Annotated in this window: 410 protein-coding genes, 3 tRNA genes, 6 pseudogenes and 2 riboswitches (2 of these 421 only partly in view); of the genes and pseudogenes, 236 read left to right on the top strand and 183 right to left on the bottom strand. The window is 66.6% G+C overall.

Going from position 1 to position 450,092, the window contains the following annotated elements:
* Window positions 1-1,795, top strand: the 3' portion of a protein-coding gene (locus tag ACZK33_RS21705; RefSeq protein ID WP_423174321.1) for a DUF3772 domain-containing protein. 632 nt of this gene lie to the left of the window's left edge; only the last 1,795 of its 2,427 coding nucleotides appear in the window; its start codon lies beyond the left edge, outside the window; its stop codon occupies window positions 1,793-1,795.
* 744 nt (window positions 1,796-2,539) lie between these two features.
* Here ACZK33_RS21705 and ACZK33_RS21700 read toward each other — a convergent pair.
* Together ACZK33_RS21700 and ACZK33_RS21695 are read right to left on the bottom strand one after the other, a co-directional pair.
* Window positions 2,540-4,645 carry a phosphoglycerol transferase I gene (locus ACZK33_RS21700; RefSeq protein WP_423174322.1) on the bottom strand — a complete coding sequence of 702 codons (2,106 nt, stop codon included), beginning with the start codon at window positions 4,643-4,645 and terminating at the stop codon, window positions 2,540-2,542.
* A gap of 244 nt (window positions 4,646-4,889) precedes the next feature.
* Window positions 4,890-6,536: pseudogene (locus ACZK33_RS21695) on the bottom strand (ABC1 kinase family protein); the annotation flags it as partial.
* 208 nt (window positions 6,537-6,744) lie between these two features.
* Between ACZK33_RS21695 and ACZK33_RS21690 the strand changes: the two are divergent.
* Window positions 6,745-7,671 carry a DUF808 domain-containing protein gene (locus ACZK33_RS21690; protein WP_423174323.1) on the top strand — a complete coding sequence of 309 codons (927 nt, stop codon included), beginning with the start codon at window positions 6,745-6,747 and terminating at the stop codon, window positions 7,669-7,671.
* A gap of 188 nt (window positions 7,672-7,859) precedes the next feature.
* On the opposite strand, the gene ACZK33_RS21685 is transcribed toward ACZK33_RS21690, so the two are convergent.
* Window positions 7,860-9,398: a GGDEF domain-containing protein gene (locus ACZK33_RS21685; RefSeq protein ID WP_423174324.1), complete on the bottom strand. Its 1,539-nt coding sequence runs from the start codon at window positions 9,396-9,398 to the stop codon at window positions 7,860-7,862.
* Between the two features lie 105 nt (window positions 9,399-9,503).
* On the opposite strand from ACZK33_RS21685, the gene ACZK33_RS21680 reads away from it, so the two are divergent.
* The 3 genes from ACZK33_RS21680 (at window position 9,504) to ACZK33_RS21670 (ending at window position 11,557) form a co-directional block, all read left to right on the top strand.
* Window positions 9,504-10,139 (top strand): Rossmann-fold NAD(P)-binding domain-containing protein, encoded by a 636-nt coding sequence (locus ACZK33_RS21680; RefSeq protein ID WP_423174325.1) that lies wholly within the window; start codon window positions 9,504-9,506, stop codon window positions 10,137-10,139.
* Window positions 10,139-10,846, top strand: coding sequence for a helix-turn-helix transcriptional regulator (locus ACZK33_RS21675; protein ID WP_423174326.1), 708 nt, complete (start codon window positions 10,139-10,141; stop codon window positions 10,844-10,846). Before ACZK33_RS21680 ends, ACZK33_RS21675 begins: the two co-directional genes overlap by 1 nt.
* Before the next feature lie 324 nt (window positions 10,847-11,170).
* Window positions 11,171-11,557, top strand: a complete 387-nt coding sequence (locus ACZK33_RS21670) for a VOC family protein (protein ID WP_423174327.1) — start codon at window positions 11,171-11,173, stop codon at window positions 11,555-11,557.
* Window positions 11,558-11,717: 160 nt separating this feature from the next.
* On the opposite strand, the gene ACZK33_RS21665 is transcribed toward ACZK33_RS21670, so the two are convergent.
* The 4 genes and pseudogenes from ACZK33_RS21665 to pdhA form a co-directional block, all read right to left on the bottom strand.
* Window positions 11,718-13,103, bottom strand: a complete 1,386-nt coding sequence (locus ACZK33_RS21665) for a dihydrolipoamide acetyltransferase family protein (RefSeq protein ID WP_423174328.1) — start codon at window positions 13,101-13,103, stop codon at window positions 11,718-11,720.
* Window positions 13,100-13,453: an SH3 domain-containing protein gene (locus ACZK33_RS21660; RefSeq protein ID WP_005411349.1), complete on the bottom strand. Its 354-nt coding sequence runs from the start codon at window positions 13,451-13,453 to the stop codon at window positions 13,100-13,102. The genes ACZK33_RS21665 and ACZK33_RS21660 overlap by 4 nt, the downstream gene beginning before the upstream one ends.
* Window position 13,454: 1 nt before the next feature.
* Window positions 13,455-14,524 (bottom strand): annotated as a pseudogene (locus ACZK33_RS21655) (alpha-ketoacid dehydrogenase subunit beta).
* Window positions 14,517-15,599 carry a pyruvate dehydrogenase (acetyl-transferring) E1 component subunit alpha gene (gene pdhA / locus ACZK33_RS21650; protein WP_106469362.1) on the bottom strand — a complete coding sequence of 361 codons (1,083 nt, stop codon included), beginning with the start codon at window positions 15,597-15,599 and terminating at the stop codon, window positions 14,517-14,519. Before pdhA ends, ACZK33_RS21655 begins: the two are co-directional and overlap by 8 nt.
* Window positions 15,600-15,934: 335 nt before the next feature.
* On the opposite strand from pdhA, the gene ACZK33_RS21645 reads away from it, so the two are divergent.
* The 4 genes from ACZK33_RS21645 (at window position 15,935) to ACZK33_RS21630 (ending at window position 20,519) form a co-directional block, all read left to right on the top strand.
* On the top strand, window positions 15,935-16,810 hold the full coding sequence (locus ACZK33_RS21645; protein ID WP_121504224.1) for a tryptophan 2,3-dioxygenase: 876 nt from the start codon (window positions 15,935-15,937) through the stop codon (window positions 16,808-16,810).
* A gap of 181 nt (window positions 16,811-16,991) precedes the next feature.
* Window positions 16,992-18,491: a peptide MFS transporter gene (locus ACZK33_RS21640; RefSeq protein WP_109337540.1), complete on the top strand. Its 1,500-nt coding sequence runs from the start codon at window positions 16,992-16,994 to the stop codon at window positions 18,489-18,491.
* Between the two features lie 19 nt (window positions 18,492-18,510).
* Window positions 18,511-19,116, top strand: a complete 606-nt coding sequence (locus tag ACZK33_RS21635; protein WP_329810361.1) for a thioredoxin family protein — start codon at window positions 18,511-18,513, stop codon at window positions 19,114-19,116.
* 263 nt (window positions 19,117-19,379) lie between these two features.
* Window positions 19,380-20,519, top strand: coding sequence for a hypothetical protein (locus ACZK33_RS21630; RefSeq protein ID WP_423174329.1), 1,140 nt, complete (start codon window positions 19,380-19,382; stop codon window positions 20,517-20,519).
* Between the two features lie 31 nt (window positions 20,520-20,550).
* On the opposite strand, the gene ACZK33_RS21625 is transcribed toward ACZK33_RS21630, so the two are convergent.
* Together ACZK33_RS21625 and ACZK33_RS21620 are read right to left on the bottom strand one after the other, a co-directional pair.
* Window positions 20,551-21,606, bottom strand: coding sequence for a PDDEXK nuclease domain-containing protein (locus ACZK33_RS21625; protein WP_317216769.1), 1,056 nt, complete (start codon window positions 21,604-21,606; stop codon window positions 20,551-20,553).
* Between the two features lie 380 nt (window positions 21,607-21,986).
* The gene (locus ACZK33_RS21620; protein ID WP_057501376.1) at window positions 21,987-22,478 is read right to left on the bottom strand and encodes a MarR family winged helix-turn-helix transcriptional regulator; all 492 of its coding nucleotides are present in this window, start codon (window positions 22,476-22,478) and stop codon (window positions 21,987-21,989) included.
* Window positions 22,479-22,607: 129 nt separating this feature from the next.
* Between ACZK33_RS21620 and hppD the strand changes: the two genes are divergently transcribed.
* Entirely contained in the window at window positions 22,608-23,720 is a 1,113-nt protein-coding gene (gene hppD, locus ACZK33_RS21615) for a 4-hydroxyphenylpyruvate dioxygenase (protein WP_177179486.1), read from the top strand.
* Between the two features lie 85 nt (window positions 23,721-23,805).
* Window positions 23,806-25,113: a homogentisate 1,2-dioxygenase gene (gene hmgA / locus ACZK33_RS21610; protein WP_423174330.1), complete on the top strand. Its 1,308-nt coding sequence runs from the start codon at window positions 23,806-23,808 to the stop codon at window positions 25,111-25,113.
* Window positions 25,114-25,194: 81 nt separating this feature from the next.
* Here the strand turns inward: hmgA and ACZK33_RS21605 are convergent, their stop codons facing one another.
* The gene (locus tag ACZK33_RS21605; protein ID WP_423174331.1) at window positions 25,195-25,743 is read right to left on the bottom strand and encodes a hypothetical protein; all 549 of its coding nucleotides are present in this window, start codon (window positions 25,741-25,743) and stop codon (window positions 25,195-25,197) included.
* A gap of 125 nt (window positions 25,744-25,868) precedes the next feature.
* Between ACZK33_RS21605 and ACZK33_RS21600 the strand changes: the two genes are divergently transcribed.
* Both ACZK33_RS21600 and ACZK33_RS21595 read left to right on the top strand, forming a co-directional pair.
* Complete coding sequence (locus tag ACZK33_RS21600; RefSeq protein WP_032127152.1) at window positions 25,869-26,522, top strand: hypothetical protein; 654 nt, start codon at window positions 25,869-25,871, stop codon at window positions 26,520-26,522.
* 73 nt (window positions 26,523-26,595) lie between these two features.
* Window positions 26,596-27,561, top strand: coding sequence for a sodium:calcium antiporter (locus tag ACZK33_RS21595; protein WP_423174332.1), 966 nt, complete (start codon window positions 26,596-26,598; stop codon window positions 27,559-27,561).
* A gap of 750 nt (window positions 27,562-28,311) precedes the next feature.
* On the opposite strand, the gene ACZK33_RS21590 is transcribed toward ACZK33_RS21595, so the two are convergent.
* The 8 genes from ACZK33_RS21590 to ACZK33_RS21555 form a co-directional block, all read right to left on the bottom strand.
* Window positions 28,312-28,701 (bottom strand): Na+/H+ antiporter subunit G, encoded by a 390-nt coding sequence (locus tag ACZK33_RS21590; protein WP_049401677.1) that lies wholly within the window; start codon window positions 28,699-28,701, stop codon window positions 28,312-28,314.
* Window positions 28,698-28,982, bottom strand: a complete 285-nt coding sequence (locus ACZK33_RS21585; RefSeq protein WP_005411334.1) for a K+/H+ antiporter subunit F — start codon at window positions 28,980-28,982, stop codon at window positions 28,698-28,700. The genes ACZK33_RS21590 and ACZK33_RS21585 overlap by 4 nt, the downstream gene beginning before the upstream one ends.
* Window positions 28,979-29,485, bottom strand: a complete 507-nt coding sequence (locus ACZK33_RS21580) for a Na+/H+ antiporter subunit E (protein WP_049401676.1) — start codon at window positions 29,483-29,485, stop codon at window positions 28,979-28,981. The genes ACZK33_RS21585 and ACZK33_RS21580 overlap by 4 nt, the downstream gene beginning before the upstream one ends.
* Window positions 29,482-31,017, bottom strand: coding sequence for a monovalent cation/H+ antiporter subunit D (locus tag ACZK33_RS21575; RefSeq protein WP_423174333.1), 1,536 nt, complete (start codon window positions 31,015-31,017; stop codon window positions 29,482-29,484). Before ACZK33_RS21575 ends, ACZK33_RS21580 begins: the two co-directional genes overlap by 4 nt.
* The gene (locus tag ACZK33_RS21570) at window positions 31,014-31,406 is read right to left on the bottom strand and encodes a Na+/H+ antiporter subunit C (RefSeq protein WP_423174334.1); all 393 of its coding nucleotides are present in this window, start codon (window positions 31,404-31,406) and stop codon (window positions 31,014-31,016) included. The genes ACZK33_RS21575 and ACZK33_RS21570 overlap by 4 nt, the downstream gene beginning before the upstream one ends.
* Window positions 31,406-34,237, bottom strand: coding sequence for a monovalent cation/H+ antiporter subunit A (locus tag ACZK33_RS21565; protein WP_423174335.1), 2,832 nt, complete (start codon window positions 34,235-34,237; stop codon window positions 31,406-31,408). The genes ACZK33_RS21570 and ACZK33_RS21565 overlap by 1 nt, the downstream gene beginning before the upstream one ends.
* Window positions 34,238-34,570: 333 nt before the next feature.
* Window positions 34,571-35,056, bottom strand: a complete 486-nt coding sequence (locus ACZK33_RS21560) for an Mpo1 family 2-hydroxy fatty acid dioxygenase (RefSeq protein WP_005411329.1) — start codon at window positions 35,054-35,056, stop codon at window positions 34,571-34,573.
* A 375-nt stretch (window positions 35,057-35,431) separates the two neighbouring features.
* Complete coding sequence (locus ACZK33_RS21555) at window positions 35,432-36,358, bottom strand: phosphoribosylaminoimidazolesuccinocarboxamide synthase (protein WP_032127159.1); 927 nt, start codon at window positions 36,356-36,358, stop codon at window positions 35,432-35,434.
* 141 nt (window positions 36,359-36,499) lie between these two features.
* On the opposite strand from ACZK33_RS21555, the gene ACZK33_RS21550 reads away from it, so the two are divergent.
* The 4 genes from ACZK33_RS21550 to yegS all read left to right on the top strand — a co-directional run bounded on the left by ACZK33_RS21550 (window position 36,500) and on the right by yegS (window position 39,292).
* Window positions 36,500-36,829: a J domain-containing protein gene (locus tag ACZK33_RS21550; RefSeq protein ID WP_005411327.1), complete on the top strand. Its 330-nt coding sequence runs from the start codon at window positions 36,500-36,502 to the stop codon at window positions 36,827-36,829.
* 30 nt (window positions 36,830-36,859) lie between these two features.
* Entirely contained in the window at window positions 36,860-37,534 is a 675-nt protein-coding gene (gene rpe, locus ACZK33_RS21545) for a ribulose-phosphate 3-epimerase (RefSeq protein WP_032127160.1), read from the top strand.
* A gap of 59 nt (window positions 37,535-37,593) precedes the next feature.
* Window positions 37,594-38,076, top strand: a complete 483-nt coding sequence (locus ACZK33_RS21540; protein ID WP_189720152.1) for a GNAT family N-acetyltransferase — start codon at window positions 37,594-37,596, stop codon at window positions 38,074-38,076.
* Between the two features lie 280 nt (window positions 38,077-38,356).
* Complete coding sequence (gene yegS, locus ACZK33_RS21535) at window positions 38,357-39,292, top strand: lipid kinase YegS (RefSeq protein WP_032127162.1); 936 nt, start codon at window positions 38,357-38,359, stop codon at window positions 39,290-39,292.
* A gap of 15 nt (window positions 39,293-39,307) precedes the next feature.
* Here yegS and ACZK33_RS21530 read toward each other — a convergent pair whose 3' ends face one another.
* Window positions 39,308-40,351 carry an ankyrin repeat domain-containing protein gene (locus ACZK33_RS21530; protein ID WP_423174336.1) on the bottom strand — a complete coding sequence of 348 codons (1,044 nt, stop codon included), beginning with the start codon at window positions 40,349-40,351 and terminating at the stop codon, window positions 39,308-39,310.
* On the opposite strand from ACZK33_RS21530, the gene ACZK33_RS21525 reads away from it, so the two are divergent.
* The 7 genes from ACZK33_RS21525 to ACZK33_RS21495 all read left to right on the top strand — a co-directional run bounded on the left by ACZK33_RS21525 (window position 40,277) and on the right by ACZK33_RS21495 (window position 48,355).
* Window positions 40,277-42,634 carry a Tle-like phospholipase domain-containing protein gene (locus tag ACZK33_RS21525; RefSeq protein ID WP_478453854.1) on the top strand — a complete coding sequence of 786 codons (2,358 nt, stop codon included), beginning with the start codon at window positions 40,277-40,279 and terminating at the stop codon, window positions 42,632-42,634. The two genes, ACZK33_RS21530 and ACZK33_RS21525, sit on opposite strands and share 75 nt — an antisense overlap.
* 178 nt (window positions 42,635-42,812) lie before the next feature.
* Window positions 42,813-44,288: an anthranilate synthase component I gene (trpE, locus tag ACZK33_RS21520; RefSeq protein ID WP_049424043.1), complete on the top strand. Its 1,476-nt coding sequence runs from the start codon at window positions 42,813-42,815 to the stop codon at window positions 44,286-44,288.
* A gap of 67 nt (window positions 44,289-44,355) precedes the next feature.
* Window positions 44,356-45,135 (top strand): SIMPL domain-containing protein, encoded by a 780-nt coding sequence (locus tag ACZK33_RS21515; protein WP_329810371.1) that lies wholly within the window; start codon window positions 44,356-44,358, stop codon window positions 45,133-45,135.
* A gap of 2 nt (window positions 45,136-45,137) precedes the next feature.
* Window positions 45,138-45,725: an anthranilate synthase component II gene (locus tag ACZK33_RS21510; protein WP_423174338.1), complete on the top strand. Its 588-nt coding sequence runs from the start codon at window positions 45,138-45,140 to the stop codon at window positions 45,723-45,725.
* A 16-nt stretch (window positions 45,726-45,741) separates the two neighbouring features.
* Window positions 45,742-46,773 carry an anthranilate phosphoribosyltransferase gene (trpD, locus tag ACZK33_RS21505; protein ID WP_049461248.1) on the top strand — a complete coding sequence of 344 codons (1,032 nt, stop codon included), beginning with the start codon at window positions 45,742-45,744 and terminating at the stop codon, window positions 46,771-46,773.
* 74 nt (window positions 46,774-46,847) lie between these two features.
* Window positions 46,848-47,642: an indole-3-glycerol phosphate synthase TrpC gene (gene trpC, locus ACZK33_RS21500; RefSeq protein ID WP_049401666.1), complete on the top strand. Its 795-nt coding sequence runs from the start codon at window positions 46,848-46,850 to the stop codon at window positions 47,640-47,642.
* Complete coding sequence (locus ACZK33_RS21495; protein ID WP_032127168.1) at window positions 47,639-48,355, top strand: haloacid dehalogenase-like hydrolase; 717 nt, start codon at window positions 47,639-47,641, stop codon at window positions 48,353-48,355. The genes trpC and ACZK33_RS21495 overlap by 4 nt, the downstream gene beginning before the upstream one ends.
* Window positions 48,356-48,461: 106 nt before the next feature.
* On the opposite strand, the gene ACZK33_RS21490 is transcribed toward ACZK33_RS21495, so the two are convergent.
* Window positions 48,462-49,223: a sulfite exporter TauE/SafE family protein gene (locus ACZK33_RS21490; RefSeq protein WP_014038735.1), complete on the bottom strand. Its 762-nt coding sequence runs from the start codon at window positions 49,221-49,223 to the stop codon at window positions 48,462-48,464.
* Window positions 49,224-49,285: 62 nt separating this feature from the next.
* Window positions 49,286-49,975 carry a cAMP-activated global transcriptional regulator CRP gene (gene crp, locus ACZK33_RS21485; protein ID WP_010482649.1) on the bottom strand — a complete coding sequence of 230 codons (690 nt, stop codon included), beginning with the start codon at window positions 49,973-49,975 and terminating at the stop codon, window positions 49,286-49,288.
* A gap of 149 nt (window positions 49,976-50,124) precedes the next feature.
* Between crp and speD the strand changes: the two genes are divergently transcribed.
* The gene (speD, locus tag ACZK33_RS21480; RefSeq protein WP_006473908.1) at window positions 50,125-50,919 is read left to right on the top strand and encodes an adenosylmethionine decarboxylase; all 795 of its coding nucleotides are present in this window, start codon (window positions 50,125-50,127) and stop codon (window positions 50,917-50,919) included.
* A gap of 168 nt (window positions 50,920-51,087) precedes the next feature.
* A complete protein-coding gene (locus tag ACZK33_RS21475; RefSeq protein ID WP_478453851.1) occupies window positions 51,088-51,408 on the top strand; it encodes a DMT family transporter in 321 nt (106 codons plus the stop codon).
* A gap of 82 nt (window positions 51,409-51,490) precedes the next feature.
* Here ACZK33_RS21475 and coq7 read toward each other — a convergent pair whose 3' ends face one another.
* A complete protein-coding gene (coq7, locus tag ACZK33_RS21470) occupies window positions 51,491-52,135 on the bottom strand; it encodes a 2-polyprenyl-3-methyl-6-methoxy-1,4-benzoquinone monooxygenase (protein ID WP_032127169.1) in 645 nt (214 codons plus the stop codon).
* A 197-nt stretch (window positions 52,136-52,332) separates the two neighbouring features.
* On the opposite strand from coq7, the gene rplM reads away from it, so the two are divergent.
* Window positions 52,333-52,761, top strand: a complete 429-nt coding sequence (gene rplM, locus ACZK33_RS21465; RefSeq protein WP_005414692.1) for a 50S ribosomal protein L13 — start codon at window positions 52,333-52,335, stop codon at window positions 52,759-52,761.
* 2 nt (window positions 52,762-52,763) lie between these two features.
* Complete coding sequence (gene rpsI / locus ACZK33_RS21460) at window positions 52,764-53,156, top strand: 30S ribosomal protein S9 (RefSeq protein ID WP_005411311.1); 393 nt, start codon at window positions 52,764-52,766, stop codon at window positions 53,154-53,156.
* A 282-nt stretch (window positions 53,157-53,438) separates the two neighbouring features.
* On the opposite strand, the gene ACZK33_RS21455 is transcribed toward rpsI, so the two are convergent.
* Both ACZK33_RS21455 and ACZK33_RS21450 read right to left on the bottom strand, forming a co-directional pair.
* Window positions 53,439-53,513: transfer RNA gene (locus ACZK33_RS21455), tRNA-Gln, on the bottom strand.
* A gap of 55 nt (window positions 53,514-53,568) precedes the next feature.
* Window positions 53,569-53,645: transfer RNA gene (locus tag ACZK33_RS21450), tRNA-Met, on the bottom strand.
* A 120-nt stretch (window positions 53,646-53,765) separates the two neighbouring features.
* On the opposite strand from ACZK33_RS21450, the gene ACZK33_RS21445 reads away from it, so the two are divergent.
* From ACZK33_RS21445 to bfr, 3 genes are all read left to right on the top strand, one after another.
* Entirely contained in the window at window positions 53,766-54,386 is a 621-nt protein-coding gene (locus ACZK33_RS21445; RefSeq protein WP_032127170.1) for an RNA pyrophosphohydrolase, read from the top strand.
* Window positions 54,387-54,494: 108 nt separating this feature from the next.
* The gene (locus tag ACZK33_RS21440; protein ID WP_005411309.1) at window positions 54,495-54,704 is read left to right on the top strand and encodes a (2Fe-2S)-binding protein; all 210 of its coding nucleotides are present in this window, start codon (window positions 54,495-54,497) and stop codon (window positions 54,702-54,704) included.
* A 143-nt stretch (window positions 54,705-54,847) separates the two neighbouring features.
* Complete coding sequence (gene bfr / locus ACZK33_RS21435; RefSeq protein WP_005419804.1) at window positions 54,848-55,318, top strand: bacterioferritin; 471 nt, start codon at window positions 54,848-54,850, stop codon at window positions 55,316-55,318.
* A gap of 57 nt (window positions 55,319-55,375) precedes the next feature.
* Here bfr and ACZK33_RS21430 read toward each other — a convergent pair whose 3' ends face one another.
* From ACZK33_RS21430 to ACZK33_RS21420, 3 genes are read right to left on the bottom strand one after another with little or no spacing between them, the layout of a single operon-like run.
* A complete protein-coding gene (locus ACZK33_RS21430) occupies window positions 55,376-57,574 on the bottom strand; it encodes an ATP-binding protein (RefSeq protein WP_423174339.1) in 2,199 nt (732 codons plus the stop codon).
* A 1-nt stretch (window position 57,575) separates the two neighbouring features.
* Window positions 57,576-59,462 (bottom strand): EAL domain-containing protein, encoded by a 1,887-nt coding sequence (locus ACZK33_RS21425; protein ID WP_049424052.1) that lies wholly within the window; start codon window positions 59,460-59,462, stop codon window positions 57,576-57,578.
* A gap of 44 nt (window positions 59,463-59,506) precedes the next feature.
* The gene (locus ACZK33_RS21420; protein ID WP_049461254.1) at window positions 59,507-60,124 is read right to left on the bottom strand and encodes a DUF4126 domain-containing protein; all 618 of its coding nucleotides are present in this window, start codon (window positions 60,122-60,124) and stop codon (window positions 59,507-59,509) included.
* 179 nt (window positions 60,125-60,303) lie between these two features.
* Between ACZK33_RS21420 and ACZK33_RS21415 the strand changes: the two genes are divergently transcribed.
* From ACZK33_RS21415 to ampE, 5 genes are all read left to right on the top strand, one after another.
* Entirely contained in the window at window positions 60,304-61,047 is a 744-nt protein-coding gene (locus tag ACZK33_RS21415; protein ID WP_019336613.1) for a DUF6776 family protein, read from the top strand.
* Between the two features lie 4 nt (window positions 61,048-61,051).
* The gene (locus ACZK33_RS21410; protein WP_006398829.1) at window positions 61,052-61,516 is read left to right on the top strand and encodes a bactofilin family protein; all 465 of its coding nucleotides are present in this window, start codon (window positions 61,052-61,054) and stop codon (window positions 61,514-61,516) included.
* A 31-nt stretch (window positions 61,517-61,547) separates the two neighbouring features.
* Window positions 61,548-61,940, top strand: a complete 393-nt coding sequence (gene erpA, locus ACZK33_RS21405; RefSeq protein ID WP_012512304.1) for an iron-sulfur cluster insertion protein ErpA — start codon at window positions 61,548-61,550, stop codon at window positions 61,938-61,940.
* 146 nt (window positions 61,941-62,086) lie between these two features.
* The gene (gene nudC, locus ACZK33_RS21400) at window positions 62,087-62,992 is read left to right on the top strand and encodes an NAD(+) diphosphatase (protein ID WP_423174340.1); all 906 of its coding nucleotides are present in this window, start codon (window positions 62,087-62,089) and stop codon (window positions 62,990-62,992) included.
* A 134-nt stretch (window positions 62,993-63,126) separates the two neighbouring features.
* Window positions 63,127-64,014 (top strand): regulatory signaling modulator protein AmpE, encoded by an 888-nt coding sequence (ampE, locus tag ACZK33_RS21395; protein WP_423174341.1) that lies wholly within the window; start codon window positions 63,127-63,129, stop codon window positions 64,012-64,014.
* A gap of 509 nt (window positions 64,015-64,523) precedes the next feature.
* Here the strand turns inward: ampE and ACZK33_RS21390 are convergent.
* From ACZK33_RS21390 to ACZK33_RS21345, 10 genes are all read right to left on the bottom strand, one after another.
* Window positions 64,524-64,949 (bottom strand): DUF2752 domain-containing protein, encoded by a 426-nt coding sequence (locus tag ACZK33_RS21390; protein WP_006473646.1) that lies wholly within the window; start codon window positions 64,947-64,949, stop codon window positions 64,524-64,526.
* 43 nt (window positions 64,950-64,992) lie between these two features.
* Window positions 64,993-65,271, bottom strand: a complete 279-nt coding sequence (locus ACZK33_RS21385; protein WP_032127177.1) for a CD225/dispanin family protein — start codon at window positions 65,269-65,271, stop codon at window positions 64,993-64,995.
* A 34-nt stretch (window positions 65,272-65,305) separates the two neighbouring features.
* Window positions 65,306-65,593: a CD225/dispanin family protein gene (locus ACZK33_RS21380; protein ID WP_005419784.1), complete on the bottom strand. Its 288-nt coding sequence runs from the start codon at window positions 65,591-65,593 to the stop codon at window positions 65,306-65,308.
* Window positions 65,594-65,775: 182 nt separating this feature from the next.
* Window positions 65,776-67,665: an MFS transporter gene (locus ACZK33_RS21375; protein WP_423174194.1), complete on the bottom strand. Its 1,890-nt coding sequence runs from the start codon at window positions 67,663-67,665 to the stop codon at window positions 65,776-65,778.
* Between the two features lie 139 nt (window positions 67,666-67,804).
* Complete coding sequence (locus ACZK33_RS21370; protein ID WP_423174193.1) at window positions 67,805-68,599, bottom strand: SDR family NAD(P)-dependent oxidoreductase; 795 nt, start codon at window positions 68,597-68,599, stop codon at window positions 67,805-67,807.
* Window positions 68,600-68,739: 140 nt separating this feature from the next.
* A complete protein-coding gene (yccS, locus tag ACZK33_RS21365) occupies window positions 68,740-70,917 on the bottom strand; it encodes a YccS family putative transporter (protein WP_423174192.1) in 2,178 nt (725 codons plus the stop codon).
* Between the two features lie 129 nt (window positions 70,918-71,046).
* Window positions 71,047-73,104: a TonB-dependent siderophore receptor gene (locus ACZK33_RS21360; protein ID WP_423174191.1), complete on the bottom strand. Its 2,058-nt coding sequence runs from the start codon at window positions 73,102-73,104 to the stop codon at window positions 71,047-71,049.
* Between the two features lie 376 nt (window positions 73,105-73,480).
* Complete coding sequence (locus ACZK33_RS21355) at window positions 73,481-76,603, bottom strand: efflux RND transporter permease subunit (protein WP_049424064.1); 3,123 nt, start codon at window positions 76,601-76,603, stop codon at window positions 73,481-73,483.
* A 31-nt stretch (window positions 76,604-76,634) separates the two neighbouring features.
* A complete protein-coding gene (locus ACZK33_RS21350; RefSeq protein ID WP_100437674.1) occupies window positions 76,635-79,868 on the bottom strand; it encodes an efflux RND transporter permease subunit in 3,234 nt (1,077 codons plus the stop codon).
* Between the two features lie 74 nt (window positions 79,869-79,942).
* On the bottom strand, window positions 79,943-81,184 hold the full coding sequence (locus ACZK33_RS21345; RefSeq protein WP_032127184.1) for an efflux RND transporter periplasmic adaptor subunit: 1,242 nt from the start codon (window positions 81,182-81,184) through the stop codon (window positions 79,943-79,945).
* A gap of 186 nt (window positions 81,185-81,370) precedes the next feature.
* On the opposite strand from ACZK33_RS21345, the gene ACZK33_RS21340 reads away from it, so the two are divergent.
* The 11 genes from ACZK33_RS21340 (at window position 81,371) to ACZK33_RS21290 (ending at window position 93,207) form a co-directional block, all read left to right on the top strand.
* Complete coding sequence (locus tag ACZK33_RS21340) at window positions 81,371-82,690, top strand: M20 family metallopeptidase (protein WP_423174190.1); 1,320 nt, start codon at window positions 81,371-81,373, stop codon at window positions 82,688-82,690.
* Window positions 82,691-83,246: 556 nt separating this feature from the next.
* Window positions 83,247-84,065 carry an NADPH-dependent 7-cyano-7-deazaguanine reductase QueF gene (gene queF, locus ACZK33_RS21335; protein WP_423174189.1) on the top strand — a complete coding sequence of 273 codons (819 nt, stop codon included), beginning with the start codon at window positions 83,247-83,249 and terminating at the stop codon, window positions 84,063-84,065.
* Between the two features lie 219 nt (window positions 84,066-84,284).
* Window positions 84,285-84,578: a LysM peptidoglycan-binding domain-containing protein gene (locus ACZK33_RS21330; protein ID WP_005419771.1), complete on the top strand. Its 294-nt coding sequence runs from the start codon at window positions 84,285-84,287 to the stop codon at window positions 84,576-84,578.
* 44 nt (window positions 84,579-84,622) lie between these two features.
* Window positions 84,623-85,132: a hypothetical protein gene (locus ACZK33_RS21325; RefSeq protein ID WP_121504242.1), complete on the top strand. Its 510-nt coding sequence runs from the start codon at window positions 84,623-84,625 to the stop codon at window positions 85,130-85,132.
* A gap of 363 nt (window positions 85,133-85,495) precedes the next feature.
* On the top strand, window positions 85,496-87,718 hold the full coding sequence (locus ACZK33_RS21320; RefSeq protein ID WP_049401649.1) for an NADP-dependent isocitrate dehydrogenase: 2,223 nt from the start codon (window positions 85,496-85,498) through the stop codon (window positions 87,716-87,718).
* Window positions 87,719-88,026: 308 nt separating this feature from the next.
* Window positions 88,027-88,992 (top strand): hypothetical protein, encoded by a 966-nt coding sequence (locus ACZK33_RS21315; RefSeq protein ID WP_132810897.1) that lies wholly within the window; start codon window positions 88,027-88,029, stop codon window positions 88,990-88,992.
* Window positions 88,985-89,533 (top strand): GTP-binding protein, encoded by a 549-nt coding sequence (locus ACZK33_RS21310; protein ID WP_071229345.1) that lies wholly within the window; start codon window positions 88,985-88,987, stop codon window positions 89,531-89,533. The genes ACZK33_RS21315 and ACZK33_RS21310 overlap by 8 nt, the downstream gene beginning before the upstream one ends.
* Window positions 89,526-89,942: a roadblock/LC7 domain-containing protein gene (locus ACZK33_RS21305; protein ID WP_049401646.1), complete on the top strand. Its 417-nt coding sequence runs from the start codon at window positions 89,526-89,528 to the stop codon at window positions 89,940-89,942. Before ACZK33_RS21310 ends, ACZK33_RS21305 begins: the two co-directional genes overlap by 8 nt.
* Window positions 89,943-89,995: 53 nt before the next feature.
* Window positions 89,996-90,355, top strand: a complete 360-nt coding sequence (locus ACZK33_RS21300; protein WP_423174188.1) for a hypothetical protein — start codon at window positions 89,996-89,998, stop codon at window positions 90,353-90,355.
* A gap of 169 nt (window positions 90,356-90,524) precedes the next feature.
* Window positions 90,525-92,255 carry a bifunctional isocitrate dehydrogenase kinase/phosphatase gene (aceK, locus tag ACZK33_RS21295; protein ID WP_478453842.1) on the top strand — a complete coding sequence of 577 codons (1,731 nt, stop codon included), beginning with the start codon at window positions 90,525-90,527 and terminating at the stop codon, window positions 92,253-92,255.
* A gap of 61 nt (window positions 92,256-92,316) precedes the next feature.
* Window positions 92,317-93,207, top strand: a complete 891-nt coding sequence (locus tag ACZK33_RS21290; RefSeq protein ID WP_032130286.1) for an energy transducer TonB — start codon at window positions 92,317-92,319, stop codon at window positions 93,205-93,207.
* Between the two features lie 34 nt (window positions 93,208-93,241).
* On the opposite strand, the gene ACZK33_RS21285 is transcribed toward ACZK33_RS21290, so the two are convergent.
* The 3 genes from ACZK33_RS21285 to trxA form a co-directional block, all read right to left on the bottom strand.
* Window positions 93,242-94,816, bottom strand: a complete 1,575-nt coding sequence (locus tag ACZK33_RS21285; protein ID WP_032130287.1) for a sensor domain-containing diguanylate cyclase — start codon at window positions 94,814-94,816, stop codon at window positions 93,242-93,244.
* A 209-nt stretch (window positions 94,817-95,025) separates the two neighbouring features.
* Window positions 95,026-96,768: a transcription termination factor Rho gene (rho, locus tag ACZK33_RS21280; RefSeq protein ID WP_029379723.1), complete on the bottom strand. Its 1,743-nt coding sequence runs from the start codon at window positions 96,766-96,768 to the stop codon at window positions 95,026-95,028.
* 228 nt (window positions 96,769-96,996) lie between these two features.
* A complete protein-coding gene (trxA, locus tag ACZK33_RS21275) occupies window positions 96,997-97,326 on the bottom strand; it encodes a thioredoxin (RefSeq protein WP_005411275.1) in 330 nt (109 codons plus the stop codon).
* A 510-nt stretch (window positions 97,327-97,836) separates the two neighbouring features.
* On the opposite strand from trxA, the gene rhlB reads away from it, so the two are divergent.
* The 5 genes from rhlB to ung all read left to right on the top strand — a co-directional run bounded on the left by rhlB (window position 97,837) and on the right by ung (window position 102,940).
* Window positions 97,837-99,570, top strand: a complete 1,734-nt coding sequence (gene rhlB, locus ACZK33_RS21270; RefSeq protein WP_423174186.1) for an ATP-dependent RNA helicase RhlB — start codon at window positions 97,837-97,839, stop codon at window positions 99,568-99,570.
* 172 nt (window positions 99,571-99,742) lie between these two features.
* On the top strand, window positions 99,743-100,429 hold the full coding sequence (ftsE, locus tag ACZK33_RS21265) for a cell division ATP-binding protein FtsE (RefSeq protein ID WP_032129538.1): 687 nt from the start codon (window positions 99,743-99,745) through the stop codon (window positions 100,427-100,429).
* A 3-nt stretch (window positions 100,430-100,432) separates the two neighbouring features.
* Window positions 100,433-101,380 carry a permease-like cell division protein FtsX gene (ftsX, locus tag ACZK33_RS21260; RefSeq protein WP_010481047.1) on the top strand — a complete coding sequence of 316 codons (948 nt, stop codon included), beginning with the start codon at window positions 100,433-100,435 and terminating at the stop codon, window positions 101,378-101,380.
* Window positions 101,381-101,387: 7 nt separating this feature from the next.
* The gene (locus ACZK33_RS21255; protein WP_032129540.1) at window positions 101,388-102,230 is read left to right on the top strand and encodes a response regulator; all 843 of its coding nucleotides are present in this window, start codon (window positions 101,388-101,390) and stop codon (window positions 102,228-102,230) included.
* Window positions 102,227-102,940: a uracil-DNA glycosylase gene (gene ung / locus ACZK33_RS21250; protein WP_423174185.1), complete on the top strand. Its 714-nt coding sequence runs from the start codon at window positions 102,227-102,229 to the stop codon at window positions 102,938-102,940. The genes ACZK33_RS21255 and ung overlap by 4 nt, the downstream gene beginning before the upstream one ends.
* Before the next feature lie 37 nt (window positions 102,941-102,977).
* Here the strand turns inward: ung and ACZK33_RS21245 are convergent, their stop codons facing one another.
* The 3 genes from ACZK33_RS21245 to ACZK33_RS21235 form a co-directional block, all read right to left on the bottom strand.
* Window positions 102,978-104,513 (bottom strand): serine hydrolase domain-containing protein, encoded by a 1,536-nt coding sequence (locus tag ACZK33_RS21245; protein WP_423174184.1) that lies wholly within the window; start codon window positions 104,511-104,513, stop codon window positions 102,978-102,980.
* 131 nt (window positions 104,514-104,644) lie between these two features.
* Window positions 104,645-106,171 (bottom strand): M56 family metallopeptidase, encoded by a 1,527-nt coding sequence (locus tag ACZK33_RS21240; RefSeq protein WP_423174183.1) that lies wholly within the window; start codon window positions 106,169-106,171, stop codon window positions 104,645-104,647.
* Window positions 106,168-106,560 carry a BlaI/MecI/CopY family transcriptional regulator gene (locus ACZK33_RS21235; protein WP_423174182.1) on the bottom strand — a complete coding sequence of 131 codons (393 nt, stop codon included), beginning with the start codon at window positions 106,558-106,560 and terminating at the stop codon, window positions 106,168-106,170. The genes ACZK33_RS21240 and ACZK33_RS21235 overlap by 4 nt, the downstream gene beginning before the upstream one ends.
* Before the next feature lie 357 nt (window positions 106,561-106,917).
* Here ACZK33_RS21235 and rpoH point away from each other — a divergent pair, with 357 nt between their 5' ends.
* The 3 genes from rpoH to ACZK33_RS21220 all read left to right on the top strand — a co-directional run bounded on the left by rpoH (window position 106,918) and on the right by ACZK33_RS21220 (window position 108,669).
* The gene (rpoH, locus tag ACZK33_RS21230; protein WP_032129545.1) at window positions 106,918-107,793 is read left to right on the top strand and encodes an RNA polymerase sigma factor RpoH; all 876 of its coding nucleotides are present in this window, start codon (window positions 106,918-106,920) and stop codon (window positions 107,791-107,793) included.
* A 170-nt stretch (window positions 107,794-107,963) separates the two neighbouring features.
* Complete coding sequence (locus ACZK33_RS21225) at window positions 107,964-108,353, top strand: type II toxin-antitoxin system RelE/ParE family toxin (RefSeq protein ID WP_201117499.1); 390 nt, start codon at window positions 107,964-107,966, stop codon at window positions 108,351-108,353.
* A complete protein-coding gene (locus ACZK33_RS21220; protein WP_019338970.1) occupies window positions 108,337-108,669 on the top strand; it encodes a helix-turn-helix domain-containing protein in 333 nt (110 codons plus the stop codon). Before ACZK33_RS21225 ends, ACZK33_RS21220 begins: the two co-directional genes overlap by 17 nt.
* A 113-nt stretch (window positions 108,670-108,782) precedes the next feature.
* Here ACZK33_RS21220 and purD read toward each other — a convergent pair whose 3' ends face one another.
* The 3 genes from purD to purH are packed head-to-tail and all read right to left on the bottom strand — an operon-like array spanning window position 108,783 to window position 112,603.
* Window positions 108,783-110,066 carry a phosphoribosylamine--glycine ligase gene (purD, locus tag ACZK33_RS21215; protein ID WP_423174181.1) on the bottom strand — a complete coding sequence of 428 codons (1,284 nt, stop codon included), beginning with the start codon at window positions 110,064-110,066 and terminating at the stop codon, window positions 108,783-108,785.
* A 58-nt stretch (window positions 110,067-110,124) separates the two neighbouring features.
* On the bottom strand, window positions 110,125-111,003 hold the full coding sequence (locus tag ACZK33_RS21210) for a hypothetical protein (protein WP_032129547.1): 879 nt from the start codon (window positions 111,001-111,003) through the stop codon (window positions 110,125-110,127).
* A 16-nt stretch (window positions 111,004-111,019) separates the two neighbouring features.
* Window positions 111,020-112,603 carry a bifunctional phosphoribosylaminoimidazolecarboxamide formyltransferase/IMP cyclohydrolase gene (gene purH, locus ACZK33_RS21205; protein ID WP_423174180.1) on the bottom strand — a complete coding sequence of 528 codons (1,584 nt, stop codon included), beginning with the start codon at window positions 112,601-112,603 and terminating at the stop codon, window positions 111,020-111,022.
* A gap of 223 nt (window positions 112,604-112,826) precedes the next feature.
* On the opposite strand from purH, the gene ACZK33_RS21200 reads away from it, so the two are divergent.
* Genes ACZK33_RS21200 through ACZK33_RS21175 form a run of 6 tightly spaced genes read left to right on the top strand, consistent with a single transcriptional unit; the run spans window position 112,827 to window position 118,627 of the window.
* Window positions 112,827-113,444, top strand: coding sequence for a CDP-alcohol phosphatidyltransferase family protein (locus tag ACZK33_RS21200; protein ID WP_121504253.1), 618 nt, complete (start codon window positions 112,827-112,829; stop codon window positions 113,442-113,444).
* A gap of 34 nt (window positions 113,445-113,478) precedes the next feature.
* Window positions 113,479-115,230, top strand: coding sequence for a bifunctional alpha/beta hydrolase/class I SAM-dependent methyltransferase (locus ACZK33_RS21195; RefSeq protein WP_423174179.1), 1,752 nt, complete (start codon window positions 113,479-113,481; stop codon window positions 115,228-115,230).
* Window positions 115,231-115,253: 23 nt separating this feature from the next.
* The gene (locus tag ACZK33_RS21190; RefSeq protein WP_423174196.1) at window positions 115,254-116,558 is read left to right on the top strand and encodes a phosphatase PAP2/dual specificity phosphatase family protein; all 1,305 of its coding nucleotides are present in this window, start codon (window positions 115,254-115,256) and stop codon (window positions 116,556-116,558) included.
* Window positions 116,555-116,992 (top strand): hypothetical protein, encoded by a 438-nt coding sequence (locus tag ACZK33_RS21185; RefSeq protein ID WP_423174178.1) that lies wholly within the window; start codon window positions 116,555-116,557, stop codon window positions 116,990-116,992. Before ACZK33_RS21190 ends, ACZK33_RS21185 begins: the two co-directional genes overlap by 4 nt.
* Before the next feature lie 13 nt (window positions 116,993-117,005).
* Window positions 117,006-117,635, top strand: a complete 630-nt coding sequence (locus tag ACZK33_RS21180; protein ID WP_423174177.1) for a lysophospholipid acyltransferase family protein — start codon at window positions 117,006-117,008, stop codon at window positions 117,633-117,635.
* Window positions 117,632-118,627, top strand: a complete 996-nt coding sequence (locus ACZK33_RS21175; RefSeq protein WP_032129555.1) for a phosphatidate cytidylyltransferase — start codon at window positions 117,632-117,634, stop codon at window positions 118,625-118,627. The genes ACZK33_RS21180 and ACZK33_RS21175 overlap by 4 nt, the downstream gene beginning before the upstream one ends.
* Before the next feature lie 185 nt (window positions 118,628-118,812).
* Here the strand turns inward: ACZK33_RS21175 and fis are convergent, their stop codons facing one another.
* The 3 genes from fis to prmA form a co-directional block, all read right to left on the bottom strand.
* Window positions 118,813-119,088: a DNA-binding transcriptional regulator Fis gene (gene fis, locus ACZK33_RS21170; protein WP_005419706.1), complete on the bottom strand. Its 276-nt coding sequence runs from the start codon at window positions 119,086-119,088 to the stop codon at window positions 118,813-118,815.
* Between the two features lie 114 nt (window positions 119,089-119,202).
* Window positions 119,203-119,973 (bottom strand): DUF3426 domain-containing protein, encoded by a 771-nt coding sequence (locus ACZK33_RS21165; RefSeq protein WP_423174176.1) that lies wholly within the window; start codon window positions 119,971-119,973, stop codon window positions 119,203-119,205.
* Window positions 119,974-120,015: 42 nt separating this feature from the next.
* Entirely contained in the window at window positions 120,016-120,936 is a 921-nt protein-coding gene (gene prmA / locus ACZK33_RS21160) for a 50S ribosomal protein L11 methyltransferase (RefSeq protein WP_423174195.1), read from the bottom strand.
* Between the two features lie 163 nt (window positions 120,937-121,099).
* Between prmA and ACZK33_RS21155 the strand changes: the two genes are divergently transcribed.
* Together ACZK33_RS21155 and ACZK33_RS21150 are read left to right on the top strand one after the other, a co-directional pair.
* Complete coding sequence (locus ACZK33_RS21155; protein WP_032129558.1) at window positions 121,100-122,065, top strand: hypothetical protein; 966 nt, start codon at window positions 121,100-121,102, stop codon at window positions 122,063-122,065.
* Window positions 122,062-122,436, top strand: coding sequence for a hypothetical protein (locus ACZK33_RS21150; RefSeq protein ID WP_010481078.1), 375 nt, complete (start codon window positions 122,062-122,064; stop codon window positions 122,434-122,436). The genes ACZK33_RS21155 and ACZK33_RS21150 overlap by 4 nt, the downstream gene beginning before the upstream one ends.
* Window positions 122,437-122,565: 129 nt before the next feature.
* Here the strand turns inward: ACZK33_RS21150 and accC are convergent, their stop codons facing one another.
* From accC to ACZK33_RS21125, 5 genes are all read right to left on the bottom strand, one after another.
* Window positions 122,566-123,933, bottom strand: coding sequence for an acetyl-CoA carboxylase biotin carboxylase subunit (gene accC, locus ACZK33_RS21145; RefSeq protein ID WP_032129559.1), 1,368 nt, complete (start codon window positions 123,931-123,933; stop codon window positions 122,566-122,568).
* A gap of 10 nt (window positions 123,934-123,943) precedes the next feature.
* Complete coding sequence (accB, locus tag ACZK33_RS21140; RefSeq protein ID WP_107433185.1) at window positions 123,944-124,423, bottom strand: acetyl-CoA carboxylase biotin carboxyl carrier protein; 480 nt, start codon at window positions 124,421-124,423, stop codon at window positions 123,944-123,946.
* A gap of 53 nt (window positions 124,424-124,476) precedes the next feature.
* Window positions 124,477-124,902, bottom strand: a complete 426-nt coding sequence (locus ACZK33_RS21135) for a lysozyme inhibitor LprI family protein (protein WP_080355197.1) — start codon at window positions 124,900-124,902, stop codon at window positions 124,477-124,479.
* Window positions 124,899-125,348: a type II 3-dehydroquinate dehydratase gene (aroQ, locus tag ACZK33_RS21130; protein ID WP_049423471.1), complete on the bottom strand. Its 450-nt coding sequence runs from the start codon at window positions 125,346-125,348 to the stop codon at window positions 124,899-124,901. The genes ACZK33_RS21135 and aroQ overlap by 4 nt, the downstream gene beginning before the upstream one ends.
* 350 nt (window positions 125,349-125,698) lie before the next feature.
* Window positions 125,699-126,427 carry a DOPA 4,5-dioxygenase family protein gene (locus ACZK33_RS21125; RefSeq protein ID WP_329894184.1) on the bottom strand — a complete coding sequence of 243 codons (729 nt, stop codon included), beginning with the start codon at window positions 126,425-126,427 and terminating at the stop codon, window positions 125,699-125,701.
* A gap of 165 nt (window positions 126,428-126,592) precedes the next feature.
* Here ACZK33_RS21125 and ACZK33_RS21120 point away from each other — a divergent pair, with 165 nt between their 5' ends.
* Window positions 126,593-127,420, top strand: a complete 828-nt coding sequence (locus tag ACZK33_RS21120; RefSeq protein ID WP_423174175.1) for an isocitrate lyase/PEP mutase family protein — start codon at window positions 126,593-126,595, stop codon at window positions 127,418-127,420.
* 73 nt (window positions 127,421-127,493) lie between these two features.
* Here ACZK33_RS21120 and ACZK33_RS21115 read toward each other — a convergent pair whose 3' ends face one another.
* On the bottom strand, window positions 127,494-128,027 hold the full coding sequence (locus ACZK33_RS21115; RefSeq protein ID WP_014038681.1) for a hypothetical protein: 534 nt from the start codon (window positions 128,025-128,027) through the stop codon (window positions 127,494-127,496).
* Window positions 128,028-128,153: 126 nt separating this feature from the next.
* Between ACZK33_RS21115 and ACZK33_RS21110 the strand changes: the two genes are divergently transcribed.
* A complete protein-coding gene (locus ACZK33_RS21110) occupies window positions 128,154-128,750 on the top strand; it encodes an NAD(P)H-dependent oxidoreductase (protein WP_423174174.1) in 597 nt (198 codons plus the stop codon).
* 16 nt (window positions 128,751-128,766) lie between these two features.
* On the top strand, window positions 128,767-129,360 hold the full coding sequence (locus ACZK33_RS21105; RefSeq protein WP_423174173.1) for a TetR/AcrR family transcriptional regulator: 594 nt from the start codon (window positions 128,767-128,769) through the stop codon (window positions 129,358-129,360).
* A gap of 5 nt (window positions 129,361-129,365) precedes the next feature.
* On the opposite strand, the gene ACZK33_RS21100 is transcribed toward ACZK33_RS21105, so the two are convergent.
* The gene (locus ACZK33_RS21100) at window positions 129,366-130,160 is read right to left on the bottom strand and encodes a D-alanyl-D-alanine carboxypeptidase family protein (RefSeq protein WP_423174172.1); all 795 of its coding nucleotides are present in this window, start codon (window positions 130,158-130,160) and stop codon (window positions 129,366-129,368) included.
* 120 nt (window positions 130,161-130,280) lie between these two features.
* Between ACZK33_RS21100 and ACZK33_RS21095 the strand changes: the two genes are divergently transcribed.
* Window positions 130,281-131,828: an alkaline phosphatase gene (locus ACZK33_RS21095; RefSeq protein ID WP_423174171.1), complete on the top strand. Its 1,548-nt coding sequence runs from the start codon at window positions 130,281-130,283 to the stop codon at window positions 131,826-131,828.
* On the opposite strand, the gene ACZK33_RS21090 is transcribed toward ACZK33_RS21095, so the two are convergent.
* Entirely contained in the window at window positions 131,825-132,010 is a 186-nt protein-coding gene (locus ACZK33_RS21090) for a hypothetical protein (RefSeq protein WP_049423457.1), read from the bottom strand. The two genes, ACZK33_RS21095 and ACZK33_RS21090, sit on opposite strands and share 4 nt — an antisense overlap.
* 98 nt (window positions 132,011-132,108) lie before the next feature.
* On the opposite strand from ACZK33_RS21090, the gene ACZK33_RS21085 reads away from it, so the two are divergent.
* The gene (locus ACZK33_RS21085) at window positions 132,109-133,008 is read left to right on the top strand and encodes a LysR substrate-binding domain-containing protein (protein ID WP_049401735.1); all 900 of its coding nucleotides are present in this window, start codon (window positions 132,109-132,111) and stop codon (window positions 133,006-133,008) included.
* 77 nt (window positions 133,009-133,085) lie between these two features.
* On the opposite strand, the gene ACZK33_RS21080 is transcribed toward ACZK33_RS21085, so the two are convergent.
* From ACZK33_RS21080 to ACZK33_RS21070, 3 genes are all read right to left on the bottom strand, one after another.
* A complete protein-coding gene (locus tag ACZK33_RS21080) occupies window positions 133,086-133,802 on the bottom strand; it encodes an ABC transporter substrate-binding protein (RefSeq protein WP_049401734.1) in 717 nt (238 codons plus the stop codon).
* Between the two features lie 62 nt (window positions 133,803-133,864).
* Window positions 133,865-135,388 (bottom strand): carotenoid oxygenase family protein, encoded by a 1,524-nt coding sequence (locus ACZK33_RS21075; RefSeq protein ID WP_423174170.1) that lies wholly within the window; start codon window positions 135,386-135,388, stop codon window positions 133,865-133,867.
* A 25-nt stretch (window positions 135,389-135,413) separates the two neighbouring features.
* A complete protein-coding gene (locus tag ACZK33_RS21070; protein WP_071227891.1) occupies window positions 135,414-135,836 on the bottom strand; it encodes a DUF2141 domain-containing protein in 423 nt (140 codons plus the stop codon).
* A 156-nt stretch (window positions 135,837-135,992) separates the two neighbouring features.
* On the opposite strand from ACZK33_RS21070, the gene ACZK33_RS21065 reads away from it, so the two are divergent.
* Genes ACZK33_RS21065 through ACZK33_RS21055 form a run of 3 tightly spaced genes read left to right on the top strand, consistent with a single transcriptional unit; the run spans window position 135,993 to window position 138,122 of the window.
* On the top strand, window positions 135,993-137,093 hold the full coding sequence (locus tag ACZK33_RS21065; RefSeq protein ID WP_423174169.1) for a sensor histidine kinase: 1,101 nt from the start codon (window positions 135,993-135,995) through the stop codon (window positions 137,091-137,093).
* Window positions 137,090-137,728 (top strand): response regulator transcription factor, encoded by a 639-nt coding sequence (locus tag ACZK33_RS21060; protein WP_201117472.1) that lies wholly within the window; start codon window positions 137,090-137,092, stop codon window positions 137,726-137,728. Before ACZK33_RS21065 ends, ACZK33_RS21060 begins: the two co-directional genes overlap by 4 nt.
* Window positions 137,729-137,750: 22 nt before the next feature.
* Window positions 137,751-138,122, top strand: a complete 372-nt coding sequence (locus ACZK33_RS21055) for a VOC family protein (protein WP_423174168.1) — start codon at window positions 137,751-137,753, stop codon at window positions 138,120-138,122.
* A 91-nt stretch (window positions 138,123-138,213) separates the two neighbouring features.
* On the opposite strand, the gene ACZK33_RS21050 is transcribed toward ACZK33_RS21055, so the two are convergent.
* Complete coding sequence (locus tag ACZK33_RS21050; protein ID WP_423174167.1) at window positions 138,214-139,053, bottom strand: arylamine N-acetyltransferase family protein; 840 nt, start codon at window positions 139,051-139,053, stop codon at window positions 138,214-138,216.
* Window positions 139,054-139,254: 201 nt separating this feature from the next.
* Between ACZK33_RS21050 and ACZK33_RS21045 the strand changes: the two genes are divergently transcribed.
* The gene (locus tag ACZK33_RS21045; RefSeq protein WP_423174166.1) at window positions 139,255-141,792 is read left to right on the top strand and encodes a methyl-accepting chemotaxis protein; all 2,538 of its coding nucleotides are present in this window, start codon (window positions 139,255-139,257) and stop codon (window positions 141,790-141,792) included.
* 78 nt (window positions 141,793-141,870) lie between these two features.
* On the opposite strand, the gene ACZK33_RS21040 is transcribed toward ACZK33_RS21045, so the two are convergent.
* The 5 genes from ACZK33_RS21040 to ACZK33_RS21020 form a co-directional block, all read right to left on the bottom strand.
* Window positions 141,871-144,393 carry a PepSY domain-containing protein gene (locus tag ACZK33_RS21040; protein ID WP_423174165.1) on the bottom strand — a complete coding sequence of 841 codons (2,523 nt, stop codon included), beginning with the start codon at window positions 144,391-144,393 and terminating at the stop codon, window positions 141,871-141,873.
* Window positions 144,394-145,034: 641 nt separating this feature from the next.
* Window positions 145,035-145,598 (bottom strand): TlpA family protein disulfide reductase, encoded by a 564-nt coding sequence (locus tag ACZK33_RS21035; RefSeq protein ID WP_107433205.1) that lies wholly within the window; start codon window positions 145,596-145,598, stop codon window positions 145,035-145,037.
* On the bottom strand, window positions 145,595-147,976 hold the full coding sequence (locus ACZK33_RS21030; RefSeq protein WP_423174164.1) for a protein-disulfide reductase DsbD family protein: 2,382 nt from the start codon (window positions 147,974-147,976) through the stop codon (window positions 145,595-145,597). The genes ACZK33_RS21035 and ACZK33_RS21030 overlap by 4 nt, the downstream gene beginning before the upstream one ends.
* The gene (gene cutA / locus ACZK33_RS21025) at window positions 147,973-148,311 is read right to left on the bottom strand and encodes a divalent-cation tolerance protein CutA (protein ID WP_006396762.1); all 339 of its coding nucleotides are present in this window, start codon (window positions 148,309-148,311) and stop codon (window positions 147,973-147,975) included. The genes ACZK33_RS21030 and cutA overlap by 4 nt, the downstream gene beginning before the upstream one ends.
* A 68-nt stretch (window positions 148,312-148,379) precedes the next feature.
* The gene (locus ACZK33_RS21020) at window positions 148,380-150,170 is read right to left on the bottom strand and encodes an endonuclease (protein WP_423174163.1); all 1,791 of its coding nucleotides are present in this window, start codon (window positions 150,168-150,170) and stop codon (window positions 148,380-148,382) included.
* 357 nt (window positions 150,171-150,527) lie between these two features.
* Here ACZK33_RS21020 and ACZK33_RS21015 point away from each other — a divergent pair, with 357 nt between their 5' ends.
* Window positions 150,528-150,815 (top strand): co-chaperone GroES, encoded by a 288-nt coding sequence (locus ACZK33_RS21015; RefSeq protein WP_006396661.1) that lies wholly within the window; start codon window positions 150,528-150,530, stop codon window positions 150,813-150,815.
* A gap of 81 nt (window positions 150,816-150,896) precedes the next feature.
* Window positions 150,897-152,546, top strand: coding sequence for a chaperonin GroEL (gene groL / locus ACZK33_RS21010; protein WP_014038666.1), 1,650 nt, complete (start codon window positions 150,897-150,899; stop codon window positions 152,544-152,546).
* Window positions 152,547-152,633: 87 nt separating this feature from the next.
* Here the strand turns inward: groL and ACZK33_RS21005 are convergent, their stop codons facing one another.
* Complete coding sequence (locus tag ACZK33_RS21005) at window positions 152,634-153,557, bottom strand: LysR substrate-binding domain-containing protein (RefSeq protein WP_134951419.1); 924 nt, start codon at window positions 153,555-153,557, stop codon at window positions 152,634-152,636.
* A gap of 245 nt (window positions 153,558-153,802) precedes the next feature.
* Between ACZK33_RS21005 and ACZK33_RS21000 the strand changes: the two genes are divergently transcribed.
* From ACZK33_RS21000 to ACZK33_RS20965, 8 genes are all read left to right on the top strand, one after another.
* Complete coding sequence (locus ACZK33_RS21000) at window positions 153,803-154,438, top strand: glutathione S-transferase family protein (protein WP_423174162.1); 636 nt, start codon at window positions 153,803-153,805, stop codon at window positions 154,436-154,438.
* A 13-nt stretch (window positions 154,439-154,451) separates the two neighbouring features.
* A complete protein-coding gene (locus ACZK33_RS20995; RefSeq protein ID WP_423174161.1) occupies window positions 154,452-155,480 on the top strand; it encodes an LLM class oxidoreductase in 1,029 nt (342 codons plus the stop codon).
* Window positions 155,481-155,535: 55 nt separating this feature from the next.
* Window positions 155,536-156,036: a MarR family winged helix-turn-helix transcriptional regulator gene (locus ACZK33_RS20990; RefSeq protein ID WP_423174160.1), complete on the top strand. Its 501-nt coding sequence runs from the start codon at window positions 155,536-155,538 to the stop codon at window positions 156,034-156,036.
* Window positions 156,033-156,773, top strand: coding sequence for a DNA alkylation repair protein (locus tag ACZK33_RS20985; protein ID WP_423174159.1), 741 nt, complete (start codon window positions 156,033-156,035; stop codon window positions 156,771-156,773). Before ACZK33_RS20990 ends, ACZK33_RS20985 begins: the two co-directional genes overlap by 4 nt.
* 55 nt (window positions 156,774-156,828) lie before the next feature.
* Entirely contained in the window at window positions 156,829-157,167 is a 339-nt protein-coding gene (locus ACZK33_RS20980; RefSeq protein WP_049400985.1) for a DUF6616 family protein, read from the top strand.
* A 112-nt stretch (window positions 157,168-157,279) separates the two neighbouring features.
* On the top strand, window positions 157,280-157,537 hold the full coding sequence (locus tag ACZK33_RS20975; RefSeq protein ID WP_005414620.1) for a hypothetical protein: 258 nt from the start codon (window positions 157,280-157,282) through the stop codon (window positions 157,535-157,537).
* A 295-nt stretch (window positions 157,538-157,832) separates the two neighbouring features.
* Window positions 157,833-158,906: a 3-deoxy-7-phosphoheptulonate synthase gene (locus ACZK33_RS20970; protein WP_423174158.1), complete on the top strand. Its 1,074-nt coding sequence runs from the start codon at window positions 157,833-157,835 to the stop codon at window positions 158,904-158,906.
* Between the two features lie 452 nt (window positions 158,907-159,358).
* Entirely contained in the window at window positions 159,359-159,670 is a 312-nt protein-coding gene (locus ACZK33_RS20965) for a DUF5076 domain-containing protein (RefSeq protein ID WP_080356512.1), read from the top strand.
* Window positions 159,671-159,713: 43 nt separating this feature from the next.
* On the opposite strand, the gene ACZK33_RS20960 is transcribed toward ACZK33_RS20965, so the two are convergent.
* The 4 genes from ACZK33_RS20960 to ACZK33_RS20945 form a co-directional block, all read right to left on the bottom strand.
* Entirely contained in the window at window positions 159,714-162,773 is a 3,060-nt protein-coding gene (locus ACZK33_RS20960; protein ID WP_423174157.1) for an efflux RND transporter permease subunit, read from the bottom strand.
* Window positions 162,770-165,847, bottom strand: a complete 3,078-nt coding sequence (locus tag ACZK33_RS20955) for a multidrug efflux RND transporter permease subunit (protein WP_423174156.1) — start codon at window positions 165,845-165,847, stop codon at window positions 162,770-162,772. Before ACZK33_RS20955 ends, ACZK33_RS20960 begins: the two co-directional genes overlap by 4 nt.
* Window positions 165,844-167,010, bottom strand: a complete 1,167-nt coding sequence (locus ACZK33_RS20950) for an MdtA/MuxA family multidrug efflux RND transporter periplasmic adaptor subunit (protein WP_012512239.1) — start codon at window positions 167,008-167,010, stop codon at window positions 165,844-165,846. Before ACZK33_RS20950 ends, ACZK33_RS20955 begins: the two co-directional genes overlap by 4 nt.
* Before the next feature lie 285 nt (window positions 167,011-167,295).
* Window positions 167,296-167,913 carry a trimeric intracellular cation channel family protein gene (locus ACZK33_RS20945; protein ID WP_005411215.1) on the bottom strand — a complete coding sequence of 206 codons (618 nt, stop codon included), beginning with the start codon at window positions 167,911-167,913 and terminating at the stop codon, window positions 167,296-167,298.
* Window positions 167,914-167,995: 82 nt separating this feature from the next.
* Window positions 167,996-168,101: riboswitch (glycine riboswitch) on the bottom strand.
* A gap of 13 nt (window positions 168,102-168,114) precedes the next feature.
* Window positions 168,115-168,204, bottom strand: a riboswitch (glycine riboswitch).
* A gap of 40 nt (window positions 168,205-168,244) precedes the next feature.
* On the opposite strand from ACZK33_RS20945, the gene ACZK33_RS20940 reads away from it, so the two are divergent.
* The 3 genes from ACZK33_RS20940 to ACZK33_RS20930 all read left to right on the top strand — a co-directional run bounded on the left by ACZK33_RS20940 (window position 168,245) and on the right by ACZK33_RS20930 (window position 169,498).
* On the top strand, window positions 168,245-168,511 hold the full coding sequence (locus ACZK33_RS20940; protein WP_005419660.1) for a GIY-YIG nuclease family protein: 267 nt from the start codon (window positions 168,245-168,247) through the stop codon (window positions 168,509-168,511).
* 73 nt (window positions 168,512-168,584) lie between these two features.
* The gene (locus tag ACZK33_RS20935; RefSeq protein ID WP_049400991.1) at window positions 168,585-168,998 is read left to right on the top strand and encodes a hypothetical protein; all 414 of its coding nucleotides are present in this window, start codon (window positions 168,585-168,587) and stop codon (window positions 168,996-168,998) included.
* A gap of 68 nt (window positions 168,999-169,066) precedes the next feature.
* Entirely contained in the window at window positions 169,067-169,498 is a 432-nt protein-coding gene (locus tag ACZK33_RS20930; protein WP_134952007.1) for a nuclear transport factor 2 family protein, read from the top strand.
* A gap of 87 nt (window positions 169,499-169,585) precedes the next feature.
* On the opposite strand, the gene ACZK33_RS20925 is transcribed toward ACZK33_RS20930, so the two are convergent.
* Window positions 169,586-170,866: an NAD(P)/FAD-dependent oxidoreductase gene (locus ACZK33_RS20925; RefSeq protein ID WP_423174155.1), complete on the bottom strand. Its 1,281-nt coding sequence runs from the start codon at window positions 170,864-170,866 to the stop codon at window positions 169,586-169,588.
* Between the two features lie 123 nt (window positions 170,867-170,989).
* Here ACZK33_RS20925 and ACZK33_RS20920 point away from each other — a divergent pair, with 123 nt between their 5' ends.
* Entirely contained in the window at window positions 170,990-171,769 is a 780-nt protein-coding gene (locus ACZK33_RS20920; protein ID WP_010481148.1) for an NYN domain-containing protein, read from the top strand.
* Window positions 171,770-171,913: 144 nt separating this feature from the next.
* A complete protein-coding gene (locus ACZK33_RS20915) occupies window positions 171,914-172,534 on the top strand; it encodes a glutathione S-transferase family protein (RefSeq protein ID WP_032129683.1) in 621 nt (206 codons plus the stop codon).
* 194 nt (window positions 172,535-172,728) lie between these two features.
* Here the strand turns inward: ACZK33_RS20915 and ACZK33_RS20910 are convergent, their stop codons facing one another.
* On the bottom strand, window positions 172,729-174,906 hold the full coding sequence (locus ACZK33_RS20910; RefSeq protein ID WP_478453827.1) for a primosomal protein N': 2,178 nt from the start codon (window positions 174,904-174,906) through the stop codon (window positions 172,729-172,731).
* Between the two features lie 412 nt (window positions 174,907-175,318).
* Here ACZK33_RS20910 and ACZK33_RS20905 point away from each other — a divergent pair, with 412 nt between their 5' ends.
* The 4 genes from ACZK33_RS20905 (at window position 175,319) to sppA (ending at window position 180,536) form a co-directional block, all read left to right on the top strand.
* Entirely contained in the window at window positions 175,319-176,323 is a 1,005-nt protein-coding gene (locus ACZK33_RS20905) for a hypothetical protein (RefSeq protein WP_032129681.1), read from the top strand.
* The gene (locus ACZK33_RS20900; protein ID WP_277778272.1) at window positions 176,316-176,894 is read left to right on the top strand and encodes a DUF3106 domain-containing protein; all 579 of its coding nucleotides are present in this window, start codon (window positions 176,316-176,318) and stop codon (window positions 176,892-176,894) included. Before ACZK33_RS20905 ends, ACZK33_RS20900 begins: the two co-directional genes overlap by 8 nt.
* Window positions 176,895-177,133: 239 nt before the next feature.
* On the top strand, window positions 177,134-178,498 hold the full coding sequence (locus ACZK33_RS20895; RefSeq protein WP_032129679.1) for an MATE family efflux transporter: 1,365 nt from the start codon (window positions 177,134-177,136) through the stop codon (window positions 178,496-178,498).
* Window positions 178,499-178,613: 115 nt separating this feature from the next.
* Complete coding sequence (sppA, locus tag ACZK33_RS20890) at window positions 178,614-180,536, top strand: signal peptide peptidase SppA (RefSeq protein ID WP_132810849.1); 1,923 nt, start codon at window positions 178,614-178,616, stop codon at window positions 180,534-180,536.
* 73 nt (window positions 180,537-180,609) lie between these two features.
* Here the strand turns inward: sppA and ACZK33_RS20885 are convergent, their stop codons facing one another.
* On the bottom strand, window positions 180,610-180,822 hold the full coding sequence (locus ACZK33_RS20885; RefSeq protein ID WP_049400999.1) for a hypothetical protein: 213 nt from the start codon (window positions 180,820-180,822) through the stop codon (window positions 180,610-180,612).
* Between the two features lie 111 nt (window positions 180,823-180,933).
* Here ACZK33_RS20885 and ACZK33_RS20880 point away from each other — a divergent pair, with 111 nt between their 5' ends.
* Window positions 180,934-181,710 (top strand): SDR family oxidoreductase, encoded by a 777-nt coding sequence (locus ACZK33_RS20880; protein ID WP_010481164.1) that lies wholly within the window; start codon window positions 180,934-180,936, stop codon window positions 181,708-181,710.
* Window positions 181,711-181,804: 94 nt separating this feature from the next.
* Here the strand turns inward: ACZK33_RS20880 and ACZK33_RS20875 are convergent, their stop codons facing one another.
* The 9 genes from ACZK33_RS20875 to ACZK33_RS20835 form a co-directional block, all read right to left on the bottom strand.
* Window positions 181,805-182,551: a hypothetical protein gene (locus ACZK33_RS20875; protein WP_253143471.1), complete on the bottom strand. Its 747-nt coding sequence runs from the start codon at window positions 182,549-182,551 to the stop codon at window positions 181,805-181,807.
* Between the two features lie 35 nt (window positions 182,552-182,586).
* Window positions 182,587-183,264: a DUF4124 domain-containing protein gene (locus ACZK33_RS20870; protein ID WP_049401000.1), complete on the bottom strand. Its 678-nt coding sequence runs from the start codon at window positions 183,262-183,264 to the stop codon at window positions 182,587-182,589.
* 43 nt (window positions 183,265-183,307) lie between these two features.
* Window positions 183,308-183,898 carry an L-threonylcarbamoyladenylate synthase type 1 TsaC gene (tsaC, locus tag ACZK33_RS20865; RefSeq protein ID WP_019338925.1) on the bottom strand — a complete coding sequence of 197 codons (591 nt, stop codon included), beginning with the start codon at window positions 183,896-183,898 and terminating at the stop codon, window positions 183,308-183,310.
* A gap of 147 nt (window positions 183,899-184,045) precedes the next feature.
* Window positions 184,046-186,532 (bottom strand): DNA topoisomerase I, encoded by a 2,487-nt coding sequence (locus ACZK33_RS20860; RefSeq protein WP_423174153.1) that lies wholly within the window; start codon window positions 186,530-186,532, stop codon window positions 184,046-184,048.
* Between the two features lie 193 nt (window positions 186,533-186,725).
* Window positions 186,726-187,658: an RDD family protein gene (locus ACZK33_RS20855; RefSeq protein WP_049461963.1), complete on the bottom strand. Its 933-nt coding sequence runs from the start codon at window positions 187,656-187,658 to the stop codon at window positions 186,726-186,728.
* Window positions 187,659-187,707: 49 nt separating this feature from the next.
* A complete protein-coding gene (locus tag ACZK33_RS20850; protein ID WP_049423390.1) occupies window positions 187,708-188,466 on the bottom strand; it encodes a pilin in 759 nt (252 codons plus the stop codon).
* Window positions 188,467-188,505: 39 nt separating this feature from the next.
* A complete protein-coding gene (locus ACZK33_RS20845; protein WP_005411195.1) occupies window positions 188,506-188,979 on the bottom strand; it encodes a DUF494 family protein in 474 nt (157 codons plus the stop codon).
* A gap of 43 nt (window positions 188,980-189,022) precedes the next feature.
* Complete coding sequence (gene dprA, locus ACZK33_RS20840; protein ID WP_423174152.1) at window positions 189,023-190,150, bottom strand: DNA-processing protein DprA; 1,128 nt, start codon at window positions 190,148-190,150, stop codon at window positions 189,023-189,025.
* Between the two features lie 130 nt (window positions 190,151-190,280).
* Window positions 190,281-191,414, bottom strand: a complete 1,134-nt coding sequence (locus ACZK33_RS20835) for a LysM peptidoglycan-binding domain-containing protein (RefSeq protein WP_032128553.1) — start codon at window positions 191,412-191,414, stop codon at window positions 190,281-190,283.
* Window positions 191,415-191,540: 126 nt separating this feature from the next.
* Here ACZK33_RS20835 and def point away from each other — a divergent pair, with 126 nt between their 5' ends.
* The 4 genes from def to ACZK33_RS20815 all read left to right on the top strand — a co-directional run bounded on the left by def (window position 191,541) and on the right by ACZK33_RS20815 (window position 196,177).
* Window positions 191,541-192,053, top strand: a complete 513-nt coding sequence (gene def / locus ACZK33_RS20830) for a peptide deformylase (RefSeq protein WP_008267110.1) — start codon at window positions 191,541-191,543, stop codon at window positions 192,051-192,053.
* Between the two features lie 120 nt (window positions 192,054-192,173).
* Window positions 192,174-193,097 (top strand): methionyl-tRNA formyltransferase, encoded by a 924-nt coding sequence (gene fmt / locus ACZK33_RS20825; RefSeq protein WP_032128555.1) that lies wholly within the window; start codon window positions 192,174-192,176, stop codon window positions 193,095-193,097.
* A 3-nt stretch (window positions 193,098-193,100) separates the two neighbouring features.
* On the top strand, window positions 193,101-194,432 hold the full coding sequence (rsmB, locus tag ACZK33_RS20820; protein ID WP_423174151.1) for a 16S rRNA (cytosine(967)-C(5))-methyltransferase RsmB: 1,332 nt from the start codon (window positions 193,101-193,103) through the stop codon (window positions 194,430-194,432).
* Window positions 194,433-194,455: 23 nt separating this feature from the next.
* Entirely contained in the window at window positions 194,456-196,177 is a 1,722-nt protein-coding gene (locus ACZK33_RS20815) for an ArnT family glycosyltransferase (protein ID WP_423174150.1), read from the top strand.
* Window positions 196,178-196,195: 18 nt separating this feature from the next.
* On the opposite strand, the gene ACZK33_RS20810 is transcribed toward ACZK33_RS20815, so the two are convergent.
* Both ACZK33_RS20810 and ACZK33_RS20805 read right to left on the bottom strand, forming a co-directional pair.
* Window positions 196,196-197,317 (bottom strand): glycosyltransferase family 4 protein, encoded by a 1,122-nt coding sequence (locus ACZK33_RS20810; RefSeq protein ID WP_423174149.1) that lies wholly within the window; start codon window positions 197,315-197,317, stop codon window positions 196,196-196,198.
* A 43-nt stretch (window positions 197,318-197,360) separates the two neighbouring features.
* Complete coding sequence (locus ACZK33_RS20805) at window positions 197,361-198,179, bottom strand: glycosyltransferase family 2 protein (RefSeq protein ID WP_049401006.1); 819 nt, start codon at window positions 198,177-198,179, stop codon at window positions 197,361-197,363.
* On the opposite strand from ACZK33_RS20805, the gene ACZK33_RS20800 reads away from it, so the two are divergent.
* On the top strand, window positions 198,178-199,236 hold the full coding sequence (locus ACZK33_RS20800; protein WP_329810282.1) for a CDP-glycerol glycerophosphotransferase family protein: 1,059 nt from the start codon (window positions 198,178-198,180) through the stop codon (window positions 199,234-199,236). The genes ACZK33_RS20805 and ACZK33_RS20800 overlap by 2 nt on opposite strands.
* 97 nt (window positions 199,237-199,333) lie before the next feature.
* Here ACZK33_RS20800 and ACZK33_RS20795 read toward each other — a convergent pair whose 3' ends face one another.
* From ACZK33_RS20795 to ACZK33_RS20780, 4 genes are all read right to left on the bottom strand, one after another.
* On the bottom strand, window positions 199,334-200,878 hold the full coding sequence (locus ACZK33_RS20795; RefSeq protein ID WP_032128560.1) for a PH domain-containing protein: 1,545 nt from the start codon (window positions 200,876-200,878) through the stop codon (window positions 199,334-199,336).
* A complete protein-coding gene (locus ACZK33_RS20790) occupies window positions 200,875-201,375 on the bottom strand; it encodes a PH domain-containing protein (protein ID WP_049401009.1) in 501 nt (166 codons plus the stop codon). Before ACZK33_RS20790 ends, ACZK33_RS20795 begins: the two co-directional genes overlap by 4 nt.
* Before the next feature lie 75 nt (window positions 201,376-201,450).
* The gene (gene ribA / locus ACZK33_RS20785) at window positions 201,451-202,587 is read right to left on the bottom strand and encodes a GTP cyclohydrolase II RibA (protein WP_423174148.1); all 1,137 of its coding nucleotides are present in this window, start codon (window positions 202,585-202,587) and stop codon (window positions 201,451-201,453) included.
* Between the two features lie 87 nt (window positions 202,588-202,674).
* Window positions 202,675-203,595: a lauroyl acyltransferase gene (locus ACZK33_RS20780; protein ID WP_049461974.1), complete on the bottom strand. Its 921-nt coding sequence runs from the start codon at window positions 203,593-203,595 to the stop codon at window positions 202,675-202,677.
* A gap of 60 nt (window positions 203,596-203,655) precedes the next feature.
* Here ACZK33_RS20780 and dtd point away from each other — a divergent pair, with 60 nt between their 5' ends.
* The 15 genes from dtd (at window position 203,656) to ACZK33_RS20705 (ending at window position 216,604) form a co-directional block, all read left to right on the top strand.
* A complete protein-coding gene (dtd, locus tag ACZK33_RS20775; protein WP_201117431.1) occupies window positions 203,656-204,096 on the top strand; it encodes a D-aminoacyl-tRNA deacylase in 441 nt (146 codons plus the stop codon).
* Between the two features lie 90 nt (window positions 204,097-204,186).
* Window positions 204,187-206,040: an RNA polymerase sigma factor RpoD gene (gene rpoD / locus ACZK33_RS20770; protein WP_014038623.1), complete on the top strand. Its 1,854-nt coding sequence runs from the start codon at window positions 204,187-204,189 to the stop codon at window positions 206,038-206,040.
* 258 nt (window positions 206,041-206,298) lie between these two features.
* Window positions 206,299-207,699, top strand: coding sequence for a type II toxin-antitoxin system HipA family toxin YjjJ (gene yjjJ / locus ACZK33_RS20765; protein ID WP_032128566.1), 1,401 nt, complete (start codon window positions 206,299-206,301; stop codon window positions 207,697-207,699).
* 124 nt (window positions 207,700-207,823) lie between these two features.
* A tRNA-Ile gene (locus tag ACZK33_RS20760) sits at window positions 207,824-207,899 on the top strand.
* Window positions 207,900-208,080: 181 nt separating this feature from the next.
* Window positions 208,081-209,271, top strand: coding sequence for a tyrosine-type recombinase/integrase (locus tag ACZK33_RS20755; RefSeq protein ID WP_197601622.1), 1,191 nt, complete (start codon window positions 208,081-208,083; stop codon window positions 209,269-209,271).
* A gap of 622 nt (window positions 209,272-209,893) precedes the next feature.
* Window positions 209,894-210,166, top strand: coding sequence for a helix-turn-helix transcriptional regulator (locus ACZK33_RS20750; RefSeq protein ID WP_197601621.1), 273 nt, complete (start codon window positions 209,894-209,896; stop codon window positions 210,164-210,166).
* Window positions 210,163-210,366 carry a hypothetical protein gene (locus ACZK33_RS20745; RefSeq protein ID WP_252744771.1) on the top strand — a complete coding sequence of 68 codons (204 nt, stop codon included), beginning with the start codon at window positions 210,163-210,165 and terminating at the stop codon, window positions 210,364-210,366. Before ACZK33_RS20750 ends, ACZK33_RS20745 begins: the two co-directional genes overlap by 4 nt.
* A 9-nt stretch (window positions 210,367-210,375) precedes the next feature.
* Window positions 210,376-210,660 carry an Ogr/Delta-like zinc finger protein gene (locus tag ACZK33_RS20740; RefSeq protein ID WP_252744770.1) on the top strand — a complete coding sequence of 95 codons (285 nt, stop codon included), beginning with the start codon at window positions 210,376-210,378 and terminating at the stop codon, window positions 210,658-210,660.
* 293 nt (window positions 210,661-210,953) lie between these two features.
* Window positions 210,954-211,163 (top strand): hypothetical protein, encoded by a 210-nt coding sequence (locus ACZK33_RS20735; protein ID WP_252744769.1) that lies wholly within the window; start codon window positions 210,954-210,956, stop codon window positions 211,161-211,163.
* Window positions 211,160-211,375 (top strand): hypothetical protein, encoded by a 216-nt coding sequence (locus ACZK33_RS20730; RefSeq protein ID WP_301655228.1) that lies wholly within the window; start codon window positions 211,160-211,162, stop codon window positions 211,373-211,375. Before ACZK33_RS20735 ends, ACZK33_RS20730 begins: the two co-directional genes overlap by 4 nt.
* Complete coding sequence (locus tag ACZK33_RS20725) at window positions 211,372-212,010, top strand: hypothetical protein (RefSeq protein ID WP_252744435.1); 639 nt, start codon at window positions 211,372-211,374, stop codon at window positions 212,008-212,010. Before ACZK33_RS20730 ends, ACZK33_RS20725 begins: the two co-directional genes overlap by 4 nt.
* The gene (locus ACZK33_RS20720; RefSeq protein ID WP_197601615.1) at window positions 211,997-212,848 is read left to right on the top strand and encodes a toprim domain-containing protein; all 852 of its coding nucleotides are present in this window, start codon (window positions 211,997-211,999) and stop codon (window positions 212,846-212,848) included. Before ACZK33_RS20725 ends, ACZK33_RS20720 begins: the two co-directional genes overlap by 14 nt.
* 58 nt (window positions 212,849-212,906) lie before the next feature.
* Complete coding sequence (locus ACZK33_RS20715) at window positions 212,907-214,757, top strand: DUF927 domain-containing protein (RefSeq protein ID WP_252744433.1); 1,851 nt, start codon at window positions 212,907-212,909, stop codon at window positions 214,755-214,757.
* A gap of 81 nt (window positions 214,758-214,838) precedes the next feature.
* Entirely contained in the window at window positions 214,839-215,567 is a 729-nt protein-coding gene (locus ACZK33_RS20710; protein ID WP_252744432.1) for a hypothetical protein, read from the top strand.
* Window positions 215,567-216,604 (top strand): phage portal protein, encoded by a 1,038-nt coding sequence (locus ACZK33_RS20705; protein WP_252744431.1) that lies wholly within the window; start codon window positions 215,567-215,569, stop codon window positions 216,602-216,604. The genes ACZK33_RS20710 and ACZK33_RS20705 overlap by 1 nt, the downstream gene beginning before the upstream one ends.
* Before the next feature lie 94 nt (window positions 216,605-216,698).
* On the opposite strand, the gene ACZK33_RS20700 is transcribed toward ACZK33_RS20705, so the two are convergent.
* The 3 genes from ACZK33_RS20700 to ACZK33_RS20690 form a co-directional block, all read right to left on the bottom strand.
* Window positions 216,699-217,046 (bottom strand): helix-turn-helix domain-containing protein, encoded by a 348-nt coding sequence (locus tag ACZK33_RS20700; protein WP_252744430.1) that lies wholly within the window; start codon window positions 217,044-217,046, stop codon window positions 216,699-216,701.
* The gene (locus ACZK33_RS20695) at window positions 217,043-217,372 is read right to left on the bottom strand and encodes a type II toxin-antitoxin system RelE/ParE family toxin (RefSeq protein ID WP_242878625.1); all 330 of its coding nucleotides are present in this window, start codon (window positions 217,370-217,372) and stop codon (window positions 217,043-217,045) included. The genes ACZK33_RS20700 and ACZK33_RS20695 overlap by 4 nt, the downstream gene beginning before the upstream one ends.
* A gap of 960 nt (window positions 217,373-218,332) precedes the next feature.
* Window positions 218,333-219,412: a S1 family peptidase gene (locus ACZK33_RS20690; RefSeq protein WP_252744429.1), complete on the bottom strand. Its 1,080-nt coding sequence runs from the start codon at window positions 219,410-219,412 to the stop codon at window positions 218,333-218,335.
* A gap of 286 nt (window positions 219,413-219,698) precedes the next feature.
* Between ACZK33_RS20690 and ACZK33_RS20685 the strand changes: the two genes are divergently transcribed.
* Window positions 219,699-220,346: a hypothetical protein gene (locus tag ACZK33_RS20685; protein WP_423174147.1), complete on the top strand. Its 648-nt coding sequence runs from the start codon at window positions 219,699-219,701 to the stop codon at window positions 220,344-220,346.
* Window positions 220,347-220,406: 60 nt separating this feature from the next.
* Window positions 220,407-221,093, top strand: a complete 687-nt coding sequence (locus ACZK33_RS20680) for a hypothetical protein (RefSeq protein WP_423174146.1) — start codon at window positions 220,407-220,409, stop codon at window positions 221,091-221,093.
* Window positions 221,094-221,117: 24 nt separating this feature from the next.
* Here the strand turns inward: ACZK33_RS20680 and ACZK33_RS20675 are convergent, their stop codons facing one another.
* On the bottom strand, window positions 221,118-221,510 hold the full coding sequence (locus ACZK33_RS20675) for a DoxX family protein (protein WP_423174145.1): 393 nt from the start codon (window positions 221,508-221,510) through the stop codon (window positions 221,118-221,120).
* Between the two features lie 118 nt (window positions 221,511-221,628).
* Between ACZK33_RS20675 and ACZK33_RS20670 the strand changes: the two genes are divergently transcribed.
* Both ACZK33_RS20670 and ACZK33_RS20665 read left to right on the top strand, forming a co-directional pair.
* Window positions 221,629-222,048, top strand: a complete 420-nt coding sequence (locus tag ACZK33_RS20670) for an H-NS histone family protein (RefSeq protein WP_049423730.1) — start codon at window positions 221,629-221,631, stop codon at window positions 222,046-222,048.
* Window positions 222,049-222,097: 49 nt separating this feature from the next.
* Window positions 222,098-222,505 carry a hypothetical protein gene (locus tag ACZK33_RS20665; RefSeq protein ID WP_423174144.1) on the top strand — a complete coding sequence of 136 codons (408 nt, stop codon included), beginning with the start codon at window positions 222,098-222,100 and terminating at the stop codon, window positions 222,503-222,505.
* Window positions 222,506-222,526: 21 nt separating this feature from the next.
* On the opposite strand, the gene ACZK33_RS20660 is transcribed toward ACZK33_RS20665, so the two are convergent.
* Window positions 222,527-223,168 (bottom strand): glutathione S-transferase family protein, encoded by a 642-nt coding sequence (locus ACZK33_RS20660; RefSeq protein ID WP_423174143.1) that lies wholly within the window; start codon window positions 223,166-223,168, stop codon window positions 222,527-222,529.
* 127 nt (window positions 223,169-223,295) lie between these two features.
* Between ACZK33_RS20660 and ACZK33_RS20655 the strand changes: the two genes are divergently transcribed.
* Window positions 223,296-223,712, top strand: a complete 417-nt coding sequence (locus ACZK33_RS20655) for a hypothetical protein (protein ID WP_423174142.1) — start codon at window positions 223,296-223,298, stop codon at window positions 223,710-223,712.
* Window positions 223,713-223,719: 7 nt separating this feature from the next.
* Here the strand turns inward: ACZK33_RS20655 and ACZK33_RS20650 are convergent, their stop codons facing one another.
* Window positions 223,720-224,523 (bottom strand): AraC family transcriptional regulator, encoded by an 804-nt coding sequence (locus ACZK33_RS20650; protein WP_279912463.1) that lies wholly within the window; start codon window positions 224,521-224,523, stop codon window positions 223,720-223,722.
* Window positions 224,524-224,588: 65 nt separating this feature from the next.
* On the opposite strand from ACZK33_RS20650, the gene ACZK33_RS20645 reads away from it, so the two are divergent.
* Window positions 224,589-225,482, top strand: a complete 894-nt coding sequence (locus ACZK33_RS20645) for a DMT family transporter (protein WP_107433274.1) — start codon at window positions 224,589-224,591, stop codon at window positions 225,480-225,482.
* Between the two features lie 8 nt (window positions 225,483-225,490).
* Here the strand turns inward: ACZK33_RS20645 and ACZK33_RS20640 are convergent, their stop codons facing one another.
* Both ACZK33_RS20640 and ACZK33_RS20635 read right to left on the bottom strand, forming a co-directional pair.
* On the bottom strand, window positions 225,491-226,519 hold the full coding sequence (locus ACZK33_RS20640; RefSeq protein WP_049462006.1) for an IclR family transcriptional regulator: 1,029 nt from the start codon (window positions 226,517-226,519) through the stop codon (window positions 225,491-225,493).
* Between the two features lie 258 nt (window positions 226,520-226,777).
* Window positions 226,778-229,612, bottom strand: a complete 2,835-nt coding sequence (locus ACZK33_RS20635; RefSeq protein ID WP_032128574.1) for a TonB-dependent receptor — start codon at window positions 229,610-229,612, stop codon at window positions 226,778-226,780.
* 554 nt (window positions 229,613-230,166) lie between these two features.
* Here ACZK33_RS20635 and ACZK33_RS20630 point away from each other — a divergent pair.
* Window positions 230,167-230,619, top strand: a complete 453-nt coding sequence (locus tag ACZK33_RS20630) for a PA2169 family four-helix-bundle protein (protein WP_005419568.1) — start codon at window positions 230,167-230,169, stop codon at window positions 230,617-230,619.
* An 85-nt stretch (window positions 230,620-230,704) separates the two neighbouring features.
* Here the strand turns inward: ACZK33_RS20630 and ACZK33_RS20625 are convergent, their stop codons facing one another.
* A complete protein-coding gene (locus ACZK33_RS20625; RefSeq protein WP_423174141.1) occupies window positions 230,705-232,195 on the bottom strand; it encodes an MFS transporter in 1,491 nt (496 codons plus the stop codon).
* A 107-nt stretch (window positions 232,196-232,302) separates the two neighbouring features.
* Here ACZK33_RS20625 and ACZK33_RS20620 point away from each other — a divergent pair, with 107 nt between their 5' ends.
* Window positions 232,303-233,208, top strand: a complete 906-nt coding sequence (locus ACZK33_RS20620) for a LysR family transcriptional regulator (protein ID WP_032128595.1) — start codon at window positions 232,303-232,305, stop codon at window positions 233,206-233,208.
* Window positions 233,209-233,406: 198 nt separating this feature from the next.
* Complete coding sequence (gene cml, locus ACZK33_RS20615) at window positions 233,407-234,594, top strand: CmlA/FloR family chloramphenicol efflux MFS transporter (RefSeq protein WP_423174140.1); 1,188 nt, start codon at window positions 233,407-233,409, stop codon at window positions 234,592-234,594.
* A gap of 66 nt (window positions 234,595-234,660) precedes the next feature.
* Here the strand turns inward: cml and ACZK33_RS20610 are convergent, their stop codons facing one another.
* Complete coding sequence (locus tag ACZK33_RS20610) at window positions 234,661-238,053, bottom strand: autotransporter domain-containing protein (protein WP_423174139.1); 3,393 nt, start codon at window positions 238,051-238,053, stop codon at window positions 234,661-234,663.
* 188 nt (window positions 238,054-238,241) lie between these two features.
* On the opposite strand from ACZK33_RS20610, the gene ACZK33_RS20605 reads away from it, so the two are divergent.
* Window positions 238,242-238,442 carry a hypothetical protein gene (locus ACZK33_RS20605; RefSeq protein ID WP_317618051.1) on the top strand — a complete coding sequence of 67 codons (201 nt, stop codon included), beginning with the start codon at window positions 238,242-238,244 and terminating at the stop codon, window positions 238,440-238,442.
* A gap of 124 nt (window positions 238,443-238,566) precedes the next feature.
* The gene (locus ACZK33_RS20600) at window positions 238,567-238,917 is read left to right on the top strand and encodes a VOC family protein (protein ID WP_049423747.1); all 351 of its coding nucleotides are present in this window, start codon (window positions 238,567-238,569) and stop codon (window positions 238,915-238,917) included.
* Window positions 238,918-238,932: 15 nt separating this feature from the next.
* Here ACZK33_RS20600 and ACZK33_RS20595 read toward each other — a convergent pair whose 3' ends face one another.
* Entirely contained in the window at window positions 238,933-239,553 is a 621-nt protein-coding gene (locus ACZK33_RS20595) for a TetR/AcrR family transcriptional regulator (RefSeq protein ID WP_423174138.1), read from the bottom strand.
* Between the two features lie 126 nt (window positions 239,554-239,679).
* Here ACZK33_RS20595 and ACZK33_RS20590 point away from each other — a divergent pair, with 126 nt between their 5' ends.
* Entirely contained in the window at window positions 239,680-241,152 is a 1,473-nt protein-coding gene (locus ACZK33_RS20590; RefSeq protein ID WP_423174137.1) for an MFS transporter, read from the top strand.
* 10 nt (window positions 241,153-241,162) lie between these two features.
* Here the strand turns inward: ACZK33_RS20590 and ACZK33_RS20585 are convergent, their stop codons facing one another.
* From ACZK33_RS20585 to ACZK33_RS20575, 3 genes are all read right to left on the bottom strand, one after another.
* Window positions 241,163-241,468, bottom strand: a complete 306-nt coding sequence (locus tag ACZK33_RS20585) for a KGG domain-containing protein (protein WP_032128582.1) — start codon at window positions 241,466-241,468, stop codon at window positions 241,163-241,165.
* A gap of 135 nt (window positions 241,469-241,603) precedes the next feature.
* A complete protein-coding gene (locus tag ACZK33_RS20580; protein ID WP_049401068.1) occupies window positions 241,604-242,278 on the bottom strand; it encodes a CerR family C-terminal domain-containing protein in 675 nt (224 codons plus the stop codon).
* Window positions 242,271-243,527: a M24 family metallopeptidase gene (locus ACZK33_RS20575; RefSeq protein ID WP_049423757.1), complete on the bottom strand. Its 1,257-nt coding sequence runs from the start codon at window positions 243,525-243,527 to the stop codon at window positions 242,271-242,273. The genes ACZK33_RS20580 and ACZK33_RS20575 overlap by 8 nt, the downstream gene beginning before the upstream one ends.
* A 207-nt stretch (window positions 243,528-243,734) precedes the next feature.
* Between ACZK33_RS20575 and ACZK33_RS20570 the strand changes: the two genes are divergently transcribed.
* Entirely contained in the window at window positions 243,735-245,219 is a 1,485-nt protein-coding gene (locus ACZK33_RS20570) for a DUF4434 domain-containing protein (protein WP_478453811.1), read from the top strand.
* A gap of 5 nt (window positions 245,220-245,224) precedes the next feature.
* Here ACZK33_RS20570 and ACZK33_RS20565 read toward each other — a convergent pair whose 3' ends face one another.
* Window positions 245,225-245,689 (bottom strand): MarR family winged helix-turn-helix transcriptional regulator, encoded by a 465-nt coding sequence (locus tag ACZK33_RS20565; RefSeq protein WP_032128584.1) that lies wholly within the window; start codon window positions 245,687-245,689, stop codon window positions 245,225-245,227.
* A gap of 50 nt (window positions 245,690-245,739) precedes the next feature.
* Between ACZK33_RS20565 and ACZK33_RS20560 the strand changes: the two genes are divergently transcribed.
* The 3 genes from ACZK33_RS20560 (at window position 245,740) to ACZK33_RS20550 (ending at window position 250,385) form a co-directional block, all read left to right on the top strand.
* Entirely contained in the window at window positions 245,740-246,651 is a 912-nt protein-coding gene (locus ACZK33_RS20560; RefSeq protein ID WP_423174135.1) for a S41 family peptidase, read from the top strand.
* 98 nt (window positions 246,652-246,749) lie between these two features.
* Complete coding sequence (locus tag ACZK33_RS20555) at window positions 246,750-247,643, top strand: NAD-dependent epimerase/dehydratase family protein (protein WP_049401072.1); 894 nt, start codon at window positions 246,750-246,752, stop codon at window positions 247,641-247,643.
* Between the two features lie 210 nt (window positions 247,644-247,853).
* Entirely contained in the window at window positions 247,854-250,385 is a 2,532-nt protein-coding gene (locus ACZK33_RS20550; RefSeq protein WP_032128587.1) for a methyl-accepting chemotaxis protein, read from the top strand.
* A gap of 95 nt (window positions 250,386-250,480) precedes the next feature.
* Here the strand turns inward: ACZK33_RS20550 and ACZK33_RS20545 are convergent, their stop codons facing one another.
* Window positions 250,481-250,867 carry a DUF2628 domain-containing protein gene (locus tag ACZK33_RS20545; protein ID WP_071227807.1) on the bottom strand — a complete coding sequence of 129 codons (387 nt, stop codon included), beginning with the start codon at window positions 250,865-250,867 and terminating at the stop codon, window positions 250,481-250,483.
* Between the two features lie 217 nt (window positions 250,868-251,084).
* Between ACZK33_RS20545 and ACZK33_RS20540 the strand changes: the two genes are divergently transcribed.
* Window positions 251,085-251,255 (top strand): hypothetical protein, encoded by a 171-nt coding sequence (locus ACZK33_RS20540; protein WP_165929944.1) that lies wholly within the window; start codon window positions 251,085-251,087, stop codon window positions 251,253-251,255.
* Window positions 251,256-251,315: 60 nt separating this feature from the next.
* On the opposite strand, the gene ACZK33_RS20535 is transcribed toward ACZK33_RS20540, so the two are convergent.
* Complete coding sequence (locus ACZK33_RS20535; RefSeq protein WP_049423773.1) at window positions 251,316-253,361, bottom strand: TonB-dependent receptor domain-containing protein; 2,046 nt, start codon at window positions 253,359-253,361, stop codon at window positions 251,316-251,318.
* Window positions 253,362-253,854: 493 nt separating this feature from the next.
* On the opposite strand from ACZK33_RS20535, the gene mdoH reads away from it, so the two are divergent.
* The 4 genes from mdoH to ACZK33_RS20515 are packed head-to-tail and all read left to right on the top strand — an operon-like array spanning window position 253,855 to window position 258,279.
* On the top strand, window positions 253,855-255,780 hold the full coding sequence (mdoH, locus tag ACZK33_RS20530; protein WP_423174134.1) for a glucans biosynthesis glucosyltransferase MdoH: 1,926 nt from the start codon (window positions 253,855-253,857) through the stop codon (window positions 255,778-255,780).
* Window positions 255,781-255,830: 50 nt separating this feature from the next.
* Window positions 255,831-256,490, top strand: a complete 660-nt coding sequence (locus tag ACZK33_RS20525; RefSeq protein WP_423174133.1) for an alpha/beta hydrolase — start codon at window positions 255,831-255,833, stop codon at window positions 256,488-256,490.
* Window positions 256,491-256,493: 3 nt separating this feature from the next.
* Window positions 256,494-257,537, top strand: a complete 1,044-nt coding sequence (locus ACZK33_RS20520; RefSeq protein ID WP_423174132.1) for a sensor histidine kinase — start codon at window positions 256,494-256,496, stop codon at window positions 257,535-257,537.
* A 10-nt stretch (window positions 257,538-257,547) separates the two neighbouring features.
* Window positions 257,548-258,279 (top strand): LytR/AlgR family response regulator transcription factor, encoded by a 732-nt coding sequence (locus ACZK33_RS20515; protein ID WP_423174131.1) that lies wholly within the window; start codon window positions 257,548-257,550, stop codon window positions 258,277-258,279.
* 382 nt (window positions 258,280-258,661) lie between these two features.
* Here the strand turns inward: ACZK33_RS20515 and ACZK33_RS20510 are convergent, their stop codons facing one another.
* Window positions 258,662-258,988 carry an IS110 family transposase gene (locus tag ACZK33_RS20510; protein ID WP_049421897.1) on the bottom strand — a complete coding sequence of 109 codons (327 nt, stop codon included), beginning with the start codon at window positions 258,986-258,988 and terminating at the stop codon, window positions 258,662-258,664.
* Between the two features lie 3 nt (window positions 258,989-258,991).
* Window positions 258,992-259,624, bottom strand: coding sequence for an IS110 family transposase (locus ACZK33_RS20505; protein ID WP_478453806.1), 633 nt, complete (start codon window positions 259,622-259,624; stop codon window positions 258,992-258,994).
* A gap of 508 nt (window positions 259,625-260,132) precedes the next feature.
* On the opposite strand from ACZK33_RS20505, the gene hemC reads away from it, so the two are divergent.
* Window positions 260,133-261,044: a hydroxymethylbilane synthase gene (gene hemC, locus ACZK33_RS20500; protein ID WP_049399176.1), complete on the top strand. Its 912-nt coding sequence runs from the start codon at window positions 260,133-260,135 to the stop codon at window positions 261,042-261,044.
* Window positions 261,045-261,159: 115 nt separating this feature from the next.
* Here the strand turns inward: hemC and ACZK33_RS20495 are convergent, their stop codons facing one another.
* Together ACZK33_RS20495 and ACZK33_RS20490 are read right to left on the bottom strand one after the other, a co-directional pair.
* Window positions 261,160-261,936 carry a DUF481 domain-containing protein gene (locus tag ACZK33_RS20495; protein WP_010481298.1) on the bottom strand — a complete coding sequence of 259 codons (777 nt, stop codon included), beginning with the start codon at window positions 261,934-261,936 and terminating at the stop codon, window positions 261,160-261,162.
* Window positions 261,937-262,043: 107 nt separating this feature from the next.
* The gene (locus ACZK33_RS20490) at window positions 262,044-262,646 is read right to left on the bottom strand and encodes a LolA-like protein (RefSeq protein ID WP_329810266.1); all 603 of its coding nucleotides are present in this window, start codon (window positions 262,644-262,646) and stop codon (window positions 262,044-262,046) included.
* Window positions 262,647-262,727: 81 nt separating this feature from the next.
* Here ACZK33_RS20490 and ACZK33_RS20485 point away from each other — a divergent pair, with 81 nt between their 5' ends.
* The gene (locus ACZK33_RS20485; RefSeq protein ID WP_010481302.1) at window positions 262,728-263,699 is read left to right on the top strand and encodes a helix-turn-helix transcriptional regulator; all 972 of its coding nucleotides are present in this window, start codon (window positions 262,728-262,730) and stop codon (window positions 263,697-263,699) included.
* 26 nt (window positions 263,700-263,725) lie between these two features.
* Window positions 263,726-264,520: a MetQ/NlpA family ABC transporter substrate-binding protein gene (locus ACZK33_RS20480; RefSeq protein WP_032129055.1), complete on the top strand. Its 795-nt coding sequence runs from the start codon at window positions 263,726-263,728 to the stop codon at window positions 264,518-264,520.
* 95 nt (window positions 264,521-264,615) lie between these two features.
* On the opposite strand, the gene glpK is transcribed toward ACZK33_RS20480, so the two are convergent.
* From glpK to ACZK33_RS20465, 3 genes are all read right to left on the bottom strand, one after another.
* On the bottom strand, window positions 264,616-266,115 hold the full coding sequence (gene glpK / locus ACZK33_RS20475) for a glycerol kinase GlpK (RefSeq protein ID WP_132810822.1): 1,500 nt from the start codon (window positions 266,113-266,115) through the stop codon (window positions 264,616-264,618).
* A 79-nt stretch (window positions 266,116-266,194) separates the two neighbouring features.
* Window positions 266,195-267,673 (bottom strand): glycerol-3-phosphate dehydrogenase, encoded by a 1,479-nt coding sequence (gene glpD, locus ACZK33_RS20470; RefSeq protein ID WP_423175074.1) that lies wholly within the window; start codon window positions 267,671-267,673, stop codon window positions 266,195-266,197.
* Between the two features lie 174 nt (window positions 267,674-267,847).
* Window positions 267,848-268,483: an OmpW/AlkL family protein gene (locus ACZK33_RS20465; protein WP_032129052.1), complete on the bottom strand. Its 636-nt coding sequence runs from the start codon at window positions 268,481-268,483 to the stop codon at window positions 267,848-267,850.
* A 186-nt stretch (window positions 268,484-268,669) separates the two neighbouring features.
* On the opposite strand from ACZK33_RS20465, the gene ACZK33_RS20460 reads away from it, so the two are divergent.
* The 3 genes from ACZK33_RS20460 (at window position 268,670) to lpdA (ending at window position 272,981) form a co-directional block, all read left to right on the top strand.
* Window positions 268,670-269,185 carry a DNA-deoxyinosine glycosylase gene (locus tag ACZK33_RS20460; protein WP_423175073.1) on the top strand — a complete coding sequence of 172 codons (516 nt, stop codon included), beginning with the start codon at window positions 268,670-268,672 and terminating at the stop codon, window positions 269,183-269,185.
* A 167-nt stretch (window positions 269,186-269,352) separates the two neighbouring features.
* Window positions 269,353-271,065 carry a dihydrolipoyllysine-residue acetyltransferase gene (aceF, locus tag ACZK33_RS20455; protein WP_423175072.1) on the top strand — a complete coding sequence of 571 codons (1,713 nt, stop codon included), beginning with the start codon at window positions 269,353-269,355 and terminating at the stop codon, window positions 271,063-271,065.
* Between the two features lie 107 nt (window positions 271,066-271,172).
* The gene (lpdA, locus tag ACZK33_RS20450; RefSeq protein WP_423175071.1) at window positions 271,173-272,981 is read left to right on the top strand and encodes a dihydrolipoyl dehydrogenase; all 1,809 of its coding nucleotides are present in this window, start codon (window positions 271,173-271,175) and stop codon (window positions 272,979-272,981) included.
* A gap of 351 nt (window positions 272,982-273,332) precedes the next feature.
* Here lpdA and ACZK33_RS20445 read toward each other — a convergent pair whose 3' ends face one another.
* Window positions 273,333-274,151, bottom strand: a complete 819-nt coding sequence (locus ACZK33_RS20445; protein ID WP_010481314.1) for a hypothetical protein — start codon at window positions 274,149-274,151, stop codon at window positions 273,333-273,335.
* A 459-nt stretch (window positions 274,152-274,610) separates the two neighbouring features.
* On the opposite strand from ACZK33_RS20445, the gene ACZK33_RS20440 reads away from it, so the two are divergent.
* The 9 genes from ACZK33_RS20440 to ACZK33_RS20400 all read left to right on the top strand — a co-directional run bounded on the left by ACZK33_RS20440 (window position 274,611) and on the right by ACZK33_RS20400 (window position 281,827).
* Window positions 274,611-274,976: a hypothetical protein gene (locus tag ACZK33_RS20440; RefSeq protein ID WP_006394654.1), complete on the top strand. Its 366-nt coding sequence runs from the start codon at window positions 274,611-274,613 to the stop codon at window positions 274,974-274,976.
* A gap of 31 nt (window positions 274,977-275,007) precedes the next feature.
* Entirely contained in the window at window positions 275,008-275,808 is an 801-nt protein-coding gene (gene atpB / locus ACZK33_RS20435) for a F0F1 ATP synthase subunit A (RefSeq protein WP_010481316.1), read from the top strand.
* Between the two features lie 73 nt (window positions 275,809-275,881).
* Window positions 275,882-276,187 carry a F0F1 ATP synthase subunit C gene (gene atpE, locus ACZK33_RS20430; protein WP_005411133.1) on the top strand — a complete coding sequence of 102 codons (306 nt, stop codon included), beginning with the start codon at window positions 275,882-275,884 and terminating at the stop codon, window positions 276,185-276,187.
* Window positions 276,188-276,293: 106 nt separating this feature from the next.
* Window positions 276,294-276,764: a F0F1 ATP synthase subunit B gene (locus ACZK33_RS20425; protein ID WP_005419512.1), complete on the top strand. Its 471-nt coding sequence runs from the start codon at window positions 276,294-276,296 to the stop codon at window positions 276,762-276,764.
* 2 nt (window positions 276,765-276,766) lie between these two features.
* Window positions 276,767-277,294 (top strand): F0F1 ATP synthase subunit delta, encoded by a 528-nt coding sequence (locus tag ACZK33_RS20420; protein WP_005411131.1) that lies wholly within the window; start codon window positions 276,767-276,769, stop codon window positions 277,292-277,294.
* Between the two features lie 44 nt (window positions 277,295-277,338).
* On the top strand, window positions 277,339-278,886 hold the full coding sequence (gene atpA / locus ACZK33_RS20415) for a F0F1 ATP synthase subunit alpha (protein ID WP_005411130.1): 1,548 nt from the start codon (window positions 277,339-277,341) through the stop codon (window positions 278,884-278,886).
* Between the two features lie 97 nt (window positions 278,887-278,983).
* Window positions 278,984-279,847 (top strand): F0F1 ATP synthase subunit gamma, encoded by an 864-nt coding sequence (gene atpG, locus ACZK33_RS20410; protein ID WP_005411129.1) that lies wholly within the window; start codon window positions 278,984-278,986, stop codon window positions 279,845-279,847.
* A gap of 37 nt (window positions 279,848-279,884) precedes the next feature.
* The gene (gene atpD, locus ACZK33_RS20405) at window positions 279,885-281,291 is read left to right on the top strand and encodes a F0F1 ATP synthase subunit beta (RefSeq protein WP_005411128.1); all 1,407 of its coding nucleotides are present in this window, start codon (window positions 279,885-279,887) and stop codon (window positions 281,289-281,291) included.
* Between the two features lie 113 nt (window positions 281,292-281,404).
* Complete coding sequence (locus ACZK33_RS20400; protein WP_005419509.1) at window positions 281,405-281,827, top strand: F0F1 ATP synthase subunit epsilon; 423 nt, start codon at window positions 281,405-281,407, stop codon at window positions 281,825-281,827.
* 199 nt (window positions 281,828-282,026) lie between these two features.
* On the opposite strand, the gene ACZK33_RS20395 is transcribed toward ACZK33_RS20400, so the two are convergent.
* Window positions 282,027-282,410 carry a GtrA family protein gene (locus ACZK33_RS20395; protein WP_164080126.1) on the bottom strand — a complete coding sequence of 128 codons (384 nt, stop codon included), beginning with the start codon at window positions 282,408-282,410 and terminating at the stop codon, window positions 282,027-282,029.
* A gap of 83 nt (window positions 282,411-282,493) precedes the next feature.
* Between ACZK33_RS20395 and glmU the strand changes: the two genes are divergently transcribed.
* Window positions 282,494-283,861: a bifunctional UDP-N-acetylglucosamine diphosphorylase/glucosamine-1-phosphate N-acetyltransferase GlmU gene (glmU, locus tag ACZK33_RS20390; protein WP_125893390.1), complete on the top strand. Its 1,368-nt coding sequence runs from the start codon at window positions 282,494-282,496 to the stop codon at window positions 283,859-283,861.
* Complete coding sequence (locus ACZK33_RS20385; protein WP_423175070.1) at window positions 283,830-284,363, top strand: GNAT family N-acetyltransferase; 534 nt, start codon at window positions 283,830-283,832, stop codon at window positions 284,361-284,363. The genes glmU and ACZK33_RS20385 overlap by 32 nt, the downstream gene beginning before the upstream one ends.
* Before the next feature lie 47 nt (window positions 284,364-284,410).
* On the opposite strand, the gene ACZK33_RS20380 is transcribed toward ACZK33_RS20385, so the two are convergent.
* The 7 genes from ACZK33_RS20380 to ACZK33_RS20350 all read right to left on the bottom strand — a co-directional run bounded on the left by ACZK33_RS20380 (window position 284,411) and on the right by ACZK33_RS20350 (window position 292,209).
* Window positions 284,411-285,763 carry a sensor histidine kinase gene (locus ACZK33_RS20380; protein WP_049399192.1) on the bottom strand — a complete coding sequence of 451 codons (1,353 nt, stop codon included), beginning with the start codon at window positions 285,761-285,763 and terminating at the stop codon, window positions 284,411-284,413.
* Complete coding sequence (locus ACZK33_RS20375; protein ID WP_329810263.1) at window positions 285,760-287,106, bottom strand: sigma-54-dependent transcriptional regulator; 1,347 nt, start codon at window positions 287,104-287,106, stop codon at window positions 285,760-285,762. The genes ACZK33_RS20380 and ACZK33_RS20375 overlap by 4 nt, the downstream gene beginning before the upstream one ends.
* A gap of 123 nt (window positions 287,107-287,229) precedes the next feature.
* Window positions 287,230-287,607 carry a PDZ domain-containing protein gene (locus ACZK33_RS20370; RefSeq protein WP_182267888.1) on the bottom strand — a complete coding sequence of 126 codons (378 nt, stop codon included), beginning with the start codon at window positions 287,605-287,607 and terminating at the stop codon, window positions 287,230-287,232.
* 16 nt (window positions 287,608-287,623) lie between these two features.
* Entirely contained in the window at window positions 287,624-288,841 is a 1,218-nt protein-coding gene (locus ACZK33_RS20365; RefSeq protein WP_071228876.1) for an ABC transporter permease, read from the bottom strand.
* A gap of 20 nt (window positions 288,842-288,861) precedes the next feature.
* Window positions 288,862-290,160, bottom strand: a complete 1,299-nt coding sequence (locus tag ACZK33_RS20360; protein WP_423175069.1) for an ABC transporter permease — start codon at window positions 290,158-290,160, stop codon at window positions 288,862-288,864.
* Window positions 290,161-290,170: 10 nt separating this feature from the next.
* Window positions 290,171-290,896, bottom strand: coding sequence for an ABC transporter ATP-binding protein (locus tag ACZK33_RS20355; protein ID WP_032129038.1), 726 nt, complete (start codon window positions 290,894-290,896; stop codon window positions 290,171-290,173).
* Between the two features lie 35 nt (window positions 290,897-290,931).
* Window positions 290,932-292,209, bottom strand: coding sequence for an efflux RND transporter periplasmic adaptor subunit (locus tag ACZK33_RS20350; RefSeq protein ID WP_049399200.1), 1,278 nt, complete (start codon window positions 292,207-292,209; stop codon window positions 290,932-290,934).
* A 203-nt stretch (window positions 292,210-292,412) separates the two neighbouring features.
* Between ACZK33_RS20350 and glmS the strand changes: the two genes are divergently transcribed.
* Together glmS and ACZK33_RS20340 are read left to right on the top strand one after the other, a co-directional pair.
* Window positions 292,413-294,251, top strand: a complete 1,839-nt coding sequence (gene glmS / locus ACZK33_RS20345; RefSeq protein WP_071228878.1) for a glutamine--fructose-6-phosphate transaminase (isomerizing) — start codon at window positions 292,413-292,415, stop codon at window positions 294,249-294,251.
* A gap of 445 nt (window positions 294,252-294,696) precedes the next feature.
* Window positions 294,697-295,128, top strand: coding sequence for a CBS domain-containing protein (locus ACZK33_RS20340; protein WP_010481344.1), 432 nt, complete (start codon window positions 294,697-294,699; stop codon window positions 295,126-295,128).
* A gap of 67 nt (window positions 295,129-295,195) precedes the next feature.
* Here ACZK33_RS20340 and ACZK33_RS20335 read toward each other — a convergent pair whose 3' ends face one another.
* The gene (locus ACZK33_RS20335) at window positions 295,196-295,624 is read right to left on the bottom strand and encodes a VOC family protein (protein ID WP_032129035.1); all 429 of its coding nucleotides are present in this window, start codon (window positions 295,622-295,624) and stop codon (window positions 295,196-295,198) included.
* A gap of 92 nt (window positions 295,625-295,716) precedes the next feature.
* Window positions 295,717-296,235, bottom strand: a complete 519-nt coding sequence (gene gloA / locus ACZK33_RS20330) for a lactoylglutathione lyase (RefSeq protein WP_049399209.1) — start codon at window positions 296,233-296,235, stop codon at window positions 295,717-295,719.
* Between the two features lie 122 nt (window positions 296,236-296,357).
* Between gloA and ACZK33_RS20325 the strand changes: the two genes are divergently transcribed.
* A complete protein-coding gene (locus ACZK33_RS20325) occupies window positions 296,358-297,470 on the top strand; it encodes a PLP-dependent cysteine synthase family protein (protein ID WP_423175068.1) in 1,113 nt (370 codons plus the stop codon).
* A gap of 58 nt (window positions 297,471-297,528) precedes the next feature.
* Here ACZK33_RS20325 and ACZK33_RS20320 read toward each other — a convergent pair whose 3' ends face one another.
* Window positions 297,529-297,933, bottom strand: coding sequence for a hypothetical protein (locus tag ACZK33_RS20320; RefSeq protein ID WP_032129032.1), 405 nt, complete (start codon window positions 297,931-297,933; stop codon window positions 297,529-297,531).
* A 170-nt stretch (window positions 297,934-298,103) separates the two neighbouring features.
* On the opposite strand from ACZK33_RS20320, the gene ACZK33_RS20315 reads away from it, so the two are divergent.
* Entirely contained in the window at window positions 298,104-300,134 is a 2,031-nt protein-coding gene (locus ACZK33_RS20315; protein WP_423175067.1) for a M3 family metallopeptidase, read from the top strand.
* A gap of 168 nt (window positions 300,135-300,302) precedes the next feature.
* On the opposite strand, the gene ACZK33_RS20310 is transcribed toward ACZK33_RS20315, so the two are convergent.
* Both ACZK33_RS20310 and ACZK33_RS20305 read right to left on the bottom strand, forming a co-directional pair.
* Window positions 300,303-301,106 carry an SDR family oxidoreductase gene (locus ACZK33_RS20310; RefSeq protein ID WP_121504346.1) on the bottom strand — a complete coding sequence of 268 codons (804 nt, stop codon included), beginning with the start codon at window positions 301,104-301,106 and terminating at the stop codon, window positions 300,303-300,305.
* A complete protein-coding gene (locus ACZK33_RS20305; protein ID WP_032129027.1) occupies window positions 301,103-301,669 on the bottom strand; it encodes a DUF1415 domain-containing protein in 567 nt (188 codons plus the stop codon). The genes ACZK33_RS20310 and ACZK33_RS20305 overlap by 4 nt, the downstream gene beginning before the upstream one ends.
* A gap of 193 nt (window positions 301,670-301,862) precedes the next feature.
* Here ACZK33_RS20305 and ACZK33_RS20300 point away from each other — a divergent pair, with 193 nt between their 5' ends.
* From ACZK33_RS20300 to ACZK33_RS20290, 3 genes are all read left to right on the top strand, one after another.
* Window positions 301,863-303,329, top strand: coding sequence for a benzaldehyde dehydrogenase (locus ACZK33_RS20300; protein ID WP_032129026.1), 1,467 nt, complete (start codon window positions 301,863-301,865; stop codon window positions 303,327-303,329).
* Window positions 303,330-303,346: 17 nt separating this feature from the next.
* Window positions 303,347-304,474, top strand: a complete 1,128-nt coding sequence (locus ACZK33_RS20295; RefSeq protein ID WP_032129025.1) for an NAD(P)-dependent alcohol dehydrogenase — start codon at window positions 303,347-303,349, stop codon at window positions 304,472-304,474.
* Window positions 304,475-304,628: 154 nt separating this feature from the next.
* Window positions 304,629-305,726, top strand: coding sequence for a helix-turn-helix domain-containing protein (locus ACZK33_RS20290; RefSeq protein WP_423175066.1), 1,098 nt, complete (start codon window positions 304,629-304,631; stop codon window positions 305,724-305,726).
* Between the two features lie 35 nt (window positions 305,727-305,761).
* Here the strand turns inward: ACZK33_RS20290 and ACZK33_RS20285 are convergent, their stop codons facing one another.
* Window positions 305,762-306,244, bottom strand: coding sequence for a YajQ family cyclic di-GMP-binding protein (locus ACZK33_RS20285; protein WP_006471121.1), 483 nt, complete (start codon window positions 306,242-306,244; stop codon window positions 305,762-305,764).
* Between the two features lie 119 nt (window positions 306,245-306,363).
* Between ACZK33_RS20285 and ACZK33_RS20280 the strand changes: the two genes are divergently transcribed.
* The 3 genes from ACZK33_RS20280 (at window position 306,364) to ACZK33_RS20270 (ending at window position 309,154) form a co-directional block, all read left to right on the top strand.
* A complete protein-coding gene (locus tag ACZK33_RS20280; RefSeq protein ID WP_049399222.1) occupies window positions 306,364-307,260 on the top strand; it encodes a DMT family transporter in 897 nt (298 codons plus the stop codon).
* 200 nt (window positions 307,261-307,460) lie between these two features.
* Window positions 307,461-308,468: a methionine ABC transporter ATP-binding protein gene (locus ACZK33_RS20275; RefSeq protein ID WP_032129022.1), complete on the top strand. Its 1,008-nt coding sequence runs from the start codon at window positions 307,461-307,463 to the stop codon at window positions 308,466-308,468.
* Window positions 308,465-309,154, top strand: a complete 690-nt coding sequence (locus tag ACZK33_RS20270; RefSeq protein WP_032129021.1) for a methionine ABC transporter permease — start codon at window positions 308,465-308,467, stop codon at window positions 309,152-309,154. Before ACZK33_RS20275 ends, ACZK33_RS20270 begins: the two co-directional genes overlap by 4 nt.
* Window positions 309,155-309,276: 122 nt before the next feature.
* Here ACZK33_RS20270 and ACZK33_RS20265 read toward each other — a convergent pair whose 3' ends face one another.
* Window positions 309,277-309,879 carry a lipocalin family protein gene (locus ACZK33_RS20265; protein ID WP_197615757.1) on the bottom strand — a complete coding sequence of 201 codons (603 nt, stop codon included), beginning with the start codon at window positions 309,877-309,879 and terminating at the stop codon, window positions 309,277-309,279.
* 127 nt (window positions 309,880-310,006) lie between these two features.
* Between ACZK33_RS20265 and ACZK33_RS20260 the strand changes: the two genes are divergently transcribed.
* Both ACZK33_RS20260 and ACZK33_RS20255 read left to right on the top strand, forming a co-directional pair.
* Window positions 310,007-310,333: a hypothetical protein gene (locus ACZK33_RS20260; RefSeq protein WP_049399225.1), complete on the top strand. Its 327-nt coding sequence runs from the start codon at window positions 310,007-310,009 to the stop codon at window positions 310,331-310,333.
* Between the two features lie 69 nt (window positions 310,334-310,402).
* Window positions 310,403-312,499 carry a prolyl oligopeptidase family serine peptidase gene (locus ACZK33_RS20255; protein ID WP_423175065.1) on the top strand — a complete coding sequence of 699 codons (2,097 nt, stop codon included), beginning with the start codon at window positions 310,403-310,405 and terminating at the stop codon, window positions 312,497-312,499.
* A gap of 136 nt (window positions 312,500-312,635) precedes the next feature.
* Here the strand turns inward: ACZK33_RS20255 and ACZK33_RS20250 are convergent, their stop codons facing one another.
* The gene (locus ACZK33_RS20250) at window positions 312,636-313,823 is read right to left on the bottom strand and encodes a pyridoxal phosphate-dependent aminotransferase (RefSeq protein WP_049399229.1); all 1,188 of its coding nucleotides are present in this window, start codon (window positions 313,821-313,823) and stop codon (window positions 312,636-312,638) included.
* 192 nt (window positions 313,824-314,015) lie between these two features.
* Between ACZK33_RS20250 and ACZK33_RS20245 the strand changes: the two genes are divergently transcribed.
* The 9 genes from ACZK33_RS20245 (at window position 314,016) to hslU (ending at window position 321,860) form a co-directional block, all read left to right on the top strand.
* Window positions 314,016-316,127 carry a S9 family peptidase gene (locus tag ACZK33_RS20245; protein ID WP_423175064.1) on the top strand — a complete coding sequence of 704 codons (2,112 nt, stop codon included), beginning with the start codon at window positions 314,016-314,018 and terminating at the stop codon, window positions 316,125-316,127.
* Between the two features lie 54 nt (window positions 316,128-316,181).
* The gene (locus ACZK33_RS20240) at window positions 316,182-316,607 is read left to right on the top strand and encodes a YbaN family protein (protein ID WP_106469167.1); all 426 of its coding nucleotides are present in this window, start codon (window positions 316,182-316,184) and stop codon (window positions 316,605-316,607) included.
* Between the two features lie 82 nt (window positions 316,608-316,689).
* Window positions 316,690-316,962, top strand: coding sequence for an LPS translocon maturation chaperone LptM (gene lptM / locus ACZK33_RS20235; protein ID WP_049399234.1), 273 nt, complete (start codon window positions 316,690-316,692; stop codon window positions 316,960-316,962).
* Complete coding sequence (gene dapF / locus ACZK33_RS20230; protein WP_423175063.1) at window positions 316,955-317,806, top strand: diaminopimelate epimerase; 852 nt, start codon at window positions 316,955-316,957, stop codon at window positions 317,804-317,806. Before lptM ends, dapF begins: the two co-directional genes overlap by 8 nt.
* Window positions 317,803-318,477, top strand: coding sequence for a DUF484 family protein (locus tag ACZK33_RS20225; protein WP_032129013.1), 675 nt, complete (start codon window positions 317,803-317,805; stop codon window positions 318,475-318,477). Before dapF ends, ACZK33_RS20225 begins: the two co-directional genes overlap by 4 nt.
* Window positions 318,478-318,490: 13 nt before the next feature.
* A complete protein-coding gene (gene xerC / locus ACZK33_RS20220) occupies window positions 318,491-319,381 on the top strand; it encodes a tyrosine recombinase XerC (RefSeq protein ID WP_049399238.1) in 891 nt (296 codons plus the stop codon).
* Window positions 319,382-319,458: 77 nt separating this feature from the next.
* Window positions 319,459-319,659, top strand: a complete 201-nt coding sequence (locus ACZK33_RS20215; RefSeq protein WP_032129030.1) for a DUF3079 domain-containing protein — start codon at window positions 319,459-319,461, stop codon at window positions 319,657-319,659.
* A 172-nt stretch (window positions 319,660-319,831) separates the two neighbouring features.
* A complete protein-coding gene (gene hslV, locus ACZK33_RS20210) occupies window positions 319,832-320,383 on the top strand; it encodes an ATP-dependent protease subunit HslV (RefSeq protein ID WP_005411093.1) in 552 nt (183 codons plus the stop codon).
* Window positions 320,384-320,486: 103 nt separating this feature from the next.
* Window positions 320,487-321,860 carry an ATP-dependent protease ATPase subunit HslU gene (gene hslU / locus ACZK33_RS20205; RefSeq protein ID WP_423175589.1) on the top strand — a complete coding sequence of 458 codons (1,374 nt, stop codon included), beginning with the start codon at window positions 320,487-320,489 and terminating at the stop codon, window positions 321,858-321,860.
* 54 nt (window positions 321,861-321,914) lie between these two features.
* On the opposite strand, the gene ACZK33_RS20200 is transcribed toward hslU, so the two are convergent.
* From ACZK33_RS20200 to smeT, 3 genes are read right to left on the bottom strand one after another with little or no spacing between them, the layout of a single operon-like run.
* Window positions 321,915-322,907, bottom strand: a complete 993-nt coding sequence (locus ACZK33_RS20200) for a Gfo/Idh/MocA family protein (RefSeq protein ID WP_478453795.1) — start codon at window positions 322,905-322,907, stop codon at window positions 321,915-321,917.
* A gap of 35 nt (window positions 322,908-322,942) precedes the next feature.
* Window positions 322,943-323,452: a MepB family protein gene (locus ACZK33_RS20195; RefSeq protein ID WP_423175586.1), complete on the bottom strand. Its 510-nt coding sequence runs from the start codon at window positions 323,450-323,452 to the stop codon at window positions 322,943-322,945.
* Window positions 323,449-324,108: an efflux transporter SmeDEF transcriptional repressor SmeT gene (smeT, locus tag ACZK33_RS20190; protein ID WP_032129009.1), complete on the bottom strand. Its 660-nt coding sequence runs from the start codon at window positions 324,106-324,108 to the stop codon at window positions 323,449-323,451. Before smeT ends, ACZK33_RS20195 begins: the two co-directional genes overlap by 4 nt.
* Before the next feature lie 227 nt (window positions 324,109-324,335).
* Here smeT and smeD point away from each other — a divergent pair, with 227 nt between their 5' ends.
* From smeD to smeF, 3 genes are all read left to right on the top strand, one after another.
* Window positions 324,336-325,520 carry a multidrug efflux RND transporter periplasmic adaptor subunit SmeD gene (gene smeD, locus ACZK33_RS20185; protein WP_032129008.1) on the top strand — a complete coding sequence of 395 codons (1,185 nt, stop codon included), beginning with the start codon at window positions 324,336-324,338 and terminating at the stop codon, window positions 325,518-325,520.
* A gap of 12 nt (window positions 325,521-325,532) precedes the next feature.
* A complete protein-coding gene (smeE, locus tag ACZK33_RS20180; protein ID WP_032129007.1) occupies window positions 325,533-328,655 on the top strand; it encodes a multidrug efflux RND transporter permease subunit SmeE in 3,123 nt (1,040 codons plus the stop codon).
* Between the two features lie 109 nt (window positions 328,656-328,764).
* Window positions 328,765-330,165 carry a multidrug efflux RND transporter outer membrane subunit SmeF gene (gene smeF, locus ACZK33_RS20175; RefSeq protein ID WP_143048243.1) on the top strand — a complete coding sequence of 467 codons (1,401 nt, stop codon included), beginning with the start codon at window positions 328,765-328,767 and terminating at the stop codon, window positions 330,163-330,165.
* A gap of 83 nt (window positions 330,166-330,248) precedes the next feature.
* On the opposite strand, the gene ACZK33_RS20170 is transcribed toward smeF, so the two are convergent.
* The 4 genes from ACZK33_RS20170 to ACZK33_RS20155 form a co-directional block, all read right to left on the bottom strand.
* Entirely contained in the window at window positions 330,249-330,671 is a 423-nt protein-coding gene (locus ACZK33_RS20170) for a low affinity iron permease family protein (RefSeq protein ID WP_423175585.1), read from the bottom strand.
* 62 nt (window positions 330,672-330,733) lie between these two features.
* A complete protein-coding gene (locus ACZK33_RS20165) occupies window positions 330,734-331,060 on the bottom strand; it encodes a hypothetical protein (RefSeq protein ID WP_014038526.1) in 327 nt (108 codons plus the stop codon).
* A gap of 75 nt (window positions 331,061-331,135) precedes the next feature.
* Window positions 331,136-331,396: a hypothetical protein gene (locus ACZK33_RS20160; RefSeq protein WP_197615762.1), complete on the bottom strand. Its 261-nt coding sequence runs from the start codon at window positions 331,394-331,396 to the stop codon at window positions 331,136-331,138.
* Window positions 331,397-331,594: 198 nt separating this feature from the next.
* Complete coding sequence (locus ACZK33_RS20155; protein ID WP_005411083.1) at window positions 331,595-332,047, bottom strand: nucleoside deaminase; 453 nt, start codon at window positions 332,045-332,047, stop codon at window positions 331,595-331,597.
* 80 nt (window positions 332,048-332,127) lie between these two features.
* Here ACZK33_RS20155 and ubiE point away from each other — a divergent pair, with 80 nt between their 5' ends.
* From ubiE to ACZK33_RS20135, 4 genes are all read left to right on the top strand, one after another.
* Window positions 332,128-332,889 carry a bifunctional demethylmenaquinone methyltransferase/2-methoxy-6-polyprenyl-1,4-benzoquinol methylase UbiE gene (gene ubiE / locus ACZK33_RS20150; RefSeq protein WP_005411082.1) on the top strand — a complete coding sequence of 254 codons (762 nt, stop codon included), beginning with the start codon at window positions 332,128-332,130 and terminating at the stop codon, window positions 332,887-332,889.
* Window positions 332,890-333,111: 222 nt separating this feature from the next.
* Window positions 333,112-335,040, top strand: a complete 1,929-nt coding sequence (locus ACZK33_RS20145) for a M1 family metallopeptidase (protein ID WP_423175584.1) — start codon at window positions 333,112-333,114, stop codon at window positions 335,038-335,040.
* Between the two features lie 122 nt (window positions 335,041-335,162).
* Window positions 335,163-335,894 (top strand): hypothetical protein, encoded by a 732-nt coding sequence (locus ACZK33_RS20140; protein ID WP_197615763.1) that lies wholly within the window; start codon window positions 335,163-335,165, stop codon window positions 335,892-335,894.
* On the top strand, window positions 335,894-336,517 hold the full coding sequence (locus ACZK33_RS20135; RefSeq protein WP_423175582.1) for an HAD family hydrolase: 624 nt from the start codon (window positions 335,894-335,896) through the stop codon (window positions 336,515-336,517). Before ACZK33_RS20140 ends, ACZK33_RS20135 begins: the two co-directional genes overlap by 1 nt.
* A gap of 103 nt (window positions 336,518-336,620) precedes the next feature.
* On the opposite strand, the gene ACZK33_RS20130 is transcribed toward ACZK33_RS20135, so the two are convergent.
* Window positions 336,621-337,559, bottom strand: coding sequence for a carbohydrate kinase family protein (locus tag ACZK33_RS20130; protein WP_049421386.1), 939 nt, complete (start codon window positions 337,557-337,559; stop codon window positions 336,621-336,623).
* Between the two features lie 283 nt (window positions 337,560-337,842).
* On the opposite strand from ACZK33_RS20130, the gene ACZK33_RS20125 reads away from it, so the two are divergent.
* The 9 genes and pseudogenes from ACZK33_RS20125 (at window position 337,843) to ACZK33_RS20085 (ending at window position 349,888) form a co-directional block, all read left to right on the top strand.
* Complete coding sequence (locus ACZK33_RS20125) at window positions 337,843-338,889, top strand: rod shape-determining protein (protein WP_005419402.1); 1,047 nt, start codon at window positions 337,843-337,845, stop codon at window positions 338,887-338,889.
* A gap of 121 nt (window positions 338,890-339,010) precedes the next feature.
* Window positions 339,011-340,115, top strand: a pseudogene (mreC, locus tag ACZK33_RS20120) (rod shape-determining protein MreC).
* Window positions 340,112-340,597 carry a rod shape-determining protein MreD gene (gene mreD / locus ACZK33_RS20115; protein WP_049463232.1) on the top strand — a complete coding sequence of 162 codons (486 nt, stop codon included), beginning with the start codon at window positions 340,112-340,114 and terminating at the stop codon, window positions 340,595-340,597. Before mreC ends, mreD begins: the two are co-directional and overlap by 4 nt.
* A gap of 3 nt (window positions 340,598-340,600) precedes the next feature.
* Window positions 340,601-342,676: a penicillin-binding protein 2 gene (mrdA, locus tag ACZK33_RS20110; protein WP_423175579.1), complete on the top strand. Its 2,076-nt coding sequence runs from the start codon at window positions 340,601-340,603 to the stop codon at window positions 342,674-342,676.
* Entirely contained in the window at window positions 342,673-343,785 is a 1,113-nt protein-coding gene (gene rodA, locus ACZK33_RS20105; protein ID WP_032130317.1) for a rod shape-determining protein RodA, read from the top strand. Before mrdA ends, rodA (ACZK33_RS20105) begins: the two co-directional genes overlap by 4 nt.
* 155 nt (window positions 343,786-343,940) lie before the next feature.
* Window positions 343,941-345,020 (top strand): rod shape-determining protein RodA, encoded by a 1,080-nt coding sequence (gene rodA / locus ACZK33_RS20100; protein ID WP_423175591.1) that lies wholly within the window; start codon window positions 343,941-343,943, stop codon window positions 345,018-345,020.
* 1,130 nt (window positions 345,021-346,150) lie between these two features.
* Complete coding sequence (mltB, locus tag ACZK33_RS20095; RefSeq protein ID WP_423175283.1) at window positions 346,151-347,296, top strand: lytic murein transglycosylase B; 1,146 nt, start codon at window positions 346,151-346,153, stop codon at window positions 347,294-347,296.
* Entirely contained in the window at window positions 347,293-348,567 is a 1,275-nt protein-coding gene (locus ACZK33_RS20090) for a septal ring lytic transglycosylase RlpA family protein (protein ID WP_049421381.1), read from the top strand. Before mltB ends, ACZK33_RS20090 begins: the two co-directional genes overlap by 4 nt.
* A 100-nt stretch (window positions 348,568-348,667) precedes the next feature.
* Window positions 348,668-349,888: a D-alanyl-D-alanine carboxypeptidase family protein gene (locus tag ACZK33_RS20085; protein WP_032130313.1), complete on the top strand. Its 1,221-nt coding sequence runs from the start codon at window positions 348,668-348,670 to the stop codon at window positions 349,886-349,888.
* A gap of 174 nt (window positions 349,889-350,062) precedes the next feature.
* Here the strand turns inward: ACZK33_RS20085 and ACZK33_RS20080 are convergent, their stop codons facing one another.
* Entirely contained in the window at window positions 350,063-351,136 is a 1,074-nt protein-coding gene (locus ACZK33_RS20080) for a lipid A deacylase LpxR family protein (RefSeq protein WP_423175284.1), read from the bottom strand.
* Between the two features lie 261 nt (window positions 351,137-351,397).
* On the opposite strand from ACZK33_RS20080, the gene ACZK33_RS20075 reads away from it, so the two are divergent.
* The 7 genes from ACZK33_RS20075 to gnd all read left to right on the top strand — a co-directional run bounded on the left by ACZK33_RS20075 (window position 351,398) and on the right by gnd (window position 358,922).
* Window positions 351,398-351,676: a YbeD family protein gene (locus ACZK33_RS20075; RefSeq protein ID WP_005411067.1), complete on the top strand. Its 279-nt coding sequence runs from the start codon at window positions 351,398-351,400 to the stop codon at window positions 351,674-351,676.
* Window positions 351,664-352,374: a lipoyl(octanoyl) transferase LipB gene (lipB, locus tag ACZK33_RS20070; RefSeq protein WP_032130311.1), complete on the top strand. Its 711-nt coding sequence runs from the start codon at window positions 351,664-351,666 to the stop codon at window positions 352,372-352,374. Before ACZK33_RS20075 ends, lipB begins: the two co-directional genes overlap by 13 nt.
* Before the next feature lie 18 nt (window positions 352,375-352,392).
* Complete coding sequence (gene lipA, locus ACZK33_RS20065; protein ID WP_153854539.1) at window positions 352,393-353,403, top strand: lipoyl synthase; 1,011 nt, start codon at window positions 352,393-352,395, stop codon at window positions 353,401-353,403.
* 318 nt (window positions 353,404-353,721) lie between these two features.
* Window positions 353,722-355,899 carry a carboxy terminal-processing peptidase gene (locus ACZK33_RS20060; RefSeq protein WP_032130309.1) on the top strand — a complete coding sequence of 726 codons (2,178 nt, stop codon included), beginning with the start codon at window positions 353,722-353,724 and terminating at the stop codon, window positions 355,897-355,899.
* A gap of 242 nt (window positions 355,900-356,141) precedes the next feature.
* Window positions 356,142-356,750, top strand: a complete 609-nt coding sequence (locus ACZK33_RS20055; RefSeq protein ID WP_032130308.1) for a DUF2242 domain-containing protein — start codon at window positions 356,142-356,144, stop codon at window positions 356,748-356,750.
* Window positions 356,751-356,767: 17 nt separating this feature from the next.
* Complete coding sequence (locus tag ACZK33_RS20050; protein WP_423175298.1) at window positions 356,768-358,006, top strand: hypothetical protein; 1,239 nt, start codon at window positions 356,768-356,770, stop codon at window positions 358,004-358,006.
* A gap of 10 nt (window positions 358,007-358,016) precedes the next feature.
* Entirely contained in the window at window positions 358,017-358,922 is a 906-nt protein-coding gene (gene gnd / locus ACZK33_RS20045) for a phosphogluconate dehydrogenase (NAD(+)-dependent, decarboxylating) (protein WP_014648435.1), read from the top strand.
* A gap of 335 nt (window positions 358,923-359,257) precedes the next feature.
* Here the strand turns inward: gnd and ACZK33_RS20040 are convergent, their stop codons facing one another.
* Entirely contained in the window at window positions 359,258-360,301 is a 1,044-nt protein-coding gene (locus ACZK33_RS20040) for an oxidoreductase (RefSeq protein ID WP_032130517.1), read from the bottom strand.
* A gap of 170 nt (window positions 360,302-360,471) precedes the next feature.
* On the opposite strand from ACZK33_RS20040, the gene ACZK33_RS20035 reads away from it, so the two are divergent.
* From ACZK33_RS20035 to ACZK33_RS20015, 5 genes are all read left to right on the top strand, one after another.
* Window positions 360,472-360,855: a BON domain-containing protein gene (locus tag ACZK33_RS20035; RefSeq protein ID WP_006470382.1), complete on the top strand. Its 384-nt coding sequence runs from the start codon at window positions 360,472-360,474 to the stop codon at window positions 360,853-360,855.
* Between the two features lie 230 nt (window positions 360,856-361,085).
* Window positions 361,086-362,903 (top strand): sensor histidine kinase, encoded by a 1,818-nt coding sequence (locus ACZK33_RS20030; RefSeq protein WP_032130516.1) that lies wholly within the window; start codon window positions 361,086-361,088, stop codon window positions 362,901-362,903.
* A complete protein-coding gene (locus ACZK33_RS20025) occupies window positions 362,900-363,340 on the top strand; it encodes a response regulator (protein ID WP_005411057.1) in 441 nt (146 codons plus the stop codon). The genes ACZK33_RS20030 and ACZK33_RS20025 overlap by 4 nt, the downstream gene beginning before the upstream one ends.
* 4 nt (window positions 363,341-363,344) lie before the next feature.
* Window positions 363,345-364,856: a hybrid sensor histidine kinase/response regulator gene (locus ACZK33_RS20020; RefSeq protein WP_100437669.1), complete on the top strand. Its 1,512-nt coding sequence runs from the start codon at window positions 363,345-363,347 to the stop codon at window positions 364,854-364,856.
* Window positions 364,857-364,896: 40 nt separating this feature from the next.
* Window positions 364,897-365,025, top strand: coding sequence for a hypothetical protein (locus tag ACZK33_RS20015; protein WP_262975182.1), 129 nt, complete (start codon window positions 364,897-364,899; stop codon window positions 365,023-365,025).
* Between the two features lie 75 nt (window positions 365,026-365,100).
* On the opposite strand, the gene ACZK33_RS20010 is transcribed toward ACZK33_RS20015, so the two are convergent.
* The gene (locus ACZK33_RS20010) at window positions 365,101-365,844 is read right to left on the bottom strand and encodes a proteasome-type protease (RefSeq protein ID WP_423175285.1); all 744 of its coding nucleotides are present in this window, start codon (window positions 365,842-365,844) and stop codon (window positions 365,101-365,103) included.
* A gap of 91 nt (window positions 365,845-365,935) precedes the next feature.
* On the opposite strand from ACZK33_RS20010, the gene folK reads away from it, so the two are divergent.
* Window positions 365,936-366,421 (top strand): 2-amino-4-hydroxy-6-hydroxymethyldihydropteridine diphosphokinase, encoded by a 486-nt coding sequence (gene folK / locus ACZK33_RS20005; protein ID WP_125431366.1) that lies wholly within the window; start codon window positions 365,936-365,938, stop codon window positions 366,419-366,421.
* A 31-nt stretch (window positions 366,422-366,452) separates the two neighbouring features.
* On the opposite strand, the gene ACZK33_RS20000 is transcribed toward folK, so the two are convergent.
* Window positions 366,453-367,190: a pteridine reductase gene (locus ACZK33_RS20000; RefSeq protein WP_024957037.1), complete on the bottom strand. Its 738-nt coding sequence runs from the start codon at window positions 367,188-367,190 to the stop codon at window positions 366,453-366,455.
* A gap of 59 nt (window positions 367,191-367,249) precedes the next feature.
* Here ACZK33_RS20000 and ACZK33_RS19995 point away from each other — a divergent pair, with 59 nt between their 5' ends.
* Together ACZK33_RS19995 and ACZK33_RS19990 are read left to right on the top strand one after the other, a co-directional pair.
* The gene (locus ACZK33_RS19995) at window positions 367,250-368,434 is read left to right on the top strand and encodes a class I SAM-dependent methyltransferase (RefSeq protein ID WP_097048873.1); all 1,185 of its coding nucleotides are present in this window, start codon (window positions 367,250-367,252) and stop codon (window positions 368,432-368,434) included.
* A complete protein-coding gene (locus ACZK33_RS19990) occupies window positions 368,431-368,823 on the top strand; it encodes a VanZ family protein (protein WP_032130419.1) in 393 nt (130 codons plus the stop codon). Before ACZK33_RS19995 ends, ACZK33_RS19990 begins: the two co-directional genes overlap by 4 nt.
* A 135-nt stretch (window positions 368,824-368,958) precedes the next feature.
* Here ACZK33_RS19990 and ACZK33_RS19985 read toward each other — a convergent pair whose 3' ends face one another.
* From ACZK33_RS19985 to ACZK33_RS19975, 3 genes are all read right to left on the bottom strand, one after another.
* Window positions 368,959-371,316 (bottom strand): beta-N-acetylhexosaminidase, encoded by a 2,358-nt coding sequence (locus tag ACZK33_RS19985; protein WP_478453787.1) that lies wholly within the window; start codon window positions 371,314-371,316, stop codon window positions 368,959-368,961.
* Window positions 371,317-371,427: 111 nt separating this feature from the next.
* Complete coding sequence (locus ACZK33_RS19980) at window positions 371,428-374,136, bottom strand: TonB-dependent receptor (protein ID WP_423175287.1); 2,709 nt, start codon at window positions 374,134-374,136, stop codon at window positions 371,428-371,430.
* Between the two features lie 143 nt (window positions 374,137-374,279).
* Window positions 374,280-375,296 carry a glucokinase family protein gene (locus ACZK33_RS19975; protein ID WP_032130422.1) on the bottom strand — a complete coding sequence of 339 codons (1,017 nt, stop codon included), beginning with the start codon at window positions 375,294-375,296 and terminating at the stop codon, window positions 374,280-374,282.
* A gap of 376 nt (window positions 375,297-375,672) precedes the next feature.
* Between ACZK33_RS19975 and ACZK33_RS19970 the strand changes: the two genes are divergently transcribed.
* The 12 genes from ACZK33_RS19970 to ACZK33_RS19915 all read left to right on the top strand — a co-directional run bounded on the left by ACZK33_RS19970 (window position 375,673) and on the right by ACZK33_RS19915 (window position 388,497).
* Entirely contained in the window at window positions 375,673-376,962 is a 1,290-nt protein-coding gene (locus ACZK33_RS19970) for a sugar MFS transporter (RefSeq protein WP_032128949.1), read from the top strand.
* 39 nt (window positions 376,963-377,001) lie between these two features.
* Entirely contained in the window at window positions 377,002-378,069 is a 1,068-nt protein-coding gene (locus tag ACZK33_RS19965) for a LacI family DNA-binding transcriptional regulator (protein ID WP_006391719.1), read from the top strand.
* 7 nt (window positions 378,070-378,076) lie between these two features.
* On the top strand, window positions 378,077-379,105 hold the full coding sequence (locus ACZK33_RS19960) for an SIS domain-containing protein (RefSeq protein ID WP_423175288.1): 1,029 nt from the start codon (window positions 378,077-378,079) through the stop codon (window positions 379,103-379,105).
* Complete coding sequence (gene nagA, locus ACZK33_RS19955) at window positions 379,105-380,253, top strand: N-acetylglucosamine-6-phosphate deacetylase (RefSeq protein ID WP_423175289.1); 1,149 nt, start codon at window positions 379,105-379,107, stop codon at window positions 380,251-380,253. The genes ACZK33_RS19960 and nagA overlap by 1 nt, the downstream gene beginning before the upstream one ends.
* Window positions 380,253-381,335, top strand: coding sequence for an acyltransferase family protein (locus ACZK33_RS19950; protein WP_423175290.1), 1,083 nt, complete (start codon window positions 380,253-380,255; stop codon window positions 381,333-381,335). Before nagA ends, ACZK33_RS19950 begins: the two co-directional genes overlap by 1 nt.
* Before the next feature lie 291 nt (window positions 381,336-381,626).
* Window positions 381,627-384,656: an autotransporter family protein gene (locus tag ACZK33_RS19945; protein ID WP_423175291.1), complete on the top strand. Its 3,030-nt coding sequence runs from the start codon at window positions 381,627-381,629 to the stop codon at window positions 384,654-384,656.
* 307 nt (window positions 384,657-384,963) lie between these two features.
* Entirely contained in the window at window positions 384,964-385,968 is a 1,005-nt protein-coding gene (locus ACZK33_RS19940) for a S41 family peptidase (protein ID WP_423175292.1), read from the top strand.
* A gap of 3 nt (window positions 385,969-385,971) precedes the next feature.
* A complete protein-coding gene (locus ACZK33_RS19935) occupies window positions 385,972-386,220 on the top strand; it encodes a hypothetical protein (RefSeq protein ID WP_423175299.1) in 249 nt (82 codons plus the stop codon).
* A 116-nt stretch (window positions 386,221-386,336) separates the two neighbouring features.
* Window positions 386,337-387,374, top strand: a complete 1,038-nt coding sequence (locus ACZK33_RS19930; protein WP_423175293.1) for a S41 family peptidase — start codon at window positions 386,337-386,339, stop codon at window positions 387,372-387,374.
* 3 nt (window positions 387,375-387,377) lie between these two features.
* Window positions 387,378-387,713, top strand: a complete 336-nt coding sequence (locus tag ACZK33_RS19925; protein ID WP_423175294.1) for a hypothetical protein — start codon at window positions 387,378-387,380, stop codon at window positions 387,711-387,713.
* 49 nt (window positions 387,714-387,762) lie between these two features.
* Window positions 387,763-388,197: an SseB family protein gene (locus ACZK33_RS19920; protein ID WP_005419309.1), complete on the top strand. Its 435-nt coding sequence runs from the start codon at window positions 387,763-387,765 to the stop codon at window positions 388,195-388,197.
* Between the two features lie 102 nt (window positions 388,198-388,299).
* The gene (locus ACZK33_RS19915; RefSeq protein ID WP_423175295.1) at window positions 388,300-388,497 is read left to right on the top strand and encodes a hypothetical protein; all 198 of its coding nucleotides are present in this window, start codon (window positions 388,300-388,302) and stop codon (window positions 388,495-388,497) included.
* 46 nt (window positions 388,498-388,543) lie between these two features.
* Here ACZK33_RS19915 and ACZK33_RS19910 read toward each other — a convergent pair whose 3' ends face one another.
* The 3 genes from ACZK33_RS19910 to ACZK33_RS19900 all read right to left on the bottom strand — a co-directional run bounded on the left by ACZK33_RS19910 (window position 388,544) and on the right by ACZK33_RS19900 (window position 392,207).
* Entirely contained in the window at window positions 388,544-389,764 is a 1,221-nt protein-coding gene (locus ACZK33_RS19910) for a multifunctional CCA addition/repair protein (RefSeq protein WP_423175296.1), read from the bottom strand.
* 114 nt (window positions 389,765-389,878) lie between these two features.
* Window positions 389,879-390,115, bottom strand: coding sequence for a hypothetical protein (locus ACZK33_RS19905; RefSeq protein ID WP_049442860.1), 237 nt, complete (start codon window positions 390,113-390,115; stop codon window positions 389,879-389,881).
* 106 nt (window positions 390,116-390,221) lie between these two features.
* On the bottom strand, window positions 390,222-392,207 hold the full coding sequence (locus ACZK33_RS19900) for a transglycosylase SLT domain-containing protein (RefSeq protein ID WP_478455109.1): 1,986 nt from the start codon (window positions 392,205-392,207) through the stop codon (window positions 390,222-390,224).
* 151 nt (window positions 392,208-392,358) lie between these two features.
* Between ACZK33_RS19900 and ACZK33_RS19895 the strand changes: the two genes are divergently transcribed.
* Entirely contained in the window at window positions 392,359-392,766 is a 408-nt protein-coding gene (locus ACZK33_RS19895) for an ExbD/TolR family protein (RefSeq protein WP_071229521.1), read from the top strand.
* A gap of 9 nt (window positions 392,767-392,775) precedes the next feature.
* On the opposite strand, the gene ACZK33_RS19890 is transcribed toward ACZK33_RS19895, so the two are convergent.
* Window positions 392,776-393,378, bottom strand: a complete 603-nt coding sequence (locus tag ACZK33_RS19890) for a hypothetical protein (protein ID WP_329894251.1) — start codon at window positions 393,376-393,378, stop codon at window positions 392,776-392,778.
* A 102-nt stretch (window positions 393,379-393,480) separates the two neighbouring features.
* Here ACZK33_RS19890 and ACZK33_RS19885 point away from each other — a divergent pair, with 102 nt between their 5' ends.
* Complete coding sequence (locus ACZK33_RS19885; RefSeq protein WP_032128961.1) at window positions 393,481-396,342, top strand: TonB-dependent receptor; 2,862 nt, start codon at window positions 393,481-393,483, stop codon at window positions 396,340-396,342.
* Between the two features lie 70 nt (window positions 396,343-396,412).
* Here the strand turns inward: ACZK33_RS19885 and ACZK33_RS19880 are convergent, their stop codons facing one another.
* The 4 genes from ACZK33_RS19880 to ACZK33_RS19865 all read right to left on the bottom strand — a co-directional run bounded on the left by ACZK33_RS19880 (window position 396,413) and on the right by ACZK33_RS19865 (window position 400,447).
* Entirely contained in the window at window positions 396,413-396,847 is a 435-nt protein-coding gene (locus ACZK33_RS19880) for a hypothetical protein (RefSeq protein WP_423175709.1), read from the bottom strand.
* Between the two features lie 171 nt (window positions 396,848-397,018).
* Window positions 397,019-399,163: a ferric-rhodotorulic acid/ferric-coprogen receptor FhuE gene (fhuE, locus tag ACZK33_RS19875; RefSeq protein WP_121504386.1), complete on the bottom strand. Its 2,145-nt coding sequence runs from the start codon at window positions 399,161-399,163 to the stop codon at window positions 397,019-397,021.
* Between the two features lie 172 nt (window positions 399,164-399,335).
* Window positions 399,336-399,887, bottom strand: a complete 552-nt coding sequence (locus ACZK33_RS19870; RefSeq protein ID WP_071229523.1) for a M23 family metallopeptidase — start codon at window positions 399,885-399,887, stop codon at window positions 399,336-399,338.
* Window positions 399,888-399,964: 77 nt separating this feature from the next.
* Window positions 399,965-400,447 (bottom strand): Lrp/AsnC family transcriptional regulator, encoded by a 483-nt coding sequence (locus ACZK33_RS19865; RefSeq protein ID WP_032128965.1) that lies wholly within the window; start codon window positions 400,445-400,447, stop codon window positions 399,965-399,967.
* Between the two features lie 72 nt (window positions 400,448-400,519).
* Here ACZK33_RS19865 and ACZK33_RS19860 point away from each other — a divergent pair, with 72 nt between their 5' ends.
* On the top strand, window positions 400,520-401,395 hold the full coding sequence (locus tag ACZK33_RS19860; protein ID WP_423175711.1) for an EamA family transporter: 876 nt from the start codon (window positions 400,520-400,522) through the stop codon (window positions 401,393-401,395).
* 58 nt (window positions 401,396-401,453) lie between these two features.
* On the opposite strand, the gene ACZK33_RS19855 is transcribed toward ACZK33_RS19860, so the two are convergent.
* The 4 genes from ACZK33_RS19855 to ACZK33_RS19840 all read right to left on the bottom strand — a co-directional run bounded on the left by ACZK33_RS19855 (window position 401,454) and on the right by ACZK33_RS19840 (window position 404,739).
* On the bottom strand, window positions 401,454-402,191 hold the full coding sequence (locus tag ACZK33_RS19855) for an endonuclease/exonuclease/phosphatase family protein (protein WP_005419292.1): 738 nt from the start codon (window positions 402,189-402,191) through the stop codon (window positions 401,454-401,456).
* A gap of 53 nt (window positions 402,192-402,244) precedes the next feature.
* The gene (locus ACZK33_RS19850; protein WP_423175713.1) at window positions 402,245-403,075 is read right to left on the bottom strand and encodes a thiol:disulfide interchange protein DsbA/DsbL; all 831 of its coding nucleotides are present in this window, start codon (window positions 403,073-403,075) and stop codon (window positions 402,245-402,247) included.
* A 106-nt stretch (window positions 403,076-403,181) separates the two neighbouring features.
* Window positions 403,182-403,832 (bottom strand): thiol:disulfide interchange protein DsbA/DsbL, encoded by a 651-nt coding sequence (locus ACZK33_RS19845; protein ID WP_049400466.1) that lies wholly within the window; start codon window positions 403,830-403,832, stop codon window positions 403,182-403,184.
* A 106-nt stretch (window positions 403,833-403,938) separates the two neighbouring features.
* Window positions 403,939-404,739: a c-type cytochrome gene (locus ACZK33_RS19840; protein ID WP_180838418.1), complete on the bottom strand. Its 801-nt coding sequence runs from the start codon at window positions 404,737-404,739 to the stop codon at window positions 403,939-403,941.
* Window positions 404,740-404,894: 155 nt separating this feature from the next.
* Here ACZK33_RS19840 and yihA point away from each other — a divergent pair, with 155 nt between their 5' ends.
* Window positions 404,895-405,497, top strand: a complete 603-nt coding sequence (gene yihA / locus ACZK33_RS19835) for a ribosome biogenesis GTP-binding protein YihA/YsxC (RefSeq protein WP_041864681.1) — start codon at window positions 404,895-404,897, stop codon at window positions 405,495-405,497.
* Window positions 405,498-405,594: 97 nt separating this feature from the next.
* On the opposite strand, the gene ACZK33_RS19830 is transcribed toward yihA, so the two are convergent.
* The 3 genes from ACZK33_RS19830 to ACZK33_RS19820 form a co-directional block, all read right to left on the bottom strand.
* Window positions 405,595-406,569 carry an MBL fold metallo-hydrolase gene (locus ACZK33_RS19830; RefSeq protein WP_478453777.1) on the bottom strand — a complete coding sequence of 325 codons (975 nt, stop codon included), beginning with the start codon at window positions 406,567-406,569 and terminating at the stop codon, window positions 405,595-405,597.
* A gap of 856 nt (window positions 406,570-407,425) precedes the next feature.
* Window positions 407,426-408,250 (bottom strand): helix-turn-helix transcriptional regulator, encoded by an 825-nt coding sequence (locus tag ACZK33_RS19825; protein WP_423175565.1) that lies wholly within the window; start codon window positions 408,248-408,250, stop codon window positions 407,426-407,428.
* Window positions 408,247-408,951, bottom strand: a complete 705-nt coding sequence (locus ACZK33_RS19820) for a VIT1/CCC1 transporter family protein (RefSeq protein ID WP_049421856.1) — start codon at window positions 408,949-408,951, stop codon at window positions 408,247-408,249. The genes ACZK33_RS19825 and ACZK33_RS19820 overlap by 4 nt, the downstream gene beginning before the upstream one ends.
* Window positions 408,952-409,103: 152 nt before the next feature.
* Between ACZK33_RS19820 and ACZK33_RS19815 the strand changes: the two genes are divergently transcribed.
* On the top strand, window positions 409,104-410,468 hold the full coding sequence (locus ACZK33_RS19815; RefSeq protein ID WP_032129893.1) for a glutamate--cysteine ligase: 1,365 nt from the start codon (window positions 409,104-409,106) through the stop codon (window positions 410,466-410,468).
* Between the two features lie 45 nt (window positions 410,469-410,513).
* Here ACZK33_RS19815 and ACZK33_RS19810 read toward each other — a convergent pair whose 3' ends face one another.
* From ACZK33_RS19810 to ACZK33_RS19785, 6 genes and pseudogenes are all read right to left on the bottom strand, one after another.
* Window positions 410,514-411,110 (bottom strand): GrpB family protein, encoded by a 597-nt coding sequence (locus tag ACZK33_RS19810; RefSeq protein WP_423175564.1) that lies wholly within the window; start codon window positions 411,108-411,110, stop codon window positions 410,514-410,516.
* A gap of 31 nt (window positions 411,111-411,141) precedes the next feature.
* A pseudogene (locus ACZK33_RS19805) lies at window positions 411,142-411,372 on the bottom strand (NnrS family protein); the annotation flags it as partial.
* A gap of 626 nt (window positions 411,373-411,998) precedes the next feature.
* Window positions 411,999-412,124 (bottom strand): annotated as a pseudogene (locus ACZK33_RS19800) (IS5/IS1182 family transposase); the annotation flags it as partial.
* A 271-nt stretch (window positions 412,125-412,395) separates the two neighbouring features.
* The gene (locus ACZK33_RS19795; protein WP_423175562.1) at window positions 412,396-413,676 is read right to left on the bottom strand and encodes an HlyD family secretion protein; all 1,281 of its coding nucleotides are present in this window, start codon (window positions 413,674-413,676) and stop codon (window positions 412,396-412,398) included.
* Window positions 413,673-415,781 (bottom strand): peptidase domain-containing ABC transporter, encoded by a 2,109-nt coding sequence (locus ACZK33_RS19790; protein ID WP_423175561.1) that lies wholly within the window; start codon window positions 415,779-415,781, stop codon window positions 413,673-413,675. Before ACZK33_RS19790 ends, ACZK33_RS19795 begins: the two co-directional genes overlap by 4 nt.
* A 203-nt stretch (window positions 415,782-415,984) precedes the next feature.
* Window positions 415,985-416,674 carry an ATP-dependent Clp protease proteolytic subunit gene (locus tag ACZK33_RS19785; protein ID WP_132810776.1) on the bottom strand — a complete coding sequence of 230 codons (690 nt, stop codon included), beginning with the start codon at window positions 416,672-416,674 and terminating at the stop codon, window positions 415,985-415,987.
* Here ACZK33_RS19785 and ACZK33_RS19780 point away from each other — a divergent pair.
* Window positions 416,667-416,957 (top strand): hypothetical protein, encoded by a 291-nt coding sequence (locus ACZK33_RS19780; RefSeq protein WP_132810775.1) that lies wholly within the window; start codon window positions 416,667-416,669, stop codon window positions 416,955-416,957. The two genes, ACZK33_RS19785 and ACZK33_RS19780, sit on opposite strands and share 8 nt — an antisense overlap.
* Window positions 416,958-417,864: 907 nt before the next feature.
* Here ACZK33_RS19780 and ACZK33_RS19775 read toward each other — a convergent pair.
* Together ACZK33_RS19775 and ACZK33_RS19770 are read right to left on the bottom strand one after the other, a co-directional pair.
* The gene (locus ACZK33_RS19775) at window positions 417,865-418,956 is read right to left on the bottom strand and encodes an NnrS family protein (protein ID WP_423175559.1); all 1,092 of its coding nucleotides are present in this window, start codon (window positions 418,954-418,956) and stop codon (window positions 417,865-417,867) included.
* A 116-nt stretch (window positions 418,957-419,072) separates the two neighbouring features.
* Complete coding sequence (locus ACZK33_RS19770; RefSeq protein WP_032129891.1) at window positions 419,073-420,131, bottom strand: NAD(P)-dependent alcohol dehydrogenase; 1,059 nt, start codon at window positions 420,129-420,131, stop codon at window positions 419,073-419,075.
* Window positions 420,132-420,238: 107 nt separating this feature from the next.
* On the opposite strand from ACZK33_RS19770, the gene ACZK33_RS19765 reads away from it, so the two are divergent.
* Complete coding sequence (locus ACZK33_RS19765) at window positions 420,239-421,123, top strand: LysR family transcriptional regulator (protein WP_125895894.1); 885 nt, start codon at window positions 420,239-420,241, stop codon at window positions 421,121-421,123.
* A gap of 129 nt (window positions 421,124-421,252) precedes the next feature.
* Window positions 421,253-421,915 (top strand): SMI1/KNR4 family protein, encoded by a 663-nt coding sequence (locus tag ACZK33_RS19760; protein ID WP_236494380.1) that lies wholly within the window; start codon window positions 421,253-421,255, stop codon window positions 421,913-421,915.
* Between the two features lie 51 nt (window positions 421,916-421,966).
* Here the strand turns inward: ACZK33_RS19760 and ACZK33_RS19755 are convergent, their stop codons facing one another.
* Entirely contained in the window at window positions 421,967-422,629 is a 663-nt protein-coding gene (locus tag ACZK33_RS19755; RefSeq protein WP_049421841.1) for a TetR/AcrR family transcriptional regulator, read from the bottom strand.
* Between the two features lie 75 nt (window positions 422,630-422,704).
* Here ACZK33_RS19755 and ACZK33_RS19750 point away from each other — a divergent pair, with 75 nt between their 5' ends.
* Window positions 422,705-423,400: a DAPG hydrolase family protein gene (locus ACZK33_RS19750; RefSeq protein WP_121504393.1), complete on the top strand. Its 696-nt coding sequence runs from the start codon at window positions 422,705-422,707 to the stop codon at window positions 423,398-423,400.
* A gap of 12 nt (window positions 423,401-423,412) precedes the next feature.
* Here the strand turns inward: ACZK33_RS19750 and ACZK33_RS19745 are convergent, their stop codons facing one another.
* Complete coding sequence (locus ACZK33_RS19745; RefSeq protein WP_277779163.1) at window positions 423,413-423,829, bottom strand: VOC family protein; 417 nt, start codon at window positions 423,827-423,829, stop codon at window positions 423,413-423,415.
* A gap of 59 nt (window positions 423,830-423,888) precedes the next feature.
* Entirely contained in the window at window positions 423,889-424,992 is a 1,104-nt protein-coding gene (locus ACZK33_RS19740) for an alkene reductase (protein WP_423175557.1), read from the bottom strand.
* A gap of 129 nt (window positions 424,993-425,121) precedes the next feature.
* Here ACZK33_RS19740 and ACZK33_RS19735 point away from each other — a divergent pair, with 129 nt between their 5' ends.
* Window positions 425,122-426,027 (top strand): LysR family transcriptional regulator, encoded by a 906-nt coding sequence (locus tag ACZK33_RS19735; RefSeq protein WP_049461842.1) that lies wholly within the window; start codon window positions 425,122-425,124, stop codon window positions 426,025-426,027.
* Window positions 426,028-426,074: 47 nt separating this feature from the next.
* On the opposite strand, the gene ACZK33_RS19730 is transcribed toward ACZK33_RS19735, so the two are convergent.
* Window positions 426,075-429,164, bottom strand: coding sequence for a TonB-dependent receptor domain-containing protein (locus tag ACZK33_RS19730; RefSeq protein WP_423175555.1), 3,090 nt, complete (start codon window positions 429,162-429,164; stop codon window positions 426,075-426,077).
* 212 nt (window positions 429,165-429,376) lie between these two features.
* On the opposite strand from ACZK33_RS19730, the gene frmR reads away from it, so the two are divergent.
* From frmR to ACZK33_RS19705, 5 genes and pseudogenes are all read left to right on the top strand, one after another.
* Window positions 429,377-429,652 (top strand): formaldehyde-responsive transcriptional repressor FrmR, encoded by a 276-nt coding sequence (frmR, locus tag ACZK33_RS19725; RefSeq protein WP_005411009.1) that lies wholly within the window; start codon window positions 429,377-429,379, stop codon window positions 429,650-429,652.
* 66 nt (window positions 429,653-429,718) lie between these two features.
* The gene (locus ACZK33_RS19720; protein ID WP_012512082.1) at window positions 429,719-430,828 is read left to right on the top strand and encodes an S-(hydroxymethyl)glutathione dehydrogenase/class III alcohol dehydrogenase; all 1,110 of its coding nucleotides are present in this window, start codon (window positions 429,719-429,721) and stop codon (window positions 430,826-430,828) included.
* Between the two features lie 8 nt (window positions 430,829-430,836).
* Window positions 430,837-431,173 (top strand): annotated as a pseudogene (locus ACZK33_RS19715) (YqcC family protein).
* Between the two features lie 63 nt (window positions 431,174-431,236).
* A complete protein-coding gene (gene fghA / locus ACZK33_RS19710; RefSeq protein ID WP_006384580.1) occupies window positions 431,237-432,067 on the top strand; it encodes an S-formylglutathione hydrolase in 831 nt (276 codons plus the stop codon).
* Window positions 432,068-432,252: 185 nt separating this feature from the next.
* Window positions 432,253-433,698 carry a GGDEF domain-containing protein gene (locus tag ACZK33_RS19705; protein ID WP_423162507.1) on the top strand — a complete coding sequence of 482 codons (1,446 nt, stop codon included), beginning with the start codon at window positions 432,253-432,255 and terminating at the stop codon, window positions 433,696-433,698.
* A 54-nt stretch (window positions 433,699-433,752) separates the two neighbouring features.
* Here ACZK33_RS19705 and ACZK33_RS19700 read toward each other — a convergent pair whose 3' ends face one another.
* Window positions 433,753-434,223 carry a hypothetical protein gene (locus ACZK33_RS19700; RefSeq protein WP_049400257.1) on the bottom strand — a complete coding sequence of 157 codons (471 nt, stop codon included), beginning with the start codon at window positions 434,221-434,223 and terminating at the stop codon, window positions 433,753-433,755.
* Between the two features lie 5 nt (window positions 434,224-434,228).
* Window positions 434,229-434,675, bottom strand: coding sequence for a universal stress protein (locus ACZK33_RS19695; RefSeq protein WP_032129880.1), 447 nt, complete (start codon window positions 434,673-434,675; stop codon window positions 434,229-434,231).
* A 141-nt stretch (window positions 434,676-434,816) separates the two neighbouring features.
* On the opposite strand from ACZK33_RS19695, the gene ACZK33_RS19690 reads away from it, so the two are divergent.
* From ACZK33_RS19690 to ACZK33_RS19675, 4 genes are all read left to right on the top strand, one after another.
* Window positions 434,817-435,734 carry a LysR family transcriptional regulator gene (locus tag ACZK33_RS19690; RefSeq protein WP_032129879.1) on the top strand — a complete coding sequence of 306 codons (918 nt, stop codon included), beginning with the start codon at window positions 434,817-434,819 and terminating at the stop codon, window positions 435,732-435,734.
* Window positions 435,735-435,887: 153 nt separating this feature from the next.
* Window positions 435,888-437,417 (top strand): MFS transporter, encoded by a 1,530-nt coding sequence (locus tag ACZK33_RS19685; RefSeq protein WP_032129878.1) that lies wholly within the window; start codon window positions 435,888-435,890, stop codon window positions 437,415-437,417.
* 21 nt (window positions 437,418-437,438) lie between these two features.
* The gene (locus tag ACZK33_RS19680) at window positions 437,439-438,521 is read left to right on the top strand and encodes an HlyD family secretion protein (protein WP_006384446.1); all 1,083 of its coding nucleotides are present in this window, start codon (window positions 437,439-437,441) and stop codon (window positions 438,519-438,521) included.
* Entirely contained in the window at window positions 438,518-440,035 is a 1,518-nt protein-coding gene (locus ACZK33_RS19675; RefSeq protein WP_478453770.1) for an efflux transporter outer membrane subunit, read from the top strand. The genes ACZK33_RS19680 and ACZK33_RS19675 overlap by 4 nt, the downstream gene beginning before the upstream one ends.
* Before the next feature lie 39 nt (window positions 440,036-440,074).
* Here the strand turns inward: ACZK33_RS19675 and ACZK33_RS19670 are convergent, their stop codons facing one another.
* The 5 genes from ACZK33_RS19670 to ACZK33_RS19650 form a co-directional block, all read right to left on the bottom strand.
* Window positions 440,075-440,413, bottom strand: coding sequence for a hypothetical protein (locus tag ACZK33_RS19670; protein WP_032129876.1), 339 nt, complete (start codon window positions 440,411-440,413; stop codon window positions 440,075-440,077).
* 77 nt (window positions 440,414-440,490) lie between these two features.
* The gene (locus ACZK33_RS19665) at window positions 440,491-441,432 is read right to left on the bottom strand and encodes a DegV family protein (protein WP_032129875.1); all 942 of its coding nucleotides are present in this window, start codon (window positions 441,430-441,432) and stop codon (window positions 440,491-440,493) included.
* Window positions 441,433-441,527: 95 nt separating this feature from the next.
* Window positions 441,528-442,160 (bottom strand): 2-hydroxychromene-2-carboxylate isomerase, encoded by a 633-nt coding sequence (locus tag ACZK33_RS19660; protein ID WP_049421816.1) that lies wholly within the window; start codon window positions 442,158-442,160, stop codon window positions 441,528-441,530.
* 20 nt (window positions 442,161-442,180) lie between these two features.
* A complete protein-coding gene (locus ACZK33_RS19655) occupies window positions 442,181-443,443 on the bottom strand; it encodes an amidohydrolase family protein (protein WP_423175645.1) in 1,263 nt (420 codons plus the stop codon).
* A complete protein-coding gene (locus tag ACZK33_RS19650) occupies window positions 443,443-444,852 on the bottom strand; it encodes an amidohydrolase (RefSeq protein WP_423175644.1) in 1,410 nt (469 codons plus the stop codon). The genes ACZK33_RS19655 and ACZK33_RS19650 overlap by 1 nt, the downstream gene beginning before the upstream one ends.
* Window positions 444,853-445,004: 152 nt before the next feature.
* On the opposite strand from ACZK33_RS19650, the gene ACZK33_RS19645 reads away from it, so the two are divergent.
* Together ACZK33_RS19645 and ACZK33_RS19640 are read left to right on the top strand one after the other, a co-directional pair.
* The gene (locus ACZK33_RS19645; RefSeq protein WP_005414446.1) at window positions 445,005-445,781 is read left to right on the top strand and encodes an AMP nucleosidase; all 777 of its coding nucleotides are present in this window, start codon (window positions 445,005-445,007) and stop codon (window positions 445,779-445,781) included.
* Window positions 445,782-445,824: 43 nt separating this feature from the next.
* Window positions 445,825-446,364 carry a DUF924 family protein gene (locus ACZK33_RS19640; RefSeq protein ID WP_006384394.1) on the top strand — a complete coding sequence of 180 codons (540 nt, stop codon included), beginning with the start codon at window positions 445,825-445,827 and terminating at the stop codon, window positions 446,362-446,364.
* A 77-nt stretch (window positions 446,365-446,441) separates the two neighbouring features.
* Here the strand turns inward: ACZK33_RS19640 and grxD are convergent, their stop codons facing one another.
* Window positions 446,442-447,368, bottom strand: a complete 927-nt coding sequence (gene grxD, locus ACZK33_RS19635; RefSeq protein WP_005414445.1) for a Grx4 family monothiol glutaredoxin — start codon at window positions 447,366-447,368, stop codon at window positions 446,442-446,444.
* A 59-nt stretch (window positions 447,369-447,427) separates the two neighbouring features.
* Between grxD and ACZK33_RS19630 the strand changes: the two genes are divergently transcribed.
* Window positions 447,428-448,207, top strand: a complete 780-nt coding sequence (locus ACZK33_RS19630; protein ID WP_423175641.1) for a polysaccharide deacetylase family protein — start codon at window positions 447,428-447,430, stop codon at window positions 448,205-448,207.
* A gap of 68 nt (window positions 448,208-448,275) precedes the next feature.
* Here the strand turns inward: ACZK33_RS19630 and ACZK33_RS19625 are convergent, their stop codons facing one another.
* The 3 genes in view from ACZK33_RS19625 to ACZK33_RS19615 are tightly spaced (at most 4 nt apart) and all read right to left on the bottom strand, a layout consistent with a single transcriptional unit that may run on beyond the window.
* On the bottom strand, window positions 448,276-448,992 hold the full coding sequence (locus ACZK33_RS19625) for a class I SAM-dependent methyltransferase (RefSeq protein ID WP_049400245.1): 717 nt from the start codon (window positions 448,990-448,992) through the stop codon (window positions 448,276-448,278).
* A 4-nt stretch (window positions 448,993-448,996) separates the two neighbouring features.
* Entirely contained in the window at window positions 448,997-449,614 is a 618-nt protein-coding gene (locus ACZK33_RS19620; RefSeq protein WP_423175640.1) for an SGNH/GDSL hydrolase family protein, read from the bottom strand.
* A gap of 3 nt (window positions 449,615-449,617) precedes the next feature.
* On the bottom strand, window positions 449,618-450,092 hold the end of the coding sequence (locus ACZK33_RS19615; protein ID WP_005414441.1) for a pyridoxal phosphate-dependent aminotransferase. 800 nt of this gene lie beyond the right edge of the window; the window shows 475 of its 1,275 coding nt (coding positions 801-1,275); the start codon falls outside the window, past its right edge; it ends in the stop codon at window positions 449,618-449,620.

Genomic DNA, 450,092 nt, shown 5'->3' with positions numbered 1-450,092 from the left:
CACGCCGTTGCTGGGCCTGGTGGCCGCGCTGGTGATGATGTTCCCGCTGCGGCTGTGGCTGCGCAAGCTGGGGCGGCGCTTTGCGGAGTCCGAGCGCGCGCCGGACGGTCGCCTGCGGCGCTCCGGCCTGGCCATGTGGCTGCTGCTGGTGGGCACGCTGCTGCCCGGCTATGCCGTGGTGGTGCTGATGGCGGCGCTGGATGCCATCAATGCGATTGCGCCGCGCCTGCAGGTGGTGGCCGACGGGCTGGAGACCGCAACGTTCCGCGCTGCGTTCATTGCGGCACTCAGCGCCTGCATGCTGGTTCCCAAGCGGCCGTCGTGGCGGTTGCTGAATCTGGATGACACCGCCGCGCTCAAGCTGCGCAAGTACGCGTGGGGCGCGGCGGCGCTGGCCTGGCTGAGCACGGTGCTGGTCGCCCTCGATCAGGCCACGCGTACCAGCGACGTCACCACGGTGGCGCTGGATGGCCTGATTGCGCTGACTTACCTGGGCCTGATCATGGCGATGCTGGTGACCCTGGCGCGCCTGCATCGCCGGCAGACCGCCGAGGCCGAGGCCAAGCTGGAGGCGCAGGCCGACGGGCAGGGCCCGAGTACGCCGGTGCGCCGCAGCAGCTGGCTGGTGCTGGCGCGCGTGGCGGGCAATGTCGCGGTGGTGGCGGCCATCATCGCCACCCTGCTGGGCTACCTGAACTTCGCCAAATTCGTGAACCAGCAGCTGATCGGCGGCAGCATCGTGGTGCTGGCGGCGACGCTGCTGTTCAAATTCGTCGATGACCTGAGCACGTGGATGCTCAACGCCGACAGCAAAGTGGGCCAGACCATCCTGCTCAGTACCGGCCTGAGCGTGTCGCGGCTGGAGCAGGCCGGCGTGCTGCTGTCGGCGGCGCTGCGTACCGTGGTCGTGCTGCTCACGCTGCTTGCCCTGGTGGCGCCGTTCGGCAACATCGGTGCGGTGGTGGAGCGATTCACTTCACTGTTCACGACCGGATTCGATATCGGTGGCACCAAGCTGGCACCGGCGGGGATCGTGATGGCAGTACTGGCGCTGCTGGCCGGCCTGGCGATCACCCAGCTGGTGCAGCGCTGGCTGACCGACACCTACCTGCCCAAGACCGAACTGGACCTGGGCGCACGCAATTCGGTCAGTACGGTTGCCCGCTACGTCGGCATCATCATCGCGGTGATCTGGGCGTTGAGCGCGATGGGCCTGCAGCTGAGCAAACTGGCACTGCTGGTCAGCGCGCTGTCGGTGGGTATTGGTTTCGGCCTGCAGGTGATCACACAGAACTTCGTCTCCGGCCTGATCCTGCTGGCCGAGCGTCCGGTGAAGATCGGCGACTGGGTGAAGCTGGGCGACCAGGAGGGCGACATCCGCCGCATCAGCCTGCGTTCGACCGAGATCCAGGTAGGCGACAAGTCGACGTTGATCGTGCCCAACTCCGAGTTGGTCACCAAGACCGTGCGCAACATGACGATGGGCAACAACCAGGGTCGCATCCAGATCCAGTTCGCGGTGCCGCCCAGCACCGATGTCGGCAACCTGCGGCAGGCGCTGCTGGATGCGTATACCGCGCACACCAACGTGCTGAAGCAGCCGGCCCCGACGGTCTACATCGACAGCATTGCCGGTGGCCAGATCACCATCAACAGCTTCGCGTACGTGGCCAGCCCGCGGCAGGTGTATGCCACCCGCAGCGATCTGTACTTCAGCCTGCTGCAGATCCTGGCGGAGCGGAACATTCCGCTGTCGACCCCGACCGACATCCACATCACCCGCGATCCGCAGTAGTGCCGGCCGCTGGCCGGCAACCTCAGAAGCAACAGCAACAGCATGCATTCCGTGGGATGGCGGGGTGGGTCCGGTTGCGGGGGGCGCTGCAAGTCCCCCTTCCGGGGCCCGGCCCAGCCGCTGGCGGCTGTGCGTTCGGGCGCTTGCGAAGCAGTGCTTCGCAAGCAAAGCGCCCTCACCCATGTAAGCTCGGTCGCCGCTTGCTCGTGTGCGCAGTCCTGCGCACACGGCAAGACCGGGGTTGGGCGTCCTGCCCAACCCGTCGGGCGCATGCGCCCGACCCATGCGGCTCACGCCCCCGCAACTGGACCCACCCCGCCTTCGACAGATTTCCGCGATCTGTTGGAAATACTCTTGGTTCAGATCCGTTTTCCTCCGGAAAACGGATCTGAACCAAGATTGATTTCGATATCTGACAGAAGTGTCGACCAAGGTCGACACCTACCGACAGCCACAGGAATCTGTCAAAGGTGGGGCGGTGGCGGAGTGCGGGGTGTCAGCCGCATGGGCCCGAGGCATGCCTCGGGCGGGTTGGGCAGGACGCCCAACCCGGGTCTTGCCGTGTGCGCAGGACTGCGCACACGAGCAAGCGGCTGCCAAGCCTACAGGGACGTACTTGCGGCGTCCCCGCACTCCGCCACCGCCCCGCCAAACCACGGAATGCACGCTGTTGCTGTTGCTTCTGAGGTTGCCGGCCAGCGGCCGGCACTACCGCGGGTGCAGGGCGCAGCCCTGCAAAGAACCCTATCCTCGCGGCCGGCTGCGGGATGGCACCAGTGCGAATGTGTCCACCGCCAGCTTCTCGGCGTGGTTCAACCACGCACGGATCTCCAGATCATCCACTTCGTGGTCCAGACCGAAGGACACGTTGATCTTGCCGTTGGCATCGGGCTGCACCCACTGCTGCGCCAGCACCACCTTGCGCTGCGAGGACACCGCCTCGATCCAGAAGCCGCGATCCGGGCGCGTGCTCGCCACCAGCTGCAGCATGTACTGGCCGGCACGGGTACGGCGGCCCTTCTGGGTGATCATGTGCGCCTGGCGCACGCTCGGGCGCGGGCCTTGGAACGCGTCCAGCGGTGCATCCACCGCGATGCCGCCACGCAGGTCGTTGTCGCGGTACAGCTTGATGCCGTTGTCGCGGTTGACCAGCAGGGCGCACCAGTCACCGTCGGCCGAGCCGTCCTCGAACGCGGTGCAGCGGTCGACGTAGGCCAGGGTGTTGTCCGGGTTGGCATCGTCGAACTGGCGCGAGGTGTTCTCCAGGTATACCGACTTCAACCCCCAGTCCTTGTCGTACTCCAGCAGCACCGGCGGCTGCACGTGCTGCAGGCCGACCACCACCTGGTCATCGCCGTCGATCTTCAGCTCGCGGGTCGGTTCGCCCAGCCACAGCGAACGGGCGAAGGCCAGGTACTGTGGGTAATCGCGGCCGCCATCACGCTGGGTGGCCACGCTGGCGCTGGGCGCGCGCTGGGTATCGATCAGTGAACGCCCGAAGCCCATCGTCTTCAGGTTCGGGTCCAGCAGGCTGAGCAGGGTCGCACCCGAATCCAGGGTGGTGCCGGCCTCGGCGCTGAGCTGCTGCGGGGCAATGCCTTCCCCCAGGAACAGCAGCAGGTTCTCACGCTTCTGCCGGGTGAGGATGTGGGTCAGATCGTTGGGCATCGCCAGGTGGTCGGAGGCGATCACGATCAGCGTGTCCTTGCCGTACTGGCTGGCCTGGATGCGCTGCACCAGCTGCGAGATCAGGCGGTCGCTGCACTTGAGCGCATTGAGCATGTTGATGTTGCCGTACTGGCTCTGGTAGCGCTCGCCCTTGCACGACACCGGCAGGTGGCCCGCCGGATGGTGGGTGTCCATGGTCAGCGTGGTGAGCATGAACGGTGAGCCGGCGCGCGAGAGCTGTTCAAAGCGCTGGTAGGCGGTGTCCAGCAGCACGTCGTCGTGCACGCCCCAGGCCGAGTAGTGGATGCGGCCGATCTTCTTCTGCTGCTTGAACCACGCCAGGTCGTGTACTTCATCGAAACCGTGGCTGGCCAGGAACTGGCCCTTGCCGGCGAACTGGCCGTTGGCGCCACCCAGATAGTGGTTGGTGTAGCCCTGCTGCTTCAGGTAGTCGCCCAGGCACACGGCCTTGGGCAGGAAGCTGCCCATGCGGTCCATGCTGTTCTCGTCGCCTTGGGAGGTGGTCAGCGGCACACCGCACATCGACGAGACCAGACCGGCGATGGTCCAGCCGCTGCCTTCAGCCGAGGCCAGGCCGCGCACGTCCAGCGACTTCGTGGCCAGACGGTTGAGATTGGGCATCAGGCCCGGGAACACGTTCTCGTCCAGGTAGGTGCGTTCCAGGCTTTCGCCATAGATCCAGACGATGTTGCGCGGGCGCTGCAGCGGCTGAGTCGGCACCTGGTATTCGGGCGCGATGCGGGCGAAGTCGACCGGGCGCAGCTGCTGGTACAGGCGCTGGCCGTCGCGGGCCAGCGGGCTGATCAGGATCGTGGCCACCCAGACTGCAGTGAAGCCGGCGAACCAGGCACCGCCGTGGCCGGACTGGCGCCAGCGCTTCACCCGTGTGGCGAACAGCGGCAGCAGCGAGACCAGCGCCAGTACGATGAAGCCGGCGATATATCCCTTGAAATCGGAGACACCGGCGCCTTCCATGTCGGCGCCCAGGTGGTACAGGGTGGCGGCATTGAGCCCATCACCGGACAGCTTGTCGATCAGCCACCACGCGCTGAGCATGAGCAGCAGCAGCGAGAACGCACCAGCCTTCCACCACACCCACTTGTCGGACGCGAGGAACAACCAGCACAGCAGCAACAACGACAGCAGCAGTATCCAGAGCATAGGCAGCTTCGGCAGTGACGGGGTGGTGGTGATGGACGTCGTACCGACGCGTGTCCATCCGACCGACGCTGCCACAAGCACATGCACATGACAGGCCGATGACCCGATAGTGCATGCACGAACCTGACTGAAATGTTTGTTGAAATAACACGCGCGCAATCGCGCTCAGAAGGTAAAACGCGCGTGAAAGGGTTCGTTGGATTGCATTAAAAACCGCATGAATACGGCGGTTTTCGCTGATGCGCTAGCGATGCCCGCGTTCTTCGCGTGCCCGCGCACGACGGTCGAACAGCAATGCACTGGTCACGATGCCAAGGCCGAGCACCACGCCGATGAACAGCAGAATCAGCGCAATGAGCGGGTAGCCGAACAGGTGCCAGCCGGTGTCGATCTTCATCATCATCGCCGCAGCCATGATCAATGCGGCACTGATGATGCCGGCAGCCACGCGGTTGGCGATCTTCTGCAGGTTCTCCATCAACCGCGATTCTTCCAGGCCGGTCACCTTCATCTGCAGGCGGTTCTCGGCCAGCAGCGCCATGATGTCCGAAAGTTTGCGCGGCCCATCGCGCAGCAGCTGCTGCAGTTCCATCGCCTCGCTGGCGATGTTGGCGGCCGACAGCGATTTCTTCAGGCGCGCACGCATTACGTGTTGCAGCTGGCGCTCGACGATGCGGCGGGTTTCCAGCTCTGGCGCCAGCAGCCGGCACACGGTTTCCAGGTTGAGCAGGGCCTTGCCCAGCAGGCTCAGTTCCGGCGGCGTGCGCAGGCCGCAGGCGGTGGCGATGCGCACCATGTCCAGCACCACGCGGCCTTCGGAGAAGCTACCGCTGGCGGCGTAGCGCGCGATCAGCTGTCCGGTCTCGCGCAGGTAACGCTCTTCGTCGAAGGCCTCCAGCCGCGTGCTGATGCTGATCAGGTCGTCGGCCACTTCTTCGCCACGACCATCGACCGCGGCGAACAGGATCTTCAGCAGGCGCTCGCGCAGACGCGGCGGCATGTGCGCGACCATGCCCAGGTCGAAGATCGCCAGCCGTCCATCTGGCATCACCCGCAGGTTGCCCGGGTGCGGGTCGGCATGGATCTCGCCATGCACGAAGATCTGGTCCAGGTAGCCGCGGATCAGCGCCGCCGCCAGAGGATCCATCGATTGCTCGGTGCGGCGCACATCGGGAATCGCATCCACGCGCACGCCGGTGGCCAGTTCCATGGTCAGCACGCGCTGGCTGCTGTAGTCCCACAGCGGCTGCGGAATCCACAGGCGGCGGAACGGCTTCAGGTGCCGGCCGAAACGGGCCAGGTTCTCGGCCTCGGCGTGGTAGTCCAGCTCCTGCATCAGGGTCTTGGCGAACTCGTTGAGCCAGTCGCGCAGGCGCACGCGACGGCCCACCTGGGTCAGGTGGTCGGCGGCCAGCGCGAAGCTGCGCAGTGCCTCCAGGTCCGAGCGCAGCTGCGCGGCGACCTCGGGTTTCTGCACCTTCACCGCCACCTGGCGGCCATCGTGCAGCACCGCGCGATGCACCTGCGCGATCGAGGCACAGCCCAGTGGCTCGGGATCGAACGCGGCGAACAGCTTGTTCACCGGCGCGCCCAGCTCCTGTTCGACGATGGCATGGATGCGCTCGACCGGAATCTCGGCCACCTTTTCCTGCATGCGCTCCAGCGCCGTGGCGAACTCCACCGGCACCATGTCCGGGCGGGTGGACAGCATCTGGCCCAGCTTGACGAAGGTCGGCCCCAGCGCCTCCAGGTCGCTGACGAACTGTTCCGGGTTGCCATCGGCGGGGACGTCGGCCTGATTGCTGGCGGCATCCAGGTTCATGCTCGAGAACACGCCCGAATGGCGGTAGCGCATCAGCAGGCGCAGGATCTGGCTGCGCCGGTTCATGCCTTTGACCAGCGGGGGATTGCCATTGGCGGTGGGCGGATTGCTCAAGCGACACTCCCATGCGACGGATACAGGTAGTGCCGGCCGCTGGCCGGCAATGTCCGGATTCCGCAGTGTCGCCGGGGGGCGGTAGGCATGCGGTGAACCCGATCTCTTCCGCAGTCCACGCCGGATCGGTCAGAATCCGCTCACTCCCTCACTTGGACGCCCCATGGCCGGTGCCAGCCTGTTCGCCCTGCTCGACGATATCGCCTCCCTGCTCGACGATGTCTCGGTCCTGACCAAGGTTGCGGCGAAGAAGACCGCCGGTGTGCTCGGCGACGACCTGGCGCTGAACGCGCAGCAGGTCACCGGAGTCAACGCCAACCGCGAACTGCCGGTGGTGTGGGCGGTGGCCAAGGGCTCGCTGGTCAACAAGGTGATCCTGGTACCGGCGGCGCTGGCGATCAGTGCACTGGAGGCCTGGCTGCACAGCCGTGGCTGGAACGTGCCGCTGATCGTGCCATTGATGATGATCGGTGGCGCCTTCCTCTGCTTCGAGGGCGTGGAGAAGCTGGCGCATCGCTTCCTGCATTCGGCTGACAACGATGCCGAGCATCAGGCCGAGCGGCGCAAGGCGCTGGCCGATACCCAGGTGGACATGGTGGCGTGGGAGAAGGACAAGGTAAAAGGCGCGATCCGCACCGACTTCATCCTCTCGGCCGAGATCATCGTGCTGACCCTGGGCGTGGTCGCCACCGCACCGTTCACCAACCAGATCCTGACGCTGAGCGTGGTTGCGCTGGCCATGACCGTGTTCGTCTACGGACTGGTGGCGGGCATCGTCAAGCTCGATGACGTTGGGCTGTACCTGTCGCGCAAGGGCGGTGCCATCGCCGCCTTCGGTCGCGGCCTGGTGGCCTCGGCGCCGTGGCTGATGAAGTTCCTGTCGGTGGCCGGCACCATCGCCATGTTCCTGGTCGGCGGCGGCATCCTGGTGCACAACGTGCCGGCGCTGCACCACGCGGTGCAGGCGCTGGGTGGCGAAGGGCAGTGGGGCTGGCTGATCAGTGCTGCGGCCAACATGGTGGTGGGCATCATCGCCGGTGCCATCGTGCTGGCGGCGGTGACCGGGTTCCAGAAGCTGCGCGGGAAGTAGGCGCCGGCCCATTGCCCGGTAGAGGCCGACCTTGGTCGGCGCTTTGTTCCGCGCGTGCCAACCAAGGTTGGCACCTACCGAAGCGCTGTCCTTGGCGTTGGTAGAGGCCGACCTTGGTCGGCGCTTTGCCCCGGCGTGTGCCAACCAAGGTTGGCACCTACCAAAGCGGTTTCCGGTGTACCGGAGAACTACCCCGCATGCACCCGGTTCTTGCCCTGCCGCTTGGCCGCATACAGCGCGTCATCGGCGCGGCGCAGCAGGGTATCGGTATCGTCGCCCGGCTGCCATTGCGCCAGCCCGGCACTGAAGTGCACCGGCACGCGCCGGTCCTGCACGGTCAGCACGCGGTGCGCCAGCGAGCGCTGCAGGCGCTGCACGGTGGCCATGCTGTCGGCACCCTGGGTCTCCGGCAGCACCAGCACGAACTCGTCGCCACCCAGCCGCGCGATGCCATCGGTGGCGCGCAGCAGCAGCTTGCACACGGACACTAGGTGCTGCAGCAGCGCATCGCCACCGGCATGGCCATGTGCATCGTTGGTCTGGTGGAAATCATCCAGGTCGATCACCGCCACGCCCAGCGGCGAGTTGTTGCGCGCAGCACGCGCCAGTTCACGCTGCAGCAGTTCGTCCAGGCCGCGGCGGTTCAGCGCCTGGGTCAGCGGATCGATACGCGCCAGGTCACCGGCGGCACGCAGTTCCTGCTCCAGCTCGGCAATGCGCTGTTCGGCGCGTTCCACTTCCTGCCGCGCATTGGCCAGGTGATCGCGCGCCTGCGCGGCCTGCTGCTGCACCTTGCCGGTGTCGCGCATCACGTCCTGCAGCAACTGGTTGAGGTCGGCGATGCTACGCGCCTCGCGCAGCTGCAGTGCGTAGCTGCCGATGCGGTCGTGGTATTCGCCGGTGCTGGTGGCCATGCCATCCATGCGCTCGATGAACTCGCCCATCAACCCGCGCATCGCCGCCTTCGAATCGTCGATGCCCTGGCGCAGCAGCCCCTGCTTGTAGATCACTTCGCGCAGTTCGGCGCGGGTGCGCTCGACCGCCTCAGCTTCCAACGGCCCGTCCAGCAGCTGGCGTACTGCGGCGATCTGGCCCTGCAGCCAGCTGCGGTCATCCAGCAGCTCGCTCACGTTCTCCAGCAGCAGCGCGAACAGCTCAAGCAGCAGCGCCTGCTGCTCCTGCCAGCTCTCGGCACGCACGCCGACCTGGTGGCCGAGCTCGCGCACGCCCTGTTCGATCGGTTCCAGCGCCGTGCCCGGTTGCCACTGGCGCAGCTGCATGGCCAGCGTCTGCGCCTGCTCGCGCAGGTCCGGATCGTGCTGCAGCAGGGCCACCACCGCGCCGCCCAGCAGCAGGCGCAGCTGCTCGGACAGGCGTAGGCTTTCCGGCTGCCCATCCGGCGAATGCTGTTCGATGGTGCGGATGTACTTGTCGATCAGCTGCCGCATTGCGCGCCCATAGCGCGGCCAATCGGCGCTGGCCTGCGCCGACTGCAGGCGGTCGCCCATGTCGCCCAGTTCGCCGGGCAGGGTGGCCATGCCATTGGCGAACGCGGCCAGCAGCGGCTCCGGTGCGTCGGCCCCGGCGAACAGCTGCTGCAGGGCCACGCCACCGCCACCCTGCAGCACCACGCGGTCGCCCAGCCCATCGTCCACCACCGCGCGCACGCGTGCCGGCGGCCCAAGGGCGGTACCGGGGGCAGGGCGGTGGTCGGGCTGGTCCGTCATGGAGCAAATCCTGGGGCTGGCAGGGACTGGTTCCAGCATATCGGCGCGGCCGCCGACGGCTTGAACGGCTAGGATGGGCGACAGGATGCCGCAGTGGAGGTGGTGATGCGCGTGATGTTGCTGGGGGCGACCGGGCTGGTCGGTGGGCTGACCCTGTCCAAGCTGCTGGACGACCCGCGCTGCAGCGCCGTGATCGCGCCGACCCGCCGCCCGTTGACTGTGGCCCACGCCAAGCTGGAGAACCCGGTGCTGGCCTTCGATGCACTGCCCGACGCAGCCGAATGGACGCGCGTGGACGCGGTCATCTGCGCGCTCGGCAGCACCATTGCCCAAGCCGGCAGCCGCGAGGCCTTCCACCGTATCGACCATGACTACCCGCTGGCGTTCGCCCGCCTGGCGCAGGCGCAGGGTGCGCAGACCTATGTGCTGAATTCCGCAGCCGGCGCCAACCCGCAGTCGTCGATCTTCTACAGCCGGATGAAGGGCGAGCTGGAGCATGACCTGCGCGCGCTGGGCTTCAACTCGTTGACCCTGGTCCGCCCCGGGCTGATCGGCGGCGAGCGCACCGAGGTGCGACGTGGCGAGCGCCTGGCCCTGACGGTGCTCGGCGCGCTGGGGCCGGTGTTGCCACGGGCGTGGCGGATCAACCCGGCCAGCGAAATCGCCAAGGCACTGGTCGAGGCCGCGCTGGCCCCGCAACCGGGTGAGCATGTGGTGGCATCGAGCGCGCTGGTCGGCTGATGTCGCGTGCGCTGCGGCTGACCCAGCTTCAACAGCTGCTGCGGCGGCATCGGCGGCCGGTCGCGGGGCAGGTGCTGGCCGAAGCGCTGGGCATCAGCCTGCGCACGCTGTACCGCGATATCGAGACCCTGCGCGAGCAGGGCGCCGACCTGCGTGGTGAGGCCGGCGTCGGCTATCTGTTGGCGCCGAGCGATACCCTGCCGCCGATGACCCTGCCACCCGCCGAGATCGACGCGCTGGTGCTTGGCCTGCGCTGGGTCGCGGCGCGCACCGAGCCAGCGTTGGCTGAGGCCGCACGCGATGCTTTGGCGCGTATCGCGCATGTGCTGCCTGCAGCGCGCCGCGAAGCGCTGCGTGACAGCGGCCTGCGCGTGGGTCCCTCGCGCGCGGCAGCCAAGGTGCCGGCGGCACGCCTGCAGGCCGTGCGTGAGGCTGTGGGGTCACAGCGGCGCCTGAAGTTCGGCTACCAGGATGCACAGTGCCAGCGCAGCGAGCGCATTGTCTGGCCGTTCGCGCTGGGCTACTTCGATGAAGTGCTGATGCTGGCGGCGTGGTGCGAAGGACGCGAGGACTTCCGCCATTTCCGGCTGGACCGCATCCGCCAGGTGCGCGTGCTGGAGGATCGCTACCTTGTGCCGCGCGCCACCCTGCTGCGGCGCTGGCAGAAGGCACAGGGCATCGCACCGGACTGGCTGGACCGTTCGTAGCGTCGAGCGTGCTCGACTGCTTCTGCGCTTCGCTTCCTGCTTCTGGGGGAGGGGGCCTTCGCTCTTTGCTTCTGGTAGGGGTCGAGCTTGCTCGACAGCCTTTGATCTTCGCGAACAGCAGTCGAGCAAGCTCGACATCTACCAGAGCAACGGCAACAGCAGTCGAGCAAGCTCGACATCTACCAGAGCAACGGCAACAGCAGTCGAGCAAGCTCGACATCTACCAGGGCAGAGGCAACAGCAGTCGATCACGCTCGACGCTACTGACAGAATCTGTCAGCAGGGCCGTACCACCATGAACGCTCCCAACAACGGAGGTTTCCCATGTTCACGCCCAGCACCCTGCTGCAGTACGTGCGCGACGTCGCCACCAGCGCCACGTTCTACAGCGGCATTCTCGGCAAGCCACCGGTCGAGCAGTCGCCCGGTTTCGCCCTGTTCCTGCTCGGCGATGGCGCCGCACTGGGCCTGTGGCAACGCGATGACGTGCAGCCACCTGTGTCTGCGCAGGCCGGTGCCGCCGAACTGGCGATGGTGGTCGCCAACCCGGAGGCCGTGCAGCAGATGCACGATGCGTGGCGCGCACTCGGCGTGCAGATTCTGCAGGCACCGGTGACGCTGGAGTTCGGCCATACCTTTGTCGGGGCAGACCCGGATGGACACCGTCTGCGTGTCTACAGCCGCGCCGAAGGCATGGTCGCGCGCGATTGATCGCCCGCATTGTGTAGATCCACGCCATGCGTGGATGCGGGCACAAAAAAACGCCGGGCAGTGCCCGGCGTTTCTCCACTTCATCTGCCAACCAAGGTTGGCACCCACCAGTCAGTTTCACGTGCCAACCAAGGTTGGCACCTACCGATCAGGTGGCCGATCAGCTGGCCAGCGCCAGGTCATCCATCATCGCGCGCAGGAAGCGGGCCGCTTCGCCACCGGTGGCCGCGCGGTGGTCGAAGGTGACCGACAGCGGGATCACCTTGTGCGCTTCCACGCCGCCCATCACCGGGGTCATCTGGTGGCGGGCACGGCCGGCACCGACGATGGCCACGCATGGCGGCACCACGACCGGGGTCGCGTAGCGGCCGGCGAACATGCCGAAGTTGGACAGCGAGATGGTGTAGCCGCTCAGTTCCGAGGCGGCAATCGAACGCGATTCCACCTGCTCGCGCAGGCGGTTGACGCCTTCGCGGATGCCGCGTGCATCGAGCATGTCGGCATTGCGCAGGGCCGGCACGAACAGGCCGTCGTCGGTGTCCACGGCGATGCCGATGTCCACCTGCGCGTGCAGGGTGCGGGTCAGCGCTTCACCGTCGAACCAGGCGTTCATCGCTGGCACCTTCTGCGCGGCGACCACGATCGAACGCACTAGGCGCGCGGTGACGTCGTTGCCCGGCAGCCAGGCGTGGATGTCGGCGTCGTCATTCAGCGTGGTCGGCACGACTTTGCTGTGTGCATCGGCCATCACGCGGGCCATGTTGCGGCGCACGCCCTTCAGCGGTTCCGGCTGGCCCTTGGCGACCACGCCCGGCGGCTGGGTGCGCATCGGCTTGCCGGCGGCGGACAGCGGGGTGCGCGCTTCGCTCTGCACCGGGGCAGACACCTGCGCCGGGGCCGGCACGGCATAGGCAGCAGCGGCCGGGGCCGGAGCGGCACCGATCTTGGCGCTGCCATCCGCAGCTGCCTGCTTGACGTCGGCCATGGTCACCGCGCCATCGGCGCCGGTGGCGCGTACGCGGGACAGGTCCACGCCCAGCTTGCGCGCGGTGGCACGCACGGCCGGTACGGCCTTGACGCCACCGACGGCCAGCGCCTGTTCGGCGTGCACGGCGTTGGAGCTCTGCATCGCGCCGACCACGGTACCGGCGTCATCACGCTCGGCGGCGGCGGGCTTGGCGGCTTCGGCGGCCACCGGTGCGGCAGCGGCCGGCAGCGGCGGCGGGGTCGGTGCCGCGGCCGGTGCAGCGTGGCCGTGGCTGTGGCCGGTGTCCTGGCCATCGGCGCGCTGCGGCAGGTTGGGGTCCAGTTCGAAGCTGGCCAGCACCGAGCCGGTCGGGATGATGTCGCCGGCAGCGCCGGACAGCTTCAGCACCTTGCCGGAGAACGGCGACGGCACTTCGACGACGGCCTTGGCGGTCTCCATCGAGACCAGCGGCTCGTCCAGCTTGATCACATCGCCTTCCTTGACGAACCACTCGACGATGGTCGCGTCCGGCAGGCCTTCGCCCAGGTCGGGCAGGTTGAAGTTCTTGGTCTGGCTCATTTGCAGTTCTCTTCCAGCAGTTCCAGTTCGCGGGCCGGCAGCCAACCCGTCGCGCCATTGGCGCGCTCGGACCACCACCACCCGCCGTGTTCGTGATGAAGCTTCACCATCTCGCCGCTTTCCACATCCAGCTCGCGGGCGTCGTAGTCGCACAGGGCTTCGGCGCGACCCTCGTCCAGCAGCTGCAACCAGGCGATGGGCGCCCATCCAGCGCGCCCATCGTTGGTGCGTACCCAGGCAAACGCCGGCCATTCCTCGTCACGGACACCTACTTCGACGATCTGGCCGGTGTGGAACCGGAGCGGGTTGGGATACTGGCTGCGGTAAGCCCCCAGAAGGCGGGCCCGCATGTCAGCCGGCCGCCACCGCGCGCTTGGCCGCAGCCACGATCCGCTCAACGCTCGGCAGGTACTTCATTTCCAGGCGGAACAGCGGAATGTGGGTGTCGTAGCCAGTGACGCGCTCGACCGGGGCCAGCAGGTCGTAGATCGATTCCTCGGCCAGACGCGCAGCGATTTCGGCGCCGAAGCCCGCGGTCTTCGGGGCCTCCTGCACGATCACGCAGCGGCCGGTCTTGGCCACCGATTCGGCGATGGTGGCGAAGTCCAGCGGACGCAGCGTGGCCACGTCGATGACTTCGGCACTGATGCCTTCACCGGCCAGCTTGTCGGCCGCTTCCAGCGCTTCCTTCACCTGCGCGCCCCAGGTCACCAGGGTCACGTCGGTGCCGTCGCGCAGCACGAAGCAGACGTCCAGCGGCAAGGCTTCGCCGTCGTTGACGACCACTTCCTTGTACTGGCGGTAGATGCGCTTGGGCTCCATGTAGATCACCGGATCCGGCTCGCGGATCGCGGCCAGCAGCAGGCCGTAGGCACGCTGCGGCGACGACGGCAGCACCACGCGCAGGCCCGGCACGTTGGTGAAGATCGCCTCGTTGGCTTCGCTGTGGTGTTCCGGCGCGCGGATGCCACCGCCCCACGGCACGCGCAGCACCATCGGGCAGTGCAGGCGGCCACGCGTGCGGTAACGCAGGCGGGCGGCGTGGCAGACGATATGGTCGACCATCGGGTACATGAAACCGTCGAACTGGGCCTCGGCCACCGGCTTCATGCCCTGCGCCGCCAGACCGATGGTCAGGCCGGCGATGGTGGTCTCGTCCAGCGGGGTGTCGAGGATGCGGTCCGAGCCGAAGCGCTGCTGCAGACCGGCGGTGGCGCGGAACACGCCGCCGTTGACGCCCACGTCTTCGCCCAGCACCAGCACCGACGGGTCATGTTCCAGCTCCCAGGCCAGTGCCTGGGTGATGGCTTCGATCAGGGTGATGGGGGTGGTGGTCATGCTCTCTTCTCTCCGCGCGCGACGGCGGCGCTGTCGGCGGCGTTGGTGTGCGCGCCGGGCGCGCCGTTCTTGATCTCATCCATGGCGCTTCTCCAGGGCGATCGCCTGGGCACGCTGGGCCAGCAGGTCCGGCGGCGGATCGGCATAGAGGAAATCGAACATCGCTTCGACCGGCTGCACCGGCGTGTTGAGGTACAGGTTCACTTCCTCGTCCACGCGCGCGCCGCATTCGGCGACCCAAGCAGTTTCCTCTTCTTCGCTCCACACACCGGCGTTGATCAGGTACTTGCGCAGGCGCAGCATCGGCTCACGCTGCCAGGCATCCTTCACCTCGGCGTCGTCGCGGTAGCGGCGCGCGTCATCGGCGGTGGTGTGGTCGGACAGGCGGTAGGTCATCAGTTCCAGCACAGTGCCACCGTCGCCGGCCAGCGCACGTTCGCGCGCCTGCTCCATTGCCGCCAGCACCGCGATCAGGTCGTTGCCGTCCACCTGCAGGCAATGCAGGCCACCGGCCAGGCCCTTCTGCGCCAGCGTTTCGGCACCGGTCTGGGCCGAACGCGGGACCGAGATGGCCCAGCCGTTGTTGACGATGCACAGGATCAGCGGCAGCTTGTAGGCGCCGGCCGAATTCAGGGCCGCGTAGAAGTCGGTCTTGGAGCTGCCGCCGTCGCCACACACGGCCACCGCGATCTGCGGTTCCTTGTTGAGCTTGAACTTCAGCGCGGCGCCTGCGGCATGCAGGCACTGGGTGGAGATCGGCACGCAGAACGGGAAGTCCTTGGCTGCGTTGCCGCCGTAATCGTTGCCGCGTTCGTCGCCGCCCCAGTACATCAGCACGTCGTGCGGGCGCACGCCACGCATGAACATCGCGCCATACTCGCGGTACGAAGGCGCGAACACGTCGTCCTTCTGCATCGCCGCGCCGATACCCACGTGCGCGGCTTCGTGGCCCAGGCAGGCGGCATAGGTGCCGAGCTTGCCGGTGCGCTGCAGTGCGATGGATTTGCTGTCGAACGTACGTACGAACAGCATCTGCTTGAACAGCGGTACCAGGACCTTGGGGTCGCGAAGCGACGCAGGCAGGTCATCGCGGACGAGTTTGCCGTCCGTATCCAGGTACTGCAGGTATTCGATCTTGAATTCAGCGGCAACCGTCATTGCGTACTGCACCTTCGACAGAGAAGTTACAAATGATATGAATCGCCATGTTAAGGAACGCGTACGGAATAGCCTTCCTGCGCCGCAACACGGCGATTCCCCGTTTTACCCCTGCCGGCGGGTGGGGGGCCAATAACAACAACGTATTCAGTCGTTGCTGCAAAGCATCAGAATACGCCCCTGGCTGACCGCCAGTACAACGGCCTGGGCGGTTCCACGCGCAGGCCTGGTATCGGCCGATGCTCCACGGCCAACCGCACGCCCGAGTATGGACCCGGCGGCTGCCAGCGCGGCGGCAACGCGCTACCCTTGCCGCCCCCGATCTGGTCCCGCCCATGTCCGTCGACAACAACCAACGCGATCTCGAAGCCGGCATCCACACCGATCTGCAGGGGCGGCTGACCTATGGCGGCTACCTGCGGCTGGACCAGCTGCTCAGCGCGCAGCAGCCGTTGTCCAACCCGCCGCACCATGACGAGATGCTCTTCATCATCCAGCACCAGACCTCGGAGCTGTGGCTGAAGCTGCTTGGCCACGAACTGCGTGCCGCAATCGGCTTCCTGCAGCGTGATGAAGTCTGGCAGTGCCGCAAGGTGCTGGCGCGCAGCAAGCAGGTGCTGCGCCAGCTGACCGAGCAGTGGTCGGTACTGGAAACGCTGACCCCGTCCGAGTACATGGGCTTCCGCGACGTGCTGGGCCCGTCGTCGGGCTTCCAGTCGCTGCAGTACCGCTACATCGAGTTCCTGCTGGGCAACAAGAACGCACAGATGCTGCAGGTGTTCGAGCACGATGCGGCCGGGCAGGCGCAGCTGCGCACCGTGCTGGAGGCGCCCAGCCTGTACGAGGAATTCCTGAAATACCTGGCCCGCTTCGGCCATGCCGTCCCGGCGGTGTACGAGGCCCACGACTGGACCCAGCCGCATGTGGCCGATGACGCACTGCAGCCGGTCTTCGAACGCATCTACCAGGACACCGACCGCTACTGGCGCGAGTATTCGCTGTGCGAGGACCTGGTGGACCTGGAGACCGCGTTCCAGCTGTGGCGATTCCGACACATGCGCACCGTGATGCGGGTGATCGGCTTCAAGCGCGGCACGGGCGGCTCGTCCGGCGTGGGCTTCCTGGCCAAGGCGCTGGAACTGACCTTCTTCCCCGAACTGTTCCAGGTGCGGACCAGCCTGCAGGCCGGGCCCCCGGCAGAACAGGGCTGATCCGTATTCAGCTTGGATCCCGGCCGGCGGCTGGATCGTTTCAGATGCAAGTTCAGGGAGCAGGCTGGCACCTGCCTCAAACGGCGTGTATTTGACGTGAACGCCAGAAGTCGGTGATCCTCGCGCGTTGCTCCAACTGCACATCGGACGTGCTCGTCATCCACCGAACCAGGAAATCCGCATGAGCGTAAACGCCACTGCGAACACCCCAGAGCCGGCGCTGCCGGACTTCAAGACCACGCTGGGCCACCCGCGCCCGTTGTGGATGCTGTTCATGACCGAGTTCTGGGAGCGCTTTGCGTTCTACGGCATCCGCTGGGCCTTGGTGCTGTACATCGTCGCCCAGTTCTACAACGGCAGCGCTGCTGGTGAAGGCGACGCCAGCCGCATCTACGGCGCCTATCTGGCCCTGGTGTATGCCGCAGCGATCTTTGGTGGCTACGTGGCCGACCGGGTACTGGGTTACCAGCGATCGATCCTGACCGGCGCGATCATCATGGCCGCCGGCCTGTTCATGATCTCGCTGCCGCAGGAGCACATCTTCAAGCTCGGCCTGGCCACGATCATCGTCGGCAACGGCCTGTTCAAGCCCAACATCTCGACCATGGTCGGCAAGCTGTACGGCCTGAAGGACGAGCGCCGCGATTCGGGCTTCACCATCTTCTACATGGGCATCAACATCGGCGCGATGATCGCCCCGGTGCTGACCGAGTACCTGGCCCGCAAGGTCTTCGGTACTGACGCGATGCCGTCCTACAAGGTCGTGTTCATCGCCTCGGGCGTGGGCATGCTGATCTCGCTGGTGTGGTTCTACATCGGTCGCGCCGGCCTGAAGGGCATCGGTGCACCGCCGGCCGGCGCTGAAGGCTTCGGCCGCATCATCATGGTGCTGGCCGGTGCCGTGGTCGCCATCCCGGTCGCCTACTTCCTGCTGGCCACCGGCGCCACCGCACTGGCCTGGATCCTGGGCGCGATGTTCACCGCGCTGGCCATCCTGCTGCTGGTCGAGGGCATCCGCGAAGGCAAGGTGCAACGCGACCGCGTGATCGCGATGCTGATCATCTTCGCCTTCAATGTGATGTTCTGGATGTTCTTCGAGCAGGCCGGCAGCTCGTTCACCTTCCTGGCCGAGAACATCGTCAACCGCCAGTTCGGTGACTGGACCTTCCCGACCGCGTGGTTCCAGTCGGTCAACTCGGTGGCGATCATCACCCTGGCCCCGGTGATCGCCTGGATCTGGGTGGCCATGGGCCGCGCCAATCCGTCCATCCCGCGCAAGTTCGGCCTGGGCCTGCTGTTCAACGGCGCCGCCTTCGCGCTGCTGATGTTCGCCCTGTCGCAGATGGTCGTGGACGGCAAGATCCCGTTCTGGACCCTGTTCATGGTCTACGTCATCCAGTCGGTGGGTGAGCTGTGCCTGTCGCCGATCGGCCTGTCGATGGTGACCAAGCTGGCCCCGGTGCGCCTGGTCGGCTTCGGCATGGGCGGCTGGTTCCTGTCCACCGGCATCGGCAACAACCTGTCGGGCATCTTCGCTGGCGTGGTCAGTGGTGAAGGCGGCATGACGGTCGAGTCGGCCCTGAAGGGGTATACCTTCGGGTTCTGGGCCCTGATCGGCTCCGGCGTGGTGCTGTTCCTGATCGCCCCGCTGATCAACAAGCTGATGCACGGCGTCAAATGATGATGAGAGGGTAGAAGGCATGCGTAGCAAGCTCGGTACTGCGGTAGTGGTGGTCTGTGCGGCGCTGATCGGCGCCTGTTCCCAACCGCAACCGCCTGCCACCGCCGAGCCCACGCAGCCCCTGGATACCCGACCCACCGAGCCACCGGTCGCTGACCCCAGCGAACCGGTGGCCTCGGGCAACACCCCGGTGGCGGCAGACATCGCCGCCATCGCCGGCCTCGGCGCTCAGTTCGACCCGGCCCGCAACCCCGCCGATGATCTGGCCACCGCCAAGGTGGAAGCCCAGCGGGGCAAGAAGCGCATCCTGCTGGAGGTCGGCAACGCCGCCTGTGAGCGCTGCCGGGCGCTGGACGAGGTGGTGGAAGGCAACGGCGACCTGCGCCGCTTCCGCGATGCCCACTACGTGTGGGTGAAGGTCAACGCCAGCGACGAACAGCCCAACACCGCTTTCTTCGCCCAGTTCCCGATGATGGAACGCGACTACCCGTACCTGCTGGTACTCGATGCCGATGGCGGACTGCTGGTGTCGCAGGCGACCGGCGAGCTGCGCAAGGGCGAAGCCTTCCAGCCGGCACGGGTGAGCGCCTTCCTGAAACAATGGGCACCTGACAAACCGGAATAGGGGTAGTGCCGGCCGCTGGCCGGCAGGGGTGGTGGTGGTGGGTGCCGACCGCTGACCGCCAACCCCGGTGGATGCCGACCGCTGACGGCCATCTCCGGTGGGTGCCGACCGTTGGTCGGCACAGAAGTGCATCCACGCATGGCGTGGATCTACTGTGGTTGCGGTCACATTCCCGGAATCGGCATCTCAATATCGCAACGCGCTCGCCGTTACCGGCAAGGACCTCAGTCGACATCCCGTCGATGCAACCTTCCGGAACGCCCATGCACAGCGACCACGCCGAACGACTGCCCGAACCTGCCAGCGACCTGGCCGAGGCTGGGGCAGGCGAGGGCGTGACCCTGCCGCCGCAGGAGGCGTTGCTGGATGACGCCGGTACCGGCGAGGACACCGTTGAACTGGCACCGCCGCGTCACCGCCTGCCGCAGATCGCGCTGCCCGACAACGTGGTGCTGAAGGGGGCGGTGCAGAAACTGGTCGAGCAGAAATCACGGCTCGATGCATTGGCCGCCGACGGCCGGCTGGCCGGGCTGCTGCCGCCGGAATGGCAGGGCCATGGCGTGCGGGCCATCGAACTGTCCACGTTCATCCAGGGCGTGCTGCCGTTCCTGCAGCCGGGCGAACGCGGCGAAACCGCGCCCGCGCGCCTGCCGGTGCGCCATGTGCTGGGGGACGACAGCCGCTGGGGCCTGGACGATGTCTCCGAACCGAAATCGCTGGCCTGGTACCTGGCCAGCGACGAACGCGCTACCGCCGGCGGCAAGGACGTGGCCGAGGCCTATCTGGTGGGTGCACTCGGTCTGGCGTGGATGCAGGAAGGGCGCAGCCGTCCTGGCTTCCTGCGCGCGATGGGCCAGGACAGCCTGGCCGCGCGGGTGACCATGCTCGGCTATCCACCGGCCAACGAACTGGCGCTGTACAGCGTCACCGCGCACGGCCAGCCGCAGATCTGGTGCGTGCATGGCCGTCGCCGCATGCGCCCACTGGTGGCGCCGTGGCTGAGCGTGCCGCTGCTGACCGCCTACGGCGTGCCGGCACCGGTCGCGTGGCCGTCCAGTTTCCCGCCGGTGGAGGCGGTGGCCGAACTGCTGGCGACTACACGGCAGGGGCGTGCGCTGCCGGAGGTGGACCTGGGCAAGGTCGTGGCGAAAATCGCCGAAGACACCGCGTCTGACGCCTGGCAGCCGGTCAGCCTGCTGCAGCTCAACACCTGGTCACCGCGTTGGCACTTCTTCCTGGGCACCTTCGTCGGCCTGCCGTCGCTGCTGCTGGTGGCTGCCGCGCTGGCGCTGCCGGGCGCGGTTGAAGCGGCCACGGTTGCCGCATCGCTGGGCTTCGCCGGCGGTGCCATCGCTGCGCTGGCGGTACCGTGGATCCATGCGCGGCGCAAGCATCTGAGCTGAAGCATGAGCGCCATCCACGCGCGGCGTGGATCTACAGGGGGCCGGGTGCCGCAGTCTGCAGCTGTTGCCGGGCCCGCTCCATGGCGGTCTGCAGTCTTTGCTTGAGGACCTCACGAGAGGGCAGCGTGGTCAGGTACTCCGCAACATGGATGCCTGAGCGATCCAGCTCCAGCAATTCGATCTGACCCGCCTTTTTCCCCGTGCAGAGGATGATGCCCAACGGCGCCTGCTCGCCGTCCTCACGTTCGTAGCGGTCCAGCCAGCGCAGGTAGAGTTCCATCTGCCCTTTATAGGCGGGCTTGAACTCGCCGATCTTCAGCTCGATAGCGATCAGCCTGCGCAGGCGCCGGTTGTAGAACAGCAGGTCAAGGTGGAAGTCATCGCCGTCGATCTGGATGCGCTTCTGGCGGGCGACGAAACTGAAGCCCGTGCCAAGTTCGAGCAGGAAGCCCTGCATCTCGCGAAGGATCGCGCTTTCAAGGTCCTGCTCGTCCCAGCTGTCCTTCAGGCCAAGAAAATCCAGGACGTAGGGATCACGCAGTACCAGCCCTGGAGACAGCTGCTGGTTGCCACGCAGTGCCGCCAACTCATCGGCGATGGTCTGCTCGGGTTGACTGGAAAGCGCCGTGCGCTCGTACAACATCGAATCGATGCGCTGGCGCAGCATGCGCACACTCCAGCCCTCGGTGGCGGCCATCTGCGCATAGAAGTCACGCTTGAGCGGATCCGCCAGGGGGATCAGTGCGATGAAGTGGGTCCAGCTCAATTGTCGTATCAGCGATACGACAATCTGCTCGTCTGCAAATGCGGTGGAGAACTGCACCATCCGGCGCAGGCTCTTTTCACCGAAGGAGGTACCGAATTCGGTCGTCAGCGCCTTGGCTATCCGGGTGAAGACAAGCTCTCCGTAGCGGGCCCGTCGGCCCCTCAACTGATCAGCGTGGATGCGCCGCCCGATCCGCCAGTACAACAGCGTGAGCTCGCTGTTGATGGTTCTGTGCATCCTGTTGCGCGCCGCGCAGATCAGCTCTCTGAGATCGGCCAGCAATTCCTGGCCATGCGGCAGCGTTGAATGCGAGTCATCCATGAGGGGGTCCGTCCGATGTGGATCCGTGGCCGGGCTGATACCCGTTGAACGTTTACCGTCAGGCCGCACACGTGAGCAGTCCAATAGGAGAATTCACTGGATCAGCCCGTTTCGATACACCAGCCTGGCGGAAACGGGCCGTATCGGGCCAATGCGGAAATGTCGCTGGGCGAGGGCGACACTTCAGGTCGGGATCTGCGGGGGGGAACGCGTCCGATGGCATCGTCTGCGGTCGGTCCGCAGTCCGCCAAAGAGCGGGTCCCGTCAGATCAAAGGGGGCGGACGACAATCGCCCAGCCACTGTTCCGCTGCCGGTCGGGGTCGGAACCCGCGATCTGGGGGGCAAAAACGACTTAATCCCCTCCGTCCCCTTTTTTCTTTCAGACCCCTTCGCCCATCCGCTCCAGGCCTTCGCCGGCCAGGCGCAGGATCAGTTTTTCCAGCACCTGCTCTTCCTCGTCGCTCAGCACCGACATCAGCTTGCGGGTGATCTCGATCACCATCGGCGCGATGGTCTCGTACACCTCGAAACCGGCTGCAGACAGGGCAAGCACCGAGCGGCGGCGGTCGTCACCGTGGGTCTCGCGCTTGATGAAGCCGCGCTCCAGCAGGCGGGCCACGGCACGGCTGACCGCCACCTTGTCCATCGCCGTGCGGTCGGAGACCTCGCTGGCCGAGGAGCCCGGGTACAGCGCCAGGATGGTGATCACCCGCCACTCGGGAATCGCCAGACCGTAACGATCGCCGTATAGCTTGGCGATGTTGCCGCTGACCCGGTTGGACAGCACGCTCAGCCGGTACGGCAGGAACTGTTCCAGGTCGAGCAGGACGTGCGAGGCACGCAGGCGGGTCGAGGCGGGATCGGGGCTCATGTTGCGGTGCACCTTGCTGGTGGTTTCAAGTGTAACTATAAGGGTTGGGTCCAGACCCTGCATTCTCGCCGGGTCCCTACCTGCCCGCACCTGGTTTGTACCGATGCGGTACCGATTCGGAGCCACGCCATGAATACCGCAGTCCCGACCGCCTCGCACCCCAACCCCGGCATGCAGGTCACCACCTTCGAGAACCCGATGGGCATCGACGGCTTCGAGTTCGTCGAATTCGCCGCCCCGGCCGGCCGTGGCCAGGAGCTGCACGAGTACTTCCGGAAGATGGGCTTCAGCGCGGTGCTCAAGCACAAGCAGCGTCCGATTACCGTCTATCGCCAGGGCGACGTCAACTTCCTGGTCAATGAAGACCCGGATTCGTTCGCCTCGGACTTCGCCGAAAAGCACGGCCCGTGCGCCTGCGGCTTCGCCATCCGCTTCAAGAAGCCGGGCCAGGAGGTCTACCAGACCGCGCTGGGCAACGGCGCCGAAGCCATCGCCTTCAAGCCGGACAGCAAGGCGGTCAGCGCGCCGGTCATCAAGGGCATCGGCGACTGCATGCTGTACCTGGTCGATCGCTACGGCAGCGCCGGCAGCATCTATGACGGCGACTACGAGCCGATCGCCGGTGCCGACCTGCACCCGGTGGGCTTCGGCCTGACCTTCATCGACCACCTGACCCACAACCTGTACTTCGGCAACATGCAGCAGTGGTCGGACTACTACGAGCGCCTGTTCAACTTCCGCGAGATCCGCTACTTCGACATCAAGGGCCTGAAGACCGGCCTGGTGTCCAAGGCGATGACCGCGCCGGATGGCATCGTGCGCATCCCGCTGAACGAATCGTCCGACCCGAAGAGCCAGATCAACGAGTACCTGGACGCGTACAAGGGCGAGGGCATCCAGCACATCGCCTGCTTCACCGAGAACATCTACGAGACCGTCGAAGCGATGCGCGCGCAGGGCGTGGACTTCCTCGATACGCCGGAGACCTACTTCGACGTGATCGACCAGCGCGTGCCGAACCACGGTGAAGACGTGCCGCGCCTGGCGAAGAACAAGATCCTGATCGATGCCGATCCGGAAACCCACCAGCGCAAGCTGCTGCAGATCTTCACCCAGAACTGCATCGGCCCGATCTTCTTCGAGATCATCCAGCGCAAGGGCAACGAAGGCTTCGGCGAAGGCAACTTCACCGCACTGTTCGAGAGCATCGAGCGCGACCAGATCCGCCGCGGCGTGCTGTAAGGTCTGCAGGCAATGCCGGCGTCCCGCTGGCATTGCCTGTCCGAATGGTCGTGCCGGCCGCTGGCCGGCAATCTCTGGAGTTCCCATGTCCCCCGCCATCACCGCCCGCGGCTACCAGTCCGGCTTCGGCAACGAATTCGCCACCGAGGCCGTTGCCGGCGCGCTGCCGGTCGGGCAGAACTCACCGCAGAAGGTGGCCCACGGCCTGTACGCCGAACAGTTGACCGGCACCGCCTTCACCGCGCCGCGCGGCAGCAACCGCCGCAGCTGGCTGTACCGGATCCGCCCGGCGGTCACCCATGGTGAGTTCACCCCGTTCGCGCAGTCCCAGCTGCAGTGTGATTTCGCGGCACAGCCGGCCTCGCCGAACCAGCTGCGCTGGAGCCCGCTGCCGCTGCCGGAACTGCCGACCGACTTTGTCGAAGGCCTGTACACGATGGGTGGCAACGGCTCGCCCGACGCGCATGCCGGCGTGGGCATCCACCTCTATGCCGCCAACTGCGACATGGTCGGCCGCTACTTCTACGATGCCGATGGTGAACTGCTGATCGTGCCGCAGCTGGGCGGCCTGCGCCTGCTGACCGAGCTGGGCGTGATCGAGATCGAGCCGCAGCAGATCGCGGTGATCCCGCGCGGCGTGCGCTTCCGCGTCGAACTGCCCGATGGCCCGAGCCGCGGCTATATCTGCGAAAACTACGGTGCGCTGCTGAAACTGCCGGACCTCGGTCCGATCGGGTCCAACGGCCTGGCCAACCCGCGCGACTTCGAAACCCCGCACGCGGCGTTCGAGGATGTCGACGGTGATTTCGAACTGATCGCCAAGTTCGAGGGCCGCCTGTGGCGTGCGCCGATCGACCATTCGCCGCTGGACGTGGTGGCCTGGCATGGCAATTACGCGCCGTACCGCTACGACCTGCGCCGCTTCAACACCATCGGTTCGATCAGCTACGACCACCCGGATCCGTCGATCTTCCTGGTGCTGCATTCGCCCAGCGACACGCCCGGCACCAGCAACATGGACTTCGCGATCTTCCCGCCGCGCTGGCTGGTGGCGCAGAACACGTTCCGCCCGCCGTGGTTCCACCGCAACATCGCCAGCGAGTTCATGGGTCTGGTGCATGGCGCCTACGACGCCAAGGCCGAAGGCTTCGTGCCGGGCGGCGCGTCGCTGCACAACTGCATGAGCGGCCACGGTCCGGATGCACCGACCTTCGACAAGGCCTCCAATGCGGACCTGTCCAAGGCGGACGTGATCAAGGACACGATGGCCTTCATGTTCGAAACACGCGCGGTGATCCGCCCGACCGCGCAGGCCTTGGCGGCCGGCCATCGCCAGGGCGATTACCAGCAGTGCTGGAACGGGCTGCGCAACAACTTCCGGTCGTCCCGCTAGCTTGGTGGGTGCCGACCTTGGTCGGCACGGATCCTGATCGCATCCACGCCATGCGTGGATGTTCTCCGCCGGAACCTGCGCTTACGCCACCTCCGCGAACGCGTCGCAGTGCTCCAGCGGCAGCGCTTCCAACAGGCGCTGGCGTACGCGCTGGCAATAGCCGTCCGAGGTCAGCCCGGGCAGCATCTGCATCGCCGACTGCAGCCGCTGCAGCACCTCGTCTTCCGCACGCGCCTGCTGCAGGTCGCGGAACAGCGCCGCCGCCTGCGGATGGCGCTGCATCTCCAGGATGCCCAGCACGTAGATGCGCGCAGCTACCAGCGAGCGGCGGCGCTCCACTGCGGTGGCCGGAGTTGCCGCAGGTGCCGCGGCTGGTGGTGCGGGCGGAACCGGCGCTGCCGCGGGTGGCGGCGACGGCGGTGCGGCCGTGGCGGCAGTACCGGTGCTCAGGTAGCCGGCCTGCACCAGCTGGATGACCATCGCAGGTGCGTCCTGGCCGAGCAGGCCGGTCAGGTCGGCAATGGTGCGCTGGCCGTCGCACAGGATCAGCAGCCGTCGCTGGCGCATGTCCAGCGGCGCGCGGTGGGCCTGCAGCGCGGTTCGGGCGAGATCGGTCTTGCGCGGTTGCATGGAAGGGACGGCCAGATCGGTGCTCGCCGAGCCTGAACGAAGGCGATGAAACCGCGATGACAATGCAGCGCCTGCACACAGGATGGGCTAGCGTGCAGCCACCTTCGTGCCAGGGAACCGCACCGATGAAGCACCTTCCGCTTGCTGGTCTGTTGCTCCTTTCGCTCACCGCCTGCGGCGGCCAGGACAAACAGGGGGCGGCCGGCAGCGGCAGCGATACCCCGGCCGAAACCGCCTCGGCGACGGGGCCCGCGCAGTCGACGGATCCTGATCTGGCAGCCCGTCCAGCCAATGACCGCCGCGAGGACAGTCCCGCGCACCTGGAGGGCTTCGCCGGCGCGAAGCTGGGCGCCGGCATCGCTGAGGTCCGCAGTGGCTTCGGCGCGCCGTTGCAGGGGCTGGGCACCGATGCCAGTGGCAAACCGCTGCCGGCCGACGACAGCAACGATGGCTGCTATTTCCTGCGACCGCAGAATGCCGAAGACCCGCGCCTGATGATCGAGGGCCGCAAGCTGGTGCGCTACGACGTGCGCAGCGCCGACATCATCGCACCGGGCGGCGGCAAGGTCGGCATGACCCTGGGCGAGTTGCAGGTGCTGTACCCCGAGCGCGGTGACGTCGGCCCCGACAAGTACGACGAGAAGGCCCAGCACCTGCGCGTGCGTCCGGCGCAGGAGGGTGGGGCGGTGATCGACTTCGCGCTCGGTGCGGACGGTCGGGTCGGCGCGTGGCGGGTCGGGCAGACCCCGCAGGTCGATTATGTGGAAGGCTGTGGTTGATCCTTGATCCACGGCCCAGCCATGCGCGCGGGGCCAGCGTAGAATCGCGCCACGACCGCTGGGGGAGTGCTCGATGATCGCCATTGCCATTGCCTGGTTCCTGCTCGGCCTGCTGTTGCTGGCGCTGGGCGGGGACTCCATCGTCAAGGCCGTGTCCGGCCTGGCGCAACGTTTCGGGGCCAGTCCGTTCACGGCTGGCCTGTTGCTGCTCGGGGTGACCACTTCGCTGCCGGAACTGGCGGTCAACGCGCGCGCGCTGGCGGTCGGTCAGCCGGAGCTGGCGCTGGGCAACGCGGTGGGCAGCAGCATCGTCAACCTGGGCCTGACCCTGGCCGTGGCGGCCATGGCTGCGCCACTGCTGCTGCGCGCGCGCCTGCAGACGGTGCTGTGGTGGTCGCTGCTGGCGGCCGGCGTGCTGCTGATCCTGTTCGGTCTTGATGGTGGCCTGGCGCGCTGGGAGGGCGGCGTGCTGCTGGCCGGCTTCATCGTGGTGCAGGTGCTGCTGCTGCGCCGCGGTCGCGTCGAGAGCGCGGAGGCGCAGGCGGCCATCGCCGAATCCGCACTGAGCCGCACCAGCCTGCCGTTGAACGTGCTGCGGGTGCTGATCGCCGCGCTGGCCCTGTACTGGGGCGCACGCCTGGTGGTGGGGGCCGCAGCGGACTTCGGTACTGCACTGGGTTGGACGCCGCTACTGGTCGGCCTGCTGCCGGTCGCGATCGGTACCGCGCTGCCGGAGGTGGCAACCGCGATTGCTGCCGCACGCCGTGGTCATGGCGACATGGTGCTGGGCCACGTGCTGGGTTCCAGCGTGGTCAACCTGTTGCTGGTGATTGGTGCGATGGCCGTACTGCAGCCGCTGGCGCTGCCGGCCTCGTTCGTGCGCCTGGAACTGCCGGCGCTGCTGGCCTTCGCACTGGTGCTGTACCCCATGCTGCGCGGCGATCTGAAGATCAGCCGCGGCGAAGGCGCGATCCTGCTGGTCGCGTTCGCGGGCTGGTTCGTGCTGGAGCTGCTGCTGGTGGGTGCCCCGGCGTTGTAGATCCACGCCACGCGTGGATGCGGTTGGTTCCGTGCCGACCAACGGTCGGCACCCACCGGTCAACCCACCGATGATGCGGTAGCTGCCAACCTTGGTTGGCACTCAGGGAAACAAAGCGCCGACCAAGGTCGGCCTCTACCGGGCATTGCAGTCGGTAGATCCACGCCACGCGTGGATGCGGTTGGTTCCGTGCCGACCAAGCTCGGCACCTACCGGTCACCTCGCCGATGATGCGGTAGCTGCCAACCTTGGTTGGAACTCGGGGAGCAAAGCGCCGACCAAGGTCGGCCTCTCCGGGCATTACGGTCGGTAGATCCACGCCATGCGTGGATGCGGTTGGTTCTGTGCCGACCATCGGTCGGCACCCACCACCGGTCACCCGGTGGGTGCCAACCTTGGTTGGCACTCGGGGAGCAAAGCGCCGACCAAGGTCGGCCTCTACCGGGCATTGCGGTCGGTAGATCCACGCCATGCGTGGATGCGGTTGGCTCCGTGCCGACCAGCGGTCGGCACCCACCGGTCCACCCACCGATGATGCGGTAGCTTGGCACTCGGGGAGCAAAGCGCCGACCAAGGTCGGCCTCTACCGGGCATTGCGGTCGGCAGATCCACGCCATGCGTGTATGCGGTTGGTTCTGTGCCGACCAACGGTCGGCACCCATCGGTCAACCCACTGATGATGCGGTAGCTGCCAACCTCGGTTGGCACTCAGGGAAACAAAGCGCCGACCAAGGTCGGCCTCTACCGGATTCACCGGTTCTGCGTGGTTTCTTCTTCCCGCACCGGTTCCGGCGGCGGCAGCTGCTCTTCAGCAGCCGGCTCGTTGCCGGGCAGGCTGGGGCGGGTTTCCATCAGCAGCGACAGCGCGGCCTTGGCCATCATGTGCGCGCTGATCGGTGCGGTGATGAACAGGAACACGGTGATCAGCAGCTCGCGCGGCTGCGGGTCCTGGCCGAGGAAGATGTGGTAGCACACCGAGCACACCAGCACGCAGCCCACGCCCAGTGTGCTGGCCTTGGTCGGTGCGTGCAGCCGCTTGAAGAACGTGGACAGCTTCACCAGGCCCAGTGCACCGACCAGGATGAAGAAGCAGCCGAACAGCAGCAGGATCGACAGGCCGATCTGGATCGCGGTGATCATTCGACGATGTCCCGGCGCAGCACGAACTTGCTCAGCACCACGGTGCTGCCGAAGCCGAGCATGGCGATGATCAGCGCCGCCTCGAAGTAGATCGGCGAGTTGAGGTACATGCCGAACAGCATCAGCTCGGCGATCGCGGTCACCGACAGCGTGTCCAGCGCGAGGATGCGGTCGGGCACGGTCGGCCCGCGCAGCAGGCGCCAGGTGGCCAGCAGCATGGCCAGGCCGACCACGTGCATGCACACCACCAGGGTGGTCTGGATGACTTCAAAACCGGTCATGGGAAGATCTCCATCAACGGCGCCTCGTAACGGCGCTTGATCGTATCGATCAGGTCCTGTGGGTCCTCCAGGTGCAGCACGTGCACCAGCAGGAACTTGCGGTCGTCACTGAGCGCGGCCGAGACCGTGCCCGGGGTCAGCGTGATCATGCTGGTCAGCGCGGCGATGCCGTGGATGTTGGCGATGTCCAGCGGCAGCCAGATGAAGCCCGGATGGATGTTCTTCTCCGGGCCCAGCACCTGCACGGCGACGCGGATGTTGGACATCAGGATGTCCCACAGGGTCACGCACAGCAGCTTGGGCAGCGGGCGCAGGGTACCGATGCGGGCGAACTCGCGGTCCAGGCGCGCGGCGAACAGCGGCACCACCACGCCCAGCACCAGCCCCAGCACGAACTGGCCGAGGGTGAAGCTGTCGGACATCAGCAGCCAGAACGCCACCACCATGATGCTGAGCATCGGCGAGGGAATGACGCGACGGAACAGGGAGCGCTGGGCGGTCATGGCTGGCGGATCTCCGGCGTGGTCGCGCGCAACTGCTGCACGTACTCGCTGGGGTGCAGCAGCTGTGCGGCGGTGGCGTCGGTGTAGCGCATCAGTGGCGCGGCGGCCAGTGTCATGCCGATGCCGTAGGCCAGCAGGATGCAGGCCGCGTACAGCTCGACCCGGCGCAGGCGTGCCTTGCGCGGCTTCGGTGCATCGGCCTCGACCGGCGGCACGCGCCAGAACAGGCGGATGCCGCCTCGGGTCAGGCCCATGATCACCAGCAGGCTGCTCACCAGCACTGCCGTCCACACCGGGGCGGTGTACTGCGCCGGCATGCCGGCCAGCAGTGCGGCCTTGGCCAGGAAGCCGGACAGCGGCGGCAGGCCGGCCACGGACACCGCGCCGATCAGGAACAGCACCGCCGGCGTTTCCTTGCCCGGCATCGGCGCGACCACTTCCTTGCGGTCGCTGGCGCCACCGCGGCGGCGGCGGATCAGGTCGGCAATCAGGAACAGTGCGGCGGCGACGAAGCTGCTGTGTGGCAGGTAGTACAGGCCGGCGGACAGCACCTGCGGCGTGCCTACCGAGAAGGCGATGAACAGCGTGGCTGCCGAGACGATCACCAGATACGAGATCAGCACCCGCAGGCGGGTCGCGGCCAGCGCACCGAGGCCGCCCAGCACCAGCGTTGCCACGCCGGCCCACAGCAGCCAGTCGCGGCCGTAGCCGGCCATCGCACCGGCATCGTCGCCGAACCACAGCATCTGGATGCGCAGCACCGAGTACAGGCCGACCTTGGTCATGATCGCGAACAGGGCGGCCACGGCGGCCGGTGCGCGCGAATAGGCTTCCGGCAGCCACAGGTACAGCGGCATCAGTGCAGCCTTGGCGCAGAACACCAGCAGCAACAGGCCCATCGTGGCCTTTACCAGAGTCAGCTGCGCCGGCGGCACCTCGGCAATGCGCTGTGACAGCTCGGCCATGTTCAGCGAGCCCAGCGAGGCGTACAGCAGGCCCAGTGCGATCAGGAACAGGGTCGAGGCGGTGACGTTGAACACCACGTAGTGCAGGCCGATGCGCATGCGCAGGCCGCGGCCGCCACTGAGCAGCAGGCCGTAGGAGGCGATCAGCATCACCTCGAAGAACACGAACAGGTTGAAGATGTCGCCGGTCAGGAATGCGCCATTCAGGCCGACCAGCTGGAACTGGAACAGTGCATGGAAGTGTGGTGCGCGACGGTCCCAGCCCGAGCAGGCATGCAGCAGGCAGGGAATGGCCAGCAGCAGGGTGGTCAGCAGCATCCACGCCGACAGCCGGTCGGCCACCAGCGCGATGCCCAGACGCGACGGCCAGTCGCCGAGCAGGTAGACGTTGATCTCACCACTGGCGGTGGCGGCAAACAGCAGGCCCACCGCCAGCGCCAGCGCCGACAGCGCAGTCCAGGCCACCGCGCGCTGCACCTTGGGGCCATAGCGGCGGTGTTCGACGAACAGCGACAGTGCAGCACCCAGCAGCGGAATCAGGATGGGCAGGATCACCAGGTGGTTCATGCGCGGTCCTCGCCCTGGCGCGACGGCATGCGCTCATCCTGCAGGTCGTCATCCGGCTCGTGGGCGTCCACGTGGTCGCTGTGGTTGTCGCTGCGGCTGCGCATGGCCAGCACGATGCTGACCGCGGTCATCGCGAAGGCGATCACGATCGCGGTCAGCACCAGCGCCTGTGGCAGCGGATCGGTGTAGTTGCCCAGGTGACTGTCCACGCCTTCCTGCAGCACCGGTGCCTTGCCCAGCACCACGCGGCCACCGGCGAAGATCAGCAGGTTGGTGGCGTAGGACAGGAAGGTCATGCCGAGGATCACATCGAAGCTGCGCGCACGCAGCAGCAGGTAGATGCCGATGGCGGTCAGTACGCCGATCGCGGTAGCCAGGGCCAGTTCCATCAGTGCATCTCCCCGGTGCGTGCCGAACGGCGTTGCAGGTCGATCTCACCCTTGCGGGCAGTGCGGGTACGCGACGGCTTGATCGTGCCCATCATCGACAGCATCAGCATGGCGCCACCGAACACCACCAGATAGACGCCGATGTCGAAGCCGATCGCACTCGCCAGCGGCACGTCGCCGATCAGCGGCAGGTGCAGGTCGAGGTGGCCGCTGGTCAGGAACGGCACGCCGAACAGCATCGACGCGCTGCCGCTGAGCAGGGCGATCAACAGGCCCATGCCGATGCAGCGGATGTAGTCGAAGCCGAAGCGCGACTCCACCGACGCGGTGCCCTGGATCACGTACTGGATCAGCAGCGGCACCGCCAGCACCAGGCCGGCGATGAAGCCACCGCCCGGCGCGTTGTGGCCGCGCAGGAACAGGAAGATCGATACGGTCAGGGTCAGCGGGAACATGATCTGGGCCAGGTCGGCCGGCACCGGCAGCTTGATCGGTGGGCCGGGCATGATCTGCTCCGGCGCCATCCGCGTGCGACGCAGCAGCGCATGCACCACCAGTGCGGCGATGCCGAACACGGTGATCTCGCCGAAGGTATCGAAGCCGCGGAAGTCGACCAGGATCACGTTGACCACATTCTGGCCGTAGGCCTCGGGCAGGGCACGGGCGAGCAGCTCGCCGGCCATGGTGTTCGGCGGCAGCGTCATCGCCGAATAGGCCAGTGCACCCAGGCCGGCGCCGGCGATGATCGCGATCACCGCATCGCGGCGCTTGCGCCAGCGCGGCCGCTCCGGCCCGGACTGCGCGGGCAGGTAGTTCATGCCCAGCAGCATCAGCACCAGGGTCACCATCTCCACCAGCAGCTGGGTCAGCGCCAGGTCCGGTGCGGACAGGAACACGAAGGTCAGCGCCACCATCAGGCCGACGCCGCCGACCAGCAGCACCGCCAGCAGGCGCTGCTTGTAGACACGGAGGGTGGCAACGGCGCAGGCCATCATCACCAGCCACAGCACCCAGCCCAGCAGCGGGATCGGCTGCGGCGCGGTCCAGTTCGGCGAGGCCGGGTTGGCCACGAACGGCGCGGCGGCGACCGCGATCGCCACCAGCACCAGGCCCAGCAGCATGCGCTGCAGGCTGCCATTGGCGATGCCGTTGGTCAGGCGCATGGCCAGCGCGGAAAGGGCATCCAGCTGCGCATGGAACACGTTGCGGCCGGTGGTGCGGGTTTCCACCCCGTGCAGATTGATCAGCCTGCGCAGGCCAAAGTACAGCGCCACGCCACCGACCACGCCGATCGCGCTCATCGCCAGCGGCAGGTTGAAGCCGTGCCATACGGCCAAGCTGTACTCGGGCATGGCGTTGCCGAGGATCGAGGCCGCAGCGGCATGCAGCACTGGCGCCACGGTCAGTGCCGGGGCGATGCCCACCGCCACGCAGATCACCACCAGCAGTTCCACCGGCACCTTCATCCAGCGCGGCGGCTCATGCGGCACGCGGTCGAGGTCGTGCGGGCCGGGGCCGAAGAAGGTGTCGTGCACGAAGCGCAGGCTGTAGGCCACGCCGAACACACCGGCCAGCAGCGCCGCGATCGATACGGCCGTGCGCATCGCGCCCGGGCCGCCACCGGCGGTCAGCGCTTCGGCGAACAGCATTTCCTTGGACAGGAAACCGTTGAGCAACGGGATGCCGGCCATCGCCAGCGAGGCGATGATCGCCAGCGCGCTGGTGAATGGCATCAGTTTGCGCAGGCCACCCAGCTTGCGCATGTCACGGGTGCCGGTTTCGTGGTCGATGATGCCGGCGGCCATGAACAGCGAGGCCTTGAAGGTGGCGTGGTTGAGGATGTGGAACACGCCGGCCACCACCGCCATCGGCGTGGACAGGCCGAACAGCAGGGTGATCAGGCCCAGGTGGGAAATGGTCGAGTACGCCAGCAGGCCTTTCAGGTCGTGCTGGAAGATCGCATTCCAGGCACCGATCAGCAGGGTCAGCGCGCCGATGCCGCTGACCGTGTAGAAGAACAGGTCGCTGCCGGCCAGCGCCGGGTGCAGGCGCGCCAGCAGGAACACACCGGCCTTCACCATGGTGGCCGAGTGCAGGTAGGCCGAGACCGGGGTCGGCGCCGCCATCGCGTGCGGCAGCCAGAAGTGGAACGGGAACTGCGCGCTCTTGGTGAAGATGCCGGCCAGCACCAGGAACAGGGCGTAGGGGTACAGCGCGCTGGCGCGGATCTGCTCGCCGGCGGCCAGCACCACGTCCAGGTCGAAGCTGCCGACGATGCGGCCGATCAGCAGCACACCACCGAGCAGGGCCAGGCCGCCGCCACCGGTGATCACCAGCGCCATGCGCGCGCCTTCGCGGGCGTCCTGGCGGTGCGACCAGAAGCCGATCAGCAGGAACGAGCTGATGCTGGTCATTTCCCAGAAGATCATCAGCAACAGCAGGTTGCCCGACAGCACCATGCCCAGCATGGCGCCCATGAACAGCAGCAGGTAGCAGTAGAAGCGGTGGGCGTTGTCCTGCTGGCTCAGGTAGTAGCGCGCATACAGCACCACCAGCGCGCCGATGCCGAGCACCAGCCCGGCGAACATCCAGGCCAGGCCGTCCAGGCGCAGGGTGAAGTCCAGGCCGATCTGCGGCAGCCAAGGGACCATCGTCCGCACCACCTGGCCGTCGAGCACCGACGGGGTCAGCCAGCCGAGGATGGCCAGCCCGCCCAACGGCGCCAGCGCCGCCAGCCAGGCAGCAGTCGAGCGCGAACTACGGGGGAAGGCCGCAACAGCCGCTGCCATCAGGAACGGCAGGGCCAGCAGCAGGGGCAGGCTGGGGAGCATGCAGGGAATCCATGATTCACGAGCAGGTCAGGGAGGATAACAGGCTGCGAAATGTCGCCGAAACCCATCGAACAGCGATCAATTGCATGTAACGTCCGCTGATTCATTTTTTCTGCAGCGCAGCATCACGTTGCTGCGGTCCCTCCCCGGTTGCTCTCGGGGGACACCCTACGCCCACGCAGGGAGACCGCAGGCCCTGTCGCACAGGGGCTGCCGTCGACGGGCGGGAGGTGGGGAACGGATCACCGGTGCAGGCTGGCAGGGCCGTCGTGGAGTGCGGGTGACGGAATCTGCCCGTTCAGGAAACGAGGGGCACCGTCGGCCACGGGTAGGTCAGTAGCGCCAGTCGAGCTTGCGGTAGAACTTGGCCATCACCCAGGCCGGGCCGATCAGCAGGTAGGTCAGGTCGGTCAGGAAGCTGGGCTTGCGGCCCTCGAACTTGTGACCGATGAACTGGGCGATCCAGGCCACAACGAATACACCCACCGCCAGCCAGAACAGGTTATGCAGGCCGATCTCGGCCTCCAGCAGGCGGCATAGGCAGCCGAATACGAAGAACTGGATGAGCATGCCGATGCCCAGCGGGCGCGACAGCTTGTTGTAGAAGCACCAGGCGCTGAACATCGCGAACGCTGACCAGATGCCGTACTGGAACCAGGTGATCAGCGGCGGCAGGCACCACAGCAGGGCCACCACCGACCACAGGATCGCCGGCACTGCCACCACGTGGATGCGCTGGTTGATCACATTGCGGTGGTCGTCGGAGTAGCTGGCGAAATAGCGGTCGATCGGCCGCGCAAGCTCGGTGGATGTCTGCATGCTGCGTTGCTTCCTCGGACAACGGTAGTGCCGGCCGCTGGCCGGCAATCCAGAGCATAGCCGAGTTCGCGAGGTTGCCGGCCAGCGGCCGGCACTACCCCAGGCAACCGGCAGTAGAGCCAGGCCATGCCTGGCTGCAGGTTCGCGAGGTTGCCGGCCAGCGGCCGGCACTACCCCCAGGCAACCGTCAGTAGAGCCAGGCCATGCCTGGCTGCAGGTTCGCGAGGTTGCCGGCCAGCGGCCGGCACTACCCCCAGGCAACCGGCAGTAGAGCCAGGCCATGCCTGGCTGCAGGTTCGCGAGGTTGCCGGCCAGCGGCCGGCAGTACCGCATTCAGAACGCCCCCAGCCAGACCGGCGGGGGGGGCGCAGGGCATCAGTCGACGCTGATCCCGGCCAGGCGCTGCAGCGCCTCGGCGTACTTGGCGCGGGTGCGCTCGATGATCTCGGCCGGGATGGTGGGGCCCGGGGCGGTCTTGCCCCAGTCCAGCGTCTCCAGGTAATCGCGCACGAACTGCTTGTCGTAGCTCGGCGGGCTGGTGCCCACTTCGTACTCGTCGGCCGGCCAGTAACGCGAGGAATCCGGCGTCAGCATCTCGTCCATGATGTACAGGCGACCATCGGCGTCGGTACCGAACTCGAACTTGGTATCGGCCAGGATGATGCCGCGCTCGCGGGCGTACTCGGCGGCGAACTTGTAGATGCGCAGGGTGGCATCGCGCACGCGCTCGGCCATCTCGGCACCGACCTGCTTCACCATCGCATCGAAATCGATGTTCTCGTCATGGTCGCCCACGGCGGCCTTGGTCGAGGGGGTGAAGATCGGCTCGGGCAGCTGCTCGGCCTGGCGCAGGCCGTCGGGCAGGTCGATGCCGCTGACCTTGCCGGTGCGCTGGTAGTCCTTCCAGCCGCTGCCGATCAGGTAGCCGCGGGCGATCGCTTCCACCGGCACCGGCTTCAGCTTGCGGGTGACCACCGCGCGCTTGGCGTACAGGGCCGGGTCCACGCCTTCGGGCAGCACGCTGGCCACGTCGATGCCGGTCAGGTGGTTGGGCATCAGGTGCGCGGTCTTGGCGAACCAGAAGTTGGAGACCTGGCAGAGCATCTCGCCCTTGCCCGGAATCGGGTCGGGCAGGACCACGTCGAACGCCGACAGGCGATCGGTGGCCACCATCAGCAGGTAGTCGCCCGGCGGGGTCCCTGCTGGCAGCCGCTCGCGCGGGATATCGAACACATCTCGCACCTTGCCGCGATGGCGCAAGGGCAGGCCGGGGAGATCGGATTGCAACAGCGTGGTTGGCACGGGCACTCCTGGGGCGTTGTCGATACGGCTGCCCAACGGACCCGGCGGGCCCGCTGACCAGCGGGCGGCCTAGTGTAAAGCCGTCCGGGCCCGCTGTGACGTAAAATGAGCATCCATTTCGTCGGCCGACCCCGGAGCGCCATGCGCTGGTACGGAAAACTGCTCGGATTCATCGCCGGCGCCCTGCTGTTCCGGCCCAATCCGCTGTTTGGCGCGGTGGTCGGCCTGTTGATCGGCCATGCCTTCGATTCGGACTGGTTCCGCCTGAACAAGGAGAACCCGTACCGGGAGCTGGGGCTGACCTCCGAGGCCACCGATGCCGAGGTCGAGCGCGCCTACCGCAAGCTGATTTCCCAGTACCACCCCGACAAGCTCGGCGGCGCGGCCCCCGAGCTGCAGCAGCAGGCCGAGCAGAAGTCGCGGCGGATCAACGCCGCCTACGACCGCATCAAGACCCTGCGCAAGCGCTGACCCTCTTTCCTACCGTTGCAAGGCCCGGCCATGTCCAACTGCCTCATCGCCCCCTCCATCCTGTCCGCCAACTTCGCCCGCCTCGGCGAGGAAGTCGACAACGTCCTCGCCGCCGGCGCGGACTGGGTCCACTTCGACGTGATGGACAACCACTACGTGCCGAACCTGACCATCGGCCCGATGGTCTGCCAGGCGCTGCGCAAGCACGGCGTCACCGCGCCGATCGACGTGCACCTGATGGTCGAGCCGGTGGACCGCATCATCCCGGACTTCGCCGAAGCCGGTGCCACCTACATCAGCTTCCACCCGGAAGCGAGCCGCCACGTGCACCGCACCATCCAGTTGATCCGCTCGCTGGGCTGCAAGCCGGGCATCGTGCTCAATCCGGCCACGCCGGTGGACATCCTCGACTGGGTACTGGACGACCTGGATCTGGTGCTGCTGATGTCGGTCAACCCGGGCTTCGGCGGCCAGGCCTTCATTCCCTCGGCGCTGGACAAGCTGCGCGTGGTGCGCAAGATGATCGATGCCAGCGGCAAGGACATCCGCCTGGAGATCGACGGCGGCGTGAAGGCCGACAACATCGGCGAGATCGCCGCTGCCGGTGCCGACACCTTCGTTGCCGGTTCGGCCATCTTCAACGCCAAGACCAGCTACCAGGACGTGATCGCGCAGATGCGCGCGAATGTCGCTGCGGCACGCTGACAAAAAAGGGACGGAGGGGATTAAGCTCGCCTGATTCCCTCCGTCTCCCTTTTCCGCCCATGGCTCTGTTGAACATCCGTCCGGCCACTGTGGCCGATGCCGGTCTGATCCTGCAGTTCATCCGCGAACTGGCCATCTACGAGAAGGCCGAGCACTCGGTGCAGACCGATGAGATCGGCATCGCCGAAAGCCTGTTCGGCGCCGATGCCACGGCCCGCGCGCTGATCTGCGAAGCCGACGGCGAGCCCATTGGTTACGCCGTGTATTTCTACAACTACTCCACCTGGTTGGGCCGCAAGGGCATCTACCTGGAAGACCTGTATGTCAGCCAGGAAAAGCGCGGCGCCGGTGCCGGCAAGGCGCTGCTGAAGTACATCGCACGCCAGGCCGTGGCCGAGGGTTGCGGTCGTTTCGAATGGTCGGTGCTGGACTGGAATACCCCGGCCATCGAGTTCTACACCGCCGCTGGCGCCACGCCGCAGGACGAGTGGACCGTGTACCGGCTGCAGGGCCAGGCATTGCACGATTTCGCCAACGGCTGAGGCGAAGTGCATCCACGCATGGCGTGGATCTACCCACCTGGTGTGCGCGAACCGCAACCCGGTGGGTGCGAACCTTGGTTCGCACTCCCTACGCACCAAAAAAAAGCCACGCCAATCACTGGCGTGGCCTCGCTGCATGCGTGGGAGGCTGATCCTGCCTCCATCCGTCGTCCCTGCTATGGCCTTCCATTCTCCAGCAGCTGAATGACACCTGCGTGACATTCACTGCGGACAAACGGCGCATTGCTAGCCTGTGCCACCCCCGTCCTGGAAGCACCGCATGACCACCCCGCGCTGGCGCCTGATCCTCAACGGAAAATCCGCAGGCAATGACGAGCTGCGCGACGCGGTCGGTCATTGGCGTGGGCAGGGCGTGCAGCTGGAAGTGCGGGTGACCTGGGAAGACGGTGACGCCGAACGCTACGTGGCCGAGGCGATCGATCATGGCGTGGACGTGATCGTGGCCGCCGGTGGCGACGGCACGCTCAGCGCGGTGGCCGAGACACTGGCGCATCGTGAGGAGCCGGCAGATGCGTTGCCCTCGCTGGCGCTGATCCCGATGGGCACCGCCAACGACTTCGCGACTGCGGCCGGCATCCCGACCGAGCCGAAGGCGGCCTTGGCCTTGATCGGGCAGGCCACGCCGCATGCCATCGATCTGCTGCGCGTGGACGCCGATGGCACGCAATGGTGGTGCGCCAACCTCGCCAGCGGTGGCTTCGGCACGCAGGTGACGGTGGAGACCGATGCCGGCCTGAAGAAGATGCTGGGCGGGCTGGCCTACGTGATCACCGGCATTGCCAAGCTGGGGCGGATCGAGCCGATCCATGCGCGCCTGTCGGGCCCGGATTTCGCGTGGGAAGGCGACTTCATCGCGCTCGGCATCGGCAATGGCCGCCAGGCCGGTGGTGGCCAGCAATTGTGCCCGCAGGCGCTGATCGATGATGGGCAGCTGGACGTGACGGTGCTTCCGGAGCTGGAAGGTGAAGTCACCGCCACTCTCGGCCAGATGCTGAAGTCGGGCACCCAGGCCGCACTGGAACAGCTGGCAACGCGCGCGCGCCTGCCGTGGCTGCAGGTGGAATCCGAGCGCCCGTTGACGCTCAACCTGGACGGCGAACCGGTACAGGCGCGCCAGTTCCGCATCGCGTGCGTGCCGGGCAGGGTGCGGATGCACCTGCCCGTGGGCTGTGCCCTGTTGTCCGAGCCGCGCTGAGCCGGACCGGAAGTCCTACAACGGGGGGATGTCCTGCTCCTTCGCCGGGAACCCGAATGCTTCGCGCTTCTCGCGGATGTACTGCGGCAGCGGCGGCCGCGCAATGCCGTGATCGATCAGCCACTGCTGGCACTTCTTCTGCCAGGGCAGCAGGTCCGGTGTGGTGATTTCCCAGTAGATGGCTTCGACCATGGCCATCCGATCGGGCGCGCCTGGTTGCGCCGATGACGGCGATGCGATCGTGGGGTCCGCACCATGCTCAAGCAGCCAGTAAGCCTGCTCGAAGCCGCCACGGCCGGTGTACCAGCTGAGAACGGTATCGGCCCGGCCGATGTTGGATTCGTTGACGTGCGCGCCTCGCTCCACCAGCAGCTGGATGTTCTTCCACAGGTTGCCGGAAATGAAAGCCTGGAACAGCAGCGTTTCGGTGTTGGAGGTGCGCGTGTCCGGGTCGCCGCCATGATCCAGCAGCAGGGCCAGGTAGCGCGGATCGTCCATCTTCGCGGCATAGACCATGGCGTTGTTGTGGCGGAACGTCTCGCCGTCCAGCGTTTCAATACGCCGTGCATTCGGGTCGGCGCCGTTGTCGAGCATCGCGCGCAGGCCTTCCAGGTTCTGTGCGCGCAACGGCCACGCGATGAGCGGAATGCCATCCTGCTTCGAGAACTCCTTGTCGGGGTTCACGCCTTCGGTCTTGATCAGGCGCGTGATCGTCGCTGCATCACCCTGTTCGGCGGCGATGGCCAGTTCAAGTGCCTTGCCCTCGAAATAGCGCTCCGCGCCATGTGAAGACGTGCGCGCGCAGGCGCTCAGCAGCATCAGCAGCATCAGCGCCAGGCAGGAAAATGGCGTAAAGGAACTGTGAGGGTGACGGTGCATGTGATCCCTTGACATGGACGCGTTCGGGGGATGATAGCGTTGGCCGTGGTCATTCCAGCAGGTCCTGGATGACCGTGTCTTCACTGATGAGCAATGGAGTCTGCCATGAGCGGTCACGATCCCGAGCAGCAGGAACGCCTGTTGCAGGCCCGCGCCAAGAGCGTCCAGGCGCAGCAGCACCTGGTCGAGCAACTGCAGGGAGGTGGACATGCCACCGAGGCGGCGCGCTTGCGCGAGACCTATCACGCCCGCGAGCTGGGTTCGCTTGCTGATGATGTGTATGCCTCGGCAAAGGGCAAAGGTGAGCCGCCGGTCGGGTGGACGCGAGCCAGTGCCGTGACCGACCCGGACACGCTCAAAGCGGCGGGCATCAGCCTGGGAGCGGCCGACCTGAAGAAGCTGATGCGGCCGAACGACTCGGGTTTTCGCGCAGAGATCTACATTCCGGACAAAAGGGTGTTCGGTGATGACGCCAAGCCGGTGCTGGTGTTCAAGGGATCAACGGGCGAAATCATCGATCCCCGGGCGAAAGGCGGGCGGCGTGAATCCGGAGGCGAGGATTTCCTCAACAATGGACGCCAGGGCGTAGGCATGCAGAGTGACTACTACGATCGGGCCATGGCACTGGCGAGTCGCTTGAAGACCTCTGATACCCACTTTGAACTCGCTGGTCATTCGCTTGGCGGCGGCATGGCCTCTGCCGCTTCGGCGGTTACCGGTGTACGTGCGACCACCTTCAATTCGGCGGGGCTGCATCCGGCCACCGCCGATCGCTACGCGAAATCCCACGGATTGCCGGTGTTCAACACGCGCGACACGGTGCACACCTACCAGACGTCGGGTGAAGTGCTCAACGATGTGCAGAACGGATTGAAGCGGCTCAACGAGTATCACCGGCAGGGCTTTGGCCTGTTGGCCAGCGAGACCAGCCAGCTGCTGCGTCAGCCCGGCGTGCAGCAGATGGTTACCCGCAAGCTGCAGGAGATGATGCCGGCGGGTGCGCAGACGGCCACGGCCCAGCTGGTTGACCAGCTGGCGTCGAAATCCGGGGCAGAGGCATTGCGCAATGTTCCGGTGGCCGCGGGCAGGATGGAACTGTTGCTGGACGCCAAGACCGAAGTGAACGGAAAGGTGGTGGACCGCCGCCATCGAGAAGCGCCAAGCCAGCTTGCCGAATACGGTGGCCCGCTGGCCGAGGTGCTGATCGCAGGTGCGCGCGGCATGCGTGCCGGACGGGTTGCCGGTGAACATGTCGAGCAGGTCGGCGCGCTGGCGGGCCGGGGCATGAGCTTGTCCGGCGTGGCCGTCGAGCGTGCGTCGACCCTGCAGGGAAATGCGATCGGCACCGTGGTCGACTACGGTGGCAAGAGCATGCGGGTGGGCATCGAAGGCGGTGCGACGGTCATTGCCAAGGGTCGCGAGCTGCAGGGTCTGGTCGAATCGGTCAGCCACCGCGTGCAGGCCAAGGGCAGTTACGGCTGGAACATCGGGGCCAGCGTGCTGGGTGCGCTCGGTGCCGACGACATGGCCAGACAGATGCGTGAGCACGGTGATGCGGCGCGCAATCAACACGAAACCAAGGCCCGTGAAGCCACCCGTGAAGCGGCGGCGGATGCCGGCCGCATCCGTGCCGGCGGCCATCATCTGGGCGGCCAACTGCAGCAGGGCGTGCATGGCGTGGCCAATGGGCTGCGCAACGGCTATGCCGTGTACGGCGCGACTTTCCACATGGGCATGAACTGGAGCAGCCATCAGATCACCGGGCTGACCTCGCAGGCGCCGGCCGTGCTGGCCGGCACCGTCGGGCTGGGCGCGATGGCCAACAAGGGCATTGCCACCCACCTGCCCACGCCGGCACTGCCGCAGAACCTGGTCAACCTGGCCAAGACGTCGTGGGTGATCGGGCGCGGCAGTGCGACCATGGGGGAGTCGGTGGACCGGCATGGCATGAGCGAGACGATGAACCCCAGTCTCGACGCGGCAATCGCGAGCCAGGAGGCGGCCGCGCGCAAGCTGCTTGGACGGCCGCATGCGCAGCTGCAGGAGGGGGGGCGGAAGATACCCGCGCTGAACGATCCGGGGCACATCGATTTCCATCTGTTCAAGGGCGCGCAGACCGGCGTGCACGGCCTCGATGTGGCACATGGCCGCATCCCGAACCTGCAGAGCGATCAGCTGGCCGGGGCGTTGGCTGTGCAGGCCAAGCGCGAAGGGTTGCAGGCCATCTCCCATGTGCTGCTCAGTGACGACCGCACGCGGGCATTCGCGGTCGACACCCCGGATCTGCAGGCGGCCCACCGCCGACATGCGCATGTGGACGTGGCGGCCGGCATGGCCCAGCCGCTGGCCGTGAGCACGGCGCAGGTTGACGCCCTGAACACCGGTCGCGAACAGGCGACGGCAGCCGGACTGGCCCAGCAACAGGGGCTGGAGGCCCAGGAGAACGCCCGGCGGATGGGCTAATGGCCGAATGAACCGCGACGCCGCGACGGGGTTCCCCTCCCGCCCCGGCTGCGATACAGTCAAGGGGTGTCCAGCCTGACGACCCCGCATACCCTTTCTTCCGCACGCCGTTGGTGGCGATGGTGGCCCGTTGCCGTCGTCCGCCCCCATAACGCTGTGTCCCGGAAGGAAAGTCGTCTTGAACTCGCACGCTCAGTTTCAGCTGCAGGCCGCTGAAGGCCACACCCATATTCCCGTCGTCCGTGAAGTGCTGTCCGACCTGGACACGCCGCTTTCGGTCTATCTGAAGCTCGCCGACGGCCCCAATACCTACCTGTTTGAATCCGTCGAAGGCGGCGAGCGCTTTGGTCGTTACTCGATCATCGGCCTGCCGGCGCGCCGCGTGTACGCCTTCCACGGCCACACGCTGACCGTGCGCGAAGACGGCCAGGTGGTGGACACACGCGAGGTGGCCGACCCGTTCGCCGAAGTCGAGGCGCTGCGCAGCGCCCACTCGGTGCCGAAGCTGGAAGGCCTGCCGGGCTTCACCGGCGGCCTGGTCGGCTGGTTCGGCTTCGAGTGCATCGGCTACATCGAGCCGCGCCTGGCCCCGCCGGCTGGCCGCGATGAGCTGGGCACGCCGGACATCCTGCTGCTGGATTCCAACGAGCTGGCGGTGTTCGACAACCTCAAGGGCCGGCTGTACCTGATCGTGCATGCCGACCCGCGTGTCGAGGGTGCGTTCGAGCAGGCCCAGGCACGCCTGGATGCGTTGACCGCCAAGCTGCGCGCACCGGGGGCCGGCTATCCCGCACCGCTCAACAGCGACGTGCTGGACGAGTCCGATTTCGTCTCCGGGTTCACCCGCGAAGGCTTCGTCGATGCGGTCCAGCGCAGCAAGGAATACATCCGTGCCGGCGACATCTTCCAGGTGGTGCTGAGCCAGCGCCTGAGCGTGCCGTTCAAAGCGCGCCCGGTGGATGTGTACCGTGCGCTGCGTGCACTGAACCCGTCGCCCTACATGTATTTCCTCGATGTCGGCGACCTGCAGGTGGTCGGTTCCTCGCCGGAAATCCTGGTGCGTTTGCAGGATGGCGAAGTGACGGTGCGTCCGATCGCTGGCACCCGGCCGCGCGGTGCCACTGTCGAACAGGACCTGGCGCTGGAAGCCGAGCTGCTGGCCGATCCGAAGGAGCGCGCCGAGCACCTGATGCTGATCGACCTCGGCCGTAACGATGCTGGTCGCGTGTCCAAGGCCGGCACCGTGGAAGTGGGCGAGCAGTTCGTGATCGAGCGCTACAGCCACGTCATGCACATCGTCAGCGAAGTGACCGGGCAGCTGCAGCCGGGCCTGAGCTATGCCGACGTGCTGCGTGCCACCTTCCCGGCCGGCACGGTCAGCGGTGCGCCGAAGATCCGCGCGCTGGAAGTGATCCGCGAGCTGGAACCGATCAAGCGCAATGTCTACGCCGGCAGCATCGGCTACATCGGCTGGCACGGCGATGCCGATACCGCGATCGCGATCCGCACCGCCGTGATCAAGGATGGCCGCCTGTATGTGCAGGCCGGCGCCGGCATCGTCTACGACTCGGACCCGGACAAGGAATGGGACGAGACGATGAACAAGGGCCGCGCGCTGTTCCGCGCCGTCGCCCAGGCCGCCAAGGGCCTGTAAGCCTGCCTCGCCACGGCCGCTGCGCCGTGGTCGTTCCGCCGTTCCCGTTCAAGACAAGGAGTACCGCATGAAGCTGCTGAGCGCATTGCTGTGGTCGTCGCTGCTGGCCACGATGGCCCCGTCTGCGTGGGCGCAGGCCAATACCATTCCCTCGCAGCCGCACCTGCTGGTGAAGGGCGAGGCGCGCCGCGAGGTGATGCCCGACCGGTTCGGCCTGCAGTTGAACATCGAAGAGACCGACATGGATGCCGACGCCGCGCGCCGCCGCGTGCAGGACAACGTCGCGCGCGTGCTGGCGCTGTTCAAGCAGCACAAGGCGGTGGAGGGCAGCGTGCGTGCGGACAATCTGCGGATCGGCCCGGCAACCCGCTATGAGCAGAACCGGCAGGTCTTCGTCGGCACCCGCGTGTCGCGCCAGCTGCGTGCCAGCTTCGCCAGCGTGAAGGCGATGCAGGACGTGCTGGGTGCACTGAAGGCCAACGAGAACCTGCAGGTCAGCAGCGTGGCCCCGACCTACTCGGGTGAAGTGGCGCTGCGGCGCGAACTCAAGGGTGAGGCCGCCGCGTCGACGCGCCAATCCGCGCAGGGCCTTGCCAATGCCTACGGCACGAAGCTGATCGGGCTGTACAGCATCTCCGATGTGGCGCCGAACTTCGCCTATGGCGTGCAGGCGGGCAATTGGCCCAGAAGCGACGACATGGTGACACCGCCATCGCCGCCGTCACCTGCGGCGCAGATGGACATGATCGAGACCACTGGCTCACGCCTGCGCGAATCCATCGAAGCCGGCCCCATCACCTACACCGAAAACGTGTACGCCATTTTCCTGATAAGCGACGGAACCTGACCATGTTGTGGATGATCGACAACTACGACAGCTTCACCTACAACCTCGTGCAGTACCTGCAGACGCTGGGCGCCGAGGTGAAGGTGGTGCGCAACGATGCGATGAGCGTGGACGAGATCGCCGCGCAGAAGCCCGAACGCATCGTCATCTCGCCCGGCCCGTGCACGCCCAACGAAGCGGGCGTGTCGCTGGAGCTGATCCAGCGCCTGGGCCCGACCACGCCGATCCTCGGCGTGTGCCTGGGCCACCAGGGCATCGGCCAGGTCTACGGCGGTACGGTCATCCGCGCCGGCAACATCATGCATGGCAAGACCTCGCCCATCCGCCATCAAGGCAAGGGCGTGTTCGCCGGCCTGCCGGACTGTTACCAGGCCACCCGCTACCACTCGCTGGTGGTGGACAAGAACAGCCTGCCCGAGGTGCTGGAAGTGACCGCCTGGACCGAGAACGACGACGGCTCGATCGAAGAGATCATGGGCCTGCGCCACCGCCAGTTCCCGGTGGAAGGCGTGCAGTTCCATCCCGAATCCATCCTCACCGAACATGGCCACGCCCTGCTGCGCAATTTCCTGCAGCGTCCGGCGGCCTGATCCAAGGAGCATTCCCATGAGCTTCTCCCCCCAGGAAGCCCTGCAACGCACCATCGAGCACCGCGAAATCTTCTTCGACGAAATGGTCGACCTGATGCGGCAGATCATGCGCGGCGACGTGTCGCCGATGATGACCGCCGCCATCCTCACCGGCCTGCGCGTGAAGAAGGAAACCATCGATGAGATCGCCGCTGCGGCCACGGTGATGCGTGAATTCGCGCTGGCGGTGCCGGTGGCCGATACCACCCACCTGGTCGACATTGTCGGCACCGGCGGCGATGGCTCGCACACCTTCAACATCTCCACCTGCGCGATGTTCGTCGCCGCTGCGGCCGGTGCGCGCGTGGCCAAACATGGCAACCGCAGCGTGTCGTCCAAGTCCGGCAGCGCCGATGCAGTCGAAGCACTGGGTGCGGCCATCGAGCTGCAGCCGGCGCAGGTGGCCGCGGCCATCGAACAGACCGGCATCGGTTTCATGTTCGCGCCGATCCATCACCCGTCGATGAAGGTCGTCGCGCCGGTCCGCCGCGAGATGGGTGTGCGTACCATCTTCAACATCCTTGGCCCGCTGACCAACCCGGCCAGCGCACCGTCGGTGCTGATGGGCGTGTTTCACCCGGATTTAGTGGGTATCCAGGCACGCGTGCTGCGCGAGCTGGGCACCGAGCGCGCCATGGTGGTCTGGGGCCGCGACAACATGGACGAGATCTCGCTGGGCGCCGGTACCCTGGTGGGCGAGCTGCGCGACGGCAAGGTACGCGAGTACGAGATCCACCCGGAAGACTTCGGCATCGCTATGTCGGCCAGCCGCAACCTGCGCGTGGATGGCCCGGAGCAGTCCATTGCCATGCTGCGTGCGGTGCTGGACAACACCCCCGGCCCGGCGCTGGACATCGTGGCCCTGAACGCCGGCGCCGCGCTGTACGTGGCCGGCGTGGCCAGCGACATCGGCGACGGCCTGGCCCGCGCCCGTGCCGCCATCGCCAACGGCAGCGCCCGCCAGCGCCTGCAGCAGTATGTAGAGACCACCCGCGCGCTGGTTGCCTGAGCGCGCGGTTCAGCCTGACCCTCTTGATGGCCGATAATGGCCGTCCTCACCGCCCCCGCACCGAATCGAAGACGATGAGCGACATCCTGCAGACGATCCTGGCCCGCAAGGCCGAAGAAGTGGCCCAGCGCCGTGCCCAGCGTCCCCTCGAGGACCTGCAGGCCGCCGTGGCCAGCGCCCCGCCGGTACGTGGCTTCGTGCGCGCGCTGCAGGCGGCGGTGGCCAACGGCGACCCGGCGGTGATCGCCGAGGTGAAGAAGGCCAGCCCGTCCAAGGGCGTGATCCGCCCGGATTTCCGCCCGGCCGACATCGCGGTCAGCTATGAGTTCGGCGGCGCCAGCTGCCTGTCGGTGCTGACCGATGTGGACTTCTTCCAGGGTGCTGATGCCTACCTGCAGCAGGCCCGTGAGGCCTGCACGCTGCCGGTGCTGCGCAAGGACTTCGTGATCGACGCCTACCAGGTGTACGAGGCGCGCGTGCTGGGTGCCGACTGCATCCTGCTGATCGTCGCTGCGCTGGACGACACGCAGTTGGCCACGCTGTCCGAACTGGCGATGTCGCTGGGCATGGACGTACTGGTGGAAGTGCACGACATCGACGAGCTGGAGCGTGCGCTGCAGGTACCGGCACCGATGATCGGCATCAACAACCGCAACCTGCGCACCTTCGAGGTGTCGCTGCAGACCACGCTGGACATGCAGAAGGCGGTGCCGCGCGATCGCCTGCTGGTCACCGAGAGCGGCATCCTCGGTCCGCAGGACGTGGCGCTGATGCGCGATGCCGGCATCCACTCGTTCCTGGTGGGCGAAGCCTTCATGCGCGTGGAAGAGCCGGGCGAGGGCCTGCGTCAGCTATTCTTCGCGGCATGAAAACGCATTATCCGACGCCGCGCGACGATGCGCCGCTGGTGGTCTTCGATTTCGACCACACCCTCTACGATGGCGATTCGGGTACTCACCTGTTCGCTTCGCTGATCAAGCGCAACCCGCTGCGCATGCTGGCGGCGCTGCTGGTCACGCCGATCGCCGGGCCGATGGTGGCGCTGCTGCCGACCCGCCGTACCGGCATTTCGGTCTATGTGTGGATCGGCAGCTTCGGCCTGCACCGTGCGCGCGATTTCAACAAGGTGATCGACGCCTATGTGCTGCGCAACGAGGCGCAGATGCGCGCCAAGCTGCTGCCACAGGCGCTGGAGGTGTTCGCAGCGCACCGGGCCAAGGGTGACCGCGTGGTGGTTGCCACGGGCGCGCCACCAGAGCTGGCACGCGCGATCCTGGCCTTCGTCGCCCACCAGGACGTACCGGTGATCGGCACCGAGGTTGGCCCACGGCTGGGTGGCGTCGGCCCGACCCGCCACTGCCACAACGAAGAGAAGATGCGCATGCTGCGCGAGCGCGGCTACGGCGACATCGATATCGCCTACTCCGACAGCACCGCCGACCTGCCGTTGCTGCTGGCCGCCAAGGCGCCGGTGGTGGTGAACCCGAAGCCGGGCAGGGTGGACTTCTTCCGCCGCGTGCTGCCGGCCGGCACCCGCATCCTCAACTGGGGCTGCGTGGACCGCGGCGGCGACAAGGCCTGACCTCGCCGCACGGTGACGGATCTGCCGGCCAGCGGCCGGCACTACCCTTCTCCGTCCCGGTAGTGCCGGCCGCTGGCCGGCAAATGGTCCTGCGCCCGGTGAGCAGTCAGCGCGCCAGATACCCGGTCAGCGCATGCCCGATCTGGAACAGGCTGATGCCCAGCACCAGCACGCCCACGGCCACCAGCACCCAGCGCTCCTTCAGGCGCTTCACCAGCAGTGCGGCCACCGGCGCGGCCATCATGCCGCCGATCAGCAGGCCGGCAACGATCTGCAGGTGATGCAGCCCCATCGACAGCAGGAACGTTGCTGAAACTGTCAGGGTGACCACAAACTCGGCCGCGTTCACCGTGCCGATGGTGGTGCGTGCCTGGCCGCCGCGGGCCAGCAGGGTGGAGGTGGCCACCGGCCCCCAGCCGCCCCCGCCGCTGGCATCCAGGAAGCCGGCGACGAAGCCCAGCACGGGCACCCGCTTGACCTCGCCCTTGGGCATCAGGCGGCCGGCGGCACGTGCCAGGATGATGATGGCCAGCACCAGCAGGTACAGGTAGATGAGCGGGCGGATCACCTCGCCGGGCAGCTGGGTCAGGCCGTAGGCACCCACGGCGCCGCCTACGGCGCCGGGCAGCGCCAGGCGCAGGAACAGGCGCTTATCGACATTGCCGGCGACCAGATGCGACACGCCGGAGGCGCCAGTAGTGAACACCTCGGCGGTGTGGATGGCTGCACTGGCCTGCGCGGGCGGAATGCCCATGGCCAGCATCACCGACGACGACACCAGGCCGAACGCCATGCCCAGCGCGCCGTCCACCAGCTGGGCGCCCAGGCCGATGAGGATGAACCACCAGAATGCGCTGCTCAGTTCCATGCACCGAGCCTAGCGCGTGAAAGAGTGCGGACCAAGGTCCGCACCCACCGGGTGCTCAACGATCAACGGGTGCCGTACAGCACCACGGTCTTGCCGCGGGCGTGCAACAGGCCGTCGGTCTGCAGCTTCTTCAGCACGCGGCCGGCCATTTCGCGCGAGCAGCCGACCAGGCGGGCCAGTTCCTGGCGCGAGACGCGCAGCTGGCTGCCCTGCGGATGGCTCATCGCCTCCGGCTCCTGCGCCAGGTCGTGCAGGGTGCGCACGATCCGGTCGGTAACATCCAGGAATGCCAGGCGGCTGGCCTTGCGGCTGGTGTCGAGCAGGCGCTTGGAGATCTGCTGGCCCAGCGCGTACAGCAGGCGCGGGGCATCGGCCGACAGCGGGCCGAGGAACAGCTGGTGCAGGCGCTCGTAGCTGATTTCGGCCAGCTCGCAGGCGGTACGGGTCCTCAGGATCACCTCGCGGCGGTCCGATTCAACGAACAGGCCCATCTCGCCGACGAACTCGCCGGCACCGAAGTAGCCCAGCACCAGCTCGCGATCGTCATCTTCCTCGGCCATGATCGAAACCGAGCCGCTGATGACGTAATACAGGGTTCCCGCCGGGTCACCGGGTCGGAAGACGTCGGTACGGGTGGGGTATCGCCGCCTGTGGCTGTGCGCCAGGAAACGATCGATTGTGGCGATATCCAGGGCCAGTGGACTGCTAGCTAGGCGCACGGTTGACACGATAGGAGCGCTCCCTCTGCGCATGAACGGATTCACGGGGTCGATAGCGGAGCTTAACCAGCGCAATTGTTAAGGGCAAACAGTGTGCCAGATGTGAGCGCTCTTCACGTTCCCCCCGGGGACAGTTTGCCCCATAATTCCCCCTTTCCCTTCTTACACAGGAATCGACCGCCGTGGTCAAGCCGTTGCCTCGCCTGAGGCTGCAGGGTTTCAACAACCTCACCAAGGCGCTGAGCTTCAACATCTATGACGTGTGTTACGCGCGCACCGAAGAGGAGCGTCAGCGTTACATTGAATACATCGATGAAGAGTACAACGCCGACAGGCTGACTCAAATCTTGACCGATGTCGCCGAGATCATCGGCGCCAACATCCTGAACGTGGCCCGCCAGGACTACGATCCGCAGGGTGCCTCGGTGACCATCCTGATCTCCGAAGAACCGGTGATCGACAAGAAGCAGGCCGGCAAGGAGCTGATCTCCGATGCCGTGGTCGCGCACATGGACAAGTCGCACATCACCGTGCACACCTATCCGGAAACGCACCCGCAGGAAGGTATCGCCACCTTCCGCGCCGACATCGACGTGGCCACCTGCGGCGTCATTTCGCCGTTGAAGGCGTTGAACTACCTGATCGAAAGCCTCGAGTCGGACATCGTGATCATGGACTACCGCGTCCGTGGCTTCACCCGCGATGTGAAGGGCAAGAAGCACTACATCGATCACAAGATCAACTCGATCCAGAACTTCCTGGCCAAGAACATCAAGTCGCGTTACGAGATGTTCGACGTCAACGTCTATCAGGAAAACATCTTCCACACGAAGATGCACCTGAAGGACTTCGACCTGGACCAGTACCTGTTCGAGGAAAAGGCCAAGAACCTGTCGTTCAAGGAACGCATGAAGATCGAAGCGCTGCTCAAGCGCGAGATCGAAGAGCTGTTCCACGGCCGGAACCTGTCCGAGTAAGCCCCATGTGCGGTGCCCGCAGGCATCGCCGCCCAGGCGGGACGACCCGCCCCGTGGAACCAGTGCCTCGCACGCGTTACAGTTCCACGGTGATGTACCGACCCACGGCCCGGTGTGAAAACACCGGGCCGTTTCGTTTTTCTCAAAAAAGGTAAGGAGCCCCCACCCATGCCCTGGATCTACCTGCTGCTGGCCGGCCTGTTCGAGATCGGTTTCGCCCTCGGAATGAAGTACTCCGAAGGCTTCAGCAAACCCCTTCCCACCGCTGCCACGGTCGTGTCCGCGCTGATCAGCCTGTACCTGATGAGCCAGGCGATGAAGAGCATCCCGGTCGGTACCGCCTACGCGATCTGGACCGGTATCGGCGCCATGGGCGTGGCGGTGCTGGGCATTTACCTGTTCAACGACAGCGCATCGCCGGCCCGCCTGGCCTGCGTGGGCCTGATCGTGGCCGGTGTGGTCGGCCTGAAGCTGGTCTCGCCCAACTAAGGCGGCCCGACCAACGGTCGGGCCCCACCGTCGGGCCCACCGTGCCCTTGGGGAGGCCCCCACCGTTGGTGGGGCGCCCCGGTCAAATGCGGTAGGCGATGGTCTTCATGACCTTGGAAGCCAGCGCCATCGCGCCCGGGATCGGGAACGGCAGGCGGCGTGCGCCGGCCTGCTCGGCGTGGTCCGCATGGCGGGCCTCGTCTTCCTTCATCACGGCGATGACCGCGCGGCTGCGCAGGTCACCGGCCGGCAGGTCGACCAGGTGCTCGTCCAGATGGGCTTCCACCTGGCGCTCGGTCTCGACCACGAAGCCCAGGTTCCAGCCGTCGCCGCGCAGCCCGGCCAGAGTGCCGATGGTGTAGCTGCCGGCGTACCAGAGCGGGTTGAACAGGCTCGGACGGCTGTCCAGTTCGCCCAAGCGGGTGGCGCACCAGGCCAGGTGGTCGGTTTCTTCCTGGGCCGCTTCCAGCAGGTGTTCACGCGTGGCCGGGTCGCGGGCCACGGCCGCCTGGCCGAAGTAAAGGCCCTGTGCGCAGACCTCGCCGACGTGGTTGATCCGCATCAGGCCGGCCGCGTGGCGGCGTTCGGTGCTGTCCATGCCCGGCTCGTCGGTGTCCGCAGCCGGATAGGGGCGGGCCGCCGGCGGGTTGCCGAACACCGTGTCCAGGGCGCGCTGCGCCTCGGTCAGCAGGTGGTCCAGCGGGGTGATCTGGCGGAGCACGGTCATGGCGGTACACGGTGGGGCGGAAGACCCCGCGATTCTCGCCCGACCCCGTCCCCCTGCCAACCCGGTCAAGGGCCGGCTTGCAACGGGGGGCTGACCTGCGTACAATCCCGCCTCTTACGCTTCACCTTTTCACAACGCGTGGCAGAGTTCCGGCGAGCCTTTCGCCGCAATGAGCCCGACCTAACCTAGAGTTCTTCATGAGCACTTTCACTGCCAAGAACGAGACCGTCCAGCGCGACTGGTACCTCGTCGACGCCGAGGGCAAGACCCTGGGCCGTCTCGCCACCGAGCTGGCCCGCCGTCTGCGTGGCAAGCACAAGCCGGTCTACACCCCGCACGTTGATACCGGCGACTACCTGGTCGTCATCAATGCAGAAAAGATTGCCGTCACCGGCAAGAAGCTGCAGGACAAGATGTATCACCGTTTCACCGGTTACATCGGCAACCTGAAGACCGAATCCCTGGCCCAGGCGCTGGAGCGCCACCCGGAGCGCGTGATCGAGATCGCCGTGAAGGGCATGCTGCCGAAGGGCCCGCTGGGTCGCCAGATGTACCGCAAGCTCAAGGTCTACGCCGGCACTGAGCATCCGCACGCCGCACAGCAGCCGCAGGTTCTGGATATCTAATCATGGCTATCACTCAAAACTACGGCACTGGCCGCCGCAAGTCCTCCACCGCTCGCGTGTTCCTGCGCAAGGGTTCGGGCAACATCACCGTCAATGGCCGTCCGCTGGACGAGTTCTTCGGTCGTGAGACCGCGCGCATGATCGTGCGCCAGCCGCTCGAGCTGACCAAGAACACCGAAAGCTTCGACATCCTGGTCACCGCCGCTGGCGGCGGCACCACCGGCCAGGCCGGTGCGATCCGTCTGGGCATCGCCCGTGCTCTGGTCGAGTACGACGAAACCCTGAAGTCCGAGCTGCGCAAGGCTGGCTTCATGACCCGTGACGCCCGTGAAGTCGAGCGTAAGAAGGTCGGTCTGCACAAGGCCCGCCGCGCCACCCAGTTCTCCAAGCGCTGATTTACCGCGCCTGGTTGGGCTCCTTCGGGGGCCCGCTGGTTGGACAAGCAAAAGCCCGGCTTCGGCCGGGCTTTTGTCGTTCTGGGGAGCGCATTTCGAGGTTGCCGGCCAGCGGCCGGCACTACCCGTGGTCCGCATGCCTGACTCCGGTCTCTGTCTGGAGAAGAGCCCCCTTGTTGTTCAAGGGGGTGCGCCGACAGGCGCGGGGATAAGGTGGGATGCGTGACCAAACAAAAAAAGAAAAAAGCCTGATCTTTCGATCAGGCTTTTTTCTTTTTTGTTTGGCTGCCCCGGATGGATTCGAACCACCGAATGCCTGAGTCAGAGTCAGGTGCCTTACCGCTTGGCGACGGGGCAAAACGTGCAACTATTTTCTCACTTTTCACGCTGAAAAACAACTTGATTTTCAGTGTGGTGGCTATGGGTGGACTCGAACCACCGACCCCAGCATTATGAGTGCTGTGCTCTAACCGGCTGAGCTACATAGCCTTGGTGAGCCCGCTATTCTGCGGATGTGTATCGCCCCTGTCAACACTTTTGTATCGCGCTTGTGGGCCGACAGGCGGCATGGGATAGTCCCGACCAGTAGATTTTTTAGGAGTCCGCATCGTGATCGATCCGGACGGCTATCGACCGAACGTCGGCATTGTGCTGATGCGGCAGGACGGCCAGGTGTTCTGGGCACGACGTGTGCGCCGGGACGGCTGGCAGTTCCCGCAGGGTGGCATGAATACCGACGAGACGCCTGTCGAGGCCATGTATCGTGAACTGCAGGAAGAGACCGGCCTGCTGCCTGAGCACGTGGAAGTGCTCGGGGCAACGCCCGGCTGGCTGCGCTACAAGCTGCCGGCGCGGGCCATCCGCCGCAACGAGCGGCAGGTCTGCATCGGCCAGAAGCAGGTCTGGTTCCTGCTGCGCCTGACCGGCGACGAGTCCCACGTGAAGCTGGACCACACCGACTCACCCGAGTTTGACCACTGGCGCTGGGTGGACTTCTGGTACCCGGTGGAGCACGTGGTGATGTTCAAGCGTGGCGTCTATGCGCGCGCCTTGCGACATCTGGCGCCGTTGGCGCGCGGGGTGGCCGGGCAGGGCGTGACCGCCATGCCCAAGAGCGCTGCGGAGGCCTGGATGCCGGGCCATACCGCCGGGCATGACCGCCCACGCAAGCGCCCACGGACCCGCGGCTACTGGCCGAAGAAGGCCACCGGCGATGGTCCGGCCACGTGACCGGCTGAACCGTATCGAGAATGGTTCAGGTCTCTGATTGACAACCATTCTCGTTTCCATTGGAATAGCCAACAGGCCACTCTTGGCCTGTCAGCCCGGTTCACGCCTGTGTACGTCTGCATCTGCAACGGAGTCACCGACCACCAGATCCGCGAAGCCGCCAGCCATGGCGTCAGCACGGTGGCCGAACTGACCATGCGTACCGGTTGTGGTGCCACCTGCGGTTCCTGCCTGGACATGGCCGGCGATCTGCTGGCCAAGGCGCGTGCCACCCACGATCTGCCGCTGCCGGTCCTCGGTCTGGCCCAGGTCGCCTGATCGTCTCTTTCGCGGCGCGTTGACGCCGCGCTTTCGCATCCTTCACGTGCGGCCGCACAGGCCAATGCGCACGATTCGCGTTCCTTCACGGCCGCGCGCAAGGCGTTAAAGTGCCTGCGTTTTCAGCGTGCAGGAGCACCCCCATGAAGGGCGACACCAAGGTCATCGAATTCCTCAACAAGGTCCTCTACAACGAGCTGACCGCGATCAACCAGTACTTCCTGCACGCCAAGATGCTGAAGAACTGGGGCATCAAGGAGCTGGCCGAACACGAGTACAAGGAATCGATCGACGAGATGAAGCATGCCGACATGCTTGCCGACCGCATCCTGTTCCTCGAAGGCCTGCCGAATTTCCAGGCGCTGGGCAAGCTGCGCATCGGCGAGAACCCGACCGAGATCCTGCAGTGCGACCTGTCGCTGGAGCGCGACGGCGTGGTGACCCTGCGCGAGGCCGTGGCCTACTCCGATTCGGTAGGCGACTACGTCAGCCGCCAGCTGTTCGTGAAGATCCTCGACTCGGAAGAAGAACACATCGACTGGCTGGAAACCCAGCTCGACCTGATCGAGCGTATCGGCGAGCCGAAGTACCTGCTCAGCAAGCTGGAAGAGTGACTAGCGTCGAGCTTGCTCGACTGTGATCAGCATGGCGATGGTCGAGCAAGCTCGATGCTACCGATGCTGTGCAAGGTAGCCCGTCAGTGCCACGCGCGCCCGGGCGAATTCGGCAACCAGCAGCGCCACCGCCACCGCGGGGCGCTGCAGGCTGCCACTACGGGCTTCGTGCTCGATCCGCTGCGCGATTGCCGACAGCGACAACGCCCCCACGTTCGCACTCGATGATTTAAGGCTGTGGGCGATTGCCTGCAGTCGCGGCTCGTCGCTGCTCTGCGCGGCCTGCTGCAGCTGCTGCACCATCGCCGGCGCATCCTCCAGGAACACCGAGACGATCTGGAGGGCGGTATCGCCGATCACCGCCTGCAGTTCGTCCAGCACATCACGGTCCAGCACCGGTTGCGTCACCGCTTGGCTTTTCGTCTCTTGTAGAGCCGGGCCATGCTCGGCTGGCGGGATTCCACTGGCCCCGGATGCTTCGCCGTCGAGCAAGCTCGACGCTACGACATCGCGTGATCGCTGCCCCCAGCGCCTCAACAGCGCATGCAAGGTGGCGCGTGCGATCGGCTTGGACAGGTAGTCGTCCATGCCGGCCTGCAGGCAGCGTTCGCGGTCACCAGCCATGGCGTTGGCCGTCATCGCGATGATCGGCAACCGCGAGCGCCCGGTTTCCGTTTCTTCCGCACGCCAGCGGCGCGTGGCGGCGTAGCCGTCCAGCACCGGCATCTGGCAATCCATCAGCACCACGTCCACGCCGCCCTCGCGCAGGGCGGCCAGTGCCTGCTCGCCGTCGGCGGCGTTGCGCACCTCGCACTGGAACACGCGCAGCAGATGCTCGGCCACCATCCGGTTGACCGTGTTGTCTTCCACCAGCAGCACGCGCAGGTGCAGTGGCGGCAGCGTCGGTGTTGGCAAGCCGTCTTCGGCATTGGCCAGCAGGGCGGCAGGGCGGGCAGGCGCGGCAGGCGCCGCTAGTAGTGCATGCAGGGCTGCATCATCGAAATGCGGGAGCAGCTGGCGTTGGCGCGGGCGTTGTGCAGGCGTGTCTTCCTGCAGCCACAGCACCTGCAGTGCATCATCGTCGCCGCGCTCGGCCAGCGCCTGCTGCAGCGTGACCTCGCCGTTGCGGCGGGTGCGGGAATCGACAATCAGCCATGCCGGTGCTGGTTGTCCAGGCCGCGCGGGAGCGCGCAGGCGCTCGACCACGGCATCCAGCTGTGCCAGCACCTGCACCTGCAGCCCATGGTGGGCGGCGATGCGCTCGATGCGTGCCTGCAGCGTTGCATCGGCGCTGAACAACAGTAGCGCTGCGGGGGCGCGCGCCATCGCAGGCAGGTCGCCGGGTACTTTCAGCAGCGGGATCTCGAACCAGAACGTTGCGCCCTGGCCGGGCGTGGACTGCACGCCGATCTGCCCGTGCATCAGGTCGATGATGCGCTTGCAGATGGCCAGGCCCAGGCCGGTGCCACCGTAGATGCGCGTGGTCGAGGCATCGGCCTGGCTGAAGGACTGGAACAGGCGTGCCTGCAGTGCCTCATCGATGCCGATGCCGGTGTCGATGATCTCGAAGCGCAGCTGGTGCTGGGCCGCACCTTCGCCCAGGCGCTGCACGCGCAGCTGCACCTGGCCGCGGGCGGTGAACTTGATGGCATTGGCCAGCAGGTTGCTCAGCACCTGGCGCAGGCGTACCGGGTCGCCGCGCACCGGCAGGCGCACCGATGGGTCAAGCTGCAGGGTCAGGGACAGGCCCTTGGCATCGGCGGCGCGTTGCATCAGCTGCACCACGCCATCGAGCAGGTCGCGCAGGTTGAAGCTGGTGATCTCCAGTTCCAGCGCCTGCGCTTCCAGCCGGGAGTAGTCGAGGATGTCGTCGACGATGCGCAGCAGCTGCTGTGAACTGGCCGAAGCGGTGGCCAGCATCTGCCGCTGGTCTTCACCCAGCGGCCCGCGCGCGATCAGCTCCAGCATCGGCAGGATGCCGTTGAGCGGCGTGCGGATCTCGTGGCTCATCGTGGCCAGGAACTCGCCCTTGGCCAGCACGGCCGCTTCGGCGGCCTGCTTGGCCTGCAGCAGCTGCTGTTCCAGCTGGCCCTGGCGTTCGGTGGTGCGGCGCAGCTGGTCGCGCTCGCTGGCCAGCGCGCTGTGCTCGCGCTGCAGCTGGGCCAGTGCCCGGTTGCGCGCGCGCAGGCGCAGGCCCAACAGCAGCAGTGCGACGGCCGCAGCAAGGGCAACCAGCAGCACGCCCCACAGCGGCACCTCAGAGCACCGCGTTGTGGAAGTCGAAGTTCAGGTCACTGCCGGCCGACTGCACCATGTTGCCCTGGATGTAATCGACGCCGCCGACCCACATCGCTGCCGCGGCCTGCGGGTCCTCGATCTGCTGGCCGATGATCTGCAGCCCGGCGGCATGCGCCTGTTCGATCGCCTTGCGCAGTTCCTCGCGCGTGGCCGGGTTGGAATGGCTGCTGGAGAAACGCGCGGCCATGCGCACGAACGACAGCGGCAGCTGGGTCAGCAGTGCATCGGCTTCGCCACTGGGTTCGAACTGGCTCAGGCAGAAGCGCACGCCGGCGCCGGCCATGCGCTGGCAGAACTGCTGCAGCGGCACGGTGTGGATCAGCGCGTCGGGCAGGCGCACGTCGATCACCAATGCACTGCCGGGCAGGTCACGCTGCTGCAGCGATTCCAGCAGCCAGTCGCCAAAGGCATCGCGCTGCAGGGTGCGCAGCGACTGCGAAACGAACAGGTTCAGCGGTTGCGTTGCGTGCCTGTACAGGTCCAGCAGGCCCAGCGCATGGTCCATCACCTGCTGGTCGAGGTCGGCGATGCGGCCTGCCGCTTCGGCGGCGGGAATCACCTGGCCGGCCGCCAGCACCGTGCCGTCGGCCTGGCGCAGGCGCAGCAGCAGCTGGTACTGCGCGGTGTTGCCACCGGCGACGGCGACGATCGGCTGATAGGCCAGCTCCAGCTGGCCCTCCAGCAGTGCCAGGTGTTCCTGTTCGGTGACGGCCTGGCGATGCACATGGCCTGCCACGCCGGCGCTGAGCAGGCGTGCCTGCAGGGTGGTGCGCTCGACCGCTTCCAGTGCAGCGTTGGCATCGTCGAAGCCCGGCGACAGCGGCGCGTAACCCACCACGCCGCGCAGATGCACCGATTCATCATCGCGGATCACGAAGGCGCGCGCCGAGAGCTGCTCACGCAGGGTCGCGGCGATGCTTTCCAGGCTGTCTTCATCGGTATTGCGGGCCAGCAGCAGGAAGCTGTTGTCGTTCAGGCGTGCCAGCAGGTGCGGATGGCCGGCCTCGGCCAGGCGCTGCCCGGCCTGCACCATCAGGCGCTCGAAGGCGGCGTAGCCATAGCGTTCGCGCAGGCCCAGCGCGCTGGCCACTTCAATGAAGAACACGCCGCCCCGGTCGCGATGGGTGAGGGTGGCGTTGAGTTGCTGCAGCACGTGGTGACGTGTCGGCAGGCCGGTTTCCGGATTGCTGGTGGCCGGTGCGCCGGTAGCACCAGGCAGGGTCGCTGCCTGCGCACGTGCGCGGCGGATGCGGTTGGCCACGGCGGCGATCAGGTGCCGGGGGCGGATCGGCTTGCTCAGATAATCGTCGGCGCCGCTGTCGAGCACCTCGAACTGGCGTTCCGGGTCCGGATCGCCGCTCAGGAACACGATCGGCAGCAACTGCAGGCCAGGCTGCTGGCGGATCAGCGCGGTCAGGCGCATGCCGTCCAGGCCGGGCAGGTGCAGGTCCATCAGGATCAGGTCGGGCCGATGCTCCTTGATCGCCTGCAGCGCGCCGTCGGCATCGCTGTGCACGATCGCCTGCATGCCGGCGCCATGCAGCACGCTCTGTGCGAACAGGGCCTGCGCGCGGTCGTCCTCGACGATCAGCACGCGGTAGGGCGAATCGGAGGGCGGCGGCGCCTGGTCGTTGTTGCCAGCCTCGGCCAGCACGGCCGGGGCCGGCAACGGCGGCGGTGCGCTGCCGATCGATGCGGGTGCGTCGGAGGCGGCCAGCGGCGGAACCGCGGCCGGCGCTGCGGCGACGGCGCTCGCCGGTTCAGCGGTCCAGCGTTGCCAATGATCGGCCGGAGGGGTTTCAGCGCGTCCCGGGCGGGCGCCCGCGGGGGATTCGTTTGCGGCCATCGGTGCTCCTGGTGTTCGCGTCCATTATGCGACAAGCCCGGCGATCAACCGGTACCGGGCTGGCGTGGACTGTCGGGCGACGCACTGCGTGCCAGCCAGCGCACGCCCTTCCACAGGGCGCGCCAGACCAGCCACACCAGCAGCGCGCCGGCCAGGCTGCAGGCCAGCACCACGATCAGCGCGATCCACGGGTGTGCCAGGGCCAGGGCCAGGCCACCGACCACCACGGTGTCCTCGGCGGCGGAGGCCACCCAGTTGCTGGCAGGCTCGGGCGATGTATTGAGCAGGGCGCGGGTGCCGGCCTTCAGACCATGGCTGGCCAGCGCGACACCGGCACCGGCAGCAAGTGCGCCGGTGCCCAGCTGCCCATCCGGCGACAGCGTGGCTGCGGCAAGGAAGGCACCTGCGGGTACGCGTGCCAGGGTCTGCACCAGATCCCACGCCGAGTCGACGCCGGGAATCTTGTCGGCAAAGAATTCGGTCACCGCCAGCGCTGCCGAGGTGCCCAGCACCCACCACGATTCCGTGGCCTGCAGGGCCGGCGGCAGGTCGACCCAGCCGAGCAGGCCGGCCAGGCCGACACCGAACACGGTGAGGTAGACGCGGATGCCGGCCAGCCAGGCCAGCAGGATGCCGATCACGAACAGGTGGGCTTCGGTCATGGCGATGCTCCGGCGACGGAACTGTGCAGGGGACCACACTATCGACGATGGCATGCCTGAACGCCACAGACGGTGGCTCGCCACTGCGCAGGAAACCCACCCGTCCTGTCATACACTAGCCCGTCGTTTGCCACAGGGGCCGTAACGGTGTCGCCCTCGCGATGCCCCGGAATCCACCCATGACCAACCGTCCTCCCATGCGCGTGCAGGTTCGCCTGCCCGGCGCGCCGCAACCGCCGGCCGACCGTCGCCGCCTGCTGGTGATCGGCGGCATCTGGCTGCTCAGCCTGGTGCTGGCCGTGCTGGGTGGCTGCTGGATGGCCACGCCGCGCGATGCACAGGGCCAGCGCCTGCAGGCCGCCGAGAAGCGCGCCGAGACGTTGCAGGCGCAGCTGACCGAACTGCGCCAGAAGCAGGCCACGCTGGAAGCCTCCGACCGCATCAGCCGCGCCGCCAACACCGAGGTGCAGTCCTCGCTGGCCGAACGCGATGAGGAAATCGCCGGCCTGCGTGCCGACGTTGCCTTCTATGAGCGCCTGGTGGGTTCGACCAGCCAGCGCAAGGGCCTGAACACCCATTCGATCGAGTTCAGCCCGGAAGCGGCCGGCACCTGGCAGTACACCGCCGTGCTGACACAGAACCTCAACCGCGGCGCCATCAGCCAGGGGCAGATGCGTTTCACCGTGGAAGGCGTCAAGAACGGCAAGCTGGCCACGATCAGCTGGGATGATCTGCACCAGCGCAGCAAGGTACCGGGACAGGATTACTCGTTCCGGTACTTCCAGCAGCTCACCGGCAGCGTGATGCTGCCGGCTGACTTCACCCCGCAACGCGTGCGGGTGACATTGGGGAGTGGTACGGGGGGTACCACCCAGGTATTCGACTGGAAACAGGCCGGTGCGCCGGCCGCCAAAGGGGAGTAGGCAGATGTTCGGAAGCAGCAAATCCAACCGTGAAGGCCAGCTGGTGGTGGATGCCCTGATCGGCAACCAGGTGGTGATCCGCGGTGATGTGGAATTCAGTGGTGGCCTGTATGTGGAAGGCCGCATCCACGGCAAGGTGATCGCCGCCGAAGGCGCCAGTGGCGCGACCCTGACGGTCGCCGAGCATGGCGTGATCGAAGGTGAGATCCGTGCCCAGGTGGTGGTCATCAGTGGCCGCCTGGACGGCGACGTGCATGCCACCGAGAAGGTCGAACTGACCCCGAGCGCGCGGGTCAATGGCAACGTCCATTACCAGGTGGTGGAGATGAATGCGGGTGCCCAGCTGAACGGCCGCCTGATCCATGCCAGCGCCCCGATGGCGGCCCTGCCGGCCCCGGAAGGTGATGAGGCCAATGGCGGCAAGGGTGACACCGCCGCACGCCGCAAGCTGGCCGAGGCGATGGCTTGAAAGCCATCGTCGGCACCCCCATGCTGACACCATGAGCACGCTAGTCTCCCTGCCCGGCGCCACCCCGGTTGCCGCGCCCGATTACCAGTCGTTGGAGCGCCCGCTGAACTTCACCGAGTCGGCGGCCGCCAAGGTCAAATCCCTGATCCAGGAAGAGGGCAACCTCGACCTGGCCCTGCGCGTGTATATCGAAGGCGGTGGCTGTTCGGGCTTCCAGTACGGGTTCGAGTTCGACGAGAACCGTGCCGAGGATGACCTGGCGGTACAGACCAGCGGGGTCACCCTGCTGGTCGACCCGCTGAGCCTGCAGTACCTGATGGGCGCCGAGGTGGACTACACCGAGAGCCTGACCGGTGCCCAGTTCGTGATCCGCAACCCGAACGCCAAGACCACCTGCGGCTGCGGCAGCAGCTTCAGCATGTAAGAGGCCTGTGGCCGGAATGTGCCAACCAAGGTTGGCACCTCAGTAGATCCACGCCATGCGTGGATGCTGTGCCTGCACGCCCACACCGGCAGATTGCGCACAGCGCCGAACTTGCCACCTGCATCGATTGGCGGCACGCTTGCCGGATGCCCAATACTCCTTTGCCGCTTTCCGGTTTCGCCTTCGTTGGCGAACCGCTGGAGCGCGCCGATGCCCTGCGCGACGATGCCGATGCACTGGCGCGCCTGTGGCCGGGCGCGCGCATTCTCGTGCTCGATCAGGACGGCAGCGCCTTCACCGGCGATGACGACCAGCCGCTGGCGCTGACCGGCGCCGACATCGGCGGCGGCCCCGGTGCCGCGATCTTCCTTGGCCTGCGTGGCGAGCAGGCCTGGTTCTCGGTCGAAGCCGCCAACGTTACCGTCACGGCCCCGCGCCGCCTCGACCTGCGCCAGGCCGCACTGCTGTGGCCGATGGCCGATGCGACCGCCTTCAGTTATGCCCGCGGCATGTCCTACTGGCACTCGCGCACCCGCTTCTGCGGCGTGTGCGGCGGCGCCGTGGCGTTTGCCCGTGGTGGCTTCGTCGGCCGCTGCGGGCAGTGCGCCACCGAGCACTACCCGCGTGTCGATCCCGCCGTGATCGTCGCCGTGGAAAACCAGGGCCGGCTGCTGCTGGGCCGGCAGTCGAACTGGGCACCGCGGCGTTACTCGGTGCTGGCCGGCTTCGTCGAACCCGGCGAGACCTTCGAGCAGACCGTGGTGCGTGAAGTGCACGAGGAGAGCAAGGTACGGGTGACCGCCTGCCAGTACCTCGGTTCGCAGCCGTGGCCGTTCCCGGGCGCGCTGATGATCGGTTTCCGTGCACAGGCGCAGGATGACCTGCCGACCGTGGATGGCGAGCTGGAAGATGCGCGCTGGTTCAGTGCCGACGAGGTCGGCGCGGCACTGGCACGCGATGTGGAGGACGATGGCCAGGGCATCCGCCTGTCGCCGCCGATCTCGATTTCGCGCGGCCTGATCGAACACTGGTACCGGCAGCAGAAGGGCTGAGCGGGGCTGACGGTGGCGCCTGTATTGCCGCCACCTGAACACGGCCCGGGTTACAGTCCGGTTCACCGCTGAGGGCGCCGCTGCGACAGGTAAGGTAGCGACGCCGAGCGTTCTGTTTCGTAGGGAGACCTGCCATGTTCACCACTCTGGCCGCCGTGCTGGTGGCACTGGCCCTGGGCCATGTTGCCCCGGCCGCTGCCGCCTCGCTGCGCCGTTTCGACGGCTTCCGGCGTTGGCTGGGCTGGCTGGACGCGCGCGGTGGCAAGACCTGGCAGGGGCCGGCCGGCGTTGCCCTGGCACTGCTGCCGCCGCTGCTGCTGATGGCGCTGCTGGCGTGGTTGCTGCGTGGGGTGCTGTTCGGCCTGCCGTCGCTGCTGCTGGGCGTGGCGGTGCTGGCGTGGTGTTGGGGCCCGCGCGATCTGGACCGCGATATCGAAGCGATCATCGATGCCGATGACGCGGCGACGCGCCAGGCCGCGGTACGTAACCTGCAGGCGGCCGGTGGCAGCCTGCGCGAGGACATTCCGTCACTGGTCGAGGCAACCGTGCTCAACGCCTTGCGGCGCTGGTTCGCGGTGCTGTTCTGGTTCCTGCTGCTGGGCCCGGCCGGTGCGCTGGGTTACCGGCTGCTGGCGTTGATGGCGGAAAGCCCGATGCGCGCCCGCGTGCCGGTGGAGCCGCTGGCGCTGGCGCAGCGCCTGCTGGGCTGGATCGAGTGGCCGGTGGCGCAGCTGATGGCATTCTCGATGGCGCTGGTGGGCAACTTCGATACGGCGTGGAAGGCCTGGCGCCAGGCCCACGGCGAGCGCCTGGCCGGCAACATCGGCTTCCTGGGCGCGGTGGCGCGGGCCAGCGTCAATGCCGAGCTGCGCGAGGATGCGCACGATTACACCGAGGCGGGGCTGTTGCCGGTGTGGCAGCGGTTGCCGGACCTGCGTGATGCGATGAGCCTGGTGTGGCGGATGCTGCTGCTGTGGCTGGCGATCCTCGCCCTGCTGGTGATTGCAGGCTGGGTGACGTAGTTGCTTTGCAGGGCTTGCAGCCCTGCACCTGCAGAGGCAACAGCAACAGCAGCTCTGGATTGGTGATGGTTGGGCGGGGCGGTGTGGGGCTGCAGGACACGCCGTAAACCCGTCCTTGGGGGCTCGATGGCGCCATCCATGGCGCCAACGGTCCTGCAGCCCCACACCGCCCCACCCCCGACACATTCCCGGTGACGGTGGATGAACTGCGATTGCCGGTAGGTGTCGACCTTGGTCGACACGGTAGATCCACGCCATGCGTGGATGCAGAGCGAAGCGATCCGCTTCCGCTTCCGCTTTTGATCTTCTCTTTCTTTTCCGTGGTGGACGCACACGGAAACTGTCCGTGGCCGGGCGGGATGGGTTTGCGGGGGTGTCCGCGGCATGGATGCCGCGGCCAAGCCTCCACGGACGGATTCACGGCGTCCCCCGCAAACCCATCCCGCCCGGCCAACCCCATGATCGACAAACGCCGCCCACCACGAGGGGCTGCGCCGTTGGCTGGAAACCTAGATCGGTGCCAGTGCAGTGAACGGCGCCCACGGCAGGTTGCGCAGCAGCGCATACCCGGGCAGCACCCAGAGCCAGAACACGGGATTGGCCAGCACCCGCATCAGCGGGTCGAGCACACGCGGGCGGATGCCGGCGATGTTCAGCAGCATCAACAACAGGAACGGCAGGCTGATGACCAGCAGCGGGTTCATCGCCATCGCGCCGGGCAGGTCGAAGTGGACCAGGGAATACAGGCAGCGCGTGCTGCCACAGCCCGGGCAGTACAGGCCGGTCAGCGCGTACAGCGGGCAGCTCGGCAGGGGATTGCCGGCGACATACGGATTGACGTTGCGCAGCACCACCGTGGCACCCACGGCCAGGCCGGCGGAAACCAGCAGCGGTGCCCAGCGGGCGAGTCGGGAACGAGCGGGAAGCGCGGACATGCAACAACGGATCCGGCGCAGGCGCCGGATCCGTCCAGGCGTATCAGTAGTTGCCGTTGCTCATCGCGCCCATGCCGCCGAGCACAACGAAGAACAGCACGTACAGCACGACCAGCACGACCCAGGCGATGGCCGACCACATGGCCCACTTCTTGGCCTTGGCGGCGGAGTCCTGGGCGCCGGCGATGTCGCCGGCCGCCAGCTTGCCGTTGACCTGGGCGGCGTAGACGATCGACACGATGCCGGCCGGCAGGCAGCAGAACAGGGTGGTCAGGATCGCCCAGACCAGGTTGTTCGGGACCTGCGGAGTAGCAGTATTCATGGGTTCAAGCTCCTTGATGGGTGGTGGTGGTGAATCATTGGTCGGAAAGAGCGCCCAGTACGGCCAAGCCGCCGAACAGCCCGAACCACAACAGCAACAGGACCGGCAGGGCCACGGCCGAAGCCACCGCCCACCAGCCCGCCTTGCGCGACGCACTGTAGGCCCCCGGCAGGTCGCCGGCCGCGCGGCGGCCATCGACCTGGGAGGCGTACACGATCGACACCACGCCCAACGGCAGGCAGCAGAACAGCGTCGTCAGGATCGCCCAGACCAGATGGTTGGGGATGTAGACCGGACGGCTGAGCGGTGGTGGTTGATTCAAAGCGAGACTCCATTCCTTGGTGGCCGGCCATGATGAATCGGCCGGACCTCCCCCCTGTGGGTGCGTAATCTACCGCAACCTGCGTTGCATGTATGCGTTTACAGTCACGACATGTCGCGTACACCACTGGACGGTGACGTATGTGGGGGAGTCCGCTGGGCCCGCTTGGCGGGCCCATCTCGTCAGGCGTGATCGCCGCGCAGGGCCCGCACCTGGGCCTCCAGCACCGGTGCGCTGGTGCTGTGGCCATCCACGGCCGCTGCCGCCACCACCTCGACGGTGGCGCGGAAACGGCGCGGCACGCGCATGCGGCCCAGGCGGCTGTCGCGCCGGCTCCACATGCTCGACCACATGCCGCGCAGCGCCATCGGCACCACCGGCACCGGCCGTCGTTCGAGGATCTTCTCGACGCCGGACTTGAACGGTGCCATCGCACCATCCTTGGTCAGCGCGCCTTCCGGGAAGATGCAGACCAGCTCGCCTTCGGCCAGCGCAGCGTCGATGTCATCGAACGCGCGCTGCATCAGCGCCGGGTCTTCGCGCGCACCGGCGATCGGGATCGCCTTGGCGGTCCGGAAGATCCAGCGCATCACCGGGATGTTGAAGATCTTGTAGTACATGACGAAGCGCACCGGGCGCGGGATCGTCGCCGACAGGATCAGTGCGTCCATGTAGCTGACATGGTTGCAGACCAGCAGCGCGGCACCCTCGTCCGGCACGTTGGCCTCGATGCCGTGCGGGCGCAGGCGGTACAGGGTGCGCACCATCAGCCAGCTGAGGAAGCGCATCAGGAATTCGGGGACGATGGTGAAGATGTAGATCGCCACCAGTGCGTTGGCGATGGCCAGCGCCAGGAACTGCTGCGGAATGGTCCAGTGCAGCAGCTTGTGCGCGGCCAGCGACAGCAGGGCTGCGCCGACGATGAAACCGGAGTTCTGGATGTTCAGCGCCGCAAACACGCGCGACATCTGCGCCTTCGGCGTGCGGCTCTGGATCAGCGCGAACAGCGGCACCACGAAGATGCCGGTGAACAGGCCGATGCCGATCAGGTCGATGACGATGCGGATGCTGCCCGGCTGCTGCAGGAACGTCCCGATGGTCAGTCCGTGCACGGTCGCTTCGCCACTGCGGGCGAAATACAGGTCGAGCAGGAACGCGGTCATGCCGAACGCACCCAGCGGCACCAGGCCGATTTCCACCGTGCGTGCCGACAGCTTCTCGCACAGCAACGAGCCAACGCCGGTGCCGACCGAGAACAGGGCCAGCGCAAAGATATACAGGGTCGGCTCACCGCCGAGGTTGGTCACGGCATAGGCCGGCAGCTGCGAGGTCAGCACGGTGCCGACGAACCAGAACCAGGACACGCCCAGGATTGAATTGCGCACCGCCTTCTGCTGGCGCGCCATGCGCAGCACCGCCAGTGATTCGGGCAGCGGGTTCCAGTTGATCTTCAGGTTCGGGTCGCCGGCATCGACCTTGGGAATCAGGCGCGCGGCGATGTTGCCGCAGATCGCCAAGCCGATGATCGCGCAGGCCGCCACCACCGTACCGTGGCTGCCGGCGACGGTGAACACCAGGCCGCCGACGATCATGCCGGACAGGATCGACATCGAGGTGCCCATTTCAACCAGGCCGTTGCCACCGGTCAGCTCTTCGGGCTTGAGCACCGACGGCAGCACCGAGTACTTCACCGGGCCGAACAGGGTCGACTGCATGCCGGTGCAGAACAGGGCGACCAGCAGCACCGGCAGGCTCTGAGTGAGGAAGCCGGTGGCTGCCAGCGACATGATCACGATCTCCATGGTGGTGGTGATCACGATCAGCCGCGATTTTTCCAGTTTGTCGGCGATCTGCCCGGCCAGCGCCGAGAACAGGAAGTACGGCAGGATGAAGATGGCCGGTGCCAGCGTGGCGTACAGCCCCAGTTCTTCCTCCGGTACGGCCATGAACAGCAACATGCTGATGATCGCCTGCCGGTACACGTTGTCGTTGAACGCTCCGAGTGCCTGGACGACGAAGAACGGCAGGAAACGGCGCTGGCGCAGCAGGGCGAACTGGTTGTGACCGGACATGGAGCCTCCTTGACCGGCGCAGCCTAGCATTCCTGCCTATCCGCCGGGACCATGGCGGGATGCATCCACGCATGGCGTGGATCTACTGAAGCCCCACAACTGTGGGTGCGGACCGTTGGTCCGCACACCTTGATAGGTCTCAGACGATATCGTCGACCACGCCGCCATCCACGCGCAGCGCCGCACCCGAGGTCGCCGAGGCCTGCGGCGAGGCCAGATACACCACCATGTTGGCCACTTCCTCGACCGTGGCGGTGCGCTGGATCACCGAAGACGGCCGGTGTGCCATCACGAACTCGCGGCCGATCTGCTCCAGTGGCTTGCCGCTGCGCTGGCGTTCATCTTCGAACATCGCCGCGAAACCGTCGGACAGGGTCGGGCCGGGCAACACCGCGTTGACGGTGACGCCGCTGCCGGCCACGCGCTTGGCCAGGCCGCGCGACAGCGACAGCTGCGCGGTCTTGCTGACACCGTAGTGGATCATGTCGGCCGGAATGTTGCGTGCCGATTCGGACGAGATGAACAGGACGCGACCCCAGCTGGCATCGACCATGGCCGGCAACAGTGCCCGCGACAGGCGCACGCCGGACATCACGTTGGTCTGCCAGTAACGTTCCCAGGTCGCGTCTTCGGTCTCGAAGAAGTCCTCGGGGCCGAAAATGCCGGCGTTGTTGACCAGGATGTCGACCTTGGGCAGGCCTGCCAGCAGCGTGTCGACGCCGGCCGCATCGGAGAGGTCGGCGGCCACGCCGAGCACGTCGGCACCCGGAACGGCGTCGAGCAGGCGCTGGCGGGCGCGTTCGACGCTGTCGGTGCTGCGGCCGTTGAGAATGATCCGCGCGCCCGCGTTGGCCAGGCCCTGGGCAATCGCCAGGCCGATGCCGGCGGTGGAGGCGGTGACCAGCGCGGTACGGCCGGAGAGTTCAATCTTCATGGGGAATCCGGGGGAGCAGGGATCGCCCAGTATCCGCGCGGGAACGTGATCGGGGCGCATCGCCATACGCAACACACGGTTGCACGCGTGCAGTAGATCCACGCCATGCGTGGATGGAATGTCCGACCAGCGATGAGGGATCAGGTCAGGCTGGTCACCGCCTCATTCGCCGCCGCCCGCACCTTCGGCAGCATCCGCAGCACCAGCGCCATCTGCGTGCGGATCAGCTGCAGCTTCGGCGGCATCGCCTCGTCGATCTGTTCCAGTTCGGCGGCCACCGCGCGGTCGGCATCATTGTCCTCTTCCGCGACCGGTTGCCGAGCGCTCAGGGCCGTCGCCAGCTGCTGCAGCGCCTTGCGCACGCGCTCACCGGCAGCCAGCGCCAGCGGATCGCCGGCGTAGCTGTCCACCTGGTCGCGGTGCGCACCCAGGGCCGACAGGTGCCCGAGCAGTGTGTTGGACAGCGCCAGGAAGTGGAAGCCGGCATCCAGATTGCGGCGCACATGGCCGGGCTCACGCAGCATGTTCGACAACGCGGTGGATAGCGCGGCGTCGGCGTTGTGCATGTCGCGGCGGGCGATGCGGTAGGCCAGATCGTCACGCATGCCGCTGCGGTACTGGCCCAGTACCGAATCCAGGTAGCGCGCGGCGGTGTCCAGCACGCGCGCCAGCACAAGGTGCAGCTGGCGGCCCTGCCAGTCGGGCAGGATCAGGAACGCGGCCGCCGCCGCGATTGCACAACCCAGCAGCGTATCGACCATGCGCGGCACGATCAGCACGAAGCCGTCGCCGATCAGGTTGAAGCAGGTCAGTGCCATCACCGTAATCGCCGCCGAGGCCACCAGATAGCGGTCGGTGCGGGTGAAGAAGAACAGCAGCGCCGACAGCAGCGCGATCAGCAGCTGTACGTGCAGCTGTGGGAACAGCTGCAGCAGTGCCCAGGTCAGCACCAGGCCGGCCACGGTGCCGACGATGCGTTGTGCAAGGCGCTGGCGGGTCGCGCCGAAGTTGGGGCGGCACACGAACACGATGGTCAGCAGCACCCACGAGCCGTTCTGTGCATTGAACAAGCGGATTGCCGCGAAGCCGGCGATCAGGGCCAATGCCATGCGCAGGCCGTGGCGGAACAGGACCGAGCCGGGCGTGAGCTGCTGGCGCACGCGCACGCCCATCTCGCGCAGGGTGCGCGGGTTGCTGTCGCGCAGGCGGGTATCGACGTTGTCCAGGCTGGCCTCGGAGCGCTCCGCATCCAGCAGGCGGCGCTCGATGCTGCGCAGGTTGTGCACGAGTAGATCCAGCGAGCCAAGCAGTCGCTGCCACTGCGGCCGCTGCTGGTCGCGCAGATAGGCCAGCGCATCGGCCAGGTCGCGCCCGGCCTGCTGGTTGCTTTCGCCATACACGAACGGACGGCGCAGGCGGATCGCCTCGCCCAGCCGTGCGCAGGCCTGCCCCTGCAGGTCGAGCAGGCGCTGGCAGCGGTACAGCACATCGCTGTGGAAGAAGGCATCGACCAGCGCACCGTAGGGGTAGTGCGAGGAGCTGGCGCGCTCGTGGAAATCCTGTGCCATGTAATAGAGGCGCAGGTACAGGCCGGAGTTCACGCCGGGCCGCCCGGAACGGCCGAAGCGGGCCAGGATCGCGGTCTTGGCTTCATTCAATGCACCGACCACGCGCCGGTTCTGTTCGGCCAGGTCGAGCTGGCGACGCTGCAGGTCGGCCTCGCGCACCGGCTCGAACAGTGTTGCCTTCAACTGCAGGTAGCGGCCCAGTTCAACGTACAGTCGCGCCACGCGTTCGCGTACCGGACGGTTGGCGAACAGTGCGGTCCACAGGATCGACAGCAGGCCGTACCAGACCGCACCGGCCAGCAGGTGGCTGACCGCGTCCAGCGCGCTGTGCAGGTCGCTGGCGCCATGCTGCTCCAGCCCGATCATGGTGTAGATCGCAAGCGTTACCGTGGCCTGGGCGATGGACGCGTAGCGCTCGCCGAGCGCACCGAGCAGGGTCAGGCCGAAGGTGGACAGCGCCAGTGCGGCGATGAAGATCCATGGCCAGGGGAACAGCCAGATCACCGAAGCTGCGGCGAGGCAGAAGCACAGCAGCGACAGCGCCACGGCCTTGGTCCGGCCCCACCAGTTGTCGTCGGTCTCGGCGATGGCGCTGGCGATGATGCCGAGGAACACGCCGGGCAGGGCAGTGAGCGCGTCCAGCTGCCAGCACACGGCAAGCGCTGCGGTCAGGGCGATGAACACCCGAAGGCCATAACTGGCCTTTTCGTGGGCCCACAGGCGGCTGAGGCGGGATTCGCGGGCGGGCATGCAGGCTCGGTGGAAGGGTCTCCCACCATTATTGCGGGTGCGGGGTGAAATATGGAGTGCGGACCAACGGTCCGCACCCACCGTCCATGTGCGGGCCCGTCGTCCGCATGGACGGCGGGGACCGGCACCTTACATCTCCCAGCGCACGCTCACCGCGAACGTGCGCGGCAGGCCGGCGCCGGCGTTGGACCAGTACTTCCGGTTGGCCAGGTTCTCGACGCTGGCACGCAGGGTCACCGGATGGCCGGACGCCAGCAGGCGATAGCCGATGCCTGCATTCACCAGCGTGTAGTCAGGCAGCTTCAGGGTGTTGTCGGCGTCGTACCAGGCATCGCCGTAATAGCGCACGGCGGCATAGGTTTCCAAGCCGTCTACCCACGGCAGCTGGTAGGTGGCGTGCAGTACGCCGCTCCAGCGCGCAGCACCGGCGGTGCGGTTGCCTTCCTGTGCGGCACTGCCCGGGGACAGCTTGTCGTAGGTCGGATCCAGCCAGGTGACGCCGCCGCCGACGGTCAGTGCATCGTTGAGGTGCAGGTCAGCACTGGCTTCAATGCCTTCGTACAGCGTGATGCCGTCCTGCACCAGGCGCTTGCCGGCCGGCGTGAGCTCATCGATGTTGGCACCACGTTCCAGCCGGAACGCGGCCACGTTCGCATTCCAACGCGCCGCTTCGACCTTGGCCCCGATCTCGTACTGCTTGCTGATGGTGGGATCGAGCACGTCACCGGCGTTGATGTAGCTGTTGCCTACGCGGCTGCCCGCTTCGAGCGACTCGATGTAGCTGGCGTAGAGGGTGACCGCCTCGCTGGGCTTGAACATCACGGCGTAGGTCGGGATGACCGGGTAGGTGTGGTACCGCCCCTTGGTTTCGAAGTCGTTGTAGCGCCAGCCCGCCAGCACCGACCAGCCGCTGCCGAGGTTCACCGTATCGCTTGCGAACACCGCCTGCTGCACCGTTTCGTCGCCGCGGGTCATCACCCGCGAACCAACGGCGTCGTGGCGGATGGCATGGCGCTGGTACAGGTTGGCGCGGCCAATCAGGTTCCACTCGTAGGGGCGGTCCCACCCCAGTCCGGTCTGGTGGCTGATGCCCGCCACCACCTGATGCTGAAGGGGGCCGGTGCGGAAGCTGCCCTGCAGCATCGCCTGGGCCAGCTTCCACTCGCTCTTGCCACCCAGTTCGTAGACGTTGACGTCGTAGTCGCCGTTGAGATCGTCGATGTAGGCGAAGATCTTGTTGACGTCATTCCACGAGGTGGTGACGCCGTAACTCAGGCTGGCATTCCAGTCGCTGTTGATCTGCCAGTTCAAGCCGGTCGACAGCAGGCTGGAGCGTGTGTCGTAGTAGGTGCCGGGCACGCTGTTGTCGGTATCTCCGGCGATCGGCCGCGGCAACGAGGTCAGGCCACGGAAGTAGTACTGCGGCGATTCCTCGCGCAGGTCGCGCGACTGGAACACACCGTCGAAGGTCCAGGTGAGCGCATCACTCAGGCGCGCGTCCAGCGACAGTGCGCCCACCTTGCGATCGACGTGACCACCATTGAAGGTCTCGCCTTTTTCCTGGAAGGCGTTGAAGCGGTAGCCGAACATCTGCTCGTTGCCGAAGCGGCCGCCAACGTCGATGCCGCCGCTGACGATGCCTTGTTCGCGCCAGCCCAGTTGGGCGGAGAAGGTGGGCGTGTCCGTCGGCTTCTTGGTGATGTAATTGACGATGCCGCCGGGGGTGCCGAAGCCATACAGGAATCCGCCCGGGCCTTTCAGCAGATCGACCTGTTCCATCACTTCCAGCGGCCATTCGGTGCCCCAGGAAGAGACCTGCAGGCCATTGACCCGGTAGCTGTCGTAGTTCAGCTCCAGACCGCGGTTGCGGATGGGCGAGCTCCAACCACTGGCATAGGCGCTGACCTGGGTGCTGACCGAAGGGTCGAGCAGGAAGGCTTCGCCCAGCGAGACCACCTGGCGCTGCTCGATCTGCTCGCGGCCAACAGCGGTGATCGCGAACGGAGTGTCGCGCAGGGCGCGGTCGCCCAGTGCGCCAGCGTCGGTATGGGTGCGTTCGGCGGTGACCTTCACCGCATCCAGATCGGTGGCGTTACGGCTGACGGCCGGCGCTTCGGCATGGGCAGCGCAGGCGGCTGACAGGGCGATGGCCAGCAGGGCCAGGCGGGGAGAACGGGAAGGCAGCATCGATGGTGGTCCTCGACGGACGGCCACAGGCCATCCGCCCACGGGTGGGGGAAGGGGCAGTGGCTGGGATCACGCAGGCTGGCCGGAGATGGCAGCGGGGCGCCGCGAAGGGGCGCAGGACCATGGCTGGATGAGAATTGTTCTCTTTTCGTTACCGTGCGTCAAACCCGGAGGCATGCGGACCAACGGTCCGCACCCACCATCCGTGCCCACGGTCCGCACCCACGGTCCGTACCCACGGTCCGCACCCACGGTCCGTACCCACCATTCGCACCCACGGTAGTGCCGGCCGCTGGCCGGCAGATTGGCTGTACGGAGAACGCCGGCCAGCGGCCGGCGCTACCAGTAGATCCACGCCCTGCGTGGATGGGCCCTTCTACGCCCGTTGCGCGCGCTTGAGCAGCTTCGCTTCGCGCCTGCGTGCGCGACGTGCGCGCCAGCGCTCGGCCAGGCAGGAGAAGATCACGTACAGCGCCGGCGTGCTGAGCAGGGTCAGGCTCTGCGAGAACAGCAGGCCGCCGATCATCGCGATACCCAGCGGACGCCGCAGCTCGGACCCTTCGCCGAGGCCGATCGCCAGTGGAACCGCGGCCAGGATCGCCACCATCGTGGTCATCATGATCGGCCGGAAGCGCACGATGCTGGCCTCGCGTGCCGCTTCACGCGGTGCCAGCCCATGTTCGCGCTGCGCTACCAGTGCGAAGTCGATCATCATGATCGCGTTCTTCTTGACGATGCCGATCAGCAGCACCAGCGCGATCATCGAGATCACCGACAGTTCGGTATTGGTGCCGAACAACGCCAGCAGCGCACCCACGCCCGCCGCCGGCAGCGTGGACAGGATGGTGACCGGGTGGATCAGGCTCTCGTACAGCATGCCCAGCACCAGGTACACGGTCAGGATCGCGGCAAACACCAGGATCAGCATGTCGCTGGGGTCGGAGTTGAAGCCGAAGCCGGCGTCATCAGCCAGGCGGATGTCGCCGGGCATGCGCATGCCGGCCACGGTCGCATCGATGATCGCCTTGGCCTCGCCCATGCTCACGTTCGGCGCCAGGTTGTAGCTGAGGTCCATCGTCGTGTACTGGTTCTCATGGGTGATCTGCGAAGGCGCCAGCCCCGGCACCTGCTTGGCCACCGCCGTGAGCGGCACCATGTCGCCGTTGCGCGCACGCACATGCACCTCGTCCAGCGCCGCCGGCGTAGCGGTCTGCGAGGGCAGGGCGTTGACCACCACGCTGTACTGGTTGATGTCCGAATAGATGGTCGAGATCTGGCGCTGGCCGAACGCACCGTACAGGGCGCCGTCGATGGCGCCGACCGAAACACCCAGGCGGGCGGCCTTGGCACGGTCGATCTCGATGTTCTGGCGCAGCCCGGCATTGTCCACATCGGTGCCGACGTCGCGCAGCTTCGGGTTCTTCTTCAGCTCCGCCTGCAGCTTGGGCAGCCATTCCTGCAGTGACGCCAGGTCATTCCCCTGCAGCGAGATGCGGTACTGCGCGCCCTGGCTGGAGCCACCGCCATCGTTGCTGGGCAGGTCCTGGATCGCGCGCAGGCGCAGCTGCAGGTCGGGGTAGCGGTCGGCCTTGGCGCTCAGTCGCGCCAGGGCATGTGCGGTGGTTTCGCGGCGGCCTTCCTTGCGTGATTTCAGCTCGACGTTGAACTGTGCGCTGGAGCCCTGGCGACCGCTGCCCAGGCGCACACCCACGGTCTTCACCGCCGGGTCGGCCATCAGCATGTCGGTGATGCGGCGCTGGCGGGCGACCATGTCCTCGAAGGAGACGGTGGCGCTGGAGTTGGCGCGGCCCCAGATCAGGCCGGTGTCCTGCGGCGGGAACGCGCCCTTCTTCACCGCGCCGAACAGGAAGACGGTGGCACCGATCAGCAGCAGCGGCGTCAGCGACAGCAGCAGCGCATGGCGCAGCGAGAAATCCAGGAACACGGTGTAGATGCGCAGCATGCGCTCGTGGCCGGCATCCAGCCAACGGCCGAAGCGCGACGGCGGCGCCGTGTGGTCGTGGGCGCTGAGGAAGCGGCTGCACAGCGCCGGGGTCAGCGTCAGCGACACGATCATCGAGACCACGATGGCCGCCACCAGGGTGACGGTGAATTCGCGGAAGAACGCACCCATCATGCCGCTGGCGAACAGCAGCGGGATGAACACCGCCACCAGCGAGGCGGTGATCGAGACGATGGTGAAGCCGATCTCGCGCGCGCCGGTCAGCGCCGCCTGCATCCGCGGCATGCCTTCGTCGAGGTGGCGCATGATGTTCTCGATCACCACGATCGCATCGTCGACCACGAAGCCGATCGCGATCACCAGCGCCAGCAGGCTCAGGTTGTTCAGGGTGAAACCCATCACGTACATCACCAGCGCGGCACCGGCCAGCGACAGCGGCACGGTCACTGCGGCGATCAGCGTGGGTGCCAGCCGGCGCAGGAACAGCGCCATGGTCAGCACCACCATCGCCAGGCTGATCAGCAGGGTGATCTGCACTTCATGCAGCGACGAGCGGATGGTCGGCGTACGGTCGAAGTACGGTGTCATCGTGGTGCCCGGCTGCAGGTAGTCGCGCAGCGCGGGGATCTGTGCCTTGACCCGGTCCACGGTCTCCACGATGTTGGCGCCGGCGCGGGTGAACACGTACATCACCACCGCCGGCTTGTGGTCGAACCACGCCGCCTGGTAGGCATCCTGCTGGCCGTCGTAGACGTTGGCGATGTCCTTCAGTCGGATCACCCGGCCATCGCCCTGGGTCTTGACCACCAGGTCGGCGAAGTCGGCGGCGCGTGCCACCGAATCGTTGGCGATGATCGCGGTGGTGGTGTTGCCATCGCTGAGGAAGCCGGTGGGTGAGGTCACGTTGGCCGCACGCACCGCGTTGCGCAGGTCATCGGCGGTCAGGCCGAGTGCGTTCATCAGGCGCAGGTTGACGTCCACACGCACCGCCGGCGTCGAGGCACCGGCGATGTCGACCGAAGCAACACCGCTGATCTGGCGGATGCGCTGCGCCAGCAGCGAATCGGCGACGTTATACAGCTCGTCGGCCGACTGCGTCTGCGAAGTCAGCGCGATGGCGATCACCGGGTCGTCGTTCGGGTTCGCCTTCTGGTACATCGGCGAGCCCATGCCCGAGGGCAGGTCGGCCTGCGCCGAATTGATCGCGGTCTGTACGTCCAGCGCGGCCGAATCGATGTTGTGGCCGCTCTGGAAGATCATGAACACCAGCGAGCTGCCTTCCGAGCTCGACGAGCGCATGCGGTCGATGCCCGGCAGCTGGCCGAGATGACGTTCCAGCGGCGCGGTGACCGTGGAGGCCATGGTTGCCGCATCGGCACCGGACTGGCTGGCGTGCACGAAGATCACCGGGATCTCGATGTTCGGCAGCGCCGACACGCCCAGCCGCAGGTAGCAGATCAGGCCGACCATGAACAGGCCGATGGCCAGCAGCGCGGTGCCGATCGGGCGGCGGATGAAGGGGCCGGACAGGTTCATCGTGCGGCCCCCCGCGGCAGCGGGGCGTGGATCATGCCTGCGGCTCCTGCAGCGAACCGTCGCGCAGTGCGCGCTGCTCGCGGCGGCGGGCCAGCCATTCGGAGAAGCGCTCCATATACAGGTAGATCACCGGCGTGGTGTACAGGGTGACCAGCTGCGACAGCAGCAGGCCGCCGACGATGGCGATGCCCAGCGGGCGGCGCAGTTCCGAACCGATGCCGGTGCCCAGCGCCAACGGCAGCGCGCCGAGCATGGCCGCGGCGGTGGTCATCATGATCGGGCGGAAGCGCAGCAGGCAGGCGCGGCGGATCGCTTCATGCGCGTTGGCACCGGCGCGGCGTGCCTCGATCGCGAAGTCCACCATCATGATGCCGTTCTTCTTGACGATGCCGATCAGCAGCACGATGCCGACGATGCCATCCACCGACAGGCTCAGCCCGCACAGCATCAGTGCCAGCAGCGCGCCGACACCGGCCGGCGGCAGCGTGGAGATGATCGTGATCGGGTGAATGTAGCTCTCGTAGAGCACGCCCAGCACGATGTAGATCACCACCAGCGAGGCGAGCAGCAGCCACACCACATCGGTCTGGCTGCCGGTGAATTCGGCGGCCTTGCCGATGAATTCGGCATGCAGGTGGGTGGGCATGTCCAGGCTGTCCTTGGTCTCCTGGATTGCACGCACGGCTTCGGACAGCGAATAGCCCGGCGCCACGTTGAACGAGACCGTCACTGCCGGCAGCTGCTGCTGATGGCTGACCACCAGCGGTGCACTGCTGACCTTGCCTTCGGCCAGTGCCGACAGCGGAATGATGCTGCCCGCGCCGACGGTGATGCCGGTGTTCTGCGCGCCGATGCCGGTAGCCGTCGATGAGTTCGACGAGGTGACCTGGCCGAAACTGGTGGCATTGGTGCCGGTCAGTGCACCGGCACCATTGGAGGCAACGGCCAGCTGTTCCATCAGCGCGGTGCTGGTGCGGAACTCCGGCGCCACTTCCAGCACAACCCGATACTGGTTGAGTTCGGTGAAGATGGTCGAGATCTGGCGCTGGCCGAACGCATCGTAGAGGGTGTCGTCGATGGTCTGCATCGGCACGCCCAGCACGCTGGCCTTGTCGCGGTCGATGTTCAGTTCAAGCGCGCGGCCCTGGTTGGACAGGTTGTTGTCGACGTCGGCCAGTTCCGGGCGCTTGCGCAGTGCTTCGGTCAGGCGCGTGGCCTGGGTGGCCACGGTCGCCGGATCGACGTCCGACAGCGAGTACTGGTACTCGGTGGCGGCCACGCGGGTATCCAGCGTCACGTCCTGGACCGGCTTCAGGTACAGGGCCACGCCCGGAATACCGGCGACGGCCTTCTGCAGGCGCGGCAGGATCTTGTCCAGGCCGTCGCGCTCGCCGCGTTCCTTCAGCACGATCGACAGCTGGCCCTGGTTGAGCGTGGGGTTCATGCTGCCCGCGCCGATGAAGGCTGACACGCCGGTCACGTCCGGGTCCTGGCGCAGCGCTTCGGCCACCTGCTTGGTGCGCTGCTCCATCTGCGGGAAGGCGATGTTCTGGTCAGCCTGGACCACGCCGGTGATCAGGCCGGTGTCCTGTTCGGGCAGCAGGCCCTTGGGAATCAGCACGTACAGCAGCACGGTCAGCACCAGTGCGCCGCCGGCCACGGCCAGGGTCAGGCGCTGGTGGTCCAGCACCCAGTCCAGGCTGCGCTCGTACAGGCCGACGGTGCGCGTCCACAGGTTCTGCTTGCCGGCCGCCGCCGCACGCTCATGTGCGTCCTCGCCTTCGGGCAAGGCGTCGGGCTTGAGCAGGTAGGCGCACATCATCGGGGTCAGCGTCAGCGAGATCAGCATCGACAGCACGACGGCGATGCTCAGCACCCACGCGAACTCGTGGAACAGGCGGCCGGTGACGCCGGGCATCAGCAGCAGCGGCAGGAACACCGCCACCAGCGAAACGGTCAGCGACAGCACGGTGAAGCCGATCTGGCGCGCACCGATTTCGGCCGCTTCCTTGCCACTCTTGCCCTGCTCGATGTAACGCACGATGTTCTCGATCATCACGATCGCATCGTCGACCACGAAGCCGGTGGCCACCACCAGCGCCATCAGCGAGAGGTTGTCCAGCGACATGCCGGCAAAGGCCATCACCGCGAAGGTGCCGGCCAGCGACAACGGCACCGCCACCGAGGGAATGATCGTGGCCCACAGGCGGCGCAGGAACACGAAGATCACCGCCACCACCAGGCCGATGGTCAGGATCAGGGTGAACTGCACCTCATGCACCGAGGCGCGGATGGTCTCCGTACGGTCGTTGAAGATCTCCAGGTGCACGTCGGCTGGCAGCACGCCCTGCAGCTGCGGCAGGATCGCGCGGATGCGCTCGACGGTCTGCACGATGTTGGCGCCGGGCTGGCGGCGCACTTCCAGCAGCACCGCCGGCTTGCCATCGGCCCAGGCGGCCAGCTGGTCGTTCTCCACGCCATCAACCACTTCGGCCACGTCGGACAAACGCACGGGACGTCCGTTCTTGTAGCTGATGATGGTGTCGCGGTACTCGGCGGCACTGGTGAGCTGGTCGTTGGTACCAATGCTGTAGGACTGGGTCTTGCCGTTCAGCGAACCCTTCGGCGCGTTGACGTTGGCCTGGGTCAGCGCGCTGCGCAGCTGTTCCAGGGTCAGGCCCATGTTCGACAGCTGCGCCGGATTGACCTGGATGCGCACGGCCGGGCGCACGTTGCCGGCGATCGAGACCAGGCCCACGCCCTGCACCTGCGACAGTCGCTGGGCCAGGATCGAGTCGGCGTAGTTGTTGACGTCGCGCAGCGGGCGCGTGTCAGAGGTCAGTTTCAGGGTGACGATGGCCGCGTCGGCCGGATTCACCCGGTTGTAGACCGGCTGGTAGGGCAGCGACGAGGGCAGGGTGGCCTGGCGGATCGCCGCCTGCACGTCCTGCGCGGCAATGTCGATGTTCCGGTCCATCGAGAACTGCAGGATGATCGTGGACAACCCGGCCGACGAGTCGGAGGTCATCAGCTCCAGCCCGGAGATCTGCCCGAACTGGCGCTCCAGCGGCGTGGTGACCAGCGAGGCCATGGTGGTGGCGTTGGCGCCGGGGTACTGGGTGGTGACCACCAGGCTGGGCGCATCGATTTCCGGCAGCGCCGACACCGGTAGCTTGCGGTAACCGAGGATGCCCAGCAGCAACAGGCCCGCCATCAGCAGCGAGGTGGCGATGGGGCGGCGGATGAAGATCGTCGAAAAGCCCACGGACTGATCCTTGCTGGCACTTCAATGTCGGCGCCGGCAGGCTTGCCGGCGCGAGGGAGGTCGGTAGCCTGCGCTCAGCGCGGGCCGCCGCCACGACGGCCACCGCCGCCGTTCTTCTGCTCGGCGGCCTTCAGCTCGGCTTCGGTCGGCACCGCCGGGGTTTCGCCCGGCTTCAGCGCGGTGACCTTGCTGCCCGGCTTCAAGCGGAACTGGCCTTCACTGACCACCCGCTCGCCGCCCTTCAGGCCCTCGGCGATCTGCACCTGGCTGTCACCCACTTCCACGCCGCTGCGCACGGTCTGCATCTTCACCGTGTTGTCGCCCTGCACCACATAGACGTACTCGCCGTCCGGGCCACGCAGTACGGCCTGGGTCGGAATGACCACGCCACCGGCAATCGTGCGCAGCTGCATGCGCACGTTGACGAACTGGCCCGGCCACAGGCCGTTGTCGGTGTTGTCGAAGATCGCGCGCGCCTTGAACGTGCCGCTGTCGGCACTGATCAGGTTGTCGACCACGTCAAGCTTGCCGTCGCCGGACAGCACGTGCGAATCGGCGCGGTCCAGTGCCGCGACGGGTACCGCACCGGCGGCCTGCGCCTGGCGCACATCGCCGAGCTGGCGCTCGGGCAGGTTGAACAGCACGTGGATCGGATGGATCTGGGTCAGCGTGACCAGCGCGGTGCCGGCGTTGACCACGTTGCCGGCGTCGACCGCGCGGATGCCGGCGATGCCGGTGATCGGCGCGGTGACCTTGGTGTACTGCAGCTGCACCTGCGCCGAGCGCATGCTGGCCTCGTTCGCCGCGACTGCGCTTTCGTACTGTGCCACTTGGTTTCGCTGTGTATCCAGATCGGTCTTGGCGACGAACTGGCGATACTCCGGCGCGTTCGAGCGCTGGTAGTTGGAACGCGCGGTGGCCAGCAGCGCCTCGTTCTGGCGCTTGGAGGCCACGGCCTGGTCATAGCTGGCCTGGGCGGTGCGCGGGTCGATCACCGCCAGCACATCGCCCTTCTTCACTTCCTGGCCTTCGCGGAAATTCAGGCTCATCAGCTGGCCGCCAACCTGCGGGCTGACGGTGACGGTGTTCATTGCGGTCACCGTACCCAGCGCGCTGGCATAGACCGGCACGTCCTGGCGTGCCGCATCCACCACGGTCACCGGCACCGGGCCGGCATCGGGGTCTTCACCGCCCTGGCGCGCAGCTGCCGCCGGGCCACCGGCTTTGTCCTTGCCCCCGCCGAGTACGCGCAGGCCGACCACGGCCAGCACCAGTACCGCCACGACCAGCAGCACGATCTTCCAAACACGTGACATTCAAGGACTCCAAGAGGGCTGGACGGGGCACGGCCCCGGTTGGCAATGCGCAAAGCATACCTGCGCCACATCACGTTTCCTGCATGACGGATGGGACGGGCGCTAAGACCGGATCCGGCCGCGGAGGTTCCCGTAGCGGCGGTGTTGCCCTACATTCAGCTGGAACCCCCTGCCGTGGAGATCGTGATGCGCCGTTCGTTGCTGCTGTCCGCCCTGCTGCTGGCCTTGCCGGCTCTTGCCCACGCCCAGGACGGGCAGCGCCCGGAGGTGACCGCTGCCGCCCAGCGGCTGCAGGCCAAGGTGGTGGAATGGCGGCGCGACTTCCACCAGCACCCGGAACTGTCCAACCGTGAGGTGCGCACCTCGGCTGAGGTCGCCAAGCGCCTGCGTGCGATGGGCCTGAAGCCGAAGACCGGCATCGCCCACCACGGCGTGGTGGCGATCATTGAAGGTGGCAAGCCCGGGCCGAAGATCGCCCTGCGTGCGGACATGGACGCGCTGCCGGTGACCGAACAGACCGGCCTGCCGTTCGCCTCCAAGGCCACCGACCAGTACCGCGGGCAGACCGTGGGCGTGATGCATGCCTGCGGCCATGACGCGCACACCGCCACCCTGCTCGGCGTGGCCGAGGCACTGGTGTCGATGAAGAAGGATCTGCCGGGCCAGGTGATGCTGATCTTCCAGCCGGCCGAAGAGGGTGCACCGCCGCCGGAAGAGGGTGGTGCTGCCCTGATGCTGAAGGAAGGCCTGTTCGCCGACTTCAAGCCGGAAGCCGTGTTTGGCCTGCATGTGTTCTCCAGCGTGCAGGCTGGGCAGATCGCGGTGCGCGGTGGCCCGCTGATGGCCGCCTCGGATCGTTTCGGGATCAAGGTGATCGGTCGCCAGACGCATGGCTCGGCGCCGTGGAACGGTGTTGATCCGATCGTGGCCACCGCTGACCTGGTCGGCACCGCGCAGACCATCGTCAGCCGCCGCGCGAACCTGTCCAAGCAGCCGGCGGTGCTGACCTTCGGCGCGATCAACGGGGGCATCCGCTACAACATCATTCCGGATGAAGTGGAAATGGTCGGCACCATCCGTACCTTCGACGAAGGCATGCGGCAGCAGATCTTCACCGACCTGCGCAATGTGGCCGAGCACACCGCCGCCGCGCACGGTGCCAAGGCGGTGACGGACATCTACGAGTCGGAGGGCAATCCGGCCACGGTGAACGACCCGGCGCTGACCGCGAAGATGCTGCCGAGCCTGCAGGCGGTGGTGGGCAAGGACAACGTGTACGAGCCACCGCTGCAGATGGGTGCGGAGGATTTCTCGCTGTACGCGAAGGAAGTGCCGGGGATGTTCTTCTTCGTCGGTTCGACCAGCGTGGGCATCGACCCGGCGACGGCACCGGCGAATCATTCGCCGAAGTTCCTGCTGGATGAGAAGGCGCTGGATGTGGGACTGCGCGCGCTGCTGCAGGTGAGCCTGGATTACCTGCACGGTGCAGGTACTCCCGCGGGGTGAGGGTTTCCGGCAGGGCTTGCAGCCCTGCACCCGCAGAGGCCAAGGCAACAGCCGGAGCAACGGCAGAAGCCGGCTATCTGTGGGTTGGCGGGGCGGGTCCGGTGGCAGGGGACGGCGCAAGTACGTCCCTGTAGCCTCGGTCGCCGCATCCATGCGGCTCACGCCCCTGCCACCGGACGCACCCCGCCTTCGACAGTTTCCCGCGATCTGTCGGAACGGCGCTCTGCTTTGGTAGGTGTCGACCTTGGTCGACACGGGCAGACATCGAGTAATGTCTGAAGGATCAGCTTTTGATTTTGATTTTCTGATCTTTTCCGTGGTGGATCGGCGGCAGAAATGTGTCCGGGGGCCGGGCGGATGGGGCTGGCGGGGTATCCGCGCCATGGAAGGCGCGGCTAAGCCTCCAGGGACGGATTCACGGCGTCCCCGCCAGCCCCATCCGCCCGGCCCACTCCCGGGAATCCAGGCTTTCGACGACCCAACACCCCACCACGGAGGGGCTCCGCCGTTGGCCGGCCCGGCCGAAGGCCCGCCGTCCGCGCGATACAATGCCCCCATGAACACCCCACAGGATTCCAGCCTCGGTCGCGAGGTCAGTTACCCGTCGCAGTACGATCCCGGCCTGCTGTTTCCCATCCCCCGCAGCGGTGCCCGCGCCGAGATCGGCCTCGACGACGCCGCGCTGCCGTTCGTCGGCCATGACCGCTGGCATGCCTTCGAGCTGAGCTGGCTCGACACGCGTGGCAAGCCGCAGGTCGCCGTCGCCACCGTGCAGGTGCCGTGCACCTCGCCGCAGCTGATCGAATCGAAGTCGTTCAAGTTGTACCTCAACTCCCTCAACAGCACCCGTATCGACAGCGCCGAGGCGCTGCGCGCGCGCATCGTGGCGGATCTGTCGACCTGCGCCGGTGCGCCGGTCCAGGTCGAGTTCGGCCTGCCGGGCCTGCGCGAGACGCCGCTCGGTGAATCCATCGACGGGCTGGACGTGGAGATCGACTGCTACGGCCCGCCGCAGGCGGACTTCCTCGCCGCCGATGCGGGTGAGGTGGTGGAGGAGACCCTGGTCTCGGCGCTGCTGAAGTCCAACTGCCCGGTCACCGGCCAGCCGGACTGGGCAACGGTCAGCCTGCGTTACCGTGGGCCGAAGATCGACCGCGCGGGCCTGCTGCGCTACCTGGTCAGCTACCGCGAGCACGCCGAGTTCCACGAGCAGTGCGTTGAGCGGATCTTCAGCGAAGTGTCCGCCCGCTGCCAGCCGCAGTGGCTGGAAGTGGAGGCCCGCTATACCCGCCGTGGTGGCCTGGACATCAATCCCTGGCGCGCCAGCCCCGGCATCGCTGCCCCGGCCGCGACCTACCGCGAACTGCGGCAATAACCGCCGCAGGCGGTTACGGGTAATGCCGGCCGCTGGCCGGCAACCGCAGGGAACCCGCATCCAGGGCCAGTGCAAGCCGGCCAGCGGCCGGCACTACCGGGCGCCGGCTCTCCCGATTGTTCAGCCGCCCCCGGGGGCGGCTTCACATCTGCACCATCCCCATTTAACAACCGCCATGGCAACGTGCGAACCACGTAGTCATGCAGACGGGAGTTGTGGATGAGTACCGAGAAGAAAGCCGATTTCTCCGGCGTCAGTGGCAGCGTCGACAGTACCGCCGAGCAGGTGCCGAAGGCGGACTTCTCTGGCGTCAGCGCTTCGGTGGACAGCACCGCAGACGTCGTCAGCGGCGGCACCTACACCGTGCAGAAGGGTGACTCGTTGTCGAAGATCGCCAAGCAGCATCTGGGCGACGCCAATGCCTGGAAGAAGATCTTCGAAGCCAATCGCGATGTGCTTGACGACCCGGACAAGATCTTCCCGGGCCAGACCCTGAAACTGCCGCCGAAGTAAACGGCGATCGAACGCCGTCCGACAATCCCTGGGAGGAACCCCGAATGATCAAGACCACCCCGCTCCAGACCGCCCTCATCGCCGCCCTGCTGGGCAGCGTTGCCCTGGTTGGTTGCAAGAAGAAGGAAGAGTCGACCGACAACAACGCCGCGCCCGCCGCAACCGCTCCGGCCGAGCCGGCACCGGCGCCGATGACCGGCGCGCCGCCGCCGATGGCTGAAGCCGCTGCAGTCAGCGTCTCGGCGGTCACCGTGGGCAAGACCGCTGCCGCCGACAAGTCGGTTGCAACGACGGCATTGTTCGCACCGAAGGATGACGTCATCGTCTCGGTCAAGACCGACGGTGCCGCCAACAACGTCACCGTTGGCGCGAAGCTGACCTACCAGGACGGCCAGGTGGCCGGCGAACAGAACGCCACCCTGAACACCAGTGGTGCGGAAACCACCAACGTCACCTTCAAGAATGCAAAGGGCTGGCCGGCCGGCAAGTACCGCGCCGAAGTCACCGTCGATGGCAAGGCGGCCGGAACGCCGCAGGAGTTCGAGGTCAAGTAAGTCCTGCCGACTCTCTCCCGGCAGGGCTCACGATGGACGCAGCCGCGAGGCTGCGTCCTTTTTTGTTGGGCGACGGTTGGCGCTATCCACGCATGGCGTGGATCTACTGACAACCGGGCCGTGCTTCATCCACACCGTGCGTGGATGGATCACAGCGTTGCCGGCACGCAGTACCGCCGCGTATGGCGCGGCTTTGCCCCGCGCGGCTGAAAACGCGACAATGCAGGGGTTTCCCCGCCGCGCGCCCACCCTGACGGCGACGGGGGAAAGCGCGGGGCCCGGCCTCGCGCGCGACACGGTTGCACGTGGCCCGGCGCTGGCGCCGGCCTTCCCCTGAGCATTGCTACAGAGTCCAAGTCCCCCATGTCCAAGATCCTCTACACGCTGACCGACGAAGCACCGTTCCTGGCCACCCAGTCGCTGCTGCCGATCGTCGACGCCTATACCTCCACTGCCGGCATCGCGGTGGAAACCCGTGACATCTCGCTGTCCGGCCGCATCCTGTCGCTGTTCCCGGAACTGCTGAGCGACGCGCAGAAGGTCAGCGACGACCTGGCCGAGCTGGGCCAGCTGGCGACCACCCCGGACGCCAACATCATCAAGCTGCCGAACATCTCCGCTTCGGTGCCGCAGCTGAAGGCGGCCATCAAGGAACTGCAGGACCAGGGCTATCCGCTGCCGGATTACCCGGAAACCCCGGCTGACGACCAGCAGCGCGACTACAAGGCGCGCTATGACAAGGTCAAGGGCAGCGCGGTGAACCCGGTGCTGCGCGAAGGCAACTCCGACCGCCGCGCACCGCTGTCGGTGAAGAACTATGCGCGCAAGCACCCGCACCGCATGGGCGCCTGGGCCTCGGATTCGAAGTCGCACGTCGCGCACATGGCTGCCGGTGATTTCTACGGCAGCGAAAAGTCGGCCACCCTGGCCAACGCCGGTTCGCTGAAGATCACCTTCCACGGCAAGGACGGCAGCACCGTCGTGCTGAAGGAAAAGACCGCGGTGAAGGCCGGCGAGATCGTCGACGCCGCCGTCATGAGCCGCAAGGCACTGGCCGCCTTCATCGGCGAGCAGATCGCCGATGCCAAGGCCCAGGGCGTGCTGTTCTCGCTGCACCTGAAGGCGACCATGATGAAGGTCTCCGATCCGATCATGTTCGGCGTGGCGGTCAACGAGTTCTACAAGGACGTGCTGGCCAAGCACGCCGACGTGCTCAAGCAGGCGGGTTTCGATGCCAACAACGGCATCGGTGACCTGGCCGCACGCCTGCCGTCGCTGCCGGAAGCCACCCGCGCTGCGATCGAAGCCGACCTCGCCGCCGAGTACGCACAGCGTCCGGGCGTGGCCATGGTCAACTCGGACAAGGGCATCACCAACCTGCACGTGCCGAGCGACGTGATCGTCGACGCCTCGATGCCGGCGATGATCCGCGACTCCGGCAAGATGTGGAACGCCGAAGGCAAGCTGCAGGACACCAAGGCGGTCATTCCGGATCGCTGCTACGCCGGTGTGTACCAGGCCGTCATCGACGACTGCAAGGCGCACGGCGCCTTCGACCCGGCCACCATGGGTTCGGTGCCGAACGTCGGCCTGATGGCGCAGAAGGCCGAAGAGTACGGCTCGCACGACAAGACCTTCCAGATCGCTGCCGATGGCGTGGTCAAGGTCACCGACGATGCCGGCACCGTGGTGTTCGAGCACGCCGTGGAAGCCGGTGACATCTGGCGCATGTGCCAGACCAAGGACGCGCCGATCCAGGACTGGGTCAAGCTGGCCGTCGAACGCGCCCGCCTGAGCAGCACCCCGGCCGTGTTCTGGCTCGATGCCGCCCGCGCCCACGACGCGCAGGTCATCGCCAAGGTCGAGCAGTACCTGAAGAACCACGACACCAGCGGCCTGGATATCCGCATCCTTCCGCCGGTGGAAGCCACCGCGTTCTCGCTGGACCGCATCCGCAAGGGCGAGGACACCATCTCGGTGACCGGCAACGTGCTGCGCGACTACCTGACCGACCTGTTCCCGATCATGGAGCTGGGTACCAGCGCCAAGATGCTGTCGATCGTGCCGCTGATGGCCGGTGGCGGCCTGTTCGAGACCGGCGCCGGTGGTTCGGCCCCGAAGCACGTGCAGCAGTTCGTTGAAGAGGACTACCTGCGCTGGGATTCGCTGGGCGAATTCCTGGCCTTGGCCGCGTCGCTGGAACACCTGGGCAACCGCTACGACAACGCCGCAGCCCGCGTGCTGGCCAAGGCGCTGGACGAAGCCAACGGCCAGTTCCTGGACAACGACAAGTCGCCGTCGCGCAAGCTGGGTGGCATCGACAACCGTGGCAGCCACTTCTACATCGCGCTGTACTGGGCGCAGGCGCTGGCCGCGCAGGACGAAGACGCCGCACTGAAGGCACGCTTCGCCCCGCTGGCCAAGGCGCTGACCGACAACGAGCAGAAGATCGTTGACGAGCTGATCGCGGTACAGGGCAAGGCCGTGGACATTGGTGGCTACTACCGCCCGGACGTGGCCAAGGCCAGCAAGGCGATGCGCCCGAGCGCGACCTTCAACGCCGCGCTGGAGCAGCTGCGCGGCTGATCCATCGCCGCTCGGCCGTGACACCGGAACCCGCGCTTCGGCGCGGGTTTCTTTTTGGGCCAGGATTACTGCGGCCCTTCATCCACGCATGGCGTCGATCTACCGGGGACCAGAACCGTGACATCCATCGGCTGTCGGAATGCCGTCAAAGGGGCATGAAACTTGCCCGCGATGGCCGTCGCAGAACGGATAGGAGACAGCCTGCAACCGCCCTCGATCTGAGCAGTCGATCACGACGGCTGCCGCTGGCGATGCCCTAGCCTTGGCGACGCGAGGCCACCGGGGAGGTGGCCGCACGGGGAACACGGATGGCACGCGTGCTGGTAGTGGGAACCGACATCCAGGGCGAGCAGGCCCTGCTGCAGCGGCTGCGCGTGGCATCGGCCCTGCCGGACGGCCAGATCCGCCGCAGCCAGGACCTGGATGATTGCGATCTGCTGGTCATCCGCGATACGCCGGCGCTGCGCAACGCGGCCCAGCGCATGCGTCAGCAGCGTCCGCGACTGCAGTGCTGGATCGAAGACCTGGGCGGCCAGCTGCGTGACGGTGATGGGCACCAGGACGTGCTTGACGATGGTGCCATCGGCCGCGCGCTGCGCCGCATGCAGTTGGCACCGGAGCCCATGGCCATGCACGCACCCGCACCGATCCGTCTGGCCGATGGTGCACACGCCATCACCCGCCTGCTGCGCGAGCGGCTGCCGCTGCGACAGGGGCAGGCACTGTTGAGTGATGCGGGCGAGCCTCTGCTGCTGATGGATCTGGAGCACGACCAGGCCGTGCTGCTGCAGGAACCGGCTGCGGCGCTGGTGGAGCGTCTGGCCGATGCCTTCGAACGCCTGCAACTGGATGCGCTGACACCCGCGCGCCTGCAGGCGCTGGCCGGTGAGCGGCCACGCCAGCCACTGCGACCGCTGCTGTGGCAGTGGGCGCAACGCAGCCGCCATTGGCAGGCATTGGACGAGCGCCTGCGTGGCGCTTCAGTGAAGCTGCTGCGCTGGCCGGACTTCCGCGTACTGGGCCACGACCATGATGGCTTCCGCCTGTGTTCGCTGCTGCTCAAGCGCGCGTGCACGGTTGACGAGTGCGTGATGCTGCTCGAGTTGCCGGCTGCGGCGGTACGCGATTTCATCCATGCCGCCTACCTGTGCGGCTACGCGCAGCTGCAGACTGCACCGGCGACGCCGCTGATGGCGACAGGTGGCACCCGCACCGACAACGGCCTGCTTGCCCGCCTGTGGCGGCACCTGCGCGGGAGCGAACGCAATGCGTGAGCACAAGGTGGTGGTGCTGGGCGGCATGGGCAGCGGCAAGTCGACCCTGGTACGCAGCATCGCGGTTGGCGCGGTGGTCGACACGGATGTGGCCAACAGTGATCGCCTTGGCGCCGACAAGGCGTCCACCACCGTGGCGCTGGACTACGCAGACATCGACCTGCCCAATGGCGAACGCCTGCGGTTGTACGGAACACCCGGCCAGCAGCGTTTCGATTTCCTGTGGCCGATCCTGCTGCAGGGCGCGCGTGGCGCGGTGCTGCTGCTGGATGCGCGTCGTGCCGGGCTGGCCAGCGAGCTGGAGGACTACCTGCAGGTGCTGCAGCCGTTCGCATCATCCTTGGCACTGGTGGTGGCGGTCACCCACCTGGACCAGGCACCGCAGGCCGCACTGGATGACTGGGCCGCCCGTGCCAGCCTTGACGACCAACCACTGCCGCTGCTGGCGGTGGATGCCCGCGACCGCGAACAGGGACTGTTGCTGATGGATGTACTGATGAGCGAAATGGAAGCGCACGCACTGGTGGCGGCGCATGGCTGACGGGCAGATGGCGGTACTGCCCGATGCCGGTCAGCGTGAGCGCCTGCAGCCGCTGCTGCAGGACCTGCAGCAGCGCGTGGAAGGCGTGCGCACGGTGGTGCTGGCCAGTGTCGATGGCTTCGCCCTGGTCAGTGCCGGGGCCGAAGGGCGCGGTGAGCGGCTGGCGGCGATGACCAGCGCGATGCTGGCGCTGGCCGCGGCAGTTGGCCGCGAACTGCTGCTGGGCGATCTGCAGACGCTGATGCTGGAGGCCGCGGGCGGCAAGGTGCTGATGCTGGCGATCCAGGCCGAAGGGCGCGCACCGCTGCTGCTGATGGCGGCCTGCGACCAGCGCAGCGTGATCGGCCAGGTGCTGTGGCAGAGCAGGGAATGTGGCCAGGCGATCCTGGCCGAACTCGGCGGATCGTGAGCCCGGCCGCAGGGGAACGAGGGGCTCGAACCAACATCGACAAGGGGTGCGACGTGGCTGGATTGAATGAATCGTTGAACGCACTGATGGGCATCGACGGCGCGCAGGCAGTGGCGCTGGTCGACTACGAAAGCGGCATGCTGCTGGGCGAAGCCGGTGCCGGCATGGACATGGAAGTGGCCGCCGCCGGCAACACTGAAGTGATCCGCGCCAAGATGAAGACCGCCGCGTCGCTGAACCTCAACGACAGCATCGAGGACATCCTGATCTCGCTGGGCAAGGCGTACCACATCATGCGCCCGGTGGCGAAGAAGAAGGGCCTGTTTTTCTACATCGTGCTGGACCGGACCAAATCCAACCTGGCGCTGGCGCGGCGCAAGGTGCAGGACATAGAGGCCGAACTGGCGATCTGAGCCACCGGCGCGTTGTAGAGTCGAGCTTGCTCGACTGCTTCTGCCCCTGCCTTCTGTAGAGTCGAGCCGTGCTCGACTTCGGCCAAAAGCAGTCGAGCATGGCTCGACTCTACACAAGCCACCCCACGCCAGCGTATGGTGGAGACGGTCCTCCCCGGGTACGCCGTGCATGTCAGAGCCTGTCATCGCAACCGTACTGGCGCCGCGTATCGCCGGTGCCATCCGCGATGGTTTCGAGCAGTACCATGCCCGCTTCGCGGCGATCACCGTGCGGGCGCGGCAGCGCTTTGAGCAGCGCGATTGGGCTGGTGCGCGACAGGATGCGGTCGAGCGCATCGCCCTGTACGACCTGTGCATCGCCGAGCAGATGGATGCGTTGCGCCGCCTCGCCGGTGACGCGATCGGCGAGCGTGCGCTGTGGCTGCAGGTGCACGCGCAGTACAGCGGGCTGCTGCAGGGCCTGATCGACGCCGAGCTGTACAAGACCTTCTACAACACGCTGTCGCGGCGCCTGTTCGCTACCCGCGGCGTGGACCCGGCGCTGGAATTCATTGCTTTCGACGTCGAGCCCTCCGATGCAATCACCCATCCTGTCGCGCGGCATACCTACGCGGTCTCGCCGACGCGGCCGGTGGAGGCCCTGCAACGCGTCCTGGCCGACTACCGTTTCGACATCCCCTATGCGCACCAGCTGCGCTGTGCGGCGGCCATCGCCGTGCGCCTGCAGGACGACCTCGCCCATTGGGGGGACACGCCGGTACGCAGCATCGAACTGCTCGACACGGTGTTCTACCGCGAGCGCCGCGCTTACCTGGTTGGCCGCGTGTTCGGCGAGCATCGCTTTTCGCCATGCGTGATTGCCCTGGTCAACGATGCGCGCGGCCTGCGTGCCGATGCGGTACTGACCCGGCGCCGCGATGTCGCCCATCTGTTTGGCGTGTCGCGCAGCTACTTCCAGGCTGACCTGGGCACCGTGGGCGACGCGGTGGTGTTCCTGCGCAGCCTGCTGCCGGGCAAGCCGATCGACGAGATCTACACGGTGCTGGGACGTGCCAAGCAGGGCAAGACCGAGCGCTACCGAACCTTCTTCCGCCACTTCAACGAGCATCCGCAGGAACGGCTGGTGCATGCCGAAGGCACGCCGGGCATGGTCATGGCGGTGTTCACCCTGCCCAGTTATCCATTGGTGTTCAAGCTGATCCGCGACCGTTTCGCCTGGCCCAAGGCAATGTCGCGGCAGCAGGTGGAAGAGAAGTACGCGCTGGTGTTCAATCTCGATCGTGTCGGCCGCCTGCTTGATGCGCAGCCTTATCGCCACCTGCGTTTTCCGCGCGAGCGCTTCGCGCCGGCCCTGCTGGAAGAGCTGCTGCAGCAGTGCGCGCAGAGCGTACGTGTCGATGGCGACGAGGTCGAAGTCGCACTGTGCTATGTGCAACGTCGTTTCCGTCCTTTGAACCTGTACCTGCGCGAGCAGTCAGGCGAGGCGGTGCGCGCGGCGGTGCTCGACTACGCGCAGGCGATCACCGACATGGCGCGCAACAACATCTTCCCCGGCGACATGCTGCCGAAGAACTTCGGTGTGTCACGGCACGGCCGGGCCGTGTTCTATGACTATGACGAGCTGTGCCTGGTCAGCGACTGCGTGTTCCGCGCCTGGCCGCAGCCACGCACGCCGGAGGAAGCGATGGCCGACGAGCCGTGGTTCCATGTCGGCCCGCGCGACGTGTTTCCCGAGCGCTTCGGTCCGTTCATGGGCCTGCCTGCTGCGGAGCTGGCAGCCGTGCGCGAGCACTACCGGCACCTGTTCGACCCGGGCTGGTGGCAGGGCCTGCAGGAACGCTTCGCCCGGGGTGATTATCCGGACACGCCGCCCTACGCGGGCGCACACCGGCTGGCGTGAACCGGCTGTCATGGCGGCTGGGACTGGGATAGGCTCGCCGTTCATCACCAAGGATCCGGCAATGATGCGTTCCCCACTGTTTCTCGCCCTCGCGTTGGCCGTAGGTGCCGGCGCCCCCCTGCTTGCAGGCGATGCCACTGCGCAGACCGCACGTGCTGTACGTGCGACTGCGGAAATGAGCATGGTGCTGTCCGGTCATATCGAGGTCACGCCGGAGGGAGCGGTCCGTTCGCTGGTGCTGGACCAGAAAGCCATGGTGGCCCCGAGCATCGCCTCCTTCGTGGAAGGCACCATCGGTGGCTGGCGCTTCGAGCCCACACTGCGCGATGGCCAGGCGGTGGCCACGCGGGCCCCTTTGCGCGTTCGCCTGCGCGGCAAGGCTGCGGCCGATGGCGGTTATGAAATCAGCATGACCAGTGTCGACTTCAGCGAGTACGATCCGAAGGCCACCGATTCGGTGACCCAGCTGCACATGACGCCGCCGCGCTACCCGGAAGCGGCCTACCGTAACGGTGGCCAGGGTGAGGTGCTGCTGTTGGTCAAGGTGGCCCGTGACGGAACGGTGGCCGATGTGGCCGCCGAGCAGGTGAACATGGCCGTGGTCGCACCTGAGCGGACCCTGGCGAAGATGCGCGACATCCTGGCCAGAGCCAGTGTCAGCACCGCCCGCACGTGGACCTTCAAGCCGCCGACCACCGGCGAGGACAGCACCCGGGACAGCTGGACGGTTCGCATCCCGGTGAACTTCGCCCTGAACAATGATCCCAATGCAGTGGCGGAACGCTATGGCCGCTGGCGCGCCTTCATTCCGGGGCCGCGGCAGACCGTCCCGTGGCGCGAGGCGGACCCGGTCGAGCAGGTCGGCAGCGATCTGCTGCCGGAAGGCGGCGTCTACATGGTGGACGGCGCCAAGCGCGGCCTGCGCCTGCTGACCCCGCTGGCGCAGGGCTGAGACCCGCTGCGGAGCCGGGCAGCCCGGCTCCGCGTCAGTCGGCGTACGGGTAGACCACCACCCGGTTGCGGCCCTGTTCCTTGGCCATGTACAGGGCCTTGTCGGCCAGCCGCAATGCCTGCTCGGCGTCGACATGGAAGCTGGGGAAGTGGGCCACGCCCAGCGATACGGTGATGGTGCCGACCGGTTCGAACGGATGGTCGGCGATGTGCTGGCGCAGGCGTTCACCGGCCTGGCGGGCCGATTCAGTACTGATGCCCGGCAGCAGCAGCAGGAATTCCTCGCCGCCGGCGCGGCAGAGGATGTCGCTGTCGCGCGAGTAGCGGCGCATCTGGTCGGCGATGTGGACGATGGCGTTGTCGCCGACGTCATGCCCGTAACTGTCGTTGATCGACTTGAAGCGATCGATGTCCAGCGCCAGGATCGCGAACGGAATGCCCTGCACCTGCAGCGCATCCAGCGCCTGCTGCAGCCCGCGGCGGTTGAGCAGGCCGGTCAGCGGGTCGGTGCGGCTGGCACGGTTGAGCGTGCCGATACGATCCTGCAGCGCATTGAAGCTGTGCAGCACCGCCTGTTTGAGCTGGGCGACCTCGAAGTACCAGGCGCGGATGCCGCTGACGTGGTTGATCGCGTTGCCGGTGTCCTCGCCGCCCTGCACATTGCGCGCCAGTTGCCACAGCGGCATCGAAATGCGGCGTGCGAACCACCAGGTGACCAGCAGCGACAGCAGGCCGAGTGGAATCGCATTCCAGATCACTGCGGTCATCAACCGCGACAGCGGCTGCAGGGTGGCCTCGGTCGGGCGCTGCGCGATGATGCCCCAGCCGGTGGCCGCCACCGGTGCATAGCCGGCCAGCATCGACACGCCGCGGTTGTTGCGTACCTGTTGTGCGCCCCGTTCTCCGCGCACCACGGCCTTCACCGCCGGGTTGCCGACCACGTAGTCACCCACCCGCTTGCCATCGGCGTGGTACAGCAGGCGGCCATTGCGGTCCACCACGTACAGGTAGGAACCGTCGCGGTAGTAGTGCTTGCCCAGCAGCGTGTGCAGTGCACTGCGCTGGCGCAGGTACAGGGTGCCGCTGACATAGCCGCGATAGCGGCCCTGGCGGTCGAAGATCGGGTGCGACAGCGACACCAGCAGCTTGCCGGTGGCCGATTGGTACGGATCACTGATCATCGGCTGGCGCGCCGCCAGTGCCGCGTTGTTGCCGACACTGTGCAGCACTTCACCCTGCAGCTGCAGGGTCTGCGGCGAGGTGGCGATCACTAGGCCGTCGGCGTCCACCACCAGCGAGGAGTTGAAGCTGCTGGACTGCAGCTGCAGGCGGCTGGCTTCATCCTGGGCCTGCTTCGGATCAAGGTCGTCCTCGCCCAGGCGGGTCGCGGCATAGGCCAGCTGCTGCTGCGCGGCCAGCAGGAAGTTCTGGGTGGTCTCGGCCAGCTTGGTGGCGTAGACGCGGTTGGCTTCCAGGGTATTGCCGACCAGCTGGTCGCGCTGCACCCGGTAGCTGGCCAGCAGGGTGTTGGCCAGGGCGATGATGGCGCTGAGCAGGGCCAGGGCGAGGATCAGCTTGCCCAGGTTGAGGCGGGGGGACAGCGTTCGCATGCGTCGACGGATCCGGCAGGAGGCTGGACCCGACCGGTTCTCCGGAAGGGGCGACAGCGGGAATCGGTGGCCGGGCCCACGGGGCCGGGCAGGGTATCGCGCGGATTATCGCCAAAAGCGGGCGCCAGCGAAGTGAAGTGCGTCGCCCTGCAGGCAAAAAAAAACCTGCCGCAGCGAGCGGCAGGTTTCTTCTGATGCAGCGCCAGGGATCAGCGCTTCATCGAACCGAAGAACTCGTCGTTGGACTTGGTGTTCTTCATCTTGTCCAACAGGAACTCCATCGCGGCCATTTCATCCATCGGATGCAGCAGCTTGCGCAGGATCCAGATCTTCTGCAGCAGCTCCGGTTCGATCAGCAGGTCTTCGCGGCGGGTGCCGGAACGGTTGATGTCGATGGCCGGGAACACGCGCTTTTCAGCGATACGGCGGCTCAGGTGCACTTCGCTGTTGCCGGTGCCCTTGAACTCTTCGTAGATCACCTCGTCCATCTTCGAGCCGGTGTCGACCAGCGCGGTGGCGATGATGGTCAGGCTGCCGCCTTCTTCCACGTTGCGCGCGGCACCGAAGAAGCGCTTCGGGCGGTGCAGGGCGTTGGCGTCCACACCACCGGTCAGCACCTTGCCCGAGCTCGGCACCACGTTGTTGTAGGCGCGGGCCAGGCGGGTGATCGAGTCGAGCAGGATCACCACGTCCTTCTTGTGCTCGACCAGGCGCTTGGCGCGCTCGATGACCATTTCGGCCACCTGCACGTGGCGCGCGGCCGGCTCGTCGAAGGTCGAGCTAATGACCTCGCCGCGCACGGTGCGCTGCATTTCGGTCACTTCTTCCGGGCGCTCGTCGATCAGCAGCACGATCAGGTGCACGTCCGGATGGTTGGTGGTGATGGCGGTGGCGACCTGCTGCATCATCATGGTCTTGCCGGCCTTCGGCTGCGACACGATGAGCGAGCGCTGGCCCTTGCCCTGCGGGGCCATCAGGTCGAGGATGCGGCCGGTGATGTCTTCCGACGAACCGTTGCCGCGCTCCAGGGTGAAGCGGCGGCGCGGGAACAGGGCGGTCAGGTTCTCGAACAGCACCTTGTTCTTCGACGCTTCGATCGGCTCGCCGTTGATGGTGTCGACGATGTTCAGCGCGAAGTAGCGCTCGCCGTCCTTCGGGAAGCGGATGCGGCCGGAGATGTGGTCGCCGGTGCGCAGGTTGAAGCGGCGGATCTGGCTGGGCGAGATGTAGGTGTCGTCCGGGCCGGCCAGGTAGCTGGCTTCAGCCGCGCGCAGGAAGCCGAAGCCGTCCGGCAGGATTTCCAGCACGCCGTCGGCGGCGACGCCGTCACCGTGGCGGGTCAGCACCTTCAGCAGGGCGAAGATCACGTCCTGCTTGCGGGCACGGGCCACGCCTTCGGAGATCTGCAGCTGCTCGGCGATTTCCAGCAGCTTCTGTGCCGGCATGCGCTTGAGGTCGCTCAGCGAGTAGACCGGGAAGCCCTCGGGCACGTTGGCGTGCGGGCGCGGCACGAACGGCTGCTGCTCGCCGCCGTCGTTGGGCAGGCCATCGTCGCGGAAGCGGTTGTTGCGGTCACGGTCGCGGCGGTTGCGGAAGCGGTCACGGCGGTTGCCCTGACCTTGCCCCTGGCCCTGCTGGCCGTTCTGGTTGTACGGGTTCTGGCCCTGGTTCTGGCCGCCCCCCTGGTGGTTCTGCTGGCGCGGCTGGCCGGATTCGCGACCCTCACCGCCTTCGCCACCGCCACTGCTGGCAGGGGCCTCGGCGGCGGGCGCGCTCGGTGCAGGGGCAGCAGCCGGTGCCTCGGGCGCGGCGGCCAGCGGCAGGGTCGGCTGCGCCGGCGCGGCGCTGGTTTCGGCGGCTGCCGGAGCGGCGGCCTTGCTCACGCGGGGCTTGCGCACGCGCTTTTCGGCGGGCGCATCGGCGCTGCCGGTTTCGGAAGTGTTATCGGACAAGAGCGTTATTCCTCGCTTGAAGGTGCGAGCGCCCGGCTGGGGCGGCGAACGTTGGGAATGGGTCTGGAAGAAACTGCGTCCAGAGGGTGCGGCACGCGAACGCGGCCGGATATGCCGACACTATCATCGGCCTGCGGCGCCACGCAAGGGTCGCCGGGAACAGCATTCATCATGGGCGCGGGGCGCCCGCCGGCAGCCGCGGTCGGCGGCTGCCGGAGAACAGCAGGATCAGGCCAGGGCCTTGTCCAGCAGGCCGGCCAGCTGGGCCTTGCCCACCGCACCGATCTGCTCGCCGACCTTCTCGCCGTCCTTGAACACGACCAGGTACGGAATCGAACGCACGTGGTACTTGGCGGCCAGCGCACGGTTGTGGTCGACGTTGACCTTGGCGATCTTGGCGCGGCCCTGGTAGGCATCGGCCAGTTCGTCCAGCGCCGGGGCGATCATCTTGCACGGGCCACACCACTCGGCCCAGAAATCGACCAGCACCGGTTCCTTGGAATTCAGCACTGCGCTATCAAAGTCGGCGTCGCCGACATGTACAACCTTGTCGCTCATCTTGGTTTCTCGTCTTGGATTGCACCCGGTCATGCCGGAGGTGGGTGAACTGGGCCATGCCCGGTGGCGCGACCCTCGTCGTTGCCTCGCGGCGCACTGCCGCGGTGCGTTCGGCGGGATGCCTGGACGCTCACGGCCGGCAGTGTACCCCTATCGCAGGGCGGGGACAGGCGCCGGCTGGAACCCAGCGTATCGTGATCGCTTCGATGCCTGGTATGTGTCGGATTTCACTGTCTTCCTGTACATGGGGCTGGCAGCGGGCGACACCAGCGGCCCTGGCAGGGCCGTTCAAGTCCGGTGTGGCTGGGTGAAGGGTGCCGTCTCTTGACTTTATGAGACAGCTCATTCCGGTTTGCCGGCCCGAGTGCGTTAAACTGGGGCATTGTGCGGCGCGCGGACCAGGTGGTCCCAGCCTGCCAACCCGCCGCAGGGGCCGCAGTTTGCGACGGTGCCCCTAGACGATGAAGTGCCAGCCGCCCCACGGGCCGGCGGCCATACCAAGACGGACTCATGAGCGACAAACCGCTGACCGATTTGACCTTCTCCTCCTTCGAGCTGCACCCGGCCCTGCAGGCCGGCCTTGAAGGAGCCGGATTCACCCGTTGCACCCCGATCCAGGCGCTGACCCTGCCGGTCGCGCTGCCCGGTGGTGATGTCGCTGGCCAGGCTCAGACCGGCACCGGCAAGACCCTGGCCTTCCTGGTCGCTGTCGTGAACCGCCTGCTGACGCGTCCGGCCCTGGCCGACCGCAAGCCGGAAGATCCGCGCGCGCTGATCCTCGCCCCGACCCGCGAGCTGGCCATCCAGATCCACAAGGATGCGGTGAAGTTCGGTTCCGACCTGGGCCTGCGTTTCGCCCTGGTCTACGGCGGCGTGGATTACGACAAGCAGCGCGAGCTGCTGCAGCAGGGCGTGGACGTGATCATCGCCACCCCGGGCCGCCTGATCGACTACGTGAAGCAGCACAAGGTGGTCTCGCTGCACGCCTGCGAGATCTGCGTGCTGGACGAAGCCGACCGCATGTTCGACCTGGGCTTCATCAAGGACATCCGCTTCCTGCTGCGCCGCATGCCGGAACGCACCATCCGCCAGACCCTGCTGTTCAGCGCCACCCTCAGCCATCGCGTGCTGGAGCTGGCCTACGAGCACATGAACGAGCCGCAGAAGCTGGTGGTCGAAGCCGAGACCATCACCGCCGCGCGCGTGCGCCAGCGCATCTACTTCCCGGCCGACGACGAGAAGATCCCGCTGCTGCTGGGCCTGCTGTCGCGCAGCGAAGGCGCGCGCACCATGGTCTTCGTCAACACCAAGGTGTTCGTCGAACGCGTCGCCCGTTCGCTGGAAAAGGCCGGTTACCGTGTTGGCGTGCTGTCCGGCGACGTGCCGCAGAAGAAGCGTGAGAGCCTGCTCAACCGCTTCCAGAAGGGCCAGCTGGAAATCCTGGTGGCCACCGACGTGGCCGCGCGTGGCCTGCACATCGATGGCATCAAGTACGTCTACAACTACGACCTGCCGTTCGACGCCGAAGACTACGTGCACCGCATCGGCCGTACCGCGCGCCTGGGCGAAGAGGGCGATGCGATCAGCTTCGCCTGCGAACGCTATGCGATGGGCCTGCCGGACATCGAGGCCTACATCGAGCAGAAGATTCCGTCCGAGCCGGTCACCAAGGAACTGCTGACCCCGCTGCCGCGTCCGGAACGCCCGGCCCCGGCTGCGGGCGAGGAAGGCGAGGACAACGAAAGCGTCGGCCAGATCTTCCGCGAAGCGCGCGAAGCCCGCGCTGCCGAGGAAGAGCGTCGTGGCGGTGGCCGCAGTGGCGGCCGTTCCGGCAGTGGTGGTGGCCGCGGTGGCCGCGGTGGCCGCGACGGTGAGCGCAGCGGCGAGCGCCGTTCGCGTGGCCCGCGCAAGCCGCGCGTGGAAGGCGAGCAGGGCGCTGCCGCCCCGGCCGCCGGTGCCGAAGGCGCTGCCGCGCAGGCCCCGCGTCCGCCGCGCCCGCCGCGTGCTGAAGGCGCACCGGAAGGTGCGGTGGACGGTGAGCACAAGCCGCGCAAGCGCCGTCGTCGTCGCCACGGCCGTCCGGTCGAAGGTGCCGAGGGTGTGCAGAACGCCGCCAGCAATGGCGCCAGCCCGGTCACCCCGGTGCAAGTGGTGGCCAAGCCGGTGCGCACGGCTGCTGATACCGGCGATTCGTTCCTGACCCGCATCGGCCGCAAGATCCGCCGGATGCTGTCGGGCAGCTGATCGGCGCTGCCGATCAGCGGGTAGCACCCGACCGTTGGTCGGGTGACCTTGACCGGTGTGCCGACCAACGGTCGGCACCCAATCTGGCCGGCAACCCACACAGCCGCCGGCCAGCGGCCGGCACTACCGATGGCGCTACCGATCCGTCGCGCCGGTCCTGCATAATCGGGGCATGAGTGTCCTGCGCTTCGACAATGTCAGCAAACAGTACGCCGGTGGCCACGAGGCGCTGACCGATGTCAGCTTCGAGGTCGCGCCGGGCGAGATGCTGTTCGTCACCGGCCATTCCGGTGCGGGCAAGAGCACCCTGCTCAAGTTGATCCACCTGGACGAGCGGCCCAGCCGCGGCGCGGTGGTGTTCGACGAGCGCAACCTGCTGAAGGTGCGCGGTGGCGACGTGCCCCGCCATCGACGCGCGGTCGGCGCGGTCTACCAGGACCACCGCCTGCTGATGGACCGCTCTATTGCCGAGAACGTGGCGCTGCCGCTGATCCTGCGCGGCACCCGCCGTAGCGACATCAACAAGCGTGTGCGCTCGGTGCTCGAGCGGATGGGCCTGGGCCATCGCGAGAAGGCGCTGCCCTCGCAGCTGTCGGCCGGTGAGCAGCAGCGCGTCGGCATCGCCCGCGCCATTGTCGGTGAGCCCAAGCTGCTGGTGGCCGATGAGCCGACCGGCAACCTCGACCCGACCCTGGCGGCGGAGATCATGGCCCTGTTCGCCGAGCTGCCCGCGCGCGGCACCAGCGTGCTGGTGGTCAGTCACGACCTGCCGCTGCTGCGCCGCATGCGCAAGCGCGTGCTGATCCTTGACCACGGCCGGCTGGTGGATGACATCTCGCCGCAGGACCTGGCGGAGTAATCGATGGCGAAGAACGAAAACAGCGAAGCCGCCGCCCCGTCGCGTGTGGGCGTCTGGTTCCAGCACCACGTGCACAGCGTGGTGTTCAGCCTCGGCCGCGCCTGCCGCAAGCCGTGGGCGACCCTGCTGACGGTGATGGTCATGGCGCTGGCGCTGGCCCTGCCGCTGGGCCTGTCGATCGCGCTGGACAACCTCAAGCAGTTCGCCGGCAGCGTGCAGCAGTCGCGCGACATCAACGTGTTCCTGAAGGGCAACGTCGATGGTCCCGGCGCGCTGCGCCTGGCCGGCCAGCTGCGCGATCGCGATGACGTGGCCGAAGTGAACGTGCGCACGCCCGAGCAGGGCCTGCAGGAACTGCGCGATGCCGGCCTCGGCGAGGCGATCGATGCACTCAACGACAACCCGCTGCCCTCGCTGCTGGTGATCACTCCGGGCCAGGGCAAGGACGACGCGCGCCTGGCGCGCGCGCTGGAAAGCCTGCCCGAGGCCGACCTGGTGCAGCACGATGCGCTGTGGCGCCAGCGCCTGGATGCCTGGCTGGCGTTCGGTGCGCGGCTGGTGCAGGTGCTGTCGGTGCTGCTCGGCGTGGGCGCCGCGCTGGTGGTCGGCAACACCGTGCGCCTGGACATCCAGGCCCGCCGCGAAGAGATCGGCGTGCTGCAGCTGCTCGGCGCCAGTGATGGCTTCATCCGCCGCCCGTTCCTGTACCTGGGCGCGTGGTATGGCCTGGGTGCCGGCGCAGTGGCGCTGGCCCTGATTGCTGCGGCCGGCGCTGCCTTGCGCGTGCCGCTGGCCGAACTCTCGCGCAGCTACGGCAGCCCGTTCGTGCTGCACGGCCTGGACCTGCTGCATGGCAGCCTGGTCCTGCTCGGCACACTGCTGCTGGGCTGGCTGGGCGCGTGGCTGGTGACCGGCCATTTCCTTCGCCAGACCCGCCCGACCGACACCTGAGACCGGCATGCAACCGCAAGCGCTGAAGCACCTTGAAGGGCCCGCGACGCGGGTGATGGTGGTCGATGGGTCAAAGCTGGTCCGCAAACTGATCGCCGACGTCCTGCAGCGCGACCTGCCGGGCGTGGAAGTGATCGGCTGCGACAGCATCGAGGATGCGCAGCTGGCGCTGGCGCAGGGCCCGGTGGATCTGGTGACCACCTCGCTGACCCTGCGTGATGGCGACGGCCTGGCACTGGCGCGGATGGTCCGCGAAGCCGCAGGCCAGGCCTATGTGCCGGTGATCGTGGTCTCCGGCGATGCCCAGCAGCATCTGGAGCAGCGCCGCTTCACCGAGTACGTCACCGACTATTTCGACAAGGCGCTGGGCCACGAGGCACTGGCGACCTTCATCCGCGGCTACGTGCAGCCGCAGACCATTCCCGGCGCCACCATCCTCTATATCGAGGACAGCCGCGTGGTCGCCGAGGCTACCAAGCGCATGCTGGAACGCCAGCAGTTGAACGTGCTGCACGTGGTCAGCGCCGAAGAGGCGTTCACCCTGCTCACTGCCGAGTCGCTGGGCCGCAGCCGCCACCGCATCGACCTGGTGCTGACCGACGTTACCCTGAAGGGCGAACTGAGCGGCCGCGACGTGGTGCAGCGGGTGCGCGTGGACTTCGGTTACGGCAAGCGCCGCCTGCCGGTGCTGGTGATGACTGGCGACGGCAATCCGCACAACCAGACCGGGCTGCTGCAGTCCGGTGCCAACGACCTGGTGCTCAAGCCGATCGAAGAGCGCCTGCTGGTCACCAAGGTGCTGTTCCAGCTGCGGCTGGCCCGATTGAACGATGGACCCCTGATTCGATGATGGATGAAGCAGCCGACACCCCGACGATCCAGCTGGAACCGAGCTGGAAGCAGCATGTCGGCGATTACCTGTTGCAGCCGCAGATGCGCGAGCTGTCCAGCTTCCTGCGCCAGCGCAAGGCCAGTGGCGCGGCGGTGTTCCCGCCTGGGCCGCAGATCTTCGCTGCGTTCGATGCCACGCCGTTCGAGCAGGTGAAGGTGGTGATCCTCGGCCAGGACCCGTACCACGGCCGCGGCCAGGCGCATGGCCTGAGCTTCTCGGTGGCGCCGGGCGTGCCGGTGCCGCCGTCGCTGCTGAACATATACAAGGAGATCGAGAGCGATCTCGGTATCCCGCGCCCGGACCATGGCTGCCTGATCCCGTGGGCGCAGCGTGGCGTGCTGCTGCTCAATGCGGTGCTGACGGTGGAAGAGGGCAAGGCCGGTGCCCACCAGGGGCGTGGCTGGGAAGGTTTCACCGACCACGTGGTGGATGTGCTCAACCGCGAACGCGACGGCCTGGTGTTCATGCTCTGGGGCGCGTACGCGCAGAAGAAGGGCAAGGTCATCGACACCCGCCGCCACCGTGTGCTGAAGTCGCCGCACCCGTCGCCGCTGTCGGCCCACCGCGGCTTCCTGGGCTGCCAGCATTTCTCGATGGCCAACGAGTACCTGCAGCGCCGCGGGCAGGCCCCGATCGACTGGTCGCTGCCGCCGCGTTCGGCGCTCTGAGCGGGCCGGGCAGTAGCCCGGCGCCGCCAGCGATGGATCAATGGCCCGCTGCTGGCGCGATATCCGCGCGCCGATAGTAGGCACGCGCGCCTTCGGCAATCACGCTGAGGGCTTGGACCGTGCCGTCGCCACCACGGTGGAACAGCAGCTCCGCACCTACGCTGCCGGCGAGGAAGCGAACAGGGGTCAGTGCCTGGAGCATGACGGCCTTGCCCCGTCCTGGAAGGCGCAGTTCCAGTCCCGCTTGGCCTGCCTGTACGTCCAACGTCGTGGCTTCGAACCAGTCAGCGAGACCGCCGCGGACGTCCATCGGCAGCGCGCCATCGAGTACGAAGTGGCCGCTGAAACCTGGGTAGCTGTCGCGCAGAAGCGCCGGGTCAAGCGTGCGGATGACTGGTTTGGCATTGTGGCCGAGTGCGTCGGAAAGGGCATTGCGGATTTCCCCGCGCAGTGCGGGGCCGTTGTCGCCATTGGTCAGGATGACGAATCCATCGCCGCTCTCCGGGTAGCCTTCGATGCCGGCGTGATAGCTGTCATTGCTGCCATTGTGGAAGAAGCGGCGACTGGCGCCGTTGCCGGCCAGCTCCGGACCCAGGCCACGACCGGCCGGCGCCACTTCGCTGACCATCTGCAGGGCCAACGACTGCGGCAGCCATCCATCCTTGGTGCGGATGCTGCGCAGCAGGGCCGCGACGAACAGGCCCATGTCGTTGGCGCTGGTCCACAGCCCGGACGCCGCCTGTTCTGGAAAGCTCTGCCAGCCGCGTGGCAGGGCCTCCGGCTGGCCTTTGTTGTCGTGCGCGTGGGCAATGTTGCCGTAGCTGGCCGGCAAGGGATTCTGGTACGTGCTGCGGGACATGCCCAGTGGCGCGAACACCTCGCGTTGTGCGACCTCAGCGAATGCTCTGCCGGTCAGGTCTTCGATCGCCAGCTGCACCACCATGTAGCCGCCACCGGAATAGTCGACCTGCTGGCCGGGCGCGTGGATCAGGCGTATCGGTTCATTCTTCGCAGGCGCCAGTCCATCCAGTGTCTGCAGCAAGGTCGGCAAGCGTTCGGCAGGCTGGTAGTCCTGGAAGCCATGCACATTGAAGCCGGCGGTGTGCGAGAGCAGCATGCGCAGGTTGATCTGCGGGTGCAGTCCCTGCGCATCGGCAGGCACATGCCAGCGACGCAGCCGAAGGTCGATGTTCTCTTCCATCGAGACTGTGCCGGCGGCAACCAGCTTCAGGGTTGTTGCTGCAGCGCCCATCTTGCTGACCGAGCCCACCGAGAACACGGTATCGGCATCCACCGCATCGCGCGTGCCCGCCTGGCGCAGGCCGAATCCAGCGGCGTATACCACCTGGCCATTCCGGATCACCGCAACGGCAGCGCCCGGTATCTTGTAGTGGGCGAGGCGTTCCTCGATCGACCACTGCGGCAGCGCGGCGCCCAGCTGCGCGGTGCTGGGGCGCAGGCCATGGGCCATTGCCTGGGCAAAGCGCGCAGGGTCTTCAGCACTGGCGTCAGTGGCCATCACGTGGAACGGGGTCAGGGAGACCAGCAGCGAACACAGCAGCAGGCGGTTCATCATCGACATCCTTGCAGGAGTGGAAGAGCGGGCGGGATCGGCACACGCGTTGCCACGCACGCCTGCCGCGTCCGGTCGTTGCGGGTGGAACGGGTTATCGCCGCAGCGCGGGAGGCGATGCGGCGGCGGCGTCAGCGTCGTTCGCGGCGGGCGCCCTGCGCCAGCAGGTAATCGCGCACGGCCGCGTTGCCGGCCTGGTTCAGCGGTGTCCGCCAGCGTCCCAGCCAGCCGTCGGCCTCCACGCCCAGGTTGATATCGGCGCCGTGCGCGAGCAGGTACTGCACGGTGGCCAGATGCCCTTCGCGCGAGGCATTGATCAGCGGTGTCTCGTCATAGGTCACGACCCGGTTGACGTCTGCACCGGCCTGCACCAGCTGCTCGACGATGGGTTGCAGGCCCAGCGCGGAGGCGACGATCAACGGATTGCCTTCGCCCAGCGCAGCGCGATCAGGGTCGGCTCCCAGCTGCAGCAGGGCGTCGACCATCACCGGATCGCGTGCGCGGATGGCCTGGATCAGCGCCGTGCCATCGCCGAGCACGCGCGCATCGAGATCGACGCCCGCCACCGCCAACGCGTGGACCTGCGCGACGTCATGCGTGCTGGCGGCCTGGAGCAGAGTGTTGACGCGCGTATCGGAGGTGCTGGCCGCTGGTGAGGCCAGTCGTGGTGAGACAGCCACCGCGGTGCCGACGCAGGCCAGCAGAAGCAGCAGGCCCAGCATCAACAGACTGCGGCGCCGAGGGGCGTACGACGGGGCGTCCAGCAGTTGGTCGATGCGCTGCGCCAGCTGGCTGCGTGCACTGAACATGCCCAGTGCAAGCGTCGGCGCCTCTTCGCGCAGGGCCTGCAGCTGTTCGATACCGGCCAGCAGCGAGCCTGCATAGTCCAGCGGTTCGCGTGCCTGCATCGCAGCGCGTGCATCACAGGCCATTTCGCGCAGTAGCGCCAGGCGTGCCTGGGCAAGGTGCAGGAGTGGATTCCACCAGAACAGTGCTGTTCCCGCCCGCAGCAGCGTGCTTGTCCACAGGTCGCGTCGATCCAGGTGTGCAACCTCGTGGCGGACGATGTCGCGCAGCACGTTGTTGTCCAGCCGTGCCAGCAAGGGGCGGGGCAGGAGGATCTGCGGGCGCCACAGGCCGACGACCATCGGCCCGTCGACGGCGCAGGTGGCGATCGTCACGTGGGCGGGCACGATGTCGGCCAGGACCGCGCGCAATCCGGCGGACGCCGGTTGCGCCAGCCGCCGCAGCCGGCGCGCGTGCAGCATCGCGTCCAGCAGGCGCATGCCCAGCCACAGGGTGCCCAGCAGCCAAAGCAGTGCAAGCACCGTCGGCAGGGTCTTCGGCAGTTCGACGTAATAGATGTCGGGCTGCCGTCCGGCTTCGAAGATGGCCTCTTCCGTCGTTGCCCCTTCGCCGGGCATGGGGTGGAACGCGGCCGCAGGCGGTGCCGGTGCGGGCAGGGTGGTCGACCATCCAGGCAGGAAGGCGCTGAGCGGCAGCAGCAGGGCAACGGCCATCGCGGCTGTCAGCAGCCAGGAGCGTTGTTCGGCACTGAGGGCCCGCCGCCGTGCCAGCCACATCGCTGGCAGCAGCACAACTGCGGACAACAGCAACTGCCGAAGGCCCAGTGCCATCGCCATGTCGATGAGGTTCATTCCTTCCTCCCGGCCCTGGCATCGCTGATGCGCTGCTGCAGTGCCTGCAGTTCGTTGCGGTCGATTTCGCGTTCGTCCACCAGGTGCTGTGCCAACACGTTCGGTGAGCCGTCGAAGAACTGATGCAGCAGATGTTCGAGCGCTTGCCGGCGGGCCTGCTCGCGGCTGAGCGTGGCGTGATAGATGTAAGCGCGACCTTCCTGGCGATGACTGACAAAGCCCTTCTTCGCCAGCACGTTGAACATGGTCAGCACCGTGGTGTACGCGACCGGCTTGTGTTCGCCGAGCACATCCGCCACATCGCGGACGGACGCTTCGCCCTTGTCCCAGAGGATGTCGAGGATGGCCTGCTCGGCGGGGGTGGGATTCTGCGAGACAGGGCGGGCCATGCGCTTCTACGTATGAATTAGTTGATGCATCGGAGCATGTCGCCGGATGGCTGTCAACGGGTTTCTTAGTAGTAAAGGTGCGGCCCTCAGCCTTCGGGCCTGAACACCCGGCAACGTCTTCTGGCCTGAATGGGCCTCAAGAACGGCCCGTTCAGCTCCGCTTGACCGGAATCGGCCGGTTTCCAGCAGGTAATTGATTGAATTCCAAGGGATTGTGAATCCCGAAAAGCGTGCTCGCCACTGTCATCAAATCGCGCTACGGTAGGGCTCTGTTTGGGACCAGTGTTGCATCAATAGGATGCTGGAACTTTTTCCTCCTTTAGCAGTCCAAATGCCGGACTGCTAAGATGGGTGCCTATGAGCCAGAACACCTCTACTGCCCTTGTGGCAAACAATCTCCCGATTCCCAGTGCGCTCGGTTCGCTGGACGCCTACATCGGTGCCGTGCACCAGATTCCGGTGCTGTCGGTCGATGACGAACAGGACCTGGCCCGTCGCTTCCGCGACGGCAACGATCTCGACGCCGCCCGCGAGCTGGTGCATTCGCACCTGCGCTTCGTGGTGCACGTGGCCCGCGGCTACAACGGCTACGGCCTTGCGCTGGGCGACCTGATCCAGGAAGGCAACATCGGCCTGATGAAGGCGGTCAAGCGCTTCGACCCGGACATGGGCGTGCGCCTGGTCTCCTTTGCCGTGCACTGGATCCGTGCCGAGATGCACGAGTTCATCCTGAAGAACTGGCGCATCGTGAAGGTCGCCACCACCAAGGCGCAGCGCAAGCTGTTCTTCAACCTGCGCAAGTCGAAGACGCGCCTGGGCTGGATGAACGCGGCTGAGGTCAGCGCGGTGGCGAAGGACCTGAACGTGTCCGAGCGCGAGGTCATGGAAATGGAGTCGCGCCTGTCCGGTCGCGATATCGGTTTCGATGCGCCGACCGACGAGGACAACGAACACGCGCCGCCGTCGCCGGCTGCGTACCTGGTTGCCAACGACGAAGACCCGTCGATGGCCTACGAACGTGCCGACAGCGAAGACAACCAGATGCAGCTGCTGCGCGAAGGCCTCGCCGAGCTGGATGCGCGCTCGCGCGACATCATCCGCCGCCGCTGGCTGGATGCGGACAGCAAGGTGACCCTGCAGGAACTGGCTGACGAATACGGCGTGTCGGCCGAGCGTATCCGCCAGGTTGAAGCGAACGCGCTGAAGAAGATGAAGGCGCTGTTCACCGCGTAAGCGGAAAGGCGTGGCAATTGTGAAAGGCTCGGCAGCAGTGCCGGGCCTTTTTCGTTTGTGGGGCTTAGCTACGCATGACGTGGCTCTATTCTGACGCCAGGACGGTGGTTGCGCCGACCTGATCATGTGCTGGATGCTGATGTTTACGCTGTACCACGCAGTGGCACGGTATGATCATGCCACGCGTCTTCCTCACACGAAGTTTCAATCGCAGCATGCGCAGGACCACCCTGTCCGACGCTGCGCTGTACCGGTCGGTACGTGAAATGGAAGCGAGTCTGGTGGATGCTGATCTTGGCGGCGGAATCTTCAAGAAGCGCGTTGCCTTGCCGGGGCGAGGAAAGCGTGGGAGCGTTCGAATCATCGTCGCCACGCAGCGAGGCGGGCATTGGTTCTTACTTTTCGGCTACGAGAAGAATGAGCGTGCTGCGATCACGAATGCGGAACGCGATGCGCTGCAGTTGTACGCATCGGAGTTCCTGAAAATGAGTGCGGCGCAGTTGAATCGTGCCGTGGAGTACGGGGATCTACAGGAGATCGACCATGACGAAGACCCCTGAGCGACGGCGCGCGAAAAGTGCGCTTCTTGAAGCGGTGCATGATGCCGCTGTGAGTCTGCACGCGCATGGTTTCATCGATAAACGTCGATTGAGCAGCTACGAAGCGCTTTGCCTTGAGCCGGTGCCTGAGTACAGCAGTGCCCAGATACGTGCCCTGCGTACGTCATTGCAGCTCAGTCAGCCGGTCTTTGCGGGAGTTCTCAATACCAGCGTTTCCACCGTACGCAGCTGGGAGCAGGGCGAAAAGAAGCCCAGCGGACCGTCACTGAAGTTGCTTAACCTGATTGATCGGAAGGGACTCGAAGCAGTCCTGTAAAGCAAAGGCCCGGTTCTGCCGGGCCTTTGTTTTTCCGAGGCGTTCAATCCACGCATGGCGTGGATCTACCCAGTGTCAGTAGAGCCACGCCATGCGTGGCTGCGGCGCGGCCGTCACTCTTCGCGTGCGATCGCGCGCCAGCCGATGTCGTTGCGGTGGAACTCGTTGGCCCAGGTCACCTTGGCCACGCCTGCATACGCATTCGCCTGCGCGTCGCGCACGCTGTCGCCCAGTGCGGCCACGCACAGAACGCGGCCGCCGGCGCTGACGACCTGGCCCTGCGCATCCAATGCCGTACCGGCATGGAACACCTTGGCACTGGCCGGCACATCATCCAGGCCGGAAATCACGTCACCGGTGATCGGTGCTTCCGGGTAGGGCTTCGCCGCCAGCACCACGCCCAGCGACGGGCGCGGATCCCAGTGTGCTTCCACCTGATCCAGCCGGCCATCGATGGCGGCTTCCACCAGCTCCACCAGATCCGACTGCAGGCGCAGCATCACCGGCTGGGTTTCCGGATCGCCGAAGCGCACGTTGAATTCGATCACCTTCGGCGCGCCGCTGGCATCGATCATCAGGCCGGCATAGAGGAAGCCGGTGAACGGGATGCCGTCGGCGATCATGCCCTGCACGGTCGGGTTCACCACCTCGCGCATCACGCGGGCGTGCACCTCCGGCGTGACCACCGGGGCCGGCGAATAGGCGCCCATGCCGCCGGTGTTCGGGCCGGTGTCGCCGTCGCCGACGCGCTTGTGGTCCTGCGAGGTTGCCATCGGCAGCGCATGCACGCCGTCCACCATCGAAATGAAGCTGGCTTCCTCGCCGTCGAGGAATTCCTCGATCACCACGCGGGCACCGGCATCGCCGAAGGCGTTGCCCGAGAGCATGTCACGCACAGCGTCTTCGGCTTCGACCTGGGTCATCGCCACGATCACGCCCTTGCCGGCGGCCAGGCCATCGGCCTTGACCACGATCGGTGCGCCCTTCTCGCGGATGTAGGCCAGCGCGGCGTCCACGTCGGTGTGCACGGCGTAGAACGCGGTGGGGATGTTGTGGCGGGCCAGGAAGTCCTTGGCGTAGGCCTTGCTGCCTTCCAGCTGCGCGGCAGCAGCGGTCGGCCCGAAGATACGCAGGCCGGCGGCGCGGAAGCGGTCGACCACACCGGCCACCAGCGGCACTTCCGGGCCGACCACGGTCAGCGCCACGCCTTCGGCCTGTGCCAGCGCCAGCAGGCCGTCGATATCGGTCACCTTCACCGCCACGTTGCGGCACTTGTCTTCGCTGGCGGTGCCGGCGTTGCCGGGAGCCACGATCACTTCGGTGACACGGGAGGACTGGGCCAGCTTCCATGCCAGGGCGTGTTCGCGGCCGCCAGAGCCGATGACAAGTACGTTCATCACGAGATTCCAGATTGCGTGGGAAGGGAAGATCGATATCCCCGGCGGCGCGCGTGGTTCACTCGCAGCCTTCGCGTCGCAGCGATTCGGGGAAGGAATAGGCCCAGGTCTTCGGGTCCAGGGTGAAGCGGTGTTGCTGCCGGACCTGCTTGCCACCGCAGGTGGTGCCGGTTTCGTCGATCAGCAATGGCCAGACCCGCGCGCTGCGGTCGCTGTCGTCGAAACGCAGGGCGAAATCGATGCTGAAACGGCGGGTGCGGCAGTCGTTGGCGGTGTCCGGGTCGGTACTGGCGTCGACCGTGTCGCACTCGTACTGGGCGTCATTGTCGATATGGCTGCGCAGGCTGCCACTGGCCACCAGGCCGTTCGGGCCCGGCAGGATCAGCGACTGCGAGAGCAGCGAGAAGCCCTGCCCGAACCAGCCGTCCTCGACGCGGAAACCATAGAAGTCACTGCCGGCGCGGATGATGCTGGCGGTGCCGGGCTGGCCGCCGCTGCCGAAGCGCTCGCCGGTCAGTTCGCTGGTCACCTCGAAGCCATCGCCCTTGGGGCGCAGCACAAAGAACTCGATGGTTCCCGGGTCGATGTGCGCGCCATCGACCAGCGCACCGCACACGGCCAACAACTGCTGCCAGCTGTCCCCGCTCACCACCGGTTGTTCCGCGCAGACCTGCCAGTCCACCGCATGGGTATCGCCATCGTCGGTCCAGCTGCCGCGCCATTCAGCGGAGAGCGTGGCGTTGCTGCCGTAGCGCTGGACCAGGAACGCCTGCAGTCGTGCGGTGCGGCTGACATGCTGCGCCGGTGAGGCGGGGGCCATCGCAGGCGCATCTGCCTTCGGGCTCGCGCTGGGCTCGACAGCAGGCTTGCAGCCGGCCAGCATGGCCGCGCCCGCGAGGGCGAGGGCGGCCAGCGATTTCATTGAAACTGTGGACATCCGTGTCGCTCCAGGATCAGTGGCGGAAGTGGCGCACGCCGGTGAACACCATGGCCAGGCCATGTTCGTCGGCGGCGGCGATCACTTCGGCATCGCGCATCGAACCGCCCGGCTGGATGACCGCCTTGATGCCGGCGGCAGCGGCGGCGTCGATGCCGTCGCGGAACGGGAAGAACGCGTCGGAGGCCATCACCGAACCCTCGACCACCAGGTTCGCATCGGCGGCCTTGATGCCGGCGATGCGGGCCGAGTACACGCGGCTCATCTGGCCGGCACCGACACCAATGGTGCGGTTGTCCTTGGCATAGACGATCGCGTTGGACTTCACGAACTTGGCCACCTTCCAGGCGAACAGCAGGTCGGTGAACTGCTTGTCGGTCGGCGCCAGCTTGCTGACCACCTTCAGTTCGTCGCGGGTCATGCCGCGGTTGTCCGAGGACTGCAGCAGCAGGCCGGAACCCACGCGCTTGTTGTCGAAGTTGTTCAGGCCGTCGCCGTGCGGGATGCGCAGCACGCGCACGTTGGCCTTCTTCTGCGCGTATTCCAGCGCGGCCGGCTCGTAGTCCGGGGCGATCAGCACTTCGACGAACTGGCGGTCCAGAATCACCTTGGCGGTGGCGGCGTCCAGCGGTTTGTTGAAGGCAATGATGCCGCCGAAGGCGCTGGTCGGGTCGGTGGCGTAGGCCAGCTCGTAGGCATCGCCGTTGCCGGCACCGACGGCCACGCCGCACGGGTTGGCGTGCTTGACGATGACGCAGGCCGGCGCATCGAACTGGCGCACGCATTCCCACGCCGCGTCGGCATCGGCCAGGTTGTTGTAGCTCAGTTCCTTGCCCTGCAGCTGCTGGAAGGTCGCCAGCGTGCCCGGCACCGGGTACAGGTCGCGGTAGAACGCGCCGCTCTGGTGCGGGTTCTCGCCGTAGCGCAGGTCCATCACCTTCACGAAGGTGGAGTTCATCTGCGCCGGGTACTCGGCACGTGCCGGTACGGCGGCGTCGGTGGCGGTGACCGCCGACAGGTAGTTGCTGATCGCGGCATCGTACTGGGCGACGCGGTTGAACGCGGCCACCGAGAACGCGAAGCGGGTGGCGGCCGACAGCTGGCCGTCGTTGGCGTCCAGCGAGGCCAGCAGCTCGGCGTACTGCGACGGGTCGGTGGCCACCGCCACGCGGGCGAAGTTCTTGGCTGCCGAACGCAGCATCGCCGGGCCGCCGATGTCGATGTTCTCGACCGCGTCGGCGAGGGTGCAGTCGGCCTTGGCGGTGACCGATTCGAACGGGTACAGGTTCAGCACCAGCAGGTCGATGGCGCCGATGCCGTGCTCGGCCATCACCGCATCATCCAGGCCCGAACGGCCCAGCAGGCCGCCGTGCACCATCGGGTGCAGGGTCTTGACCCGGCCATCCATCATTTCCGGGAAGCCGGTGACGTCGGCCACGTCCTTCACGGCCAGGCCCATGTCGCGAATGGCCTTGGCGGTGCCGCCGGTGGACAGCAGCTCCACGCCGCGTGCAGCCAGCGCAGTGGCCAGCTCGACCAGACCGGTCTTGTCGGAAACGGAGAGGAGGGCCCGGCGGACGGGCAACAGATCAGCAGTCATGGGACAGAATCGGCAGCGGAGCGGGGCCGATATTGTAGGCGGTGGGGGCCGGTGGCGGGCGCTGGAAGGGGCAATTTGCCATGGCAATCGGCGTAAGGCCGGGTCGGGCACATCGATCCGGACCGGTCTGGGGGCTGGGCTGTGGACCGGAGCCGGGTTGTCGGAATCTGCCGACGATGGGGTAGGCTGTGCCCGCACTGCCAAGGATCAGCGGGTACGGATCATGTCGATCTATGCATTGAAAGGACGTTTCCAGGACCTGTTGCGTCCAGCCGTACGCGGTCTGTACCGCATGGGGATCACCGCCAATACGGTGACCGTGGCCGCCGCCGTGGTCTCGCTGATGGTGGCCGCCGCCGTGTGGTGCTGCGCGCCGTCCCAGCCCCTGCTGTACCTGCTGCTGCCGCTGTGGATGCTGCTGCGCATGGCACTCAACGCGGTGGACGGCATGCTGGCCCGCGAGTTCGGCCAGCAGTCGAGGCTGGGCGCCTATCTGAACGAGCTGTGCGATGTGATCGCCGACGCGGCGCTGTACCTGAGCCTGCTCAGCGTGCCGGGCGTGCGCCCGGAAGCGCTGTGGCTGCTGGCCTGGACGGCGGCCCTGAGCGAGTACACCGGGGTGCTGGGGCTGATGGTCGGTGCCAGCCGCCGCTATGACGGCCCGATGGGCAAGAGCGACCGCGCGTTCGTCATCGGCGTGCTGGGCCTGCTGCTGGCGTTCGGCTGGGGGGCTGCGATGACTGTCACTGGCGTGGCCGCGGCCATGGCGGTGCTGTGCGTGCTGACGATGATCAATCGCGTCCGTCGCGGACTGCGGGAAGCGGCGGTTTCGCCGAATTAATCAAGCAGATACAAAAAGACAATCAGGAGATTGCATGCGTCAGGCGCAGGAACGGGAATTCCACAGCTTCGACCAGGTACCGCTGTTCTACCGGTACTGGGCGAGCACCACCGCGACCCCAGCCACCAAGGCTGTCGTGCTGCTGCATCGCGGCCATGAACATTCTGGCCGGGTCACCCACCTGGTCGATGAGCTGGACCTGCCCGACACCGCCTTCTTCGCCTGGGATGCACGCGGTAATGGGCGTTCGCCCGGCGCACGAGGCGATGCCCCGGGCTTCCCGGCGCTGGTGCGCGATCTGGACAGCTTCATCGCCCACATCGGTGCCGAGCACGGCATCGCGGTGCAGGACATCGTGGTGATCGCGCAGAGCGTGGGGGCGGTGGTCGCCGCCACCTGGGTGCACGACTACGCGCCGCGCCTGCGCGCGCTGGTGATGGCTTCGCCGGCGTTCAAGGTGAAGCTGTACGTGCCGTTCGCACGCCCGGGCCTGGCCTTGATGCAGAAGCTGCGCGGCAATTTCTTCGTCAACAGCTACGTCAAGCCGCAGTGGCTGACCCACGATCCGGCGCGAGTGGAAAGCTACCGCACCGATCCGCTGATCACCCGGCCGATCTCGGTGCGCGTGTTGCTGGGCCTGTACGAAGCAGCCGACCGCATCGTCGCCGATGCGCAGGCGATCAGCGTGCCGGTGCAGCTGCTGGTGTCCGGCTCGGATTTCGTGGTGCACCGTGGCCCGCAGGACCGCTTCTACGAGCGCCTGTCCAGCCCGATCAAGGAGCGCGTGCACCTGCCGGGCTTCTTCCACGACACGCTGGGCGAGCGCGATCGGGCGCCGGCGCTGGCGCGTATCCGCAGTTTCATCCAGGCACGTTTCGCCGAGCCGCTGCGCGAACTGTCGCGGCGCGATGCGCACCGCCATGGGCCGACTTTCGAAGAATCGGAGATCCTGGCCTGGCCACCGGAACGCAACAGCCTGGCCGACCTGCGCTGGCGCGTGGTAAGTGGCGGCCTGCGCTTCGGCGGAACGTTGTCCGAAGGCATCGCGCTGGGTCTGCAGACCGGATTCGATTCGGGCAGCACGCTCGACTACATCTATCGCGATGAGGCGCGCGGCAAGGGCCCGTTGGGGCGCATGGTCGATCGCAACTATCTGGATGCGATCGGCTGGCGCGGCATCCGCATTCGCGGCCAGCACCTGCAGGAACTGCTGCGCGACGCTGCCCAGCGCCTGCGCGGGCAGGGCACGCCGGTGCGCGTGCTGGACGTGGCCGCCGGCCATGGCCGCTACGTGCTGGAAGCGCTGGGCCAGGGCGAACAGCGCGCCGAGCGCATCGTGCTGCGCGACTTCAGTGATCTGAACGTCACCCAGGGTCAGGCCTTGATCGAGCGCCTGGGGGCGGCCGACATCGCGCGCTTCGAGCAGGGTGATGCGTTCGACCCGGCACAGCTGGCCAAGGTCGATCCAGCACCGACGCTGGCGGTGGTATCGGGCCTGTACGAACTGTTCCCCGACAACGATGCGGTGCTGCGCTCGCTGCAGGGCATTGCTGCGACGGTGCCGGCGGGCGGCTACCTGGCCTATACCGGCCAGCCGTGGCACCCGCAGCTGGAGTTCATCGCCCGCGCGCTGACCAGCCACCGTGGCGGCGCCGCGTGGGTGATGCGCCGCCGTACCCAGCAGGAAATGGACGAGCTGGTGCGCCTGGCCGGGTTCGAGAAGGTGGCGCAGCGTATCGACGACTTCGGCATCTTCACGGTGTCGCTGGCGCGCCGGACCGCGTGATGGCGACGCTCGCCGCATCCCCGCTGGCCGCAGAGGGGCGCCCCTGGCGGCGCGCCCTGTTGTGGCTGGCCCTGCTGGGCCCATTCTTCTTCGCCAGCTATGGCTTCGCCAACTGGATGGCTGGCCGCCATGCCGAACTGCCGGTGATGGCGTTCGGATGGGAAACGCAGATTCCGTTCGTACCGTGGACGATCGTGCCGTACTGGTCGATCGATCTGTTCTATGCGGTTTCCTTCTTTCTGTGCCGGCAACGGTTGGAGCTGGACCGGCATGCGTTGCGGTTGTTCAGTGCACAGTTGATCGCGGTGACCTGCTTCCTGCTGTGGCCACTGCGCTTCAGTTTCGAGCGGCCGGAGATCGGCGGTGTGTTCGGTTGGTTGTTCGATGTGCTGCTGGGCTTCGACAAGCCGTTCAACCAGGCGCCATCACTGCACATCGTGTTGCTGATCGTGCTGTGGGTGAAATTCGCGCAGTACCTGCATGGGGTGTGGCGTTGGGTACTGCATGTGTGGGCGCTGCTGATCGGCGTCTCGGTGCTGACCACATTCCAGCATCATTTCATCGATATCCCGACCGGCCTGCTGGCCGGTTGGCTGTGCGTCTGGCTGTGGCCGCAGCAGGGCACGCCGCCCTTGCGTGCCTGGCGCACCGCGCGTGACGCCAGACGTTGGCGCCTGGCAGCGCTGTACCTGCTGGGGGCCGCTGCATTGCTGGTGCCGGTGGTGCTTCTGCGTGGCGCGGCGTTGTGGCTGCTGTGGCCGGTGGTATCGCTGCTGCTGGTGGCGTTGGCGTATGCGGGGCTCGGTACGGCGGTGTTCCAGAAGCGTGCCGATGGTCGCCTGACCATGGCGGCACGCTGGTTGCTGGCCCCGTACCTGGGTGCGGCCTGGATCAATTCGCGGCTGTGGACGCGGCGTGCGCCGCAGCCGGTGCCGGTGATGGACGGTGTATGGCTGGGGCGTGTTCCCTGCGCTGCATTGCCGGCACCCTTGGTCGGCGTGGTCGATGCCTGTGCCGAACTGTCCTGTCGTGCACCGGGCGCGGCGTATGCCAGCGTGCCGATGCTGGACCTGGTGGTGCCCACGCCGCACCAGTTGCGCGAGGCGGCCGAGGTCATCGAGCGGCTGCGTGCGCATGGACCGTTGCTGGTGTGTTGCGCGCTGGGCTATTCGCGCAGTGCTGCCAGTGTGGCGGCCTGGCTGCTGCGCAGTGGTCGTGCCACCGATACCGATGCCGCGGTGGCGATCGTGCGCACGGCACGTCCGGGCGTCGTGCTGGGCGCGGCGCATCTGCATGCCATCACTGCTGCAGCGGGAGTACGCACGTGAGTACGGTTCCCGATCTGGCGACCATGCAGCTGCTGCTGCGGCAGGGCCGTTGGCCGGCGGGCCTGTCGCTGGGCCTGCTGCTGGTGGCGCTGCTGCTGCTCGGCACCGAACCGGGCCTGGCGATGATTGCCGCCGGCGTGTTGCTGCTCAGTGTTGCCGCGGGCATCGCACAGATCTACCACGCGTGGCGGGTGGCGCTGGATGCCAGCCTGCTGCAGCTGCTGCGCGATGAAGGCCTGGAGGGTGACGCCGCCGCGCGCCGCACCGACCAGCTGCTGCACGCCAGTGGCCTGCGCCGCATGCAGCCCGACGCGCCGCTGCGCGGCTGGGATGCGCGCTGGGCCGGCACGCGTCGCCTGCTGCTGCGCCAGTACCTGCTGACCGCAGTGCAGTTCGCACTGCTGGTGCTGGCCGTGTTGTGGCCGCAGACGTGAACGGGAGGGACCGATGTTCGCTGAATTGATTGCGCGCGCCTGCAGTGGCGCGATCCATGTAGTGACCGGCGCCCGCGCGCTGTGGATCGGCTGTGCGCCGTCCAGCGAACGGCGCGTGTATTACGGCAACCACGCCAGCCATGGTGACTTCGTGCTGATCTGGTCGTCGATGCCACCGGCACTGCGGCGCCAGGTGCGCCCGGTGGCCGCGGCCGAATACTGGCAGCGCGATGGCCTGCGTCGCTACCTGATCGATGCGGTGTTCAACGGCGTGCTGGTCGAGCGCGAGGCCGGCCATCGCCAGCAGGATCCACTGCAGGCCCTGCGTGACGCGGTGGACGAAGACTGCTCGCTGATCCTGTTTCCGGAAGGTACCCGCAACGTGGGCGAGGAGCCGCTGCTGCCGTTCAAGAGCGGCATCTATCACCTGGCACGGCAACGCCCGGAGCTGGAATTCGTACCGGTGTGGATCGACAACCTGAAGCGGGTGATGCCCAAGGGCCGGTTCCTGCCGCTGCCGCTGCTGTGCACGGCCACCTTCGGTACGCCGCTGCGGCTGCAGGCCGACGAGGGCAAGGCCGCCTTCCTGGCCCGCAGCCGGCAGGCGCTGCTGGACCTGGCGCCGAACGGGGGCAGGGCATGAGCTTCCTGATCGATGTGTCCGGCGACCTGGCCACGCAGAGTGTCGGCCAGCAGACCGGCCTGCTGTTTGCTGGCGTGGGTGCGGTGCTGGTGCTGGCCACGCTGGTGGCCGAGACATTGCGCTGGCGCCAGCGTGGGCAGCCCAGCGCGGTGATCGCCAACCTGGTCTCGCGCATCCGCGCGTGGTGGGTGATGGCGATCGTGGTCGGGCTGGCGCTGTTCTTCGGTCGTGCCGGGGTGATCGTGCTGTTCGCGATCATCTCGCTGTTCGCACTGCGCGAGTTCATCACCCTGGCGCCGACCCGCTCGGGCGACTACTACGCGCTGCTGGCCGCGTTCTACATCGTGCTGCCGTGGCAGTACTACCTGGTCTGGATCGACTGGTACGGCATGTACACGCTGTTGATTCCGGTCTATGCGTTCCTGTTCCTGCCGATCCTGTCGACCATTGGCGGTGATACCACGCACTACCTGGAGCGGACCGCGAAGGTGCAGTGGGGGTTGATGATCTGCGTGTTCTGCATCTCGCATGTGCCGCTGCTGCTGAACCTGCACGTGCCCGGCCATGACCCGTCGCGCAACGTGCTGCTGTTCGCCTTCCTGGTGATCGTGGTGCAGTCTTCGGACGTGCTGCAGTACATCTGGGGCAAGCTGCTGGGCAGGCATCTGATTGCGCCGAAGCTGTCGCCGTCGAAGACGGTGGAGGGCTTCGTGGGCGGTGTGCTGAGTGCCAGTGCGCTGGGTGCGGCGCTGTGGTGGATCACCCCGTTCACGCCGCTGCAGGCGTTCGGTCTGTCGCTGCTGATCAACCTGATGGGGTTCTGGGGCGGCCTGGTGATGTCGGCGATCAAGCGTGATCGTGGCATCAAGGACTGGGGCCACATGATCGAGGGCCATGGCGGCATGCTCGACCGGCTGGACTCGGTGTGCTTTGCCGCGCCGGTGTTCTTCCATGTGGTGAGGTACTACTGGAAGGCGGGCGGCGGCGGCTGATTCTGCCGGCTTCCATCCACGCATGGCGTGGATCTACTGGCGGGCGGGGGCGGTTTACTCTGCCGGGCCTTCATCCACGCATGGCGTGGATCTACCGGTAGTGCCGGCCGCTGGTCGGGCACTGCAACATCCTGCCATCGTTCATGGGGTTGCCGGCCAGCGGCCGGCACTACCCTCGTGCGCGCTTACGCGCTGATGCCGTATTCCTTCAGCTTCTTGCGCAGGGTGGCACGGTGGATGCCCAGCATCGCGGCGGCGCGGCTCTGGTTGCCTTCGCAGTGGTTGAGCACTTCCACGAACAGCGGAATCTCCATCTCGCGCAGCACGATCTCGTAGACATCGTCCGCATCGCAGCCATCAAGGTCACGCAGGTAGCGGCGCACGGACTGGGCGACGTGTTCACGCAGCGGTGGCCGGGGAGCGCCACGACTGTTGTCAGGACGAGAAAGGACAGCGTTCAAGGGGGTTCCCGATTCGGTTGGCCCGTGCGCGCGGAGCGCGCGGCCGGACGAGGTGGTGGCGGCCAGTCTAGCGCGAGCGTGCCCGGCCTGCCACGGCTGGTCGCCTCTCCCCGGTCAGAGGAAGTCGAAGGTGAATGCGACGGTGGACGCAGCGGGCTCCTGCAACCGGAAGGCGACGCGCGCGCTCTGGCCCGGTTCCAGCAGGGCTGCACCGGGGTTCTCGCCCAGGTACTGCGCGGGCGTGAACACGCCGCTGCCGATCACCCGGCCATCGGCATCGGACAATGACAACCGCAGGTCCGGCCACGCCTGTGCCCAGCGCGCATCGTTGCGGATGCTGGCCTGCACCTGCAGCACACCGGCCTGGCCCGGCAGGGGGCGGATCTCGCGGCTGGTCATGGTGAACGCAGTGGGCTCGTGCCAGGCAGGCAGGCTGCAGCGCAGCACGCCGCACAGCGTGCCCAGCCATGCGCGGTTGCCGGCGTCGGCGGCCAGCCGCGCGCGGTCGGCCAGCACGCTCTGCAGTACCAGCAGCAATGCCAGCCCGGCGACCAGCAGCCAGTGCCAGCGGGGTGCTGGCAGCGTGCGCGTGCGCGCGCTGCCGAGGAAGCTGGGGGCATCACTGGCGACCGCCGTTGCCTGCACCGCGACCGGCGCCGGTTCGATGGCCGCTGCTTCATCAACGATGACAACGTCATCGTCGTGTCGCATCTCTGTCGCCGGTGGGCGTGCCAGGTCGATGGGCTCGGCCTGCATCTGCTCCACAGGCGTTGCGTGCCCGGCTTCGTCCTGCATGCGCGCATCGGTCGCAGGCGCAGGCTCACCCTCCGGCGTCGTGCGCAGGAAGGTGGCCAGGGGACGGCGCGGTGGGTTCGGCTCGGACATGCTCAGGGCGCGGGCTCGGATCCAGCGGTCATTCAACCACGATCAGGCGCGGCGCACGCCGGTGATGCGCATCCAGTCGCCATCCTGGGTGGCCTGCAGATTGTCGAACCATGCTGCATAGCGCTGCAGCAGTTCGCCTTCCTGGCCATGCAGGATGCCGGACAGGGCGATGCGGCCACCGGCAGCAACGCGCGCAGCCAGCAGTTCGGCCAGCGCATCCAGCGCCGAGGCGAGGATGTTGGCGACCACGATCGGATAGGTCGCGACCGGTTCGTCCTGCGGCAGGTACACGTGCATGCGGGCCTGCTCGCCGTTGCGCTCGGCATTGTCAGCGGTGGCGACCAGGGCCTGCGGATCGTTGTCCACGCCGATGGCTTCGGCGGCGCCCAGCTTCAGCGCGGCCAGTGCGAGGATGCCCGAGCCGCAACCGAAGTCGAGCACGCGCTGGCCCTGCAGCAGGCCATCGACCGCCAACTGGTCCAGCCAGCGCAGGCACAGTGCGGTGGTCGGGTGGGTGCCCGAACCGAACGCCAGGCCCGGGTCCAACCGCACCACGGCGGCATCGGCGGCCAGTGCGGCCTCCGGCAGTTCATGGTTCCACGGCACGATCCAGGTGCGGCTGCCGAAGTCCATCGGCTGGAACTGGTCGAGCCAGGCACGTTCCCAGTCTTCATCCTCGACCGCGCGGAAGCTGCCGCTGCTCCAGTCCAGCTCCGGATCGAAGGATTCCAGTGCGGCCAGCAGCAACAGCGCGTTGCTGTCGGCGGGGAACAGTGCGCTCAGCACCAGCGTGTCCCACAGCGGGGTCTCGCCCACGCCCGGTTCGAGAATGGCCTGTTCGTTGCTGGTATCGGCCTCGGCATCGAGCAGGGTCACGGCCAGTGCACCAACGTCCTCCAGCGCATTTTCATAGCGGGGCTGGGTGGCTTCGGTGCAGCGCAGGGTCAGTTCCAGGAACGGCATGGTGGTGGGGGCAATCGCAGGAAAGGGGGCCATGCTAGACCATCGGGGCGTCTCCGTATTGCCTGAGATGCCGCTCCGAGATGAACGAAGCCCGTTCAGACAGGCCCGTCGGGCCTTGCTAAACTTCGTGCTTTCCTATGCGCCGCATCGCCTACCGCCGCCGATGGCCTTCGCTCCGACCCTGAAAACCTGGTTGCTCGTACTGCCGGCTGTGGCCGTGCTGGGCGTGGCCGGGTATCGGGCCAGCGGCCATGCTGCGACGTCTTCGGTAGCGTCGGCGGATCTGGCAGGTGCGGTCGCGGCCGCTGACAGTGCGGCGCCGCTGCCGGTGATGCCGGAGGCGCTCGCGCGCCGCCTGGCACCCTTCGAGCGTGGCAACGCATTGCCGTCCGGGCTGCCCCTGGATCTCCGCGCCGATATCGAAGACGCCACCGACCTGTATGCCTATGCTCAGCGGTTGCGTGCCCAGGCGGACGAAGGCAACCACGAGGCGCGCTGGATGCTCAGCCGTGTCTATGACTACTGCGCGCAGTACGCGGTCGATCCGGGTGGCTACCGCTTGGACAACAACGTGCTGGCCGGGCTGGGCCTGACCGCCGCACCGGCGATGGTGCAGGCGCGCGAACGCGTCGCGCAGCGTTGTGGTGGTTTCGTGCCGGGCGACAAGCTGGGCACGGCCTTGGTGCTGTCCGAACGTCGCAAGGCGGCCGCACAAGGCAATCTGGCTGCTGAGGCTGCGTTGTTCGCCGAGGGCGAACCGCTGCAGGACAGCCCCGAGTACCGCCGTGACCTGGTTGAACGGGTGCGCACCTCGCGCGACCCGGAGGCCTTCATGGCGATCGCACCGGGCATGGGCGTGCGCGCCTCGGGTGACCGCGCGCTCAACGGCCTGGTGGCGGGCGAGCAGCTCAGTGAACTCGCATGGCGGCTTGCGGCCTGCGAACTCGGTCTACCGTGTGGGGCAGACAGTGTGCTGGTCAACAGTTTTTGTGCGAACGGAGGGATCTGTTCGCAGGATGGTACGCAGGATTTCCGGGATTTCGTGTATGACGCTGCGGTATCGCGGCAGGGCGCTGGGAAGATGAAGGAATGGATCAAGCGATTGGTTGGAAAGAGGAACGAGCAATGAACTACCGCCGATTCCTGCACGGGGCCAAGTTCTGGTTCTGGGTGGCCCTGTTCGTGGCCTACTCGGCCGGCGCGGTTGGCCTGTTGATGATCGATACCTATGAAGATCGCTACCGGCATCTGTCGAAGGTGGAACTGACCACGGTGAAGGCGCAGGAAGACGTGCGCCGTGCCGGTGCCAGCCAGGTGGCCGCGGTCTATCGCGCGCAGAGCGGCATGCCGTTCGCGTCGCTGCCGGCGGGCAGCACCTTCCAGGTGGTGTGGCCGGATGGTTCGACCGAGACCATGGTGATCGTCGACCCGACGTCGCCCAATGGCGTGCGTCCGCTGGCGAACTCGCAGATTCCGGCCGAAGCTGCCGACAAGCGCTGATGCGCCTGCTGTAGCGCCGAGCCCACGCTCGGCTGAGCTTTCCGGCAAGCCGAGCATGGGCTCGGCGCTGCAGCAACAGAAAAGGGCGGGGATATCCCCGCCCTTTTCATGTCCAGCACGTGGCGCCGATCAGGTCAGCGCGATCGGCTTGTTCTTGCGTTCGGCCAGGCGCTTTTCCAGGTAGTGGATGTTCTGGCCACCGGCCTGGAAGCCCTTGTCGCGCATGATCCGCTGCTGCAGGGCGACGTTGGTCTTGATGCCATCGACCACCATTTCGCTCAGTGCCACGCGCATGCGGGCAATGGCGGTTTCGCGGTCCGGGCCGTGCACGATCAGCTTGCCGATCATCGAGTCGTAGTTCGACGGCACGCGGTAGCCACTGTAGATGTGGGTGTCCACGCGCACGCCGGGGCCGCCCGGCGGATGGAAGCCGGTGATGGTGCCCGGGCTCGGCACGAAGGTTTCAGCATCTTCGGCGTTGATGCGGCACTCGATGGCATGGCCGGTCAGCACCACGTCGCTCTGCTTGATCGACAGCTTCTGGCCGGCGGCGATCTTCAGCTGCTCGGCCACCAGGTCGATGCCGGTGACCATTTCGGTGACCGGATGTTCCACCTGGATGCGGGTGTTCATTTCGATGAAGTAGAAGCGGCCGTCCTCGTAGAGGAACTCGAACGTGCCGGCACCACGGTAGCCGATGCGTACGCAGGCTTCGGTGCAGACCTTGCCGATCTGCTCGCGCTGCTCGGCGGTGATGCCCGGTGCCGGCGCTTCTTCCACCACCTTCTGGTGGCGGCGCTGCATCGAGCAGTCACGCTCGCCCAGGTGGATGGCGTTGCCCTGGCCGTCGGCCAGTACCTGGATTTCCACGTGGCGCGGGTTCTCCAGGAACTTCTCCATGTAGACCTCGCCATTGCCGAACGCGGCCTTGGCCTCGCTCTTGGTGGTTTCGATCGAGGTCTTCAGCGAGGCTTCGGCGTGCACCACGCGCATGCCGCGGCCACCGCCACCACCGGCCGCCTTGATGATGACCGGGTAGCCGATCTCACGGGCGATCTTGGTGTTGGCGACGATGTCTTCGCCCAGCGGGCCGCCCGAGCCGGGCACGCACGGCACGCCGGCGGACTTCATCGCGCGGATGGCTTCGACCTTGTCACCCATCATGCGGATGGTGTCGGCCTTGGGGCCGATGAAGATGAAACCGGACTCTTCCACGCGCTCGGCGAAGTCGGCGTTCTCCGACAGGAAGCCGTAGCCCGGGTGGATGGCCTGGGCGTCGGTGACTTCCGCCGCGGCGATCAGTGCCGGGATGTTGAGGTAGCTCTGCGGCGACGGCGCCGGACCGATGCAGACCGACTCGTCGGCCATGGCCACGTGCTTGAGGTTGCGGTCGACCGTGGAATGCACGGCCACCGTGCGGATGCCGAGGGTGTGGCACGCGCGCAGGATGCGCAGCGCGATTTCCCCTCGGTTGGCGATGACGACTTTGTCGAGCATGGCGTGCCCCTCAGCCGATCACGAACAGCGGCTGGTCGAATTCGACCGGCTGGCCGTTCTCGCCGAGGATGGCGACGATGGTGCCGGACGTGTCGGCTTCGATCGGGTTGAACATCTTCATCGCTTCGATGATGGCCAGGGTCTCGCCTTCCTTGACCTGCTGGCCAACGCTGACGAACGCAGGCTTGTCCGGGGCGGACGACGCGTAGAAGGTGCCGACCATCGGCGAGCGCAGCACGTGGCCTTCCGGCAGCGCCGGGCCCGGCTTGGCGGTGCCACCGGTGGAGGCTTCGGTCGGCGACTGCATCGGCATCGCCTGCGGCGCCGGAGCGGCCGGAGCGGCGTACACCGGGGCGGCGACCGGGGCGGCATAGCCGGCCACCGGGGCGCGCGACAGGCGCACCGACTCTTCGCCTTCCTTGATTTCGATTTCAGCCAGGTTCGACTCTTCCAGCAGGTCGATCAGCTTCTTGATTTTGCGGAGATCCATGGTGGCCTCTTTGCTCTTGATGTCAGTGTGGTGGGAAGCGCATCGCGCTCGGGTCAAAGCAGTTCGTAGAACTCGCGCAGCTGCCGCGTACGGTCGCGCGTCTGGGTGATCAGGCACTGCATCTTCGCAGGGTTGCGCGAGGTGCCGTCTGCATTGAAGGCGTAGACTGCCTCGCAGTCTGCATCGCGCAGGGTTATCCAGATGCGCTGGGCCTTCACCAGCTGCTGTTCGGCCGCTGCGCAGCGGCTGCAGCTGCCATCGGCGGCCTGCGCCTTCAGTTCGCCGCGCGCCTGGACGTAAACGGCGTTCAATGCGCTGTCGGCGTCATCCAGGCGATCGGAATCGCACATGTCGCGCTCGTAGCCGCCGGTCGCCTGCGCGCAGTCAATGCCAGCGGCCGCGCGCTCGGCGGCGATGCTGGCGCCGCACACGCCGGCCCACAGCACGATGCAGGCAAGCACTCTTGGGAGCATCTTCACGCGCGGGCCGCCTGCACGCGCAGCAGCGCCGCGTCCATCGCGTAGCGGTAGCTGTCGGCGCCGAAACCGCAGACCACGCCCACGGCCTTGTCACTGAAGTAGCTGTGCTGGCGGAACGGTTCGCGGGTATGCGGGTTGGAGAGGTGGATCTCGATGAACGGCACCGCCACCGCCGCCAGCGCATCGCGCAGGGCGACCGAGGTGTGGGTGAAGGCGGCGGGGTTGATCAGGATGAAAGCGGTTCCGTCGTCGCGTGCGGCCTGCACGCGGTCCACCAGCACGTGCTCGGCATTGGACTGCAGGCTCTCCACCGCGTGCCCGGCAGCCGAGGCCTGGGCGGCCAGCGCCTGGTCGATGTCGGCCAGCGTGGTGTGGCCGTAGACCTCCGGCTCGCGGGTGCCGAGCAGGTTGAGGTTGGGGCCGTGCAGGACCAGCAGCTTCGCCATGGGATCCGGAAGACGGGAAAGGGCGGCAGTCTGGCGGAACCGGCGGATGCTGTCCAGTTCGGCGAAGTTTGCAGCGTTTCAATCGATTGTTTGAAAATCCCCGGAGGGCTTGCGGCCGTATGGCGGGCGCTGGATCAAGGCGCGCTGAACGCCGTGCAGCTGGGGGATGCGTGCACGTAGGCCGACGATGGCGGCAGGCCGGGCGATGACCGATGCCGCAACGGGCTGTGATGCGGTAGATCCACGCCATGCGTGGATGAAGGAAGTTCGGTGCGCAGCAGGCTACGCACCCACCGAGGGGCAGCCCAGGGTGCGCTGCACGCCACCCACCGCCCCCGCCACGCCCCCGCTCACGTCTCCAGCGGCACCGTCGGCACCACGTTCGGGAACACCTCCTCCAAGGGCTCCCGTTCCCCCGGCTTCGGTGCCGGCCAGTTGTAGGCGTTCACCGGCTGCGCGCGGTTCACCCACAACGCGTAATACAGATGGTCGGCGCGGCCATCACCGGTATTGGGGTGGATCAGGATGGTCAGGCCCAGGCTGTTGAGCTGCAGCCAGGGCACCAGCACCGGCAGCAGGTCGTTGGTGAAGCCGAAATAGAACGACGGGGTGACGTGCGGTCCGCGTGGTTCCAGGTTCCAGTTGCCCAGCTCCACCGGGAAGCGCTCGGCCGCCCAGCGCCGCAGCAGCGCAGCTTTCTCGAAGCTGTCCTCGTCGAAGTAGATATGCGCGTGATAGCTCTTGATGTCGGTGTAGGCGCGTGGGGTCGCGGGCAGGGGGGCCTCCCCGGGACGCACGCTGGCCGGGCGCGGGGTCGGTTCGCTGGCGGTGACCTGGCCCCAGGGGCTGCTGCCCTTCACCGGCGGCGGGACGATGGCACGGAAGCCGGGGCGCCCGGGTTCGGTGGTGTTCACCGTGCCGCCGCTGTGGGGGGCTGCGGCGGCGGTCGAGGCACTGGCCAGGCCGCCGGCGGCCAGACCGGCCGAAGCGATCAGGCGGCGGCGTGTGGGCGAAAGCAGGTCGGCCCAGTGGGCGTCATCGTCGCCGGCGTCGATCAAGGTCAGCGGGTCCGGGTGCATGAAGGGCTCCGTGGCGGCATCGTGTGGGCAGGCAAGCACGCTCGGGCACCTGTATCCACAGCGTCCAATAAGCAGGTGGCATCACCTCATGCAGGTTTGCGCCGTCGTCGTTGAGCCCGGCTGCAGGGCGGGCTAGGGTGCAGGTCTGCCGCCCCGGAGCCCGCCATGACCTCGCCCGATGCCGATACCCAACGCAAGCGCGCGGCCTTCCGTCAGCTGCATGCAGCAGGGTGCTTCGTACTGCCCAATCCGTGGGACGTGGGCAGTGCGCGCTACCTGCAGCGGCAGGGCTTCCAGGCACTGGCCACGACCAGTGCCGGCTGTGCCTGGAGCGAAGGGCGGCCGGACGGAGCGGTTTCGCTGCAGGCCACGCTGGACCATCTGCGCCTGATGGCGGCAGCGACGCCGCTGCCGTTGAACGCCGATTTCGGCGATGGTTTCGGTGATACGCCGCAGAAGGTGCAGGAGGCGGTGGCCGCGGCGATCGACACCGGCATCGCGGCGTTGTCGATCGAGGATGCCAGCGGCGTCGCCGATGCACCGCTGCGACCCATCAACCAGGCGGTCGAGCGATTGCGTGCGGCACGTACAGCCATCGATCGTGCGGGCGGCGACGTGCTGCTGGTCGGGCGAGCCGAGAATTTCTTCGTTGGCGTACCGGACCTGCAGGACACCCTGCGGCGCCTGCGTGCGTATGCCGAGGCTGGTGCTGATGTGCTGTACGCGCCGGGCATCAGCACGCGCGAACAGATCAGTGCAGTGGTTGCCGCTGCGGGATCGAAGCCGGTGAACCTGCTGGTCGGTGGTCCGACACCGCTGAGCCTTCAGGACATCGCCGCACTCGGCGTGCGACGGGTCAGCCTGGGCGGTGCGCTGGCGCGAGCTGCGTGGGGTGGGCTGATGCAGGCCATCGAGCCGATCATGCAGGACGGCCGCTTCGATGGCCTGCAGCAGGCGGCTTCGGGCGCGGCGTTGAACGCGCTGTTCCGTTGAGGGAAACCCCGGTGCGGACTCTGGCCGGCAGGGACAGTAGATCCACGCCATGCGTGGATGGATGCGCCTACGCCTACAGCGCCTCCGTCTCACTCTCGGGCAGGACCACGTCCGGTTCCAGGTCGGGCAGCAGCAACTGCAACAGCCCGGGGTTGTCCGGCAGCGCGGCGCCATCCAGATAGCGCCATTGCGTGGTACCGACGCGCCGCACAGCTACCATGAATGACGTGCTGCGCATCGGCGCTTCGCGCACGCGCAGCAGTGACTGGCGCGGTACGAAGCAGACTTCCTCGTCACCGGCCGCATAGGTGCGGCCCGGCACGCCCGCCTCGTCGCTGATGATGGTGACGCCGGCCTTGCGCAGCGCCTTCACCGTGTCGCGGGTCGCCCGCGCATAGGCCTCGTCGCCGCCGGCCAGCTGTTTCAGGCTGGGATGGGTGCGCGCGATGATCAGCTCGGTATCGCCCCGGGCGAAGGCGTCCATCATCGCCTGCACCTCCTTGCGCAATGCGGCCGAGTCTTCCGGACTGAGTTCACCGGCCAGCGCTGGCGCAACGGCCATTGCCATGGGCAGGGCCAGCAGAAGGGCAAGCAGATATCGGTGCATCGTCGGGTATCTCGGCGGGAACCGCCGCACTATACGGTGGATGCGGAAACAGCGTCCCACGCATGGTGCTGGTATCCCGGGCGTCACTACTTACTATTAGTAGTTAGTGAATTCCGGACATCCCCCATGCACACCCTCATCGTTACCGCCCATCCTGAATCCGCCGCGTTGACCCATGCCATTGCCAGGCGCATCGGCGAAGCCATCACCGCGTCGGACGCCGCCAACCGCGTGACCCACGCCGATCTGATGGCCGAAGGCTTCGATCCGCGCTTCAACATGCAGGACCAGGCGCTGTTCCGTGGCACCGGCGCAACGCCGGCCGACGTCGCCGCCGAGCAGGCGCGGCTGGAGGCTGCCGACACACTGGTACTGGTCTACCCGCTGTACTGGTGGTCGTTCCCCGCGCTGCTGAAGGGGTGGATCGATCGTGTGTTCACCCAGGGCTGGGCCTACCAGGACGGCGCCGACGGCAAGGTACAGAAAAAGCTGCAGCGGTTGCGTGTGCACCTGGTCGGCATCGGTGGGGCCGGCGCGGACATGATCGAACGGCGCGGCTACGGTGCGGCGATGAAGACCCAGATCGACATGGGCATCTTCGACTACTGCGGCGCGCGCGTGCTGTCGTCCGACCTGCTGCTGGACGCCGATTCCGGTGCAGCCGAAGCGCATCTGCAGACCGCACTGGCGATCGGCCGTAAAATCGGAACTCCGATGCACTGATCGCCGTGTTCCGCCGATGCCTGCCAACGCCGCTCCCACGCGCCGCCGATTGACCCGCGAGCAACGCGCCCGCCAGTTGCTGGACGTGGCCTGGGCGCTGGTTGGCGAAGAAGGCACCGACGCGTTGACCCTGGGCCGGCTGGCCGAGGCCGCGGGCGTGACCAAGCCGGTGGCCTACGATCACTTCGTGACCCGCAACGGCCTGCTGGCCGCGCTCTACGATGACTACGACGGCCGCCAGACGGTGGTGTTCAACGAGCGCATCGGCCGTGCCCGGGCGCAGTTGGCCGATCGTGCGGCGGCCATCGCCTCCGGCTACATCGACTGCATCCTCAGCCAGGGCAGTGAAGTGCAGGGCATCCTCGCCGCGCTGGTGGGCGCGCCGGAACTGCACGAGGTGCGGCGGCGCTACCAGCAGGATTTCATCGACAACTGCGATACCTGGCTGGGCCCGTTTGCTGCCGACGGCACGGTGCCATTGGCCGGGCGCTGGGCGATTCTCGGTGCGGCCGAAGCCCTGTCCGAGGGTGTGGCTGTGGGCGCGCTGGACAAGGCCGACGCCGGGGCCGAACTGCAGCGCTTGATCGTGGCGACGGTCAAGCGGCGCTGAGCCGCTCAGGCGTCGGCGGTGCTGTCGGCCAGCGCCGCGAACCCGACGGCCAGCCGCTCGCGCACAAGGGCATCGCGTGCGTCGCGGCTTTCAGAACCCAGCACCACGGTGATCAGGCGCACCGGCTGATCCCGCCCGGGCACTGCCCGGCAGGCGGTGGCGGCCAGGCAGAAGCCTGCGGCCTGGGTGTAGCCGGTCTTCAAGCCATCCACGCCGTCATCGCCAAGCAGGGCGTTCTGGTTGCTGCGGCTGAAGCTGCCGTGCGCGAACACGCGCTGCGCGGTGATCGCCAGGATCTGCGGATAATCGTTCAACAGGCAGGCGGCCAGCACCGCCATGTCGCGCGCGCTGGACGCATGGTGCGGGGTGGTGATGCCGGACACGCTGGCGAACCAGCTGCTGCGCAGGCCGAGCTGGCGTGCGTGCCGGTTCATGCGCTCCAGGAACGCAGGCTGTGATCCGTCCAGATGGCGCGCGATGGCCAGCGCCGCGTCATTGCCGGAGACGATCATCAGTCCTTCCAGCAGGCGCGCGAGGGTGACTGTTTCACCGGGCACCAGGCCCATGCGCGTTTCATCATCGGCCACCGCGTGCACATCCCCGGCGGCGATGGTGACCGCGTCGTCCCACGCGCCTCCGTTCTCTTCGACGCATTCGTACGCGGCATAGGCGGTCATCAGCTTGGTCAGCGAGGCCGGTTGCCTGGCGATGTCCGCGTTGTGCTGGTGAATCACCGCGAACGTTGCCGCATCGAGGGTGATGAAGGACAGCGGTGCACGCGCGGGAGCAGGAGACGGCATGGAAACGAGGATGGCAGTGGGGGCCTGCAGGATAGTGCGCAGCGGCTGCACGAAGCTGCAACATTGCAACGATATAACGTATCGTGATTGTGGGCCGCCGATGGCCCGACGGGACACCCGATGACTGCACGCATTCCACGCCGCTGGCTTCATTCTTCGTTGCTGCTCGCGCTGGCCGCACTTGGCGGCTGCCAGCCCAATCTGCGCGCCGAGGCTGTTGCTTCCGGCCCAGCGCGCCCGCACAACGTGATCGTGATGATCAACGACGGCGCCGGTTGGGGCACCTGGGACGCCGCCGCCTACTGGCAATACGGCGGCCGCGAAGGGGCCCCGTATGCGGATTTCCCGCAGCGCCTGGCGGTAACCACCTTCCCGTTGAATGCCAGCAGCCAGCCGACCCGCGACAACGCACAGACCCTGGGTTACGACGCGGGCAAGGCCTGGGATGACACACCGGTTCCTGCGCAGGACCTGCCGTTTGCGGGCTACCAGTACCTGGCTGCGGTGGCTACCGACAGTGCGGCGGCGGGTACCGCGTTGTCCTCGGGCATCAAGACCTACAACAACGCCATCAACTTCAACAACGATGGCAATCCGGTCGAGTTCAATACGCTGCGCGCCAAGCGGCTGGGCATGGCGACCGGCGTGGTGACTTCGGTACCGTTCGCGCATGCCACGCCGGCCGCGTTCGCGGCGCAGAACGAATCGCGCAACAACTATCACGCCATCGCCCATCAGATGCTGGCGCAGGGGCATATGGATCTGGTGATGGGCACCGGAGGCCCTGGCTACAGCGTTGATGGTCGCGCCTGTGACGAGAGTGCCGGCGCGGCCAAGGCCGAGGGCTGCGCGAATCCATGGGAATGGGTGTCGCAGCAGGATTGGCAGCAGCTGGAAGCGGGCAGCACCATCGGCGGCAATCCGTCGGGGCCGTGGCGCCTGATCCGCAGCAAGGAAGCGTTCGCCGCGCTGGCGCAGGGACGGTTGCCGGCCGACCGGCCGCTGATCGGCGTGCCGCGCGTGGCCAACACGCTGCAGCAGGCGCGCCAGCTGCAGGTGCTGGGCAAGGATGCAGCCACGCCTTCGGGAGTGAGGAAGATCGACAGCGTGCCCGATCTGGCGACCATGACGCGTGGCGCACTGCAGTTCCTGCAGCAGCGTTCGTCCAACGGCCTGTTCCTGATGGTGGAAGGTGGCGCCACCGACTGGGCCGCCCATACCAGTGCCTGCGGCACTGAATGGCACTACGGCCAGTGCAGCGACCAGCCGCAGTACGGCCGGCTGATCGAGGAAACCGTGGAGTTCAACGACGCGGTGACAGCAGTGATCGAGTGGATCGAACGCAACGGTGGCTGGGAGCGCAACCTGCTGATCGTCACCACCGACCACGACAACAGCATGCCGATGGGCCCGGATGCACAGAACGTCGCCTTCGAGCCGGTGCGCAACAAGGGCCGTGGGCGCATGCCCGGGATCAGCTTCCGTCCCACCGGCAACCATTCCAATGCGCTGGTGCCGTTGTGGGCCAAGGGCGCGGGCGCGGAGCTGCTGGGCCAGCGCGTGCGGGGCGTTGATGCCGGCTACCGTCAGCACGTGCGCTGGAACGACGGCAGTTACATCGACAACACTGACGTGGCTGCCGCGGTGCAGGAAGCGCTGCAGCGTTAGGGGTGTGCCGGCCGCTGGCTGGCAGCTGCAGGTTTCCCGGTCGGCGAGGTTGCCGGCCAGCGGCCGGCACTACCGGGGGCGGTGCTGGGCGGCGGCGTCGGCGACGGGCTGGCCAGCTGGCGTGCCAGCTCGGCGCTGGCCACGTGGCCGTGCAGGAACAACAAGCCGCTGAAGATGTTCATGAGCGTGCGTCCACTTGAGTGGATTGCACGATACGGGCAGCATGGACGGGCAAAAAGCGACATTTCCGCAAGCATGCCTTGAGAGGAATTCAAGCCTGATGTCCCGCCCTCCGCTCCATGCCCTGCAGGGCTTCGTGGCTGCTGCCCGGCTCGGCAACCTGTCGCGCGCGGCGGCGTCGATGAACCTGACCGTCAGTGCGCTCAGCCATCAGATGCGGCAACTGGAAGAACGGCTCGGGCAGCCGCTGCTGATCCGCCAGCCGCGTGGTGTCACCCTCACCCTTGAGGGGCAGCGCCTGCTCGACCAGGTCGGACCGCATCTGGATGCGATCAACGAAGCCTTCCAGCCCTATGCCGCACGTGCCGAGCACGTGCTGACGATCAGCGCGGTGCCGTCGATGGCGTCGGCCTGGCTGGTGCCGCGCCTGGGTCACTTCGTGGCCGAGCATCCACAGATCGAGATCAACCTGCAGTCGAGTGAACGCCTGATTGATTTCGAGCGGCAGCGCCAGTTCGACGCCGCGCTGCGTCTGGGCAGCGGGCAATGGCCGGGCCTGGTGGTGGAACCGCTGTTCGACGAGTGGCTGGTGCCGATGGCGAGCCCGGCGCTGATCGAACGCATGGGCGGCATTGACCGTGTGCCGTTGACCCGGTGGCCGCTGCTCGGTGATCCGGACGGCGCGTGGGGCGCCTGGTTCGCGTTGAGCGGGCAGAGCCCGCCGTCGCGTTTCGTGGCGGTGCTGGATGATTCGGAGGCGCACCATCGCGCCGCTCTGGATGGCGTGGGCGTAGCGCTCGGGCGGGTGACGCGGGCGCGGCTGCTGCTGGATTCGGGCCAGCTGGTCGCACTGTCCAGCCAGCGCCTGAAGACCGACTGGCCGCATTGGCTGGTGTACCCGCAGCGCTCGGCCAGCCATCGCGGTTTCCTTGCGTTCCGCGACTGGCTGCACGCGCAGGCCGCCGAGCACGTGCGGCACATGGCAGACGCACATCTATAGTGCCGAGCCATGCTCGACCATTGCATCTGGATCTGTAGCGTCGAGCCATGCTCGACTGCTGGTGCTCGACTTTACAGTCATCGCACCAGCGTGACCGCCTGCCCGGCACGCGCGAACGCTTCCTCAAGCAACGGGCCGGCCTTGATCGCCTCCACTTCCTCGAACAACGCCCGCAATGCATCGGCCGGGCGTGAGGCCGGCGCCGCCACTGCCTGCTGGATCGCGGTGAAGCGGTCGGCCAGCACACGGTGGCCGGGATGCGCCTGCGCCCATGCTTCCAGCGGCTGGCGTACACCGGCGGCGGCATCCAGGCGCTGCTGATCGAACAGGGTGATGGCCGCCGCCGAGGTCTCCGCCCGCTCGATCGTGGCATGGCGCAGTTCGCGACTGAGGAACAGGTCATAGGCCGCGCCACGCCCCACCGCGATGCGCAGCCCCTCGCGATCCAGGTCGGCTACCTGCTGCGCAGGGCTGTCCGCGCGAACCAGATAGGTACCTTCGATCTCCAGGTACGGGGCACTGAAGGCAATGCGGTCGGCGCGTGCCGGATCGATGGCCAGGAAGGCCAGATCCCAGCCGTCTTCGCCTGCTGCCTCGACCACCGAGGCTGCGGCATCGTGGCAGGTGAAGCGAGCCTGCACCCCCATCCGTTGCGCCAATGCGGTAGCCAGTTCCAGTGAGGGGCCGCGCGGTGAGCGCGCATCGCCCTGTGCCAGCACCGGGTTGCCCAGGTTGATCGCCACGCGCAGGAAACCGTGCGGTGCCAGCGTACTTCGGTGGTCGGCCAGGGACATGCGGGACTCCACGGGGCAGGGGAGACCCAGCATGCCAATAACGGTGTCCGCGTGGCGTGGAATCAGCCGCGCGCGGCGAAGGTGCCGTGGAAGCCCAGTGGTACCGCATAGGGCAGCCAGGCCTGTGCCAGCGGACCGTCGTCCAGGTGGCGGGCATCGAGCACCGCCAGGCCGCTGCGCTTGTTCATCGGGTCAAGCAGGGTGCCGATCAGCCAGCCATCATCGGCGTTGCGGCTGCCCGGGCGCGGTACGAACACATGCTCTTCGGCCATGATGTCCGGGCCATAGTTCCACAGCTGGCGGCGCCCGTGCTCGATGTCGAACGCGGCCACGGCATTGAAGTACGGCGCATTGGCCGTGCCGTCGATGGTCGGCGCATACAGCCGTGCGCCACGTGTGTTCGCCGAGCGCGGGTCGAACAACGGGAACTCCACTGCGCTGATGCCCAACATCTGCCAGCGGGCCTGTCCACCACGCAGGTCCAGATGCAGCTCGACCAGGCTGGCGCCACTGTTGGCCGCGTGTGCGCCATCACCGGCCATCGCTTCCTTCATCGGCGAGCGCGCCTCATTGATGTCGTCGTGGCGCACTGCGCGCAGCACGATGCCGCCATCGCGGGTGAACGCGTCGCCGAAGTGGTAGATCGCCGCGAACGGGGCCTCGAACCATTGCGCCTTGTCCGGCGCATCCTTGGCGACCACCGCGATGCGCACCGGACGCTGCGGTGCGAACTGCATGCGCTCGAAGAAGCTGCCACCTGCGCCGGTGAAATCGAACGGCATCATCACGAACACCAGGTGCTGGTCGGTCATCGCGAAGGCATGCAGGTAGCCATGCTCGGGTGTTTCGATCACATTGGCGCTGCGCAGCTGGCCGTTCGCACCGATGTGCCAGACCAGCAGGCCATGGCCCCCCATCAGGCTGATCGAGCCGAAGTTCCAGAGGCTGCCGTCGCGGTCGCGCAGCGGGTGCGCCGAGAACGGCAGTGCAGCGAGGTCCGGACGCCAGGTCACCGGACCCAGTGTCTGCAGCGAATCGGGATCTACTTCGAACGCCGAACCGGACTCGCACAGCGCGAACAGGCGGCCATTGATCATGGTTACCGAAGTGTTCGCCACGTTGGCATCGTCGTTGTTTCGAACTGCCAGCGCACCGGGAACGCTGGTGCCGGCAGCCGGATACTGGAAGCGGCCGGCCTTCTGTTCACGGGTGAATTTCGGCGTGGCGACCATGCGCCCGTGATGGGTCAGGCTGCCATCACCATTGAAGCGCCAGCCATGCACCATGCCGTCGCCGTCGAACCAGTGGTCATAGCGGAAGCCATCGCGCTCGGTCCACGCCGGGCCGTTGCGGTACAGCGTACCGGCCAGGCCTGACGGCAGCTTTCCCTGCAACTGCACGGTGGTCGGGCCGAGGCTTTCGCTGCCGACGCTGCGCCAGCCAAGCAGCCACGGGTGTTCCTGCATGCCCTGCGCGAACCGCGCCGGGTCGCCGGCGAAGGCGGGAGCGCTGCGCAGCGCGGTGGCGCCCAGGGCCAGGCAGGCACTGCTGCTGAGCAGGGTACGAAGGAAGCGGCGACGGTCCATGGTGGCCTCGGGTATGGATGCGGAATCAGCGCAGGGTGATGTCGATGGCGGTGCCGGCGGCCGGCACGTCGACGCGCGCCTCGTCGAAGGTCGGCTTGCGCATCACCTGCGGGTTGTTGCTGAAGCCGTAGCCTTCCACCGGCATCCCGACCAGGTTGGTGTCGAGCTTGCCGTTGTCGTTCTCGTCGTGGGTGAGCAGCACGGCATAGCTGCCGGCCGGCACGCCCTTGAACGTGAAGTGGGCACTGTCGCCGCTGGGCGCCGCCTGCTGGGCCTGCACGGGCTTGGCCTTGCCGTCCCAGGCGGCGGCGTTGTCGACCAGCGCAACGCGCAGGGTGCCGGTCTGCGCGCGGACGTCGTGCACGGTCACGGCCAGGTCGGCGGCGTGGGCACTGCCGACCAGGGCCAGGGCAGTCAAGGCGGTGCTGAGCAGGGCGGTGCGGATCATGGCAGTGGCTCCGGAAGTGTGTGTGGCGGTGTGGAGCCAGTCTGCGTGGGGCGCTGCACCGGGTTCAGGGCCAGTGGTCATCGATTCGACGTGCCAGAAGTCACTTTCTGCGCCGGACCCATTGCCGCCGGCGTGCGCGGCCGTCAGCATCTGGCCATGCCCAGCCTGTTCCGCCATCTGTTGCGTCCGCTCAGCCTCGCCGGCCTGATCACCGTGCTGGTGGTCGGCCTGTCGTTCGCGGTGCAGCGCAGTGGCGCCGGGCCGAGCCTGCTGTTGCTTGCTGTGTTCCTGCTGCTGTTCGTGGTGCACGGCTGGGCGTCGATGCCATCCCGCGTGCGCGCCGCCGCTGCGGTGTTGCAGGCGCTGCTGGCAGTTGTGCTGGTTGCGCTGCAGCCGCGTACCGGTACCGCCCCGGTGCTGCTGGTGGTGCTGGTTGCACAGCTGGCCGAACACTGGCCGCCGCGCTTCGTGCTGGGCGTTGCGCTGCTGGCCAACCTGGCGGTGTACGCCGTGCTGCGCCACAGCGGCTTCAGCCAGCCGCTGCTGGTGGTGCTGCTGTATGGCGGTTTCCAGGCCTTCGCCGCGCTGACCGCGCACTATGCGCGCAGCACGGCGCTGGCCCGCGATGACCTGGCCCGGGTCAACGCCGACCTGCTGGCCACCCGCGCGCTGCTGGCCGACAGCGCACGCGATGCCGAGCGCCTTCGCCTTGCGCGCGAGCTGCACGATGTGGCCGGGCACAAGCTCACCGCGATGCGGCTCAACCTGCGCGCCCTGGCCGCTGACCCTGCGCTGGCCGGCCGCGAGGACCTGGTGTTGGTGGAACAGTTGTCAGGCGAGTTGCTGGCCGACATCCGCCAGGTGGTGCAGTCGATGCGCGATGATCGCGGCCTCGATCTGGCCACCGCGCTGCATGCGCTGGCCGCACCCTTCCCACGACCGAAGCTGCAGCTGCAGATCGGCGACGGGGTGCGCGTGGCTGACCCATTGATGGCCGAGACCGTGCTGCGGCTGGTACAGGAAGCCCTGACCAACGCCGCCCGCCACGGCAATGCAGACACCGTGTGGTTGACGATCAGTGAAGAGGATTCCCAGTTGCGTATCGATATCCGCGATGACGGCCAGCGCGCCGAACGCATCCGCGAGGGCAATGGCATCGCCGGCATGCGCGAGCGTCTGGCGGCCGTACAGGGGCGGCTGGAGTTGGCCCGAACCGCGCAGGGCGGCATGCATCTGACCGCGCGGTTGCCGGCATGAGTGCCGCCATGATCAGGGTGGCGCTGGCCGACGACCAGGCATTGGTGCGTGCAGGCCTGCGCGCCCTGTTACAGGGGCTGGGCGTGGACGTGGTGCTGGAGGCCGAGGATGGCCAGGCCCTGCTGGATGCGCTGGATACGCAGCGCGTGGACGTGGTGCTCAGTGACATCCGCATGCCCGGGCTGGATGGGATCGAGGCACTGCGCCAGCTGCGGGCGCGCGGCGATGCCACGCCGTGGCTGCTGCTGACCACCTTCGATGAAAGTGATCTGCTGCTGCGCGCCAGCGAGGCCGGCGCACAGGGCTTCCTGCTCAAGGATGCCGCGCCGGCCGACCTGCGCGAGGCCATCGAACGCGTTGCCGCTGGCGAGACCCTGCTGCTGCCGGTCAGTACCGATCCGGTGCGCGCGCGTTACCGCTTCCACGACGAAGCGCCGCCCACCGATACCTTCGGCGAACGTGAAGTGGCAATCCTGCGCCTGCTGGCCGGGGGCTACAGCAACAAGGAGATCGCGCGCAGCCTGTTCCTGGCCGAGGGCACGGTGAAGAACTACGTGTCCGCCATACTCGACAAGCTGGGCACCCGCGATCGCACCCGTGCAGTGCTGAAGGCGATTACCCTGCGCATCATCTGAGTGGACGTGGCAAGGAATGTCAGTGAACCCGATCCTGCATGTGGAAATCCCGGTGACTGACCTGGACCGGGCCATCACGTTCTACCAGCGATGGCTGCAGGTTGCGGTGGACGAACCTATCGTGCTGCACGACTGCCGGATGGCCTATCTGCCGTTCTCCGATGAGGCCGCCGGTGCCAGCATTGCGCTGGTGCACGGCGCGGACTATCTGCCTTCCGAGCAGGGCGCGCGCATCTACATCGGCGTCGGTGACCTGGATGCCAGCCTCGACCGTGCGCTGCAGGCCGGAGCCGAGCTGCGCTTCGGCCCGGCCGATGCCGGCGATTGGCGCGTGGCCGAGATCCGCGACAGCGAAGGCAACCGTATCGCATTGCAGGCGCGCACAGCGCCGTAACGTCAACGCTGCGGTGCGCGCATCTGTAGAGTCGAGCTTGCTCGACTGATTTTGACGTCGCCGTAGATGCATCAGTCGAGCAAGCTCGACTCTACAGCGTCGCGGCGCGTGAGCGCTGCAGCCAGTCGTTGATTGCGGGATCCAGCCGCGGGTCGTCCGGAAGCTGGATGCCGAAGCGCTGCTCCAGCACGTCGCGCACATCACCCACATCATGCAGCGGGCGCTTGTCCGGTGCCTGTCCGGGGCGGTACTCGGTGTAGTTGCCGCTGCCGATGGTGCGGCGCCAGTCCGGCCCGGTCAGCGACGCGCGCAACTGGCCGGGGAAACTGGAATCGGGATGGGTACATACGTACCAGTTGCCCACCACGTTGTCGATCGGCGCCGGCGCCTGCAGATCGAAGCGGTACATCGCCCGCCAGCCCTCGCTGGATTCGGCCGACAGCACGAAATCACCGCCGTCTTCCAGCCGCTGCAACAGGTAGCGTTCGTGCGGCGTGGCCTGCGGCTGCGGGTCATGCAGGCGCAGCGGTACGGTCGGGGTCAGGCTGCCAAAACCGGCATCCACCAGCCAGTCATCGCCGTCCACGTGCACGCGCAGCAGCAGATGGGTACGCGCGGTCAGTTCGCCGTCCTGGGCGGCCAGCAGTACGCGCGCGCTCAATGGCTGGGCATCGAAGCCCAAGGCCTGCAGCAGCGCCAGCAACCCACCATTGAGCTCGAAGCAGTAGCCACCGCGGCGCTCGTCAAGCAGCTTGCGCTGCACGCTGTCCAGGTCGATCGGCACCGCATCGCGCAGCAGGCAGCTGAGGGTTTCGAAGGGCAGCAGTGCGTTGTGGCGCTGCTGCAGCAGGGTCAGGCCGGCCAGGGTCCGTGGTGGCGGCGCATCCAGCTGCAGGCGCTGCAGGTAGCGGGGGACATCGAGCGTCGTCATGGGGCACCGGGCGGGGAAGGGAGGTCCACTGTGCTCCCCCAACCGGGGTTGAGGTCAAGCACGGCGGCCGTGTCATGCCCCCGTCGCCTGCACCCGGTACAAAGACCGCGTCCGCCAGTGACGGGGGACGCAGACGAAAAAAGGCCTAAAGTTGCCCTGAATTCGGCCGATACAGGTGCGTCCTTCCGCCTGGAGTCTGTCATGTCGGCCGTTGTCCCCCACCTCCGGTCCCTGCGCACGCGTCTTGCCACGTTGCGCTCGGCGTCCCCCGGCCTGCTGCTGTGGCTGCAACCACACCGGCTCAGCGTGGCCAACAAGCTCAAGGCGACCCTGTGGGTCTGTGGCCTGGGGCTGGTGGCGATCGCCGCTGTCTACGCCTGGACTGGCCATGCCAACGCCCTGGCCGCGCGCAGCCAGGCCAGCTACCAGCGCGGCAGCGATCTGGCTGCCAGCCTGTCCACGCGGGTGGCCGAAGCGCGCCGCCTGCAGACCCAGTATGCACGCAGTTTCGATGATGCTGACCGCAGCCAGTTGCTGGCAACACAGAAGGCCCTGCAGGCTGACCTGCAGGCGCTTCGCGCGATGCCGATGGACGCCGGCCGGCGCATGGCGCTGCAGGTGCTGACCGAATCGGCCGACGCGTTCTCGCAGGGTGTCGCCGCCCTGTTTGAACGGGTCGACGAGATGGGCCGCGGTGAGGCCGGCCTCGCTGCACAGCTGCAGCAGGCCGCCGAAACCCTGCAGGCACAGGTGGATGCGCTGCAGCGGCCGTCGCTGGCGCTGTCCCTGCAGAAGATGCGTAGGCAAGAGGCCCTGCTGCTGCTCGACGGTGATTCCACCCACGCCGACCGCGCCAGCGAGGAAAAGCTGCCGTTCGACCTCGCGCTGGCGGGCCTGCCCGCGGATGCGCAGGACGCCCTGCGCACCGGGATGGAGGGCTATCAAGGCGCCCTGCTGGGGTATACCGCTGCCCGCGTCGGCCTGGATGTGGAAGCGCAGTCGCTGCTGGATACCGCCGCGGGCGTAGCGCCGGCGCTTGCCGCTTTCCAGCAGGTGCAGGTGGCAGCGCTGGCCAGGGCGCAGGCGCGCCAGCAGGTCGGCGCGCGCACGATGAGCGTGCTGTTCGCATTGACCCTGCTGCTGGTGGCCGGCGTGCTGATCACCAGCCTGGTGCTGGTGCTGCGTGCGGTGCGCCAGCCGATCCAGGACACCCTGCGTTTCGCCAGCGACATCGCCGACGACCGCCTGGACACCACGCTGCGCGTCTACAACGCCAACGATGAGATCGGCCAGCTGGCCCGACGCCTGGTCGACATGCAGCAGCGCCTGCGTGCGCGCATCGAGACCGAACGTGCTGTGGCGCGCGGCAACACCCGCGTGCGCCAGGCGCTGGACAGTGCGCAGACCGGGCTGATGGTGGTCGATGCCGAAGGCCTGGTGGCGTACGCCAATCCGGCGCTGCTGGAGCAGCTGGAACGTCAGGGCGATGAGCTGGTGGGGAGCGATGCGGTACGCCTGCATCCGGCACTGGTAAGCCTGGCCGGCGTGCGACAACGCGAAGAACGCGAGATCGGCCATTGCGGTGTCCGCTATCAGCTGATCGCCAATCCCATTGTCGACGAGGGGCATTTCCTCGGCGTGGCGGTGGAATGGCGCAGTCGCGCGCTGGAAACCCTGCTGGAAACCGAAGTGGCAGCCCTGGTCGACGCGGCCGCGCACGGTGACCTGCACGGTCGCATCGCGCTGGAGGGGAAGCAGGGCTTTGTGCGTACGCTGTCGACCAGCATCAATCGCCTGTTGACCACCTTCGAGACCAACCTTGGCGATCTGCAGGCGCTTCTGGCCGCGCTGGCCCGCGGTGACCTCAGCGTGCGCATGGAAGGTGAACTGCAGGGCGTGTTCGCGCGCATGCGCGACGATGCCAACGCCACCGTCGCGCAACTGGGCCGCATCGTCACCCGCATCCAGCAGGCCACGTCCAGCCTCGACACCGGTGTTGGTGAGATCGTCGCCGGTCACCATGATCTGTCGCAGCGTACCGAACAGCAGGCGGCCAACCTGGAAGAGACGGCAGCGTCGATGCACGAGCTGACCGACACTGTTGGCCGCAATGCCGATGCCGCGGGCCGTGCGGATGCGCTGGTCAAGGGCGCGGCGGCAGTGGCCCAGCGTGGCGGCGAGGCGGTCGGCCAGGTGGTGGCCACCATGCATGGCATCAGCGAAGCCTCACGGCGGATCGGTGACATCACCCAGCTGATTGATGGCATCGCCTTCCAGACCAACATCCTCGCGCTCAACGCGGCGGTGGAAGCGGCGCGCGCTGGAGAGCAGGGCCGCAGCTTCGCCGTCGTGGCTGCCGAAGTGCGCCTGCTGGCTCAGCGCAGCGCGGAGGCGGCCAAGCAGATCAAGGGATTGATCGAGGATTCGGTGGCGCGTGTGGGCCAGGGCAACCAGCAGGCCGAACAGGCCGGCACCACGATGGGCGAGATTGTCGGCAGCGTGCAGCAGCTGGCGGATCTGCTGGCCGGGATCCGCAGCGCGTCGCAGGACCAGCATGCCGGCATCGCCCAGGTGAACCAGACCATCGTGCAGATGGAGGCCAGTACACAGCGCAACGCCAGTCTGGTGGAAGAGGCGGGGGCCTCGACCGCGCAGATGCAGGCGCAGGTGCATGCCCTGGCAGAAGCCGTGGGCGCGTTCCGTCTGCAGTTGATGCCACAGGCGCGCGCTGCGGCCTGATCCCGCTCCGGTAGTGCCGGCCGCTGGCCGGCACCGTCGATGATCCTGCCGGCCAGCGGCCGGCACTACCCTTGTGGCTCAGTACACGTCGCGCCGGTAGCGCCCGGTCTCCAGCAGCGCTTCCACAACCTCATCGCCCAGCGCAGCGCGCAGCACCTGGTCCACGCCTTCGGCCATGCCCTGCAGCGAGCCGCAGACATGAATCACCGCACCACGCTGCATCCATTCGCGCAGCGCATCGGTGGCGGCATGCAGGCAATCCTGCACGTAACCACCTTCCCCATCGCGCGAGAACGCCAGGTCCACCCGCGCGAGATGGCCATCGGCCTGCCACACTTCGATCTCGTCGGCGAACAGGAAGTCGTGCGCGCGCTGGCGCTCACCGAACAGCAGCCAGTGCCCGTGCTCGCCTGCATGGGCAGCTTCGCGCAACAGGCTGCGCAGACCCGCGATGCCGGTGCCATTGCCGATCAGCATCATCGGCACACCGCCAATGCGATGGAAACCGGGGTTGCGATGCACACGGGCCACGATGCTGGCACCGACCGGGGCATGCAGCGCCAGCCAGCCCGAGCCCAGCCCGGCTCGACCCGACAGGTCATGCACCAGGCGCACCACCAGTTCCACCACTTCATCACTCGTGGAGGAGGCGATGGAGTATTCGCGTCCGGGCAGCGTTGGCAATCCGGACAGCCACAGGCAGGCATCCTGCACCGCCAGCGCGGCGTCGGCCTCGGGCAGCTCGCGTTCACTGGCCAGCGCCAGCAGGGTGCGCGGGTGGCCGTCCACCAGCAGCGGCTGCAGCGGATCCAACCCCTGTGCCTTCAACACGGCGCTGGCGTGCCGTGCGTTGTGCCGGGGCGCGATATGCAGGATGTCGCCCGCCTGCCACTGCACGTCGGCCGGTGGCGCAAGACGGATGCGCCAGATGGCACCACCGATGCTGCCCGGATTGAGCCGGTCGCGGCCGAGCAGCCGCCATTCATGCATCTGCGTGGCCGCCGGCAGCACGCTGTCATCGGTGACGATGCCGGTCAGCGCGCCCAGCTGCAGCTGCCATTGGCGCAAGGCCGCTACCGAGGCGGCATCGACTTCGATGCGGTCGAACAACGGGCGCGCGCCGTTGCCGAGCAGCCAGCCATCAACCTGGCGACCGAAGCCGCAGTAGTGCGGGTACTGTCGGTCACCCAGCGCCAGCAGTCCAAACTGCAGGCCTGACAGGTCGAGTGTCTGTGCCATCAGCCGTCGTGCAGCGCCTCGCGCCGCATCCGGTGGCTCGCCGTCGCCGAAGGTGCTCAGTACCCACAGCACCTGCGCGGTGCGTGCCAGCTGCGCGGCATCGACGCGGGCCAGTGGCAGCACCTGCACCGCATGACCGGACGCCTGCAGCTGCGCGGCGGCGCGCCATGCCAGTTGTTCTCCCAGTCCACTCTGGCTGGCATGCACCACCAGCCACGGCGTACCACCGCCATCGGCAGGCGTTGCTGGCAGCGACTGGCGCAGGTCACGCGCGGCGCGCTGGCTGCGGCGGCGGTCCAGGTAGAGCATCCAGCCGGTGATGAAGAACAGGCTCATGCCCAGGCTGCTGAGCATCACCACCACGCGCCCGGGCACGCCGAAGTAGCTGCCCGAGTGCAGCGCGAACACGCTGGTGGCCAGCTGCGCGCCGGCGGCCTGGCGCGCATAGGGGCGGGCATCGAGCGTGGCCCCCGTGCCTGGGTCCAGCTGCAGCAGATCATGCGCGCGGTCATGCTGGCCGCCGCGCTGCGACGGATCACCGGCCATCACCCGCACGTTCAGTGCCTGCCCCGGCTTCTCCGGCAGGCGCAGGTCGATGTAGCCGGTGCGCACGCCGGGCAGTGCGTACAGCGTGGCTTCGATGCGTTCCAGGTTCAGGGCGGCGTCGGTGGCGACCTTGTGCCTGGCGGCCGGTGCGACGCCCAGCAGGGTGTTGGCGGCACTGCGATACCAGTCGAACGACCACCAGAGGCCGGTCAGCGCACTCATCAGGTAGATCAGCAGCACCCAGGTGCCGACCACCGAGTGCAGGCTCCACAGGAAGCCACGGCCGCTGCGTTTCCATTCCACCGCCAGCCAGCTGCGCCAGTGCCACCAGCGCCGCGGCCAGCGCAGGTAGAGCCCGGACAGGGTGAAGAACAGCAGCGCGATGGCACAGCTGCCGGTGATCCATTTGCCGCGCTCGCCGGCGGCGAGGTGGCGATGCAGGTCCTCGACGAAATCGAAGAACGCCTGCCCGCGCAGGGCGCTGAAGCGCTCGCCGGTGTACGGATCGAAGTAGACCCAGTGTTCCTTGCCACCGGCGAAGCGCGCCACCGAGGGCCGTTGCCCGGTGGCATCCACGCGCAGGCGTTGCAGGGGGCGATCACTGCCGGTCTGCAGCAGCGGCACCAGTTCGCTGAGTTCAAGCGGAAGCTGGCCGTCGGCATGGTGCTCGGCGATCTCGGCGAAGCCGGGATTGGCCGCGCGCAGCAGTTCATCCTCGAAGGACAGCACGGCGCCGCTGAGGCCCATCACGGCCAGCACGGCACCGGCGGTGATGCCCAGCAGCCAGTGCAGTTGGAACAGGACGTTCTTGAACATCGAAGGAGGAGGGCCTGGAAGGCTGCCGCCCGCATCCTGCGCAACAGCAAATGAGAATTAGTCGCGGAATTCTCCGTGGCGCCCCGGCTGCGGTCAAGCAGGGGATATCGGCCGGGCGGCGCCCGGCACCCGCGGTAGTGCCGGCCGCTGGCCGGCAACCTCAGAAGCAACAGCCGAAGCAACAGCGGGTTTCCTGTGAGGAGGCGGGGTGGGTCCGGTTGCGGGGGACGGCGTGAATACGTCCATGTAGCCTCGGTCGCGCCATCCATGGCGCTCACGCCCCCTCAACCGGACCCACCCCGCCTTCGACAGTTTCCTGCGATCTGTCGGAAATACTTTTGGGGTCAGATCCGTTTTCCGCAGGAAAACGGATCTGACCCCGGAATTTCATTCGATATCTGACAGATGTGTCGACCAAGGTCGACACCTACCAACAGCCGCGAAGATCTGTCAGAGGTGGGGCGGTGTCGGAGTGCGGGGTGTCAGCCGCATGGATGCGGCTGCCAAGCTTACAGGGATGTACTTGCAGCGTCCCCGCACTCCGATACCGTCCCGCCAACCCACGGAATGCCCGCTTTGGGTGTTGCCGTTGCCGTTGCATTGAGCAGGGTGCAGGGCTGCAAGCCCTGCAAAAAACACCCTCACTTCACCCAGCTGTCGATCTCGCCGTGGGCGAACGGCCCCAGCTTCGCCTTCACCAGCCGGCCCTGTGCATCGAACAGCACGCTGTAGGGCAGCAGGCCCTGCGTATTGCCCAGCTGCACGCTGGCATCGCGTGGCCCGGGTGTCTCGATCACGATCGGGTAATCCACCGGTACCCGCTGCAGGAAACCGCGCACGTCTTCCGGCGTATCCAGCGCCAGGCCAAGAACCTGCACACCGTTGTCGCCCTGGGTGTGGGCAAAGCGCGCCAGTTCAGGCATTTCTTCAACGCAGGGCGCGCACCAGCTGGCCCAGACATTGATCAACAGCGGGCGGCCGGTAGCGTGCTGGCGCAGGTCCAGCGGTCGGCCTTCAAGATCGGGCAGCGACAGCGCGGGCAGGCTGTCGCCGACCTGCAGGGCGGGTGCCACCGCCGCCACCGCAGGCGCCGCTGGCATGGCCTCAGGTGCAGCCGGCGCGGGAGCCAATCGATGCCCGGCCCACAGGCCGAGGCCGGCGGCCAGCACCGCTGTCCACAGCAGCGCTGGCCGTTGCCATTTCATCGTGCGGTGCGCAGCAGCGCTTCCTCGACCACCGCCTGGGTCAGCAGGGTCGGCAGCACGGTCGGCGGTGCGCCGGGGCCGTACACCACGTACAGCGGCACGCCCACGGCCTTGTGCTCTTCCAGGAACGTGGTGATCTGCGGATCGACGTTGGTGTAGTCACCGCGCATGTACACCGCGTTGGTGCGCTTGAGCAGTTCCTTGAACTCTGGGCGCGACAGCACGGCGCGCTCGTTGGCCTTGCAGCTCACGCACCAGTCGGCGGTCATGTTCACGAACACCACGCGGTTGTCGGCGCGCAGGCGATCCAGCAGCTGCGGCGAGTATTCGACCACGTTGTCAGTCGCCGCCTGTGCGGCACGCGCCGGCGCTGCCAGCTGGGTCACGCCCCAGGCAGGAACCAGTGCACCGATCGCCAGCAGCACGCCGAGCAGGGTGACGGCGCGCGAGCCGGTCCAGCGGTTGCGTTCAAACAGCCACAGGCCGAAGGCCAGCAGCAGCAGGCCACCCAGCACCAGCGCCATGCCGTCCACGCCGCGCTGCTTGCCCAGCACCCACAGCAGCCACAGCACGGTGGCATACATCGGGAAGGCCAGCACGTGCTTGAGCGTTTCCATCCACGGGCCCGGCTTGGGCAGGCGGCGCGCCAGTGCCGGCACGAAGCCGATCAGCAGGAACGGCAGGGCCAGGCCCAGGCCGAGGAACAGGAACACGGTCATCGCCTTCAGCGGCGGGGCAATGAACGCGTAGGCAATCGCGCCGCCCATGAACGGGCCGACGCAGGCACTGCCGACCACGCAGGCCAGCGCACCGGTGAAGAAATCACCGGCCGGGCCACTGCGGCTGGCCAGCGACTGGCCGAGGTTGCCGATGCCGCCGCCCAGTGTGAACACGCCGGACAGGCTCAGGCCCACCGCGAACATGATGTAGGCCAGCGCCGCCACCACGCCCGGGTGCTGCAGCTGGAAGCCGATGCCGACGGCGTTGCCGATCGCGCGCAGGCCAACCATCAACGCACCGATCACCGCGAACGCGACCAGTACGCCCAGCGTGTACCAGAGGGCATGGCTGCGCGCGCGCTGCGGGCTTTCGCCACTCTGCGCCAGGCTCAGGACCTTCAGCGACAGGATCGGCAGCACGCAGGGCATCAGGTTCAGTACCAGGCCACCGGCCAGCGCCAGCAGCAGGACCCATACGAACGAACGGTCCGGATTCGGCGTGGTCACCGGCGGTCGCGTGCGCAGCGCGTTGTCACCCTGTGCATCGGCGGCGAACTCACTGCTGGCGGTGCCGTCACCTGCAGCAGGGGTCGTTGCATCCGTATTGGGCACGGTTGGCAGCAGGCGCAGCGGTGCGCCGTTGGCGGCTTCGCGTGGTGCGCCGTTGGCAGCGGGCAGCGGGCTGATCACCTCATTGCGCGGTGGCGCCTGGTCGGCACTGCTGCTGACCTTCCCGGCCGGAATGGACAGCTTCACCCGGCGGGTCATCGGCGGGTAGCAGATGCCGTCGGTCTGGCAGCCCTGGAAGGTCACCACCAGGGTGCTGTCGACCGCATCAGTGACAGTGCGGCGCAGCGGCAGCGGCACTTCCACCTGGTTGAAGTACACCGAGACATCGCCGAAGTGTTCGTCGCGATGCGACTGTGCGGCAGGCCAGCGCAGCTTGTCGGCCAGCACCCCGGTGCTGCCGTCCAGCTTCACCGAAGTGCGGTCGCGATACAGGTAGTAGCCCGGCGCCGGGCTGAAGCGCAGCAGCAGGGTATTGCCGTCGCTGGCGATGGCGTCGAAGCCGAACGCCTGCTCCGACGGCAGCGGCAGCGCCTGGCTGTTGTTGGCCGCGCCCGGCAGGCGCAGGCCACCGCTGTTGCCGGCACCGGCCAGCGGGTTGTTGAACGGGCTTGCGGCACCGGCACGGGCGGCAGGCACCGCGGCCGCCGCACCGGCGCCCGGCAGGGTGACCTGCACCACGCGCTTCTGCGGCGGGTAGCAGACACCGGCATCGGCGCAGCCCTGGTAACGCACTTCCAGGCTGATGGTGCCGGCGGCGTCGGTCGGCGTGCCGGGCAGGGTGGCCTGCAGGCGTTCGCGATAGGTTTCGACTTCGCCGAAGAAATCGTCGTGGTGCTTGTCGCCCTTGGGCATCTGCAGCGCGCCGGCATTGAAGGCCGGGTCCGCCTTGACGCTGGTGCGGTGGCGATACAGGTAATAGCCCGGTGCGATCTTGAACTGCAGTTGCACCTGGCCACGCTCGGCGGCGGTCGCGGTCAGTGCGAACGCCTGGTCCACCGGCAACAGGTCTTTCTCATCCAGGGCGAACGCCGGCAGCGAGAGCCACAACAGGGCGCACAAGGCGGCGCCACGCGCAAACAGAGTCTTCAATCAGTGTCCTCCCGGGTCTGTGCCCGGATCCAGTCCAGATACGCCGGCAGGCCGGCCCGGGTTTCGACCGCAATGCACTCCGGGAGTTCATACGGATGCAGTTCGACGATCCGGGCAATCGCGTCATCGACGCGACTCGCGGTGGTCTTCACCAGCAGCTGCAGTTCGGTGTCGGTGGTGACCTCGCCCTGCCAGCGGTAGGTCGACTGCGCGCCCTCCAGGCGTGTGACGCACGCGGCCAGGCGCTCGCCAACCAGCGCGTGCGCGATGCGCTCGGCACTGGCCCGGTCCGGGCAGGTGGTCAACAGCAGCAGGACGGGATCGACGGTCGACATGACCGTCGAGTATAGGGCCGCCGCCGGGTCAGGGCCCGGCGGCGGCAGTGGACCGCTGCGTTGCGCGGTCAGTTGGCCAGCTGGCAGGAGGCCGGCTTGGCCGAGGTGAACAGGCCCGGGGTCGCCCACTCGGGGTGGTCGATGAACGGGTTGCGGTTGCCCTGGAAGCTGTAGATCACGTCGTTGCGGGCACGCTCGGCATCATCCGGCGGATCGGACAGGTGCCAGTCGATCAGCGTCGAGAGCAGGCCCATGTAGGCCGGCGAACTGCTGGTCTTGACGATCCTGCTGCGGTCGTCGGTCAGCTCCAGGTCCGGCTCGGACTGGCCGGTGGCCGCATCCTTGCCGCCCTCGTAGCGGATCGCCATGTACATCACCGCACGCGCCATGTCGCCCTTGCGCTTGCCCCACACCTCGAAGGTGCCGGTGTTGCCGTCCGGCGTGCGCACCCAGTTGGAGTTGCCCGGGTAGCCGCCGCTGCCGCCGCCCTGGCCGTTGTTGGCCTCGGTGGCGCGTTCGCCGCAGTTGGCGTCGCACTTGCCGAACGGCTTGTTGCCACGGTCGGCGTTCCACTGCGCGTCGGTCAGGTACAGCATGTGGGTGTCGGTGTACGGCGCGTACGGCAGGCCCTTGTCGCCGGTGGTGCTGGCAAAGCCCAGCGAGTTCGGCCAGGTGTGCTCGCGGTTGTACTTCAGGCCGCCGCCGCTGCCGGCGCGGTCGGTCACCTTGGCGTAGCTGCGGTTGCGGTACGCATCCAGGATCCTGCCGCTGTTGTTCGGATCCTCGTCGGCGATTTCCAGGATGGTCCAGGTGCTGGTGCCCGAGCCGCTGTACGGGTAGGCGGTGTGGCCCTTGATGGTGGCGTGCAGCGAGCAGCGCAGCTGGCTGGGGCTGCTGGTATTGACCTTGGAGTAGTAACCGGCCGGCACGCCCGGGTTGCCCGGGTCCGGATTGCCGCCGGTGCTGGCCACGGTGAAGGCGATGCGGCTGTCGGCGGCGGGGTGCGCCCCCTGCAGGTCGGAGATGCGCGCGGCGCGGATGTCGAAGCGGCAGGCTTCACCGGCCACCAGCGCGGTGTTGGTGGACAGCTTCACGCTGCGGCCGCTGGCCGGGTAGGTCAGCGGCACGCTGCCGGAAGTGCCGCAGCTCAGGGCGAAGGCGCCGCTGGCCAGGTTCACCGTCTCGCTGAACACCACTTCCAGGTCGGCGGCGGCCGGGAAGGTGCTGCTGCCCTGCGCCGGGGTGGTGGTGGACACCGACGGCGGCGTGTTCGGGCCCGGGGTGCCACCCCCGATGAAGGTCTGGCCGTTGTTGCAGCTGCCAAACGTCTGCCTGGCCGATTCGGCCCAGGTGAAGTGGGCGTACTGGCTGCCGCTGCCGGTCAGCTGCAGCGAGGTGCCCGGGGCCGTGCTGTTGGTCTCGGCCACCGGAATGTTCTGGCTGGTCATGCCGGCGGCAGGGCCACCGGAGGCGGTGATGGCGCCCTCGTAGCTGAGGAACTGGACCACCTTGCCGCTGGCATCGACCAGGGCGATGCCGTCGTTCGGGCCGTTCTGCAGGCCGTTGGTCGGGTAGCTGACCACGGCCAGGGTGGCGCTGCCGCAACCCGCGGCGGTGCCGGCCGGGACCGGATTGTTGGCGTAGACCGTGGCGGCCGAAGGATTGCTGCCGTTGTAGAGATAGAGGCGGTAGCCGGACAGGTCCTCGCCCGCGGTAGCGACCACTTCGATGGCTTCGCCGACGTCACCGGCGGCGGTGCTGTCGTCGTAGTGCAGTTCGTTGATGAAGACCTCGGCCTGGGCCGGCGCGGCGGCCAGCGCCAGCAGGCAGGCGGCGGCAAGCGGGGACAGCAATCGCATCGACTACTCCTTGTGATTGGGAATGCGCGGCCGAGCCTAAGGCCGATCAAGTGACACTTTGTCGTAAATGAACGTCAGATATCTGACAGTGCGACGCGAGTCACCAAAAGTCGAGGATTCCAGAGACAGGGTTGCCGCGTTGCACCGGCATCCAGGCCTTCACATGGGCGCAGATCGAGTGGGCCCGGGGCAGTGAAATTTTTTCCGCGAGCGGCCTTGAAAGGTCCGGGGCCAGCTCCATCTCTGTCCTGCTCCCGATTCATCGGGCTTTTTCGCGAGCAATGCTGGCAGTCACCTGGGGTGAGTGCTAACATCGCCAGACTTTTTCAGACCAATCAATAACTTAAGAGGTCTCTCATGAGCATCAAGCCGCTGCACGACCGCGTTGTGGTCAAGCCGATCGAAGCCGACGAAATCTCCGCCGGTGGCATCGTCATTCCGGATTCGGCCAAGGAAAAGTCCACCAAGGGTGAAGTCGTGGCCGTCGGCCCGGGCAAGCCGCTGGACAACGGCAGCGTGCGCGCGCCGTCGCTGAAGGTCGGCGACAAGGTCATCTACGGCCAGTACGCCGGCAGCTCGTACAAGAGCGAAGGCGTCGAGTACAAGGTCCTGCGCGAAGACGACGTGCTCGCCGTCATCGGCTGAGCCTCGGCGCGACCTGTTTCAACCTGATCCCCAAATCCCAGCCGCCGGGCATCGTCCGGCGCTACCAATGAGGTAATTGCAATGGCTGCCAAGGATATTCGTTTCGGTGAAGACGCCCGTTCGCGCATGGTGCGCGGCGTCAACGTTCTCGCCAATGCCGTCAAGGCCACCCTGGGCCCGAAGGGCCGCAACGTCGTGCTGGAAAAGAGCTTCGGCGCGCCGACCATCACCAAGGACGGCGTCTCCGTCGCCAAGGAAATCGAACTGGCTGACAAGTTCGAGAACATGGGTGCGCAGATGGTGAAGGAAGTTGCTTCCCGCACCAACGACGACGCTGGCGACGGCACCACCACCGCCACCGTGCTGGCCCAGGCCCTGATCCGCGAAGGCGCCAAGGCTGTTGCCGCCGGCATGAACCCGATGGACCTCAAGCGTGGTATCGACAAGGCCGTCGTGGCCGCCGTTGCCGAGCTGAAGACCATCTCCAAGCCGACCGCCGATGACAAGGCGATTGCCCAGGTCGGTACCATCTCGGCCAACTCGGACGAGTCGATCGGCCAGATCATCGCTGACGCGATGAAGGAAGTCGGCAAGGAAGGCGTGATCACAGTTGAAGAAGGCTCGGGCCTGGACAACGAGCTGGACGTGGTCAAGGGCATGCAGTTCGACCGCGGCTACCTGTCCCCGTACTTCATCAACAACCAGCAGTCGCAGACCGCTGACCTGGATGACCCGTTCATCCTGCTGCACGACAAGAAGATCTCCAACGTCCGTGACCTGCTGCCGGTGCTGGAAGGCGTCGCCAAGGCCGGCAAGCCGCTGCTGATCGTTGCCGAAGAAGTTGAAGGCGAAGCGTTGGCGACCCTGGTGGTCAACACCATCCGTGGCATCGTCAAGGTCGTGGCCGTCAAGGCGCCGGGCTTCGGCGACCGTCGCAAGGCGATGCTGGAAGACATGGCCGTGCTGACCGGCGGCACCGTGATCTCCGAAGAAGTGGGCCTGTCGCTGGAAAAGGCCACCATCAAGGACCTGGGCCGCGCCAAGAAGGTGCAGGTCTCCAAGGAAAACACCACCATCATCGATGGCGTGGGTGACAAGGCTGCCGTCGACGCACGCGTCGGCCAGATCAAGACCCAGATCCAGGACACCTCCTCGGATTACGACCGCGAGAAGCTGCAGGAACGCGTGGCCAAGCTGGCCGGTGGCGTTGCCGTGATCAAGGTCGGTGCTTCGACCGAAATCGAAATGAAGGAAAAGAAGGATCGCGTCGACGACGCCCTGCACGCTACCCGTGCAGCCGTTGAAGAAGGCGTGGTCCCGGGCGGCGGCGTGGCCCTGGTCCGTGCGGTCACCGCACTGGCCGGCCTGAAGGGTGCCAACGAAGACCAGAACCACGGCATCCAGATCGCCCTGCGCGCGATGGAAGCCCCGCTGCGCGAAATCGTGGCCAACGCCGGTGAAGAACCGTCGGTCATCATCAACAAGGTCAAGGAAGGCACCGGCAGCTTCGGCTACAACGCCGCCACCGGCGAGTTCGGCGACATGCTGCAGTTCGGCATCCTGGACCCGACCAAGGTGACCCGTTCGGCGCTGCAGAACGCGGCCTCGATCGCTGGCCTGATGATCACCACCGAAGCCATGGTTGCCGAAGCTCCGAAGAAGGACGAGCCGGCCATGGGTGGCGCCGGTGGCATGGGCGGCATGGGTGGCATGGGCGGCATGGACTTCTAAGTCCCCGCATTTGCCCCGCAATGAAAAACCCCGCCGCAAGGCGGGGTTTTTTGTGGCCGGCTGCAATGGCATCGCTTTTCGAGCGGCTTATCCTGCGTCCTGCAGGGTGTGTGTGCCTGCTGCCTGCGGCGTCATCAATGCTGCATGCAACCAGGTCATGAAAGCAGGTATCGCCGCGTTGGCCTCGCCGTCCGCACGCGTCACCGCGTAGTAGGCGAAGGCCTGTGGCCAGGGCTGGTCGATCACCACCTGCAGCCGGCCATTGGCGAGTTCTTCGGCCGCGTGGATGTCGCGCACCAGGGCGATGCCTTGCCCGGCCACCGCCGCGCGGATCAGCAACAGGTCGTCATCGAACGCAGGGCCGCGCTCCAGTCGTTCATCGATGGGCAGATCCAGTGCCTGGAACCACAGCCGCCAGTCGCTGCGGTCGGCGTCCTGCAGCAGCGGCAACTGCAGGCAATCCTGCACCGTACCCACGGCAGGCGCGCTGGCCAGCAGCGCAGGGCTGGCCACCGGCAGCAGTACCGGCGCCAGAAGATGCTCGGCATGCAGGCCAGGGTAGCGGCCCAGTCCATGACGGATCGCGATGTCCACCCCCTCGCGGCGCAGGTCGACCAACGCCGCGCTCGAGTCCAGCTGCACGTCCACCTGCGGATGCAACGCACTGAACCCGCCCAGTCGCGGCGCCAACCACTGTGCGGCGAAGCTCGGTGCCGCGCTGATGCGTAGCGTGCACCGTGTTTCCCAGCGTTCGAGTGTCTGCAGGCTCTGTGCGATCTGATCGAAGGCCTGCAGCAGCTCCGGATACACGCGCGCGCCGGCTGCACTGAGCACCACGCCATGCCGGGTGCGGTCGAACAGGCTCACGCCCAGCCGCTCCTGCAGCTGTCGAAGCTGCTGGCTGATTGCACCAGGTGTCACCCCCATCGCATCGGCGGCGGCGGTCAGGCTGCCATGTCGGCCAGTTTCAACGAAGGCCCGCAGGCCCAGCAGCGGCAGCACCGCACCCATCTCAACTCTCCTGTAACCGCGTCGGCACGCGCCGCGCTGCGACAGCATATCGACCGCACTGCAGCCTGTCGCGCGCGCGTCGCGCACGTTGAGCCCCGCTCAACTCCCCGTGCAGAAGACATCGTTTCCCCGCGACTCAGGCCCTTCCTAGACTGCCTGCACGGCTGCTGCAGCGCCCGTTCCCGCATCGCCCGGCCACCTTCAACGGCCGGTGCATGCCGTCGCTCCCTGCGTCCAGGATTCCCATGAACGAACCTTCGCTGCACCTGTACTCCGACAGTTCTCCCAATGGCTTCAAGGCCACCATCGCACTGGAAGAGCTGGGTCTTCCCTATCGCCTTCACCACGTCCACATCGCCGATGGCGAACATCGCCATCCCGACTTCCTGCGGCTCAACCCGCATGGCCGCATTCCCGTGCTGGAAGATCGCGCGCGCGGCATCGTTGTCTTCGAATCGGCGGCGATCCTGATGTACCTGGCCGAACAGGGCAATGCGTTGCTGCCTTCCGAACCGGCTGCACGCTGGGAGACGCTGACCTGGCTGATGTTCCATGCCGCCAGCGTCGGCCCGATCCTCGGCCAGCGCGTGCATTTCGAGCACTTCGCACAACAGCCCGATTCCGCGGCAATCGAACGCTACCGCCGCCTGAGCGACGAGCTGTTCGGCGTACTCGACCAGCGTCTGCAGGGACGCGAGTGGTTGGCTGGCGATCACTACTCGATTGCCGACATCGCCCACTTCGGCTGGCTGCACATCGCCCGCATCATCGGCATCGATTTGTCGCGGCATCGCCATCTGGATGCGTGGTACGCACGGGTTGCCGCACGCCCTGCGGTACAGCGCGGCGTGCAGCTGCCCGAACCGGCCACCGGACCGTAAGGAGGCGATGCTGATGAATGATTCCCTTGCGATGCCGGGCGCATCGGCGCCCGCCTTTGCCACGCACCCGGGCTACCAGCGCATGTTCCGCGCCGACGCGCTGACCCTGGGCATCTACCTGCCGCTGCGTTTCTACCAGGGCGACATGGCCGTGCTGCAGGGCCAGGCGCGGCTGGTGGAGGAGATCGACCGCCATGGCTTCGCTGCGGTATGGGTGCGTGACGTACCGCTGTTCGATCCGTTGTTCGGCGATGCGGGGCAGCTGTTCGATCCATTCACCTACCTTGCGTGGCTGGCAGCGCGCACACAGCGCGTGGCCCTGGCCACCGGCAGCGTGGTGCTGCCACTGCGCCATCCGATCGATCTGGCCAAGGCCGCGGCGTCGATCGATCAGCTGTCCGGTGGGCGGCTGGTGATGGGTGTGGCGTCCGGTGATCGACCGCTGGAGTTCCCGGCCTATGGACTGGAGCACGCGGCGCGCGGAGAGCGTTTCGCCACCGCAATGAACGAGATGCGCCGTTGGCTGCAACCGGGCACGGATGGGCGGATGACACATGCCGGTGCCGGGCAGGGCGTGCAGTTGCTGCCGCCCACGGTCAGTGGCCGCGTTCCGCTGATCGTCACCGGTGGCGCGCGCCAGCCACTGGAATGGATCGGCCAGCATGCCGATGGCTGGCTGACCTACCCAGAGGCCACCCATGACAACGCTGGTCCGCAGCGGCTGGCCGCGAAGATCGGCGCCTGGCGCGCGCTGATTCCGGACGGCGGCTTCCGTCCGCACATGACCAACGAGTGGATCGACCTGGTGGATGACCCGGATCATCCACGCACGCCGCTGCAAGGGGGCTATACCCTGCGCACCGGCCGCAAGGGCCTGATCGATCTGCTGCAGGCCTGGCAGCGGGCCGGCGTCAACCATGCCGCACTGGGGATCCAGTTCGCCGAGCGGCCTGCCGGCGAGGTGCTGCAGGAGCTGGCCGAGGAGGTACTGCCGTTGTTCCCGTCGCATCCCGGGGCGGCGGCGAAGGTGATGGACTGGTAGCCACGCCGAAGGGGATAGCATATGATTAGGCGCCTAATCATATGCTCATCACGAGATGATCGAAGCCAAGCACCATGCCCTGATGGATGAGGCGCAGCGACGCGGCCACGCCAACGTCGCGCAGCTGCGCATGTGCTTCCAGCTGCTCTCGTTGTCGTCGTCCATCGATCACGATTGCGCCACACGACTGGCTCCGCATGGGCTCAGCGAGGGTCGCTTCATCGTGCTGTTCCTGCTGCATGGCGCCGGTGGCACGTTGTCGCCCCACGAGCTGGCCGAACGCGCAGGCGTCACCCGCGCCACCATCAGCGGCCTGCTCGATGGCCTGCAGCGCGAAGAACTGCTGCAGCGTCGCAGCGATGCTGAGGATGGCCGTCGCCTGCAGATCGTATTGACCGCACGGGGAAAACGCTTGGCCGAGACACTGTTTGACCAGCACACACAGTGGATCGGTGGCCTGTTCAATGGTCTGGATACCGATGAACAGCAGCAGCTGTCGCGGTTGCTGCACAAGGTCTGGCAGCACACCGATGCTGGACGAGAGTCTGCAGCATGAGCCCGGCGATTGCGGCGCAACGCCTGCATGAACTCAACACCGGTCGCGTTGCCACCACCCATCTGGCCGAATGCCTGGCAGTGGATTTCGCCGCGTTGCTGCAGGTGGTGGCGCCTGCGCTTGCACCGGAAGCGCTGCAACGCATGCGGGATGCCTCAGGCAAGGGCATCACGCTGCGCATGGTCTTGGCCGCACAACTGCTGCGTGAGGCGGGGCAGGGTGCGCCTGAGTTCTGGCAGGATCACAGCTCCGATACCGTGCGTGGCTGGGCCTGCTATCTGGTCGGCAGCGATGCCCGCGCAACGTTGGCAGAGAAGCTGCGGCAGATGTGCACGCTGGCCGATGACCCACACTTCGGTGTGCGCGAATGGGCGTGGCTGGCGCTACGCACGGACATCGTTGCCGCGCCGATGCAGGCGCTTGAGTACCTGCAACCATGGACACAGGAAACATCGCCGTACCTGCGCCGCTTCGCCTGTGAAGCGCTGCGCCCACGCGGTGTCTGGGCCACGCATATCGCACTGTTCAAGCAGCATCCGGAACTTGCGTTACCCATGTTGGAAGCACTGGCTGACGACCCGGAACGCTATGTGCAGGATTCGGTCGGCAACTGGCTCAATGACGCCGGCAAGACTCAGCCGCAGTGGCTGCGCGAGCTGTGCACGCGTTGGCAGCACGAGCGCCACAGCGACGCCAACGCCTACATCCGCAAACGCGCATTGCGCTCGTTCCGGTAGTGCCGGCCGCTGGCCGGCAACCCCGCAACCTCGTAAACCTCAAGGAAGAACCACCGTGTCGCACACCTTCATCGAGCTCTACACCGCCACACCTGCCTGGACCGCACTCCCGCCCGAGCAGCGGAATGCCTTCTTCGCCCGTATTGGCGCCGGCATGCAGCAGTTCGATCCAGCCCGCATCACGCCGCTGGCGATGGGCCGCATTGCCACGGACGTACCGCACGGCAGCGATGAGCAGTTCTATGCGGTCTGGCGCTGTGCAAGCCGCGAGGAGGTCGATGCGCTGGTGGCCGGCATCGCCGCGACCGGCTGGCATGCGTACTTCACCACCACCCATGCGGTAGGCGCGATGGACAGCATGGCCCAGCACCTGGCCGACCTGGCCGCCCTGTAGCGGGGCGGCAGACGCCGGCAGATCCCGGGCCTCGGCATGGGAGGCACATGCGCCTGTCACCCAGACACGGTAAACAGTGCATTGCCCATGTCCATCCGCAGGGAAGTCGATCATGCAGAGCACGCTCCAGGTCACGCTGTTCGGCCCTCTTGGCGACAGCCCGGCGTTGCAGTTGCCGGGCCTGGAGGGGCCGTCGGTGGCCATCCCGGAATCGGCCCTGCGGCGGTTGGTTTCCGACCTCTACACCGCGCGTTCCCTGCTCAACCCCGAGCAGCTGGACGAAGCCAGGCAGGAGCTGGATCGCGTGCTGGAACGCTGGGCCGACATCCACGAAGGCCTGCTGCTGGACGTGGAAGTGCATGGTAAATGAGCAACTTCGCGTGGCTGCCGCCGCGTAGGCATGGCTGGTGCGCACCTCGCTGAACCGCGTCCCCAGTTGCGGATGAAACATTTTGCACTGCGCAAAAGCTGTGCTATCAATAGATCCCATGAACGCAGCCCCCACCAGCTTTTACTGGTATTACTTTCCGAAGCCACTGGCGGAGGAAGGACTGCGCTCACCCTGAAGAAAGCTTCAGACGCATTCCCGAAAGCCGCCAGCGAACCTGGCGGCTTTTTTCATGCCGCCACGCTGGGGACCCCCAACGTTCCGGAGATCTCCTGCAATGCCCCCGCACACCGACGACCTGCGTATCCGCACCATCGAACCGCTGACACCGCCTGCCCAGCTGCTGGCGATGCTGCCCTGTGACGATGAAGCCTCCGACACCGTAAGCGCCTCGCGCGCGGCCCTGCACCAGATCCTGCATGGCCGTGACGACCGCCTGGCGGTGGTGGTTGGCCCGTGCTCGATCCACGACCCGAAGGCCGCCATCGAGTACGCCCAGCGCCTGAAGCCGCTGCGTGACGCGCTGGCCGGAGAACTTGAAATCGTCATGCGCGTGTACTTCGAGAAGCCGCGCACCACGGTGGGCTGGAAGGGCCTGATCAACGACCCGGACCTGGACGGCAGCTTCAGGATCGACAAGGGCCTGCGCATCGCCCGCGGCCTGCTGCGCGACATCAACAAGCTCGGCCTGCCGGCCGGTGTCGAATTCCTCGACGTGATCTCGCCGCAGTACATCGCCGACCTGGTGGCATGGGGCGCGATCGGCGCACGCACTACCGAAAGCCAGGTACATCGCGAGCTGGCGTCGGGGCTGTCGTGCCCGGTCGGCTTCAAGAACGGCACCGATGGCAACGTGAAGATCGCCGCTGATGCGGTGGGTGCCGCGTCCAATCCGCATCACTTCCTGTCGGTCACCAAGCAGGGCGGTACCGCCATCGTGTCGACCACCGGCAACCCGGATTGCCATGTGATCCTGCGCGGCGGCAAGCAGCCGAACTACGACGCAGGCAGTGTTGCCGAGGCCTGCCAGATGCTGGCCAAGGCCAAGTTGCCGACGCGTCTGATGATCGACGCCAGCCATGCCAACAGCCTGAAGAACCCGGAGAACCAGCCGAAGGTGATCGAGGACATCGCCGTTCAGCTGGAAGACGGCGAACAGCGCATCGTTGGCGTGATGATCGAGAGCCATCTGGTCGGTGGCCGCCAGGAACTGGTGGAAGGCCAGCCGCTGATCTACGGGCAGAGCATCACCGATGGCTGCATCGACTGGGACACCACCGTGACGGTGCTGGAGCGACTGGCTGCGGCCGTGCGCGCCCGTCGCGACGTGAAGGTGTCCGAAGCAGCTTGATGGAAGCCGCCTGAGTGCGGCACGTGTGTGGATGGCGGCCAGCGCCTGCGGGGGTGCGGCCGCGATCAGGGCCGGTCGGAGTTGGAGACCGGCCCATCTGCACCGGCGATGCGCCTGGCGCTGCGCATGAGCGACAGCGCCAGGTACATCGCCGGGGTGGCAGTAGATCCACGCCATGCGTGGACGATTCGCCGTCCCCGGCAATGACGGCTACGACCCGCTGGAGGCCACATTTGTCGCGGGCCCGTCGGGTCGCACCCGGCACGCCAAGTGGTCCAGTCCGCACAGTGCGATGATCCGCCTTGGACACGTAGAGTCGATCTTGCTCGACTGCGGAAAAACGTGCACCAACGGCAGTCGAGCAAGCTCGACTCTACTCAAGGTCCGCAGTAGATCCACGCCATGCATGGATGTGGGCCACAATGCGATCACTTCTCCTTGCGGCTGCCGCCATGAAAGAACTGATCATCCCTGAAGCTGCCCAACGCGACGAATCTTCGGTCGAGATGATTCGCGTGTGGATCGCTGAGCGCGGGCTGCATGCATCATTGAAAGTGGGGCTGTACGAGGATCGCCCCGACATCCGCGAAGAACGTGCCTGGGGGCGAATTCTTGCCGACGTTGCCCAGCACGTCGCCGACGCGCTGGTGACCAGTGAGGGCATGGACCGTGACGTGGTGGTCGAGGCCATCAAGGCAGCCTTCAACGAGGAGCTGCAGGCGCCATCCAGCGGCCGGTCCGGCGGGTTCGTCGTGCGGCATTGACGGTAGATCCACGCCACGCGTGGATGAATTCCCCGCCCCACATTCACCGCTTCGCCCGAATCCTCGCCAAGGCCAGATACATCGCCGGGGTCGTGTACAGCGTCAGCCACTGGCTGACCAGCAAGCCGCCGACAATCGCAATGCCCAGCGGTTGCCGCAGCTCCCAGCCTTCGCCGTTGGCCAGCATCAGCGGCAGCGTGCCCAGCAGCGCCGCCAGCGAGGTCATCAGGATCGGCCGCAGGCGCAACCGCGCGGCTTCCATCACTGAATCCTGCGCGCTCAGCCCGCGCCGCTCGCCGGCCAGCGCGAAATCCACCAGCAGGATGGTGTTCTTCATCACCACGCCCACCAGCAGGAACAGGCCGAGCAGGGCGATCAGGTTCAGTTCGTTGCCGAACAGCCACAACGCCAGCAGCGCGCCGACACCGGCCGAAGGCAGGGTGGACAGGATCACCAGCGGCTGCAGGAAGCTCTCGTAGAGGATGCCCAGCACCAGGTAGACCGCCAGCGTGGCGCCCAGCACCAGCCATAGCTGGCGCGCGCGCAGCTGATCCAGCCCGCCGGCTTCACCGGACAGTTTTCCCTGGACCGAACGCGGCAGCATCAGTTTCGACATCGCACCATCGATCGCCTGTGTGGCCTGTTCCAGGCCCACCCCCGGTGCCAGTGCGAACTCGATCCAGATCGAGGCGAACTGCTCGCTGTGGTACACCCGGTCCGGTGCCATGCCATAGCGCCAGCTGGCGATGCTCGACAGCGGAATGCGCTGGCCGTTGCCATCGATCACCTGCAGTCGTGACAGCGTGCCCGGGTCCTGGGTGTGCTTCGGGTCCAGCTCCATCACCACGCGGTACTGGTTGAGGCTGTCGTACAGCGTGGCGACCTGGCGCTGGCTGAAGGAGTTGTTGAGCATGTTGGCGACGGTGCGCAGGTCCACGCCGTGGCGCGCGGCTGCTTCGCGGTCGATATCCAGCACCACCTGGCGCATGCCCGCTTCACCCTGTGCTTCCACGTCAACCAGTTCGGGCAGGCCACGCAGGGCGGCAGCCACCTTCGGTGCCCATTCGCGCAGGGGCGCTGTATCGGCTGAAAGCAGCTGGAACTCGTACTTGCCGCTGCTGCCGGCGCCCTCCAGGCGGATGTCCTGGTCCACCCACAGATAGAGATTGCCGCCGGGCAGCTTGGGCAGCCGCGCGCGCAGGCGGTCGATCACCTGTTGGCTGGACACCTTGCGCTCGGCCAGCGGCTTCATCTTGATCATGATGAAGGCGTTGTTGACCCCGTTGCTGCCACCGATGTAGCCGATGATGTCCTCGATGGCCGGATCGGACAGCAACAGCTTCCTGTACGCATCGATCTTCGGTTGCATGGCCTGGAACGACAGGCCGTCATCACCGCGCGCGAAGCCACGCAGCTGCGCGGTGTCCTGCTTGGGCACGATGCCCTTGGGCACCTGTTGGAACAACCAGGCGTTGAGGGCGATCACGGCCACGAACGCCAGCAACGGCCAGCGCAGCCGGTGCAGGCTGGCCTGCAGCGTGCGCAGGTAGGCGCTGCGCACACGTTCGAACAGCGCATTGCTGCCCCGCTGCCAGCGCGAGGGTTGCTGCGCGGCATCCACGAACAATCGTGCACACAGCATCGGCACCAGGCTCAGCGCGACCAGCACGGAGACCGTCATGGCCGCCACCAGGGTCAACGAGAATTCGCGGAACAGGCGTTCGACGAAGTCGTCCAGGAACAGGATGGAGACGAACACCACGGCCAGTGCAACGTTCATCGACAGCAGCGTGGCACCGACTTCCGATGCACCCCGTACTGCCGCCTGCCAGCGGTCGGCGCCCAGTTCGCGATGGCGGGCGATGTTCTCCAGCACCACGATGGCATCGTCCACCACCAGCACGGCGGCGACGATCAGTGCCATCAATGAAAGCGTATTGAGCGAGAAACCCATCAGCGCGATCAGCGCCAGCGTGCCGAACAGCACCACCGGAATGGCCACGCTGGGCACCAGCGCTGCACGCCAGTGGCCGAGGAAGCCGAGCACCACCAGCACCACCAGCACGATCGCCAGCACCAGCGTGAGCTCTGCTTCGTGCAGGGTGGCGCGGATCACCGGCGAGCGGTCCATCACCAGCCGCATGTCCACGCCGGAGGGCAACAGCGCATGCAGTTGCGGCAGCTGCGCCTGGATGGCATCAACGGTGGCGATGATGTTGGCGCCGGGTTGGCGGCTGACGATCAGCAGCACGGCGGGGCGTTCGTTGTGGAAGCCGCTGGCGTAACGGTCTTCCACGCCATCGGCAACGGCGGCGACATCGCCCAGCCGCAGCGTGCGGTCGTCGCTCACCTTCAGAGCCAGTTCGCGGTACTGCGCGGCCTGGCGCAGCTGCAGCGGCGCTTCCAGCTGCCACTGCTGGCGGTCATCGCCCACGGCACCCAGCGGGCGCATGGCGTTGGCGCGGCCGATGGCCTGGGCCACGTCCTCCAGTGCCAGGCCTGCATGGTTCAGTGCATTCGGGTCCAGCGATACACGCACGGCGGGCAAGGCGCTGCCGCCCACCTGCACTTCGCCCACACCCGGCACCTGCGACAGCTTCTGCGCCAGCACGGTGGAGGCCAGGTCATACAGCTGGCCTGGCGAACGCGTGTCCGAGGTCAGTGCCAGCGCCAGGATCGGTGCCTGTGAGGGATTGACCTTGCGGTACTGCGGCATGCCGGGCATGCCACTGGGCAACTGCCCGCGTGCAAGATTGATGGCGGCCTGCACTTCACGCGCTGCCTCATCGATGTCGCGGCCGAGTACGAACTTCAGTTCGATCTGGGTCTGGCCCTGGGTGCTGGCCGAGTCGATGCGTGAGATGCCGGGCAGGCTGCCCAGTGCGCGCTCCAGCGGCGTGGCCACGGTGGCTGCCATCGACTCGGGCGAGGCGCCGGGCAGGCTGGCACTGACTTCAATGGCGGGGTAATCGACCTGTGGCAGCGGCGCCACCGGCAACAGGCGCAATGCCAGCAGGCCGGCCAGCACCAGCGCCACCGCCAGCAGGATCGTCGCTACCGGGCGCTGCACGCAGGCCTGCGCCAGGCGCGCGATGGGGGTCACGCGCGCGCCTCGTCAACGGCCACCGGGGACGTCGCACGGCCACGCTGCAGGCGATCAAAGGCCAGGTAGATCACCGGCGTGGTGAACAGGGTCAGTACCTGGCTGACCAGCAGCCCCCCCACCATCACCCAGCCCAGTGGCTGCCGCAGCTCGGCGCCGGAACCACTGGCCAGCATCAGCGGGACTGCGCCGAACAGCGCGGCCAGCGTGGTCATCAGGATCGGCCGGAAACGCAGCAGCGCGGCCTGATGGATCGCCTCGCGCGGTGACATGCCGCGTGTGCGCTGCGCGTCCAGCGCGAAGTCGATCATCATGATCGCGTTCTTCTTCACCAGGCCGATCAGCAGCACGATGCCGATCACCGCGATCAGGTCCAGGCTGCGTCCGCTTACCCACAGTGCCGCCAGCGCACCGACGGTGGCCGAGGGCAGGGTGGAGAGGATGGTGATAGGGTGGATGAAGCTCTCGTAGAGCACGCCCAGCACGATGTACATCACCACCACCGCGGCCAGGATCAGCCACAGTGTGGACGACAGCGAGCTGCTGAAGGCCGCTGCGGCACCCTGCAGGCGAAGTTCGATGCTCTGCGGCAGATCCACGTGCGCGCGCGCGGCGTGCACGGCATCCACCGCTTCGCCCAGCGAAGCGCCCGGGGCAAGGTTGAACGACAGCGTGGCCGCCGGGAACTGGCCCACGTGATTGCGTAGCAGTGCGGACGGACCCACCTCTACCCGCGCCACCGCACCCAGCGGCACGGTCTGCCCACTGCTGCTGCGCACACGCAGGCCCGTGATCGCCTCCGGCCCGGGCTGTCGTGAAGGATCGGCCTCCAGCACCACCCGGTACTGGCTGGCCTGGGTGAAGATGGTCGAAATCTGGCGCTGCCCATAGGCGTCGTACAGCGCATCGGCTACTGCTTCCACGCTCACGCCCAGGCGCGCCGCCGCATCGCGGTCGATCGCCACGCGCGCCTGCCGGCCCTGCATCTGCAGATCGCTGGCGACATCGCACAGTGCCGGTTGCTGGCGTAGCGCCTGCAGCAGCTTCGGGGTCCAGCGTTCCAGTGTTTCAAGATCCGGCGTGGTCAGGGTGAACTGGTACTGGGTGCGGCTGATGCGGTCTTCGATGCCCAGCTCCTGTACCGGCTGCAGGTACAGGGTGATGCCGGGGATCTTCGACACGCGCTGTTGCAGGCGCGCCATCACCACGGCGGCGCCATCGCGGTCGCCGTGCGGTTTCAGCTCGATCAGCAGGCGGCCGGTATTGAGCGTGGCATTGTTGCCGTCCACGCCGATGTAGGACGAGACGCTGGCCACCGCCTCGTCGGCTTCGATGGCCGCCGCCAGCGCCTGCTGGCGCTCGCGCATGGCCTGGAACGAGATCGCCTGCGGCGCTTCGCTGATGCCCTGCACCAGGCCGGCATCCTGCACCGGGAAGAAACCCTTGGGCACGGCGAAGTACAGCGCCACGGTCAGTGCGAGGGTGGCAACGGTGGCCAGCAGCATCAGCGGCTGGCGCTGCAGCACCCAGCGTAGCTGGCGGTCGTAGAGGCCGATGACGCGGTCGAAGACATCGGGCGCATGTGCAGTCTTCGCGTGCGGCTTCAGGAACCGCGCGCACAGCATCGGCGTCAGCGTCAGCGAGACCACCAGCGAAATGCCGATGGCTACAGCCAGTGTCACTGCGAACTCATGGAACAGTGCACCCACCAGGTCGGCCATGAACAGCAGCGGGATCAGCACCGCGATCAGCGAAACAGTCAGCGACACCAGGGTGAAGCCGATCTCGGCTGCGCCTTTCAGCGCTGCATCGCGGGGGCTTTCGCCTTCCTCCAGATGGCGGGCGATGTTCTCCAGCATCACGATGGCATCGTCCACCACGAAGCCGGTGGCGATGGTCAGCGCCATCAGGGTGAGGTTGTTGAGCGAATAGCCGGCCAGCAGCATCACCGCGAAGGTGCCGATGAGCGACAGCGGCACCGCGACGCTGGGAATGAGCGTGGCCGGCAGATTGCGCAGGAACACCCAGGTGACCAGCACCACCAGGCCGATGGCCAGTACCAGTTCTTTCTGCACGCCGCGCACCGACGCGCGGATCGATTCGGTACGGTCGCTCAGTACATTCATCTGCACGCCGGCGGGCAGCGTGGCCTGCAGCTGCGGCAGCAGCGTACGCACCTGCTCGACCACGGCGATCACGTTGGCGCCGGGCTGGCGCTGGATGTTCACCAGCACTGCCGGGGTGGTGCCGCTCCAGGCGGCCAGCTGCCGGTTCTCGGCGCCATCGGTAATGGTGGCTACATCGCCCAGCCGCAGCGGCGCGCCGTCGCGCCAGGCCAGTACCAGGGCACGGTACTCATCCACGCTGCGCATCTGATCGTTGGCATCGAGCATCACCGCGCGGATCGGGCCGTCGAAACTACCCTTGGGCAGGTTGACGTTGGCGGCGGCGATGGCGGTGCGGATGTGGTCCATGCCCAGGTTGTTGGCGGCAAGCGCCGCCGGATTGACCTGGATGCGCACCGCCGGGCGCTGGCCCCCGGCCAGGCTGACCAGGCCGACGCCGGGCAACTGCGCCAGGCGCTGGGCGATGCGCGTATCCACCAGATCGTGCACCTGCGGCAGCGACAGGCCTTGCGAGGTAACCGCCAAGGTCAGGATGGGGGTGTCGGCGGGGTTGACCTTGCGGTACACCGGCGGCACCGGCAGGTCGTCGGGCAGGAAGCTGCCCGCCGCGTTGATGGCGGCCTGCACGTCCTGCTCGGCCACACCCAGCGACACCTCCAGCCCGAACTGCAGGGTAATGACCGAGGCGCCACCGGAACTGGTCGACGACAGTTGTTTCAGGCCGGGAATCTGGCCGAGTTGGCGCTCCAGCGGTGCGGTGATGGTGCGTGTGGTCAGTTCGGGGCTGGCCCCCGGATACAGCGTGGTGATCTGGATGATCGGGTAATCGACCTGCGGCAGCGCCGCCACCGGCAGCAGGCGATAGGCCAGCACGCCGGACAGCAGCAGCGCCACCATCAGGAGAGTCGTTGCGACCGGGCGCAGGATGAACGGGCGCGAGAGGTTCATGCGCCGGCCTTGGTCGCGGCCTCCTCGGTGATGATCTCCACCGCCGTGCCGTCTTCCAGCCCGTCGATGCCTTCGATCACCACCTTGTCCCCTGCGGCCAGCCCGGAGCGCACGGCCACGCGTCCATCATCGGCTGGACCGAGCACCACGGTGCGGCGTTGTGCCTTGCTGTCCTTGTCGACGATATGCACGTAGTTGCCCTGGCTGCCGAACTGCACGGCAGCATCGGGAATCAGCAGCGCGGGCTGCTCGCCCAGCTGCAGGCGGACGTTGACGAACTGGTTGGGGAACAGCGCCAGATCGTGGTTGTCGAAGTGCGCACGCAGTTTCAACGTGCCGGTGGTGGTATCGATGCGGTTGTCGACGCTGGACAGCGAGCCGCGGGCCAGCTGCCGGCGTTCTTCGCGGTCCCAGGTTTCCACCGCCAGTGCCGGTTGCGCCTGCACGGCATCGAGCAGCGCAGGCAGCTCGGGTTCGGGCACGGTGAACAGCACGCTGATCGGCGCGGTCTGCGCCAGCGTCACCAGGCCTTCGGCATCGCTGGCGCGCACCAGGTTGCCCACGTCCAACCGGCGCAGCCCGACGCGGCCACTGACCGGCGCGGTGATGCGGGTGTACTGCAGCTGCAGGCGCGCTTCATCAACGGACGCCTGATCGCTGAGGCGGCGGCCCTGCAGCTGGCGCACCTTGCTCTGCTGGTCGCTCAGTTCCTGCCCGGACACGTAGTTCTGCTTCTGCAGTTCGCGGTAGCGCTGCAGCTGGCGCTCGGCGTTTTCCAGCTCGGCCAGATTCTGCTGCTGGGTACCCTGCGCCTGTGCCAGCTTCACTTCATACGGGCGCGGGTCGATCTGCGCCAGCAGATCGCCGGCCTTCACCTGCTGGCCTTCCTGGAAATGCAGCCGTAGCAGTTCGCCATCCACGCGGCTGCGTACCACCACGCTGTGCAGCGGGGTGACCGTACCGACCGCCTTCAGGCGCAGCACCAGCGGCTCGGCGCTGGCGCGTGCCACGCGTACCGGCACCGTCTTGCCCGGCGCATCGTCGCTGCTGCCGGCGCCGTTCCGGGGCCACAGCCACCACGCCAGAACGGCGACGAGGGCGATGGCCAGCACCGCCCACAACAGGCGGGCACGACGGAAGCGGGAATTTTCGGCGACAGACATGGGGCATCCTGCGCCCTGCGCGCGCAGGGACATGCGGGCCCGTCGGCGCGTTCACGGCACCACGGGCAGCGGGGAGGGAGTTGTCTGGCGGGGCCGCGGGCGCGGCGTGGCTGGATGCCGTCGCGGCAGCGACGGGGTGACAATGGTAGCCAATCACCCCGGCCAATGCCGTATGACCATGGTCATGCAACGCATTCGGTAGTGCCGGCCGCTGGCCGGCAACCTGCCGGAATCTGCGGGCGTGTGCCGTGTTGCCGGCCAGCGGCCGACACTACCGACAAACAATCAATGCACTTCGTCGTGATAGACGAACTTCGGCATTTCCCAGCGGTAGTGGATCGCCAGCAGGCGCAGCGCGAAGCCGCCGCCGAGGCAGCACAGGATCGCGGTGGCGTCGGCCACGCCCCAGTGCAGCAGCAACAGGTAGGCCGCGCCGGTCAGCAGCGCGATGATCGCGTACAGCTCCTTCTGGAAGATCAGCGGCACCTCGTTGCAGAGAATGTCGCGCAGCACGCCGCCGAACGCGCCGGTCAGCATGCCGGCGATCAGCACGATCGGCATGGCATGGCCGGCCTCGCGCGCGATCGAGCAGCCGATCAGGGTGAAGGCGATCAGGCCCAGGCCATCGAGCACCAGGAAGGTGCGGCGGAAGTGGTGCATCCAGCGCGCCACCCAGGTGGCGATCAGCGCCGCGCACACGGTGAAGCCCAGGTACTCGGGATGCTTCACCCAGCCCAGCGGGTAGTGGCCGAGCAGGATGTCGCGCAGCGAACCGCCCCCGAGGGCGGTAACGCAGGCGATCATGACCACCCCGAACAGGTCCATGCGGCGACGGCCGGCGGACAGCGCGCCGGTCATGGCTTCGGCGGAAATGGCGATCAGGTAGATGATGGACAGCAGCATGGGACAGGCTCCGGGCGCGGTGGGGCCGGCCATGCGCCACTATCGCCACTGCCTGCGCAATGACGGGATGACGATGACCGGTGCCGCTCCCGCTGTCCTTTTGCCTGAGAGTTCAGCGGCATGGGCCGCGTGCCCCTTCGGCGGATCGTGCCGGGCATGCCCGGTGACCTCTCTCCAGCTCGGCGAGTCGAATGCATGGTTGGTGGGATTCCAGCCCACCGGCCTGAGCGATCATGGGAGCCTGCGCCTTCGGCGGGCGCCAGCGCGGCGCCTCTCTCCTGCATTCGGGCGCCAGTATATCCGCTGCAGTGCAGCACGGCATAATCCGGGCATGGCCCCGTCCCTCCGACCCTGGTTCCTGTACCTGCTCGAATGCCGCGATGGCAGCTATTACGCCGGCATCAGCACCGACGTGGATGCGCGTTTCGCTGCCCACCAGGCCGGCAAGGGCGCGCGTTACACCCGGGCGCGGCCGCCGCTGCGCGTGCTGGCCGTACGCGAGTACCCAGACCGGGCCGCCGCCTCACGCGCCGAGTGGCAGCTCAAGCAGCAGCCCCGCGAACGCAAGCTGGCCTGGCTGCAGGCCCCGGTCCTGTAGATCCACGCCATGCGTGGATGGTGTGCTGGGCCATGCCATCATCGCCACATCCATCGACACAGGAAGCGGTCCGATGAAATCCTGCTGGATGCTGATGTTGACGTTCTGTATCCCCCTGTCGGCCTGCGCCCAGACTCCGCCACCGCTGCAGCACGGGCAGATCGGCAGCGCCGCCGAACTGGCCGCACAGCGCGGCCCGGACACGCCCGAGCCCATCCACCTGCGCCGCGACCAGGTGCCGCCCGATCTGGTCGACCTGATCCCGCTGGCCGAAAAATGGGGCATCGGCGATGACCTGCTGCGCGATGAGATGCAGGAACATGCCACCGACGCGGAAAAGCGCGCGATAGCTGATGCGCTGAAGCATCGGCATGCGCGCATCTCCGCCTGGCTCGACAGTTTCCCGCAGGGCCAGCCGATGACCGACGAAGCGGCCGCGTTCCTGTACATGCAGCTGAGCGTCGACGAAATGGGCCTGATGCAGTAGATCCACGCCATGCGTGGATGCGGCTTGCCCATGCGATGATCGCCCCGCGCCCAGAGCCGGAGACCCGGATGTCCACGATTGCCCTGCTGTTCGCTCTTTCCGCAGCAACGAGCCCTGCCGCCGACCCGGCCACCATCGCGGCCATCGAAGCCACCTGCCACGACTACGTCGATGGCCAGCTGGAGGCCGACCCGCAGCGTGTCGCCCGTTCCCTGCACCCGGACCTGGCCAAGCGCGCGGTGCTCGGCGATACACCCGACGAACGCCTGGGCCTGCGCCGCATGTCGAAGGAGGAACTGGTCTCGTTGACGAAACAGGGCGCGCTGAAGACCCCGAAGGATCAATGGGAACGCCGCTGCACGGTGCTGGACGTGACCGGCAACGCGGCCTCGGTGCGGCTGGAAACCCCGTGGTTCGTCGACTACTTCCACATGGGCCGCTTCGACCAGCGCTGGGTCATCGTCAATGCACTGTGGTACCCGAAACCGAAGGCGCTGTAGAGCCGAGCCCATGCTCGGCTGCACTTCGTTCGGATTGCAGAAGCCGAGCATGGGCTCGGCTCTACAGGGACACGCCGCGCGCGGGCATTACCGTCGGGGTCGCCGGTCTTCCTGATCATCACCGAAGATGATGCGCGCGCTGCGCTGGTAGCTCCAGTACGCCACGGCCCAGTTCAGCAGCACCACGATGCGGTTGCGGAAGCCGATCAGGAAGAACACGTGCGCGGCCAGCCAGAACCACCAGGCCAGCACGCCGGAAAGCTGCAGCCGGCCCAGGTGCACGATCGCGGCCATGCGGCCGATGGTGGCCAGGTTGCCGAAGTCGGCGTACTTGAACGGCCCCGGTGCTGCCTTGCCATGCAGACGCGCGCGGATCACCTCGGCCACGTACTTGCCCATCTGCTTGGCGGCGGGCGCGACGCCAGGCACCGGCTTGCCATTGGCTTGATTCAGTGCGGCCAGATCGCCGGCCACGAACAGCTCGGGGTGGTCGGGCAGGGTCAGGTCCGGCTGCACCTGCACGCGGCCGGCGCGATCCAGCGGCACATCCAGGGTGCGCGCCAGCGGTGAAGCGGCCACACCGGCGGCCCACACCACAGTGCGGGCCGGCACGAACTGTTCACCGAGCTTGAAGCCCTGGCTGTCGATGTCGCTCACCGGGGTACCGGTCAATACTTCCACGCCCAGTTTTTCCAGTTGCCGCCGTGCCTTCAGCGAAAGCACTTCCGGGAACGAAGACAACACGCGCGGGCCGGCTTCGACCAGCCGCACCTTGGCGCTGGCCGGGTCGATATGGCGGAACTCGTTGCGCAGCGTATGCCGCGCGATTTCGGCCAGGGTGCCGGCCAGTTCAACACCGGTGGGGCCGCCGCCGACCACGGCGAAGCTCAGCCACGCGGCCTTCTTCGCCGGGTCCGGTTCGGCCTCGGCACGTTCGAACGCCAGCAGCAGCTTGCGGCGCAGCGCGATGGCATCGTCCAGCGTCTTCAGGCCGGGGGCATCATCGGCCCACTGGTCGTTGCCGAAGTAGGCGTGGGTGGCACCCGTGGCCAGCAGCAGAGTGTCGTAGTCCAGCGTGCTGCCATCGGCCATGCGGATCTGCCGGGCCTGCTTGTCGATGGTCACCACTTCGCCCAGGCGGACTTCCACATTGCGCTGGTGGCCGAGGATGTGGCGCAGCGGTGCGGCGATATCCGGGGCGGACAGGCCGGCGGTGGCCACCTGGTACAGCAGCGGCTGGAACAGATGGTGGTTGCGGCGGTCGACCAGGGTGATGCGTATGCGCTCGCGGGCCAGGGCACGGGTGGCCCAGAGACCGGCAAAACCGCCGCCGACAACAACCAGGTGGGGAACGCGCTCGCGACTCATCGACTCACTCCAGTGGGGGCATTGGGGGAAGCGCCTGGCATCTTCGCACGATGGCGCCCTGTCACGTCAGCGCCCGCATGGATCGGCGATACTCGGGTTCAGGCAACCGCCCGTGAGGAGCCCATGAGCGAACCGGAAAAGCGCATCGCCCTGTTGATCGACGCCGACAATGCGCCGGCCTCGAAGATCGACGAGGTCCTGGCCGAAGTCGCCCGCTACGGTGTGGCCAACGTGCGCCGCGCCTATGGCAACTGGAAGAGCCCGCGGTTGAAGGGTTGGGAGGCCGTGCTGCACGAATATGCGATCCGCCCGATCCAGCAGTTCGCCTACAGCAAGGGCAAGAATGCCTCGGACATGGCGATGGTGATCGATGCCATGGACCTGCTGTACGCGCGCAATCTCGATGGCTTCGCCATCGTGTCCAGCGATGCCGATTTCACCCCGATGGTGATGCGCCTGCTGACCGATGGCGTGAAGGTGTATGGCTTCGGCGAGAAGAAAACCCCGGAGCCGTTCGTCAACGCGTGCTCGAAGTTCACCTATCTGGAAGCGCTGGGCCAGACCCATGCCAGCGTGCCGGATACCGAACAGGCGTCCAGCGAACAGGCATCGAACGAGCCTGTTGCCAACGACGATGCCCGGCCACGCAAGAGCGGTGCGGAAATGCGCAGCGATACGCGGCTGGTGAAGATGCTGCGCCGTGCGGTGTCCTCGGCCGAGGGCGAGGATGGCTGGTCGCACCTTGGCCCGGTCGGCAGCCAGATCGGCAACCAGGCCTCGTTCGATCCGCGCAACTACGGTTACGGCAAGCTCAGTGACCTGCTGGCAGCGATCGGGCTGTTCGAGCTGAAGAAGGACGGCAAGTCCTCCTACGTGCGCGCGCTGCCAAAAAAGAACCGGTAATGCCGGCCGCTGGCCGGAAAGGAACCGGTAGTGCCGGCCGCTGGCCGGCAAGCCCCAGATGCCAGATCCCGTATCCGGCACGCACATCTCCACTCCGATCAGGCGTATCGTTGCCGCTCGCATTGCCAGCAAGGAAAAACCCGCATGTTGAAGATCTGGGGCCGCCGCAATTCCAGCAACGTCCGCAAGGTGCTGTGGTGCGCCGAGGAAATCGGCCTGCCGTACGAATCCATCGAGGTTGGTGGCAGCCATGGCGGCACGCAGACGCCGGAGTACCTGGCGATGAATCCCAACAGCCTGGTGCCGGTGATCGAAGACCATGGCCTGCCGCTGTGGGAATCGAATGCCATCGTGCGCTATCTGAGTGCGCGCTACGCGCTGGGCACGCTGTACGCCGAAGACCCGATGGAACGCGCCCAGGCCGAGAAGTGGATGGACTGGAGCACCTCGCGCATGGCGCCGCTGTACACCGACCTGATCTGGGGCATCATGCGCACCGCCCCGGCTGACCGCGACGAAGCGCGCATCAATGCCGCCATCGTGCGTGCCGGTGACTACCTGGCGATGGCCGATGCCACGTTGGCCAGACAGCCGTGGCTGTCGGGCGAGACGTTCGCGATGGGTGACATCCCGCTGGGCTCGCTGATCTATGCCTGGTTCGAACTGCCCATCCAGCGCCCGGAACTGCCGCACCTGGCCGACTGGTACGCCCGCCTGCGCGAACGCCCGGCCTACCAGCGCGGCGTGATGTCGCCGCTGACCTGAGGGGTAGCGCCGGGCCATGCCCGGCGAGCGTGGTATGCGGAGGACCGCCGGGCATGGCCCGGCGCTAGCGTTCGTCTGCCTCAATACAGATCCGTCGGGTCCATACGGACCGACGGTAGAGTCGAGCTTGCTCGACTGTTTCTGGCGCACGGCAGTCGAGCAAGCTCGACTCTACGCAGCATTGGGCAGCGCCCTCAATACAGATCCGTCGGATCCACATCCAGCGACCAGCGCACCTTGCGTGCCTCCGGCAGCGCATACAGCTGCGGCACCAGCTGGGCCAGCACGCCATGCAGCGGTGGCCGCTGAAGCGCGGACAGCAACAGCTGCGTGCGCTGGTAACCGGCACGCCGCGGCATTGGCGCCGGCATCGGCCCGTAGGCCTCGACCACATTCTGTTCCCCCAGCAGTTGCCGCGCCGCCAGCAGGAACGCATTGGCATGCTCGACCTGCTGTGCCTCGGCGCGCATCAGTGCCAGATGCGCGAACGGCGGGAATCCGGCGGCCTGGCGCTGGTTCAACTCGGCCTGCGCGAACGGGTGGTAGCCACCGCTCACCAGGGTTTCCAGCAGCGGATGCCCGGGGTGATGGGTCTGCAGCCAGACCTCACCAGGATCACGTGCACGTCCCGCGCGTCCTGCGACCTGAATCAGCTGCTGCGCCAGTTTCTCGCTGGCGCGGAAGTCCGCGGAGAACAAACCTTCGTCGATGCCCACCACCACCACCAGTGTCAGCTTCGGCAGGTCGTGGCCCTTGGCCAGGATCTGCGTGCCGACCAGGATGCCGGGTTGGTCGCCCAGCCTCGCCAGCTGCTGTTCCAGTGCGTCGCGTCGTGAGGTGGTGCCGCGGTCGATGCGCACCACCGGAAAATCGGCGAAGGCGGCGGTGAGGTGCTCTTCCAGGCGTTCGGTACCGATGCCCTGTGGCTGCAGCGCCAGGCTGCCGCAGGCCGGGCATGCCAGCGGCGCCGGTTGCCGCGCACCGCAGTGGTGACACTGCAGCCGGCGGCCGCCACCATGCACGGTCATCGGAGCATCGCAGCGGTTGCACGGTGCGGTCCAGCCGCAGTCGTGGCACAGCAGCACCGGCGCATAGCCACGGCGGTTCTTGAACACCAGCACCTGCTGGCCACGCTGCAGGTGCTCGCCGATGCCGGCCAGAACATCGGCCGAGAGGCCATCGTGCAATGGCCGTTTGCGCACATCGAGGATGCGCACGCGCGGTGGCCGTGCATCGCCGGCACGCTGCTTCAGGCGCAGGTGGGTGTAGCGCCCAGCGTAGGCGTTGTGCAGGGTTTCCAGCGAGGGCGTGGCACTGCCCAGCAGCACCGGGATGCCCAAGGCCTTGGCGCGCACCAGGGCGAAATCGCGCGCGTGGTAGCGGATGCCGTCCTGCTGCTTGTAGCTGCCGTCATGTTCCTCGTCGATGATCAGCAGACCGGCCTGCGGCAGCGGCGTGAACACTGCCGAGCGGGTGCCGACAATGACGCGTGCTTCACCACGTGAGGCGGCCGCCCAGACGCGAGCGCGCTCGTTATCGTTCAAGCCCGAATGCAGCGCATGCACCGCGATGCCGAGGCGGCCGCGGAAGCGTGCCAGGGTCTGCGGAGTCAGGCCGATTTCCGGCACCAGCACCAGCGCCTGCCTGCCCCGTGCCAGGCAATGGATGATCGCCTGCAGGTAGACCTCGGTCTTGCCGCTGCCGGTCACGCCATCCAGCAGGAAAGGCTGGAAGCCGTCGGCGGCGTTGATCGCAGTCACGGCCTCGGCCTGGTCCGGGTTGAGCGTGGGCCCGGGCAGCGGCTGCGCATGCTGCGGTGCCACCGTCATCGCCACGCGCTCGGCCAGTGCACGCTTGGCCAGACTGCGTGCGGCGGTGCGCCAGTCCTCCATGCGTTCGCCCAGTACGTCTTCATCCACCACGGCCTCGGCCAGCAGTTCGGCCAGCTGCCGCGGGCGGCTGCCGGCGCGCAGCTTCCCGCGCTGGGCATGGCCTTCGGGTGTCAGTTGCCAGCCCCAGTGATGGGTGTCGGGCAGGGCCTCGCCGTGGCGCAGCGGGCCGGGCAGGGCGGTGCTGAGTACTTCGCCCAACGGCGCGTGGGTGTAGCGCGCCAGCCACTGCAGGCTCTGCCACAGCTCACCCTGCAGCAGCGGCTGCGGGTCGCACCAGGCCAACGCCTGGCGGAGTCCCTGGCCGTCGTCGGTCTGGCCGTGTCCCACCACCACACCGACCAGCTCACGGTTGCCGAACGGCACCTTCAGGCGGCAGCCGACCGCAACCGTGGGGGCCACGCCCTCCGGCGACAGGTAGTCGAACAGGCGGGGCAGGGGGACGGGCAGGGCGACCTGCAGGGTCGGAATCGGTGAAAGCATCGGGCCAGTGTACCGGGCCATGCGCGCGCGAATGGCGGAGTGGGCGGCGGCGGGGCGGGGCCCGTTGAATCATAAATGTCACCTAAATATCGGTGTCCATTGGAGATTCAGTCTTATCCACATGTTCTGTGGATAACGCTGTGCGTTACCGGTCGGCGGGCGCGCAGGAGGCCGATGGCGACGGCCTCACGCTCGGGTTGGTCAAAAAATCGCCATACTTTAAAATCCATCAAAATCAATTACTTAAGTGTGAAACAATGCTGAAACAGAGTGAATTCAGCTGGATGCCACAGTTTCCAGCGCAGGCAGCGTGGTGCTGTGCACAACCTGCAGCACGAAGTGCCTGTGGGCGCAAGTCCTACGGGCGCCGATGGCCTGCCGCTATCATGCGGGCAGACCTTTGGAGTGATCGATGACGGCTGTGCCCGCCCCTGTTTCCTCGACCGCGGCCGGTGCGCTGTCGGCGTTCCTGCGAGGTGTTGAACGCCGCGCCCTGGTGGTGGCTGAACTGCAGTGCGGCGATGCTGCCCGGGCCGAACAGACACTGGTGGCGGTGATGCGCGCGTTTGCGGCGGTCGCCAGTGACCTGCCGATGGCGCAGTGGCCAACCCGCTTCTGGACCCTGCTGGGCCAGCGCCAGGCGCTGCGTGAGCCGGTGGGCGGCCAGTGGGAGCCGCCGCTTGCCGCCTTGGGCCAGATGGGACCGTTGCCGCGCCTGGCGCTGTTGCTGCGGGTGGGCGGCAGCCTGGATGAAGGTATCGCCACGCGCGTGCTCGACCAGGACGAAGCCGGCTACCAGCAGCTGCTGGCCGATGCCTGCCCGCGTGACGCGCACGGCCAGCCCGACGCCTCGGCCTGGCGCCAGCTGGCCGAACAGGTGCAGCTGCGCATCCGCGATCTGCCCGTCAAACGCCTGCAGCAGCTGCAACAGCCGGCCGCACCGACGAACAGCAGTGAAGCGCCGACCTCCAGCTGGCGCACCCCGCAGCGCGACGAGCGGGCTGCAGCCACTGGCAAGCGCCGCCGCGCCAATGCCAAGCCGCGCTGGCGCGGTCCGTTGATCCTGCTGATAACCGTGGTGGTACTGCTGGCCGCCGCGCTGGGCTGGCGCCATTGGCAGGGACATTCGTTCGGCAGCGACGCACCGCTGCCGGAAGGCGTGGTTGGTGAGGCGGGTCCCGTCACGGTGGAAGCACTGCCGCCGAGCAAGGTCAATGCCACGCCGGACGCGACCCCTGCGCAGGCGACGGACGACGCCACGATGCTGGCCGACCGCGACTATCCGCTGGTGGCCGATGCCGATCTGTATGCGTGGACCGCCGCGGGCGGCCCGCTGCCGGTGGACGAGTCGCAATCCAAGCCGAGCCGGCCGGAGCCGGCCAGCGCCACGCTGGAAACCGCTGCTGCCGATGAATAAGACCGTATTCGCCAGCCTGCTGCTGGCCCTGCCGTTGTCGCTGTCCGCCGCGCCGCAGACCTTGAACGTGCCGCTGCCGCCGCCAGTGCCGGGCAGTTCACCGGTGGCCCCGGCCACCACGGGTACGACGCCCGCTGCGTTCGCCCAGCTCGATGCCCAGCAGCAGCGCCAGCGCCGCGCCGACTACGCCGCATGGCGGGCATTGCCGGAGGGCGAGCGTGAGCGGATCCGTCAGGCCGCTGCGCGATTCAATGCGTTGCCGGCCGACCAGCAGCAGCGCCTGCGCCAGCAGTTCCAGGCGCAGGACCAGGCCTTCCGCGAAGGCTGGCGGCTGGGCCCGCAGCTGGGCCTGGAGTTCCCCAAGCTGCACGGCCTGTTCGGCTTCGTGCCGCCGGAACAGCGCGAGGCCGCGCTGGCCGTGCTGCGCCAGCTCAGCCCGGCGCAGCTGGCCCAACTGACCCTGGTGGCACAGCGCACGCCACCGCAGGAGCGCGACAAGGTCCGCGGCGCGTTCCTCGCGGTGCCGCCGGCCGAGCGCGATACCTGGCTCAAGCGCCAGGCTGGGCAGTAGAAAGAAAAGGGGACGGAGGGGATTAAGTCGTATTAGGCACAGTCGGGCTTGAAACGACTTAATCCCCTCCGTCCCCTTTTTCTGTTCGTAACGTGATCGCAACGCGTGATGCCGGGGCCTGCCGGAATCCAGCATTCACGCCATGTCATGGGAATGCGCGCGCTGCGCGCGTAAGATGGCGGCCCGCAACCCGGTGCCTGTGCCCTTCGCGCGCAACCGTAGTTCGCGTCAAGCACCTTATGTCTACTGCAACCTCCACGCCGCGCTTCAGCAAGGAAGTCGGCGCTACCGGTCTGCTCGCCCTGCCGCTTGTGCTCGGGCATGTGTCCACCGGTCTGATCTCCTTCGTCGACAACGTCATTGCCGGCCACCACGCCACGGCGACCCTGGCCGCGGTGACCATCGGCACCGCCCTGCTGTGGCTGCCGATGCTGATCCCGATCGGCACCCTGATCTCGCTCACCGCCTCGGTGTCGCAGCTGCATGGCGCCGGCCGCGAGCGCGAGATCGGCCCGCTGTTCCGCCAGGCACTGTGGCTGGCGCTGGGCCTGGGCCTGATCATGTTCACCTTCCTCACCGTGGTGCCGCCGCTGCTGCCTGCGTTCGGCATCGCACCGGACATCGTGCCGGGGGCCACCGCGTTCCTGCACGCGGTGCGCTGGGGCGGACCTGCGCTGACCCTGTACTTCTGCATGCGCTATCTCAGCGAGGGCATGCACTGGACGCTGCCGACCATGCTGCTCGGCTTCGGTGGCCTGCTGGTGCTGGCACCGATGGGCTACGTGCTGGCCAACGGCAAGCTCGGCTTCCCGGAAATGGGCGCCGAGGGCCTGGGCATCGCCTCGGCGGTGATGATGTGGCTGCAGGCGATCGCCTTCGCCACCTACCTGTGGTTCACCAAGCGCTTTGCCCACCTGCAGCTGTTCTCGCATTTCGAAGGACCGCGCTGGAAGGCGATCTGGGACCTGCTGCGCACCGGCCTGCCGATCGGCATCACCGTGCTGATGGAGGGCGGCCTGTTCATCGTCACCGCGCTGCTGATCGGCCGCCTTGGTGCCAATGAAGCGGCCGCGCACCAGATCGCGATCAACGTCGCCCAGCTGTGCTTCATGATCCCGATGGGCGTGGCCGAGGCCACCACCGTGCGCGTCGGCCATGCGGTCGGCCGTGGCGATGGCTTCGGCGTGCGGCGCGCGGCCTGGGCCGGCTACGCGATCATCATGGGTACGCAGACGTTGTCGGCAGCGGTGCTGCTGTTCGGCCATGACGCCATCGTCGGTGTCTACACCAACGACCTGGCGGTGGCCGGCCTGGCCTCCACCCTGCTGCTGTACGCGGCCACCTTCCAGTTCCCGGATGGCATCCAGGTGCTGTCGGCCGGCGCGCTGCGCGGGCTGAAGGACACCCGCGTGCCGATGTTCATCGCCATGTTCGCGTACTGGGGCCTGGGCATGCCGCTCGGCGCCGGGCTTGGCCTGGGCCTGGGCATGGGCCCGCAGGGCATGTGGATCGGCCTGATCGTCGGCCTGACCGCCGCCGCCATCCTGATGGGCTGGCGCCTGCGTCGCAGCAGCCTGCGCATCGGCCAATCGATGTTGTCCTGATCGTCCCGCCCGCCCTGCCGACCCATGGCGGGCGATCCCCTGACTTGTGTCCGATGCCGCATCACACGGCACCGGCTATGCTGGCACCACGGCAAGAAGCCATCCGGAGCGTTCCATGAATCAACCCGTGCCCCCGCTGCCCCCGGCGCGTCGCAACCCCGTCGCCAGTTTCTTCATCGGGCTGTGGGACGTCATGAACTTCACCCGCCGGTTGATCCTCAACCTGGTGTTCTTCGGCCTGCTGTTCCTGCTGCTGGTGATGTTCGTCATCGCCGCCGGCATGGGCGCCGGTGCCAGCAAATCGCTGCAGGACCGCACGACCCTGGTGATCGCGCCGGAAGGCCGCCTGGTCGAGCAGTTCAGCGCCGACCCGGTCAGCCGCGCGCTGGCCAAGGCGGTGGGCGACAACGGTGCCGAAGAGATCCAGCTGCGCGACCTGCTGCGGGTGATCGAGTCGGCCAAGGAAGACAAGAAGATCGAGCGCGTGGTGCTGGAGCTGGACAAGCTGCAGCCGTCGGGCTTCGCTTCGCTGCGTGAAGTGGCCGCGGCACTGCAGGACCTGCGTGCGTCCGGCAAGCAGCTGGTGGCCTACAGCGAGAGCATGGGCCAGTCGCAGTACCTGCTGGCCGCACAGGCCGACGAGGTCTACCTGGACCCGATGGGGTCGGTGGTGCTCGAGGGCCTGGGCCGCTATCGCCAGTACTTCCGCACCGGCCTGCAGGACAAGCTGGGTGTGGACGTGCACCTGTTCAAGGTGGGCGAGTACAAGTCCGCCGCCGAACCCTACGTGCTCGACGCCGCTTCGCCGGCCTCCAAGGAAGCCGACCTGTTCTGGATGAACGACGTGTGGCAGCGCTACCTGGGCGACATCGCCAAGGCCCGCCGCCTGGATCCGGCACAGCTGGCCGCCGGCATCGACACGCTGCCGGAAGGCATCGCCGCTGCCGGTGGTGACCTGGCCAAGTTCGCCCTGCAGCAGAAGCTGGTGACGTCGCTGAAGACCCGCGAGGAATTCGAGGATCTGATGATCGAGCGCGGCGTGGCTGACGACGATGCCGACGGTGGTTTCCGCAACATCGACTTCGGCTCCTACCTGGGCCAGCTCGATGCGCGCCGCAACCCGGTCGACAGCCGTCCGCAGGTGGCGGTGGTGGTGGCTGCCGGCGAAATCAGCGGTGGCGACCTGCCGGCCGGCCGCATCGGTGGCGAATCGACCTCGGCGCTGCTGCGTGCCGCGCGTGACGACGAGAACGTGAAGGCCGTGGTGCTGCGCGTGGACTCGCCGGGTGGTGAAGTGTTCGCCTCCGAGCAGATCCGCCGCGAAGTGGTGGCCCTGCAGGCCGCCGGCAAGCCGGTGGTGGTGTCGATGGGCGACCTGGCCGCCTCCGGTGGCTACTGGATCAGCATGAATGCCGACCGCATCTATGCCGATCCGTCGACCATCACCGGTTCGATCGGCATCTTCGGCATGGTGCCGAACTTCAGCCGCGCGCTGGACAAGATCGGCGTGCACACCGACGGTGTCGGCACCACCCGTTTCGCCGGTGCGTTCGATGTCACCCGCCCGATGGATCCGGCCGTGGGCCAGGTCATCCAGTCGGTGATCAACAAGGGTTACGCCGACTTCACCGGCCGCGTCGCCGACGCCCGCAAGAAGCCGGTCGAGGCCGTCGACGAAGTGGCCCGTGGACGCGTGTGGAGCGGTGCGCAGGCCAAGGAACGTGGCCTGGTCGATGCCTTCGGTGGCCTGAAGGATGCGGTGGCCGATGCCGCCAGCCGCGCCAAGCTGGGCAAGGCTGACGCCTACCGCGTGCGTTACATCGAGAAGGCGGCAACGCCGTTTGCGCAGTTCGTCAGCGGTTTCGCCGGCAGCCGTGCAGGTGCCTGGATGCTGTCCGACTCGGGCATGGCGCGGATGGTGCTGTCGCGCACGATGCCCGAAGTGGATACGCAGCTGCGCTTTGTCGAGAACGCGGCCCGCGAGAAGGGCAACGGCACGCCGGTGAAGGCGCTGGCGTACTGCTTCTGCGGGTTCTGATCGGAAGCCATCCACGCACGGCGTGGATCTACTGGAAGCGCCCGGCCTCGGCCGGGCGTTTTCGTCTGCGGGGTTACTGCGTCGCGTCGGCCTCGGCCTTGCGCTCACGCGCGGCGGCATCGTCCACGGTCTTCTGCACGCCCTTGGCGCGGTCCAGCGGTTCGTTGATTGCGCGCGACATCGCCCGGGGCACCGGTGGCTTTTCCGGGTTCGGCGCCGGTGGGCGCTGGCAGCCCGCCAGCAGCGCGGTGGCCAGCAGGGACGTGGACAGGATCAGGATGCGCATGGTGGCACTCCGTGATGGGCGTGCGGGCAGTGTCGCATCCTCGGCAGGGGGCGGCCGTGAGCGCGTATCCTTGCCGCATCGAAACACAGCGGGCGCAGCCCGGGAGAACACATGACCCAGCAACGGTGGCGCCTGGACGGCCAGACCGCCCTGATCACCGGCGCCAGCGCCGGCATCGGCCTGGCCATCGCGCATGAACTGGCTGGCTTCGGCGCCGATCTGATGATCGTCGGCCGTGATATCGACATGCTGGAGACCGCGCGCGACGAACTGCTGGACGTGTATCCGCAGATGCAGGTACATGCGCTGGCCGCCGATGTCTCAGACGACGAGGACCGCCGCCAGATCCTGGACTGGGTGGAGGATCATAGTGATGGCCTGCACATCCTGGTCAACAACGCCGGCGGCAATGTCACCAAGGCGGCCACGGAGTATTCCGAGGACGAATGGCGGAAGATCTTCGAGACCAACCTGTTCTCGGCCTTCGAGCTGTCGCGCTATGCACATCCGTTGCTGGCACGCCACGCGTCGTCATCCATCGTCAACGTTGGCAGCGTGTCCGGCCTGACCCATGTGCGCAGCGGCGTGGTCTACGGCATGACCAAGGCGGCGATGCATCAGATGACCCGCAACCTGGCCGTCGAGTGGGCCGAGGATGGCATCCGGGTCAACGCGGTGGCGCCGTGGTACATCCGCACGCGGCGCACGTCCGGTCCGTTGGCGGACCCGGACTACTACGAGGAAGTGATCAACCGCACGCCGATGCGTCGTATCGGCGAGCCGGAGGAAGTGGCCGCAGCCGTGGGCTTCCTGTGCCTGCCGGCGGCCAGCTATGTGACCGGCGAGTGCATCGCGGTGGACGGCGGTTTCCTGCGCTACGGGTTCTGATCTTTCAGCAGGTAGTGCTGGCCGCTGGCCGGCAACTGCACTCATCTGAAGATCCTGTGGTTGCCGGCCAGCGGCCGGCACTACCGGGTGGCCGTTACCCCGGTACCGGGCAGTTGCTGGCCTCCAGCACACCCTGCAGCCGCTCGCGTTCACCGCGCGCGGTATCGCGGTTCTCCGGCGCGGCGAAGCGCTCACGGCCGCGGGCATCGCGGAAGCGCTGCTGCCAACCACCGCAGCGCTGCGCTTCGGGAAGCGCTTCGCAGTGGTCGCGCACCACTTCACAGCTGGCGGCATTCACCGGCGTCACTCCGCCAAGGCCCTGTACCGTCATCAGCTCGCAGCGGCCGGGCGCGGCTTCGTACTCGTACAGGTAGCCGCCGCCCTGGCTGTCGGTGCACTGGAAGATCGGAGGAAGCGGCGGCTTCGGTGGGCCGTCACCTGCCGCGGCGCGGGCCTCGGCATCGCGGCGCAGCGTCGCGCTGTCGAGGATCTGGTCGTCTCCTGCGTGTTCGACCATGCCTGCTTCCATGATCGTGCGTCCTTCGTCCGCGCGTCGTGGTTTTGCTGGGGCCGCAGGGGCAACAGCCGGTCCGGCCGGCACCGGCGCGGGTGTTTCAACGGGCGCGGATGCAGGTTCGGCGGCTACAGGCGCAGCGGCGGCCGCCTGCGAGTTGGCCGGGTCGGGGATGCGCAGCACCTGCTGCTTGCTGCCGGTGGCGCACGGCGTGCGCTGCAGGGTAGGGACGTCACTGCTGCTGGAGGTACAGCGGTAGATCACGCCCTCTTCGGCCAACGCGCTTCCGGGCAGCAGCACCAGGAGCAGCCAGATCACTCGGTTCATGCGCACAGCGTACAGGCTGCGACGGCGTGCTGCGCTCAGCGTTCGCAATCGCGCGACAGGCGCGCATCGATACCGCGCTGTTCGTTGCTGATGGCGGTGCGTTCACTCTGCAGCGCGCTGTTGTAACGGCGATCCAGCTCCCAGCGGCGGTCACTCAGCCGTGCGCAGACTTCCTGTGGTGGCAACGCATGGCAGCTGTCGCGGACCAGCACGCTGCCGGCCGGCACCTGCACGTCCATGCCGATCGAGGGGCGGCGATAACCCGTGCCTTCGCCGATCGGCGTGCCGATGGCCGGGCGTGGTCCGGGATAGGCTGGACCACGATGGCCGTGCGGCAGCCAGACACTGGTCCACAGCGGCACCCAGCGTGGATTGCCTTCGTTGTTGTCGCTGGTATAGCGCCGTCCGTCCTCGCTCACGCACTCGTACATCGGCTGCGGCGGCTGGATGTAGACGTGGCGGACTTCGCGCTCGCGGATGACCGGGGTTTCGCTGGGCGGCGGAGGCGTGGCATCACTGCGCACCACCCGTGGAGCGGGATCGCGCGGGCGCTGCAGGTCGCGCACCTGCTGGCGGCCGCTGTTGCACGGCCTGTCCTGCAGGGCGACGGCACCGTTGCTGGCAACGCAGCGGTAGACACGCACGTCCTCGGCCGCGGGTGCCGTCCACGGCAGCAGCAGGCACAGGCTCAAGGTGGCGCGCAGCAGGGTCATGGCGGCAGGGTGCGTGATTGTCCGCAGCAGCGCAATCGCCGGCTCAGGAGCGCAGCACGTTGCCGCTGAGCGCGTCGCGGATCGGGGTGGGCTGGGCCAGGCCGCCGGTCTGCCCATCGAGGATGCCGTCGAGCAGGCGCAGCAGGCGCGGGTCCAGTTCTTCGCGGCTGCGCGCTGGTGGTTCGCCGGCCAGGTTGGCACTGGTGGAGACCAGCGGGCCACCCCAGGCGCGGCAGAGTTCGGCCACCAGCGGGTGCGCGCTGATGCGCACCGCGATACCGCTGTGTTCGCCGGTGACCCAGGGCTGCGCGCGCGGGCCGGCAGGCAGGATCCAGGTGTTGGCACCGGGCCAGCTGGCCAGCACCGCGCGCTGGCGGGCGTCGGGCAGCGCCTGCAGCCGCACCCAGCCTTCCAGCTGCGCCAGTTCGGCCGCGACCAGGATCATGCCTTTCTCGATCGGGCGCTGCTTCAGCCGCAGCACCATGTGCACCGCAGCTTCGTGCGAGGGATCACAGCCCAGGCCCCAGACCGCTTCGGTCGGGTAGGCGATCACGCCGCCCGCGCGGAGCGTGGCGACAGCAGAGTCCAGGGTGAGTTCTTTCATGGCGGCGACCGGCCCGGCGTGGGCCTTCATTATCCCCCTGCCGCGTGCAGAAGGGGTGGACCCTGGCACCCGGTAGTGCCGGCCGCTGGCCGGCATCAGCGGTAGGTACAGACTGCTTATGGTGGGTGCGGACCGTTGGTCCGCACACCTTGACCCTCATCCACGCATGGCGTGGATCTACTTCTTTGCAGCGGCCTTCTTCGCCGGGGCTTTCTTCGCAGCAGCCTTCTTCACCGCTTTCTTTGCCGGGGCCTTCTTGGCAGGCGCTTTCTTCGCAGCGGCCTTCTTCGGCGCCGCTTCCTTCTTCACCGCCGCCTTCTTTGCCGGGGCCTTCTTCGCGGCAGCCTTCTTGGCGCCGAAGCCCTTGCGCACCGGCTTGCCGGTTTCTTCCATCAGCTGCTGCACTTCGGCCAGGGTCAGCGAGGCCGGTTCGCGATCCTTGGGGATCTTGCCGTTCATCTTGCCGTCGCTGATATACGGGCCGAAACGGCCGTTCAGCACCTGGATGTCGCTGCCCTCGAACTCCTTGATGATCCGGTTGCGCGCGATCTCTTCCTTCTCTTCGATCAGGAACACGGCGCGGGCCAGGTCGATGGTGTACGGGTCGTCTTCCTTCTTCAGCGAGGCATAGGTGCTGCCGCGCTTGGCGAACGGGCCGAAACGGCCGATGCCGACGCTGACCGGCTCGCCCTTGTCCTCACCCAGCGTGCGCGGCATCAGGAACAGTTCCAGCGCGTCTTCCAGGGAGATGGTGTGCATCGACTGGCCGGGGCGCAGCGAGGCGAACTTCGGCTTCTCCTCGGCGTCCTCGGCGGTGCTGCCGATGGCCGCATAGGGCCCGAAGCGGCCCAGGCGCACGCTGACCGGCTTGCCGGTCTTCGGGTCGGTGCCGAGCTCGCGCGCGCCACTGGCCTCGGCACGGTCGACCGATTCCTTCTTGTCTTCCACCAGCTCCTTGAACGGCTCCCAGAAGCGGGCCATCAGCGGGATCCACTCTTCTTCGCCACGCGAGACGGCGTCGAGCTCGTCTTCCAGCTTGGCGGTGAAGTCGTAGTCCACGTACCGGGTGAAGTGGCTGGACAGGAACTTGGACACCGCGCGGCCCACATCGGATGGGCGGAAGCTGCGGCCTTCCATTTCCACGTACTTGCGGAACAGCAGGGTCTGGATGATCGAGGCGTAGGTCGAGGGACGGCCGATGCCGTACTCTTCCAGCGCCTTCACCAGCGCCGCTTCGGTGTAGCGCGGCGGCGGCTGGGTGAAATGCTGTTCGGCCTGGATGCGTTCCAGCGGCACGCGGTCGCCGGGCTTCATCGCCGGCAGCTTGCGGCCTTCGTCCTCGTCTTCGGCGCTCTTGTTGTCCTTGCCTTCTTCGTACACGGCCAGGAAGCCGGGCACCACCACGGTGGTGCCGCTGGCGCGGAACACGTGTTCGCTGCCGGCGGACAGATCGACGCTGACGGTGTTGAGGGTGGCCGGAATCATCTGGCAGGCCACCGCACGCTTCCAGATCAGCTCGTACAGCTTGCGCTCGTCATCGGTCAGGTAGCGCGCCACCTGCGCAGGCGTGCGCAGCGCCGAGGTCGGGCGCACCGCTTCGTGCGCTTCCTGGGCGTTCTTCGACTTGGTCTGGTAGGTGTTCGGCTGGTCCGGCAGCGAGGCGATGCCGTAGTCGCGGGCGATCACGTCGCGGATCTCGGCCAGCGCGTCCTGCGACAGGTTCACCGAGTCGGTACGCATGTACGAGATCAGGCCGACGGTGCCTTCGTCACCGATCGCCACGCCTTCATACAGCTTCTGCGCCACCTGCATGGTCTTGCGGGTGGTGAAGCCGAGCTTGCGCGAGGCTTCCTGCTGCAGGGTGGAGGTGGTGAACGGCGGCGCCGGGCGGCGCTTGCGCTCCTTGCTGGCCACATCGGTGACATGCAGCGAGCCCTGCGCGGCCTGCTGGATGCGCAGGCGGGCCGCCTCGGCGGTGTCGCCGTCGGTGATGGTGAACTGTTCGAACTTCTGCCCGTCCAGCTTGATCAGCTTGGCGTTGAAGTGCTGCGACGGGTGCGCGCACTCGGCGGCGATCGACCAGTATTCGCGGGCGATGAAGGCTTCGATCTCTTCCTCGCGCTCGACGATCATGCGCAGCGCCGGGCTCTGCACGCGGCCGGCGGACAGGCCGCGCTGGACCTTGCGCCACAGCACCGGCGACAGGTTGAAACCGACCAGGTAATCCAGCGCGCGGCGCGCCTGCTGGGCGTCGACCAGGTCGCTGGCGATCGCGCGCGGCTGGCTGATCGCTTCCTTGATGGCGCGCGGGGTGATCTCGGTGAACACCACGCGCTGCATCGGCTTGTCCTTGACCAGCCCGCGTTCCTTCAGGATCTCGGCGATGTGCCAGCTGATCGCTTCACCCTCGCGATCCGGGTCGGTCGCCAGCAGGATGTCGTCGGCGCCCTTGGCGGCCTTGGCGATCGCATCGACATGCTTTTCGTTCTTGTCGATCACGTCGTAGTGCATGGCGAACCCGTTGTCAGGGTCGACTGCGCCTTCCTTCGGGATCAGGTCGCGCACGTGCCCATACGAGGCCAGGACCGTGTAGTCCTTGCCGAGGTATTTGTTGATCGTCTTGGCCTTGGCCGGCGATTCGACGATGAGCAGGTGCTTGGGCATGTCAGGAAAGGTCTGTGGGCGGACCGGGGGAGAGGGGCCGCTAGGGTGGAGCAAACGGCCGCATTAGTGAAGCGGCCACGGGCAAATCCATAAACTGAACGCCCGGTAATGTGCCGGGCGTTCAGGTTTCACCTTATTAGAGGAATCACGCCCGGCCAGCCCATGTCAAGCAGCCAGGCGTGAGGATGGCCGTTCATGAGGCCATCTTGGCGATGAAGCCAACCGCGAACACCATGAGCGCCAGGCCCACCAGCGACAGCAGGCCGGTCAGTACGAGCACCAGCACGGTCACCGTGCCCAGCTCCCGGCGCTGCAGCTGCGGCTGGTCGGTGTAGGCCCAGCGGTCGACCACCAGGGTGTCGCAGATCATGTCGTGCAGGCCCTGCTTGCGCTCGGTGAAGGCGGCCATCAGGAAACCGATGCCGAGGGTGAAGGTGCTGAGCACCGCGGCCCAGTAGCGACCAAATGCGCGGGCCTTGGTCAGGCGCTCGCCATTGCTGCGCACGACCTTGATGCCGACCGCCATCTTGCCCAGCGTGGCACCGCCCTGCGAGGCATGGAACCAGGTGTAGTACGCCATGCCGATGGCCAGGTTGATCAGGGCACTGGCCAGCTGGGCCACGATTTCGATGGCCGATTCGCCGCTGCCCACCGCACCCATGCTGGCACCAAGCGCCACACCGAGGATGGCGCCGATGATGCCGCCGGGGATGGCCAGCACGAAGTAGTCGATCATGTAGGCCGCCACGCGCTTCCAGAAGCCCGCGTAGACCACTTCGCCGCCCATCACCGGCTGGGCATGGCCGCCGCCGCCGAGCGCCGCAGGGGCGCTGTAGGGCGAACTGCTGAGGGCGCCGGTGCCAGGCAGTGGCGCCGTACCGTTGTCGATGGCGGCATAGTCGCCACGCAGGTCGAAGCCGCCACTGCCGGTGGCCGTGCTGGCGTCGGCCAGTGTCTGCAGTCCCAGTTCGTCGACCACCTGGCGCAGCGCAGCCCACTGCGCCATGCCCTCGCGCCAGACCAGGGTGTCCAGGTTCAGCTGGCCGCGCTGGAAGCGCTGGCGGATCTCCTGGACCGGCAGCGGGCCCTGGCGTTGCTGTCCTTCGGCGTAGTACCACTCAGTCATTGCATGTTCCCTGTTGAATCATCCTTGGAGGTGCTGGCGTGCGCGTGGTTCAGCCGCGGCACGTCGGCGGCAGGTACTTGTCGTTGCTTTCGCCACTGCATTCCCAGCGGCCGCTGTCGCGATCGTATTCCAGCCACAGCAGGTCGCCATCGAGGCTCTTGCCGGGCAACGCCAGGGTGGCTTCGATGCCGCAGTGGCCATTGTTGAAGCGACCGATGTTCACCGCCGACAGCCCTGCATGGGCGAAGTCACCCGGGGCCGGGAAGCCGGCGTCGTTGGCACCGGGGCAACGGCCTTCGTCATCGGCGAAATGCTGCACCTGGTCCTTCAACGGCTGCAGCGCGGTCACTGCGCCGGCGACCTTGGCGCGCACGGTGTAGTCGTTGTAGGCGGGCAGCGCGATGGCGGCCAGGATGGCCACGATCGGGACCAGCACCAGCAGCAGGCCGCCGCCGATGATGGCGGTCAGGGCGCAGCCGGACAGCTTTTTCTTCGGCGCCGGCAGGGCGGTGGCCGATGCACTGGTGGTGTAGGGCGTGGACGGCGGCAGTACCGGCGGTTGCGGCGGAGGCGGTGCCACCGGTTCCGGATCGGGCTCGGGTTCCACCGGCGGTGCGGCAGCGTCCAGCGCCGGCACGATCAGGCCGAGTTCGTCGACCACGGTGCGCAACGGCTGCCATTGCGGCAGGCCGTCGCGCCAGACCAGAGTGTCCAGGGAGATCTGGTTGTTGCGGAACAACTCGACCAACTGTTCCGCCGGCAGCGGACCCTGCTGCCGGTTGCCTTCTGCATGGAACCACTCGCTCACGGGGACGCTCCTGAATGCGCTATGCCCCCAAGTGTACGGTCAGTGCAGGGGTTCTGGCTCGTCCATGAACATCTGCGTCTCCATCCAGGCGTACGCCGCCTCGGAGCCGGGCTGGTTGAACAGCACCATCAGCACGACCCACTTCAGGTCGTCCAGGTCCAGTTCGTCCTGGTCCAGGGCCATGGCCCGGTCCAGCACCAGCTCGCGCTGGTCGGCGTCGAGGATGCCGTGCTGTTCCAGGTACAGCAGGAAACCACGGCATTCCACGTCCAGCTTGTCCAGTTCGGGGCCGTGGTAGACGCGCACGGGGCCATCGACCCGTGCCTGGGCCACGCTCGGCCGCTGCGCGGCCAGGGCATCGAGCCAGTCGAATGCCTTGTTGATCTCGGTTGGGCTGAAACCGGCCTGGATCAGGCCGTTCTGGAGCGAATCGCGGTCACGGATCAGGTCCGCATCTTCGCTGAAATAGTGTTCAAACAGGTACAGCAGTACGTCCAGGATGCTCTCTTTCATTGCCCCTCGGCCTGCGTCGCGCGACGCTGTGGAGGTGAAGAAACTAGGGAGTTCGACAGTAGCGGCCGTGTACGCACACCACGATTCCCGCCAGTTCCATGGCCAGCAGCATGGAGGACACCTGGGGCGCCGTCAATCCACAGCGCGTGATCAGTGAATCCATACCGCTTGGGTTGTGGTCCAGGGCCCGCCACAAGCTCTGGTAGTCAGGGTCGTCGGCCCAGCGCGCCGGCAGGAGTGCCGGCGGTGCCTGTTCAGTGGGGGTGGCGAGCCGTGATTGCAAGCCCGGCAGCTGCTGGCGAAGGGCGGGCGCCAGCAGTCCAAGGACCTCCTCCGGGCGCTCGACCAGTGCGGCACCCTCGCGGATCAACCGGTGGCAGCCCGCGGCGCGTGGGTTGAGTACCGAACCGGGCAGGGCACAGACCTCGCGGCCGGCCTCGGCGGCCAGGCGTGCGGTGATCAATGCGCCGGAGCGCTGGGCGGCCTCGACCACCACCGTCGCCAGCGCCAGCCCGGCCACCAGGCGGTTGCGGGCTGGAAAGTGACCGGGGCGTGCCGGCGTGCCCGGCAGGTACTCGCTGAGCACCGCGCCTTCGGCGGCGATGCGGGCCTGCAGCCGGGCATGGTTGTCCGGGTAGGTCCGGTCCGGGCCGGTGCCGATCACCGCCACGGTGCAGCCCCCGGCGTCCAACGTGGCCTGGTGGGCGGCCGCGTCGATGCCTGCCGCCAGGCCGCTGGTCACCGCCAGCCCGGCTTCGACGAAGCAGCCGGCAAACCGGGCGGCCAGGGCGCGTCCGCCCGGCGTCGGCGAGCGGCTGCCGACCAGCGCCACCGACGGGCGCCAGGCCAGGCTGGGGTCGCCGGCGATGAACAGCGCCAGGGGTGGGTTGGGGACATCCAGCAGGGGCGGGGGGAATGCCGGATCGGTGAAGGCCAGCAGGTGCTGGTTGTCGTCTTCCAGCCAGCGCCGTGCCGCGGCCCAGGCCCGGGTGTCCGGGCGTTCCAGCGCGGCGCACTGCTCAGGCGTGCAGCCGTGCGCACGCCAGTTCGCGGCGCCCTGCGCGATCGCAATCTCCGCGCTGCCTGCGGCCTGCAGCAGGGCCCGCCGTGGCGCCAGCGCGCCGCCTGCCATCAACAGGCGCAGCAGCGCCTCGTCAGCTTGGTTGGTCATCCCCCCACTATCGAGCGCATACAACAAAGGCGCCCTAGGGCGCCTTCGCATGTGGCTGTCAGGTTTTGCCGGAGGTGCCTGCCGGCCAGCGGCCGGCACTACCTGCAGTGGCCGGGCACCCCGGGACTGGTTACTTCGCGTCCGGGTGCAGTGCGTTGAACCCCACACGTACCGGCTTCACGCCCTGCATCACCAGCGCGTAGCTGACGTTGTCGAAGGTACGGAACACCATGGCGTGCGCGGCGTATTCGTCCGGCAGCGAAACCCGGCCGGCGCCGGTGCTGAGCGAATCGTCCATGCGCGACGAGGTGGGGTACTTCATGCGGTGCGCCACGTGGCGGCCCGGGCGCCACAGCGAGAACACGGTGCCGTTGTCCACGCCCTGGGCGCGACCTGCGGAAATCGCGATCACATCGCGCGGGCCAGCGGCGGTGAACATGTCGGTGACGGCCAGCACGCGCACATCGACGCCCTCGACACCGGCGGCCGGGACATGGGGGACGAACTGCAGGTCGTACGGCTTGGCCTCGACCGGGACCAGGCGGTCGCCGGCACGCACCTCGCGGCCGCCTTCGTTCTTGTCCAGCACCAGGGTGGACGCCTCGACCTTGCCGCCGGCGACATGGGTGATGGTGCCGGTGGCGACCTGGGCCAGCTCATAGCCGAGTATGCCGCGGCGGTGGTTGGGGGCGTTGTAGGCCCGCCACAGGTTGCCGCTGCCGGGGGTGACGTCGCCGTTGGCGGTCAGGTCCTCGGTCGGCTTGGGCTGGGCGTAGCGCACGGTCGGGCGGACCACGGCCCAGCGCTGGCCCAGCTGGGCGTCGGCCAGGCGCACGTAGACCGCACTGCCGCTGGTGACGCGCAGGCGTTCTTCTTCCAGGCCGGCCACGTAGGGTAGCTGCTCGATGCTGTCGACCACGCTCAGCTGCTTCAGGAACGGCTCGACCTGGGCCAGCGGAATGGCATCGATCGGGGCTTCCTGGCGCGGGCCGGGCTTGGCAGCGACGGTTACCCGGTCCAGATAGGCCAGGCTGAGCACGTCACCGGGATAGATCAGGTGCGGATTGGCGATCTGCGGATTGGCCTGCCAGATCTCCGGCCACAGCCACGGCTTCTGCAGGAAACGTGCGGCGATATCCCACAACGTATCCCCTTTTCGGACCACATAGGTGTCCGGGTGCCCGCCATTCACTTCCACGGCGGTAGCATAGGCAGCCACGGTCAGCATCGCCGCGGCGACGACCGTACGAAAACGAAGCAACATAGGTGTGAAGCCCTGATTCCCCAACAGGTCCGCGCACTATAGTCCAGAAACCGGGGCGCAAGGCAAGCGTTGGAGCTAGAATCTGCGACGTATGCCGGCGTGCCGGCCCCCTATCCGGAAACAGCCATGGCCCTTCTCCCCATTCTCGAGTTCCCCGATCCGCGCCTGCGTACCAAGGCTGCGTTGATCGAAGCCGCCGAAGTCACCACGCCGGCCTTCCAGGAACTGATCGACAACATGTTCCTGACCATGTACGACGCCCCGGGCATCGGCCTGGCCGCCACCCAGGTGGACGTGCACAAGCGCTTCATGGTCATCGACGTCAGCGAAGAAAAGAATGAACCGCATGTGTTCATCAACCCGGAAATCGTCGCCAAGGACGGAGGCCGGGTGTACCAGGAGGGCTGCCTGTCGGTTCCGGGCATCTTCGCCGACGTGACCCGCGCCGATACCATCACCGTGAAGTACCTGGACCGCAACGGCCAGGAACAGCAGCTGGAAGCCGGCGAAGTGCTGGCCACCTGCATCCAGCACGAGATGGATCACCTGGACGGCAAGCTGTTCATCGACTATCTGTCGCCGCTCAAGCGCGAGATGGTGCGCAAGAAGCTGGCCAAGCAGCGCAAGCACGTGGCGTGATCGCCAATCCGGGCCGCCCTTCGGGTGGCCCGTGCCTGCGCGACGCGCGCGGGCTGTACGGCGCCGGCCGACGGCGCCGTTTTCTTTCCTGCACGAATCCATCCTGCAAGTGGGGTAGCCATGAGGATTGTCTTTGCCGGTACGCCGGAATTCGCGGTGTCGTCGCTGCGCGCGGCTGCGCGCCACCATGAGGTCGTGGCCGTCTACACCCAGCCTGATCGTCCGGCCGGCCGTGGCCGTGGCCTGGCGCCGTCGCCGGTCAAGCTTGAAGCCGTGGCCCGTGGCATTCCGGTCTACCAGCCCGAATCGCTGAAGGATGAAGCCGCCCAGCAGCAGCTGCGCGACCTGCAGCCGGACCTGATGGTGGTGGTGGCCTATGGCCTTATCCTGCCCAAGGCGGTGCTGGCCATTCCGACCCACGGTTGCTGGAACGTGCATGCCTCGCTGCTGCCGCGCTGGCGCGGTGCCGCGCCGATCCAGCGCGCGATCCAGGCCGGCGATGCGAAGACCGGCGTCTGCCTGATGCAGATGGAGGCCGGCCTGGATACCGGCCCGGTGCTGCTGCACCAGGAGCTGCCGATCGCGGCCACCGATACCGGTGGCCAGCTGCATGACAAGCTGGCGGAACTGGGCGCGCAGGTGCTGTCCGACGGCCTGGGCCTGCTGCGGGCCGGCATCAAGCCGATCGCGCGGCCGCAGCCGGAGCAGGGCGTGACCTACGCGCACAAGCTGGACAAGGCCGAGGCCCGTCTGGACTGGGCGCTGGATGCAGGGGCGCTGGCACGCACCGTGCGCGCCTTCAATCCGTGGCCGATCGCCGAGGCGACGCTGGCTGGCGAGCGGGTGCGCATCCATGGCGCGGTGGCGCTGGATGAGGCCCACGGCCAGGCGCCGGGCACGGTGCTGGCGGCCAGCCGCGATGGCATCGACATCGCCTGTGGCCAGGGCGCCCTGCGCCTGCGTGTGCTGCAGCGGGAAGGTGGCAAGGCGATTACTGCGGCCGACTACCTCAACGCCCGCCGCGATCTGCGCGTGGGGGCATAAGCGGTGTCGAAGCAGAACGATTTCTCCGTCGCCAAGGCGGCGCCGGGCGCGGCCACGCGCATGCTGGCCGCACGTGTGCTGGCACAGGTGTTCACCCGTGGCCGTTCGCTGAAGGCCGAACTGGCCTGGGCGCTGCCGAAGCTGGCCGACAGCCGCGACCGCGCGCTGCTGGAAGCCCTGTGTTTCGCCGTCCTGCGCCGCCGCAGCACCTATGACGCGGCGCTGCAGTCGTGGATGCAGAAGCCGCTGTCGGCGCGTGATGCCGATCTGCGCACGCTGCTGATGGTCGGGTTCGCCCAGCTGGACGTGCTGGAGCTGCCGGCGCACGCGGCGCTGTCGGCCACCGTCGATGCCGCGCGTGCACTGGGCCGTGAGCGCCAGGCGGGCCTGGTCAATGCGATCCTGCGCCGCGCGCAGCGCGAAGGTTTCCCGGAGCAGCCAGCGCGCGATGCCTTCCCGGAATGGCTGGCCGATGCGGTGGAACGCGATTGGCCGGCACAGGCCGACGCGATCTTCAGCGCCAGCCTGCAACCGGCGCCACTGTGGCTGCGCGCCAACCGCCAGCAGGGCGGTCGTGACAAGGCACTGGCCGCGCTGGCCGAAGCCGGCATTGCCGCAGAAGCCAGTCCGCTCAGTGCCGACGCGTTGCGCCTGGCCTCTCCGGTTGCCGTGAATCAGCTGCCCGGCTTCGCCGAGGGCGCGATCTCGGTGCAGGACCTGTCGGCGCAGTGTGCCGCCGATGCGCTGGCCCCGGTGGCCGGTGCCCGCGTGCTGGACGCTTGTGCGGCACCCGGCGGCAAGTCGGCGCATCTGCTCGAGCGCGACCCCAGCCTGCGCCTGCTGGCGCTGGATATCGACGCGCGCCGCCTGGCCCGTGCACGCGATACCTACACCCGTACCGGCGTGGGCGAGCATGCGCAGACCCTGGCGGCAGATGCCAGTGATCCGGGCGCCTGGTGGGATGGCGTGCCGTTCGACGCGATCCTGCTTGATGCGCCGTGCTCGGCGACCGGCGTGATCCGCCGCCAGCCGGATGTGATGTTCCACCGTCGCGCCGAAGACATCGATGCACTGGTCGGCGTGCAGGCGCGCCTGCTGGAAGCCTGCTGGTCGATGCTGCGCCCGGGCGGCGTTCTGTTGTATGCCACCTGTTCGATCCTGCGCGCCGAGAACATCGATCAGGTGCGCGCGTTCCTGAAGTGGCATCCGGATGCCGTGGCGCAGCCGCTGGGCGATGCATTCGGCGTGGATTGCGAAGGGCTGGCGCGCCAGCGGCTGCCGGGTGAAAACGATGCTGACGGTTTCTTCTACGCGCGTCTGTTAAAAGCAGCCTGACCCCCGCTGCCGTTTCGAGTCCCATGCTGAAAGCCCACGCGTCGCGCCAGACGTGGTTGTTGGTGGTGATGGCCCTGCTGGTGCTGGGGGCCGGCCTGGGCCTCCGTGATCCGTGGCCCTCGGACGAGCCACGTTTCGCGCTGGTGGCCAAGCAGATGGTCGACAGTGGCTACTGGTTGTTCCCGCATCGCGGCCCCGAGCTGTATTCGGACAAGCCGCCGATGCTGATGTGGTTGCAGGCGGCGATGTACAGCCTGGTCGGCCACTGGCGGGTGGCGTTCCTGCTGCCCTCGCTGCTGGCCGCGCTGGGCACGCTGTGGTGCGTGGTCGATCTCGGCCGCCGCCTGTGGACGCGGCAGGTGGGGCTGTACGCGGGCTGGGCACTGCTGTTCGCGCTGCACTTCACCTTCCAGGCGAAGAAGGCGCAGATCGATCCGCTGGTGGTGCTGTTCATCACCCTGGCCAACTACGGCCTGCTGCGCCATCTGCTGCTGGGTCCGGCCTGGCGCTGGTGGTGGCTGGGCTGGTTCTTTGCCGGCATCGGTGTGATCACCAAGGGCGTAGGCGTGCTGGCGCTGATGATGATCGCACCGGCGGCAGTCGCATCCGTGCTGCACTGTCCGCGGGTACGCCTGCACGTGCGCGACCTGCGTTTCTGGCTGGCACCGCTGGCCTTCCTGCTGGCGGTGTCGTTGTGGCTGGCGCCGATGCTGCTGGCAGGCTTCGCCACCGGTTCGGAGCCGTACCGCGCCTACATGGATGACATCCTGTTCCGGCAGACCGCGCGGCGCTATACGCAGTCCTGGGACCATCACCAGCCGTGGTGGTACTTCCTGGCGATCATGCCGTCGATGTGGATTCCCGCGTTCCTGCTGCTGCCCTGGGCGCTTCCGGCCTGGTTCCGGCGGCTGCGCCGGCGCGATGCACGCTACCTGCTGCCGTTGGCCTGGTGGCTGCTGGTCGTGCTGTTCTTCTCCCTTCCGCACGGCAAGCGCGACGTCTACATCCTGCCGGCATTGCCGATGTTCTGCCTGGCGTTGGCGCCGTTGCTGCCCGGGCTGCTGAGGCGACGCGATGTGCAGCGCGTGCTGGGCGCATTCACCGCGTTGCTGGCACTGGCGCTGGGGCTGGTGGGTGCGCTGGCGCTGCTGGGTGATCCGGATTTCGAAGTGCGCCTTACCCATGGCCGCGGGTTGCTTCCCGGTGCCACCGATGCGCTGGCCTGGGCGGCGCTGGCGATGGCGGTCTGGTCGGCCTTGAGCCTGTGGGTGTGCGGGCGCCAGCGTCGGCACGTTGCCCTGGTCTCTACCCTGGCAGGAGTCTGGGTGCTGTACAGCCTGGTCGGTTATCCGGTGTTGAACGACTCCAGCTCGGCCCGTGGCCTGATGCGTGAAGTGAGTGCACGCATCGGCCCGCAGGCCGAGCTGGGACTGGTGGCATGGAAAGAGCAGAACCTGCTGATGGCCGATCGCCCGGCGGCCACCTTTGGATTCGAAGCACGTTGGCATCAACAGCTGCAGGCGGCCGTGCGCTGGCAGCGGCTGGTTCCGCAGCAACGCTGGCTGCTGGTGAACGAGGATGCGATGCAGGCCTGCATCGATCGTGCGCGGGCCGAGATGGCGGGCATTTCCAATCGTCGCCGCTGGTGGCTGGTGCCTGCCGATGCGGTCGCCGGCGACTGCCGGCCGTCAGCGGCGGAACTCGAGCACGAGCGCCGCCTGCAGGGGCCCGGCATCACCGATTGAGCGTTCGGGGAGCGTGGCTCAGGTGCTGGCCAGGGCGGCGTGGTAGCTGGCCAGCGTGGCGTCGGCGAATGTCTGCAGGCCGAACTCCCGCTGTGCATGGCGGCGTGCTGCGCGGCCCTGTTCCGGCAGCGCATCGCGCTGTGCGTACAGCGCCTGTACCTGGGCGGCGATGGCGTCGATGTCGCGTGTGGCAACCACCCAGCCATCGACGCCTTGTTCGATGTTCTCCGGCAGGCCTGCGTAGTCGCTGACCAGCATCGGCTTGGCGCTGGCCATCATCTCGCGGCAGGCGAAGGAGATCGTCTCGACGTCATGGGACAGTACGAAGCCAGCATCGCCAGCCGCGATCAGGACACGGGTATCGGCCAGCAGGCCGGTGAAGTGCACCTGCGCGGCCACCTTGCCCAGCGCCTGCACCTGTTCGCGCTGCTGCGCGCTGGGCAGGTGGCCGGCCACGGCCATGTGCACATGCGGACGCACCGCATCGGGCAGCCGTGCGATGGCCCGGGCCAGGTCGATCCAGCCCTTGTAATCGTCGGTGCCGGCGTTGCTGACCAGCACCAGCGCCTGTGGATCCTGCGTCCACTGCTGGCGCAGCGCGCTGCCGGTGCCGGCCGGCTGCGGTGAGTAGCGCTCCAGGTCAACGCCATTGCGGACCACGTCGATCGGGCAGCGACGGTACGGGCCCTGTTCCAGCAGGCGCTTGGTGTCGGCCGAGACCGCAATCAGCCGATCGGTGGCCCAGCGTGCGCGCAGCGCATTGCCAAAGGTATTGGTGGGTTTGCTGTTGTGCTTGGTCAGCACGATCGGCGGGCGGCGCATGCCCAGCAGCCCCTGCATCACGAAGCGGTGGTCGCGTGCACCGTTGACATGGATCAGGTCGATGCCTTCATCGTGGACCAGCCTGCGCAGCGCGCGCTGTTCGGCCAGCTGCCGGGGCAGCGTTGGCAGGCCGCTGCCGAACGCAATCGGCAGTGTGCGGGCAATGCCTTCATCGGCCATGGTCCTCAGCAGGCGGCTGTCGGCCGGCGCGGCGACGTGGAGCGTGTGCTGGCCGTGCAGCGCACGCGCCAGCGAGACGATGTACGTGGTGTGGCCGCCACCGTCGCCGTAGTGGAAGTTGGTGTACAGGATTTTCATGGGGGGTCTTCAGGCAACGCCCGCGCAGTGTGACACAGCGTGGTCAAGGCCGGTCCGCGGAAGGCGCCGGGTCGGCCACCGCCTGTCCATTGCCCAGCATCCACAACATGATGGTCTTCTGCCGCACGTAGTTGGCCCGTACATAGGCGTAGACCAGGCCGTGCCAGCCGTCGCGGAAGCCGCCACGGAACAGGAAGCCGCGCCAGAACCGCCAGGCCGGCGCCAGCACCAGCTTGCCCAGCGTGGCCCGCTTGCCGCGTGCGAACTCGTGCTCGGCCATCATCCGCGCGTACTTCTCGGTCTTGGCCAGCTGCTGCTGCAATGACCGGTACGGATAGTGGATCAGGTCGCCGCGCAGGGTGCCCACACTGCCGTCGACACTGGCCGCCTCGTGGATCTCGCGCTTGCCGCGCCAGCCGCCGCGGCGGCGGTCGAACAGGCGCATCACCCGGTCCGGGTAGGCATTGCCATGGCGCAGGAACTTCCCGAAGTACTCCGAGAGGCGGGCGAAGCGGTAGCCGGCCTGGCCGCCGAAGCCACCGTCGCGGGCCTGCTCGATGGCGGTGCGCAGCTCGGGGCTGATGCGCTCGTCGGCGTCCAGGCACAGCACCCAGTCGTGGCTGGCCTGCTCGACGCAGAACGCCTTCTGGCTGCGGAAGCCCTCGAACCGGCGCTGCAGCACGCGGGCACCGGCGGACTCGGCGATGGCTACGGTGGCATCGGTGGACTGCGAGTCCACCACCACGATCTCATCGCAGAAGGCCAGCGAGGCCAGGCAGTCGCCGATGCGCCCGGCCTCGTTGAACGCGATAATGCACGCCGAGATGCGAGGCCGTTCGATGGGAGCGGTCGTGGAGGACATGATGGCCGGGTACCTGTTGTTTGCGACGGAGCGCTATGCGCTGCCTATTCTCGCCCCGTTGGCGCAGGCCTTGCACGCGTCCGGGCAGGAGGTGGCGGCCTGGTTCGAGGACGGCGCGGCCGGCAGCAGCCTGCCGGGGGTGCCCAACGTGGGCCTGAAGCAGGCCCTGGCAATGCGTCCGCGGGCGGTGTTCAGCGCGGCCAACTGGGTGCCGACCTTCCTTTCGGGGGCCAAGGTGCAGCTGTTCCATGGCTTCAACGTGGAGAAGCGGGACAGTGCGCGCGGCCACTTCCGGGTGCGCGGCATGTTCGACCTGTACTGCACGCAGGGGCCGGCCACGACCGCACCGTTCCGCGAGATCGCCAGCCTGCAGGGCCACTTCGCCGTGGCCGAGACTGGCTGGCCGAAGCTGGACCCGCTGTTCCGCGATGACGGAGGCGAGAGTTCCGCGCTGCGCGCACCGGCCGGTGACCGCCCGGTGATCCTGTTCGGTTCCACCTTCACCGAGCGGCTCAGCGCGGCTCCGCACCTGCATGCGCAGATCGCCGCTGATATCGCCGCCGGTGACCACTACTGGCTGCTGACCCTGCACCCGAAGTGCCCACCGGAACTGTTCGAACGCTACCGCGCGCTGGCCGGTGCCAATGCCCGCTTCATCGAGCCGGAGCAGGTGATGGCCGCGCAGCGTGCCGCCGATGTGCTGGTGTCGGACACCTCATCGATCGTTTCGGAGTTCATCGTGCAGCACAAGCCGGTGGTGACCTTCCGCAACCGCGTGCCGAAGCCGCACATGATCGACTTCGATGATCCTGCGCAGCTGCAGGCGATGCTGCAGCGCGCGCTGCACCCGGACGCCGCGCTGCAGGCGGAAATCGTGCGCTACGCCGATGCCATCCACCCTTACCGCGATGGCCGCTCCAGTGAACGGGTGATCGCGGCCACCGAGGATTTCCTGTCCGGTGAAATGGGTGCGTTGCGGCGCAAGCCATTCGGCAGCTGGGTGCGCGATCTGCAGATCCGCAAGAACCTGGGGTATTGGGGCCCGTCGCAGCGCTGATGCCTCGCTGACCCCGCTCGCGGTAGTGCCGGCCGCTGGCCGGCAACCTCGGGAATGGCGGCAGTTGCCGGCCGGCGATCGGCACGACCTGTAGTGCTTACCAGCGCAGCTTGCGCCGCGCCAGCGCCGCGGCCAGTTGATCCATCACCTGTTGGGCCTGTGCCTGCGGCAGATGATGCAGCGTCAGCGCCACATCACCATGCGCGCCGGCGGTATCCAGCTGCAGGCTGCTGGTGCCCAGCAGTTTGTCCAGCGGCGAGCGTTGCAGGCGCAGGCCCTGCACCTTGTCCAGCTCGGCCCAGCGCCACCAGCGCTTCCACCAGCCGCCGCGCACCGCCACATAGTGTTCGTCCAGGTACCAGCCCATGCGTGCCATCTGCCGGTGCGCGACCAGCAGCGCCACCGGCAGCCACGCCAGCACCAGCAGGCCCCATGGGCCCCAGCGCCAGTACGCGGCCGCAGCCAGCAGCGGCACCAGCACCAGTGCGCCCAGGCACAGCCGCCACCAGCCGCGCTGCGGAATGGACTGCCATTGCAGCGGAGGCCACTGCAGCTGCGGCAGCAGGTGCTGCACCAGCTGCTCACAACGTGTACTGGACGCCAGCGGCGCGAGTTCGCGCAGGGCGCGGTCCTCATCGCGCGCGGGGCCACCGGCGGCACTGTCGATGCGCAGCTGACGCAGCCCGAACCAGCGCTGCAAAGTACCTTCGCGCAGCGTCCAGGCCTGGATGCGCCGGCGCGCCACGCTGCTGCGGGTGCGGCTGAGCAGACCGGCCGATACGGTCAGGCGTCGGTCCTGCTCGCTGAGGGTGAAGCCGTGGTAGCGCAGCAGCGTCAGCACCACCGACAGCACGCGCAGCGCCAGCCAGCCCAGCAGCAGCGCGGCAGCCAGCAGCAGAAACGCACCGGTCACGCCGGGGTGCAGATGGCTGGCGTAGCCAAAGGCTTCGCGTCCACCGCGCTGGAGGGCATCGTCCATCACCGGCCGTGGCACGGTCTGGAACAGCACGCCGAACGCGGCGATCGCCAGCGCCCAGCCGCGGTTGGAGAGCAGGCCCATGCGTACCACGTCCCAGCTCGACAGGCGCAGCAGTACCTGCTCGTTCTCAGTCGCGGTGCTGGCAACCGGGTCGGGCTCGGTGATGCCGGCGGCCTGCGGCGCCTGCCCGCGCTGGCGGACCAGCCGTTCCAGCGCCAGCGCCTGGTCCAGCTTCAGCACCCGCATTTCCGCTTCCGGGCGCACGCCACCGGCCGATTCCAGGCGCAGCTCGGCCACACCAAACAGGCGGTGCAGCGGGTTCTGCCGCACCTCCACGTTGTGGATGCGCGCGAACGGAATCTCGCGCCGGTTGCGCGCGAGCAGGCCGCTGCGCACGGTGATCGCATCACTGCCGATACGGTAGCGGTAGCTGAGGTACTGCAGCACCGACACCAGTACCAGTGCGGCAATTGCCGTCAGCGGAATCAGCTGCGCCCACATCGGGTCGCGGTCGCCGCGCTGGCCGAACACCAGCAGTGCGACCAGCGGCAGGAAGTAATGGCGCAACTGCATCAACAGTACGAACAACCACGACCACGGATGCAGGCGGTGGTCCTCGCCACCGGCGGGCAGTGCTGCAGGCAGAGGCGGTGGCAGGCTCACAGGGCGTCGGCGTCCTGGTCGAGCTGGTGGGACAGGGTATCGCGCAGGCGCTCGGCATCCGCCTCGTCCAGGCCGCTGACGGTCACTGCGCTCATGCGGGTTCCGGCGGTATGCACGATCAGCGTGGCCAGGCCGGCACGGCGTTCCAGTGGGCCGCGGCGCAGGTCCAGGTGCTGCACGCGCGAAATGGGGATGCGCGTTTCCAGCTGCCACATCAGGTCGCGGCGCAGGCCCAGCCCTTGGGCATCCAGCCGCCAGCGGGTGCGGACCAGGCGCCGGCGGCCGAGCCAGGCGCCGAAGACGATGCCGATCAGCAGCCCAAGGGCGGCCGTCCACAGGCCGCCGGGCAGGTCGAAGAACCACGCGGCTGCGGCCAGCGGCAGGCCCGGCACAAACAGGCCGCCGAAGGCACCTTCCAGTGCGGCCAGCCGCGCGGCGCGGCGCGGCAGCGACTGCCAGGCATCGGTGGTCGGAGCAGTAAGGGGAACGTCGGTCACGCGGGCTCCGTCAGGTGGCAGGGCGGGCGGTGGCGGCCGTGGCCGCACCGCGCAGACGGTAGCAGGTCGGCTGCGTTACTGGGCAGCCTGGATCAGCGCGTCCACATCCAGCATGTGGCCGGCACGATCAGCCTTGGTGCGCAGGTAGTGCTCGTTCTCGGCGGTGATCTCGCCGGTGACCGGAATGCAGTCCAGCACCTCGATGCCAGCGTTGCGCAGGCGCTGCGCCTTGGTCGGGTTGTTGCTGAGCAGGGCCACGCGCGAAATGCCCAGGCCGCGCAGCATCGCCACCGCGCTGCCGTAGCGCCGTTCGTCGGCGCCGAAGCCGAGCTGTGCATCGGCATCGATGGTGTCCAGACCGTCATGCTGGTAGCCATAGGCACGCATCTTGGCCGCGATGCCGGTACCGCGGCCTTCCTGGTCCAGGTACAGCAGCACGCCGCCGCCCAGTTCCTTCAGCTTGCGCAGGCCGCGCCGCAGCTGGTCGCCGCAGTCGCACTTGAGCGAACCGAACAGGTCGCCGGTCAGGCACGAGGAGTGCACGCGTACCGGTACCACCGCCGACAGATCCGGTTCGCCGACGATGATCGCGACCTGGTCACGCTGGGCGACGCCACCACGGAACACCGCGAACGTGGTCATGCCGACATCGCGCAGCGGTACCGGCGAACGCGCCACCAGTTCGTAGTCATGCGCGGCATGTGCTGCGCCCTCGGCCAGGTCGCACAGCGCAACCTCGGCCGCGCCATCGAAGGTGTGGTCTTCGGCGTCCAGGCGCACCGCCACCATCGCCGGCAGCAACAGGCCGAGGCGGGCCAGTTCCACCGCGCCTGCATCGAAGGCGTCACCGGCGCTCCAGCCGTCCGGCATCGGGCCCGGTTCACGCAGGTAGCCCAGCGAGGGCAGGGCATCGAAGTCAACACCGGCCAGCGGCAGGCGCGCACCTTGCGGGGCCTCCACGCCAAGCACGCGGGCGCGGGTGGCGGTCAGGAACAGGTAGTGCCGCTCGCGGGCGGCATTGGCGAAGGCAGCGAAGCTGCTGGCCGTGGCGCTGTCCAGCGCGATCACCGCCAGGCGCTGGCCCTGGCCATCGTGGAGCAGCACCGGGCGACCGGCACGCAGTTCGGCCACCGCGCGCTCGCAGCGGATCGCGGCCGGATCGCCGAACAGGGAAGAAGCAGCAGACATGGCAGGACCGGGGGAGTCGGACATCGCAGTCTCTATGGGGGCGCCGGCGTCGTATTCAACGTGGTGCGGCCGCCGGTCGCAGGGGCCGGATGGGCCTGGGTGCGGCGGCCGTCAGTGCGGATGCTCTTCGGTCGCGTACGGGTCTTCCTCGCCGCTGCCCGGTGGCCGCAGCGTATAGCGCTTGTAGGTCCACTGGTACTGCGCCGGATCGCGGCGGGCAATGCGCTCGATGCCGGCATTGAGCGCGGTGGCGGCCACCTGCGGGTCGGGGTCGGCCACGGCGGCGTCGGTCGGTTCGATGTGCAGGGCGAATTCCATGTCCGGGCCGATGCGCTCGCACCAGCCATACAGCACGGTGGCGCCGGTGCGCTCGGCCAGCCGGTTGACCAGGGTCATGGTTAGGGCCTGCACGCCGAAGAACGGCACGAACACGCCATCGCCGGCCTTGGGCTGCTGGTCGGGCAGGATGCCGGTGGCACCGCCGTCCTTGAGCACCTTGAACAGCTGGCGCACGGCCGGGCCTTCGGCGCGCACTTGCTGTACGTTCTGGCCGCCCCGCACCAGTTGCAGGAAGGCATCGCTGGCCTCGTCCTCCGGTGGCTTGTAGACGATGGCGATCTGACCGCGCGAGGCCAGCCACTGGTTCAGCAGCTCCCAGTTGCCGAAGTGCGGCGCGGCCACGATCACGCCCTTGCCGCTGGCCAGGGCGGCGTCGTACAGGGCCTCGCCGTGGCGCTGCTTCAGGTGCAGGCGCAGGTTGTCGGCCGGCGCCTGGCTCCACAGGCGCAGGGTCTCGATGGCCTGCAGGGCGGTGGAGCGCAGCAGCTCCCGGTGCAGGCGGTCGCGCGTGGCGCGGTCCAGGTCCGGGTAGGCCAGCTCCAGGTTGCGTCGGGTGACGCGGCTCTCACGGGCGTTGAGACTGATCCAGGTCCAGGACAGGGCACGGGCGATTCCCCGCAGCAGCGGCCAGGGCAGGCGGGCGAACAGGGTGGTGGCGCGGTAGACCAGCCGGGCTTTGCGTTGCGGATTCATCTGCGCCAGTTTAGCCAAGGGCGCTGCTATCGTGGCCGGCCCCGTTCATTGGAGCCCACGATGCTCGTCCTTATCCAGCGTGTCAGCCAGGCTGCCGTCCACGTCGATGACGAAGCGGTCGGCCAGATTGGTCCGGGCCTGCTGGCGCTGGTGGGCATGGAACCGGGCGATACCGAGGCCCAGCTGCGGCGCATGGCCGAGCGCCTGCTGGGTTACCGGGTGTTCGCCGACGAGGCCGGGAAGATGAACCGGTCGCTGCGCGACACCGGCGGCGGCCTGCTGCTGGTCAGCCAGTTCACCCTGGCGGCCGATACCCGTTCGGGCATGCGGCCGAGCTTCACCAGCGCCGCACCGCCGGACGAGGCTGAACGCGGGTTCAATCGATTTGTCGACATCTGTCGTGAAAATCACGCGCCAGGGGTGGAAACGGGCCGGTTTGGTGCCCATATGGTCGTCAGCCTGGTCAATGACGGTCCCGTGACCTTCCTTCTCAGGCCCTGAGCCTGCGGGACCACCGCCCGGCAGGCAGGGCCCCGGGCTGGTATAATGCTACGTTCCCTATTTCTCCCTAGCCGGTGGCGCGAGCACTACATGGCCAACGAACGTCCTGCCCAATCCGAAATCAAGCAACTGATCAGCAAGGGCCTGGAACAGGGCTACCTGACCTACGCCGAAGTCAATGACCATCTGCCGGACGACATGGTCGACCCGGAACAGATCGAAGACATCATCGGCATGATCAACGGCATGGGCATCGATGTCCATGAAGTTGCGCCGGATGTGGAAACCCTGCTTCTCAACGATGGCAACACCGGTAACCGCGAAGTCGATGACACCGCGGCCGAAGAAGCTGCCGCCGCGCTGAGCGCGCTCGATACCGAAGGTGGCCGTACCACCGACCCGGTGCGCATGTACATGCGCGAAATGGGCACCGTCGAGCTGCTGACCCGCGAAGGCGAAATCGCCATTGCCAAGCGCATCGAGGAAGGCCTTTCGCAGGTCCAGGCCGCCCTGGGCCAGTTCCCGGTCTCGGTCGAGTCGCTGCTGACCGACTACGAAGCCCACAAGGAAGGCAAGAAGCGCCTGGCCGAAGTGATCGTTGGCTTCAACGACCTGGCCGACGAAGAGCCGGCGCCGCCGGCGGCTGCTGCCGATGACAGCAGCGATGCCGACGCCGAAGGCGACGAGGACGAGGACGATGATGTCGAGGGTGGCGAGGAAGAAGCCGCACCGACCGGTCCGGATCCGGAGGAAGTCGCTGCGCGCATGCAGGCGCTGAGCGATGCCTTCAACGCCTTCAAGAAGGCGGCGACCAAGGGCGACAAGAAGAACCTGCCGCGCCTGCGCGAAGAGATGTCGGCGGTGTTCGTCACCCTGAAGCTGCCGCTGCCGCTGACCGATGTGCTGACCAAGCAGCTGCGCGACACCATGGCGTCGATCAAGGCCCATGAGCGCCGCGTGCTGAACCTGGCCACCGTCACCGCCCGCATGCCGCGCAAGGACTTCATCCGCTCCTGGGAAGGCAACCAGACCAACCTGGAGTGGGTGGAAGACGCACTGAAGCGCAAGCAGAAGTGGTCTTCGGCCCTGCGCGAAGTGAAGGACCAGATCATCGCCGAACAGCAGGCGACGATCGACATCGAGAAGCTGACCCAGCTGGACCTGGAAGAGCTGAAGGAAATCAGCCGCGCCATGGCCTACGGTGAAGCCAAGGCGCGCAAGGCCAAGAAGGAAATGGTCGAGGCCAACCTGCGCCTGGTGATCTCGATCGCCAAGAAGTACACCAATCGCGGCCTGCAGTTCCTCGACCTGATCCAGGAAGGCAACATCGGCCTGATGAAGGCCGTGGACAAGTTCGAGTACCGCCGCGGTTACAAGTTCTCGACCTACGCCACCTGGTGGATCCGCCAGGCGATCACCCGCTCGATCGCCGACCAGGCGCGCACCATCCGTATTCCGGTGCACATGATCGAGACGATCAACAAGTTGAACCGCATTTCCCGCCAGATGCTCCAGCAGTACGGCCGCGAGGCTACGCCGGAGGAGCTGGCCAAGGAAATGGACATGCCGGAAGACAAGATCCGCAAGGTGATGAAGATCGCCAAGGAGCCGATCTCGATGGAAACCCCGATCGGCGACGACGAGGATTCCCATCTGGGCGACTTCATCGAGGACACCAACGTGGAGTCCCCGATCGAGAACACCACCAACATCAATCTGTCTGAAACCGTGCGCGACGTGCTGGCCGGCCTCACCCCGAGGGAAGCCAAGGTGCTGCGCATGCGCTTCGGCATCGACATGAACACCGACCACACGCTGGAAGAAGTCGGCAAGCAGTTCGATGTGACCCGCGAGCGCATCCGCCAGATCGAAGCGAAGGCGCTGCGCAAGCTGCGTCACCCGAGCCGCTCGGAGCAGCTGCGCAGCTTCCTGGATATCGATTGATTTCCAGCGGCTGTTGAAGCGTTGAGAGAAACCCCGCTTCGGCGGGGTTTTTCTTTGCCCACCATATCTCTGCAAAGCCCAGCCCATGCTCGGCTGAGGCTTATGATTACGTAACAAGTAATGTAACGAAAGGCCCGCGTCGAAGCTGGCTCTTCGTGAATATGTCCATTATTTTCAAGCTCATAGGTGCACAGCCGCGCTTGCAGTCCCGCTTTTTTGATGCTAATTACGTAACAAATTTCGTATTACGTAATGCACATGCCACGCGCTCAACGCCCACAGGTACTGGATCTGATCGCTCAGCTGGCCCCCGGCCAGCCGCTACCTGCCGCGGCGCTGGCCGAGCGTCTGGGGGTGGACCGGATGGCGCTCAGCCGGCTGGTGGCCGCCAGTGGCCCGCAGGTGGTGCGCATGGGCAGCACCCGGGCAACCGCCTATGCACTGCGGCGGCCCACCCGGGCCGGCAGCGAATGGCCGCTGTACCGGCTGCGCGAAGATGCGACGCTGGAGGAGCTGGGGCGGGTAATTGCGCTGGTAGGAGGCGGCTTCCACGTCGATGCCGGGCCTGACTGTCCGAACCTGCGACGCGCGCCCGAAGGTGACGTTGCCGCCTTCTTTCCTGACTTGCCGTGGTACTTGGATGACCTGCGACCGCAGGGATTTCTTGGTCGCAGCTTCGCCCATGGCCGTGCGCAGGCGCTCGGCCTGCCGAAGGACCTCAAGAGCTGGCAACCGGACGATGTGTTGATGGCCCTGGTAACCGCTGGCGGGACTGAAGCGGGCGATCTGCTGCTCGGTACCGCCGCCGTGGAGGCGGCGATGAAGACGTTGCAGGTGCCGATCGATCGGGTTGCGGCCGACGATCGTCTTGCACAGTATCGCGAGCGTGCGCGTGCTGCGCTGGACGGAGAGGACGTGGGCTCCTCGCCGGGTGGCGAGCAACCCAAGTTCACCGCCACCGTAGAGGCCTACGGCAGGCGCCGCTCGGTCCTGGTCAAGTTCGCGCAGCCCGATGAAGGCGCCGCCGCCCAGCGCTGGAGCGATCTGCTGGTCTGCGAACATCTGGCGCTTGAGGCCCTGCGCGAGTCTGGACAAGCCGCGGCGTCCAGCGAACTGCTGCAGTCGCCCACGCACACCTTCCTGGAAATCGAGCGCTTCGACCGCACGCCCGATCTGCTGGGGCGGCGAGGCCTGGTCTCGCTGCTGTCGCTATCGTCTGCGTTCACCGGCGAGGTCACCCCAGCGTGGCCGGTTGCAGGCGCCGAACTGCGTGATCAAGGCTGGCTGACGGCCGACACCGTGCAGGCGATGGGCCGACGCCATGCGTTCGGGCGGCTGATCGGCAACAGCGACATGCACCACGGCAACATCGCCTTCCACTTCATTGATCGCGGCCCGCTGCCGCTGGCGCCGGTCTACGACATGCTGCCGATGTCGCTGGCGCCGTCAAAGCTGGGCGTGTTGCGCGCGGACGAGCCGCTGTCGCCGGTCGCGCCGCTGGGCAGTGGTGATCTGCAGCATCTGCGCTGGGCGGCACCGGTGGCTGAAGCATTCTGGCAGTGCGTGGCTGTTGACGGGCGGATCCAGTCGCCGGCAATGCGGTCGTTGGCGGGGGCGAACGCCGAGCGGGTGCGGGAGATGGGCGCGCGGTTTGGGTGAGCCAGCTGTTGCGCAAGCCTGGGCGCGTGGAGTTGCGCAGCGATGGCTGAGGGTTTTTCAGTGTGTCTTGGCGCCGGCGGGTAGCCGGTTGAGCGCAGGCTCCACTACACTGTGACGCTGCGCAGGGCCTATAGCTCAACGGTTAGAGCAGGGGACTCATAATCCCTTGGTTCCAGGTTCGAATCCTGGTGGGCCCACCAATTGATGATCCTATGTCGTCCTATGAAGGCTGAAATATCCTGAAAAAACAGGGGTTTCGGCTTTTTTTGCGTCTGATTGCGTCCTATGTGATCCAGGAGCATCCAGGCTTCTCTGGCGGTATCTTTGGCGGTAACCTCCACCCGCTCTACACCTGTTACCGCCGAATCAGTTACCGCCACCATGTCATTGACCGATACCGCCATTCGCAGGACCAAGCCCACCGCTGCCGTGCAGAAGCTGCGAGACGGTGGAGGCCTGTACCTGCTGCTGAAACCTGATGGCGCCAGATGGTGGCGCTGGGACTATCGGCGTCCTGTGACCGGCAAGCGCAACACGCTGTCGCTTGGCACCTATCCAGAGGTGAGCCTGGCGTCCGTGCGCGAGCGCCATGCTGCTGCGCGAAAGCTGTTGGCCGAAGGTGTTGATCCGGGCGAGCAGCGCAAGGCGCAGAAAGTGGCCAGCTTGGAACTGGCCACCAACACATTCGAGGCGCTGGCGCGCGAACACTTGGCGATGAGAGCCAAGAAGCTGTCTGCCGGGTCGGTGAAACGAGAGACGCGCTTGATCGAGAAAGATCTGACGCCGTACATCGGGCAACGACCCATTGCGGCGATCACAGCGCGTGAACTGTTGGAGACGCTGCGCAAGATCGAGGGGCGCGGCGCGGTCGAAACTGCACATCGGGCGCGGATGCTGGTCAGCCAGGTTCTTCGATACGCGATTGCGACAGGACGTGCAGACAGAAACGTGGCAGAGGATCTGAAAGGAGCGCTCACTTCGCCCGAAGGGCGTCACTTCGCCAGCATGACTGAGCCCAAGCAGATCGCAGAACTGCTGCGCTCAATACACGGCTATCAAGGATCACCGATTGTCATGGCGGCCCTGTGCCTAGCGCCGCTGGTATTCGTTCGCCCTGGTGAGCTTCGTCGTGCACGATGGTCGGACATCGACCTGGACAATGGCGAATGGCGGTTCACGGCAAGCAAGACCGGCCAATCGCACGTTGTTCCATTGGCTTCGCAGTCTGTGGCGATTCTTAGGTCTGTGCACCCGCTGACTGGACGGAAAGAGTTCGTGTTTCCCAGTGTGCGTGGCAAGGGGCGGCCCATGAGTGAGAACACGATCAACGCGGCGCTACGTCGCCTCGGCTACGACTCCGACACAATGACCGGGCATGGCTTCCGCGCGATGGCGCGCACTGTGCTGGATGAGGTGCTGGGCTTCCGTCCGGACTACATCGAGCACCAGCTTGCACACGCTGTGCGTGATCCCAACGGACGGGCATACAACCGTACGGCTCACCTGATTGAGCGGGCAAAAATGATGCAGGCGTGGGCGGACTATCTGGACGGCTTGAGAGCCTCCAGCTGACCTCCCGTTCTTCCATCTTTCATTTCTAACTTACTGTTTCTGCTGGTTACAGTGGTAACACTGGTTACACCGCTGAGAAACGTATTAAAAATCAGTCGGTTGCGTCCATTTTCGGAGCGCCGCATTCACTGGTTACAGCTGGTTACGCTGGTTACAGCTGCGCCCTATCGATCCACATTGGACGTATCTGGATCGATGGCGCACGCCGATTGAATGGCTCTGCCGCAGCCTCTTTCCGGCCAGCGGGTGGCTTTGTAGGCCGCCGAGTTGTCGTCATGACGGCCGATGACCAGACCGAACCCGCCGGTAATCGATAGTTCGCTCGCCGCACATTTTGCGCCGTCGGCTTGGAGCAGCAGGTTGCCAGGCGCGTCCGTTTGTCCTGCGCAACCAGTCGGGCGGCTTGACTGCTGCGCTCGATTGTCAGCTCCCGCCAGTTGGCTTTCGCATCGAGAACGTGCGCCGTCAAGGGGAATTCGTCATGTGTAATTTTACAAAATACTGTAAAAATTTTCCCTACACATCGTGCTGCGTGAGTTGAGCGGCAGCTGTCTCTAGCCTTCTAACCAAGCCCACAACACAGGGCGGCGGTTGACTAAACGTCAGCCCCGCGACCTCTCACATGCTTGGTTCCCCAGCCCCTCAGGCGACCGCACCCGGTCAGCCTGCCGATCATTCTCGGCCTGACGCCGCACGCGGTGAACGCTTCCTGCGCAAGCCCGAAGTGCTCAGTCGCACCGGCATTTCCCGCTCGCACCTGTACTGGCTGATGAGGCGCGGCCGGTTCCCCGCATCGATCCCCCTTTCCCCGCGCGTAACTGTCTGGTTGGAGTCGGACGTGGACGCGTGGATTGCCACCCACATTCCCGACACCCACCTGCGAGTGCAGCCATGAAAGACACCATCACCTTGACCATCTCCAACCAGAAATTCAGCCTCAGCCCGGCAGAGGCGAAGTTCCTGGCTGAGCATCTGCGCACAGCTGTGGCGCAGCCGAACCTGGCACTGAATTTCTCGCAGAGTCGGACTGAGCAAGGTGGCCGCATCGCGCTGTCGCGTGGTGTCGCGGGCAGCCGTTCCATCACTGACTGCTGAGGCACTGCAATGAGCCAATCCAGAGCCTTCCTGCGCTGCCCGCATTGCGATACGCCCGCCATCGTGCGCACCAGCGTGCTGCATTCCAAACTGTTGCGCGAATCCGTGCTCCAGTGCCGCAATGCGCTGTGCGGTCACACGTTCTCGGCCTACACCGAAATCGTGCGTACGCATACGCAGAGTGCGTGCCCGAGGGGGGACGTCTGCCTGCCCATCAGCAGCTCCGCTGAACGCGCCGCGCTCAGTGCACAGGCCGCGCCAGAACCCGTGACCCCACGCAAGGCACGGCGATGACGCAACTGTTGACAGCACCCGCTCACCAGGCGCAGCATTGCCCCGTCGCCGCACAATCGGCGACCGGGTTTAGCAGCCCGACTCACAAGGCGCACCAGCGCCCATCGACCGATGCATGGCGCTTTTTTATTGCTCGCTGTGTCGTCGCGGGCGATTGCTTGCCAGTTCTATGGCGGGCGGTGCGCGGAGGCCGAAAGGCCTGCCGGTCCTTGTGCCGGTCTGCTAACCGCGTACCGTCCGTCACCTCGTTTAGCAGCGAGTTGGCGGATCCAATTTCACACAAGGATCCTGCCATGTCTCTCGACACCCTGGCCGCGCCGTCGCGCTTTGCCACCCGTATCGCACACCATCTTGGCGAAATCGCCGACACCCTCGACTGGGACCATTCCCGCTGGCTGGCGCTGACTGCGCGCCTTGAGGCCACCGGCAAGGCCCCCGAGGCGTTGACGCTGGGCGAGGTGCAACACGCCATTGCCGCCACCGTCCAGGAGGCCGCGCGATGAACGCTCTCGCCCTGAATGCTGCCGTCGCCAACGACGATGCGGCCACGCATGACCTGTTCAGCGCTGTGTGTCAGTTGCAGCGCATCCATACGATGCCGATGGCCGCACTGTCGCAGCTGGTGAACGCGCTGGAACGCCGACCCGGTGCACTGGAAGCACTCTCCGTAGGCCAGTTGTTGGCCATGGTCCGTGATGCGCAGGTGACTGCATGAACACGGAAACCGTGAGTGTGTCCGGCGTACCGGGCGTGGCCGATGGCGTACTCAGCGCCACCATCACCGATACCTGGTTCGATGCCGAGCGTACCGCCCATATTGTCGAGGTGGCTCGCCGCGTCGAGCGGCTGCACAACAAGGCCTCACGTCGTCTGGCCATCCTCAGTGGCGAACTGGATGAGGCGCTGGAAGGCCATCCGTTGGAGGACCGCCTGCGCGAGCGCCTGCTGTGGCCGCTGGAGCGCGATTGCCTGGAGCTGGCCACCGTCGCGGCGCGGGTGCGCGTGCGCCTGTCGTTGTTCGCGCCTGCGGAGTCGCAGGAACAGTTCGACCGAGGCATGGCTTTGCAGTTGGCCGACCTGCAAGCCGAGCAGGCTGCTGCCGCGCCGCCGCAAGCGCTTTCGCGCAGCGCTGCCCCCATGCCCTTTGGCTACTGGATCAGCGAGGACAGCTTCAATCGCGTGGAGCGTGCACGCTCGGCTGCACTGCTGCTGGCCAGCGTCGATGAGCGCATGGCGGTGCCCTTTGAGGCTGTAGCGTTCAGCGCCGCCTACGTGCATGAGGACCTCGCCGCCGTGTTGGCCAACGCCCGTCACAGCAGCCAGCTGGAGGCCGACGATGACGCGGCCTGAGGGATTCATTGCGGCACTGCGTGCGGCAGGTCTATGCGTCGGCACGGGCGAATCTGTCCTGGCCAATGGCCGTCTGTGCCGCGTACGCGCCGAGGGCGATGGCAGTGGCCAGCGCAGCGGCTGGTATGTGCTGCACGCAGGCCCGCCGCAGGCCGGTGCCTATGGCAACTGGAAGACCGGGCTCAATGAGTCCTGGTGCGAGGGTGGAGGAGAGGCGCTGAGCGAGGCCGACCGCGCGATGCTGCGCGAGGCCGTGGTGCGCGCCCAGCGCCAGCAGCAGGCCGAGCGTGCGCAACGCCAGGCCGTGGCCCGGCAGCAGGCGCGTGAGCGCTGGCAGCGCGCCAGCGCCGCTGCCCCCGATCATCCCTACCTGGTGGCCAAGGGCGTGGGCGTGCACGGCCTGCGTGAGCTGGACGGCTTGCTGCTGGTGCCCTTGCGCGATGCGCAGGGGCGGCTGTGGAGCCTGCAAACCATCGCCGCCGATGGCAGCAAGCGCTTCCTGGCCGGTGGCCGTAAGCGTGGCTTGTACTACGCCGTAGGCCGCACGGTCAGCGACGTGGTGTGCATCGCCGAAGGCTATGCCACCGCCGCCAGCATCCATGAGGCCACGGGCCACCCCACCGCCGTGGCGTTCGATGCCGGGAACCTGGAGCCGGTGGCCTGCGCCCTGCGTGCCAAGTTCCCTTCGGCGGTGATCGTGGTGTGCGCCGATGACGATGCGGCGACCGCCGCGCGGCTGGGCATCAATCCGGGTGTGGCCAACGCCCAGCGCGCCGCCGATGCCGTGGGCGGGGTGGTGGCCATGCCGCCGCGGCCACGCCATGAGGCTACTTCCTGATGATCCCTCTCTTTATCCCGAAGGCGCAGCGCGCCGACGCGGCACCGGAGCCCCGTGCATGAGCAACGTCACCTCTGTCGATTTCAATGATGCCGCCAAGGACGCCGGTACCGGCGCCGTACGCGGCTCGATTCAGCGCGCTGTGCGCAAGGGCGCCAAGGGCAAGACCAAGACCAACAAGGACGCCACCGACGGCTCCAGTGCTGCACGGGCCCACTACCAGCTCAACGAGACCGGCGTGTACTACGTTGGTGTCACCGAGGACGGGGACCTGGCCGAGCCGGTGTTCGTCTGCTCGCCGTTGAAGGTCGAGGCCAAAACGCGCAACAGCCAGAGCGAGGAATGGGGCCGGTTGCTGACCTGGACCGATGCCGATGGCCATCCCCACCAGTGGGCGGCACCTGCGGAAATGCTGGTGGGCGATCCGCGCGAGTTCGTGCGGCAGCTGGCAGCGGGTGGTGTGGAAATGTCGGCCCACCGCAACACCATGCAGCGCCTGTTGGCCTACATCATCCAGGAGCGCATCGACACCCGCGCCCGCAACGTGGCCGTGCCGGGCTGGCATGAGGGCCGCTACGTGCTGCCCAATGGTGAAAGCTACGGCACCGGCGACGAACGGCTGGTCTACCAGCACAGCGGCGGATTGCAGCATCACTATGCGGCCGTTGGCTCGCTGGAGGACTGGCGGCGTGACGTGGCCCGGCGCTGCCAGGACAACTCGCGCCTGGTGCTGGCGGTGTCGGCGATGTTCGCAGGGCCCTTGCTGCACTTCACCGGCGCTACGGGCGGTGGCTTCCACCTGGTCGGCGGCAGCAGCAGCGGCAAGAGCACCGCGCTGCGCGTGGCGGCCAGCGTGGTCGGTCCCCCGGAATATGCCCGCGAGTGGCGCAGCACGGCCAACGGTCTGGAAGGCGTGGCGGTGCTGCACAACGACGCGACGCTGATTCTGGATGAACTGGCACAGATCGACCCCAAGCAGGCCGGTGATGCGGCCTACCTGTTGGCCAACGGCAACGGCAAGAGCCGCGCCAACCGCGCCGGTGAGGCACGTGCGGCGGCACGCTGGCGGGTGCTGATCCTGTCAGCCGGTGAGGTCGGGTTGGCCCAGCACATGGCCGAGGTGGGCAAGCAGGCACGGGCGGGTCAGTCGGTGCGCCTGGCTGACGTACCGGCCGAGGCGGAGGGTGGGCACGGTGTGTTTGAGCGCCTGCACGATGCCAGCGACGGCGCGGCACTGTCGGCCCTGCTTAAGGACGCGGCCGCACGCACGTACGGTGCACCGTGGCCGCTGTGGATGGGTTACCTGACCCAGCAGGACAGCCCCACCCTGACCGCCCAACTGCGCGAATCGACCGACCGATTCCTGGCCACCTATGTACCTGAGGATGCCTCCGGTGAGGTGCGCCGCGTGGCCGAGCGCTTCGCTGTTGTCGCCTTTGCCGGGGAGTTGGCCAGCAGCTGCCGCCACCGCATCACCGGCTGGCCCAAGGGCGAGGCGACACGGGGCGTGGCGGCGTGCTTCCAGGCATGGCTGCATCGCCGAGGCGGCTCGGGTAGCGCCGACACCGACGAACTGCTCTCGCGAGTGCGTGCGTTCTTTGAGGCCCACGGCGAAAGCCGTCTTGAGCCGCTGCGCAGCCCTGAAGGCACTGTGCCGGTGCGCGATCGCGTAGGTTTCCGGCGCTTCGATGAAGTTGGATTGACGGAATACCTGGTGCTGCAGGAAGCGTTCAGACGGGAGCTATGTGCGGGCTTTGATGTGCGCTTGGCCGCACGCACGCTGGCTGAGGCCGGTTGGCTTAAGCGCAGCGCTGACGGCAGGCCCTCCCAAACCGTGCGTGTCCCAGGCTTGGGCGCTATCCGCGTCTTCGTTTTTGACCCCCGCAAGGTTCACGACAGCGGCCTGTGAGCAGCGCTGCCTTTCATACAGCTCGCCGACACAGTGTCGGGTGAGCCTACCCCCGCCAATTATTTTCAATGGAGATTCAACATGAGCGACAACCAGAGCATCAACACCAACACCGCCGACCTGGCTATTCAATCCTGCGAAGGGAGCGAGGCTGCGCCGGTATCGGAGAACAGGCAACGGCTGAACGAGCTGGCGCAGCAGCTGGCCAGCGCGGTGCAGCGCAAGCGCGCCTTGGTGGGTAAGGTCGATACGATGCGGCGCGCCAAGCAGGCTGCACAGGGCGATGCCGCTGCTGCCCGCCAGCAGTGGGGTGCCAAGCTGCGCGAGAGCGATGGCACGCTGACCCGCGACATTCAGAAGCTTCGCGCGAATGAGCGCTCGGCGCTGTCGCTGGCTGAGGAATACGAGGCGATGGAGGGTGAGATTGCGGTCGAGCTGCCGCGCCTGGAGCTGGAATTGGCCGAGGTGGCGGGCCACTGTCTCAACGCAAGAAGCAGCGTCACCAGGGAAGTGGCCGATCAGGCCTACGAGCAGTTGCTGCTACAGGCTGGGGACAGCCTGGTCTTCGCCTTTGCTTTGTTCTCGAGAGCGGCGGGCTCCGGCGATACAGGCGCACTGGCAAGCCGGTTCTTTGACCGCCTCGGCAATGAGGTTCGCCGTCGCCTGGACGATGCCGCAGTGACGGACCGAGTGACGCAAGTGTTGGCGCTGCCGTCGATGGACCTGAGCGCGGTGGATATGCAGCTGGTGCGTAGCCCGATTCGTTTTTCACAGTTGCGAGAGAAGATCAGTGGTGGGGAGGCAGCGTGATGCATTCCCCTGCCGATGCTGCTATCGGTGAGGTCGTGCCCGCGCGTAGCGTGGGCACTGCCGGAGCTGTCACAACCTTTTCCTTTGGCGATCCAACGCCCGTGTTGGACTCGCGCGGGTTGTTCGACTACCTGGAGTGCTGGCGCAACGGTCGCTACTACGAACCTCCCATCACCCTCAGTGGTCTGTCGCGCACCACGCGCTCCAATCCGTTCCTGCACAGCGGTCTGATTTTTAAGCGCAACATGCTGGTGCGCACCTTTGTGCCGCATCGACTGCTGGACCGCACCGCGTTCTCGCAGATGGCCTTGGATTACCTGGTGTTCGGCATGGCCTACTTGGGACGGCAAATCTCGCACTCCGGGCGGCTGTTGCAGGTGCACCCGCTGATGGCGCAGTACATGCGTCGCGGTGTGCAACCCGGTGAGTTCTTTCAGGTGCGAGCCGGACGGGCCGAGCGTGAATTTGCACCTGGCTCGGTGCACCAGCTGCGCGAGGCCGATACCGATCAGGAAATCTACGGGTTGCCGGAATGGCTGGCCGTTGTGCAGTCGGCGCTGCTCAACGAATCGGCCACGTTGTTCCGCCGCAGGTACTACACCAACGGCTCGCACGCTGGGTTCATCCTCTACATGACCGACCCGCAGCCGGAGGGCATGGACGTGGATGCGCTGCGTGAGGCTCTGCGAGACTCGCGTGGGCCGGGCAATTTCCGCAACCTGTTCGTGCACTCGCCCAACGGCAAGAAGGATGGCTTGCAGCTGATCCCGATCAGCGAAGTGGCCGCAAAGGATGAGTTCACCGGAATCAAGCGCGTGACCCGTGATGACATTCTGGCCGCGCTGCGTATCCCGCCGCAGCTGCTGGGTATCGTCCCCCAGAATGCGGGTGGATTCGGCTCGATACGGGATGCGGCAACGGTGTGGGCGTCGATGGAACTGGCACCCCTGCAATCGCGGATGGCCATGGTTAACGAATGGATCGGCGAGGAGGTCATTACCTTCGCCCCGTTTGACCTGGCGCCTGTAACAACCTGACGCCTCGTCGTTGCGCCGATCCTGGCTGCAGAACGTGCGGTGGCTACGGCTCGTACTGAATCCATGGGCCGCCTTTGCGCGGCCCATTCTTGTTTCATGCCGCGCAGATGGTGGGCTCGGCCACGTTCTTTCGCTGCTTGCCACCCTGTTGCTTGGGTGGGACCAGGTCAACGTGAATCCGATAGCCAAGGGCGGTGGCTGCACGGCTGAGCGTATCGAGGGTGAGCCCGGTATCCGCCTCATCCAGCACGCGATCCAACTGCGACCGGCTGGTATTCATGCGCTTGGCCAAGTCGGACTTGCTGACCTTGGCCACCTTCATGGCCTCAGCAACCTGCCAGGCGATCACACGCTTGACCGCGACAGATGCGGACTCTTCAAGCAGCCCTTCCGACTCCAGGAAGTCGTCAAAGCTTGATCCGATGTGCTGGTTCTTGCTCATTTGATCACCTCATCTCTACGCTTTTTTGCCAATGCCAGATCGGCCTTGGGCGTCTTATCGGACTTCTTCACAAACCCGTGCAGCAGCACCATGTCCTGCTTGACCGTGGTGAACATGACGCGGGCAATCCCTTCGGGGATCGAGCTACGCACTTCCCACAGCCGGTCATCCATCTTTCGCACCAGCGGCATGCCCATGGGCCAGCCGAGCTGGACCGTCTTGATATCGCCACCGATAGCCCTGCGTGCCTCGGCGGAGACTTCTTCCTTGAGCCATATCCGCACGGGCTCATCGGCCGAGGCGGAACGGTAGAATCGGACGTCCAAGACTGTCTTCATGCGGCCAGTATACGCCGGGAGTGCCTTGAAGTGTACTTATTTATGTACGTTCATTCAGGGCCGCTGACCCAACTTTCGGCGCCTCCAACGGCGTATGGCGGCGCCCCCATTTCAGCCAGGGGCCAGCGTGGAATCCGAGACGTGCGCTGCCGTCATGGCGCGGAATTCCGGGCGATGGTCAGTCACGTAATCCAGCCAGCGGTGCGATGCCTGAAAGGGGGGGGCTGCGGTTCTGGGGCAGTCAGGCAAGCGCGTGGTTGCGGCCCTGACTGTAACCAGTGTAACCAGTCGTCCCCAACGGCTGGTACGCGCTCGGGTCACCCGCAAGCCATTGATATATATGGGGATGGGAGAGGATGTAACCAGTGTACCAATGTGACCAGTAAAAACAGTGAGTCAGAAATCTCAAACAGGAAATGGCAGGCGGCAAGACAGCAGGTAAAACCGGCGAAACCCTTGGGAGACAATGGAAGCGGGCAGGGGGAGAGGGGCGGTAGTGCCTGCACAGGGCGTGTAACCAAAAAAGCGTTCCAGACCCATAATTCATAGCCTTCCTGAAACACTTTAAGTAGTGGGTGTTTTCTTCTTGGACGCTATCGGATGCCATCTTTTCTCCCTTCCCTGGTCACCGCACATTTGGCGTCCATCTGACTGCTCAATGCCACGCCAGAAACCCCCTTGGGTGCAGGGATTCGCAGGCTTTGGCATGACCTTTCTGTGCCTCGACAGCCTTGCTGGGCCTGTTCTTGGCCGCTGTGCAGGTAGTGCAGAAAAAGCACCCTATGAAGTGCGCAGGCGTGGCGGGGAGACGAGTGCGCGCGCAGAGGGGAGAGGACGGCTTGCAGGCAACCCAAGGGGCGCCGACACGCGCGCATCGCTGGTCATGCAGCTCGCGTGTGCGATGCTTGCCTCTCTATCTGTAGCCTATGGAAGAGTCGCCTCAAGTACTCACTCAGCGTCGCCAGTCATGAAGTCATATCCGCCCATCAGGTGACTTCCCCGCCGGACTAGGTGGCCGGGAGGCAGCTGGGCTAACAAGGCTTCGGCATGACCTTGCGAGCTTGCCACGTCCGCGAGCTGGAAGGTTTCAGAGTTGTAGACGCAGAAGCCCCAGCGACGGCCAGGGTTTGTGTCATCTAGCGTCGGGGCAAGTTGAGGCGCTTCTGGGACCATGGCCAAGCATGTTGCGTAGCCAAGGCCCGGCGCTCCGTCGCTCGGCTCCCATGAAGAACTGACTATCCCTATCACTTCGCCAAACCTATTGAAAACGGGCCCGCCGCTCATCCCGGACGGCCAATCCGCTTCAACTTCGAAAACTGGTGATGGATGTGCTGCGCCTCGCCCATCGGGGAACAGATCTGTGACGGTTCCGTAGACCCCGAACATTCCCTCTCGCAGATAGCGCGCGATCTCATCCGCGCTCATTGCCTCGAAGTGAAGCTCGGGGTATCCGACCGCGAACACCATCTCACCAACGTTGGGGCGGTAGCCGAAATTCACGGCCACTGTGTGGAACGAAGGTGCGTCAGCATCTAGCAAGATGCTAACGCCGGCGATATCGGGGCCAATTTGAAAGCCGGCATCACCCTGTAGCTCTGAGAGCGGATTAGCTCTCTTCTGCGCAACGATGGCGTCCACACGCTGGATAGGGGCCCAACATGGCTCAGGTATGCCCACAGTTCCAAATACAACCCCATAGCCAAGTAGAACGGTGGAGTGGGGCGACTTGGTAATGTCTGCGCTGATTCGGGCATCCGGTTTGATCTGGCGCAGATGCCGGGCGCGGACGCAGTCCACTACGTGGTCCGCAGTCAGTAGTCGGCCCCAGCCGTCAACATGGAAGGCGGTGCCAGCTCCGCGTATAGACCCGTCCACATCGCGCTGGAACACGGGTACGACCGCCCGGCGCAAACCAAAGGGGTCATCTATTGGAAAGAGGGTGCCGTGCTTGGCGCCTTGACCGTACGGAAATCGGGGGGCGTGAGTCCGAAAGGCGTCAAAGGTTCTAGGGGCAAAGGTGCCAGACATAGGCCGGAGTCCAGGTCGGTAGTGTGCGTGTAAGGTACTCGGGGCGACTTCTGTATGCAGCCCAGGCTTACACCCGATTCCCGCGCGGCGTCCGTGCTCGGCTCTTAGCCTCTGCTCTTTGACGGTAGCTTTGGCGGTAAGTGTCCTGGCTTACCATATGGAAATACAGTAAAAACAGTATGATAAATGGGTAATGTGGTTCCTGGTGGGCCCACCAACCCAGCGTGCATGAACGGCTGCTGGTCTGCCTTCAAGGCAACATCTGATCCACACGCAAGGATCGAACATGCCCGACACCCGCGCCCCGGTGGAAGACTTCACCACTGAAATCGAAGACAGCCGGCATCTGTTCGCCTGGTGCCTGGTGCGCTACGGCCAGATTCCCGAAGCGCTGGCAATCGAACAGGCACGCGAACGCTATCCGGACCAGGCCGCCGGCCACGAATACGAGCACGAACTGCTCTTCCACGACGAGCCCTGGCATTGGGCGATGCTGCATCTGCTGGGCGAAGGGTACTGGCACCAGAACCCGGAACTGTTGCAGCCGTCGCTGGAGTACGACACCGAATCGGACGCGCTGTGCCTGGCGCGCGGCGAGCCGATTCCCTTGCTGGATGAGGATGAGTATCTCGGTGCGCTTGCGCACGCGCGCCATATGCATGCGTGGACGTTGATCCATCAGGCAGGGATTGACGAAGGGCAGGCACAGCGGCAGGCGCTTGAGTACTACGCGTACTTTCCGCCGCATCATCGCTGGCGCATGTGCGTCCACGATGCGCGCGCTGCATGGGTCGACGTGATGAGCGTACTGCACATCAATGACTACTGGAGCCGGCCCGAACTGCAGAGGCCGCCTGAGGCGTACTGGCGCGCGTCACGTGCATTCGCCCTGGCACAGGGGCTCCAGCTGCCGGAAATTCCGCCTCCCTCATGAGAGGGCGCTGCAAGGGTGGCATGATGTGGCTTCCGCCGATCCGTACGACAAGGAGCCCGCATGAAGCGCAGTGCCCGTATGTTCGTCGCCCTGACTACCCTTGCGGCACTGCCTGCCGCTGCCGAGCCGTCCGACTCACCCAGGCGCCCGTCGGTTGACACCCTGCAACGCCTGATCGTCGACAAGGCACCGCAGACGCGCGTAGCAACACCGGACCACGAGCGCATCACCGCACGGCGCATCGATATCGTCGATGACACGGGGGTGATCCGCATGACGCTGTCCGGAAAGACACCGGCACCGATCATCGATGGCCTGCAGTACAAGCGCGCCTTCAACGTTGCCGGCATGGTGCTGTACGACAACCAGGGCAGCGAGCGCGGTGGCTTCGGCACCGCCGATGTCGACGGCGGCATGGCGGTGCTTGCGCTGGACCATCCGGCGATGGATGCGATCGGCTGGCGGGTATCACCCGATGGTGCGGTGAGTTTTTCGATCAACCAGGCGCCGAAACTGATCCGTGAGCCTGCATTGGGCAACAAGCTGATTCCTGGGGTGCAAGCACCGACCCGCATCGGTCTGGTGGTCGGGCCTGACGGCACGCCGGCCATTGCCTTGAACGACAAGGCAGACCGCACGCGACTGCGGCTGACTGTCACTGCCGAAGGCTACGGCGCGATCGAGTTCCTCGATGCGCAGGGCAAGGTGATCCACACATTGGCGCCGGAGGCTGAACTTCGGCGCTAGCGCGTGGGGGGCGCCGATCGGCGCTTACCCGCGCCGCCCTCTGCCATCAATGCTGTACCGCCCGGCCCCGGTGCAGGCCAGCAGCAGGAAGCCACCGGCCAGTCCCAGGTTCTTCAGGAACATGATCTGCTGGGTCTGGTCGGCGAAGTTGTGGTGGAAGATGAAAGCGGTGACCAGGCTGAAACCCACCAGCACGACCGACACCAGCCGGGTCTGGAAGCCGAGCAGGATGCACAGTCCGCTGCCGATCTCGAAGGCGATGGTCGGCCAGAGCAGGATGCCGGGCACGCCCATCGCTTCCATGTAGCCCTGGGTGCCGCTGAGATCACCAAGCTTGCCCAGGCCGGAGACCAGGAACAGCGCCATCAGCAGGAGGCGTGCAAGCAGGTAGGCGAGCGAATGGGATGAGTGGCTCACGTCGGTGTCCTCGGAGATGGCCGGCGAAGGCGATCGGAGCCCACCGGCAGTGAAGCCCGTGTCTACGCCAAGGGCAAGGCGCCTTGACAGCTGGCCGTCCGCAGGAGACCTTTCTCCCATGACGATTGATATTGAATCGCTCAGCCTTCGGGAGCTGGGCGCCTTGGTGGTTGCCGCTGAACAGCGGAAACAGCTGATTTCCAGCCGCCGTCCGGCCAGTGCGGTACGGCGGATGTTGAAGGCCGCAGCAGCAGAAGCGGGGTATACCCTCGAAGAGCTGTTCGGCGGAGAGGTGAACGAAGAGGCCGCTCCCCGCCGGAAACCGGCACGGCGCAGAACCGGGAAAGTGGCGGCCAAGTACCGTGACCCGGAGTACAAGCGCCTGACCTGGTCCGGCCGCGGGCGCATGCCGCGCTGGCTGGCGTCCAAGGTGCAGAAGGGCCACAAGGTGACCGACTTCCTGATTCCCGGCCTGGCCCGGCCGACGGCGCGCAAGAGCAGCCCGATCGGCAAGCGCACGGTCTTCAAGAAGGATTGAACCTGCCGCGCTGCTACCCTGCCAGGGTCTTTGAACGAAGGAGCGCGCGATGGCACACGATGGCAGCCTGACGATCTTACCCAGAGTCCTCTACATCGCGGCAGGCGCGGCGGTGCTGGTCAGCCTGCTGGCCTGGGCGGTGGAATGGAGCGGAATGGCCTATGTCTGCCCGTACTGCCGCGTGCAGCGCACGGTCATCGGCGTGCTGGGTGTGCTGACGCTGTTTGCACGACCGGGCGGTCTCATCGTGCCGTGGTTGTCGTACACCGCAGGCGGCTTCGCGTTCGTGGTCGCGGCGATGCAGCACTTCAACGGCTGGAAGCGCATTTCCGCCGGAGATTTCAGCTTCAACGCGCAGTGGTATATCGACCCGTGGCTGCTGTCAGGTTGCGCGATGCTGATCCTGGTGGCGCAGCTGATGCTGGTGCAGGCCGCATGTCGGCGTAGTCTGCACTGAAGCCTGCCCACGGGCGTAGCGTCAGGCGTTCTGGAACACCGCCAGCTGCGCAGCAAACGCACGCTGGTAGGCGGGGCGCTGCGTTGCACGGCCCACATAGGCCACCACCTGCGGGTACTCATCGAGGAGGCCGCTGCTCTTCAGGCGCAGCAGCACCGAAACCATCATCAGGTCGCCGGCGCTGAACTCGCCCTCCAGCCACAACGCCGATCCCAACCAGGCGGACAGCTGTGACAGCCGCATACGCACGCGCTCATCGAGCATCGGCAGGCGCTGCGCATACCAGGGCTGCTCGCGCTCCAGCACCCAGGCCATCGAGCGCTCGACGATGGGCGGCTCCACCGTATTCAATGCAGCGAACACCCACATGATCGCGCGCATGCGTGCATCTGGATCAGCAGGAAGCAGGCCGGCATGCTGCTCGGCCAGGTGCAGCACGATCGCGCCGGATTCGAACAGGACCTGGCCGCCGTCCTGCCAGGTGGGGATCTGCCCGAAGGGGTTGCGGGCCAGGTGCGCGGGCTGCTTCAGCTCGGCAAAGCCGAGCAGCTGCACGTTGTAGGGCACGGCCAGCTCCTCCAGCGCCCAGCGTACGCGCATGTCACGGGCCAGGCCCTGGCCGCGGTCCGGGGAAGTGGCGAAGGCGGTGAGGATCGGGCACATCGTGGCACTCCTGCAGGTCGAAGGGCCTGCCTTTCCTGTTCCGACGAACCACGGGGCGGGAAATCGACACCCTTCCCGGGACGGCGGGCGATACACTGCCCGCCACCCACCACTCCTGTGCCTCCTCATGTGGCAGCGCCGCACTTCCCTGGCCGAACTGCAGCAGCAACGCGATGTGCTGCAGGCTGAGATGGATGCGGACGCCCAGCGATGGGTCTCACAGCTTCCGCCGGATGATCTCGTGGCAGCGCTGATGCCGCAGGCGCGCCGGCTTCAGGAGCTCAATCAGCTGATCCTGCGGGCTACACCGCCGCGTGAGCTGATGAAGCGCCTGAAGGCGCTTGAGCGACAGCTGCTCGAACCCGGTACACAGAACGCAGGCGTGCGGAGGGGACTGGAAGATGAACTGCGCGATCTGCACCTCTATTTCAGCAATCCCCGCCGTCGCCCATTGACGGCAAAGGTCATTCTCATCCTGTTTGCCTGCGTTCTGGCCGCCTTGTTCCTGCCGAGGCTGCTTATGGACCTGCTGATCGCTCTCTAGGCCGGCCTCACCCCGCCCGATGCAGCTTCCGGTACTGATCCGGCGTGCACTGCGCGTGCCGCTTGAACATCTCGGCGAAGGCGCTGACGCCGGAATAGCCCAGCTCCTCGGCGATCCGGCTGATCGGCCGGCGGGTGCACAGCGCCTCGGTGGCGCGCACGAACTTCACCCGTCCACGCCAGTCGCCGAGCGACATGCCCAGCTCGCTGCGTGCCATGCGCTCCAGCTTGCGCACGCTCATATGGTGCCGCTGCGCGATTTCGGCAACCGATTCGGCCACCGACAGGTGTTTCTCCATGTACGCCATCACCTGCTTCAGTGCATCGCTGCTGGCGATCGGCAGGAAGCTGGGCAGAACGGCCGCATTGACGATCTGGTCGATCACCACGGCGGCCATACGCCGCTGGGCCGGGGTCTGCGGATCGGTCACGCCCTGCCGTGCCAGTTCGTGCAGTAGCTCGCGCAGCAGCGGGCTGACTTCCAGTGCACGGCAGCGATCAGGCAAGCGGCGTGACAAGGCCGGCGACAGATAGGCCGAGCGGTAGGCCAGCTGCGAGCGGTTGCGCGAATAGTGGGCCATTCCCGGTGGAATCCAGATCGCGTAGTGCGGCGGGGACACCATCCATTCGCCGTCGATCTTCATCTCCATCACACCCTGCGCGACGAAGTTGAACTGGCCCCACGGATGGCTGTGCGTCCCCCAGTCCGTGGGCTCCATCGCACCCTGCCGGAAGTAGATCGGACCGGGCAGCTGGTGGAAGGTGGGGATTGGCTCCATCGGTTGCCGCAAGCCGGGGTCGGTGTGGCGCATTTTCGGGATGTCCTCGATATGCGCCAAGCGTACGCTGGCCATTCCCCTACGTACACCCGCGTTCCGTGAACTATCTTTTCCCGATCCTCGCCTGCCTGCTGTGGGGCGCGAACACCATCGTTACCAAGCTTGCTTCGGGCTCGGTCGGTCCCATCGACATCGGCTTCTTCCGCTGGCTGGTCGCGGCGGTGGTCCTGCTGCCGTTGGCGCTGCCACGTCTGCGCGAAAACCTGCCGACCGTGCGCGCCAATCTCGGGCGCTTCCTGGTGCTGGGCTGCCTGGGTGGGGTGATGTACCAGTGCCTGGCTTACTATGCGGCGCACTTCACCTCGGCCACCAACATGGGGGTGATCCAGGCGCTGATTCCGTTGATCGCGCTGGCGCTGTCGCGCGTGTTCATGGGCCATCCGGTGCGAGGCACTTCCATTCTTGGCGCGGTGATCTCCACTGCCGGTGTGGTGGCGGTGGTCTCGCAGGGCGACCTGGCGCGGTTGGCAGCGCAGGGCCTGAACCGAGGAGACGCGATCATGCTGATCGGCGCATTGGCCTTCGCCGCCTACAACGTGCTGATGCAGCGCTGGAAGATTCCGCTGTCGGTGCTGGAGTCGCTGTTCCTGCAGGCCACCGCTGCATCGCTGATCCTGTTGCCGGTACAGCTGCTGGTCGGCACCGGGGTGAACAACCTCACGGCGGTCGGCTGCATCGGCTTCGCCGCCGTGTGCGCTTCGATCCTGGCGCCGCTGACCTGGATGACCGGATTGTCACGCCTGGGCGCTGCGCGCGTCTCTGGCTTCTTCAACCTGGTGCCGATCGTGACCGCCGCGCTGGCTGTACTGCTGCTGGGAGAATCGCTCAGTGGCTGGGTACTGGGCGGTGGCCTGCTGGCGGTGTCCGGCGTGGTGTTCGCCGAGTACAGCGCCAGGCGCGCCGCCGCAGTGCCGAGCGAGCAGCCCGCATAGGGCTTCGGTCATGCGGGATACGTGTCTCCGCTCAGCGCCTGTTCCACCCGCTGTTGCAGCGCGTCTGCATCATGGCCGCGTTTGCCCTGCAGACTGAGATACAGCGAAAGCGGGTCCACCACATCGCCAATACTGGTGAATGCCGGCGGATAGGCCCAGATCTGCAGCCGTGCGCTCTGGAGGCAGTCCGGGCCGGGCATGGGAAGTGCGCCCAGCAACCGCCACGCATCGATGTGCAGTGCGCGGGTGCCACCGATCGGGGGCGGTGACGTTTCAGCAAGCGCATCGAGGCCGGCCGTCGGCGCCGGATGCCCCGCATCGCGGAGTGCCTCGGCGGTCGGGCCCCAGCAGACATCCACTTCCTTCAGGATGGGGGAACGCAGGAACGGCTGTGCCCTGGCCCAGACCTCGTCGCGGTTGCCGGCCAGCTTCAGGAAGCGCTCGCGGCCCCCGGTGGAGCGCTCGACCAGGCCGCGACCGACCAGTTCGGCAGACAGGCGCGACGCCGTCATCGAGGTGTAGCCGGCGACGGCACTGATCTCGCGCGGCGACCACCAGCGCGACTGGCCGCTCAGCAGCACGTGGATCAGTACGGCCTGCGCCGAAGGCAGCAGCGAGATGGCTTTCTTCTCATGATCGGGGTCGTCGCGGAACTCAATAGCCAGGCTCGGCGCGAACAACTGGGTGTGCGGGACCACGAAGTCGATGTGGTTCTCGACCAGGAAGCGGCGCTGGGTCGGCGTGAGATAGGGCGAGACGTACAGCACCAGTGCATTCGCTGCAGAGCGCAGGCAGCGCACATCCTGGATCACGCGGGTGCTGGACTCGCCCGGCTCGCGGGCCACGGCGAGCATGGCGGGGGTTTCCCCGTACAGCATCAGCCCGGCGAGGTGGTAGCGCGATGCCATCGCGTGGGGAATGGCATGCAATGAAGCAAGTGGATGCACTGCCGAGGCGAGCCCGGGAAGAATCCTGCGCAGGTACCGCTGCGCGTCAGCGACCAGGTCGGTCAGGCCGGTGCGAACTGCCGTCGTCATCTCGTACTTCCCTTGCGGCGGCATGTCCGGAAGATCGGAACCCGGCCACACCGTCACATTCAGTGGTGAACCTGGAGACGGGTGTGCAGTGTCGGGGCGCGTGGCGATCCATGCGGTCCTGCTCCTTAGCCGTCATGACATCAAGTGTTGCCGGGAACCTTGGAGATTCCGTCGAAAAACGATGGAGATTGGGTGGAGGCGGTGTGCATCGTGGCCGGCGGACTCCCCTTCCGCCGGCCACGAGCACGGACCTGCCCGTCAGAAGCGCTGCGAGTACTTCACGTACACGGTGCGGCCGATATCGAAGCCGCCGTAATAGGGGAAGGAGCTGGACGGCTTGGAGAACATGATCGGGCCCTGGTGGTTGAACACGTTGTTCGAACCCAGCGCCACGGTGCCGTCCCACGGCAGCTTGTAGCTGACCTGGATGTCGTGGAAGGCATTGGAGCCGACCTTGCGCAGGGCATCCGGTTCACCGTAGGCGTAGCGGTCGGGCAGGGTGCACGGACGGTTCGGTACGCAGTTTTCAACCATGCCGGAGTAGTAGCGCACGGTGTACTGCGTGCTGAAGTTGCCGAGCTGCCAGTTCACACCCAGGTTCGAGCGCAGGCGGGAAATGCCCGGCTGGCCGATCCGGCCCATCATGATCGTATCGCCGGCGGAGTTCTGGTTCTCCTCGTCGTACTTGGAGACATAGCTGTTCTGCAGGTCGATGGTGAAGCGGCCGAACGAGAACTCGGGCAGGCGGTAGCGGATACCCAGGTCCCAGCCTTCGGTTTCCATCGAGCCCAGATTGGCCAGACCGTAGAACATGCTGGTGATGTGGCCATCGCCAGCGCGCTTGACGCTGCCACAACGCGAAGCGTTGCCGAGCACGTAGCAGTCACGCAGGATGCGGTCGACGCTGTCCTGGATGATCATGTTGGTGATCTTGTAGCTGTACCAGTCGAGGTTGATGTCCAGCCCGTCCACCCAGCGCGGGCTCCAGACCACGCCCACGGTCTTGCTCTTGGACTCTTCCGGGCGCAGCTTCGGATCGGAGCCGGTGGTGAACTCGTCAGGCGTGGCGCACGGATAGCTGGCGCAGGGCTTCAGGCTCTGGTTCAGCTGCTGGTAGCCCAGCGGGACGCCGGCGGCGTTGCAGGCGGCATTGCCGTTGACGCTGTTGGTGGCGCCGATGCCGCACGGGTCGACATAGGTTTCGAAGCTGGTGCCCAGGCCGCCATACAGATCGGAGATGCTCGGTGCGCGGAAGCCTTCGGCGAAGGTGCCACGGATCATGAGCTCTTCGATCGGACGCCAGGCGAAGCTCGCCTTGGAATTGGTGGTGCTGCCGAAGTTGCTGTAGTCGGAGTAGCGCGTAGCCAGGTTCACGGTCAGTTCCTTGGCGAACGGCAGGTCGCGCAGGATCGGCACGTTCACTTCGGCGAAGAACTCGTTGAGGCTGTAGTCACCGGCGGTGGTGGACGCACCAAGCGCCGTGCTCTGCCGTGACTGGGCGAAGGCATCAGGCACGAAGCGGCCTTCTTCCTTGCGGTACTGATACCCCAGGGCGACGGACAGGTCACCGGCAGGCAGTTCGATCACCGGGCCGGAGATATTGGCGAAGTAACTGCGGGTCTTGGTGATGCCGGTATCGTTGAACGTCGGGAACAAGAAGCGCTGCAGTTCGGGATCGGAGAGAGAGCCAGCCCCCGCGACCCCGAACGGCAGCAAAGGATTCCAGGCCAGGCAACCCGAGACCGGCGATGCCGCCGTGCCACACCGGGCCACACCGTTGGCATCGAGGTAGGAGGGCCCCAATGCCTGCCGGGAAGCGATCAGGCTCATGTCGCCACGACCTGTTTTTGTAACTTCATTGCGGTTGAACAACGCGCCGACTTCCCAGTCGTACGTCTTGGTCCCCAGCTCGAAGTAGCCGGACAGACTGGGTGCAACCCGCAGCGACTTCAGCTTGCTTTCGGTCGTGCGCGGCACTTCCCACAGGCGTCGATTGAACGCGATGCCGTGGTCGAGCGGGTTGAATACGCTGGCCGCGTCCAGGGGCGTGCCGAACTTGGTCGACTGGTACGGGTAGCCCGCGATCTGCTGGTCGGTGGTGCGCTCGTTGTAGCCGATGTCGGCAGTGAACTTGATCTGGTCGGTCAGCGCATAGTCCGTGCTCAGGAACAGCGAGCGGCGCTCGATGCCGGTCTGCAAGTGCATCTGGTCGTTGCCGTTGGCGAACTCGGCCGGCGTGATCGGGTGGTAGTCGTTCGGGTTCTTCGGATCGCCGCCACGATTGAGGGTCTTGAATACGGCATCACCGGTATTGCACTTGTAGAGCGCCGGGTCGCACCACGAACCGTTCTGGCTGATGTTGCTCCAGTCCGCGCCCGGGTAGTTGGGGCCGGCGCCACCGTACCGGGAGAACTCGCGGTCGCGGGCAAACACTGGATCGGACTTCTGGTATTCCAGCGCAAGGGTGTAACCGCCGCGCTCGCCGCGTGCGCCGGTGACCAGCGAGAACGTGCTGTCCTTGCCATCGCCCTGGCTGAACTGCCCGTGCTGCATGGACACTTCCAGGCCTTCGTAGTTCTTGCGGGTGATGATGTTGACCACGCCAGCGATTGCATCCGAGCCGTACAGCGAGGAGGCGCCGTCCTTCAGCACGTCGATGCGTTCCACCGCGCTCATCGGAATCTGGCTGAGATCCTGCAGGCCACTGGTGGTGGCGCCGAGCCGCTTGCCGTTGACCAGAACCAGGGTGCGCGTGGCACCCAGATTGCGGATGTTGACGTAGTAGCCACCAACGTTCTCGCCGGACGCCAACGCGCGCGCACGCGAAATGGTCGGCGCGCCGGTGGAGGTCAGGTTCTGCAGCAGGTCGGCGATGGTGGTGAAGCCCTGCTGCTCGATCATCGCGCGGGTGATGGCGATGATCGGCTGCTGCGTTTCGATATCCACGCTGCGGATGGCCGAACCGGTAACCTGGATGCGATCGAGGTTCTTCGGTGTTTTATCGCTGTCATCCTGCGCATGCGCGGCCGGTGACCAGGCAGCGGCCAAGGCCGTGCCCACTGCCAGGGAAAGCAGGGTGTACTTGTAGTGCATTTGGCTCTCTCCAAATCCAGTTGAATGGGTTTCCGCATCGCTGCGTGGAAACCGATCTGAAATCCCGCTGTGCGGAATCGGAAGGAACCTAACACTCCGTTTGCAACTCGATTACGTTATGGACGCGTTATCGTCGCGCGCCGGATACAGCGTTCATGCACAGGCCATGCACGAAACCGCGACGCGCACCAAGGGTGCTCTGCTTCAGTCTGGCTGCGGGCTGATGACAGACTCCAGGAGACATCCGATGAATACACCCGGCAAACCAAGACCCACGTGGAAGCAGTGGCATGTGCTGTTGCTGGTGCTTGCCATCGCACTGTTGGTGACGCTGATCATCGTCATCGCGCCATGGTGAATCGTCGGCGTTCTGCTCAGGTACCGTGAACGCGGAAATGCGACGGGATGAAGGAGTCAGGGCGCGTTGAGGGTGGTGATGCATGCATCAATTCGTACTCACCCAATCGGCACATTCAAACCTCCACAGTGGTCCCGAAGGCAACGCACTCGCGCTGTCATTCTCCATAGACCATCGAGCACACAGGAGCGATTCCATGAGCACCCAGTCCACCATCGAACATCGCCTCAACGACCTGATCGAGATCGCCCGCGACGGAAAGTCGTTCTACGAGGAAGCTGCGACCAAGGTGAAGGATGCCGAACTGTCGGCCCTGTTCACTCGTATTGCCGGCGTCAAGGGCCGCATCGTCGCCGCACTGAGTGGCTCCGTTGCTGCCAGCGGTGGCAAGCCGGCCGAGCACGGCACCGTGGTCGGTTCGATGCAGCAGTTCTATGGCAAGGTCCGCGCTGCATTCGGCGACACCAACTATGGTTACGTGGCCGAGCTGGAAGAGTCCGAAGACCGGCTGCTTGGCGCGTTCAAGGACGTGCTGAAGGACAACGAACTGCCGCCGGCCGTGCGCCAGGAAGTCACCCAGCTTCTGCCTGAAGTGCAGGAGTGCCATAACGTGATGCGTGCGCGCAAGCACGCCATGAAGGCGGCCTGACGATCATCGGCGGCCTTCTCCCCGGGGCCGCCACGGTCGGGGCAGCGTGGCTGCCCCGGCCATCTTTGCAACCAGCGCTCCAACATCATCGCCGCGTGGTGCTACGGCCCAGCAGCAACACCGCAAGGCCGGCCAGCAGCGCGGCGATGGCCGACGTCCACAGTGCACTGGCAAATCCATGGCTGTAGATCGCCTGTGCGAAGGCGGCGGTGCGCGCATCGGCGAAGGTGCCGGTAGCGATCGCATCGGCCATGGGCAGTACGTTGCGCGCGGGAACCGCCGCGGACAGTGCGCTGCGGATGCCCAGGCTCAAGGCACTGGACAGTACGGTGAATCCGAGCAGGATGCCGACAAAGCGCGTGGTCGCGCTGATGCCGGAGGCCATGCCGGCGCGCTCGCGCGGTGCCGCGCCGATGATGGCTTTGGATGTCTCGCCATTGAGGATGCCGCCGCCGGCACCGATCACCACCATTGCGACGAGTGCCAGCCACGGCAGGTGCTGCCACGCGGCCAGTCCGGCCACGGCATTGCCCGCGGCGGTGACCGACAGCCCGATCGCCAGCACCGCCGGACTGGTCAGATGGCGACCGAGCCGCCGGCCCACGCTGGGAAACAGCAGCATCGCCGCAGCGAACGGAAGCATGCCAGCACCGGCAGCCAGTACGCTCAGGCCGATGCCGTTCTGCAGGTACTGCGGCAGCATCGATGCCATCACCTGTGCGCTGACCGAATAGCCGACCATGGCAATGAGTGCGCCGACGAAACGCGGACTGGCCAGCAGCCCGAGATCGACCATGGGATGTGACCGTGCCCGTTCAACGATGACGAAGGCAACAGCCATGATGACGGCCAGGCCCAGCCCAATCAGCGCCGGGGCCGATGTCCATCCTTCTGCCAGTCCTTCCACCAGGAAGAACACGATGCCGAAGATGGCAGCGCTGAACGTGATGATGCCGGGCGGATCGAGCGGGCGGACCACGCTGTCTGACGACTCGGGTATCCAGCGCAGGGTGCCGTAGCCGAGCAGGCCCAGGAACGGCAGGATCGCGACGAACACCGCGCGCCAGCCCCAGAGTGCGGACAGCACGCCGCCGATCAGCGGTGAGAGCACCATCATCACGCCCATGGCTGTGCCCCAGAACGCCCATGCAGTGTCCTTGGCGGCCCCCTCGTGGTACGTGTGGCCGATGATCGACAGCGAGGGTGCCAGCAGAAAGGCTGCACCAATGCCCTGCAGAGCCCGCGCCAGGTAGAGCAGGGCAGCACCGGGCGCCAGTGCGCAGAGCAGAGAGGTGAGGGCGAACAGGCTGATGCCGATCAGCAGCACCCGGCGGCGGCCGTAGCGGTCGGCGACCGCACCGGCGGGCAGCAGCAGTGAGGTGAAGGACAGGATGTAGGCACTGATCACCCACTCGATATCGGCGAATCCGGCGTGCAGGTCACGCGCGATGCTGGGCAATGCGACCGCGACGGCATTGGTCTCCAGCACGGTCATCGTGCAGCCCAGCGAGGCCACCAGCAGGACCGCGTCAGGCAGCGTGTGCCGTGCAGGCGAAGGGGGAGGAGAGGGCGGCACCGGTCACTCGCAGGAAGGGGAGGACGGCCATTCCATCAATGATCGGTGTTTGTTTCATTCTCGGTGTTTTCTGGTTACGTTAGCTTGAACCTAACGAAATGCCGCCCATGGAACGCCGTCACCTGGAGTACTTCGTCACTCTGGCCGAGGAGCTGCACTTCGGTCGTGCGGCCCTGCGCCTGGGAATTGCCACTCCCACGCTGAGCGTGCAGATCCAGGACATCGAGCGTCGGCTCGGCACGCGCCTGTTCGACCGCGGCCGGCGCGAGGTGCTGCTGACCTCGGCAGGCGAGGTGTTCCTGGCGGAAGCCCGTGATGTGCTGCGCCGGTTCGAACAGGCCGAAACCCTGGGCCGGCGCGCGGGGCGGGGTGAGATCGGCAAGATCGAGATCGGCTACGTCGGCTCGGCGCTGTATGCCGGAGCATTGCAGGATCAGCTCAGCCGGTTCCGCAGCCGCTACCCGGGCGTGGAACTGCAGGTGAGCGAATGGCCGATGGGCGAGCTCCCGCAGCTGCTGCAGGAAGGACGGGTGGATGTGGTGTTCTGCCGGCCTCCGATGGATGTGCCCGACAGTTTCGGCGAACACACCCTGGTCGAAGACCAGTTCTGCGTGGCCCTGCCGGAAACCCATCCGCTGGCGCAGGCCCGGTCGCCGGTGCAGCCGGCGTCATTGGCCCGGGAGGGTTTCGTCATGCCGGAGCAGCCGGTGGGCGCAATGGAAGTCGGGCGCCGCGGCGGGTTCATTCCACGTATCCGTTCCCAGCCCGGGCATCTGGCGGCGGTGTTGGCCGAGGTGTCGGTCGGCGTTGGTTCGGTGGCGATCGTGCCATCGGTACTGCAACGCACGCTGGTGCTGCCCGGAATGATCTATCTGCCACTGGCGGGCCCCACCATCGTCTCGACCATCGCTGTGCAGTACCGGCGGGCAGAGACTTCGCCAGTGGTGCGGCGGCTGATCGAGCAGGTGAAGGAGACACCGTGCAGGCGCATCGACATGTTGCCCCTGGCCTGAGCGCCGCGCGGCAGGTGGACGATTGCTACACTGGTGCCACCTGCAGTCGCATTCGATGGACACCATGAACAACGGGAACGGTCCGCAGACAGTTCGCTGAGCCGCAACAACGATGCAGACGTTGTTGCGGTGATCATCCCTGCGATGCACGCGAATTGGATGGATCACCGCCGGATTCACTCTGGGCGGAGACTCCCCATGTTCAATCGACAGGCCCCGCGTTGGGCCCACCCGCTGCCATCGGCCATTGTGCTGATGGCGCCGTTCGACCTCCTGGCCTCGCTGGCCATGGACATCTATCTTCCTGTGGTGCCGGTGATGCCGCAGGCATTGCAGACATCACCGACGCTGGTGCAGCTCACATTGAGCATCTACCTGCTGGTACTTGGCCTCGGCCAGTTGCTGTTCGGCCCGTTGTCCGACCGCATCGGGCGGCGGCCGGTCCTGTTGCTGGGGGCGTTGCTGTTCGCGCTTTCGTCGTTCGCGCTCGCCATGTCCAGCAGCGGCGCAGCATTCCTGGCCTGGCGAACCGTACAGGCGGTGGGGGCGTCGGCGGCACTGGTGGCGACCTTTGCCACGGTGCGTGATGTGTATGCTGATACAGCCGAAGGCGCGTCGCTGTACGGGCTGTTTGCCTCGATGCTGGCCCTCGTGCCGGCGCTGGGACCGATCCTCGGCGCGCTGCTGGCAGGCGCCTTCGGCTGGCGCGCGATCTTCGTTCTGCTCGGCGTACTGGGCATGATCGCCGGCATGCGCGCGGTACGGCATTGGCAGGAAACCCGCCCGCAGTGCCGGGACGCGTCGCGACCCGCGCTACGACGCATCCTCGGCAGCGGCGCGTTCTGGGTCTACACGCTGGGCTTCAGTGCGGGCATGGGCACGTTCTTCGTGTTCTTCTCGGTCGCGCCCCGGCTGCTGGTCGGGCGCATGCAGTACTCGCCGCTGTCGTTCAGCCTGGCCTTCGCCACGGTGGCGCTGGTGATGATCGTCACGGCGCGGATGGCGAACGTGTGCATTGCCCGCTGGAACGTGCGCGGTACCTTCCTGCGTGGTCTGTGGGTGATGGTGGCCGGTGTACTGCTGATGGCGTTGGCCGCAGCGTGGCCTCCCTCGTTCGTCGGAGTGGTGCTGCCCATGTGGGGCATCGCGGTGGGGCTGGTGATGGTGGTTTCGGTGGCTGCAAGCGGCGCGCTGCGTGATTTCGCCGATGCGTCAGGTACGGCGGTGGCCCTGTACTACGCCGTGCAGAGCCTGATCGTGGCAGGCATCGGCACGCTGGTTACCCTCGTGCTGCCCGGCGATACCGTGTGGCCGCTGGTGGCCTATGGGTTGCTGTTGCCACTTGCCAGCCTGGCAGGTGCCGCCGCGCTGCGGCATCGCGCATAACGCTGGGTGGTGGGCAAAAAAGGGGGCGGCCGCAAGGCCGCCCCAACCCGTCAAGAGAGCACGTGTTTAGAAGCGCACAGACCAGCGTGCGGTGGCGCCATGGTCGCGGCTTTCACTGCCGAACTGGCCGCTGTAGCCCAGCTCCAGCTGCTGCCGCGGGGTCAGCCACGCCGCCAGGCCCAGCTCGGCCACGACGGCGTTGTCGGCAATCGGTGCGCCCTCGACTGCAAAGGTGGTGCTGCTGTTGGCGAAGGCCAGGTTGGCCACCTGGCTGCGGTCGCCAGAGGCGCGGCGATAGCCCACGCCACCGCGCAGGTGCAGCCAGCTGTCCTGCTGGAACGAGGCCTTCAGGCCCTTGTCGAAGCGCAGGCCAGCGGTGGCGATGGTGGTGCCGGTGTCGTCCACCTTGCCGTGCAGTGCGGCCGCGCCGCCACGCTCGTTGATCTGCTTCAGGTCCACTTCCACGCGGGCGACCTGCAGGTACGGCTCCAGCCCGCCTTCCGCATTGCCGAAGCGGTAGCCCGCTTCGATGAAGGCCTGGCGCGTACGTGCGTTGTAGCGCGCGCTGAGGCTGTCGCTGAAGCCGGCGAAGGCAACATCACGCGTGCTCTTCACTTCGTTGCGGCTCCATGCCACGCCACCACGCAGGCCGAAGCCGCCCCAGGTGTGGCTGGCATAGGCGCCGAAGTGCGTGTTGTCGATCTTCGACTTGGCACGACGCTCCTGCTGCTTCACGTCGGTGCGGCCTGTACCGGCCAGCACGCCGATCTGCCAGCCACCGAACTCGCGGTCGATGCCGACCAGCAGGCCGTTGCTGTTGGCGTCGGTGCGCGCGGTGTTGCTGTTGCCATCCAGCTTGCTGTTGCCGCCCAGTGCCTGCACCCAGGCGCCGGTGGCATCACCCGCATCGGCACCGGGTGCGGTGGCACCGGCACGACGTGACAGTGCGGCATCGCGCACATAGCGGCTACCCTCGACAAGGGCCAGCGCCGTGGCCGGATGCAGCTCGCCGCTGAGGCCATCGAGCACGCCACCCACCTGTTGCGGGAACAGTTGGGTCAGCGGCTTGGGCAGGCCCTGGTTGATCGCCAGTCCATCGGCCACCGCCGCGGCCGCACGCTGGTTCGGCGTGGTGGCGGCGCTGGCGAGCGAGGCACCCCGGGTCACGTCGATGCGGGTGCCATTGGCGCCGTAGGCCAGGCTGAACTGCAGGAACGGCGAGAACGCGCTGAAGTCGGTTTTCGCGAACTGGCCGCTGACACCGCCGTCGGCGCGGATGAAATTGAACTGCTCGCCGAGGTAGTAGGTGCCCGGCTCCGGCAGTGCGACCAGGGTGCCGCCGAGAGTGGCGGTGCCGGTTACGTGCAACTGGTCACTGCGGCCGCCCGGGGCAAGTTCGGCGGCATAGACGCCGGTTGCGCCCTGCACGTAGTTGCCGTTGATGGTCAGCGTGCCGATCGAATTGCCGGGCGCGATGATGCCGTCCACACGGGTGTTGCCCAGCGTGCCGATGCCCTTCAGCAGGCCGTTGGCACCGACCGTGGTGGTGCCGCCGGTCTGCGTGCCGTTGAAGGACACCACGCCACCGTTGACCGTCAGGTTGCTGTCCTTCAGCAGGCCGCTGCTGCTGACCGTGCTCACGCCTCCAGTGGTGTTCAGGGCGGTGGAGACCAGCGAGCCGTTGAGCAGGAACTGGCCACCCTGGACTTCGACCGCTGACGTGAGTGTGTTGGTGCCGTTCAATTCCAGCGTGCCGTCCTGCAGCACTGCGCCGTTGAAGGTGTTGCCACCACTCAGGCGCAGCCAGCCGATGCCGGACTTGGTCAGCTTGCCGGGGCCGCCGATGTCGTTGGTCCAGTCATCCCAGGCATCGCCTTCCCACACCTTCAGGCCACCGGCCTTCTGGGTCATCACCACGTTGGTGTCCACGCGCAGCGAGCCGTAGCCCTCGATGGCCTTGCGCAGGTCGACCATGCCCCAGCCGTAGATCTCATCGACGCCCGGATCGCCCAGATCGCGGGCGGTGGTCAGCAGCACGTCGCGGACCTGTGCGCTATCGAGATAGGGGAAGCGCTCAAAAAGCAGCCCGAGAGCACCGGTAATGTGCGGGGCCGCCATGGACGTTCCGCTCTTCTCTCCATAGCCGTGCGTCGGCACGCGCTGAGTTACGTCAAGCGAGATGTTGCCATTCGCATCGGTGCGAATATCTGCCGTTGGCGGGGCAGAGGGGTCGTAGGTAGTTGAGTTGATGTCTGTCCCAGGCGCCGCAATGCACCAGTTGGCACTCAGGCCACATTTGTTTGATCGGTTGCTCAGCGTCAAGTCCTCCTGGACGTTGACCACGCTGAGCCAGTACCGCTCGATGTCGGGAAGGGCTCGCGGCAAGGTTGCATATATGCCGGCAATCGGACTTTCCTCAGGCGTGGGAATTTCCACATCAGTGTTGCCGGCTGCCCAGACCTGAATCATGCCCCTGGCGCGTGCGCCGTCCGCGAAGATGGAGAGTCTCTCAAGCCATTCGGGATCGCTGTATCGGCTATCAAATTCAGCTGCTGACTTGGGCTCTTCAGCCAATCCCCAGCTGTGATTGATCGCACGCACGCCCTGGGTGTTCATCTGATCGTATAGATCGACAAGCGCCGAATTCTCTGGCCCTGTGGACTTGACCCGCGTATCAAGACCGAGTCCTTTGAGATAGATCTCGGTGACGCTGTTAAAGAACAATCTGGCGACGGTCAGATCTGCACCGAATCCCACGCCATGCATGCCTGCGCCATCCCGATTGGCAGCGATGGTGCCACCCACATGGGTGCCATGATCCTCATAGGATGCGTTTCGCAGGAGCTCGCTGATCTGCGGGTCGCGCAGAATCAGATCGGCAATGAACTTGGGCATCTTGGGATCAAGCGTATACCGCTGAACCTGCACCTCATCGCCAGCACTGGAGAAGCATGCATCCGGACCCGTCAATGCAGTCCTGTTCGTACACCGGCTGCCATCGCTCAACAGATCAGCAATAGTGATGCTGCGATGATTCTTGCCGGCGAATTCCGGGTGATCCAAGCCGGTGCCGCTGTCGAACACCCCCAGCCGGACGCCAGTGGCGGTCAGCCCCCGCGCGTACGCAAATTGGGCATTCATTGCACCCAGACCCCAGTCGGCATTGAATTCGTCCGTGCGCCAGCTGGCCGGGTCACCCGGCTTACCGAGAATCGTAGTGGTGCTGGCTTCTGCTGCGGCTGCTGCAACCGGCAACTGAAGGGGCGTGGAAGAGGGCGCCGACGTGGCAGGTTGCGCCCAGGCCGCCTGTAATTGTCGCTGTTGCTGCCAGGTGTCGAGTGATTCGCTGGCGATGGCGGGCGTAGCAGCCAGCAGCAGGGAACTGGCTACAGCCAGTGCGAGGTGGCTATGCATCGGAGAACGGGAGTGGGACGAACGGCCGTGCAGCGGGTGATTCATCGGACAACTTCCTTGGATGACGGACTACAAAGCCGTTAACGCCAAGGCACGGCGATACCCCCCAGCTATGTGGCAGGAATTTTATGAACACGTTAATTGGGCGTGACGCTGGCGTTCACTCCATCTCCCGGAGGCCTCGCTACCGTGGCCCGGCCTGGGCTCACCAGGCTTATCAAGGAGTGATGTCGATGCGTACTTTCAGGAAAATGATCGTGGGTGCGGTGTTCGCCTTGGCCTGCAGCGGTTCGGTTGCTGTGGCTGGGCCGATTCCGCCATGCGATCTTCCCTGTTGGAAGGCTTACCAGGCGTGTCTGTCCGGTGGCGGTGATGCGATGGAATGCCAGTACGAATACGATCGTTGCATCATGGATCGCTGCGGCGCTGTGTAAGCAGTGGCAATGCAGGATTGATGACGAGCCCCGTCCCTGACGGGGCTCTTCTGTTTCAGCGCCGCCCGCTTGCAGGCCATGCACGCAGCGGCGAGGATGGGGAATCGCATCGGAGCCGCCGCGCATGGCCGTCAAACGTGTCGTCGCCAACATCGCCACGCCTGACCCTGCGCGTGCCGCAGCGTTTTATGGCGAGCTGCTGGGCATGCCGGTGGTGATGGACCACGGCTGGATCGTCACCCATGGCGGCGAGGGCAGCGCGCTGGCGCAGGTCAGCTTTGCCACTGAAGGGGGATCCGGCACGGCGGTGCCGGATCTGTCGATAGAAGTGGACAATCTGCAACAGGTACTGGAGCGCATGCGCGCGGCCGGCATCCCGCTGGAATATGGCCCCGCCGATGAGCCCTGGGGTGTGCGCCGCTTCTTCGTCCGTGACCCGTTCGGGCGGTTGTTGAACATCCTCGCCCACATCTGAGCAGCAGAAAGCCCGTCAGCGACGTTTGGCACCGGTCGGTTGCACGCCGACCATGCGCAGGCAATCGGCCTGCACGGCGGCGATGAAGGCATCGGCATCCGGTGCCGGTGCAGCGATCAGGTCGTCGGTGGCGCCGTGCACGCCGGCATAGATCAACGAGGCGGTGACCTTGGGCGCTGCAAGGTGCCACAGACCTGCGGCGTTGCCTGCTTCGAGGATGCCCAGCAGTTGCTGCTGGATCGCATTGCGTTCGGCGTTGCCGCGCTGGTGGTGATGATGGTTGGCGTACACCACGTCGTGCAGTGCATGGGTGCGCACATAAAGTTCGATGTTGGCGCGGATCCAGGCGCGCAGGCGTGCTATGCCATCGCTGGCCGGGTACTGCTGCACGGCATGGTCGACGTCTTCCATGAAACGCTGGGTATAGCGCTGCGCCAGCGCCTGCAGAATCTCGGTGCGCGAGGCGAAGTAGGTATAGAAGGTGCCCTTGGCAACGTCGGCTGCGGCGACGATGTCGCTGATGGTGGTGGCATCCACGCCTTGCGACAGGAACAGCGCCTGCGCGGCGTCCATCAGTTCTTCCTGGCGGGTTTCCGCAGGTTTGGTGCGTGGCCTGGCGACAGCTGGGGTCTGCATGTGGGAGGGATCCGGGTGCGACGGGAGCCATTCTAGCTGGCCTGTGGCACTGACTGACCGCCAGTCATTGACTGACGGTCAGTCAGTGGCTACGATGCGCGCACATCCTTCCCCCGGGAACCGTACATGCGACGTTTCCAGCGGCCGGCCCTGGTGCTGGCGGCCTACCTCGGCACATTCCTCGCCTCGCTGGACATCAGCATCGTCAACGTCGCCCTGCCGACCCTGCAGCAGGCGTTGAATACCGACATGGCCGGCCTGCAGTGGGTGATCAATGCGTATGCAATCGCGCTGTCGGCGTTGATGCTGTCGGCGGGGCCGCTTGGGGACCGTTACGGTCATCGGCGGATGTGGCTGCTCAGCGTCGCCACCTTCACGCTGGGGTCGCTGCTGTGCGCCTGTGCCGGCAATCTTGCGACCCTGGTAGCCGGGCGTGCAGTGCAGGGCATCGCGGGCGCCTTGTTGATTCCCGCCGCAATGCCGATCCTCAGCCACGCGTTTCCCGACGCGCGCCAACGTGCACGTGCGATCGGTGGCTGGTCGGCGTTCAGTGCGCTGGCCCTGGTGCTTGGCCCGCTGCTGGGCGGCGTGCTGGTACAGCGCGTCGGATGGCCCAGCATCTTCCTGATCAACCTGCCGTTGGGCCTGCTCGCACTGGCGCTGGGCGCCTGGGGAATTCCGGAGCGGCGGCATCTGCAGCACGCTGCGCTGGACCCTGCCGGGCAGCTGCTCAGCGTCGTCGCGCTGGGTGCGCTGAGCTATGGCCTGATCGCGATCGGCGCGCATGGCCTGCTGGCCCCGGTGACGCTGCTGGCGCTGGGCGTGGCAGCTGCCGGGTTGATCCTGTTCGGCATCGTCGAACGCCGGGTGGCACGCCCATTGCTGCCGCTGGACCTGTTTGCCGACCGCCGCTTCGGCATGTTCAACCTGGCCTCGTTCGTGCTGGGCTTCACTGCCTATGCCAGCCTGTTCTTCCTGTCGCTGTTCTTCCAGCAGGCGCAGGGGCACAACGCTGCGCTGGCAGGCTCCCAGTTGGCCCCGCAGTTCCTGTTGATGGGTGCCGTCTCGCTGTTGTTCGGTCGTCTGGTCGCCCACCTCGGGCTGCACGCCGCGCTGGTACTGGGCTATGCCCTGGCCGGGGCGGCGCTGTGCGCGATGGCCACGTTCGAACCGGCTACTTCGCACGCTTGTTCCAGTGCTGTGCTGGTGCTGCTTGGCATTGGAATGGGGCTGGCAGTGCCGGCGACCGGCATGGCGGTCATGGCCAGCGCGCCGGTCGAGCGCGCGGGTATCGCCTCAGCCACGATGAACGCGTTACGTCAGGCAGGTATGAGCCTGGGCATCGCGCTGCTGGGCAGCCTGATGGGCCAGCGCGCCGTGCAGCAGTTCGCCGCGTCCGCGCAGGCGGCCGGGCAGCGGGAGCTGGCGGCACAGGCGCGCGAACTGATCCTGCAACCGGGCTCGATGCACGCCACGCCGCAGATGCTGACGTGGTATCGCAGTGCGATGGCCAGTGGTTTCGGATGGGCGATGGCTGTGGCCGGTGCGCTGGCCCTGCTTGCGGCGCTCGGGCTGTATCGGCAGCGCGCACCGGCCTGACGCGCTGCATTCAGCCCTGCTGGCGTTGCGGACCCGCTGCCGTGCGTTCGATCTCCTGAGGCTGTTGTTGCTGCTGGCGCGCATTGGCGTGGCGAGCGTGTCCACCTTCACGACCGATCTCGGCCATGTGCTGGCGGTTGCGGCTGATCGCCTCGCCGCCCTTGCGGCCCGCGACACGTGCCTCGGCCGGACTGAATTCATGCGCGTTGCCGGAGGCATGTGCGGCGCGCCCGCCCTTGGCAGCGATCGCGCGCTGCTTTTCCTGGTCCATTGATGCGAAACCCCGGTTGGAGCTGCGCGGGTTCTGCTCAGTCATGTGAAATCTCCTGCGGTGTGGGCGTCGCCTTCGTAGACGACGGCATCCATGCTTGGCCATCGCACGCTAAGTCCAGGTCGCCATCTTCGCCTCGGTTTTCACGCGCCCTGCGCACGGGGCTGATCAGGCAGCCATTCAGGCGGGCGCTGCCTTCGCTGCCGCCAGTGCCATGCCACTGACCACCGACCCGATCGTCTCTACGTCTGCCAAGGGAGCTCCCTGGTTCAGTCGCGCCTGCAGAGCTCCGTGGGAGACGGCGAAGACGATCGCTTGGCCGAGCAGGGCGTGGGTACGCAGCACCGTCTCGGCGCTGGATGGTTCGCTGCCGCGCAGGCACGCTACGCACGCGGCCAACGTGGAGTGCAGGGGTTCGAACAGCGTACGGTGGGCACTGGCGAACGCCGCCGTCGGTTGGATCTGTTCGCGCGCCAACAGCAGCGTGCGTGGACCTGCATCCGGCGCCGAAAGCAAGGCATGGACGAATGCCCGCATCAACTGCTGCAGCTGCTGCGCGGCCTGCCGCGCGCCGTTGGGTGGCGTTGCCGGCAGCGGCAATCGCTCGGCAATGGCTTGAGCGCAGCGCTGCAGTACGGCGGCATACAGTTCCTGCTTGCCACCGAAGTGATAGGGAATGGCTGACTGGCTGCAGCCGGCCATGTCCACCAGCTGGCGGGTACGCACACCCTCCACGCCGAACGCGCTGAACAGCTGCAGCCCCGCGTGCAGCAGTCGGGCTCGGGTCTGCCCGCTGCGCGTCTCGGCCGCGCGCCGCCGTGCCGGTGTCTGCAGATGGGCGATGAACTCAGGCATCGGCCTGCATCAGCCGTGTCGAGTTTTCATTGAGCGCGGTACCCGCGTCCGCGCCGACGATGACCGTACCGCCGATGTTGGCCATGTGCCGGCCGAATGCACAGTTCGGTTCGAAGGCGAAGCACATGCCGGCCTGGAGGGGCAGTTCGCGCCCGACAGTCGGCAGCGGCGCGATGTGCGCATAGCGCGCGGCCTCCGGCAGCGCTTCGATGCCCGGTGCACGGCCGAAGCCAATCGGTCCATAGGGGTTGAGGCTGTGGACCAACGGATGCACGTGCCAGCCGCCCGCCTCCAGCAGGGGCGCTTCCATCGCGTCGACGACATCGCCGAAGGTATTGCCCACGCGCAGTGCGGACAGGCCTGCTTCGTAGCTGCTGCGGGCGACGGCAGCGGCGCGATGGATGTCGTCGTGCACCTCGCCAATGGCAACCGCGGCCTGATGCTGGGTTTCCATCAGCCCGTACAGTGCGAAGATCTCCGACAGCACCAGGTCACCATCGCGCAGAATGCGCGGCGGCTGCGCACGATACTGCCAGGCAGGTGGTCCCCAGCCCACATACTCGGGACCCGAGCCGAGCAACACCTCGGCGGTATAGCCCCCCAGCGAGAAACAGGCGGCGGTCACTGCGGCAACCAGTTCGGCTTCGGAAACACCGGGGCGAGCAGTGGCACGCAGCGCCTCGCTCATGGATTCACCGATCCAGGCGGCATGCGCAATCAGCGCCAGTTCCTCCTGGCTCTTTACCGAGGCGCGCTGGAAGAACGCACGATATACCGGTACGAATTCCGCGTTCGGCACCGCCGCCTGCATGCCCTGCAGGGTGCGCGCGGGCATCGCGCCGTCGAAGTAGAACGGTGGATAGGGCTCCAGCCCCAGCACGCCGATACGTGCCGTGTGCAGGCCACATTGCTGCAGCCAGCGGCCAACCTCCAGACCGGATTTTCCAACCCACAGCTGTTCGGGTGCGATCCACTGCAGGTCGCCGCGCAGGCAGGCCTGCAGGTGGTCGGCAATCATCAGCGAGGCAAAGGTGAACACCCGTGGCGGCTGGTCGCCGACGAACACCACGATCGAGCCGGGCCGGTCATTGGTGAAGTAGCAGTCCGGCGAGAACCCGGCCGGTGCGGCGGCTTCCCGGTCGCCATGCACAACCAGGGCATCGAGGCGTTCACTGGCCATTAGGTCGCGGGCCAGGGCCCAGCGGCGGTCGCGTTCCATCAGGCTGAGCGGTGCGGGCGGCGTGCGCATGAGGAGTATTCCAGGGGAAGGAGCGCGCAGGCTCGATCACGCAGTTGAATGAATCAACCGCTTGAATCGGCATTGCACGTGCGCTGCTGCGGGGGCAGCTGAAGTCGGCGATTGCGCAGCGTTGTCGATGATCTTGATGGGGCCACCGTTGCTGTTGATAGGATGCGCAACAACGCCACTCGCCTGGCCACGACAGGGACGTAGAACATGAACAGGATTGGATTGATCGCAGTGCTGGCCTGTACCGCTCCGGTCCATGCAGCCAGCCCCCTGTTGTCCGGCAGCTTCGCACACGTTGGCTACTCGGGCAGCGACGAACAACTGCCGGCTGCGCAGTTGCCGCTGTTCCTGGATGAACTGCAGGACCTGGGCAACGACACGATTATCCTCGGTCAGGTGCGTGCCACCCGTGCCGGCGTCGGCTGCGCCAGCGGCGTGCAGGATTTCGAATGGATTGCCGGCTTTCCCGGCAAGCTCGGCACCGTGCTCGATGCGGCGGCCGCGCGCGGCATGAAGGTCGTGGTCGGCACCACCTACAGCTCGGGGCAGTGCGCCACCTTCTGGCAGGGGCAGAACGCAACGGCCGTGGCACAGGATGCGGCGCAGTCGCTGGCCCAGCTGGGCCAACAGTACGGATCGCATCCGGCGTTCGCTGGCTGGTACATCACCGACGAGCCAGCACAGGTGCCGGCTGATCGCGCGCCGTTCTACCGTGCGATCGTGACGGCGCTCAAAGGCAGTACGCCCGCGCGGCCGGTGATGGTGGCCCCCTACCTGGCGTCATCCAGCGTGGATCCGGCCAGCGTGGGCCGGGCTGCTGCACAGTTCCGTACGGCCACCGGCGTGGATGTGCAGATCTGGCAGGACGGCATCGGCGCCGCCTCGCATGCACGCCTGTTCCAGTGGGATCGCCCGGGTCATTCCACCGAGGCATATTACGAGGCGCTGTCGGCGGCGCTGGGGGCCAGCGGCCTGTGGGCCGACATCGAACTGTTCAACCATGGCAGTCCTTTGTTCCTGGAAACCGGCAACGGATTGTCCGGTGCCTATCGCTCCGCGTCGGTGCAGCGCATCAACCAGCAGTTGTGGAGCGCGCGTTCGGCCGGCAAGCGCGTTGCCTGGCTCAACCAGTACCACATGTCCGAGGTGGTCGGCCCCGGCCAGGGCTATGCCGAATCTCCGCGGTTGATGAACACCTATCGCGGGCTGTATGGGCTCGGTGCGTCCTACAGTGTCGATCCGGTGCAGACCACCTACAGCTACAGCGTGGCGCCGGATGCAAACTATCCCGACAGCACCGGGCATGAACTGTTCGATCGCCGGGTGGGGGATCCGCGCAACCCGATGGATGCCGGCTGGGTAGGCGTGCATGGCAACGCCAGCATCACCATCGACCTGGGCCAGCGCCGGCGGGTGGACTGGATCGGCCTGCATACGATGACCCGCCCGGCGTGGGGCATCGTCACGCCGACAGCTGTGGAGGTGATGTGTGCCGAGCCGGGCGCCGCTGCGGTGAAGATCGGTGTGCTGTCGGCGCCATTCCCCCAGGCCGGACTGAGCGGTTCGACCGAAGAGGAATACGTGCTGGGCAACGCCGCGCCGCTGGCCGCGCAGTGCCGCACGCTGGAGCTGCGGTTGGCCAATGGCAGCTGGACGTTCCTCAGTGAAATCGAGATGGCGGCCGAGCAGTAAGCGCCTCAGCGTTGGGGCGTGCCACGCAGTCGCTGCGCGAACGGTCGCTGTTCAAGCGCCTGCAGTGCGTCGCGCAGCACCTGCTCCAATGACTGTCCAAGATCGGCATCGAGGCTGCGCGCCGCGCGTGCCGTGGCCTGCCACTGCGCCTGCAGCGCCGGCAATGCCTGCAGCGCGCGCGGGCTCAACTGCAGGATGCGCTCGCGGCTGTCTTCACCGACCGCAGCGTGCAGCCAGCCGTCGCGCACCATTGCTGAAACCGTCTGGCTGAGCGCCGAATGGCTGAGCCCGCAGGCCAGTGCGAGATCCTTGATGCGGCAGGGTCCCTGCGCCATCAGCGTGCGCAGCACCGGGGTGTAGCGCGGCCGGTAGTCCAGTTTCAGGTCGCGGTAGGCCTGCTCGACCGCCGGGTCCAGCTGGTCGAGCAGGGCCCGCAGCAGTGTTCCCAGGGTGGCATGTTGGAGATCCATGGCGGTGATGATATATAAGCGCTTATATATCATCAACATGGGGTGGGGTCATGGCAGTTTCGTGGATGCTGGGCGCGCTGCTGGCGGCGTCCTGCCCGGCCCAGGACGCGGTGCTGCAGGCGGCGGCCACGGCGATACAGGCGCAGTACCTGGACGTGGCCGAAGGCGCGCACATTGCCGAGGCCGTTCGCGGCTGGTCCACCCAGCAGCGCTATGTGGACAGCTGCGCGGACCCCAAGGCGTTCAGCGCACGCTTGAACCAGGATCTGGACGTGTTCGATGGCCACTTCCATGTCGAGCGGGTGGATGCCCGCGCCGGCCAGGACGACTGGCTGATGGCCTGGCGCGCGGATGCGCGCAGCAATGCTGCGGGCGTGCGCGAGGTGCGGGTGCTGGAAGGCAACATCGGTTACCTGCGCCTGAGCACCTTCTATCCGCTCGATCTGGCCCGGCCGAAGCTGGCCGCTGCCTTCACCCTGCTGGCCGACACCGATGGCCTGGTGCTGGACCTGCGCCAGAACGGTGGTGGCGATGACGGCAGTGCGGACCTGCTGGTGCGGACCCTGCTGGCGGCGGAGATCACCCAGGTGCAGTCACTGCAACGCCGTGGCCAGCGCCGTCCGGTACCGTTGCCACCGGCGAGCCTGGGGCTGTACCTGAAGCCGCTGGTGGTGCTGATCGACCGCCGCACCGGGTCGGCCGCCGAATTCGTCGCGTACTCGCTGCAGGCGCAGGGGCGGGCACGTGTCGTTGGTAGTCGAAGTGGCGGTGCGGCACATATGTTCGATGATCCTGTGCTGCTGCCGGATGGCTATCAGATCAGCATTCCCGACCGGCAGCCGATCAACCTCCGTACCGGAACCAACTGGGAACGCACCGGCGTCACGCCTGATGCAGCAGGCGGTGACGATCCGCTGTTCGTCGCCCGGCAGCTGCTCGCCCGATCGGCATCGCCAGAATGAACGCACAATTGCAACCGCGCCCTATCGCAGACGACATGCAGCGTGCCTAGAATCGATGCATCCCGGTAGTTCCCGGGCGCTTCGAGTGAATGGACTCAATGAAGATTCTGTTGACCGGCAGTTCCGGGCGGATCGGGCGTGCGATCTTCGGCGCGCTGGCGGCGGCCCACGAAGTGGTGGGGCTGGATCGCAGCCCATTCGCCACCACCCGCATCATTGCCGATGTCACCGATCGTCAGGCCGTGAAGCGGGCAGTGCAGGGCGTCGACGCGGTGATCCATACCGCCGCCCTGCACGCACCCCATGTCGGCCTGGTGCCGGATGCGGTATTCCAGCAGATCAATGTGGAGGCGACCGCACACCTGTTGCAGGCTGCCCGCGAGGCCGGTGCACGCCGCTTCGTGCTGACCAGCACCACGGCGCTGTATGGCCATGCGGTGGTGGCGGGCGGTTGCCGCTGGATCGATGAAGATACCGAGCCGCTGCCACGCACCATCTACCATCGCAGCAAGCTGCAGGCCGAGGCGTTGGCTGAAGCCGCTGCGGCGCCGGGCTTCAGCGTGCGCGTGCTGCGCATGGCCCGCTGTTTCCCCGAGCCACCGGAGCGGATGGCGATGTTCCGCCTGCACCGCGGCATCGACGCGCGCGACGTGGCCAGCGCACATGCCGCGCTGCTGCACGATGAGGGCGCTGCCTTCGCACGCTACATTGCCTGCGCACCGACGCCGTTCCTGCGCGAGGATTGCCTGGAACTGGCGACCCAGCCGCGCAGGGTGCTGGCCCGCCGCGCCCCGCAGTTGCTGGCCGAGTTCGAGCGCCGTGGCTGGCCGCTGCCGCTGAGCATTGACCGCGTCTACGACAGTGCACTGATGCGCAGCACACTGGGCTGGCAGCCGCGCTTCGGCCCGGACGACGTGCTGCAGCAGTACGCGGTTGGCAGCATCGAGGTGCTGCCGCGGGCGGAATGGATCAAGGACCGCGTGGCCGAATAGGGCGGCAGCCGGGCGGGTTCCTGACCCGACCCTGAGCAGGTTCAGGAATGTGCAGATGGACCGCCTCAACCTCGTTCGCAGGCGGCCGCTAACCCGGTGCGCTTCCAGCGCCGGGCGTGTCCCGGCGGCCGGTGGCCTGCGCGACGGATCGCGCACCTGCGCGGTGCCCTCGCGGTGCCGGTCGTCCTGAACTGCCTTGCGGATCCTTCCATGCCTTCTCCCCGTTCCGCCGCTGCCCGCCGCCCGGGCAGCATCGCCCACAAGCTGATGCTGGGCACCGCTGCGATCGCGCTGCTGTGCTTCGGCCTGACTGCGTTCCTGATCTACCGCCAGGCCAGCGCCAGCCTGATCGACGCCTCGCGCCAGACCATGGCCAGCGAAGCCACCGCCGAAGCCCGCCAGGTCGCGGCCGATCTGGGCACCGCCTTTGCCAGCAACGACGCCATGGTCGAGGCCGTGCTCGCCCAGCGCGCGCGCGGCGATGTTCCGGACCGTGCCAGCCTGGCTGCCGTGCTGGGAGAGCAGCTGCGCACCCACCCCGAGTGGCTGGGCAAGAGCACCATGTGGGAGGCCGACGCCTTCGATGGCAAGGATGCCGAGTTCGTCAACACCGAAGCGCACGATGCCACCGGTCGTTACATGAGCTACTGGGCCTGGCACGATGGCAAGCCGCAGCAGTCGACGATGACCGACTACACCGAGACGGCCAGTGGCTCCGGTGACTGGTACATGGTGCCCAGCCGCGACAAGCTGGCGAAGGTAAGCGAGCCCTACGCCTACGACATCGGTGGCCAGCAGGTGCTGATGAGCACGCTGAGCACGCCGATCATCGAAAACGGCCGGTTCCTCGGTGTATTCACTGTGGACTTCTCGCTGGCGGCGCTGCAGAAGCACCTGGCCACGCTGAAGCCGATGGGCGCCGGGCGCGTCGAACTGCTCTCGCCGAATGGCGTGGTGCTGGCCTCGGCCAATGCCGCCGAAATCGGCAAGCCGCGTGGCGACGCATTGACCCGCAGCATGCTGGCAGACATCGCCGCCGACCGCCGGTTCGAAGCCTTCACTCCGGATGCCGCCGGCAACGTGCGCGTATACGTGCCGCTGCGTGTGGGCGATGCGCCGCAGCGCTTTGCACTGGGTGTGGTGATGCCGCACGCGGTGATCGTGGCCGAGGCGCGCCAGCTGCTGTGGCTGACCCTGCTGGTTGGTGTGGTGGCCGCGCTGACGCTGAGTGCCGGTGTCTATGTGCTGCTGCGCCGGTTGGCGATCCGCCCACTGGCCGAAGCCGTGCGCGTGGCCGGCGACGTCGCCGCGGGCAAGCTGGACAGCACCCTGCCGGCACGCAGCAACGACGAAGTGGGCCGCCTGCTGGACGCGATGCAGGGCATGCGGGGGCAGCTGCAGTCGGTGATGGCGGCGCAGGCGGAAATGGCGCGTCGCCATGACGCCGGTGAAATCAGCTACCGCATGGACGCCTCGGCGTTCCCGGGTGAGTACGGCCGGATGGTGGCTGACAGCAACCAGCTGGTGGCCTCCAGCAACGCCGTCACCCAGCGCCTGGTCGACGTGATGCAGCGCTATGCGGTGGGTGACCTGAGCGTGGACATGGAAGCGCTGCCGGGCGAGAAGGCGGTGTTCACCGCTGCAATGGCCACCACCAAGAGCAACCTGGCGGCGATCAACGATCAGATCCAGCAGCTGGCCGCTGCCGCCGCCGCCGGCGATTTTGCGGTGCGCGGCGACACGCTGCGTTTCGACCACGACTTCCGCCGCATGGTGGAAACCCTCAACACCATGATGCAGGTCAGCGACCACAACCTGGCCGAGCTGTCGACGCTGCTGCGCGCGATTGCCGCAGGCGACCTCAGCGCTCGCATGCAGGGCGACTTCCACGGCGTGTTCGCGGTGATGCGCGACGATGCCAACAGCACCGTGCAGCAGCTGACCCAGATCGTTGGCCAGATCCAGCAGTCGGCGGCCAGCATCCGCCTGGCGGCGGGTGAGATTGCCGCCGGCAACAGTGACCTGTCGCGCCGCACCGAGCAGCAGGCGGCGAACCTGGAAGAGACCGCGGCCTCGATGGAAGAGCTGACCTCCACGGTGCGCCAGAATGCCGACCACGCGCTGCAGGCCAACACCCTGGCCGGCTCCGCAGCGGGCGTGGCCAGCGAAGGCGGGCAGGTGGTCAGCCAGGTGGTGCAGACCATGGAACAGATCGAGGCCTCCTCGCAGCGCATTGCCGAGATCATTTCGGTGATCGATGGCATCGCGTTCCAGACCAACATCCTGGCGTTGAACGCGGCGGTGGAAGCGGCGCGTGCCGGCGAACAGGGCCGCGGATTCGCCGTGGTCGCCAGCGAAGTGCGTGCGCTGGCCCAGCGCTCGGCAGGCGCGGCCAAGGAGATCAAGGAGCTGATCGACGCCTCGGTGGCGCAGGTCGGTGCCGGTGCGCAGCTGGTGCACGGCGCGGGCCGCACCATGCAGGAAATCGTCGGCCAGGTCGGCCGAGTGAACGAGATCATGGCCGAGATCTCGGCAGCCTCGCGCGAGCAGTCGGCGGGCATCGAGCAGGTCAACCAGACCGTGGTGCAGATGGACGAGACCACCCAGCAGAACGCCGCACTGGTGGAAGAGGCCAGTGCCGCCGCGCGTGCGATGGAAGAACAGGCCGAGCAGCTGGCGGTGGCGGTCTCGCGCTTCCGCCTGCAGGCCGAGCCGGTGGCTACGGTCCGCCGCGCGGCCTGATCCTGTTGCGCGCACATGAAGACGCCCGGCCAAGGCCGGGCGTCTTCATGTCTGCTTGATGCTATGCCAGGCCGGAGTGCGGCGGCAGCATCGCGTCAGAACATGCCTTCGAAGGGATTCCAGCTGGCTTTGCCCTTCACCTGCTCCAGGTAGTAGCTGTAGTTGGTGCTGGCGGCAACCAGGAAGTTCATGGCGATGAACAGCGGGCGCGCGATGATGTCCGGCAGGAACAGGGACACGATGCCCAGCACGAGGCCGATGCCGATCACCACCAGCGCCTTGCGCCACATGCCCAGAATGAACAGGTAGATGAAGCCGAAGAAGAAGGCGAAGAAGTTGATGTTGATCTTGAGGCGGTCGCCGAAGGACAGCGCCTTCCAGGCTTCCTTGAAGCGCGGCTCCTTCGGAGCGCCGTGCTGCTGGAAGAAATTGAAGCGGAACTGCCACTTCGGGCTGAAGCGGGAGAGGTCGACGGCGTTCATTGACGATTACGTCCTTGTAGGAAAACGGTTACATGATACGAGGCCGACGGTTCAGGAAACTACCCTCAACCGTCAAAAATGTGACGCGCCCGGCATGTGCAGGCCTGCGGCGGGGCGCCGCACCGTCACCCATCCGCCTTGTTTTTAGGATAGGGTGCGCAGTTCCGCTGCCGCCCCAGCTGAACCCGGGCGGCGGCGGGATGTCCATGGAGGTTGCATGACCACACCTGCTATACCGGAAAACGCACCGGGACCGGTGCTCCTGCCGACACCTGAAGTGGTGCAGGCACAACAACTGCTCGCACGCCAGCAACTGGCGGTAGCGATGGACCGTGCACGCACGGCCGCTACGCAGAACGCGGCCGCGGCCGCGCTGGAAAGCGAGTAATCCGCAACACCGCCGATCGCGCTGGCGTGCTGCCAGCGCGATCGCGGCGCGCGCCGCCGGTCAGAACCGCGCGGTCATGCTCATGAAGTAGCTGCGCCCGGCCACGAAGTAGTCGGTGGAGCCTTCCGCATACAGCTTCTTGTCGGCCAGGTTGCTGACGCCGCCGCGCAGGGTCAGTACCTCGTTGACGTTCCAGGCTGCGGTCAGGTCATACAGGGTGTAGGCCTTGAGGAAGGTCGTGGCGGTACCGGTCTGCTTGCCGGTGTACTGCGCCGACAGGCTGCTGGAAAACACCGTATTGGGCGTCCAGTCCAGCGACGAATAGCCGGAAAACTCCGGCGTATCGATCAGATTCCTGCCGGTGGTCAGGTTCTTGGCTTCCTTCATCCAGGTGGCCGAGGTGCGCCAGCGCCACTGCTCGCCGAAGCGGACATTGAAGTTGCCTTCCATGCCACTGGTGCGCGCGCGCTGCACGTTGCTCATGCGCGTCCACCAGATGCCGTTGAACTTGCCCAGGGGCGCGTACTCGATCTTGTTCTTGAAGTCGGTATGGAAGTAGGTCAGGCCGGCATCGAACAGGTCATTGTCGAAGCTGATGCCGATCTCGCGGTTGGTGCTGGTTTCCGGGTCCAGGTCCGGGTTGCCGGCCATGTAGCAGCCGCCACGGGTATAGCCCAGCGGAATCAGCGAGGTGCAGCCACGACCACCGGACTGGGTGGCGGCGGTGGCCGAATTCTCGGTCAGGCTGGGCGCGCGGAAGCCTTTGGAAACGCCGCCTCGGATCGTCCACTGCTCGGCCGGGTGCCAGACCAGGTAGGCACGCGGGCTGACGTGGCTGCCGAACTTCTCATGGTGGTCCAGGCGTGCGCCCAGGGTCAGCGCCAGCGTGCGGTGCAGCTTCAGTTCGTCCTCAACGAACAGTGCCCAGGTATCCACTTCCAGGTTGGAGCCGCTGACGGCATTGCCGGCATAGTCGATCGGCGCGCGGCCGATGGTATCGGTATTGGTCAGTTCCTGGCGCTTCCACTGGCCACCGACGGCGAACTGGTGTTCAACGCCCAGGGTGAACGGCGTGGTCAGGCTGCCTTCGATGATCGTATCGGTCGCCTCGGAGCGGCCGGTGGCGCCGATATCGTTCTTGTACTCGGTCCAGTAGGCGCTGAGCTTCGAGTTGCCGAAGCTCCACTTGCCATCGTGGTTGAGCGCCAGCGAGCTGCGCTTGAGTTCGCTGGCACCCCAGGCGCCTTCGTCCTGCTTTTCCAGCGATGCGTCGATGAAGGCCTGCTGCACGCCGTGGCCGGCTTCCAGCGACAGTTCCTGCGCATCGCTGAGCTTCCACTGCAGCAGCGCGTCGACATTGCGGTCCTTCTCGCCGGCGTAGGCATTGCCATAGACACCACCGTTGGAGCGGTCCGAGTCGCGGCGCATGCTGTTGGCACCGATGCGCAGGCCGAAGCGCTCGCCGAGCGGGCCGGAGAACGTCGCACCGATCTGCTGGGTATCACCGCGCTTGCCATCACCCGGGCGGGTATAGCTGTGGGTGGCGCTGCCGTTCCAGTCATCACCGATGCGCTTGGTGATGATGTTGATCACGCCGCCCATGGCGTCGGAGCCGTACAGCGACGACATTGGTCCGCGCACCACCTCGATCCGTTCGATCTGGTCGGGCGAGATCCAGTTCAGATCCTGGCGGCCGAGGTCGGGACGGTAGTTGGTCGAGGCCGAGCTGCCCATGCGCTTGCCGTCCACCAGCACCAGCGTGTAATTGGACGGCATGCCACGCAGCTTGATCTTGGACTGCTCGCCGACCGCGCTGAGGCCACCGGTCACGCCCGGCACGCGGCTGAGCAGGGTGGCCAGGTCGTGCACCGGCTGGCGCTCGATGTCCTCACGGCTGATCACGCTGATGCTGGCCGGTGCATCCTTGATCCATTGCTGGTTGCCCGAGGCGGTGACCACCACGGTATCCAGATCCTTGGTGGAGGCATCGGCGCTGGCCTCTGCGGCGGCCAGGCCGGGCAGGGCCAGCAGGCAGGCGGTGGCCAGAGCGCAGGCCAGGCGGGTGCGCGGCAGGCGCGCGGAAGGGGTACGGAACGACAGGGACATGACGGCTTCCATCGGAGGAGGGGGACCCGGTGGAAGCAGCAGGCGCACGCAGACAGCAGGCAGCCCCCTTCCATGGGTCGTTGGGCGCTGGGTTGGAACCGGCGCAGCTGGGTGGGTCTCGGCCGTGCGGAAGACGGTGACCTGCCTGGTTAATGAAATGATAACCGTTCGCGTTTGTTACGATCCAGTACCTGGGGCGACCAAGTGACATCCGTTCCCCTGCCCCGGCACTCGCCTGCTGTTTGCTGAATGGGGATAAATCCCGGCGTAGACCTTCGCACTCGGCTTACATCCGGCGCCCTAGACTGAGCCGCATTTTCGATTCCGCCCCGTTGGAGATCGTGTGGGTTCCGGTAGTGACAGACAGCGACTGCGTGGCGTGACGCCGACGCAGCCAGGACAAGTGCGGGCGCCGGGAAAGCGCGCCGGGAACCTTGGTGCATGCAGCCCGGCCGGGATGGTCGGCCGTGCCGACTGCGCGGAGTAGGCGGCAATGGAGGTGCAGACCATCCATGCGGAAGCAGATACGTCCCGGCTTGATGCCGGCTGGACGCTGCTGCCGGCCGAATCGCCGTTGCAGATGCCTGAGCAGACCCTGCGCGAAGGCCAGCTGAAGGTTCGCCGCCACCGCACCTCGCCGCGGCTGATCGGCCTGCGCCGGTTCTATATCTTCGGCGGCACGCTGGCGATGACCGCCATCGCTGCCCGGATGATGTGGCGGGTGCTGTCGGCCAATGGCATCAGCGTGCTCGAGGCCTGCCTGCTGGTGCTGTTTGTCGGCCTGTTCGCCTGGATCGCGCTGTCTTTCGCCAGCGCCGTGGCCGGCTTCCTGACTGCCGTGTTCGACCGGGGGTATCGCCTCGGCATCGACCCGGACAAGCCACTGCCGACAGTGCACAGCCGCACCGCGCTGCTGATGCCGACCTACAACGAAGATCCGCGCCGGCTGCTGGCCGGCCTGCAGGCGATCTACGAGTCGGTGGCCGCCACCGGCCAGCTCGACCGGTTCGACTTCTTCGTGCTCAGTGATACCCGGCGCGAAGACATCGCGCGGGCCGAGGAGCAGGTGTTCGCCGAACTGCGCGAGCGCGTGCCCGATGGCCAGGCGCGGCTGTTCTACCGCCGCCGTGGCGACAACAGCGGGCGCAAGGCCGGCAACATCGCCGACTGGGTCCGCCGCTTCGGCGGCGCCTACCCGCAGATGCTGATCCTCGACGCCGACAGCCTGATGACCGGCGACAGCATCGTGCGCCTGGTCGCGGGCATGGAGCACAACGCCGACGTCGGCCTGATCCAGACCCTGCCGTCGGTGATCGGCGGGCGCACCCTGTTCGCGCGCATGCAGCAGTTCGGCGGCCGTGTGTACGGTCCGGTGATCGCCCGTGGCGTGGCCTGGTGGCACGGTGCCGAGAGCAATTACTGGGGCCACAACGCCATCATCCGCACCCGCGCCTTCGCCGATCAGGCCGGGCTGCCGGCGCTGCCGGGGCGCAAGCCGTTCGGTGGCCACGTGCTCAGCCATGACTTCGTCGAAGCGGCGCTGATGCGTCGTGGCGGCTGGGCCGCGCACATGGTGCCGTACCTGGGCGGCAGCTATGAAGAAGGTCCGCCGACCCTGACCGACCTGCTGGTGCGCGACCGCCGCTGGTGCCAGGGCAACCTGCAGCACGGCAAGGTGGTCGGCAGCCGTGGCCTGCACTGGATCAGCCGCATGCACATGCTGATCGGCATCGGTCATTACTTCACCGCGCCGATGTGGGCGATGCTGATGCTGATCGGCATCGCCATCCCGCTGTTCCAGGAAGGCATCGATTTCAACGCCCTGCTGCACCTGTCGCCCAGCGTGTACTGGCGGGCCCAGGACGAGGAACAGGTGGTGCGCCTGTTCGCGGCGACCATGGCGGTGCTGCTGCTGCCCAAGGTGCTGGGTTACCTGGCGATGCTGCTGGACCCGGTCGACCGCCGCGGGTGTGGCGGTGCCCTGCGCGCGTTCGTCTCGATGCTGGTGGAAACCGTATTGGCCGCGCTGATGGCGCCGGTGGTGATGTACGTGCAGTCGCGCGGCGTGGCCGAAGTGCTGTCCGGCCGCGATTCGGGGTGGGACGCGCAGCAGCGTGACGATGGTGGCATTTCGTGGCTGGCGCTGATCCGTGGCTACGGTGGGCTGGGGGTGTTCGGCGCCTTCATGGGCATGCTGGCCTGGGCGGTGTCGCCATCGCTGGCCGCGTGGATGGCGCCGGTGGTGATCGGCATGGTGCTGGCGGTACCGGTGGTGGCACTGACGTCTTCGCGTGGCCCCGGCGCCTTCCTGCACCGTCTTGGCCTGCTTGATATCCCCGAGGAGAACATCCCGCCGCCGGTGCTGGTACGCGCCGCGCAGCTGCGCCGGGAAGCGGCCGAACAACCGCCGCTGTACTGATCGTCCCGCGGCAGCGGCATAATGCGGCTCGAACTTGAAGGAGCCGCATCATGCTGCAAACGGTGGAACAGGAGACCGGCGCCTCGCCGCAGTGGTCGGTGATCTGGCTGCACGGCCTCGGTGCCGATGGCCACGACTTCGCGCCGATCGTGCCGGAGCTGGTGCGTCCGCATTGGCCGGCGCTGCGCTTCGTGTTCCCGCATGCACCGGTGCGGCCGATCACGATCAACAACGGCGTGCCGATGCGCGGCTGGTACGACATCGTCGGCATGGATTTCCGTTCGCGCGCCGACATGGTGGGCGTGCAGGAATCGGTGGTGCAGCTGGATGCGCTGATCGCACGCGAGATCGAGCGTGGCATCGCGCCGGAGAAGATCTTCCTGGCCGGTTTCTCGCAGGGGGGCGCGATCATCCTGACCGCCGCGCTGTCACGCACTGCGCCGTTGGCCGGCCTGATCGCGCTGTCCACCTACCTGCCCGAAGCCGACGGCGCAAAGCGCGCTGAAGGCGCCGTGCAGGTGCCGGTGTTCATGGCCCATGGCAGCAGCGATCCGGTGATTCCGCAGGCGGTGGCCGCACACAGTGCGCAGGCACTGCAGGCGCTGGGCCTGGACGTGGAATGGCACACTTACCCGATGGCCCACCAGGTCTGCGCCGAAGAGATCCAGGCGCTGGGTGACTGGTTGCAGGAACGCCTGGGCGCTGCCTGACCCATGCCGCCGGCCAGCGCCCCGCCCTGGATGCCGGAACTGTGCCGCCTGCCGCGGCTGGCGGCGATGCTCGGCCTGGCTGAACTGGTGGTGGTGGTGCTGGCCCTGGCCCCGGATGGCAGCCGCCACTGGACTGTGGGCGAACTGCTGTCGGCCAGTGGTTTCGCCTTGTGGCTGGCGCTGGCCGTAACGGCCAGCCTGTGCCTGCTGCGGCAGGCGCTGTCGAAGCTGCCGCAGATGCTGGGCGCGGCAGCGGCGATTGCATTGGCGACGCTGATCGCGGTGGTCTGCGCGGGCATCGTGCATGCCCTGTACGCAGTGCTTGGCGACAGCTTCGCCCGCGGCATCAGCTTCTGGCGCTTCACGCTGGGCAGCGCGGCGACGACGGCGCTGATCACTGCCTTGGCCCTGCGCTACTTCTATGTGAGTGATCGCTGGGCCGCGCAGGTACAGGCCAACGCACGCGCACAGGCCGATGCCCTGCAGGCGCGGATCCGCCCGCACTTCCTGTTCAACAGCATGAACCTGATCGCCAGCCTGCTGCATCGCGACCCGGTCGTGGCCGAGCGTGCGGTGCTGGACCTGTCCGATCTGTTCCGTGCCGCGCTGGGGGCGGGCGAGGGTGATTCCACCCTGCGTGACGAATGCGAGCTGGCCGAGCGCTACCTGTCGATCGAATCACTGCGCCTGGGCGAGCGCCTGCAGGTGCGCTGGCAGCGCGACGAACCGCTGCCCTGGGATCTTCCCCTGCCTCGCCTGGTACTGCAGCCGCTGGTGGAGAACGCCGTGCTGCATGGCATCTCGCGGCTGCCCGAGGGTGGCACCATCGAGTTGCAGCTGATGCGCGAGGGTAATGAACTGCAGATCTGCGTGCGCAATCCGGCGCCCGACCCGCAGGCCCCCGGGCTGGCCCTGGCGTGCGGTGCCGGCCATGCCCAGCACAGCATCGGCCATCGGCTGGCCTGGCGCTTCGGCAGCGCCGCGCGGATGACGGCTGGCTGGAGCGAGGGCTACTATGCCTGCCAGGTGACAGTGCCGATCCAGTGAGGGAGCGATCGTGAGGGTAGTCATCGCCGATGACGAACCGCTGGCGCGTGAGCGCCTGCGCAGCCTGTTGGCCGCGCAGGACGGCGTGGATGTGGTGGCCGAGGCCGGCAACGGCGAGCAGGCCCTGCACGCGTGCGCGGAGCTGCAGCCGGACCTGGTCCTGCTGGATATCGCCATGCCCGGGCTGGATGGCCTGGAAGCCGCCCGCCACCTGGCCAGCTTCGAGCCGCGGCCGGCGGTGGTGTTCTGCACCGCTTACGATGCGCATGCGCTGTCGGCGTTCGAGGCGGCCGCGATTGATTACCTGATGAAGCCGGTACGTGCCGAGCGTCTGGCCGCGGCCATCGCGCGCGCGCGCACGTTCCTGGCCGGCCGCGATGGCCAGCCACAGGACCACCGCGGGCAGCAGGCGCGCAGCATGCTGTGCGCGCGCCTGCGCGGCAGCCTGCGCTTGATTCCGCTGGACGACATCCATTACCTGCAGGCCGAAGAGAAGTACGTGGTGGTGCACCACGCGCGCGGCGAGGACCTGATCGAGGAGTCGTTGAAGTCGCTGGAAGAAGAGTTCGCCAGCCGCTTCATCCGCATCCATCGCAACTGCCTGGTGGCGCGCCACGAACTGATCGAGCTGCGCCGTGGCACGGGTGGGCAGGTGCAGGCGATGTTGCGCCATGGCAAGCAACCGCTGGAAGTCAGCCGCCGCTGCGTGGCGACGCTGAAGCAGGAGTTGCGGCACCTGTGAGGTGTCCGCGCGGCCTGCGGCCGCGACTGCTTACAGATCAACATCAAGATCAACAGCAACAGCAACAGCAACAGCAACAGCGGGTCATGGCTCGGTATTTCTACGTGCTGGGTCGGGCCGGGGTGGGGTGGCGGGACACGCTGCAAGTACATCCCTGTAAGCTCGATGGCGCCTTGCTCGTGTGCGCAATCCTGCGCACACAGCAAGACCGGGGTTGGGCGTCCTGCCCAACCCGCCCGAGGCATGCCTCGGGCCCATGGCGCCAACGGTCCCGCCACCCCACCCCGGCCCAACCCTCTCGTTGTCCACTGCATCGGACAGCAAAAGCATTGTTGTTATCGGGTGGGGAGAGAAATGTAGAGTCGAGATCCTATGTTCGTGGTCAAGCCTGCTGGAAGCAGGCTTGACCCACCTTGAGCATGGCCGGATCGAAGTCCCGGCCGCTTTTGAAGACACCCCAGGCGATCCTGGCCAGCTTTCTGGCCAGGATGTTGAAGACGGCGGTGCTGGGGTGACCGCGTTTTGACAGCTCGTCGTAGAGCGGTTGCCCCCGACGACACCGCTTGAGCCCCATGGCGGCCATGTAGAGCATCTGGCGCAGCACTGGCGCGCCCTGTTTGGACAGCCGACGCCGTCCCGTTCTGCCGCCAGACTCGTTGGGCCGGGGATCCAGGCCGGTGCAGGCGATCCACGCGTTGGCGTTGGCCAACGGCTAGCGCGTCATGTAGTAAATCAGGTGAGCGGCGACGGCGGGGCCGATACCAGGGATGGTCAACAGGCGCTTGTAGAGCGTGCCATGCTCTCCATCGCGACCCAAGCGCTGCAGTTCGCTTTCCAGCTCGGACAGCGTCCCAGCCAGAGCGCAGAACAGATCTGACAGCTCCCCGGGGGCACTTTTGCTTACCCCGAAGGATTGCTCCAGGCGCGCGCGTGTCTTTACCAGCGTCTGCCGCTTGCGCAGCAAATCGTGCATCTGCTGCTGCTCATCGGTACGCGGTACGTATTCACGCAGGCGATCGTTCTCCTTCTTCACGTACCGGGCGATCGCTTCGGCGTCCATGGCGTCCGTCTTGCCACGCGAGCCCGTCGCCCGGCCGTAGTGCTTGATCAGACGTGGATTGATCACATAGACAACGTGGCCTGCCTGGCCAGCCATCCGAGCCAACAACTCGTAGTACCGCCCCGTCGCCTCCATGCCAATCCGGCATCGCTGGGGCAAGGTGTTGAGCCACTGGGCTATGCCGGCCCGGGTGTTGGCGATCCTGTCGCCGGCCTTGCGGTCGGCCACTGCCGGTACGAACTCCTTGGAGTCCACGTCCACGCCAATATCGAGAGAATCAGACATTTGTACGGCTCCCAGCTATCTTTAAGGGGCTGGGGTGGTACCGCACCGACGTTAGCTTGCCTACATCGACGATCCCCTTTGGGGGCCGTACGATCCTTTATCGACGTTCGTGTGCGGGATGGGGATCGCTCGACTCGTCTGTCGGCTAGTATCCGCAGATGCATGCTTGACGGTCCCTCCACCCTGGCTCCTACATACCTCGTAGGAGCCGGGAGGAACATACAAGCCATGCTCGACTCAGAGCGAAGCGACCCGCTGTTGCTCTGCTCTTCTTTTGATCTTCCGTGGCTGGCGCACACGGAAACTGTCATAGGTCGGGCGGGATGGGCTGCGCAGGGGCGTGAGCCGCATGGATGCGGCGACCGAGCTTACATGGACGTACTTGCAGCGGCCCCTGCGCAGTCCATCCCGCCCGGCCAAGCACGGCTGTTGCTTTCACGCCCCCCCCCCCAGCCACGAGGGGCTCCGCCGTTGGCCGTATCCCGCCGATAGGCGCGATAATGACCGGATGGAAACCGTCCGCATCGCCACCCGCAAGAGCCCGCTCGCCCTCTGGCAGAGCGAACACGTCGCCGATCGCCTGCGCCAGGCCCACCCCGGCCTGCATGTGCAACTGGTGCCGATGAGCACCCGCGGTGACGAGGTGCTGGACCGCTCGCTGGCCGCCATCGGTGGCAAGGGCCTGTTCCTGAAGGAACTGGAGCTGGCCATGCTGCGTGGCGAGGCCGACTGCGCCGTGCATTCGCTGAAGGATGTGCCGATGGAACTGGATGAACCCTTCGCGCTGCCGGCGATGCTGACCCGCCACGATCCGGCCGATGGTTTCGTCTCCAACCTGTACGCCTCGCTGGATGCGCTGCCGATCGGTGCGCGGGTTGGCACCTCGTCGCTGCGCCGCCAGGCCCAGCTGCGCGCGCTGCGCCCGGACCTGGAACTGCTGGACCTGCGCGGCAACGTCAACACCCGCCTGGCCAAGCTCGACAACGGTGGCTACGACGCCATCGTGCTGGCCGTGGCCGGCCTGGAGCGTCTGGGCCTGGGCGCGCGCATCGTCGCGCGCCTGCAACCGCCGCAATGGCTGCCGGCCCCGGCGCAGGGCGCGGTGGCGGTGGAGTGCGACGGTGGCAATGCGCGCCTGATGGCGCTGTTCGCGGGCTTGGATGACGCGGAAACCCGTGCCTGCGTGGAAGCCGAGCGAGCGATGAACCGTGCGTTGCATGGCAGCTGCCACGTGCCGGTGGCGGCGATCGCGCAGTGGCAGGGCACCGACCTGCACCTGCAGGGCCTGGTCGGCAGTGCCAGTGATGGCCAGGCGGTGCGTGCCGAGGCGATCGGCCCGGCCAGTGACCCGGAAGCACTGGGCCAGCGCGTGGCGAAGATGCTGCTGGATGCCGGTGCCGGCGAACTGCTGAACGTCTGAGCCATCGCAGCTAGTGCCGGCCGCTGGCCGGCAACCTCGTGCTCCGATTGAATGCAGTTGCCGGCCAGCGGCCGGCACTACCGAAAGAAGAACGGGCGCCTTCGGCGCCCGTTTCTTATTTGAATTTGTAGACCACGTTCATCGTGGTCAGCGTATCGGTCTTGCGCTTGTCCTCGGCCACGTCACTGTTGTAACGCGCCTGCCAGCCGGCCTTCAGCGCCAGATGTTCGTTCATGCTCACCGAAACACCGAAGTCGTTCTGGCCGAAGGTGTTGTAGGAACCCGACTCGACCAGCAGGGTGTTGACCAGGTCGGTGTTGTCGGTCAGCGAGTACTTCATGTCGAACAGGCCGCGGCCGATCATGCCGGTGCGGGTGCGGTCGTCCTCGGTGCTGTGGGTGCGGCGCACACCGGGGCCGATCTGCGCGTCGAACGAGAAACGCTCGGTGTTCCACAGGCGGGTGCCGTAACCCAGACCGAACGAGCTCTGGCGGTCGTAGGTGGCGAAGTCATCGCGCTCGGTACGCACCGTGGCCGTCAGCTGACGGTGCTCGCCCAGCTGCAGCGCGCTGCCGGCACTGCCGGTGTAACGGTTGGCGGTGGTGTTGTTGCGGCGGCTGGTGGAGCCGTCGTCGCGGGTCTCGATCACCTTGGAGCTGGAGCGCAGGCCAGCCAGGTCCATGCTGTGCACCCAGTCGCCATCGGTGTAGCGCAGGCGCAGGCGGCCGTTGAAGCTCTCGGTGCTGCTGTTGCCGCGTGCCGAAGCGAAACCGAGCTCGCCGCCACTGCCGCTCCACGGCGAGGACATCGCCGCCAGTTCGGAGGCATCCTGCGCATACGCGAGCGGTGCGCACAGCAGCAGGGGGATCAGCAGGGACACGCGCAGGGACATCGGGGCTTCTCCGAAGCGGTTGACAGCCGGTGATGATACTGGAAGCGTGATGGCGGTCCGAATCGATCCAAACGGTTTCTTCAGCAGACGTTGCCGCGATCGCCTATTCAGGGCAGATCGACGCGCAATGCCGGGTCGTTGAAGCGCGAATAGCGCAGGCGCAGCTGGAAGCTGCGGCCATTGCTGCTGCCGCTGCGTACGATCTGCCGCGGCAGGCCCTGCGCGTCCACCCAGTACTCCAGGCGTTCGCCGGGCTGCGCGCCACGCAGGCGGTAGTGACGCGTCTCGACCCCGTCCAGCGACTGGCTGCCCAGGTCTTCGGCCTGCAGATCGGCGGGCGGGGCATCGGCCGGCAGCGGGTTGCGCCATTGCTCGAGCAGGCCCGGCGGGGTCGGCACCTGCCGGATCGCGTCGTCGGCCTGCAGGAACATGGTGTCGCCGATGATCGTCTGCGGACCGGCCGGGGTCTGCACCCGGAAGCGGTCGGGGGCGACGAAGTCCATGGCGCTGCGCACCGGCTGCGGCGCGCCCAGCACCTCCAGTTCGGCGTGGAAGCTGCGCAGGGCCGAGAAGCGCTGGCTGGCGCCCAGCACCGCCTGCGCCGGATCCGCCGCAGGCACGGGCGCTTCGGTGCTGGCCGGCGCGGGCGCGCGATCACAGGCGGCCAGCAGCAGGCAGGCCAGCAGGGACAGGGCAGGCAACCGGCGCATCGGGTGTTCCAGAGGGGTGGGGGCGACCACGATAGCCCAAACGTCCCACACAAGACCCGCGACTCGGACATAATCGGGGGTATGGACCGATACGAACGCATCACCGCCCTGCATCGTCTGCTCAAGTCCGCACGCTATCCGGTGACGGTGGCGACCCTGCAGGACAAGCTCGGTTGCTCCCGTGCCACCGTCTACCGCGATCTGGCCTTCCTGCGCGATGCGCTGATGGCACCGATCGAGGGCGACGGCGAAGCCGGCTTCCGTTACCAGGCCGACGAGAGCGACCGCTTCGAGCTGCCCGGCCTGTGGCTGAGTTCGGAGGAACTGCACGCCCTGCTGGCCTCGCAGCACCTGCTGGCGCGGACCGGAGGCGGCGTGCTGTCCTCGGTGCTGGCACCGCTGCAGCAGCGCATCGAGAGCCTGCTGGCGGCCCAGGCTGGCGTTTCCAGCTGGCCGGTGGACCGGGTGCGGGTGATTCCGCACCGTGGCCGCAAGTTCGATGAAGGCAGCTTCCGCAGCGTGGCTTCGGCGGTGCTGGAGCGCCGCCAGCTGGCGTTCGAGTACCGCGCCCGTTCCACCGACGAGCCGACCAAGCGCACCGTTTCGCCGCAGCGCCTGACCCACTATCGCGACAACTGGTACCTGGATGCCTGGGACCATGACCGCGAGGCGCTGCGCAGCTTTGCCGTGGATCGCATCCACAAGGCGCGGGTGATCGACAGCACCGCCCGCGACGTGGCCGACAGCGAGCTGGACGAGCAGCTCGGGGCCAGCTACGGCATCTTCTCCGGTGCGCCGAAGGGCTGGGCGACCATCCTGTTCAGCGCCAAGGCCGCGCGCTGGGTGGCCGACGAGCACTGGCATTCCAAGCAGCAGGGCCGCTTCCTGGCCGATGGCCGCTATGAACTGAAGGTGCCGTACAGCGTCTCGCGCGAGCTGCTGATGGACGTGCTGCACTACGGCTCGGATGCCGAGATCGTCGAACCGGTGATGCTGCGCGAGCAGGCCAAGGCGCTGCTTGAGCTCGCCCTGAGCAACTACGACAACTCCTGACACTCCCCCCGAGAACCCTTCCGCCCATGAAGAAGACCCTGTTGCTGCCCCTGCTCGCCGCTGCGCTGGCCCTGACCGCCTGCGGCAAGTCCGGCGAGCCCTCGCAGAAGCTGGTGGTGGCCGCCACGGCCGTGCCGCATGCCGAGATCCTTGAAGTGGTCAAGCCCATCCTCAAGCAGGAAGGCGTGGACCTGGACGTGCGCGTGTTCAACGACTACGTGCAGCCCAACGACCAGCTGGTGCAGAAGCAGGTGGACGCCAACTACTTCCAGACCGAGCCGTATCTGGATGCCTACAACCGCGATCGCAAGACCGATCTGGTGAAGGTGATCGGCGTGCACATCGAGCCGTTCGGTGCGTACTCGCGCAAGATCAAGTCGCTGGCCGAGCTGCGCGAAGGTGCCGACGTGGTGATCCCGAACGACCCGAGCAACAACAGCCGTGCACTGATCCTGCTGCACAAGGCCGGTGTGATCGAGCTGAAGGATCCGACCAACGCGCTGTCGACCCAGCGCGACATCACTGCAAACCCGAAGAACCTGAAGTTCCGCGAGCTGGACTCGGCGATGCTGCCGCGCGTGCTCGACCAGGTCGACCTGGCCCTGATCAACACCAACTACGCACTGGATGCTGGCCTCAATCCGACCAAGGATGCACTGGCGATCGAGAGCAAGGACTCGCCGTACGTGAACTTCCTGGTCGCACGCCCGGACAACAAGGACGACGCCCGCGTGCAGAAGCTGGCCAAGGCCCTGACCAGCCCGCAGGTGAAGGCCTTCATCGAGACCAAGTACAAGGGCGCGGTGCTGCCGGCGTTCTGACGGCCGCTGGCCATGTGGTAGTGCCGGCCGCTGGCCGGCAATCTCCAGGCGCCCCCAAACATCATAGGGTTGCCGGCCAGCGGCCGGCACTACCGTCAGTCGACGTGGAAGGCGAGGGTGGCCGCCACGGCCTGCTGCCATCCCGCATACAGTTTCTCGCGCCGCGCCACCTCCATCTGTGGCTCGAAGCGCCGGTCCAGGCCCCATTGCGCGGCGATCTGTTCGCGGCTGGACCAGAACCCCACCGCCAGCCCGGCCAGGTAGGCCGCGCCCAGTGCGGTGGTTTCGGTCAGCCGCGGCCGCAGCAGTGGCACGCCAAGGATGTCGGCCTGGAATCCGGCCAGGAAGTCATTGCCGATCGCACCGCCATCGGCGCGCAGCTCGGTCAGCGCGATGCCGGCATCGGACTGCATCGCATCGAGCACGTCGCGGGTCTGGTAGGCCATCGCCTCCAGCGCGGCACGCACGAAGTGCGCCTTGCGGGTGCCACGGGTCAGGCCGAACATCGCGCCGCGCACATCACTGCGCCAATAGGGCGCACCGAGGCCGACGAATGCTGGTACCAGGTAAGCACCGCCGCTGTCGGGCACCTGCGCGGCCAGCGCCTGGCTGTCGCTGGCGCGTTCGATCATGCGCAACCCATCGCGCAGCCACTGCACCACCGAGCCGGCGATGAAGATCGAGCCTTCCAGCGCATATTCCACGCGCCCGTCCAGGCCCCAGGCGATGGTGGTCAGCAGTCCATTGCGCGAACGCACCGCCTGCGCGCCGGTGTGCATCAGCATGAAGCAGCCGGTGCCATAGGTGTTCTTGACCATGCCCGGCTGGAAGCAGGCCTGGCCGAACAGGGCCGCCTGCTGGTCACCGGCGATGCCGGCGATCGGGATCGGGTGATCGAAGAAGAACTGCGGCCGGGTATGCGCGTACACCGCGCTGGAATCGCGCACCTGCGGCAGCATCGCGCGCGGGATGTCCAGCAGCGCCAGCAGGTCGTCATCCCAGTCCAGCGTGTGGATGTTGAACAGCAGCGTGCGCGCCGCGTTGCTGTAGTCGGTCACATGCGCCTGGCCACCACTGAGGTTCCAGACCAGCCAGCTGTCGATGGTGCCGAACAGCAGCTCGCCACGCTCGGCACGCTGTTGCGCGCCCTCCACGTGGTCGAGGATCCAGCGCACCTTGGTGGCGGAGAAATAGGCATCGATCAGCAGGCCGGTGCGCTCGCGGATCAGCGCCTCATGCCCTTCGGACTTCAGCCGCTCGCAGATGGCGTGGCTCTGCCGCGACTGCCAGACGATGGCGTTGTGGATCGGCTGTCCGGTGGCACGGTCCCAGACCACGGTGGTTTCACGCTGGTTGGTGATGCCCAGTGCGGCGATGTGGCGCGGGTCGATCTGCCCGCGGCTGAGCAGTTCGGTCAGCGTGGCATAGACGCTGGTGAGAATCTCGCGCGGGTCATGCTCGACCCAACCCGGCTGCGGGAAGATCTGCGCGAATTCGCGCTGCGCGCTGCCGACGATGTCGCCGGCGCGGTCGAACAGGATCGCGCGCGAACTGGTGGTGCCCTGGTCGATGGCCAGCACGTAGCGGGGCGTCATGCAGCGTCTCCGGTAGCGATGGTGTTGGTAGAGTCGAGCTTGCTCGACTGCTTTTCATGTCAGTCGAGCAAGCTCGACTCTACCGTCTATCGATCCACGCCTGCAGCCGCGCCACCTGCGCAGCATCCAGCCGCAACCCCAGCTTGCTTCGCCGCCACAGCACGTCCTCGGCGTCCCAGGCCCATTCGTGGTCGCGCAGGAAAGCCACTTCCCGCGCATGCAGGCCGCCGCCGAAGTCCTCTCCAAGATCGTCCATGCCCCGTGCACCCTGCAGAAAGGCGGCGCTGCGGCTGCCGTAGGCTTCGGCCCAACGCCGTGCGATCTCCACGGGCAACCACGGTGCCAGCGCCTGCAGGCGGGAGCGCGCCTGTGTGGCGTCACCCCAGTCGCTGCCCGGCAGCGGGTCTCCGCCTGCCGTCCAGGCCGGTCCCATCTGTGGCAGGGCAGGGCGCAGCAGGTTCAGCGCTTCCTCGGCCAGCACCCGGTAGGTGGTCAGCTTGCCGCCCAGCACATGCAGCGCCGGCGCCGGGTTGGACTGCAGCTGAAGGCGGTAGTCGCGGCTCAGCGTTGCCGCACGCGGGTCCGGGTCGGCCAGCAGTGGCCGCACACCTGCGAACTGCCAGACCACGTCTTCCGGAGTGATCGGCTCACGCAGATAGCGGTTGGCGGCCGCGCACAGGTAGCTCACCTCGGAAGGCAGCACGCTGCAGCGCGCCGGGTCACCACGGTAGTCGGTGTCGGTGGTGCCGACTAGCAGATGCTCGTGGGCGAACGGCAGCAGGAACACCACGCGGCCATCGGGCTGCTGCAGCAGGCAGGCACTGTCATCAGGCCAGGGGCGGCGCAGCACGATGTGGCTGCCCTGTACCAGCCGCAGCGCGGGGCCGCCGCTGCGGGCCTCCATCTGCTCCAGCAGGCCACCGGCCCATGGGCCAGCCGCATTGGCGACGGCGCGCGCGGTCACATGCTGCTGGCCATCGGCGGATTCCAGCACGGCCAGCCAACGGCCCTGCACAGGGCGCAGCTCGATGCAGCGGCTGCGCACATGTACCTGTGCGCCACGCGAGGCAGCATCCAGGGCATTGAGCAGTACCAGACGCGCGTCATCGACCTGCGCGTCGGCGTAGCTGAAGGCCTGCCGCAGATCCGGGGAGAGCCAGGGGCCGAGCGGATCATGCTGAAGGTCCAGGGCGCGCGAGGCGGGAAATGCCGGGCTGCGTGGGCCCAGGTGGTCGTACAGCCACAGTCCCACGCGCAGCATCCAGCGTGGGCGCAGGTGCGGTTCCCACGGCAGCACGAAACGCAGCGGGCGGACCAGGTACGGTGCCTGCCGGCGTACCACCTCGCGTTCGCCCAAGGCCTTGCGTACCAGACCGAACTCGCGCTGTTCCAGGTAGCGCAGGCCACCGTGGATCAGCTTGCTGCTGGCGCTGGAGGTATGCGCAGCGAGGTCGTGCTGCTCGCACAGCAGCACGCGCAGACCGCGGCCGCTGGCATCACGGGCGATGCCGGCACCGTTGATACCGCCACCGATCACCAGCAGGTCGACGTCGTGCATCGCGCCTCCGCATCCTGTGTGTGTAGAGTCGACTGCTCTTGCAAAAGTCGAGCATGGCTCGACTCTACGAAAGGCAGTCGAGCAAGCTCGACTCTACAGAACGCGGGTGACGGAAACGACGACGGGCCCCGAAGGGCCCGTCGCGTTGCATCAGTGAAGCAGGTGCAGCCTGGATCAGAAGCGGGCGCCGATGCCGAAGCCGACGGTCCACGGATCCATCTTGGCTTCGCCGATCTTCTCGCCGCCAACCTTCACGTCCGGGCGGGCGCGCATGTAGCGGGCGTCAGCACGGGCGAACCAGGTGGAGTTGATGTTCATGTCCACGCCGACGGTGCCGATCACGCCCTTGGCATCCTTGAAGCGGATGTCGGTGTCAGCGCCGTTGCCCAGCTTCTCGTTGCTGAAGCTCGACTGGTAGTAGCCCACGCCCACGAACGGACGGAACACGTTGTCAGCCTGGCCGAAGTGGTACTGGCCGCTCAGCGCGATCGGCTGCTGCTCGACCGAGCCCAGGCGGGCGTTGTTCGGGCCCTTGAACTTGTTGTCGAACTTGTCGGCAGCGCCCCACAGTTCAACGGCCCAGTTGTCGTTGATGTAGTAGCTGAAGCTGACGGTCGGCGCCGGGCCACCATCGGTCTTCTTGACGCCGGTGATCGGGTCGTTCTTCGGTTCCAGCAGCGAGATGCCGCCAACAACGGCAAAATGCTTGCCCGAAGCGGTGTCGGTGCTGCTGCTGTCCTGGGCGAAAGCGGCCGGCGCGAAGGCGGCGGAGGTCAGCAGGGCGAGACTCAGGATACGGATGGAGCGCATGGGGGTATCTCCTAATGTTTCTTGTTTTGGGCCCCCGGTTGCGGGGCGAGCACACCGTAGTCGCCCCAACATGAATCGAATCCGACGCACGTTAAAAAATAGTTTCCCTTGTTCAGCGACTGGAGCGAAAAGCCTGTTTTCATGGGCTTTTCAGCCTTCGGCGACATTCATGCAGTTGGAGACGATGTGAGCGAAGCAACGGTGTGCATCGGCCTGCAAGCGCAGGTGAACATGGAATGCAGGGTGCTGCTGCTGGGCTCGATGCCCGGCGTTGCGTCATTGCAGGAGCAGCGCTACTACGCGCATCCGCGCAATCGCTTCTGGCCTGTGCTGGCCGATATCTGTGGCTTCGATGTGGCCCTGGCGTACCCGCAACGGCTGCGCGCACTGCAGGTAGCCGGTGTGGGTCTGTGGGATGTGATCGGTCAGTGCGAGCGGCGTGGCAGCCTGGATGCCGACATCGTGCGTGGCACGGAAGTACCCAATGCGCTGCCGGCATTGATCGCTTCGCTTCCTGAGCTGGAGCTGATCGGCTGCAACGGTGCGGCATCGCTGAAGGCATTCCAGCGTTGGGTGCTGCCCGGCCTGGAGGCGCAGCCAAGGCTGCTGGCGCTGCCGTCCACCAGCCCGGCCAACGCGGCCTGGTCGCTGCCGCGGCTGCGCCAGGCCTGGCAGCCGGTAGCCGACGCACTGGCGACATGAAGCGGACATCGTCCGGACAATACGCTACCGACTGGTCGCGGCCGCAACCCATGAGCAACAGCGTGTCCCGGCTGCGTGAGTACTGAAAACACCTGTAACGGTTGGCGCTGGCCCCCGCTGGCCGCACAATAGACGTTTCCCTACACCAGATTGCCGGAGTTATCCCCATGGCCGAAATCAAGGAAGCACTTGTCCCCGATATCGGTGACTACAGCGATATCCCGGTAATCGAGGTGCTTGTCGCCGTCGGCGACACGGTCAAGAAGGACCAGGGCCTGGTGACGCTGGAAAGCGACAAGGCGACCATGGAAGTGCCGTCGGCCGTGGCCGGCGTGGTCAAGGAGATCAAGGTCAAGGTCGGTGACACCCTGTCCGAGGGCAAGGTCGTGGCGCTGATCGAAGTGGCTGAAGGCGAGGCTGCCAAGCCGGCCGCTGCCGCCCCGGCACCGGCCAAGGCCGCTGCCCCGGCTGCCGCCACCCAGAGCGCGCCGGCCCCGGCCGCAGCTGCGCCGGCCGCTCCGTCTGCCAGCGGTGGTGCGGTTGAAGCGCTGGTGCCGGATATCGGCGACTATTCCGGTATTCCGGTCATCGAAGTGCTGGTCGCCGTCGGCGACACGGTCAAGAAGGACCAGGGCCTGGTCACGCTGGAAAGCGACAAGGCCACCATGGAAGTGCCGTCGTCGGTGGTTGGCGTGGTCAAGGAACTGAAGGTCAAGGTCGGCGACACTCTGTCGCAGGGCAATGTGGTCGCCATCATCGAGGCCGAGGGCGCTGCCGCGCCGGCGCCGACCAAGGCAGCCGCTGCTGCCGCTCCGGCTGCTGCCGAGACCGCCACCAAGGTCGAGCCGGTCGCTGTGCCGGCGCAGCCGGACAAGCTGGCGGCCCGCGAGATCGCCTCGGCCGGTACCCCGTCCAGCCCGCCGGTGCAGTTCAACGCCGATGGCGTGCTGCCGGCCAAGGTGCCGTATGCCACCCCGGCGGTGCGTGTGTTCGCCCGCGAACTGGGCGTGGACCTGCTGCAGATCAACGGCACCGAGAAGGGTGGCCGCATCACCAAGGGTGACGTGCAGAAGTTCGTCAAGGCCGCACTCAGCGGTGGCGTGCCGGCTGCCGGCGGTGCTGCTGTCGCTGCCGGTGGTGGCCTGAACCTGCTGCCGTGGCCGAAGGTCGACTTCAGCAAGTTCGGCGAGACCGAAGTCCAGCCGCTGTCGCGCATCAAGAAGATCTCGGGTGCGAACCTGGCCCGCAACTGGGCCATGATCCCGCACGTCACCCAGTTCGAACAGGCCGACATTACCGACCTGGAAGGCCTGCGCGTGGCGCTGAACAAGGAAAACGAGAAGGCCGGCATCAAGCTGACCATGCTCGCCTTCCTGATCAAGGCCAGCGCCGCGGCGCTGAAGAAGTTCCCGGAGTTCAACGCCTCGCTCGATGCCAGCGGTGAAAACCTGACCCTGAAGAAGTACTTCCACATCGGCTTCGCCGCCGACACGCCGAACGGCCTGGTCGTGCCGGTGATCCGCGACGTGGACAAGAAGGGCGTGGTGCAGATCGCGCAGGAAACCGGCGAACTGGCCAAGAAGGCACGCGACGGCAAGCTCGGCCCGGCCGACATGAGCGGCGGCTGCTTCTCGATCAGCTCGCTGGGCGGCATCGGCGGCACCGCGTTCACCCCGATCGTCAATGCACCGGAAGTGGCCATCCTCGGCGTCTCCAAGTCGTCCATCCAGCCGGTCTGGAACGGCAAGGAATTCGCACCGAAGCTGATGCTGCCGCTGTCGCTGAGCTACGACCACCGTGTCATCGATGGCGCCCTGGCCGCACGCTTCACCACGTACCTGTCGCAGGTACTGGCCGACATGCGCCGCGTGCTGCTGTAAGGCACCGCTTCGCCCCCACCGTGCGGCCGCCGCCCCTGGCGCGGCCGCGTGAACAGATGCAGTGACAGCCCGCCGGCACCGCCGCGCGGGCACGAGGAAAACCCACCATGGCCACGATTGAAGTCAAGGTTCCCGACATCGGCGATTACAGCGATGTGCCGGTGATCGAAGTGTTGGTCGCCGTCGGCGACACGGTGAAGAAGGATCAGGGTCTGGTGACCCTGGAATCGGACAAGGCCACCCTGGAAGTGCCGTCCTCGGCTGCCGGCGTGGTCAAGGAAATCAAGGTCAAGCTCGGCGACACCCTGTCTGAAGGTGCCGTGGTCGTGGTGCTGGACGCCGAAGGTGCCGCCGAAGCCCCGGCCAAGGCCGCCGCGCCGGCCCCGGCAGCGGCCGCCCCGGCCAGCAAGCCGCCGGTGACCCCGTCGCACCGCGCCCCGGCTGAACCGGCTGCGCCGAAGCCGGCGCTGTCCAGCGGCAAGCCAGCCGACATCGAATGCGAAATGGTCGTGCTGGGCTCCGGCCCGGGCGGCTACACCGCCGCTTTCCGCGCTGCCGACGTCGGCCTGGATACGGTGCTGGTCGAGCGCTACGCCAGCCTCGGCGGCGTCTGCCTCAACGTGGGCTGCATTCCGTCCAAGGCGCTGCTGCACGCCGCAGCGGTCATCGACGAAGTGGCCCATGCCGGTGACTTCGGCGTCGAATTCGGCAAGCCGACCATCACCCTGGACAAGCTGCGCCAGTACAAGGAAAAGGTCGTCAGCCAGCTGACCAAGGGCCTGGCCGGCATGGCCAAGCAGCGCAAGGTCCGCAGCGTGCAGGGCGTCGGCAAGTTTGTCTCGGCCAACGAGCTGGAAATCACTGCCGCTGACGGCAGCACCCAGCTGCTGCGCTTCCAGAAGTGCATCATCGCCGCCGGTTCGCAGGCGGTGAAGCTGCCGAACTTCCCGTGGGACGACAAGCGCGTGATGGACTCCACCGACGCGCTGGAGCTGGCCGAAGTGCCGGGCTCGCTGCTGGTCGTCGGCGGCGGCATCATCGGCCTGGAAATGGCCACCGTGTATGGCGCGCTGGGCAGCAAGGTCACCGTGGTCGAGTTCATGGACCAGCTGATGCCGGGCGCCGACAAGGACCTGGTCAAGCCGCTGGCCGACCGCCTGAAGAAGCAGGGCATCGAAGTCCACCTGAAGACCAAGGCTTCGGGCGTCACCGCCGATGCCAAGGGCATCACCGTGACCTTCGACGCCGCCGAGGAAGGCCAGTCGCCTGCGCTGGCGCAGGGCACCTTCGACCGCGTGCTGGTGGCCGTGGGCCGCTCGCCGAACGGCAAGAAGATCGATGCCGAGAAGGCCGGCGTGCAGGTCACCGACCGCGGCTTCATTCCGGTCGACCGCCAGATGCGCACCAACGTGCCGCACATCTTTGCCATCGGCGACATCGTCGGCAACCCGATGCTGGCCCATAAGGCCACGCACGAGGGCAAGCTGGCTGCCGAAGTGGCTGCTGGCCACAAGAAGGAGTGGGTGGCCCGCGTGATTCCGTCGGTGGCTTACACCAACCCGGAAATCGCCTGGGTCGGCGTGACCGAAACCGAAGCCAAGGCCAAGGGCCTGAAGGTCGGCGTGGCCAAGTTCCCGTGGGCCGCCAGTGGCCGCGCGATCGGCATCGGCCGCACCGAGGGCTTCACCAAGCTGATCTTCGACGAAGAGACCCATCGCATCATCGGTGGTGCCATCGTTGGTGTGCATGCCGGTGACCTGCTGGCCGAGATCGGCCTGGCCATCGAGATGGGTGCCGAAGCTGAAGACATCGGCCACACCATCCACGCGCACCCGACGCTGAGCGAATCGGTGGCGATGGCCTCGGAAATCTACGACGGCACGATCACCGATCTGTACATGCCGAAGAAGAAGTAAGGCGCCCGCGCCTTCGCGAACGAGAAGCCCCGGCATCTGCTGGGGTTTTTTGTTTCTCCGCTCCGGATTTTTGCGAGCGGTGGGGCCGCTGCGCGGGGACAGTCGAGAGCCACCGCCTAGGCCGCCTGGACGCCTGACACGCGGAGGGAGAGGGGGCTGGGTGCGAAGTAAAGGAGGAGGCGTCGGCCGCAGGCCAGCGCCGGGGGACATTCGCACCCAGCCCCCTCTCCCTCAAGCGCTCGACCCAGCTGCTCTTGCTCCTGCACGCAGGGAAAAACAGTACAAAAAAGCGCGGCCCCGATGTTCCGGAGGCCGCGCCAGGAGAGAGAGTGCCGTGGAAGGGGCGGGGGATCAGAACACGAAGCTGACGCCGGCCACCGGGCCCTTGAATTCCTGCTTCAGGCCGATGGTGCCGTCGCTGCCCTTCTTGTCCGCGTCGAGCTTGAACCAGTCGTAGCCAGCGAACACACCGAAGTTCTTCGTGAAGCGGTAATCCACGATGGCGTTGGCGCGGCTCAGGTCGCCCTTGTAGTCATCGAAGCTGCCCCAGCGCGTGTTGAGGTACTGGCCCTGCAGCGTGATCATCCACTTTTCCGACGGGGTGAAGCTCAGGCGCGCACCGACCACCGGCGCCACGCCGTCGGTCTTCTCATTGAGGAACTGGCCTTCGTAGACGGTGCCCAGATCGGCGTAGGCCTTGGTGCTGACCTTGGCGTACTCGGCACCCAGCTGCAGGCCGAGGTCGAAGGTATCGGTGTCGACCACCGAGTAGTCATAGACCAGGCTGGCGACCTGGTACTTCAGTTCGCCCTTGACGAAGCTGCCGGACGGCACGTTGACGTCACCGAAGGAGATGTCCTGGCCGAGGGTCTCGCGGCGGTCCTTGTCGTACTTGAAGTAGTTGAACAGCAGGCGCTGGCGGTTGCTGATGCGGAACATGCCGTCGATGCGCGGCTCCCATTCCTTGCCACCCAGCTTGAAGTCTTCGGAGAAGCCGATGTCCTGGCCGGCGACGTTGGTCTTGCCGCGAAGGGTGTTGTCCGAGTCGATGTTCATCGCACCCAGGCGCAGGGCGAAGCGGTCGTCGCCTTCAGCGGCGTGGGCGGCAGTGGCGAACGAAGCGCCGGCGGCGAGCAGGGAGAGGGCGAGCAGGGTGGGTACGGGGCGCATCGAAGAGTCCTTGCAGTGGTTCATCAGAATGAAGACCACTGTGCCGGACAGGCCCGTCCACCATCCGTGAACGTATGGTCCACGAAGTGTGCACGGTTCAGCGCTGTCGCGACGATGCAAAAAGATGGCCCCGGAGCCGGGCTTCGGGGCCATCGTGGGACCTGCGGGGCGGAGCGTCGACGAGGTTGCTGCAGGCAGGTCGAAAGATCGGACCGGCGCATTCGGCGAAAGTTCCGCGGCCTGCGACCAAAGTTCAATGCTGCGCTGCAACATCATACGGACGTCATTGTCCCCTGGGTGGCACGCAAAAATGTAACCGTTACCGCAACTTGCGGCCTCCCGGGATGAACAGGGAGCGGTTGTCTCGCAAATTGTCCCATTGCTATAATTTGGCGGCTCGATGAGGCCCCCCTGCTGTAGTCGCCTCAGCCCTCCACTTGCAACCACGCGGGACGTCCTGTGCTGAACTCCGTTGATGCGGGTCGGCGACTGATGCTGCGCGCCGCGGTCTACCCGCTGGCCGCAGTGGCTGTCCTGGCCCTGGCCTTCCTGCTGGTAGGTCCGAAATATGCCCTCGGCGCGCTGGCGTCCGGTGTGGCCATTTCGGCCGGTGGCTGGGTGGCGGCACGGATGGCACTGGGCGGTGGGGCACTGGCCGCAGGATCGGCGATGGCTCGCCTGATCATTGCGATCGTGGCCAAGTGGGTGGTGGTTTTCGGCGTCCTGCTGGTGGGGTTCCTGGTCTTCAAGCTGCCTGCATTGGCGCTGTTGGCCGGTATCGCCGTCGGCTTGATGTTCCAGGTCCTGGCGATGGCCAGGCGTTGACAGAATTCAATTAACTGAAGGTTCCGGACACATGGCGGGCGAGGCTCTAACCCCTACCAGCTACATCCAGCATCACCTGCACAACCTGACCGCGCCGGTCGGCAAGGGTGAGGGTATGTTCTGGCATATCCACGTCGATACCTTCCTCACCGCGGTCCTGATGGGCCTGGTGATCGTTGTCGCGTTCTGGCTGGGCACCCGCAAGGCCACCGCCGGCGTGCCGGGCAAGTGGCAGGCCTTCGTCGAGATCTGCCTGGAGTTCGTCGACCGCCAGGCCAAGGACACCTACCACGGCAAGAGCAAGCTGGTCACGCCGATCGCCATCACGATCTTCTTCTGGATCCTGTTGATGAATCTGCTGAAGATGATCCCGGCCGATTTCATCGCCAAGCCGCTGGAATGGGTGGGCGTGCACTACTGGAAGCCGGTCCCGACCGCTGACGTCAATGCCACCCTGGGCATGGCCATCAGCGTGTTCTTCCTGATGCTGTTCTTCGCGCTCAAGTCCAAGGGCCTGGGCGGCTTCATCAAGGAATTCCTGACGGCGCCGTTCGGCAAGTGGATGATGCCGTTCAACCTGATCCTCAACATCGTCGAGTGGCTGAGCAAGCCGATCTCGCTGGCGATGCGACTGTTCGGCAACATGTTCGGCGGCGAAATCGTGTTCCTGCTGATCTGGGTGCTGGGTGGTGCCGGTTTCTTCGGTGCCATTGCCGGTGGTGTGTTCGGCCTCGGCTGGATGCTGTTCCACCTGCTGGTGATCCCGCTGCAGGCCTTCATCTTCATGATGCTGTCGATCGTGTACCTGAGCCTGTCGGAAGACGCTCACTGAGTTTCAAGCTTCAACGCGTTTCAACCTTCATCCGTTTCATCACCCTTAGCAACTTAAGTTCCTGGAGATAACCATGTACTTCGCCGTCCTGACCAACTTCGCGCAGATTCAGAGCTCCACCGCCCTTGCCGTCGGCATCATGATCGGCCTGGCCGCGCTGGGCGCCGGTCTGGGTCTGGCCATCATGGCTGGTAAGTTCCTGGAGTCGGCCGCCCGCCAGCCGGAACTGATCCCGGTCCTGCAGGTCCGCATGTTCATCACCGCCGGCCTGATCGACGCCGCGTTCATCATCTCGGTCGCCGTCGGCCTGCTGCTGGCCTTCGCCAACCCGCTGTCGGCTGCCTTCGCTGGCGCCGTCACCAAGGCTCTGGCCGGCTGATACAGCGGTTTGAGACGACCGGGTGCTGATGCACCCGGTTTCGGATGAAGGCCGGATGCGCCGCTACGGCGGCGCGTCCACCCCGAAACCAGCGATCGAGCTAACCATGAATATCAATTTCACCCTTCTTGCGCAGGCGCTGGCCTTCGCTGGTCTGATCTGGATCATCGCGACCAAGATCTGGCCGCCGCTGATGAACGCGATCGAAGAGCGCCAGCAGAAGATTGCTGAAGGCCTCGCTGCTGCCGACCGCAGCCAGAAAGATCTGGCCCAGGCGCAGGAGAAGGTCAACGAAGCGCTGAAGGAAGCACGTACCAAGGCCAACGAGATCATCGATCAGGCCCACGCACGTGCCAACCAGATCGTTGATGCTGCCCGTAACGAAGCGATCACCGAAGCCACCCGTCAGAAGGAACTGGCCCAGGCTGAAATCGACGCCGCCGCCAACCGTGCCCGTGAAGATCTGCGCAAGCAGGTGTCTGCGCTGGCCGTGACCGGTGCCGAAAAGCTGCTCAAGCGCGAAATCGACGCCAACGCCCACAAGGCGCTGCTCGACGAGCTGGCCTCGGAGATCTAAGGATGAGCCAGGCCCTCACGCTTGCCCGCCCGTACGCCCGCGCCGCGTTCGCGACCGCGCGCGACGAAGGCGCGTTCGCGCCGTGGTCGGACGCCCTGGCGTTCTCCGCCCACGTCGCCGCCGATCCGCGCGTGGCGGCCCTGCTCGCCAACCCGGAGCTGGGTCGTGACGACGCCGTCGCCCTGCTGGCGCCGGTGTCCCACGGCGAGACCTACTCGCGCTTCCTGGCCATCCTGGCCGAATCGCATCGTCTGCCGCTGCTGCCGGAGATTTCCGGCATGTTCGACGCCCTGCGCGCCGAAGCCGAGCACGTGGTCAAGGCCACCGTCACTTCGGCCGCCGAACTGTCGGCCGGTGAGCTGGACGCGATCAAGGTCGCGCTGCGCAAGCGCTTCAACCGCGAGGTCGACGTGACCACCGCGGTCGATGCCTCGCTGATCGGCGGCGCCGTGATCGACGCCGGCGACGTGGTCATCGATGGTTCGCTGAAGGGCAAGCTGGCCCGTCTGCAGACCGCGCTCGCTAACTGAATTCATTTAACGTCCGGCCCCGCTGCCGGCACTAGGACTTGACGATGGCAACCACGCTCAACCCCTCCGAAATCAGCGAACTGATCAAGAACCGCATCGAGAAGGTCAAGCTGGCCGCGGAATCGCGCAACGAAGGCACCGTGACCAGCGTGTCCGACGGCATCGTGCGCATCTTCGGTCTGGCCGACGTGATGCAGGGCGAAATGATCGAACTGCCGAACAACACCTTCGCCCTCGCCCTGAACCTGGAGCGCGACTCGGTCGGCGCCGTGGTGCTGGGTGACTACGAGCACCTGCGCGAAGGCGACGTCGCCAAGACCACCGGCCGCATCCTGGAAGTGCCGGTCGGTCCGGAACTGCTGGGCCGCGTCGTGAACGCGCTGGGCGAGCCGATCGACGGCAAGGGCCCGCTGGGCACCGACCTGACCGCTCCGGTGGAGCGTGTTGCGCCGGGCGTGATCTGGCGCAAGTCGGTCGACCAGCCGGTGCAGACCGGCTACAAGTCGGTCGACTCGATGATCCCGATCGGCCGTGGCCAGCGCGAGCTGATCATCGGTGACCGCCAGACCGGCAAGACCGCGATGGCGATCGATGCCGTGATCAACCAGAAGGGCACCGGCATCAAGTGCGTGTACGTTGCGATCGGCCAGAAGGCTTCGACCATCGCCAACATCGTGCGCAAGCTGGAAGAGAACGGCGCGCTGGCCCACACCATCGTGGTGGCCGCGACTGCTTCCGAATCGGCTGCCATGCAGTACATCAGCGCCTACTCGGGCTGCACCATGGGTGAGTACTTCATGGACCGCGGCGAAGACGCGCTGATCGTGTACGACGATCTGTCCAAGCAGGCCGTCGCCTACCGCCAGATCTCGCTGTTGCTGAAGCGCCCGCCGGGCCGTGAAGCCTACCCGGGTGACGTGTTCTACCTGCACTCCCGTCTGCTCGAGCGCGCTGCCCGCGTGTCCGAGGAATACGTCGAGAAGTTCACCGAAGGCAAGGTCACCGGCAAGACCGGTTCGCTGACCGCGCTGCCGATCATCGAAACCCAGGCCGGCGACGTGTCCGCCTTCGTTCCGACCAACGTGATCTCGATCACCGACGGCCAGATCTTCCTGGAAACCGACCTGTTCAACGCCGGCATCCGCCCGGCCGTGAACGCCGGTATTTCGGTGTCGCGCGTCGGTGGCTCGGCCCAGACCAAGATCATCAAGAAGCTGTCGGGCGGCATCCGTATCTCGCTGGCCCAGTACCGCGAGCTGGCTGCGTTCGCGCAGTTCGCCTCGGACCTGGACGAAGCCACCCGCAAGCAGCTGGAGCGTGGCCAGCGCGTCACCGAACTGATGAAGCAGAAGCAGTACGCGCCGATGTCGATCGCCAACCAGGCGCTGTCGATCTACGCCGTCAACGAGGGTTACCTCGACGACGTGCCGGTCAACAAGCTGCTTGCGTTCGAAGAAGGCCTGCACGCCCACTTCGCCAACACCCAGGGCGAGCTGGTCAGCAAGGTCAACGCCACCGGCGGTTGGGACAACGACATCGAAGGTGCCTTCAAGAAGGGCATCGCCGAGTTCAAGACCACCGGCAGCTGGTAATCGCGGTCCTGTAGAGCGGAGCCTCTGGCTCCGCTGGACCAGATGACAAACGGTTGAACAACGCGGGGCAGCAGCCCCGCGCCACGGGAAACAAGAGATGGCAAGCGGACGCGAAATCAAAACCAAGATCAAGAGCGTGCAGAACACCCGCAAGGTGACGCGCGCCCTGGAAATGGTCTCGGCCTCCAAGATCCGCAAGGCGCAGGATCGGATGAAGACCTCGCGTCCGTACGCGCAGGCGATGAAGCAGGTGATCGGTCACCTGGCCCAGGCCAGCACCGACTACCAGCATCCGTTCCTGGTCGAGCGTGAGCAGGTCAAGCGGGTCGGCTTCATCGTGATCTCCTCCGATCGCGGCCTGGCCGGCGGCCTGAACAACAACCTGTTCCGCAAGATGCTGGGCGAAGCCAAGGCATGGCAGGACAAGGGTGCGGAAGTGGACCTGGTGACCATCGGCCAGAAGGCTTCGACCTTCTTCCGCCGCGTGAAGGTCAACATGGTCGGCAGCGTGACCCACATCGGCGACGTGCCGAAGCTGGAATCGCTGATCGGTGTGATCAAGGTCATGCTCGACGCCTTCACCGAAGGCAAGATCGACCGCGTGTACCTGGTCTACAACCGCTTCGTGAACACCATGGTGCAGAAGGCCAGCTTCGATCAGCTGCTGCCGCTGCCGCCGGCTGAGAAGCAGGTCGCTCACCACGACTGGGACTACCTGTACGAACCCGATGCCGCGACCGTGCTCGAGCACGTGATGACGCGTTACATCGAGTCGCTGGTGTACCAGGCACTGCTGGAAAACGTCGCCTCCGAGCATGCGGCACGCATGGTTGCGATGAAGGCGGCGAGCGACAACGCCAACAAGCTGATCGGCACCCTGCAGCTCGTCTACAACAAGGCGCGCCAGGCAGCGATCACCCAGGAAATCTCCGAAATCGTCGGCGGCGCGGCAGCAGTCTGACCGCGTTCGTTCAAAGCACACATTAGAGGATGCAGCAATGAGTCAGGGCAAGATCGTTCAGATCATCGGCGCGGTCGTCGACGTCGAATTCCCGCGTGAATCGGTGCCGAAGGTGTACGACGCACTGAAGGTGGAAAACACCGAGATCACCCTCGAAGTCCAGCAGCAGCTGGGCGACGGCGTGGTGCGTACCATCGCCCTCGGTTCCACCGACGGCCTGAAGCGCAACCTGGTTGCCGTCAACACCGGCCGTGGCATCTCGGTGCCGGTCGGCGCTGGCACCCTGGGCCGCATCATGGACGTGCTCGGCCGTCCGATCGACGAAGCCGGCCCGGTGGCCGCCAGCGACAGCTGGGAAATCCACCGTGCGGCCCCGTCGTACGAAGACCAGTCCCCGGCCACCGAACTGCTGGAAACCGGCATCAAGGTCATCGACCTGATGTGCCCGTTCGCCAAGGGCGGCAAGGTCGGCCTGTTCGGCGGCGCCGGCGTCGGCAAGACCGTCAACATGATGGAGCTGATCAACAACATCGCCAAGGCGCACAGCGGTCTGTCCGTGTTCGCCGGCGTGGGTGAGCGTACCCGTGAGGGCAACGACTTCTACCACGAAATGAAGGACTCCAACGTCCTCGACAAGGTGGCGATGGTGTACGGCCAGATGAACGAGCCGCCGGGCAACCGTCTGCGCGTCGCCCTGACCGGCCTGACCATGGCCGAGTACTTCCGCGACGAGAAGGACGAAAACGGCAAGGGCAAGGACGTCCTGCTGTTCGTCGACAACATCTACCGCTACACCCTGGCCGGTACCGAAGTGTCGGCACTGCTGGGCCGCATGCCGTCCGCCGTGGGTTACCAGCCGACCCTGGCCGAGGAAATGGGCGTCCTGCAGGAGCGCATCACCTCGACCAAGAACGGTTCGATCACCTCGATCCAGGCCGTCTACGTTCCCGCGGACGACCTGACCGACCCGTCGCCGGCAACCACCTTCGCCCACCTGGACTCGACCGTGACCCTGTCGCGTTCGATCGCCTCGCTGGGTATCTACCCCGCCGTCGATCCGCTGGACTCCACCAGCCGCCAGATGGACCCGCTGGTCATCGGCCACGAGCACTACGACACCGCCCAGCGCGTCCAGCAGACCCTGCAGAAGTACAAGGAACTGAAGGACATCATCGCGATCCTGGGCATGGACGAGCTGTCCGAAGAGGACAAGCAGGCCGTGTCGCGCGCCCGTAAGATCGAGCGCTTCTTCAGCCAGCCGTTCCACGTGGCCGAAGTGTTCACCGGTTCGCCGGGCAAGTACGTGCCGCTGAAGGACACCATCCGTGGCTTCAAGGCCATCGTCGATGGCGAGTACGACCACCTGCCGGAGCAGGCGTTCTACATGGTCGGCGGCATCGAAGAAGCGGTCGAGAAGGCCAAGAAGATGGCCGAGAAGGCCTGATCCGGGACGGGCGGGAGCGATCCTGCCCGACCTGACGCCGGCGCCGGGCAACCGCCCGCGCCGGTGGACTCCCACGGTGGCATTGCGCCGCCGCGAACAGCGAAGAGATTTGCATGAGCACGATCCGTTGCGACATCGTCAGCGCCGAGCAGGAAATCTTCCGTGGCGAAGCGACCCTGGTCGTGGCCACCGGTGAGCTGGGCGAACTGGGCATCGCGCCCAAGCACGCGCCGCTGATCACCCGCCTGAAGCCGGGCAAGGTGGTGGTGACCACGCCGAACGGCGAGCAGCTGGATTTCGCCATTTCCGGCGGCATCCTGGAAGTGCAGCCGCAGGTGGTGACCGTGCTGGCCGACACCGCGATCCGCGCGCAGGACATCGACGAAGCCTCGGTCCGCAAGGCCAAGGAAGAAGCCGAGCGCATCCTGGCCAACCGCGGCGAGGCGATGGAAGTGGCTGAAGCCCAGCAGAAGCTGGCCGAAGCCGTCGTCCAGCTGCAGGCGCTGGAGCGCCTGCGCAAGAACCTCAAGCACTGAGGTTTCTCGCGCTGCATCCACGAGAACGCCGGCCCTGTGCCGGCGTTTTTGTTTGTGCGGGGTAGAGTGTCGGCTGGGTGGAGTCGACTATCGCGCGCAGCGCGGGATTTCCGCAGTCTGATGGAAGAGCAGTCGACCAACAGTCGACTCTACCGATCCCGATCCCGATCCCGATCCCGATCCCGATCCCAGCGCCGTATCAGCGGTAGACCACGTAGCGCATCAGCAGGAAGGAAACGCACGCCAGCCCGCCTTCCACCAGCGGCTTGGCGAGCCAGGTGTACTGCAGGCCCAGCGCGTGGTCGACCAGGCTCACCAGCAACGTGCTTGTCGCGGTCAGCAGCAGCCACAGCCCGAAGAAGCGTGAAAATCGACGCCAGCCAAGGCGCGCGTCACCTGCGTTGGCAAAGGTGTAACGGCCGTTGAGCCAGAAGCCCAGCAGCATCCCGGCCAGGCGACCGGCAATGTTGGCAGGCACCACCGGCAGGCCCAGCGCGGTCGCGGCGACGAACACCAGCCAGTCGAGCAGCAGCTGCACGAGCCCGATGATGAGATAGGTGCTTCCCTGGCGGACGAGGCCCATCAGTGCGGTGAAGGAGGTGGGATGCACATGTTAACGGCCCACGCTCTAGAATCATCGGCAACGAACCACGGACTGCCGTTTCCATGACCCAACCCCTGCACGTCATCATCCTCGCCGCTGGCGCGGGCAAGCGCATGAAGTCGGTGCTGCCGAAGGTGCTGCAGCCGATCGCCGGCCAGCCGATGCTGGCGCATGTGATCGATGCGGCCCGTGAACTGCAGCCCTCGGCGATCCACGTGGTCTACGGCCATGGTGGTGAAGCGGTGCGCCAGTACTTCGCCGACCAGCCCGACCTGCAATGGGCTGAACAGGCGCAGCAGCTGGGCACCGGCCATGCGGTGGCCCAGGCGATGCCGCAGGTGCCCGACGCCGCGCAGGTGCTGGTGCTGTACGGCGACGTGCCGCTGATCCGCGCGCAGACCCTGCGCGACCTGCTGGCGCAGCCGGGTCGCCTGGCGGTGCTGGTCGCCGATGTCGATGACCCGACCGGCTACGGCCGCGTGCTGCGCGATGCCGAAGGCAAGGTGGGCTCCATTGTCGAGCAGAAGGACGCTACCGACGACCAGCTGCGTGTGCGCACGATCAATACCGGCATCATTGCCGCCGAGTCGACCGCGCTGCGGCGCTGGCTGTCGCAGTTGTCCAACAGCAACGCGCAGGGCGAGTACTACCTGACCGACGTGTTCGCCTTTGCCGCGCACGAGTACACCCCGGCCGAAATGGCACTGGTGGCCGATGCGCAGGAAGCCGAAGGGGCAAACGATCCCTGGCAGCTGTCGCAGCTGGAGCGTGCCTGGCAGCGCCGCGCGGTACGGGCCCTGTGCGCGCAGGGCGCGCGCGTGCGTGACCCGGCACGACTGGATATCCGTGGCACCGTCACCGTGGGCAGCGATGTGCTGATCGATGTCGACGTCGTTCTGGAAGGCCACATCGTGCTCGGCGACGGCGTCACCGTGGGCCCCTTCAACCGGCTGAAGGACGTCAATCTTGGCCCGGGCACCGAAGTGCGCGCGCATTGTGATCTTGAAGGCGTGGTCACCGAAGGCGCAGCACTGGTGGGGCCGTTCGCGCGGCTGCGTCCGGGGACCGTGCTCGCCGACGGCGTGCACGTGGGCAACTTCGTCGAGACCAAGAAGGTCACCCTCGGTGTTGGCAGCAAGGCCAACCATCTGACCTACCTGGGCGATGCGGTGATCGGCAGCAAGGTAAACATCGGTGCCGGCACCATCACCTGCAACTACGACGGCGTGAACAAGTCGACCACCACCATCGGCGACAACGCCTTCATTGGTTCCAACAGTTCGCTGGTAGCGCCGGTGACCATTGGCGACAGTGCGACGATTGCCGCCGGTTCGGTCATCACCCGCGACGCTCCGGATGGCAAGCTGACACTGGCACGTGCACGACAGGAAACCATCGATGGCTGGAAGCGCCCGCTCAAGAAGTCCTGAGCCACGCATCCCGCATGCCGACGAACTCGGCATGCTGCCGGCAATTGAACAACGTGCCGGTGAACTGCTGAAGGGTCACCAGGCCTACCCGGTGTTTGCCGGGCATGGTCTGGACCTGCCGACGCTGCAGGATGGCCTTCAACGTGGCCAGTTGTGGGTGGTGGATGCGGCTGACGGTGGTATCGCGGGTTACCTGCTGGCCGGCGAACTCTGCGGTGAATTCCATGTGCTGCAGATGGACGTGGATCCCGCACACGCGCGGCGTGGCTACGGCCGCGCTTTGCTGCGCCATGCCTTGGCGCAGGCGAGGGTGGGAGGCTACGCGGCCGCGGTGCTGACCACGCTGTCCGATGTGCCGTGGAATGCGGCCTTCTATGCCAGCGAAGGATTCGACGTAGTGCCCGAGGCGCAGTGGGACGATGGCCTGCGCGCGGTGATGGCCGAAGAGGCTGCGCTCGGATTCCCGATGCACCTGCGGGTGGCGATGCGGCAGGTTTGGTAGGTGCCGAGCTTGGTCGGCACATCCGCGCATGGCGTGGACCTACCCACTCAACCCACCGGCAACAGGATCGACACGCACAACCCGCCATCGCCGCGATTCTGCAGTGATACCCGGCCGCCATGCGCTTCCACGATCTCGCGGGTCAAGGCCAAGCCCAGCCCGGTGCCATTGCGCTTGGTCGAATAGAACGGCATCAGCGCATTCTGCAGCACCTGCTCGTTCATGCCCTTGCCGCGATCCAGTACGTCCAGGCGCAGCCACTGCGGCAGCCGCGTGAGTTGCACCTGTACGTCGTCGTTGGGCGGTTCTGCTTCGGCGCAGGCTTCGTGCGCGTTCTTCAACAGGTTCAGCAGTGCCTGCCCGAACTGGGCGATGTCGATGCGGCTGCTCAGTTCCTCGTCCGGCTCACGTTCCATGCCGAATGGGATCTGCTGGCGCAGGCTGGACAGGAAGGGGGCCCAGTGCACGGTCTGCAACTGCGGTTGCGGCAGCTTGGCAAAGCGCGCATAGCCGCGGATGAAGCCTTCCAGGTGGCGTGCGCGATCCTCGATGGTGGTGAAGATCTCCGGCAGCCGGTCAAAGCGCTCACGCTGCACCAGCACACCGCCGGAATGGGCGAGCGATGCGATCGGCGCCAGCGAGTTGTTGAGCTCGTGGCTGATCACCCGGATCACCTTCTTCCAGGTCTGCACTTCCTGGCGCCGCAGCTCGGCGGTCAGCAGGCGCACCAGCAGCAGGTCATGCGGTCGGCCGTTGAGCTGGAAGGCGCGGCGCGAGAGGTGGTACACCTGCTCGTCGTCCTCATCGCCGTCCTCGCCCTCGGCATGCACCGCGAACAGGCTGTCGCCACCGCGGGCGATGGCATCGCGCAGCTCCACCGGCACCTGTTCCAGCACGTCCTCCAGGCGCTGGCCTTCCAGCTTCCAGCCGCCATGCAGCAGCTTGCGCGCAGCCAGATTGGAGAACACCACGCGGGCGATGCCATCACCGCCCGAGGCGATCAGCAGCATCGCAACCGGCGTGTTCTGCACCATCGTGTCCAGCAGAAGTTCGCGTTGCACCAGGCCCTGCCGCTGTGCACGCAGCACATCGCCCAGTTCGCGGTGTGCCTGCACCAGGTCGCCGAGCTCGTCATTGCCGGGCCAGTGCACGCCGAAGTTGTATTCGCCGTCGCGATAGCTGCTGGTGGTGCCCGCCAGGGCCCGCATCAGTGACCGCACCGGGGCGGTAGCGCGACGCAGGGTCCACCACATCAGCGACAGCAGGATCAACGCCGACACCGTGGTCACCACCCAGCCATGGTCCATCCAGTAGGCCAGCAGCCACGGCAACGCGGCGGCCAGCGCCAGCACCGGCAGCAGGCGCAGGAACAGGCGGAAAGTGAACGAGCGCCGTTTCATTCTCGCGGGATACCGTGGCGGTCCATGCGCCGGTACAGCGCCTGGCGGCTCAGGCCGAGTTCGGCGGCGGCCTGGGCGATGACGCCATGGTTGCGCGCCAGTACCTCTTCGATGCGCGCGCGGTCAGGGTCATTGCCCGCCCTGGGGGCCGGGCGCGGTGCGGCGGCTGCGCGCGGCAGATTGAGATCGGCCACTTCAATGCGGTTGCCGGTGGCCAGCAGTTCGGCGCGCTGGATCACGTTGCGCAGTTCGCGCACGTTGCCTGGCCACGGGTGCCGCTGCAGGGCGGCGGTGGCGGCGCTGGACAGGGGTTTGCCAGCGGTCAGGAAGCGCTCGGCCAGCGGCACGATGTCGCCCGGGCGATCGGCCAGCGGCGGCAGCACCAGTTCCACCGTGTTGAGGCGGTAATAGAGGTCTTCGCGGAAGGTGCCGTCGCGGATCATCGCCGGCAGGTCGGCATTGGTCGCGCTGACCACGCGGACCTTGACCTGGCGTTCGCGGTTGGAGCCCAGGCGCTCGAAGCGGCCGGTTTCCAGCACACGCAGCAGCTTCATCTGCCCGCCCAGCGACAGGTTGCCGATCTCATCCAGGAACAGGGTGCCACCATCGGCGGCCTCGAACTTGCCTTCGCGCGCCTTGTTGGCGCCGGTATACGCACCGGCCTCGGCACCGAACAGTTCGGCCTCGATCAGTTCCGAAGGCAGCGCGCCACAGTTGACCGCCACGAATGGACCCTTGGCCACCAGGGAATTGGCCTGGATGATCTGCGCGATCTTCTCCTTGCCGGCACCGTTCGCGCCGGTGATCAGTACCGGCAGTTCCGAGCGTGCGACCTGGCAGGCGAGGGCGATGACGCGCTCGCTGGCGGGGTCGGCGAAGACCGCGCCGCACAGGTCATACTTCTCTTCCAGCGCATTGCGCTGGCGCAGTTCACGGCTGCGGCGCCGGTCCAGTTCGCGGCGCGCCTCGGACAGTTCCAGCAGGTTGTTGACCGTGGTCATCAGCTTGCGGTCGTCCCAGGGCTTGGCCAGGTAGTCGGCCGCACCGGCCTTGACCAGATCCACCGCGCTGCTGAGGTGGGTCCAGGCGGTCAGCAGGATCACCGGCAGATCGGGATGGCGCGCGCGGATCTGCGCGAACAGGGCCTCGCCTTCTTCGCCGGAGGTGGTGTCCTCGCTGAAGTTCATGTCCTGGATCACCAGGTCGACCGGCTGCGACTCCAGCAGGGCCAGCCCTTCGGACGGGCTCTGCGCCTGCAGGGTGTCGATGTCGTGCAGGGAGAACAGCACGTCCAGCGCGGTACCCACGCTGGCGTTGTCGTCGATGATCAGGATCGCAGGCATCAAGCGGTTCTGCAGAAAGGGATGGGCGGCGCCGTTGGAGCCGTTCGTGTCCACGCACCGGGAGAGCCCGGCGCCACCCATCAAGCATAGCCAAACCCGTGGCTGTGCAGGAGCGGCCCTCGCTCAGCGCCGGGGAGGCGCCGGGGGCCGTGGCGGCGCAGGTGGCGGCGGCACCTCCAGCGCCTGGCGCCAGGCTGCGGCGTCGACCGCCACCGTCAGTTCGCGCTTGTCGCGGCGCAGCAACAGATAGGCGGTGGCTGCGTTGGAATGACGCAGGGCCTCAGCAAGGTGTTCGACCCGGCGCACCGCCGTGTCGTCCACGCGCAGGATGCGATCGCCACTGCGCACGCCGAAGCGCATTTCCGGGCTGGCGGCCTCCACGCGCACCTGGCCCTCCGTTGAGCGCAAGGACAACCGCGCGGCATCCTGGCGCCACTCCAGTGTCTGCGCACTGCCACCGCCGGCCAGCGCCGGCAATGGCAGGAGCAGCATCAGGCACATCGCGCGGGCACGCATCTCACGCGCCCCGCGTGGCGACCGCAGGCGGCACCGCTGCCGCACGCCGCGCCGGCCCGAACACGGCGATCTGGCCCAGCACCCACAGCAGCAGTGCACCCAGCGGCAGGTAGTACAGCGGCATGCGCGGCAGCTCGTACAGGTTCATCAGCGCCAGGTTGATGGCGTAGGCCGCCAGCATGCCCAGCACGATGCCCAGCGTGGCCAGCAGGAAGTTCTCGGTCTGGAAGTAGCGCAGGATCTGCCCACGGGTCGCGCCCAGCGCACGGCGGATGCCGATCTGCTTGCTGCGCTGCTGCACCCAGAAGCTGGCCAGGCCGATGATGCCCAGCGCGGTGACCACCAGCAGCGAGATGCTGACGGTGATCAGCAGGCCGACCATCGCGCGGTCGTTCTTGAAGAAGTCCTTGCGCTGGTCTTCATAGGTCAGCTTGTCGCGCATCAGCCGGTTGGGGTCGTTGCGTTCCAGCGCGGCGGCACCGGCATCGAGTACTTCCTTGCGGCGTTCCGGCGAAGTGCGCAGCACATACGTGCCACCTTCGTCGAAGGTGCGCCGCATGGGCAGCAGCATCGAGTTGGTCCAGTTGTCATTCCAGCCGTTGGGCGTGCTGAGCGTGTCGACGATGCCGACCACATGCAGCGGCTGCTTGCCCATGTAGTAGGTTTTGCCCAGCGCACTGCCATTGGGTTCCATCTTGGCGGCGGTGGCCTGGGTGAGGATGACCGGGATCGCGTTCTCCTTTGCGCCGCCCTTGCTGGCGTCTTCGAAGTTCTGGTACTCGTCGGGCAGGAAATCGCGGCCTGCGATCAGGTTGATGCCCATCGTGGCCAGCCCGTTCTCGGACAGGGTGTACATCGAGGCGTTGGTGGTCGGCCGTTCCTGGTCGATCACACGCGAAATGCTGCTGCTGGAGGAGCCGTCGCGGAAGGGGACCTGGTTGATGATGGTGACGTTGCTGACGCCGGGAATCGCGCGCAGCGATGCCAGGTCCTCGCGGGTGCGGGCCATGGCGTCGGTCTGCTTGCCGATGCCGCTGACGCGCAGCATGACCAGTTCGCTCTCGGCGATGCCGCTGGGCATGCTGATCTTCTCCACGCGCTGGCTGACCAGGAACAGCGCGTTGCAGACGATGGCGCAGGTCAGTGCGACTTCCAGCACGATCAGGGCAGCGGCGGTCTTGTGCCGGCGCAGCGTGCTGAGGATGGGGCGGATGTCCATGGGAGTCCTCGTTCGGGTGCTTACTGCGACTTGAGCTGGATGGCCGGGGTGACCTGCATGGCGCGCCAGGCGGGCAGGAACCCGGCGGCAAGACTGGCGAGCAGGGTCAGGCCCAGCGCGAGCAGCAGCATGTTGCCGTCCAGGTGGGCCAGCTTTGCGTATTCCACCGGTTGCTGGCGCACCGCGAACAGGCCAAGCAGGGCCAGACCGATACCCAGCACGCCACCGACAACGCCGACCGCACCGGCTTCCACCAGGCACTGCAGGAAGATCTGGCCACGGCTGGCACCGAGGGCGCGGCGCACGCCGATCTCTCCACTGCGGCGCAGGAACTTGGCCAGCAGCAGGCCCACCGTGTTGACCAGGCAGACACCCAGGAAGCCCAGCGCCAGCCACAGCTGCAGGCGCACATCGCTGGGGACCGCGCCATTGAAGTCCAGCCATTCCATCACGGTGCGCAGGCGCACGTTCGGCGGATGCTTGAAGCGGCCGGCCTCGCGCTGCTGGGTCGAATAGTTCTCCAGGTAGCGGCGGTAGTCGGCGGCCTTGGCCGGGTCCATCTCCACCCAGTACTGCAGCCACGCGCACGGTGCGTTGAGCGAGTAGCTGTTGCCGTCGGGATTCTCGCCGAAGCAGTTCATGTTGCCGTTGTTGCCCAGCTTCAGGTCGAAGGAGGTGGAGATCGGCAGCAGCAGGTCCTCGTTCTTGCCGTAGCTGCCCGTGGTCAGGTCGTAGAAGTGCGGCTCCGGGCTCCATTCCTTCATCACGCCGACAATGCGGTAGCTCTGCCCTTCCATGCGCAGGTCGCGGCCCACGCTGTTGGCGCCCTGGTACAGCTTGTCATTGAGCGCCTTGGAGATGACCACCACGCGTGCACGGCCTTCATCGTCCTCGCGCGTCCAGGGGCGGCCGTACTGCATGGGCACCTCGAACATCGGGAAGAAGTCGGCCGAGGTCCAGCGGGTGTCGATGCTGAAGGGCTTGAGAGTGCTGTTGTCCGGTTCGATGGTACCGCCGCCGCCGCTCATCAGTGCCTGGCGCTCGCCTTTGGCCTCGCGCAGCAGGGCTTCACCGTCGAAGCGGGTCAGCTGGGTTTCCGGTTCCTCGCCAGCGACATAGGCGCCGGTCGCGGCATCAAGCTGCACATAGAACAGGTGGTCACTCTTGCCGGGGATCGGGTCACCGGACAGCACATGGAACACCGTCAGCGTGGTCATCGAGGCGCCGATGCCGAGCGCGATAGCGATCACCATCAACGCGGTCAGTACCTTGTTGCGGCGGAAGCTGCGCACCGCCAATCGGGCGTAGTAGGCGAACATGGTCGGGCCCTCACTCGTTGACGGCGACGATGTGGCGCGGCGGGGTGGCCAGCACCGGCTCGCGCACCAGGTCGGTCACCTGGCCATCGACGATGTGCACGTTGCGCTGCGCGCGCGCAGCCAGTTCCGGGTCGTGGGTGACCATCACGATGGTGGTGCCGGCAGCGTTGATCTCCTCCAGCAGTTCCATCACGCCGCGGGCCATCTGTGTGTCCAGGTTGCCGGTCGGTTCGTCGGCCAGCAGCAGGCGCGGGCTGCCGGCAAGCGCACGCGCGATGGCCGCGCGCTGCTGCTGGCCACCCGACAGTTCATTCGGATAATGCTTCATGCGCGAGCCGAGGCCGACCTGGCTCAGCGCCTTCTCGATACGTTCGCGGCGCTCGTTGGCGCTCATCTTCCGATAGCGCAGCGGCACGTCGACGTTGTCGAACAGGTTCAGGTCGGGGATCAGGTTGAAGCCCTGGAAGATGAAGCCGATCTTCTGGTTGCGCAGGCGGCTGCGGGCGTCGTCGCCCAGCGTGCTCACGTCCTGGCCGTCCAGCATGTAGGTGCCGCTGGTGAAGGTTTCCAGCAGGCCGGCGATATTGAGGAAGGTGGTCTTGCCGGAGCCTGACGGGCCGGTGACGGCGACGAACTCGCCTTCCTTGACCTGCAGTTCCAGCGAGCGCAGTGCGTGGGTTTCCACCTGTTCGGTGCGGAAGACCTTGGCGACCGAACGCATTTCGAGCATGTACATGGGGTGTCCTCTCTCCAGGATTCAGGTATCAGGTATCAGTTGACGGAGACGCGTTCGGCGTCCTTGAACAGGTCGCTGCCAGAGACCACGATGCGGTCGCCCGGCTGCACACCCGACTTGATTTCCACTTCGCCCAGGCTGCTGACGCCCAGTTCCACCGGACGCCGCACTGCGGTGCGGCCATCCATCACGTAGGCGATGCCGTTGCCCTGTTCGACGAACGGGCCGCGCTCAACCTTCAGCACGTCCTTGCGGGTGTCGAGCAGCACGCGCACCGACATCCGCTGGCTCTGGCGCAGGCCTTCCGGCTGCGCGCTGGCGAAGCGCACGCGGGCGTTGACCTCGCCGTTGACCACTTCCGGCGACACCGCACTGATCTCGCCCGGGAACGGCTTGCCGTTGCCGCCGGTCAGCTGCGCCGGCATGCCGATCGCCAGGTCGCGAGCGAAGCTCTCCGGCACCTTGATCTCGACCTCGAACTTGGACAGGTCGACCACGCCCAGCACGGGCGCATTGGCGGCCAGGTTGGTGGACTGGACGGCCTGCACCTGGCCGACCTGGCCGTCGAACGGTGCGCGCAGGGTCAGCGCGTCCACCTGGCGCTGCACCTCGGCCACCACCGCCTTCTGGCGGTCGGCCAGCAGGCGCTTGTTGCGGGCGTCCAGGTCCGCGCCCTGGCTCTGCAGGCGGGCATCGGTGGTGGCGTTGGCCAGGGTGATATCGGCCTTCTTCAGCGAGTCCTTGGCCTTGGCCAGATCGATCTGCGGTACTGCACCGCCGTCGTAACCGCGCTGGTAGCGCTGCAGGTCGCGGTCGGCGGCCTGGCGCTCGATGGTGGCCTGGTCGGTTTCCTTGCGCGACTTGGCGCGGGCCAGGGTGGCGTCCAGCGCGGCGCGGCTGGCCTCGGCTTCCAGGCCGGCCAGGGTGGCCTGCTCCTGGGCCAGCTTGCTGCGCAGTTCCGGGCTGTCGATGACCGCCAGCTCCTGGTCCTTCTTGACCACGTCACCGGCAACGACTTTCAGGTCCACGGTACCGGCCGAGATGGCGTACAGGATCGGGCTGTTGGCGGCAATCACCCGACCGTCGGCGGCGATGTCGCGGACCAGGTCACCGCGCTTCACTTCGGCGATGCGCACGCGGCTGCTGTCGTAGGAGCGGCTGGCGTTGGACCAGGCGTACACGGCCCAGCCGATGCCGGCCAGCAGCGCGATGGCGCCCAGTGCCGGCCAGCGGTAACGCTGCCAGTTGGCGCGGGTGGTGCCGGCCGGGGCGGAGGAAACGATCTGGTCCTGTGCGGAGGTGTCGCGGATCATCGGGTGCGTGCCTGACGGTGGTAGTGGGTACCAAGCACGTAGCGTGCCAACTTTATTTCCTTGTGGGTCAATGGGTTGGGAGGCGCCCTGAAGTGTCCGGGTGTCCGCGGACACCTTTCCGGACACTTTCATTAAGCGGACAGGAGGGGGAGCGCGGGCCCGCAGGCTAGAATGCGGCGATCGTCTTCAAGGAAACGCGTGACATGTGTGGAATCGTGGGTGCGATCGCTGATCGCGACGTAGTGCCGGTGCTGATCGAAGGCCTGAAGCGCCTTGAGTACCGTGGTTACGATTCCTCGGGCATCGCGGTGATCGACCATGCCGAACGGCCGGATGTGCGCCGCGTGCGTCGTACCGGCCGTGTGTCGGAAATGGCCACTGCGGCCGAGGCCGAGGGCTTCAATGCAGTGCTGGGCATCGGCCACACCCGCTGGGCCACCCACGGTGGTGTCACCGAGGCCAACGCGCATCCGCACATCAGCCACGGCGTGGCGCTGGTGCACAACGGCATCATCGAAAATCACGAGGAGCAGCGCGAGAAGCTGCGTGCCCTGGGTTACACCTTCGAGTCGCAGACCGACACCGAAGTCATCGCGCACCTGATCCATCACCACCTGAAGGACGGCGACGACCTGCTGGTGGCGCTGCAGCATACGGTGAAGGAGCTGACCGGTGCCTACGCACTGGCCGTGGTCAGCCGCGCCGAGCCGGAACGCTTCGTCTGCGCGCGCATGGGCTGCCCGCTGCTGATCGGCCTGGGCGAGGGCGAGAACTTCGTGGCGTCCGACGTCTCGGCGGTGATCTCGGCCACCCGCAAGGTGATCTTCCTGGAAGAGGGCGACACCGCGGAGATCCGCCGCGACGGTGTGCGTATCTTCGACGAGCACGACCAGCCGATCGAGCGCGAGGTGCACCTGTCCGACGTATCGCTGGCATCGCTGGAGCTGGGCCCGTACCGCCACTTCATGCAGAAGGAAATCCACGAGCAGCCGCGCGCGCTGGGCGACACCATCGAGGCAGCGATCGACGCCGGTGGTTTCCCGGCCGAACTGTTCGGCAAGAATGCCGAGGCCGTGCTGTCAGGCATCGAAGGCGTGCAGATCATCGCCTGCGGCACCAGCTATTACGCCGGCCTGACCGCGCGCTACTGGATCGAAGCCATCGCCGGCCTGCCGTGCAGCGTGGAGATTGCCAGCGAGTACCGCTACCGCGCCGCCTATGCGAACCCGAAGCACCTGATCGTCACCATCTCCCAGTCCGGCGAAACGCTGGATACGATGGAGGCGTTGAAGTACGCCAAGTCGCTGGGCCACAGGCACACGCTGTCGATCTGCAACGTGCCGGAAAGCGCGATTCCGCGCGCCAGCGAGCTGGTCTGCTACACCCGCGCCGGCGCCGAGATCGGCGTGGCGTCGACCAAGGCCTTCACCACCCAGCTGGCCGCATTGTTCCAGCTGACCGTGGTGCTGGGCAAGCTGCATGGCCGCATCGACGCAGCGCAGGAAGCGGACTACCTGGAGCAGCTGCGCTTCCTGCCGGGCAGCGTGCAGCACGCGCTGAACATGGAGCCGCAGATCGCCGCCTGGGCCGAGCGTTTCGCCCGCAAGAGCAGCGCGCTGTTCCTGGGTCGTGGCCTGCATTACCCGATCGCGCTGGAAGGCGCGCTCAAGCTCAAGGAAATCTCCTACATCCACGCCGAGGCCTATCCGGCGGGCGAGCTGAAGCATGGCCCGCTGGCGCTGGTGGACGAGGACATGCCGGTAGTGGTGATCGCGCCCAACGACAGCCTGCTGGAGAAGGTGAAGTCGAACATGCAGGAAGTACGCGCGCGCGGCGGCGAGCTGTTCGTGTTCGCCGACCAGGACAGCAACTTCAACGAGTCCGAAGGCGTGCATGTGATCCGTACGCCGCGCCATGCCGGCGTGCTCAGCCCCATCGTGCACACCATCCCGGTGCAGCTGCTGGCATATCACACCGCACTGGCACGTGGCACCGACGTGGACAAGCCGCGCAACCTGGCCAAGAGCGTGACGGTGGAGTAACTCCGCCGGAACCGCTGGAAGCTGCATGCGAAAGGGGCCCACGTGGCCCCTTTCGTTTGCGTCGCTGGCAATGCCAAGTGGGACAGCCACCGGGTGTTCTGTCCGCCGTCGGCAGCAGGCAATCAATCTTTAATGCGCGACATCGCCTGTATTCAGCGGCGGTTTCAGCCGCGGTGCCATTCTCTGGATCGTCAGTTGGTTCCCACGACGAACTGTCCTATCGATGCCGGTAGTGACCGATGGTCGCAGTCGTAGAATCGATTTGACCGAGGGCCGGGTTGAGCGGTTGAACCCACCTCGTTCGCGTTGCAGCACGTCGTCTGCCGATCGATTTCCACCGGCAGCCGGGTGCGCCAGACGTGCGCTGAAAGGTCTGTTCCCGGGGAGGGGGCGTATCGGAAGAGCACACTTTTTTGACTTCAGTGACCTGCACCAGGAAACAAGAATGAACGTCCGCGAACTCCTGCAATCCAAGAAAGAAGCTGTCATCACCATCGACGCCGAAGACACCATCGGTGCCGCCGCCCACAAGATGAGCGCGAACAAGATCGCTGCGCTGGTGGTGATGAAGGACGATGCCCCGGTCGGCATCATTTCCGAGAAGGACATCGTGCGCACCCTGGCCGACGACGGCCCGCAGGCCGGCCGCCGGGTGATCTCCAGCCTGCCGTCCACCGGTCTGGAAGGCATTGCGCCAGAAGCGACCCTGAAGCAGGCCATGTCGTTGATGACGTACTCGCGGCGCCGTCATCTGATGGTCACCGAAGGCACTCGTCTGGTCGGCATCCTCAGCCTGGGCGATATCGTGAAGAACCTGCTGGGCGAGCTGGAGCTGGAAAAGGCCGTGCTGCAGGACATCTACATGGCCGCCCACTGAGGGCTGCAGCGCTGGAAGCAGAGAAGCCGGGCATTGCCCGGCTTCTTCGTTCACGGCTTCGGTGATATCAGAAAGTGACCTTCACCGAATCGGCGCTGTAGTTCGCCGGACCGTGATAGACCACTTCGATGTTGTTGCCATCCGGATCGAGCACAAAGGCGCCGTAGTAGCCGGGATGGTAGGGGCGCTCGCCGGGTGCGCCGTTGTCTTTGCCTCCGGCGGCGATGGCCGCAGTGTGGAAGGCATCGACGGTGGCGCTGTCGCGGGCCTGGAAGGCCAGATGGTGGCGGCCGGTCAGCTGGCCGGCGGCGGCCTCGCTGCTGGCGCTGGAAATGAACAGCTCATCGGCCCAGAAGTAATCCTCGCCTTCGCCGGCGATCGGGATGCCGATCGTATCGAACACCGCCTGGTAGAAGCGCCGGCTGGCGGCCAGGTCGCGCACTACCAGCTGGATGTGGTCGATCAGGCGGCCACGGTGCAGTTCCATCGTTTCCATACGAACCTCGCAAAAAAGGGGACGGAGGGGATTAAGTCGCTTCCAGCCAATAGTGCCAGAAACGACTTAATCCCCTCCGTCCCCTTTTTGGGTCAGACGTTGGAGATGATCTCGACCCAGTAGCCGTCCGGGTCCTTGATGAAGGCCAGGTTCTTCATGCGGCCGTCGGTCAGGCGCTTCTGGAAGGTCACGCCCAGGTCCTCGAAGCGCTGGCAGGCGGCTTCGATGTCCGGCACCGACACGCAGATGTGGCCGAAGCCGCGCGGGTCGCTGTTGCCGTCGTGGTAGACCGCGCCGTCCTGGGTTTCGGTGCCGTGGTTATGGGTCAGTTCCAGCACACCCGGCAGGCCGGCCATCCACACGCGGCGCTGGCTGTCGTCTTCCGGCACCACCGCGCCGGCCGGTACGTAGGCCAGGAAGTACAGGCTGAACTGGGCTTCGGCGAAGTCGCGCTTGTCGATCAGCTGGTAGCCGAGCACGCGGGTGTAGAAGTCCAGCGAGGCGGTGATGTCCTTCACCCGCAGCATGGTGTGGTTGAACACGAAGCCGGTGGTCTCGGCCGGGGCCTGGGCAGCGACGCCGGGGACATCGCGCAGGGCGGGAATGGTCATGGGGGAGGTCCTTCAGACAGGGCCGTTGCTGGCCGGATGGGGCCATTCTACCGGCCGTCACCTGACGGCACCGCGACGTACAATGGGCGGATCGCACCGTTCCGTTCTGAGCATTGCCCGCCATGTCGCAGCGTGAATGGGTGGCTGCCGCCATCCGCAAGATCGAAGCCGATTTCAACCGTTCCGCCGATACCCACCTTATCCCGCTGGCGCTGCCCGGGTTCGCGGGCATCGATGTGTACTTGAAGGATGAATCGAGCCATCCCACCGGCAGCCTCAAGCACCGGCTGGCGCGCTCGCTGTTCCTGTATGCGTTGACCAACGGCTGGCTGCGCGAAGGACGGCCGGTGATCGAGGCCTCCAGCGGCTCGACCGCCGTCTCCGAAGCCTATTTCGCGCGCCTGCTGGGGGTGCCGTTCATCGCGGTGATTCCGGCCACGACCTCGCCGGAGAAGATCGCCGCCATCGAGTTCCACGGGGGCCGCTGCCACCTGGTCGAGCGCGCCTGTGAACTCAACGGTGAATCGGAGAAGCTGGCCCGCGAAACCGGTGGCCACTTCATGGACCAGTTCACCTATGCCGAGCGGGCGACCGACTGGCGCGCCAACAACAACATCGCCGAATCCATCTTCAAGCAGATGGCCGAGGAGCCCAGCCCGGTTCCGGAATGGATCGTGTGCAGCCCCGGTACCGGCGGTACCGCAGCGACGCTGGGCCGCTATGTCAGCTACCGCCGGCATGACACCCGCATCCTTTGCGCGGACCCGGAAGTGTCGGTGTTCTTCGATGGCTATCAGGCTGCCGTGGCCGGCCAGCAGGACTGGCGCGGCCTGACCTGCAGCGGCGGTTCGCGCGTGGAAGGCATCGGCCGGCCGCGGGTGGAGCCGAGTTTCATCCCGACCAGCGTCGATGCGATGGTGAAGGTGCCCGATGCACTGAGCCTGGCCGCGATGCGCCATGTCAGCCGCCAGCTCGGCCGCCGTGTCGGTGGCTCCACCGGCACCAACTTCATCGGTGTGCTGCAGGCGGCGCATTGGATGCGAGACGCGGGCCACCAGGGCAGCATTGTCAGCATCCTGTGCGACAGTGGCGAGCGCTACGCGCAGAGCTATTACGACCCGGCGTGGTACGCGCGCCAGGGCATCGATGTCGACGGCGCCGATGCGCAGCTGGCGGCGGCAGTGGCCGGGCAGGGGCTGCCGGAACTGCCGTGGTGCAGCCTGGAAGCGTTGTAGCCGGCAGGCGTTTCCGCCGGGCCATGCCCGGCGAGCGCAGCGGTGTGTCGTACCCCGATCAATACCCCGCCGCGGTGAACGCGTCCAGCACTGCATCTCGCAGCGCATCGGGCAATGCCTCGATGTCCATCGCGCGATCATCCAGATGCAGGCTCGGGTCCAGGATGCTGGCACGGCCCTGGGCCAGCGCCTGCAGCCACAGCAGCACGCAGATCACGAACTCGCGCTCATGGCCCAGCCGTAGCTGGCTGGCGCCACGTTCGATCACCTCGAACGGGTACCACTCCTGGGCATCGTTGAACATGCCGCCCTGCTGCAGCACTGCCTGCAGTTGCTGCAGGTGACGCGGGGCGTCGTCGCCGGCATCGCACAATGCGGCGATCCAGGTCAGTTCGGCCGGGCTGGCAGACAATGCCAGTGACCGGGCCGGTGAGGCGGATGCAACTGCAGCCAGACCTTCCATGTAGGGCCTCGTTCGGTGCGTACCGCTGCGGACTCCCCCGCAGCCAGAGCTTCAGCGCGGGACCGTAAGGCCGACGTGAATGCCAGGCCGTGCCCCCTTGTCAGCCCCGCCTGCCAGCGCCATATCCTGCATGCTGCCCGCCCGCCGGGCCCGTACCCTGGAGACCTGCCGTGACCGTTGCCAACCCCCTGCTCGATTTTTCCGGCCTGCCGCGCTTTGAGGCCATCCGCCCCGAGCACGTGGCGCCGGCGCTGGACGTGCTGCTGGCCGAGGCCGAAGCCGCCGTCAGCACGGCCGAGCAGGTGCAGCCGGTGCGCTGGGAGACCTTTGTGGCCCCGCTGGACGATGCCACCGAGCGGCTGTGGCGCGCCTGGGGCCTGGTCGGCCACCTGCAGGGCGTGGTCAACACCCCGGAACTGCGTGAGGCCTACAACAGCAACCTGCCGCGGGTGACCCGCTTCGCCAGTGCGCTCAGCCAGAACCTGGCGTTGTACCGGCAGTACCAGACACTGGCCGCCAGCACCGAGGCGGCGCGCTTCGACGAGGCCCAGCGCAAGGTGCTGGACAACACGCTGCGTGACTTCCGCCTCGGCGGCGCCGAGCTGGCGCCGGAGGCGCAGCAGCGCTTCGCGGCGATCAAGGAAGAACTGTCGGCGCTGTCGGCGAAGTTCTCGCAGAACGTTCTTGACGCTACCGATGCCTGGTCGCTGATCGTCGAGGACGAAGCGCGATTGAAGGGCCTGCCGGAAGACGTGAAGGCCGCTGCGCATGCCGCAGCACAGAAGGACGGCAAGTCTGGCTGGAAACTGACCCTGCAGATGCCGTGCTACCTGCCGGTGCAGACCTGGGGTGAGGACCGCGACCTGCGCGAGATCCTGTACCGTGCCAGCGCACAGCGTGCGTCCGAATTCGGCGATGACACGCTGGACAACAGCGGCAACATCGACCGCATCCTCGCCCTGCGCGCGGAACTCGCCGCACTGCTCGGCTTCGGTTCGTATGGTGATTATTCGGTGGCGACCAAGATGGCGCAGGACCCGGCCGAGGTGCTCGGTTTCCTGCGTGACCTGGCCTCGCGCGCCAAGCCGTTCGCGGCCAAGGACCGTGCTGAACTGGAACAGTTCGCACGCGAGCAACTCGGTATCGACAGCCTGCAGGCCTGGGACCTGGCATTCGCTGCCGATCGCCTGAAGCAGGCGCGTTACAGCTATTCCGAACAGGAAGTGAAGCAGTACTTCAGCGAACCGAAGGTGCTGGGCGGCCTGTTCTCGGTAATCGAGCAGCTGTACGGCCTGCGCGTGCAGGAGGACAGCGCGCCGGTGTGGCACGAGGATGTGCGCTTCTTCCGCCTGGTCGATGCGCAGGGGGCGCTGGTGGGCCAGTTCTACCTGGACCTGTACGCGCGCGAAGGCAAGCGCGGTGGCGCGTGGATGGATGATTGCCGTAACCGCCGCGAGCGTGCCGACGGCAGCGTGCAGACGCCGCTGGTCTACCTGGTGTGCAACTTCGGCCGAGGTGCCAATGGCAAGCCGGCTACCTTCAGCCACAATGAAGTGACCACCCTGTTCCATGAAATGGGCCACGGCCTGCATCAGCTGCTGACCCGCATCGGCGAACTGGGTGTGGCCGGCATCAACGGCGTGGAATGGGACGCGGTGGAGCTGCCCAGCCAGTTCATGGAGAACTTCTGCTGGGAATGGGAGCACCTGCAGGCGATGACCGCACATGTGGACAGTGGCGAGCCGCTGCCGCGCGCGCTGTACGAGCGCATGCTGGCTGCACGCAACTTCCACAGCGGCATGGCCACCGTTCGCCAGCTGGAGTTCGGTCTCTTCGACATGCTGCTGCACAGCCAGTTCGAACCGGCACAGGACAGCGTGCTGGCACTGCTCGACCGCGTGCGTGCGGAAGTGGCGGTGAACCACCCGCCGGTCTGGAACCGCTTCCCGCACCAGTTCAGCCATATCTTCGCCGGCGGTTACGCCGCGGGTTACTACAGCTACAAGTGGGCCGAGGTGCTGAGCGCCGATGCCTATGCGGCGTTCGAGGAGGCGCCGCAGGCGCTGGCTGAAACCGGCGCGCGCTTCCGCGAAGAGATCCTGTCGCGTGGTGGCAGCCGCCCGGCGGCGGAGAACTTCAAGGCCTTCCGCGGCCGCGCACCGCAGATCGACGCGCTGCTGCGCCACTCGGGCATGGCGTAAGGTGCTTGGTAGGTGCCAACCTTGGTTGGCACGTTACCGTTATCCACGCATGGCGTGGATCTATCGGAATGTTCGGACATGGCGTAACGCCTTGGTAGGCGCCAACCTTGGTTGGCGAAAAGCCCAGGCCAACCAAGGTTGGCCTCTACCGGGCGTCGCGCCTTGGGGTCATTCGGCGTAGATCATCTTCCGGGTCATGCCGCCGTCCACGATGAAGTCCTGGCCGGTGGTGAAACCGGACAGCGACGACAGCAGGTACACCGCCAGTGCACCGATGTCTTCGGGGCGGCCGACCCGGCCGACCGGGTGTTGCGCATGGTCGATGGCTGAGTATTCCGGCGCGTGGCGCCGTGAGGGGGCCTGCCACGCAGTGGTGCCGATCCAGCCGGGGCTGATGCTGTTCACCCGCACCGCCGGGCCGGCGCTGATCGCAAGTGCATGGGTGAAGGCCACCAGCCCACCCTTGGCTGCCGCGTAGGCTTCGCTGTGTGCTTCGGATTGCCAGGCGCGGGTGGAGGCGATGTTGATGATCGCACCGGCGGCGCTGGCGATCAGTGCTGGCAACGTGTGCTTGCTGCACAGGAATGCACCGTGCAGTGACGACAGCCGGCGCTGCCACTCGTCCCAGTCCATATCCTGCAACCCTGTGCCGTGTGGACCGGCGATGCCCGCGTTGTTCACCAGTCCGTCGATACGGCCGAAACGCTGCTGGGCCACGGCGATGAAGTCGCGCACGCTGGCTTCGTCGGTGATGTCCAGGCGCTGGAACGCGGCATCCTCGCCGCGCTGCCATTCCGCCAGACACGCTTCTCCGGCCTCCACGTCCAGGTCGCCGATCAGCACGCGTCCACCGGCACCAAGTACGGCCTGGGCAATACCACGGCCGATGCCGTTGGCACCGCCGGTGACCAGCACAACCTTGCCCGACAGTGGCGCGGCCGGCCATGCGGCGATCGGCGGCACCGTGCTCACGTCAGGTCTTCGCCGCGCAGGCGGCGATGCCAGCCGTCCACACCGATGCGGTCCAGGGTCTGGATGTTGCGCTCGACGATCACGTCCGGGTCCGGATAGACATCCACCGCGCGTGCCACGCTGTCTTCGCGCAGCAGGTGCAGGGTGGGGAAGGGTGCGCGGTTGGTGTAGTTGCTGGCGTCGTCCGCGGCCACGCCATCGAACTGGTAGTCCGGGTGGAAGCTGGCCACCTGCAGGATGCCCTGCAGGTCCAGTGCCTCGATCGCCGCATCGGCGTTGTCGAGGAAATCGTTGTAGTCGAGGAAATCGGTCAGCACCTGCGGATGCACGATCAGCGTCGTGTCGATCTGCTCGGCCGGCGTATCGCGCAGCAGCACCAGCTCCTCGGCCAGCTGTTCAACCAGCGCTTCCGGCGTGGTCGCATCGCTGAGCACGATGCGGACCTGGTCCTTCACGTACACCGCCTTGGCGAACGGGCACAGGTTCAGGCCGATGACGATGCGCTCCAGCCACAGGCGGGTGGCGGCGATCGGGTCATCGGTGGGCAGGTGGGAATCGGTCATGGCGGGCACGTGGGCTGGCGGGGCCGCCATTGTAGGCAGTGTGCCGGTGCTGCGCTGTCCACTGTGCAGGAACTGGACAGTGGCGAAGCTGGAAATTCCTGAAGATTCAAACCGTTGCGCGCTACCGATGGATGGCCGATTGCCAGTCCGGGGCGACGGGCGTGGAATGGATGCACGACACAGGAGGACACCCATGACTGCATCTTCCCCGTGGCTGCCGGACGCCCTCTGGGCCGGCGCCTTCTTTGATGGCCACTGGCAGGCTGCCCCGCAACGGCACCCGGTGATTGAACCGGCCACTGGCCGGGAGCTGGGCGAGATCGGCCTGGCCGACCCGGCGCAGATCGCGCGTTCGGCGGCTGCCGCGGCACAGGCGCAGCAGGCTTGGGCGGCGGCGCCCTACGAACAGCGTGCCGACGTGCTGCGCAAGGCCGCGCGTCTGGCCGAAGAGAACATCGACACCCTGGTCGAGTGGCTGGTGCGCGAAAGCGGCTCGACCCGCCTGAAGGCCGGCTTCGAGGCCAAGGTGACGATCAAGGCGCTGCACGAGGCCGCCGCACTGCCGTCGCGCAGCACGGGTGAGATCCTGCCGTCCGAGCCGGGCAAGCTGAATCTGGCGCGGCGCCGCCCGCTGGGTGTGGTCGGGGTCATTTCGCCGTTCAACTTCCCGCTCTATCTGGCGATGCGTGCGGTGGCCCCGGCGATCGCGCTGGGCAACGCTGTGGTTCTCAAGCCGGACCCGCGTACGGCAGTGTGTGGTGGCGCGGTGATCGCACGCCTGTTCGAGCAGGCGGGCCTGCCGGCAGGCGTGCTGCACATGCTGCCCGGCGATGGCGCGGCCGGGGCCGCGCTGACCAGTGACCCGCACGTGGCGATGATCCAGTTCACCGGTTCCACCGCCGCCGGGCGCAAGGTCGGCGAAGCGGCGGGCAAGCACCTGAAAAAGGTTTCGCTGGAGTTGGGTGGCAAGAATTCGTTGATCATCCTGGACGATGCGGACCTGGACCTGGCGGTGGCCAACACCGCGTGGGGCGTCTACCTGCACCAGGGCCAGATCTGCATGGCGACCGGCCGCGTGCTGGTGCACCGGAAGATCCACGACACGTTCCTGCAGAAACTGGTGGCCAAGGCCAACGCGCTGAAGGTAGGCGACCCGGCACGTGAGGACGTGGCGATCGGCCCGCTGATCAATGCTGGCCAGCGCGACCATGCTGCACGCGTGGTCGAGCAGGCGGTGCAGGCCGGTGCCACGCTGGAAGCGGGCGGCACGCACCGGGAGCTGTTCTTCGCACCCACCGTGCTCGGCAACGTTGCGGCCGACAATCCGGCCTTCAGCGAGGAAATCTTCGCGCCGGTAGCGGTGGTGGTGCCGTTCGACGATGACGACGAAGCCGTGCGCCTGGCCAACGACAGCGAGTACGGGCTGTCGATGGCGATCGTGTCCAGCAACGTCGGCCGCGCGCTGAAGATCGGCGAGCGCCTGCGTACCGGTCTGCTGCACATCAACGACCAGACCGTGAATGACGAGGTGATCAACCCCTTCGGCGGCGTCGGCGCGTCCGGCAACGGCACCAGCATTGGTGGCCCGGCCAACGGCGAGGAGTTCACCCAGTGGCAGTGGTTGACCGTCAAGGGCGAAGCGCCCGCTTACCCGATCTGATCGAAGGAGCCATCACGATGAACGACAACAACGCAACGCGTGAGATCACCGCCGCCGTGGTACGCGGCAAGGAGCAGCCCTTCGTCATCGAGCAGGCGACGCTGCGCGGTCCGCAGGACGACGAGGTGCTGGTGAAGGTGGTGGCCACCGGCCTGTGCCATACCGACCTGATCGTGCGCGATCAGTACTATCCGGTGCCGCTGCCGGCGGTGCTGGGCCATGAGGGGGCGGGCATCGTCGAAGCGGTTGGCCCGAACGTGCGCGACCTCAAGGCGGGGGATCACGTGGTGCTGACCTACGGCGCCTGTGGTCACTGCAATCCCTGCCGGGGTGGACACGGTGCTTACTGCAGGGATTTCTTCGCCCTGAACTTCGGTGGCGATGATGGCCACGGCCATACCGCGATCACCGATGCGCAGGGCCAGCCGCTGCACGATCATTTCTTCGCCCAGTCCTCGTTTGCCACCTACGCGCTGGCCCGCGAGATCAATGCGATCAAGGTGCCTGATGACGCACCACTGGAACTGCTGGGCCCGCTGGGGTGCGGCATCCAGACCGGTGCCGGTGCGGTGCTCAACTCGCTGCAGGTGCGGTCGGGCAGCAGCTTTGCAAGCTATGGTGCCGGTGCGGTGGGCCTGAGCGCGGTGATGGCGGCCAGGGTGGCCGGGGCCACCACCATCATTGCCATCGACGTGGTGCCTTCGCGCCTGGAGCTTGCTCTGGAGCTGGGGGCCACCCACGTGGTCAACAGCCGGGAGACCGATGTGGTCGAGGCGGTGCGTGCGATCACGGGTGGAGGTGCTGACTTCGCGCTGGAATCGACCGGTCGTCCGGACGTGCTGTCCGCTGGCGTCGAGGCGCTGGGTGGGCTGGGCATGATGGGCGTGGTCGGTGCGCCGAAGCTGGGCACCACCGCCAGTTTCGATGTGAACAACCTGCTGCTCGGCGGTCGCAGCATCCGCGGCATCGTCGAGGGCGACAGTGTGCCGCAGGTGTTCATTCCGCAGCTGGTGACCCTGTTCCAGCAGGGACGCTTCCCGTTCGACAAACTGGTGAAGTTCTATCCGCTGGAACAGATCAACCAGGCGGCCGAAGACAGCACCCGTGGCATCACCCTGAAGCCGGTGCTGCGCATCGCGGCGTAGTTTCCCCTGTTGGTTGTGCCGGCCGCTGGCCGGCATGGGGCAGATCCGTTTTCCATAACGGCTCTGCCCCTTTGTTTGAACGCGTCTTGAAACGGAAACGCTCCGTTGCCGAGACGTAACATGGCGTTGCCGCTGGCGGGTGTACGCTGCTTCCATGATGGCCACGACAGTCGGGCAGCAACAACTGGTGGCGGCACGTGCCGCTTTCGCCGACGGCGATGCGCGCTCATTGGGCGTGTTGCCGCTGCCGCTGCAGCAGTCATGGCTGCGTTCGCGCGCGGCGGGCCTGCAGCCGGGGCAGGAGCCGGACTATCGGCCGCTGCTGGGCGATGGCCGCCATCTGTCCCATCCCGATGACCGGCGCCTGGCGCGTTGCGTGCAGCCGGAGCTGGAACAGCTCTGGGCGGCCTTCGGTGGGCGTGGCTGGACGATGTTCTGCGCCAACCGCGACGGCATGGTGATCGCGCAGCAGGCCCACGGGCTGGAAGATGCTCCCTTGCTGCGGCCGATCCAGGTCGGGCGACAGCTGGGCGAGACCGAGATCGGCACCACCGCGCCAGCGGTCAGCCTGGCCGACGATGTGCCGGCACTGGTGCGCGGCAACGAACACTACCTGCAGCGGTTCGCGCCGGTGTTCTGCCTGAGCGAGCCACTGCACGATCTCGACGGTCGGGTCTGCGGAGTGATCGACATCACCGGTCTTGGCGAGCGCGATCCCGCCCTGCTGCAGGGCTATTTCCGGCAGGCTGCGCTGGCCAGCGAAAATCGCTTGTTCCACAGCCTCACCGACGTGCACCTGCTGGCCGTGCAACATGATCCGCGCTGGCTGGCGTCACCGCTGCAGGGGCTGCTGGCGGTGCAGGAGGATGGCCAGCTGCGTGCAGCCAACCGCGTTGCACGGCGCCTGCTGGGCCTGCCACGGCGCGGGCCGTTGCCGCTGCTGGGTCTGGAAGCGCTGTTTGCCGGTGCCAGTGCGGCGCAACGGCGTCGGCTGCTGCAACCGGGCGCAGCGCATCGGGTCCGGCTGGGCGAGGGCAGTGCGGTCTACCTGCAGCGTCTGCAGGGGCCGCGGGGCGCGGCGCACCGGTCTACTGTGCGAAGCACCCCGGCAGATCCAGGCGTGCCGCTGCTGCGTGACCAGCAGCGTGAGGCCGCGCGTCGCGCGGCCCAGGCCGCTGACGGCAACCTCAGCCTGGCCGCACGCCAGTTGGGAATCTCGCGTACCACGCTGTACAAGCTGCTGCGCGATTGACCGCGTAGTCCACCGGGCAGGGCCCGTCGGGGGCATCAGTCGCGGAAGTTGTTGAACTGCAGCGGCAGTTCGAACTTGCCGGCCTTGAGCACGGCGATGGCGTCCTGCAGATCGTCGCGCTTCTTGCCCTGCACGCGCAGCTTGTCGCCGTTGATCTGGCTTTCCACCTTCAGCTTGGCGTCCTTCAGTGCCGCCGCGATCTTCTTGGCGATCTTCTGCTCGATGCCCTGCTTGACGGTGATCTTCTGCCGGGCCTGGGCCAGGTTGGTTTCGATGTCGCCGAACTCCAGGCTGAGCACGTCGATGCCGCGCGCGGCCAGGCGTGCGCGCAGGATGTCGTTCATCTGCTTGAGCTGGAACTCGGTCGGCGCAGTCTGGTTGATGACATCGCCATCGCGTTCGAACTTGGCGTCCACGCCCTTGAAGTCGAAGCGGGTGGCCAGTTCGCGGTTGGCCTGGTCGATGGCGTTGGTCAGTTCGTGGGTGTCGACTTCAGACACGACGTCGAAGGAAGGCATGGGCGGTGCTCCGCAGAATTCAGTGGTGGCCATTCTATCGCGCCGGCCCGCATGCCCGCTTTCTGTAGAGTCGAGCCAGGCTCGACTCTACAATCCGGTGCTGTCGGCGATAATGGGCCATGAACGTGCAACGCTCCCCTTCGCGTGCGGTGGCCTGGATGGTCGCTGCGGTCGCCTGTTTCTCGCTGATGGATGCTGGCATGAAGCAGCTGTCGGCCAGCTATCCGACCCTGGAAGTGACCTTCCTGCGTGGTGCGGCTTCGTTGCCGTTCGTGCTGGTCTGGGTGCTGGTCAGCGCCGGCCCGCGCTCGCTGATCCCGCGCCGCTGGGGCCTGCACCTGCTGCGTGGTGGGCTGGGCATGGCGATGATCGGCTGCTTCGTGTTCGCCCTGCGTGACCTGCCGCTGTCCACCGCCTACACCATCTATTTCGTTGCCCCACTGCTGATCGCCGCGCTGTCGGTGCCGTTGCTGGGTGAGCGGGTTGGCCCGCGGCGCTGGGTGGCCATCGGCATCGGCCTGGTCGGCGTGCTGGTGGTACTGCGGCCGGGCGTGGACGGCTTCATTTCGGTGCCGGGGCTGATGGTGCTGGCCGCGGCCACCGCGTATGCCGTGGCGGCGATCACGGTCAGCCTGCTCACCCGCACCGATACCTCGCAGTCGATGGTGGTCTGGTTCCTGGTGATCATGGCCATCGGCGCCGGCCTGCTGGCCCTTCCCGGCTGGGTGCCACTGCAACTGGCGCATGCGCCGCTGATCGCCGGCATGGGTCTGGCTGGGGCGCTGGGCCAGATTGCCCTGACCAAGGCCTTCCAGCTGGGCGAGGCCTCGATGATCGCGCCGTTGGAGTACAGCGGCCTGGTGTGGGTGATCGGCTGGGACCTGGCCTTCTGGGGCCAGCTGCCGGACAGCTATACCTGGGTGGGCGCGGCGATCATCGTCGCCTCGGGGCTGTACCTGCTGCACCGTGAGCGGGTGAACCGGCAGGAACCGCCGAAGCCGCTGGATCATCCCTGAGCCGGGGTAGTGCCGGCCGCTGGCCGGCAACTCCTTGCCCCGGAGGGACCGCTGCAGGTGCCGGCCAGCGGCCGACACTACCGGGCGCGGGCGACTTAGAACCAAAAGGAATAACATTCTGGCCCATGGCGCGGGCGCGCGACCGCTTGCGCTGGTAGGCTGCACGCCCCCTTCCGTCACCCAGCCGGTGAGCCACGCCCGTGATCGAGTTCCAGCGCCTGCACAAATCCTATGCCGTTGCCGGCCGCGCAGTCAGCGCGCTGCAGCCGCTGGACCTGACCATCGAGGCCGGTGAGGTATTCGGCATCATCGGCCATTCCGGCGCCGGCAAGTCGACCCTGATCCGCATGATCAACCGCCTGGAAGAGCCCAGCGGTGGTCGCCTGCTGATCGGTGGCGAGGATGTCACCGCACTGGATGCGGACGGCCTGCGCGCGCTGCGCCGGCGCATCGGCATGATCTTCCAGCACTTCAACCTGTTGTCTTCGCGCACGGTGGCCGGCAACGTTGCCTTCCCGCTGGAGCTGGCGGGCACGCCGAAGGCGGAGATCGATGCACGCGTGGCCGAGCTGCTGCAGACCGTGGGCCTGGAGGCGCACGCGCAGAAGTACCCGGCACAGCTGTCCGGTGGGCAGAAGCAGCGCGTCGGCATCGCCCGTGCGCTGGCGACCCGCCCGCAGATCCTGCTGTGCGACGAGGCCACCAGCGCGCTGGATCCGCAGACCACGGCCTCGGTGCTGTCGCTGCTGTCGAAGATCAACCGCGAGCTGGGCCTGACCATCGTGCTGATCACCCACGAGATGGATGTGATCCGCCGTGTCTGCGACCGTGTCGCCGTGCTCGACGCCGGCCAGATGGTCGAGACCGGGCCGGTCACCCGGGTGTTCCTGCATCCGCAGCACCCGACCACGCGCCGTTTCGTCAGCGAATCGGAGCACGTGGATGAAGGTGCGCTGCATCGTGATTTCGATGCCGTCGGTGGCCGCATCGTGCGGCTGACCTTCCTCGGCGGAGACACCTACGAACCCCTGCTCGGCAGTGTCGCGCGGGAGACCGGGGTCGACTACAACATCCTGTCCGGCCGTATCGACCGGATCAAGGACACCCCGTATGGCCAGCTGGTGGTCGCCCTGGTGGGCGGTGACCAGTCCGCCGCGCAGGCCGCCTTCGTGGCTGCCGGTGTGCATGTCGAGGAGCTGCGTCGATGATCATCGCCACTGCCGGCGGTTTCTTCCGCCACCTGGATGCGGGCAAGTGGGCCGACATCGGCCAGGCCACCATCGACACCCTGCTGATGCTGCTCGGTTCGCTGCCGCTGACCCTGGCCATCGGCCTGCCGCTGGGCGTGCTGCTGTACCTGTTCGGCGCGCCGCAGATGAAGCGCCGACCGTTTGCCTATGGTGTGCTGGCGCTGGTGGTGAACCTGCTGCGCTCGGTGCCCTTCATCATCCTGATGATCGTGCTGATCCCGGTCACGCTGTTCCTGATGGGAACGTCGCTGGGCGTGCGCGGCGCGATCGTGCCGCTGGTGATCGGCGCGGCGCCGTTCTACGCGCGCCTGGTCGAAACCGCATTGCGCGAAGTGGACCGTGGCGTGATCGAAGCGACCCAGTCGATGGGTGCCACCACCTGGCAACTGGTCACACGGGTGCTGCTGCCGGAGGCGCGGCCCGGCCTGATCGCCGGTGCGACCGTCACCACCGTGGCGCTGATCGGCTTCACCGCGATGGGCGGTGCGATTGGTTCCGGCGGCCTTGGTGATCTGGCGTTCCGCGATGGCTACCAGCGTTCGCACACCGACGTGGCCCTGGTTACCGTGGTCCTGCTGTTGGTTCTGGTGCAGCTGCTGCAGATGCTCGGCGACCGCCTGGTCGCGCATTACAGCCGCAAATGACGAGGCGCCGGGGCGCTGCCCCCGGCGTCGCCCGGTGCATCGCGGCAGCCGGCCAGCGGCCGGCTCTACCCCATTGCCTGGAAACGGTAGTGCCGGCCGCTGGCCGGCAATCCCACCTGCAATCAACGCACGTTCGGTACTTCGTAACCCAGCTTCCCAACCTGCTCCGGGTGCTGCGGCACGCGCTTGAGCTTGTCGGTGTTCACGCCGTACTCGTCGCGCAGGCGCTCGGCCAGCTCCTTGTACAGGGCTTTGTCCATGTCCGGCGTACGCGAGAAGATCCAGGCCATTTCGCGGCCCGGGTAGCCGATCAGTGCCCACGAGTAATCCGGCGCTACTTCCAGCACCCTCGAATGGGTGGGCACGACACGGTAGAACCAGGTGCGCCAGCCGTGGTTGCCACTGTCCGGGTCGACGCTGGCGCGGGCACGCACTTCCTGCAGCGGTTCGCCGAAGCCATCACGGTAGCGGTAGGTGATGCCGACCTTGTGCTCGTCGCGCAGTTCGTAGTTATTGACGCTGGCCACATGGCCGCGCTCGATGAAGTTCGGCACGCGGCCGATCACGTACCAGGTACCCATGAAGCGCTTCAGGTCGATCGGTGCGTCCAGGGCAGCCGCACCGGAGGCGCTGGTACGGGGCGAAGGCGGCTCACTGGCGGCCACGGCGGGGCCGGCCAGGGAAAGGGCCAGCAGCGCGGCGCAGAGCGGGCGGATCGAAGTCATGCGGGAGCGGGCTCCAGTGGGCTTGCACGCGCATGGTCGACTGTGTGCACGCGATCCGTCAATGGTGTCGCAACCTGTGAGAAGGGGGGGGGCCATGCTGTGTTGCATTGTCCACCGGAGAAGCCCCATGAACGCACGTTCCGTCCGCCGCTCTGCAACTGAACGCGTCATTCTCGAGCGTGCCGACCCGCGCCTGCTGCGCAGCGTGCAGCAGCTGGCCCTGGCCGGTATGGCGCTGGTACTGGTCTGGCCGGCCGCGCGCGGCAGCAGTGCCTGGCTGGGCTGGCTACCCATGTGGCTGGTGGGCATGCCGCTGGTGGCCTGGTGGGCGTTGCTGCGCTTTCCGTTGCCGCGCCTGTCGTGGCTGCGGCTGGCGCGTCGTACCGGTGGACAGGCACGTCGCCGTAGCGGCGGGGCGGCGCGAGGCCGTCGCGGCTCCACCGCCGCGGCCTGACCTTCGACACGGGGGCGGCCGCGGCGATCCATGCTAGCGTTCCACGGCTTATGACTGCCTGGAGCTGCAATGTCTCGACTCGCTTCCGCCTGCCTGCTGGCCGGCATGATGACCGCTGCCTCGGTGGGGACCGCCGTGGCCGCTGAAGACACCGATCGCTACGCCTGGCTCGAAGACGTCACCGGCGACAAGCCGCTGACCTGGGTCAAGGAACAGAACGCCAAGTCCGAGGCGCGCCTGGCGCAGACCCCGGCCTTCAAGCAGATGGAGACCAGCATCCGCGAGGTGCTCGACTCCGATGCCAAGATCCCCGGCGTGCAGAAGATCGGCGACTACTACTACAACTTGTGGAAGGACCAGCAGCACGAGCGCGGCCTGTGGCGGCGCACCACCCTGGCCGAGTACCGCAAGGCCTCGCCGCAGTGGGAAACCGTGCTCGACCTGGATGCGCTGAACAAGGCCGAGGGTGAGAACTGGGTCTGGCACGGCGCCGATTGCCTGCGCCCGGATTACAGCCGCTGCCTGATCGCGCTGTCGCGCGGTGGCGCCGACGCCGACGTCACCCGTGAGTTCGACCTGGCCAACAAGACCTGGATCAAGGACGGCTTCTTCCGTCCAGAGTCCAAGGGCGGCCTCAACTGGGTCGACCGCGACACCGTGTTCGTCTACACCGACTTCGGTGCGGGCTCGATGACCACCTCCGGCTACCCGCGCGTGGCCAAGCTGTGGAAGCGCGGCACGCCGATGACCTCGGCCACCGTGGTGTACGAAGGCAAGCCGGAAGACATGTACATCGCGGCGATGCACGATGACACCCCGGGCTTCGAGCGCAACCTGGTCAGCCGCACGCTGGCGTTCTACAACAACGAGCTCTACCTGCGTGGCGACGATGGCACGCTGACCAAGATCGACGCGCCGAATTCGGCCGGGAAGGGCCTGCACAAGCAGTGGCTGACCCTGGAACTGCGCGATCCGTGGACCGTGGGCGGCAAGACCTACGCGTCCGGTTCGCTGCTGGCCACCAAGCTGGATGACTACCTGGCCGGCAAGCGCGACTTCGAGGTGCTGTTCACCCCGACCGCGACCACCTCGCTGGCCGGCGCCACCTGGACCAAGAGCCACCTGGTGCTGAACGTGCTGGATGACGTCAAGAACCGCCTGTCGGTGCTGACCCCGGGCGCCGATGGCTGGCAGACCAGCCGCTTCGTCGGCGCGCCGGCCTTTGGCACGCTGGCCGTGGGCGCAGTGGACAGCAACGACAGCGATGCGGTGTGGCTGACCGCCACCGACTACCTGACCCCGACCACGCTGGCTCTGGCCGAGATCGGCCAGGCGCCGGAAACGTTGAAGACCATGCCGGCCTTCTTCGATGCCAAGGGCAAGGTGATCGAGCAGCACTTCGCCACCAGCAAGGACGGCACCCGCGTGCCGTACTTCGTGGTGCACGACAAGGCGATGAAGCTGGACGGCTCCAACCCGACCCTGCTGTACGGCTATGGTGGCTTCGAGATCTCGCTGACCCCGAATTACTCCGGTGGCATGGGCCGCGCCTGGCTGGAGAAGGGCGGTGTGTACGTGGTCGCCAACATCCGTGGTGGTGGCGAGTACGGCCCGCGCTGGCACCAGGCCGCGCTGAAGCAGAACCGTCACAAGGCCTATGAAGACATGGCTGCGGTGGCGCGCGATCTGGTCAAGCGCAAGATCACCAGTGCCAAGCACCTGGGCGTCCAAGGTGGCAGCAACGGTGGCCTGCTGACCGGCAACATGCTGACCCAGTACCCGGAGCTGTTCGGTGCAGTGGTGGTGCAGGTGCCGCTGCTGGACATGAAGCGCTACAGCCACCTGTTGGCCGGTGCCTCGTGGATGGCCGAGTACGGTAACCCGGATACCAGCGACTGGGAGTTCATCAAGACCTTCTCGCCGTACCATCTGTTCAACGAGAAGAAGAACTACCCGCCGGTGCTGTTCACCACCTCCACCCGCGATGACCGCGTGCACCCGGGCCATGCCCGCAAGATGGCGGCGAAGATGATCGACGCCGGCAAGGACGTGACCTACTACGAGAACATCGAAGGTGGCCACGGCGGCGCAGCCAACAACGCGCAGGCCGCACACATGTCGGCGCTGGCCTACAGCTTCCTGTGGGAGCGGTTGGGCGGTAAATAAGCAGAACGGGAAACGCCGCCCCAGGGCGGCGTTTTTCGTTGGGTTCACGTATCCACGCATGGCGTGGATCTCCCTACGTATCGTGCGCTGGGTCAGTAGATCCACGCCATGCGTGGATGCCGTTCGCGCAGATCGATCAGGCGCCCCAGCTCTTCAACCCGCGTGCAATCCGCGCCACCGCCTCCTGCAACCGGGGCACTTCCTGGGTATAGGCCAGCCGCACGTGCTGGTTGGCGCGGTGGAAACCGAAATCCAGCCCCGGGGTGAACGCCACGTGCTCGGTTTCCAGGAAGTGCGCGCAGAACGCCTGCGCGTCGTCAGTGAACGCGCTGACGTCGGCGTACAGGTAGAACGCACCCTGCGGTTCCACTTCGATGCGGAAACCAAGCTCGCGCAGCGCCGGCAGCAGATAGTCGCGACGCTGGCGGAACGCCTCGCGGCGCTGTTCGAAGATCGCCATCGATTCCTCGCTGAAGCAGGCGAGTGCGGCATGCTGGGCGATGCTCGACGCGCTGATGTACAGGTTCTGTGCCAGCTTCTCCAGGTCCGGCACCGCCGCTGGCGGCGCCACCAGCCAACCCAGCCGCCAGCCGGTCATGCCGAAATACTTGGAGAAGCTGTTCAGCACGAACGCGCTGTCGTCCACCTGCAGCACGCTGGGTGCATCCAGGCCGTAGGTCAGGCCGTGGTAGATCTCGTCCACCACCAGATGGCCGCCACGCGCGTGCAGGGCCTGCGACAGTGCCGCCAGTTCGTCGGCGGACAGCACGGTGCCGGTCGGATTGGCGGGGGAGGCCACCAGTGCGCCGACGCTGTCGGCATTCCAGTGCTGTTCCACCAGCGATGGCGTGAGCTGGTAGGCGGTGTCCGGGCCGACCGGCACCAGTTGCGCACCGCCTTCCACCAGGCGCAGGAAATGACGGTTGCAGGGATATCCGGGGTCGGCCAGCAGCCAGTGGCGGCCGGGGTCGACCAGCAGGCTGCTGGCCAGCAGCAGCGCACCGGAGCCGCCGGGAGTGACCAGGATGCGTTCGGGATCGATATCCAGCCCGTAGTGGCTGCGATAGAAGCCACTGATCGCCTGGCGCAGGGCCGGCAGGCCACGTGCGGCGGTGTAGCGGGTATGGCCGGCGGCCAATGCGGCCTGGCCGGCACGCACGACCGGTTCGGCCGTGGTGAAGTCCGGTTCGCCGATTTCCAGGTGGATCACATCGTGGCCCGCCTGTTCCAGCGCCTGCGCGCGGGCCAGCAGGGACATCACGTGGAACGGAGCGATTTCATGGCTGCGCCGGCTGTAGCCCGGCGTGTGGGGCAGGGTACTCATGTGCCCATGGTACGCCGCGCGTCCTGGAAGTGCCGGCCGCTGGCCGGCAACCCCCCGCCTCTGTTTATCCCGAGGTTGCCGGCCAGCGGCAAGCACGACCCATGACCATCCGCAGGGTTGCCCGCAACCCTCCTGCAACCCAGACTCGAGCACAAGGACGCCATTGCATTGCGGCTCAAGGAGCCTTATCTCATGAAATCCACCCTCTGCCTGTTGCTTGCGAGCCTGATGACCACGACCGCTACCGCCGCCACGCCGCCTGTTCCGCCGGATGCCGCCAAGCACCCGCATGTGGTCAAGGCGCCGTTCGGCGCGACCCGTAACGATGACTACTACTGGCTGCGCGACGACAAGCGCGAGAACAAGGACATGCTGGCCTACCTGCAGGCCGAGAATGCCTACGCCGACCAGCTGCTGGCACCGCTGAAGCCGCTGGAAGACACCCTGTACAAGGAGATCGTCGGCCGCATCAAGCAGGACGATTCCAGCGTGCCGGCGCGTGAGCGCGGCTACTGGTACTACAGCCGCTTCGAGACCGGCCAGGACTACCCGATCCACGCGCGCCGCAAGGGCAGCATGGACGCGGCCGAAGAGATCCTGCTGGACGTCAACGCCATGGCCGCCGGCAAGGGCTACTTCAGCGTCGGCTCGATGGAAGTCAGCCAGGACAACCAGCTGCTGGCCTGGGCCGATGATGATGTCGGTCGCCGCCAGTACACCATCCGCTTCAAGGACCTGGCCACCGGCAAGGTGCTGCCTGATGTGATCACCGGCAGCTCCGGCGACCTGGTCTGGGCCGACGACAACCGCACCGTGCTGTATGTCGAGAACGATCCGGAAACGCTGCTGACCGTGCGCGTGAAGAAGCACGTGCTGGGCACCCCGGCCAGCGCCGACACCGTCGTCTACGAAGAGAAGGACGACAGCTTCTACATGGGCATCGGCCGCACCCGCGACGATCGCTTCATCACCATCGGCGTGCACAGCACTGTGTCCTCGGAAGAGCGCTACGCGCCGGCCAGCGACCCGACCACGTTCACCGTACTGGCGCCGCGCCAGCGCGATGTGGAGTACGACGCTGACCACTACGACGGCCGCTGGGTGATCCGCACCAACGACGGTGCGAAGAACTTCAAGCTGGTCACCGCACCGACCGATGCGACCTCGCGCGCACAGTGGAAGGACTGGATCGCGCATGACGATGCGGTGTTCATCGAAGGCTTCGAGCTGTTCGACAGCTACACCGCCATCGCCGAACGTTCCGAGGGCCTGGAGCGCATCCGCCTGCTGTTCAAGGATGGCCGCAGTGACTACGTGAAGGCCGATGAGCCGGCGTACTCGATGGGCCTGGGCGACAACACCGAGGCCGATACGCCGTGGCTGCGCTACGTCTACACCTCGATGACCACCCCGACCACCGTGTTCGAGCTGAACACCGCCACCGGCGAGCGCCGCCAGCTGAAGGTGCAACCGGTGATCGGCTATGACGCGTCGAAGTACGAAACCGATCGTGTCTGGATCACCGCGCGCGATGGCGTGAAGGTGCCGGTGTCGCTGGTCTACCGCAAGGGCTACCAGAAGGATGGCAAGGGCGCGCTGTTCCAGTACGCCTATGGCAGCTACGGCATGTCGATGGATCCGTACTTCAACCAGACCGCGGTGAGCCTGCTCGATCGTGGCGTGGTGTATGCCATCGCCCATATCCGTGGCGGCCAGGAGATGGGCCGCGACTGGTACGAGAACGGCAAACTGCTGCACAAGCAGAACACCTTCAACGACTTCATCGACGTCACCCGCGGCCTGGTCGCACAGGGCTGGGCGGCGAAGGATCGCGTCGCCGCGTCCGGCGGCAGCGCTGGTGGCCTGCTGATGGGCGCCGTGGCCAACCAGGCGCCGCAGGACTACCGGGTGATGGTGGCGCAGGTACCGTTTGTCGACGTGGTCACCACCATGCTCGACCCGACCATTCCGCTGACCACCAACGAATACGACGAGTGGGGCAACCCCGAGCAGAAGCAGTATTACGACTACATGCTGTCCTACTCGCCCTACGACAACGTGAAGCAGCAGGCGTACCCGGCGCTGTTCGTGGGCACCGGCCTGTGGGATTCGCAGGTGCAGTACTGGGAGCCGGCCAAGTGGGTGGCCAAGCTGCGTGACGACAACACCGGCCATTACCCGATCCTGTTCCGCACCAACATGGAAGCCGGCCACGGCGGCAAGTCGGGGCGCTTCCAGCGCTACCGTGAACTGTCCGAGTCGTACGCGTTCGTGCTGCAGCAGCTGGGCATCGCCCAGCCGTAATGGTGCAGGGGTGCCGGGCGTTGCCTGGCATCCCGAACCGGTATCCTTGCGGCCATGAGCCAGCCCGACCCCTCCGCACCCCGCGATGCTGCCACGCCACCGCGCGTGGTGCGTTTCCGCTGGGCGTGGTGGCTGCTGGCCTACGTCAGCCTGGGCACCGGTATCGTCGGCATCTTCGTGCCGGGCCTTCCCACCACCGTATTCATCCTGATCTCGGCCTGGGCTGCCTCGCGTGGTTCCGAGCGCCTGCACAACTGGCTGCTGCAGCACCCGCGCTTCGGCCCGGCCATTGCCAACTGGCAGGCACACGGGGCGGTCAGCCGCTACGGCAAGTGGATGGCCACGATCACCATGGCAGTGTGCGCCGGCATCATGCTGTGGTGCGTGCCGATCGCCTGGGTGAAGTGGTTCTCGATCGGCAGCATGACCGTGGTGGCGATCTGGCTGTGGACCCGGCCGCTGCCGCCGCCTGCAGATTGAACGCCTGCGGTGGTGCCGGCCGCTGGCCGGCAACCCGATCCCCTGCACCAACCGCTCAGCCGCCAATGGCTATACTCGGGGCATGAAGATCCCCCATCGAAACGCCATCCTGATTCCGCTGGCAGCGGCCTCGCTGCTGCTCCTCGCCGCCTGCGGCAACAAGGGCCCGCTGGTACTGCCGCAGAAGCCGGTGCCGGTGGAAGAAACCGTCGAACCGGTTGCCGAGCCCGCTACCGAAGCGACCCCGGCGCAGACCGAAGGCAGCGGCACCCCGGCCACGACCGTGGAGCCGGCTGCACCGACCACGCAACCGGCGCCTGCGCCTGCGAAGAAGGTGGGCGGCGGGAATGAGTAAGGCCGGTTCCAAGGCGCTGCGCTTCAGCAAGATGCATGGCGCGGGCAATGATTTCGTAGTGATCGACCTGCGTGACGGCAGCGCGCCGCCCACGCCTGAACTGGCCGCGCGCCTGGCCGACCGCCACGCCGGCGTCGGCTGCGACCAGATCCTGACCATCGAAGCGCCGCGCGCGGAAGGCTCGGTGGCGTCGTACCGCATCTGGAATGCCGACGGTTCCAACTCCGAGCAGTGCGGCAACGGCGCGCGCTGCATCGCGGCCTGGCTGGTGCGTGAGGGCAGTGCGCAGGGGGATCAGTTCGTCATCGACAGCCCGCTGGCCAGTCATGAGGTGAAGGCCCTGGGCGATGGCCAGTTCGCTGTGACCATGGGCGTGCCTGCGTTCGAGCCGGTCAACGTGCCGCTGGTGGGCTTCGCCCATGCACGCGAGGAGTACCTGCTGCCGTTGCAGGGCGAGAGCATACGCTTCGCCGCGGTGTCGATGGGCAATCCGCATGCGGTGATCGAAGTGGGCCTGATCGATGCAGCACCGGTCGAGCGCGTCGGTTCGCTGCTGCAGCAGCATGCCTCGTTCCCGCGCTCGGTGAACGTGGGTTTTGCCCAGGTGATGGGCCCGGCGCATGCACGTCTGCGTGTGAATGAACGTGGTGTCGGCGAAACCCTGGCCTGCGGCAGCGGCGCCTGCGCCGCTGCGGTGACCCTGATGCAGCGTGGCCGCCTGCAGCGCGATGCGCGCATCAGCCTGCCCGGGGGTGACCTGCGCATCCAGTGGCCGGGCGATGGCCAGCCGGTGGTGATGGCCGGCCCGACCGCATTCGTCTTCGAAGGGGAGTGGATCGCATGACCGAAACCGTCGACAAGCTCGGGGCCCATGAAGTCGCTGCCTGGTTGCGGCGGCATCCGGGCTTCCTCAAGCAGTTCCCGGACCTGGCCCTGACCCTGGTGGTGCCACGCGACGACGGCCCGACCGCGTCGCTGGCTAGCTACCAGCTGGAAGTGCTGCGCGAGAAGAACCGCGAGCTGGCACGACGGTTGGCCGATCTGGGTGCCACCGCCCAGGTCAATGAACGCCTGGCAGTGCGCACGCATCAGCTGACCCTGGCGCTGATGAAGCAGGACAACGCCGCCGACACCCTGCGTGCGATGGCTGCCTCGCTGCAGGAAGATTTCGCCGGCGACCTGGTGCGATTGGTGGTGCACACACCGGTGGCCGGGCTGGAACAGGCCGACTGGCTGCAGGTGATCGCCGCCGATGATGCGCAGCTGGGCCCGTTCCGCGACTGCCTGAAGGACGGCGAGCCGATCTGCGGGCGCCTGCAGCCAGAAAAGAATGCCGTGCTGTACGGCGTGCGCAGCGAAGAAGTGCAGACCACCGCGCTGTTGCCGTTGCCGGGCGTGGGCCTGATTGCCGTGGGCAGCCACGACCCGAACCGCTTCTACCCGGGCATGGGCACGCTGTTCCTGCGCATGATGGGCGATGCGTTGGCCACCGGCCTGAAGCGCTTTCCGGGCTGAGCAGGATACGACGATGAGCGCGGTACAGGCCTTCCTGCAGCATCTGCAGGTAGAGCGGCGGATGTCGGCGCATACGCTCGATGCCTACCGCCGTGACCTGGACGCGTTGTCGGTCTGGGCCGAGCCGCGCGGTGTTGCGGTGGAGGCACTTGATGCCGAGGCGCTGCGTCAGTTCGTCGCCGATGAGCATCGCCGAGGCCTGTCGGCCAAGAGCCTGCAACGCCGCTTGTCGGCGTGCCGCAGCTTCTACGCCTGGCTGCTCAAGCACGGGCGCATCGAGGTCAGTCCGGCGGCGACGCTGAAGGCGCCGCGTGCGCCGCGCCGGTTGCCGCAGGTGCTTGACGCCGACGAAGCCGTGCAGCTGGTCGAGCTGGAACCGGAAGGTGAACTCGGCCGCCGTGACCGCGCGCTGCTGGAACTGTTCTATTCCTCTGGCCTGCGCCTGAGCGAAGTCTGCGCGCTGACCTGGCGGGATCTGGATTTCGACAGCGGCCTGGTCAACGTGCTGGGCAAGGGCAACCGCCAGCGCCGGGTACCGTTCGGCCGGCCGGCACGCGAAGCACTGCAGGCGTGGCGTGCGGAAAGCGGGGGCGGCCCGGCCTCGCCGGTGTTTCCCGGCCGCAACGGACCGATCAGCCAACGCGCGGTGCAGATCCGCATCCGCCAGCTGGCGCAGCGCCAGGGCCTGTTCAAGCACGTGCACCCGCACATGCTGCGTCACAGTTTCGCCAGCCACATCCTGGAATCGTCCGGTGACCTGCGTGGCGTGCAGGAACTGCTTGGCCATGCCGACATCGCCACCACGCAGATCTACACCCACCTTGATTTCCAGCACCTGGCCAAGGTCTACGACGCCGCGCATCCACGTGCGAAGCGCCGCAGCAAGGACGACAAGGCTGAATAGCGCGCCCTTGATCTGGATCAGGGCAGGGCGGGCGCTATCGGCGCATCGTGGCCGCAGGCCACGAGGACACCGCCACCATGGCGAAGCCCATACCGTTGCATCCCAAACACCCCGAGCGCATCTGCTGGGGCTGCGACCGCTACTGCGCGGCTGACGCCCTGGCCTGCGGCAATGGCTCCGGCCGCACCCAGCACCCGATCGAGACGCAGGGTGAAGACTGGTACCTCGCCTGGGGCATCGAGCCGAATCCGGATCGGCCGTCGCAGGCAAAACGCTGAACGGCAGGTGTTCCACGTTCGGGCGGTGGGATCCGCGCGCATTGCGATGCGCTCGTCAGAAAGGCGCCTCCTGTCGATGGGGCGCGGCCAAGCGCTGAACGGCAGCCATCCGCACAGGCTTGATCGCACCCGGCGCTGTCCCCATGTCCCGGGAACAGCTATCGGAGGCCGCATGGACCCCAGTCAGAATCCCAACGTTTTCCACGCCACCACCATCGTCTGCGTCCGTCGCGGCGAGCACGTGGCCATTGCCGGCGACGGCCAGGTCACGCTGGGCCACACCGTGATGAAGGGCAATGCGCGCAAGGTGCGCCGCCTCGGCCGAGACGGCCAGGTGCTGGCCGGCTTCGCCGGTGCCGCCGCCGATGCCTTCACCCTGTTCGAGCTGTTCGAGGCCAAGCTGGAAAAGCACGGCCAGCTGCAGCGCGCTGCGGTCGAACTGGCCAAGGATTGGCGCACCGAGCGCCGTCTCGGCAAGCTCGAGGCCCTGCTGGCAGTGGCCGACAAGGAAACCTCGCTGATCATCAGCGGCACCGGTGATGTGATCGAGCCGGAGGACGGCATCATCGCCATCGGTTCCGGTGGTTCCTATGCACTGTCGGCCGCGCGCGCACTGATGGCGCACACCGAACTGGATGCGCGCACCATTGCCAGCGAAGCGATCGGCATTGCCGGCGACATCTGCATCTACACCAACCGCAACGTGGTGGTCGAGGAGCTGTGAGGGGCGTGCCGGCCGCTGGCCGGCAACCTCATGATCCCCCGCACGCGTGCCTGGTTGCCGGCCAGTGGCCGGCACTACCGACAATGAATCCGTGAGCACATCCATGTCGAAGATCGAAGTTTCCTCCGCCACCATGACCCCGCGCGAGATCGTGCAGGAACTGGACCGGCATATCGTGGGCCAGCACGACGCCAAGCGCGCCGTGGCCATTGCCCTGCGCAACCGCTGGCGCCGCATGCAGCTGGTGCCCGAGCTGCGCAATGAAGTGATGCCGAAGAACATCCTGATGATCGGCCCGACCGGCGTCGGCAAGACCGAGATCGCGCGTCGACTGGCCACGCTGGCCAACGCACCGTTCGTGAAGGTCGAAGCCACCCGCTTCACCGAAGTCGGCTACGTCGGCAAGGACGTCGAGCAGATCATCCGCGACCTGGCCGATACCGCGGTCAAGCTGTACCGCGAACAGGCCAAGGTGCGCGTGCGTACCCAGGCCGAGGAGCGCGCCGAAGACCGCATCCTCGATGCGCTGCTGCCGCGCCGCAGCGGTGGCATCGGTTTCGATCCGGAAGTCGCCCGCAATGAGCCGTCGGCGCAGGACAACGAGACCCGCATCAAGTTCCGCAAGATGCTGCGCAACGGTGAGCTGGACGAGCGCGAGATCGAGCTCGACCTGGCTGCCAACGTCAGCATGGACATCATGACCCCGCCGGGCATGGAGGAAATGGGCCAGCAGCTGAAGTCGATGTTCGCCAACCTCGGCGGCGGCGCCAAGGCGCACAAGCGCACGCTGACCATCAAGGCCGCGCGTCCGCTGCTGATCGAGGAAGAAGCCGGCAAGCTGGTCAACGAGGACGACATCCGCACTGCCGCGATCGAGGCCTGCGAGCAGCACGGCATCGTCTTCATCGACGAGATCGACAAGGTCGCCAAGCGTGGTGACAACGTGGGTGGTGGCGACGTGTCGCGCGAAGGCGTGCAGCGCGACCTGCTGCCGCTGGTGGAAGGCTCCAACGTGTCGACCAAGTACGGCACGATCAAGACCGACCACATCCTGTTCATTGCTTCGGGCGCGTTCCATCTGGCCAAGCCCAGCGACCTGATTCCGGAGCTGCAGGGCCGCTTCCCGATCCGCGTGGAGCTGGGTGCGCTGAGCAAGGGTGATTTCGTGCGCATCCTGACCGAGCCGAAGGCCGCGCTGACCAAACAGTACGAAGCGCTGCTGGCCACCGAAGGCGTCAAGGTCAGCTTCACTGCTGACGCCATCGATCGTCTGGCCGAGATCGCCTTCCAGGTGAACGAGCGCCAGGAGAACATCGGTGCCCGTCGCCTGCATACGGTGCTGGAGCGGCTGCTGGATTCGCTCAGCTACGAGGCACCGGACCGCGACGGCGAAATCCTGGCCATCGACAGCGCTTACGTCGATGCACATCTGGGTGAGCTGGTGCAGGACCCGGACCTGAGCCGCTACATCCTGTAACGCCCGACGCTGCAAAGCATGAGGCCGCCGAAAGGCGGCCTTCTGCTTTGGCAGTCAGCGCGAGTGCCGTATGCGGTAGGCCTGCAGCACCTGGTCGATCACCGCGCTGGTGCGGGCGGCGCTGATGCCGTTCGATGGCGAGTGGCCGTTGCCGCGCAGCTCATCCACCAGAGTGGCGATCAACGGCTGCTGGATCGACGGCGGGTTCGGGATGTCGAACGCCTGCACGCCGGCCTCGGTCTCCAGAACCACCGGGATGTCCTCGAAGGTGGCAAAGCGCAGTTGTCCGCGATCGCCGGTGATTTCGATCTCATCCTGGCGGCGGAACGCGCAGAAACTCCAGTGCGCGATGCCGTGCGCCCCCGTCCCGGTGCGGAAGCACATCGAAACGCTGTCCTCGGCGGCGTAGGCGCCGGTCAACGAGCTGACCAGGCCACGCACATCGCTCAGCGGCCCCAGCAGATGATCCAGCAGGTCCAGGGTGTGCGAGCCCAGATCGACGAACAGGCCGCCGCCGGAGATTGCTGGATTGGTCCGCCAGAAGTCCGGCGATGCAGCGTTCGCCGAATGTGGCCGGTGCAGGGTGGCGCGCACGCTGCGCGGCGTGCCGATCGTGCCGCTGTCCAGCAGCTGCTTCACCTGCGCGAAGCGGGGCAGGGCGCGGCGGTAGTAGGCCACGAACACCGGCACGCCACTGCGCGCGCTGGCCTCCAGCACGCGTTCGCATTCCGCGTGATCCATGGCCATCGGCTTTTCTATGTAGACCGGCTTGCCCGCGGCAATCGCCTGCAACGCGTAGTGCATGTGCGTGGAGGGCGGCGTCGCAACGTAGATCGCGTTCACTTCCGGGTCGGCGATGAGTGCATCGGCGTCCGCGTACCAGCGGGGAATCGCATGGCGCCGCGCATAATCCTCGGCCAACGCCGCATTGCGGCGCATGACCGCGGCCACCCGTGAGCCCGGCGTGTTGGCCAGGGCCGGCCCGCTCTTCTTCTCGGTGACGCTGCCACAGCCGATGAAGCCCCATACCACGTTGTCCAGGATCATCACGATGCGTCCAGAAAAGGGAAGGTCCGCCGGGTTCAACCCAACAGTGAGCGTAATCGATCACCGGCGGAGGCGGAGACATCGGCGCCGGTGGGCAGGAAGCAACGAAGCTGCCACTGCCGGGTCCGGATCGCGTCCTTTGCGGTCGGCGTGCTCCACGGCGGATAGACACGGAGGGCGCGCTTTCCGCCCTCGCCATCGCGCGACATCACGCCGCGCTCGATCAGCAGGTCACGACTGAAGATGAACTGCCCGCGCTGTGTTCCGTCGAAGACCGCGATCACCACGAAGTGCACAGCATCGGCTGCATCCAATGGAGCGATATCAGAACCGGGGGCGGGGCGCTTCCACAGGGTTACGAACTGGCCGGTCTTGGTGGGGGTGATCTTCGCGACGCGGAACACGATGCTGTGACCCTCAAGGGTAAAGCGGCAGGCACCGTACTCTGCGCTTTCCGCTTCCGCCACGATCGGTCCGGTCAACTGCAGCCCTGCGGGCAGGTAGAGATCGTGCAGTGCCGCAGTGGCGGTAGCAATGCCGCTCATGCTTCGGGCAGCGGCTCGGGCACCGTTCCGGGCACGAACACGCCTTCTTTCACGTAGGCGGCCAGGGTCATGTCCAGCGCAAGCATGCCGTCACGCTTGAGGTCCATCAGTTCCGGTTCGACCATCGCGCCATGCAGTACGCCCAGCACAGTGGCGTGCAGCATGCGCGCGGCGATCTTCGGGTCCGCGCCTTCGCGCAGCTGGCCCAGGTCCTGGGCCCGGCGCAGGGCGCGCTCCATCCGGTCCAGCGCATCGCGGAAGCCGGCCTGCTGCATTTCGGTCAGCACCTTGGTATCGGCCGAGGCGTCGCTGCGCAGCATGATCTCCATGGTCTTGCGCAGGCGTTCGTCCTCGGACAGCTCGATGAACGAGTGGATCATCACTGCGCGCAGGTCGTGCACCGGTGTGTCGCGCTGGTCGGTGGAGGTGCGCTCAAGTTCCTGCATGAAGGGCAGGTGCACCCGTTCGACGATCGCGGCCAGCACCTCGCTCTTGTTCTTGAAGTGCCAGTACACCGCGCCACGGGTATAGCCGGCGCGGGCACCGATCATCTCCAGCGTGGTACGGGCCACGCCGTGTTCATGGAAGCAGGCTTCGGCGGCGTCAAGGATGCCTTCCCGGGTTGCCTGGGTGTCCTCTTTGGTCTTGCGGGCCATGGGTGTGGGTAAGAGTGCGGGTGAAACGTGGCTGAATTGTACCGGTTTACAAACAAACAAGCATGTATGTATATTTCGCACCCATCATTCCCGTCGTGTGCGTGGCAGGCCCGTCCGGCTCCCACTCCACCCGGGTGGGCGCTGTTCGCACGGTCTTCACCTTCGCTGGTGGAGGGTCCGCCGTATCAGCGCTGGCTGAGACCCTTTCCTTCAAGAGCCTTTCCGTCATGTTGCTGAGCCGAATCCGACCCTTTGCACTGTCGCTGGCAATCGCCGCGACCGTGGCTGCCTGCGGCGGCCAACCCCAGGCCCCCGAACAGGGCCCGGGTGACGTCACCGTGGTCACGCTGAAGTCCGAGACCGTGGGCCTCACCCGCGAGCTGCCGGGCCGTACCAACGCCTTCCTGGTCGCCGAAGTGCGTCCGCAGGTCAACGGCATCGTCGCCAAGCGCCTGTTCACCGAGGGCGGCATGGTCAAGGCCGGCGAGCCGCTGTACCAGATCGAGGACGCCAGCTACCGCGCACAGGCCAACAGTGCCCGTGCCCAGCTGGCGCGTGCCGAGGCCACCGCCAACGCCGCGCGCCTGAGCGCCAAGCGCATCACCGAGCTGGCCAAGGTTGATGCGGTCAGCCAGCAGGACCTGGAAAACGCGGTGGCCGCGCAGAAGCAGGCCGAGGCCGACGTCGGCGCCGCCAAGGCCTCGCTGGATGCGGCCAACGTCACTCTGGGCTACGCCCGCATCACCGCGCCGATCAGCGGTCGCATCGGCAAGTCCAGCGTCACCCAGGGTGCGCTGGTCAGCGCCGGCCAGGCCAATGCGCTGGCCACCGTGCAGCAGCTGGACCCGATCTATGTCGACCTGACCCAGTCCTCGGCCGAGCTGCTGCAGCTGCGCCGTGAGCTGGCCGCGGGCCGCCTGCAGGACAACCAGACGCTGCCGGTCAGCATCCTGATGGAAGACGGCAGCACCTTCGAGCACAAGGGCACGCTGGAGTTCTCCGAAGTCAGCGTCGACCCGGCCACTGGCAGCTTCGGCCTGCGCGTGAAGGTGGACAATCCGGACGGCCTGCTGATGCCGGGCACGTACGTGCGCGCGGTGATCGGCGGCGGCGTGCGCAGCGATGCAGTGCTGGTGCCGATGGCCGGCATCGCCCGCGATCCGAAGGGTGACACCTCGGCGATGGTGGTCGACAAGGACAACAAGGTCGAAGTGCGCCCGGTCAAGGTCAGCCGCACGGTCGGCGACAAGTGGCTGGTCGAGGACGGTCTGAAGGCCGGCGACAAGGTGATTGTCGAAGGCCTGCAGAAGATCGGCCCCGGCATGCCGGTCAAGGCCACCGAGAAGGGCGCTGCTCCGGCCAAGCCGGCAGCGGCCGCCCAGCCTGCCGCTCCGGCCGGCGACGCGAAGTAAGCGGAGAACCCCATGGCACGCTTTTTCATCGATCGACCCATCTTTGCATGGGTGATCGCCATCATCATCATGCTCGCCGGCGGCCTGGCCCTGTTCAAGCTGCCGGTCTCGATGTACCCCAACGTCGCACCGCCGGCGGTGGAAATCAGCGCCACCTACCCGGGTGCATCGGCCAAGGTGGTCGAGGACTCGGTGACGCAGATCATCGAGCAGAACATGAAGGGCCTTGATGGCCTGATCTATTTCTCCTCCAACAGCTCATCCAACGGCCAGGCCACCATCACCCTGACCTTCGAGAGCGGCACCAACCCGGACATCGCCCAGGTGCAGGTGCAGAACAAGCTGCAGCTGGCCATGCCGCTGCTGCCGCAGGAAGTGCAGCGGCAGGGCATCAACGTGGCCAAGTCCAGCTCGGGCTTCCTGAACGTCATCGCGTTCGTGTCCGAGAACGGCAGCATGGACGCCAACGACATCGCCGACTACGTCGGTTCCAATGTCGTCGACCGTCTGAGCCGCGTGCCGGGCGTGGGCAACATCCAGGTGTTCGGTGGCAAGTACGCCATGCGTATCTGGCTGGACCCGAACAAGCTGCACACCTACGGCCTGTCGGTTGCGGAAGTGACCGCAGCAGTCAAGGCACAGAACGCCCAGGTGGCCATCGGCCAGCTCGGCGGCGCGCCGTCGATCAAGGGCCAGCAGCTCAACGCCACCATCAATGCGCAGTCGCGCCTGCAGACCCCGGAACAGTTCCGCAACATCATCGTGCGCGGTGCGCAGGACGGTGCCGAGCTGCGCCTGGGCGATGTCGCCCGTGTCGAACTGGGTGCAGAGTCCTACGACTTCGTCACCCGCTACAACGGCCAGCCGGCCAGCGGCCTGGCGGTCACCCTGGCCACCGGCGCCAACGCGCTGGATACCGCGGCCGGCGTGGATGCCGCGCTGCAGGACATGAAGAGCTTCTTCCCGGCCGGCCTGAAGGCCGAGATCCCGTACGACACCACCCCGTTCGTGCGCGTGTCGATCAAGGGCGTGGTGCAGACCCTGATCGAGGCGATCGTGCTGGTGTTCGTGGTGATGTACCTGTTCCTGCAGAACTTCCGCGCCACCCTGATCCCGACCATCGCCGTGCCGGTGGTGCTGCTGGGTACTTTCGGCGTGCTGGCGATGCTGGGCTTCTCGGTGAACATGCTGACCATGTTCGCGATGGTGCTGGCGATCGGCCTGCTGGTGGACGATGCCATCGTGGTGGTGGAGAACGTCGAGCGCATCATGTCCGAGGAAGGACTGTCGCCGCTTGAGGCCACCCGCAAGTCGATGGGCCAGATCACCGGCGCGCTGGTGGGTATCGGCCTGGTGCTGTCGGCGGTGTTCGTGCCGATGGCCTTCATGAGCGGCTCCACCGGCGTGATCTACCGCCAGTTCTCGGCCACGATCGTTTCGGCGATGGCGCTGTCGGTGCTGGTCGCGATCGTGCTGACCCCGGCGCTGTGCGCGACGATGCTCAAGCCGCTGAAGAAGGGTGAGCACCACGTCGCACACAAGGGCTGGTCCGGTCGTTTCTTCAATGGTTTCAACCGCGGCTTCGACCGCACCAGCGAAAGCTACCAGCGCGGTGTGCGCGGCATCATCCACCGTCCGTGGCGCTTCATGGGCATCGTGGCGGCACTGTTCGTGCTGATGGGCGTGCTGTTCGTGCGCCTGCCCAGCTCGTTCCTGCCCAATGAAGACCAGGGCGTGCTGATGGCGCTGGTGCAGGCGCCGGTCGGTGCCACCCAGGAACGTACGCTGGAATCGATCGCGGCACTGGAAAACCACTTCCTGCAGAACGAGAAGGATGCGGTGGACTCGGTGTTCTCGGTGCAGGGCTTCAGCTTCGCCGGTATGGGCCAGAACGCGGGCATGGCATTCGTCAAGCTGAAGGACTGGAGCGAGCGTGACGCCGACAATGGCGTGATGCCGATCACCGGTCGCGCGATGGCGGCACTGGGCCAGATCAAGGATGCCTTCATCTTCGCCTTCCCGCCGCCGGCCATTCCGGAACTGGGTACCGCGTCGGGCTACACCTTCTTCCTGAAGGACAACAGCGGCCAGGGCCACGAGGCACTGGTGGCCGCGCGCAACCAGCTGCTGGGCCTCGCCGCCGGCAGCAAGAAGCTGGCCAACGTGCGCCCGAACGGCCAGGAAGACACGCCGCAGTTCCGCATCGACATCGATGCAGCCAAGGCGACCTCGCTGGGGCTGTCGATCGACCAGATCAACGGTACCTTGGCCGCCGCATGGGGCAGCTCGTACATCGACGACTTCGTCGATCGTGGCCGCGTCAAGCGTGTGTTCGTGCAGGCCGACCAGCCGTTCCGCATGGTGCCGGAGGACTTCGATCTGTGGTCCGTGAAGAACGACAAGGGCGAGATGGTGCCGTTCAGCGCGTTCGCCACCAAGCACTGGGACTATGGTTCGCCGCGTCTTGAGCGCTACAACGGTGTGTCGGCGATGGAAATCCAGGGCGAACCGGCCCCGGGTGTCGCGTCCGGTGATGCCATGGCCGAGATCGAACAGCTGGCCAAGCAGCTGCCGGCGGGCTTCGGCATCGAGTGGACGGCGATGTCCTACCAGGAACGCCAGGCCGGCTCGCAGACGCCGCTGCTGTACACGCTGTCGCTGATGATCGTGTTCCTGTGTCTGGCCGCGATGTATGAAAGCTGGAGCGTGCCGACCGCGGTGCTGCTGGCGGCCCCGCTGGGTATCCTCGGCGCGGTGCTGGCCAACACCTTCAAGGGCCTGGAGCGCGACATCTACTTCCAGGTGGCGATGCTGACCACGGTGGGCCTGACCAGCAAGAACGCGATCCTGATCGTCGAGTTCGCCAAGGAAAACCTGGAGAAGGGGGCCAGCCTGATCGAGTCGATCATGCACGCCGTGCGCGACCGCTTGCGCCCGATCGTGATGACCTCGCTGGCCTTCGGCATGGGCGTGGTGCCGCTGGCAATCTCCACCGGTGCCGGCTCCGGTGCCAAGCAGGCGATCGGCACCGGCGTGCTTGGCGGCATGATCGTCGGCACCGTGCTCGGCGTGTTCTTCGTGCCGCTGTTCTTCGTGGTGGTGCAGCGCGTGTTCAAGCGCAAATCCTCCACGTAAGCGAAACGGTAGTGCCGGCCGCTGGCCGGCACCTACTGCCCGCGTGATGTGAATCCAACGAGGTTGCCGGCCAGCGGCCGGCACTACCTCCTGCCATCCGGCAGTACCGATGGAAGTCATTCCCATGAAAAGTGCATCCCTGTTTCTTTCCATTGCCGCCGCGCTCGCGCTCGCCGGCTGCTCCACCCTGGTGCCGAAGAACACCGCCGTTGCTCCGGCCATTCCGGCGCAGTGGCCGGCCGAGGCCGCGCAGGGCGAGGTGGCCGATGTCGCCGCCGTCGGCTGGCGCGACTTCTTCACCGATGCGCGCCTGCAGCAGGTGATCGACCAGTCGCTGCAGAACAACCGCGACCTGCGCGTGGCCGTACTCAACGTTGAACGCGCGCGCGGCCAGTACCGCGTACAGCGCGCCGACCGTGTGCCCGGCGTGGCAGTCACCGGCCAGATGGACCGCCGTGGTACCGACGCCGGTGTCACCGAGCAGTTCACCGCCGGTGTTGGCGTAGCCGAGTTCGAGCTGGATCTGTTCGGCCGCGTGCGCAATCTCAGTGAAGCGGCGCTGCAGCAGTACTTCGCCGTGGCCGCCAACCGCCGCAACGCGCAGCTGAGCCTGGTGGCCGAGACCGCCACGGCGTGGCTGACCTACGGGGCTGATGCGCAGCGGCTGAAGATCGCCGATGCCACGCTGAAGACCTACGAGGATTCGCTGCGCCTGGCCGAGGCCCGCCACGAGCGTGGTGGCAGTTCGGCGCTGGAGCTGACCCAGACCCGTACCCTGGTCGAGACCGCACGTACGGATGCTGCACGCCTGCGTGGCCAGCTGGCCCAGGACCGCAATGCGCTGGCGCTGCTGGCCGGTGGCCAGTTGGATCCGGCACTGCTGCCGGACAGCATCGAACCGCAGCTGCTGGCACTGGCACCGCCGCCGGCCGGCCTGCCCAGCGACGTGTTGCTGCAGCGCCCGGATATCATGGCCGCCGAACACCAGCTGCTGGCGGCCAACGCCAACATCGGTGCGGCACGCGCGGCGTTCTTCCCGAGCATCTCGCTGACCGGCAGCATCGGTAGTGGTTCGAGCGAATTGTCCAACCTGTTCGACAGTGGCACCCGCGTGTGGAGCTTCCTGCCGAAGATCACGCTGCCGATCTTCCAGGGCGGCAAGCTGCGCGCCAATCTGGCCATCGCCAATGCGGACCGTGACATTGCGCTGGCGCAGTACGAGAAGTCTATCCAGGTGGGCTTCCGCGAAACCGCCGATGCGCTGGCGTTGAACGTCAGCCTGGATGAGCAGGTGAGTTCACAGCAGCGCCTGGTGGAAGCGGCCGAACAGGCCAACCGCCTGTCGCAGGCACGCTACGACGCTGGCCTGGACAGCTTCGTGACCCTGCTTGATGCGCGCCGTACCGCCTACAACGCGCAGCAGACCCAGCTGCAGGCGCAACTGGCCCAGCAGGCCAACCGCATCACCCTGTACAAGGTGCTGGGCGGCGGCTGGCACGAGCGCAGCTGAAGGACAGCCGGCCAGCGGCCGGCTCTACCTTGATGATCGAGGGTAATGCCGGCCGCGGGCCGGCATTGTCATTTCAGGAACTGCTACACCGCTTCATCGTCGCGCCGCGCTGCGTGGCAGGCACGCACCCGCGCCAGCGCGTCGCCAGCTTCGCGCGCCATCTGCTCGTACTCGCGCCGGATCTCTTCCAGCCGCTCCTCGTCCAGTTCTTCCAGATCCAACAGTTCGTTGTTGGCTTCGGCCGTCGCGCGGATCAGCTCGTCCAGCTTGATCTGCATCGCGGCGGTATCTGCGTTCTGCGTGTGCTGGATCAGGAACACCATCAGGAAGGTGATGATGGTGGTACCGGTGTTGATCACCAGCTGCCAGGTGTCGTTGAAACCGAATACCGGGCCACTGATGCCCCAGATCATCACGATCGCTACCGCGGCCAGGAAGGTCCACGGCGAGCCGGTGGCGGCCGCGGCCTTCTTGGCGATCGTATTGAACAGGTTGCGTGCTTTCATCGTCGTCGTCCCACTCAGGTGACGAGGATGATCGGCAGCGGCTCGTGCAGGGGCTGTGCAGCTCAGGCGCGCAGGCGCGGCGCGTCCTGCAGGCGCACCGGGCTGGTCTGGTAGACGTGCTGCCAGCAACGGTCGACGAATTCGCGGGCCTGGGCTTCGCTCAGGCGCGGCATGATCTGCAGCGCGTACTGGGTCTGGAACATCTCGTCGCGCTGCGCATTGCTGGCGCGCGGCTGGGTGATCAGCGAATCACAGGCGAACTTGATCCACGGCACGTAGGAGCCGAACGAGTTGTGCGGTAGTGCGCCGTCGGCATGCTGGCGGCGCCAATGGTCAAGCTCGGCGTCAACGTTGATGACCGGGGGAATGGTGGGGACTTCAGCGTGCATGACAATCCAGTTCGGTTGAGTGGAAAGGGAGTGGGGGTTCATCCGAGTGTGGCCGATGGGGCAGTGGAAGCCGCGTCAGCGCGATGTGGAGCCGGCGTTGCGATTGCCTATCAGTTGCGCATGCTCGACCGCGCCGAGGTCTTCGGCCATGTCGGCCATTGCATTGCACAGGCGCTCATGGTCGAGCGGATGGCCGCGCACCAGTTCCAGCTGCAGGCCCTGGTAGGCGGTCCAGAACAGGGCGCCACGCTGGTGCAGCGCATACTGCTGCTGCAGGCGCTTGCGAATGGCGTCGAGGATCGGGTCGGGCGTGGGGCGTACGGCGTGCGCGCACATGGCTGGCTCCGCCGGGGAAGGAAGTCCCGGTAACCCCACCCTAGGCGCGGCAGCCGGGTAGGGTGTTACCGCAGCGTGTGCGCGTTGCGCAGCTGACTGTGCGCGGGTTCACGGCAATGGCCGCAAACGCTGCCGGCACTAGGGCGTGCCGGCACTGAAGCGTTCATTAAGCGGGTTCAACAGGACACTGCGTGGTGTTCATTCACCGATGTCTTCGTTCCAGATCTCCGGGTGTTGCGCAATGAAGCCGCCCAGCAGGTCCACGCATTCCTGGCTGTCCAGGTCGATCACGTTGACGCCGTTTTCCCGTAGCCAGTCGATGCCGCCCTGGAAGGTGCGCGATTCGCCCACCACCACGGTGCCGATGTTGAACTGGCGCACCAGCCCCGAGCAGTACCAGCACGGCGCCAGGGTGGTGACCATGATGGTGTCCTGGTAGCGGCGCTGGCGGCCGGCCTTGCGGAACGCATCGGTTTCGCCGTGCACCGACGGGTCGCCTTCCTGCACGCGGCGGTTGTGGCCGCAGCCGAGCAGGCGGCCGTCGTTGTGGTACAGCGCCGCGCCGATCGGCACGCCGCCTTCGGCCAGGCCCTGGCGGGCTTCGGCGATGGCGGTCTGCAGCAGGGCCTGGTAGTCGGGCGTGGTGATCATGCGGGGCTCCGGTAAGTCGTGGCCCGCCATGATACGGGCAGGGGGTGCCGCTGGCCCCCGGCGGTGCGATAATCGGGGCCATGAGCGAATCCCCCTACAAAGCCGGTACCACCCATTTCGGGTTCCGCGACGTCGCCGCCAAGGACAAGCAGAAGCTGGTCGGCCAGGTGTTCACCTCAGTCGCGCGCAACTACGACCTGATGAACGACCTGATGAGCCTGGGCGTGCACCGGGCGTGGAAGCGCTACTACGTGGCGACCGCGCAGGTGAAGCCGGGCGACCGTGTGCTCGACCTGGCAGGCGGCACCGGCGATATCGCCGCGCTGCTGAAGGAGCGCGTTGGCGCCGAGGGCTCGGTGGTGCTGGGCGACATCAACGCCGGCATGTTGTCGGTCGGCCGTGACCGCCTGACCAACCGCGGCCTGGTGCTCGGCCTGGACTACGTGCAGTGCAATGCCGAAGCCCTGCCGTTCCCGGACAACAGCTTCGACCTGGTCACCATCGCCTTCGGCCTGCGCAACGTGACTGACAAGGATGCCGGCCTGCGCGAGATGTACCGCGTGCTGAAGGTGGGCGGCCAGGCCCGCGTGCTGGAGTTCTCCGAAGTCACCGCGGACTGGTTCAAGCCGATCTACGACTTCCACTCGTTCAAGATCCTGCCCAAGCTGGGCAAGCTGTTCGCCAACGATTCGGACAGCTACCAGTACCTGGCCGAGAGCATCCGCAAGCACCCGCCGCAGGATGAGCTGAAGGCGATGATGGGGCAGGCCGGTTTCGAGCGCTGCCACTACAAGAACCTGACCGGCGGCATCGTTTCGATCCACTCCGGCTACAAGCTGTAAGCGCTGGACGGGGAAACCCCGGTATCTGCTCTGGTAGGTGCCAACCTTGGTTGGCACAGCGCAGGCCGCGAGCGATGAAAGATCCGTGCCAACCAAGGTTGGCACCTACCCAGGACGCCGCCGCAGGATCCGCCCCGGCCGCCATTACCCCGCACCGCGCAACGCCTGCGGGGCCGGAGGGAGTTACCATTGGGGGTCTGATCCCCGTAACGGTCCCGATTCATGCGTAATCCGCTGATGCTCCTTCCGCTGGCCGTGGCCCTGGCCGCCGGCTGCTCCCAGGAGGTGGCCGCACCCGCCGCCGCCCCGACTGCCGCCAAGGCCCCCGCCGCCCCCGTGAACGCCGAGAACCGCAGCCACGACGAAAGCTCATACGCCGAGCCGGACAAGGTCGTCATCAAGGACATCGCGCTGGACCTGAAGCTGGACTTCGACCAGAAGCAGATCGGCGGCACCGCCACCTACACCCTGGAATGGAAGCAGAAGGATGCCAAGCAGCTGGTGCTCGACACCCGCGAGCTGACCGTGTCCAAGGTCGAGGCCGTCGCCGCCGATGGCGCGCGCAGCCCGCTGAAGTTCGAGCTGGCCGCCGCTGACAAGGTGTTCGGCAGCAAGCTGACCATCGAAGCCCCGGAACAGCCGGCCAAGGTGGAAGTGACCTACCACACCGCGCCGACCGCATCGGGCCTGCAGTGGCTGGCACCGTCGATGACCGAGGGCAAGAAGCTGCCCTTCATGTTCAGCCAGTCGCAGGCCATCCACGCCCGTTCGTGGGTGCCGCTGCAGGACACCCCGAGCGTGCGTTTCACCTACAGCGCGCACGTGGTCTCGCGCCCGGACGTGATGGTGCTGATGAGCGCCGACAACGATCCGAAGGCCGCGCGTGACGGTGACTACACCTTCAAGATGCCGCAGCCGATTCCGTCCTACCTGCTGGCCATCGCTGCCGGTGACCTGGTGTTCGAGCCGATCTCCGGCCGCTCCGGCGTCTGGGCCGAGCCGACCATGGTCAACAAGGCCGCCAAGGAATTCGAAGACACCGAGAAGATGATCGGTGCCGCCGAGAAGCTGTACGGCGAATACCGCTGGGGCCGCTACGACATGCTGGTGCTGCCGCCGTCGTTCCCGTTCGGCGGCATGGAGAACCCGCGCCTGACCTTCGCCACCCCGACCGTGATCGTCGGTGACAAGTCGCTGGTCTCGCTGGTCGCCCACGAACTGGCGCACAGCTGGTCGGGCAACCTGGTGACCAACGCCAGCTGGAAGGACATCTGGCTCAATGAAGGCTTCACCACCTACGTCCAGGGCCGCATCACCGAAGCCCTGTACGGCAAGGAAATGGCCGAGATGGAGAAGCAGATCGACCAGACCGACCTGCTGGCCGAAGTGAAGGACATGAGCCCGGCCGACCAGGCGCTGGCGCTGCCGCCGCTGAACGAGCGTGACCCCGACGAAGCCCTCAGCCAGGTGGCCTACGTCAAGGGTTCGTGGTTCCTGGAATTCCTGGAGCAGCGCTTCGGCCGCGAAACCTTCGATCCGTTCCTGCGTGGCTGGTTCGATGACCACGCCTTCCAGAGCGCGAACACCGACCAGTTCGTCGAGTACCTGAAGAAGAACCTGCTGCCGAAGAATCCGTCGGCAGTGACCGAGGCCGAACTGAAGGCATGGCTGGACGAGCCGGGCATCCCGGCGTTCGCGGCGAAGGCGCAGTCGCGCAACTTCAGCAGCGTCGATACCGCGCGCATCGCGTTTGCCAGCGCCGGCACCGTGCCGAGCAGCCAGGTCATCGCCGACTGGAGCACGCAGGAATGGGTGCGCTTCATCGACGGCCTGGGCGCGACCCAGCCGTTGGACAAGCTGGCCACGCTGGACAAGGCGTTCCACTTCACCGGCACCCCGAATGGCGAGATCGCCATGCGCTGGTACCCGCTGGCGATCCGCAGCGGTTACGAGCAGGCCAACGAAGGGGCCGCTGCGTTCATCGAGCGCGTCGGCCGTCGCAAGCTGATCATGCCGATCTACGCTGAACTGGTGAAGACGCCGAAGGGGCTGGAGCTGGCCAAGCAGGCCTTCGAAAAGGCCAAGCCGGGCTACCACCCGATCACCACCGGCTCGGTCCAGGACATGCTGGCCAAGGCCGAAGCCAAGTAAGAAAACGCGCCGGGCATCCCCCGGCGCTTTTTTTGTAGAGTCGAGCTTGCTCGACTGGCTCTTCAACAGCAGTCGAGCAAGCTCGACTCTACAGATATGCGAAAACACGAAGGACCTCCGCCATGAAACGACTGATCCTGCTCACCGCCTGCACGCTGGCCCTGGCTGCCTGCAGCAACCCCGAGGAAGAGCGCAAGGCGCAGGAAGCCGCCGCGGCCGCCGTGCAGGCACAGAAGGAAGCCAAGGCCGAAGACGTGGCCAAGCAGTACGACATGGCCGTGGCCGCGCAGGACTGGGAGCGTGCGCGCCTGCATGGCGCCTCGCTGCTGGACCAGTACAAGGACACCGCCGCCGCCGAGCGCATCGCCGCTGGCTTCGACGAGGTCAAGGCCAAGGGCGATGCCGCGCGCGACCTGCGCCGCATGCAGGCGCTGTGGCAGTACAACCAGATCCCGGTGGGCAACAAGGGCAACCAGGTTTCGGCGCAGATCTACAGCAAGGAACGGGTGGATGTGGATGGCAGCGGTGCCAAGCCGGTGCAGCTGGTGTTCCGGGATCACCCGGAGTGGAAGCGGCATGCCTACCTGGTGCTGCAGGCCGGCGATTTCCGTTGCCCGCAGTGCACGGTGAAGGTGACCGTGGACGACGGCAAGCCGATTTCCATGGCGGCCTGGCGCCCGAAGACCGATGAAGCCATCGCGCTGTTCATCACCGACCAGAAGGCGCTGTGGAAGCTGGCAGCCAAGGGCAAGTCGATCAGCATCGAGTTCCCGGTCAAGGCCGGCGGCACGCGTACTGCCGTGTTCGAAACCGGTGGTGTCGACGCCAGCCGCATGCCGCAGTGGTGGCAGTGATGGTCGCGACGGGCAGCGCAGTGCACGCGCTGTCCGCGATCCGGCACTGGGTGTTCGACATGGACGGTACGCTGACTGTCGCCGTGCATGATTTCGCCGCGATCCGCCGCGCACTGCAGATCGCCGCGGAGGAAGACATCCTCGACCATATCGCAGCGCTGCCGGACGCGCCGGCGCAGGCCAAGCGTGAGTGGCTGCTGGATCACGAACGTGCGCTGGCCGAGGACGCGCTGCCGGCGCCGGGTGCGGTGAAGCTGCTGCGTGCGCTGTCGGCGGCGGGCTGCCGGCTGGGCATCCTGACCCGCAACGATCATGCGCTGGCGAAGCTGACCCTGGACGCGATCGGGGTCGGGGAGCTGTTCGACGATGCCGACATCATTGGTCGCGATGAAGCCGTGCCCAAGCCGTCGCCGGATGGGCTGCAGCAGCACCTGCGGCGTTGGGGCATCGCAGCGTCAGAGGCGGTGATGGTGGGAGACCACGCCTACGACCTGGAGTGCGGCCGCGCCGCGGGCACCCACACCGTGCTGGTCAACCTGCCGGAGAACCCGTGGCCAGGCAGTGCCGACTGGCATTTCGCCGATTGCCGCGGACTGTTGGCGGCCTGGCAGCAGAAGGGGTAGTGCCGGCCGCTGGCCGGCAGTGTCGACCAAGGTCGACACCTACCAAGGCACAGCGTGTCGACCAGGGTCGACACCTACCGAACAGATGCGCGGGCAGTTCGGTTTACGCGCCCAGCGCGTAACCGAACTGCTGCTTGAACTGCTCGTTGAACTCGTCAAAGGTGAAGCGCTGGTTCTGCGTGCCCGGGTGCTCCACCTTCAGCGCGCCCATCAGGTTGCCCATGCGGCCGATGGTCAGCCAGTCGTAGCCCTTCTGGATGCCGTAGATCAGGCCGGCGCGGAAGGCGTCGCCACAGCCGGTCGGGTCGACCACGCGGCGTTCGTGCGCCGGCGGGATGTCGTAGCTCTTTTCCGGGGTGTGGATGACCGCGCCCTTCGGGCCACGGGTGGTGATGTAGGCCTTGACCCGGCTGACGATCTCCTTCTCGTCCCAACCGGTGCGTTCCTGCAGCAGATTCGACTCGTAGTCGTTGACCACCACGTAGTCGGCCTGCTCGATGAACTCGCGCAGCTCCGGGCCGTTGAACAGCGGCATGGCCTGGCCCGGGTCGAAGATGAACGGAATACCGTCTTCGTGGAATTCCTGCGCGTTCTGGATCATGCCTTCGCGGCCGTCCGGGCCGACCAGGCCCAGGGTCACGCCCGGTACGCCACGCACGTGGTTCTCGTAGGAGCGCATCATCGCGCCCGGGTGGAAGGCGGTGATCTGGTTGTTGTCGTGGTCGGTGGTGATGAACGCCTGCGGGGTGAACAGCTCATCGATCACGCGCACGCGCGACAGGTCGATGCCCAGGCCGTCGAAGTATTCGCGGTACGGACCGAAGTCCGAACCCACGGTGCCCATCGGGATCGGCTGGCCGCCCAGCAGGTGCAGGTTGTAGGCGATGTTGCCGGCGCAGCCGCCGAACTCGCGGCGCATGCGCGGCACCAGGAAGGACACGTTCAGGATGTGCACCTTGTCCGGCAGGATGTGATTCTTGAACTGGTCCGGGAACACCATGATGGTGTCGAAGGCAAGAGAACCACAGATCAGAGCGGACATCGATGTAAGCCTATGCGGTGAATTTTGGGGTGGGCCGGCCCGGTTCGGCGGGCAAGCAAACGGCGCCCTTGGGCGCCCGACGGCGCAAAGGTTACCCGCTGGTGCCGCTCAGGGCCAGAACCGGGTGAGACCCGATCAGGCCGAAAGCCTGTGAAGACGCGGGTTCAGCTAGTTTTTTCCTTGCTCGGCGGCAGGCGGGTTGCTAGGCTTGTCGGCCTCGATTTCTGCCCATTTTTTCGCCATCCCGCGGCGGGCACGACACCCCTCAGGACTCCTTCCTCAGATGTTCAAGAAACTCCGTGGCATGTTCTCCAACGACCTGTCCATCGACCTGGGCACGGCCAACACCCTCATCTACGTGCGCGGGCAGGGGATCGTGCTGAACGAGCCGTCGGTCGTGGCCGTGCGTCAGGACCGTGCCATTGGTGGCACCCGCTCGGTGGCAGCCGTAGGCGCCGAAGCCAAGCAGATGCTTGGCCGTACCCCGGGCCACATCACCACCATCCGCCCGATGAAGGACGGCGTCATCGCCGACTTCACCTACACCGAGGCGATGCTCAAGCACTTCATCAAGAAGGTGCACAAGTCGCGCGTGCTGCGCCCGAGCCCGCGCGTGCTGGTCTGCGTGCCGGCCGGCTCGACCCAGGTCGAGCGCCGCGCGATCAAGGAATCGGCCGAGGAAGCCGGTGCCCGTGACGTGTTCCTGATCGAAGAGCCGATGGCCGCCGCGATCGGCGCCGGCATGCCGGTTACCGAAGCCCGTGGCTCGATGGTCATCGACATCGGCGGCGGCACCACCGAGGTGGCGGTGATCTCGCTCAACGGCATCGTCTATTCGGCCTCGGTCCGCATCGGCGGCGACCGCTTCGACGAGTCGATCACCAACTACGTGCGCCGCAACCACGGCATGCTGATCGGTGAAGCCACCGCCGAGCGCATCAAGGTCGAGCTGGGCTGCGCCTACCCGCAGGCGGAAGTGATCGAAATGGAAATCTCCGGCCGCAACCTCGCCGAGGGCGTGCCGAAGATGATCAAGATCAGCTCCAACGAGGTGCTTGAAGCCCTGCACGAGCCGCTGTCGGGCATCGTCAGCGCGGTCAAGCTGGCGCTGGAGCAGACCCCGCCGGAACTGTGCGCCGACGTCGCCGAGCGCGGCATCGTGCTGACCGGTGGTGGCGCCCTGCTGCGTGACCTGGACCGCCTGATTTCCGAGGAAACCGGCCTGCACGTGCAGGTGGCGGACGATCCGCTGACCTGCGTGGCCCGCGGCGGTGGCCGTGCGCTGGAGCTGGTCGACATGCACGGCAACGAGTTCTTTGCGCCGGAATAAGCCGTCCCGGCTGCCTGCGCCCCCAGCGCTCCTCCGGGGTGCGGCCCACCATGAGGGTAGGCCGGCACCGGCGGGGCGTCCGCGTGTTTCCCTTCCGCCTTCTGCCAGTTGAATCGTTGCCGTGCCGCCCTACGCCGGACCTCCCGTTGCTTCCCGATCCGGTGATGCCGCCAGCCCGCTGCGTCTGCTGGCTTATCTCGCACTGGCCATCACCCTGATCGTGCTTGACGACCAGGCCGGCTGGCTTGCGCAGCTGCGCGGGCAGGCCAACAGCCTGGTGCAGCCGGTATGGGCACTGGCGGGACTGCCGGGCAAGCTCGGCAACCAGGTCAAGGACTCGGCGGCCAGCCACGGCCAACTGGTCAACGAGAACCGTGAACTGCGCAACCAGCTGCTGCTGGCCAACGCCCGCCTGACCCGCCTGCAGACCGCCGCGCTGGATAACGCCCAGCTGCGCGAACTGCTGAACGTGGCCGAGCGCAGTGGCCTGGACGTGCAGCTGGCGCCGATCCTGGACATCGACCTGGATCCGGTGAAGCAGCGCCTGGTGCTCGACGCCGGCAGCCGCGAAGGCGTGCACGTCGGCCAGGCGGTGATCGATGCCGGCGGCCTGATGGGCCAGGTGATCAGCGTCACTGGCGGTACCTCCACCGTGCTGCTGCTGACCGACCCCGACCATGCCGTGCCGGTGACGGTGGCCCGCAACGGCGTTCGCCTGATCGTCTACGGCCGCGGCGACAAGCTGGAACTGCGCGACATCCCGCTCAGCGCCGGCGTGGAAGTGGGCGATGAGATCGTCACCTCCGGCCTCGGTGGCCGCTTCCCGGCCGGGTTCCCGGTCGGCACCATCACCGGCCTGCGCCCGGACGACACGCACGCCTTCCTGGTCGGCGAACTGAAGCCGGCGGCGCAGCTGGACCGCGGCCGCGACGTGCTGCTGCTGCGCCCGGGCGCGGCAATTCGCTTGCCTGCGGCCAGCGAATTGCTTCAGCCAAGTTTGCCTTCGGCAAACCAGGCTGCCGGGGGGGCATCCCACCTTACCCCCGCGCCTTCAGCGCGCCCCCCTCAGCCGACTGCACCTTCGGTGCAACCGGCCCGCGCATCCTCCCTTACCCCCGCGCCGTCGGCGCGTCCCCCTCAACAAGAGGGGGGCGCTCCCCCCAGCGGGGTCCATGGTAGTGCCGGCCGCTGGCCGGCAACCGACCACGCCGGAGGCCCAGCGATGAGCCGCCTGCGCGACAACCCGTGGGTGCTGCCGGCCAGCCTGGTGGTGGCGCTGCTGCTGGGCCTGCTGCCGTTGCCGGCGCTGCTGCAGCCGCTGCGCCCATACTGGCTGGCGCTGGTGCTCGCGTACTGGGTGATTGAAGCGCCTGAGCGTGTCGGCCTGGGCGTCGCTTTCGCCAGTGGCGTGATCGCCGATCTGCTGTACGGCGGTGTACTCGGCGAACAGGCGCTGCGGCTGGTGATGCTGGCCTTCATCCTGCAGCGCTTCCGCGCCCGCATCCGCTTCTTCCCGATGTCCCAGCAGATGCTGGCCATCGGCGGCCTGCTGTTCAACGACCGCATCGTCAGCGCGCTGGTCCACATCGTGGTGGATGAGCCGACGCTGCCCTGGTCGTACTGGTGGGCGCCATTGCTGGGCATGGGTTTGTGGCCGCTGGTGTTCGTGCTGCTGGACGCGGTGCGCTTCGGCAAGCGCGGGCGCTGAGCCATGATCCCGCGCCGCCAGGTCAAGAATCCGCACGCCGAAGCCGAACAGTTCCGCCGCCGCGCGGCGCTGGGCTTCCTGGGTGTGCTGGTCTGCCTGCTGGGCCTGGGCGGCTGGTACTTCAAGCTGCAGGTGCTGGACCACGACGTCTACGCCACGCGCTCGGAAGCCAACCGCATCAAGCCGCGGCCGGTGGTGCCCGGGCGCGGCATGATCTACGACCGCAACGGCCGCCTGCTGGCCGAGAACGTCCCGGCGTTCCGCCTGGACGTGACCCCGGACAAGGTCAAGGACATGGAGGCCACCCTGGAAGGGCTGGCCAAGATCATCAACATCAGCCCGGAAGAGCTGGAAGCGTTCAACAAGTCGCGCAAGGCGCGCCGCAAGTTCCTGCCGGTCACGCTGAAGCTGCGCATGAGCGACGAGGAGATGGCGCGCTTCGCGGTTGATCGCTGGCGCTTCCCCGGCGTCGAGCTGGAGCCCTACCTGACCCGCCGCTACCCGTATGGCGATCTGTTCGCGCACATCATCGGCTACGTCGGCCGCGTCGATGACAAGGACCTGGAGATTCTCGGCGAAGGCAATGCCGCGCTGACCCACATCGGCAAGTCCGGCCTGGAGCGCTATTACGAGCAGCAGCTGCGCGGCAAGGTCGGCTACGAGCAGGTCGAGACCAACGTGCAGGGCCGTGCGATCCGCACCATCGGCCGCGTCGCCGCGCAGTCCGGTGCCGACCTGCGGCTGTCGATCGACGCCGACCTGCAGCGCGCCATGGTGGCCGCCTTCGGCGACCAGGAAGGCTCGGCGGTGGCGATGGACCCGCGCACCGGCGAAGTGCTGGCGATGGTCAGCCTGCCGTCCTACGACCCCAACCTGTTCGTCAACGGTATTTCCCATGCCGACTTCAAGGCGCTGAACGACAACCCGTCGCGGCCGCAGTTCAACCGCCTGGTGCTCGGTGGCGTCGCACCCGGTTCCACGCTGAAGCCGCTGATCGGCCTGGCCGGCCTCGATTCCGGCGTGCGCCGCCCGGAAGACAAGGTGCTGTCCACCGGCATGTTCTACCTGCCCGGCACCTCGCGTGGCTGGGGTGACTCGCACCGCGGCGGCCACGGCTGGACCGACCTGCGCAAGTCGATCGCGCAATCGGTCAACACGTACTACTACAAGCTGGCGCTGGATCTGGGCATCGAGCGCTTCGACCATTACATGGAGTACTACGGCTTCGGCCAGCCGACCGGCATCGACCTGACCGGCGAGATCGGCGGCATCCTGCCGTCGCCGGCCTACAAGCGGAAGAGCCGCAAGGAAGCCTGGTATCCGGGTGATACAGTCAACATCAGCATCGGCCAGGGTGACTGGAAGGTCACTCCGCTGCAGCTGGCGCGGGGCGTCAGTGGGCTGGCCAACGGGCAGCTGCGCACGCCCCATCTGGTGATCCAGCAGCGTGCGGGGTTCGACCATGACTGGATGGCGACCGACCCGGGCGAGAGCAAACCGGTCAGCCCGAACCCGAACAACCTGCAGGCGGTGCGCGAAGGCATGATGGCCACCATGCTGCCTGGCGGCAGCGCTGCGCGAATGGCGGCCGGCGCGCCGTACACGATGGCAGGCAAGACCGGTACCGCGCAGGTCGTCAGCCGCAAGGGCACCGCTGCAGTGAACCCGAAGAGCCTGCCGATGCACCTGCGCCACCGCGCGCTGTTCGTCGGTTTCGCGCCGGTCGACCAGCCGGTGATCGCGCTGGCGATCGCGGTGGAAGGGGGTGGTTACGGCGGTGCGGCCGCCGCGCCGATCGCACGCAAGGTGTTCGACGCCTATCTGCTGGGCAAGATGCCTGAAGGCATGCAGCCGCTGGACAGCGAGCGCGGCACCACCGCGATCGGGGCGACCGCATTCGACAACGAAGATGTGGGCGCGCGCCAGGCCGGTGACCTTGCTGCGGCACAACTGGGGGAACACCCCGTGCTGATTGGCGTGCCTGCGCCGGAACCGGCACCCGCACCGCAGCCGGGGACGCCGGCCGCCGCGGCGCTGCCGACCACGCCACGCCCGACCACCGCGGAGCCCGCACGATGAGAGTGTTCCTGCGTTGGGCCGGCGACATGCTGCGCCGCTTCTTCAGCACGCTGGACTGGGTATTGTGCCTGGCCCTGGGCGCGCTGATGGTGATCGGCCTGGCCACCTTGAAGAGTGCCGGTGGCGACGGCCTGGTGATGGCCCAGGGCGCGCGCTTTGCAGTGGGCATGGCCGCGCTGTGGGGCATCTCACGGGTACCGATCCTGCGCATCCGCTCGGCCACACCGATGATCTACGCGATCTCGATGATCCCGTTGCTGGCGGTGTTCGTGCTGGGCACCGGCAAATACGGCCGGCAGTGGCTGGACCTGAAATTCTTCTACCTGCAGCCGGCCGAGCTGCTCAAGGTCAGCCTGCCGATGATGGTGGCCTGGTACCTGCACAAGATGCCGTTGCCACCGCGCTTCAATACCGTGCTCGTGTCCCTGGTCATCATCGGCGTACCGACCGGCCTCGTGATGCTGCAGCCGGACTTCGGTACCGGTGTGCTGATCGCCGCCAGCGGCGTGTTCGTGCTGCTGTTGGCAGGCCTGCCGTGGTGGTGGGTCGGGCTGGGCGTGGGTGGCGTGGCTGCGGTCGCGCCGGTGGCCTGGTTCTGGCTGCTGCGGCCGTACCAGAAGGACCGCATCATGATGTTCCTGGACCCGGAGATGGATGCACTGGGAGCCGGCTGGAACATCATCCAGTCGAAGATCGCGATCGGTTCCGGCGGCTTCGATGGCAAGGGCTGGGGCGAGGGCTCGCAGTCGCATCTGAACTTCATTCCCGAGCAGACCACCGACTTCGCGTTCTCGGTGCTGAGCGAGGAGTTCGGCTGGATCGGCGTGGCCACCGTGCTGGCGCTGTACCTGGTGGTGATCGGGCGCTGCCTGTGGATCGCCAGCCAGTCGCGCGATTCCTATTCGCGCCTGCTGGCCGGCGCCACCGGCCTGGCGTTCTTCGTCTACGTGCTGGTGAACGGCGGGATGATCTCGGGCCTGCTGCCGGTGGTGGGCGTGCCGATGCCGCTGATCAGCTATGGCGGTACCTCGGCGGTCTCGCTGCTGGCCGGCTTCGGGTTGGTGATGGCCGTGCGTAGCCACAATCCAGTGCACGGCGGCTACGGGTAACAACGGCCGCGCTGTTCTGTAGAGTCGAGCCGTGCTCGACTGCTTCTGCTGCATGAAAGGCAGTCGAGCACGGCTCGACTCTACAGACGCAGAAGCACCCTGACAGCTTCACGCAAGCGCGCGTTGCTACCGTGGCCAGCGTGGACTGGAAACGAATGCTTGGCGGCTGCCGTGAGGCGGTGCGCACGATCGACCTGCCGTTGCTGGTCGCGTTGTTGATCCTGATGGGCGCGGGGCTGGCGGTGCTGCACAGCGTTTCCGGTCCGGTCACCGGGCAGGCGGCGCGCTTTGCCGGTGGCCTGCTGGCAATGTGGCTGCTGTCGCGTGTCTCGCTGCTGCGTCTGCGCGCTTGGACGCCTGCGTTGTACGCGCTGTCGATGCTGCCGCTGATGGCGGTGTATGTGATCGGCACCGGCAAGTATGGGCAGCGCTGGCTCAACCTGGGCGTGTTCTACCTGCAGCCGTCCGAACTGCTCAAGCTCAGCCTGCCGTTGATGATGGCCTGGTACCTGCACCGGCAACCGCTGCCACCGTCACCACGCACGGTACTGACGGCCGCAGTGCTGATCGGCGTTCCCGCCGTGCTGATCCTGATGCAGCCCAACCTCGGTACCGCCACGCTGGTCACCGCCAGCGGCGTGTTCGCGTTGTTGCTGGCGGGCCTGCACTGGGGCTGGGTGGCCACCGGCGCGGTGGGGCTGGCGGTGGCCGCGCCACTGGCCTGGCTCGGCGTGTTGCGGCAGTACCAGAAGGATCGCGTACTGACCTTCCTCGACCCGGCAGCAGACCCGCTCGGCACCGGCTGGAACATCCTGCAGTCGCGCATCGCGATCGGTTCCGGTGGTTGGCAGGGACGTGGCTGGGGGCAGGGCACCCAGGCCACGCTGGATTTCCTGCCCGAGTACACCACCGACTTCGCGTTTTCGGTGCTGGCCGAGGAGTTCGGCTGGATCGGTGTGGCGACGCTGTTCGCGCTGTACCTGTTCGTGGTCGGGCGTTGTCTGTGGATCGCAGTGCGCGCGCGCGACACCCATGCGCGGTTGCTGGCCGGCAGCCTGGGGCTGGCGTTCTTCGTCTACGTATTGGTGAACGGTGGAATGATTTCCGGCCTGCTGCCGGTGGTGGGCATTCCGATGCCGTTGATCAGTTATGGCGGGACATCAGCGGTCTCGCTGCTGGCCGGCATCGGACTGGTGATGGCTGTGCGTGGGCACCGACCCGTGCACGGGGGATAGGGTTTCCAGCCAACGGCGCAGCCCCTCGTGGGTGGTCGTGTAACGCGGCTCATGTGTGGGGCGGGCGCGGTGGGTTCGCGGGACACGCCGTAAACCCGTCCTTGGGGGCTCGATGGCGCCATCCATGGCGCCAACGGTCCCGCGAACCCACCGCGCCCGCCCCCTGACAGTTTTCGGGCGTGTCCACCCACGGAAAAGAAAAAGAAGATCAAAAGCAAAACCAGCTTGGCCGCCCGCTTCATTGCTTCCTGTAGAGCCGAAGGCAGCGGCAGGAGCCGCTGCCAACGTCGCCCATGGCGACGGCCCGAAGGGTGCCGGTCAGGACGACCGGCATAGCCATGCTCGGCTCACGAGCAAGCGCAGCACCGCGACCCGCTTTTGATCTTCTCTTTATTTCCGTGGGTGGACGAACACGGAACCTGTCCGTGGCCGGGTAGATGGGCTGCGCAGGGGCGTGAGCCGCATGGGCCCGAGGCATGCCTCGGGCGGGTTGGGCAGGACGCCCAACCCTGGCCTTGCCGCGCGTGCAGGACTGCGCGCAAGAGCAAGCGGCGACCGAGCTTACATGGACGTACTTGCAGCGGCCCCTGCGCAGCCCATCTACCTGGCCTCACCCGTGAACTGCATTTCGCGGCCACCCACGAGGGGCTGCGCCGTTGGCTGGAAACTTCCTGACTCTGCGCAACGCCCGTTGTGGAAGCGTTCTCACAACGATGCACGGCAGCACGCCCACTGACCAAAGTCCGGAAAAAGCGTTAGCTGGTTCACACTTTTACAGCGCGTTGATCCTGATCAATGGACTTGTCGTAATCGGCCTGCACAATGGCGGCCCGTTCGGCACGGCGCGCCGTCAATCGTTGCAGCGCGAGGGGGCGTCGGGCGGGAAGCAGTACTGATCCAACGGGTACAGGGAGCGCGGAGCACTGCCACTGGGGAGCGGCAGCCGCGCGGGTACCGACCGGATCCGGTCGCCGGTTGCGTCTGCGGGGATGGGGACGCAACCGGCAACCTCTATCTGAATGGGGAAGTGTGATCACGACGTCTTCACATTTCCCGCTGCTCGCAGGCAAATCGTTGTGATTCATGGTGTTAGGGGTTTTAATTCATCCATGACCTGCTAACCTGCGACGATGATTCGACGCACTCTGGCCTGCATGCTCACCCTCGGCCTGGTCGCCTGCGCGACCCAGCCGAAGTCCCCACCGTCTTCGCCCCAGGCCAGCAGTACGCCGCGCCAGCCCGCCGCCAAGGCCCATGGCCCGGCCGAGGCCGCGCCCGAAGCTGCTGCCGCCACCGCGCCGCCGGTCGATCTCACCCCGGTGCCGTTCCAGGTCGCACGGGCCCGCTTCATTGCCGATACCGCCAAGCGCTATGGCCTGAAGCCGGAGCAGATCAGCAGCGTGCTCGACCAGGCGCAGGTGCGCCAGCCGATCATCGCCGCGATGTCGCGCCCGGCCGAACGGGTCAAGCCGTGGAACGAGTACCGGCCGATGTTCATCAGCAAGGCGCGCATCGATGGCGGCCGCGCGTTCCTGGCCCAGCATCGCGCCGAACTGGATCGCGTGCAGCAGCGCACCGGTGTGCCGGCCGAAGTGATCGTGGCGATCATCGGCGTGGAAACCAGCTACGGGAAGAATGCCGGCAGCCATCGCGTGCTCGATGCGCTGTACACGCTGGCGTTCTACTACCCGCGCAGCGGCGACCCGGCCAAGCTGGAGCGCGAAGTGCGCCGCGAGCTGTTCTTCCGCGATGAGCTGGCCAAGTTGTTCGAGCTGGGCCGCGAAGAGAACCTGGACATCACCACGCTCAAGGGCAGCTATGCCGGCGCGATGGGCATGGGCCAGTTCATGCCGTCCAGCTACCTCGATTACGCGGTGGACGGTAATGGCGACGGCCGTCGCGACCTGTTCACCAGCTACGACGACGTGTTCTCGTCCATCGCCAACTACTTCGTGAAGAAGGGTGGCTGGGTGCGTGGCGGGCAGGTGGCCGTGCAGGCCACGTTGGCGCCGGGCCGCGAGGAATTCAATCCGACCGAATGGATGCCGACCTGGTCGCTGGCCGACCTGGCGAAGCGTGGCTACCAGCCCAGCGCAGCGGTGCAGCCGGGCGCCACCGCCACGCCGATCACGCTTGAAGGCAGCACCGGCAAGCAGTACTGGCTGGGCTTCCAGAACTACTACGCGATCACCCGCTACAACCTCTCGAAGATGTACGCGATGGCCGTGTTCCAGTTGTCCCAGGCCATTGCCGGACAGGAGCTGCCCCCGGCATGAACATCAGATGGCTGGTCCCAGGCTTGATCGTCCTCGCGCTGGCTGCCTGCAGCAGCGCGCCGAAGAAGCCGGCCACGGCCGGCCATGGTGGCAAGTCCGGCGGCACCCTGGTGCAGGGGCGCGGCTCGCGCCCGGCACACTGCCCGGAAGGATCGCCCTACGCGGCGGCCAAGGAAGACCTGAGCACCCGCGGCAACTACACCGCCGGTGGCCTGTACAAGCCGGGCGTGCGTGACAGCACGCCGGACTACATTCCCAACGTGGCCTGCATCCCCGAGCCGGAAGTGACCGCGGAAGAACGCTCGGCGATCGGCAACAAGACGCCGTACGTGGTGCTGGGCAAGTCGTACAAAGTGCTCGACGACACCCGCAACTATGTCGAACGCGGCACCGCGTCGTACTACGGCGCCAAGTTCCACGGCCGCCTGACCTCCAACCGTGAGGTCTACGACATGTACCAGTTCACCGCTGCGCACAAGACGCTGCCGCTGCCCAGCTTCGCCCGCGTGACCAACCTCGACAACGGTGAGTCGGTGATCGTGCGCGTCAACGATCGCGGTCCGTTCCATGATGGCCGCGTGGTCGATCTCAGCTATGCCGCCGCTGTGCGCCTGGGCATCACCCAGCGCGGCACCGGCAACGTGGAAGTGCGCGCGCTGCAGCCGGGTGAGGGCAACCTGCTGGCGCAGAAGCCGTCGCGCCGCGAGCGTCGTGCTGCGGAAGCGGCCGCCGCCAGCGCTGTAGCCAGTGCGCGCCCGGCACCGACCGCGCGTGCTGCCGCCGACAGCGACATCGATCGCCTGGTCAAGGGGCTGCCGGCCGATGGCATGCCGGCGCGTGGCCAGCCGGCCACCACCCAGGGCGTGGCCAGCACCGTGCCGGATGTGGCGGTCAGCAGCCTGCCGCCGAGTGCTCCGCCGGTGCGCAGCACCGCATACGCGCCGGCTCCGGCGGTCGTTGCCAGTACCACGCCGCGCGCCGCTGCGCAGGCACCGGTCCGCACCGCCGCCGCTACCCCCAGCCTGTCGCAGCAGGTGGTGGGCGCAGTCATGGTGCAGGTTGCCAGCTTCTCCAACCGTGACAACGCCAACCGCGCGATGGGCCAGCTCAACGCCGCCGGCATCGTCGGTGCCACCATCAGTGACATCGCCGCCGGTGGCCGTACCCTGTTCCGCCTGCGCGTTCCCGCCAGCGACCATGCCAGTGCCGCGGAACTTGTCGGCCGCATCGCCGGTCTGGGTCTGGGTTCGCCGCAGATCGTCAAGGATTGATCCACCCGGGCCGGTGCTGCCGGCCCATGCTGCCCCGGCCTTACAATGGCCGCTACGTTCCACCCTCCATTCCCGGCCGTCCCCTGGAGCCTGCTGTCCAATGAATTTCCGTTCCGCCGCCACCGCCCTGGCCGCCACCCTGGTGGTGGGCCTGGCTTCCGCCCAGACGCCGCTGCCGACTCCGGCCACGCCGGCGCCTGCCGCCGCCGCTGCCGCCCCGGCCACCGTCGCCACTCCGCCGGCGCCGGCGCCGAGCGTGTCCAAGGCCTGGGTGCTGATGGATTACGCCACCGGCCAGGTGCTGGCTGGTGAAAACATCAACGAACAGCTGGCTCCGGCCAGCATCACCAAGGTGATGACGTCCTACGTGATCGCCGCCGAGGTCAAGAACGGCAAGGTCCGTGCGGATGACCAGGTGATGATGAGCGAACGCGCCTGGCGCGAAGGTGGCGCGGGTACCGATGGCAGCTACAGCGGCTTCCCGGTCAACCAGACCGCGCGCCTGGAAGACATGGAAAAGGGCATGGCGATCCAGTCCGGCAACGACGCCGCGATCGCCCTGGCCGAGCACGTGGCAGGCAGCGAAGAAGCTTTTGCTTCGCTGATGAACAGCTATGCCGCGAAGATCGGCATGAAGAATTCGCACTTCGTCAACGCCCATGGCCTGACTGCGCAGGGCCACCACAGCACCGCCTACGACCTGGCGCTGCTGGGCCGTGCGATGGTGCGCGATTACCCGGAAACCTACGCGTACAACAAGATCAAGGAATTCCAGGTCGGCAACATCAAGCAGCCGAACCGCAACCTGCTGTTGTGGCGCGATGGCAGCGTGGACGGCATCAAGACCGGCCACACCTCGGAAGCCGGCTACTGCCTGATGAGCTCGGCCCAGCGCGGCGACCAGCGCCTGATCGCCGTGGTGCTGGGCGGCCAGTCGGAAAAGCAGCGTGCCGATGACAGCCTGGCCCTGCTGAACTGGGGTTTCCGCTTCTTCGAGACCCACCGCCTGTACGAGCCGGGCAAGGCCGTGGCCGAGCACAAGGTCTGGAAGGGCACCACCGACAAGGTGCAGCTGGGCGTGGCCCAGCCGATGCTGGTGAGCGTGCCGCGCGGCCGCTACAACGACCTGAAGCCGAGCATCGACGTGCCCAAGACCCTGGAAGCACCGTTCACCGCCGGCCAGCAGATCGGCACCGTGAAGGTGATGCTGGATGGCAAGCTGGTGGCCGAAGCGCCGCTGGTGGCGGTGGCTGCCGTCGAACAGGCCGGCTTCTTCAAGCGCCTGTGGGACAGCTTCTGGATGTGGTGGGAATCGGAATGATCCACGCCCCGGCGTGGTGAAGGAAAAGGCCGGCAAATGCCGGCCTTTTCTGTTTCGGGATGCCGCTTGCGCATGAATCCTGCCGGATGTGGGGAGTGCCGGCCGCTGGCCGGCTCCTCATGAACCCATCCGGATATACCGGCCCCGGTGTGCCGACCAACGGTCGGCACCTACCTACAGCGAGCGGCTGATGGTGAAGCTGCCGAACACCGGCGCTTCGCGCTGGCCGTTGAACTCGCGCGTGCTGTGGTAACGCGCCGCAGCGAACTTCCAGCGTCCGTACATCACCGCCACGCCATAGCCGCCGTAGGCCACCACATGGCGCTTGTCCACACTGTGGCTGTTGTGGAACGTGTTGCCATCCAGCGTGATGTCACGGATCACCCAGGCGGCGTCCGAGGTCGCGAACAGGTGCCAGGACCAGCCATTGGGACGGCCGCCGCGGGTTGGTGCAGTGTTCTCACCGGCCGGGCGCAACGGCGTGCTGCCGAAGTCGTCCGGCAGCTTCCAGCCAAAGCGCACTTCACCGCCGAGATTGGCCTTGGTTTCCAGGTTGCCGATTGATCCGCCGTAGTGGCTGATGGCGTCCCAACCCCAGCCGTCGGCATTGACGCTGGCATCGCCCGGCCAGCGGCGCATGCGCTCATGGGTCAGCATGAACAGGGGCTCGTTGTGCAGCTGGTTGTCCCAGCCCTTGAATTTCTCGTCGCCCAGCACTTCGTGCACGGCATTCTGCACCTGCTTGCCCTGTGCCCACGGGCCAACCACGCCCAGCGTCAGCTGGGTGGTCTGCAGGCGGTCGCCGCTGCGCGCATTGAAACCGAAGTTTGCGATCAGTACGCCGGCGTAAGGGCGGTCGTCCTCGATCAGGTCCCTGCGGCTGAAATCGGTCGGGGTGAAGATGCCCTGGCCGATGCTGAAGATCATGTTCTGCTGTTCGAACTTGCCCGGATGCAGCCCTTCCAGGTACTGGTTCACCCAGCGGGCCATGCGTGGCAGGCAGGGGTCGTCGGTGTAATCGACCAGATTGGGCGAGACCAGGGTCAACAGTGCACCATTGGTATAGCCCTGGTCCTGGTGGCGGCCGCCGAACAGGTCGTTGTCAACGCGGAAATTGACCTGCGGAGGGTGGTCGCGCATCGCGTCCGGGCCACATTGTTCGGCCGCCTGGGCAGCGAGGGGGAGGGCAGCAGCCAGCAGGCCGGACAGCCCGAGGGCTGCAAGGCGGCGTTGGGAAGGGGGGCTCATGTGGAGGTTTTTTCTGTCTGTCGTTATATGCCGCGACACGGTACTCGTGCGGGCGTGATGGAACGAGCGCGTTCGAATCACTTGTCTGTTCCGAAAACGACATTGTCTCGTGAAGACAATCCTGCACTGTCCTGCGGCGCCCCAAGGGGCAACGGCCAATGCTGAACGGCCGTTCAGCTGCAACGCAGCGACTCACCGGTGCACTGTTTGACGTTGATGAATACTCTTGGGTTTGTTGGCCTGCGGCCCGATAATGGGGGCATGGAAATCAAGTCCGACAACCCCGACCACGGCTTCCAGTTCCCCGGCCAGTTCGAGCTCAGTGCCATGGGCCCGGCCAACCGCGGCCTGGAACATGAGCTTCCCCGCCTGCTGCTGGCTGCCGGCATCGATGTGGTGAATGAACGCATCAGCTGGAAGCATTCCTCCAACGGCAAGTACGTGTCGGTGCGCATCGTGTTCAAGGCCGAGAGCCGCGAACAGTACGACCTGGCGCACCAGGCACTGCGCGACCACCCGGAAGTGAAGTGGACGCTGTAGCCGACAGCTGCCCGGCCGAAGCCGCCCCGGAAGACCGCGCGCCGCGCCCGGCGCTGGTCCGCGACCTCGGCCGCCAGGCCTATGAACCGGTGTGGCGCGCCATGCAGCGCTTCACCGACCAGCGCAGCGAGGCCGACGCCGATGAGCTGTGGGTGGTCGAGCACGACCCGGTATTCACCCTGGGCCAGGCCGGCAAGGACGAGCATGTGCTGGCGCCGGGCGAGATCCCGGTGCTGCACGTGGACCGCGGCGGCCAGGTGACCTATCACGGTCCCGGCCAGCTGGTGGTCTATCCGCTGCTGCGCCTGCCACGGCTGGGCATCGGTGTGCGCGACTACGTGTGCCGCATCGAGCAGGCCATCATCGATACCCTGGCCGAGTGGAACATCGGCGCCGAACGCCGCGAGGGCGCCCCGGGCGTCTATGTCGGTGGCGCCAAGATCGCCGCGCTCGGCATCCGCGTGCGCCGCGGCTGTACCTTCCATGGCCTGGCCTTCAACGTGGCCATGGACCTGGAACCTTTCCACCGTATCAACCCCTGTGGCTATCAGGGGTTGCAGGTGACCTCGGTAGTAGACTTGGGCGGGCCCTCCGGGATGGAGGCCGTCAAGCCGGTGCTGCTGGACCACCTGGCCCGCCAGTTCGGCCTGCTGCTGCAGCCCACGCCCGAACTGCCTGATCTTTCTGCGGCCGCCTGACCGCCCCCCGGAACTGCCATGACTGAAACCACCGCCCGTTCCATTCCCCTGCAGATCGTGCAGGGCGACTCTCCGTCCGCCGCGCCGTTGCAGGCCGGGGTCAAGCAGCTGGGCGGTGACAAGATCAACCGCTCGCCGGTGCAGTTCGCCGATGCGCCGGTGCTGCGCAAGCCGTCCTGGATCCGCGTGCGCATTCCCTCGGGCAATGCGGTGCAGAACCTGAAGGCCAAGCTGCGCGAGAACCGCCTGGTGACGGTGTGCGAGGAAGCCAGCTGCCCGAACATCCACGAGTGCTTCGGCCACGGCACGGCAACGTTCATGATCCTCGGCGAGGTCTGCACCCGCCGCTGCTCGTTCTGCGACGTCGCCCACGGCCGCCCGAAGCCGCCGGATGCCAACGAACCGGCCAGCCTCGGCCAGACCGTGGCCGACATGGGCCTGAAATACGTGGTGGTGACCAGCGTCGACCGAGATGACCTGCGCGACGGCGGTGCCCAGCACTTCGTCGACTGCATCAGTGCCATCCGCGCGAAGTCGCCGGGCACCCGCATCGAAGTGCTGACCCCGGACTTCCGCGGCAAGGGCCGCATGGAGCGCGCGCTGGAGATTCTGGCGCAGAACCCGCCGGACGTGTTCAACCACAACATCGAAACCGTGCCGGACCTGTACCGCAACGTGCGCCCGGGTGCGGACTACCAGTGGTCGCTGAACCTGCTGAAGAACTTCAAGGCGCAGCACCCGGAGGTGCCGACCAAGAGCGGCATCATGCTGGGCCTGGGCGAAGAGTTCGAACAGATCAAGGCCACCATGCGCGACCTGCGCGCGCACGACGTGGACATGATCACCATCGGCCAGTACCTGCAGCCGACCGCGCATCACCACCCGGTGCTGAAGTACTGGACCCCCGAGGACTACAAGGCGCTGGAAGACTACGGCTACGAGCTGGGCTTCAGCCACGTGGCCTCCGGCCCGATGGTGCGCTCGTCGTACCACGCCGACGTGCAGGCCAAGGGCGCCGGCGTCCGGTAAGCGGTTGCGCGATGCGCGCTACCGCTTCCCACGCTGCGCTGCGCACACCGTGGGCCCCGGCTTACCACCACCCACACCCCCGCCGCTTCGCGGCCGCCCCCTGACTCAGGGGGCTTGCAACCCCATGCCCTCTGCAACCGGACAGACGGCGCCGCTGGGTGCGCCGCTCTTCAGCCATTCACAATTTGCTACACCGGCCCGGCTAGGCTGGTTTTCCACCGAGCGCGGCCGGGTGACAAACCCGGCAACTTTCGGCACTGTCGTGGTGTCTTAACACCCCGCAGTCTCCCCCTTGGCAAGGCGCCTTCGAGCACGTCAATGAAATTCAAAGCCCCCGCATTCCTGATGGCCCTGGCGCTGGTCGCGCCGCTGGCGCTGGCGGCCAAGGCCGATTCGCCGGCATTGCCCGCTGCGGCAACCGCCGATCAGGTGACCACCTCCAAGCTGGTGTACGGCCTGCTGTCCGACAGCCGCTACGCGTACCGCCCGCGTGCGCTGGACGAGGCCACCTCCAAGGACGTGTTCAAGCGCTACCTGGAGACGCTGGACGGCGGCAAGCAGTACTTCACCCAGGCCGACGTGGCGCGCTTCGCGCCGTTCGAAGCCAACATTTCCTCGGCCATCCGTGGCGGCGAGCTGGAGCCGGCGTTCCAGGTGTTCGCGGTCTACAAGCAGCGCGTCGGCGAACGTGTGGCCTACGCGCGCAAGCTGCTCAAGCAGGAGCCGGACTTCACCACCGACGAGCGCTTCGAATACGACCGCAAGAAGGTGCCGTGGGCAGCCAGCAGTGCAGAGCTGGATGAGCTGTGGCGCAAGTCGGTCAAGAACGACTGGCTGCGCCTGAAGCTGGCCGGCAAGAAGCCGGACGACATCCGCAAGACGCTGGACAAGCGCTACGCGACGCTGGAGAAGTCGGTCAATGAACTGAAGGGCGAAGACGTCTTCCAGTTCTTCATGAACTCGTACACCAGCGCCGTTGACCCGCACACGGATTACTTCACGCCGCGCACCGCCGAGAACTTCAACCAGGCGATGTCGCTGTCGCTGGAAGGCATTGGTGCGCAGCTGCAGCGCCAGGACGACGTGGTGGTGATCCGCGAGATCATCGCCGGTGGCCCGGCCGCAGTGGATGGCACGCTGAAGCCGGGTGACCGTATCGTCGGCGTCGGCCAGGGCAAGTCCGGCCTGGTCGAGGACGTGATCGGCTGGCGCATCGACGATGTCGTGGCCAAGATCCGCGGCGCCAAGGATACCCAGGTCAAGCTGGAGTTCATCCCGGCTGCTGAGGGCGCCGACGGCAAGCACCACACTCTGGTGCTGACCCGCCAGAAGGTGCGCCTGGCCGAACAGGCCGCCAAGGGCGAGACCATGACCATTCCGGCCGCCAATGGCGAGCCGGCGCGCAAGGTCGGCGTGATCAAGCTGCCGACCTTCTACCAGGACTTCGAAGGCCGTCGCCGCAACGCGGCCGACTACGCCTCGGCCACCCGCGACGTGGCCAAGCTGCTGGCCGGCTTCAAGAACGACAAGCTGGACGGCGTGGTGCTGGACCTGCGCAACAACGGTGGTGGTTCGCTGGATGAAGCCATTGAACTGACCGGTCTGTTCATCGAGCAGGGCCCGGTGGTGCAGGTGCGCGAGTCCGGTGGCCGCGTCACCGTCAACAGCGACCGCAACCAGGGCGTGGCATGGGATGGCCCGCTGGCAGTGCTGATCAACCGCGGTTCGGCCTCGGCTTCGGAAATCTTTGCCGGTGCCATCCAGGATTACGGCCGTGGCCTGGTGATCGGTGAGACCAGCTTCGGCAAGGGCACCGTGCAGAACATCGTCGACCTGGACCGTTGGCCGAGTGGCGAGACCCAGCGCTTCGGCCAGGTGAAGCTGACCATCGCCCAGTTCTTCCGCATCAGCGGCAGCAGCACCCAGCACAAGGGTGTGGTGCCGGACCTGGCCTTCCCGGCCAGCGTCGATGCCACCGAGTTCGGCGAGAGCACCTACGACAACGCGCTGCCGTGGACCCGCATCGCTGCCGTGCCGCACACCCAGTACGGCAACTTCGCGCCGCTGCTGCCGAAGCTGGAAACCCGCCATGACGCGCGCATCGCCGCCGACAAGGAATTCCAGTGGTGGAACGAGGACGTGCAGCAGTTCCGCACCGAGGCCGCGAAGAAGTACATCTCGCTCAACGAGGCCACCCGCCGCGCCGAGCGTGAGCGCCAGGACACCCAGCGCAAGGAGCGCCAGGCGATGCGCAAGGAGCTGGGCCTGGCCCTGGACCCGCTGGCCGATGACAGCAACGACGACGGCCTGACTGGCAACGAGCGCGACATCGTCAAGGATGCCGCCCGCGAGAAGGCTGCCGAGAAGCGTCCGGACCCGCTGCTGCGCGAGTCGGCCTCGATCCTGGCCGATGCGGTGAACCTGCTGGCCAATGACCGCCCGCTGTCGGCGCAGGTGCTGCCGCAGTCGACCGGCGCTGGTCGCTGGGCGGACTGAGCCGGCGACGGCATGTGATACCCGAGGGGCCGGTATTGCCGGCCCCTTTCTGTCTGGGGACCTCGTTCACGGTAGCGCCGGGCCATGCCCCGCGAGCGAAGTGCCACAAACGACTTAATCCCCTCCGTCCCCTTTTCTGTGCATGAACCGGCAGCAACGGGGTGGCTCGGTCACGCCGGTTTCAACCTGCCGCACACGGCCGCAGGGCTACCCTTGGCGGTACCGTCCTCGCAGGAGTACCCATGCGGGCCTCCCGTCTTTCCAGTGCTGCCGTGGCGCTCGCCAGCGCCCTGATCCTGTCGGCCTGTGGTGGCCGCGCCGCCGACAGTACGTTGCTGCGCGAATCCTTTGATTCCGGCGACACCTTCTCGCGTACCGTCGATGGCCGCCCCGGTGACGCCTGCGAGGCCGCGCGGCGCACCCTGCTCAGCCAGGGCTACGCCATCGCCCGCTCCGACGAAGCGCAGGTGGAAGGCAACAAGAACTTCCAGCCACGCGAGGACGACCACGAGCAGCTGGTGCTGCGCATCTCCTGCGCGCCGCGTGGCAGCCAGACGCTGGTGTTCGTCAGCGCGGTGCAGGACCGCTATGCGTTGAAGAAGAGCCCGACGTCGGCCAGCGTGGGCGTGGGTGCATTGGGCTCGGTGTCGCTGCCATTCGGCAGCAATGACGATTCGCTGGTGAAAGTGGCCAGCAGCACCGTCACCGATGCCGGGTTCTATCAGCGCTTCTTCCAGCGCCTGCAACAGTACCTGCCTGCGGATGCTGGCAAACCCGCACCGCCTGCGCTCGCGCCGCCCGAGCCTGCATCGTCCGAGCCCGCACCGGCCCGCAGCACGGATCAAGGGTGATCGTGCGCGGCACGTTGATGGGCGTGGCACTCCTGCTGATGCCCGCGCTGGGCATTGCGTCCGCAACGCCGGACTGCACGCAGGGCCTGCTGCAGCGGCTGGGATGGCGCTTTGACGGGGTCACGGCCGGTGCACCACAGGTGCACGGCGGCCCGGTGTGTACACGTGCCTCGCTGGCTGAAGCACAGGCGGCAGGCGATCTGCGCGTGGGGTGGCCGGCCGGAATGTCCCCCGCAGCACGCCAGGCGTTGCTGCAACAATTGCTGGACGATCCGGCCACGGTCTGCGCCTATGCCTTCGAACTGGGCGCGGCCACGCAACGTGCGGCTTCTGCACTGCAGCACAACCCCGCCTTCCGCTTCTCCGGCCCGCAGCTGGGCTGGATCGGCTTCGGCCTGCAGGGCCCACGCGCGCAAGGCTGGCAGCGCACACGCAGTTTCGGTCGTGGCTTCGTGCCGAGCGCGGGTAACAGTCATGCACTGGAGGCGTTCTACAGCGGTGCCGTGCGTGCCGAATGCGGGGTCGGCCGCCAGGTCGCGCAGTTGGCCACGCAACGAGAGCTGTATGGCGATGCCGCGTTCGATGCTGAGTTCGCTGCGGATGAACTGTCGATCGGCACCTTCCTCGCCCTGCACGATACCGACAGCATCCTGCTCGGCGCGCATGCCGGCGATTTCTTCGCCGACGGCAAGGCGGTGCGCACCTCGGCGATGGGGCGGCAGGCCTTCGTTGGCGTGCCCGGTTTCATCGAGCACGTGTACGACAAAAGCACGCTGGACGACCTGAGCAACCAGGCCGAGAACTTCGTCGTGGTCGAGGTGGGCGAGGGCGCCGCGCAGGCACTGGCTGCGCATGGCGGACTGGCCTGGTACGACCAGCGCAATGTCGAACTCTGGAAACTCGCGCAGGGCATCCCGCGCATCGGCCAGCGCTACTTCGAGCGCCTGTTGTTCGAGCGTGATCCCAACCTTCGTGCACGGCTGGAACCGCGCTACCACGACACGCTGGCACGCATGGACCAGCTGCTGGACGATCCGTTCTACCAGCAGTTCGTGATCTATGTGCATCCACGCGGTATACGTCCCATCGGCTACCACATCGCCCGCCTGCTCGATCGCAACCCGCGAACGCCGTTTTCGATCGACCTGGCGGTGCACAATCTGCATACCACGCTCTACCGGCGTTGGCGCGAGGCGCAGCTGCGCCACTGCGCGGCTACCGGCAGGCCAGGCAGCCTGACCCTAGACCCCAACTGAAGGTGAAACAATGGATATTGCAATGATCGGCCTCGGCCGCATGGGCGCCAACATGGCCCAGCGCCTGCATCGCGGCGGCCACCGCGTGGTCGGCTACGACCCGGGCGAGGGTGCCCGCCAGCGCGCTGCCGAGGCCGGCCTGGAAGTGGTTGATTCGCTGGCCGCCGCGGTTGCCGCGCTGCCGGTGCCGCGCGTGGTGTGGCTGATGGTGCCGGCCGGCGAAACCGTCGACCAGACCTTGGGCCAGCTGACCCCGCACCTGGCCGAGGGTGACATCGTCATCGATGGCGGCAACTCCAACTACCAGGACTCGATCCGCCGCGCCAAGGCCCTGGCCGAAGACGATCTGGGCTACGTCGACTGCGGCACCAGTGGTGGCGTGTGGGGCCTGCAGGAGGGCTACAGCCTGATGGTCGGTGGCGAAGCGTCGGTGGTGGAGCAGATCGCACCGCTGCTGCGCACGCTGGCACCGGCCGAAGATCGTGGCTGGGGTCGTGTCGGCCCGTCCGGCGCTGGCCACTTCACCAAGATGGTCCACAACGGCATCGAGTACGGAATGATGCAGGCCTACGCCGAAGGCTTCGCGCTGATGGAGCGCAAGCAGGAAATGGAACTGGACCTGGCCCAGGTCGCCGAAGTCTGGCGCCACGGCAGCGTGGTGCGTTCGTGGCTGCTGGACCTGAGCACTGAAGCCCTCAAGCGCAATCCGTCGCTGGATGGCATCGCCCCGTACGTGGAGGATTCCGGCGAAGGCCGCTGGACCGTGGCCGAAGCGATCGCGCTCGATGTGCCGGCACCGGTGATCACCCTGTCGCTGCTGGAACGCCTGCGCTCGCGCGAATCGAATTCGTTCACGGACCGCCTGCTGTCAGCGATGCGCAACGAGTTCGGCGGCCACGCCATCAAGAAATCGTAAGCACCGCGGTGGGGTCGGAGCCCTTCGGCGTTGCCGAAGGGCTCCGACCCCATGAAGCCAGTCGAGCATGGCTCGACTCTACAAAAGCCGTCTCCGATGGTTTCCACGTCGATGTGTCGACCAAGGTCGACACCTACCGTCGGGCGCGGGAATCTGTCGAAGGCGGGGTGGGTCCGGTTGCGGGGGCGTGAGCGCCATGGATGGCGCGACCGAGCCTACAGGGACGTATTTACGGCGTCCCCCGCAACCGGACCCACCCCGCCATCACACGGATAGCTTGCCTTTGACGTTGACGTTGCCGTCGATTCGGCAGGTGCAGGGCGCAGCCCTGCCGGTCACCCCAACTGAACCCGCCGCCCTTCGCGCGCGCTGTCCATGCCGGCCTGCAGCAACCGCATCAGCTGCAGTGCCTGCACCGGGCTGACCGTCGGCTCGCCATCACCGTGCATCGCCGCCGCGAACTGCGAATACAGCCGCCGGTAGTCGCCCGGCAGGTTGTCCACGGTACTGCGCTGCACATTGTCCTCAGCATCGCAGCGCACCAGCTCGCCGTGCCGTGGGTCGATGCCCCAGCCTGGCGCCCCTGGCGCAACACCGCGCCGCAGCTGTGCCTCCTGCACGTCCAGCCCATGCTTGATCCAGCTGCCACGACTGCCATGCACACTGAAGTGCGGCGTGGGGGCCGCCACCAGCGAACCGGCATGCACGATCGCGCGATGCCTCGGGTAGTGCAGTACCGCGTGGAAGTAATCGATGCCGCTGCCACCTTCGCGTTGCACGGCCAGATCGGCATCGATGGCCTCGGGCCAGCCGAACAGCACCAGCATCTGGTCCAGCAGGTGCGGTCCGAGGTCGTACCACAGGCCGCTGCCCGGTCCGTCCTGCTCGCGCCAGCGGTCGCGCACCTGCGGCCGGTAGCGGTCGAAGTGCGCATGGCACTCGGCCACGTCACCGAGCGCGCCTTCGGCCAGCAGCGCCTGCAGGGTGAGGAAGTCGGCATCGAAGCGCCGGTTCTGGAACACGGTCGCGATGCGTCCGGCATCACGTGCCGCAGCCAGCACCGCTTCGGCTTCAGCGACATCCAGCGCGAACGGCTTGTCGACCAGCACGTGCTTGCCCGCGGCCAATGCCGCGATCGCCAGCGGTGCGTGTTGTGCGTTCGGAGTGGCGATCACCACCGCGTCCACCGCCGGGTCGTCGAACACCTCCTGCGGCGTGGCGCGCACGTGCACGTCGCTGAACGCGCGCAGCAACGTGTCGCGCTGCGAACTGACGATGCTGTGCAGCACCAGCCCGGGCGTGTGCTGGATCAGCGGCGCATGGAAGACGCGGCCGGCGAGGCCGTAGCCGATCAGGGCCAGTTGCAGGTCGGGGCGCATGAGACGGCTCCGGCAATGGGAAGGGCAGGGTAAACGACACCTGCTTACAGGCCAAAACTGAACCGTTGCCGTTGGAATCGCCTCGATTCACAGCGGCATGACCGCAACGCCACGCCTGCTCTACGGCGGCTTGTCCAGACTGGCAGCACATCCCGAAGGAGTACGACACGATGAGCAATACCACCCGCACGCTGATTGCTTCCGCCCTGACCCTGGGCCTGGCGCTGTCCTCCTCGGCTGCATTCGCCAAGGACCCGGCCGCGAAGAGCCCGCCGACCAGCACCCATCCGGCAACCCATGCTGATCGCCATGACTCCAACGAGCCGGTGACTGATACCTGGATCACCACCAAGGTGAAGGCCGATCTGCTGGCCAGCAGCAACGTTCCGGGCACTGAAATCAAGGTGGAAACCGTGAACGGCGTGGTCAGCCTGAGTGGTGCCGTGGCCACCCAGGCCGAGAAGGACAAGGCGGTCACCACCGCCAAGGGCATCAAGGGCGTGACCCGCGTCGATGCCGCTGCATTGAAGGTCAGCGCTGCTGCCAAGCGCTGACCCCGGAGGGCGCCCCGCATGGGGCGCCCGCTGCCTGGGTAGAGTCGAGCTTGCTCGACTGCCCTTTGGGTTGCAGCCGAGCACGTCCCGGCTCTACCGTGGGTTTCCGCAACCCGTTCAGCCAACCAGGCGGGAAACTCCAGAGTTGTGACCGCCTGCGCTATATTGCCCGTTCCGCCGCAGCCGGGCCGGTATCGGCCTACGCTCCGCGGCTGTGCTGACGAGGAACTATGGCGCTGGTTTTCAGTGATGACATCTGGGACCGTTGGCGGTTGCCGGCCTTGGCGCTGGCTGCTGCCGCGATCATCGTGGTGCCGTGGTTGACCCTGCGCCAACTGCAGCAGGACAGCGAAGATGCGATGGCCTGGGTCAATCATACCCAGGCCGTGGGTGTGGCCCTGCAGCAGCTGCAGGCCGATGTACGCGATGTCGAATCGGCTGCGCTGACCCTGTCCAAGGGTGTGGATGCGCCTGGCCTGCGCGAGCGCATGGCCAAAGCCAATGACCTTCCCGGTCGCCTGGCTGAACTGGGCCGGATGACCCGTGACAATCCTGAGCAGCTGATCCGCATCGGCCGTATCGAGTCGATGCTGGAAGGGCGCATGGCGCTTGCCCGCGAACTGGCAAAGTCCGAACCCAACAGTGATCAGCGCGAGCTGGTGCAGGACCTGAGCACGCGCTATCCGATCCGTGGCCTGGTGGAGGAACTGCAGGCGAGCGAGCAGAAGCTGCTGACACAGCGCGCCGAGCAGGCCGCACGCCAGCGCAAGCAGACCGAGTTGGTGTCGTGGAGTTCGCTGGTGATCCAGCTGGCGCTGCTTGGCCTGGTGCTGTGGCTGCTGCAGCGGCAGATCGGTCGCCGCCTGCATGCCGAACGACAGTCGCTGCGTTCGGCCGCGCGTGCAGCCTCGGTGCTGCAGACCGTGCGTGAGCCGATCGTGCTGCTCGACCGCGACCTGCGTGTGCAGCTGCACAACCCTGCCTTCGCCGAGCTGTACGGGCTGCAGGATGAACGCGCCGATGGCCTGTTGCTGGACACTGTCGGTGACGGTGCATGGAAAGACCCCGTGATGCGCCAGCGACTGTCCGATGTGCTGTTGCGCGGCCGCGAACTGTGGGACTTCGAGCATGAACAGCGCGCCGCCGATGGCATGGTGCGCTACATGCTGCTCAACGCGCGGCGCATGCCGCTGCCGGACACCGACGACGAAGTGGTGTTGCTCACGGTCAGCGACGTCACCGTGCAGCGTGCCGTGCAGCTGCGGGTGGAGGAACTGAACCGCCAGCTGGAAGGCAAGGTTGCGCAGGTGTCCGAGGTCAACAGGGAACTGGAAGCCTTCAGCTACTCGGTGTCGCACGACCTGCGTGCACCACTGCGCCACGTGGCCGGTTTCTCCGACAAGCTGTCGCGCCACCTGGGCGACGCCGCCGATGACAAGAGCCGCCATTACCTGGAGGTGATCTCCAGTTCGGCGCGGCGCATGGCGGCACTGATCGACGACCTGCTGGTCTACTCGCGGCTGGGCCGTGCGGCAATGCGCCAGCAGGCGGTGGACATGCAGTCGCTGGTGGCCGATACCCGCGCCATGCTCGATTCCAACCTGCAGGCCGAAGCCGAGAACAGCGGCCATGCGCACCACGTGGAGTGGAGCATCGCGCCGCTGCCGATCGTGGTGGGCGATGAGAACATGATCCGCCAGGTCTGGCTGAACCTGCTCGGCAACGCGGTGAAGTACTCGGGCAACCGCGAACCAGCGAAGATCCGCGTGGACTACCAGCCGCAGCCTGACGGCGGTCATCAGTTCACGGTCAGCGACAATGGTGCAGGCTTTGACATGGCCTACGCCGGCAAGCTGTTTGGTGTCTTCCAGCGCCTGCACAAGGCCAGCGACTACCCGGGTACCGGCATCGGCCTGGCCAGCGTGCGCCGCGTGCTGACCCGCCATGGCGGCCGTATCTGGGCCGAGGCCGAACCGGACGTCGGCGCCACCTTCCACTTCTACCTGCCTCCCGCGATCGACGCGGACAAACAAGGGCCTTCTGCATGACCACTCTGCGCACCATTCTTCTCGCCGAAGACAGCCCGGCTGATGCCGAAATGGCGATCGACGCCCTGGAAGAGGCGCGTCTGGCCAACCCCATCGTGCACGTCGAGGATGGCGTGGAAGTGATGGACTACCTGTTGCGCCGTGGTGCCTTCGCCAACCGCGAGGAAGGCCTGCCGGCGGTGCTGCTGCTGGACATCAAGATGCCGCGCATGGATGGCCTGGAGGTGCTGCGGCAGATCCGCGAGCACGAAGAGCTCAAGCGCCTGCCGGTGGTGATCCTGTCGTCCTCGCGCGAGGAAAGCGACCTGGCCCGCAGCTGGGACATGGGCGTGAACGCCTATGTGGTCAAGCCGGTGGACGTGGACCAGTTCTTCGGCGCGGTGCAGACCCTGGGCAAGTTCTGGGCGTTGATCAACCAGGCACCGGAACTCGAGTGAGCCCATGCCCCTGACCGGTCCCGCCCTTGGGGCGCTGCGCATCCTGCTGGTGGAGGACTCACCGGAAGATGCCGAGCTGATGTCCGAACAGATGCTCGACGCGGGCCTGGAGGCCCGTTTCGAGCGCGTCGAAAGCGAGGCCGAACTGCGCCAGGCACTGGTCGCGTTCCAGCCGGACATCGTGCTGTCCGACCTGAGCATGCCGGGGTTCTCCGGTGATGACGCGCTGCGCATCGTGCGCGAGACCTCACCGGAAGTGCCCTTCATCTTCGTCTCTGGCACCATGGGTGAGGAGAATGCGGTGGCGGCGCTGCAGAAGGGCGCCAACGATTACATCATCAAGCACCTGCCGGCGCGCCTGCCGTCGGCGGTGGCGCGTGCGATCCGCGATGCACGCAGCGCCATAGAGCGCGCACGGGTGGAAACCGAACTGATGCGCGCGCAGCGCCTGGAAAGCCTGTCGCTGCTTGCCGCCGGCCTCAGCCACGACCTGCGCAACATCCTGCAGCCGCTGCTGATCATGCCGGACCTGCTGAAGGCACGCACCGAGGATCCGCAGCTGCACCACCTGGCCGACGTCATCGCCGAGTGCGGCCGCCGTGGCCACGAGATGGCCGAGTCGATGCTGTCGTTCGTGCGCGGCTCGCGCAAGCCGAGCGAGCGCATCGAGATCGATGGCCTGTTCGATGCGGTGGCGCTGCTGTTGCGCAGCAACGTGCCCGATGCGGTGCGCCTGGAGTTGCAGGTGCAGGACGAAGGTCTGGTGGTCGACGCCAACTACACCGAGCTGCAGCAGGTGATGCTGAACCTGGCGCTCAACGCGATTCAGGCGATGCCCAACGGCGGGCGCCTGAGCCTGACTGCCAGCCATGCCGGCGAGCGCGATGGCGTGGACTGGATGCAGATCTGCGTGGCCGATGAAGGCATCGGCATGGATGCGGACACGCTGTCGCACCTGTTCAATCCGTTCTTCACCACCAAGGCCGATGGCACCGGCCTGGGGCTGATTTCCTGCAAGCGCATCGTTGAAGGCGCCGGTGGCAGCATCCACGTCAACAGCCAGCCGGGGCAGGGCACCTGCTTCGAGCTGCGCCTGCCGATGCATGAGGCCATCGATGGCAGCGAGCCGATCGAGCAGCTGGTGGCGCTGGGCAGTGGCCAGTCGATCCTGGTGGTTGACGGCGAAGCCACGCGCCTGTCGCTGCTCGGTAATGCGCTGTCCAGCCAGGGCTATCAGCTGCAGCTGGCATCCGATGGTCCGGCGGCGCTGCGCTGGATGCAGCAGGAGGCGTTGCCGGCGCTGGTGATTGCCGATGCCGGCTCCAAACTGCTGCCGGCCAGCCAGCTGCTGGGCGAGATGGCCACGCTTGGCTACCGCGGTCCGGCGCTGGTGCTGGAGGACCCGGCGGTGCCAGTCGCGGCGGACGCGTTCCCGGCCGGTGTGGAGGTGCATGTGCTGCACAAGCCGCTGCAGATGCAGCAGGTCTTCCGCGCGGTGGCTGAAGCGCTGGGCTGATGCCGCGGTGGTGCCGGCCGCTGGCCGGCATCGCCGTGCGATGGGATCACTGCGGTTGCCGGCCAGCGGCCGGCACTACCGGTCCCCGGTTTCCCTGGAGATGCGTGGCTGGTATTGGCCGCTGCCGATGCAGCAGGTGTTCCGCGCGGTGGCTGAAGCGCTGGGCTGATGCCCCGGTAGTGCCGGCCGCTGGCCGGCATTCCCGTGCGGTGGGATCACTGCGGTTGCCGGCCAGCGGCCGGCACTACCGGTCCAGGGTTTCCCACGGGAAGCGCGGCAGCGCGTCCACCGCCTGTTCCAGCCGCCGCGACCAGTTCTGGTGAATATCGGCATACAACGCCGAATCCGCGCCCAGCCGCAGCTGCTGGCCGATGCGCAGTTCGCCGTCGCGCAGCAGCGCCAGATCGATCGGCAGGCCCACCGACAGGTTGGAACGGATGGTGGAGTCCAGCGAGACGATCGCCGTACGCGCGGCATCCTCCAGGTGTGTGGCCGGACTGAGGATGCGATCGAGGATCGGCTTGCCGTACTTGGACTCACCGATCTGCAGGTAGGGCGTTTCCGGCGAAGCAGCGATGGCGTTGCCGAGCGGGTAGATCATGTACAGCCCGGGCCGCTCGCCGGCGATCTGGCCGCCGAAGATCAGCGTGGCCTGGGTGTTGACCCCGTCATGGCCGTGTTCGCTGTGGCTGCTGAGCACCTGGCTGTCCACCAGCAGCTGGCCGACGTACTCGGCGGCTTCGAACAGATGGGCCATGTCGCGCAGGTTGGGCGTGCGCCGTTCGCCGGCATCGCGCCCCAGGCGCGACACCAGCAGCTGGGTGGTGGCCAGGTTGCCAGCCGCCATCAGCACGTAGGCTGCCTGGCCGGGGTACTCGAACACGTGCAGCTTGCGGTGCACGCGCACATCGTCCAGCGAGGCATTGGTCCGGGTGTCGGCGGCGAAGACCAGGCCCTCGTCCACCTCGATTCCAACGCAATAGGTCATGTCGGTGCCCTATCATGTGCGTCCCGGATTGTAGGCAGGCCGCCGTGACGACGGCATGTCCACGCCCCCCAAGTGCCGTCACCTGAACCGCATGACCACCGTGCTCCTGAGCCTGGGCAGCAACGTCCAGCCCCGTCGCTACCTCCACGCCGCGGTGGCGGCCCTGCGCGAGCGCTTCGGCGCGCTGCAGGTGTCGCCCGCCTACCGTACCGCCGCGGTCGGCTTCGATGGCCCGGCCTTCCTCAACAATGCGGTGGCGATCGAAACCGACCTGCCGCTGCAGGAACTGGACGACTGGCTGCATGCGCTGGAAGACGCGCACGGGCGCGACCGCAGCGGGCCGCGCTTCTCCGACCGGACCCTGGACATCGACGTGGTGTTCTACGGGGATCTGGTGGTGGAAGGTCCCGGCCACCTGCGCATTCCGCGCCCGGAGCTGAAGCATGCCTTCGTGCTGAAGCCGCTGGCCGACATCGCGCCGGGCTTCATCGACCCGGTCAGCGGGTTGGACCTGGCAACGCTGTGGCATGCGCACAGACAGTTTGGCGAGGCGTTCGAGGTCGTGGACCTCGGATGACGGAGGTTGCCGGCCAGCGGCCGGCAACATTTCAACTGACCGTTCGCCCACCATCCACGCGCAGGGTGTGGCCGGTGACGAAGCTGGCTTCGGCCACCAGCCAGTACACCGCCTCGGCGATCTCCTCGACCGTGCCGATCCGTGCCAGCGGCGTGCGCGCCAGCAGCGCCTCGCGGGCGAAATCGTCCTTGCCCTGTTCCGGCCACAGGATCGCCCCCGGCGCTACCGCATTGACCCGCACCTTCGGCGCCAGCTCCAGCGCCAGCGAGCGGGTGGCCATCTCCAGCGCGGCCTTGGCCATGGTGTAGGCGATGTGGTCGCGCATCGGGTCGGTGCCGTGCAGGTCGGTCAGGTTGACGATGCAGCCCTGCTGGCGGCGCAGGTAGGGCGCCGCCGCCTGTGACAGCAGCAGCGGCGCGCGCGCGTTGACCGCGTACAGCTCGTCCATTGCCTCGGCGGTGACCTGGCCGAGCGGGGTGGGGAAGAAGTTGGAGGCGTTGTTGACCAGCGCGTCCAGTCGGCCGAAGTGGGTAACGGCCTGTTCCACCAGGTCGGCCAGGGCGTCGGCGTCACGCAGGTCGGCCTGCAGGGCCAGCACGCTGCCCGGACGCACGTTGTCGAAATCGAACGCGGCCTGCTGCAGCTCGGCGCTGGAGGTATTGGCGTGCAGCACCACCGACCAGCCACAGGCGTGGAACTGGCGGGCGATGGCCGCACCGATCCGGCGCGCGCTGCCGGTGATCAGGACCACGGGGTGGGTATCGCTCATCGAGGGTCATCCAAGGCTCGGCTATCCTGTGCACCATTGTCACCGCATTCGAAGACGCCATGCAGCCCACCTTCCCCCTGCCCGAAGCCGATGCCCTGGCCCATAGCGATCAGCTGGCGGCCGCCCTGCGCGCCGAGATCCTTGCGCAGGGCGGGGCGATGCCGTTCTCGCGCTTCATGGAGCTCTGCCTGTATGCCCCCGGCTGGGGCTATTACAGCGCCGGCGCCAGCAAGTTCGGTGGCAGTGGCGACTTCACCACCGCGCCCGAGCTCGGCAGCCTGTTCGCCGGCAGCGTGGCCAATGCGCTGGCGCCCGTGTTCGCCCAGCTGGGTGCGCAGGCGCGCATGCTGGAACTGGGCGGTGGTACCGGCGCCTTCGCCGAAGCGGTGCTGCTGCGCCTGGCTGAGCTGGACGCGCTGCCGTCGCGCTACGCCATCCTCGAACCCAGCGCCGACCTGCGCGAGCGCCAGCAGCAGCGCCTGCAGCAGAACCTGCCGGCCGAGCTGGCCGCACGCGTGGACTGGGTCGACCGGCCGTTCGAGGAGGACTGGGAGGGCGTGGTGTTCGCCAACGAGGTGATCGACGCGCTGCCGACCCCGCGCTTCCTGATCCGCGATGGCGAGGTCTACGAGGAAACCGTCGAGCTGGATGCCGAAGGCAACTTCATCCGCGGCGCGCAGCCGGCCGACATCCTGCTCAATGGCGCGGTACGCCACATCGAGCGCTATCTGGAAAAGCCCTTCGCCGAGGGCTACCGCTCCGAAGTGCTGCCGCAGCTGCCGTACTGGCTGCAGGCGGTCGCCGGTGGCCTGCAGCGTGGCGCGATGCTGTTCGTCGACTACGGTTACAACCGCGGTGAGTTCTACCAGCACGACCGCGACGATGGCACCGTGCGTGCGTTCTACCGCCACCACGTGCACAACGACGTGCATCGTTGGCCGGGCCTGCAGGACATTACGGCGTCGGTGGATTTCACCGCGATGGCCGAGGCCGGCATGCACGGCGGTTTCGAGCTGGCCGGTTACTGCAGCCAGGCCAGTTTCCTGCTTGGCAACGGCCTGGACCAGGTGCTGCTGCTGGCCGAGGAACGCACCGATGAGGTCGGCCGCATCCAGCTGCGCGACCAGGTGAAGAAGCTGACCCTGCCGACGGAGATGGGCGAGCGCTTCCAGGCTATCGGCCTGCAGCGTGGCGTCGACTTCGAACCGGCCTTCGAGCTGGGTGATCTGAGCTGGCGCCTGTGAGCCACGCGTTGCCGGTGATCAAGCCGCTGCGGCGACCCCGGCTCTGGGCCGCGCTGTGGGCGGCGGCAGTACTGCTGGTGATCGTGGTCTGCCTGATCCCACCACCGCCGATTCCGTTGCCGGAAAACAGCGACAAGGGCGAACACTTCCTCGCCTATTTCATCCTGGCCGGCAGCGCGGTGCAGCTGTTCCGTCGGGGCCGCCCGCTGCTGTGGGTGGGCGTGGGCCTGGTGCTGATGGGCATCGGCATCGAGTTCGCGCAGGGCGCGCTGACCAGCAACCGCATGGCCGACCCGATGGATGCGCTGGCCAACACCATTGGCGTGCTGGCCGGCATGGCCACCGCACTGACCCCGATGCGCGACCTGCTGCTGCGCTGGCGCGGGTAAAGGCGTGCCAACCAAGGTTGGCACCTACCGGTAGATCCACGCCATGCGCGGATGGAATCCGTAGATCCACGCCATGCGTGGATGAACTGCCCGGGGTGCCGACCAAGGCCGGCACCCACCAGGACAGACCTGCCGTCATTTCCCCAGCGTGACCTCATCCAGCACCCACATCGCCGGGCGCGTGTCGCCGGTGAAGTTGATGCACAGATCACCCGTGCCCTGGGTGTCCTTCGGCAGCGTCGCACGCAGGGTCACGAAGCCATCGGCATCGGGCTTGGCCGGCAACGCTACTTCGGCCAGCACCTTGCCGCTGCAGTCGCCGCGACGCACCAGCATCTCCCCATGCGCGCGCTTGGCCTTCTCGAAGCGACGCTTGGGCTCGTCGTGGGCCAGCTGGAAATAGTATGGGATGCGGCCGGCACGGACTTCCACGCTGCCGATACCGTCCAGCTGCGCCTGCGGCCAGCGCCAGCACGGCTGGAAGATGTCCACGTTGAACACCGCACGCGTTCCCTCGCGCGGGCCATCGTCTTCCAGGCGCAGCACCAGACCCTTCTTGCCCACGCAGCTGAGCAGTTCATCACTGCGGCGGCTGAGCAGCGATTGCGCAGTGAAGTCCGCAACCGTCGGTTTCGCCGCCAGCATCTGGCCCTGGTAGAACGCGGCGGCCTGCACGGCGGCGGGCAGCTTTCCGGTCAGCGGCTGCTGGTACAGCGGCGACTGCGCGGTCACCGGCTGGCCATCGGTGCTGTAGCGCACTTCATAGCCCAGCGGATTGGCCAGCGACACGGTCACGGTGTTCTTCGCACGATCATCGGTGTAGTCCACGACTACTTCGAACGGGGTCTGCGCATAGGCCAGGCCCCAGGCACGGTAGCGCTGCAGCTGTGCCGGCAGGCGTGCGAGGAAATCGCGGAAGTCGCGATGTTCCGGCGTGCTCCAACCGGTCTCGGCCACCGCGGCCAGGCGCGGGAACAGGTTGTGCTGCAGGCGCGCATAGCTGCGCGTGTGTTCGGTGAACATGTTGGCCTGCAGGCCGAGAATGTGCCCGCGCTTGTCGGCGGCCAGTTCGGCCGGCACCGGCTCGAAGTTGTAGAGCTTGCCGAGATTGACCTGGCTCGGACGGCCCGGCGGTTCGTTCGGCGAGGCAGTCTGCAGGTAATCCAGGTACAGGTAGCCGACCGGCGACATGATCACGTCATGCCCGGCACTGGCCGCAGCGAGGCCACCTTCGGTGCCCTGCCACGACATCACCGTGGCCTGCGGCGGCAGACCCCCTTCGAGGATTTCGTCCCAGCCGATCAGGCGCCGGTCGTGTTCCTTCAGGAACGTCTCCAGGCGCTTGATGATGTGGCTCTGCATGGCCATCTCATCCTTGATGCCCAGTGCACGCATGCGCTGCTGCACCTGCCTGGAGGCTTCCCACTGGTCCTTCACCGCCTCGTCGCCACCCACGTGCACGTACCTGGCCGGGAACAGTTCGATCACTTCCTCCAGCACGTTCTCGAGGAAGGTGACGGTGCTGTCTTCCACGTTGAACAGGTTCGGGAACACGCCCCATTCGCTGATCGGCTTCAGCGGGGTATTGATCGAACCCAGTTCCGGATACGCGGCGATCGCTGCGGTCGCGTGCCCCGGCACATCGATTTCCGGAATCACCTGGATATGCAGCTTCGCGGCATAGGCGATCACTTCGCGGATCTGGTCCTGCGTGTAGAAGCCGCAGTACGGATGCTCCTGGCCGCTGACCGGATCGATGCCACCGTCGCCGGCCGGCAGGCGGCAGCTGCCCACTTCGGTCAGCTTCGGGTAGCGCTTGATCTCCATGCGCCAGCCCTGGTCATCGGTGAGGTGCCAGTGGAAGGTGTTGAGCTTGTGCGCAGCCATTGCGTCGAGCACGCGCTTGATCTCGTCAAGGCTCTGGAAATGCCGTGCCGAGTCGAGCATGAAACCGCGCCAGCTGAAGCGTGGCGCATCCTGGATCTGCACCGCTGGCAGCACCCCATTGCTGCCGCCGGTGGCGAGCTGGGCGAGCGTGGTCGCGCCATAGAACAGGCCGGTTTCGTTGCCGGCCTGCACCAGCACGCCCTGCGCGGTGCTTTCCAGCGTGTAGCTTTCGCCGCTGTCGCGGAAGGTGGGCACGATCTGGAAGCGGATGCTGCCGGTCTTGGCTGCAGCCTTGCCCTTGGCCAGGACCAGGCGCGGGCCACCACTGCGGGCCAGCAGGCCGGCGAACTGGGCGGCGACGCGCTGCGCGACTTCGCCTTCGGCCTGCAGCACGGTGTCGGCGCGAACGGTGATGCCGCTGCCCTGGCCGGCCTGCACATTGCTGGGGGCGGGAATCAGCATCAGGCTGCCGGCGCGCAGCTGCGGGCCGGGTGCTTCAGCGGCAGGCGTGGGATCGGCGGCGAGTGCCGGCAGTGCCGGCAGCAGGGCGAGCAGGCTGCCCAGCAGCACTGCGCTGCGCATCCGGGCGCGGGAAGGCTTGACCATCGGAACGACTCCTTGGAACGGTGCGATGAACGCTATACATGAAAAACGCCGGGCCCGGAATGACCCAGGCCCGGCGTGCGTGCACGACTCGGCGATGTTGCCGCCGCTGGATCAGTACTTGAAGCGGAAGTTGAGGTAGTACTGGCGACCGTTGCTGTAGAACGAGGTCGGGATGGCCGCGGTCTGGTAGTACTTGTAGGTCGGGTTGTTGAGGTTGAGCGCATCGAAGCTGATGCTCAGCCAGTCGGTGGCCTTGTAGCTCAGCGACGCCGACAGGGTGCCGAAGTCATCCTGGTAGTACGGGTTGGCGCCGGACAGGCCGATCAGGAACGACGAACGGCGGGTGTAGCTGACGCGTGCACCGAAGGTATCGTTCTCGAAGTATGCACCGACGTTGTAGGTGTTCTTCGAAGTACCCAGCAGGTTGTCGCTGCCATCGGCCCAGGTGTGGTCGGTGCTGCCATCGGCGTAGGTGTAGTTGGCATTGACACCGAAGTACTCGCCGATCGGCTGCTCATAGGCCACTTCGATACCGCGCACCTTGCCGTCGGCATTGCGCGGGCGGGAGATGTTGTACTCCTCGAGACGGTTGGTCAGCTCGCTGAACAGCATTTCCTTCTCGGTGCTGAAGGCGACGTAGTCCTTCAGGCGCATCGAGTAGGCACCGATCGACAACATGCCGCGCGGCATGAAATACCACTCCAGGTTGGCGTCGAAGTTGGTCGACACCACCGGCTTCAACTTCGGATTGCCGCCACCGCCGGTCCGGTTCAGGTCCGAACCGTACGACGAGGCACCCAGTGCCGAGAAGTCCGGCAGGGTCTGGGTCTGCGAGGCGGCCACGCGCAGTACCAGGTCGTCACGCAGGTCGTACTTGAAGTTGGCGCTCGGCAGCACACGGTTGTGCTTGTTCTCGAATGCTTCGCGGGTCCACGCGCCAAACAGGCTGCTCACGTCCGGCACGGTCGAACCGGTGGCGGCGGCGTAGGTATCGATATCCTGCTTGATGTTGACGTAGCGCAGGCCGACGTTGCCGCTCCAGCGGTCGCCGCTGAAGTTGCCCTGTACGTAGGCAGCGAAGTTCTTCTCGGACACCGTCCACTCGGCGCCGTAGTTGTGGCGGCCGGTCGGGCCGTCATTGCCGGACAGCCAGGTGGAGTTGTTGGTCACTGCTTCCTTCAGTGCGCCCGGGGTGAAGTACCACAGGTCACGCGGGAAGCTGCCACCGATGCCGTTGGCGAAGCCACCGGGGAAGTTGGCGGTGGCGCCGTTCTTCAGCGCATTCCAGATCGCGCCCGGGGTTGCGCCTTCCGGCGACTTGGCCTCGCGCTTGTGGTCGCCGAAGCGGGCGCCGAAATCAATCGAGTTCAGTACGCCAGCGTCGGCGAAGTACTGGTTGAAATCGAGCGTGGCCCACTTTTCCTTGTCGATCGCGGTGACCTGCTGGTTGCCCCAGGTGCCGAAGTCGGTCACGCCGCTCGGGCCGATGTTGCCCCCGACGTTCCAGTCGATCGGCGAGCCGTTGCCGTGGGTCGCCCAGGTGGCGCCGCCACCACGGGCCAGGTTGACTTCGGCGATGTACTGGCGCGGCGTTTCGCCGGTGCCCTTGGTGCTGCCAGCCTGGAATTTCATGCCCAGGTTGTCGCTGATCTGCCAGTCGGCATCGAAGGTGATGTAGTTGGTCTTGGCCTTCGACTCGCGGTAGATCATGTCGTACACCGCGTAGTCGCGGTCGGCCTGGCCGGCGAAGGTGGCGTTGGACAGCACGCCATCCTTGATGACGTAACCCGGATTCGGGGCCTGGCCCGGAATCAGGATCTTGTTGCCATTGGCATCTTCAACGGTGCGGTCATTGAGGATGCGGCCACCCCACAGCATGAAGTTGCGGTTGTAGTTGTTCGCCTTCAGTTCCGAGCTGAAGCCTTCCAGGCCCAGGGTCAGGTTGTCCATCGGCTTGAACTGCAGCGACACCAGGCCGCCCTTGCGCTCGCGGGTCTGTTCGAACAGGGTCGAGCCGAGCAGGCCCGGGGCATAGACGCCGGCCAGGTCCGGGTTGGACTTGGCCACGGTGCCATTCGGATCGATCTGGAAGAAACCGCCCGGGATTTCCTGCGCTTCGCGGCGCAGCTCGCGCTTCTGGCTGAAGGCCTGCACCATCACGCCGAAGTTGCCTTCGTCGTTCTTGTAGTTGAACAGTGCCGACAGCTGCGGGTCGTTGGACTTGGCCTGGTCCGAACGCACCATGCCGATGGAGCCTTCCGCAGTGAGCTGCTTGGAGAATTCCAGCGGCTTGCGGGTGAGGATGTTGACGGTACCGGTGGTGCCACCGTCCTGCAGCTTGGCCTGCGAGGACTTGTTCACTTCCACCGAGCGCACCAGTTCCGACGGCAGCAACGAGTAGCTCACGCTGCGGCCGACGTTGTTGCCCTGGCTGAGCACGAACCAGTCGGCGGTGCCGACGGTGTGGCCGTTGATCAGGGTCTGGGTCAGGCTCGGGCTGGTACCACGCAGGCTGACGCGGTCGGCTTCGTCGAAGCCGCCTTCGTCGGCGCTGGACGAGCTGATGTTCACGCCCGGCAGGCGCTGCAGGGTGTCGGCGACGTTGTGCGCGGGCAGCTTGCCCACGTCTTCGGCGGTGACCACTTCCACGCGCGCATTGGCTTCGCGCTTGGTATCCAGCGACTTTTCCATCGAACCACGGATGCCGGTGACCTGCACGGTATCCAGGTCGGTGGCGGTCTGGGTGGCCTGCTGCGCGTGCGCGCTGAAGGCGAGGCAGCTGACGATGGCGGCCGAAAGCAGGGTCTTGCGGGTGTTCATGATGTCTCTCCTCATCACTCGATTGGATGCCGGCGGCGGTGTTCGATTACGGTTGCGATGACATGCGCGGGGCGGCGGCGAAGTCCCGTGCGTTGGCGTGCCACGTACTGCGTGCTGCGATTGCGTTGAAGCCTGTTGCGGTGTCAGGCGGCCGACTGCTGCAGGTACCAGCTGGCAGCGCCGACCACGCCCAGCTGGCCGTGCTCGACGACCTTCACCGGGATGCGTGCCAGCGCTTCGCCCATCGGTCCCTTCTGCAGGTAGCGTTCGACGAAAGTGCTGGCGTGCAGGTACTCGCGGATCTGCGGCAGGATGCCGCCGGCCAGGTAGACGCCACCGTGGGCGCCGTAGAACAGCGCCATGTCGCCGATGGTGCTGCCGAGCAGGCCGCAGAACACATCCAGCGCCTGGCGCGCATGTGCATCGCTGTCGGCCATGGCCGCAGCGGTGACCGCGTCGGGGCTGGCCAGGGTCGGCGCCTGGCCCTGCAGTGCGCACACCGCGCGGTACAGGTTCATCAGGCCCGGGCCGGAGATCGCGTGTTCGATCGACACGTGCGCGCGGTCGCGCTGCATGTGGCGGACGATGGCCATTTCCAGTTCGGTGCTGGCGGCCAGGGTCGGTTGCCCGGCTTCGGTCGGGAGCACGACCGGGCCGTGCGCGGTGGGGATCCACAGCGCGGCGCCGAGGCCGGTGCCGGGGCCGACCACCAGGGTCGGGCCGCGGGCGGCGGTTTCCGGTCCGCACAGGTGCAGCACGCCACTGGCGTCAACCTGCGCGGCGGCGTAGGCCACGGCTTCGAAGTCGTTGACGATGTAGACCCGCTGCAGGCCGACGTCGGCTTCCACCTGGCGCGCCGACAGCGGCCACGGCAGGTTGGCGGTGATCACCGTACCGTCCTCGCGGGCGTAGCCGGCACTGGCGACCACGCAATGCGTGGGCCGCGGGCCTTCGCCGAGGAAGTCGGACAGGATCGCGCTGAGGCCGGCATGGTCGGCGTTGCGGTATTTGCGGTACTCCAGCACCTGCACCGGATGGGCGGCATCACCGCTGGCCTGGACCCGGGCCACGCGCACATGGGTGCCACCGACGTCGGCGGCCAGGAACGTCGGCGCGACTCGGGACAGGACATGGGCCGGGGCGGGGTGGCTGGCGGTCACGCGGGCTCCTGCTGCAGGTGGGGCCGGCCCCGGGATCGGGGGCGGCGATTGGGGCGGAGTCTGTAACCCCGCTGACAACGATGTCAACGAGTTCGTGACACTTTCGTTGCTGCATCGCAACGAATGCGACATGCAGTAAACGTTTACATGGCGTGAGTGCGGGTTTCACGTGGGAACCATTGCCGCACATGGGCCAAGGCCTTCGGCGCATTCAGCACGATGCGTTGCGATCGGGTTGCGCAGTGCAGCACGAGGTTCACAGGGCTGCGTGTGGAAGTTGACAAACCGCAGCTGTCCATCGAAAGAATGTGACAACGTTGTTCCCAGCCACTCTCCGACGCCGCGTTCTGCGGCCGTCGCCGCAGGAGCCCTCCTGATGTCCGCCGTCCCCGCTGCAAGCGCGCGCCCGAACGTGGCCACTTCCATCGCCATCGTTGGCGTGTTGTTCTTCCTGATCGGCTTCTTCACCTGGCTCAACGGCCCGCTGATCACCTTCGTCAAGCTCGCCTTCGAACTCAGCGAGGTCGGCGCCTTCCTGGTGCTGATGGTGTTCTACCTGTCCTACTTCTTCCTGGCCCTGCCGGCGTCGTGGATCCTGCGCCGCACCGGCATGAAGAAGGGCCTCAGCCTGAGCCTGCTGGTGATGGCCGGTGGTGCTGCGTTGTTCGGTGAGTTCGCCACCCAGCGCTGGTACCCGGGCGCGCTTGGCGGCCTGTTCGTGATCGGCAGCGGCCTGGCCCTGCTGCAGACTGCGATCAACCCCTACATCTCCATCCTCGGCCCGATCGAGACGGCGGCACGCCGCATCGCGCTGATGGGCATCTGCAACAAAATCGCCGGCATGCTGGCGCCGGTGCTGATCGGCACGCTGGTGCTGCACGGCATCGGTGACCTCGATGCACAGGTGCAGGCCGCAGATGCGGTCACAAAGGCCGCGCTGCTGAACGAGTTTGCCGCCAAGATCCACACCCCGTACCTGGCGATGGCTGCGCTGCTGGTGGTGCTGGCGGTGGCCGTGCTGTTCTCGCCGCTGCCGGAAATCAAGTCGTCCGAAGCCAACGCCACGCCGGCGGCTGCCGGTGCCGCCGAGCGCCGCAGCATCTTCCAGTTCCCGCATCTGTGGCTGGGCGTGCTGTGCCTGTTCGTCTACGTGGGCGTGGAGGTGATGGCCGGTGATGCGATTGGTACTTACGGGCATGGCTTCGACCTGCCGCTGGACCAGACCAAGATGTTCACCTCGCTTACCCTTGGCGCGATGCTGGTCGGCTATGTGGTCGGCCTGCTGTTGATCCCCAAGGTCGTTTCGCAGTCGCGCTACCTGACCATTTCGGCGGTGCTGGGCGTGGTGTTCTGCCTGGGCGCCTGGGCCACCCACGGCTATGTATCGGTGGCCTTCGTGGCCCTGCTGGGCTTCGCCAACGCCATGATGTGGCCGGCGATCTTCCCGCTGGCGATCCGCGGCCTGGGCCGCTTCACCGAAACCGGCTCGGCCCTGCTGGTGATGGGCATTGCCGGTGGCGCGATCATTCCGCAGCTGTTCGCCGTGCTCAAGCAGCACATCGACTTCCAGCTGGTGTTCGTGTTGCTGATGGTGCCGTGCTACCTGTACATCCTGTTCTACTCGGTGGTCGGCCACCGCGCCGGCCTGCCGCAGGACAAGGCCTGATCGGCGATGATGGACGGCAGCCAACCCCAGGGAAAACCCATGCGCAGAGCGACCATCAAGGACGTTGCGGAAAAGGCCAAGGTCTCGCTGAAGACGGTCTCGCGGGTGATCAACAACGAGCCTTCGGTGATGCAGGCCACCCGTGCGCGGGTGCTGCGTGCCATCGCTGAACTCGATTACGAACCCGATCCATCCGCGCGCAATCTGCGCAGCGGCACCACCTTCGTGATCGGGCTGGTCTACGACAACCCGAACCCGTACCACATCATCGGCGTGCAGAACGGCGTGCTGGCCGCGTGCCGCGAGACCGGTTTCGGCCTGCAGATCCATCCCTGCGATTCCAGCTCGCCGCTGCTGGCCGATGAGCTGGCCGACTGGGTGCAGCGTTCGCGCCTGGCCGGGTTGGTGCTGACCGCACCGATGTCCGAGCGCCGCGACCTGATCCAGGCACTGACCGCGCGCGGCATCAAGCTGGTGCGCATCATTGCCGCCACCGAAGACCCGGCCGACGGCGCCTGCGTGTTCGTCGACGACCGCGAGGCCGCCTACGAGATCACCGAGCACCTGATCCAGCTGGGTCACCAGCGCATCGGCTTCCTCTGGGGCGGCATCTCGCACCGCTCCTCGGGCGAACGCTATGCCGGTTACGAAGCCGCGCTGAAGGACTACGGCATGACCGTGGACAAGCATCTGGTGGTGCAGGGCGACTACACCTTCGACGATGGTTTCCGCGGCGCGCGCCGCCTGCTGGCGCTGCGCGAGCCGCCCACGGCCATCTTCGGTTCCAACGACGAAATCGCCGCCGGTGTGCTGGCCGCCGCCAAGTCGGCCGGCATGAACGTGCCGTATGACCTGTCCATCGCCGGTTTCGAGGACAGCCCGTTCTCGCGCCAGTCGTGGCCGCCGCTGACCACCGCCAAGCAGGCCACCGAAGACATCGCCCGCCACGCCGCGCGCCTGCTGATCGCACAGCTGCGCAGCGACGCCTATGACGATGCGCCGGCACCGCTGCACAACCAGGGCTTCGTGCCGCAGCTGGTGGTGCGCGGTTCGACCGCGCCGATGCGCCCGGCCGGCGCACGCCCCCTTCCTTCCGATCCTGCCTGAGCCTGCCATGTCGCTGTCAGACCCCACGTCCACCCTGATGTTCGCCGAAGCCGCTGAAGCGGCCGACGTGGTCGCGCGCCAGTTCTCGCGCAACCACGCCACCATGGAAACCCTGGCCGCCAGCCTGCGTGCGGCGCCGCCGCCGTTCGTGGTCACCTGCGCACGCGGCAGCTCCGACCATGCCGCCACCTATGGCAAGTACCTGCTGGAAACCCAGCTGGGCCTGGTGGTCGCATCGGCTTCGCCGTCGGTGGGTTCGGTCTATGCCGCACCGCTGCAGCTGCGTGGCGCGCTGTTCATCGTCATCTCGCAGTCGGGCAAGAGCCCGGACCTGCTGCGCAACGCGGAAGCTGCCAAGGCCGCCGGCGCGCGCGTGATCGCACTGGTCAACGTCGAGGATTCGCCGCTGGCGCAGCTGGCCGATACGGTCATTCCGCTGCATGCCGGTGCCGAGAAGAGTGTGGCGGCGACCAAGAGCTACCTGGCGTCGCTGGCTGCGCTGCTGCAGCTGGCTGCCTACTGGAAGCAGGACGCAAGCCTGCGTGCGGCGCTGGACCTGCTGCCGCACGCGATGCGCGAGGCCTGGCAGTGCGACTGGACGCCGGTGACCGAGGGCCTGGTCGAGGCGACCAACCTGTTCGTGCTCGGCCGTGGCCTGGGCCTGGGCGCGGCGCAGGAAGCTGCACTGAAGTTCAAGGAAACCTGCAGCCTGCATGCCGAAGCCTACAGCTCGGCTGAAGTGAAGCATGGCCCGATGGCGCTGGTCGACCGCGGTTTCCCGGTGCTGGCCTTTGCCCAGCCGGATGAAACCGGCGCCGGCACCCGTGCCGTCGTCGAGGAATTCACCGCGCGCGGTGCACAGGTGTGGATGGCCGGTGCCGGTGGCAACCTGCCGGTAGCGGCCGCGCCGCATCCGCTGTGCGCACCGCTGCTGACCGTGCAGAGCTTCTACCGCGCGATCAACGCGCTGGCGCTGCGTCGTGGCTTCAACCCGGATCTGCCGCCGCACCTGAACAAGGTCACGGAGACGGTGTGATGGCCACGGTCCTGCGCAATGCCCGCGTCCTTGCCGGCGACGAATTCCGCGATGATCTGGCGGTGGTGATCGAGCACGGCCGCATCAGCGCGTTGCTGCCCGATGCAGCGCCGCAGCTGGGCCAGGCCGCCGAGCAGGTTGATCTGGGCGGTGGCTGGCTGCTGCCCGGTTTCATCGATGTGCAGGTCAATGGTGGCGGCGGCGCGCTGTTCAACAACACGCCGGACGTGGCGTCGCTGCGGACCATCGCGCAGGCGCACCGCCGCTTCGGTACCACCGCGATGCTGCCGACGCTGATCAGCGACGACGTGGGCGTGATGCGTGAAGCCATCGATGCGATGCGCGAGGCGATCGCGCAGGGTGTGCCAGGCGTGATCGGCATCCATCTGGAAGGACCGTACATCGCGCCGGCGCGCAAGGGTACGCACGATGCCAGCAAGTTCCGTGTGCCAGACGAAGCAGAGATCGCGCTGGCCGCATCGCTGGACAACGGTGTGACACTGCTGACGCTGGCACCGGAACGCGTGCCGCTGGAGACCATTCGCGCGCTGGTCGAGCGCGGCGTGGTCGTTGCCGCTGGGCATACCGCAGGCACCTACGAAGAGATCCGCGCCGGTCTGGATGCAGGCGTGCGTGGCTTCACCCACCTGTACAACGCGATGTCGCCGCTGCAGGGCCGTGAGCCCGGCGCGGTGGGCGCTGCGCTGGAAGACCGCGACAGCTGGATCGGCATCATCGTCGATGGCGTGCATGTGCATCCGGCCAGCCTGCGCGTGGCGCTGGCAGCCAAACCGCGTGGTCGCCTGCTGCTGGTCACCGATGCGATGCCGCCGGTTGGCGCCGACGATCCCAGTTACGTGCTGTACGGCGAAACCATCACCGCCATCGATGGCGTGGTGCGCAATGCCGCCGGTTCGCTGGCGGGCTCGGCGCTGGACATGGCCACCGCGGTGCGCAACACCGTGCAGCTGCTCGGCCAGCCACTGGCCGAAGCCGCGCGCATGGCCTCGACCTATCCGGCGCAGTTCCTCAACGTTGACGATCGTCTGGGCCATATCGCCGAGGGCTACCAGGCCGACCTGGTGCTGCTGGACGATGCCCTGCAGGTGCGTGGCACCTGGATTGCCGGACAATACGAGGCCGCCTGATGGCCGATCCCTTGAAGGGAAGTATGCCGCCGCGCCGGCTGGGCTCGATCGATGCCCTGCGCGGCATCACCGTGGCGGCAATGCTGCTGGTCAACAACCCGGGTGACTGGAGCGCGGTGTTCGCGCCGCTGCGTCATTCGGAATGGCATGGCTGCACGCCCACCGATCTGGTGTTCCCGTTCTTCCTGTTCCTGGTGGGCGTGTCGATGGCCTTCAGCGTGGCGCCACGCGCGCTGGATGCGGCGGCACGGCCGGCATTGGCGCGCGGCGTGCTGGAGCGTGCGCTGCGCATCCTGGTGGCCGGCGCGTTGCTGCACCTGTTGATCTGGTGGGCACTGCATACCCATCATTTCCGCATATGGGGCGTGCTGCAGCGGATTGCAGTATGTGCGGCGCTGGTGGGGGTGTTGGCCGTGTATGCGCGTCCGCGCGCACAGGCGGCCGTGCTGGTAAGTCTGCTGGTGGGGTATACCGTGCTGCTGATGGGCGTCGGTGACCTGGCGCCATGGACCAACCCGGCCAGCCGCCTGGATACCGCACTGTTCGCACCGTGGATCTATCAATGGCACGCTGACACCGGGCTTGGCCATGACCCGGAAGGGTTGCTGAGCACGCTGGGTGCGCTGGCCAGCACGGTGCTTGGCCTGCTCGCCGGTGGCCTGCTGCGCAATGGGCGTTCGGCGGCATTGGCCGGGCTGGGCGTGGCGACCGCCGTGCTCGGCCTGCTGCTGGCCATCGTGCTTCCGCTGAACAAGCAGCTGTGGACGCCCAGCTACGTGCTGTGGACCGGCGGCCTTGCGGCGCTGGCGCTGTGGCTGGGCCACGTGCTGATCGACCAGAAGGGTTGGCCGGCACTCGGCCGGCGCTTCGGGGTCAATGCGATCACCGCGTACCTTGGGGCATCGGTGATGTCGGTGGTGCTGATGGCTACCGGGATCTGGGGGTGGGTCTGGCAGCAGCTGGCCACCGCGATGCCGCAGGCGCTGGAGCTGGCGTCGATGCTGCAGGCGCTGGTGTTCGTCGCACTGTGGTGGGGCGTGGCGTGGTGGCTGGACCGGCGGAAGATCTATCTGAAGATCTGATGGCGCCTAATCCACGCATGGCGTGGATCTACCAGGTGCCATGAGTGAATCGATTGGCGATGCAGGATCAGTAGATCCACGCCATGCGTGGATGCTTTGCGCGTGATTCCCAAGTGCCGAAAAAATGAACGATTTCAGCCACATCACATTGGCGTGAGGACCGGGCGATTTCACATCTGAACTGTGATTCTCCGCACGCAAGTTCACCTGTCGAAACGGTTCACCACACGGCAGACTGCGAGCGCAGTGCCGCACATACGCAGTTCCTGATTTCCCGTCCAGGAGTGCCCCATGTCCCGTGCCGTTCCGCGTGCGTTCCGCCCGCGCCGCCTTGCTGTTTCCGTGTTGCAGGCCCTCGCCGTTCCGTCCCTGCTTCTGACGACCGCCAGCGTCGCCTGGGCGGGCTGCAACAACCCGGCACCGACCGCCGGCCAGACCGTCACCTGTGATGCCAACGCGCCGAATCCGCAGACCGTTCCCGTTGCCGCCAGTGGCGCGGCCGGAATCACCGTCAACGTCGGCAATGGTGCCCAGTTGCAGCAGAGTGGTGGTGGATCGGCCCTCGCACTGGTCGGTGCCGGTGGTCACCTGCTGTCAAACCAGGGCGCGATCAGTTCGGTGGGCGGTGTGGCCGTGCAGCTTGGGGGTGGCAGCCGCGTCGACAACACCGGCAGCATCAGCACCGGCAACAACATTGCCCTGCAGTTCATCGGCGCAGGCGACAGCGTGCTGGTCAATCGGGGAACGATCAGTGGTCAGACCGGCGTGCAGTTCGATGCGGGCAACGATCGCCTCGAGATGCAGGCCGGCAGCATCACCGGAGGCGTCCTGCAGGGCGATGGAAACGATGTGCTGCTGCTCAGTGACGGTACGATCGACAGCGTCGACCAGGGCGGTGGCGATGACCAGATGACTGTCACCGGCGGCACCGTCACCGGCGTGGTGGTGCAGGGCAGTGGCCGCGATGATTTCGTCATGAGTGGCGGCACGATCGGCGCGCTGCAGCAGGGCGACAACATCGATACCTTCCGCTTGAGCGGTGGCCGCATCGTCGGTGCGTTCGAGGATGGCGACCAGGCCTGGATGACCGCTGGCCGCATCGGCCGCGTCAACATGAAGCTGGACAAGAATCTGTGGGATCAGTCCGGCGGCATCGTTGAGGGCAACGTGGTCACCGGCTTCGACGCCGACACCATCATCATCTCGGGTACGGCCTACATCGGCGGCAACATCAGTGTCAGTGGTGGTGCCGACAGCATGACCATCACCGATGGCACCGTGCGCGGCCAGGTACTGCTCAGCACCGGCAACGACACCTTCAACTGGAACGGCGGCGGCATCGTCTACGGCGCGATCGACATGGGGCCGGACAACGACGTGGCCAACCTCAGCAACCTCAACCAGGGCAACCTTGGTGCAGTGCCGCTGTTCGACGGTGGCAGTGGCATCGATCAGCTTAACCTCAGCAACGTCAAGACCCCGGGCGTAGGCCGTTTCCAGAACTGGGAGGCGATCAGCCTGGCCAACAGCACCGAGCTGAGCTTCGATGGGGATCTGGTGCTGGGTGACAGCGGAACCGGCACCGGCACGCTCACGGTGGATGACACCAGCACTGTCTACGCGGGCAGTGGCGGCCATGCCGTCCGTCCGTTCAACAGTGGCGCACTGGTGGAGATGGTCAATGCCGGGCGCATCGACCTGACCGGTGCCGGCGCCGGCGACGTGTTCACTGTGCGTGGCAACTACCGCGGTGACGGTGGCGGCCTGTACCTGCGTACCGTGCTGGGTGCGGACAATTCCACCAGCGATCGACTGGTGATCGATGGCGGTGCCGCCACCGGCACGACCGGCATCGGCGTCATCAACGCTGGAGGCAGTGGAGCGGCCACGTTGGCCGATGGCATCCTGGTGGTGCAGGCCTTGAATGGTGGTCGCACTGCGCCGGGCGCGTTTTCGCTGTTCGCACCGGTCGCGGCCGGTGCCTACGAGTACTTCCTGTTCAAGGGCGGTGTCAGTGCCGGTACCAGCGAGAACTGGTACCTGCGCTCGACCGTGGTGGCCGGCCCGGCACCGGCGCCCAACGGAAGCGGTATCAATGGCGTACCGCCGCCGCCGACGCCACCCGTCGCACCCCCACCACCGATCACCCCGGCACCGCCACCGCCGCCCGAAGGTGCCACCGATCCGGATCTGACCGCAGGCGAGACCGCGCCGCCACCACCGCCGCCGGAACCCGTGCCGGTGGCGCCGCCCAGTGATCCGGCGGTGCCGGACGTGCCGGTGGCTGGCGGAGCGCTGCCCGGAACCGGTGCGCCGCCGACGCCGGGTGCACGTCCCGCCGAGGGCGCAGTGGTACCGCTATACCGCGTGGAGACTGCCACCTATGCTGTGGTGCCGCCGCTGCTGCGCGAGACCTCGCTGGCCAGCCTCGGTACCTTCCACGAGCGGCAGGGCGAACAACGCCTGCTGTACAGCCAGGGCGCATTCCGCACTGCCTGGGGCCGTCTGGTGGGGCAGAGCAGCGAGATCCACTGGAAGGGTGATGCGCAGCCCGGCTTCGATGGCGATGTGATGGGCCTGCAGGCCGGTCTGGATGTATGGGCCGCTGCCTCCGACAACCATCGCAACCAGATTGGCGTGTTCGTCGGCCGCACCCGCGTGCAGGGCAAGACCACCGGCCTGGCACTCGGCTGGGAGAACGTGCAGGTGGGGCAGAACCGCATGGACGACAAGCACGTGGGCCTGTACTGGACGTTCACCGACAGCAGCGGTGGCTATATCGACGCCGTGGCGATGCAGAGCCGCTACGACGGCCGCGTGCGTTCCTCTCGCGGGCTCGGCTTCGGCCTGAGCGGCGACGGCACCAGCGTGTCGGTGGAGGCCGGCAAGCCGCTGCTGCACTTCGGTCAGTCCGCATGGTGGCTGGAACCGCAGGTACAGGTGATCTGGCAGCGCACCGCGCTGGACGACCGCCGCGATGAAGTATCGAGCGTGCGTTTCGACAACGACAATGCCTGGACCGGCCGCATCGGCCTGCGCCTGGCCGGCGACTACCAGTTGGCCGACAACGGCTGGCAACCGTACTTCAAGCTCAATTACTGGCATGGCCGTTCCGGCGAGGATCGCGTCGGCTTCGACAACGACACGATCATCAATTCGCAGCGCTCGCGCGCACTGGAAGCCGGCGTAGGTGTGGTCGGGCGCTTCAGCCGCACCATCAGCGCTTACGCCGTGGCCGACTACACGCGCGAACTGGGCAGTGACCGCAACGAGAAGCGCCGCATCATCGAAGGCAACATCGGCCTGCGCGCGGACTGGTAGCGCCGGGCCATGCCCGGCGGCATGACCCGCTCTGGTGGGTGTCGACCTTGGTCGGCACAGATTCCACCGGCGCCATGACCCTGCTCTGGTAGGTGCCGACCTTGGTCGGCACGACTCTTTCCGCTGCCATGACCCTGTAGAGCCGAGCCATGCTCGGCTGCTTCGGTCCAATCCCACAGAGCCGAGCATGGGCTCGGCTCTATAGAACAATGGTGCGTGGCGAGATCGATCCCACCACGGCTATCCTATGGCTTCGATACATGACAAGGAGTCGTCGATGCTGGACCTAAGGAATGTTCGTGCCGCCATGCTCGCCACGCTGCTGCTTTCATCTGCGGCCGCTGTTGCAGAGGAAACAGTGGAGCTGCCGTCGCCCGAGGCGCGTGAGCAGATGCTGCAATTGTTGGAAACCCAGTCCTTGTACCGTGGCCGCGTCGATTGGAACGACGTGCGCGCACGCCTGAACGCCGCAGGCGATGACCGCGCACAACAGCGCCGTGTTCTGGATGAGGCCGCCGCACGCAGCAGCGGAGGCCACGGCCGTTGGTTTTCACCAAGCGAGCAGCGTCAGCGCTCCGAACGTGCTCAGCGCTTGAATGCCGCTCAGGCGAACGACCTCGCTGTCCCCAGACACGCCAATCCCCGCATCGGCGTGCTGCGGGTGAGCCCCTTCGTGGAAGACCTGCAACGCAGCGAATCGGAACGTTATGAAGCACGTAAGGTCTACGCGCTGGCGTTGCAGGAGCGTATCGCTGGCCTGGATGACGGAATGCGGTGCGGCTGGGTAGTGGATGTAAGCAGCAATGGCGGCGGCAACATGTGGCCGATGTTGTTTGGTTTGTTGCCATTGCTGCATGGAACGCCGGATACGCAGGGAGCGTTGATCGGCGCTTTCCGTAGTGCCAATGGATTGCTGTGGTGGCGGCAGGCGGAAGGTGAAGTCGTGCAAGGCAACGCATCGATGCTGCGTTCACGACAGGGCGCGTATCGGCTGCGTGCGGGCACGGCACCGGTGGCGGTGGTGATGGGGGCAGGCACTGCCAGCTCCGGCGAAGCAGTGGCGCTCGCGTTTCGAGGGCAACCAGGGAGTCGTAGTTTCGGTCAGCCGAGCGCGGGCTTTTCTACCGGCAATCGACCGACGACGCTGGTGGACGGTACCACCTTGCTGTTGACCCACAACGTCATGACCGACCGTAACGGCCAGGGCGACGGTGGCAGGATGCAGCCGGATCAGGCTACCCCCAGCGGACCAGTCACCCTTGCCGCCGCCCAAGCCTGGCTGCTGGCCCAGCCCGCCTGCCAGAGCAGCTGATCCATGATCCTGATCGGCCAGCACGAGCGGGTGGTGGTGGTCGGCCCAACCGAACCCCAACACTGCCTGCGCTGCCAGACGGAAACCGGGTTCGCGCCCCAGCTGCGCTACAAGATGGCGCGCATCGACCTGCTGTTCGCCTCACCTACCATCGCCGCTACGAGACCCGCTCTGGTAGGTGTCGACCTTGGTCGGCACAGATTCCACCGGCGCCATGACCCTGTAGAGCCGAGCCATGCTCGGCTGCTTTGATCGTGTCCCATGCAGCCGAGCATGGGCTCGGCTCTACAACGGCTATCCGCGTAATGGCGCGGCATGATTCGCCACGGTTATGCTGTGAACCTGACCCAACGACAAGGAAACGTCGCATGCAGATGTGCAAGGGAGTGCCTGGGAATGGCGCGCTGATACTGACCCTTCTGGCAGCCAACGCAACGGCCGCCATCGCGTCCACCACCGAAGTACCTTCGCCGGAAGCGCAGGTACAGATCCTGGATCTGCTCGAGCATGAAGCCTTGTACCGCGACAAAGTGGACTGGCCTGCCGCTCGTAAGCGACTGGCGTCGTTGCAGGCGTACCCGGGTGCGTTGCATACCGCCCTGCGTGAGATCATCGTGGAGAGCACCGGGGGGCATGGTGTCTGGATGACGCTTGCACGCAAGCGTGAAGCCACGGAGCGCTCGAAGCAGGTCGGCGCTGAGGCCGTTGCCAAGGCGAAAGTGGCTGGTGCCGTCGATGCACGCATTGGCTGGGTGGTCATCGAAGGCTATGCCGCCACGCCGGGGGCTGCGCGGCAGGACGAGTTCAATCAGGACATCCAGCGCGCGCTGCAATGGCAGGATGTCATCCGTGGCAAGGACAGCGGCGATCGCTGTGGCTGGATTGTCGATCTGCGCAGCAACCATGGGGGCAACATGTGGCCGATGCTGCTGGGTGTTGCGCCGTTGCTGCGCACGTCGTCGACAGGCGTGGAAGAGGTCGGGTCGTTTGCTGCTGCCCACGGGTCGCGGCGCTGGAGTCTGACGCCGACCATGGTGCAGGTCGATGGTCGTCCCAGGCTGGGATTCGGTCGACCGGGGTATTCCCTCAAGCAGCCCGGCGCGCCCGTCGCCGTTCTGGTCGGGTCGAATACCGCCAGCTCTGGCGAAGCGACGATGCTGTCATTCAGGGGGCGCCTCCAGACGCGGAGTTTCGGGCAGTCGACAGCGGGCTTCTCGACAAGCAACGATACGAGGTCCCTGGTGGATGGCAGTGTGTTGGCGGTGACGACCGCGGTGATGAAAGACCGCACTGGCGCTGGCGCCGGTGCCAGGATTACTCCGGATGAATTGACGACAGGCGATGCGGCCACCCTTGCCGCCGCCCAAGCCTGGCTGCTGGCCCAACCCGCCTGCCAGGGCCGCTGATCCATGATCCTGATCGGCCAGCAGGAGCGGGTGGTGGTGGTCGGCCCAACCGAAGCCCACCACTGCCTGCGCTGCCAGACGGAAACCGAGTTCGCGCCCCAGCTGCGCTACAAGATGGCGCGCATCGACCTGCTGTTCGGCCTCACCTACCATCGCCGCTACGAGCCGGCCTGCTGCCGGTGCGGGCACGGCTGGGTGCTGGATACCGAGACCATGGACCAGCAGCTGGGTGGGGTGCCGATCCCGTGGCGGCACCGCTTCGGCCTGCCGCTGATGCTGGTGCTGGTGGCCGGTCTGGCGGCGCTGGGCTGGCTGTGGCGTCATGGATTCCTCGGTTGAGGAGCGGGCCTGTTAAAGTCTGCCCTGCAATCACGTACCGGAACCGACCATGGACCACGACACCCCGTTCGAACCCCTCAACGACCTCGAGGTGCGCCTGCTGCAGGCCCAGGACGGCACGCTGACCGCAGCGCAGTTCCTCGACGGCCTGCTGACCTCGACGGCGTTCGTGCTGCTGGACAAGGCCATCGGCGAAGATGGCGCCTGGGACGAGAGCATCTCGCCGCTGGTGCTGACCAGCGAGAGCGGCGAGCCGATGTTCGCGGTGTTCACCGCCCCCGAGCGCGCCGGCCTGTGGCACGAGCAGCTGCCGCAGTTTGCCCATGCCATGCCGATCGCGGTGCACGCGCTGCTGGCCGGTATCGGCGACGGCGTCGGCCTGGTGCTGAACCCGGGCCTGGACGTGGGCATGGAGATGATTCCCGATGCCGTGGCCCAGCTAAAGCAGCGTGCAGCGGCGATCACCCGCGGCATGGCGCACTGAATCCAGGGATTGTCTGGTTGCCGGCCAGCGGCCGGCACTACCCGTGATGCCGGACGGCGGCGATGGCTTGCAAGTGCGTCCTGTTCAATGGAGAGGAGCATCGTGGGCAAGCGTTCTAACCGATCGCTGTGGGTCTATGAGATCGGCCTTCTTGCGGGTTTGGCACTGGCAGCTGCGTTCATCACCCGGTTCAATCCGGTGGAGACGCTCCGGTTGGCTGGTTGGCTCTTCCTCTTGATGCAACCTATCTTGTTGGGTGCTCATGCAGTCGACCACTTCTCGCGCAAGCGTCGTCGATAGACGGGCGATGTGAAGGTGCCGGCCAGCGGCCGGCACTACCCGGGCTTCAGCGGGCGGCGGCGATGGCTTTCACCCGTGCCTTGGCCAGTGCTTCGCCGATGGCCGGGCCCTTCAGATGCGTGGTATCCAGATCCCGCGCCTGCACTGACAGCGCCGCCTGGTGCAGGCGCTTGAGCGCTTCGCCCTGTGGGTAGTCGGCATCCTCGAAACCGAGCCGGCCGCGCTTGTCGGCCTCGCAGCACAGTACGATGCGGGCCACGCGTTCCGGCCGGCGTAGTGCATCGCAGCGGCCCAGCAGTTCCAGCACGGTGGCATCGCGCAGTTCGTCGATGCGGTGCACGTTCAAGTGCTCGCGGCAGACCGCTTCGGCCAGTTGCTGGTGCTCGGTGGGAATCTTCAACCGCGCGCACAATGCCTTCAGCGGTTTGATGCCGCGCTGCTCGTGCATGATGTGGCGCGGCCATTCCTCCGGCGGGGTCAGGCCCTTGCCGAGGTCGTGGGTGAGGGCAGCGAAGCCGACCAGGTCATCACCCGGTGCCAGCTTCGCGGCCATGTCGCTGACCATTTCCTGGTGGATGCCGGTATCGACTTCCGGGTGGAATTCGGCACGCTGCGGCACGCCATACAGCGCTTCCAGCTCGGGCAGGATCGGGCCCAGTGCCTGCGCATCGTGCAGCGTGCGCAGGAAGGCGGAGGGCCGTTCACTGACCAGCGCCTTGCGCAGTTCCTGCCAGACGCGTTCCGGCACCAGCGCGTCCAGCTCGCCACTGGCGGCGACCTCGCGCATCAGCGCCATGGTCTCTTCGGCGACGGTGAAGCCCAGTGGCGCGAAGCGCGCCATGAAGCGCGCCGCGCGCAGCACGCGCAGTGGATCTTCCACGAACGCCGGGCCGACGTGGCGCAGCACGCGCTGCTCAAGATCGCGAACGCCACCGTAAGGATCGACCAGCGTGCCGGTTTCCTCATCGCAGGCGATCGCGTTGATGGTGAAGTCGCGGCGCTGCAGGTCCTCTTCCAGCGTCACCGCCGGATCGGCATCGACCACGAAGCCGCGATAGCCACGGCCGGATTTGCGCTCGGTGCGCGCCAGCGCGTACTCCTCACCCGTCTTCGGATGCAGGAACACCGGGAAATCACGGCCGACGGCGGTGTAGCCCTGCGCTCCCATCTGCGCGGGCGTGGCGCCAACCACCACCCAGTCACGGTCGCCGGCAGTGCGCTGCAGCAGGCGGTCGCGCACGGCGCCGCCGACAAGATAGATCTTCATGGGGGGATGATCGCATGCCCGGCGCAGATGCACTGGTAGTGCCGGCCGCTGGCCGGCAACCGCTATTTGCCCAGGGGGTGCCGGCCAGCGGCCCGCACTACCGACGCAGATGCATCACGGCAGGCCGCGCCACTCCGGCACGAACAGGCCAGCCAGGAACCACAGTCCGTAGACGATCCACAGGCAGAGGAAGTAGAGCTTGATCTGCGCTTCGTCCCACAGGCTGCCCCAGCTGTCGATGAAGGCCAGCGACTTCCAGCCTTCCATCCAGGCCGCGCCACCCCAGCGCAGCACCCAGGTGGCGAACAGGCTCCAGGCGGCGAATATCCCGATCCAGGCCAGCAGGCTCATCGCTTTCCCCTCCCCGGGAAACGGATGCCGGGTAGTGCCGGCCGCTGGCCGGCAACCCTTGGATAATGGCCGAAGCCGGCCAGCGGCCGGCACGACCGCAGTGCGATCAATCGCCGCCCTGGTCAGCGTTGGCGGCGCAGCTGAAGCTCTTGCGCTTGTCCACCAGGCGGCCCATCAGGCGGTCGCTCAGCGGCAATGCATCGCCATTGAGGCGCCAGTCGTAGATCACGCTGAAGGCCAGCACGCGCGCGACGTACTCGCGGGTTTCCTTGTAGCTGATGGTCTCGATCCACAGGTCCGGGTCATAACCCGGGCGCTGGCTCTGCCAACGCGCGGTCGGGGTCGGGCCGGCGTTGTAGGCGGCGATGGTCACGTACGGCAGGCCGTCGTACTTGTTCATCAGCTGGCGCAGGTAGGCGGTACCGATGGCGATGTTGGTGTCCGGGTCGTACAGGCTGTCGGCGCCGCCGTAGCCGGTCAGGCCGATCGACTTGGCCACGCCGGCACCGGTGGCCGGCAGCACCTGCATCAGGCCCATGGCGTTGGCAGGCGAGCGCGCGCGCGGGGTGAAGGTGCTCTCGGCGCGGATCTCTGCTGCCACCCAGGCCGGATCGATCGCGTTGCGTGCCGATTCGCGGCGGATGGTGGCGTCGTGGTGCAGCGGGAAACGCAGGTCGTACAGGCGCTGTTCCTGCGGCTGCTTGCCGAGTGCGAACACGGCGCGGTCGAACCAGCCATTGTCCTGCGCCACGCGAACGGCGAGGCGGCGCTGGGTGTCATCGAAGCGCGACAGCGCACTGTTCCATTCGGCCACGGCCCAGCCGGCGCGGTCGATCTGGTACAGCGCCATCGCGCGCTGGATGGCTGGGTCGCGCGCGATCACCGCCTGTGCCTGCGCGCTGTCGTTCGGCTTCCACGGGCACAGCGTGTAGCCCTGCTGCAGTTTGTCGGCGGCGAGGAAACCATGGAAGGTCGGTGCGCGCGCGGCCTCGCGGAACAGCGGCTGCGCCTGTTGGGCCTGGCCGGTCTTCTCCAGCATGCGGCCTTCGAAGTAGCGCCAGCGCGGGTCGCTGCGCTGCTTGCTGCCCATCTTGCGGATCGCGGTCAGCGCTGCCGGCCAGTCGCCGCGCGACATCGCTTCGCGCACGCGCCATTCGTGCAGGCGTTCGTCGTACGCCGATTCCGGCACCGCATTGAGACGGCGCGCCGAATCGGGCAGGTAGGACGCCACCGTCCACAGTGCGATCTGGTACAGCACCTGGCCCTGCTGGTCGGCACTCAGGCCCAGTGCCTGCGCGTACTGCGGCAGCTGCTGTTCGGTGGCGCCGGGATCGGCCTTGGCCAGCTTGGCCAGGCCATCAGTGGCGATGCGCCGGCTGCGCTCGTTGCGCGGCCAGTTCAATGCGCTGGCATTGGGCTTGTCGACGAAGGCGGCGTAGGTGTTGGCCAGCGCCAGATCGGTGGCGGGCAGGCCGCGAGCAGCGCTGCGCATCACCGCCGGTTGCTGCGCGTCGGCGGCGGCATCGATGCGTTCCCAGCGCAGCGCGTCGCTCAGACCACCCTGCGCCTGCAGCACGGCGAAAACGGCATCACAGCCGTCCGGCAGCGACTTGCCGTTCTTGCGCCACAGATCCTGCGCTTCACTGATCCACTGCGGATCGACCTTACCGGTCACCTGGCGCGCGGTCAGCTGCGCACAGCGCAGGCCGGCGTTGTCGGTGGGCGCCCAGTTGGCGAGCAGGGTCGGCCAGTCCTGGCGGCGTGCGACCGAGGGCAGCCACACGCTGCGGAAGGTGGTAGCCACGGCCTGGCCGTCGTAGCGCTTGAGGAAGGCCTGCGCCTGCGCGGTATCGACGGTGTCGATGTTGCGGCGCAGGTTGGCGTACTCCAGCCAGCCGTATGCAGGATGGCGGCTGAGTGCGGCGGCTTGGCCGGGATCGAACTGGCCGCGTTCGGCGGAAGCGATCGCGGCCTTCAGCTGCGCGTTATGGGCGTCGAGGGACTGGGCATTGGCGCAGCCGATCAGCAGCGTGGTGGCCAAGGGCAGCAGGGACAGGGCGGTCGAAGAGCGTCGGGTCATGGCGGGCAGCATAGCGGGCAATGGCTGAATTCAGTTTCGCATTGCGTGCACGCGATGGGTCGGCAACGGCAGCTGAATGCTCGTGCTGCAGGCACTGCCTCGCGAGCCTGCGGGCGACGTAGTGTCGAGCTTGGGCGAACGGCCCGGCTGCAGGGAGCGGCACATGGCGTTCAGTAGCGCAGGAAGAAGCGGCCCGCTGGCGGACATCAATGTCACGCCACTGGTGGATGTGATGCTGGTGCTGTTGATCATCTTCATCGTGACCGCGCCGATCGTGGCCCGGCCGATAGCCGTGCAGTTGCCACAGGCCACCGATCGCGTGGTCGACCGTCCCGAACCGCCACCGCCGATCGAGCTGCGCCTGGACGCTGCCAACCAGCTCAGCTGGAATGGCCAGCCGATGGTGATCAGTGAGCTGCAGGCGCGCCTGCAGGCACAGGCGGGCGAACATGCCGGCAACCTGCCGGAGCTGCGTATCGCCACCGATCCGGCGGCCGAATACGAAGGCATGGCGAGGATTCTGGCCGCAGCCGAGGCGACCGGCATGGAGCGCATTGCGTTCGTGCGGTAGTGCGATGTCTCACTGCCGCTCATGCGGTGATTGCTGCATGAGCGGCGCTTCCCCTGCTGACAGCGTCGCATCCAGGATCCGCAGAAAGGCCATTTCAATCTGCGCTGGAACCGGGGTTGGATGTGCTCGCCACCTTCCGGTCCCAGCGGCACGTTCAACGTCGAAAGCAGTCAACTCGGCTCTCTCGAAATCCACCACAACCGTCAATCCCTCTCCCGAGGCCAAGGCCGCATCGCTGGGAGAGGGGCAGTTGTTGCACTCGATCACGCCGCCTGCTCTCGATTCGCCCGCCAGGGAAAAAAGCAGCGTCATCACCGTCGTGACACCCAGCACCGCACTCACCGCTTTCATGATCGACCCTCCCGCGAATGGCTGGAGGTGCGAGTCTGCGCTGGATCGACTAGCGGCGCCTTCTGAAAGAGGGAATTTCAAACTATTCCTGAAACGGTCCGGCAAAGACCTTTTCCATGAATGTGGCAGCCCCCGGCGCGCGCTGTCGCAGCCGGCATCAAGGCTGCCTGTCGTGAACAATATCGTCCGGTCATAACCTGCAGTCATCTGACGCAATCGGCCTGCAATTGCGTCAATTCCGCGTGAAAGAGTGTCGATCATCACGCCGCGATTTTTACCACTTGTTTACAAAGGAGACGGCGCCGCCATGCAGGGAGGGAGTGCGGCAGCCCTTGTCCCGACATTCCTTTGGAGAGAGAGCGAATGAATCACCTGCACCACCGCCCTTTGGCGGTTGCCGTCGCGCTGTGCGTGATGACCCTGGCACCGTTGGGTGCCGCTGCACAATCCACCACCAACCTCGATGCGGTGGAAGTCACCGGTACCCGCATCAAGCGCGCTGAAGTCGAAGGCCAGGTGCCGATCCAGACGCTGACCCGCGGTGATATCGAACGCACCGGCCTGACCTCGATCGGCGAAGTGCTGCAGCAGCTCACCGGTTCCGGTTCCGCGCTCAATGCCAAGTTCAATTCGTCCGGCAACTTCGGCTTCCCGCCCGATGGCAGTGGTGTCGGTGCTGGCTCGGCGCAGGTGGACCTGCGCCATCTGGGCGCCAAGCGCGTGCTGGTGCTGGTTGACGGCATCCGCTGGGTCAATGAGTCGTCCGCCTCCGGTGTGGGCTCTGCCACCGACCTCAACACCATTCCGCTGGCCATCGTCGAGCGCATCGAAGTGCTCGAAGATGGCGCGTCGTCGCTGTATGGCTCCGATGCCATTGCCGGCGTGGTCAACATCATCACCCGCCGTGATTTCGATGGCGGCCAGGTGACCCTGAACTACGGCGAGTACAGCAAGGGCGATGGCACGCAGAAGGGCGTGGACCTGGCCTGGGGCAAGAGCGGCGACCGCTTCAGCCTGTTCCTCGGCGCCAGCTGGACCAAGCAGGATCCGGTGTTCGCCAAGGACCGCGAGCAGTCGCGCTTCCCGATTCCCGGCACCGGCCTGGCCTTCGGCAGCGGTGGCATTCCGCAGGGCCGTTTCATGTTCACCGACCCGAACACCGGTGCGGTGCAGAACATCGTGCCCAATACCGGCGTGAGCAACCCGCGCTACGACGGCAGTGCCGGCTGCGCGCGCACCGATGACTATCACTGCTTCACCAGTGCTGATCGCTTCAACTTCGCCGAATACAACATGGTGCTGACACCGTCGGAGCGTAAAGGCCTGTTCGGTCAGTTCCGCTTCGACATCACCGACAACGTGCAGTGGTACGTCAAGGCACTGGGCAACCGCCGTGAGTCGACCAACCAGGCCGGCCCGGAGCCGCTGTTCTTCGGTCCCGATGGCGCCACCGGCAATCCGCTGGCCGACAACATCACCGTGTCTGCGCTCAACCCGTACAACCCGTTCGGCTTCGACCTGGTCTCGGGTGACAACCTGAGCCTGATCGGTCGCCGTCCAGTAGAAGGCGGCGCGCGCGTGTTCAAGCAGGAAGTGGACACCACGTATTTCGCCACCGGCTTCGTCGGCAACTTCCAGGCGGCTGACCGCAGCTGGTACTGGGACGTCAACGGCATGTACAGCAAGAACAAGGCCGAACAGACCAACTACGGCAGCTACAACATCTACAACGTCAACATGGCGCTGGGCGATCCGTCCGTCTGTGCGGCGACGCCGGGCTGCGTGCCGCTGAACATCTTCGGCGGTGCCGGTTCGATCACTCCGGACATGCTGAAGTGGATCCAGCCGGTGGTGCGTGACCGCAGCCAGAACGAACTGAGCCTGTTCACCGCCAACCTGTCCAGCGACCTGTTCACGCTGCCGGCCGGCCCGGTGTCGTTCGCTACCGGCTTCGAGTATCGCAAGTACGAGGGTTCGTACCAGCCCGATCCGCTGACGGTGGCGGGCCACTACAACGGCGTGCCTTCGCAGCCGACATCCGGCTCGTATGACGTCAACGAGGCCTACCTGGAGTTGAGCGTGCCGATCTTCGCCGACTCTTCATTCGGCAAGAAGCTGGACCTGAGCCTGGCCGGGCGCTATTCGGACTACTCCACCTTCGGTGGCGAGTTCACGCCCAAGTACGGCCTGCGTTGGCAGGTGACCGACGATTTCGTGCTGCGCACGACCTATGCCGAGGGCTTCCGTGCACCGTCGATCGGTGAGTTGTACGGTTCGGCCGCGCGTGCCGACCTGCAGTTGTTCGATCCATGCTCGGTGGGCCTGGGCGGTACGCCGCCGCGCGGCAGCGCCGCCAACTGTGCCGCGCTGGGCGTGCCGGCCGGCTTCCAGCAGGCCAACTCGCAGATCTCGGTGACCACCGGCGGCAACCGCGAGCTGGATCCGGAGCGCTCGCGCAGTTTCAGTGCCGGATTCGTGTGGAGCCCGTGGTTTGGCAACAACACCTCGTGGTCCGAGCGCTTCGACGTGGAGGTGACCTTCTATCGCCATGCCATCGATGGCGCGATCCAGGCAATCAACGCGCAGACCCAGCTGGACCTGTGCGTGGAAACGCTGGATCCGATCTACTGCGATGGCATCACCCGCGCCAATACCGGTGCAGTGAGCAGCTTCAACAACCGCCTGACCAATCTCGGCTCGATCAAGACCGATGGCTGGGACGTGGATCTGTTCTGGACGTTGCCGCAGAGCTCGATCGGCCAGTTCAAGCTGGGCTGGAAGAACACGTTCGTCGGCCGCTACGAGGCCACCGGTGCGGCGGGCCAGAAGCAGCCGCAGAAGCCGGGCGTGGAAGTGGCCGACAGCTCGATTCCGGAATGGACCAGCAATGCCAGCATCGGCTGGACGCTGGACCGCTGGAGTGCCAACTGGACCGTTCGGCATATCTCCGAATTGACCGAGAACTGCGGTGACGCCTCTGTATTCCCGGTCTGCAGCAACCAGGCCGCAGGCACCAATACGCTGTCGGCCACCACCTTCCATGACATGCAGGTGGGCTACAAGATCGACTGGATGAAGGGGCTGCAGCTGACCGCTGGCCTGAACAACGTGTTCGACAAGGATCCGCCGATCTGCCTGTCGTGCTCGTTGAACGGTTACGACGCTTCGACCTATGACATCCCGCGTGGCCGCTACTGGTACCTGCGCGCGGACCTGCGTTTCTGATGAAGGGACGGCGCCGGGCTCAGCCCGGCGCCGTTGCAGCGTCGAGCCATGCTCGACTCCATGAAGGCGGTCAATCCGGAATGTCCTGTTCCGGGTCATCCTGTTCAAGGCTGGCACGGCGGAACGCGGTGCGTGCCCATCCCAGTCCGGCCACGATCATCATCGGCCCGACCGCGAAGGCGGGCAGTGAGGGAATGCGGAACTGTGGCAGCGTTTGGACCAGCAGGTTGTACAGGATCCAGGCCACCAGGATCAGGCCGATCCCCGCGCACAACAGTCCGAACAGCACCTGTGGAATGCCCATTGCCAATCCCAGCGCGCGCTCGGAGCGGGTGGGAGTGGGGATGGCGCGCAGTTCACGGCCCAGATCGAACCAGAACAGGATCGCTGCGGGCAGGCCGATCAGCAGAAGCAGGATGAAGTAGCCATTGCCTGTAGCGACCATCAGCGGCAGCGAAGAGAACAGGGCCACGAGCGAGAGAGCGAGTTTCGTGCGGGTGCGCATGGCCGGTCGTCCTTGAGGGGAAAGGCGCGAGGTATCCGTCTGCGCGACGCTACACCTGCAAGGTCAGCGCGGCAACGGGGGCGCCGAGCGCCCCCGTTGTGGTGTCGAGCCGTGCTCGACGACCCCGTGTGATCGAGTCGAGCATGGCTCGACGCTACAAGGCCGGTTGGATCAGAACGCCCAGGTGAACGTCAGCGAGCCATTGCGGCCGTCGCCGTAGGCACCGTAGCCGGTGATCTGCGAGTAGTACTTCTTGTCCAGCAGGTTGTTGAGGTTGGCCTGCACGCTGAACTCCGGCGAGATGCGGTAGCGCACGAAGGCACTGACCAGCGCGTAGCCTTCCTGTTCGAAACGGCCCACTACCGGCGCAGCGTAGTAGATGCGGTTCTGCCAGTTGGCACCGCCGCCGACGGTCAGTTCCTGCAGCGATTGCGGGGTGTAGCTGGTGAACAGCTTCAGCGCGGTCTGCGGCAGGTTGGTGTTGATGTCGGCGCCGTTGATGTCCTTGGCCACGTAACGTGAAGCACCGAAGGTCGCGTTCCAGCCCGGTGCCAGTTCGCCGTTCACTTCGAACTCGAAGCCGCGGCTGACGGTGCCACGTGCAGCGATGTAGGCGGTCTCGTTCATTTGCCCGTCGACCTTGTCCATGGTTTCCTGGCCAACGTTGTCCTGCTCGATGCGGAACACTGCCACGGATGCATTCAGCCGGTTGTCGAACCACGCGCCCTTGACGCCGACTTCGTAGCTCTTGCCATCGACCGGATCGAGGTAGCTGCCCTGCTTGTTGCGCAGCGTCTGCGGCTGGAAGATCTCGGTATAGCTGGCGTAGGCGGAGTAGGTATCGTTGATGTCGTAGACCAGTCCGGCATACGGCGTGGTCACTTTGTGCGAGCGGTCGTTGCCTTCGTCTTCGCTCTTCCAGTCGGTGTAGCGCGCACCGATGATCAGCTTCAGTGGATCGGCCAGCGACAGGCGTGCGGCGGCATAGCCGGCCTTTTGGGTGATGGTGCCCTGGCTGGCAAGCTTCAGCGGTCGCCAGTTCGGCTGCGGGAAATCACCGGTCCAGCCGAAGTAGCTGGCCAGCGGCAGGTACTGTGCATTCGGATCGTTGAAGTCAGGCTGGAAATCACCATAGTTGGCGAACTCACGCTTGTTGTAGCTCAGGCCGGCCATGAACTGGTGCTCGCGGCCGAACAGCTGGAACGGCCCATCGATGTAGCCATCGATGCCATCAACCTTGCGCTCGGTGTTGTAGAAGCCGGCCATCGGCGTGATGCCGGCGCCCGTGGTCTTGTTGAACGCGGTGTAGGCCGGATAGAACAGCTTGTCGTCGGCCTTGGTGCGGTCGTGGGTGGCGCCGATCTTGAACTTCCAGCCGTTGCTGAAGGCATGCTGCAGGGTGGCGAACGCACGCTTGCTGGTGGTGTCCCAGTAGGTCCAGTCCGGCGACGGATTGAACGAGGTCGGATAGTTGGTCGGGCTGCCATCGGCGTACCACATCGGGAAGCCGCCCCAGGTCGCGCCGTTGGCGCGCTTCTGCTGGTAGTCGTAGCCCACGCTGAGCTGCGTGTCCGGGGTCAGGTCGGCGTCGATGACGGCATAACCCAGCGTCTTGCGCTGGTTGTAGCGGTCCATCTGACCATCGGTGTCCAGGTAGCTGCCGATCACCCGGCCGCGCACCGTGCCACTGGCGTTCAGCGCGGTGCCCACGTCCACGGTGGTGCGCGTGCGGCCCCAACTGCCGACGTTCACCGAGACGCTGCCGGTCAGTTCTGCGCTGTCGGCGTGTTTGCGGATGAGGTTCACCGAGGCGGACGGATTGCCGGCACCGCTGAGCAGGCCGGTAGCGCCGCGTACCACTTCCACGCGGTCGTACAGCGCAAGATCGAGGCCGGAATCGCCGTAGCTCCAGTTCTGCACCATCTGCGTCGGCAGGCCATCGAACTGGTAGGCATCGATGTAGAAGCCACGCGCGTAGAACTCGGTGCGCTCGCTGTCGGACTGGGTGCTGGTCACGCCGGTGGTGTTGGCCAGCACGTCGATGATGTCGTCCAGCTTCTGATCTTCGATGCGCTGGTGGCTGATGATGCTGACCGACTGCGGGATCTCGCGCGGTGCCAGATCGAAGCGGGTACCGGCCGAGGTGCGGCGCACCGAATAGCCTTCGGCACGTTCGCCCTTGACCACCACCTTGTCCAGCGTGGTCGGATCGGCGGCGGTGTCGGCGAAGGCGGCCGGGGCCACGGCGCAGAGAACGGCAAGCACGGCAACGGACAGCCGCTGCGGCTGCAGGGTACGGAAGGCGGGACGGGTCATGGGGGTCCTGGACGAGCACGCGCGTTCGGCCGGCATCCAGGAGGCGAGGCGCTACGGGTAGGGGAAGGGCGGGCAGGCCGTCCTGGCACCACCGGAAACGAAAGAAATGGTAATACGAACTATTCCTATTTACAAATCATGAACGGTTCGGTGCGCGGGTGCGCCGTGGCGATCAGCGCAGCAACGGCAACGGGTTGCGGGGGCCGTTCGTGCCGTAGATGCCCCAGTGCAGATGCGGCGGCGTGCCCTTGGCATTGCCGCTGTCGCCCACGTGGCCGAGCAGGTCACCGGCCTGCACCACCTGGCCGCGCGCCAGGCCCTCGGCCCAGCCTTCCAGATGCGCGTAGTAGTAGCGTTCCCGCCCGGGCCCGATCACCCAGACCTGGCGACCACCGAGGCCGCGTTCGCTGACATCCGCGATGACGCCGGCAGTGACGCTGCGCACCGGCGTGCCGCGCTGGGCGAAGATATCGATGCCGGCGTGGGAGCGGTCGCGGCCGCGCGGCGCGCCGAAGGTATCGGCGATCTGGCGGGGGCGCACACCCTCCACCGGCACCGGGAGTTCGGTGGCCGGCGGCATCTGCGCGAGTGTCCACAGCATCTTTGGTGCGGCGGCCCAGGGACTGTTCCACAGCGCCATCGCGGCAACGACGGCAATGGCCAGCCACAGGCCGCGCAGCAGCCAGCGGCGCAGGCGACCGGCAGGAGAGGACGGAGTGCTCATGGTCTCCGACTGTAGCGTCGAGCCATGCTCGACGGCTGTTGCTTTGCGGTAAAAACGCAGTCGAGCATGGCTCGACGCTACAGAACCGGTGCCAGCGGGACCTCGAAACTCCGCTTCAAGGTGCCCAGTGCCACCGAGGTACGGAAGCGCTCGATGTTGTCATCGCCACCGAACAAGCGCTCGGTGATCGCCTCGTACTCCTCCATCGACGCCGCCGAAAGCAACAGCAGGAAATCGCCATCGCCGGTGATCGAGTAGCACTGCTGCACGGCCGGGTCGTCCTGCACGCGACGCTTGAACGGCGCCACGCGTTCGCGCTGCTCGCTGACCACGCGCACCTCGACGATGATGGTCAGCGGCCGCCCGACCTTGGCGGCGGCGACCACCGCTACATTGGCCGCGATCACGCCGCTGTCCTGCAGGCGCTTGATGCGGCGCTGCACGGCCGGGGTGGACAGGTGCACGGCCTCGGCGATTTCGCGCTGCGGCAGGGTGTTGTCCCGCTGCAGCAGGTCGAGGATGGCGCGGTCGAAGCTGTCGAGCACGGGGGCGATGGCCATGGCGAGCAGAAGTTGCACGAACGGGCCGTCAATTGAGCCAAGTGCTCGGCGCCGGCGCAATAGACTTTGCGCATGCAGACCTCACGACTCGCGCCGATGTTGCCGGCGCTGGCGGTGCTCGGCTCGGTCACATCGCTGGCCATCGGCACCTCCTACGCAAAACACCTGTTCCCGCTGATCGGTGCCCAGGGCACCAGCGCGCTGCGCGTGGGCTTTTCGGCGCTGTTGCTGCTGCTGTTCTGGCGGCCATGGCGCTGGAAGACCAGCCGCGTGGATGGGATCACCATCCTGCGCTACGGGCTCACCCTGGGCCTGATGAACCTGCTGTTCTACATGGCCCTGCGCACGATCCCTTTCGGCATCGCGGTGGCCATCGAGTTCACCGGCCCGCTGACGGTGGCGATGCTGTCATCACGACGACCGATCGACTTCCTGTGGGTGGGCTGCGCGGCGGTGGGGCTGCTGTTGCTGTTGCCGATCGGTGGCGGCCCGGCGCTGGATCCGGCCGGCGTGCTGTATGCCATGGGTGCGGCGGCGTGCTGGGGCCTGTACATCGTGTTCGGCAAGCGTGCCGGCCATCTGCACGCCGGGCATTCGGTGTCGCTGGGGCTGCTGGCGGCGTCGCTGGTGGTGGTGCCGGTGGGCGTGGTGCATGCCGGCGCCGCACTGCTCGATCCGAAGATCCTGGCGGCCGGCCTGCTGGTGGCGCTGGTGTCCAGCGCGATTCCGATGTCGCTGGAGATGATGGCGCTCAAGCGCCTGCCCAAGGAGACCTTCGGCATCCTGATCAGCATGGAGCCGGCAGTGGCCGCGCTGTGGGCGATGCTGCTGCTGCACGAGCACCTGCATGGATTGCAGTGGCTGGCGATCGGCTGCACGGTGCTGGCCTCGGTGGGCAGCACGATGACCGCGCGGCGGCTGAAGGTGCCGGTGGTGCAGGCGGGGTAGCGCCGGGCCATGCCCGGCGGAGAGCGTGCCAACCAAGGTTGGCACCCACCAGGAGCGGTCAGCGCAGGGCGTCGGCCGGGACGTCGATCTGCATCGCCAGGGCGAGGTGATCGGAGAACGCGGCCGGTACGGCTTCCACGGTGCGGGTCTGCAGGCCGCTGCTGACCAGGATGTGGTCGATGGCGCGATCGGGGCGCCAGCTGGGGAAGGTCGGCACGATGCAGCCGGGGGGCTGCAGCCGGGTCTTCTGGTACAGCACCTGCATTTCCGGGCGTTCGGCCAGGCAGTTGAAGTCGCCCATCAGGACGGCATTGGGATGGTCGGACAGCAGCTCGGCAATGAAGCCCAGCTGCGACATCCGCGAACCCGCGCCCAGCGACAGATGGGCTACCGCTACCGCCAGGCCATCGGCGCCGTCGCCGAACTTGGCCAGCAGCACGCCGCGCCCGCCGATGCGGCCGGGCAGGGCGTGATCCTGCACTTCCACCGGTTCCAGCTTGCTCAGCAGGCCGTTGGCGCTGGAGGCGACCCCGCCCATGCGCCGGTTCGGCTGGTGGCTCCAGTAGTTGAAGCCGGCACGCTGGGCCAGGTAGTGGGTCTGGTTGGTGAAGCCCGAGCGCAGGCTGCCCGGGTCGGCCTCCTGCAGGCCGACGATGTCATGTTCGCGCGCCAGGGTGGCGATCGCGTCCAGGCTGCTGCGCTTGCGGCCCGCCGGCAGCGCATGTGACCAGCTGCGGGTCACATAGTCGCTGTAGCGGCGGGTACTTGAGCCGGCCTGGATGTTGGCCGTCAGCAAGCGCAGGGTCCGTGTACGGGGGGAATTCACGGCCGGGAAACGCTTCTCTTGGATCAGTGAGCCTGGGCCGCACCGCGTTCGCGGGCGATCAGGTGGTCGGCAATGCGCAGCATGTCCGGGAAGCTCTTGCCCTTCACCAGGTACTTGCCGTTGACGATGATCGACGGGGTGCCGCTGATCTGGCTGCGCTGGGCGAACTGCTTGGCCGAGTTGGTCTTGGCATTCACCGCGAAGCTGCCCATGGTGGCGGCGAACTGCTTCGGATCCACGCCGTAGGCACCGTAGAACTTGGCGATGTCGTCAACCGAGTCACGGCCGCGCTCGCCCTTCAGGGTCTTCTGCGAGTGGATGGCGGCGTACAGCGCTTCGTGGGTCTTTTCCTGCACGCCCAGGGTCTGCGCGGCGTAGAAGGCACGGGCGTAGTCATCCCAGGTGCCGCCGAACATGGCCGGCACGTAGACGAAGTTCACGTCGCTCGGCAGGCCGGCCTTCCACGGGCCGACCAGCGGCTGGAACGCGGCGCAGGCTGGGCAGACATAGCCGAAGATCTCGGTCACTTCGATCTTGCCGGCGGCCGGCTGGAACGGCTGGCCGTTCGGGATCACCTGGTAGTCGGCGCCTTCCACCGGGGCCGGGCCGGTCAGCGCGGCAGTGGTCGGGGCCGGTGCGGCGGCCGGTGCCGCCTCAGCCGCGGCCTTCTCGCCTTCGGCAGCGGCCGGGGCGGCGCCTTCGGTACCCGCGGCCGGAGCGGCCGGTTCGGTGGTCGCCGGAGCTGCAGCCGGTTCGGCCGGGGCCGCGGTGGTGTTGGTGCTGCCGTCGTCGGCCTTGCAGGCCGCTAGGATCGGCAGCAGCGCTGCGAGGGCGAGGGCGTAACGGATCTTCATGGAAACGTCTCCAGCATCTGGAAAGGTGGGGCCGGCGTCATGCGCCGGCCAGGGGGAAATGATGACACGCAGCGGCGACAGCGCCGTGTCGGTGGTGGGTGTTGGTTCAGCGGCCGCGGGCGGCGCGGGCCTGGGCGATCAGCGCCGAGGCGATGCGCAGCTGGTCGTCGAAGCTGTCGCCACGGACCAGGTACTGGCCGTTGATGATCAGCGCCGGGGTCCCGGGGATCTTGGTGCGCTGGGCGAACGCGCGGGCGGCATCGACCTTCTTCTGTACGGCATCGCCGCGCAGGGCCTGCAGGTAACGGTCCGGGGTCACGCCGTAGGCCTTGTAGAAGGTGGCGAGCTCATCGGCCGAAACGTTCTGCATCGGCAGCGAGCCGTCCTGGTGCAGGGCCTTGAACACGGCGCCATGGCTGCGCTTGGCCACGCCGACTTCGTCGGCGGCGTAGTAGGCCAGTGCCCAGGCATCCCAGGCGCCGCCGAAGGCTGCCGGTACCGGAGTGAAGCGCACATCGGCCGGCAGCTTGGCTGCCCAGGCTTCCAGCTGCGGTTCGAAACGGGCGCAGTGCGGGCAGGTGTAGCCGAAGACCTCGACCACCTCGATCTTGCCGGCCAGCGGCTGGAACGGGCCCGGCTGGGCGATGCGCTCGTAGTCCTTGCCTTCAACCAGCGGGGCATTGGCGGGGGTGGCGGCGCAGGCTACCAGCGGCAGCAGCACCAGCACAGACAACAGCAGGCGGGAAATCAACCTCATCGACACGCATCTCCGTTGAAAAAAGCAACGCCGGCGCGGTCGCCGGCGTGAAGGAAACATACCGCAGCCGCGGGCCGGCGTGGCGACCCGGGCCGACCAGTGGTGGTCAGGGGGCGGCAGCCGGTTGTGCCGGCGCGGTGGCAACGGCCACGTCGTCGGCCTTGTTGTGCAGGCCCTGCAGGTAGCTCGACAGCGCCTGCACCTCCTGCTCGCTCAGCTTCTGCGCAACCGCAGCCATGATCTGGAAGTGCGCCTTGTCGGTCTCGTTGGTCTGGCCGGCCTGGTATTCCTGCAGGCGGCGCGCGACATAGCTGGCATGCTGGCCACCGATGTGCGGATAGGCCGGCCCCGGATTACCGGCGCCACTGGGGCCGTGGCAGGCCATGCAGGCCGGCAGGCCACGCTTGGCATCGCCGCCACGGTACAGCTGCTGGCCGATCTCGTAGAACTTCATGCCCTTGTAGGGGCCGTCGGTGACCGCCGTGTCATCGGCGATGCCGGCAGTGGCCTTCTGCGTGGCGAAGAACGCGCCGATGTCGCGCATGTCCTGCGGGGTGAGGTTCTGCACGAACGGCACCATCGCCACCGCCGCGCCGGAGCTGCGCTGCCCATTGGCGATCAGGGCCATCTGCTGGGCGACGTAGCGTTCGCTCTGGCCGGCGATGGACGGGTACATCTCCACCGTGGAGTTGCCGTCGGCGCCATGGCAGGCCGCGCAGGCCGAGGCCTTGGTCTGGCCGGCCTTGGCATCGCCCCAGTGGGTCTTGCTGAAATCGACCTCCAGCGAGGCGGTGTTGATCGGCCCGTTGTCGGGCAGCGGGGTCAACGTGGTCTGCGCGAACGCAGCAGCGGCAACAACTATGGCAGTGGCAAGGGCGGATACGGCAAGAACGCGAGCGTGGCGCATGCTAAAGCTCCGTATGGACCGGGCCGGGCGGCAGCCACGGCATCGTCCGGATTATCAACGCCGTTTCCGCGCACGGTCAACGCAGCAGTGCAGCATTTTCCCGGCGGAGGGCCCGGGGCCGGGCGCGCGGTGCCACAACATGCGATCCTATGCACATGTCATTGCTCATCGAACGCGCTCAATACCACCTCTCTGCCCACAACATGGGGCAGCTGCCGCCCGATGAGGGGGCCGAAGTGGCCTTTGCGGGCCGCTCCAACGCCGGCAAGTCCAGTGCTCTCAACGCATTGACCCGCCAGAACAGCCTGGCCCGGGTCTCCAAGACCCCCGGCCGCACCCAGCAGCTGGTGTTCTTCCAGGTGACCCCGGAAGCCCATCTGGTCGATCTGCCCGGTTACGGCTACGCCAAGGTGCCGCTGGACCTGCAGGCGCACTGGCAGGCCTTCATCGACCGCTACTTCCGCACCCGCAATGCGCTGAGGGGCCTGGTGGTGGTGATGGATATCCGCCACCCGCTGAAGGACTACGACCGGCAGATGCTGGCCTATGCCGTGCAGCGTGGCCTGCCGGCGCATGCGTTGCTGACCAAGGCCGACAAGCTGAGCCGCAGCCAGCAGATGCAGACCCTGCAGAAGGTGCGCAAGGAACTGCACTCCTCCTTCGGTGATACGGTCAGCGTGCAGGTGTTCTCCGGCGCCGCCCGCACCGGTGTGGACGAAGCCCGCGGCATCATCGGCGGCTGGCTGGGGCTGGAATAAGGCATTTCCGGTCGCCCGGCTGGCAGCCGGGCGCTACCGCTCTGATGCCCGGTAGTGCCGGCCGCTGGCCGGCAACGCCACCAGGCCCGGCGGCACCTCATTTCAACGGCGAATACTCCGCCGGCACCCACGCATAGGCCTTGCCCTCGCCACGCACATGGCCCAGACCGGGGAATGGCAGGTGCGCACCGGCCACCCACCAACCGTTGGCGGTGGCCTGCTGCAGCAGGCCGCGACGGCTGGCGATGGCCGCCTTGCGGTCCGAATCGGCCTCGAAGGCCGCCTCCGGGTGCGCGAACTGCACTGCGTGGAAGTGCAGCACATCACCCCACACCAGTAGCGACTGGCCCTGGCTGTCGAACCGGTAGGAGACATGGCCGGGCGTATGGCCATGGGTGTCCATCGCCACCGCGCCACCGGGCAGGGCATCGCCGGGGCTGAAGGTGCGCAGGTGGCCGCTGGCCTGATAGGGCGCTACCGCGTTGCGCGCCAGCGGGAAGGCAAAGCGCACGCCCTTTGGCGCGCTGGCCTCGCTGGCCGGGTTGAGCCAGTAGTCGGCATCGGCCTTGGACAGCCACACCGTGGCATTCGGGTAGGCCGGCTTGCCCTGCGCGTCGAGCACGCCGCACAGATGGTCCGGATGGGCGTGGGTCAGCAGCACCTCATCCACCTCGGCCGGGTCCACGCCGGAGGCGCGCAGGTTGCCCAGCACCTGGCCCAGGCCGGGGCCGAAGCACTGCGCGGTACCGGTATCGACCAGGGTCAGGTGGTTGCCTTGGCGCACCAGGAAAGCGTTGATCGCGGTCTGCAGGCCCTTCTTGTCTTCGGGCACGTAACGGCCTTCCAGCAGGCGGCTGACCAGCGTCGGCGGCACGTCCACGACTTCCTGCCGGCCCAGCGCGACCACGCCATCGAACAGAGCGGTGACCTGCAGCGCACCGACGCGCTGGTGGTAGACGCCGGGGACCTGCTGGGTGGGGGCAGGCGACGTGGTTTCGGCCAGCGCGGCCAGTGGCAGGGATGACAGGGCCAACAGCAGGGCGCGGTGCAGCGGCAGGGGACGCAGGGTCATGGTGGTTCTCGGTGGACGACGGGCGGTTCCGTTGCCGTATAGCGTGCCGTGGTCGACGTGTGTGCGGCGCTCAAACCACTACGCGGAATGCTCAGGGAAGGGGTGTTGTCTGCAGGGCTGCGCCCTGCACCCGTAGAGGCAACAGCAACGGCCGAAGCAACAGCAACAGCGGGTTATCCGTGGGATGGCGGGGTGGGTCCGGTTGCGGGGGGCGCTGCAAGTCCCCCTCCGGGGCCCGGCCCAGCCGCTGGCGGCTGTGCGTTCGGGCGCTTGCGAAGCAGTGCTTCGCAAGCAAAGCGCCCTCACCCATGTAAGCTCGGTCGCCGCTTGCTCGTGTGCGCTGTCCTGCGCACACGGCAAGACCGGGGTTGGGCGTCCTGCCCAACCCGCCCGAGGCATGCCTCGGGCCCATGCGGCTCACGCCCCCGCAACCGGACCCACCCCGCCTTCGACAGTTTTCTGCGATCTGTCGGAACGGCAAACTGCTCTGGTGGGTGTCGACCTTGGTCGACACAGTAGATCCACGCCATGCGTGGATGACTCATTCGATATCTGAGAGAAAAATCGTGTCGACCAAGGTCGACACCTACCAACAGCCGCGCGGAACAAAGCCGCAGTTGCCAACAGCCGAGTGAACCTGTCGAAGGTGGGGCGGTGTGGGTGGGCAGGACCGTTGGCGCCATGGATGGCGCCATCGAGCCCCCATGGATGGGTTTACGGCGTGTCCTGCCCACCCACACCGCCCCGCCTTCCCTCGGATAGCCGCTGTTGCTGTTGCCTCGGCTGTTGCTGTTGCTTCGGCCGTTGCCGTTGCCGTTGCCTCTGCGGGTGCAGGGCGCAGCCCTGCCGAACCCCTTCAAATGTCTGTGGGAGCCAGCCCGTACTGCTCGGCGAAGCGCTTGCTGAAACTCGCCGCAGACCGGTAGCCCGCGCGTGCTGCGACGGTTTTCAATGGCAGGTCCGTGGTGTAGAGCAGCTGCATGCCATGCGCCAGCCTGGCCTCGGTGAGCAGCTGGCGCAGGCTGGTGTCCTCGGCGGCGAGACGACGACGCAGGGTCGCACCGCTCAGCGCGAACTGTTCTTCCACATCACGCGATTGCCAGTCGCGTGCCGGTTCGGCGGCGATGCGGTCGCGGATCTGTTCGCCCAGGCTCGGTGCCTGTGGCAGCAAGAGGTTGCCGTGGCCCTGCCGGCACAGGGTCAATACCAGCGAGGCCAGCGCCAATCGTGCCTCGCTGTAGCGGCCGTCCTGCAGCGATTGCCGCCACTGGCGCAGCACCGGGCCATGGTCGATCAACGGCAGACGTGTCATCGCCTGGCCCGGCGCGGGAAGGTCCTCGCTCCACAGCGTGCGTGCGGCCGCCAGCACTTCGGCACACAGCGGCACGATGGCACTGAGGTAGCGGCCGGTCCCCGGGTCGGGCGTGTTGACCACATCGATCCGGCAGCGCTGGGTCAGCAGCAGGATGTCGCCGGGGATGAATTCCAGCGACTGGTGCGCGGTGCGCACCTGCTTGCGGCCCTCCAGCAGGATCGCGAACTGCGGTTGCGGAATCTCCACCGAGCTGGCGCCATGCTCGCGACGGGCGGTGATGCAGGCATAGCCTTCGGCGCGCTCACAGCCCGCCAGACTGGCCATCTCGGCCAGCAGTGCGGTGGCCGGGGGCAGCATGGCGGTCATGTCACGTGTGCGCCGAGCAGGCGACCGACGCCGGCGGCCGCGGCCATCGCCAACGCGCCCCAGAACATCACCCGGATCGCGCCGCGTACCGGCGGTGCGCCGCCGGCCTGGGCCGCCATCGCGCCGGTCAGGCACAGGCCGAGCAGGGTGCTGGCGGTGGTCATCATCGCGACCTTGTCGACCGGCGCGAGCAGCGCGGTCAGCACCGGCAGTGCCGCACCACAGGTGAAGGCGCCGGCCGAGGCCAGCGCTGCCTGCAGCGGGCGCGCGCGCAGGGTATCGGTGATGCCCAGCTCGTCGCGGGCGTGGGCGCCCAGTGCGTCGTGGGCGGTGAGCTGCTCGGCCACCTGCCGCGCCAGCGCCGGCTCCAGGCCGCGGTGGCGGTAGATCGCGGTCAGCTCTTCCAGCTCGCTGTGCGGATCTTCGTGCAGTTCGCGCTTTTCCATCGCCAGGTCGGCGTCTTCGGTGTCGGCCTGGGTCTGCACGGAGACATACTCTCCAGCAGCCATCGACATCGCGCCGGCCACGGTGCCAGCCACGCCGGTGGCCAGAATGGTCGCTGCGGAGGCGCCGCTGGCGGCCACGCCGACCACCAGGCCGGCCACCGAGACGATGCCATCGTTGGCCCCCAGCACGGCGGCACGCAGCCAGCCGACGCGCTCGGAGCGGTGCAGTTCGGGGTGTCGTGAATGGCGGCTCATGGCCCCGAGTGTACGAGGGTCAAGAGGGCGTCGGTAGGATGCTGAAAACCGTCTCCGTCGCATGACGCAACGGGTCGCCACGCTATAGTGCGCCCTTGCGATGGAAGGCTCCGAGCCCCACATCCCCCGCCACTGTCCAGCGAGCCTTCCCCTTGTCGAGCCCCAGCCACGTCGCCGATACACCCATTACCGACCGCTCGCAGCTGGTGGAGGTGATCGCCTCCGGCGAGAAACCCCGCGCGCAGTGGCGCATCGGCACCGAGCACGAGAAGTTCGGGTTCCGCCTGGATGACCTGCGCCCGCCGACCTTTGAAGGCGAGCGCGGCATCGAAGCGCTGCTCAACGGCCTGGTCCGCTTCGGCTGGGAGCCGGTGCAGGAGAATGGCAACACCATCGCCCTGCTGCGCGATGGTGCCTCGGTGACGCTGGAACCTGCCGGTCAGTTGGAACTGTCCGGAGCGGCGCTGGAGACCATCCACCAGACCTGCGTGGAGACCGGCACCCATCTCAACGAAGTGGCACAGGTGGCCGGTGAGCTGCAGCTCGGCTTCCTCGGCATGGGCTTCCAGCCGAAATGGAAGCGCGATGAAATGCCGTGGATGCCGAAGGGCCGCTACAAGATCATGCGCGCCTACATGCCCAAGGTCGGCTCGCTGGGCCTGGACATGATGACCCGCACCTGCACGGTGCAGGTGAACCTGGATTACGCCACCGAAGCGGACATGGTGAAGAAGTTCCGCGTGTCGCTGGCGCTGCAGCCGATCGCCACCGCGCTGTTCGCCGATTCGCCGTTCACCGAAGGCAAGCCCAACGGCTACCTGAGCTACCGCTCGCACATCTGGACCGACACCGACGCCGACCGCACCGGCATGCTCGACTTCGTGTTCGAGGATGGCTTCGGTTACGAGCGCTATGTCGATTACCTGCTCGACGTGCCGATGTATTTCTCCTACCGCGATGGCATCTACCACGACGCCAGCGGGCAGAGCTTCCGCGATTTCATGCAGGCCAAGCTGCCGGTGCTGCCGGGCGCGCTGCCGACGCTGCGCGACTGGTCGGACCACATGACCACCGCGTTCCCGGAAGTGCGCCTGAAGAAGTATCTGGAAATGCGCGGTGCCGACGGTGGCCCGTGGAGCCGCCTGTGTGCGCTGCCGGCATTCTGGGTGGGCTTGTTGTACGACGACACCGCACTGGATGCGGCCTGGGACCTGGTACGTGATTTCACCCTGGCCGAGCGCCATGCACTGCGCGACGGCGTGCCGAAGCATGCGATGAACCTGCCGTTCCGCACTGGCAGCGTGCGCGACCTGGCCCGTGAAGCGGTGAAGATTTCCGTCGAAGGCCTCAAGCGCCGCGCGGCGCGCAATGCCGACGGCCAGGACGAGAGCAAGTTCCTGGACGTGCTGCAGGAGATCGTCGAGTCCGGCCTGACCCCGGCCGAACGCAAGCTGGCGCTGTTCCATGGCCGCTGGCACGGCGACGTCGATCCGGTGTTCCGCGAGTTCGCGTACTGACACTGTTCCGGCGGGTGCCAACCGGGGCCGGCACCTGCCGTTGCGTCACCACCCGCGCGCTGCGAACAGGCGCGCGTAGATGCCGCGAACCACATCCTGCTTGCTGCGGTTGTAGGCCTGCACGTTGGCATTGCCCTGCAGTGCTGCCTGCTTGGCCTGTGCATAGCGCCTGCGGTCATCTTCATGGCTGCGCAGCCAATCGCGGAACAAGCAGTGGCGGAGGTGCTCGGCGCAACCAGGTGCGAACACGTGCAGGTTCACGCGCGGCACGTCCAGTCGCAGCATGCGGTGCTGGTACCACGAGCGTTCGCGGATGGTAAGCACGTAGCCCAGTGCCTGCAGCGCTGGCAGCCAGGCCGCTTCGTCGGCGGGATCGGCAACCAGCAGGTCGATGTCCAGTACCGGTTTGGCTGGCAGGCCCGGCACCGCGGTGGAGCCGACGTGTTCAATGCCCAGCGCGATGTTGCCGAGTGTCGCCTGAAGCTGCGTGCGCTGCTGCTCGAACTGGTCGGCCCACAGCGTGGACCAAGGCACCACCTGCAGCGCTTCCGGCTGCGGCGCGCCGAGAACCCAGGGATTCTCGTCAGGGTCGCCATCGGCGAAGCTAGTGATTGCGGTGGGATCGAGCGGGATATCGGACATGCCCATCATGGTGCCATGCCCGGCGGTGATGTCAGCCCGGCTTGCCGTCGCGCCGTGGGCTCAGGTAGATCCAGCCCAGCCGCGCCACCCACGGTGCCAAGGCCAGCAACCAGCCGATGGCTGCGGCGAAATGCCACGCATAGGCGTCGGGCATCAGTTCGGCGACGATGCGCATGATCGCCACCGCCTGCAGCGCGACGAACGCAAACCAGGCCACTGCCGGCATCACCAGCGGTCGCCCGGAATGCCCCTGGGTGACACGGGGTGCCTGATTGGGCTCGTTGGGACGCACTTCTTGCCGCTTAAGGAAGCTAACCCGGAACTGGGCGGCGCCGTGGCGCAACACAGTGAGGTCATCCAGTACGCCTGGGTCAGCCTTTCTGCCCAAGCGGATCAAATCCTGCCGGTTGCAGCTAAAGCGTTCGCCATAAGCAGAAAAAGTGAGCTGCTCTAAAAATCGATAAGCTTCGTGAACATGGTTTGGATCAGTAGGGCTGATCAAAAGGTGGGCGTTGACGTAGCCTGACTTGGCGTGCGCTTCCAGCCGAACTTCAACGTTCGGAAAGACGAGGGGATATTGGCGAGCGTTCCCTGAGCCTTTGCGGCAATGACAGACTCGTTGGTGTCCAGCAAGTAGTAATTTGTAATGCCCAGGGCGTCAATAGCGGAGGGGGGGCTCCAATGCATTCAAGTAGCCATCCCACGATCCTGAGCCGAACTGATCGTTGAGGAGCCCGGCATGTGGACATGCGGTCCCACCTACGCCACTCCGAACCTCGTTCCATCCCTCTTCCCCTGCTTGGCCAGTCCGGGCCCCTGAGGGGATCATCGCCGTCGCTCGGTGCCCAAGGCACCAGGTGGCCGACCCACGCGGCCCGAGCGCGGTTAGTGCGGCTCGATCTGTGCCAGCTGCGCTTCCCACGGCACCTCCCGCTTCATCTCGGCAAGGAATAGCTCGCGCCGGGGTTGCTTGCGCTTGCCCAGTCCCTCGGCATCACCAAAGGTCAACTGTATGGACGGCTCCTCAACGTGTGCCATCATTGTCTCGAGAGCTGCAGGCCAACGGCAGACGGCCTGCACTACCGCAGTAGTTGTTCAGAGCATCCTTAGATTGGAGATTGAATTCGCCGATGATACTTGGCGAATCTAGTTACGGATGTGAGATGCGGTCAAGCTGGGATTTCCCTTGGAAATGCATATTCATAACACCACAATAAAGCTACGAATGCATGCGGGTTTAGTCAAAGGTGATGCTGCCCATCATTGCATGAGTGGACCGCAGTAATCAGTTGCCCTCGACGGATCTTTGCGAAGAAACACCTGCCACACTGATGCTCCCAGTTAGTGAATAGAGTGGCTCCAAAAGCCATTCGTACAATTTTCGCCTCTCACCGAGAATGTCGGCTTCAAGTTTCATGCCTGGCCTGAGGGGCTCGGATCTGCCATATGCTAGGACGGCTTGCTGGTCCAGTGCTACGAGAACGCGATAAACAGAGTCAGTGGAATCCGTGCTGGTACTTCCTGAAATCAAAGCACTGCGAGATACACGGAGTATCGTTCCCTCGTGTGTACCGAACTTCTGGTATGGATATGCCTGGTAGCGGAGTAGTACGCGGTCGCCAGCCTTAATGAAGCCTATGGCTGAGCTAGGTGCCAAAAGTTGCGCCCTCAGGAGCGACCCGTCCGGAACAATGCTGAGGACGGGCTGGCCAGCCTCGACGGCCTGACCAGGCTCCACCATCCGGTTTGCAATGACTCCCGACACCGGCGCACGCAGCATTATTGCGCCATCTGTCTCCATTCTGATTCGCTCCTGCTCGAGCGCCGCAGTATCACGGGCAAATGCAGCGATACCTGCTTCGCGCTGTCGAGGGATCTCGGCTATGCGCTGATCAAGCTCAGCCAAGCTACGGCGTAGCGTTGTGGCCTGTCGCTGAAGCAATTGTCTGGCATTCACCATCTCCAACAATGATTGCTCCTGCTGATTTACTTGTACAAGACTCACATAGCGTTGATCGGCGACCCGTTGGTAGCGCTGCAAGGTTTCACGCCCCAGGCGGACCTGATCGCCCCGCGTCCTTATCTCCAGCTCGATCTGGGAAATTTCTTGAAGCAAAGTATTTCTCTGCTCGGTGATTCCCACTAACTGCGTCGCCATCTGACGGTTTTGGGAGTCAATCAATCGGGCGGAGCTGGCTATTCGACTCTGCTGAGCATTCAGTAGCGCCTGCGAGGCATCATCCCCGCTCCCGGTTATGCGAGGGACATTAACTAGGACTAGACCATCGCCCCTGTTTGCGTGATCGCCTTCCTCCGTCGCCAGACTGGCTATGACCCCGGCTGACGGAGCCATTACCGTGGACAATCCCAGATCGGGAACGAGCTCTCCAGACACGCGGGATCGACGGGTGTACTCACCCATCACCAGATAGCAAACAAGTGCGGAGGCTGATAGTAGACAGAATGCAGCGAGCAGCCATGCGCGGACCGGCTGCACCAATGAGATGCTACCCAGTTGGTTGCCGCGCTTGGCATCAACGGCTTCCTGGCGGAAGAGTAGTGTCATGAAAGAACTTCTTGGGCGAATGCGCTATGCTGCTGTGTAGCGAGCTCGTTGATAACCTTGCCGTCGCGAAGCAGAATTACTCGGTCCGCGCTGGCGATGGTTTCCGGGCGGTGAGCGATAATGACTCTTGTTAAGTCCATGGAGTTGATGGCCTCGCTGACCGCTCGCTCATTTTCGACGTCAAGATGGCTTGTTGCTTCGTCCAAAAATAGAATTCCAGGCTTCCGATACAAAGCGCGTGCAAGTACGATCCGTTGTTTTTGCCCGCCAGAAAGTGAGGTCCCCATGTCTCCTATGAGGCTTTCATACGCCATGGGCATCGCCATGATGTCGTCATGAACTGCGGCCAGTTTTGCAGCCTCCTGGATCCATGAATCGTCAGCAATCTCGTCTTCAAATGAGATGTTCTCTCGAATGGTTCCGGCAAATAGCTGATCATCCTGCATTACAGCGCCCACCAGTCTCTTGTAATCGTCCGATGCTAGGTTCCGCAGCGGCACGCCGCCAACTACGACCTCACCCTCGTTTGGTTGAAGAAGACCGAGCAGGATTTTCAGAAGGGTTGTCTTTCCACACCCGGAGGCTCCCACGATAGCAACTGACTCCCCTTCACCAATGGAGAAGCTGCAGTTTCGTATCACCCATTGCTCGGATTCCGAGTAGCGGAATCCGAGGTCTTTGACATCGATTCTAAGAGGAGCCGATGGATCCAGCCGTCGGCCCCTGCTGGTAGGTTCCGGCTCCGTTTCAGCTAAAACAATTTCCGATAGGCGCTCGCCGTGCAGCCTAAGCATGCGGAACTCGATCCATTTGTCTACGAGTGATCCGACTCTTTGGGAAAATTGTTCCTTATATGCAAGATAAGCGATCAGCATCCCAACCGAAAAGACACTTTGCATTGCCAAAGTGGCACCTATCCAGATTACGACAATGCGCTCAATTCCAAAGATCAGTTGGCCGGAACCATTGAACGTCAGTGCAAAGGTGGAGAGCTTGACGTCTTGATTGACGGTGTCGTTGATCAGGTTGAGGTAGCGTGATCTTCTAGTTGACTCCCGTCCTGCAACCTTAATTGACTGGATGCCCCTAATGGATTCAAGCAGGTGAGATTGCTGGCGCGCGGAGGCAATAAGCTGCTGCTCGGTCCCCAGCTTCAAGGCGTTGAAAGAAAGCATGCGGGCGACGGCATACACACTGATTGAGGCTAGTGAAATCATAGCGAGCTTCCAGCTGTACAGGATCATCATCATTACGGTCGCGATCGCCATCATCCCATCGATGATCGCTTCAACGAAGCTGGTTGTAATGATCCTCTGGATTGCCTGGACGCTGCCCATCCGCGAAACTATATCGCCAAGATGTCGCTTCTCGAAAAAATCCAGACGTAGTTTGATCAAGTGGCTAAATACGTTTGCCGACCATTGTGAGCCCAGACGGCTGGACAAATAGATGACCGACCTGCCGCGGATCTGACCGATACCAACTTGAATGAGAAGCGCCAAGCCGAAGCCAGCGGCCAGTACAGAGAGAAGGTTGTGATCGGATGCAACGAGTGCCTGGTCGACCACCCATTGCATAAAGAATGGAGCCGAAAGCACGAAGATCTGCAGAGAAAGAGAGAGGACGATCAGCAGGGCCAACGATCTGCCAAGGCCTCTAATTCTTCCGGTAAGCCAAGGTAACGGCGTTGGTTCCGGGCGACGGATTCGGCGGAAATCGCCCCCAGGCTGTAGCTCAAGGGAAACCCCGGTGAAGTGCTTCGAGAACTCGCTCATTGCGAGCTTGCGCGTTCCCAATGCCGGATCCACGACGGTGACCGTGTTCCGCTCAACTTTGCGTACCACCACGAAGTGATTGAGATCCCAGTGAGCTATGCAGGGAAGTTTCAGTTGATCCAGCTCGTCAAGCTCCAACCGGAGCGCACGCGACTGTAGGCCAAGCTTGCCTGCGACAGCGATTAACTGAGGGAGAGAGGTGCCTTTAAGTGAAAATGAGTGCCGGCGACGAATCTCGCGCAGGCCGATGGCATTACCATGATGCGAGGCGATCATCGCCAAGCAAGCGATTCCGCACTCAGCCGCTTCAGATTGGAGAACGACATCCATGTAGCTTGATCCAGGTTTCGATGAAACGGGTGAATCGATTCGTGCAGAATGCACTGTTTGAGGTGGCCTGTGGCGATATGCCGAACGGCTCTCTGGTACCGCGAGTGCCAGTAGAACTCGGCTCCAATGCGGACACGTCTTGGCGTCAATATTTGGCTTTATCTGAGGCGATCAGAGATGGAATCAATTCAAGAAAATTGTATTCACTCTTCAAGAGCCAGTCCCGTAACGCCAAAGGACTCAAGCTCGGCCTTGCTCCAAGACCACATGACAATCTCTCCGGCGTCAATTCGCGCCTGCACTTTGGCCGGTGGTTCCGTGAGCATCCGCAAGTCGAGGTTGCGCTCCTGATAAAACTCAGTCATTTCCAGGTTTTGGCGATTCAGGCTGGAGACTGCGGAGGCGGAAAGGTTCATTCTCTTGATCTGCTGCTCGGAAACAGGGCCGCCATGGAAAAGCAGATGGCTTTGCCTCAACAGGAGCTTCTGTCTCCCTGCCATGAATACGAACTGCGCGCAGGAGGAAGCACACATCCCGCCAACAGCCACGCTGGCATGGAGCTCTTCAATTTTCTTCGCAATCCGTATGGCTGGACGAAGCTCGCCACCTTGGCTTTCAATTAAAACAAGATCGATGGAGAGTCCAATGCTCTCGGCATTCTTCACTCGCGTCATAAACTGGTCTGCTAGGTCGTAGTCGATATATCCCTTTACGCATAGAGCGTTACTCCCTTGGACATAGACCACCCCCTTTTTCAAGACTTGGCATGAGTTCCAAGCTGATGACGCTGACGATATATTGATTTCGGAAACTGGTTCAGCTGTAGCCTGCTTAGGGCAGGTCGACAGGATGATTCCAGACAGAACCAGAGGGCAGAAATAGCGGTTGATCACCACTTTCACTCCTGTTCGCTTCGTTCAGGGGACCTCACAGGAGGTCCCCTGGTTCCATCAATTACATGTGGCGGTAGTGGTGCCGCCCGAGGTCGTGGTTGACATCGTCGTGCCCTCCGGGCAGGAGCAGACGACAGCGACCTGCTGGCTGGAGACGCCGTTGGAGCCGGTAATGTTGGCGGTAACTACCACGCAATTTGGTGCCTGTGCAGCGCCGCTGATGAATTCCATTTCACTTGATTTGATCGTGCGCATGTCGATTCCGTTTGTTTGTGTTTGTTGATAGATATGTATGCCCGCAAGAAAAGGCACCTTATTGGCAGGCTCTTCCCCGCGTAGATGAAAGCCCCAGTGACAACTAGGAATGGCTACGACTATCAGGAATGCAGGTCACGGTAACTCCACCGCCTGAGTCGCCTGTCGGCCCAAACACAACCACCATCGGAGTGGTTCCCGCGGGACAGGTGAGAGTGGTGGTGTTCCCTGAAGTAGAGGTCGATGGCGCTTGTTGACCACCAGCAACGTGCTTCAGCATTGCTGTTCCGAGTTCGAACATTTAAAACTCCTTCTTTAATTTGGCGCAGTCCTAGCGCCGAGGCTCGGGCTGGAACCCGAAAAGCAATTTGTAAACGAGGGTTCGCGCCGGCAGGCAACGCGTCCCCGGTACACGGAATTGGTGATAATAGGCCGCGCAGCGGGCTTGGTCGCTAGTGGCTGTGCGTGGCTGAGGAGTCCGCGGATGACTGCGTCCGAGTGACCAGTGATTCTTCCTTAAGTCCGCGATTTTCTAAATTTACGCATGTCAATTAGCTTTAGTCACATTCCTTATGCCTGTTCTGCACACTACTTTCACTTTTTGCAATTTGCAACAGCTGTTTGTTACCAGGATCTACCGACTCAGGGATGCTCTGAACAACTACGCGGTAGTGCTGGCCGTCTGCCGCTGGCCGGCAGCTTGAGAGACAATGCGAACGTTACTCTGGCGATCGCGGCCACTGCTGCTCCTGAGTCGCTAGGACTAACTGGATGCTTCGTCCGCATTCCAGGGCCGTCCTCCTCCTCCGTCCCTTCAAGAGGTCTGCTCGTTTGCTAAGAATCGGCGAGTTTGGACCGGCATCAGGACGCTGCTCTCTGCCATTGGTCGATGGCTAGGGCCAGTGAGCGGTGACGCCCGCCCTATCCGTGGGCTCTTACAACCAAAGGTTTTCAGCCCTTGCGCAACCATAGGTTGAGTAAAAGTGCAGCACTATAGCTGCCCGTTTAATCGCCACCAGCAGGCTGCCGAACAGGCCCACGGCGAGGGCATGCAGCGGCGCGCGGCCGAGCAGTTGCGGATGGCCCAGCATCTGGCCGATGTCCTGCAGCAGATACAACGCGAAGCTGATCGGCAGCCACGCCAGTGCCAGGAACAGGGCCGCGAGCAGGCCCGGCATCGGCCCGCGTGGCCACCAGTGCCATAGCGCCTGCAGCGACAACATCAGCAGCGGCGCATCGGCCAGCCACAGCAGGTGGTCGACCTGCAACGCGCTCAACAGCAGGCGCAGCATCAGCAGCGCCCACATCGCAGCCAACCAGCGCAGCGGGCGCCACGCCACATAGCCATCCACCACGTTGTTGGCGAAGAACGGGATCATCCGGTGCGCGACGGTGAGGTAGACCGGTAGCAGCAGGCCGAAGGTGCCGAGTGCCACCGTGACTGGCATCAGCGTGGCGTGGCCGCGCCCCACCGCCATGAACAGCAGCAGCCCCAGCCAGCCCAGCAGCAGTGCGGCATAGCAGGCGCGCGCATGCCAGTTGCGGTTGGGACCGGCGGCCTTGAGCACGCGTCCCAGCACGATCAGTCCGGCGCTCCAGCCGGCCAGTGCCAGCAGCAGGCCGGGCCACAGCCCGGGTGTCCACCCGCAGGCGGCGGCAATCAGCAACGCCTGCCCACCAAACAGGCCGATGCCGACCGGCGCATAACGGCTGCGTGGCAGCTCCGGCTGTGCCATCCAGTGCGGGAACACGGTGAGCAGGAAGCCGAAGATGAAACTGGGCAGTACCAGGTACTGCATCAGCAGCGCGTGCAGCCAGGCCGCAGGTAGGGGCGGCGGTTGTGGTGCCCACAGCCCGCGCAGCGCGCCCAGCCACAACGCCCACCATAGCATCGCCAGCAGCAGGTTGCTGGCGCCGATGAAGAACAGCAGCCGGTGCGGCGCGCGCATCAGCATCGCAGGGGAGGGCAGGCGGGCCATGCAGCGAGTCTGCGCCCGGCTGGTGGCCGGGTCCTTGATCTTCGTCATGCCCAAGGAGGGAGGCAACCGCTTCGCTCGCCGGGCATGGCCCGGCGGACGGGCCGTGCAACGCAAACAAGAAACCCCGGCAGTGCCGGGGTTCTTCGTTCACAGTCGCCGATCGATCAGGCGGCGTTCTTCATCGTCGCCATGTCGATCACGAAGCGGTAGCGCACATCGTTCTTCGCCATGCGCTCCCAGGCTTCGTTGACGTTCTTGATGTCGATCATCTCGACATCGCTGACGATGCCGTGCTCGGCGCAGAAATCCATCATTTCCTGGGTTTCGGCCATGCCGCCGATCGCCGAGCCGGTCAGGTGCTTGCGGCCGAAGATCACGCTGCCGCCGGTCAGCGGCGGATCCAGTTCGGTCAGCACGCCGACCAGGCACATGGTGGCCTCGCGCTTGAGCAGGCCCATGTACGGGTTGGTGTCATGGCCAACCGGAATGGTGTTGAGCAGGAAGTCGAAGCTGCCGGCGTGCGCCTTCATCTGCGCGGCATCGCGCGAGACCAGCACTTCATCGGCGCCCAGGCGCTTGGCATCGGCACCCTTTTCCGGCGTGGTGGTGATCATCACCACGTGCGCGCCGAGGGCCTTGGCGAACTTCACGCCCATGTGGCCGAGGCCACCGAGGCCGATCACGCCGACCTTCTGGCCCGGGCCGACCTTCCAGTGGCGCAGCGGCGACCAGGTGGTGATGCCGGCGCACAGCAGCGGCGCGGCGGCCTTCAGGTCCAGCGTTTCGGACACCTTCACCACGAAGCGCTGTTCGACCACCACGTGGTCGGAATAGCCGCCGTAGGTCGGCGCGCCGCTTTCGCGTTCACGGCCGTTGTAGGTCCAGGTCGCGCCTTCGGCGCAGTACTGCTCCAGGTCGTGCTCGCAGGCGTCGCAGTGGCGGCACGAGTCGACCATGCAGCCCACGCCGGCGTGGTCGCCCACCTTGAAGCGGGTGACGTTGCTGCCGACCTCGGTGACGCGGCCAATGATCTCGTGGCCCGGCACCATCGGGTAGATCGAGCCACCCCAGTCGTCGCGGGCCTGGTGCAGGTCCGAATGGCAGATGCCGCTGTAGAGGATCTCGATACGTACATCGTCCGGGCCGACCGCGCGGCGTTCGAACTCGTAGGGGATCAGCGGGTCGGTATGTGAATGGGCGGCGTAACCACGGGCGAGGGACATGGGGAATCCTTGGCAGGGTTTGTCGAAAGGCGCTTTACAATACGCCCCGTACCCAGCGGCAAAAAGCCCGGATATCGGCATGATTCATCAAGTGAAACTGCACAATCATGGCCACTGACAATCTCTCCCACCTGGCTGCGTTCGCCGCAGTCGCCCGCCACCGCAGCTTCCGCCGTGCCGGCGCCGAGCTGGCGCTGTCGACCTCGGCGGTGAGCTATGCGATCCGCGCGCTTGAAGAACGGTTGGGGGTGGGCCTGTTTCATCGCACCACCCGCAGCGTGGCCCTGACCGAGGCCGGGCAGCGCCTGCTGGAGCGCCTGCAGCCGGCCTTGGGGCAGGTGCACGATGCGTTGGAGGAGATGAACCAGTTCCGCGCCGCACCGGCCGGCCTGCTGCGCATCAACGCCACCCGTGCGGCGGTGGCGACACAGCTGGGACCACGGCTGGCGCGCTTCCTGCACGCCCATCCCGACGTGCGGGTGGAGCTGACCGAGAACGACGGCCTGGTCGACATCGTCGCCGAGGGCTACGACGCCGGCGTGCGCCTGCACGAGTTCGTGCCCGAGGACATGGTGGCAGTGCCGATGGGGCCACCACTGCGCGGGCTGATTGTCGGCTCGCCGGAGTATCTGCGGCGGCATCCCGCGCCACAGCATCCGCGCGATCTCGCTGCGCACGAATGCATCCGCTTCCGCTTCGCCAGCGGGCACCTGTACAAGTGGCAGTTCGAGCGCGGTGGGCAGGCGCTGGAGATCGACGTGCCCGGACGGCTGACGCTGGGCGAGCAGGGCACCGTGGTCGGCGCGGTACTCGATGGCATCGGCCTGGCCTACGTGCTGGAAGACACCGCGCGGCCCTACATCGAATCGGGGCAGATGGTGGCGGTGCTGGAAGACTGGAGCGAGCCGTTCGCCGGCTTCGCGCTGTACTACCCGAAGCAGCGGCAGATGCCCGGTGCGCTGCGTGCGTTCGTGGATATGCTGCGCGAGTGAATCGCGGTGGATGGCGCAGTGCCGTCCAATGACCGGCTCCAACGAGAGCTTTCCGGGTAGATCCACGCCATGCGTGGATGGCGTTCACCCGCTAGAGTGAGTCTTCTCAACAAAAGGACGTCATTGAGCATGCTCGCCGATCTCGAACAGGCTTCCGGCCAGACCTTCCCGCCGTTGTTCCGCCAGCTGGTGGAAGGCAACCGTTTCAGCTGGGGCGAGCAGGGCCCGAACTGGTACCGCACGGTGTTCCCGCAGGTGCAGCCGCAGCCGCCGGTACTGCTGTATGCCAACGACTATGAACCGATCGAGCCAAGCGAACTGCGCGCAGCGTGGGAAGATCTGACTGCCGAAGATCATTACAACCCGCTGCGCGATGACCTGAAACTGCTGCCGTTCGCGCGCACCGGCGCGGGTGATCATTACTGTTTCTGGACCAATGCACCGGGTTCCAGCGAGTCGCCGGTGCTGCTGGTCTGGCATGACGATGATCGCGCCGATCTGCTGGCCGCGAACTTCCAGGACTTCCTGTTCCGCAAGATGGCCGAAGCGGTGGTGGAGCTGGAGGAAGAGGATTCGCTGCTTTCGGAGGGCGATATCGGAACCAATCTGCAGGCTTGGCTCGGTACCCATCGTGGCTGGCTGCGAGGGGACCAGGTAGCGGCGCTGGAGGCGTTGTATGCACGCGTGGATGACATCACTGCGGGTGAGATCAGTGACGAGGACGTGCAGCCGCTGCTGCAGCTGATCGCGTTCGACGGTATCGACAGCGAAATGCCCTACGTGCAGGCGTGACCTGATCCGAAGCGCTGCCTGTAGAACCTCGCCATGCGTGGATGCGGTCTGCTACGGCACCTGCAGTACGGGTGCCAACAATTCCAGGCAATCACGCAGATGCACCTCTACCGGCGCATCCTCGGCCACCACACCGATCACGCGTTCGCGCAGCGGCTCGGCCACGGCCATCGCCAGGATCAGCCGCGCCATGCACGCGGCATCTCCCTCGCGCAGCAGCCCGCGCTGCTGCTGACGCGCCAGCCAGTCGGCCAGCAGCGCACGGCCGCGTTCGATGCCATTGTCCAGATAGGCCTGCAGCAGCGCGTCCTTGCCGGGAAAGTCGGTGGCCAGCAGGCGGAATACCTGCACTGCCTGCGCCGACAGTGCCTGCGCGCACACCGCGTGCAGGATGGCCTGCAGCAACGGCATCACCTCATCGGCGTCGTGCGCATCGCGCTGCAACTGCGGCGCGAAGCCGTCGGTCCACTCGCGCACGGCCAACCCGACCAGTTCTTCGCGGTTGCTGGCGTGGCGGTACACGGTCTTCTTCGCTACCCCGGCGTGCGCCGCCACCGCTTCGATGGTGGTGGCCTCGTAACCCTGTGCCAGCAGCAGCTCCAGCGTGGCCTGCAGCACCGCGTGGCGGACTTCGGCTTCCGGCCGCGCAGGGCGGCCGCGGCGGCGGATTGGTGAGGGTGGCTCGGGCAGGGTGGTGCTGTTCATTGCGCCCATCTTACCGCATTCGGATAATTGCGAAACGAAGAGCGTTTCCGTATTGTCAGGTCTCCCGACATGCAGGAGACCCCGATGGATACCGCTGTGAACGCCCGCGCCTGGCTGGACCACCACGATCTGCTCGACCCCGCACCGATGCGCTTGGAAACCGGCATCCAGCGCCGCGAAGATGGCACCCTGCTGGTGGCGGTGCGTACCGATCTGCACGGTTGCAAGGGCCGCATGCTGGACTGGTGGTTCACCTTCTTCGAGACCACACAGCACATCCGCTGGTGGCATCCGGTCGATCATGTCGAGCATCGCGGCTGGGACGCGGCCTGGCAGCGCGGACGCAGCTACCACGGTGCCAGCATCCACGCGGTGGAATCGCTGGCCGACATCCCGCCGGTGGCGGCGCGTTTGAAGTTCCATGACCCGCGCACGTTGCTGGTGCCCGAGCGCCTGCAGGTGGCACAGGATGCAGGCGATGTATCGGCAGTGATCGCCGCGCGCATCGGCTTCGGAGATCACGTACGCCTGGATGCAAACGGTGATCCCTGCGACGGGCAGATGCTGCATGTCGCGCGCGATACGCCGTTTGGCTGTGTGCTGCGCAGCCGCTTCGTGCTCGGCCTGGACAGCACCGATCCGCAGCGCGATGCCGGCGATGCGGTCGGCCTGGGCCTGCTCAAGCACTGCTACACGGAGTTCAGTTTCCTCTCGCGCCTGCTGCCGTCGCTGTACTACGGTGAGCGCGCCAACGGTGAAGCAGTGCCGTTGCCGTGGTGAACGGCGCGCCGGTCATTCGACCAGCGCGTTGTAGCCTTCGCCGCTGAACTGGATCAGGCAGAAGCCATGCCCGAACGGATCGGCCAGCACGGCGATGCGCCCCCAGCGGCGCTCGCGCACGGACTGCTCAAGCGTCGCCCCGGCCGCAACCGCACGGACCAGTGCGGCTTCGATGTCATCCACCACCCAGTCCAGGTGCAGCGGCGTCCAATGGCGCTCGTAGTCGCGCACGTCGCCGTCTTCGGTGGCGGCGCTGCCGGCCTCGTTCTGCAGCAGATACAGCGGCGTTGGCCCACCGAGCAGCTCCACGGCGCCTGGGCCTAGATGGCGCCCGATGCGCAGGCCGAAGACTCGGATGTAGAAGTCCTCGGCAGCGGCAAGATCGGGGACATCGAGGTTGACGATGAACGATGCGGTGGGCGTATCCATGGCCAGATCCGGTGGATGCGGGTGGGCAGTGTACGCCCGCATCCACGCATCGCGTGGCTCTACTGCGCGCGCGGGTAGTCGAGGTAGCCTGCCTCGCCGCCACCGTAATAGGTATTGCGGTCGGGCGTGGCCAGCGCGACGTTGTGCTGCAGGCGTTCGACCAGATCCGGGTTGGCGATGAACGGCTGGCCGAATGCGGCCAGGTCGATGGTGCCGGCCTCGACCAGCTGCAGGGCGCGTTCGCGGGTCATGCCACCGGCCAGGATCAACGTGCCACCGTAGACCTGCTTGAACTGCTGCAGGAACGCCTCGCCCAGCACCGACTGCCCCGCCTGCAGGTTGTCGTTGAGATGCACATAGGCCAGCCCGCGCTTGCCCAGTTCCTCGGCCAGGTACAGATAGGTGGCTTCGTTGTCGGGGTAGAACGGCATGTCGAAGGTGAGGTTGTTCGGTGCCAGGCGTACGCCGATTCGGTGCGCGCCGATGCGCTGGGCCATCGCATCCACCGTCTCCAGGATCAATCGCGCGCGGTTCGGCAGCGAGCCGCCGTAGCGGTCCTCGCGTTCGTTGATGAGCGGGTTGAGGAACTGCTCGAACAGGTAGCCGTTGGCGGCATGCAGTTCGATGCCGTCGAAGCCGGCGGCAATGGCGTTGTCCGCCCCGCGTACGAAGTCGTCAATGATGCCGGGGATCTCCGCAGTCTCCAGTGCACGTGCCGGGGTGGGATCGGCGTGGCCGCGGCTGCCGTCGTCCAGGTACACGAACGAGGTGTTCTTCGGTGCGCTGGCCACCGGGCGGGTGCCGGCGCTGACCGGTTGCCCACCCCCGGGCTGCAGCGAGGAATGCGACATGCGGCCGACGTGCCAGAGCTGGGCGAAGATCGTGCCCTGCGCGGCATGCACCGCCTCGGTGACGAGCTTCCACCCGGCCACCTGTTCGGCCGACCAGATGCCCGGCACATCGATGTAGCCCTGGCCCTGCAGCGAGACCGGCGTGCCTTCGCTGATGATCAGGCCGGCGCTGGCGCGCTGCCGGTAGTACTGCGCGGTGAGCTCATTGGCGACCGAGCCGGGGTTGCGGGCACGTGTCATCGGGGCCATCGCGATGCGGTTGCGCAGGGCGGTTCCTGACAGGTCGAACGGGCGGAACAGGGCGGCGGTCATGTCGGTCATCTCGGTGCGGGGAAGAGCGCCAGCGGCGCGATGCACACAGGATGGAGTTGACATGCGGGCGCATAAAGCGCTTCGATCTCCCTTGGTGGGGGACTATTTGTCCCCAATGGGGTGCGAACGATGCTGCCGCTGGAATCCTTGAATGGCCTGGTCACGTTCGTCACGACCGCACGCTCGGGCAGCTTCACCGAGGCGGCAGACGCGCTGGGCATCTCGCGCTCGGCGGTGGGCAAGGCCATCGCCCGTCTGGAAGCGCGGCTGGGGGTGCGCCTGTTCCATCGCACTACGCGGCGCATCGCACTGACCACTGATGGCGAGGCGTACTACGCCTCCTGTGCGGCGGCGCTGGAAGAAATCTCCGCGGCCGAGGCCTGTCTGGGTTCGGCGGGCCTGCCCAGCGGGCGGCTGCGCATCGACATGCCGTCCTCGTTCGGGCGGCTGGTGGTGCTGCCGGTGCTGCTGCGGTTGTGCCGCCAGTATCCGGACCTGCAGTTGACGATGACCTTCACCGATCACTTCGTCGATCCGGTCGAAGAGGGCATCGACCTGCTGATCCGTTTCGGTGGGTTGCACCAGGCCGAGCACCTGGTCGCGCGCCGGCTGGGGCGCCAGCGCCTGGTCACCTGCGCATCGCCGGCGTACCTGCAGGCGCATGGCGTGCCGCGCACGGTGCAGGAACTGGCGCAGCACCGCAGCATCGTCGGCTTCCGCCACGGGCAACCGATCTGGTGGCGGATCGGCAGCGAGGAGGACGAGGGAACGTTCATTCCCAGTGCGCCCTATCAACTCAATGATGGCGACGCGGTGATCGAAGCGGCCATCGCCGGCCTCGGCATCTGCCAGATGCCCATTTCACTGGTGCGCCGCCATCTCGATTCCGGCGTGCTGCAATCGGTGCTGGACGAACACATGCAGCGGCACATCGACATCCATGCGCTGTGGCCACCGACGCGTCACCTGCGGCCGAAGGTGCGCTACGTGGTGGATGAGCTGACCCGGTTGGCGGAACAAGGTCTGTTTGATTGAGCGGGGCCCGTACACCGGGCCCCGCCTGTGGAAACGCTGCGCCAGGCCTACTTGAAGTTGTAGCGCAGGCTGGCCATGTAGCGACGGCCCAGTGCATCCAGTACATACGGGAACGGCCCGATGTCGTCGCCTACGTTGATCACCGACAACGTCACGCGCGCGGCGTCGGTGATGCGGTAGGTGACGTTGGCGTCCCAGGTGGTCCAGCTGTCGCGGTAGAAGTACTGACGGCTTTCCGGGGTATCGGTCATCGTGTACTGGGCGCGGCTGGTGTAGTTGGAGGCCACGCCGTAGTTCCAGTTGCCGATGCGATGCTGGGCCGTCCAACGGAACTGGCGCTTGGGCTCGTTGAAGCTGCCCGCCTGTTCGACGAACGGCACGTCCCGGTTCGCGGCCTGGCCACGGTTCTTCGGCATGTAGCCGTAGAAGTCCAGGTCCAGTACGCCGAAGCGCGACAGGTCCCAACGGTAGCCGACTTCGGCGGTCCAGCCACGGAACATCAGCACCGGGCCGTTGCCATACTCGGTCTTGATGCTGGTAGCCACGCCGGTGTTCGGATCACGCGTCACCAGGCTGCAGAAGCGGTTGGCGTTGGGCACGTTGGCGGCGTTGAAGTCGGCAGTGTCGAAGCAACCGGTGATGATGTCGTTGGCGCTCAGCGACGTGATCACGTTGTTGATCTTGATGTCATACCAGTCGGCAGCGACGCGCAGGCCCGGGATCCATTCTGGGGCGAACACGATGCCGGCCGTCCACGACTTCGCCGTTTCGTTCTGCAGGCGGGTGCTGCCGTTGGTCGAACCCAGCGTATTGGTCGGCTGCTGGCGGAAAGTGTTCGGATCGGCACCCGGGTAGGCGGCGAAGAACGCCTGGCAGTTGCGGCGACGCACCGCCGGATTTGAGCCGCCGCTGATGTTGTCCAGCGAGCACACTTCCGGGATGTTGTAGTAGGCCGGCTGCTGGGTGGTGTAGAGCTCGGCGATGGAGGGCGCGCGCAGTGACTGGGTCTTGTTGCCGCGCAGCTGCAGGCCGGCGATCGGTTCGTACTGGATGCCGTAGGTGAACGCATTGAACGCGCCGGCGACGGAGTTGTCGACGCGGCGGAACTTGGCGGTCAGGTCCAGGCGATGCAGGCCCGGGATATCCCAGTCGGGATTGAACAGCGGTGCCAGCACTTCGGCGAACACTTCATTGGTGTGGTACTTGCCTTCCGCCGCCTGGGTCGGCACTGAGCGGCCCTGGCCCAGGCGCTGGTACTCGCTGGGGGTGAAGGAGCCTTCTTCGCGGCGGTGTTCGAAGCCGGCCGCTGCGGACAGCTCGCCGCCGGGAAGATCGAACAGGCCGCCGGATACCGACGCATTGATGACGGTCTGGCGGGTCTGCGCCTTGGCCACGGTCCGGGTGGAGACATAGTCCAGGGCTTCGCGCGACGCCTGGTTCTCGCCGAACAGATTCAGCGGGCGGCAGTTCGCATCGGCCGTGGTGCCCGGGCGGGTGGCATCACAGATGATGCGGCCGCTAGCGTCGGTGGTGACGTTGATCGCATTGATGAAGTTCTGCTGGATCAGGCCAGTGCCGAGGTAGTCGAAGTCACCACGGCCGTGGGTGACGCTGGCTTCCCAGTTGAAGCTGCGCTTTCCGACCTCGAAGAAGCCGTTCAGGCCGAGCACCGCACGGGTCAGGCGGGTCTCGGTGCTGGCGTTGTTCATCGACAGGTCGCGCGAAGATCGCGACAGGCGGAACGAGGTGATGCCGTTGTCGGCGAGGATCTTGCGGGTTTCCGCACTGAGGAACGGATTGCTGGCGCTGAAGGTCAGTGCACCGCTGGCGGTACCGCCGCCGTCCAGGCGCGCATTGCCGAAGGACACCGCGTTGTAGACGTTCTGGTCGAGGGTTTCGCGGGCGGTCGCTTCGTATCGCGAAAGTTCGAAGAAGCCACGCACGTTGTCGGTGAAGTCGAAGCTGCCGGTGGAGAATACCGAGCGTCGTTCGAGGTCGGCGATCAGCGGCACCGTCTCGAACAGGTTCAGGCCGTCACCGCCGGAGGCGTTGCCGCCCGCGTAGCTGGTGCCGGGATTGAACTCGACCAGCTTGCCCTCGTTGTTGAACTGCCACAGTTTGTCTTTGTTCGGGCCGAAGCCAAGGATGTCGCCCAGGCCGTTGCGCGTGTAGCTGCCGGTCGCCGGCATCACCAGGCCACCGAAGGTCATGCTGGCAATGCGCCGGTTGCGGATCCAGACCTGGTCGGGGATACCATCGCGGGGCCCGGTGTTGAACGGAATGCTGCCGTCGATGCGGCCATCATTGGTTGGCCGGCGCAGGGGCTGGGCAGTGGCATTGGCCGCTGTGGGATTGGCCTGCAGGCTGTAGCCCTGGCGGTAGAAATCGCGTTGCAGCGCGTTCACCCCATCGGCATTGTCCAGTTCCGCCGCCACCACGATGTGGCCACGCCCATCAGCGAAGTCGGTACCGAAGATGGCCGACCAGGAGTAGCGCTCGTTGTCGTTCTTGCTGGTCCTGCCGTAGCCCAGTTCGACTTCGGCACCCTCGAACCGGTCGCGCAGGATGATGTTGTTGACGCCGGAGATCGCATCCGAGCCATAGGTGGGGGCACCGCCAACGCTCAGGCTTTCAATGCGTTGCACCATGACGCTGGGAATGGCGTTCATGTCGACCTGGATGCCCGAGCCGCCGCCGGCTCCGAAGATGGTGGGCGGTGTAGAGGTGACGAAGCGGCGTCCATTGACCAGGGTCAGCAGGCGATTGCTGCCCAGCCCGAACTTGCTGGCGAAGTTGACGCCTGCACCGAAGCCGGCCTGGTCGCCGCGCGAACTGACGCCGGCACTGACCCCGGGAATCCGGGTCAGGGCATCGATGAGGTTGGTGTCGCCATAGTTCTCGATCGATTCACGGCTGACCACCGCGGCGGGCTCGAGCGTGTCGAAACCGGCGCGGTAGATGCGCGAGCCGGTGACGGTCATCCGGTCCAGCTGCACGGGGGCCTTGCTGCTGGCGGGCTCGGCCTTCTGTTCCTGCGTGGCGGCCTGCTGCGCCATGGCCGGTGCGGCGGCCACCAGCACCAATGCCGAACCCAGCGCGACAGACAAGCGACTGCGGGCGAACAACGGTCGGTACATGATTTCTCCCTGGTCACGCCAATGTGACTCAGGGGTAAACGCAGGGGCGAATGCGACACCCTACGTCATGAAAAAGTAACAAATGAATCTATTTATTATTCATTCATATTCTGGGCTGATCTGTCTCTGGAGCCTGCCTCGGCGGCACCAGCTGGCTTCACTCGCCCCTGTGTGTATACTATCCCCCAGTATAGTTTCGAGGTGGCCCCGCCATGCCGCACTCCCCCGAAGAGAAGAAGAAGGTCCTGGCCCGCGTGCGCCGCATCCGCGGCCAGTGCGATGCGCTGGACCGCGCGCTGGAAGCCGGTGCCGACTGCGGGCCGGTGCTGCAGCAGATCGCCGCCATCCGTGGCGCGGTCAATGGCCTGATGTCCGAGGTGATGGAGGCCCATCTGCGCGAGGAGTTCGGGCAACCCGCGGCCTCAGACGAACAACGCGCCGAACGCGTGCGCGACATGAGCGCGTTGATCCGCTCGTACCTGAAATAAGCATCGGCGCCATATCGCGCCGATCGTCCTGCCATTCCCTTTCCGCCTGATCCTGGAGAAGCCACCATGAAGTCCCGTGCCGCCGTCGCCTTTGGTCCCGGCCAGCCGCTGCAGATCGTCGAGATCGACGTCGCCCCGCCGAAGAAGGGTGAGGTGCTGGTCAAGATCACCCACACCGGTGTCTGCCACACCGATGCCTTCACCCTGTCCGGCGATGATCCGGAAGGCCTGTTCCCGGTGGTGCTGGGCCATGAAGGCGCCGGCATCGTGGTGGAGGTCGGTGAGGGCGTGACCAGCGTCAAGCCCGGCGACCACGTGATTCCGCTGTACACCGCCGAGTGTGGCGAGTGCCTGTTCTGCAAGAGCGGCAAGACCAACCTGTGCGTGTCGGTGCGTGCCACCCAGGGCAAGGGCGTGATGCCCGACGGCACCAGCCGCTTCAGCTACAACGGCGAGCCGCTGTACCACTACATGGGTTGCTCGACCTTCAGCGAGTACACCGTGGTGGCCGAAGTCTCGCTGGCGAAGATCAATCCGGACGCGAACCCGGAGCACGTCTGCCTGCTCGGTTGTGGCGTCACCACCGGCATCGGCGCGGTGCACAACACCGCCAAGGTGCAGGAGGGCGACAGCGTGGCGGTGTTCGGCCTGGGTGGCATCGGCCTGGCGGTGATCCAGGGTGCGCGCCAGGCCAAGGCCGGCCGCATCATCGCGGTGGACACCAACCCGTCCAAGTTCGAACTGGCGCGCGAATTCGGCGCCACCGACTGCATCAACCCGAAGGACTACGACAAGCCGATCCAGCAGGTCATCGTCGAGATGACCACCTGGGGCGTGGACCACAGCTTCGAGTGCATCGGCAACGTCAACGTGATGCGCGCGGCGCTGGAATGCGCGCACCGTGGCTGGGGCCAGAGCGTGGTGATCGGCGTGGCCGGTTCGGGCCAGGAGATCTCCACCCGTCCGTTCCAGCTGGTGACCGGGCGCAAGTGGATGGGCACTGCCTTCGGCGGCGTGAAGGGCCGCAGCCAGTTGCCGGGCATGGTGGAGGACGCGATGAAGGGCGATATCGAACTGGCACCGTTCGTCACCCACACCATGGACCTGGACAAGATCAACGAAGCCTTCGACCTGATGCACGAAGGCAAGTCGATCCGGTCGGTGGTCCACTACTGAGCCGCGTCATGGGCTGGCTGGATGCCCTGCGCCGGCCGCGTGCGGAAGACCCGCGCGCGGCCCTGGTGGATCCGATCGAGCAGGCGTTGCGTGCGCTGGGTTGGGTAGTGGGGGAGGTGGGGCCACCGCGTGCGGTGACCTCGGCCTTCGGCAGCGACGATGGCATGCCGTTCGAGCAGTGGCTTGCGCAGGTATTCCTGCCGCGCCTTCATGAAGCGCGCGCGGCCGGTCAGTGGCCGCCGCGCAGCGATGTGGCCGTGGCGGCCTGGCGTCGAATCGTTGCTGCGCCTGCTGGCGCAGCTGGATGAACGGATCAACAAAGGCATCCACGCCGCGCGTGGATAAGCCGACCAAGGTCGGCATCTACCAGAAGCACGCGTGCGCTGACGCGCCGCGCAGGAGAGCACCATGGAACGTATTGAACACCGCGCCTGTTTCGGCGGCTGGCAGGACGTCTACCGGCATCATTCCACCACGCTGGGCTGCGACATGCAGTTCGCCGTGTACCTGCCGCCGCAGGCGGAAACGCAGAAACTGCCGGTGCTGTACTGGCTGAGCGGGCTGACCTGCACCGAGCAGAACGTCATCACCAAGGCGGGCGCGCAGCGCTACGCGGCCGAGCATGGCGTGATCATCGTCGCGCCCGATACCAGCCCACGCGGCGATGACGTGGCCGATGCCGAGGGCTATGACCTGGGCAAGGGGGCGGGGTTCTACCTCAATGCCACCCGTGCACCGTGGGCGAAGCACTACCGCATGCACGACTACGTGGCGCAGGAACTGCCGGCACTGATCGAGGCGAATTTCCCGGTCACCGATGCGCGCGGCATCAGCGGCCACTCGATGGGCGGTCACGGTGCGCTGGTGATCGCGCTGCGCAACCCGGGGCGCTACCGCAGCGTGTCGGCGTTCTCGCCGATCGTTGCGCCCAGCCACGTGCCGTGGGGGCAGAAGGCCTTCCACGCCTACCTGGGCGACAACCCGGCGGACTGGGCGCAGTGGGATGCCAGCGAACTGGTCGCGGTGGCCACTGAGCGCCTGCCGTTGCTGGTCGACCAGGGCGAGGCGGATGAATTCCTGCAGACCCAGCTGCAACCGCAGCGCCTGCAGCAGGCCTGTGATGCCGCCGGCCATCCGCTGACCCTGCGCCTGCAGCCGGGCTACGACCACAGCTACTACTTCATCGCCAGTTTCATCGGCGAGCACATCGCCCACCACGCCCGCGCCCTGCACGGCTGACGGCTTTCCGGTAGTGCCGGCCGCTGGCCGGCAACCTGCAGCCCTGTGATTCCCCGGGATTGCCGGCCAGCGGCCGGCACTCCCATGGGGGGCACGCGACGTGTCGTATTGCCGTATTGGATCACGTGGCCGTGGCGCGGGCGGGGCTATCGTGCGTCCATACGGCCTTGCGGATCGGGGGATGCATGCCGGTAGTGCTGGCGCTGCTGTATGTGCTGTGCCACGGCCTGGTCGTGGCCCTGTGGCCGGGTCCGGCCGGTGCGGGTTCCTTCGTGTTCCTCACGGGCGCCCCGTTGCTGGCGGCGGCGGCCTGCTTGCGGCGGGCGCGCCGCGACCGTGCTGCGCTCGGTTGGCGCGCCACCGCCCTGGCGCTGCTGCTCTGGGCGGGTGGCATGGCCGTCAACATGATCGATGCGCTCGGTGCCGGCCGTGCCGATGTCACGCCGCAGGCCAGCCTGTTCCTGTATGTACTGTACGGCGTGCCGCTGGTGTTCATCCTGGCCCGTGCACGCCGCGAGCGGCTGAGCATCAGCCTGATCGACGCGGCGATGGCGGCATTGCTGGGCGTGCTGTTCTTCGTGCATGCGCAGTCGTTCGCCGCGCGCGTCGACATCGACGACCACGCGTTGTCCAACATGCAGCGCATGTTCGATATCCAGAATCTGTGCATTGCCGGGTTCGCGGTGGTGCGCTGGCTGGTGGGCGACGTTCCGGAGCGGCGCAACTTCTTCCGCGCGCTGGCGATCTACGCGGTGGGCTACCTGATGGTGGCGTACTACATCAACCACTACACCTCGGAACAGTCCTTCGGTGCCTACAACGATCTGCTGATCGACCTGCCGTTCCTGCTGCTGGCGTTGCTGGCGATGAGCCAGGCGCCCGCGCCGACGTTCGTGATGCACCCGAGGCTGGGCAGAACGGTGCAGGCGGCGGGGCCGATGATCCTGCCATTGCTGCTGCTGGTGGTCGGTACCCTGGTGGTCGACCATGCGCGGCCGCTGGCGGTCACTGGCTTCGTGGTGGCAACGCTGGGCTTCGGCGTGCGCAGCATCCTGCTGCAGGTGGACTTGATGGAACGGCAGGCATCGCTGGACCAGCTCGCTCGGCAGGATGGCCTGACCGGTGTGGCCAACCGGCGCGAGTTCGATGCACTGCTGCTGGCGGAATGGAACCGTGCGCGGCGCAGCGGCAGCGAGCTGGGGCTGCTGTTGCTGGACATCGACCATTTCAAGGTCTTCAACGACCGCCACGGACATCCGGCCGGGGACCGCTGCCTGCAGGCCGTGGCCACGGTCCTGAAGATCAGTGCCGGCCGTGCCGGTGACAGTGTTGCCCGTTACGGCGGCGAGGAATTTGCGGTGATCGTGCCCGGAAGCCCGCTGTCGGGCGTGCTGGCGCTGGCCGAGCGCCTGCGTGAGGCGGTGGCGGCGCTGCCACTGCCGGAAGGGTCGGTCAGTATCAGCATCGGCGTGGGCTACCTGCACCCGCCGGCTCTGGCCAGCGCGGATCAGTTGCTGGCGGATGCCGATGCCGGCCTGTACGCCGCCAAGCGTGCCGGTCGCAACCAGGTGATCCTGCATGCGCACGTGCTCGACGACGAAGGCAGTGCGCACGGCAGGATGGATTGCTGAGCGCGCCGGGTGCCCGGTCCCCGTGCGTGATTACGCACGGGCGGCGCGGCCGGGTCAGCGCTGCCGCAACCAGCCAGTGGGATCGAGCAGCCTCAGCCCGACCGGTGACAACGAGCGCTGGCGCAACGGCAGGTTTGCCGCCTGCACGGCCATCGCACAGCGCGCCAGCTGCTGGCGCAACGGTGCCAGCGTGTCATCTTCGCGCGGGCGTGCATGCCGCCACTGGGCGATGCGCAGCAGGCAGACCAGCAGGTCCAGTTCGCTGGCCGCGATGAACGGTGAGCCAGCGGGCAGCAGGTCGATCGGGGCGGTGGGCGTGGCCAGCAGCGGCAGCAGGCCGACGAACGCGTCGCAGCCTTCGGGATCAATACCGAGGCTGCTCAGCTGGGCGAGTCCATCGGCCTGTTGATCAGGATCGTGCAGCTGGCGTATCGCCGCCAGCAGTGCCTGTTCGCCGCGGCCGAACTGGCGGCCGAAGGCGCGGTAGTTGACGCGGGTGGGAAACAACGGGGAACGGGAGGCCATGGTTGCTAGGGTTGTGGGTCGCGGGTTTCCACCAGCACGGGACAGGGCGCGTGGTCGATGGTCCATTGCCCGATCGAGGGTTCGAACAGGCGTTCCAGGCGGGACAGGTGGCGATGGCCGATGACGATCAGGTCGCACTTCAGGCGCCGGGCCTGCTCGCTGATCACTTCGCCCGGGTCACCCGAGGGAATCTGCGCGATGGCGTCGACGCCGCGCTCGCGCAGCTCGGCCAGGGCTTCGGCCAGCACCGCTTCGGCCCGCGAGCGCTGGCGGGCGGCTTCCGGGTACTCGATGCGGTCGGCTTCGCTGGCATCGGCCGCCAGCGCGAATTCGGGGTCGAGCACGCACAGCAGGTGCAGGCGGCTGTGGGGGCCGGCGATGGCTGCGGCCAGGTCCAGCACGCGTGCGTGCTGGGGGCCACCGTCCAGGGCGACCAGCAGGGTATTGAACATGGATGTCTCCTTGGCAGGCCGGGGATGGTCGCCGATGTCACTGCGCGCACCCATGCCGTGCGCGGCAGTCAATGAATGCGTAAAACGCAATCCGCTGTGGTTACAAGTGTCGTAGAGTCATCTGATTTACTGGAGACTGTCATGCCCCTGCCGGACCTGAACCTGTTGCTGGCACTGGACGTGCTGATTGACGAATGCAGCGTGGCCGCCGCCGCGCGGCGGATGAACCTGAGCGCGCCGGCGATGAGCCGTACCCTCGGCCGGATCCGCACCGCGCTGGGCGACCCGGTGCTGGTGCGTGCCGGCCGCGGTCTGGCCCCCACGCCCCGCGCGCTGCAGCTGCGTGAGCAGGTCCGCGATGTGATCGAGCAGGCCCACCGTGTGTTCAACGCCGGTCGCGAGATCGACCTGCGCACCCTGGAGCGCACCTTCAATGTCCGCGCCAATGATGTCTTCATCGGTGGATTCGGCGGACGCCTGCGTGAACTGTTCCGCCAGCAGGCGCCGCGCGCGGTACTGCGCTTCGTGCCCGAGGGCGATACCGACGACGACGCGATGGCGCAGGGCCGGATCGACCTGTACATCAGCACCGCCGGCAAGCATGCACCCGATACCAAGGTGCAGAACCTGTTCAGTACCTCGTTCATGGGCGCCGCGCGCGAAGATCATCCGTTGTTCGATGAGGAGATCAGCGCCGAGCGTTTTGCTGCCTGCGACCACATCGCGGTGTCGCGGCGGGGGCTGCCGCGTGGCCCGATCGATGACGACCTGGCCACGCTGGGCCTGCAGCGGCGGGTGGCGCTGATCAGCCCGACCTTCCACGGCGCGATCTTCGCTGCCGCCGAGTCGGACCTGATCCTGCCGCAGATGCCGAGCGTGATGCTGGAGCGGATCGTCAGCATGCGCCTGCCGCTGCGCCTGTTCCCGCTGCCGATCCCGGTGCGCACCGCCGCCATCGTGCAGGCCTGGCACCCGCGGCTGGACAACGATGCTGCGCACCAGTGGCTGCGGCGCTCGATCAAGACCATGTGCGAAAGCGCAGGGGAGGCTCCGCGCTGACACTTTCATGCGTGCGCTTGACGCACGCCTGGGATGCGGGCTGCGCCATTTTTCGCAGGGTACCAGCTCCCTAGACTGCGCTCCCCGGAGTTTCACTGAGCGCATTCCAATGACCCCCAACATGCCGTGCACTGCACGGATCGGTGCCCGGCGATGAGTACGCCGGCCGCCGCTGTCCCGGCCGCTGCTGCGCCCCGTCCTGCCGCCGCCCCCGGGCTCGACCGCCGCGTTCTGGTCGGCCTGTGTGGCGTGCTGCTGGCGGTGCTGGTGTCGGGCTTCAACGAGAACATCACCAAGGTCGCCCTGGCCGACATCCGTGGTGCGATGGGTTTCAGCGTCGATGACGGCAGCTGGATCGTCGCCCTCTACAGCGCGATGTCGGTCAGCGCGATGGCCTTCGCCCCGTGGTGTGCCGCCACCTTCTCGCTGCGCCGCTTCGCGCTGGCGATGATCGGTGGCTTCATGGTGCTGGGCGTGCTCTGCCCGCTTGCGCCGAACCTGCAGGTGTTCCTGCTGCTGCGCGCGCTGCAGGGGCTGTGTGGTGGTGCGCTGCCGCCGCTGCTGATGAGCGTGGCACTGCGCTTCCTGCCGCCGGGCATCAAGCTGTATGGCCTGGCGGGCTACGCGTTGACCGCTACCTTCGGCCCGAGCATGGGCACGCCGCTGGCCGCGTTCTGGGTCGAGCAGGTGGGCTGGCACTGGGCGTTCTGGCAGATCGTGCCGTACTGCCTGGCTGCCATGGCGATGGTCAGCTGGGGCCTGCCGCAGGACCCGCTGCGGCTGGAGCGTTTTGCCCAGTTCGATGGCGTGGGCCTGGCGCTGGGCCTGCCGGCGCTGGTGCTGCTGGTGCTGGGCCTGGTGCAGGGCCCGCGCCTGAACTGGTTCGACTCGCCGATGATCACCCTGATGATCGGTGGCGGCGCCGGCCTGATGGTGCTGTTCATGATCAATGAATGGTTCCACCCGCTGCCGTTCTTCAAGCTGCAGCTGCTGGCCAACCGCAACCTCAGCTACTCGCTGGTGACGCTGGGCGGCGTGCTGTTCGTGCTGCTGGCGGTGATCTCGATTCCCTCCGGATTCCTGGCCAGCGTGCAGGGCTACCGGCCATTGCAGACCGCACCGATGCTGCTGTGGGTGGCGCTGCCACAGGTGATCGCACTGCCGTTGGTGGCGGCGTTGTTGAACATCCGCGCAGTGGATTGCCGCTGGGTGCAGGCCACCGGCCTGGCGATGCTGGCGCTGGCCTGCTGGCTGGGCTCGCACCTGGATGTGGCCTGGATCCGCGACAACTTCCTGTGGGTACAGCTGCTGCAGGTATTCGCCCAGCCGATGGCGGTGTTGCCGCTGCTGATGCTGGCCACTGGCGGGCTGGCACCGCAGGACGGTCCGTTCGCCTCGGCGTGGTTCAACACGGTCAAGGGCTTTGCTGCCGTGCTCGCCAGCGGCGTGCTGGATGCCGTCGCCCAGGGCCGCCGTCATTTCCATTCCACCGTGCTGGTCGACCGCCTTGGCGAGCAGCCGTGGCTGGCCGAGGGCCCGCAGCTGGGCGCGCGCCTGCATGCGCAGGTGCAGGCGCTGACCTCGGCCGACCTGTACTGGGTGGTCGCGCTGGTGGCGCTGGCCTTCATTCCCCTCATTGCCTGGATGCCCACCCGCATCCATCCGCCACGTGCCGTGGCCTGAACCTTTCGCAGGAACCCCCTCATGACCATCAATCGAACCACTCTCAATACCGGCCTGGGCCTGGGCGTGCTGGCCCTGGCCATCGGTGCCTGGCTGCTGCTGCGCGACGGCGGTCACCAGACCACCAACAATGCCTATGTCGTTGCCGACTACACGCTGGTTGCGCCGAAGATTCCCGGCTTCGTCAGTGCCGTGGAAGTAGAGGACAACCAGTCGGTGAAGGCGGGCGACGTGCTTGCCCGCATCGACGACCGCGACTACCAGGTGGCCCTGCAGGCGGCCCGTGCCGACCTCGCCAACGCCCGTGCACAGCTGGCCAACGCGCAGGCCGCACTGGCCCAGCAGGACTCGCTGATCGAACAGGCCAGGGCCAGCGTCGATGTCAGCCGTTCCGAACTGACCCTGGCCAGCGCCGACCAGCAGCGTTACCGCGAACTGGCCCGTGATGGCGCCGGCACCGTGCAGAACGCACAGCAGGCGCAGTCGAAGCAGGCCGTGGCCAGTGCGCATCTGCAGCAGGGCCAGGCCGCGCTGTCGACCGCACGCCAGCGCACCGACATCCTCAGCGCTGGCGTGCAGGCCGCGCAGGCGGCGGTACAGCGTGCAGAAGCGGCGCAGGCGCGTGCCGAACTGGACCTGTCGCACACCGTGCTGCGCGCGCCGATCGACGGCATGGTCGGCCGCCGTGCGGTACGCGTGGGCGCCTACCTGACCCCGGGTACGCCGGTGGCTGCGGTGGTACCGCTGAAGCGCGCCTTCGTGGTCGCCAACTTCCAGGAAACGCAGATGACCCGCATGCAGGCCGGCCAACAGGTCGAGCTGAAGGTGGACGTGTTCCCGGGCAAGCCGCTGCGCGGGCACATCGACAGCATCGCACCGGCTACCGGCGTCACCTTCGCCGCCGTCGCACCGGAAAACGCCACCGGCAACTTCACCAAGGTGGTGCAGCGCATTCCGGTCAAGATCGTGCTGGAACCCGGCCAGCCACTGCTGGACCAGCTGCGTGCCGGCATGTCGGTGGAAGCCAGTGTTGACCTGGGCAGCCGCGCCCGCGCGCAGAGCGTGCAGCACAGTCCCGGCCACAAGAGCGGGGAGGGTGCATGAGCGCAGTCACCGTGTTCCGCACCTTCGTTGCGGCCAGCCTGTGCACGGCCCTGGCTGCCTGCACGATGGGTCCGGACTTCGTACGCCCGCAGGCGGAACTGCCCAGCCACTGGCAGAGTGAGGCCGTCGCCGGCAATGCCATCGACCAGGACGCGGCCTGGTGGGCCGGCTTCGACGATCCACTGCTGGGGCAGCTTGCCGGCCAGGTGCTGGCGGCCAACCTGGACCTGCAGCTGGCCGCCAACCGCGTGCAGCAGAGCCGCGCCGCGCGTGGCATCACCGCCGCCGATCGCCTGCCCAGCGTCAGCGCGAGCGCCAGTGGCGTGCGTGCACGCAACAGCGAGGTGGGCCTGAATGATCCGTCCGGCAACGGCGGCCGTGATGACTACGGGCTGTTCCAGGCCGGCATCGGCCTGAGCTGGGAACTGGACCTGTGGGGGCGTGTGCGCCGCCAGGTGGAAGCGGCCGACGCACGCGTGCAGATCGCCGAGGAGGATGCACACGCGGTGCGCATCGCGCTGCTGGCGGAAACCGCGCGTGATTACCTGCAGCTGCGCGCGACGCGGCAGCTGCTGGCGATCACCGAGGACAACCTCAGCATCGCCCTCGACATGAAGCGCCTGACCGAGGCACGCCAGCAACAGGGCGTGGCCAGCACGCTGCAGGTGTCCAGCGCGTCCGCGCAGGTGGCATCGCTGCAGGCCCGCATCGCGCCGCTGCGGCATCGTGAATCGCAGCTGCGCAATGCGCTGGCGTTCCTGCTGGCGCAGCCGCCGCAGGCGCTGGACGCGCAGCTGCAGGATGCACGCCGTGACTGGCCGGCGTTGCCGGCCGTAGCGGTGGGGGTGCCCAGCGAACTGGCCGAGCGTCGCCCGGACATCCGTCGTGCCGAAGCGGCACTGCATGCGGCAACGGCCGGCATCGGCGTGGCCAAGGCCAGTTTCCTGCCGCGCATCACCTTGAATGGCGACGCTGGGTTCCAGGCCAAGCAGCTGGATGATCTGGATGGCTGGAACGCGCACCGCTTCAGCATCGGGCCGTCCATCAGCGTACCGATCTTCCAGGGCGGGCGGCTGAAGGCCAACCTTGCGCTGAGCAGGCTGCAGCAGCAACAGTCGGCGCTGCAGTTCCGCCGTACCGTGCTGCAGGCCTGGCATGAAGTGGACGACGCCATCGATGGCTATGCCGCCGAGCAGCAGCGCACGGTGCAGCTGCATGTGGCGGTGGACGAGAGCGAGAGCGCACTGGGCGCGGCGCGCCGGCAGTACCAGGCTGGCGTGGTCGACATGCTGGATGTGCTGACCACCCAGCGCATCGCGCTGGACAACCAGGCCGCGCTGGCCAACAGCCAGGCCACGGCCGCGATCGCGCGGGTGGAGCTGTACCGCGCGCTGGGCGGCGGCTGGAAGTGCCGGCCGCTGGCCGGCACTTCCATGGATGTTGCGGTTGCCGGCCAGCGGCCGGCACTACCGTGTGCCCCGGTAGTTGCCAACCTTGGTTGGCCGCTCTTTTAGGAGGCGCCAACCAAGGTTGGCATCTACCAGAGCGGGGCCTCAACGTACGTCGCGCAGTTCCCAATGGTGGCCGGCCAGCAGGCGCAGGCGCTGCTTGAACACGTCACTGTCGATGCGGGTGGTGGCCACCAGGTTGATGCGCAGGTCCTTCTGCTCGCCGGTCACGGTGGCATCCGGGTCGGTCACGCCCCACTGCGGTTCCACCGCGTCCGGGTCAGGCTGCTTGGCCTTCCAGCGCTCGAACAGGCTGCCATTGCGCAGCGCATCCTGCAGCTCTTCGGCGAAACCGGCGGCGCCCTGCGAATGGAAGGACAGGTCAGGGTCATTGCCGCGGGCCTTGGACGGGTCGGGCAGGCTGATGTGGTACTGCGCAGGCATGGAGTTCTCCTTGAAGTGCGGGAAGACTGGCACAACCGCGGTGGAATCGATGTGCAGATCCGCGCCGCGTCGGGGCCTCACTCGAACCGATGCGGCCCATCGGCGAAGCCCACGGTGACCGCGCCCTTGCCGACGTTGACCATGCCGGTCAGGCTCATCACCGATTCGTACACGGTCACGCCATGGGTGGCGCAGACCTCTTTCAGCTGTGCATAGCCGGGCAGGGTGCGCAGCTCTTCCAGCTCACCGCCGTAGCTGACGCACACCGTCGGTGTCATCAGCCCGGCGCGTACGCGCTGGCCAACTACCGCGAACAACTTCTGCACGGCGTTGTCGAAGCCCTTGATCTTGGCCACCGGTCCGGTCTCGCCGCGGTAACCGTGCAGCACCGGCTTGATGTCCAGCGCACTGCCCAGTGCGGCGCTGAGCAGGCCGACACTGCGGTCGCCCTTGTGCCGCGCACGCGCGCGCATGTAGTACAGGTCACGGGTGACCATGTAGCCGTGCACGTTGCTGGCCAGCTCCTCCAGCCGCTCGCGGATCTGCTGCACGCTGGCGTTGCTGTCGCGTAGGCGCACCGCTTCCACTGCGGTCACCGCCTGCGCGGCGAACAGGTTCTGGGTGTCGAGCACGCGCAGCGCGAATGGCGAGTTGTAGCCCGCCGCCTGCCGAACCGGCTTGTAGTCGTTGAGGATGGCGAAGCTGGCCTGCAGCGCGTTGTCATGGATCGGGCTGCGGGTCTTGGTGATGGTCATGCAGAACACGTGGTCGTAATCGATCACCAACTGCTGCAGGAACAGGTCGCGGATCTGGTTGACGCTGAAGGGGATGGTTTCCGCTTCAGCACCGTGTTCGGCCACGTGCGCGTGCAGGAAGCTCAGTGTGGCCTGTTCATCGCGATGATCGGCCAGCACCGCTTCGCCGATGCGTACGGTGATCGGCAGCAGCACGATGTTGTGGGTGGCGATGAAGTCCGGCGGCAGGTCGCAGGCCGAGTCGACGACGATTCCGATGCGCATCCGCGGCTCCCCCTCCAGGGCGGTTGTAGGTTCGGAAACGTGAAATCTATCTCAAATCCCAGCCAGGCGCGCGAGGGAAACGCGCCACGCCCTGTTCAGCGACTGCGCTGCACCGCCACCGGCAGGGTGGCCAGGCGCAGCCATTCGGGCTGCCGCAGCAGGCCCGGATCGGCCAGCACCGCCGCCATCAGCGGGTGCGCGTCGTTGCCCCAGAACAGCTCCTCATCGATAGCCAGGGTCGGCACACCGAACACCCCGGCGCCAATTGCGGCCTCGGTGTTACGGCGCAGCTGCTCCTTCACCGCCGGGTCGGCGATGGCGCTGGCGACATCGTCAATACCCAGCTGTGCGGCCGGTTCGCGCAGGGCGTCAGGGCTGTCGGCCGCGTTGCCGTCGCGCCAGATCCAGTCGAACAGGACGTCCACCGCCTGCACGCTGGCACCCGCGGCCAGGCACAGGCGCAGGGCGGGGAGCGGGTTGAACGGATGGCCGGGCGGGAATCGCAGCGGTGTGCCCTCGGCCTGCGCGGTCCACAACAGCTGGCGGTAGATGAAGCGGCGCTTGGCCGGAATCTCGGCCGGCCCGAGGTTGCCCAGGTGATGCAGCACCGCACCGAAGGCGATCGGCACGGTCTGGATCTGCGCGAACTGCGGCAGCTGCTTCAGCTTCTGCCAGTGCAGGTAGGAGTAGGGCGAGATGAGGTCGAAGTACCAGCGCAGTGTCGCCATCGGTGTGTCCTCGTGTGCGGTCAGGGCTGCGCGTTGCGCTGCAGGTAGCGGTCACGCAGTTCGGTCTGGCGCGAGCGCATCGGCATCGCACGGCCGCCCAGCCAGACCTGCTCGGCATAGTGCGCCACGTCCAGCGGATCGCCCTCCCACAGCACCAGGTCGGCGCGCTTGCCGGGCTCGATGCTGCCGATCTGGTCGGCCACCCCGAACGCCTGTGCAGGCACCCGGGTCAGCCCGGCCAGGCCATCGGCCCACGGCAGGCCGTTGGCCACCGCGTTGCCGGCCAGCTGGCGCATCTTGCGCGCGTTGTGGGTGGCGTCGCCGCGCTGCACGAAGGAAACCGCCACGCCGGAACGCTGCAGGCGCGCGGCGTTTTCCAGGGTGGCGCCGATCTGGTCGAAGCTGGCCGGCAGGTTGGCCAGCACGTCAACGAACACCGGCACGTGCGCAGCGGCCAGTTCCGGGGCCACCTGCCAGGCCTCGCTGGCACCGGCGATGGCGATCTTCACCTTTTCGCGGGTGGCCCAGCGCAGCAGCTGGCGGATATCGGCGGCGCGATCCACCTCCACCACGATGCGGCCCTGGCCGGCCAGGTAGCGACCGAGTGTGCGGCGTCCGGCTGGCGTCAGCAGCGCGTGCGGCGAGTCCGCAGCCACCTGTCCGCGTGCTTCGTCGATCATCTGCTGCAACAGCATCCATTGCGCGGCGCGCGAATGCCCGGTCAGTTCGGAGGCGGCCGCGCCGATGCGCAGGAACAGGGCACGCGGGCCGATCGGATCGGCGCTGCCATCGAGCCGCATCACGCCGCCCTGGCCGGCCACGAAGCCACCGCCGGTGGCCGCGCCCAGCGCAGTGAAGCCGATGCCTTCCAGGCGCGTTACCGGAATCAGCACTGAGGCCGGGTTGTAGGCGAGGGTGACGTCGAACTCCGGGCGCAGTGGCTGCTCACCGAGCTTCAGCGAACTGTCCACCGTGCTCGATTCACCCGACACTTCTTCGATACCGGTTTCGGTGATGCCACCAAACAGTGCCGGTGTCAGGGGACGGCCATTGGCCTCGACCACGCTGGCGCCTGCCGGCGCCGACAGGCCGTTGCCCACCGCACGGATGATGCCGCCCTGCACCAGCACGTCCGCGTTCTGCAGGCTGCCACGTGCGCTGGCGGTGTGCACCGTTGCGTTGCGCACCAGCAGGTCCTGCGCCGATGCCGTGGTTGCCAGCAACAGCAACGCCACCACGGTAGCGCCGGGCCATGCCCGGCGACGCTTGTTCAACACGCCCATCAGCGCACCTCCTGGCCAAGCTGGAAATCGGAACGCGGCGTCGCTGCCGGTGCACTGCGGTCGTACAACCTGCGGCCATCAATGAAGACCTGCTCGGCCAGCGCGTACGAGCTGAAGGGATTGCCGTTCCAGACCACCACATCGGCCATCTTGCCGGCCTCCAGGGTGCCGGTCTGGCCTTCAATGCCCAGTGCCTTGGCGGCGTTGGCGGTCATCCAGGTGATGGCATGTTCGGGCGTGATCTCCGGCATGCGCGCGCGGCGCGCGGACGCCATCACCTTGGCCGCTTCCTGGTTCAGGCGCTGGATGCCCTCGGGTGAATCGGAGTGGACGATGGCGCAGCTGTTCTTCGGCCGGTCGACCAGCGCGATGTTCTCCGGGATGCCGTCGAAGGCTTCCATCTTGAAGCCCCACCAGTCGGCCCACAGCGCACCGCAGACGCCGTCGGCGGCCAGCCGGTCGGCCAGCTTGTAGGCCTCCACGCCGTGGTGGAACGCAGCGACCTTGAAACCGAATTCCTTGGCCAGATCGAGCATGGTGGCCATTTCGTCGGCGCGGTAGCAGTGGATGTGCACGCGGATGTCGCCTTCGATCGCACCGGCCAGCGTGTCCAGCTTGAGATCGCGCTTGCCGCCGGCATCACCGGCGCTGTCGCCCTTGTCGCTGCCGAACCAACCCTTGCGCTTGGCCGGCTTCGGTTTGTTCTTGGCGATGTAGTCGGTGGCATCGATGAAGGCGGCACGATAGCCGGCCACGTTGCCCATGCGCGTGGCCGGGGTCACGCCCTTGCCCTCGCCATAGACCCGCTTGGGGTTCTCGCCGCAGGCCATTTTCAGGCCCCACGGCGCACCGGGGAACTTCATCGCCTGGTAGGTGATGGCCGGGACGTTCTTCAGCGTCACGCCGCGGCCACCGACAAGGTTGGCCGAGCCCGGCAGCACCTGCATGCTGGTCACGCCGCCGGCCAGCGCGGTGGCGAAGCCCGGGTCCTGCGGCCACACCGAATGTTCGGCCCAGACGTTGGCGGTGACCGGTGCGGTCATCTCGTTGCCGTCGCTGTGCGCACCGACGCCGGGGCTGGGATACACGCCCATGTGCGAATGCACGTCGATCAGGCCCGGAGTGACCCACTTGCCCTGTGCATCAATGCGGGTGACGCCGGCATCGGCCTGCAGCTGGCGGCCGACGGCAACGATGCGGCCGTCGCGCAGCAGCACATCGGCGTTGTCCAGGCGCTGGCCGGTACCGGTCAGCACGGTGGCGTTGTGGATCAGTACCGGCGCATCGGGATGGGCCTGGTAGGTGCTGGGGTAGGGATCGGCGACAAAGCGCGAGGCGCCCACCGCCGGAGCCGTACTCAATGAAAGCAGCGCCAGGGCCACCCCGGCGCGCAACAACGTCGATGCCATGCAGTTCCCCTTGCAACCTGGTCCAACCGCCGACGCTAGCCCGGTGGCGGCGGGCTTGCCAAGTGACCTTCTTCACAGGCCTGTCGACGGTGGCTCGACGGCACCGGCCGGGTGGCTGAAAATACCCGGTCCCCCGCCGTACCGGACTGCCCATGAAGAGCAAGCAGGAAATCGTCGACAACTGGCTGCCGCGCTATACCGGCGTACCGCTGGACCAGTTCGGCCAGCACATTCTGCTGACCAACTTCGGCGGCTACCTGCATACGTTCTCCGAGCTGACCGGCGCGCCGGTCATCGGCCTGGACCGGCCGATGGCCAGTGCCACCATCGATGGCATCACCATGATCAACTTCGGCATGGGCAGTCCCAATGCCGCGATCATCATGGACCTTCTGTCGGCGGTGATGCCCAAGGCGGTGCTGTTCCTGGGCAAGTGCGGTGGTCTCAAGCGCAAGAACCAGCTGGGCGACCTGGTGCTGCCGATCGCTGCGATCCGTGGCGAGGGTACCTCGGGCGACTACCTGCCGCCGGAAGTACCGGCGCTGCCGGCCTTCGCGCTGCAGCGTGCGGTTTCGACCATGATCCGCGACCTCGGCCACGATTACTGGACCGGCACCGTCTACACCACCAACCGCCGGGTCTGGGAGCACGACGAGGCCTTCAAGGAGCGGCTGCGGGCGATGCGCTGCATGGCCATCGACATGGAAACCGCCACCGTGTTCGCCGCCGGCTTCGCCAACCACATCCCCAGCGGTGCGCTGCTGCTGGTGTCGGACCAGCCGATGATCCCCGATGGGGTCAAGACCGAAGCCTCCGATGCCAAGGTCAGCTCCCAGTTCGTGGAAAACCATATCCAGATCGGTATCGAGGCGCTTAAGCTTATCCGGCGCAACGGCAAGTCGGTCCGCCACCTGCGCTTCGACGAATGATGATGATGGCCTGGCGCGGCGCGCCGGCCCTGGGGAGTAGGTGATGGACGTTGCCGCGCAAGTGGTGGAATTCTGGAAGGAGGCGGGCCCTGCGAAGTGGTTCGCCCGCGACGACGCGTTCGACGCGCAGTTCCGCCAGTTGTTTCTGGATGAGCATTTCGCCGCCGCTTCGCGCGGGCGCGAGCATTGGCTGGGCAGTGCCGAAGGGGCGCTGGCCCTGATGCTGCTGCTGGACCAGTTCCCGCGCAACTGCTTCCGGGGCACTGCCCATTCCTACGCCACCGATGGCCTGGCCCGGCATTACGCCATGCGTGCCATCGAGGAGGGCCTGGACCTGCAGCTGGTGCCGAAGCTGCGCGCCTTCATCTACCTGCCGTTCGAGCACTCCGAGGATCCGCTGGACCAGGACCGCTCGGTGGCGATGTTCGACGTGCTGGGTGACAAGGAATACCTGCAGTACGCTGAACTGCACCGCGACATCATCCGCCGTTTCGGGCGCTTCCCGCATCGCAACGCCGTGCTGGGCCGCATCCCCACGCCGGAAGAACTGGATTACCTGGCCGAAGGCGGGTTCGCCGGCTAAGAAAAAGGGGACGGAGGGGATTAAGTCGTTTATGGCACAAACGACTTAATCCCCTCCGTCCCCTTTTTCAGTGCCGATCAGTACTTCGGCACGCCGTTGTCCACCTCTTCCGACCAGGCGTTGATGCCGCCGGTGACGTTGAACACCTTGGTGAAGCCCAGTGCACGGAACTGCTCGGCAGCCTGTGCGCTGCGGCCGCCGTGGTGGCACATGAAGGCCAGTGCGGTGTCCTTCGGCAGGGCCTCCAGCTGCGCACGGCCGTTGCCGTCGAAGCTCTTGAACGGCACGCCCACGGCGGCGATCTCGCGCTCGTCGGCCGGGCGCACGTCCACCAGGGTGATGTTGCCGGCACGCACCAGGTCATCGGCGTCGCGCACGCTGATTTCCTGCACCGGCTTGGGCGCGTTCGGGTTGTCGATCGCCAGGCCCTTGCCGCGGATGTCGTCCACCCAGTCGATGGTGATGCCGTTGGCGCGACGCGCGCTGGCCAGGTCGAACTGCACGCGCAGGCCGTTGGACTCGGCAGCGATCGCGCCTTCGTCGTGCGGGGCCAGCTGGAAATTCGGCTGGAAGCCGGCGTCGATGCTCAGCTGCAGGGCAGCGCCCGGGGCATCGGCCAGCGCGCCCTTGAGCATTTCCACGGCGGCCGGGGTGACGGTGATGCTCGGCGGGGTGCGGTCCGGTGCGGCCAGGCCCAGCACGCTGCTCAGCTCGCCGCTGGCGGCCATCTGCAGCACGATGTCGCTGCCACCGACCAGTTCGCCGTCGATGTACAGCTGCGGGATGGTCGGCCAGTCGCCGTAGGCCTTGATGCCTTCACGGATTTCCTGGTCGGCCAGCACGTTGACGTGGGCGAACTCGACGCCGAGGTCCTGCAGGGCGCCCACGGCCTTGGCCGAGAAACCGCACTGCGGCATCGACGGCTGGCCCTTCATGAACAGCACGACGCGGTTGGCGTTGAGGATGGATTCGATGCGCGAACGCAGGGCGGGATCGAGGGACATGGACGTCGGGTTTCCGGGAATTCGAATCATCAATTCTAACCCTCATGGCATCATGGGGGATGAGCAACGCAGGAACATTGCATCGCATCCCGGCCCGCCCCTGGCGCTGGCTGCCCTGGCTGGTGGCGTCGCAGCTGGTCGTGATCCTGGTCTGGGCCCTGGACGGCTGGCAGTGGGGTCTGCCGCTGATGGTGGCCAGCCACGCATTGTTCATGGTGCCGGTGTTCCTGCCCAACAGCTGCTTCTATGCGCCGGTGCTGAGCCGACTGCCGGAGGCCGGCAACACGGTATGGCTGACCATCGATGACGGCCCCGGTCCGGAAACCCGCGCCGTGCTCGACCTGCTGGACCACCACCAGGCACGCGCCACCTTCTTCCTGGTGGGGGAACGTGCGCTGGCACAGCCGGAACTGGTGCAGGAGATCCTCCGCCGTGGCCATGACCTGGGCAATCACAGCCACAGCCATCCGCAGGCGCGCTTCTGGCGGCTGGGCCCGGCGGCGATGCGCGCCGAGATCGAGGGCTGCCAGCATGCCCTGCAGGCGGTAAGCGGCCAGCCGGTGCGCTGGTACCGCTCGGTGGTGGGCATGACCAATCCGTTCGTGGCGCCGGTGCTGCAGCGGTTGGGGCTGGTCCGGGTGGGCTGGAGTGCGCGCGGCTTCGACGGCGTCGGCTGCACGCCGGACGGCGTGCTGGCACGGCTGCTGCCAGACCTGTGCCCGGGCGCGATCGTGCTGCTGCACGAAGGTGCCGCCCATGGGCACAACCTGGTGATCATCGAGCGCGTGCTGCAGGCGCTGGACGAGCGCGGGCTGAAGGCGCAGCTGCCGGCCGGATAACCGGTAGCGCCGGGCCGCGCCCGGCGAGCGCAGCGGCATGGATGGAATCCGCCGGGCATGGCCCGGCGCTACCGGATGCGGTGCGCCACCAGCAGCCAGCTGTTGAAGGGGGTACGCCCGTGCAGCGGCCGGGGCGACGTCACCTGCAATCCGGCCTCGATCAATGTCGCCTGCAGCACCTGCGGATCGGGATAGTGGCGCGGTCGTGTGCCCATCCAGCCGATCAGCCAGGCCAGCCGGTCGGCCACCCGTGTGGTGCGGTCGCGGCCGTCGCCGGTGGCCAGCGGTGTACGCAGCAACAGGCAGCCGCCGTGGGCCACCTGTGCGCTGGCCGCGCGCAGCAGGGCCTGCTGTGGGCCCGCGTCCAGATACTGAAGCACGTCCAGCAGCAGGACGTGCCCGGCCTGCGCCGGCAGCGGCGCCTGCACATCCACGCAGTCGAAGCGCACGTCCTGCAGGTCGGCGGCAGCACGTTGCGCGCGGGTGATCTTGCCGGCATCCACGTCCACGCCCAGGTAATGCTGGGTACCGCCGCGCTGGCGCAGCACATGGGCGAACAGGCCCAGCCCGCAGCCCAGGTCCAGCACCGGCTGCCCATCGTCAGGCAGATGCTGCAGCACGCCGTCGTACAGCGGATCGCTGCCGAGCTTGCCGCGGGTGTAGTAGTAGTCGCGGCGGCTGCCCCAGGCCTGCGCTGGCCGGAATGCTTCTGCGATCAAGCGGGCCTGCGGGGCGGTCAGGGGCGTGCAGGGCAGGGGCGGGCCGTTCCGTGGCGTGCCGTCCATTGTCTCAGTCCGTGCCGCCAAGCAGATGCGCGGCCACCGGCAGAGCGCGCGCGCTCCACAGCGCATACATCCGCGCTGAAGGATGCAGGCCGTCCTCGGCAATCATCGTGGGGTCTTCGCCCAGCGCGCGGCTGATATCGGTGATGTCGACGAAGGCCACGCCCTGCTGGGTGCTGATCACCTCGGCAGCCGCGTTGAACTCGTCGGTCTCGATCTCGATGGCGGCCAGGTCGCGGCCACTGCCGGCGCCGAACGGGGTCGCACCCCAATCGGGGAAGGACAGCACCAGCACGCGGCCGGCATCACCGCCAGCGAAACCGATGGCCCGCTGCAGCAGCGCCTGGAACTGGCTGCGGTATTCGTCCAGCGGACGTCCACGGTACTGGTTGTTGACGCCGATCAGCAGGCTGACGAAATCGAACGGCCCCTGCGGCGCGGCCGCATCGATGCCCGCATCGAGCTCGTCGGTGGTCCAGCCGGTAGTCGCAATGGTCTGCGGATCGGACAGCTCAGTGCCCTGTGCACGCAGCGCGGCAGCCAGCTGGTGCGGCCAGCGGCCTTCGACTGCAACCGCTTCACCGATGGTGTACGAATCGCCCAGCGCCAGGTAGGACAGGGTCACAGGTCAGGCCACCGAACGGCGCGGCTTCAGCGGCACGACCTTGGTCGCGTCCTCGGCACGCCGTGCCAGCACGCGGTCGATGCGCGCGAACACATCGCGCATCACCGAGGCTTCCGGCATCAGGGTCACGCGGAAATGGTGGCGGTAGGGCACGTTGAAGCTCGAGCCAGGCACCACCAGCACGCCCTCGTTGTTCATCAGGTCCAGCGCGAAGTTGTGGTCGTCGAAGCCCTTCGCCGCGGCGCCGACCACGGCCGGGAACGCGTACAGCGCGCCGGCCGGCGCGACCAGCGACAGGTGTTCACTGGCTTCGCAGGCTTCGATCACCGCACGGCGGGTTTCGTACAGGCGGCCGCCCGGCGTGCACAGCTCGGAAATGGTGTCCGGGCCGTTCACTGCGGCCTCGATGGCGTACTGGCCCGGCACGTTGGCGCACAGGCGCAGCGCACCGAGCAGGTCCAGCGCCGCGCGGAAGTCA

The sequence above is a fragment of the Stenotrophomonas sp. 86156_Sma genome, from assembly GCF_056481625.1.
This window is presented reverse-complemented; position numbering and strand designations above follow the sequence as displayed.

Excerpts from the sequence above, each read along its gene's own strand:
- ACZK33_RS21700 (WP_423174322.1), bottom strand. The coding sequence starts at position 4,645 with ATGCTCTGGATACTGCTGCTGTCGTTGTTGCTGCTGTGCTGGTTGTTC.
- ACZK33_RS21690 (WP_423174323.1), top strand. The coding sequence starts at position 6,745 with ATGGCCGGTGCCAGCCTGTTCGCCCTGCTCGACGATATCGCCTCCCTG.
- ACZK33_RS21685 (WP_423174324.1), bottom strand. The coding sequence starts at position 9,398 with ATGACGGACCAGCCCGACCACCGCCCTGCCCCCGGTACCGCCCTTGGG.
- ACZK33_RS21680 (WP_423174325.1), top strand. The coding sequence starts at position 9,504 with ATGCGCGTGATGTTGCTGGGGGCGACCGGGCTGGTCGGTGGGCTGACC.
- ACZK33_RS21675 (WP_423174326.1), top strand. The coding sequence starts at position 10,139 with ATGTCGCGTGCGCTGCGGCTGACCCAGCTTCAACAGCTGCTGCGGCGG.
- ACZK33_RS21670 (WP_423174327.1), top strand. The coding sequence starts at position 11,171 with ATGTTCACGCCCAGCACCCTGCTGCAGTACGTGCGCGACGTCGCCACC.
- ACZK33_RS21665 (WP_423174328.1), bottom strand. The coding sequence starts at position 13,103 with ATGAGCCAGACCAAGAACTTCAACCTGCCCGACCTGGGCGAAGGCCTG.
- ACZK33_RS21660 (WP_005411349.1), bottom strand. The coding sequence starts at position 13,453 with ATGCGGGCCCGCCTTCTGGGGGCTTACCGCAGCCAGTATCCCAACCCG.
- pdhA (WP_106469362.1), bottom strand. The coding sequence starts at position 15,599 with ATGACGGTTGCCGCTGAATTCAAGATCGAATACCTGCAGTACCTGGAT.
- ACZK33_RS21645 (WP_121504224.1), top strand. The coding sequence starts at position 15,935 with ATGTCCGTCGACAACAACCAACGCGATCTCGAAGCCGGCATCCACACC.
- ACZK33_RS21640 (WP_109337540.1), top strand. The coding sequence starts at position 16,992 with ATGAGCGTAAACGCCACTGCGAACACCCCAGAGCCGGCGCTGCCGGAC.
- ACZK33_RS21635 (WP_329810361.1), top strand. The coding sequence starts at position 18,511 with ATGCGTAGCAAGCTCGGTACTGCGGTAGTGGTGGTCTGTGCGGCGCTG.
- ACZK33_RS21630 (WP_423174329.1), top strand. The coding sequence starts at position 19,380 with ATGCACAGCGACCACGCCGAACGACTGCCCGAACCTGCCAGCGACCTG.
- ACZK33_RS21625 (WP_317216769.1), bottom strand. The coding sequence starts at position 21,606 with ATGGATGACTCGCATTCAACGCTGCCGCATGGCCAGGAATTGCTGGCC.
- ACZK33_RS21620 (WP_057501376.1), bottom strand. The coding sequence starts at position 22,478 with ATGAGCCCCGATCCCGCCTCGACCCGCCTGCGTGCCTCGCACGTCCTG.
- hppD (WP_177179486.1), top strand. The coding sequence starts at position 22,608 with ATGAATACCGCAGTCCCGACCGCCTCGCACCCCAACCCCGGCATGCAG.
- hmgA (WP_423174330.1), top strand. The coding sequence starts at position 23,806 with ATGTCCCCCGCCATCACCGCCCGCGGCTACCAGTCCGGCTTCGGCAAC.
- ACZK33_RS21605 (WP_423174331.1), bottom strand. The coding sequence starts at position 25,743 with ATGCAACCGCGCAAGACCGATCTCGCCCGAACCGCGCTGCAGGCCCAC.
- ACZK33_RS21600 (WP_032127152.1), top strand. The coding sequence starts at position 25,869 with ATGAAGCACCTTCCGCTTGCTGGTCTGTTGCTCCTTTCGCTCACCGCC.
- ACZK33_RS21595 (WP_423174332.1), top strand. The coding sequence starts at position 26,596 with ATGATCGCCATTGCCATTGCCTGGTTCCTGCTCGGCCTGCTGTTGCTG.
- ACZK33_RS21590 (WP_049401677.1), bottom strand. The coding sequence starts at position 28,701 with ATGATCACCGCGATCCAGATCGGCCTGTCGATCCTGCTGCTGTTCGGC.
- ACZK33_RS21585 (WP_005411334.1), bottom strand. The coding sequence starts at position 28,982 with ATGACCGGTTTTGAAGTCATCCAGACCACCCTGGTGGTGTGCATGCAC.
- ACZK33_RS21580 (WP_049401676.1), bottom strand. The coding sequence starts at position 29,485 with ATGACCGCCCAGCGCTCCCTGTTCCGTCGCGTCATTCCCTCGCCGATG.
- ACZK33_RS21575 (WP_423174333.1), bottom strand. The coding sequence starts at position 31,017 with ATGAACCACCTGGTGATCCTGCCCATCCTGATTCCGCTGCTGGGTGCT.
- ACZK33_RS21570 (WP_423174334.1), bottom strand. The coding sequence starts at position 31,406 with ATGGAACTGGCCCTGGCTACCGCGATCGGCGTACTGACCGCCATCGGC.
- ACZK33_RS21565 (WP_423174335.1), bottom strand. The coding sequence starts at position 34,237 with ATGCTCCCCAGCCTGCCCCTGCTGCTGGCCCTGCCGTTCCTGATGGCA.
- ACZK33_RS21560 (WP_005411329.1), bottom strand. The coding sequence starts at position 35,056 with ATGCAGACATCCACCGAGCTTGCGCGGCCGATCGACCGCTATTTCGCC.
- ACZK33_RS21550 (WP_005411327.1), top strand. The coding sequence starts at position 36,500 with ATGCGCTGGTACGGAAAACTGCTCGGATTCATCGCCGGCGCCCTGCTG.
- rpe (WP_032127160.1), top strand. The coding sequence starts at position 36,860 with ATGTCCAACTGCCTCATCGCCCCCTCCATCCTGTCCGCCAACTTCGCC.
- ACZK33_RS21540 (WP_189720152.1), top strand. The coding sequence starts at position 37,594 with ATGGCTCTGTTGAACATCCGTCCGGCCACTGTGGCCGATGCCGGTCTG.
- yegS (WP_032127162.1), top strand. The coding sequence starts at position 38,357 with ATGACCACCCCGCGCTGGCGCCTGATCCTCAACGGAAAATCCGCAGGC.
- ACZK33_RS21525 (WP_478453854.1), top strand. The coding sequence starts at position 40,277 with ATGAGCGGTCACGATCCCGAGCAGCAGGAACGCCTGTTGCAGGCCCGC.
- ACZK33_RS21515 (WP_329810371.1), top strand. The coding sequence starts at position 44,356 with ATGAAGCTGCTGAGCGCATTGCTGTGGTCGTCGCTGCTGGCCACGATG.
- ACZK33_RS21510 (WP_423174338.1), top strand. The coding sequence starts at position 45,138 with ATGTTGTGGATGATCGACAACTACGACAGCTTCACCTACAACCTCGTG.
- trpD (WP_049461248.1), top strand. The coding sequence starts at position 45,742 with ATGAGCTTCTCCCCCCAGGAAGCCCTGCAACGCACCATCGAGCACCGC.
- trpC (WP_049401666.1), top strand. The coding sequence starts at position 46,848 with ATGAGCGACATCCTGCAGACGATCCTGGCCCGCAAGGCCGAAGAAGTG.
- ACZK33_RS21495 (WP_032127168.1), top strand. The coding sequence starts at position 47,639 with ATGAAAACGCATTATCCGACGCCGCGCGACGATGCGCCGCTGGTGGTC.
- ACZK33_RS21490 (WP_014038735.1), bottom strand. The coding sequence starts at position 49,223 with ATGGAACTGAGCAGCGCATTCTGGTGGTTCATCCTCATCGGCCTGGGC.
- crp (WP_010482649.1), bottom strand. The coding sequence starts at position 49,975 with ATGCGCAGAGGGAGCGCTCCTATCGTGTCAACCGTGCGCCTAGCTAGC.
- ACZK33_RS21475 (WP_478453851.1), top strand. The coding sequence starts at position 51,088 with ATGCCCTGGATCTACCTGCTGCTGGCCGGCCTGTTCGAGATCGGTTTC.
- coq7 (WP_032127169.1), bottom strand. The coding sequence starts at position 52,135 with ATGACCGTGCTCCGCCAGATCACCCCGCTGGACCACCTGCTGACCGAG.
- rplM (WP_005414692.1), top strand. The coding sequence starts at position 52,333 with ATGAGCACTTTCACTGCCAAGAACGAGACCGTCCAGCGCGACTGGTAC.
- rpsI (WP_005411311.1), top strand. The coding sequence starts at position 52,764 with ATGGCTATCACTCAAAACTACGGCACTGGCCGCCGCAAGTCCTCCACC.
- bfr (WP_005419804.1), top strand. The coding sequence starts at position 54,848 with ATGAAGGGCGACACCAAGGTCATCGAATTCCTCAACAAGGTCCTCTAC.
- ACZK33_RS21425 (WP_049424052.1), bottom strand. The coding sequence starts at position 59,462 with ATGGCCGCAAACGAATCCCCCGCGGGCGCCCGCCCGGGACGCGCTGAA.
- ACZK33_RS21420 (WP_049461254.1), bottom strand. The coding sequence starts at position 60,124 with ATGACCGAAGCCCACCTGTTCGTGATCGGCATCCTGCTGGCCTGGCTG.
- ACZK33_RS21415 (WP_019336613.1), top strand. The coding sequence starts at position 60,304 with ATGACCAACCGTCCTCCCATGCGCGTGCAGGTTCGCCTGCCCGGCGCG.
- ACZK33_RS21410 (WP_006398829.1), top strand. The coding sequence starts at position 61,052 with ATGTTCGGAAGCAGCAAATCCAACCGTGAAGGCCAGCTGGTGGTGGAT.
- erpA (WP_012512304.1), top strand. The coding sequence starts at position 61,548 with ATGAGCACGCTAGTCTCCCTGCCCGGCGCCACCCCGGTTGCCGCGCCC.
- nudC (WP_423174340.1), top strand. The coding sequence starts at position 62,087 with ATGCCCAATACTCCTTTGCCGCTTTCCGGTTTCGCCTTCGTTGGCGAA.
- ampE (WP_423174341.1), top strand. The coding sequence starts at position 63,127 with ATGTTCACCACTCTGGCCGCCGTGCTGGTGGCACTGGCCCTGGGCCAT.
- ACZK33_RS21390 (WP_006473646.1), bottom strand. The coding sequence starts at position 64,949 with ATGTCCGCGCTTCCCGCTCGTTCCCGACTCGCCCGCTGGGCACCGCTG.
- ACZK33_RS21385 (WP_032127177.1), bottom strand. The coding sequence starts at position 65,271 with ATGAATACTGCTACTCCGCAGGTCCCGAACAACCTGGTCTGGGCGATC.
- ACZK33_RS21375 (WP_423174194.1), bottom strand. The coding sequence starts at position 67,665 with ATGTCCGGTCACAACCAGTTCGCCCTGCTGCGCCAGCGCCGTTTCCTG.
- ACZK33_RS21370 (WP_423174193.1), bottom strand. The coding sequence starts at position 68,599 with ATGAAGATTGAACTCTCCGGCCGTACCGCGCTGGTCACCGCCTCCACC.
- yccS (WP_423174192.1), bottom strand. The coding sequence starts at position 70,917 with ATGCCCGCCCGCGAATCCCGCCTCAGCCGCCTGTGGGCCCACGAAAAG.
- ACZK33_RS21360 (WP_423174191.1), bottom strand. The coding sequence starts at position 73,104 with ATGCTGCCTTCCCGTTCTCCCCGCCTGGCCCTGCTGGCCATCGCCCTG.
- ACZK33_RS21355 (WP_049424064.1), bottom strand. The coding sequence starts at position 76,603 with ATGAACCTGTCCGGCCCCTTCATCCGCCGCCCGATCGGCACCGCGCTG.
- ACZK33_RS21345 (WP_032127184.1), bottom strand. The coding sequence starts at position 81,184 with ATGTCACGTGTTTGGAAGATCGTGCTGCTGGTCGTGGCGGTACTGGTG.
- ACZK33_RS21340 (WP_423174190.1), top strand. The coding sequence starts at position 81,371 with ATGCGCCGTTCGTTGCTGCTGTCCGCCCTGCTGCTGGCCTTGCCGGCT.
- queF (WP_423174189.1), top strand. The coding sequence starts at position 83,247 with ATGAACACCCCACAGGATTCCAGCCTCGGTCGCGAGGTCAGTTACCCG.
- ACZK33_RS21330 (WP_005419771.1), top strand. The coding sequence starts at position 84,285 with ATGAGTACCGAGAAGAAAGCCGATTTCTCCGGCGTCAGTGGCAGCGTC.
- ACZK33_RS21325 (WP_121504242.1), top strand. The coding sequence starts at position 84,623 with ATGATCAAGACCACCCCGCTCCAGACCGCCCTCATCGCCGCCCTGCTG.
- ACZK33_RS21320 (WP_049401649.1), top strand. The coding sequence starts at position 85,496 with ATGTCCAAGATCCTCTACACGCTGACCGACGAAGCACCGTTCCTGGCC.
- ACZK33_RS21315 (WP_132810897.1), top strand. The coding sequence starts at position 88,027 with ATGGCACGCGTGCTGGTAGTGGGAACCGACATCCAGGGCGAGCAGGCC.
- ACZK33_RS21310 (WP_071229345.1), top strand. The coding sequence starts at position 88,985 with ATGCGTGAGCACAAGGTGGTGGTGCTGGGCGGCATGGGCAGCGGCAAG.
- ACZK33_RS21305 (WP_049401646.1), top strand. The coding sequence starts at position 89,526 with ATGGCTGACGGGCAGATGGCGGTACTGCCCGATGCCGGTCAGCGTGAG.
- aceK (WP_478453842.1), top strand. The coding sequence starts at position 90,525 with ATGTCAGAGCCTGTCATCGCAACCGTACTGGCGCCGCGTATCGCCGGT.
- ACZK33_RS21290 (WP_032130286.1), top strand. The coding sequence starts at position 92,317 with ATGATGCGTTCCCCACTGTTTCTCGCCCTCGCGTTGGCCGTAGGTGCC.
- ACZK33_RS21285 (WP_032130287.1), bottom strand. The coding sequence starts at position 94,816 with ATGCGAACGCTGTCCCCCCGCCTCAACCTGGGCAAGCTGATCCTCGCC.
- trxA (WP_005411275.1), bottom strand. The coding sequence starts at position 97,326 with ATGAGCGACAAGGTTGTACATGTCGGCGACGCCGACTTTGATAGCGCA.
- rhlB (WP_423174186.1), top strand. The coding sequence starts at position 97,837 with ATGAGCGACAAACCGCTGACCGATTTGACCTTCTCCTCCTTCGAGCTG.
- ftsE (WP_032129538.1), top strand. The coding sequence starts at position 99,743 with ATGAGTGTCCTGCGCTTCGACAATGTCAGCAAACAGTACGCCGGTGGC.
- ftsX (WP_010481047.1), top strand. The coding sequence starts at position 100,433 with ATGGCGAAGAACGAAAACAGCGAAGCCGCCGCCCCGTCGCGTGTGGGC.
- ACZK33_RS21255 (WP_032129540.1), top strand. The coding sequence starts at position 101,388 with ATGCAACCGCAAGCGCTGAAGCACCTTGAAGGGCCCGCGACGCGGGTG.
- ung (WP_423174185.1), top strand. The coding sequence starts at position 102,227 with ATGATGGATGAAGCAGCCGACACCCCGACGATCCAGCTGGAACCGAGC.
- ACZK33_RS21245 (WP_423174184.1), bottom strand. The coding sequence starts at position 104,513 with ATGAACCGCCTGCTGCTGTGTTCGCTGCTGGTCTCCCTGACCCCGTTC.
- ACZK33_RS21240 (WP_423174183.1), bottom strand. The coding sequence starts at position 106,171 with ATGAACCTCATCGACATGGCGATGGCACTGGGCCTTCGGCAGTTGCTG.
- ACZK33_RS21235 (WP_423174182.1), bottom strand. The coding sequence starts at position 106,560 with ATGGCCCGCCCTGTCTCGCAGAATCCCACCCCCGCCGAGCAGGCCATC.
- rpoH (WP_032129545.1), top strand. The coding sequence starts at position 106,918 with ATGAGCCAGAACACCTCTACTGCCCTTGTGGCAAACAATCTCCCGATT.
- ACZK33_RS21225 (WP_201117499.1), top strand. The coding sequence starts at position 107,964 with ATGATCATGCCACGCGTCTTCCTCACACGAAGTTTCAATCGCAGCATG.
- ACZK33_RS21220 (WP_019338970.1), top strand. The coding sequence starts at position 108,337 with ATGACGAAGACCCCTGAGCGACGGCGCGCGAAAAGTGCGCTTCTTGAA.
- purD (WP_423174181.1), bottom strand. The coding sequence starts at position 110,066 with ATGAACGTACTTGTCATCGGCTCTGGCGGCCGCGAACACGCCCTGGCA.
- ACZK33_RS21210 (WP_032129547.1), bottom strand. The coding sequence starts at position 111,003 with ATGTCCACAGTTTCAATGAAATCGCTGGCCGCCCTCGCCCTCGCGGGC.
- purH (WP_423174180.1), bottom strand. The coding sequence starts at position 112,603 with ATGACTGCTGATCTGTTGCCCGTCCGCCGGGCCCTCCTCTCCGTTTCC.
- ACZK33_RS21200 (WP_121504253.1), top strand. The coding sequence starts at position 112,827 with ATGTCGATCTATGCATTGAAAGGACGTTTCCAGGACCTGTTGCGTCCA.
- ACZK33_RS21195 (WP_423174179.1), top strand. The coding sequence starts at position 113,479 with ATGCGTCAGGCGCAGGAACGGGAATTCCACAGCTTCGACCAGGTACCG.
- ACZK33_RS21180 (WP_423174177.1), top strand. The coding sequence starts at position 117,006 with ATGTTCGCTGAATTGATTGCGCGCGCCTGCAGTGGCGCGATCCATGTA.
- ACZK33_RS21175 (WP_032129555.1), top strand. The coding sequence starts at position 117,632 with ATGAGCTTCCTGATCGATGTGTCCGGCGACCTGGCCACGCAGAGTGTC.
- ACZK33_RS21165 (WP_423174176.1), bottom strand. The coding sequence starts at position 119,973 with ATGTCCGAGCCGAACCCACCGCGCCGTCCCCTGGCCACCTTCCTGCGC.
- prmA (WP_423174195.1), bottom strand. The coding sequence starts at position 120,936 with ATGCCGTTCCTGGAACTGACCCTGCGCTGCACCGAAGCCACCCAGCCC.
- ACZK33_RS21155 (WP_032129558.1), top strand. The coding sequence starts at position 121,100 with ATGGCCTTCGCTCCGACCCTGAAAACCTGGTTGCTCGTACTGCCGGCT.
- ACZK33_RS21150 (WP_010481078.1), top strand. The coding sequence starts at position 122,062 with ATGAACTACCGCCGATTCCTGCACGGGGCCAAGTTCTGGTTCTGGGTG.
- accC (WP_032129559.1), bottom strand. The coding sequence starts at position 123,933 with ATGCTCGACAAAGTCGTCATCGCCAACCGAGGGGAAATCGCGCTGCGC.
- accB (WP_107433185.1), bottom strand. The coding sequence starts at position 124,423 with ATGGATCTCCGCAAAATCAAGAAGCTGATCGACCTGCTGGAAGAGTCG.
- aroQ (WP_049423471.1), bottom strand. The coding sequence starts at position 125,348 with ATGGCGAAGCTGCTGGTCCTGCACGGCCCCAACCTCAACCTGCTCGGC.
- ACZK33_RS21125 (WP_329894184.1), bottom strand. The coding sequence starts at position 126,427 with ATGCACCCGGACCCGCTGACCTTGATCGACGCCGGCGACGATGACGCC.
- ACZK33_RS21120 (WP_423174175.1), top strand. The coding sequence starts at position 126,593 with ATGACCTCGCCCGATGCCGATACCCAACGCAAGCGCGCGGCCTTCCGT.
- ACZK33_RS21115 (WP_014038681.1), bottom strand. The coding sequence starts at position 128,027 with ATGCACCGATATCTGCTTGCCCTTCTGCTGGCCCTGCCCATGGCAATG.
- ACZK33_RS21110 (WP_423174174.1), top strand. The coding sequence starts at position 128,154 with ATGCACACCCTCATCGTTACCGCCCATCCTGAATCCGCCGCGTTGACC.
- ACZK33_RS21105 (WP_423174173.1), top strand. The coding sequence starts at position 128,767 with ATGCCTGCCAACGCCGCTCCCACGCGCCGCCGATTGACCCGCGAGCAA.
- ACZK33_RS21100 (WP_423174172.1), bottom strand. The coding sequence starts at position 130,160 with ATGCCGTCTCCTGCTCCCGCGCGTGCACCGCTGTCCTTCATCACCCTC.
- ACZK33_RS21095 (WP_423174171.1), top strand. The coding sequence starts at position 130,281 with ATGACTGCACGCATTCCACGCCGCTGGCTTCATTCTTCGTTGCTGCTC.
- ACZK33_RS21090 (WP_049423457.1), bottom strand. The coding sequence starts at position 132,010 with ATGAACATCTTCAGCGGCTTGTTGTTCCTGCACGGCCACGTGGCCAGC.
- ACZK33_RS21085 (WP_049401735.1), top strand. The coding sequence starts at position 132,109 with ATGTCCCGCCCTCCGCTCCATGCCCTGCAGGGCTTCGTGGCTGCTGCC.
- ACZK33_RS21080 (WP_049401734.1), bottom strand. The coding sequence starts at position 133,802 with ATGTCCCTGGCCGACCACCGAAGTACGCTGGCACCGCACGGTTTCCTG.
- ACZK33_RS21075 (WP_423174170.1), bottom strand. The coding sequence starts at position 135,388 with ATGGACCGTCGCCGCTTCCTTCGTACCCTGCTCAGCAGCAGTGCCTGC.
- ACZK33_RS21070 (WP_071227891.1), bottom strand. The coding sequence starts at position 135,836 with ATGATCCGCACCGCCCTGCTCAGCACCGCCTTGACTGCCCTGGCCCTG.
- ACZK33_RS21065 (WP_423174169.1), top strand. The coding sequence starts at position 135,993 with ATGCCCAGCCTGTTCCGCCATCTGTTGCGTCCGCTCAGCCTCGCCGGC.
- ACZK33_RS21060 (WP_201117472.1), top strand. The coding sequence starts at position 137,090 with ATGAGTGCCGCCATGATCAGGGTGGCGCTGGCCGACGACCAGGCATTG.
- ACZK33_RS21050 (WP_423174167.1), bottom strand. The coding sequence starts at position 139,053 with ATGACGACGCTCGATGTCCCCCGCTACCTGCAGCGCCTGCAGCTGGAT.
- ACZK33_RS21045 (WP_423174166.1), top strand. The coding sequence starts at position 139,255 with ATGTCGGCCGTTGTCCCCCACCTCCGGTCCCTGCGCACGCGTCTTGCC.
- ACZK33_RS21040 (WP_423174165.1), bottom strand. The coding sequence starts at position 144,393 with ATGTTCAAGAACGTCCTGTTCCAACTGCACTGGCTGCTGGGCATCACC.
- ACZK33_RS21035 (WP_107433205.1), bottom strand. The coding sequence starts at position 145,598 with ATGAAATGGCAACGGCCAGCGCTGCTGTGGACAGCGGTGCTGGCCGCC.
- cutA (WP_006396762.1), bottom strand. The coding sequence starts at position 148,311 with ATGTCGACCGTCGATCCCGTCCTGCTGCTGTTGACCACCTGCCCGGAC.
- ACZK33_RS21020 (WP_423174163.1), bottom strand. The coding sequence starts at position 150,170 with ATGCGATTGCTGTCCCCGCTTGCCGCCGCCTGCCTGCTGGCGCTGGCC.
- ACZK33_RS21015 (WP_006396661.1), top strand. The coding sequence starts at position 150,528 with ATGAGCATCAAGCCGCTGCACGACCGCGTTGTGGTCAAGCCGATCGAA.
- groL (WP_014038666.1), top strand. The coding sequence starts at position 150,897 with ATGGCTGCCAAGGATATTCGTTTCGGTGAAGACGCCCGTTCGCGCATG.
- ACZK33_RS21005 (WP_134951419.1), bottom strand. The coding sequence starts at position 153,557 with ATGGGTGCGGTGCTGCCGCTGCTGGGCCTGCGGGCCTTCGTTGAAACT.
- ACZK33_RS21000 (WP_423174162.1), top strand. The coding sequence starts at position 153,803 with ATGAACGAACCTTCGCTGCACCTGTACTCCGACAGTTCTCCCAATGGC.
- ACZK33_RS20995 (WP_423174161.1), top strand. The coding sequence starts at position 154,452 with ATGAATGATTCCCTTGCGATGCCGGGCGCATCGGCGCCCGCCTTTGCC.
- ACZK33_RS20990 (WP_423174160.1), top strand. The coding sequence starts at position 155,536 with ATGATCGAAGCCAAGCACCATGCCCTGATGGATGAGGCGCAGCGACGC.
- ACZK33_RS20985 (WP_423174159.1), top strand. The coding sequence starts at position 156,033 with ATGAGCCCGGCGATTGCGGCGCAACGCCTGCATGAACTCAACACCGGT.
- ACZK33_RS20975 (WP_005414620.1), top strand. The coding sequence starts at position 157,280 with ATGCAGAGCACGCTCCAGGTCACGCTGTTCGGCCCTCTTGGCGACAGC.
- ACZK33_RS20970 (WP_423174158.1), top strand. The coding sequence starts at position 157,833 with ATGCCCCCGCACACCGACGACCTGCGTATCCGCACCATCGAACCGCTG.
- ACZK33_RS20965 (WP_080356512.1), top strand. The coding sequence starts at position 159,359 with ATGAAAGAACTGATCATCCCTGAAGCTGCCCAACGCGACGAATCTTCG.
- ACZK33_RS20955 (WP_423174156.1), bottom strand. The coding sequence starts at position 165,847 with ATGAACCTCTCGCGCCCGTTCATCCTGCGCCCGGTCGCAACGACTCTC.
- ACZK33_RS20950 (WP_012512239.1), bottom strand. The coding sequence starts at position 167,010 with ATGTCTGTCGCCGAAAATTCCCGCTTCCGTCGTGCCCGCCTGTTGTGG.
- ACZK33_RS20945 (WP_005411215.1), bottom strand. The coding sequence starts at position 167,913 with ATGCTGCTGTCCATCATCTACCTGATCGCCATTTCCGCCGAAGCCATG.
- ACZK33_RS20940 (WP_005419660.1), top strand. The coding sequence starts at position 168,245 with ATGGCCCCGTCCCTCCGACCCTGGTTCCTGTACCTGCTCGAATGCCGC.
- ACZK33_RS20935 (WP_049400991.1), top strand. The coding sequence starts at position 168,585 with ATGAAATCCTGCTGGATGCTGATGTTGACGTTCTGTATCCCCCTGTCG.
- ACZK33_RS20930 (WP_134952007.1), top strand. The coding sequence starts at position 169,067 with ATGTCCACGATTGCCCTGCTGTTCGCTCTTTCCGCAGCAACGAGCCCT.
- ACZK33_RS20925 (WP_423174155.1), bottom strand. The coding sequence starts at position 170,866 with ATGAGTCGCGAGCGCGTTCCCCACCTGGTTGTTGTCGGCGGCGGTTTT.
- ACZK33_RS20920 (WP_010481148.1), top strand. The coding sequence starts at position 170,990 with ATGAGCGAACCGGAAAAGCGCATCGCCCTGTTGATCGACGCCGACAAT.
- ACZK33_RS20915 (WP_032129683.1), top strand. The coding sequence starts at position 171,914 with ATGTTGAAGATCTGGGGCCGCCGCAATTCCAGCAACGTCCGCAAGGTG.
- ACZK33_RS20910 (WP_478453827.1), bottom strand. The coding sequence starts at position 174,906 with ATGCTTTCACCGATTCCGACCCTGCAGGTCGCCCTGCCCGTCCCCCTG.
- ACZK33_RS20905 (WP_032129681.1), top strand. The coding sequence starts at position 175,319 with ATGACGGCTGTGCCCGCCCCTGTTTCCTCGACCGCGGCCGGTGCGCTG.
- ACZK33_RS20900 (WP_277778272.1), top strand. The coding sequence starts at position 176,316 with ATGAATAAGACCGTATTCGCCAGCCTGCTGCTGGCCCTGCCGTTGTCG.
- ACZK33_RS20895 (WP_032129679.1), top strand. The coding sequence starts at position 177,134 with ATGTCTACTGCAACCTCCACGCCGCGCTTCAGCAAGGAAGTCGGCGCT.
- sppA (WP_132810849.1), top strand. The coding sequence starts at position 178,614 with ATGAATCAACCCGTGCCCCCGCTGCCCCCGGCGCGTCGCAACCCCGTC.
- ACZK33_RS20885 (WP_049400999.1), bottom strand. The coding sequence starts at position 180,822 with ATGCGCATCCTGATCCTGTCCACGTCCCTGCTGGCCACCGCGCTGCTG.
- ACZK33_RS20880 (WP_010481164.1), top strand. The coding sequence starts at position 180,934 with ATGACCCAGCAACGGTGGCGCCTGGACGGCCAGACCGCCCTGATCACC.
- ACZK33_RS20875 (WP_253143471.1), bottom strand. The coding sequence starts at position 182,551 with ATGAACCGAGTGATCTGGCTGCTCCTGGTGCTGCTGCCCGGAAGCGCG.
- ACZK33_RS20870 (WP_049401000.1), bottom strand. The coding sequence starts at position 183,264 with ATGACCCTGCTGCGCGCCACCTTGAGCCTGTGCCTGCTGCTGCCGTGG.
- tsaC (WP_019338925.1), bottom strand. The coding sequence starts at position 183,898 with ATGAAGGCCCACGCCGGGCCGGTCGCCGCCATGAAAGAACTCACCCTG.
- ACZK33_RS20860 (WP_423174153.1), bottom strand. The coding sequence starts at position 186,532 with ATGCCCAAGCACCTGCTCATCGTCGAATCGCCGGCCAAGGCCAAGACG.
- ACZK33_RS20855 (WP_049461963.1), bottom strand. The coding sequence starts at position 187,658 with ATGACTGAGTGGTACTACGCCGAAGGACAGCAACGCCAGGGCCCGCTG.
- ACZK33_RS20845 (WP_005411195.1), bottom strand. The coding sequence starts at position 188,979 with ATGAAAGAGAGCATCCTGGACGTACTGCTGTACCTGTTTGAACACTAT.
- dprA (WP_423174152.1), bottom strand. The coding sequence starts at position 190,150 with ATGACCAACCAAGCTGACGAGGCGCTGCTGCGCCTGTTGATGGCAGGC.
- ACZK33_RS20835 (WP_032128553.1), bottom strand. The coding sequence starts at position 191,414 with ATGTTGCTTCGTTTTCGTACGGTCGTCGCCGCGGCGATGCTGACCGTG.
- def (WP_008267110.1), top strand. The coding sequence starts at position 191,541 with ATGGCCCTTCTCCCCATTCTCGAGTTCCCCGATCCGCGCCTGCGTACC.
- fmt (WP_032128555.1), top strand. The coding sequence starts at position 192,174 with ATGAGGATTGTCTTTGCCGGTACGCCGGAATTCGCGGTGTCGTCGCTG.
- ACZK33_RS20815 (WP_423174150.1), top strand. The coding sequence starts at position 194,456 with ATGCTGAAAGCCCACGCGTCGCGCCAGACGTGGTTGTTGGTGGTGATG.
- ACZK33_RS20810 (WP_423174149.1), bottom strand. The coding sequence starts at position 197,317 with ATGAAAATCCTGTACACCAACTTCCACTACGGCGACGGTGGCGGCCAC.
- ACZK33_RS20800 (WP_329810282.1), top strand. The coding sequence starts at position 198,178 with ATGATGGCCGGGTACCTGTTGTTTGCGACGGAGCGCTATGCGCTGCCT.
- ACZK33_RS20805 (WP_049401006.1), bottom strand. The coding sequence starts at position 198,179 with ATGTCCTCCACGACCGCTCCCATCGAACGGCCTCGCATCTCGGCGTGC.
- ribA (WP_423174148.1), bottom strand. The coding sequence starts at position 202,587 with ATGTCCGACTCCCCCGGTCCTGCCATGTCTGCTGCTTCTTCCCTGTTC.
- ACZK33_RS20780 (WP_049461974.1), bottom strand. The coding sequence starts at position 203,595 with ATGAATCCGCAACGCAAAGCCCGGCTGGTCTACCGCGCCACCACCCTG.
- dtd (WP_201117431.1), top strand. The coding sequence starts at position 203,656 with ATGCTCGTCCTTATCCAGCGTGTCAGCCAGGCTGCCGTCCACGTCGAT.
- rpoD (WP_014038623.1), top strand. The coding sequence starts at position 204,187 with ATGGCCAACGAACGTCCTGCCCAATCCGAAATCAAGCAACTGATCAGC.
- yjjJ (WP_032128566.1), top strand. The coding sequence starts at position 206,299 with ATGCCACGCGCTCAACGCCCACAGGTACTGGATCTGATCGCTCAGCTG.
- ACZK33_RS20755 (WP_197601622.1), top strand. The coding sequence starts at position 208,081 with ATGTCATTGACCGATACCGCCATTCGCAGGACCAAGCCCACCGCTGCC.
- ACZK33_RS20750 (WP_197601621.1), top strand. The coding sequence starts at position 209,894 with ATGCTTGGTTCCCCAGCCCCTCAGGCGACCGCACCCGGTCAGCCTGCC.
- ACZK33_RS20745 (WP_252744771.1), top strand. The coding sequence starts at position 210,163 with ATGAAAGACACCATCACCTTGACCATCTCCAACCAGAAATTCAGCCTC.
- ACZK33_RS20740 (WP_252744770.1), top strand. The coding sequence starts at position 210,376 with ATGAGCCAATCCAGAGCCTTCCTGCGCTGCCCGCATTGCGATACGCCC.
- ACZK33_RS20735 (WP_252744769.1), top strand. The coding sequence starts at position 210,954 with ATGTCTCTCGACACCCTGGCCGCGCCGTCGCGCTTTGCCACCCGTATC.
- ACZK33_RS20730 (WP_301655228.1), top strand. The coding sequence starts at position 211,160 with ATGAACGCTCTCGCCCTGAATGCTGCCGTCGCCAACGACGATGCGGCC.
- ACZK33_RS20725 (WP_252744435.1), top strand. The coding sequence starts at position 211,372 with ATGAACACGGAAACCGTGAGTGTGTCCGGCGTACCGGGCGTGGCCGAT.
- ACZK33_RS20720 (WP_197601615.1), top strand. The coding sequence starts at position 211,997 with ATGACGCGGCCTGAGGGATTCATTGCGGCACTGCGTGCGGCAGGTCTA.
- ACZK33_RS20715 (WP_252744433.1), top strand. The coding sequence starts at position 212,907 with ATGAGCAACGTCACCTCTGTCGATTTCAATGATGCCGCCAAGGACGCC.
- ACZK33_RS20710 (WP_252744432.1), top strand. The coding sequence starts at position 214,839 with ATGAGCGACAACCAGAGCATCAACACCAACACCGCCGACCTGGCTATT.
- ACZK33_RS20705 (WP_252744431.1), top strand. The coding sequence starts at position 215,567 with ATGCATTCCCCTGCCGATGCTGCTATCGGTGAGGTCGTGCCCGCGCGT.
- ACZK33_RS20700 (WP_252744430.1), bottom strand. The coding sequence starts at position 217,046 with ATGAGCAAGAACCAGCACATCGGATCAAGCTTTGACGACTTCCTGGAG.
- ACZK33_RS20690 (WP_252744429.1), bottom strand. The coding sequence starts at position 219,412 with ATGTCTGGCACCTTTGCCCCTAGAACCTTTGACGCCTTTCGGACTCAC.
- ACZK33_RS20685 (WP_423174147.1), top strand. The coding sequence starts at position 219,699 with ATGCCCGACACCCGCGCCCCGGTGGAAGACTTCACCACTGAAATCGAA.
- ACZK33_RS20680 (WP_423174146.1), top strand. The coding sequence starts at position 220,407 with ATGAAGCGCAGTGCCCGTATGTTCGTCGCCCTGACTACCCTTGCGGCA.
- ACZK33_RS20670 (WP_049423730.1), top strand. The coding sequence starts at position 221,629 with ATGACGATTGATATTGAATCGCTCAGCCTTCGGGAGCTGGGCGCCTTG.
- ACZK33_RS20665 (WP_423174144.1), top strand. The coding sequence starts at position 222,098 with ATGGCACACGATGGCAGCCTGACGATCTTACCCAGAGTCCTCTACATC.
- ACZK33_RS20660 (WP_423174143.1), bottom strand. The coding sequence starts at position 223,168 with ATGTGCCCGATCCTCACCGCCTTCGCCACTTCCCCGGACCGCGGCCAG.
- ACZK33_RS20655 (WP_423174142.1), top strand. The coding sequence starts at position 223,296 with ATGTGGCAGCGCCGCACTTCCCTGGCCGAACTGCAGCAGCAACGCGAT.
- ACZK33_RS20650 (WP_279912463.1), bottom strand. The coding sequence starts at position 224,523 with ATGCGCCACACCGACCCCGGCTTGCGGCAACCGATGGAGCCAATCCCC.
- ACZK33_RS20640 (WP_049462006.1), bottom strand. The coding sequence starts at position 226,519 with ATGACGACGGCAGTTCGCACCGGCCTGACCGACCTGGTCGCTGACGCG.
- ACZK33_RS20635 (WP_032128574.1), bottom strand. The coding sequence starts at position 229,612 with ATGCACTACAAGTACACCCTGCTTTCCCTGGCAGTGGGCACGGCCTTG.
- ACZK33_RS20630 (WP_005419568.1), top strand. The coding sequence starts at position 230,167 with ATGAGCACCCAGTCCACCATCGAACATCGCCTCAACGACCTGATCGAG.
- ACZK33_RS20620 (WP_032128595.1), top strand. The coding sequence starts at position 232,303 with ATGGAACGCCGTCACCTGGAGTACTTCGTCACTCTGGCCGAGGAGCTG.
- cml (WP_423174140.1), top strand. The coding sequence starts at position 233,407 with ATGTTCAATCGACAGGCCCCGCGTTGGGCCCACCCGCTGCCATCGGCC.
- ACZK33_RS20610 (WP_423174139.1), bottom strand. The coding sequence starts at position 238,053 with ATGAATCACCCGCTGCACGGCCGTTCGTCCCACTCCCGTTCTCCGATG.
- ACZK33_RS20605 (WP_317618051.1), top strand. The coding sequence starts at position 238,242 with ATGCGTACTTTCAGGAAAATGATCGTGGGTGCGGTGTTCGCCTTGGCC.
- ACZK33_RS20600 (WP_049423747.1), top strand. The coding sequence starts at position 238,567 with ATGGCCGTCAAACGTGTCGTCGCCAACATCGCCACGCCTGACCCTGCG.
- ACZK33_RS20595 (WP_423174138.1), bottom strand. The coding sequence starts at position 239,553 with ATGCAGACCCCAGCTGTCGCCAGGCCACGCACCAAACCTGCGGAAACC.
- ACZK33_RS20590 (WP_423174137.1), top strand. The coding sequence starts at position 239,680 with ATGCGACGTTTCCAGCGGCCGGCCCTGGTGCTGGCGGCCTACCTCGGC.
- ACZK33_RS20585 (WP_032128582.1), bottom strand. The coding sequence starts at position 241,468 with ATGACTGAGCAGAACCCGCGCAGCTCCAACCGGGGTTTCGCATCAATG.
- ACZK33_RS20580 (WP_049401068.1), bottom strand. The coding sequence starts at position 242,278 with ATGCCTGAGTTCATCGCCCATCTGCAGACACCGGCACGGCGGCGCGCG.
- ACZK33_RS20575 (WP_049423757.1), bottom strand. The coding sequence starts at position 243,527 with ATGCGCACGCCGCCCGCACCGCTCAGCCTGATGGAACGCGACCGCCGC.
- ACZK33_RS20570 (WP_478453811.1), top strand. The coding sequence starts at position 243,735 with ATGAACAGGATTGGATTGATCGCAGTGCTGGCCTGTACCGCTCCGGTC.
- ACZK33_RS20565 (WP_032128584.1), bottom strand. The coding sequence starts at position 245,689 with ATGGATCTCCAACATGCCACCCTGGGAACACTGCTGCGGGCCCTGCTC.
- ACZK33_RS20560 (WP_423174135.1), top strand. The coding sequence starts at position 245,740 with ATGGCAGTTTCGTGGATGCTGGGCGCGCTGCTGGCGGCGTCCTGCCCG.
- ACZK33_RS20555 (WP_049401072.1), top strand. The coding sequence starts at position 246,750 with ATGAAGATTCTGTTGACCGGCAGTTCCGGGCGGATCGGGCGTGCGATC.
- ACZK33_RS20550 (WP_032128587.1), top strand. The coding sequence starts at position 247,854 with ATGCCTTCTCCCCGTTCCGCCGCTGCCCGCCGCCCGGGCAGCATCGCC.
- ACZK33_RS20545 (WP_071227807.1), bottom strand. The coding sequence starts at position 250,867 with ATGAACGCCGTCGACCTCTCCCGCTTCAGCCCGAAGTGGCAGTTCCGC.
- ACZK33_RS20540 (WP_165929944.1), top strand. The coding sequence starts at position 251,085 with ATGACCACACCTGCTATACCGGAAAACGCACCGGGACCGGTGCTCCTG.
- ACZK33_RS20535 (WP_049423773.1), bottom strand. The coding sequence starts at position 253,361 with ATGTCCCTGTCGTTCCGTACCCCTTCCGCGCGCCTGCCGCGCACCCGC.
- mdoH (WP_423174134.1), top strand. The coding sequence starts at position 253,855 with ATGGAGGTGCAGACCATCCATGCGGAAGCAGATACGTCCCGGCTTGAT.
- ACZK33_RS20525 (WP_423174133.1), top strand. The coding sequence starts at position 255,831 with ATGCTGCAAACGGTGGAACAGGAGACCGGCGCCTCGCCGCAGTGGTCG.
- ACZK33_RS20520 (WP_423174132.1), top strand. The coding sequence starts at position 256,494 with ATGCCGCCGGCCAGCGCCCCGCCCTGGATGCCGGAACTGTGCCGCCTG.
- ACZK33_RS20505 (WP_478453806.1), bottom strand. The coding sequence starts at position 259,624 with ATGTCTGATTCTCTCGATATTGGCGTGGACGTGGACTCCAAGGAGTTC.
- hemC (WP_049399176.1), top strand. The coding sequence starts at position 260,133 with ATGGAAACCGTCCGCATCGCCACCCGCAAGAGCCCGCTCGCCCTCTGG.
- ACZK33_RS20495 (WP_010481298.1), bottom strand. The coding sequence starts at position 261,936 with ATGTCCCTGCGCGTGTCCCTGCTGATCCCCCTGCTGCTGTGCGCACCG.
- ACZK33_RS20490 (WP_329810266.1), bottom strand. The coding sequence starts at position 262,646 with ATGCGCCGGTTGCCTGCCCTGTCCCTGCTGGCCTGCCTGCTGCTGGCC.
- ACZK33_RS20485 (WP_010481302.1), top strand. The coding sequence starts at position 262,728 with ATGGACCGATACGAACGCATCACCGCCCTGCATCGTCTGCTCAAGTCC.
- ACZK33_RS20480 (WP_032129055.1), top strand. The coding sequence starts at position 263,726 with ATGAAGAAGACCCTGTTGCTGCCCCTGCTCGCCGCTGCGCTGGCCCTG.
- glpK (WP_132810822.1), bottom strand. The coding sequence starts at position 266,115 with ATGACGCCCCGCTACGTGCTGGCCATCGACCAGGGCACCACCAGTTCG.
- glpD (WP_423175074.1), bottom strand. The coding sequence starts at position 267,673 with ATGCACGACGTCGACCTGCTGGTGATCGGTGGCGGTATCAACGGTGCC.
- ACZK33_RS20465 (WP_032129052.1), bottom strand. The coding sequence starts at position 268,483 with ATGCGCTCCATCCGTATCCTGAGTCTCGCCCTGCTGACCTCCGCCGCC.
- aceF (WP_423175072.1), top strand. The coding sequence starts at position 269,353 with ATGGCCGAAATCAAGGAAGCACTTGTCCCCGATATCGGTGACTACAGC.
- lpdA (WP_423175071.1), top strand. The coding sequence starts at position 271,173 with ATGGCCACGATTGAAGTCAAGGTTCCCGACATCGGCGATTACAGCGAT.
- ACZK33_RS20445 (WP_010481314.1), bottom strand. The coding sequence starts at position 274,151 with ATGCGCCCCGTACCCACCCTGCTCGCCCTCTCCCTGCTCGCCGCCGGC.
- atpB (WP_010481316.1), top strand. The coding sequence starts at position 275,008 with ATGGCGGGCGAGGCTCTAACCCCTACCAGCTACATCCAGCATCACCTG.
- atpE (WP_005411133.1), top strand. The coding sequence starts at position 275,882 with ATGTACTTCGCCGTCCTGACCAACTTCGCGCAGATTCAGAGCTCCACC.
- ACZK33_RS20425 (WP_005419512.1), top strand. The coding sequence starts at position 276,294 with ATGAATATCAATTTCACCCTTCTTGCGCAGGCGCTGGCCTTCGCTGGT.
- ACZK33_RS20420 (WP_005411131.1), top strand. The coding sequence starts at position 276,767 with ATGAGCCAGGCCCTCACGCTTGCCCGCCCGTACGCCCGCGCCGCGTTC.
- atpA (WP_005411130.1), top strand. The coding sequence starts at position 277,339 with ATGGCAACCACGCTCAACCCCTCCGAAATCAGCGAACTGATCAAGAAC.
- atpG (WP_005411129.1), top strand. The coding sequence starts at position 278,984 with ATGGCAAGCGGACGCGAAATCAAAACCAAGATCAAGAGCGTGCAGAAC.
- atpD (WP_005411128.1), top strand. The coding sequence starts at position 279,885 with ATGAGTCAGGGCAAGATCGTTCAGATCATCGGCGCGGTCGTCGACGTC.
- ACZK33_RS20400 (WP_005419509.1), top strand. The coding sequence starts at position 281,405 with ATGAGCACGATCCGTTGCGACATCGTCAGCGCCGAGCAGGAAATCTTC.
- ACZK33_RS20395 (WP_164080126.1), bottom strand. The coding sequence starts at position 282,410 with ATGGGCCTCGTCCGCCAGGGAAGCACCTATCTCATCATCGGGCTCGTG.
- glmU (WP_125893390.1), top strand. The coding sequence starts at position 282,494 with ATGACCCAACCCCTGCACGTCATCATCCTCGCCGCTGGCGCGGGCAAG.
- ACZK33_RS20385 (WP_423175070.1), top strand. The coding sequence starts at position 283,830 with ATGGCTGGAAGCGCCCGCTCAAGAAGTCCTGAGCCACGCATCCCGCAT.
- ACZK33_RS20380 (WP_049399192.1), bottom strand. The coding sequence starts at position 285,763 with ATGAAACGGCGCTCGTTCACTTTCCGCCTGTTCCTGCGCCTGCTGCCG.
- ACZK33_RS20375 (WP_329810263.1), bottom strand. The coding sequence starts at position 287,106 with ATGCCTGCGATCCTGATCATCGACGACAACGCCAGCGTGGGTACCGCG.
- ACZK33_RS20370 (WP_182267888.1), bottom strand. The coding sequence starts at position 287,607 with ATGTGCCTGATGCTGCTCCTGCCATTGCCGGCGCTGGCCGGCGGTGGC.
- ACZK33_RS20365 (WP_071228876.1), bottom strand. The coding sequence starts at position 288,841 with ATGGACATCCGCCCCATCCTCAGCACGCTGCGCCGGCACAAGACCGCC.
- ACZK33_RS20360 (WP_423175069.1), bottom strand. The coding sequence starts at position 290,160 with ATGTTCGCCTACTACGCCCGATTGGCGGTGCGCAGCTTCCGCCGCAAC.
- ACZK33_RS20355 (WP_032129038.1), bottom strand. The coding sequence starts at position 290,896 with ATGTACATGCTCGAAATGCGTTCGGTCGCCAAGGTCTTCCGCACCGAA.
- ACZK33_RS20350 (WP_049399200.1), bottom strand. The coding sequence starts at position 292,209 with ATGATCCGCGACACCTCCGCACAGGACCAGATCGTTTCCTCCGCCCCG.
- glmS (WP_071228878.1), top strand. The coding sequence starts at position 292,413 with ATGTGTGGAATCGTGGGTGCGATCGCTGATCGCGACGTAGTGCCGGTG.
- ACZK33_RS20340 (WP_010481344.1), top strand. The coding sequence starts at position 294,697 with ATGAACGTCCGCGAACTCCTGCAATCCAAGAAAGAAGCTGTCATCACC.
- ACZK33_RS20335 (WP_032129035.1), bottom strand. The coding sequence starts at position 295,624 with ATGGAAACGATGGAACTGCACCGTGGCCGCCTGATCGACCACATCCAG.
- gloA (WP_049399209.1), bottom strand. The coding sequence starts at position 296,235 with ATGACCATTCCCGCCCTGCGCGATGTCCCCGGCGTCGCTGCCCAGGCC.
- ACZK33_RS20325 (WP_423175068.1), top strand. The coding sequence starts at position 296,358 with ATGTCGCAGCGTGAATGGGTGGCTGCCGCCATCCGCAAGATCGAAGCC.
- ACZK33_RS20320 (WP_032129032.1), bottom strand. The coding sequence starts at position 297,933 with ATGGAAGGTCTGGCTGCAGTTGCATCCGCCTCACCGGCCCGGTCACTG.
- ACZK33_RS20305 (WP_032129027.1), bottom strand. The coding sequence starts at position 301,669 with ATGACCGATTCCCACCTGCCCACCGATGACCCGATCGCCGCCACCCGC.
- ACZK33_RS20300 (WP_032129026.1), top strand. The coding sequence starts at position 301,863 with ATGACTGCATCTTCCCCGTGGCTGCCGGACGCCCTCTGGGCCGGCGCC.
- ACZK33_RS20295 (WP_032129025.1), top strand. The coding sequence starts at position 303,347 with ATGAACGACAACAACGCAACGCGTGAGATCACCGCCGCCGTGGTACGC.
- ACZK33_RS20290 (WP_423175066.1), top strand. The coding sequence starts at position 304,629 with ATGATGGCCACGACAGTCGGGCAGCAACAACTGGTGGCGGCACGTGCC.
- ACZK33_RS20285 (WP_006471121.1), bottom strand. The coding sequence starts at position 306,244 with ATGCCTTCCTTCGACGTCGTGTCTGAAGTCGACACCCACGAACTGACC.
- ACZK33_RS20280 (WP_049399222.1), top strand. The coding sequence starts at position 306,364 with ATGAACGTGCAACGCTCCCCTTCGCGTGCGGTGGCCTGGATGGTCGCT.
- ACZK33_RS20270 (WP_032129021.1), top strand. The coding sequence starts at position 308,465 with ATGATCATCGCCACTGCCGGCGGTTTCTTCCGCCACCTGGATGCGGGC.
- ACZK33_RS20265 (WP_197615757.1), bottom strand. The coding sequence starts at position 309,879 with ATGACTTCGATCCGCCCGCTCTGCGCCGCGCTGCTGGCCCTTTCCCTG.
- ACZK33_RS20260 (WP_049399225.1), top strand. The coding sequence starts at position 310,007 with ATGAACGCACGTTCCGTCCGCCGCTCTGCAACTGAACGCGTCATTCTC.
- ACZK33_RS20255 (WP_423175065.1), top strand. The coding sequence starts at position 310,403 with ATGTCTCGACTCGCTTCCGCCTGCCTGCTGGCCGGCATGATGACCGCT.
- ACZK33_RS20250 (WP_049399229.1), bottom strand. The coding sequence starts at position 313,823 with ATGAGTACCCTGCCCCACACGCCGGGCTACAGCCGGCGCAGCCATGAA.
- ACZK33_RS20245 (WP_423175064.1), top strand. The coding sequence starts at position 314,016 with ATGAAATCCACCCTCTGCCTGTTGCTTGCGAGCCTGATGACCACGACC.
- ACZK33_RS20240 (WP_106469167.1), top strand. The coding sequence starts at position 316,182 with ATGAGCCAGCCCGACCCCTCCGCACCCCGCGATGCTGCCACGCCACCG.
- lptM (WP_049399234.1), top strand. The coding sequence starts at position 316,690 with ATGAAGATCCCCCATCGAAACGCCATCCTGATTCCGCTGGCAGCGGCC.
- dapF (WP_423175063.1), top strand. The coding sequence starts at position 316,955 with ATGAGTAAGGCCGGTTCCAAGGCGCTGCGCTTCAGCAAGATGCATGGC.
- ACZK33_RS20225 (WP_032129013.1), top strand. The coding sequence starts at position 317,803 with ATGACCGAAACCGTCGACAAGCTCGGGGCCCATGAAGTCGCTGCCTGG.
- xerC (WP_049399238.1), top strand. The coding sequence starts at position 318,491 with ATGAGCGCGGTACAGGCCTTCCTGCAGCATCTGCAGGTAGAGCGGCGG.
- ACZK33_RS20215 (WP_032129030.1), top strand. The coding sequence starts at position 319,459 with ATGGCGAAGCCCATACCGTTGCATCCCAAACACCCCGAGCGCATCTGC.
- hslV (WP_005411093.1), top strand. The coding sequence starts at position 319,832 with ATGGACCCCAGTCAGAATCCCAACGTTTTCCACGCCACCACCATCGTC.
- hslU (WP_423175589.1), top strand. The coding sequence starts at position 320,487 with ATGTCGAAGATCGAAGTTTCCTCCGCCACCATGACCCCGCGCGAGATC.
- ACZK33_RS20200 (WP_478453795.1), bottom strand. The coding sequence starts at position 322,907 with ATGATCCTGGACAACGTGGTATGGGGCTTCATCGGCTGTGGCAGCGTC.
- ACZK33_RS20195 (WP_423175586.1), bottom strand. The coding sequence starts at position 323,452 with ATGAGCGGCATTGCTACCGCCACTGCGGCACTGCACGATCTCTACCTG.
- smeT (WP_032129009.1), bottom strand. The coding sequence starts at position 324,108 with ATGGCCCGCAAGACCAAAGAGGACACCCAGGCAACCCGGGAAGGCATC.
- smeD (WP_032129008.1), top strand. The coding sequence starts at position 324,336 with ATGTTGCTGAGCCGAATCCGACCCTTTGCACTGTCGCTGGCAATCGCC.
- smeE (WP_032129007.1), top strand. The coding sequence starts at position 325,533 with ATGGCACGCTTTTTCATCGATCGACCCATCTTTGCATGGGTGATCGCC.
- smeF (WP_143048243.1), top strand. The coding sequence starts at position 328,765 with ATGGAAGTCATTCCCATGAAAAGTGCATCCCTGTTTCTTTCCATTGCC.
- ACZK33_RS20170 (WP_423175585.1), bottom strand. The coding sequence starts at position 330,671 with ATGAAAGCACGCAACCTGTTCAATACGATCGCCAAGAAGGCCGCGGCC.
- ACZK33_RS20165 (WP_014038526.1), bottom strand. The coding sequence starts at position 331,060 with ATGCACGCTGAAGTCCCCACCATTCCCCCGGTCATCAACGTTGACGCC.
- ACZK33_RS20160 (WP_197615762.1), bottom strand. The coding sequence starts at position 331,396 with ATGTGCGCGCACGCCGTACGCCCCACGCCCGACCCGATCCTCGACGCC.
- ACZK33_RS20155 (WP_005411083.1), bottom strand. The coding sequence starts at position 332,047 with ATGATCACCACGCCCGACTACCAGGCCCTGCTGCAGACCGCCATCGCC.
- ubiE (WP_005411082.1), top strand. The coding sequence starts at position 332,128 with ATGAGCGAATCCCCCTACAAAGCCGGTACCACCCATTTCGGGTTCCGC.
- ACZK33_RS20145 (WP_423175584.1), top strand. The coding sequence starts at position 333,112 with ATGCGTAATCCGCTGATGCTCCTTCCGCTGGCCGTGGCCCTGGCCGCC.
- ACZK33_RS20140 (WP_197615763.1), top strand. The coding sequence starts at position 335,163 with ATGAAACGACTGATCCTGCTCACCGCCTGCACGCTGGCCCTGGCTGCC.
- ACZK33_RS20135 (WP_423175582.1), top strand. The coding sequence starts at position 335,894 with ATGGTCGCGACGGGCAGCGCAGTGCACGCGCTGTCCGCGATCCGGCAC.
- ACZK33_RS20130 (WP_049421386.1), bottom strand. The coding sequence starts at position 337,559 with ATGTCCGCTCTGATCTGTGGTTCTCTTGCCTTCGACACCATCATGGTG.
- ACZK33_RS20125 (WP_005419402.1), top strand. The coding sequence starts at position 337,843 with ATGTTCAAGAAACTCCGTGGCATGTTCTCCAACGACCTGTCCATCGAC.
- mreD (WP_049463232.1), top strand. The coding sequence starts at position 340,112 with ATGAGCCGCCTGCGCGACAACCCGTGGGTGCTGCCGGCCAGCCTGGTG.
- mrdA (WP_423175579.1), top strand. The coding sequence starts at position 340,601 with ATGATCCCGCGCCGCCAGGTCAAGAATCCGCACGCCGAAGCCGAACAG.
- rodA (WP_032130317.1), top strand. The coding sequence starts at position 342,673 with ATGAGAGTGTTCCTGCGTTGGGCCGGCGACATGCTGCGCCGCTTCTTC.
- rodA (WP_423175591.1), top strand. The coding sequence starts at position 343,941 with ATGCTTGGCGGCTGCCGTGAGGCGGTGCGCACGATCGACCTGCCGTTG.
- mltB (WP_423175283.1), top strand. The coding sequence starts at position 346,151 with ATGATTCGACGCACTCTGGCCTGCATGCTCACCCTCGGCCTGGTCGCC.
- ACZK33_RS20090 (WP_049421381.1), top strand. The coding sequence starts at position 347,293 with ATGAACATCAGATGGCTGGTCCCAGGCTTGATCGTCCTCGCGCTGGCT.
- ACZK33_RS20085 (WP_032130313.1), top strand. The coding sequence starts at position 348,668 with ATGAATTTCCGTTCCGCCGCCACCGCCCTGGCCGCCACCCTGGTGGTG.
- ACZK33_RS20080 (WP_423175284.1), bottom strand. The coding sequence starts at position 351,136 with ATGAGCCCCCCTTCCCAACGCCGCCTTGCAGCCCTCGGGCTGTCCGGC.
- ACZK33_RS20075 (WP_005411067.1), top strand. The coding sequence starts at position 351,398 with ATGGAAATCAAGTCCGACAACCCCGACCACGGCTTCCAGTTCCCCGGC.
- lipA (WP_153854539.1), top strand. The coding sequence starts at position 352,393 with ATGACTGAAACCACCGCCCGTTCCATTCCCCTGCAGATCGTGCAGGGC.
- ACZK33_RS20060 (WP_032130309.1), top strand. The coding sequence starts at position 353,722 with ATGAAATTCAAAGCCCCCGCATTCCTGATGGCCCTGGCGCTGGTCGCG.
- ACZK33_RS20055 (WP_032130308.1), top strand. The coding sequence starts at position 356,142 with ATGCGGGCCTCCCGTCTTTCCAGTGCTGCCGTGGCGCTCGCCAGCGCC.
- ACZK33_RS20050 (WP_423175298.1), top strand. The coding sequence starts at position 356,768 with ATGGGCGTGGCACTCCTGCTGATGCCCGCGCTGGGCATTGCGTCCGCA.
- gnd (WP_014648435.1), top strand. The coding sequence starts at position 358,017 with ATGGATATTGCAATGATCGGCCTCGGCCGCATGGGCGCCAACATGGCC.
- ACZK33_RS20040 (WP_032130517.1), bottom strand. The coding sequence starts at position 360,301 with ATGCGCCCCGACCTGCAACTGGCCCTGATCGGCTACGGCCTCGCCGGC.
- ACZK33_RS20035 (WP_006470382.1), top strand. The coding sequence starts at position 360,472 with ATGAGCAATACCACCCGCACGCTGATTGCTTCCGCCCTGACCCTGGGC.
- ACZK33_RS20030 (WP_032130516.1), top strand. The coding sequence starts at position 361,086 with ATGGCGCTGGTTTTCAGTGATGACATCTGGGACCGTTGGCGGTTGCCG.
- ACZK33_RS20025 (WP_005411057.1), top strand. The coding sequence starts at position 362,900 with ATGACCACTCTGCGCACCATTCTTCTCGCCGAAGACAGCCCGGCTGAT.
- ACZK33_RS20020 (WP_100437669.1), top strand. The coding sequence starts at position 363,345 with ATGCCCCTGACCGGTCCCGCCCTTGGGGCGCTGCGCATCCTGCTGGTG.
- ACZK33_RS20015 (WP_262975182.1), top strand. The coding sequence starts at position 364,897 with ATGGGATCACTGCGGTTGCCGGCCAGCGGCCGGCACTACCGGTCCCCG.
- ACZK33_RS20010 (WP_423175285.1), bottom strand. The coding sequence starts at position 365,844 with ATGACCTATTGCGTTGGAATCGAGGTGGACGAGGGCCTGGTCTTCGCC.
- folK (WP_125431366.1), top strand. The coding sequence starts at position 365,936 with ATGACCACCGTGCTCCTGAGCCTGGGCAGCAACGTCCAGCCCCGTCGC.
- ACZK33_RS20000 (WP_024957037.1), bottom strand. The coding sequence starts at position 367,190 with ATGAGCGATACCCACCCCGTGGTCCTGATCACCGGCAGCGCGCGCCGG.
- ACZK33_RS19995 (WP_097048873.1), top strand. The coding sequence starts at position 367,250 with ATGCAGCCCACCTTCCCCCTGCCCGAAGCCGATGCCCTGGCCCATAGC.
- ACZK33_RS19985 (WP_478453787.1), bottom strand. The coding sequence starts at position 371,316 with ATGGTCAAGCCTTCCCGCGCCCGGATGCGCAGCGCAGTGCTGCTGGGC.
- ACZK33_RS19980 (WP_423175287.1), bottom strand. The coding sequence starts at position 374,136 with ATGAACACCCGCAAGACCCTGCTTTCGGCCGCCATCGTCAGCTGCCTC.
- ACZK33_RS19970 (WP_032128949.1), top strand. The coding sequence starts at position 375,673 with ATGTCCGCCGTCCCCGCTGCAAGCGCGCGCCCGAACGTGGCCACTTCC.
- ACZK33_RS19965 (WP_006391719.1), top strand. The coding sequence starts at position 377,002 with ATGCGCAGAGCGACCATCAAGGACGTTGCGGAAAAGGCCAAGGTCTCG.
- ACZK33_RS19960 (WP_423175288.1), top strand. The coding sequence starts at position 378,077 with ATGTCGCTGTCAGACCCCACGTCCACCCTGATGTTCGCCGAAGCCGCT.
- nagA (WP_423175289.1), top strand. The coding sequence starts at position 379,105 with ATGGCCACGGTCCTGCGCAATGCCCGCGTCCTTGCCGGCGACGAATTC.
- ACZK33_RS19950 (WP_423175290.1), top strand. The coding sequence starts at position 380,253 with ATGGCCGATCCCTTGAAGGGAAGTATGCCGCCGCGCCGGCTGGGCTCG.
- ACZK33_RS19945 (WP_423175291.1), top strand. The coding sequence starts at position 381,627 with ATGTCCCGTGCCGTTCCGCGTGCGTTCCGCCCGCGCCGCCTTGCTGTT.
- ACZK33_RS19940 (WP_423175292.1), top strand. The coding sequence starts at position 384,964 with ATGCTCGCCACGCTGCTGCTTTCATCTGCGGCCGCTGTTGCAGAGGAA.
- ACZK33_RS19935 (WP_423175299.1), top strand. The coding sequence starts at position 385,972 with ATGATCCTGATCGGCCAGCACGAGCGGGTGGTGGTGGTCGGCCCAACC.
- ACZK33_RS19930 (WP_423175293.1), top strand. The coding sequence starts at position 386,337 with ATGCAGATGTGCAAGGGAGTGCCTGGGAATGGCGCGCTGATACTGACC.
- ACZK33_RS19925 (WP_423175294.1), top strand. The coding sequence starts at position 387,378 with ATGATCCTGATCGGCCAGCAGGAGCGGGTGGTGGTGGTCGGCCCAACC.
- ACZK33_RS19920 (WP_005419309.1), top strand. The coding sequence starts at position 387,763 with ATGGACCACGACACCCCGTTCGAACCCCTCAACGACCTCGAGGTGCGC.
- ACZK33_RS19910 (WP_423175296.1), bottom strand. The coding sequence starts at position 389,764 with ATGAAGATCTATCTTGTCGGCGGCGCCGTGCGCGACCGCCTGCTGCAG.
- ACZK33_RS19905 (WP_049442860.1), bottom strand. The coding sequence starts at position 390,115 with ATGAGCCTGCTGGCCTGGATCGGGATATTCGCCGCCTGGAGCCTGTTC.
- ACZK33_RS19900 (WP_478455109.1), bottom strand. The coding sequence starts at position 392,207 with ATGCTGCCCGCCATGACCCGACGCTCTTCGACCGCCCTGTCCCTGCTG.
- ACZK33_RS19895 (WP_071229521.1), top strand. The coding sequence starts at position 392,359 with ATGGCGTTCAGTAGCGCAGGAAGAAGCGGCCCGCTGGCGGACATCAAT.
- ACZK33_RS19890 (WP_329894251.1), bottom strand. The coding sequence starts at position 393,378 with ATGATCGACACTCTTTCACGCGGAATTGACGCAATTGCAGGCCGATTG.
- ACZK33_RS19885 (WP_032128961.1), top strand. The coding sequence starts at position 393,481 with ATGAATCACCTGCACCACCGCCCTTTGGCGGTTGCCGTCGCGCTGTGC.
- ACZK33_RS19880 (WP_423175709.1), bottom strand. The coding sequence starts at position 396,847 with ATGCGCACCCGCACGAAACTCGCTCTCTCGCTCGTGGCCCTGTTCTCT.
- fhuE (WP_121504386.1), bottom strand. The coding sequence starts at position 399,163 with ATGACCCGTCCCGCCTTCCGTACCCTGCAGCCGCAGCGGCTGTCCGTT.
- ACZK33_RS19870 (WP_071229523.1), bottom strand. The coding sequence starts at position 399,887 with ATGAGCACTCCGTCCTCTCCTGCCGGTCGCCTGCGCCGCTGGCTGCTG.
- ACZK33_RS19865 (WP_032128965.1), bottom strand. The coding sequence starts at position 400,447 with ATGGCCATCGCCCCCGTGCTCGACAGCTTCGACCGCGCCATCCTCGAC.
- ACZK33_RS19860 (WP_423175711.1), top strand. The coding sequence starts at position 400,520 with ATGCAGACCTCACGACTCGCGCCGATGTTGCCGGCGCTGGCGGTGCTC.
- ACZK33_RS19850 (WP_423175713.1), bottom strand. The coding sequence starts at position 403,075 with ATGAAGATCCGTTACGCCCTCGCCCTCGCAGCGCTGCTGCCGATCCTA.
- ACZK33_RS19845 (WP_049400466.1), bottom strand. The coding sequence starts at position 403,832 with ATGAGGTTGATTTCCCGCCTGCTGTTGTCTGTGCTGGTGCTGCTGCCG.
- ACZK33_RS19840 (WP_180838418.1), bottom strand. The coding sequence starts at position 404,739 with ATGCGCCACGCTCGCGTTCTTGCCGTATCCGCCCTTGCCACTGCCATA.
- yihA (WP_041864681.1), top strand. The coding sequence starts at position 404,895 with ATGTCATTGCTCATCGAACGCGCTCAATACCACCTCTCTGCCCACAAC.
- ACZK33_RS19830 (WP_478453777.1), bottom strand. The coding sequence starts at position 406,569 with ATGACCCTGCGTCCCCTGCCGCTGCACCGCGCCCTGCTGTTGGCCCTG.
- ACZK33_RS19825 (WP_423175565.1), bottom strand. The coding sequence starts at position 408,250 with ATGACCGCCATGCTGCCCCCGGCCACCGCACTGCTGGCCGAGATGGCC.
- ACZK33_RS19820 (WP_049421856.1), bottom strand. The coding sequence starts at position 408,951 with ATGAGCCGCCATTCACGACACCCCGAACTGCACCGCTCCGAGCGCGTC.
- ACZK33_RS19810 (WP_423175564.1), bottom strand. The coding sequence starts at position 411,110 with ATGTCCGATATCCCGCTCGATCCCACCGCAATCACTAGCTTCGCCGAT.
- ACZK33_RS19795 (WP_423175562.1), bottom strand. The coding sequence starts at position 413,676 with ATGACACTACTCTTCCGCCAGGAAGCCGTTGATGCCAAGCGCGGCAAC.
- ACZK33_RS19790 (WP_423175561.1), bottom strand. The coding sequence starts at position 415,781 with ATGGATGTCGTTCTCCAATCTGAAGCGGCTGAGTGCGGAATCGCTTGC.
- ACZK33_RS19775 (WP_423175559.1), bottom strand. The coding sequence starts at position 418,956 with ATGACGAAGATCAAGGACCCGGCCACCAGCCGGGCGCAGACTCGCTGC.
- ACZK33_RS19770 (WP_032129891.1), bottom strand. The coding sequence starts at position 420,131 with ATGTCCCTCGCCCGTGGTTACGCCGCCCATTCACATACCGACCCGCTG.
- ACZK33_RS19765 (WP_125895894.1), top strand. The coding sequence starts at position 420,239 with ATGGCCACTGACAATCTCTCCCACCTGGCTGCGTTCGCCGCAGTCGCC.
- ACZK33_RS19760 (WP_236494380.1), top strand. The coding sequence starts at position 421,253 with ATGCTCGCCGATCTCGAACAGGCTTCCGGCCAGACCTTCCCGCCGTTG.
- ACZK33_RS19755 (WP_049421841.1), bottom strand. The coding sequence starts at position 422,629 with ATGGGCGCAATGAACAGCACCACCCTGCCCGAGCCACCCTCACCAATC.
- ACZK33_RS19750 (WP_121504393.1), top strand. The coding sequence starts at position 422,705 with ATGGATACCGCTGTGAACGCCCGCGCCTGGCTGGACCACCACGATCTG.
- ACZK33_RS19745 (WP_277779163.1), bottom strand. The coding sequence starts at position 423,829 with ATGGATACGCCCACCGCATCGTTCATCGTCAACCTCGATGTCCCCGAT.
- ACZK33_RS19740 (WP_423175557.1), bottom strand. The coding sequence starts at position 424,992 with ATGACCGCCGCCCTGTTCCGCCCGTTCGACCTGTCAGGAACCGCCCTG.
- ACZK33_RS19735 (WP_049461842.1), top strand. The coding sequence starts at position 425,122 with ATGCTGCCGCTGGAATCCTTGAATGGCCTGGTCACGTTCGTCACGACC.
- ACZK33_RS19730 (WP_423175555.1), bottom strand. The coding sequence starts at position 429,164 with ATGTACCGACCGTTGTTCGCCCGCAGTCGCTTGTCTGTCGCGCTGGGT.
- frmR (WP_005411009.1), top strand. The coding sequence starts at position 429,377 with ATGCCGCACTCCCCCGAAGAGAAGAAGAAGGTCCTGGCCCGCGTGCGC.
- ACZK33_RS19720 (WP_012512082.1), top strand. The coding sequence starts at position 429,719 with ATGAAGTCCCGTGCCGCCGTCGCCTTTGGTCCCGGCCAGCCGCTGCAG.
- fghA (WP_006384580.1), top strand. The coding sequence starts at position 431,237 with ATGGAACGTATTGAACACCGCGCCTGTTTCGGCGGCTGGCAGGACGTC.
- ACZK33_RS19705 (WP_423162507.1), top strand. The coding sequence starts at position 432,253 with ATGCCGGTAGTGCTGGCGCTGCTGTATGTGCTGTGCCACGGCCTGGTC.
- ACZK33_RS19700 (WP_049400257.1), bottom strand. The coding sequence starts at position 434,223 with ATGGCCTCCCGTTCCCCGTTGTTTCCCACCCGCGTCAACTACCGCGCC.
- ACZK33_RS19695 (WP_032129880.1), bottom strand. The coding sequence starts at position 434,675 with ATGTTCAATACCCTGCTGGTCGCCCTGGACGGTGGCCCCCAGCACGCA.
- ACZK33_RS19690 (WP_032129879.1), top strand. The coding sequence starts at position 434,817 with ATGCCCCTGCCGGACCTGAACCTGTTGCTGGCACTGGACGTGCTGATT.
- ACZK33_RS19685 (WP_032129878.1), top strand. The coding sequence starts at position 435,888 with ATGAGTACGCCGGCCGCCGCTGTCCCGGCCGCTGCTGCGCCCCGTCCT.
- ACZK33_RS19680 (WP_006384446.1), top strand. The coding sequence starts at position 437,439 with ATGACCATCAATCGAACCACTCTCAATACCGGCCTGGGCCTGGGCGTG.
- ACZK33_RS19675 (WP_478453770.1), top strand. The coding sequence starts at position 438,518 with ATGAGCGCAGTCACCGTGTTCCGCACCTTCGTTGCGGCCAGCCTGTGC.
- ACZK33_RS19670 (WP_032129876.1), bottom strand. The coding sequence starts at position 440,413 with ATGCCTGCGCAGTACCACATCAGCCTGCCCGACCCGTCCAAGGCCCGC.
- ACZK33_RS19665 (WP_032129875.1), bottom strand. The coding sequence starts at position 441,432 with ATGCGCATCGGAATCGTCGTCGACTCGGCCTGCGACCTGCCGCCGGAC.
- ACZK33_RS19660 (WP_049421816.1), bottom strand. The coding sequence starts at position 442,160 with ATGGCGACACTGCGCTGGTACTTCGACCTCATCTCGCCCTACTCCTAC.
- ACZK33_RS19655 (WP_423175645.1), bottom strand. The coding sequence starts at position 443,443 with ATGGGCGTGTTGAACAAGCGTCGCCGGGCATGGCCCGGCGCTACCGTG.
- ACZK33_RS19650 (WP_423175644.1), bottom strand. The coding sequence starts at position 444,852 with ATGGCATCGACGTTGTTGCGCGCCGGGGTGGCCCTGGCGCTGCTTTCA.
- ACZK33_RS19645 (WP_005414446.1), top strand. The coding sequence starts at position 445,005 with ATGAAGAGCAAGCAGGAAATCGTCGACAACTGGCTGCCGCGCTATACC.
- ACZK33_RS19640 (WP_006384394.1), top strand. The coding sequence starts at position 445,825 with ATGGACGTTGCCGCGCAAGTGGTGGAATTCTGGAAGGAGGCGGGCCCT.
- grxD (WP_005414445.1), bottom strand. The coding sequence starts at position 447,368 with ATGTCCCTCGATCCCGCCCTGCGTTCGCGCATCGAATCCATCCTCAAC.
- ACZK33_RS19630 (WP_423175641.1), top strand. The coding sequence starts at position 447,428 with ATGAGCAACGCAGGAACATTGCATCGCATCCCGGCCCGCCCCTGGCGC.
- ACZK33_RS19625 (WP_049400245.1), bottom strand. The coding sequence starts at position 448,992 with ATGGACGGCACGCCACGGAACGGCCCGCCCCTGCCCTGCACGCCCCTG.